The following is a 448,961-nucleotide window of genomic DNA, read 5'->3' on the forward strand; positions in this document are numbered from 1 at the left end:
ACAAGACCGCCGAGTCCTACCAAGCAGCCGTCACACTCGCCTCGCTCCTGATGTGGGCGTGACATTTGAAGACAACTCCTAGGGGCGCGGGGAACTGCGCGCCCAGCCACGACGCACCTGCAGCCGAACACACGCCGCCAGCCGCACGCAGTGCTGCACGCGCCGCCGGCCGCATGCAGTGCTACACGCGCCGCAGGACCGCCAGCAGCTCATCCACCAGCTCCTGGTCCCGCACCTGCGTAAGCCGCCCCCGCGCCGCCGCCGGCGCAAGCCACAGCACCCGGTCCACCTCACGGTTGGCGACGAAGTCACCCCCGGTCGCCTCGGCGGCCCAGTAACTGACCTGCTTGGGGCGGTCGTTGGCCACATAGCGGAGGGTCGTCAGGCGCGGCCCCGGCGCGCACCGGTGCCCGGTCTCCTCCTCGACCTCGCGCAGCGCCGCGGCGAGCGTGTCCTCGCCGGACTTCAGCTTGCCCTTGGGGTGCGACCAGTCGTCGTACTTCGGCCGGTGGACCAGGCAGATCTGCAGTCCGCCGTCGGCGGGCGAGCGGCGCCACAGCACGCAGCCCGCCGCGAGTACGGGGTCGGAGCCGGGGTCCGGGAACGTCGTGTGCACTGGGCCTCCTGTCGCGCGTAGCGGCCTCCGCCGGTCGAGCCGTCACGGAGTGCCGACCGTCTCCCTCATCCAGGCCCGCTGAAACGTGAACCTGGCCGCTTCCACTTCGTGCCGCTGGTCGGCGTGGAGCACTCCGAGCGCGTACGCCGTCGCCGGCGCGATCCGCGGGGTGCGGGCCGCCGAGGCCGCCGCCGCTGCCGCCTCCGCCGCGTCGCGATGCCGGTCCAGGGCCTGGCCCGCGTTCAACAGGCGGACGTCCAGCAGGACTTCGTCGCCGAACAGGACCTCGCGCGCATAGCGGTGCAGGCGCAGCAGGAGGCGTACCTGGTGCCAGGGGGCGTCCTGGGGCTGCGGGGCCGTGTCGGCGGAGAGGCCGTGGACGAGGGCCTCCGAGTTGTAGGGGTGGCCCGCGGAGACCAGGGGCAGTCCGGTGACGGCGTCGCGGAGGCGGTCCTCCGCGGCGGCGGCCAGCGACTTGAGCCCCGCGGAAGCCGTGCCGGCCGCGGAAGCCGTGCCGACCGTGCCGGCCGTCGTGGCCGTCGTCGCGGCCGGGGTGAGCGGGACCTCGCTGGCCAGCACGGCGACGTTGTCGGCGACGGCGTGGAAGCGGCTGGAGCCGAGGGCCTGGAGCGCGGCCGAGTGGGCGCGGGTCCGGGCGAGGGTCAGCTGGCGCTCCAGGAGGGCGCCCGCCTTGGCCGCGCCGACGGTCAGCTGGCCCTTCTCCTGCCGTACCTCGGAGGAGGCCTGCGAGGGGAAGGCCGCCGAGCCCGACAGCCGGTGCAGTGCCGCGAGCAGCCGCTCCTGGCGGGAACCGTAGGCGTGTTCGCGGGCCAGCGTCCCCGAGAGCCAGGCCAGTTCGGGGCGCATGGCCTCCGACCAGCCCTCGTCGAGGAGGGGCCGGAAGGTGTGCAGGGTGCCGCTGATGCGGCGGGCCGAGCGGCGCAGGGCGCGCGCCGCGTCCACGGCCTCCTTCGAGCCGTTCTCCCCCACGCTCGACTGCGCTCGCGCGGGGGAACCCCCACCCGCCACGCCACCGGTCTCCCGGTGCTGGCGCAGCGCGCGGAGGAACTCCGTGGCCTGGGCCCGGAGGTATGCCGCGAGGGCGTCCCCGGCCACGGGTCCGGCCGTCGGGTCAAGGTGTTGCTGTGCCACGCCGGCGCCTCCGGGCGTCTATGAGCATCTCCTGGACGTTGCGCAGGGGCTGGCCCTCGGCATCGGTCGCGTGCCGGGTCCATTCGCCGTCGGGGCCGAGGTGCCAGGAGGAAGTGGTGTCGGACATACCGGTCTCGAACAGCCGGTTGAGGGCCGACCGGTGGGCCGGGTCGGTGATCCTCACCAGTGCTTCGATACGCCGGTCGAGGTTGCGGTGCATCATGTCGGCGCTGCCTATCCACACCTCGGGCTCGCCGCCGTTGCCGAAGCCGAAGACCCGGGAGTGTTCGAGGAAGCGGCCGAGGATGGACCGTACGCGGATGTTCTCGGACAGGCCCGCGACTCCGGGCCGTACCGCGCAGATTCCGCGTACCCAGACGTCGACCGGCACGCCGGCCTGGGAGGCGCGGTAGAGCGAGTCGATGAGCGCCTCGTCCACCATCGAGTTGACCTTGATGCGGACATGGGCGGGGCGTCCGGCACGGTGGTGCTGGACCTCCTTGTTGATGCGCGCTATCAGGCCGTCGCGCAGGGACTTGGGTGCGACGAGCAGGCGGCGGTAGGTCTCGCGGCGGGAGTAGCCGGAGAGCCGGTTGAAGAGGTCGGAGAGGTCCGCGCCCACCTGTGGGTCGGCGGTCAGGAGCCCCAGGTCCTCGTACAGGCGGGCGGTCTTGGGGTGGTAGTTGCCCGTGCCTACGTGGCTGTAGCGGCGCAGGGTCTCGCCCTCCTGGCGCACCACGAGCGACAGCTTGCAGTGGGTCTTGAGGCCGACGAGGCCGTAGACCACGTGGCAGCCCGACTCCTCCAGTTTGCGGGCCCACTTGATGTTGGCCTGCTCGTCGAAGCGTGCCTTGATCTCGACGAGGACCAGGACCTGCTTGCCGGACTCGGCGGCGTCGATGAGGGCGTCCACGATGGGGGAGTCGCCCGAGGTGCGGTACAGCGTCTGCTTGATGGCCAGCACGTCCGGGTCCGTCGCCGCCTGCTCCAGGAACGCCTGGACGGAGGTGGAGAAGCTGTCGTACGGGTGGTGCAGCAGGACGTCGCGTTCGCGCAGGGCCGCGAAGATGTCGGGCGGGGACGCCGACTCGACCTCCGCGAGGTCGCGATGGGTGCCCGCGATGAACTTCGGGAACTTCAGCTCGGGTCGGTCGAGGGCGCCGATGCCGAAGAGGCCGGTGAGGTCCAGGGGGCCGGGGAGCGGATAGACCTCCGCCTCGGAGATCTTCAACTCCCGTACCAGCAGGTCCAGTACGTAGCGGTCGATGGACTCCTCGACCTCCAGGCGCACCGGCGGGCCGAAGCGGCGCCGCATGAGTTCCTTCTCCAGGGCCTGGAGGAGGTTCTCGGCGTCGTCCTCCTCGACCTCCAGGTCCTCGTTCCTGGTGAGGCGGAACGTGTGGTGCTCCAGGACCTCCATACCGGGGAAGAGCTCCTCCAGATGGGCCGCGATGACGTCCTCGATGGGGACGAAGCGGTTCGGGGAGGCCTCCAGGAAGCGGGAGAGCAGCGGCGGCACCTTCACGCGCGCGAAGTGGCGGTGCCCGGAGACCGGGTTGCGCACGACGACCGCGAGGTTCAGGGACAGACCCGAGATGTACGGGAAGGGGTGCGCCGGGTCGACCGCGAGGGGGGTCAGGACCGGGAAGATCTGGTGGCGGAAGAGCGTGAAGAGGCGCGCCTGCTCCTTCTCGGACAGCTCGCTCCAGCGGACGAGGTGGATGCCCTCCTCGGCGAGCTGGGGCGCCACGTCCTCCTGGTAGCAGGCGGCGTGCCGGGCCATGAGTTCGCGCGAGCGGGCCCAGATCATCTCCAGCACCTCGCGGGGCTGGAGGCCGGAGGCCGAGCGGGTGGCCACGCCGGTGGCGATGCGCCGCTTCAGACCGGCAACCCGGACCATGAAGAACTCGTCCAGGTTGCTGGCGAAGATGGCCAGGAATTTCGCCCGTTCGAGGAGGGGAGTGTTCGGATCCTCGGCGAGTTCGAGGACCCGTTCGTTGAACGCGAGCCAACTGCGTTCCCGGTCGAGGAACCGGCCCTGCGGAAGCTGGACGCCGTCCTGCACCAGATCCTCGTACTCGTCGAGGTCGGCGTCGAGGTCGGGCTCCAGGTCGGAGACGTTCGCCGCCACGGTGTGCGGGCGGTGGGCGGCTATGGAACCGACGGACGGCTGCGGGTGCTGGACCTGCGCCTGGGCATTGGGCTGGTTCATGAACCCATTCTTCCGTGCCGGGCCGGAAACAGGCGCGTCGGAGAGAGCGGGCGGAAGCGCCGCGAGGAGGTGAGGGCTTCCGTTCCTCCTCTTCACGGAGGGCTCGCGCTCCGGCGGAGGCGAGGGCTCGGGCGGACCGGGGTTCATTGCCCGAGGGTCGCAAGCCTGTCTGAATCACTGGTTACGGCGACATGACGTGCGGGATATCGGGGGGAGGCCCCCCGACGTCGACATGGCGGACGCATACGCCCCAAGCCACCCCGGAGGGGCCGCACCCGTAAGGGGCGCGGGGAACGGCGCGACCGGCCCCCACCGGGCGGGCACATGCATCTGGTCCTGCCCCCCGGTATGCCGGTCGTCCAGCGGGGCCGCACCCGTAAGGGGCGCGGGGAACGGCGCGACGAGCCCCCACCGGACCGGCACATGCATCCGGTCCTGCCCCCCGGTACGCCGGTCGTCCAGCGGGGCCGCACCCGTAAGGGGCGCGGGGAACGGCGCGACCGGCCCCCACCGGGCGGGCACATGCATCCGGTCCTGACCCCCGTACGTCATCCAGCGGGGCCGCACCCGATAAGGGGCGCGGGGAACTGCGCGACCGGCCCCCAGCCCTGCGTTGAAGGGGAGTCCGGAGTTCCCCGGCAGCCTGGCATTCCCCGGCAGCCCGGTGTTCATACGGCGGATCCCGCGGCAGCGGTACGACACCGGAGCAGGACGAACGCCGCGGTGGCCGCGAGGGCGGCGATGCCGAGGACGATCCCGCTCTCGGCGAGCTGCAGGGGCCAGAAGTGGGACCGCGGGTGAAAGGTGGCCCAGACATCGGCGAGGTCGTTGTGCGCCAGGCAACTCCGCAGGTCGGCCACGCCGCTGTCGGCGTCGGCGCACGCCATGTTGTTGCCGATGCGGACACCCCCGTCGGTGATCACGCCGCGGTCCAGCTGAAGGGCCTGGTCCGGCAGTCTCAGGGTCTCGGCACCGGTGACCGTGACCGTGGGCCACATACTCGGCCGGTACTGATCGCCCAGATGGGTGATGGCGAACATGACGGCGACGGCGACGCCCAGGGCGGGCAGCGTGCGGCCGGCCACCAGGCCCGCGAGGACGCCGACGGCCAGTCCGCAGAGGGCGTACGCGAGGGCGGTGGTGCCGTTGGAGCGGAAGCCGTACGCGTCGAACCAGTCCGTCCACAGCAGTTCTCCGCCGCCGGCCCACATCAGGCGGTGCAGGGGGACCAGCAGGGCCGCGCCGGCGGTGACGAACAGCGCGGGGACGGCGAGTTTCGCGGCGAGCCAGCGGGCCGGGGAGACGGACTGGGTCCAGGCGAGATGCGCGGTGCCGTTCTCCAGCTCGCGGCCGATAAGGGCCGCGCCCGCCCAGGCGGCGACGAGCAGGGGGAGGAAGGAGACGACGAGGGTGGTGAGGGCTACGGCTGTGCTGTACCGGCTCAGCCAGGGGCCGCCGGGGAAGTGGCAGGCCTCGATGTCCCGCCGGCACTGTTCCTGGACGTCCGCGGAGGCGATCCCGTAACCCGGGCCGTACGCCGGGTGGCGGCGACCGTGAGCCGGGGCGACAGCGGCTTGGCCTGCGCGACGTAGGCGAAACGCCCACGGGCGCGGGCGGGCGTGGTGCCGAGGACCCTCACCGTGCCCTCGGTGGGGCGGGTCAGGCCCGCGGCCAGGGCGAGGAGCGTCGACTTGCCGTTCCGTTGGGCCCGACCAAGGCGCAGATCCGGCCCGCGGGCAGGCGGAGGGAACAGTCCCGCAGGACGTGGCCCCGCCTGCGCCGGTACCGCTTCCCCAGCCCGACCGCTACGAGCGCGGTCCTGTCGCCGTCCCTGTTCATCGCTCCCCCTCAGGGCACTTCTCGTCCAGTACGGAGGTGAAGAGCGCGGAGATGTCCTCGCGCTCCAGACCTTCCTCGCGTGCCTCGTCCAGCCACGCCGTCAGCTTCGAGCGCAGGGCGGTGTGGTCGGCGGGTGCGGAGCCCGGGGAGCGCCGCACGAAGGTGCCGAGGCCGCGTCTGGCCTCGACCAGGCCCTCGCGTTCCAGCTCGCGGTAGGCCTTGAGGACGGTGTTCGTGATGCACGGCCGGCTGCCTGTCAAGGTGGATCGGGCGGTCGCACGGTGAATCAGGGGTTCCGGAAACTTCCGGTGGATGCGTGAACCGATCCGTGGGGCTCGTGCGATGAGGGGGTGTGAGGGAAACGAGAAGCGACGGGGATCTGCTGCGGGCCATCGCGGCCGACGGTGACCGCCGCGCCTTCGAAGAGCTGTACCGGCGGTACGCGCCCTGGCTCGGAGCGAGGCTGCGGGGCCGCTGTTCCGACGCGGGGACGGTCGACGAGGTCGTCCAGGAGACGTTTCTCGCGGTGTGGCGCGGCAGCGCCCGCTACCGCGAGGAGGGCGACGTGGCCGGCTGGCTGTGGCGCATCGGCTCGCGGCGTCTCATCGACGCCCTGCGGGGCGACGGCGCCCGGGGCCGGATGCGGCAGGCGCTCGCGCGGCTGCGGCACCGCGAGGAGGAGTCCGCGGAGGAGCGCGTGCTCGCGGGGGTGGAGCACGGGGACCTCGCCGGCGCCCTGGTCCGGCTGTCGCCGGAGCTGCGGTCGGTCCTGCAGGCCACGGTCATAGACGGGCTGACCACCCGCGAGGCGGCCGTCCTGCTCGGCATCCCGCCGGGGACGGTCAAGACACGGGCACTTCGGGCCCGCAAGCAGCTGCGGGAGGAGTTGGCATGAGCGACGGCGACACGAACGGGGTCCGCGATCCGGGCGGGATGACCTGGCACGTCGCGGAGGACGACCTCCGGGCGTATGTACGGGGCGAGCTGGCGGCCCCGATGCTCTGGTCGGCCGACACGCACCTCATGGCCTGCGAGCGCTGCCGGGCGGTCCTCGCCGAGGTGGGCGACCCGGCCTCGCTGGACGAGGGATGGGAGCGGCTCGACGCAGAGCTGGACGTGCCGCGACCGGGTTTCCTGGAGTCGCTGCTCGTCCGGGTCGGGGTGGCCGACCACACCGCGCGACTGCTGGCCGCGACGCCGGTGCTGCGCCGGTCGTGGCTGAGCGCACTCGTCGCCGTGCTGTTCTTCACGGTGATCGCGACCAGTTCCGTCGGGGCGCCCGACAGCCCGGCGATGTTCCTCGCCCTGGCCCCGCTGCTGCCCCTCGCCGGGGTCGCGCTGTCGTACGGGCCGGTGCTCGACCCGACGTACGAGATGGCCGTGGTGTCGCCGATGCACGGCTTCCGGCTGCTGATGATCCGCACGGTGCCGGTGCTGGCTGCCGCGCTCGCCCTGAACGGCCTGGCGACGCTCGCGCTTCCCTCGTACGGACTGCGCGCCCTGGCCTGGTTGCTGCCGGCGCTCGCGCTCACCTCGACCGGGCTCGCGCTGACGCCCCGGCTGGGCCCGGTCCTCGCGCCGAGTCTGGTCGGCGGTACGTGGATCGCCGTACTGCTGATCGCGCAGCGGACGACCTCCGAGGGGACTCTCGCGCCCTACACGGTGGCGGGGCAGAGCGTCGCCGCCGCGGTCGCCGTGCTCGCCGCCGGGCTCTTCTACCTCCGCCGCGACCGCTTCGACTCGACCTCCGCGCGCACGCCGTTCGCGGGCTTCACAGGCTTCACGGACGGGGGAGCGCCGTGATGTCGGTCGCCTGGCGCAGACGCTTCAAGCTGGTCGGAGCCGCACTGCTGATGATCGCTTCAGTTCTCCTCAAGGTGCTCTACTTCGCGGTCCTGGTCCTCCTGGCCTTCTCCTCCGGCAAGCGGGGCTCGGCCTCCTCCTCTTCCTCCTCCGGCGGGGGTGACGGGTGAGGGACCTCCGCCCCCTCGCCCTCGTCCTCGCCCTCCTGCCTTCGCTCTCTTCCACGGGATCCACTGGAGTCACGCATGTCTGACCTTTCCCCGGTACGGCCTTCGGTACCGACGGTGTCCGCCGCCGGGCTGACCCTCCGCTACGGAGGAACGGCCGCCCTCGACGACGTGTCCGTGCGGTTCGGCGAGGGCGTCACCGGGCTGCTCGGGCCCAACGGGGCCGGAAAGACCACCCTGTTGCGGGTCCTGGCCACGGCCGTGCCCCCGGACAAGGGAGCGTTCACGGTGCTCGGCAACGACCCGGGCACGTCGGCCGGACGGCAGGAGGTGCGGCGCGCGCTGGGCTATCTGCCGCAGGCGCCCGGTTTCCACCCGGACTTCTCGGCGTTCGAGTTCGTCGACTACGTGGCGATCCTGAAGGAGCTGACGGACCGCATGGCCCGGCACCGCGAGGTGCGGCGGGTCCTGGACGCCGTCGCGCTGTCCGACGTACGGAGCAAGCGGATCAAGAAGCTCTCCGGCGGGATGCGTCAGCGGGTCGCGCTGGCCGCCGCCCTCGTAGGAGATCCCGGTTTCCTGGTCCTCGACGAGCCGACCGTCGGCCTCGACCCCGAGCAGCGTGTGCGGTTCCGGGAGTTGATCGCCCGGGCGGGGGAGGGGCGAACCGTGCTGCTGTCCACCCACCAGACCGAGGACGTCGCGATGCTCTGCCACCGCGTGATCGTCATGGTCCGTGGCCGGGTCCGCTTCGAGGGCACCCCGGCCGAGCTGACCGCACGGGCGGCCGGGCGGGTGTGGAGCAGCACCGAACGCGACCCGGGCGCGTGGGCCGGCTGGCGCACGGGCACGGGCTCCTTCCGGAACGTCGGTGAGCCCCCGGAGGGCGCCGACCTCGTCGAACCGACGCTGGAGGACGGCTACTTGCTCACCCTCGACGGGGAGTCCTCGGAGGTGACGGCCGCATGAGCACCGTACTGGAGACACCCGCGCGGACCGCCGGGCCGACGCATCCGCCACGTTCCTGGGCGGCCGTGTTCGCCCTCGCCCGCTTCGAGGCGCGCGAGCTGCGGATGAACATGTCCTTCCTCGCCCTCGCGGTCCTGTACATGATCTGGATCGTCTGGCAGACCACCCAGAGCCAGAGCGACTTCCCGATACTGCAGAACGTCGACCGCGGCACGCAGATGATGCCGGTGCTGATCGGGCTGGCCGTCATGCTCAACGTCAACCGCGCGGTCCTGCGCTCCCGCCGGCGTGACACGGACCGGCACTTCGACGTCCTGGTCGTCGAGCCCTGGCGGCGCACGATCGCCCATGTGCTGTCCGCCGTCCCGGCGGCCCTGTTCACGGCCGTGTGCGTGACCGTCCAGTTCACCTGGGCCGCGCTCAAGCCGGGCGCGGCCGGACACGGTTCGCCCGCCGAACTCGCCGTCGGCCCGCTGACGGTCCTGCTGTTCGGAGTCCTGGGCGCGCTCTTCGGCCGCCTGTTCCTCTCCGTCTTCGCCGCGCCGATACTTCTCGTCCTCCTGCTCTTCACGGAGGCGTTCGTGGCGCCCCCGTCCGGAAGCAACTGGGTGAACTGGCTGTACCCGGTGGTCTCCGAGAGCGGCTCCGACTCCTTCCCCTCCGATCTGCTGAGCCGTCCCGCCGCCTGGCACGCCCTGTACCTCATCGGGCTCGCCCTGTCCGTCGCCCTGCTCGCGGTGCTGGTCAGCGGCGGCCGTTCGACGGTCGTCAAGGTGGCCGTCGCGGGATCCCTCGCCCTCACGCTGGTGGGCGTGGCCGGCCAGTCCGGCGGCACCCCGCCGGGGTCGACACCGGCCCGCGAGCGGGCGTCGGTCACCCCGGAGGAGATCCGTAAGTGCGTCGAGCACGGCAGGTCCTCGTACTGCGCCTTCCCCGAGTGGACGGGCCGCACCACCGACTGGGCCGCCGTGGTCGACCGCGTCCAGAACCTCGCGGGCGGCAGGGCGGGCGGTGAGCGGCTGACCGTGGACCAGCGCCTCGACGCCCGCTACGGCCTGGAGTCCGACAGCACGCTCTCCCCGTCCACCGAGCCCGGCCATGTGACCGTCCGCACCGACTGGGGCGGCAACCGCGTCCCCGAGTTCGCCGTCGCCGTCGCGTCGGTGCTGGTGGCGGGCGACGAGAAGGCGGGCAGCGAGGTCTGCGACGCCCGCGTGGTGACGGTCATGTGGCTGGCGCTGGGCGGCGATTCCGACCCGATCTCCGCGTTGCGCAACGTCCGCCTCGACGACAGCGACAAGGGTGCCGCCATCGTCCTGTCACCCACCGAACCCTTCTCGATGAGCGCCGAACAGACGCGAATCGTCGTGGAGTTGCTCAAGAAACCGCGTTATGACGTGGCCGGCAAGGTGAAGGCCAAGTGGACGGAGCTCACCTCACCCAGGACGTCGATGGCGCGGGTGGCGGAGATCCTGGGCGTGCCGGCCGCGGGCAAGACGACGGACGGTGACTCGTGCGACAGGTGACGCTCATGACGCGCGCTCTTCTCCCGCCGGTGTGGCGCGCGCTGCCCCGGCGCGCGCTCGCGGCAGCCACCGCCGTGGGACTGTTGCTGGCGGGCATCCCGCGCCTGCAGTCCGGCCTGCCCGATCCGCTGGTCGGCCTCTACGCGCTGCGGGCCGCAGCGCTCGCCTTCGCCCTGGGCCTGGCGTTCCTGCTGGACGACCCGGCCCGGCACATCACCTCGGCGGTGCCGGCCCGGCGCCCGGTGCGGGTCGCCCTGCGCGTGGCGCTGGTCGCCCCGTGGGCCGTGCTCTGCTGGACGACGGCACTGCTCCTCGTACCGGAGGAGTCCCGCCCACCGGCCGGCGCACTCACCCTGGAGGCGGCGGCCACGGCGGTACTGGCCCTCGCCGCGGCGACCCTGGTCATACGCCGCACGCAGGCCACGGAGCCAGGAGCGGCGATATCAATGTGGCTGCTGGTCACGGGGGTTACGGCGGCCCTGTTGCTGCCGCCCGACTGGACCCTGTTCGTGGCCCCGGACGACCCCCGCTGGCAGTCCACCCACGACCGCTGGGCACTGCTGCTGACGGCGGCGGCGGTAGTGGGAGCGAGGGCATGTGCGGAGCCAGTCCGAGCAGGACCGAGGCTGCGCCCCCTCAGGACGGCGCCCTCAAGGGGCGCCCTTTAGGGGCGCGGGGAACGGCGCGACAAGCCCCCACCGGCCAGGACTCACCGGCCAGGACTGTCCGGCCAGGACTGTCCGGCCAGGACTGTGCATCGAACCGTCGTCGTCCCGTCCGTTCAGGACTCAGTCCGATACATGAGGTCCGTCTCGTGCACCACGAAGCCCAACCGTTCGTACACAGCCACCGCGGCCAAGTTGTCCGCATCGACGTACAACATCGCGTCCGGCACCCCGACACCCGCCAAATGCCGGAGGCCGACCGCGGTGAGGGCCTTGCCCAGCCCACCCCCCTGCGCATCGGGCCGCACCCCGACGACGTACACCTCGCCCAGCCCCTCGGCCTCGTGGACCTTCGTCCAGTGGAAGCCGACCAGTTCGTCGCCGCGGAAGGCGAGGAAGAACCCGGCCGGATCGAACCACGGCTCGGCCTTGCGCGCGTCGAGGTCCCGCTGTCCGAGAGAGCCCTGCTCGGGATGGTGCGCGAAGGCGGCGGCGTTCGCGGCGAGCCAGGCCGCGTCGTCCTCGCCGGGCACGAACGTACGCACCCGCACGCCGTCCGGGAACGTCGGCTCGGGCAGGTCGAGCCCGGTCAGGGGCCGTCGCATCTGACGCAGTTCGCGGAACAGGGCGAGACCGAGGACCTGGGCGAGATGGCGGGCCGCCGCATGCCCGCCGTGCGCCCACACCCGCATCCGCTTGCCGGACTCGGCGAGCAGCGCGTTGCCCAGCGCCCGCCCGTGCCCGTGCCCCCGGTGCGCCGGGTGGACGACCAGTTCGGCGGCGGGCGCCTCGACGGGATCGGTGTCCTCCAACTGCGCGTACCCGACGAGCAGACCCTCCGTGCTCAGCAGCAGATGGCGGATTCCGTCCTGTGCCTCACCGCGCAGGTGCAGCCGGCCCTGTTCGGACACCGCCTGCTGTCCGTCGGTCCGGGCGGCCTCCGAGAGGAGTGCGAGCACGGCCTCGGTCCGCTCGGGGGTCAGCGCGGTGAGGACGTCGATGGAGCGGGCCGTGGGAGTACCGCCCTGGCCGAGCGAGGCCGAGAGCTTGCGGGCAGCCGGTGCGGTGTCGTCGCTGGTCATGGGTACGAGGGTACGGCGTGTCCGGTTCATGGCGAAGTGGCCCGCCAAGGGCACCGGGAGGAGTGTGCGGCCAGGGGGCGGCCGATGCGCAGCCCGTACGTGGCCGGTACGCGACCTGTCCGGTTCGTGGTGAAAAACCCCTCGTGGCAACCAGTCCGTAACCCCGAACCCCCTGTCGCGCTACGCGCGTTGACTCTAGGCTGCGCCGGGACGGGGCCCACATATCAGCCGACCCACAGGGGGGCACATGTCAGCCATACCTCAGCCGTTCCGCCCAAGACGCCGCACCACCCGCCTCCTCGCGGGCGTCGCGGGCGTCGCCACCATCGGCGCGCTGGTCGCGGCGCTTCCCGCGTCCGCGTCCGCGGGCGAGTCGGCGAAGAAGCACGGACACCAGAGCCCGTCCCGCTACCAGGACGTCCAGCTGCTGTCCTTCAACGACCTGCACGGCAACCTGGAGCCGCCGTCCGGCTCCTCCGGCCGGGTCACCGAGATCCAGCCCGACGGCACCAGCAAGACGATCGACTCGGGCGGTGTCGAGTACCTGGCGACGCATCTGCGCCAGGCCCGGCAGGGCAACAAGTACTCCGTCACCGCGGCGGGCGGTGACATGGTCGGTGCCTCGCCGCTGATCTCGGGTCTCTTCCACGACGAGCCCACCATCGAGGCGCTGAACAAGCTCGACCTCGATGTGACGAGCGTCGGCAACCACGAGTTCGACGAGGGTGCGAAGGAACTGGGCCGTCTGCAGAACGGCGGCTGCCACCCCACGGACGGCTGTTACGTCAAGGGCAAGAAGTTCAAGGGCGCCGACTTCCCGTACCTCGCGGCGAACGTCCTCGACGAGAAGACCAAGAAGCCGATCCTCAAGCCCTACTGGGTGTGGAAGAAGAACGGCGTGAAGATCGGCTTCATCGGGGTCACGCTTGAGGACACCCCGGGAGTCGTCTCCGCCGAGGGCGTGAAGGGCCTCAAGTTCAAGGACGAGGTCGAGACGATCAACAAGTACGCCAAGGAGCTGGAGAAGCAGGGCGTCAAGTCGGTCGTCGCGCTGATCCACGAGGGCGGGCTGCCGGCCTCGGCCGCGTACAACTACGACTGCGACTCGCCCGGTGGCGGCGACGGCATCTCCGGTCCCATCGTGGACATCGCGAAGAACGTCACGCCGAAGGTCGACGCGCTGGTCACCGGTCACACGCACGCCGCGTACGCGTGCACGATCGACGACCCGTCGGGCAAGCCTCGTACGGTCACCTCGGCGGCGTCCTTCGGGCGGCTCTACACCGACACGACGCTGACGTACGACCGCCGGACCGGCGACATCGCCCGGACCGCCGTCGCCTCCGCGAACCACGTGGTGACGCGTGACGTGGCCAAGGCCCCGGACATGACCGAGCTGATCACCAGGTGGAACACCCTCGCGGCGCCGATCGGCAACAAGCCCATCGGGTACATCTCCGGTGACATCACCAACGTCGGCACCGAGTCCCCGATCGGCGACCTGATCGCCGACGCGCAGCTCGCGTACGGCAAGGAGCTGGACCCCGAGACCGACCTCGCGCTGATGAACCCGGGCGGTATCCGGGCGCCCCTGACCTACGCGTCCAAGGGCACCGAGGGCGACGGAGTGGTGACGTACGCGGAGGGCTTCACCGTCCAGCCGTTCGCCAACACCGTGAACCTGCAGAGCTTCACCGGCGCCCAGGTCGTGCAGGTGCTGAAGGAGCAGGTCAGCGGTACGAACGCGACCTCGCCGAAGGTGCTGCAGATCTCGTCGGGCCTCACCTACACGCTCGACCTCACCAAGAGCGGCGCCGACCGGGTCGTCACCGAATCGGTCAAGCTGAACGGTGCCGCGATCGACCCGGCCGCCACCTACCGCGTCGCGACGAACAACTTCCTCGCGGGCGGCGGCGACGGCTTCACCACGCTGGGTCTGGGCACCGACGACCTGGTGGGCGACGACGACCTCGCGGCCCTGGAGAAGTACCTGCTGGCCAACTCCTCGGCGACGGCCCCGATCGCGCCGCCCGCGGCGAACCGCATCACCGTCGTCCAGTAGTGCAGCAGTCCGGCAGTCCGGCAGTCCGGCGCTCCCGCGGTCCGGTCGTGAGAAAGATCGCGAACCGCAGGTAGGAGTTGCGGGTGGGGTTGGTACGCATGGTCGAATCGGGCGATGCGTACCCCCCACCCCATAGCGGCGCATGCCCCTCCGCATCCCCCACCCAACCCGTACGAGGAACTCGCCGCCCTCGACGACGGACCCCTGGACGACTTCCTCCGCGACGAGGAGCCCGCCTTCGCCGGAGAACCGGAGGAGTCGCGGTGGACGCCCCCGAACCACCGCAAGGGCTCCGGTGGCCGGCGCCGTCAGCGCCGCGTCCGCGGCCGCGGACGAACTCCCCTCTCCGCCCTGCCCCTTGCCGCCAAAACCGTCATCACGGTCCTCGTCCTCGCCGCCTTCCTCGCCCTCGGTGACCGCTGGGCACTCCTGTACGCGGAGCGCACGGCGGCCGAGAAGGTCCGGGACCAGCTGGACCTGCGGGCGACACCCGAGGTCGAGATCGACGGCTTCCCCTTCGTCACCCAGGTCCTCGACCGCCGGCTCGACTCCGTGTCGGTCACCGTCCCGGACGTGGCGGCGGACCGGATCTCGCTGGCGAAGGTCTCGGCCACGGCCACCGGGGTCCGGCTCGACGGCGGCCCGACCTCCCTGCGTGGCGCACGCGTCCCCTCGCTCGACGGCGAGGTGCTGCTCTCCTTCGACGACCTGAACCGTGAACTGGGCGCGTCCCAGGTCACGTTCACCGGTCACGGCGGCGACGAGGTGCGGGCGCGCGGCACCCTGCCCGTCGCCGGGCACGATCTGCGGCTGCGGGCCGACGCGCGGATCCGGCGGGACGGGGAGCGCGGCATCTCGACCGAGGTCGGCGGTATGCGGCTGGACATCGGCGACCTGGCCACCTTCCGCCCCGGCGCCCGTGAGTCCGAGGGCCTGCACCTGACCCGTGAGTCCGCCGCCCGCCTCGCGAAGGAGAAGCGCAGGGCGAAGGAGCTGCTGTCCGTGCCGGCGATCGCCGAGCGGCTGGGCGTGCCGGACAGCGCGGTGCGGGCCGCGTTGCGCGACGACAACGGCTTCGCCGAGTTCACCGGCTCCCCGAAGTTCGTCCGCGAGCTCATGAAGGTCAACCTCGTCGATCTCGCCGTGGACCATCCCGCGCTCCTCAAGCGCCTCGGCTTCGACCCGGCGCTCCTCGACGGCCTCTCCCGCCTCACGCGCCTGGCCCTGGTCGACCGCCTCTCCATCGGCTTCCGGCTCCCGAAGCCGCCCCGGGGCGACCTGCGGCTGCGGGACGTACGCGTCCACAAGGACGGGATCAGCGTGCGGGTGACGGGCGAGGGGCTCGCCGTCGGGGCAGCGGTGGACAAATAAGCTCCGGGTGAGCGGCGTAATAAATTCTGTGTGAATAGGGAACTGGTTCCCGACTCCGTCTGAAAACCGTCTCAGCTGCAATTCATCGAGGTCTCAGTGGATTTGGCGATTTCTTCCTCTGCGCTCCCGTAGTGTTTTCCATGTCGAGCCGAACAGGGCTTACGGCAAAAGAGAAGACCCGCAGACGAAAGAGGAAATCCCATGAGCTTCCACAAGGTCACCCCGGTCCGCAAGTCCCGCAAGGCCGCCCCGGCCGCCAAGAAGCAGGCCGCGAAGCCCGCGCCGAAGCGTGCCGCCAAGCAGCGGCAGAACCGCCGCCCGGTCGGCAACAAGTAGGCGACGCCACGAGGCGGGGCCCCCGGATTCGATCCGGGGACCCCGCCTCGGCCATTTCCCGGACCCGGGAAATGGGAGACAACCGGGCAGGGAAAGGGAATTGAACGCCATGCGGGAAGTACGGGAGGCATTCACGCGTTTCTGGCCGCTGACGCGCGGCGACCGCCGATGGCTGTCGCTGATCATCGCCTGCGTGATCGTGTCCGCGCTGGCGGAGACGGCGTCGATCCTGCTCTTCGCGGAACTCACCGACCACGCGCTGCGGGCCGGTTCGCTCGACGCCTTCTGGGGCCCGGCCGGTGCCTGGCTGGCGGTGGCCGTGCTCGGCGCGGTCGTCGGCTATCTCGGCAACTCCCTCGCCATCCGTACGGCCGAGAGATTCGTACTGCGGCTGCGCGCGGGAGTCTTCCGTCATGTCCAGGACCTGCCCCCGCACTTCTTCCAGCAGTACCGCCGCGGCGACCTGGTCGAACGGCTCACGGGTGACGTCGAGGCCATTGAGCAGATGGTGGTCTCGGGCGCGGTGGGAGCGGTCTCGGCCGCCTTCTCGGCGGTCTTCTACTCCGCCGCCGCACTCTGGCTCCGCTGGGACCTCGCCCTGGTCACCTTCCTCCTCGCACCCCTCTTTCTCGTCGCGGCCCGACGCTTCGCCGGCCGCGTCCAGGGGGCCGCCAGGGACGAGCGGACCGCCGACGGCGCGATCACCTCGGTCGTCGAGGAGTCCCTCGGCAACATCGTGCTCACCCAGGCGTACAACCGGCGCGGGGCGGAGGAGAAGCGACTCGACCGCGAGGCGCGCGCCTGGCTGCGGGCGAGTGTGCGCGGGGCCCGCGCGAGCGAGATGTACGAGCAGTTCGTCGAGGTCGTCGAGACGCTCTGCGTCCTCACGGTGATCGGGCTCGGCGCCTGGGAGATCGCGCAGGGCCGGATGTCGCTCGGGCAACTGCTCGCCTTCGCCGCGTTCCTCGGCTACCTCTACCCGCCGATCCGCGACCTCGGACAGCTCGGCCTGGCCCTGACGGCCGCGACCGCCGGAGCCCAGCGGCTCCAGGAGATCCTGGACACCGAGCCGGCCGTCACCGACCCCGCCGCCCCGGTAGGGGAGTGGCCCGTACGGGGCTGGGTCTCCTTCCACCACGCCTCCTTCCGCTACCCGGGCGCGCGGCGCGACAGCCTGCACGAGGTGTCGTTCACCGCGCGGCCCGGCGAGTTCGTGCTGGTCACCGGCCCGAGCGGGGCGGGAAAGTCGACCCTCACCAAACTCCTGACCCGTTTCTACGACCCCTCCGCGGGGGCGATCCGCCTGGACGGCGTCCCGCTCACGGACATAACCCTGGAGTTCCTGCGCGAGAACGTGGCCCTGCTGCCCCAGCAGACCCTGGTCCTGCACGGCACGATCCGCGAGAACATCGCGTGCGGGCGGCCGGGCGCGACGGACGAGGACATCGAGCAGGCCGCACGCGACGCGGACGCCCACGCATTCGTCCGCTCCCTGCCCGACGGGTACGAGACGCTGATCACGCCCGGCACGGCCGTGCTGTCCGGCGGGCAGCTCCAGCGGGTGGCCATCGCCCGCGCGATGCTCCGGGCCGCCCCCGTCCTCGTACTCGACGAACCGACCGCCGGCCTCGACGCACTCGCCGCACGCCGGGTCGTACAGCCGTTGCGGCGCCTGGTGTCCGGCCGGACGACCGTGATGATCACCCACGATCTGACCCTCGCACCGGACGCCGACCGGATCCTGGTCGTGGACGGCGGACGCCTGGTGGAGCAGGGCACGCACGAGGAACTGCTCGCGTACGGGGGTACGTACGCGCAGTTGGCGGGCCCGCTCCCGACGGAGACGACCCTGCCGCTGCTGCAGCCGAGCCCGTAGCTCCGGCTCCCCGGGTCAGGAGGCGGTCGGGGTCCAGGTGCCGAGCCAGTCCGCGACCTCCTGGCCGGTGGCCTGGGCGTCGGTCAGCTGCGGGCGGTTCGTGCTCGCGGCGCCCGAGCCGGGACCGGTGTTCCTGTACTCCGCGAAACGGTCGTCCTTCCAGGAGAAGCCGCCCATGTCCACCCACGGGGTCGACCGCACGGCGGCGCTCAGCGTGGAGTCGCGGACGGTGGCCTGCGGGTCGAGGGTCGCGTCGCCGCCCGCGTGCCAGTTGCGGCCGAGGTAGAAGGTCCCGGCGGACACGTCACCGTTCACCGTCGAGCGGTTGATCAGGATGCCCTTGCGGTCGGCCGCGGTGCTGGGAGCGGTGATGTACCCCGCCGAGCTGCCGTCCCAGCGTTTCTTCAGGGTGATCACCGACTGGTCGATCACGGCGGTGGCGCGGCCGAAGATGAAGTCGACGTTCCCGATGACATAGGAGTTGCGGACGTAGACGCGGCCGAGCTTCTCCTTGGCGGCGGTGTCGAGGAGCAGGGTGTCCTGGTCGCCCTCGACGATCACGCCGTCGAGGAAGACCTGGTCGGCGGCGGTGCGCAGGGCCACGGCCTGGAGACCGCTGAGGCTCTGGTTGGCGCCCTCGTCGAAGTCGTTGGAGAGCGTGAGGTTACGGGCCTGGAAGTCGTCGGCCTCCACGGCGACGGTGGCGCTGCCGCTGGTCCCGTACGTACCGCCGCCGGGTTTCGCCGTCCCGGACGCGTTGTTGTAGACGATGACGGTGTCCTTACGGCTGGCGCCCGAGCCCTGGATGGTCACGTGCGGCTTGTTCGACGGGACTTTCACCAACTCGCGGTACGTGCCCGGCTTGACGGAGATCACGACGCGCGAGGCGTTGTTCGCGGGCACGGCGTTCACGGCGGCCTGGACGGTCGTGTACATCCCGCTGCCGTCCTTCGCGACGGTGAGGGTGGTGGCTGCGGCGGCCCGGGCATGGACACCGGCGTCGGCTTCGGCGCCACTCGCCGCGTTCGCGGTGGAGGCGACCAAGGCCAGCGGGACGCCGACGATCACGGCGGTCCTCAGCCTGCGGGGGCGGGCCTTGCTGCGGTTCACAGTCACGGGCGGCTTCCGTTCGTGTGGGGGTGGGGGGAGCCGGTCGGTTGCTGGTCGCCGCTCGCGGCGGAAAGGTTGCCGGGCACGGAGACCGACAGGGTGCGGCGGCAGGGAGATCGACTGGGTGCGGCGGCACGGAGACCGGGCGGGGCGCGGTGGCACGGAGACCGGCCGGGTGCGGGCGGCGGTGCCGGCCGCCGGGCTCTGGCATGTGCTCCCGTCATGCTTCCGCGCGCCTGCACCGGGTGACCGGTGCGCCGGTACGCGACCGCCCGCCGCCTCGTTCATCCCTGGGACGGCAGGGTGCGAACACGGGGGCGGGTCATGCGGGGGGCACGGGTACAACGGCGGGTCGGACTGGGCATGGGCGCCGCGGCCCTGCTCGCGCTGGCCGTCGCGCTGGCGGGCGGCGGCGGTCCCGACCGGACGTCGATGTGGATCTCCGCGGTCTCGGCGCTCGTCTCGGTCGGCGCCTTCCTGGCCGACCTGCTGCGCGAGGAGGCGGACCCCGGCACCGGCGCCGAGCGGCGGCAGCGGGCGGCCGGCGAACTCGCCGACGCGGTACGGCTCCAGTGGGAGGCGGAGGCACGGCTGCGGAGGTTGCAGGACCCGGAGCCGTTGAACGTGCGCTGGTACCGCGTCGGCCCGCCGCTCGCCGACCGTCCCCACCGCGTCCGGCACCACGGCGTCCGGCGACACGGCGGACCGGGGGAGTCGGGGCCCGAGGTCGCGCTGCCCGAACCGCGCGACGGCGACCAGCGGCTCGACCGGATCGTCGAGACGTTCATGGCGCTTCCCTCCCGGCGGCTGGTCGTACTGGGCGACCCGGGGGCGGGCAAGACCGTCCTCGCGGTGCGGTTCGTGCTCGGGGCACTCGCCGCCCGGCAGCCGGACGACCCGGTGCCGGTGCTGTTCCCCCTGGCGGGCTGGGACCCCCGTGCCATGGCCCTGCGCGACTGGCTGGCCGAGCGGCTGGCCGCGGAGTACCGGCCGCTGGCCGCCGTCACGCACGAGCGGACTATGGCACGCGAACTGCTCGACGCCGGGCTCCTGTTGCCCGTACTCGACGGGTTCGACGAGCTGCCCGCCCCGGTGCGCGGGACGGCGTTACGGCGCCTCAACGCCGAACTCGACGAACGCCTGCCCGTCCTGCTCACCTGCCGTACGGAGGTCTGGGCCCGGGCCGTGCGGACCGGCGACGTACTGACCGCCGCCGAAGTCGTACGCATGCGACCGCTGGACCTCTCCACCGCGCGCCGCTATCTGGAGGACACCGCCCGACCGGCCCCGCACGGCGCCACCCTCTGGACGACGGTGCTGGCGGACCCGCCCCCGCCCCTGGCGGAGGTCATGACGTCACCGCTGATGGTGGCGCTGGCCCGCACGGTGTACGGGGACACCTCGCGCGACCCGGCCGAACTGGCGGACACCGCGCGCTTCCCCACGGCCGGACATGTCGAGGAGCACCTGCTGGACGCCTTCGTCCCGGCGGCCTTCGGCGCGGCGGGTCCGGGCGGCACCTGGGGCCCGGACGCCGCCTTGAACTCGGAGATGCGCTGGAGCCCGGACGCGGCCCATCGCTGGCTCCGCCGGCTCGCCCGCGACTTCGGCCACCGGGGCACCTGGCGGCTGGCCTGGTGGGAGTTCCCGGCGGCGATGCCCCGGGCGCTGCGCGTGATCGGCCCCGCCGTACTGGCGCTGCTCGCCTCGGCGGCGCTGCTGGTGCCGCTGGCCAAATACGGCCGCGGGGTGGTCGCGAACTGGGACAGCGTGCCGTCGGCCGTCCTCAACTACGCGGGCATTCTGCTGGGTCTGTGTTTCGGACTGGCCCGGCTGCTGCCCGCCACGGCGCGGACTCCGCAGGGGCCACGCCAGTTGGCGCGGCTGGCCCTGACGATGGCCGTCGCCGCGACGGTGGTGGCGGTGGGCATGGGCCTGCTCGTACCGCCCCTGGTCGGTTCCCGGCTGGGCGCGGCGCTCACCCAGAGGCCCGCCTGGTTCCTCAACGGCTGCTGTTTCGGGCTGATCCTGTCGATGATGTTCGGCGTCGCGGGTCTGCCCCGGCGCCCTCTCCCGATGGGCCTGCCGTGGGCGGGCAGCCCGGGCGGTCCGCGGACCGTACGCGCGCTCGGCGCCGTCGTGGTCTTCGCCGGCCTCGCGGTCTACGGCTATTCCTACGGCTACGCACGGCAGGAGGCGGTCGTGCCCGCCCTCACCTGCCTCGGCGCGGGGCTGCTCCTCCTCCTCGCCGGACTGCGGCGCGGGGAGCGGACGGCGGTGCCGTACACCGGTCCGGGCGCGGTACTGCGCGGCTTCGGCAGGGGGCTGCTGCGGGGTTTCGTGGTCTGCACGCTCATCGGCGTCTGCGTGGGGGCGCTCGTGGGCTGCGTGGCGGGCGCGTTCGCCGCGGACCGGATCCGTTCGGCCGAGCCGCACGCGAGCGGTGAGGTGATCGAAGGCTGGCAGCTCCGTCGGACGTCCCACGGCGAGCGCTCGGTCCACTCGGTCGTTCCCGGGGAGTTCCTGCTGGTGGGGCGTAAGGGGCTGGGCGAGCCGTTCGCCGTGAAGGCGGGCGCCCGGATGTCGCGGGACGAGGAGCTCGGGACGTTCGAGGGGACACTGACGATCCACGAGGGGCAGGACGGTTGGACGACCGTCTGGCAGAGCGGTCCCCGCGCCTGGCAGGGCAAGCCGGTCGACGCCCACAACCTGGTACTCGCCCTGCCGTACGAGGCCAGGGTCTGGCTCGTACATCGCGGGGCCGGGACCGTCGTCCTCGACGCGGTGGGCCCGTTCGTGGCGTTCGGCGTCCTGATCGGTGCCATCGGCGGCTGCGCCTCCGGCGTCTACCGGGCCCTGAACACGCCGTCCGACACCATGCGCGCGGCCGGTCCGCTCAGCACCCTGCGTACCGACCGGGACGCCACGCTCGCCAGGAGCGCGATCGCCGCGCTCCTCACGGGCGGGGTGTGCCTGGCACTGATCTCGGCGATGCCACCCGGCGGCACGCTGGGCACCATGCACACCGAGGTGTGGGTCCAGGTCGGCACGTCCGCGCTCGCGCTGAGCGCCTGGGGCCGCCTCGGCCCGGCCAGAATCTGGCTGGCCCTCACCGGCCGGGCCCCCTGGCGGCTCATGACCTTCCTGGAGGAGGCGCACCGCCGCGGGGTGCTGCGGCAGTCGGGGGCACGTTACGAGTTCTGCCATCTGCGCCTCCAGCAGAGCCTGGCATCGACGGCGGACCCCGGGGCAGGAGCCGGCGGGCGGCAGCCGGGCGAGGATCAACTGCACGACGCGTACAGCCGCCGCGACGAGTGAACCCATCCCGCTGTGCCTGCCGGGGGCCGGTGCTCAGGGGCGATCGGCGGCGGGGGCCGTGCGGGGTGCCGGGCCGTCGCCGGTGCCGATGCGCGCGCCCCGGCTGACCGCGATGCGGAGCACGTCGCCCAGGCACTCCACCGCCCGTGTGAGCGCGAAGCGCAGGGCGTGTTCGCCGGCCTCGCTGTCGGCGAGCACGGCTCTTGCGCCGGTGCGGACCTGCTCGCCTGAGTCCAGCTGTGCCGCCTCCAGATCGTCGGCGAGCCGGGACAGCCTGCTCTGCGCACTGTCGGTACTCAGGTAGCAGGGCCTGCCCTCCGGGGTCGTCCAGGGCAGCAGCCGCAGCGGGGCGTTCACGCGTGCGCCGGGGTGAGCCCGCAGCGACACCCGGGCACGGCGGGTGCCGCTCGATGCCGGCCCCGGGCGGGCAACAGCAGGCGCAACAGCAACTCGCAGAGTTTCGTACCGAGTCGACTCATGGCTGAACTCCTTGGGGCAGAGGGCCGTTGACGAGCGGTGATTACCGTTCGTGTCTCCATCGTCACTGCCCGGTCGTACGCTGCGGAAGGGTGCGCCCGTTGTCTGGGCGCCCAGGCAACGGTGAGGGGTGACGTGGACGAACGCGTTGACGTTGAGCGGGAGTCAGGGCGAATTGGCCTTGGCCGGACGCTGCGATTCCTGCGGGAGAAGGCGGGCAAGACGCTGGCGCAGCTGGCCGCGGAGACCTCGTACGACAAGAGCTACCTGTACCGCCTGGAGACCGGGGAACGGCTCTCGAAGCGGGCGGTCATGGAGGACCTGGACGCTCACTACGGGTCCGGTGACCTGCTGGTTCGCTTGTGGCGGGACGCGCGCAAGGACGTCATCAAGGACAAGTACAAGGCGTTCATGGAGCTGGAGGCGACGGCGAGCGTCATGTGGAAGTTTCAGCTTGCGGTGCCTGGCCTGTTGCAGACCGAGGGCTATGCCCGGGCGGTGTTGTCAGGGTTGTCTGGCGCTCAGGCAACGGCTGGCAACGGCGACTACATCGAGGAACAGGTGGCCGCGCGCATGGGGCGGCAGGAATTGCTGTACCGCCAACCGGCGCCATGTGTCCGTGTGATTCTGGACGAGGGAGCGCTACGACGGCCCGTTCGTGACGCGCAGGTGTGGGCGGACCAACTGTCTCGTCTTGTCGAAGTGGGAGAACTGCCGTCAGTCGCGCTGCAGGTGCTGCCTTTCACTGCTGGCGTGCACGACCTCATGGGCAGTCACCTGACCTTGATGTGGCAGCGGGTCGGGGATCCTGTTGCGTACGTGGAAGGCAACAGGATCGGTGAACTGATCGACGATCCGGACAAGGTCCTGGCTTTCCGCTTGTCCTACGATCTGGTCAGGGACGCGGCGCTGACTCCGGCGGAGTCGATGGCGTTCATCAAACGCCTGTTGGAGGAGTGCAGATGTTGAACCGAACGCCCGATTTGAACAGTGCTGCCTGGCGCAAGTCGTCGTACAGCGACGGGGGTGACACGAACTGCGTCGAGGTGGCCGACGGTCACCCCGGCCTCGTACCCGTCCGCGACAGCAAGGTCCCGGACGGCCCCGTGGTCGTGTTCGGCGCCGACTCGTGGACGGCGTTCGTGAGCGCGACAGCGTGACCCCTGACCTCAGCACCGCTGCCTGGCGCAAGTCTTCGTACAGCGACGGGGGAGGTACGAACTGCGTCGAGGTGGCTGACGGTCACCCCGGCCTCGTGCCCGTGCGCGACAGCAAGGCCCCGGCAGCCCAGCCGCTCGTCTTCTCGGTGCAGTCCTGGTCCGCGTTCACGCGGGGCGTCAAGCGTGGGGTGGGTGTGTACACCGGCGAGTGACGCGGGCGGGAAACGCGGACGGGGAGGCGGGCGGTCGGGCCAGGGTGCTGCCATGGCAGAGATCATCAGCACAGACCCCACGGCTGCGGAGCCGGTGCGCGCGCAATCCGTGCTGGGGCGGTGAGCGCGACTATGGTCGTGAATACGACGCGTCGAAGGAGGACACCGATCATGGCTGCCCACGCTGCGGAACCCGATCCGGTGCTCCCCCCCATGCCCGAGCGGACCCCGAAAGCGCTGCGCAGGGCCCTCGCCGAGGACGCTCCCCACCTCCTCCCCGACTTCGACAGGCACTGGAAGTGGGCGATCGCGGACACGTACGACCTTGGTCCCGTGCCCGCGTTCATGGCTCGCTGGTGGATCGAGTTCGCGATCGCACGTGATCCGAAGCTCGATGCCTACCTGCACGACCTGGAACAGCGGGCGGCTGAGGCCACTGACATCGCCGAGGCCAAGGCCCTCCTCGAAGAGGCATCGAGAATCAGGCACGAAGCTCTGCGGGCGGAGCCCGGCGAGTGACCGACGAGTTCATGGGGCCGCCTTGGCAGATGGACTGGCGGCTTGATGCCCTCGCCGTCCGTGATGCGCTGCCCGAGCATGTGCGCAAGATGGTTGACGAGGCTCGTGCCGAGTTGGTCACCGCGAAGGACCCCTACTTCCGAGGCATCGACACCGGCGCGGATCTGCCTGAAGGCATGGCCGTCGAGCCGGCACGGTCCAGCCTGCCAAAGGGCGTTCGCACGTTCTTTTTCGACCATGGAAACGGCTGGCTCACCTACACCTTCGTATCCCGCGCAGAAGACCCGCAAATTATCGTGGAGCAGGTCTTCTGGCAGTGAACGTTCGGCCGGGTGGGCCGGGGATCAGGGAGGAGGACTCCCTGATCAAGCCCGGCACGGGCAGGGTGACGTCCGGGCAGTCCCCGGTCAGTCGCCGTCCGGCATGGGCGGCGGAGTCGGGGCGCCCGGCAGGCGGATCGTCGCGATCGTGCCGCCGCCGGGGGCCGGGCTCAACGCCACGTCGCCACCCGACTGCTGGACCGTACGGGCCACGATGGACAGGCCGAGGCCCGAGCCGGGGAGTGCGCGGGCGCTCGGGGAACGCCAGAAGCGGTCGAAGACGTGGGGGAGTTCGTCGGCGGGGATACCGGGGCCGTGGTCCCGTACGGTCAGCTCGCCGGCCTTGAGCGTGACGTCGATCGCGCCGCCCTCGGGGCTGAACTTCACCGCGTTGTCGAGGATGTTGACGATGGCCCGCTCCAGCGCGGTGGGCTCCGCCCGGACGAACCACGGGTGTACGTCCGCCGTGATCGTCAGCTCCGGACCGCGCAGCCGGGCCCGGCGCAGGGCCGACTCCACGGTGTCCTGCAACGCGACCACCTGCACCCGGTCGGCCGGCGTTCCCGCGTCCGACCGCGACAGCGTCTGCAGGTCGCCGATGAGCGCGGCCAGCTCGGTCATCTGCGCCTTCACCGACGCGAGCAGTGCCTTGCGGTCCGCCGGGGGGATGGGCCGGCCCGTCTCCTCACTGCGCGTGAGCAGCTCGATGTTCGTACGGAGGGAGGTGAGGGGGGTGCGCAGCTCGTGACCGGCGTCCGCGATGAGCTGCTGCTGCAGCTCACGGGAGTTGGCGAGCGACGCGGTCATCGAGTTGAAGGACCGGGAGAGCCGGGCGATCTCGTCCTCGCTCTCCTCCTCGACGGGGATGCGGACGGAGAGGTCCTCGGTACGGGCCACGTGCTCGACGGCCTCGGTGAGTTTGTCGACCGGACGCAGACCGGCACGGGCCACGCCGAGACCGGCGACGCCGGCACCGACCACACCGATGCCGGAGACGACGAGGAGCAGCAGAGCCAGTTCGTCGAGGGTGGACTTGGTGCTCTCCAGCGGATAGGCGATGACCAGCGCGGTGTTGTCGACCAGCGACCGTCCGGGACCGGCGACGACCACGGGCACGGTCAGCACACGGACGGGCTTCCCCTCGCTGTCGGTGCCGTTGCGGTACACCGCGGTGTCGGAGGTGGGGTTCTCGGCCACCTTCGTGTCGTCGTCGGTGACCCGCACCACGCCCGCCGACCTGTCCAGGGCGCACGGCGTGCCGTCCGCCTTGACCAGCTGGAGGTAGTAGTCGGACGGCGGGCCGAAGGTGTTCTGGCGGGAGGGAGAGGAGTCGCAGTCGCCCAGCACCGAGTTGATGGTGCCGATCTCGACCGGGCTGTTGACGCCGCGCAGGTCGCTGTCCACCTCGTCGTACAGCTTCCCCTGCACGATGAACCAGCACGTCACCGACACCGCCGCCACCGCGAACGCCACCGCCGCCGCCACCAGGAGCGACAGCCGGGCCCGGATCGGCAGCGAGGTGAACCGGCGTACGAGCCTCTTCACTCCGCCCCGCCCGACCGCAGTACGTATCCCACGCCCCGCACGGTGTGCACGAGACGCGGCTCGCCGCCCGCCTCCGTCTTGCGGCGGAGGTACATCACGTACACGTCCAGGGAGTTGGACGACGGCTCGAAGTCGAAGCCCCAGACCGCCTTCAGGATCTGCTCCCGCGTGAGGACCTGGCGCGGATGGGCCAGGAACATCTCCAGCAGGGTGAACTCCGTGCGCGTCAGCTCGACGGGCCGCCCGGCCCGCGTGACCTCACGGGTCGCGAGGTCCATGCGCAGGTCGCCGAAGGTCAGCGCGTCGTCCGCCGGGACACCGACCGCGGCAGCCGCGTACGAACTGCGCCGCAGCAGCGCCCGTACCCGCGCGAACAGCTCGTCCAGTTCGAACGGCTTGACCAGGTAGTCGTCGGCGCCCGCGTCGAGCCCGGTGACCCGGTCGCCGACCGTGTCGCGGGCGGTCAGCATGAGGATCGGCGTCGTCGTGCCCGCGCCGCGCATCCGGCGGGCGGCGGTCAGGCCGTCCATCCGCGGCATCTGGATGTCGAGGACGACCAGGTCGGGCTGGTACGCGATGGACTTCTCCAGCGCGTCCGCGCCGTCGACGGCCACCTCCGTGCCGTACCCCTCGAAGGCGAGACTGCGTTGCAGTGCTTCGCGCACGGCCGGCTCGTCGTCGACGATCAGGATGCGCTGGGGTTCACGGTCGCCTTCGGCGGGGCTCATCGCGGTCAGTTCCTCGGGTGCGGTGGGACGTGGTCGGGGCGCTTTCAGCCTCGCACGTTTCAGGGCTGTTCTCGTAGAGCCGCCCGCGGGGCCGGGGATCAGCCCCGTACGGTACGGCGGGTGCGGGCCGCGGCGCCGCCCCGGCGGGCGGAGCCGCGCGGAGCCCTCGCCGTGGCCATCTCGGGCGCGCGGGGCGCCGGCGCGTGCAGCTCGTGGGCCACCGCGAGGGCCAGGGCGAACCCGGCCGGGTCGGAAGGACCGGCGCCCGCGAGGGTGTGGGACACGGTCTTGATCTGCATCTGCATGACGACCTCCGGGGTCTGCTCGGGCGGCTCGGGGATGGGGCCGGATCAGGGTCGGCTCAGCTGTCGGAGCCGCCGGACCGCAGCGAGGCCAGGTCGGCCTTGACGGTGTTGACCGGGATGGCGAAGCCGAGGCCGACGCTGCCGGCGGTCGACGAGGACGAGGAGTCCGTGGCGGCCGAGTACATCGCGGAGTTGATGCCGATGATGTTGCCGTTCATGTCGATCAGCGCGCCGCCGGAGTTGCCCGGGTTGAGGGACGCGTCGGTCTGGAGGGCCTTGTACGTCGTCGTGGACGAACCGGTGTCGCCGTTGAACTCCTGGCCGCCGAACTCGAACGGCCACTGCTCGCTGCCGCCACCACTGCCGCCGCCCTGCTGCTGCTGTTGCTGCTGGCCCTGGCTCTCGTCCGTGGAGACGGTGACGTCCCGGTCGAGCGCGGAGACGATACCGCTGGTGACGGTGCCGGTCAGGCCCTCGGGGGAGCCGATCGCCACGACCTCGTCGCCGACCTTGACGGCGTCGGAGTCGCCGAGCGTCGCGGGGGTGAGACCCGACGGCGCGTCCTCCAGCTTGATCAGCGCGAGGTCCTTCTTGCTGTCGGTGCCGACGACGCTCGCGGTGTACGACTTGCCGTTGCTCAGCTGCACCTTGATCTGGGAGGCGCCGGAGATCACGTGGTTGTTGGTGATGATCTCGCCGCCGGTCGTGACGACCACACCGGAACCGGTGGAGGAGCCCGCGTTCGAGGTCGCGCTGATCTCGACGATGCTCGGGCTGACCGCCTCGGCCACCCCGGCGACCGTGCCCTTCTTGCTCGCGGTCACGACGCTGGTGCTGGTCGCGCTGCCGGCCGCGGTGTCGTTGCCGGTCAGCTCCTGGAAGGCGTACGCGGTACCGCCGCCCACGGCCGCGGCGGCTATCGCCACGGCGGCGAGCAGGGCCAGCGGGCCCTTGGCGCGCTTGCGGGGGGCGGCGGGCGCGGAGGAGACGGGCTCCGTGAGGAGAGCGGTGGGAGCGCCGCCCTGCGCGGTCGGGGCCGTGCCCGGAGCCGGCTGGTACGCCGGCGGGGGCGGCCACTCCGGGTTCACGGAGGAGGCGTGCTGCTGTTGGTGCGACTGCTCGTACGGCTGTCCTGAGTACGCGGACTGCTGCTGGTCGCCCTGGGGGTACTCGCCGCTGCGGCGGAAGCTCTCGGTCATGAGTAAGACTCTGTCGCCCGACCATGAGAGCTCCCTGAGTGCTCCCTGAGAAGCCCGACAGAACCTCGTATGCCCGATATAAAGCCGCCGGCTTCGCCGCGTGGGCGCGACCGGCTGCTTTTAGGGGCGCGGGGAACTGCGCGACCAGCCACGACGCACCCGCAGCCGAAAGACGACCCATCCCGCGGAGCTAGCTACCCACAGCCGCAGGACCGCCGCACCACCAAAGAAGACGGGAACAACTTCAACCGCTCCCGCCGAGCCCCGGCGACCCGAAGCCCGTCATCGAGAACGAGATCAACCGCCGCCCGAGCCATCGCGGACCGATCACTCGCGATAGTGGTCAGCGGCGGATCGGTCAACGCCGCTTCCTTGATGTCGTCGAACCCGGCGACAGCCAACTCCCCCGGCACATCGATCCGCAGCTCCCGAGCAGCCCGCAGCAACCCGATCGCCTGGTCGTCCGTGGAACAGAAGATCGCCGGCGGCCGATCGGGCCCGGCCAGCAGCCGGAGCCCCACCTGATACGCGTCGTACCGGTTGTAGAGCGCCTCGAAGAGGCGACCCTCCGTCGAGCGCCCCGCCTCGTGCATCGCCCGCCGCCACCCCTCGACGTGGTCGGAGACCGGGTCACCGACCGTGGGGGTCTCCGCGACACCGCCGAGACAGGCCACGTACTCGTACCCGTGCTCAAGGAGGTGCTGCGTGGCGAGATGCGCCCCGCCCACGTCGTCCGTGACGACCGCGACGTCGTCGATCGCCTCGGGCCGCTCGTGCAGCAGCACCACCCGGGCGTCCCACGCCTCGATCTCGGCGGCGGCCAGATCGTTCAGCGCGTGGCTGACGAGGATGAGCCCCGAGACCCGCATACCGAGAAAGGCCCGCAGATAGTGGACCTCGCGCTCGCCGACGTAGTCGGAGTTGCCGACGAGCACCATTTTTCCGCGCTCGGACGCGGCCTGTTCGACCGCGTGAGCCATCTCCCCGAAGAAGGGCTGGCGCGCGTCCGGCACGATCAGGCCTATGAGGTCGGTACGCCGCGACGCCATGGCCTGGGCGACCCGGTCCGGGCGGTAACTCAGCTCCTTGATGGCGGCGAGTACACGCTCGCGCGTGGCCGGGGCAACCGGCCGGGGTCCGTTGTTGATGACATAGCTGACGACGGCGGTGGAGGTACCCGCCAGTCGTGCCACATCATCCCGAGTCACCTTGGCCACGCGCGGAGTCTACGCGGATGGACCTACCGCGGGGCAGGTCGTACGGCTTCTTCCTGCACCTTCGCCGGGGCCTTCGCCGAGGCCTCCGCGGCACCGGCCGCGTCGAGGTGCGCCGTCTCGTCCGCATCCTCCGGCTTTGGCTGTGCGGCCTTGGCCTTCGCCTCTCCCCCACTCTCGGCTTCGCTCGACCGGGAGGTGCCCCCAGCCGCCCGGTCCACCTTCTCCGGAGTAACGAATCGATAACCGACGTTCCGGACGGTACCGATCAAGGACTCGTGCTCGGGGCCGAGCTTCGCGCGCAGCCGTCGTACGTGCACGTCGACGGTCCGCGTACCGCCGAAGTAGTCGTAGCCCCAGACCTCCTGCAGCAGCTGGGCGCGGGTGAAGACGCGGCCAGGGTGCTGGGCGAGGTACTTCAGGAGCTCGAACTCCTTGAAGGTCAGGTCGAGGACCCGGCCCTTGAGCTTGGCGCTGTAGGTGGCCTCGTCCACGGAGAGGTCGCCGTTGCGGATCTCCATGGGGGAGTCGTCGTTGACGATCTGCTGGCGGCCCATGGCCAGCCGCAGCCGCGCCTCGACCTCCGCCGGACCGGCGGTGTCGAGCAGCACGTCGTCGATGCCCCAGTCGGCGGTGACGGCCGCGAGGCCGCCCTCCGTCACGACGAGGACGAGTGGACAGCCGGGCCCGGTGGAGCGCAGCAGCTGACAGAGGCTGCGGACCTGCGGGAGGTCACGGCGGCCGTCGATGAGAATGACATCGGCACCTGGGGTGTCGACGAGAGCGGGCCCCTCCGCCGGAGCCACGCGCACGTTGTGCAGCAGCAGGCCGAGGGCGGGAAGCACCTCCGTCGACGGCTGAAGGGCATTGGTAAGGAGCAGCAGAGAACTCATCGCACCCCACCTGCCTGGGTCGTCCTACGGTCACGCACGGTTCGCTCGCCCATAACGTCTGGTTCCTCCTCGGTCCCTGCGAGGACGTTTTCGGCACTGCTCAACGTCGTATACAGCGTTCGTATACAACGCTCCAGAAAGCGCAAAAGGACCCGGGGGCTTCGCTGCCCGAGTCCTCTGCCCAGGAGAATAGCCCACATGAGCCAAGGTCCGGCAGGTCATGTGACGCGATCTTTCATTCGTCCAGAACCTGAGACGGCGGGTGGATGTACGGAAAGTGCTTCGGAAGGAGCTTCGCGAGGGGCGCTGAGAAAGTTTCTGCGCACCGCCGACGGGGTGACGATCGACGCCGCGTACGAGCCCGGAAAGAACACATCGGACACGTCCGGCACATCCGGCGCATCCGGTGGACCCGACGCGACCGAACCCGGAACCGGCCTGGTCATCGTGGTGGCGCACGGGTTCACGGGCGACCTGGCACGCCCGCACGTCCGGCGGGCGGCGAAGGCCTTCGCGCAGTACGCGGCCGTGCTCACCTTCTCCTTCCGCGGGCACGGTGCCTCCGGCGGACGCTCCACGGTCGGCGACCGCGAGGTGCTCGACCTGGCGGCGGCGGTGGAGTGGGCGAGAGAACTCGGTCACACCCGGGTGGCCACCGTCGGATTCTCCATGGGCGGCTCGGTGGTGCTCCGGCACGCGGCTCTGCACGCCAGGAGCGATCAGGAGCACGAGGGGCGCACGGGAGCGCATTCGGACGCGGTGGTTTCGGTCAGTGCACCCGCCCGCTGGTACTACCGGGGTACGGCCCCTATGCGGCGCCTGCACTGGCTGGTAACCCGTCCGGTGGGCCGCGCGGTCGGCCGCTACGGTCTGCGAACCCGTATCTATCACCGTGAATGGGACCCGGTCCCTTCCTCCCCGGTGGAATCGGTCCCTCTCATCGCCCCCACGCCCCTCCTGATCGTCCACGGCGACCAGGACGGCTACTTTCCCGTGGACCATCCGCGGATGCTGGCCGCCGCGTCCGGCGGCCACGCGGACCTGTGGCTGGAGCGCGGCATGGGCCACGCCGAGAACGCGGCGGACGACGAACTCCTGTTCCGCATCGGGGAATGGGCCGCGGCGCACGCGGGCTAGCCTGACGGGGTCCGCCACCCGCTTCTCTTCCACTGCTGACCAAAGATTGACCAAAGACCGACCGAAGACCGAAGATCGAGGAACCAGATGGCACAGGGCACAGTGCGTTACTGGGCCGCCGCCAAGGCCGCGGCAGGCGTCGCCGAGGAGCCGTACGAGGCGGAGACCCTCGCGCAGGCGCTGGACGCGGCACGCGAGCGACACTCCGGCGAACTCGCCCAGGTCCTGCGGCGATGCTCGTTCCTCATCGACGGCGATCCCGTGGGTACCCGCGGACATGAGACGGTACGGCTGGCCGAGGGCGGCACGGTCGAGGTGCTCCCGCCGTTCGCAGGAGGGTGACGGGACGATGAGCGATCAGCCGTACGAGGGACCTTACGAGGGCCCGTACCAGGGGCAGGGCCCGTACCAGGGACAGGGTCAGGACCCGGGGCAGGGTCAGGGTCAGGTTCCCTACGAGGGATACGACCCGTACCAGCAGCAGGCGCCGCAGGCCGGGTGGCCCGGTCAGCAGCAGTACGACGAGGCCGCCGCGCAGCAGCAGTACACCCAGCAGTGGGAGGGCCAGACCTGGGAGACCCAGATCCAGCCCCAGCCCACCGTGCGGCCGGCCGCACCCGCCGCTCCGGCCGCGGACACGGCGTATCTGCCGCAACAGGGTCCGGCGGAGGCGCCGTACGGGGCGTACCAGCCGCCGTACGGGACTCAGGCCGGGGCTCAGTACGGGGTGGTCGGGCAGCCGATGCCGAGTCAGCAGGCTCCGGTCGGCGGAAACCCGGTGCCTACGCCCGTGCCCACGCCCACGCCCGCGCCCGCCGACGGCGAGGCCGGCTACGGTCCGGCGACCGTCACCGGCAACACCCGGATCACCGCCGCCCAGCGCGCCCGTGCCGAGGGACGCTCGCCGATCATCGAGCCCGGCGGACAGCCGGCCGTGCTGACGGGGGTCCTCGGACTGCTGCTCGCCGGCGCGGCGGCGGTCGGGCAGTACGCGCTGGTCGTACCGCTGGTGATCCTGCAGGCGGTGACCGCGGCGGGCTGGTTCCGGCTCAACGGGATGTGGCCCGCACGGCAGGGCATCGCGCTCGCCTTCGCGGGTGCGCTCACCGCGGACGTGGCCCTGCTCGCGGCCGGGCGGGAGAACGCCGCCGCCGCGATCCTCGGCACGCTCGGCGTCTGGGTCCTGCTGACCCTGGTCCTCCAGTTGCGCAGCCACGCCGGAGCGGACGAGCGGATGCTCGGTCTGATGGCCACGGTCGTCTCGGCGGCGCTGGCGATCATCGCCACGGGGTATCTGGCGGCGGAGCCCGACGCGGTGGTCGTGGGCGGCGTGGCGGTCGCCGCGGCGCTGCTGGCGCGGGCACTGCCGTTGCCGACGGCGGCGTCGGTGGTGGTGGCGTTGCTCGCGGCGGCGGGGGCGGGGGTCGCCCTGGGCGGGCTGACGGATCTCGGCACGGGTGGGGCGGTGCTAGGGGCGGGCGCCGGCCTCTGCGCCCTGGTCGGGCACCGGGTCGCCAGCTACGACTATCCGTCGAAGTTCGTGCACTTCACGGCGGGGGTCGCACTGCCGCTCGCCGCGGCGGCCCCGGCGGTGTATCTGCTGGGCCGCGCGCTGATCTGACGCTGATCTGACTCGGGGGCCAGCCCTCGAACCCCCGGTCCTCAAACGCCGGACGGGCTGGTTTTTCAGCCCGTCCGGCGTTTGAGGACGAGCGCGAAGCGCGATACGGGGGGCGAGGGGGCGCAGCCCCCATGCAGTGACGGGAAGGGTAGGGGCGGCGGGGGCGAGGAAAAACGCCTGATCACGCCCACCCCCTGTCACAGGTGATCGACAACAAATCGGTCCCCCCGGCCGCAGACCACCCCACGGGGTTACCCTCGCGCACAGAAGACCGCCAAGGTGGGGGAACACGGAGACAATGCGAGCACTGCGAATACTTCTGATCGTGACCATCGTCCTGGGCGGCCTCTTCGTCATCGCCGACCGCGTAGCCGTCGGCTTCGCCGAGGACGAGGCGGCGGACCGCCTGAAGACCAACGAGGGCCTGTCCAGCACCCCGGACGTCTCGATCAAGGGCTTCCCCTTCCTCACCCAGGTGGTCGGCGGCGAACTGGACGAGGTGCAGGTCGGCATCAAGGACTACGAGGCCGACACGAGCGGCGCGACGAACGGCACGGACGCCGACGTGCCCGCCAAGATCCGCATCGACAACCTCACCGCCCAGATGCGGGGCGTCGCGTTCTCCGGCGACTACAGCTCCGCGAAGGCGGCGACCGCCACCGGCACGGCCACGATCTCGTACGCCGAGCTCCTCAAGGCGGCCAAGGCCGAGCCCGTGGACGTCGCTGCCGGGGTCACCGCCCAGGTGGTCGGCCTCTCCGACGGCGGCAACGGCAAGATCAAGGTCGAGGTGGAGGCCACCGTGCTCGGCACGAAGCTGCCCCGCCCGGTCTCCGTGCTCAGCTCGGTCAGCGTCAAGGGCGACAACGTCGTGGTGAACGCGGACTCCCTCCCCAACCTGGGCGTGCAGCTCGCCGAGGACAAGGTCCGCCTGATCACCGACTTCCAGCAGAAGATCGACGGTCTGCCGGGCGGCATCAAGCTCGACAAGGTCGAGGCGGCCGCCAAGGGCGTCGACATCGACGTCAAGGGTTCGGACGTCAGCCTCGTCGGGTAGTAGCCAAGGCACCCGCTGCCGCACCGCCGCCGTACCCGTGCCGTACCCATGCCGTACGGGTCGCCGTCGACCGTCCGAAAGGCGAGACGGACCCGTCCGCACAGCAGATCCCCGGGCGGCGGGACACGGGCCGCGTGGGCAGTGAAGGCCCAGAGGGCGCGCGGGGGCAGACCGCGCGCCCCTCGCATCCCACATCGCGGACGATCGCGTCTCAGCATGCGACACGCCGGTGACATGTCCGGCTTTCCGTCCCTACGATCGACGGCATGACGCAACAGGCGGACCTCACGAAGCGGCGGGCAGTAGACCTGTGCCGCGTCGCCGCCATGCTCTGTCGCACCTTCTGAGCGGAAGCCTTCGTCCTTCCGCGAGCCGGGCCCTTCGACCTCTCTTGTCGGGGCCGCCCCCGCGCCGCGTACGCCCGAGCGGTCACGACCGCCGAGCGCGTACCGCAGCCGCACCCCTCACTGACGCACCGCCCCGCCGTAACTGCCCCGGAGGAGAACGAGCATGAGCCGCAGTGACGTCCTGGTAGACGCCGACTGGGTCCAGGAGCACCTGGACGACCCGAACGTGGCCGTCGTCGAGGTCGACGAGGACACGTCCGCGTACGAGAAGAACCACATCAGGAACGCCATCCGGATCGACTGGACCAAGGACCTCCAGGACCCGGTCCGCCGTGACTTCGTCGACCAGGAGGGCTTCGAGAAGCTCCTCTCCGGCAAGGGCATCGCGAACGACACCCTGGTCGTCCTCTACGGCGGCAACAACAACTGGTTCGCGTCCTACGCCTACTGGTACTTCAAGCTCTACGGCCACGACAACGTCAAGCTCCTCGACGGCGGCCGCAAGAAGTGGGAGCTCGACTCCCGCGACCTGGTCGACGGCTCGCAGGTCCCCGAGCGCGCCACGACCGACTACAGGGCCAAGCCGCAGAACACCGCGATCCGCGCCTTCCGTGACGACGTGGTCTCCGCGATCGGTTCGCAGAACCTGGTCGACGTGCGCTCGCCCGACGAGTTCAGCGGCAAGCTGCTCGCGCCGGCCCACCTGCCGCAGGAGCAGTCGCAGCGTCCGGGCCACGTCCCGTCCGCCCGCAACATCCCGTGGTCGAAGAACGCCAACGACGACGGCACCTTCAAGTCGGACGACGAGCTCAAGGAGCTCTACGTCGACGAGCAGGTCGATCTCGCCAAGGACACCATCGCGTACTGCCGCATCGGTGAGCGTTCCGCGCTCACCTGGTTCGTGCTGCACGAGCTGCTCGGCGTCGAGAACGTCAAGAACTACGACGGCTCGTGGACCGAGTACGGCTCCCTCGTCGGTGTGCCGATCGAGCTCGGCGCCAACAAGTAACCCTCACGGCCACAAGGACTCAAGGACGGAAACGAAACATGTGTGGAGCGAAGGCCGGCGGCCCCGACGCCTCGACGATCAAGCCCGGTGAGACCACCATCCAGGGTCACGTGACCAAGGACGGCGAGCCGGTGGTGGGCTATGTCCGCCTGCTGGACTCGACGGGTGAGTTCACCGCCGAGGTTCCGACCTCGGCGACCGGACAGTTCCGGTTCTACGCGGCCGAGGGCACCTGGACCGTTCGCGCCCTCGTTCCCGGCGGCACGGCCGACCGTACGGTCGTCGCGCAGACGGGCGGTCTGGCCGAAGTGGCCATCGCCGTCTGAACCACTTGAACCGTCCGGCGGTTCGCACCGTATGAACGGCCGAAGGGCCGCACCCCCGGGGGTTGGACGCTTTCCGGTACGGGGTGTGGCCCTTCGGCTTGCCCGGAACCGGCTTACTCTGGACATATGTATGCGCGAAGGCGGCACGTCTACTTCGCCATGATGGGGACGTGCATCGGACTGTTCGTACTGGCCTGGGGAGTCGTGCGGCTCTGGTCGGTCCCCGTGGCCGTCGGCATGTGCGTCGTGGCGATGGTGATCCCGCCGCTCGCCGCGATGACGGCCAACCGGCGGGGCCCCGACGACCGCTGGTGGGACGACCCCTCGGGCGACGACAAGTCCGACGAGTGGTGGGACGAGCTGGACGGCAGGAAACGCCGGCGGTAGCCGCTAGGCAGGGCTCAGTGGTTCAGTAGACGAGCGCCTGGGTGTCGTCGGCCAGGGCCTCCTGCACGAAGACCTGCGCGCCCGCGATCCGTACGCCGTCGATGACGTCCTTCTCGGAGATGTCCCGGCGCGCCGCGCACTGCGTGCAGAGGGTGAGACGGCCGGCGGCCAGGATCGAGTCGAGCAGGTCGGGCAGCGGGGCCGCGTGCGGGAGCTCGAACTCGGCGGCGCGGCCGGGCAGCGCGAACCACGCGGACTCCCCGGTGAGCCAGAGCGAGACGTCCACCCCGCTGGCCACGGCGACCGCCGCCACCGTGAAGGCCTGCGAGCAGCGTTCGGGGGCGTCGGCCCCTGCCGTCACCTTGATCACGAGCTTCTTCGCCATGGCCGAATCGTAATCAACTCCTCTGCAACCCAAAGCATTGGCCATGGGTCTCCTGTGCGCGCGGATACGGAATCCGCGTTTCGCGTTCTGTGGGGGACGACGTCTTGGAAGTACCTGAAAGACCTGAAGCACCTGAAGTGACTGGGGCACCTGCAGTTACTGCAGTAACTGCAGTAACTGAAGTGACGGAGCCGGTTCCTGCGGTGGCGCGGGTGCGCTGGCGCGGACGTACGACGCTCCTGATCGCCACGGCCGCCGTGCTCGGGACGATCACCGGCACCTGCGTCGGATACCTGGTCCAGGCCGACCGCGAGCCCACCAGGCTGCCGTCGCTCTCGCAGCCGGTCCTCGCGCAGGCGAAGGGCAAGGGTCCCGAGCCGCTGTCGGCCGGGCAGGACCGCGGGGTGAAGGCCGAGGGGGACCTGCGCAAGCTGCTGGTCGAGCGGCCGAAGGGGGCCCGGGACGGCGCCTACACGACCGGCGACGAGGGCGAATGGCTGACGCTCGCCGAGTACTCGGACCGGTACACCGAGCCCGACACCGTCTTCCGCGATCTCGTCAGCGATGAGTTCCGGCGGGCGGTCGTCACCAGCTGGAGCGAGAGCGGCACACGCGCCGTCGAGGTCCGGCTGGTGCAGTACCGCCAGGAGGAGAATCCCGCCGCGGCCGGTTACGCCGAGAGCCAGCGCTACTGGGCCGAGGAGCTGGGCGCCAACCACAGCTGGTCCATCCCCGGTACGGGGGACGGCATGGCGTACGTCCATGACGAGCCCCAGCAGAAGGCGGGCTACCAGCCGCTGTACTCGGCCCAGGCACACGCCTGGCGTGGCGACATCGCCATGGAGGTCTGGATCTACGACACGAAGCCGGTCCCCAAGAAGGCGATCATGGACCTGGCCGAGCGGCAGATGGAGCGGCTGTGACCAAGAACCCCGACACGGTGCCGCCTGCGCCCGCGCAAGCGCCTGCACCCGAGGCTGAGCCCGAGTCCACACCTGACCCCGCCCCCGACCCTGGCCGCGAGGCCGGGGCGGAGGCCGCCGCTCCGTCCGCGGCCGAGCCCGACGTTCGGACCATGGCCGAGGCCGTGGGCGCGTCCGAGCCCGAGGTCGCGGCTGTGGAGGTGCCTGCGCCGCGTGTTCGGCGTTTGCGGTGGGGGCGGGTCGGCGTCGGTGTCGCCTGTGGTGCGCTGCTCACCGCCGTCGTCGGCGGCGTCGGCTTCACCGCGGTGGCCGTCGACGGCGCCGACCGCGACGCGGGCGCCCCGGTGTGGCGTTTCCCGAAGAAGACGGCGGACGACGGGCAGCCGAAGCAGGCGGCGGACGGCGGTAAGACCGGCCTCGCGGCCCTGCTGGTGCCCTACGGGACCGACCCGGACGGCGACGGCTTCCACCGCGGCCCGGACATGGAGGAGTTCGGCTCCGACTCCGAGTTCAGTGGCCGCCAGGCCACCGAACTGCGCAAACAGTCGATCCGCGACCTGCCCCGCTCCCAGCGGCTGCGCCTGGAGAAGCAGATCGACAAGCAGCACATCCAGGGCATGGCGATGCGCAGCTACATCAGCCCGTCCGACAGCCTCGACTACGACGGCAAGGTCTTCACGGTCGACGTCGTGCTGTCCCAGATGGACAAGAAGACCGTGCGCGACCTCGCCACGTTCCAGAGCGAGTTCCTCAACGCACTGGAGATCTTCCGCAAGGGCCCGAAGATCGAGGGCCACAAGAACGCCCAGTGCTTCCTGCCGCCGAAGGACGCCGACGAGAAGCTCGACCTGATGGTCTGCTCCGCGTACAAGGGCGACGTGATGGTCAGCGTCAGCGCGTACGGGGTCAAGCCACTGAACACCAAGGGGGTCGCGGTGTTCCTGCGCGAGCAACTCGACCGCATCGCCGAGCCGGGGGAGGCGGTATGACCGAGCAGATCGAACACCAGGCGCCCACGCGGCCCGCGCCCGAAGCGCCGCCCGCGCCCGAGGCCCCGCCCATTCCCGAGGCCCGGCCCACTCTCCCTCCGCTCCCCCTCCAGCCGCCACCCCCGCTTCCCTCTCCGCCCGCGGCCAAGGCGAAGAAGGACCGTCGCGTGCTGCGCGCGGCCCTGCGCTGGACCGCAGCCGTCGTGGTCTTCGCGGCGGTCGGTACGGCATCCGCGTACGGCGTCACGCGGATGGACCGCACCGACGTACCCGGCCTGGCGACCGCGTCGGACGGGCGCTGGGACTACCCGGAGATCAGCCGGCCGCCACTGCCCGCCGGCAGCCCGGGCCCCTCCGACGAGTCGAACAGGGCCGGCGCCCACTACGCCGACCTGCGCGAACTCGTACTCCCCGCCCCGAAGGGCGCGAAGGCCGACACCGCGCTGCGCGGCGAGGACGGCTGGCTCCCGACGAAGACCTTCCTGGCGGAGTACGTCAAGGGCGACCGGGAGCCCTTCGGACAGTTGCTCACCGACAACGGCCTGCGGCACATCGCGGCGCGCGGCTGGACCACGCAGGACGGCACGCGCACCCGGATCTACCTGCTGCAGTTCTCCACGGCCGTCGTCGTGGACGAACTGTTCGTCGGCAAGCTCACCACGTACGACACCCTGCGGTACGAGTTGCGCGGGAGCCCGGAGATGGCCGGTGACGACGACGGGTTCCCGACCGGCTCCGAGGTCGACGGCGTCGAACGCGTCATCGGCGACGAGGCGAAGCCCTACGGCACCGAGCACGTACGGCAGGCGTACCTCGGGGCGAACGACACCGTCGCCGTGATCGTGCAGTCCCGGAAGGGCACCGCGAGGACGGTCCCGTTCCAGCAGACCGTGGTCCTGCAGAGCCAGCTGCTGGGCTGACCGGCGGCCCTCGGAGAGAGAGCCGGTCCCCACCCGTCTAGAGTGGGGACCGGCTCTGTACTGCCCACCACCGCGTCACCCGAGGAGCACCCCGTGCTTGAGTACTTCTTCGAAGCTCTGCTGATCCTGGTCTGTGTCGGCGTCCTCGCCTTCACCGGGCTCGCCGTGAAGAAGCTGTACCAGGGCCAGCGCTGACCCCCATCAAGGAACTGCCGACCTCATGATCGAGATCCCGTCCGACCTGCACAAGGACCTCGTCCCCCTCGTCTTCCTGCTCGGTGAGTGGACCGGCGCGGGCGTCCACGACTTCCCCGGCGCCGAGAAGTGCAACTTCGGCCAGGAGGTCAGCTTCACCCACGACGGCCGGGACTTCCTCGAATACCACTCGCACACCTGGGTCCTCGACTCCGAGGGCAACAAGGTGCGCCCGCTGGAGTCCGAGTCGGGCTTCTGGCGCATCGACAAGGACCGCAAGGTCGAGGTCGTGATGGTCCGCGACGACGGTGTGGTGGAGATCTGGTACGGCGACCTGGCCGCCAAGAAGCCGCAGATCGACCTGGTCACGGACGCGGTGGCGCGGACGGCCGCCTCGGGCCCGTACAACGGCGGCAAGCGTCTGTACGGCTATGTGAAGAGCGACCTCATGTGGGTCGGCGAGAAGCAGACCCCCGAGGTCCCGCTCCGCCCGTACATGTCGGCGCAGCTCAAGAAGGTCGTCAGCCCCGACGACGTGGAGCGCTGGGCGAAGGCCCTCCCGGACGACATGCCGGACGACGGCATCGCTTTCTTCAAGTAGTCCTAGACTTCCGGTGTGGTGAGCACTGGAAGCAGCACCGAAGGCACGGGCGCGGACACGACGGGTACGGGCGCCGACTGGAAGAGCGATCTGCGGCAGCGTGGCTATCGGCTCACGCCTCAGCGGCAGCTCGTGCTCGAAGCGGTGGACACCCTGGAGCACGCGACTCCCGACGACATCCTCGTGGAAGTGCGGAAGACGGCGTCGGGGGTCAACATCTCCACGGTGTACCGGACGCTGGAGCTCCTGGAGGAGCTCAAGCTGGTCTCGCACGCGCATCTGGGGCACGGCGCGCCCACGTACCACCTCGCGGACCGGCACCATCACATCCATCTGGTCTGCCGCGACTGCACGAACGTCATCGAGGCGGACATCGAGATCGCCGCCGACTTCACGGCCAAGCTGCGCGATACCTTCGGCTTCGTCACCGACATGAAGCACTTCGCGATCTTCGGCCGCTGCGAGGAGTGCGCGGCGAAGCCCGGCACGGACACCGGCACAGGCACCGGCACAGGCACCGGCACCGCCGGGAAATAAAATCGGCTGCCACTCGGTCGTAGGCTGTGTGGATATGAAGAGCCCTCTGCTGTCCCTGCCCGGTGCCGTTCCCGCCGAGGGAGTGGACGAAGGCGTAGCCGCCCATTACGGCGACCTGTTCCGCGAGCAGCGTGCCCTCGCCGACGGCACCGGTTTCGTGGACCTCTCGCACCGCGGGGTGGTCGCCGTCACCGGTTCGGACCGGCTCAGCTGGCTGCACCTGCTGCTCACCCAGCACGTCAGCGATCTCCCGGCCGGCCGGGCCACCGAGGCGCTGATCCTGTCCGCGCACGGCCATGTCGAGCACGCGCTGTACCTCGTCGACGACGGGACGACGACCTGGGCGCACGTCGAGCCCGGCACGCAGGACGCGCTGATCGCGTACCTGGAGTCGATGAAGTTCTTCTACCGGGTCGAGGTCACCGACCGCACGGGCGATCTCGCGGTCGTGCATCTGCCCGCCGGTTCCATCGCCGAGGTCCCCGAGGACGTCGTCGTCCGCGAGACGTCGTACGGGCGGGATGTGTTCCTCCCGCGCGCGGAACTGGAGGCGTTCGCCGAGGACGCGGGTGAGGACGCCGTCAAGCACGGGCCCGCCGTCGGGCTGCTCGCCTACGAGGCCCTGCGCGTCGAGCAGCACCGGCCGCGGCTCGGCTTCGAGACCGACCACCGCACCATTCCGCACGAGCTGGGCTGGATCGGCAGCGCGGTGCACCTGCAGAAGGGCTGCTACCGCGGCCAGGAGACCGTCGCCCGCGTCCAGAACCTGGGCAAGCCGCCGCGCAGGCTCGTCTTCCTGCACCTGGACGGCAGCGAGGTCCATCTGCCGCCGCACGGCACGGAACTGCGCCTCGCGGACGAGGGTGCGGAGGGCCGCAAGATCGGTTTCATCACGACGTCCGTACGCCATCACGAGCTGGGCCCGATCGCCCTGGCCCTCGTCAAGCGGAACGTGCCCCTCGACGCCCGGCTGACGGCCGACGAGACGGCCGCCGCCCAGGAGGTCGTGGTCGAGCCGTAAGCCCCGGGGCAGTCTCCCCACGAGCCCCGTACGAGCCCCGTACGAGCCCCGTACGAGCCCTCGGAGCCCGGGGCTCACATGCCGATCACATGTCGATCAGTACGGTGAACGGGCCGTCGTTGGTCAGTGAGACGCGCATCTTCGCGCCGAACCTGCCCGTGGCCACCGTCGCGCCCAGCGACCGGAGTTGGGCCACGACCTCGTCCACGAGGGGCTCCGCCACATCGCCGGGGGCCGCCGCGTTCCAGGTGGGGCGCCGGCCCTTGCGGGCGTCCCCGTAGAGGGTGAACTGGCTGATGACGAGGAGCGGCGCGTCGATGTCGGAGCACGACCTCTCGTCGGCCAGCATCCGTACGGACCAGAGTTTGCGGGCCAGTTGGGCCGCCTTCTCCTTCGTGTCCTCGTGGGTCACCCCGACGAGGACGCACAGTCCCTCGCCGTCGATCTCCCCGACCGTCTCACCGTCCACGACGACGCTCGCGCCGTCCACCCTCTGCACCACCGCACGCATGCGGTCCATCATGCCGTGCGTCCGGCCGACGTCGGAACGCGCACCGAACGGCCGCCGGCGGCAGCGCCACGACCTCCGTACGGGGTGTTTCTTATTGATGCTTAACCGGCCATCTGGGGCCGATCGGGGGCACTCGGTCACATAGCGGCCACTTGGGGTGGCACGATGCTCACACGCGCCGGTCGAGGGGACGGTTGAGGCACATGAGCACACCGAGTACGGGGCAGTCACCCGGGTTCGTTTCGCTGGTCCGGGGGGAGCCGCCGGGGTCGCCGACGTCGATCCAGACGGTACGTCCGCCCACCCAGCGAACGGACAGTCCGATGCCGGAGCCCGCTCCCCCCGCACCCGAACTGGGCGTCCTGCTCCTGCCCGAACTGCGCGGCCTGCGCAGGGACGCACAGCGGGACGAGGCCGATCTGAGTTACGTACGGCGGCTGTTGCAGGGGCGGATCGACATCCTGCGGGCCGAGGTGGGACGGCGTACGGAATCGCCCCGGGAGGGCCGGGCCGACGGCCACGGGGCTCCTGCCGTCGGGGAGGCGTCGGTCGTCGCGCGGCTGTCGGAGATCCTGACGGACGGCCCCGCCAGACACCGCTCGTCGGCGCGGCACGTGACCGTGGGGACGCCGTACAGCGAGGAGTACCGGCTGCTGGCCGCCGAGATGCTCTCCGAGGTCGAACTGTCCGACCTGGAGGCGCGTACGGATCTGGAGCTGAGCACCGCGATGGGGCGGCTCGTGCGGTACGAGCAGCAGGTCTCGCGGCGGCGGCAGCAGTTGCAGCGGACGGCCGACGACTGCAGCGCGGAGATCGCCCGCAGATACCGCGAGGGCGAGGCCCAGGTCGACGACCTGCTCATGTAGCCGGCGCCGGCCGGCCTCGCGTGTGGCGCGGGCGGGCGTGTGGCGTGGGCGTGTGTGAGGCGCGGGCGGGCGTGTGGGAGTCGGCCGCACCCGGCTCCCGTGCCCCGGACACCGGCTCCTGGGTGCGGCTCGTGGCGCTGGGCCGGGTCCGGGAAGAACGAGCGGGCGCCGCCCTGGTGGCCGACGCCCCGCTGCGTACGTCCGGGCGACCGTGGTGCCCGGACCTCTTCTGGTTCCCTTGCCTGTTCCGCCCTCCGTTCCGGCTGTCGGCTCTCTGTTCCGTTCCGGTCGTGCTGTTCATCCGTAGCGATTCAGTTGTTCTGCCGTTGTGCCGCCGTGCTTCCGCGGGCGGTGGCGCTGTCCGCGGTGGTGCGGGCCGACCGGGCTCCCGGCTCCCCTCCGGAAGGGAACCCGGTCGGCCGGACTGGCCGGGCGGTGAGGCCCGGTCAGCCGGACTGGGCGAGCAGCATCACGAGGATCACGGCCCCGATGCCGCCGATCATTGAGTTCTTGGCCTTGATACCGATGGCGAGGGCGACGAAGGCGACGACGCCCATCCCTCCGTACTTCACCTGGAGCAGCTGCTCCAGGCCGATGGCGAGGGCGGCGACGACGATGGCGATGAGCGGCATACGGTCCCTCCTTCGGGACGGGGAGACGGACCCCCGCTGGGACCGATCCACCCTGGTCGCCTGACGCGACTCTGGCGGCCAACCCCCTGGAAGTCTGACCATGTTGCTCAAGTTGGTGACCAACTCCAATGAAGTTATCTCCACTTGGATGCGTCTCATAACCACCTTCTCGGTAACTGCCCAAAGATGGCGCGAAGTTGTAGTGTTTGGCCGTGGACCCGGAACACGTCGCCGTCAATGGGCGGAAGAGGGCACAACGGCCACAGATGTCACACCGAGAGGTGGCCGACGAGCTGCGCAGCCGGATCGTGTCGGGTGAGCTGCGGGCGGGCGAACGCATGCCCACCCAGGCCAGGCTGGCCGACGAGTTCGGAGTCGAGCGCGGGACCGTACGGCAGGCGCTGCGCATCCTGCAGTCGGAGGACCTGCTGTCCAACGTCTCCAAGGGGAGCCCGGCGACCGTCGCCGAGAGCGTGGAGAAGGCTCTGACCGGGCCGGCGGCCCCACCGCAGACCACCATGGTGGCGCTGGCCTCACGGATCACGGCCGCCTTCTCGGTGCCCCACGTGGAGATCGACGCCCTGTGTCTGACGGCTGTCTCCCTGACGCTCGCGATGGGCGAACCACTGCGCCTCATCCACGAGGGCCGATTAGAACCGGCCAGGATCGACGTCCGCGTACTCCTGCCGTCCCGCGACATCGATCTCGCCTTCCCGGCGGCGGTGGACGCGACGGAGGACGGGGAGCGGGTGCAGCGGCGGTGGCTGGCCCAGCGCAACGCCCAGGGCCAGGTCCTGAAGCACAACCTGCTGGCGTTGCGGGCGACGCACGGCATCGACGTACACATCACGTTCAGGGCCCTGCCGTTCACTCCGCCGGTGAAGTTGTACCTGCTCAACGAGGCGGAGGCGCTCTTCGCGTACTACACGCTGTCGCGGCGGGGGGCGGAGATCGACAGTGAGTACCTGGAGACGTACGACGCCGAGGGGACCCAGTCGATGCTGTTCGCCTTCGAGCAGGGGGAGGGGCTGCGGGCCACGACGTTCGTGGAGCAGTCGCATCTGTGGTTCAACGCGCTGTGGGAGACCATCAGCTCGGAGCTGGTGCTCACGGGCTGAGATCTCCCAGTGGTGCGGGTCCTGCGTGTCGTGCGGGCTGTGCGGGTCGTGCGATCCGGCGGTTGTCGCAGGTCATAGAGCCGGGCCCGCGAACATCAGCGCCAGTACGACGGCCCCGATCGAGCTGCAGGTGGGGCTCTTCATCTTGAGGCCCACGGTGAGCAGCAGCAGTCCGACGGCGCCGCTGGGACCGTACTGCCACTCGACGAACTGCTCGAATCCGACGACGAGGAGGGCGGAGAGAAGGGCTATGGCGGGCATGGTGGATCCTCCTTCGGGTCTTGCGGGGGCGGGCGGGAGGAGTGCGATGGTGCTGTGGTGCGGGCGGAGAGCAGTGATGCGTGAGTCGTGCTCCGGTGCCGGAGAGGCGCGGAGCCTTCCCATCTGCCAACCGCTTGCGAGAGGAGGGAGAACTTCCGCCATCTTCACCGAGTTGGCAACCAACTATGCTTAACTTATCCCCAGTTGGTACCTACTCACAAACAAGTTTCAAGCAACTCCCCATAGATGGACCAAGGTTGTAGCGTTTGGTCGTGACCCAGGAGAACGTGGCAGTGAACGGCAGCAGAAGGCTCTCGCCGCAGGAGATCGCCGACATCCTGCGGGACCGCATCCGCGCGGGCGACCTGCGCACCGGCGACCGCCTGCCCACCCAGGCCGAACTGGCCGAGGAGTTCGGCGTGGAGCGCGGCACGGTCCGCCAGGCCCTGCGCGCGCTCCAGGACGACGGCCTGCTCAGCAATGTCAGCAAGGGCAGCCCACCCCGGATCGCCGAGGTCACCCCCACCCGGGACGAGCCCCAGCCGACGATGGTGGGTCTCGCGCCGCGGCTGGTGGAGGCGTTCGCCGCGCAGCACGTGCGGATCGACGTCGTCTGTCACACGGCGGAGACCCTGATGCTGGCCATCGGCGACCCGGTCCGCCGGATCCACGAGGGCACCCTGCGCCCCGAGTCGATCGACGTCCGCATCCTGGTGCCGTCCCGGGAGATCACCCTCGCCTTCCCCGTCTCCGTCGACAGCGACGCCGACGACGACCCGGTCCACCAGCGCTGGCTGGACATGCGCAACGCCCAGGGGCACGTCCTGCGGCACAACCTCCGCTCCCTGCGCTCCTCGCACGGCATCGACGTTCGGGTCACGTTCCGCGCGCTGCCGTTCACCCCGCCGGTGAAGCTCTACCTGCTCAACGGGCAGGAGGCGTTGATCGGTTACTACGTCCTCACCCGGCGGGAGGAGCCGTACGAGAGCAAGACCCTGGAGATGTACGACGCCCTCGGCTCCGAATCCCTCCTCTTCTCCTTCCTGACGCGATCGGGGCAGCGCGACGCCGCGTTCGTGGGGGAGTCCCAGAAGTGGTTCGACGGGCTGTGGGACACCATCACCACGGATCTCACGCTCACTTGAGGGCTGTGAGGGCTGTGAGGGCATTGAGAGCCGTGGAGGCATTGGCGGCCAGAAAGCGCCGAACGCCCTCTGGGAAACGATCGTCGCGCAGCCGACACTCTCTGAGTGACATTCGAAACCGAACAGTTCGAGCTGGTGGCAGGCGAGGCCGAGAAGTTCAGTGAGCTGGTGGGACGGGCGAGGTGCGTCCTCTTCGACTTCGACGGGCCGGTCTGCCGGCTGTTCGCGGGCCACTCCGCGAAGTCCATCGCCACCGCCCAGGAGGAATGGCTGGCCGCGCGCGGACTGGCCGGGGTGCTGACCGAGGGGGAGCGCAGCAGTCATGACCCGCACTGGGTGCTCAGCGAGGTCGCCGGGCGCCACCGCGGCAGCGATCTGGTCGTCGAACTGGAGGAGTGGCTCACCCAGCAGGAGCTGAAGGCGGTGGCACGCGCGATGCCGACGGCGTACGCCGATCCGCTCATCCGCACCTGGCGTTCCGTGGGGGCGCGGCTCGCCATCGTGACCAACAACTCGGACCGCGCCGTACGGGCCTATCTGGAGAGCCGTGGCCTGGCGGGGTACTTCGTGCCCAACATCTACGGCCGCACCCGGGACCTGAGCCTCCTCAAGCCCCACCCGTACACGCTGAACCGCGCGCTGGGCGCGCTCGGGGCCGAGCCGGACACCACCCTGATGATCGGCGACACCCCCTCGGACCACGCGGCGGCCCTCAGCGCCGGCGTGCACTTCCTCGGCTACGCCCGCAACGAGGAGAAGGCACAGCGCCTGCTGGACGCGGGCGTGACCCGCTGGAGCATCGTGCGCTCGCTGGAGACGGTGTTGGGGGCTGTGCGGGGTGGGGCCGTATGAGGCACGTGGTAAGTCCACCATCCATCTCCTCGCCCTCGACGGCTTCCACCGCCGAACCGATCAGCCCACCAATTGGTCTGATCGAAGTAAATTGGTTGTGCCCGGACTGGCTGATCGCTAATCACCAGGCCAACTGGAGCGCTGATTTGGTGGGAAGTGGTGTGTCGTCGGCGGCCGGGCGGTAGGTTCGGTATGTGGCTACTTCCCGAACGGCGGACAGCGGAGGCGGAGAGTCCACGCAGGCGCGCGTGGAGAGAGTGCTCCGGGAGCAGTTGGAGAACGGGACCTATCCGCCGCAGGCCCGGGTGCCCTCGCAGCGACAGCTGGCCGACGATTTCGGGGTCAGCCGGGACACCGTCCAGCGGGCGCTGGCCAGGCTGACCGAGGACGGCCTGATCGAGACCCGGGGGGGCAGCGGCACCCGGGTGATCAGGGTGCCGAACTCCCGGCCCCATCCCCCGCAGTCCCTGAGGCCGGGGTCCGCATCGCTCAAGCCGCTGATCGAGCAGGCCTTCCGGCAGGACGAAGTGTCGTTGGACGTCGCCACGCTCACCGCCGAGACATTGCTGCGGCACCTCAGGAACCAGCACGAACTGATCGCCTTCGAAGGGGCGGGCGCACCGGAGAGGCTACGGATCCGCATGCTCCTGCCCTGGACGACGGAACGGCTCGCCTACCCTCGCGCCCGGAAGGCAGAGGACAACCGGATCTGGGAGCGCTGGCGCACCATGGTCCGCGAGAACGGCAGCCGGCTGGAGGAGCTGAGGGCCGGCTTCACCGGCCTGGGGGTGGAGACCAGCGTCGAGATCCAGCACCTCCCACTGACACCCCAGTTCAAGCTGTATGTGATCAATGACGAACACATGCTGTTCGGGCCGTACACGGTGCTTCCGCGCACGATCAAGGTTCCTCGCGAGGGCCACCCCGGTGAGGACGAGGCCGTCGACTCGCTGGACGTGCTGGGCCTCGGCGCGACCCTCTCGTACCACCGACTGGAAGCGGACGACAGGACGCACGACTCCGTCTTCTTCACCAGCATGAGGGAGTGGTTCGACTCGCACTGGGACCGCTGGTCGAACGTTCCGCATCGCGAGAAAGCGACGGATGGGGCACCCGCGGAAAAGTAGGTATCGCGCCATTCACCGACAGTGATCGGATGCTGTCCATATGGTGACACGAGGTGAAAGCAGTCACTCCAGTCACTAGTCTGCGCGCATGTTCTCCCCTCAGCCCCGCGGAGCGCGCCAGTCACTGGTTCGCCTGTTCGCGGAGGCGCGCCGCGGTGGTCGCGACGGGCTGGTGGTTTCCGGCCACCACAACACCAACCGCATCGCCCACCTGCGACAGCCGCTGGCATTCCTGCTGGGAGCGGAGTCCGGAAAGGTCCTCGCCAAGTTCCGTACGCCCCTGCCGACCGTGGAGGTCGTGCCGCGGATCTGGCGGCGCGAGTCGGAGGTGCTGCGGGCGGTCGCGGCGCACGTGGGCGAGGTCCCCCGCTGTCTGGCGGACTTCGACACATGGTCGCTGCACGGATATCTCGACGGTCGGGCGCTGGCCGACGAGAACCCCACGGAACAGATCGGCAGCGCGCGGTTGCTGGAACTCGCGGAGTTTTTTGCCCGTCTCGCCAAGGTGCCCGTGAGTGAACTGCCCCCGCTGCCGGAGGACTGGCCCGACGAAGGGGACAGCCAGGGTTTCCTGGCCTGGCTGGCCCGGTTCGCCGAGCGGGAGGTGCATCAGTCCAATCGGCCGCGTTTTGGTCGCCTCTTCGACGCGGTGGGCATTCCGGCCGACGCGGTGGACCGCTTCATGAAGTCGGTGCCGAGGCTGACCCGCCGTCCGTTCTCCCTGCTCCACACGGACGTCCACCGGGCCAATGTGGTCGTCGTGCCGGATCCGGTACCGGGTCCGGAGGGCGGGCGTCTGGCGGTCATCGACTGGGAACTCGCCCTGTACGGGGACCCGCTGCACGACCTGGCCACCCACCTCGTGCGCATGAACTATGACAAGTCGGAACAGGACCTGATGATCCTCATGTGGACGGACGCCATGCGGCGCGCCGGCCACAAGGACATGACCGATGGCATGGACACGGACCTGCCCGTCTATCTCGGCTTCGAGTACGCGCAGTCGGTGTTCCCCGATGTGATGCGCGCGGCGCTGGCCCTGCCCGACCGGCCCGGTGAGCAGGACCTCGCGGTGGCGGCCGGACGAGTGGGCCGGGCCCTGGGCAGGGCCCGGGAACCGCTGGGCCTCACGGAGAAGGTGCCGGACATACAGGACGTGAGTGAGGCGCTCCGGGAATGGCACGCCCGGGACGAGGCGGGGCGGCGACTCGTGGACAGGACAGGATCCGTCATCGACGCGACGGTGAAGTGATCGGCGCGGCGGTGCGACGGCGCGGTGATCGGCGTGACGTTGAAGCAAGGAGAGCGGTATGGCTGCCGACTTCGAAGGCCTTGTCGAGGACAGGGATGCCAGGGGTACCAGTGATGCCAGGGACGCCTGGAGACTGCTCGCGGGCGCGCGGTGTGTGCTCTTCGACTTCGACGGGCCGATCTGCCGGCTGTTCCCCGAGGACCGGTCGAGGCCGGTCGCCGACGAACTCCGCGAGAAGACGGACGAGTTCGGCGCCGGAGACGTACTGACGGCGGAGGAGCGCGTCGACAAGGACCCGCATGTCGTGCTGAGGGCGGTGCACCGGGCGGGGCGGAACGGGTCTTTGCCGGGCCTGCTGGAGACGCTCGAAGCGCTGGTGGTGTCAGGTGAGGTGGAGGCCGCGCGGAAGGCGTGGCCCACACCTGACGCCGATACCCTGATCGACCTCCTGTCCGAGCGGCGCACTCCGATGGCCGTGGTCACCAACAACTCGCCCCTGGCCGCCGAGGCCTACCTCGACGACAAGTGCCTGCGCAGGCACTTCGACGTCATACACGGCCGCACAGCCGACCCCAGCCGTATGAAGCCCGACCCCGATGTGGTGTTCCGCGCCCTGCGAGACCTGCAGTTCGACTCCCGGGACGCGGTGATGATCGGCGACACCGGCGCTGACGTCGAGGCGGCCGAACGGGCAGGTGTGGCCTTCATCGGCTACGGCCGCACCCTGGAGCAACGAGCACGCCTGCGCGAGGCCGGGGCAACGGTCGTACTCGGCTCGTACGCTCCGTTGCTCCAGCAGGCGCGGCAGGCGCGGCAGCCGCGGGAAGCGCGCCAGGACGAGGCCGATGAGCCCGAAGGCACCTTCGCCGGCGGGGCGGCGGGCCACGGAGCCGGTGAACGGTGAACGGTGAACGGTGAACGGTGACAGCGGACGCCCCCGGGCGCGCGGACGCTTCGGCCCGCCCAAGACCGGTTCCGCTCAAGGGGAGGGCGGGAGTCCGGAAGGTGCGTAGGCTCGGGGCATGGGCGAGACGGGTGCGTGGGGCGCGGCTGATGCGAGCGGTGCGTCCGGTGTGAGAAGCACGGTGGGCGCCGCGGGCGCCATGGGACTGCGTGAACGCAAGAAGCTGCGGATGTACCAGGACGTCTCCGACATCGCCATCTCGCTCTTCCTGGAGAAGGGGTTCGAGCGGGTCTCCGTCGCGGAGGTCGCCGCCGCGGCCGAGATCTCCAAACCGACCCTCTTCCGGTACTTCTCCTCCAAGGAGGACCTCGTCCTGCACCGGTTCGCCGATCACCGGGCCGAGGCCGCGCGGGTGGTCGGGGAACGGGGGCCCGGGCGGTCCGCGACCGACGCCCTGCGGCTGCATTTCCTGGCCGGGATCGAGCGGGGCGACCCCGTGACCGGGGTCAGCGGCGATCCCCAGGTGCTCGCCTTCCACCGGCTGCTGTACGGGACTCCTTCGCTCGTGGCCCGGCTGTACGAGTATCTGGAGCGTTCCGAGGCCGCGCTGGCCGCCGTGCTCGGCGGAGACCTGGAGGCGCGGCTCGCCGCCGGGCAGATCGTCGCCGTCCAGCGGATCCTCGCGATGGACAACTGGCGGCGGATCGCCGGGGGCGAGGACGTCACGAAGGTGCGGCGGGACGCCGTCGTAGCGGCCGAAGCCGCCTTCGCGAGGCTGGCGGCGGGACTCCCGGCTTACGAGATGGAGTAAGGAATGTAACTCGGTTACGTTATTCGGCTACTCTTGCCCGAATGACGTCAGCCGATCCCGATCGCGCCCTCACCGACTCCCTCCGCCATGAGCGCGGCTATCACGACCTCTGCCGGGCCGCCCTCGCCGCGATGGTCGACGGCGCCCAGGAACACGTCGTCACCGGCGAGGACGTGTCCGCGTCCGGCGCGGATGCCGAAGTGCTCGGGTACGCCCTGCGGAGCCGGGCGAAGGAGATGCGGGAACTGCCCGAAGGGCCCCTGTTCTTCGGCCGGTTGGACTTCCGGAAGGACCCGGCGGGCGGTCACACGGACCCCGTGGTCGGTCACACGGACCCGGCGGTCGGTCGCGCGGTCCCGGCGGTTGGTGACCACGCCGGGCAGAGCTATCACATCGGGCGCCGCCGGATCAGCGAGCACCCCGCGGCTCCGCCCCTCGTCGTCGACTGGCGCGCCCCCGTCTCCCGCGCCTTCTACCAGGCGAGTGCCCGCTCGCCACAGGGCGTGGGCGTGCGGCGGCGATTCGGCTGGGCGCCGGGCAGCCGGGGGGAGCCGGCCGACCTCACGGGGCTTGAGGACGAGCACCTCGCGGACGTGGGACCGCAGGTCCCCCGGGCGGAGAGCCGCATCCTCGCCGGTGAGATCGAGCGCCCCCGGGTCGGCCCGATGCGGGACATCGCGGCGACCATCCAGCCGGACCAGGACGACCTCGTACGGGCCGACCTCGCCGTGTCCGTCTGCGTACAGGGCGCGCCCGGCACCGGCAAGACGGCCGTCGGGCTGCACCGGGCCGCGTACCTCCTCTACACCCATCCGCAGCGCATCCGGCGCGGCGGACTGCTGATCCTCGGGCCGAACCCCACCTTCCTCTCCTACATCGCGGAGGTGCTGCCCGCCCTCGGCGAGACCGGAGTGCGGCAGTCGACGATCGGGGACGAGATCGGCCGGCATCCGGTCGGGGGCGAGGACGACGAGAGCGCCGCCGTCGTCAAGCACGACGCCCGCATGGCGCAGGTGCTGCGGCGCGCCCTGTACGCCCGGGTGAACCCGGCGGGGGGCGAGGGTCTCGGTGACCTCGCCGTGCCCGACGGTTCGTACCGCTGGCGGGTGTCCGCCGGCACGCTCGCGCGGATCGTGGCGGGCGTACGGGCCGAGGAGCCGCCGTACGCCGTCGGACGTGAGCGCGTACGGACACGGGTCGTGCGGAACGTACAGGCGCAGGCCGAACGGCGGGCCGGGCCCCAGGCGGGTGCCTGGACTCAGAAGATCTCGCGGGCGCGGCCCATCGGCGCGTACGTCGACTCGGTGTGGCCCAAGGCGCGGCCGGAGGAGGTCGTCGCGGAACTGCTCAGCGATCCGGACGCGCTGGCTGCGGCGGCGGACGGGGTGCTGGACGCGGACGAGCAGAAGGCGGTCCTGTGGGCCCGGCCGCCCCGGTCGTGGAAGTCCGCCCGCTGGTCCACGGCCGATCTGGTGCTGCTCGACGAGGTCGCCGGGCTGGTCGAACACCCGGACGGATACAGCCACTTGGTCATCGACGAGGCCCAGGACCTGTCGCCGATGGAGTGCCGGGCGATCGGCCGGAGAGCCGCCTTCGGGTCGGTCACGGTCCTCGGCGACCTCGCCCAGGGGACCACGGCATGGGCCGCGCGGGAGTGGGGCGAACTGCTCGCGCACCTGGGGAAGCCCGATGCGTCGGTGGTGCCGTTGACCACCGGCTTCCGGGTGCCCGAGGCGGTCGTCGAGCTGGCGAACCGCGTGCTGGCCCGGCTGGACGTGGGGGTGCCGCCGGGGCGGTCCCTGCGTAAGGACGGCGAGCTGAGGATCCGCCCGACGGACCCCTCGGACGTGCTGCGGGAGACGGCCGAGTGCGTCCGCCGCGCGCTCACGTACGAGGGGTCCGTCGGGGTCGTCACCGCCGACCCCGACGTCGTACGGGTGCGGGAGGCGCTCGGCGCCGCCGGGATCGAGGCCGCCGATGTGAACCAACTCGGCGCCCGCGTAACGGTGTTGGGGGCCGGTGTCGCGAAGGGGCTCGAATACGACCACGTCGTGGCCGTGGAGCCGGCCGCGATCGCGGAGGACCACGGGGGAGGGGCGGGGTCGGGGGTGGGTGAGGGGGAGAGGGCGGGGCGAGGGTTGAATCGGCTGTATGTCGTGCTGACGCGGGCCGTCTCCAGGCTGGACGTCGTGCACGCGCGGCCGTTGCCGTTCGAGTGAGGGGCGGCACGCGGTGGCTCAGTGGACCGACCCGGTCGGCAGGTCCAGTACGGGGATCAACTGTTCCTCCTCGTACGTCAGATGCGCCTCCAGCGCGGTGGTGAGGCGCTCGACCTCCTCGCGTACGCGCTGGGAGTCCGCCGGATGCGCCGGATGCGCCGGATCCGCCGTATCCGCCAGGCCCGCCGGACCCGCGCCGATGACCTGCTTCAGCTCCGCCGTCAGTTCGGCGATCCGCTCGTGTTCCTCACGCAGGCGGTCGAGGACCGGGGCGAGGTCAGGGTGGCTGTCGGCCAGGAACGGGAACATGGCGATGTCCTCGCCGGTGTGGTGGTTGTGCAGACCCTGGCAGAACGTCAGGCAGTTGATGCGGAGCTGGGCGCCGAGCGTGGGGCCCGCGTTGCCGACCTCCTTGCGGATCAGGGCGAGTTCGCGGCGGAAGGCGTCGTGGATCAGCTGTACGTACTGGCCCATCGAGGAGGCGCTGACGTTCGGCGGACCGTCGCTCGGGAGCTGGTGGAGGACGACCACCGGGATCACGCGGCTGGTCCCGGCCTGGTAGTCGGCCCAGCCGGGGTCGGCCTCGACCGCGCGGGCGAACGCGTCGTCACGTGCGGCGCCCTCCAGAACCTCGGCCGTGGCCTCGTACGTGAACACCCCGCTCTCGACGGTGACCTGCGGATGCGCGACCAGGTTGTGGAACCAGTCCGGATGCTTCGGAGCGCCGGCGGCCGAGGCGATGACCAGCACATCTCCGTCCCCGCCGGCGTAGTAGGCGACCGGAGTGGTGTGCCGCTCCCCGGAACGGGCCCCCGTGGTGGTCAGGAGGATCAGTCGGGCGCCCTCGAAGGGGCCGCCGACCTCCCCGGCCCTGGCGCGGAATTCCTCGATGATCTGCTGGTTGAAGTCGTTGGGCATTCTTTTCTCTCTGCTGGATTCATTCCGGAAAAGGGCATGGCGAATCGCCGCGGGGCACATTGCACACCGTGGAAGGTGGAACCCGCGGTGAAATTGGGCGCAGCGCAGTGCAGTGCGGTGCGGTGCAACGGAACGCGACGCAGCGCAACGGAACACGGATGCGAATGCGAATGCGGACGCGGACGCGGATCCGGATGCGGTGAGGAGGGTGACGGCGCGACGAGACGTGCAGGTGTGCGCACGAAGGCACGCCCGGGGGCATCGTGCAACGCCCTAGGTGCGCGTACGCGTTGGGGGCGGCCCTCTGGCCCGCCCGGGCCTCACTCGGAGGCCGGGAACCCTACTGTTTGTTGGCCAATGGCCGACCCGGCAGTCACGGCGGAAATGTTAGGGGAATTCGCGCGTTCAGGCAATGGCATTCAGGCGGTGACGTTCAGGCCGTGATGTTCGGACAGTGATGTTCGGCCAGTGACGTTCAGGCGGTGAAGTTCAGGCGGTGACGTTCAGGCACGGGGGTGTTGCAAAGGCTCTTTCGTTGAGCCGTGACCGGTGCACGGTGGACCGCCGGCACCCCTCCGTGGTCGACTCCTTGCCATGAGTCTGTCGGTCGATGTGTACGTGGCCCGCGCGGAGGGCGGCATCGAGGTGCTGGACGTTCCGCCCGGATGCTCCGACGCGGCAGGGCGGGAGGACTGGCGCACCGAGGTGTGGGGGTCGGAACCGGTCCGTTCGCTGGGCGCGCGGTTCCTTCCGCGGCTCGCCACCGAGGACCTCACCGTGGCACCGGATGAGGTGCCCGCCTTCCTCGCCGAGTGCGACCTCGTCCGTACGCGTCTGGCACGGCTCACCGAAGCCACCGACGACGTGGGCCGCGCCGACGAAGTGGGCCACGCCGACGACGTGCGCCGCAGCCTGGACAACATCGTGGACGCGGCCCGGCGGGCGTCGGACATCGGGGGCGGGATCATCATCTGGTAGGCGGCGGCCGGAGCCGTGGCGATGTCACGTTCCCGGGCCCGCCGGTGTCTTCATGCCGAACCCGAACGGCAGACGTCCGAGGAGGACAAGACACCATGGCACTACGCATCACGAAGGCGGAACTCCCCGCCGAGGTCCAGGAAGAGATGATCAGGCAGCTCGGCGCGGTCCCCGAGCCCTTCGAAGTGACCGCGCACAACCCCAAGGTCGCCCGGGACACTTCGGAGATGGGCGGCAAGGTGAACGAGTGGGACATGGCCGACGAGAGTCTCAAGACGTTCGCGCACATGGCGGTCGCGGCGCTGGTCGGCTGCGGTTGGTGCCTCGACATCAACTACTTCCAGGCGCTCAACAAGGACCTGGACCTGACCAAGGCGAGCCAGGTGCCGCGCTGGCGGGAGTCGGAGGTGTTCACCCCGCTGGAACGGGACGTGCTGGACTACGCCGAGGCCATGACGCACACCCCGCCGACCGTCACCGACGAGCGGTACGCGAGCCTGCTCGACCGGCTCGGCGAGGCGGCCATGGTCGAGCTCACCGCGTCCGTCGCCTTCGCCAACCTGGCGACCAGGAACAACTCGGCGCACGGGATCGGCTCGCAGGGCTTCTCCGACGCGTGCGGGATCCCGTTGTCCGCGCGGCCGGACACGCGGCCGGACGCGCTGTCGGATGCGGGGCCGGATTCGCTGCCGGATGCGCGTCCTGCGAAGTCCGGCGTGGCGTCGACGGCATGACCGGCGACGCCGATCCGTTCGTCGTCCATCGCGCCCTGCTGTTCACGGTGGCCTACGAGATGCTCGGGTCGGCGGCCGACGCCGAGGACGTACTGCAGGAGTCCTGGCTGCGGTGGGCCGACGTCGACCGGTCGCAGATACGTGACCCGAGGGCGTACCTCGTCCGGGTCGTCACACGGCAGGGACTCAACCGGCTGCGGACGGTGTCGCGCAGCCGGGAGGAGTACGTGGGTGAGTGGCTGCCGGAACCGCTGCTGACCAGCCCTGATGTCGCCGAGGACGTCGAACTCGCGGAGAGCGTGTCGATCGCGATGCTGACCGTCCTGGAGACGCTCGGGCCCACGGAGCGGGCGGTGTTCGTGCTCCGCGAGGTCTTCGAGCTGCCGTACGGCGAGATCGGCGAGGCCATCGGGAAGTCGGCGGCCACGGTGCGGCAGGTCGCACGGCGGGCCCGCGAGCATGTGGCCGCCCGGCGGCCACGGGTACGGGTGAGCCCGTCGGAGCAGCGGGCCGTCGTGGAACGGTTCCTGCTCGCGCTGCGCACCGGGCGGCTGCGGGAGCTGATGGAGATCATGGCGCCGGACGTGGTGCTGATCGCCGACGGGGGTGGGCTGGTGCCCGCCGCGTCGGCTCCGGTCCACGGGGTCGAACCGGTGTCGGTGCTGCTCGCGCGCGTGAGCCAGGTGGCGGCGGTGGTCGAGACGACGGCCGTGTGGCTCAACGGCGCGCCCGCGGTACGTATCGAGATCGGCGGCGAGTCGGCCGCGGTGAGCCTCGTCGTGGAGGACGGGCGGATCACCCGGGTCTACGTGGTGAGAAACCCGCACAAGCTGACACGGCTGGACGAGCCCGCGGAACTTGCCAGGTAGGGGCAGGGGGTAGGGGGCAGAGGGCAGAGGGCAGAGGGCAGGGGGCGAGGGGCGCGGCAGGGGGAGTGGTGTGGGTGTTCCGGCGGGGCGGTGGGAAACCGTCCCGCCGGAGCGGTGGGAATCCGCCCCCTCCGAGCGCGTGCATGGAGGGGCGACCTGAGCGACGGCGTCGGGCCCGCCCCGGCAGTGGCGTAGCGCACTTTTGCAAGCATGTGCTTGCAATAGTTAGCGCGGGTGGTGCAGGGTAGGGGCATGGCATCGCTCAACGTCGGCAACCTTGGTGAGTATCTGCGGGACCAGCGGCGCAACGCGCAGCTGAGTCTGCGGCAGCTCGCCGAGGCCGCCGGGGTGTCCAATCCGTATCTGAGCCAGATCGAGCGCGGGCTGCGCAAGCCGAGCGCGGAGGTGTTGCAGCAGGTCGCCAAGGCCCTGCGGATCTCCGCCGAGACGTTGTACGTCCGTGCCGGCATCCTCGACGCCGAGCGCGACCGGGACGAGGTGGAGACGCGTGCGGTCATCCTCGCCGACCCGACGCTCACCGAGCGGCAGAAGCAGGTGCTGCTCCAGATCTACGAGTCCTTCCGCAAGGAGAACGGGTTCGAGATCAAGACGGTCGAGGACGTTCTGGACACGGATGGCGTGCCGGACGTGCCGGACGGGTCGGGCGTGCCAGACATGACGGCTGTGGCCGACGTGTCAGCCGTTCCGCACGTCACGGACGGCGGGGGCACCGTCGTCGACAGGGCCCGCACGGCCGACGGCAGCGATGCCGCAGAGAAGGATCCGCACGACCCGCGTCACCAGCACGACCAGCATGACGAGCACGATCAGCAGTCCTCCGCGAGCTGACCGGGCCCGGCATCACGACCGGGCACGGCGTGCCGCGGCACGGTCCCGTTCGGACCGGTCGGCCGACCAGTCTGCCGCGGAGTAACCACAGACAGACCACACCCTCACGCTCCACGCGATAGCGATTCCGGGAGGACCATCACCATGGCCATCACCGACGACCTGCGCAAGACCCTCAGCGACCCGACCCCCCTCTACTTCGCCGCCGGTACGGCCGATCTGGCCATCCAGCAGGCCAAGAAGGTGCCGGGCCTCGTCGAGCAGCTGCGCGCCGAGGCGCCGGCCCGTATCGACGCCGTACGGGGCATCGACCCGAACGCCGTCCAGGAGAAGGCCACCGCCCGCGCCAAGGAGGCGCAGGAGACCCTCCAGACCAGGGTGAACGGCTTCATCAGCACCCTGGACACCGACCTGAAGAAGATCGGTGAGACGGCTCAGGACTTCGCCCTGCGCGGTGTCGGCGTCGCCGCCGAGTACGCCGTGAAGGCGCGCGAGACGTACGAGAAGGTCGCCGAGCACGGCGAGCAGACGGTGAAGACCTGGCGCGGCGAGGCGGCCGAGGAGATCGAGGAGCTGGCGATCGCCGTCGAGCCGAGCCCCGACCCGGCCGAGGGCACGATCGTGACGCCCGCCGAGGCCAAGACCGGGCCCGCCCCCGCCAAGAAGGCCCCGGTCAAGAAGGCCCCGGCCGCCCGCAAGACCACCGCCACGGCCAAGAAGCCGACGCCGCCCGCGAAGTAGGACGCAGGCCGCGTACGTGACGAGAACGGGTCGGGCGCTCCGGGCACTATCGGAGTTCCCGGCCCGTTCTGCGGGTACGGTGACCGCGTAGGGACGACGGACTCGACACGGGTGGTGGGCAAAGTGCTCCTGACGGCATTCGGTGGCCTCATGTGGCTGCTCTACACCGCCATGCTGGTGCTCGCGGCGGTGGCGCTGGTAATGGCGGTGCTGGCCCGCGACGACGCCTACCGCGCCGCGAACAAGCAGACCAAGATGTTCTGGCTGATCCTGCTGGGTCTGGCCGTGGTCGTGAATCTGCTGGTGCCGATGCTCTTCCTGCAGATCGCGTTCCTCGTCGCCACGATCGTCTTCTTCGTGGACGTCCGGCCCGCTCTCCAGCAGGTCTCGGGCGGCGGCCGGGGCGGCCGTCGGGGCGGCAGCAGCAGCGACGGTCCGTACGGGCCGTACAACGGCGGTCGCTGAGCCGCCACCGGGACCGGCGTGTCGGGACCGGCATGTACTGAGGGTCCGGGGTCCCGTGCGGGCCCGGTGGGGGTTGCCCGCGCAGTTCCCCGCGCCCCTGAAGGGCGGGGCCGCGCCCCGGCTTTTTGTCTTTGGGGGCGCGGGGAACTGCGCGACCAGCCACAGCTGACCCGCACGCTACAAAACCGCGCCAGCACAGTCGCCAGGCAGACGGGCAGACGGGCAGACAGGCAGACAGGCAGGTCGGCCGGAAGCGTAAGCGGAAGCGGAAACGGCGGCTACGCCACGCGATCCAGCAGCAGGACCGCCACGTCGTCCGTCAGTTCCCCGCCGTTGAGGTCCCGTACCTCGTTCACGGCGGCCCGCAGCAGTTCCTCGCCCCGCAGGCCCTGGGCCAGCTGGCGGCGGACCATGTTCACCATCCCGTCCTGGCCGAGCCGCTCCCTGCCCTCGCCGGTGCGGCCCTCGATCAGGCCGTCCGTGTAGAGCATCAGGCTCCACTCGCCGCCCAGCTCCACCTGCTGGCGCGGCCACCGGGCGTTCGGCAGCAGCCCGAGCGCGGGGCCGCCGTTCTCGTACGGCAGCAACTCGGCGACGGGAGGTGCCTGGGCACCGTCGATCCCGTGCGTCCCGTGCGTCCCATGCTTCCCGTCGATCCCGTCGGCGCCGACCAAGGCCCGGGAACGGGCCGGACGCGAGATCAGCGGAGCGGGATGGCCCGCCAGGCACAGACCCGCGCGGCGGCCGTCCGGCGCGATGTCCACCGTGCAGACCGTCGCGAAAATCTCGTCGCTGTCGCGCTCGTGCTCCAGGACCTGCTGGAGAGTCGACAGCAGCCGGTCGCCGCACAGGCCCGCCAGGGTCAGCGCGCGCCAGGCGATCCGCAACTCCACCCCGAGCGCGGCCTCGTCGGGGCCATGACCGCAGACGTCGCCGATCATGGCGTGGACGGTGCCGTCGGGGGTGCGGACCGTGTCGTAGAAGTCGCCGCCGAGCAGCGCGCGCGAGCGGCCGGGCCGGTAGCGCGCGGCGAACCGCAGCGAGGAGCCCTCCAGGAGCGGTGTGGGCAGCAGGCCGCGTTCAAGCCGCGCGTTCTCCTGCGCGCGCAGCTTGGACTCGGTCAGCCGTCGCTCGGCCCGGTCGGAACGTTTGCGCTCCACCGCGTAGCGGACCGCGCGGCTCAGCAGCCGGCTGTCCAGCTCGTCGCGGAAGAGGTAGTCCTGGGCGCCGGCGCGTACGGCTTCCGTGCCGCGCTCGGTGTCCTCGGCCGGGGTCAGCGCGAGGACCGCGTGCCGGGGCGCGAGCCGCAGCACATGCCTGAGCGTGGCCAGCTCGTCGTCCGGCTCGGTCTCCGCCGCCCCCTCGGACGTGGTGGCGGGGCCGGGCGTCCGCAGCGCGAGGTCGAGCAGGATGCACTGGACGTCGTCGGTGAGCAGCCGCTCGGCCTCGGTGAGGTTGCGGGCGGTACGGACCCGGATCTGCTTGCCGGCCGCGTCCCGCAGTTCGGGCACGGTCAGCGCGCCGGCCGGATCGTCCTCGATCACGAGCAGCGTCAGCGGGGCGGTGCCGTTGGCGGCGGTGCCGTGGTGGGCACTGCCATGGTGGCCGCCGCCGGGGTGGCCGGTGTCGGCGGTCTCGCCGCGGGAGGCGTCGCCGGAGGTGCCGTGCCTCGTCGAGGACGGCTCCTGGCCGGACAGGGCGCCGGGTGCGGGCGCGGCCTGTGCCGGTCCGCCGGATGGAGACGCGGCGTGAGCCTGTCCACCTTCCACGGCGGGGATCGCTCTCTGCCGCGGTACGGGTACGGGCATCGTCTTGGGTTCCTTCCCTCCCCCCGAGGGCACGGCGGGTCGAGGGATCTCGATCCACCGACGGGGACCATAGCGTCAGGCGCCGTCACATAGGAATGGCGGCAGCCCATGCGCATGAAAAACGGCCGCCGTCATATGCCGCATCCTGTACCGCAATTGGGCAGGATGTGCGCTTGTACGGGATGACGTACATCACGCCCCACCGGTTTACCGCCGGCCCCGAACGTGCCGCGTATCACGTGTGGCAGGTCACTGCGGCGATGGCGGCGCCGGTAGAGGCGCCGGTGGGGGCGCGGATGGCGCCGGGCAGGTGAGCGCGCGGCTCAGGAGCGGTAAGCGCCGCACCGAACAGAAGCGACAAGCGCCGAACAGAAGCGACAAGTGCTGCTCCATGGGACATCGGGTGCACCGAGGTGGCGTACGGCGTGTCCGCGGTCGGGCGGCGCGTCGGGCGGGACGCGCGCCCCGGGGCGGACTCACCGGCCGGGGCGGACCACTCCGAGTATCGGCATCGAGCCCGCCCCCGCGATCGTCACCGTACGACCGGGGCGCGGTGCGTGGATCATCGCGCCGTCGCCGATGTACATCGCGACGTGGCTGGCGTCGGAGTTGTAGATGATGAGGTCGCCGGGGCGCATGGCCTCGACGGCGACGCGGTCGAGCTGCTTCCACTGCTCCTGCGAGGTGCGGGGGATGGCCTGTCCGGCGGCAGCCCACGCCTGGGAGGTGAGTCCGGAGCAGTCGAAGGTCTTCGGCCCCTCGGCGCCCCACTCGTACGGCTTGCCGATCTGTGCCGTCGCGTACTCCACGGCCTTCTTGCCCTGTGCGGAGGCATTGCCGCTGATCCCGTCGAGGATGCCGGAGTCCAGCCAGGTCGTCTGCGCCTCGTGCGCGGCCTGTTGCTCCAGCTTCGCCAGGCGCGCCTTCTCGTCCTTCTCCAGCTGGGACTCAAGCTTCTCGGCGGCGGCGACCTGCTTCTTGACCTTCTTCTTGGCCTCGGCCTTCGCCTCGCGGTTGGCCTCAAGCTTGGTCCACTGGGCCGTCGCGTCGCGCGCGTACTGCTCCAAGTCCTCCTGGGTGCGGCGCATCTCGGCGAGCAGGCCCTTGGTCGCCTGTGCGCCCTGACGAATCCGGCCCGCGCCGTCCAGGAAGGCCTGCGGATCGTCGCTGAGCATCAGATGGGCCTCGTCCGGCAGCCCGCCGACGCGGTACTGGGCACGGGCGGCGGCGCCCACGCGCTTCTTCAGCTCGACCAGCCGGGTCTTGCCCTCGACGATCTCGCGGGCGAGCCCGACGATCTGCGTGGACTGCTTCTCGGTCCGCTCCTCGGCGAGGTTGTACGCGTCCGTGGCGACCGCTGCGTCGTGGTACAGCCCCTCCAGCTTCACGCGGACCGCCTCAAGGTCCGCTGTGCTGACGGGCGTCGAAGTCGGCGTCGGACTCGGGACCGGGGTCCGGGTCGGCGTCGGGGTGGGTGTAGGCGTCGGGGCCGCGTAGGCCACCCCCGGCGCGGCCAGAATGACTGCAGCGCAGGCCAGGGCCATGGCTGTAGTGGTCACGCTCCGCACACCGGTCCCCATGAACCGACCCCCAAACTGATTTACCGTCAGTAACTTAGGAACGCCCCGGGGATCGTGCCATGTCGGCGCGGAATACGACAGAGGCGGGCAAGAACTCCCGCTTCCCTTCCGCCCCTTCCCCACCCCTCACTGCCCACTCGGTGGTGACGTCCTTCGCGTTCCCCGCCAATGTGACGAATGACTCACCGAGATCGTTCCCGCCACGTCGGAAGGCTGCCGGGCGCCTGTCGGGTGCCTGGTGGAGACCTGCCGGACGGAGTCGGAGGGTGTCCCGTCCCTACGCGCCCGGTGTCAACGCCTCCCACCGCACGGTCACTTCGCCCTGCCGCCAACGCGCCACCCCGTCCACGACCGGCCAGTCGGCCGTCAGATCGCGGACCGCCCGGATCCAGCGCTGCCGGGCGCCGTACGAGGCGTACGGCGCGGCCGATGCCCACGCGCGGTCGAAGTCGCGCAGGAAGGCGTGCACCGGCTCACCCGGGACATTGCGGTGGATGAGGGCCTTGGGGAGGCGTTCGGCCAGGTCGGAGGGGCGGTCCAGGGAGCCGAGGCGGGTGGCGAACGTGACGGTCCGCGGGCCCTCGGGGCCGAGCGCGATCCACACGTGCCGACGGCCGATCTCGTCGCACGTGCCCTCGACGAGGAGCCCGCCCCGCGAGTCGGCGTCCGCCGGTGCCAGGCGTGCGCACAGCCTGGCCCACACCGCGGCGACCTCGGCCTCCTCGTACTGCCGCAGGACGTTCGCCGCGCGGATCAGCGTCGGCCGTACGGGCAGCGGGACCTCGAAGCCGCCGTGCCGGAACCGGAGGCCGTCGCGTTCGTACGGCTTCGCGGCGGCGACCCGGGCCGGGTCGATCTCGACACCCACCACGCGCGCGCGTGGAGCGGCGGTACGGAGGCGCTGGAGCAGCTCGACCGCGGTCCAGGGGGCCGCGCCGTACCCGAGGTCGACCGCCACGGGGTCGGCGGCGCGGCGCAGTTCGGCGCCGTGGGTGGCCGCGATCCAGCGGTCCATGCGGCGGAGGCGGTTCGGGTTGGTGGTCCCGCGCGTCACCGTCCCCACGGGTTTCGCTGCGCGGGCGTTCATGGGGTCAAGGGTAAGCGGCGCGCTTGTGGGAACTCCGGGTCGGTGGGGGCCTCGCGGGTTGCCGCCCCCGGGCGGCAACCCGGCCATCGGCCTGGACGGCCTCGTCCTCAAACGCCGGACGGACTGAAATACGCGAGCCGCCCGGACGGGCCACAACGTGCGGCACGCCGAGCGGGCTGCAATGCGAGAGCGGGCCGGGGGGCCGGAATGCAACAGGCGGCCGGTGTGGGCGGGCCCGTCCGGCGTACCGCAGGGCGGCCGTACGCAGAAGCGTCTCGAACGGTTGAGCGACTCACGGCAATGATTCGGTAAAGAGGAAATGGAGCAGGGTCCGCCTGTGTTCAAAACTTGAAGGGCGTTTTACGCCCGCCACAGGCCCGCCCGCAGCACGGTCCGTAGAAGGAGGAACGCCACGTGAGCCAGTACGTGAGCAGGCTCGGGCGCCGCTCGCCGGCGGCCTCGACGAGGCTTCGTCTGCACCGCAGGCCACGCCGCGTGGCGATGCTCTCCGTGCACACCTCGCCGCTGCACCAGCCGGGCACGGGCGACGCGGGCGGCATGAACGTCTACATCGTGGAGCTGGCCCAGCGCCTCGCCGCGATCAACATCGAGGTCGAGATCTTCACGCGCGCGACCACCGGGGCCCTGCCGCCCAAGGTGGAGCTGGCGCCCGGCGTCCTGGTCCGGCACGTCGACGCCGGACCCTACGAAGGCCTCGCCAAGGAGGACCTGCCCGCCCAGCTGTGCGCCTTCACGCACGGGGTGATGCAGGCCTGGGCCGGCCACCGCCCCGGTTACTACGACCTCGTGCACTCGCACTACTGGCTCTCCGGACAGGTCGGCTGGCTGGCCGCCGAGCGCTGGGGCGCCCCCCTCGTACACGCGATGCACACCATGGCGAAGGTCAAGAACGCCGCCCTGGCCGAGGACGACACCCCCGAGCCCGCCGCCCGTGTCATCGGCGAGACCCAGATCGTCCGCGCCGCCGACCGGCTCATCGCCAACACCGCGGAGGAGGCCGACGAACTCGTACGGCACTACGAGGCCGAGCAGGGCAAGGTCGCGGTCGTCCACCCGGGCGTGAACCTCGACCGTTTCCGCCCGGCCGACGGACGCGCCGCCGCCCGCGCGCGGCTCGGGCTCCCGCAGGACGCCCTCATACCGCTCTTCGCGGGCCGCATCCAGCCGCTGAAGGCGCCCGACGTGCTGCTGCGCGCGGTCGCCGTCCTCCTGGAGGAGCGCCCCGACCTGCGCTCGAACATCGTCGTCCCGGTGGTGGGCGGCCCGAGCGGCAGCGGTCTCGCCAAACCCGAGGGGCTGCAGAAACTCGCCGCCAGGCTGGGTATCGCCGACGTGGTGTGCTTCCGGCCGCCGGTCGACCAGGAGCAGCTCGCGGACTGGTTCCGGGCGGCGTCCGTCCTGGTGATGCCCTCCTACAGCGAGTCGTTCGGGCTCGTCGCCATAGAGGCGCAGGCCGCCGGTACGCCGGTGCTCGCCGCCGCGGTGGGCGGCCTGCCGGTCGCGGTCCGCCACAAGGAGACGGGCTTTCTGGTGTCCGGCCACGATCCCGTCGACTACGCGCGCGTGCTGCGCGATTTCGCCGACAACCGGTCGCTCCCGGACCGGATGGGCGCGGCAGCCGCCTGGCACGCCCAATCCTTCGGCTGGGACACGGCGGCGGCGGCCACGGCCGACGTCTACACGGCGGCGATGAACGAGCACCGCCGTCACGTACGCTCCCACCATGGCTGACACGATGGCTGTGGAGCGGGCGGCGGGGACCGTCGAGGAGTTCCTCAAGGACGCCGAACTGGAGTGGGAGAGCCCGGAGTCCGGCCACTTCGTGGTGAAGCTCCCCGGCACCCGGAAGCTGTCGACGACCGTCTCGCTGATCGTCGGCAGACACTCCCTCTCGCTGAACGCCTTCGTCGTCCGGCACCCGGACGAGAACGAGGCCGGGGTGCACCGCTGGCTCCTGGAGCGCAACCTCAAGCTCTACGGCGTGGGGTACGCCGTCGACCCGCTCGGTGACATCTATGTGGCGGGCAAGCTGCCGCTCGCCGCGGTCACCGCCGACGAGGTCGACCGGCTGCTCGGTTCGGTCCTGGAGGCCGCCGACGGCAGCTTCAACACCCTCCTGGAGCTCGGTTTCGCGTCCGCGATCCGCAAGGAGTACGCCTGGCGGGTGTCGCGCGGCGAGTCCACGCGCAACCTGGACGCGTTCAGCCATCTGACTCAGCGCCCGACCGACTGAGCCGACGGTCCCTACCCAGCTGCCTGCATAGTCCGTACCAACCAACCGCTGCACGACTCTTTTCCGCCGCGCGGCTCTCGTGTCATGCTCACCGCCAACGCACCTCTGAACGTTGTTCACATCCATGGAATCCCATCCTTGGAAGGCGGTTCGGGCATGAGTGACCGTGGCGCGGAGAACACCCGACGGGCCCTCACCAGACGTGCCCTGCTGGGCCGCGCGACGGCCGTGGCGGCGGTAGCCGTGGTGGGCGCACCGGCGACCGAGGCCGAGGCCGCAACCGCAACCGCAACAGAGGCCGCAACCGCAACAGAGTCCGCGACCGCAACAGAGGTCGCGACCTCGCGGCCGAGTCCCGCACAGGTGCCGGGCATCTGGCGAGAGCTGGCCCGCACCCCCTTCACCCACCCGCAGATCCCGTACATCGGCAGAGCGGGCCAACGTGCCGGGGCGGCGCACTTCCCCCGCCGCCCCGGCGCCGCCGTCGTGGCCGACGTCCGCGCCCACGGCGCCACGCCGGACGGCTCGGCCGACTCCGCACCCGCGATCAACCGTGCCATCGCCGCTGCCGGAAGGGCCGGCGGTGGCACGGTACTCATCCCGCCCGGTACCTACCGCCTCGACGGCCTGATCCACATCGGCCACTCGAACGTCGTCCTGCGCGGCGCCGGCAGCACCCGTACGAAACTCCGCGCGACCCGGAACCTCACCGAACTGATCGGTGTCTACGGGTCGCGTTACGGCGGTGACAAGTCGTCCTGGTCCTGGGCGGGCGGCCTCGTCTGGCTGTGCCCCACGGACCGCTTCACCACCCTGACGGACGCCATCCGGGCCAAGGAGTGGCCCTTCGAGGGCTGGACGGGCAACAAGCGGGACGAGTGGCGGACGCTGACCACGGTCGAACCGGCCCGCCGGGGCTCCTGGACGGTGACCGTGGCGGACCCGGGCAGGCTCGCGCCCGGCGACCTGGTCCTCCTGCGCCTCGCCGACGACCCCTCCCACACCCTCCTGGAGCACATGGCGGGCGACGGCCCGGGCCCGGAGGCGTACTACTGGGACGACAAGACAAAATTGACCAGCTACGTCCCGTACGAGTGGCCCGTGCGCGTCGCGCGCGTGCGGGGCGAAAGGGTCACCTTGGAACGCCCCCTCCCGCTCGACGTACGCCCGGAATGGGACCCGCGTCTGACCACCCACGTGAAGGCCCTGACGGGATCCGGGGTGGCGGGCCTCACCCTGGAGGCCGTCGAGACCCCGCAGTCCCCGCATCTGCTGGACAAGGGGTTCAACGGCGTCACCTTCCAGTGCGCGTACGACTGCTGGGCCGACGACATCGTCGTACGGCACATGGACAACGGCTTCGGGCTGGTCGCCGCCTCCGCCTGCACCCTGCGGAACACCCGGGTCGCGGGGCGCGGCTCGCACCACCCGTACTTCTGCCGCGAGGGTTCGCACGACAACCTCGTCGACCGCTTCACCATCGAGGAACGCACGACACCCGCCCCCGCGGACACCCAGCTCCACGGCATCAACGTGGAGGGGCTGTCCTCGTACAACGTCTGGTCGCGTGGTGACATGCGCATGGGCACCTTCGACTCGCACCGCGGGATGCCCTTCGCGAACGTGCGTACCGACATCACGGTCGTCAACAACGGACGCCACGGCGGGGACGCGAGCGCGGGCCCCCTGTTCGGTGCCCGCTTCACCCACTGGAACATCCGCGTCACCAACGGCCGCGCCGGCCTGATGAGGATCGACGGCCTGGCCCCGTACAGCGCGACCGTCGGCATCAACGAGGTGACGGAGTTCGACCAGACCGACGTCCCCGACTTCACCGGGCCGCCGCACTCCCGCCTGGAGCTGTACGGGACGACGGACGCCGTACGCCCCCGGAACCTGTACGACGCCCAGCATGACCTTCAGCGCGAGCTGTCGCGGTAACGGCCCGGCGCCACTCCGACCAGCCGTTTGAAGTGGCGGCTGAGATGCGACTGGTCGTAGAAGCCGGTCTCCGCGGCCACCTCGCCGGGTGCGCGGCCCGCCAGCAGCAGACGGCGGGCCTGCTCCACCCGGCGTGACATCAGGTACTGGTGCGGCGGTATCCCGTAGGCGGCGCTGAACGCCCGCACCAGGTGGGCGGGGTGCGCGTGCACGAGCCCGGCGGCCTGCTGGAGGGTGACGCCCTGGAGGAGGCGTTCGTCGAGCAGTTCGCGGAGCCGGTGCGCGAGCGGGTGGTCGGCGTCCCGGCCGTCCCTGACGAGCGCGGGCCGCAGATGGCCGCGCAGCCGCTCGCCGATCAGGGTCAGTCTGCTCTCCGCCTCCAGTTCGTCACCGGGGTGGGCGAGGGCCGTGTGCAGCTGTCCGACCCGCCGGCGCAGCACGGGGTCGAGGAAGTCGGGGGTGTCCACGGCCGGTCCGATGTACGTCTCGTCGAGGCGGCTGAGGTCCAGGTACAGGACACGCTTGCGGAAGCCGTCCGCGGTGATCGGCGAACCGTTGTGCGGCACGTGCGGCGGAAGCAGCGAGACCGTGCCGTCCGGGGTGCCGTGCTCGTGCCGGTCGAGGTCGTAGCGCACGGCGCCCGCGTCGACGAGCAGCAGGGTCCACGCGTCGTGCACGTGCATCGGATACGCGTACTCCGTGAAGTGGGCGTGGAAGACCTCCACGACACCCGGCACGCTGGGGCGCCAGGCGGAGACCTCACGCCGGACCACCATGCAAACAACGTACAAGACGGGAACGTACGCGGCCCGGCAGTCTCGAAGCATGAGCAGTGAGAGCAGTGAGAGCCGCCCCGAGAGCCCTGGGAACGCCTTGGCCCCCGCCCTGGCCCCCGTCCGTTTCGACACCAAGATCGCTGTCCTGCTGCGGGAGGACCTGGAGCCGTGGCAGCGGCTGAACGTGACCGCGTTCCTGGTCAGCGGCCTGGGCCCGGCGGTCCCCGAGGTGGTCGGGGAGCCGTACGAGGACGCGGACGGCGTCGGTTACCTGCCGATGTTCCGCCAGCCGGTACTGGTCTTCGAGGGTACGAAGGAGACGCTGAAGGCGGCCCACGGCAAGGCCCTGTCCCGCGCCCTGCCCCGCGCGCTGTTCACCGCGGACCTGTTCACCACGGGCAACGACCGCGACAACCGGGCGGCGGTACGGGCCGTACCGACCGCGGACCTCGATCTGGTCGGCCTCGCGGTGTACGGCCCGCGCAATGCGGTGGACAAGGTGGTGAAGGGGGCGCGGATGCACCACTGAGGCGTACGGGGCGCCGTGGGCCGCTGTGGGGTGCTAGCCGGCGCTGACCTCGGGCTTCTCGGTGGTGGGCAGGGGCAGAGGGCGGGGCAGGTCGTTGGCGGGCTCCTCGTCCGGAAGCTTGCGCATGAGCAGCCCGTACCCCAGCCCGGCCACCGTGCCGACGGCCGCGCACACGCCCCACAGCCACGCCGCCCCGAAGCGGTCGATGACGACACCGGCCATCAGGGGCGCGACGAGGGCGGCGACGGACCAGGACATCGTGTACATGCCCTGGTACCGGCCGCGGCCGTGGGTGGGGGAGAGGCGCACGACGAGGCCGGTCTGCGTGGGCGCGTTGACGATCTCGGCGAGGGTCCAGACGCAGATCGTGAGCGCGAAGACGCCGACCGAGCCCGCGAAGGCGGTGAGCCCGAACCCGTACCCGGCGAGGAGCGACGACACGACGAGGAGCCGCTTCGGGTCCCGGTGCTGGATGAAACGGGTGACGGGGAGCTGGAGCACGACGATGAGGACGCCGTTGACCGCGATCACCAGGCCGTAGTCGGCGGGTGTGAAGCCCGCCGCGCCCATCGCCACCGGAAGGCCCACGAACCCCTGCTGGAAGATGAGCGCGACGAGGAAGGACAGCCCGACGACGCTCATGAAACGCCCGTCGCGCAGAACCGTCCCCAGACCGACTTCGGGCTCGCCGGCTGTCCTGGCCGTCGGTGCGGGCCGCGACTCGGGCAGCTTCACGAAGACGACGACCGCGCAGACCATCGTCATCCCGGCCTCGATGAGGAAGCCGGCGAGGTAACTGGCCTCCGCGATGAACCCGGCCGCCGCGGACGAGACGGCGAAGCCCAGGTTGATCGCCCAGTAGTTGAGCGAGAAGGCCCGTACGCGGTCCTCGGGCCTGACGATGTCGCCCATCATCGCCTGTACGGCGGGGCGGGAGGCGTTGCTGGCCATGCCGACGAGGAAGGCGACGGCCGCGATGGACACCGGGTCGTGCATGAAGCCGAGCAGCGCGACGGAGACGGCGGTGGACGACTGGGCGATGAGCAGCGTGGGCCGCCGCCCGAGCCGGTCCGTCATCACGCCGGCGCCGAGCGAGGAGATCACTCCGCCGAGCCCGTGGAGCGAGGCGACGAGTCCGGCGTACGAGGCGGAGTAGCCGCGGTCGAGCGTGAGGTACAGGGCCATGAAGGTGGCGACGAAGGCGCCGAGCCGGTTCACGAGAGTGCTGGTCCACAGCCACCAGAACTCGCGGGGGAGCCCGGAGAGGGTCTCGCGGGCGACACGTCTCACGCTCAGGGACGTGAACGGCATCGGGGACCCCCAGGTCTGCTGAGCGCTTCTGACGAGCGCGGCTCATGTAAGTGGTGCATACGGCAGGCACAAGTTACGAGGCCGGGTCGGGCGGCGGCCACTCGATTAACAGAAGTCGTCAAGTGTCGGGGGCGGGGGCGGGGCGCGGGCGGGGGAGGCGGCCGACGGGTGTCCGTCCTCCGGGCGGCCGAGGGGGCGGGAGGCCTAACGGCGTTGCGGGCGGCCGAGGGGCGGGAGGCCTAACGGCGTTGCGGGCGGCCGAGGGGCGGGCGGCCTAGCGGCCTTGCGGGCGGGCGGCCGAGCGGGCTGTCGGGGGCTTCGATTACGCTCGGGGCCATGGCCGACGCACCGTACAAGCTGATCCTCCTCCGCCACGGCGAGAGCGAATGGAACGCGAAGAACCTGTTCACCGGCTGGGTGGACGTCAACCTCAACGAGAAGGGCGAGAAGGAGGCAGTACGCGGCGGTGAGCTGCTCAAGGACGCCGGCCTGCTGCCCGACGTCGTCCACACCTCCCTCCAGAAGCGCGCCATCCGCACGGCGCAGCTCTCGCTCGAATCGGCGGACCGCCACTGGATCCCGGTCCACCGCAGCTGGCGCCTGAACGAGCGCCACTACGGCGCGCTGCAGGGCAAGGACAAGGCGCAGACCCTCGCGGAGTTCGGCGAGGAGCAGTTCATGCTGTGGCGCCGCTCGTACGACACGCCGCCGCCCCCGCTTGAGGACGGCACGGAGTTCTCGCAGTCGGACGACCCGCGCTACGCGACGATCCCGCCGGAGCTGCGCCCGCGCACGGAGTGCCTGAAGGACGTCGTCGTCCGCATGCTCCCGTACTGGTACGACGGCATCGTCCCGGACCTCCTGGCCGGCCGCACGGTCCTGGTCGCCGCCCACGGCAACTCGCTCCGAGCCCTCGTCAAGCACCTCGACGGCGTCTCGGACGCGGACATCGCGGGCCTGAACATCCCGACGGGTATCCCGCTCGCATACGAACTGGACGCGTCCTTCAAGCCGGTGACCCCGGGCGGCACCTACCTGGACCCGGCCGCTGCGGCGGCGGCGATCGAGGCTGTGAAGAACCAGGGCAAGAAGAAGTAGTCTTTGTGATCATGCCTCCCACCTGCGCATACGGCGCGGATGGGAGGCATTTTCACGGCCTGGGACCACTCTGGGCCCTCAGCTCTCCGACCCGTGTGGGCGGAGAGCATGGCCGAGAGCCTTGCGGGCCCGGTCCCGGCTGCTCGGCATGAGGTGCGCGTACACCTTCAAGGTCAGGCCCGGATCGGAGTGCCCGAGGTACTCGGCAAGGGCCTTGATGCTCTCCCCGGCGTCCAGGAGCACGGACGCGTAGAAGTGCCGTAGGGCGTGCATGCCGTGCTCGCGAGCGGCAGCGTGCTCGCGGCTCTTGGCCTTCGGGATGACTCCGGCCTTCGCCAGGGCGGGCTTCCAGTGGTCCTCATTCAGCGACGTGCGCCAGACGTGTCCCCCGTTGGGGCCCGTGAAGATGAGCCGCTTGGTCACCGGTTGACCGTTGCCACGCATCCACGGCAGCGTGATCTCTACCGGCGGGAAGCGCTCTATGTGCTCTTTGAGCGCGTCCGCCACGGGATCGGGCAGCGGCACATCACGGAGCTTGCCGCCCTTCGGGGGCGCGAACACAGCCTTGCTCAGGCTCAGCTTCAGTTGCTGCACCACGTGCACGGTGCCGTTCTCGAAGTCCACGTCATCGACGGACAGACCGAGGATTTCGCCTTGCCGCATACCGCATCCGGCGCCCACATCGACCATGGGTCGGAAGCGTTCAACCATGGCGGCACGCATGGCAAAGACGCGTTCCGGTTCCCACGGAACGACACGGCGCGCGCCCATCGCGGGCAGCGTCACCGTGCGCGAGTGGCAGGGGTTCCGGCGCAGGCACCCGTCTTCCACGGCCGCTGAGAGCACGGCGCGGACGTTGGAGAAGATGACGCGGGCGTACGCACCGGACATGCCGGACGCTTCGAGTTGTGTCACGAACTCGCGCATGTGGCTGGGCTGGAATGACCCGAGCTGCCGGGACCCGATGCGCGGAAACGCGTGCAACGTGAGTTGAGACTTCATCGACGCCTGGGTGTTCGGGTCGCCGCTCTGGCTCGCAAGCCACTGCTCAGCGAACTCCTGGAACGTCGTACGCGACGCGTTCGGGTCGATGAAGTCACCACGGGCCACGTCCGCCGTGATGCTGCTCAACCACTGTTCAGCGAGACGCTTCTGTCCGTCAGGGAAGGACTTGCCCTTGCGCTGTCCGTCGGGCGTGAAGTACCGGGCCCGGTAGCGCATGCCTGAGCCGTGGCGGTCGGTCTTGACGCGCACGGTCTTGCCGTTGGCGTCAGTGGTGGTCTTGAACCAGCGGTCTTGGATGCTCCCTGCCATCTGGCAGTAGTCCTCTCTCGACATGCAGCAGGGAGAGCCGCCTGAGCGGCTCTCCCTGCTGTGGCTGAGTGTTCGGCTAGGCGGCGGTGTCCAGCGCCTTGCGCTGGTCGACGTAGGCGCGCACGTCGGCGGGGTCGTAGCGGACGTACTTGCCGATGCGGAACCCGGGCGGGCCGGTGCGCTTCCGGCGCCACTGATAGACGGTTTCCGTCGGCACTTCGAAGATCTCGGCGATGTCGTCGGGGGTGAGGTAGCGGTCCGGCAGTCCGGCGCGGAGGGTGGCGCGCGGGTCTGACGGTTCACGTGCGGTGCTCATGGCGTGTCCTCCGTGCGCGGGCGGGGGTCTGACCCCCTCCTGAGAAGTCCGCTACATCCGCTACGCCGCTACATCGCAGGTCAGCGGCGGGTTTTCTGTAGCGGAGGGGTGGCGTGTAGCGGCTACGCCCGGATTCCGGGGTGGTGGGCGTAGCCGCTACACGCTTCGGTGCCGCTACAGATTCAGGGCCTCTGAGCTGGCCTGTAGCGGCGTAGCGGCTGTAGCGGCTTCCTGGGGAGGGGGGCAGTAGCGGGCCCACGCGTCGGTGAGGTCGCTGGTGTGGAAGCCCTTGAGGACTCCGCCGGCGGTGCGGATGTTGCGGGAGCGGATCGGCTCGTTGTCGGCCGTCATGTACTCCCCGAGCATTCGGGAGAGTCGCCGGTTGTCGAGCGGTTTGCCGTCGAGGTCGGCCCACGGGGCGTCGTCGAGGGCGTTGAGCCGGTCCAGGATGGCGATGGTGGGCAGGCGGTCCATGCCGATGAGGACGTGGTCGCGCAGGTCGGTCAACAGGCGGATGCCGAGACTGTGCTTGTCGGTGTACTGCGCTGCCTTGACGAGCGTCACGCACGCTTCCCGGACTCGGCGGGGCCAGTCCCCGCCGATGGCGTCGGCGATGGCGAGCAGGGGTTCCCACACGTCGGCGGGGCGGTCGGTGATCCCGTCGGGCATCTCCGGCCACGCGCCCATGATGAACCCCCGGCTGTGCTCGGCCCACTGGGCGAGCCGGTCGCGCAATTTGTGCCCCTCGGCCTCGTGGAGGCGGGCCCGGAAGGCTTCCACGCGTTCGTTGCGTGCTCGTCGGCGCATCCGGATGACGATGGAGCGGGTCAGGATCGTGTCTGGGAGCGAGCCGAGTCCGGCAACCGCGACGGCGCAGTAGGACGGGAAAGCCTGCACGCTCTGGTTGCCGCCGTCGCCGATGCACCGGTAGGTGACCCCGGTCCGGCGGTGACCGGCGTTGAGGAATCCGCGCAGTTCCTCGTTGTCCCCTGCCTTCGGGCCGAAGATCGTGTCAATCTCGTCGAACAGGATCGTCGGTCGGCCGTCCACCCCGGACACCGACCGGAACAGGGCGGCGGCGGACGCGTTGACGGCCGTCATGGGCTGCGGAACGAGGGTTTCCACGATCTCCAGCGCGCGGGACTTCCCCGACCCCGGTTCCGGGGAGAGGAAGGCGAGCCGCGGGGTGGAGTCGAAGCAGTCGAGCAGGTGGGCGTGCGCGTCCCACAGCGCCACGGCGACGTAGGCGGCCTCGGTGGGGAAGACGTTGAAGCGGCGGTGAAAGGCTTCCACCTCGTTGAGCAGCGTCGCGCCGTCGATGGTGTCGCTCATGCGGCGGCCCTCCCTTCCTGGGTGGTGCGGAGCGGGCAGGTGTCGCGGTGCGCTTCGTGGTCGGCGATCAGGGCCCACACGTCGGCGTCTCCAGTGGCGTGCCGGTCACGGCCGCACGCGCACCACGACGTTGCGATGGGCACCGCGCGGTACGGAGTGCTGATGGTCAGCCACGCGATCGGGTACCGGTCGTCTCCGGCCTGCGGGTCAGAACCGACGGCAGTGGGGACGCCTTCGGCGACGCCCTTCGAGTCGCCCACGGCCGTCGGGGGTCCGGCAGGTTCGGCGGCCTGCGGGCCGGTGGGGTGTCGGGTGTGGCTCTTAGAGGGGGGAGGGTTGGTCATGCGGCCCTGCCCCGGGGCGTGTTGTGGGTGATCGACCAGTCCAGGGCGCGGCGGATCACGTCGTCGTAGTAGTGCTGGGGCTGTGTGGCGTTGGACCCCGCCGCTCCTCTAAGAGCCTCCTCAACCACCGGTCGAGGGAGGTCGCCGGATGCGATGAACCGCCCCAATGCCCGTGCGGCCCTGAGGAGGGTCGCGTTGCGGGTGCCGTCGGCGGCGGTGGCCACGTTCCGCGCCTCACTGTCGAGTGCTACATCCGCATATCGCCTCGATTGCCGCACTAAGGCCCCCGTAGGGGCCTGTGCGGGCTTGGGGGCGGGTTGGAGGATGCTCAGCAGCCATCCGGGCATAGGAGCCGCCACAGAGCCGCCTACGGCTTCGTACGGTCCGGCGGAGGTGGTGCTGCCCGCGGCGACGACGTACCCGCCACGGGCGCGGGTGTCGACCAACGGGGCGATCGTTCCTGCCGTGTTGGACAGCCGCACGCCGTCCGGGGCGGTGAAGTACAGATGTGCCCCGCCGCTCGCGGTCCGGGTCCGGTAGGTGTCGGGGACGGTGCGGCCGGTGCGCTCGCAGAGCGCCTCAAAGGTCGCCACGCCGCTAGGCGTGCCCTCATCGCCCTTGTCCTGGTTCTTGGGCATGTCGAGATCTACGACCAGCAGTCCGGAAGGACCGGTGGCGATACCGACGTTGAACGGCCCGTGTGACCAGGCCGCACTGATACGGTCCGGATCGGTCGTGGCCCGCTGCTCCCACTTGGCGTGGCCGCTCGCACAGGGGCCGGTACGGGGGCAGGACGTTTCGCCGTGCAGGGCAGGCCGCTTGCTGCCGGGACGGAGCGGAAAGACGTACCAGCCGCGCTCCGCGGCGCTCAGGGCCGCGTTCAGGAGGTGCTCGCTCATGCCGCAACCTCCGGGTGAAGGTAGGCGACCGGCTTGCCCAGCGCGCGGGCATAGGCGATCTCGGAGCGGGTGGACGTGCCGATACGGGTACCGACGACGATGACCTGATCGGCAAGCCGGATCTTCGCCTTGTGCAGCCGGTCGAGCCGCTCTTTCAATAGGTCGGCGTCGGTGGGGTCGGCCCACAGCGGGTGCGGCTGCTTCATGTTGCAGCCGACAGAGAGGACGATCCGCCCCTTGGCGGTCTCCCTCAAGTTCGTCTCGGCGAACTCGTCGATGAACTCGGTCGAGCCGCACAGAACAACGATCAACGGCAGGTCGGTAAGGATGTCGGTGGATTGCGTCATGCTGGGAGACCTCCACAGGTCTGCTGAGGGCAGGTGGAACAAGGGCGGCCCCGGGTTCTTGGCGGAATGGGGGCCGCCCTTGGCGTAGTCAGTGGAAGCGGTTGGACGCGGGGTGCTGGTCGCGCCAGTCCTCGGCGCACACCTTGTGGACCGGTTCGCGGTCGTGGCTGCGCATAGGGGTGGGTCTGCCGCAGAGCACGCACGGCAGGTCTCGGGCAGCGTCGAAATGGCGGGCATCCCGCCAATCGAGAAGCGCCATAAGAACCTCGGCTCAGCCGTGGAAGTGGTTGCGTTTGATCACGGCTTTGCGGATGTGGACCGTGGTCCCGCCGCCGTGGCTGCTCGTGCCGAGGATCTGTACGGCGATCCATCCGCCGAAGATCACGGCGGCGAGGGTGATGAGTTGGGTGATGAACGCGGTCAGCGCGGCGATGAACGAGGTGAGCAACAGGAGACCGCCGCATACGGCGAGGAACCCGACCCCGCCCAACGCGACGTTCACCGCAGCACGGGAGACGGGCGGTTTCGTGGCGAGGAGTTCAGGCTGCACGGGGTTGATCGCGTAGCCGGTGACCACCCGCCCGTCCGGGAGGACAACGCTCGCCACCGACGGGACCGCGCCCGGCTGGACGGGCACGAGCTGTGCGGTCGACGGGTGGGTGATGGGGGTGGGCTGGTGGACGGTCACGGCCCGTTCGGCGGGCAGGTGACCGGAGTGCTCGGGGTACATGCGGAATCCCTTCCGGCGGTGGGTCAGGGAGGCTCGGGCACCCCCTTGGGGGTGCGCTGTGGAGGGGGTTTTCGGGGGCTGACCTGGGGTGCCTCCCTGCCTCCCTGAACGATCATTTGTGCAGGTCAGGTAGAGGGAGGCGGGTCAGGGAGGGGGTCAGGGAGTTCTCCCTGCCTCCCTGACCCGCCACCGGTCAACTCCCTGTCACTCAGCGGCGGAAGCGGAACCCTCGCCGTCGCGGTTGGCGAGGGCGCGGGCGAGCCGGTCACGGCCGACGACCATGACCCCGTCGGACTTGTACGGCTCGGCCCCGGTGCCGTCGAGAACGCGCTTGAGGTCGATGAACGACCACTTGCCGTAGGCGCCGGAGTTGAGGGTGCTGAGCCGGGCGACGACGTCCTTGGTGCGCACCCGTTCCGCGGTGCCGACCACGGCCGCGATGTCCGCGAGCGGGTCACGGTCCTGGTCGCTCTGCTCGATGGCGTGCAGGGTGGTGACGCCGTCGCGCAGGGCCTTGGCCCGCTCGATGATGGCTACGGCGGCGTCGTCGTCGATGTAGTGCGTGCGGATCGTGATGGACGCCTGGCCCGCGGGGATGGTGATGCCGTCGGAAGCGACGACCAGGGTTCCCTTGTCCAGTCCCTGGCGGAGCAGGTGCGGGGCGGCCCCGCCTTCCACAGCCTTGTCCCCGAGCGCCATCTTGGCCTGTGACTCGGTGCCCAGGACCAGTGAGGCGCGGGTGTGGGCACCCTCGCGGACCAGCTTGGGAAGGTTCTGGTCGGTGGGGTCCTGGGTGCCCTCCCACAGCGTCACGTTCACCGCACGGCCCTGGTTGTGAACCTTCCGCACGGCCATGAAGTAGCGGGAGGTGGCCTTGGAGCCGCCGTAGGGGTTCTTGTCGGCGTCCTTGAGCGGGCACATGAACGCGACCTGCGCCTCGTCCACGATGCCGACCAGCGGCAGGAACACAGTGCCGGGAGGCGCTTGGAGACGCCGTTCCATCTCCGTGACCAGACCTTCCACCATCTCGGTCGCCTGGATGACGTGCTCATCGGTCGGCCCCTGGATGAGCAGCGAGGCAAGCCCGTCGAACATGGCCCAGTCACCGGCGCCCTTCAGGTCGGCGATCCGGAACTCAACCGACCTGTCCAGGGCGAGCCACAGGGCGAGCGCGCGCAGGGCGGCGGTCTTGCCCTGGTTCGACAACCCCGTGATCAACAGGTGGCGCTGATAGACGCTCAGCGCGGCGGCGTCCCCACGCAGATCCTGCCCCCAGGGGGCGCGGCCCTTGCCGTAGTCGGCGGTCATCGTCTCGTCCGTGACCAGCGGAGACGGACCGATCGGCTCATCCAGCGCCCCGGAGTCGGCGACCCACAGCCGGACGGTGCGGGCGGCTTCGGGGATGGTGATGAACACCTCGTGCTCGTGCCGGGTCAGGTTCTCTGCGAGCTTGCGGCGCTTGTTCTGTACCTCGTTGGTCGCCACGCCCGAGGGAAGTGTGACGTCGACTTCCACGCCGCATCCGGCGATCCGGATCGGACCGAGCATGGACGCGCCGGCGTCGCCCATCTCCTTGATGGCGTTGCGCAGCGCGGGCACCCCAAGGTCACGCAGCGCCTTGACCACGATGGACGGGGTGATGGGTTCGCCCTCGCTCGATCGGATGTTGTCGGGCAGGGCCCATGCGGGGGCGGCTTGCTGCTTGCTGCCGACGGCCCACAGGGCGAGCAGGGCGAGGAACGGCCCGATCGTCAGGGCCGGGCCCCATACGACCTGCACGATGCGGATGAGAAGGCCGATGAAGTCGATCGTTGCGGCGAGCGGGGTGATGACGTCCTTGATCTCGCCGTTGTTGATGGCCATGACGATGCCGAGGGCGACCAGGGTGCCGATGCCCATCCCGGTGCCGACCGCGATCCCCTTGGCCACGTCGACCGGGGAGTGCAGCAGGTCCATGCGGCGGCGGTGGCGTGCCTCGCGGAAGCGCTGCAACCGCTCTTCCCACTCCTCGGCCACCTCGTAGTTCCCGGCGGCTTCCGCCGCGCGGAGCATCCGCTCGTACCGCGCCCCGGTCTTACCGTCCCAGGTGCGTCGGGCCACGATCCGCCCGCCGTTGAACGTGTAGAGGCTGTGCCGGGCCGCCGCGCGGGCGGCGGTCTTGGTCCGCTCGTGGGTGACGGCGGTCTTCACGGCGCGGCCGGAGCGCACCCACAGCGGCACGATCGGCGCCGGTACCGGGTCGGGGACCACGGTCAACGTGGTCACAGCAGCCGGTTCGTCGGCAGGTTCGAGGTTCTTGTGCAGGTGAACGACGTTCTCAGACATGCTGGAACTGCTCCTGACTGCCCCTGTCGGGGCGGGAGTTCGTGGGAGTACCGGGGTGGCCTGGTCCGTGGCAGGGAGGGCCACCCCGGGCGTCGCAGCGTGCGAGGGCCGCGCGGTTCAGGCGGCGGGACGTGCGAGCGGGGAGGGCGCGCTCACCACCAACGCGACTTCTTGCCGGGCACCAGGGCGGGACAGCCGTTGCGCAGGTGGTCGACACACTGCGGGCAGTCCTCGCGGGGGCGCAGGTGGCGGTGAGCGCGCCGATCGTGGGCGTGCTGCCAGCACTGCGGGCACTCACCCGCAGGCGCCGGTTTGCCGGGGATGGTCACCACCACCCCGAAGACTTCTTCGCCGCCTTCACCTTCGCGGCCTCGCTCACGATGCGCTGCCGCTCGCCCTGCAACGCGCTCAGTTCCGTAATGAGGCGGGTCTGCACGGACTGATAGACCGTCTCCAGCCTGCGGTCCGCGCGGTCGGTGCTCTTACCGCGGGCGACGCGGTAGGAGCCACCCGCGAGGGCGGCGAGCACGGCGCGGCGCTCGGAGCCGGTGAGCGGCCACATCTCCTCGTTGCGGACCGCTTCCAGCTTGCGGTTCGTCTTGTGGATCTCACGATCCAGACGGCGGGTATCAGGCTTGCCCATTCAAAGACTCCTCACGCTGTCGGAGGTTCGGGGTAGGCGCAGGTCACGCAGGTGCCGAGGGAGAGCGGGATGACGTATCCCGCGTCGCGTCGGCAGGCGGGGCAGGTGCGGCGGGCGCACATCGCCTTGGCGAGCGCGGCACGCTTGGCTGGCGTCATCGGCCGCACAGGCTTGGCCAGGTCCTCGCGGTAGAGGTAGGCGACCAGCGGACCGCGCCGGTAACGCGGGCGCAGCACCTGCGCCGCGACCGGCTGTCCGCCGGGACGCAGTCCCCGCGCCCGGAGCTGTCGGCGGGTGGCGTAGCCGTCGGGGGCGTAGCGCCACGGGAAGGTCGGTATGCCGTGGCGGGCGCCGTTTGGGTCGAAGCACTTGCCGAACGCCCCGCCGCTCACGGGGCCGGGGTGGCGCGTTCGGCGAGCAGGGTGTCGCGCAGCATCCGGGCATTGGCCGGGGATGTGTGGACCTCCCTGCGGATGCCCTCAGCCGTCACCTTCACGTCCGGCCAACCGGCCGTCACCTTCCGCGCCTCAGCCAGCAGTTCAGCCGGGGTGCGCTTGGGTCGGGTCGACCGGGCGGCCTGCGGGAGTCGACCCGTGGCCCGCCGCGGGCGGGTCGACTCAGCAGGTGCAGGGCGCGGGGCGATCGAGGCGACCGGAGCCGCAGCCACGGCGGGCATCGGCTTGAGCGGGACGGTCGACTTCACGAACTCGACCGTGACCGGGTCGGGCATCCGCCACGGTGCGGCGGTGATCGGTGCGGGGGTCGATTCGGGCAGGTCAGCCGTAGACCGAATCCTCTCGGTCTCGGTAGATTCCTCCGCATTCGCGACCGGGGGCGGAATCGGGGCGGGTCGGTGGTGCAGGACCTTGGCGACCAGGTCGGAACCGAAGTAGATCGACCCGACCGGAAGCGAGGTGGCGAGCAGCACGAGCGCCCAGTTCGCCGGGTCCCAGTCCGCGAGGCGCGTCCAGTCGACCGTGACGCCCGTATCGCTGTGCAGCTTCGGGACCAGGCCGTGGACGTAGTTGAGGACCAGGGAGGCGAGGGTGTAGGTGCCCAGCACCCGCAGCGCGAACTTCCGCGCGTCGTCGGTGAGCACGAGGGTGGCGATCAGGGCGAGGGCCATCAGGCCGTCGACCACGAACGGGTACAGCGTCGCGGCCGTCTCATCCGCGCCGACCGCGCTCGCGATGTCCCGCAGCGCGTTCCACGACACCCGGAACGCCATGGCGACGACCGCGACCAGCGCGGCCACCAGCAGGATCTTTCCCTTGCGGTTCATCGGCCGGCCCTCCCGTGCTCGTCACGGTCGCCCGCCTCCCAGATGAACCGTTCACCCATCCAGTTGTCCGCATCGCCGTTGTCCGGCCCGATCTCCAACCCGCCCGACAGCCGGGGCCGAGGGCGGAGGTGCAGGAGCCATCCGGGGATCTGGACGGCCCCGCCCGCGGCGACCACGAACCGCATCAGCGGCTCGTGGGTCACGAGCAGGGCAACGGTGGCGATCACCATGAGCAGCGCACCCGCCACGATCAGCACCAAGGCGAGGCCCCGGGGAGAGGAGGAGTCGGCGTTCATGCCGTACCCCCGAGGGCGAGCAGCGCGGCCAGGATGAGCAGGGCCCCGCCCGTGCAGGTGAGGTCGACCGCGCGGCGCAGGCCGCGGAACTTGGCGACCGCAAGACGGGAAAGACCCGCGATGTCCGCTGCCCGGTCCTCGGACAGGGTGGCGGTGATCTGGTCGGCGGTGAGGGTGGCCCACAGCGGGAAGCCGTGGCCGCCCCGCAGGTTCGGCCGGACCGACCGCAGCAGCAGACCCGCCGCCACGACCAGCGCCCCCATGCCGAGAGCTCCCGCGACGTACGCGGGAACGGTCAGGGGCACGTCCTTGGCGACCGTCCACGATCCGGCGAGGACCGCGCCGACGAACGCCAGCAGCAGACCGGTCTTGGTGTCGGTCCGTACGATCTCCGCCTTCACCTCCGCATGCGCAGCGGCGAGCGTCTGCAGGGTGCTCATGCGGACACCCCCGGGGCCCGCGTGGCGGCGGTGTTGGCGAGCGTGCGGCGAGCGGCCAGCACCCGGCGGCGGGCCCGGCGGATGCGCCGCGCGTCCAGATCGGTGGGGATGCGGTCCAGCGTGATGATCTGCGCGTCCAGCAGCTCGATGTCCGCCGTGATGACGGGCATCTCGCACTCGATCGCGTCCAGCTCCGCAGCCGTCGGCTCACGGTCGAAAACGTCGGCGGTAACAACCGCCTGATCAGCAGCGATGTGCTTCATGGGTCGTGGTCTCCCTAGTAGGTGAAACGGCCCGAACAGAGCCCCCGGAGTTGCACCTCCGGGGGCTCGCGCCGTTCATCGGGTGTAGGTGGGGCAGGCAGGCGCCTACTTCTGGGTGATCGTGATGTTGCCGGTCAGCTCATATCCCCTGCTGCGCAAGCTGCGCTCGACCGCCTGCTTGGCGGCCTGCTGCGAGGTTGCACTCAACGTGCCGCTCGCGCTCGTGATCTCCCCAGGGGTCAGGGTGTCGGCGAGCTTTTCGGCGGTGAAGGTGTACTTCGGCACGAGGTTCTCCCCTCGGTTTCGGGTCCGGCCCATTCCGGCTCCCCTCAGCGCTGCTCGTGCGAGACGAGCAGCGGAGGCAACCGGCCGCAGCACCCGAAAGCACTGCGGGAGGTCGATGCGCGGTCTGACCGCGCGGTCCGTCTTTTCGACTCGGGGAGACGGGGCCCACTTGTTCAGTTGTCAACCAACAGGCGCTTCCTTCGTACTCACCCCTGCGGGCTTTCCTCCGGGCGACGCGGTGTCAGCTATGCAGGGCATACTCGTAAGAGTCGCACCGCTTGCTCAACTTGTTTGAACAAGCTGACAACAGTGATGCTGCACCCACGGAACGTGAGTCGTCAAGCGGTTGGAGAGAACATGTACCAACGAGTTGCGCGAGTGCGCGATGATGGACGCATGAGCAAGCAGCCGAAGTACCGACAGGTAGCCGATGCACTCCGCCGGGAGATCAGCGACGGTAAGTACCCGCCCGGTTCTCGCTTGCCATCCGAGAACGACCTGACTGAGCGATTCAGCGCGTCTCGCAACACCGTGCGGTCCGGCTTGATGCAGTTGGTCAGCGAAGGGCTGATCTCGTCCAGCCAGGGACTCGGCTACGAGGTGCGGTCCCACGAGGTGTTCGAACTGAACGCCTCACGGTTCGAGAATCTGAGCTTTCCGCAACAGGGGGACGCCTACAACACCGACGTACGGAACGCCGGGCGGCACCCGCACCAGACCTTCCGAGTTGAGCTGAAGCCAGCACCTCCGGAGATCGCGGAGCGCCTCAAAGTGGAGTCCGGGTCGACCACTGTCCTGCGGTTCTGTCATCGCTTTGTGGATGACGTGCCCTGGTCGACGCAGGCGACGTACTACCCGGAGTGGCTGGTCAACGAGGCGCCCCGCCTGACGGAGCCGGGGGACATCGCAGAAGGAACTACCCGCTACCTGGCCAGCCTTGGCATCGAACAGAGCGGGTATTTCGATGAGATCGCAACCCGCATGCCGACTCCGGACGAGGCTCGCTTGCTCGAAATGAGCGCGGGGGTGCCGGTCCTCCTGTGGACGCGCACCGGGTACGCGGCCGATCGGCCGACCCGCTGCACCTTCACCACCTTGCGTGGCGACCTGAACCGCATGAACTACGAGGTCAGCGCCCTAGCCAATCGAGACGAGAACAAGTGATCATCACTCCCGCAGAACCGCACGACGTGGCCACGCTGCTGTCCTTCCGAGAGGAAGCGGCAGCTTGGCTCCGTGGTATCGGCTCCGACCAGTGGAGTCGCCCGTACCCGGCTGACAAGCTTCTGGCCACGATCGAAGCGAACACCGTCTTCATGCTGCGGGACGGGCATACGACCGCTGGAACGATCACACTCACCCCGGATGCCGAAGAAGGACTGTGGACTGACGAGGAACTAAGTGAACCGTCCATGTTCATCAACAAGCTCACCGTTGCCCGCGAATACGCGGGTCAGAACATCGGTGGTCGTCTTCTCGATTGGGCAGGCGACAGGGCTCACCACGCCGGCGGTCGGTGGCTCCGCTTGGACGCTTGGACGACCAATGAGGCACTTCAGCGGTATTACCTTGCCCAAGGGTTCGCGCATGTCCGTACGGTCCATGAGGGCGACGCCGTGAACGGTGGTCCGCGTGTTTCCGGGTGGCTAGCGCAGCGTGAGGCGCGGCCATCTGCCCATGACTTCACGGACCGTACGCCAAAGCCGGTTAGGCTCCCGTTCGCTGCTTGAACGGGAGCCGTGAGACTACGGTTGGCCTACCCGATGAGATGGCGAAGGAAGTCGGTAACGAACTTTTCGACCTCATCCTTGGTACTTGCGTCGCGCACGTCGATTCGGTCGACATACTTGACTCCGGCGTGACGAAGGAGACGTTCCCGGCTTTTGTCGTCTGAACTCCTGCCCTTGTGATGTGGGCCATCGACCTCGATCACTCCCGCGTATCCCCGGTAGGTGATCAGCAGGTCGGGTTCAAAGACATGGTCGCGGACCTTCATCGCGCTGAGTGGGAGTATCCCGAGCGTGTCGTTGTCTGGCAGCCCTTGTTGCCGCTCGCGGAGGACAGCGTAGACACGCCATTCCCACTCGTTGGTGAAGTGCAGTCCGTCGGTCTGGGGGTGAGGTGATCCGACTCGGACCTTGCGAGCATGGTTGGAGGGACGGGCCTTTCCGCCGCTTGCCAGTTGTTCCCGCCAATCCTGATCGACTTCCGGCAGGATGGCTCGCACTCGCAGGTTCTGGATGCCGAAGTCCTCTCGCTCGGAGACCTCGTGCAGCGCTGCCAAGACGCGTTGCTGGACTTCCTCAGTGAAGCGGTCCTTCTGAGGGTGATCGAAGTCGAGCACGACATCGAACCACGACTTGCCCCAGTCCTCTTCCTGGTAGTCCAACTCGCAGGTCTCTGCCTGGGCGAGCAGAGCCGCGATGTCCTCATGTCCCCGCTGGTGCAGCAGGGTCGCGCTGACGGCGAGCACCTTCTCAGCGCGAGCGCGGTTGAAGTCTTCGTGAGAGTAGTTGTCCGGGTTCTGCAAGATCTCCTGGAAAGGAGTGGAAGCTGCGGCCATGGTCTGATTCTGGCAGGAGCCACTGACAACGACGGTTGGTCCGAGGCAAGTTGTGGTCTGTGCGGGTGGCGCTGGTCAGCGCAAACCGTCCGCTGTAAGAGGAGGCACATGGCCGTCCTGTGGTTTTGGTTAGCTGTGGCTGATAGAGCGTGCTGCGGAAACTAGCAGGTCATAGGCAGTTTCGGAACATTCCGCTGCAGCCCTGAAACCGTTGAGGTGCTGGGTCTCTATTGAATCGCTACCCCCGACAGGTGTGTCGGTTGTCGTGGTGGGGAGAGCAGGATCGACAGACATACAACGGAGGGGACGATTCGTGCCGGCGTGGGAGAAAAAAGCTGCAGCGCAGGCCAAGCGTGCTGAGAACCGGACAGGCGACGGACAGTTGACCGACGCAGTGGGAGAGGGTCTCGCAGCCGTGACGTACGCAGTGCTACAGGGTGCATTCAGGGCCCAGAGGCCGCGTGTCTGGTTGGACACGCGATGCTCAGCAGCCAGCACGTGGGTGCGAGGCGAGGACATCGTGAGCGCCCGCGTGCGCGAAACTGACGACAATGGGGATGGAAAGTTCGTCCTAGAGGTCTTCGTTCCTGGTCTGCCCACTGGTGATAGGTGGTTGACCGTCGCCACAGGTGCCAGCGAGTGGTTCGAACTGAATGCGGCCGAGCAGTTGCTGACTCTTCTGGAAGAGACGGCCCGGAGCGAAGACGACGAGCCGCCAGCAGTCTTCGTGACGATCCACGGAGAGGCAGGCGACAAGGATGGCCTCGCCCTGGATCGCAACTATTGACCACAGAGGAGCCGGTGCTGGAGGACCTGCGGGTGAAGGAAAGCCTGCGTCGCAAGCCGGGGGGACTGCTCCTCTTCGTGCGTGAGGCCAGGGTGGCGCCGCCGGGCCCTCTCTGGGCCCTCCGAGGTCGACCAAAGACGACCAACAACGGCCAATAACGACGGCCCAACTGCAGGTCAGTTGAGGTGGGCCGCCCGCTGACCAGGGCTGTAAAACGGGCCCGCCAGACCCAGGGCAAGAAGAAGTAGCTGGTATTGATCAAGCCCCCTACCTGCGGGTTCTTCGCCGGTAGGGGGCTCGCTGCTACCCCTATGCCGCCGCTGGGCCGTGCACGGCTACGAGCGGGGCTTCGTGAGGATCTCGACCTTCACCGTACTTCTGGAAGGTGGTCCGGGCAGCGCGAGGTCGATGTACTGCCCGCGCGCCTTGTCCGCCTCGATGTGCGCAAGCCATCGGCCGCAGGCGGACGGGCGGGTGGCGGTAGCGCTCCGCGCGAATTCATCGGCACTCGATGCCGACGCTTCCGAGGAACGCGGCCTATGTGGCCGTCACTGAACGATCTATCCAGAGCTACGGATCAGAAGGCGTCCGTCTCTCCTTCGTGGGCTGCTCTGTGAGCAACGTCCGCTACGGCCTGAGCCGCGAGGAACAGCGGGCAGAGGGACTTTGATAGCGAGGACCGTCAAGCCACTACCCCGCCGGTCAGATGCCCAACTACGCCGAGAGCAGCCAAGCTTCCCAAGCTGAAGCCGCTGACATGCCGCCAACGGAGTCAGCGCGGGCAAGTGGGCGTAGCCCTGCCCTCCCTCGCAGTTTTCGCACACCTACCATCGCGCAGTGAGCTACGACATCTACTTCTTGACCCGACGCGACGGGCAGTCCTGGGGCGAGGTACTGGAGGCGATGGAGGACGCAGCCGATGACGGCGAGCCGATTCCCCGCCACCTCCGTGAAGCCTGGCCCTACTGGCATGCGGGGGACGTCGCTGCGGTCGTGCTACGCAGGTCTCCGCCCTCGCGGCCGTCGTCGAGAAGGAGACCGGGCTGACTGCCTAAGACCCCCAGACAGAACGTCCGCTGGTGGAGACGTCACCGGGAGGCTCGACTGAGCTGCGTGGCCGAGTTCCCGTTGGCTTGACCAGGTGTCGAAGCTCCAGGTCAGCGCCCCCAACTCCCGCGGTTCTTCCCTAAATTGATTGTTCAGCCTGCTCACCGAGTCCAGACACGTTGGAACACCTCAGCCGGGATGATCTCCACCGGGTCCTCTTCAGGGTCGATCGCCTGGTCTGTCAGGTAGCCGTGCGTGTCCTCCAGGTGCTCCCCAGCTGTACCGGTGGAGCCGGCCGGCCGGAGTCACCTCGGCTTGCTTGATGACGGTCAACTCCCCGCGGTCGGGGACCGCCTCGAAGTACCACAGGCCGCCGTCCTCATCGGCATGGTGGAAGTGGTGCCGCACGGTGGCGCTCTCATCGAGTGTGCGGAAGTAGGCCACGTGCTCTGCCCTGATGCGCTCCAGGTCAATCACGGAGCCATCGTGCCGGCGGGCGCCTGCGGTCGCACCGTGCTGACATCCACGAGTGCGTCAACGGCGCTGGACGCCAGTGCTCCTCGACGGTCCAGCAAGACCCCGCGCACATGGTGGGCGAGTGGAAGCAAGGGAAGTGCGATCGGCCAACCCCGCCGGGCGCCGTTGCCGGAACAAGATGATGAAGGGCACAGCGCGCTGCCACCTTCATCAAGGCGACCGGACGAAGCGTGGCCAGGCCGAACTGAAAAAGAGGGCGAGCAAGCGTCGCAGGAAGTGACCATCTGGCGCTGCGCGAGCGGCAGCACTGCACTGTTGGCGGCTCGCACCACAAGCGAACCAGGCCGTGCGGAGAACAAGGGGGAATCAAGGGGGGAATCACTGGGAAGTGGTCCGGCTCGACGAGGCCGGGAAGCGGCGGGAGTAACACTCAGGAGTCGTGGGTCAGCAGCGGCTCACGATGATTCGCGGCTCAGGTGCACGAGACCTTGGACGGTGCCCAGGCGGGTGTGCAGGGTGGGCTCCGGGGCAGGTGTGTCGGTGAGCAAGAGGGCCCGGACCGCTGGGTGTTCCGGGCTGTAGAGGTCGTCCTGGCCGTCATCGCCGGGGACGGCGTTCGGCTGGATTTCGATGCGTCCGTAGGCGCCTTGGGCGAGGTGGTAGACGCCCCGGTAGTCACTTTCGCGCTCGGTGAAGACCACATAGAGGTGGCCGGTGACGAGGCGGACCAGTTCACTTGCGGTGTGTGCTGGTGCCGTAGGTGTCGTAGTCGGTCATGGTGGTCTGACCTTATGCCGCGAGCGTCTCGGGACGTTCGAGGAGTTCACCGCGTTCGAAGCGGCGCCGCCCTCATCAGGGCGACGAGGTGGTGTGCGTTGACGGCCCGCCATCGTGCGCGGGCGGACTCGACGAGTTTGAACACCATCGCCAGGGCGACCGCGCGGGAGACGGCAGCACCTTGACGGCCTTGGACCGCGCATGCCTCGCCGGGCAGCATCCCGAAGCAGGTCCGCCCAGGACCCCGCGGTTCCCCGGTAGCTGTCGGCCATGGTGATCGTTCACGCGTGGAGCTCTTACGCTGATCGCATGCCGTCGCCGCTGATCCCAGGCCAGTCCGTCCCCGACCAGGAGGCGTTCGCCGCCTTTCTCGCACAGCTCACCGAGGAGTACCAGCAGAACGGGGGAGAGTGGGAGAACCCGACGCTGGGACAGTTCCTCGAAGCGCTGACGGCCTGGGTACGGTCCGGGCCCGGCTGGTACGAGCGTCATCGGGGGGAGGCGCTGCCGGCCGAGGGTAACTGGACGTACTTCGCACACGCGCTCAGGGCGGCCACGATGTACGAGTGACCGGCAACGCATCGGTCAGGCGTCCGTCATCCGCGACGACAGGGCTTTGGTGCTCAGCCATCGAGCGCGGTGAGCCCGTTTCGAAGTGACCAAGTGCGTCGGTCCGATGCTGAACGGCATCAGCGAGGATCACGGCGGTGCCGGTTACGAGGTCCAGGAGCGGGAGGAGTCGTGCCCGTCCGTACATCGATCAGACCCAGCCTGGCCGAGCACGGCGTCGATGTCCCGGCACTGGCGGCGGGGCGAGGCGTCGGCCGTGCCGAGATCGCGGATGACCGGCGGGACTGGTAGCCGTCCGCGGAGACAGCGGAGGAGGCGCGGATGGTCAGCGGCGTCTGCGGTCCCTGTACCGCCGGGCCGCCCAGCCTCCGATGATCATGAACCCCGCGAGGATCGAACTCCGAAGCCAGCTGTACGGCGGGTCCCGTAGCTGTCCGATGAGCCACATGCACACCGTGAAGATCACCCAGTGACTGATCCACAGCAATCCTTCGAGCCACACGGGCAGTTCGTCGCTCGCGAGGAGGGGAGGGGGCCGTCGGAAACCTCCGTTGCGCTCGTAGTGCGCCAGGCGCCGGCGCTCGAAGCGGCACACGAGCCAGGTGAACAGCCCGGCCACGAGCCCCACAACCGCTGCCTGCAGCATGCGACGCGGATCGTCGAAGCCGGACAGGGCCCAGGCGAACAGCAGTCCTTGCAGGACACCCTGCACCACTCCCGAACCCACCGGATGCCGCGCGATGAACACCTGTACCCGGGGCGGGGGTTCGACCCCGCCGTGGCGCCGGTCGAAACGCAGAAACGCCTGCCGCAGTCTCTCCATCGGCCGTCCCCCCGCCTGTTCGCCTCGCCCGCACACAGCCACGTGCGGGCCGCCTCGGCCTCGGCGTAAGGCTCAAGGTACTGGAGGCGGAACGGGAGTCGGGCCCGATGACGGTGTCGTCCGCGATGCGCCCGCAGGGTGCCCTGCTCGGCGCGGAGGGCGAAGTGCCGCAAAGAGAAGGCGTGTTGGTCGAGCCATGGGTGTCGTCGAGTCATACGATCATGGCTTCGACGCTAGTCCCCGACGGGCCGGTTACGCCTTCCATGGGGCGGTACGGCGGTACCGAGCCAGTCCGTGAGCACCGTGAAATCGTCGTCCACCAGGCCCCTGCCCGGGGTCGACGCGGTCCGATGCCGGGGTCGAGCCGTCCGAGCAGCGGGTTCCCTGGGACGGGGGGAGCAGGTGCGTCAGGAGGCCGTCGAAGCCCGCCGGCCGACGGGCCGAACGGGATGAGTGCTCCGTCGACGTCGAGGAAGAGGACGGGACGCCCAACCTCGCGACGGTCTTTCAAACCTGTTCCTTTCTGATCATGTGGGCCGCTACAGTGACCCAGTTGTCGTGAGGAACGTGAGGTTGCCGTTCCACGTCGGGGAGGCGAACGACAGCCCTTTTCACACTCCTGTCAGCACTCCCGTCAGTACTCACGTCAGCACTCCCGATCAGCACTTTTGGCATCGCGATCTTTCAGTATTCTTGTGGGGGCACATGAAGATTCACAGACGCCGCGTGCTCGCGGCACTGGGCACCGTCGTCGCCGTGGCCGCGGGCATGGCGACCGCCACGCCCGGCGCGGTCGCGGCGGAACCCGTCACCTGGCAGGCCGCCGACGGCAAGCTGACGTTCGTCAACGGCGCCCGTAACGTCATGCAGACGCAGGAACCCGGCAGCACCACCTACACCGACTTCCTCGCCGAGGCCCGCCAGCCGGCCTGGTCGCCCGACGGCAGCCGGGTCGCGTACGTGAAGAGCAACCGGATCGAGACCCGCCGCTACACCGGCTCCACCCTGGTCAAGATCCAGGAGCAGGGCTCGATGAGCAGCGTCGGCCACCCGACGTTCCTGCGCTCGGGCAACACGGTCGTCTACTCCGGCGGTGGTCGCCTCCGTTACGCGCCGTCGGACGGTTCGTACTACGCCCAGCCGCTGTTCTCCACCGCGGAGGACGGCTGCGACCGTCAGCCCAGCGCGTCCGTCAACGGCCTGGTCGCCTTCGTCCGTACCGGCGACACCTGCGGATCGCCGACCGGCTCGGCCATCTGGCTCTGGGAGGACACCACCGGCGGCTTCACGAAGCTGGCCGACTCCGGCACCAACCCCGCGATCTCGCCCGACGGCACCCAGGTCGCCTTCGTACGCGAGGTGGACGGCCTTACCCGGCTCTTCGTTGTCAACACCGACGGCACGGGGGAGCGCCAGCTCACCTCCACCGACGCCGCGTACGCCCCGGCCTGGTCGCCCACCGGCAACCGGATCGTCGTCACCAACGGCACCGACGAGGACGTGGCCATCCCGCGCATGGTGGACGTCGCCACCGGTGAGGTCACCAAGGTGGCGCTGCCGCCGGGTACGTCGTCCGTCCTTGAACCGGCCTGGCAGCCGCTGCGCAGCCAGGGCATGGGCCGGGTCTGGGGCGCCGACTCGTACGCCACGAACATCGCCGCGTCCCGCTGGACCTGGAACACGACCGGCCAGAGCGAGCCCGGCCTGGTCGACGCGAAGACCGCCGTCCTCATCAGCAAGGACAGCCCGTCCTACGCCCTGACCGGGCAGACCCTCGCCGGCCAGAAGCAGGGTCCCCTGCTGATGACGTCGAAGACCTCGGTGTCGGCCGCCGTGCAGACGGAACTGAAGCGCTCGCTGAAGCCCGGTGCCACGGTCTACCTGGTCGGCGGCACGGACATCCTGTCCAGCGCGGTGGCGACCAAGGTCAGCTCGCTCGGCTTCACACCGAAGCGGCTGTCGGGCACCTCGCGCTACTCCACCTCCGTGGCGGTCGCGAAGGCGGTCACCGGCTCCCCGGAGTACGTGTTCATCGCCACCGGCACCGACTACCACTCGGCGATCGCGGCCTCCGCCGCGGCCGGGGCCCTCGGCGCGGGCGGCAAGGGCACGGTCGTCCTCAACGAGGGCAACACGCTCTCGTCGTCGGTGAAGTCGTACCTCAACTCGATCGACCCCGCCCGGACCATGGTCGTCCCGGTCGGCGCCTCGGCGAAGTACGCGCTCACGCACACGTCCTTCTCCAACTGGCCCGACACCTACTCGTACTACCCGATCAGCGGCAGCGGCCACGACGGTACGTCCGCCGAGCTGGCCCGGTTCTGGTGGAGCTCCCCGTTCCAGGTGGGCCTGGCCTGGACGGACAGCTGGCGCGGCGGGGTCTCCGCGAGCACCGGCATGCTCCACTACGGCCCGGTCCTGTGGACCGACGAGACGACCCTGTCGGAGACGAGCGCCACCTACCTGCGTCAGCAGGCGGCCGGCGTCAACTCCGTCATCGCCTTCGGCGGAACCGGATCGGTCTCCGCGGCCGAGCTGACCGCGGCGGGCTCCGCCATCAGCGCGGGCAGCTCGCTGGTGGAGTACCGGCCGTACTACAACGGTGTCACCCCGGCCGCCCAGCAGTCGGCGCGCTCGGCCGCACCCGGCGCCGCGAGCGACACCGCGCGAGGCACGACCGGCACCACGGCCCCGCAGCCGAACCTGGACGCGGTCGCGGTACGCACCACGAACCGGTAGCCGACCGGCACGGTTCACGAGAAACGAACGGCAGAACGAACGGCAGAACGAACGGAAGGGCCCCGCACCTGAAGCGGGGCCCTTCCGCGTTCACACGTCACGCGGCAGACGTGCCAACCGCAGACGGGTCAGCCGCAGACGGGTCAGCCGCAGACATGCCGGCCGTAACGCAACGGCTGAGGCGCAGGCGCCTGCGCCTCAGCCGCACTGACAGGGATTACCGGACTGGCACCCGCATCCGCAGCCCGAGCCGCAGCCGCAGGCGCCGAAGAGCGGCAGGCTCTTGATCTCGACGGGCTGCTGCGTCTCGCGTTCCTGGGTCGGGTCGGGCGTGGTGGGGGAATCGGCCATGGGTCCCTCCTCGAAGGCTTGTGCCTTCTCCCATTGCATTCCCCCGAGGCCGGGCGCATCAACGGCGCACAGAGGCTTTCGCACCCCCGCCCGCACTCGACGCGCCCCCTCGCTGCCGGAGCCCGACCCACGGTCGGAGACTCCCGACCCACGGTCGGAGACTCCCGCCCCCGCTCGTGGACCGTTACGCGCCCTCGACCTGCGGAGCGGCCTGCAGCTCGTCGGCGTGCTCGCCCGTCACCAGGTACACCACACGGTTCGCCACCGACACCGCGTGGTCCGCGAAACGCTCGTAGTAGCGGCCCAGCAGCGTCACGTCCACCGCGGTCTCGATGCCGTGCTTCCAGCGGTCGTCCAGGAGGTGCTGGAAGAGCGTGCGGTGGAGGAGGTCCATCGCGTCGTCGTCCTGCTCCAGCTGAAGGGCGAGGTCGACGTCCTTGGTGACGATGACCTCGGCCGCCTTCGCCATCAGCCGCTGGGCGAGCTGGCCCATCTCCAGGATCGTGGCGTGCAGGTCCTGCGGAATGGCACGCTCCGGGAAGCGCAGCCGCGCCAGCTTCGCCACGTGCTGGGCGAGGTCGCCGGAGCGCTCCAGGTCGGCCGACATACGGAGCGAGGTGACGACGATCCGCAGGTCCGTGGCCACGGGCTGCTGCCGGGCCAGCAGGGTTATCGCCCGTGCCTCAAGGTCGTGCTGGAGATCGTCGACCTTCTGGTCGCCCGCGATCACGCTCTCCGCCAGCTTCAGATCGGAGTCGAGGATCGCCGTCGTGGCGCGACCGATAGCCGATCCGACGAGGCGGGCCATCTCGACCAGGCCCTCGCCGATCGAGTCAAGTTCCTCGTGGTACGCGTCCCGCATCTGGATGTCCCTTTCCTACGTCTGCTTCGGAGGTTCACTGGGGCTCGTGAACCCCACGTTCCCACGCTCCGGCCTGAACGCGTCGGTTTACGTCCCCTCAAATGAACCGTCACCGGCACCCAGGTGAATTCTGGGCGACGCCACCTCTTCCCGAAGGTGGGAGGGGTGCGCGGCCCGACCGTACGAAGTGAACCAGCAGGGTCTCCAGGGTGAACTCTGGGCGACGAGTGTTCGAGTCCACCCTCGGACGGCTGTGACCGGGGCGTACAGCGTGCCTAACCTGGAGCCATGGACGTGAACGCGGCTGTCGCCGCAGCGGCAGCGATCGCCGGTGTACTCACCGGTGTCATCGCCGTGCTGGCGTTCCGCTGGAGTGAGCGGGAACAGAAACGCCCCACCCGCACCTCTCTGCACACCGACCCGGTCCTGCCACCGGGCGTCGACACGGTTCTGTCCGTGCTCCGCTCCTCCGCCGTCGTACTCGACGAGTCCGACGCCGTGGTCAAGGCCAGCTCGGCCGCCTACGCACTCGGTCTCGTGCGCGGCGGGAAACTGGCCGTCGAGCCGATGATCCTGATGGCCCGCGACACCCGCAGGGACGGGGAGATACGCCAGGTCGAACTGGACCTTCCCCGGCGCGGCACCGGCCGGGGCGAGGCACTCGCCGTGTCCGCCCGGGTGGCGCCGCTCGGCTCCCGGCTCGTACTGCTCCTGGTCGAGGACCTCACCGAGGCCCGCCGGATCGAAGCCGTACGACGCGACTTCGTGGCCAATGTCAGCCATGAGCTCAAGACCCCGGTCGGCGCGCTGTCCCTCCTCTCCGAGGCCGTCATGGGCGCCTCGGAGGAACCGGAGGCCGTGGAGCGCTTCGCCGGACGCATGCAGATCGAGGCGACCCGCCTCACCAACCTCGTCCAGGAACTCATCGACCTCTCCCGGGTCCAGAACGACGACCCGCTGGAGGACGCGGAGCCCGTCCGCGTCGACGAGCTGGTCGCCGAGGCGATCGACCGCTGCCGCCACCAGGCCGGCACCAAGCAGATCACCATGGCCGCCGGCGGCACCGCCGACCTGCGCCTCTGGGGCAACCGGGGCCAGCTGGCAGCGGCGCTCGGCAACCTCGTCGAGAACGCCGTCAACTACTCGCCCGCCCGCACCCGGGTCGGCATAGCCGCGCGCCGGGTGACCGCGCCCGGTGGAGACCTCATCGAGATCGCCGTGACCGACCAGGGCATCGGCATCTCCGAGAAGGACAAGGAGCGCGTCTTCGAGCGCTTCTACCGCGTCGACCCGGCCCGTTCCCGCGCCACCGGCGGTACGGGACTCGGGCTCGCGATCGTCAAGCACGTGGCCGCCTCGCACAGCGGGGAGGTCACGGTGTGGAGCTCCGAGGGCCAGGGTTCCACCTTCACCCTGCGGCTGCCGGAGGCGGGCTCCGACCGCGACCGCGCGAGCGGCGACCAGACGCCCGGACTCGACGAAGACGACGAGACCGGTCAGACCGACGGGACGACCACCGTCTCATCCCCGTACGAACCCTTTTCTGCCCCGGAGGTCCACCCGTGACCCGAGTGCTCGTCGTCGAGGACGAGGAGTCCTTCAGCGACGCTCTGTCCTACATGCTCCGCAAAGAGGGTTTCGAGGTCGCCATCGCGGCCACCGGACCCGACGGCCTCGACGAGTTCGAGCGCAATGGCGCCGACCTCGTCCTCCTCGACCTGATGCTGCCCGGCCTGCCGGGCACCGAGGTGTGCCGTCAGCTGCGCAGCCGTTCGAACGTTCCGGTGATCATGGTCACCGCCAAGGACAGTGAGATCGACAAGGTCGTGGGGCTCGAAATAGGAGCCGACGACTATGTGACCAAGCCCTTCTCGTCGCGTGAGCTGGTCGCCCGCATCCGGGCCGTCCTGCGCCGCCGCGGCGAGCCGGAGGAGGTCAGCCCGGCCGCCCTGGAGGCGGGCCCGGTGCGGATGGACGTCGACCGCCACGTGGTCACCGTCTCCGGCTCCAAGGTCGACCTCCCGCTCAAGGAGTTCGACCTCCTGGAGATGCTGCTGCGCAACGCGGGCCGCGTCCTGACGCGTATGCAGCTCATCGACCGGGTGTGGGGCGCCGACTACGTCGGTGACACCAAGACGCTGGACGTCCACGTGAAGCGACTGCGGGCGAAGATCGAGCCGGACCCGGGCGCGCCCCGCTACCTGGTGACGGTCCGCGGCCTCGGCTACAAGTTCGAGCCGTAGACCGCACACGACAGTACGTACTGCGAAGGGCGGGACCCCCGGAAGAGGGGTCCCGCCCTTCGCAGTACGTGTACGGAACCCGCCCGTACGGGAGAACGGTGGCTGTGAGCCGCTCAGTGGCCCGCTGCGGACTCCGAGGCGTCGGTGCTGGCCGACGCCGCGTCGGTGGCCTGCGTGCCCGCCTCGCCCGTCTCCTCGGCCTCGTCCGACGCGGACGCGGACCCGGAGGGCGACGGCGAGCCGGTGGCCGTACCGGACTCGGACGCCGCGTCGGAGGGCTCGGTGCTCGGCGCCGCCGGGGCCGCGCTCGGGCCCCACTCGGCGTAGTAGCCGTGGCCGGGCACGACGAACGCCTCCAGCTTCACGTCGCCGGTCCTGCTGAAGGTGAAGGTGACCGGCTGCGCGTCGCCGTCCGCGAACGCCTCGCGGCTGCTCTCCAGTACGGCGGAGGCGTTGCCCTTGCCGCCGAGGACCAGCGAGCCGCCGGCCGGGACGGTCAGCTTGCCCGAGCCCTTGGCCGGCTTGAGCTCCGCGGCCCGACCGATGCCCTCGACCTTGACGGACTCCAGGGTCTGGGGGGTGTCGCCGCTGTTGAACAGGGTCGCGGAGACCGCGGCGGGGCCCGTCGACTCCAGCTCGGCCTGGGTGATGACGACTGCGCTCTGGATCTTGATCTGGCCGACGGTGACGGCGGCGTTGTCCGGCTTGATCTCCAGCGTCTGGGCCTTGTTGCCGGCACCGCACGCGGCGAGCGAGGCGATCGAGAACGCGATGGCGGCGGCGGCGAGGCTGCCGCGTCGAAGGCTGCTGCTCACGGCGGCGGCAACTCCTAGAACGTGGGCGGAACAGGGCAGCTCATTTGTAAAGCCGCCCTAAGGGTCGGTCAGCGGCCTCAGGTTACCGAGCCGTTCCCGCGCCGCCGCACCCGACCCGCCCCTACGGCTCCCCGACCGCGACCGTACGCCGCTTCTCCATCCCTACGACTCTCACGTCACCCGGTGTACTTGCATGCCGCATGGACTCATCCGCCACACACTCGTCCGTCTTTCACATAAGAACCCTCGGTTAGTGACCGACAAGCCTCCGACGCGGCCTCGCGGATTTCCCGCGGGGAATGCGTGGCGGTCCGGGAAATCGATCTTCGGTTGATCTTCCGGCGATCTCCGGGTCGATCTCCGGCCGATCCGATGCCGATCTCCGCCTCGCGTGATCAATTCCGGATTCGACTCGTACGTGACTCCGTTGACCGAACGGAGTAGCGACAGATGGGCTCCCGGAACCCGACAAATCTGGACGATCAGGCACGCGCGCGGGGATCGGGGGTGTTGTAACGTGCGCGTTTCTCCTCGCGGGGAGAGCCGCTCCGACCTGCGAATACCGTCGTCCGCGACCCCTCCGCAGCACGTTCATGTTGGGATTGTCAAGCCCCGAGATATGCCCTGACCTGCGAAAACGCCATTCAGAACACGCGGTTTCCGTGTTACCCTGGATAGCCACGGAAGGGGTACCTGTCACATGACGTTCAAGGTTGGCGACACCGTGGTCTATCCCCATCACGGGGCCGCGCTGATCGAGGCTATCGAAACTCGCCAGATCAAAGGCGTGGACAAGACCTACTTGGTGCTGAAGGTCGCTCAGGGCGACCTGACAGTGCGTGTGCCAGCGGACAATGCGGAGTTCGTCGGCGTACGTGATGTGGTCGGTCAGGACGGGCTGGACCGGGTCTTCGAGGTACTGCGCGCGCCGTACGCCGAGGAGCCCACTAACTGGTCGCGTCGTTACAAGGCAAATCTTGAGAAGCTCGCCTCCGGCGATGTCATCAAGGTAGCGGAGGTAGTCCGTGACCTGTGGCGTCGTGAGCGCGAGCGTGGACTCTCCGCCGGCGAGAAGCGCATGCTCGCCAAGGCCCGCCAGATCCTGGTGAGCGAGCTCGCCCTCGCGGAGAACACGAACGAGGACAAGGCCGAGGCCCTGCTCGACGAGGTCCTCGCGTCCTGACGCCCGTCACGCTCTGATCGCTTTCTGACCAGAGGCGAAACGAGCGGTTCGGCGCAATGCAATGCCGTGGTGCCCGATGACGTATTCACTGTCGCCGGGCGCTGCGGCATGTTCATACCCGGGCCTGATTTCACCCGGAGCATCTCCATACCGGGAAACCGTGCGCACGCACCGTGCAGACCATGCACTCGGACGGCCCTCGAACATTCAGGGATCCGATACTCGGAGTGCCGGGCCCGGACAGCTGGCTCGACCATCTTCACGGAAGGGTCCGGTCAAAGCGTCGCGCCCGGCACTCCCCCAGCCCGTCGGCCGGGGTACGCCCAGGCCATACCCACGTCGGCCGAGCATACAAACCTGACAGGAACCGATGTCTGACGATTCGCGCCCCACGCCTCCCGGGGCCCGTACGGCGGCCGTGATTCCGGCCGCAGGCCGGGGTGTACGCCTCGGCCCGGGCGCTCCCAAAGCGCTTCGCGCGCTGAACGGCACCCCCATGCTGATCCACGCGGTCCGGGCCATGGCCGCGTCGCGTGCCGTCTCCCTCGTCGTCGTCGTGGCGCCGCCCGACGGGGCCGCGGAGGTCAAGACGCTGCTCGACTCGCACGCGCTGCCCGAGCGGACCGAATTCCACGTCGTACCCGGGGGCGAGAGCCGCCAGGAGTCCGTGCGGCTCGGGCTCGAAGCGCTGCCCCCCGGCATCGACATCGTGCTCGTGCACGACGCGGCCCGTCCGCTCGTACCCGTCGACACGGTCGACGGCGTCATCGAGGCGGTACGCGACGGGGCCCCCGCCGTCGTACCCGCGCTGCCGCTCACGGACACCGTCAAGCAGGTCGAGCCCGCGGAGACGGCCGGGGAGCCCGAGCCCGTGGTCGCCACCCCGGACCGGGCGAGGCTGCGCGCCGTCCAGACGCCGCAGGGCTTCGACCGCGACACCCTCGTACGGGCCCACGAGACGGTCACGGACGACGTCACCGACGACGCGAGCATGGTCGAGCAGCTCGGACTGCGGGTCGTGGTCGTGCCCGGCCACGAGGAGGCGTTCAAGGTGACGCGCCCGCTGGATCTGATCCTCGCGGAGGCGGTTCTGACGCGGCGGAGGCTGAACGATGGCTTCTGAGACATCGCCGGTGCCGCCGGTGCCCGCGGCGCCCCTGCTGCCGCAGGTCGGGATCGGTACCGACATCCACGCCTTCGAGGAGGGCCGTGAACTGTGGTGCGCCGGCCTGCTGTGGGAGGGCGAGGGGCCCGGTCTCGCGGGCCACTCCGACGCGGACGTCGTCGCCCACGCCGCGTGCAACGCGCTGTTCTCCGCGGCGGGGCTCGGCGATCTGGGCCGGCACTTCGGTACGGGGCGGCCCGAGTGGTCCGGGGCGTCCGGAGTGACGCTGCTGACGGAGGCGGCGCGGATCGTGCGGGCGGCGGGGTTCACGATCGGCAATGTCGCCGTGCAGGTGGTCGGGCCCCGGCCGAAGATCGGCAAGCGTCGGGACGAGGCGCAGAAGATCCTCTCCGAGGCGGTGGGGGCGCCGGTTTCGGTGTCCGGCGCCACGACGGACGGGCTCGGCTTCGCCGGTCGCGACGAGGGTCTTATGGCGGTGGCCACGGCGTTGGTGGCACGGGTGGGCTGACCCTCTCGCCCCTTTGTCCTCGAACGCCGGACGGGCTGCATGTGTTTCAGCCCGTCCGGCGTTCGAGGACCGGGGGTTCGGGGGCGGAGCCCCCGAGGCGTCACCGCCGGGCCGCGGATGTCACGAATACGTGTCCCATACGGGACAAGGGTCGCGGGGCACTGCCCCCCGCCCACTACCCTGGTGGGGTGACTATTCGCCTGTACGACACCAGCGCCCGGCAGATTCGCGACTTCACCCCGATCACGCCGGGTTGTGTCTCGATCTACCTGTGTGGCGCCACGGTGCAGGCGGCCCCGCACATCGGCCACATCCGGTCGGGCCTCGACTTCGACATCATGCGCCGCTGGTTCGAGTACCGCGGCTACGACGTCACGTTCGTCCGCAACGTGACGGACATCGACGACAAGATCATCTGGAAGTCCGCGGAGCAGAACAGGCCCTGGTGGGCCATCGGCTACGAGAACGAGCGCGCCTTCAACGACGGCTACACGGCACTCGGCTGCCTCCCGCCGACGTACGAGCCGCGTGCCACCGGCCACATCACCGAGATGGTCGAGATGATGCGCGGGCTCATCGAGCGCGGTCACGCGTACGAGGCCGACGGGAACGTCTACTTCGACGTACGGTCCCTGCCCGGCTACCTCTCCCTGTCCAACCAGGACCTCGACGAGCTGCGCCAGCCCGCCGGGGACGGCGAGACCGGCAAGCGGGACCCGCGGGACTTCGCCATGTGGAAGGCGGTCAAGCCGGGAGAGCCCTCCTGGGAGACGCCCTGGGGGCGCGGCCGGCCCGGCTGGCACCTGGAGTGCAGTGCCATGGCGCACAAGTACCTGGGCTCCGCCTTCGACATCCACGGCGGCGGCATCGACCTGATCTTCCCGCACCACGAGAACGAGATCGCCCAGGCCGTCGGCTTCGGCGACGAGTTCGCGCACTACTGGGTGCACAACTCGTGGGTGACCATGAGCGGCGAGAAGATGTCCAAGTCGCTCGGCAACAGCGTGCTCGTCAGCGAGATGGTCAAGGCATGGCGGCCCATCGTGCTGCGCTACTACCTGGGCACCCCGCACTACCGCTCCACCATCGAGTACAGCGAAGAGGCACTGCGCGAGGCCGAGTCGGCGTTCGCGCGGATCGAGGGCTTCGTGCAGCGCGTGGTGGAGAAGGCCGGGGGAGCGGTCGAGCCCGCGGCCGAGGTGCCGCCGGCGTTCGCCGAGGCGATGGACGACGACCTGGGCGTGCCCGGGGCCCTCGCCGTCGTGCACACCACGGTCCGCCAGGGGAACTCCGCGCTGGCCGCCGACGACAAGGAAGCGGCCGTCGCCCGGCTCGCCGAGGTCAGGGCCATGCTCGCGGTCCTCGGCCTCGACCCGCTCGACCCGCACTGGGCCGGCGAGAGCGACCGCGGCGAGGACCTCCACGGAGTCGTCGACACGCTCGTACGGCTGGTGCTGCAGCAGCGCGAGTCCGCCCGCGTCCGCAAGGACTGGGCCACCGCCGACGCCATCCGAGACCAGCTCAACCAGTCCGGTCTCGTCATCGAGGACGGCCCCCAGGGCCCGCGCTGGACCCTCGGCCCGCGCTGACCATTTCTTGATCGATTGTGCCGTCCGGGTGTCCGGGCGGCACACTTCATGTACGTACGTCTTTTCGCAGGCGTGTTCTCGGCACGCACAGCGGAGATGTACGCCCGTACGTCCGCCCGTAGATCACACCCGTACACCCGTACGCGTTCACACAGACAGGTAGGTCATGGCCGCTAACAACCGCCGCATGTCCGGCAAGAAGGGCGCGCAGGTCGGCAGTGGCGGCCAGCGACGCCGGGGCCTCGAAGGCAAGGGCCCCACCCCGCCCGCCGAAGCGCGCAAGGGACACAAGAAGAACCGCATCGCCGGCGCCAAGGCCAAGCAGCTCGTGCGCAAGCCCTCGCCGCGCGGCGGCCGGGGCGGCAAGGGCACGTCCGAGATGGTCGTCGGCCGCAACTCCGTCGTCGAGGCGCTGCGCGAGGGCGTACCCGCGACGATGCTGTACGTCCAGCAGTTCATCGACAACGACGAGCGGGTGCGCGAGGCGCTGCAGCTCGCCGCGGACCGTGGCGGCATCCACCTCATGGAGGCCCCGCGTCCCGAGCTGGACCGCATGACCAACGGGCTCAACCACCAGGGCCTCGTCCTCCAGGTCCCGCCGTACGAGTACGCGCACCCGGAGGACCTCGCGGCCGCCGCGTACGACCAGGGCGTGGACCCGCTGATCGTCGCCCTCGACGGGGTGACGGACCCGCGCAACCTCGGTGCCGTCGTCCGGTCCGTCTCCGCGTTCGGCGGCCACGGCGTGGTCGTGCCCGAGCGCCGTGCGGCGGGTATGACCGCCGGTGCGTGGAAGACGTCCGCCGGCGCCGCCGCTCGTACGCCGGTCGCCCGTGCGTCCAATCTGACGCGGGCCCTGGAGGCGTACAAGAAGGCCGGGCTCGTCGTGGTCGGTCTCGCGGCGGACGGCGAGGCGGAGGTCGGTGACCTGGAGGCCCTCGGCGGGCCCGTCGTCATCGTCGTCGGCAGCGAGGGGAAGGGGCTGTCCCGACTGGTGGGGGAGACCTGTGACTTCCGCGTACGGATTCCCATGCCGGGCGGTACGGAGTCGCTGAACGCGGGTGTGGCCGCGGGAGTTGTGCTGTACGAGGCTTCGCGGAAGCGGGCGTAGTCCGGGATTGGCCGACGCCGGGTCGTACTTCGTCTGCGGGCGCGTGGGGGCTGGTCGCGCAGTTCCCCGCGCCCCTGACGGGGCCCGGGTTGATCTTGACGGGGTCCGGACAGATCCGGGCGGTCAAAGCAGTGTCCTAAACACACGTCACTCGGTTAGATGAGTGTGGACACCAGAACACCCCGCACACCCACGGGGGACCGCTCGTTGGGATTCGACGACGCTCCCGCGCTGAGCATGGTGAAGGTGCCGAGCGATCCGGCGCAGGTCATCGTCAATCATGCGAGCTTCCGCGTGCAGCTGAACACCGCGCCGCGGGCCCAGGCCCCGCGTGCCGCGCGGAACGTGAGCTCGGGCGGCGGCACCGCGCGCACCCCCGTCGTCGGAACAGCCGCAGGTACCCGCCGTCGCGCGCCCGTCGTCTGGAGCGGGAAGTCCGCCCCCGACGACACGGGCGCCACCCGGCTGTTGCAGGCCGTGCGGAGCACGAGCCTTCGGCACGGCGCCGAGGAACCGGTGGGCGAGGGCGGCGCGACCCAGGTCATCCCGCGCGTCGACGGCGAAGGACCCTCCGGGTTCGACGTCGACGCGACCGTCGAGACCCCGACCGTTCGCGGCCCCGAGACCCGCCTCCTGCCGCAACAGCTGCGCAGCGCGGGCAGCGCCTACGAGGAGCTCGACGAACCCCCGTACGCGGAGGGCGACTTCGAGGACGACTCCTACGAGGACGACGACTACCGGGACGAGGACGACGGGGCGCTCAAGCGGCACGGAGCCGCCCCCGTCCGGCACGGCTACTACCCCGGCCGCCGGATGAACCTCGGCGTCGTCCTGCTCCCGATGCGCGTCTTCCTCGGCTTCATCTCCATCTACGCCGGCATGGGCAAGCTCTGCGACCCCGTCTACTTCGACGGCGGTAAGCGCGGCTCCATGGTCAAGTGGCTCAACTCGCTGCACCCCTGGGAACTCGCCGAGCCCCTGCGCGAGTTCGCGCTCCAGCACCCCGTCGGCGCCGGACTCCTCATCGCCTTCTTCCAGGTGATCGTCGGCGTCCTCACCGTCCTCGGTCTGTGGCAGCGGGTCGCGGCGGTCGTCGGCGCGCTGCTGTCGGCGGCCCTGCTGCTCACCGTGAGCTGGAAGTCCGTTCCCGCCTACGACGCACCCGACATCATCTTCCTGGCCGCCTGGTCGCCGCTGATCATCGCGGGCGCCCCCGTCTACTCCATCGACGGCCGCCTCGCGGGCGAGGCCTGGCGCACACTCGGGCCGCGTACCGAGATCTGGGAGCTGCGCCGGCGCGTACTGCGGCGCGGGGCGCTCGTCGCGGCCATCGTCGTCGGACTCACGCTGCTCATCGGGTCGATGCTCGGCGGCGCCGTCCGCGACTCCGACCGCGTGGTCGTCCCCGGTCCCGGCGAGGCCCCGCGCAACGAACTGCCCGGCTCGGCGCTCCCGGCGGAACCCGGCGCGCGCCGCGACAAGCAGAGCCCGTCGGCGTCGGCGGACTCGCCCACCCGGGGCGCGACCTCGGCGAGCCCGTCGGGCGCCGCGACCTCGCCCGGCGCTACGGCCCGCGAGACGGCCGGCGCCACCGCGGGCCAGCCCAGCCAGACGCAGGGCTCGAACCAGGCCCCGCCGCAGCAGTCGGCGCCCCCGCAGGCGCCCGCCACCACCGTGGGACCGTCCTCCTCGGGCGGCGGCGGCACCACGGGCGGCGGTACGGGCACGGGCGGCGGCACCGGTTCCGGAGGCGGTACGGGCGGCGACACGGGCGGCTCCGGAGGGTCCGGCGGCAAGTCTGGGCTCGTGGGCGGCCTGCTCGGCTGAGGAGCGCTTACGACGCCGATGGGCCCCGCACCAGTCTGGTGCGGGGCCCATCGGTTACCTGCTGGTCGTTTCGCTTGTGTCTGCGGGCCGGTGGGGGTGGGCCGCGCAGTTCCCCGCGCCCCTGAAGGGGCAAAAGCCGGGGCGCAGCCCCGCTTTTGAGGGGCGCGGGGAACTGCGCGATCGGCCCCCACCGGCCCGCAGACAGGTCACAGCCCCGGGGTGTTTCAGAACGCGCTCAACGGCCCAGCGCCGCCAGCTCCTTGGCCGCCTCCGTGAGGTCCTTCGCGGTGTCGATGGCACGCCAGTAGGCACCCTGCGGGATCGGATACCCGGCCAGGCGGCGCTCGCGGGCCAACCGCGGGAACGTGGAGCGCTCGTGGTCACCGAGCGCCGGAAGCAGGTCGGCGAACTCGGGGGAGAACACGTACACACCCGCGTTGATGCCGTGCGCGGTCGGCGGGGCCTCGATGAAGTCCGTGATGTGGCCGAAGTCGTCGGTCTGGACGGCACCCCACGGAAGGCGGGGGCGGGCCAGCGCGAGGGTCGCCACGGCGTCGCGCTCGGTGTGGAAGTCCGCCATCTCCCGCAGCGAGAAACGGGTCCAGATGTCACCGTTCGTCGCGTACCAGGGGCGGTCGGGGTGGGGCAGGTGCTTGGCGGCGTACTTGAGGCCGCCACCACGGCCCAGGGGCTCCGACTCGACCACGGTGGTCACGGAGACGGGCAGATCCGTCGACTCCAGCCACTCCTGGAGGACCTCGGCGAGATGACCGCAGGAGACGACGACGTCGGTGACGCCCTCCTCGGCGAGCCAGGTCAGTTGATGGCCGATGATCGGGGTCCCGGTGCCGGGGATCTCGACCATCGGCTTGGGGCGGTCGTCGGTGTAGGGACGCAGCCTTGAGCCCTGGCCGCCGGCCAGGACGACGGCTTGAACGGGGCGCGACGCTGCGTTCGGATCGGTCATGCCCGAACTTTACGTCGCGCTCCGCGGGATGGGCCGTCGGGGTTTGCGCGGGGTGCGCGGAGCCCGGGCTCAGGTGTGCTGGGCTGCTACGCCCGTGGCGAAGGACGTGTCGCAGACCGGGCGGGCGAACGACTGGGCGCGGACCGGGCCGTACGCGCGGACCGCCGCGCGGCCCAGGGCGCGGGCGATGGAGGCGCAGTGCCTGCCGAGGGACGGGCGGCCGTTCACGGCCTCCTGGAGATGGGTGAGGGCGACCCCCGGGCTCTTCTCCTGGAGTTCCAGCAGGAGCTTGTCGCGCAGCACGTCGTGCGGGGCGCGGGAGGGTGCGCGCCGGGAGACGTTCTCGGCGGAGGCGGCGAGAGCGGATGTCGAGGATTCGTTTCCCGACCAGTTGACCCGGGTGACCGCGAGCGTGCCGGAGAGCACCAGGACGACGGGCAGAACGAGGGCGAGGGTACGGCCGATCCGGCGGGCCGGACCGCGGCCGTGTCGGGTCGGTCGGCCGGAGGGGCCGTGGCCGTGTCGCGTCGAGTGGTTAGTGGAGTGCTTCACGCGAGTGAGGGTAGCGCGGGGTGATGATTTGGCGACATTTAGTAATCAGTTCGGGGGACCGGGAAGCGACCGTTTTCGAGTTTGATGTTGACGAACAGATGTCGAAATGACCGGTCTGCCGGGGTATTTGTCGACAACGAAGAAGGCCCCGCGATGGTCTGCGGGGCCTTCTTCGTCAACCTGGGTGAATTCTCCGGGATCCGCCCGGCCGGTGGGGCAGGTTGCGCGATCAGTCGGTGAGGCGCTCACCGGTGGAGGTCGAGAACACGTGGGTCTCGCCCGCGCGCGGCACGACGTGCAGTGTCGCGCCCTTCTCCGGCACCGCGCGGCCGCTGACGCGGACGACCAGGTCCTTGAGCTCGTCGCCGAGCTTGGCGCTGCCGTAGACGTAACCGTCGGCGCCGAGCTCCTCGACGACGTTCACGGTGACGGCGAGACCGGCCGGGGCGTCCGCGGTCTCCTTCGACAGGCTCGCCGCGGCGCCGCCGCCCTGCTCGACGATGTCGAAGTGCTCGGGACGGACGCCGACCGTGACCGTGCGGTCACCCTTGTCGGAGGCGGTCTTGAGGGCGTCGCGGTCGACGGGCACCACGCTGTTGCCGAACTTCACGCCGCCGTCGGTGATCGGGACCTCGACGAGGTTCATCGCGGGGGAGCCGATGAAGCCGGCGACGAAGAGGTTCTTCGGGCGGTCGTACATGTTGCGCGGCGAGTCGACCTGCTGGAGCAGACCGTCCTTGAGGACCGCCACGCGGTCGCCCATCGTCATGGCCTCGACCTGGTCGTGGGTCACGTACACCGTGGTGATGCCGAGGCGGCGCTGCAGCGACGCGATCTGCGTACGGGTCGAGACGCGGAGCTTGGCGTCGAGGTTCGACAGCGGCTCGTCCATGAGGAACACCTGGGGCTCACGCACGATGGCGCGGCCCATGGCGACACGCTGGCGCTGACCGCCGGAGAGCGCCTTCGGCTTGCGGGCCAGGTACTCGGTGAGGTCGAGGATCTTCGCCGCGTCCTCGACCTTCTGGCGGATCTCGGCCTTGTTGACGCCGGCGATCTTGAGCGCGAAGCCCATGTTGTCCGCGACGGTCATGTGCGGGTACAGCGCGTAGTTCTGGAACACCATGGCGATGTCCCGGTCCTTGGGCGGCAGGTGCGTGACGTCGCGGTCACCGATGTGGATCGAACCGCCGTTGACGTCCTCAAGACCTGCGAGCATGCGCAGGGAGGTGGACTTTCCGCAGCCGGAGGGACCGACGAGGACGAGGAACTCGCCGTCCGCGACGTCGAGCTCAAGCTGGTCGACGGCGGGCTTGTCGCCACCCGGGTAGATGCGGGTCGCCTTGTTGAACGAGACAGTGGCCATGGTGAGGGGCCCCCTTCACCGGCAGGAACGTGCCGGACGATCCGTTGTAAAGGTGGTGTACCGCTACGGAATGATCCGTAGTGGTGTAGTCCACACGAGCGGACTGGTTCAGGACGCTACCTGGGGTTCACCGCCCTGTCAGTAGGCAGGAGGGTGTGAACTTCGACGAAATTTTCGACGATGGGGCAGAGCCACGCACTTTTGACCTTGCCGAGGCTTCCCGCTTCATAGCCCGCTGCCGACGGACAACGGGCTACCCCGCCGTCACGCACGGTCTTACACAGGCTCCACGGGCATTCCGGCCGACGGCCCATCGGTCCGTACTGCACACTGACCCGATTACGCGGCCAGCAAACACTTTTCCAACTCCGAAGCCTTGATCACGGTCGGAGGCTTCCGGTCGGGCGGTAGTGCGGATGCCACCAGCCGATACAGACGCATCCCCTCATCCCGCAGATTCACCGCCGCGTTCACGTCCCGGTCGTGCACCACACCGCACTCGGCACACGCCCACTCCCGAACCGACACGTCAAGCTTCGGACCCTTCACATGACACGCCGAGCATCTTCGGGTGGAGGGGAAGAAACGGTCCACGACCACCAGCGTCCGGCCGTACCACTCACATTTGTAACGCAGCTGCCGCAACAGCTCACCCCACCCGGCATCGATGATCGCCCGACTCAACGCGGCCTTGCGCCGACGGCCCTTCCCGCGAGCCGGACGCAACAGGGTCACGATGGACAGGTCCTCCACCACGAGCACTTGGTTCTCGCGCACGAGGCGGGTCGTGAACTGGTCCAGCGTGTCCCTGCGTACATCGCCGACGAGCGCATAGAGGCGCGCGATCTTCCGCCTGACCTTCTCCCAATTCTTCGATCCCCTCACCTTCTTGTGCAACTCCCGCTGCAACCGCGCCAATTTCTCCGCGTACCGCTTCAACAGCCGCGGATGATCCAACTTCGTACCGTCATCGAGCGTCACCAACGACGCCAGACCCAAGTCCAGCCCCACCGCCCTCGGCTCCCGCGAACCTGGCAGGAAGACAGCAGGCAACACCGCCACCCGCTCTTCCACGAGCACGGACACGAAGTGCCGACCAGCCCGGTCCCGCATCACCGACAACCGCACCGGAACCGCCCTCGCAGGAAGCGCCCGGGACCAGCGAACGTCCAGCGGCTCCGACTGCTTGGCCAGCGTGATCAGGCCCGTCCCCGGCCGCTCAGGATCCTCAACCCATCTGAACCCCGTACGCACATACGTCGCCGCATCCTGCGACCGCTGCTTCTTCCTCCGTTTCGGATACTTCGCCACCCCCTTGAAGAACCGCGTGAACCCCTGATCGAGATGCCGCAGGGCCTGCTGCAGCACCGTCGAAGACACCTCCTTGAGCCACGCCCTCTCCTCGGCCCGCTTCCAACCCGTCAACGCCCGACACGTCTCCGCGAACCCCACCCTCACCCGGTGCTGCTCCCAGGCTCCCGACCGCAGGGCCAGCCCCTCGTTGTATACCCATCGGCAAGCACCGAACGTCCTGCCCAACTGCTCGGCCTGTGCCTCGGTCGGGTAGAAGCGGAACCGGTAGACGCGATGGTGGGTGCCCGTCTCCTTGGCATGGCTCTTCAGGGGAGTCGCCGTGCGGCCCGCGTGCTTGCGGCGCCTTTCGATGCCGAGTTCCTCGCGCTTGATGCGCTCGGCCCGGACACCCTTCACCGCCTTCGGCTTCTCTGCCGACTCCTCCATGAGCCCCCTCGCAGTCCGATCTTCGGAACAGCACGTCAGTCCGTTCAACGAACGGGTGCGCGGGTGGTTACGCATGGCTTTCGAGGTCCGCTGCCGGGGGCAACTTCGTGGATCAGGACGAGGGAGGCTGTGTACAGTGGAGACGCCTTCGCGTACGGCGTTGTTGTGCGCGGTGCCCCCTTAGCTCAGTCCGGCCCAGAGCGGCTGTCTTGTAAACAGCAGGTCGTCGGTTCGAATCCGACAGGGGGCTCCGGCGAAGGCCAGGTCACGTAGTCCGTGACCTGGCCTTTTGCATTGCTGGGGCAGCGCACGTTGCATGACAAGAACGCCACGAAGACAGCTTGCGTGACCGATGTGTGGCCTTGTCCTTCGGGTTGCTCGTGCCCGCCTTCGCGGCTTTGTGGGCGGCCTTACGCGGCTTCGGCTTCACTTGGAACGGCTGGGACATCGACCTGTGCAACGGGCGACAGCGCGGCCCACGCAAGGACCTCGACCAGGTGTTCGGCCAGGAGCCCGACGTGGGGATCAGGCTGGACAAGCGCGGTCGCCTGTCCGTAGGCGGTGCGCTCTGCGGCCCATTCGTGGTCGAGGCCGGTGAAGTCGTCGTCGATCCAGATGACGGGCACGTCGCTGAGCCACGTGTCGACGTGGTCGCGTTTCCACAGGTACCCGTTGGGGTGGCTGGCGGTGATCTGCGGGCGTGGGAGGTCGACGTATGGCAGGGGTGGGAGGCCGAGGAGCGGTCCGATCAGGGTGGTGGCGTCTTGGCGCCAGCTGGTGCACCAGACGGGGGTGACCAGGCCGGTCCGGATCACCTGCATGAGCAAGTGGCCATGCGCAGGGTTGAGCCAGATGGTGACCGGGTCGTCGGCGCTCCGGTCTGTGGGGACGACATCGTGCCGGTTGTGGCTTGCCGGACTGGCACCGTCAGTGTCCGGGAAAGGTATGAGGACGCCGTCGACGTCGAGGAGCAGGTAGGGCGGGCGCATCGGTTTCTCCCAGGAGAGCCGGGGTGGGGGTCAGAGCTTGCGCGCGGTGATCAGAAGGGTGCTGGGCCCAGTGGCCACCGTGGCGGGCGTCGTGGAACTCCTGGGCCGAGGTGAGCCAGAAGCCCGCGCGGTCGAGGTGTTTCTCCCAGCGCTCGGCGTCGAAGTCCCAGCGGGCGATGGGCAGTCGGGTGCGGTCGGGGAGGGTGACGTAGTCGCGGCGGGGCCGGTCGTCGATGGCGGGGCGTAGGCCACCCCGCTGGGGGTGGGGAGCCGAGAAGGCGAGAGTGTGCCCGGGCTTGAGGTGCTGGGCGATGGCCGGGAGTAGAAGTTCTGGGGCTACGAGGCCGACGGCGCCGAAGATGGAGTAGACGGCGTCGAACTGCTCGGCGGCTGCTTGCAGGTAGTACAGGGCGTGGCCGGCGACGAAGGTGAGATTGTTCAGCCGGCCGTAGTGCGAGCGGGCTGGACGGACTTGCAGGCCGACGAGGTCGACGCCGGTGACCTGGGCGCCGTAGCGGGTGGCGTGGTGGGCGGCGTTGTGGCCGGGGCCGCAGCCAAGTTCCAGCAGCCGCTTGTGGCGCAGGTCCGGGCCGAGGATTTCGGCGCCGGGCCCACTGCCGGGCCGGGTCGTCCATTCCATCCGGGCGGGCACAGCCAGTGGCTCCGCGGGGGCAGACGTGGTGCGTTGGAGGGCGTGGACGTACCAGGGGGACGCCTGGGCGAGCACGTCAGACCTCCAGGACGTGGAGGACGTAGGTGAGGTGGCGGCGGACGGCCTTGATGTACGCGGGGTCGGTGGCCGGTCGTTGATCCAGCGGATGGACTGCTCCATGAACCACTCGACGGCCCACATGCGGTGCCAGCCCAGCGCCCACTGCTCGGCAGGCAGCCCTCCGCGTTCGGCGAGGGCGTCTGGGGTGCCGCCCTCGGTGACGTAGGTGTCCAGGAAGATCCGCAGGCGTACGGGGTCCGGGGTGTCGAGGGTGCCGTGCCAGCTGGCGAGGTCGAGGAGGCTGGGACCGGTGAAGGCGCGGGCGAAGTCCAGCAGCCGCCAGCCGTGTTGGCCGATGTGGAGGCTGGTGGGGTGGAACTCGGAATGCACCCAGCCGAAAGGGGCCACCGTCGTACCGGCCGAGCGTGCGTCGGCGGCCTGGGTGATCCGGTCGAGTGCGTCCTCGACGTCGTCAGGTGCGAAATGTATTTGGCCTCGCGACCATCACCTCATACACGTCTGTAATCAACGGGTTTGCCTTTCTGTGCTCATCGGTAACTATCGCCATCGCGTCCTGTAATTGCGTATTCTGTGAAATCTTGAACGAATTTCAGGATTTTGGTGCCCTGACCAACATCGACCCGGAATTCAAGCTCCGCCTGTATGAGACGTTCTTGAAGCGATCGGCTCGCCAGCAACGCCTAGGTCAATTCTTCACGCCTCGAAATATCGTGTAAGCCGATGGTTAAAATGGCGATGCTTAATGCGTCGCCCGAAGATTCGGTAGTATTGGACCCTGCGGCCGGTGTTGGCGGATTTTTGTTGGAGCCGCTGCTTTTCTCGGATGCGCTTCCTGGGAACGTGACGTTCGTTGACGGCCAGCCTCGCCAGCGAGTCAAGCTCGTGGGTATTGATGTCGATGCCTGCACGAACATACTGGCGAAGGCCAATATGTTGCTGCACCTCGCTGAATCCGTGCGCGATCCTCAGACTACGCCAGAAGCTCTAAATCAGGCCCTTGTGAACACGTTCATTCTGATGAATGATAACGAGACACTCGGTGGGGTGCTCTACCCGCCACGGAACTCGGTCGACGTCATCCTCACGAACTCTCCGTATGTAACGCAAGGGTCTGCGGTCTACCGCAAAGAGATCGAGCACGTGAATGGTAAGAAGAACGGTGTCTACCTGGAAGAGTATTACGACACAGGTGGCCTTGGGGTAGAGGTTCTATTCCTTCGGTATATTTCTGGTGCGCTTAAGCCCGGCGGTAGAGCTTTCGTTATTGTCCCTCTTGGCCTGCTAATCGCACTGCCCAGCGGATGAAGAAGGAGCTTCTGAGGGAATGTAATATTCTTGCGAATATTCAACTCCCTCGAAAAGCCTTCTTCAATACATCGCAGCCGACGTACATCCTTGCTCTCGAGCGTCGCAAGGTAAAAAATCAGTCGCGTCCGCCGGTGCTCTGTGGTATCGCGCGGAGCATCGGGGAGACACTTGACTATGGGCGAGTCCCGACCCCTGATGATAACGACCTCGCCATGCTTGCAGACTTGTAGTGGGCCGGCGGAGTCAGTGACTCGCCCCGTGCAGTACGAGGAATGCGCATACGCGAAGATTGTGCCCGCCAGCGCCTTTGCTCCTGACGAACGCTGGGATGTGTTCCGTGACTGGACGGATGCGGAACATATCGAGCTCGGTGAGCGCTCGGATACAATTGAGCGCAGTGAATTCATCGATCTGGCGACTGAGACCTTGCAGGAACTAATCGACGACCTCCGTCAGGCCAAGGAGGAGCTGTCCCTGCTACAAAACGGTGACGTTAAGGAATTCGCGTTGTCGGATTCTGGTCGATTTCAAGTTCGCTCGGGGAGTAGGATCAGGAATGTGGACCTGCGTGATAATCCAGGTGACGTTCCCGTTCATTCGGTCTTCACTCGTCCTGAAAAAATTAAGGGGATGATTGATCGTGAATGGCTGGCAGAGCGCGGAGTAGAGCCGGAACCTTATCCGTGTGTGACAGTGATGGCTACAGAGGCGTCGGCCGTCGGAACGGTTTTCTATCGCGAAGCCAACTGTGTAATGACCGATAATGTGGTCATCGTGCAACCCTGGCCGAAGTCTTCAACCTACGGTCAGCTCGAGCTCGATGATGATGTCTCGGACGCTGCCGCCGCTGATAGCGTCGATGGTGTGCAGCCTCCGGAGCACGACATCGATCTCGGATATCTCGCGGTTGCCATGGCGCAGACGATTGCGCAGGGAGGCTATGTCTATGAGGCGTAGCTTTACACGAAGCGTGTTGCCCAACTAACCATTGAGGTCCCGGTTGATGCCGAAGGCAAGCCTGACATTGAGAGGCAGAGGCAGATTGCTGCTGTCCTGAAGCGACTGGACCAGATCCGATCCAAGCTGCAGGAAACAGGTATCTGGAGCAAGGGTGTACGCCTCGCTTGACGGCTCAGAGAGACTCTGTGTGTCCGGCTAACTCCCGGCGCACGGAGTACCTGCGTGTGTGAGAAGACGGCTCGGCATCCATTGGGCCAGCCATCAATCCACCGAGCCGGTAAGCCGCTGAGCACGAGCGGGACCGAATGTGGCCAATGGGCTATTACCCGTCATGATCTTGCAGGCCGAAGAGTACCCCGCGCTTATTCCTGTTCGGCCTGTTCGTCAAGCAATGTCCGTGCCAACTCTGAGAGGGTTGCGCCACTGTCCAGAGTCCACCGTGCAGGGCCCTGGACTGCCACAGGGGCTTCCTCCCAGCCCGCGAGCTCGTAGAGGTTGAGGACCAGGCGCGTCGGTGAGTAAGCACGCCCGTCGACCGCCCACACGAGACACCGCGTCCGATCATTGACCCAGGTTGCCTCACCGCGTTTGCGGTCCTCGGCTAGCCATGGGGTGAGGGCGTCGATCTCGGGTTTGTTCCATAGGCGTAGGCGGACTGGTGTTCCGTTCCTGATCCGTCCGTGGTCCACGAGAGTAGGCACGGCGTTGGGGCGGCGTGGTTTGCGCTTACTCTCCTTGGTTGCCTTGTAAATGGCCGGCAGGTCGGGGATGACCCCTTCCCGTTCGGCGTCGCGCAGCACCAACTCCGCGAGCCGCTTGCAGCGCCCAGCGTCAGTGAGCGTTCCGCTGAGGAAGGAGGTCGGCCCGTACTCCGCGTCGATGTGGTGAATCAGCCAGGACAGGACGCGATTAGTGAGGGCGGGAACCTCTCGTAGTGCCGCGTCCCAGTCGTACTCTGGATCGTCGATGCGGTCTTGATCGAGAAGCTGAAAAACCAGATGGGTGACGAGCAGATCACCTCGCTGGCTCACGTCGGCGGCACGCTTCTGGAACCGCTTGCGTTCTTCGTTGAGGGCGGTACCCACGGTGCGGTGCACAAGTACCGAGCGCCAAATCTGGAAGGCCCCAGGTCGCTCCCCGAAGAGGCGAGGGTAGGCGCCCCCGCTACCGCGCTCCCAGAGAAGGTCTGTGTCCCGCTTTGCGCGTACGGCGAGTTCGGTGTTCCGGTGCGCACAAGCCAGGGCAATTGCGGCGTGCACTACAGAGCAACCCTCGTCTGGCGCTGGATCAGGCTCACCACGCTTGTACACGTAAGACTTCTGGAGGGACAACATGAAGTCTTCGCGGATCATCGCGTGCACCTCGTCCAAGGCGATGAAGTCGCGCTGTTCCACATGGTTCTGCGTGTTGGTCGTCTCGGTGATGCGTTGCGCGAGATCCGGCATGTTCTTGTCGACGACGATCACCTTGACCGTGACCTCGGCGTCCTCGACCGCCTCGGGAGACGCCTTCGCGGCGCGGTGTGCTGCCGCGACAGTTTGTGCACCGTTTACGACGCTTACTCCTGAAAGGTGCAGATGTACGGGTTCGTCTGGACGGCGGCGCCCTGGCCAATCCTCTTCCAGCTGATCGCACAGCACTGTCACACCGTTGTTGAAGAGCCAGAAGTTCTCAGGCTCGTCCACCAGGGTGCTCAGCATGCCTGAATTGACTCGGGTCGTACCGAGGGACTGGCGCAGGTTCTGCTCGTACAACCGACTTTCGTGTTCCTGATACCACTCGGCGATATTGCTCGCCGGAACGGTGCCCTGGTAAGCAGTGAGCGGAGTGTTCCGCCGGAGCCAGTTCGTCATCCGAACGGTTACCTGCACAGGTTCGGGAGCGAGATCCTCACGGATCTGCCGAAGGACGTCCGCAGCGTGGACCACGCGGTACTCGAGGACCGGGCCAAGGCCATTGAACTCGCTCCGGGCGTCTTCGAGAACGTTGATGGTTTCCTTGCTGAGTGTCCCCACACCCATGACAGCGATTACCAGAGTTACCTTGAGCCGGGCATCGTGCATCGCGGCATTGACGCGAGCAGCGATTGGCTCCAGTCGGTCGTTGAAGCGGTCGAAACTCCGTTGCTCGATGAGGCGGAGACCGGCGATGAGCTTGTGCGCCGCATTGGTATCGAGCTTGCCCTTGCCCTCGTCACTCCACTTGGCTTGGACGAGCCAGACTTCCTGTGTGTCCTCAGTGACGGCCACACCGTCGATGCCTTGGTCGTCTTCTCCGTCGATGACAGAGGCGCCGGCGGTCTTGTGATCACAGCCGGTCACCTCGCGTACGGCAACCGCAGTCAACGCGCGGGAGAGGAAGCGCTGTTCGTAGCCCTGCTGGACGTAACCCTTGAGGTCTTCGTCGTAGATGAGCCCCTGGTACTGCTGCAGAAGCGCGGTGCGGATCTGGTGGATATGGATGGGGGCCGTTGCAGCCCGGCGTTCTGTCTCTTCCAAGTCTGCCCCCAGTGCCGTGAGCTGCGTCGCCCTGACACAGTCTAGGGACAGACCGAGAGGACAGGGGGCTGATCGTCGCCACAACGGTGCCTGGACTCAGATCATCTGACACAGAATCACCCTGCCGACTGCTCCCATAGTTGACGAGGCCGATGCGTGAGCGATGCGTGAGCGGATCGGGTGACACAAGATGGACTGGACGGTATGCAGGGCTCGCCCTTACCGCTCTGAACTGGGGGAACGGGATCCGGCGGCATCTCTCACCACCGTCCGGCATGCTTTTGAAGGCCCTTGTAATGCGTAGGTCGTCGGTTCGAATCCGACAGGGGGCTCCTGGTGTGGTGTCGAGAGGTCCGGGTCACTTGGTGGCCCGGGCCTTTTGTGTGGAGATGCCCGCCGCCTGGGCGATGACCCGGGCCGTGCGCAGGCCCTCCCGGTGGGCGGAGCCGGAGTGGGCGGGGCGGCAGCGGCCCCATTCCGGGGAGTACTCGGCCATGACCGCGCCCGGGTGGTCCGTGGTGAGTTCCGTGAGCGGGGCCTTGCGGCCGGAGGCGGCCAGGACGCGCTGGAACTCGCCCGCGTTGGCGAAGTCGCACACCGTGTCCTCCGTGCCGTGCACCAGGTGGATGGGCAGCGGTGGGGCGGTGGCGCAGACGGCCATCGGGGAGGGCAGGCCGAGCAGTGGTTCGGGCTGGTTGTAGCGGGCCGAGATGCCGACCACGGCGGCCGGGCGCCAGCCCTCCGGGGGGTCAGGGCGCAGGGCCGTGGCCATCGCGGCCCGCCCGCCCAGGGACCAGCCGACCAGGACGACCTGTGCCGGGTCCCGTACGAAGTCCCAGGTGAAGCGGAGGGACGCGGCGAGCTGGGGGCGGCCCCCGTCGGGGGCGTCCGGGTGCCAGTCGGGGACTATGACGGTGGCGCCGAGGCGGGCGACCTCCGCCGCCAGTGCGCCGAGGACGTCCCGTTCGGCGGGGCCGCGGCCGTGCCAGAGCAGGACCGTCGGAGCGTCCGGGGCGGCTGCGCGATGGATGTCGAGGAGCTGACCGTCGGACGAGTAGCGGACGGTGTCCATGACTGCGGTGCTCATGGGGTTCCCCTGTCTCTCAGCGGCCCGCGACCCGGTCGGCGATACGCGCGATCCGGGACGACTGTGCGGCATGGGTGGTGACTTCGCGGCGGTCGGCGGCTCGATACGTCGCGTACATGCCGTGTACCCCGAGCCAGCGGAAAGGTTCGGGTTCCCATTTGCGGACCTTGTGTTCGACCCAGGGAAGCGCGGTGAGATCAGTGTCGCCCGACTGGCCCGAGTCCCGCTGGACCAGGTCCCGGAGGGTGCGGGCGGCGAGGTTCGCCGTGGCGACACCGGAGCCGACGTAGCCGCCCGCCCAGCCGAGGCCGGTGGCGCGGTCCAGGGTGACCGACGCGCACCAGTCGCGCGGCACGCCGAGCACGCCCGACCAGGCGTGGGCCACGGCGACGCCTGAGAGCTGGGGGAAGAGACGCAGGAGGAGTTCGTGCAGGGCTTCGACCGTCGACGGCTGCGTACGGCCGTCGTTGTCCGTGCGGGAGCCGTAGCGGTACGGGACTCCGCGGCCACCGAGTGCGATGCGGCCGTCGGCGGTGCGCTGGGCGTACATGTAGGCGTGGGCCATGTCGCCCAGGGTCTCGCGGCCCTCCCAGCCGACCGACTCCCACTGGGCGGGGGTCAGGGGCTCGGTGGCGATCATCGAGGAGTTCATGGGGAGCCAGGTGCGTCTGTGGCCCTTGAGGGAGGCCGTGAAGCCCTCTGTGCAGCGCAGGACGTAGGGCGCGCGGACGGTTCCGTACGGGGTGACGGCGTGCTTCGGCCTGATCTCCGTGACGGGTGTCGACTCGTGGATCGTGACGCCGAGCGCCTCGACGGCCGTCGCGAGGCCCTTGAGCAGTTTGACCGGGTGCAGGCGGGCGCCGTGCGGGGTCCAGGTGGAGCCCACCGCGTCCGCGACCCGGACACGGCCGGCGGTCTCGCGGGCCCCGTAGAGCTCACGGTCCTTCTCGCCGTACGAGAGTTCCGTCGCGTGGAAGGCCTTCAGGCGGGCCAGCTGGGCGGGGGTGTACGCGACTTCGAGTACGCCGCCCCGGTGGATGTCCGCCTCGATGCCCTCCTCGCCGGCGACCCTGACGACCTCGGTGACCGTGGCGTTCATGGCCTCCTGGAGGCGTACGGCCGCCTCGTGGCCGTGCAGGCGCGCGTAGCGGTCGCGGCCCGCGATGCCGTTGTAGAGCCAGCCGCCGTTGCGGCCGGAGGCGCCGTAACCGCAGAACCTCTGCTCCAGGACGGTGATCCGCAAGAAGGGGGCGGCCTTCTTCAGGTAGTACGCGGTCCACAGCCCGGTGTAGCCGCCGCCGACGATCACCACGTCGGCGTTCGCGTCACCCTGAAGGGGCTCGCGGGGGGCGGGGAGGCCCTCCTCGGCGTACCAGAACGATATGCCGCCGTTCACGGTGGCGCGGTGCGCGCCCGGTGCCCGAAGCGGCTGCGGCAGGGGTGGTGTCCGGGGCTTGGGGGGCGCGTAAGGCGCGGGGGGTGTGCGGTCCGTGCCGGACGCGCTGTCCGTGCTGGACGCGCCGTCCGGGCCGGACGCGCTGTCCGCGTTCTCCGTGCTGCTCATGCGCGGTGACGTTAGCTTCTCCGGGTGGTGGGTGTCTCCTTCGGATTTCGTGGTTCTGGAGAGGGTGGGGGTGGGGAAGGTGGGATATGGGCGGCTGCTTGAGCGCGGCGGGCGGTTTCTGGAGCGGTGGGGGCTGCGGCGGGAGGGCGCGCCGATGAGCGGTCAGGTCTCGGTGGTGCTGCCCGTGGTGCGCGGTGACGGGACACGGGCCGTGCTGAAGCTGCAGGACCTCGACGAGGAGACGGCCGGTGAGGGGTTGGCGCTGCGGACCTGGGGCGGTGACGGGGTCGTACGGCTGCTGGACGAGGACGTGGAGAGCGGCACGCTGTTGCTGGAACGGCTCGACGAGGACCGGCCGCTGGCCGATGTGCCGGATGTGATGAAGGCGACGTCGGTCCTGGCCGGGCTGCTGGCGCGGATCACGGCCGTGCCGGCGCCGGCGGGGCTGCGGCGGCTGGACTCCGTCACCGCGGACATGTTCGAGCGGTTGCCCGGGGTGACGCGGTCCCTCGCGGCGGAGGACGACCGGCGGCTGCTCGCGGACTGCGCGGCGGCCGTGCGCGAGGTCGCGGACGAGCCGGGGGACCGGCTGCTGCACTGGGATCTGCACTTCGGGAACATCCTCGCGGCCGACCGTGAAGCCTGGCTCGTCATCGACCCGAAGCCGCTCGCCGGGGACCCCTGCTTCGAGTTGCTGCCCGCGCTTTGGAACCGGTGCGAGGAGGGGGCGTTGGAGCGCCGCTTCGACCTGCTGACGGAGGTGCTGGGGGTGGACCGGGAGCGGGCGCGGGCCTGGACGCTGGGGCGGGTGCTGCAGAACTCGCTGTGGCGGGTCGAGGAGGGCGAGGGGCTGAACGAGGATCAGGTCGGTATCGCGCGGCTGTTGTTGGGGCGTTGAGCGGTGGGGGGGGGTGGGGGCGGGGTGGGGGCGGCGGCTGCCGGGGGCAGGGCTCGCGGATCACCTTGCCGAGGTCAGGGCTCAAGGATCACCTTGCCGTGGGTGGCCCTGGTTTCCAGCGCGCGGTGTGCGGTGGCCGCCTCCGCGAGGGGGAAGCGGTGGAGGTCCGGGACCAGTCGGCCCTCGGCCGCCTCGGTGAGGGCGCGTAGTTCCAGGGTGCGCAGGGGGTGGGGGCCGCCTGCCTTCCGCAGCATGGCGGGGCCGAGGACCGACCGGGACACGCCCTCGACGAGGTACGGGGTGCCGTCGTGCAGGCCCGCGCCCGACCAGCCGAAGACGATGTGCCTGCCGGTGGGGTGGGTGAGGAGTGCGACTGCCTTTTGGGCCGTGTCGCCGCCCACCCCGTCGAAGACGACCGTGGCCGGGCGGTCGCCGAGGAAACGCCTCACCTGGTCCGGCCAGGCGGGGTTCCTGTAGTCGACGGCCAGGTCGGCGCCGTTCTTCTCGACGCGCGCCACCTTGTCCGGGCCGCCCGCCAGGCCGATCACGGTGGCGCCCGCGTGCCGTGCGTACTGCACGAGGAGGGTGCCGATGCCGCCCGCTGCGGCGGGGACGAGGACCACGTCGTCGGGGGTCAGGTCGGCGAACTGGAGGATCCCCATCGTCGTACGGCCCGTGCCGATCATCGCGACCGCCTGGGCGAAGTCGAGGTTCGCGGGGATCTCGTGGAGGCGGTCGACGTCGGTGACGGCCAGTTCCGCGTAGCCGCCCGGGTTGAGGCCCAGGTGGGCCACCACGCGCTTGCCGAGCCATCGGGCGGCGACGCCCTCGCCGAGGGACTCGACCGTGCCGGCGACCTCGCGGCCGGGGACCGTGGGGAGGGCGGGCAGCTCCGGGTACGGGCCCTTGACGCCTGCCCGGAGCGCGGTGTCCAGGAGGTGTACGCCGGCGGCGGCGACCGTGATACGGACCTGGCCGGGGGCGGGGCGGGGGGTTTCCGTTCGCTCGTACGTGAGGTTCTCGGGGGGACCGAAGGCGTGGAGGCGGATGGCGTGCATGGGCCTCGGGATGGGCTTCGTGGTGGGCATGGGGTTCCCCCGGGGTGTGGTGTGCGGTGGCTGAACCCCAGCTTTCAAGCTCAAGCATGCTTGAGGTCAAGGCCTGTCCCCTGTCGGTCACGCTCGTCCAGCCGCCGGGGCCGGTCAGGTGGGTTTGTTGATGGATTGGTGGGTGGGTGGGTTGTCAGTGGTGGGGTGCAGGATGGGGGGATGGTGAGCAGGGTGGTGAAGGCTGGTTCGAAGGCGGGCGCGGGGGTCAAGGGCGCCCGGCGGCCCGAGGTGCGGCTGCCGTCGCTGGAGCCGTACGGGGGTGGGGGGTTGGAGCCCGACGGGGACTACGACGGGCTGCTGTTCAGCGAGCTGGACTTCGTGGGGCAGGACGGTGGGGGCGCGCGGTTCATGGACTGCGCGCTGACGGGGTGCGCGGTCGATGAGACGCGGCTGCATCATGTGCGGGTGCTGGATTCCGTGCTCACCGGGTTGCGGGGGGTGGGGACGGACTTCGGGTCGGCGACCTTCCGGGATGTGGAGGTGGTCGACGCTCGGCTGGGCGGGGTGCAGTTGCATGGCGCCGTGCTGGAGCGGGTGGTCTTCCGTGGGGGGAAGATCGACTACCTGAATCTGCGGGAGGCCCGGATCCGGGATGTGGTGTTCGAGGGGTGTGTGCTGGTCGAGCCGGACTTCGGGGGTGCTCTGCTGGAGCGGGTGGAGTTCGTGGACTGTGTGCTGAAGGGGGCGGACTTCAGTGGGGTGTCGTTGACGGACGTGGATCTGCGGCGGGCGGCGGAGGTGGACTTCGCGCGGGGGGTTGATCGGCTGGCGGGGGCCGTGATCAGTCCGGCGCAGTTGTTGGATCTTGCGGGGGTGTTTGCTGCGGAGGTGGGGGTGCGGGTGGTGGGCGAGGGCTGAGGGGGTGGGTGGGAGCGGGCCGTGCCGGTACGTCGAGTCCGCCGCCCCCGGGTGTACGGCTGTGAGTTCTGAGGGCGCCGCTTCCTGGAGGAGCCCTAAGCGGCGGACTTTCGACGTACCGGCACGGCCCGCTCCCGGGTCTCGTCGCCGGGTGCCACTTGTTTGTTCCATCCGTCAGCCCGGACAGCGGTCATTTTTGACCCGGCCGGCGGTCTTCTTTCGGGCCGCTTCGCGTTGGCTGCCGGTCGTCTTTCAGCCTGTCCGGCGTTTGAGGACGAGGCCGTTCAGGCCGATGGGGGGTCTGGGGGCGCAGCCCCCAGGGCGTCCGGCTCAAGGCAGGCGGGGGAAGCGGGCCTCAAGGTTCCAGATCGCCGGGTTGTCCCGGAGCCCCTCGTGGAGGTCCGTCAGGTCGGCCAGGATGTCGTGGAGGAAGTCGCGGGCCTCGCGGCGGAGTTCGGTGTGGGAGAAGGTGAGCGGGGGCTCGTCCACCGGCATCCAGTCCGACTCGATGTCCACCCAGCCGAAGCGGCGCTCGAAGAGCATGCGGTCGGTGGACTCGGTGAAGTCCAGTTCGGCGCGCTGGGGGCGGGAGGCCCTGCTGCCCATGGGGTCCTGGTCGAGTTGTTCGACGATGTCGCACAGGGCCCACGCGAAGTCGAGTACGGGCACCCATCCCCAGCCTGTGGACAGCTCCCGGTCCGCCTTCGTGTCGGCGAGGTAGACGTCTCCGCAGAACAGGTCGTGGCGCAGAGCGTGGACGTCCGCGCGGCGGTAGTCGGTCTGCGGGGGGTCCGGGAAGCGGGCGGAGAGGGCGTAGCCGATGTCGAGCACGTGGGTGATGGTGTCACGCCGTTCTAGGATCGCCGCCATGCCCCGGTCTGTTGCCTTTGGTCCTGTCGCGGTTCTGCTGGTGTGCGTTCTGGTCGGTTGTGATGGGGGTGTGAGGGGTGTCGCGGGGGCCTCCGGGGTGCGTGATCCGTACTTTCCCAAGGCGGGGAACGGGGGGTACGACGTCACGCGTTACGGGCTCACGCTCGCCTATGAACCGAGGACCCGGCGACTGGTGGGGAAGGCGGAGATCCGGGCTCGGGCGGAGCAGGATCTCAGCGCGTTCAACCTTGATCTGAAAGGGATGGAGGTGCGGTCCGTCGAGGTGGACGGAGAGCCCGCGCGGTTCAACCGCAGTGGTGATCACGAGTTGACCGTCCGGCCGCGTGCGGATCTGGACGGCGGGGATTCCTTCGTGGCGGTGGTGCGCTACCAGGGAGTGCCGGATGTCATCACCGATCCCGACGGTTCGGAGGAGGGGTGGCTGCCCACCGAGGACGGGGCTCTCGGCCTTGGGGAGCCCACCGGGTCCATGGCGTGGTTTCCCGGGAACCACCATCCGGGCGACAAGGCCTCGTACGACATCGTCGTTGATGTGCCCGAGGGGCTGGAGGCCGTTTCCGTCGGGGAGTTGCGGAAGAGGACGGTGAACGGCGGGCGGGCTGTTTTCGACTGGCGGGTTTCGGAGCCCGTGGCCTCTTATGTGGTGACCGTGGCCGTGGGGGAGTTCGGGATTCGTCGGTCCGTGGCGGGTCGGCTGCCTGTCTACGTGGCGGTGGATCCCGATCAGGCGGCGGCCAGTCGTGAGGTGCTCGATCGCATTTCCGAGGTCATGGAGTGGGCTCAGGACAACTTCGGGCCGTATCCGTTCTCGTCGACGGGCGCGATCGTGGAGCGGGAGGACGACGCGGGGTACGCCCTGGAGACCCAGAACCGGCCCGTGTTCCCCGGTGCGCCCGGCGTGGGGCTTCTCGTGCACGAGCTTGTCCATCAGTGGTACGGGAACTCCGTCACCCCGAAGTCGTGGCGTGACATGTGGCTGAACGAGGGCTTCGCCACGTACGCCGAGTGGTTGTGGGACGAGGACCACGGCGGGGACTCCGTACAGGACGTCTTCGACGCGCTGTACGAGGGCGACTATTTCGAGAAGGAGGCGGAGAGCGACGGAGTCTGGGCTTTTCCGCCCGCCCGGCCGCCGGATGCCGCGCGGATCTCGGACAGTCCGGTGTACGAGCGGGGTGCCATGGTGTTGCACAAGATTCGGCAGACGGTCGGTGACGACGTGTTCTTCGGCATCCTGCGGGGGTGGGCCGCCGGGCGGCGGCACGGCAACGCGGACACGGACGACTTCACCGCCTATGTCGAGAAGGCGGCGCCGGACGAGGACTTCTCGGGGATCTGGGACGACTGGTTGTACGGGGAGGGGCGGCCCGGGAGCCCATGAGGCGCGTGCTCGGACAGCCCTCAGTGAAGGATTTTGCGCAGCACCGCGCAGGGGCGGCCCAACTGGCGGTCTTTTCTGTGGCCGATCGTCTCGTAGCCGATGGTCGTCCAGAAGGCGAAGGCCCCGGGGTTGTTGTCCAGGGCCGCCAGGCGCACGGCGTCCCGGCCCGCCTCGCGGAAACGGTCCTCGATGCGTGCCGCCAACCGCCGTCCGTGGCCCTTGCCCTGGTGGGCGGCGTCGACCAGCAGCAGGCCGATCCACGGGTCGGGGTCGCCCGGGTCCGGGTGGTGGGCGAGCGTGATCGCGACCGCGACGAGTTGTCCGGCGCTGCGGGCCTGGAGGACCTCCACGTCCGGGTTGGCCAGCTCGTCCGCCAGCGCCTTCGCGACCTGCTCCGGGCGGATGTCGTGCGGGTCGGGGAAGTCACCGCTGAGGGCGTAGAACGCGTGGTTCGAGGCGTAGAGCGCGGTGAGTTCCGTGAGGAGGGGGCCCGGCAGGTCGTGGTCCGGGGTGAGGGCGAGCGGTTCGAGGATCACGCCGGGAAGGGTAGGCGCTCCGGGGCGGGGTGTGGGGAGGGAGTTCGGTGCGGTCGGGGTCGGGTGCGGCGGGTTCCGGTGCGGTCAGGTTCGGGTGCGGGGTCGGGTGCGGGGCCGGTGGGGGCTTGTCGCGCAGTTCCCCGCGCCCCTTCGGGGGGCGGCACGACCGAGGGGCCCGGTCCGGCTGCAGCCGGACCGGGCCCCTCGAATGTCGTGCGCGTGCTGGATCAGACGTTGACGCCGAAGTCCTTGGCGATGCCCGTGAGGCCGGACGCGTAGCCCTGGCCCACCGCGCGGAACTTCCACTCCGCGCCGTTGCGGTACAGCTCGCCGAAGACCATGGCCGTCTCCGTGGCCGCGTCCTCCGAGAGGTCGTAGCGGGCGAGCTCGGTGCCGCCGGCCTGGTTCACGATGCGGATGTACGCGTTGCGGACCTGGCCGAAGTTCTGCGAGCGCGTCTCGGCGTCGTAGATGGAGACCGGGAAGACGATCTTGTCGACGTCGGCCGGGAGGCCCGCGAGGTTGACGTTGATCGCCTCGTCGTCGCCGGCGCCTTCACCCGTGCGGTTGTCGCCCGTGTGGACGATCGTCTGGTCCGGGGTCTGCTTGTTGTTGAAGAAGATGAAGTGGGCGTCCGAGTAGACCTTGCCCTCGGGGTTGACCGCGATGGCCGAGGCGTCCAGGTCGAAGTCGGTTCCCGTGGTGGAGCGGACGTCCCAGCCGAGGCCCACGGTGACGGCGGTCAGGCCCGGAGCCTCCTTGGTGAGCGAGACGTTGCCACCCTTGGACAGGCTTACAGCCATTGTTGGGAGTCCTTCCCTCGTTATTTGTGCGTACGGATCGTGCGGTGCTGCGCGTCGGGCTTCGTACGGGACGAAGCTACCGCCATCCCTAAGAACGCCGATGGGGGTCCCCAGGGTTCCGCTCCTCTTTACTTTCTTTACCTGCGAGGTCGGAGGCCGCCTGTCGTGGGGCCGGGGTGCGGGGACGGGTGCGGGTGGGTGACCGTTCCGGTGCCGAAAAGCTGGTGACGTGGACCGGACAGACAGGGGACCATGGGTCCATGTCCGGTCCCTACGTCATCCGTGGCTCCGTCTCGCTGCCCGAGGCCGAGCTGATGTGGCGTTTCTCGCGCTCCTCCGGGCCGGGCGGCCAGCACGTCAACACGACCGACTCGCAGGTCGAACTGCGCTTCGACCTCGCGAAGACCCAGTCGCTGCCGCCGGTGTGGAAGGAGCGGGCACTCGCCAGGCTCGCCGACCGGCTGGTCGACGGGGTCGTCGCCGTGCGTGCCTCCGAGCACCGGTCCCAGTGGCGCAACCGGGAGACGGCGGCCGTGCGGCTCGCCTCCCTGCTTGCCGAGGCCAGCGCCCCGCCGCCCAGGGCCCGCCGGGCCACCCGTATTCCGCGAGGCATCAATGAGCGCCGGCTTCGCGAGAAGAAACAGCGGGGCGACACGAAGCGCGGGCGTTCCGGGCGCGACTGGGGATGAGGAAAGGGGTGTCGGGCGGGTCCGGCACTTCTCACGGCACTTCTGGCGGCGCCTCTCCCCGCACTTCGGTTCTTCTTTGTTCCCGGCGCTCCGTTCGCCCTGCCGTACCGTCCGGCGCGGGTTTTCCGGCGGCGGAGGAAAAGCCCGGGGACAAGAGGGCGGGCACCCGCCCGGTTTCACATTCGTACACGGTCGGATCCCCGTCGGAGTTCCGGAATCGGTGTCAGCCCAACTGCCGGTAACGGCCCCGGAAATACGTGAGAGGGCCGCCTTCGGCGCCCGGCAGCGAGGACGTCAGGACGCGGCCGATCACCAGGGTGTGGTCGCCTGCGGTCACGCGCTGTTCGGTGCGGCATTCCAGGGTCGCCAGGGCGCCGTCCAGCAGGGGCGCGCCGGACTCCTTGCCCCGGACGTACGGCACGTCCGCGAAGAGCAGGCGGTCCGAGATGCGGTTCTTCATGGCGAAGCGGCTCGCGACGGAGCTCTGGCTCCCGGCCAGGAGGGAGACCGCCCACAGGGGCTGCTCGTCGAGCAGGTCGTCCATGCGGGAGCCCTCGCGCAGGCCGACGAGGACGAGGGGCGGGTCGAGGGACACGGACATGAAGGAGGTCGCCGTCATGCCGACGTCCTCGCCGCTCGGGCCGTCCGGGTCGGCCTGCGGCTCGTGCGCGGTCACCAGGACCACGCCGGCGGCCAGCCGGGACATGGCCGCGCGGAACTCGTCGTTGCTCACCCCCACAGCATGCACGGGCGGGGCGGGCGGAGCGGCAGAGGGAGTGTTCAGCACACGAAGACGCTATTCTCCGCCGACGGTGGACACATCCGACCAACGTCCGAAGCAGGTCCTAGGACTGAAGTGGGAGTGTGACTCGGATCTCCTACCAGGCGCGCGCACATCTTCCACAAATTTGCGTTCAGTAAACGCACCGCGAAAACACAGAAACTCTACTCAATTGTTCATCTTAGCCTGTGACTTGAGTCACAGGTGCCATATTTTGTTGACCCTGTGTACCGAGTGGGCAGCGCGCTGTGATTCAGTGGCGGGGAAGCTGGCAGGGAGTAGGCGGGGAGAGGGCCCTGGAGTTGCTGTCGAGGTCTTCGAGGGGAGGGCGCATGGAGACCGAGTCGGAGCCGTACGTCCGCCTTGCGACCCTGCGGCAGCTGCACACGGTCATGGCGGACATGAACACGGCCCGCAGCCTGGCCGACACGCTGCAGACCGTGGCCGACGGAGTCGTCAACGGCCTCGGCTACGAACTGGCCTGCGTCAACCTCGTCCGTCCCGACGGCGACCTGGTGGTCGCCGCCCTCGCCGGGAACTCCGCCGCCGAGGCGCTCATCACCGGCCGCACGGGCTCCCGCGAATCCTGGGAGCGCCGGCTGAACATGGGCGAGGCATGGGGCGACCTGCGGTTCATACCGCACACCGAGGGCTGGGTCCTCGACGAGGACGACGTCCCGCAGTGGTACACCGACGGGCCCGAACCGCGCTTCGAGGACGAGTGGCACCCCGCCGACCGGCTCTTCGCCCCCATGTACACCCCGAGCGTTCCCGGCGGCTCCTGCGGTGAGCTGATAGGCGTCCTGTCCGTGGACCGTCCGCGCAACGGACGGCATCCGGGCGCGTGGGGCCGCGAGGCCCTGCAGATGTACGCGTTCCAGGCCGCCATAGCCATCAGCAACGCGCGCCTGCGGGCCAACATGCAGCGCGCGCTGGTCCGCCTGGAGCGCGAGCAGCAGGCGCTGCGGGCCAGCGAGGAAAGCTTCCGGCAGGCCTTCGAGTACGCGCCCTCCGGCATGGCCGTGGCCGAGATGGGCGGCGACCAGCACGGCCGGATCCTGCGGACGAACGACGCGCTGTGCCGGCTCCTGGGCCGCCCCGCCTCCTCGATGCGCCGCTACTCGTTCTCCGACCTCGTCCACCCCGAGGACATCGGCACCCTGCTCAGGACCTCCGCCGAGGGTGGCCGCGCCGAGCTGAGACTCTGTCGCCGCGACGGTACGTACGTGTGGGTGTCGCTGCGCAACAGCGTGGTCGCGGACGCCGCCGACGGGCCGCGCTTCCTGCTCACCCACGTCGAGGACATCGAGGAGCGCAAGCGCCGCGAGCTGCAGCTCGCCCACCGCGCCTCGCACGACTCGCTCACCGGCCTGCCGAACTCCGCGGAGCTGCGCTCCCGGCTCGCCGCCCGGCTGTGCGCCCGCCCCACGGCGACGGAGCCCGGCGTGGTCGACACGATCGACGCGGCGTACGGGGAAGTGGTGGCCGCGCGCAACGCGAGCGCCAACGGATACGACGTGAACGCCTACGACGTGAACGGGCACGGCTTCGACTACCGGCCGGTCCCGGACGCCATCGACGCGTACGACCACCATGTGCACACCGTCACACCCGAGGGGGAGCGCGACGACGGCACGAAGGGGCTCGCGGTCCTCTTCTGCGACCTCGACGGCTTCAAGTCGATCAACGACCGCTTCGGGCACAACGCCGGTGACTACGTACTGATCGAGGTGGCCCGCAGGCTGGGCGGCGCCGTGCGCGACGGGGACACGGTCGCCCGGCTCGGCGGGGACGAGTTCGTGGTGCTCGCCGACGGACTCGGCCGCGCCGACGCGGAGGACCTCGCGGTGCGGCTGCGCAACGAGATTATCCAGCCGATCAGGGTCGACGGACGGGCCATGCGGGTCGGCGCGAGCTTCGGTATCGGGTGGGCACATTGCGGCATGACGGCGGACGAAGTCCTGCAGTCCGCCGACGAGCGGATGTACGTAGAGAAACGTTCTCGTCCCAAAGCGCACAGGCGTGCCGGCTGATCCGCAGGTCAGCGCCCCCATGCGAGCTGAGTCACCCGTTTGGGGCACCGGGACCGGGTAGGCTCGCCTTTCGATCCCCCGTACCGCATCTGTACCGCACCCGCTAGGAGACCAAGGGATGACGCCCGGCAACAACGGCGCGAGCACGCCCGAGGACGACGACCCGTTCGGCTATCTGTACGAGGACGGGAAGGCCGCCGGAGCCCAGCCGCCGAGCGGCGGTGGTGGTTACGGCTACCCCGGCTCGGTCAACCGGGTGCGTCCGGTCGGTGAGCGCCAGTACGGCCAGTCCGCCGCGCAGGCCGCTCCCACCGCGCAGTACGGGCAGGTGCCGCAGCAGCAGGCCACGTACGGGCAGCAGGGGCAGTACGGGCAGCCGAACGCGAACGCCAACTACGCCACGTCCGAGAACCACTCCGGCGGCGCGCCCACCACGCACCAGCAGACGCACGGTGGCCGGGGCGGTGGCGGCCGGGGCCGCGGGCCCAACACCAAGGGTCTGCTGATCGGCGCCGTCGCCGTGGTCGCGGCCGTGGTGATCGGCATCGGTATCGCGATGCTCGGCGGGGACTCGGACGACGACAAGAGCGGCGACGACACGGCGGGTCCGACCGCGTCGGCCGGCCGGAGCGCCGAGCCGAGCGAGACGTCCAGCAAGGAGGCCGCGGATCCGGCGGCCGAGCTGCCCGACATCGACGCGAAGGCCCTGAAGCTCGGCGCCGGTGTGACGACCGCCTCGGACATCGAGGGCGCGAGCGCGGCGGGCGGCATCTATGTGACCGGCCTCAACCAGGTCGGCGCCGAAGTCACCTGGACCGTCAACGGCATCCCGAAGTCCGGCACCTACACCGTCTTCACGAAGTACAGCGTCGCCGGCAAGGACGCGAAGATGACGCTCACCGTGAACGGCAAGGAGTTCGGCACCAAGCTGAACCTGGGCAACTTCGCGAAGGCCAAGGAGAACGAGTGGGAGAAGGGGTGGACGGAGACCTACTCCTGGCCCACTCTCACCAAGGGCACGAACACGATCTCCATCTCCTGTCAGCAGGGTGACGACTGCGACGTCCTGCTCGACCAGCTCCGGCTGAAGGCGGGGCAGGTCAAGAACTGAGGGTCGGTTCTGGGCGGTGCCGCTCGCCGCGGGGGTCGGGGGGCGGGGTCGGGTGTCCTGTGCGGGCCCGGTCGGGGCTTGTCGCGCAGTTCCCCGCGCCCCTAGAAGCAAAGGATTGCGCCGTTCCCCGCGCCCCTGAAGGTGGGGGTTCACGCTGCCGTTGTCCGGCCCGTCACCGACACCCGGCCCAGCAGTTCCTCGTACGCGGGGCGGTCGAACTCCCCCGCGACCGGTGCCAGCACCGTCGCCGCGGACAGCGCGACCGCACGCGCCAGGCGGTCCGGCCACGGCAGTTCCTCCACCAGGCCCGACAGCAGGCCCGCGACCGCGGAGTCCCCGGCGCCCGTCGGGTTGCCGCGGACCGGCCGGGGCGGGGCCGCGTGCCAGTCGCCCTCGGGTGTGCGGGCGAGCAGCCCCTCCGCGCCGAGGGACGCCACCACCGCGTGCGCCCCGCGCCGACGCGCGTCACGCGTGGCCTGCGAGGGGTCGTGCGAGCCGGTCAGCTCGGCCAGTTCGTCCGCGTTCGGCTTGACGATGTCGGGGCGGGCCGCGATCCCCCGCCGCAACGGCTCCCCGCTCGTGTCGAGCAGTACCGGAATCGCCAACGCCCGAGCGGTGCGCACGAGTTGGGCGTACGCCCCGACCGGCACCCCGGGCGGCAGGCTGCCGCACAGGGCCACCGCGGAGCAGGAGCGCAGCAGAACCTCGTACGCCTCCTGGAAGTCCGCCCACTCGGCGGGGGTGATCTCCGGGCCCGGTTCGTTGAGTTGAGTCGTGTCACCGGTCGTCGTGTCGGCCACCGCGATCGTGCGGCGGGTCGAGCCGCTCACCGGGACCAGCGCGTCGACGACATCCGGTGTCTGCGCGAGCCGGCCCCGCAGGGCCCGCCCGGTGACGCCGCCCACGAAGCCCGTCACGGTCACCTCGTGGCCGAGGGCCGCGAGTACCCGGGCCACGTTCAGGCCCTTCCCGCCGGGCCGTTCGGTCATCTCGTCGACCCGGTGGGACGTGTGGGGCCGCAACTCCCGTACGCGGTACGTGATGTCGAGAGCGGTGTTCAGCGTGACCGTGAGAATCACGGGGCCTGCCTCTCTCGATGTGGACGCGCTCGCTGGTGCGTGAGCGGGTGCCACGGGTGTGCTCGTCCGAAAGTCCGATCATGCCAAAGGCGACGGCCGTCGGCCCAGCCCCCGGCTCAGGTGGTCTGAGGTTCGACCAGCCATTCGCCGCGGCGCATCACACCCTTGACCTCGAAACCGGAGTCCAGGACCACCAGGTCGGCGTCCTTGCCCGGCTCCAGCGAACCCACCCGGTTGTACAGGCCCAACTGCCGTGCCGGATTGGCGGAGATGGCCGCGACGACGTCGTCGATAGGCAGCCGGTCCACGGTCACCGCGCGCTTGAAGGCCCGGTCCAGGGTGAGCGTGGAGCCCGCGATCGAGCCGCCCTCCACCAGACGCGCCACGCCGTCCGCGACCTCGACCTCCAGCGGGCCGAGCATGTAGCGGCCGTCGCCGAAGCCCGCCGCGTCCATCGCGTCCGTGATGAACGCCACCCGCCCGCCGCCCGCGTGATGGAAGGCCAGCTGGAGGGAGGCCGGGTGCAGGTGGATGCCGTCGTTGATCAGCTCGACGGTGATCCGCTCGTCCTCCAGCAGGGCCGCGATCGGGCCCGGCGTGCGGTGGCCGAGCACGGGCATCGCGTTGAACAGGTGCGTCGCCACGGTCGCGCCCGCGTCGATGGCCTCCACCGTCTGCTCGTACGTGGCGTCCGTGTGCCCGATCGCCGCGATGACGCCGTGCTCGACGAGGAGGCGTACGGAGTCGATGCCGCCCGGCAGTTCGGTGGCGAGGGTGACCATGCGGGCCCGGCCGCGCGCCGCGTCGATCAGTTTGCGGACCTCCGCCGGGTCGGGGTCGCGCAGCAGCTTCTCGGAGTGCGCTCCCTTGCGGCACGGGGAGATGAACGGGCCCTCGAAGTGGATGCCCGCGATGTCGCCCTGCTCGGCCAGTTCGGAGAGCAGTCCTGCGCGCTGAGCCAGGCCGTCCATGTCGCCGGTGACCGTGGAGGCGACGAGGGTCGTCGTGCCGTGCGCGCGGTGGGTGCGGATGCCCTGGAGGATCTCCTCGACCGTGCCCGAGGTGAAGGAGGCTCCGCCGCCGCCGTGGTTGTGCATGTCGACGAAGCCGGGGACCACGTAATGGTTGCGCAGGTCCACCGTGGGGGTGTCCTCGGGAGCGCTCCCGGCGATGCGGGTGCCGTCGATGATCACGCGGCCGTCGGGCACGGTGCCTGTGGGGAGAACAACGGTCGCGCCGGTGAGGATCGTCGGGTGCGGGCCGGTGAGGGCTTGTCGCGCCCCCGCGGCGGAGCCGCATGATGTCGCGCCCCGCGCCCCTTCGGGGGCGCCCTTGTGCGGCCCGGTCGGAGACATGCGCTCAGTGGTCATCAGGCGGATACCTCCGAAGCGGGGTGGGTGGGGAGGGCCAGCAGGTCCCAGGCGAGGAGGCCCGCGCCCAGGCAGCCGGCCGTGTCCCCGAGTGCCGCGGGGACGATCGACGGCAGTTTCTGGAAGGTGACGCGCCGCTCGACCGCGGCCCGCAGTGGTGTGAACAAGGTTTCCCCCGCCTCGGCGAGACCGCCACCGATGATCAGGATGCGCGGGTCCAGCAGAGTGAGCGCGGTGACGAGTCCGTCGGCGAGCGCGTCCACGGCGTCCTGCCAGACCGTCCGCGCCCGGGTGTCGCCCGACTCGACGGCCTTCGCGCAGTCCGCCGCGTCCGCGTCCCGGTCGCCGGAGGCTTCGGCCCACGCCTCGGTGACCGCGGCCGCCGACGCGTACCGCTCAAGGCAGCCGCGCTGCCCGCACGGGCAGGGGGCGCCCCCGGGGCGTACGACGACGTGGCCGATCTCGCCCGCGAAACCGTGCGCGCCCGCCTCCACCCGGCCGTCGATGCCGATCGCGCCGGCGATGCCCGTGCCCAGCGGTACGAACAGGAAGCGGTCCGCGCCCCGGCCCGCGCCGATCCGGCCCTCGGCGAGGCCGCCGGTGCGTACGTCGTGGCCGAGGGCGACCGGTGCCCCGTACAGCCGTTCGCTGAGCAGGCTCCGCAGTGGTACGTCGCGCCAGCCGAGGTTGGCCGCGTAGGCGGCGATGCCGCGGTCGGCGTCCACGATGCCGGGGACGGCGACGCCCGCGGCGGACGCAGGCTCGCCGAGGTGCTCCTCGCCGTGCGCGCGCAGGTCGGCGGCGAAGGCGAGGATCGACTCGACGACGGAGTCCGGGCCGCGCTCCCGGCCCGTCGAGCGGCGCGCCTGGTGCAGCAGCTCGCCGTCCGCCCCCACGAGGGCGGCCTTCATTCCGGTGCCGCCCACATCCAGGGCGATGACGTGTCTCACACGCACAGTGTCGCCCCTTACCCCGTGAGAGGTCTAGTCCACTTACGTGGTGTAGACCTTAGAGCGAAAATTGCGATTCGAAAGTTTGGGATCGCATGAGCGAATCGGTGGGGTACGCGGGCACTTGGGCACGTGGACGCCCGGACACGCTCATGGGACGAACAGGGTTGAGGACGGCAGTAGTGCAGCGGCGAGTGACAAGTCTGATCGCGGTGGCGTCCGCACTGGGTGTGACCGCGGCCCTCGGAGGCTGCGGCAGCTCCGCCGGATCCGGGGACGTCACGCTGAGACTCGTGGCGGCCGACTACGGCGACTCCAAGGCGAACAGCTCCCAGAAGTACTGGGACAAGCTGACCCGGGCCTACGAGGCGAAGCACCCCGGCGTCGACGTCGAGGTCAGCGTCTACTCCTGGAACGACGTGGACGCCAAGGTCAAGGCCATGGTCGACGCGGGCAGCCCGCCCGACCTGGCGCAGATAGGCGCGTACGCCGACTACGCCGACGCGGGGGAGCTCTACCGGGTGAGCGAACTGCTCTCCATAGACACCCAGGCCGACTTCGTGTCGCAGCTGTCCGCGGCGGGGGAGATAAACCGCACGCAGTACGGCATGCCGTTCGCCTCCTCCACCCGGCTGCTCTTCTACAACAAGACCCTCTTCGCCGACGCCGGCCTCACCCCGCCGGAGAGCTGGAGCGACCTCGCCTCCGACGCGGCGGCCCTCAAGGCCAAGGGCGTGAAGTACCCGTACGCGCTGCCGCTGGGGCCGGAGGAGGCGCAGGCCGAGACCTTGATGTGGCTGCTCAGCGGCGGCGACGGGTACACCGACACGGTCGGCTCCTACAGCCTCGACTCCCCGCAGAACATCGACACCTTCACCTGGCTCAAGGAGAAGCTCGTCGACAAGGGCCTCACCGGGCCGGTCGCGCCCGCGAAGCTCAACCGCGCGGACGCCTTCGCGGCGTTCACGCGTGGCGAGGTCGGCATGCTGAACGGCCACCCCACGCTGATGAAGGCCGCCGCCGCGAAGGGCGTGAAGTTCGGCATGGTGCCGATGCCCGGCGCCAAGGGGCGCTCCAAGGCCACCATGGGTGTCGCCGACTGGATGATGGCGTTCAAGAAGAACGGGCACGCGGAACAGATCGGGGACTTCCTCGACTACGTGTACAGCGACAAGAACGTCCTGGAGTTCTCCCACGAGTACGACCTGCTGCCCGTGACGACGTCCGCGTCCGAGGCGATGGCCCTCGACAAGGACGACGCGGACCTCGTCGACTTCCTCGGTGAGCTGCCCAACGCCGAGCTGTACCCCGTGGGGCAGACGTCCTGGGCGGCGGTCAGCGCGGACATCAAGCGGCGGATCGGTGAGGCGGTCAGCCCGGAGGGGAAGCCGGGGGCTGTACTGGGGCAGTTGCAGCGGGCTGCTGCCGCTGCCCAGAACGCGGGGTGACTCCGTCGGTTGGGTGGTTGGGGGTGGGTGCGGGCTTGTGGGGGCTGGTTGCGCCGTTCCCCGCGCCCCTGAAGGGCAACGGCGAAAGATTGCGCCGTTCCCCGCGCCCCTGAAGGGCAACGGCGAAAGACTGCGCCGTTCCCCGCGCCCCTGAAGGGCAACGGCGAAAGACTGCGCCGTTCCCCGCGCCCCTCTGAGGGGGTGGTGGCGGCTAGCTTGTTGGTATGGGTATGGGTATGGGTATGGGTACGGGTGATGCGGGGTTGAGTTCGTTGGAGCGGGGTGTGCTTGCGTTGGAGGGGCGGGGGTGGGAGGCGCCGGGGGCCAAGGAGCGGGCCATTCGGGAGGAGCTGGGGATCGCCCCGGTTCGTTACTACCAGTTGCTGAATGCCCTGCTGGACGCGGAGCGGGCCCTCGCGTACGACCCGGTGACGGTCAACCGTCTGCGGCGCGTTCGTGAGGTACGCAGGAGCGAGCGGGAGGCGTAAGACCCCACCTCGGCGGATAGGGTCCCAGCATGGCCAGCCACCCCGACCCATCGTCGCTGCCGAGCCCCGTGACCACCGCGGGCCGAGACGGCCTCGCCGCCATCCTCGCGCGGCCCCACAAGGCCGTCCTCGCCTTCGACTTCGACGGCACGCTCGCGCCGATCGTCCCCGACCCCGAACAGGCCCGCGCCCACCCGGACGCCGTACCGGCCCTGGCGGCGCTGGCCCCGAGAGTGGCGTCGGTGGCCGTCGTCACCGGCAGGCCGGCGTCGGTCGCCGTGCGGTACGGCGGCTTCGCCGGAGTCCCGGGCCTCGACCACCTCGTCGTGCTCGGCCACTACGGGGCGGAGCGCTGGGACGCGGTCACCGGTACGGTCCGGGCCCCCGCCCCGCACCCCGGCGTCGCCGCGGCCCGCGCCGAACTGCCCGGGTTCCTCGACGGCATCGGTGCCTGGCAGGGCAGCTGGATCGAGGAGAAGGGCAGGGCCGTCGCGGTCCACACCCGCCGTGCCCAGGACCCCCAGGCCGCCTTCGAGGCACTGCGCGAACCGCTGTCCCGGCTGGCCCAGAGGCACGGCCTGATCGTCGAACCGGGGCGGCTGGTCCTGGAGCTGCGTCCGGCGGGCATGGACAAGGGCGTCGCCCTCGGTGAGTACGTGCGCGATGTCGGCGCCGAGTCGGTCATGTACTGCGGCGACGACCTCGGCGACCTGCCGGCCTTCGCCGCCGTCGAAAAACTCCGCTCCGACGGCATCCCGGGCCTCCTGGTCTGCAGCGGCAGCGCAGAGGTGACCGAACTGACCGACCGCTCGGACCTGGTGGTGGACGGCCCGGAGGGGGTCGCCCGACTGCTCACGGCCCTGGCAGCAAGGCTGGCCCCGTAAGGGGCGCGGCCAGCCCCCGCCGACCGGCGCCTGTCAGCCAACCGCCCCCGCGGAGCGGAGCGCGTGCAACTGGTCCAGGAACCACTGCGCCGGCGGCAGGGCGGTCGCCGCCGCAGCCAACCGCTTCGTCCGCTCGGCCCGCTCGGCGAGAGGCACCGTCAACGCCTCGTGCAACGCCTCCGCCGTCCCGGACACGTCGTACGGGTTCACCACCACCGCGTCCTCGCCCAACTCCTCGTACGCCCCCGCCTCCCGCGACAGCACCAGCACGCACCCGTCGTCGGACACGACGGGCACCTCCTTCGCGACGAGGTTCATACCGTCGCGGATGGGGTTCACGAGGGCCACGTCGGCCAGCCGGTACGCCGCGAGTGAGCGTGCGAAGTCGTCCTTCACGTGCAGGACGACCGGCGTCCAGCCGGGCGTCCCGTACGCGGAGTTGATCTCGTCGGCGACCCGCTGCACCTCGGCCGTGTAGTCGCGGTACACCGCCAGGTCCTGCCGCGACGGGTACGCGAACGCCACGTGCACCACCCGCTCGCGCCACTCGGGCCGGTCGTCCAGCAGCTGCCGGTACGCCAGCAGGCCGCGCACGATGTTCTTGGACAGCTCGGTGCGGTCCACCCGCACGATGGTCCTGCGGGGGCTGCCGTCGGGCGCGGTGCCGATCTGCTCGCGCAGCGCGGCCATCCGCTCGTCGACGTCCTCGCGGTGCGAGCGCTCGCGCAGGAAGTCCGCGTCGGCGCCCAGGCCGTGCACGCCGATCTGCGTGTCCGGGTCGAAGTCGGCCCCCAGTACGGTCCGACAGCACTCCGTGAACGCGTCCGCCCACCGCCGGGTGAGGAACGCGGCCCGGTCGGCGCCGAGGATCCCGTCGAGGACCTTCGCCGCGATGTCGTCGGGCAGCAGCCGGAAGTAGTCCGGCGGGGCCCACGGGGTGTGCGAGAAGTGCCCGATCCGCAGGTCGGGACGGAGTTCGCGGAGCATCCGCGGCACGAGAGTCAGGTGGTAGTCCTGTACGAGGACCGCGGCGCCGTCCGCCGCCTCCTCGGCCAGCGCCTCGGCGAAGGCCTGGTTGTACGTCTCGTAGGCCGCCCACTGGCGCCGGAACTCCGCGTCGAAGACGGGTTCCAGGGGGGTCTGGTAGAGCATGTGGTGGACGAACCACAGCGCGGAGTTCGCGATGCCGTTGTACGCGGCGGCGTGGGTGTCGGCGTCGATGTCGAGCATCCGGACGCCCTCCTCGCCCACGCCGCGCCGGACGGCCTCGCGGTCGCCGTCGCCGAGGGCCGAGCAGACCCACAGGGCGCCGGCGTCGGGGCCGATCGCGGAGAGGCCCGACACGAGTCCGCCTCCGCCGCGCTTGGCCGTGAGCTCGCCGGACTCGTCCTTCGTGTACGAGACCGGGCCGCGGTTGGACGCGACGAGGACGGGGTGATTGCCGTGGGTGGGAGCCATGACTCGAAATCTAGCCGCAGGTCCATCCGCTCAAACGTTCCCACCGGCCGTGGAGGGAGGTCGCGGGTCAACCCGAAGACAAAAGATTGCGCCGTTCCCCGCGCCCCCAATAGGGGCGCGGGGAACGGCGCGATCGGTTACGACGGCCCGCAGCCGACGGTCAGGCTGTCGCGGAGCGTTACGCCGCGCGGCGCGACACGTACTCGCGGATCTCGGACATCGGTGGACGTTCCTCCATGTCCACCGAGTGCGTCCGCGGCTCGAACCCGTGTTCCCCCCGCACGAACTGCGTCAGCGACGGCCGGATCATGTGTCCGCGCGCGAGCCGAAGCTGAGCCGTGCGGTAGATCGCCGCCGACATCCGCCCGAGCGCCTGCCCGTCCTGGTGCCGGTGCCTCCGCACGCCCACGTCGACCTGCGCGAGGGCGTCGAGACCGACCAGGTGCAGCGCGTCGACCAGCATGCCCAGCTCCACGCCGTACCCGACGGGGAACGGAAGCCGTTCGAGGAGCGAGCGGCGGGCCGCGTACTCCCCGCCCAGCGGCTGGACGAACCCGGCCAGCTGCGGCCAGTGCATGTTGAGCAGCGGCCGGGCCATGAGTTCCGTGACCCGGCCCCCCTGACCCGCGGCGGACCCCAGCGGGCGGTCGTACATCGCCTTGACGAGGTCGACCCCAGGATCCGTGAGCAGCGGACCGACGATCCCGGAGACGAAGTCCGCCGAGAACTCCTTCAGGTCCGCGTCGACGAAGGCCACGATGTCCCCGCGGGTGACGAGCAGCGAGCGCCACAGCACCTCGCCCTTGCCGGGTACGGCCGGGATACGGGGCAGGATCTCGTCCCGGTGCACGACACGCGCGCCCGCGGCGGCGGCGACCTCGGAGGTGCGGTCCGTCGAGCCCGAGTCGATCACCACGATCTCGTCGACGAGCGGCACCCTCGCGGTCATCAGCGCGCGGCGGATCTCGGCGACGATCTCGCCGACGGTCTCCTCCTCGTTCAGCGCGGGCAGTACGACACTGACCGTGGAGCCCGTGGACCGCTTCGCGGCGATCAGCTTCTTGAGCGGGCGGTCCTCGACGGACCAGGAGCGCGTGCTCAGCCAGCGCTCGACGTCTTCCAGCACGTGCGGCTCTCCCTTGCGTTCATCGGGATGCGTGCGTCCCGCCGCGACGGAGACCGGTGTGACGGTCATCTCGCGGTTCGGACGGCTCTCTCCACCATCCATGCCGTCGGTTACAGTCTTGAACAACGCTGATGACCATCGCATGTCGGGGGTCGTTGCGTGTACAACCGAAATCACGTGCAGGACCACAACTGAATACCGCTCATCCAGAGGGGCAGAGGGATACGGCCCGTTGAAGCCCCGGCAACCCTCCAGCCGGTCTCGTCCTGATCATCGCCGATCAGTGTCGCGAGGCTCCCGGCTCGGGAAGGTGCCAAATCCGTCTCATGGCGAAGTGCGTCGTGAGGAAGATGAGGAAAGGGCCTCGCCTCCATGGCTGCGCAGACAGTTGCAAGCACCACGAACTCCACCCCCGCGTCCGCCTCCGCCGCGGACTCCGCGAACGCCGTCGACCTCGGTCCGGCCGCCGCGCTCTCCTGCCGCGAGTGCGGCCACCGCGTACCGCTCGGTCCGGTTTTCGCCTGCGAGGAGTGTTTCGGCCCGCTGGAGATCGCGTACGACTTCTCGGGTTACGACACCGAGGAGCTCCGCAAGCGGATCGAGGCGGGTCCCGCGAACATCTGGCGGTACGCGCCGCTGCTGCCCGTCCCCGCAGACGTGGCGGACAAGCCGAACATCAACCCCGGCTGGACCAAGCTCGTCAAGGCCGACAACCTGGCGCGTGAGCTGGGCGTCGACGCCGGCAAGCTCTTCGTCAAGGACGACTCCGGCAACCCGACGCACTCCTTCAAGGACCGCGTCGTCGCCCAGGCGCTGGAGGCCGCGCGCGCCTTCGGCTTCACCACGCTCTCCTGCTCCTCCACCGGCAACCTCGCGGGCGCGGTGGGCGCCGCCGCCGCGCGGGCCGGCTTCCGTTCCTGCGTGTTCATCCCGCACGACCTGGAGCAGGGCAAGGTCGTCATGGCCGCGGTCTACGGCGGCGAGCTCGTCGGCATCGAGGGCAACTACGACGACGTGAACCGCTTCTGTTCCGAGCTGATCGGCGACCCGGCCGGCGAGGGCTGGGGTTTCGTCAACGTCAACCTGCGGCCGTACTACGCGGAGGGCTCCAAGACCCTGGCGTACGAGATCTGTGAGCAGCTCGGCTGGCGGCTGCCGGACCAGCTGGTCGTGCCGATCGCCTCCGGTTCGCAGCTGACGAAGATCGACAAGGGCCTGAAGGAGCTGATCCAGCTCGGTCTCGTCGAGGACAAGCCGTACAAGATCTTCGGCGCGCAGGCCGAGGGCTGTTCGCCGGTGTCCGTCGCCTACAAGGCCGGGCACGACGTCGTACGCCCGCAGAAGCCGAACACGATCGCGAAGTCGCTCGCGATCGGGAACCCGGCGGACGGGCCGTACGTGCTCGACATCGCCCGCCGGACGGGCGGGGCCGTGGAGGACGTGAACGACGACCAGGTCGTCGACGCGATCAAGCTGCTGGCGCGGACCGAGGGAATCTTCGCGGAGACCGCCGGCGGGGTGACGGTGGGGGTGGCGAAGAAGCTGATCGAAGCCGGTCTGCTGGACCCGAGCCTGACGACCGTCGTCCTCAACACGGGGGACGGTCTGAAGACGCTGGACGCCGTTGCCTCCGACACGGGGCTGACCGCGACCATCCGGCCGAGTCTTGACTCGTTCCGTGAGGCCGGGCTCGGGTCTTAGCCGTTGTCAGTCACCTGCGGGCCGGCAGTGGCCGGTCGCGCCCCGCGGCGGAGCCGCGATGTCACCGACCCGCGCCCTATCGGGCGCTACGCACCCGACCGGAGGTCTCCGTGAGCGTCAACGTCCGTATCCCCACCATCCTGCGTACCTACACAAGTGGTCAGGCCGAAGTGGCCGCCGAAGGGGCGACCCTCGCCGAGGTCATCGCCGATCTGGAGAAGAACCACACCGGTATCGCGGCCCGTGTCCTGGACGACCAGGGCAAGCTGCGGCGGTTCGTCAACGTGTACGTGAACGACGACGACGTCCGCTTCGAGCAGGGTCTTGAGACGGCCACGCCGGACGGCGTCGGGGTCTCGATCATCCCGGCGGTCGCCGGAGGCTGAGCGCCCCGTCCGGAGCCCGCCCGGTGCCCCGTTCGGCGGCGCTGATCATTACCCTCGGTAATGTCGAACACGCAGAGTTCATCGAATTGCCCTCTCCGCGCCCGAAGCGGAGGGGGCAATTCTGTATGGTTGAGCGCGGTACAGTTGGGGAAGCTGCCTCGCTTCGCAAGGTCGGCGCATATGAGTTCGCGCCCGGGGCCCGACAAGAAGCAGCCAAAGTAACCGGTACTTTTGAGCCGTTTATGGCGTTTACCGGGCCCGACTTGCCCTGGATCTGCGTAAATCCTTCACATATTTCCGATCAGCCGTGCCCGGAATTCTCGTCGGATTGACCTGTTGCAGACGGCAGTTGGACGGATACATTCAGCCGCGGTCGACGCGTTCCGGCGCACACCCCCAACCGTTGGGGGGTGAGGTCTGACCCGGATCCGCGAAGTGCGGGTCTGTGCAAGGGCCAGTAATAGGGGAGTTAGGCATGGCTCAGGGCACCGTCAAATGGTTCAACGCGGAGAAGGGGTACGGCTTCATCGCGGTCGACGGTGGTGCGGATGTATTCGTCCACTACAGCGCGATTCAGATGGACGGCTACCGCACCCTGGAAGAGGGTCAGCGGGTCGATTTTGAGATCTCGCAAGGCCAGAAGGGGCCGCAGGCGGACATGGTCCGGCTGGCGACCGGCTGAAGCACGCGCCGACTTACTGCGACGTTCTTCTTCCGAAGGGCTCGTACCTCCCGGGTACGGGCCCTTCGGCATGTCCGGTGCCGGCCGCGGGTCGGCGGGGGGCGCCTCAAGGTCATCGGGCGCCCCCGCCTCGCACCCCCTCCCACCTGCGGATCATTGAGAGGCGCTTGCACTCGCATGGGTCGAGTGCTAATCATTGGCGTTAGCACTCTGATGGTGAGAGTGACAACGAGGACCGGGTCAGTGAGGCCCGCAGGCCGGGTGGGGCAAGGAACCACGAGGTCTGCAGGCCGTCCGTCGCGGGCGCAGGCGCGGTCCTGGAGATTCCACCCCAGTCCGGGAGGACCACTTCACATGGCCAAGATCATCGCGTTCGACGAGGAGGCACGGCGCGGTCTCGAGCGCGGGATGAACCAGCTCGCCGACGCCGTCAAGGTAACCCTTGGCCCCAAGGGTCGTAACGTCGTCCTAGAGAAGAAGTGGGGCGCCCCCACGATCACCAACGATGGTGTTTCCATCGCCAAGGAGATCGAGCTTGAGGACCCGTACGAGAAGATCGGCGCAGAGCTGGTCAAGGAAGTCGCCAAGAAGACGGACGACGTCGCCGGCGACGGAACGACCACGGCGACCGTGCTCGCCCAGGCGCTGGTCCGCGAGGGTCTGCGCAACGTAGCCGCCGGCGCCAACCCGATGGCTCTCAAGCGCGGTATCGAGAAGGCCGTCGAGGCCGTCTCCGGTGCCCTTCTTGAGCAGGCCAAGGATGTCGAGACCAAGGAGCAGATCGCTTCCACGGCCTCCATCTCCGCCGCCGACACCCAGATCGGCGAGCTCATCGCCGAGGCGATGGACAAGGTCGGCAAGGAAGGCGTCATCACCGTCGAGGAGTCCCAGACCTTCGGTCTTGAGCTTGAGCTCACCGAGGGTATGCGCTTCGACAAGGGCTACATCTCGGCGTACTTCGCCACCGACATGGAGCGTATGGAGGCCGTCCTCGACGACCCGTACATCCTGATCGCCAACTCGAAGATCGCCAACGTCAAGGACCTGCTCCCGCTCCTTGAGAAGGTCATGCAGGGCGGCAAGCCGCTGCTGATCATCGCTGAGGACGTCGAGGGCGAGGCTCTGTCGACGCTGGTCGTCAACAAGATCCGTGGCACCTTCAAGTCCGTCGCCGTCAAGGCTCCGGGCTTCGGCGACCGCCGCAAGGCCATGCTCGGCGACATCGCCATCCTCACGGGCGGCGAGGTCATCTCCGAGGAGGTCGGCCTGAAGCTGGAGAACGCGGGTCTGGACCTGCTGGGCCGTGCCCGCAAGGTCGTCATCACCAAGGACGAGACCACGATCGTGGACGGCTCCGGCTCCGCCGACCAGGTCCAGGGCCGGGTCAACCAGATCCGCGCCGAGATCGAGAACTCGGACTCGGACTACGACCGCGAGAAGCTCCAGGAGCGCCTGGCGAAGCTGGCCGGCGGCGTGGCCGTCATCAAGGCCGGTGCCGCCACCGAGGTCGAGCTCAAGGAGCGCAAGCACCGCATCGAGGACGCCGTTCGCAACGCGAAGGCGGCCGTCGAGGAGGGCATCGTCGCCGGTGGTGGCGTGGCTCTGCTCCAGGCTTCCTCGGTGTTCGAGAAGCTTGAGCTCACGGGTGACGAGGCGACCGGCGCGAACGCCGTGAAGCTCGCCCTGGAGGCCCCGCTCAAGCAGATCGCCGTCAACGGTGGTCTTGAGGGTGGCGTCATCGTCGAGAAGGTCCGCAACCTGCCCGTCGGTCACGGCCTCAACGCCGCGACCGGTGAGTACGTGGACATGATCGCCGAGGGCATCATCGACCCGGCGAAGGTCACGCGCTCTGCCCTGCAGAACGCCGCCTCCATCGCCGCGCTGTTCCTCACCACCGAGGCCGTCATCGCCGACAAGCCGGAGAAGGCTTCGGCCGGCGCCGGCGCCGGCGGCGGCATGCCGGGCGGTGACATGGACTTCTGAGCCCCGGCTCAGTAGTTCTTCGCAGCCACGCGAGAGTTCTTCGCAGCACGCGAACGAGGGCGGCATCCCGGAAACGGGGTGCCGCCCTCGGGCGTGTCCGGGGTCACAGAGGTGGGTGTCGGAGCGCAGGAATGCCGCGATCGCCGAGATGGTTGAGCCGGGGAGTGATTCATGCGCATGCACATACCCAGTGGGATGTGCAATCCCCTCCCCCCCACGAGGAGCCCCCACGTGACTGTCGCCCCCTCCGCCTCCCGCGCCGCCGAGGTTCTTTCCCGGCCCGTCGCCCTCAACGGCCTGACCGTTCCGAACCGGATCGCGATGGCGCCGATGACCCGGCAGTTCTCACCGGGCGGGGTTCCGGGGGAGGACGTGGCGTCGTACTACGCCCGCCGTGCCGCCGCCGGTGTCGGTCTGATCGTCACCGAGGGCACGTACGTGGACCACGAGTCGGCCGGGAACAGCGACCGGGTGCCGCGGTTCCACGGGGAGGAGCAGCTCGCCGGGTGGGCGAAGGTCGCCGCGGACGTGCACGCGGCGGGCGGGACGATCATGCCGCAGCTCTGGCACATCGGCATGGTGCGCTCCGCCGGGGATCAGCCGTTCACGGACGCGCCCGCGGTCGGCCCCTCCGGCCTGCGCCTCGACGGCACCGCCGGCCAGGGCAAGGAGATGACCCGGGCCGACCTCGACGACGTCATCCAGGCCTTCGCCGACGCCGCTGCCGCCGCTGAGCGCATCGGCTTCGACGGGGTCGAACTGCACGGCGCGCACGGCTACCTGCTCGATCAGTTCCTGTGGGCGGGCACCAACCGCCGCACGGACGGGTACGGCGGTGACCCCGTCGCCCGTACGAAGTTCGCCGCGGAGATCGTGGCCGCGGTGCGGGCGGTCGTCTCGCCGGACTTCCCCGTCCTCTTCCGCTACTCGCAGTGGAAGCAGGACGTCTACAAGGCGCGCCTGGCGGAGACCCCGGCGGAGCTCGGTTCCCTGTTGGAGCCCCTCGCCGCGGCCGGCGTGGACGCCTTCCACGCGTCGACGCGCCGCTACTGGCTGCCGGAGTTCGACGGCTCCGACCTGAACCTGGCCGGCTGGACGAAGAAGCTCACCGGCAGGCCCGTCATCACCGTCGGCTCGGTCGGCCTCGACGGGGACTTCCTCAAGGGCTTCCGTGGCGAGGGCGCGCCGGTCAAGGGCATCGACGACCTGCTCGACCGGCTGGAGAACGAGGAGTTCGACATGATCGCGGTCGGCCGCGCGCTGCTCCAGGACCCGGAGTGGGCCGTGAAGGTGCTGGGCGGGCGGTTCGGTGAACTGGAGGCGTTCAACGCGTCGGCGCTGCGCTCGCTCAGCTGATTTCGGGTGGGCGCGCGCATTCGGCTGCGGGCCGGTGGGGGTTGGCCCACGGGATTGCGCAGTTCCCCGCGCCCCTAGGTATCCAGAGGCGCGGGTAACTGCGCAGCGGGGGGGGGCGGGGGCGGAGCCCCAGGCGGTGACGGAAGCGAGGTCAGGGCTTCGGGGACAGGTGCTGGGTTGTCCACTTCTCGAAGGAGGTCAGTTCGATGCCGAGGTCCCTGGCGTACTGGGGGCGGCCGGGCTGGCCGACCACGTTCAACCGCTCGTGCGAGGCGCCCATCGGCGGCATGCCCGCGGCCAGTGCCTCCTCCTCCGTCATGTCCGGCGCGGGCAGACGCACGCCGAGCGCCCCGGAGAGGATCTCGGCGATCCGCGCCATCGACAGGTAGTCGCTGGCCAGTTCCAGCTCGACGCGGTCGAACCGTTCCGGTGCGGCGACGGCCGCTGCCGCCGCCGTACCGACGTCGTCCACCGCGGCGAGGGACAGGCGGGTGGTGGGCTTGAGCACGCTCACGATGCCGCCCTCGACGCCGCGCGGGAACAGGAACCGCATCGAGGGGAGGAAGTTCTCCATGAAGAAGCCCGGCTTGAGCAACGTCCAGCGGGGGAAGCCGGCCTCGCGGAGCCGGTCCTGGATCGCCCGCTTCGCCTCCAGCGTGGCCGCCGTCGACGCCCACCGGCCCTCCGCCCAGCCGGGGTCCTGGGTGTGCTGACCGGCACCGCTGACGGAGGTGTGCACGAACTGCGGCACACCGGCCGCCCTGGCGCCCTCGATGAGGTTGACGCCCTGCCTCACCTCCCCGTCGAAGTCGAAGCCGTCCTCTGTGATGCCGGGCATCTGTACGGAGAAGACCGCGCGGACGCCTTCCGAGGCGCGGGCCACGGAGTCGCGGTCGTGGAGGTCGCCGGTGACCAGCTCCGCGCCGAGCGCCTCGACGGCCTTGGCGCGGGTCGTGGCCGGGTCGCGTACCAGCGCCCGTACGGGCACGCCCGCCGTGAGCAGGGCGCGGGCGGTTGCCCCGCCCTGTCTGCCGGTGGCGCCCGTGACCAGGACGGGTGCGGGGTCTGAGCCGGTGTTCTTGGGCATGCGAGTGCTCCTCCGAGGTGCTGACGCAGCAAAACGGCGGGGCCCGCCGTTTCCTCTTCACCTAAGATATGGCGGGGCCCGCCGTTTGACAAAGCACGAGGTGAGATCCGATGCCCGATCGTCAGCGCGCCGATGCCAGGCGCAACTACGCGCGCATCCTCGCGGTGGCCGAGGAAGAGGTCGCCGCGCGCGGGGCGGATGCGTCCCTGGAGCAGATCGCGCGCACCGCGGGGGTCGGGTCGGCCACGGTTCGCCGGCACTTCCCGACGCGTCGCGCGCTGCTGGAAGCGGTCTCGCGGACGCGGATCGAGGCACTCTGCGTGCGCGCCGAGGAGCTGACGGATCAGGGCGACAGCAGGGATGCCCTGCTGGAGTGGATGGGTGAAGTCGTCGCCTACTGCGTCTCCGCGCGGGGGCTGGCCGCCGCGCTGACGTACGACGGGTCTCCGGCCGACCCGGTGCACGACAACTCGTGCTCGCGGTCGTTGGAGGAGGCGGGGGGCCCGCTGCTCCGACGTGCCGTGCGGGACGGCGCGGTGGCGGCGGGCGTCACCGTCGCCGACCTGATCACGCTCGCTGTCGGCGTCGTGCTGGCAACGGAACACCACCGGGACCCGGCGGCGGAGGCGGACCGGTTGTTCCGGCTGGCGGTGGTGGGGCTGAGTCCGCCGCGTGGGGGCGCGGGCTGAGGTCGCCGGGCGGGGGTGGCGGCGCGGGCCGGGCAGGTTCGCGCCAAAATTGCTGACAATTTTGTGGGCGATTCGCTCGGTATGGCGGCGGACCAGGCAGGACGTGGGTGTTCGGGCCGGTGGCCGATTCCCTGTGCTGTCGCCGAAGGGGGAGGGGAAGTCCTCGGAAACGGCTGGTGCACTGGGTGCTTCGAGCCGTGCTTGAGGACAGGATCGACGACAGGAGACGGACGTGAAGCGCAGAGCAGCGGTCATGGGACTTACCGCGGCGACCGTGGGGACGGCGGCCGGGTTCGGTTCCGGGGCGCGGGCCGCCACGCAGGACCGGCGGGGCGTCACGCGGGACCGGCAGGGTGTCACGCAGGACCGGCGGGCCGGGACCGGAGCGGGGGCGGGGGCTCCGGTGGATCTGGTCTTCGATCCGGACGCCTACGCCGAATCCACCCTCACCATCAAGGACACCGGCGGCGTCGCCCACGAGGTCGCGTACCGCTTCTACAAGGTCGCCTCCTACGTGGCCAAGCCGGTCGACGCGGCCTACCAGTCCCTCAACGTCAGCGTGCCGGTGAGGATCGACGGCACGACCGTCGACGCCACGGGCGCGCCCATCCTCCTCGCCAACGGCATCGGCGGGTACATGCCGTCGTCCGTGGCGAACAACACCGGGATCGTCGCGTCCGGGATGGGCGGCGGAACCAGCCGCCAGGCGCTCGCGCTCGCCGCCGGGTACGTCGTCGTGGAGCCCGGCGCCCGCGGTCGTACGCTCGTCGACGCCTCGGGGGTCCACTACGGCACGGCGCCGGCCGTCATCGTCGACCTGAAGGCCGCCGTGCGGTACCTGAAGTTCAACAGGGGCCGCGTCCCGGGCGACGTACGGCGGATCGTCTCGTCCGGGGTCAGCGCGGGCGGGGCCCTGTCCGCACTGCTCGGCGCGTCCGGTGACAGTCCGCTCTACGACCCGTACCTGAAGGCGATCGGCGCGACCGACGCGAGCGACGCGATCTTCGCCGCCGGTGCCTGGTGTCCGATCATCGACCTCGAACACGCCGACATGGCGTACGAGTGGTGCTGGGGCGCCAACCTGCTGAGCGGCGGCGCGCAGGTCGATCAGACCGTCTCCGGAGAGCTGAAGGCCGCGTACGCCGAGCACCTGGCCTCGCTCGGGCTGCGGGCGAAGGGCTTCGGCGCCCTCACCGCGCGCAACCTGGACGCGTACCTGCTGCGGACGCATCTGGAGCCGTCGGCCACGCGGTACCTGGCGGCGCTGCCGGACGCGGACCGGGCCGTCTATCTCGCCGCGAACCCGTTCATCACCTGGTCCGGCGGCGGCTCAGGCGGACGGGCCACCTTCTCCTGGGACGGCTTCCTCACACATGTGGGCGCCCGGAAGAAGAACGCGCCGTCGTTCGACGGCTTCACCCTGGCCACGCCCGAGAACAACCTGTTCGGCACGGGGACCACGAAGGCCCGGCACTTCACGCTCTACAGCCTGCGGCACGAGAGCGGCGACAGCGCGCGCCTGGACGCCGACATCCCCGGGAAGCTCGACCTGATGAACCCGATGCACCACCTCGTCGAGAACCTCAACCGCAGTCGGGCGAAGCACTGGTGGATACGCCTCGGCACCAAGGACACCGACACCTCGCTCTCGATCGCGGGCAACCTGTCCGCGCGTCTGACGAGCCTCGGTGACGACGTCGACACCGCCTACTACTGGGACGCGGGGCACGGGGCCGACCAGGATCCGGGTGCCTTCGTCGAGTGGATCGGGAAGGTCTCGGGCTACCGGCCCCAGCTCTAGTTCCAGCCCTGCTTCCGGCTCTGTTTCCGGCTTCGGTTCCAGCTCTAGAGGTTTCCCATCGGTTCGATGTCGACCTTCACCGGTGTGCCCCAGATGCGCAGCACCTCGTAGTCCGTGAACTCGTGGACCAGCCGGTAGGCCATGCTCGGGCGAGGGCTCCGGCGCTGTGCGGCGAGATACAGCTCGGCCTCCTGCTTGTCGCGGCGGGGCGTGCCGCAGAGCTGCCAGGCCTGGCCGGTCCACATCTCCGGCAGCCAGCGCTGCTGGGGCTGGGGCCGGTCGCCCCGGACGCCGTAACGGGACTTGGTACGTTCCGAACCCTCGTCCGGGGCCGTCGGGCGGCCCTGCGGGAAGGAGTCCTGGAACGAGTCGTTCACCTTCGAGCGGCGGGCGAGGCGGCGGCGGGTCTCGCACAGCAGGCACAGGTCGAGGGCGTCCTCGTCCACCGGGCCCGTGGGGTGTTCCGCGCAGCGGGTGGTGGGGGCCGCGGTGGTGACGGTCTCGTCCAGGAGGTCCAGGGCGCGCTTCAGGTCCGCCTTCACCTCGTGGAGCTTGGCGTCGGGCATCTCGGTGGAGAGGGCGTCTCCGTGCTCGCCCAGCACGCGGAGGGCTCTGCCCAGGGCGGTCAGTTGCGCGTGGTTCACGGTCTTGGGGTCCCTTCCGTTTGGCTCCACCAGCCTCGCACGAGGTACTGACAGCGCCCCTGTGAAGGGGCGGTCAGGGCTGGCGGGTCGTTGCCAGGGCCTCGCGCAGGTGGCCGTTCGTCTCCTTGAGGAGGTGGGCGGCCGTGGGGGCGTCCACGGTGCCCAGGATCGTGAGGATCGCGTTCTTGACCTCGCCGTCCGTCGCGGCCAGGGCCGCCTCGATCTCCTCGTCGGAGGCACCCGTGGCGAGCGCGACGATACGGCGTGAACGCGCCCGCAGCTTCTCGTTCGAGGCGCGTACGTCGACCATCAGGTTCCCGTACGTCTTGCCCAGGCGGATCATCGTGATCGTCGAGAGCATGTTGAGGACGAGCTTCTGCGCCGTGCCCGCCTTCAGCCGGGTGGAGCCCGTGAGCAGCTCGGGACCCACCACGACCTCGATGCCGTGGTCCGCCGCTGCCGCCAGCGCGCTGTCCGCGTTGCAGGACAGGCCGACCGTGAGGGCGCCGAGCGCGCGGGCGTGTTCCACCGCGCCGATCGCGTACGGGGTGCGGCCCGAGGCGGAGACACCGACGACCGTGTCGTCCGCCGTGAGGTTCAGCGCGGACAGGTCCGCGACGGCCAGTTCCGCGGAGTCCTCCGCCCCCTCGACCGACGTCGTCATCGCGGCCGGACCGCCCGCGATCAGCCCGACGACCTCGGTCGGGTCCGTGTTGAACGTCGGCGGGCACTCCGACGCGTCCAGCACGCCGAGCCGGCCGGCGGTGCCGGCGCCGGCGTAGACGAGCCGGCCACCGCGCCCCATCCGCTCCGCGATGGCGTCGATCGCGGCCGCGATGTCCGGCAGCCGCGCGGCGACGGCGGTCGGCACGGTGGCGTCCTCACCGTTCATGATCTTCGCGATGTCGAGCGTCGGCAGTCGGTCGATGTCGGAGTGCTCGGGGCGGAACGCCTCCGTGGTCAGGCCCTCCAACTCGGCCCGCACGCTGCGGTGTCCGGAGGACGAGGGGGCGTCGGTGGCGTCGGCGCTTGAGGTCATGTACGGCGACTCTCTCTGGTACGGGCGGGACGGATCGTGTTGCTCTTCACGGACGCGGGGAACACCGCAATCCTTCGTCTTTCAAGGGGCGCGGGGGAACGGCGCAATCTTTTGTCTTTGAAGGGGCGCGGGGGAACGGCGCAATCTTTTGTCTTTGAAGGGGCGCGGGGAACGGCGCAGTCTTTCGCCTTTCAGGGGGCGCGGGGAACGGCGCAATCTTTTGGTCTTGAGGGGCGCGGGGAACGGCGCGACCGGCCCCCACCGGCCCGCGGACGAACACCCCGCCCTCCCTAACGCGGCGTACTGCGATGCCGGTGGGCCAACGCCTCGTACGACGCCGACAGCGCCGGCGCCGCCGTCTCGTACGTCCGTTGCGCGACCCCGATGAACAGGCAGTCCACCACCAGCAGTTGACTCGTCCGGGACGACATCGCCGCCGGCCGCAGCTCGCTCTCCCGGGCCGTGGACGTGGTCAGGATGTGATCCGCGTACTGGGTCACGGGCCCGTCCGGCCGTCCCGTGATCGCGATCGTCGTGGCCCCGTGCTCGAACGCGACCCGCAGCGGCTCGATGACGTCGCCGGTGGCCCCGGAGTGCGTGATCGCGATCGCCACGTCCTTGGCCCGCAACTGCACGGCGTTGGTCACGGCGAGATGGGGGTCGTGGTGCGCGTGGGCTATGAGGCCGATGCGCAGCAGCTTCTGGGTGAGGTCCTGGGCGACCAGGCCGGACGCCCCGACGCCGTACACGTCGATACGGCGGGCCGCCGCGAGCGCCCCGACCGCCGCGCCCAGCTGGACCGTGTCCAGTGCGGCCGCGGTGTCGGCGAGCGTCTGCTGCTCGTCGTAGGCGAGCTTGGCGACGACGTCCGCGATCGGGTCGTCGACCGCGATGTCGGCCGTCACGGCGGGGGCGCGGCCCGACTGTTGCTGGGCGGCGAGGCCGGCGAGGGCGAGGCGCAGGTCGCGGTAACCGGGGTAGCCGAGGAGGCGGGCCGTGCGGACGACTGTCGCCTCGCTGGTGCCGGTCAGTTCTGCGAGGCCGGTGACCGTGAGGGCGGCGCAGCCTGCGGGGTCGTGGGCCACGGCTTCTGCCACTCGCTGCATGGAGCGGGTCATCGAGGGGGCGAGGGTGCGGACCTTTGCGGCGAGGGCTGCGGGGGGTGGCGGGGGTTCGCCCGCGAAAATTTCCTTCACTTCTTGGGTCACGTATGAAAGATATTTTCGGGTGGGGGGAGGGTCAAGGGGTGGGTCGGTGGGTGCGGGTCGGTGGGGCTGGTTGCGCCGTTCCCCGCGCCCCTTGCAAGACTGCGCCGTTCCCCGCGCCCCTCAAGGCCAAAAGATTGCGCCGTTCCTCGCGCCCCTGAAAGACGAAAGACTGCGCCGTTCCCCGCGCCCCTTTGAAGGCGCAGGACCGGGCCGTTGGCCGCGTTCCTCGAACGCCCCTGGCGCACAATGGGTGTATGGAATCATCCGTCGCTCCTCTCGAACAGGCTCTTCATGCGGCTCGGGCCCTGGTGATCGCTGATCTTGTGGCGGGGGAGGTCGCGGAGGCCGATGTCGTGTCGATGGTCGAGGAGTCCGTCGTGCAGCGGCGGTGGTGGGTGGAGCAGTGGCCCGAGGGCGTCGAGTACGTGGCCGGGCTGGTCGCCCAGGACGTACAGGACGCGTTGCTGGAGACGTACGGGCGCTGGCCGCTCTGCCCCGTCTGCGGCGACGGTGATCCGCATGCCCTGGAGGTGGAGCCGGAGCTGGGGCCCGACCCGCACTGGGTGTGTCACAAGGCCGGCGTGAGCGTCGCCCCGGTGGGTGCGCTCGGTCCGGCCATGGGCAGTGGGGCGAGTTCTTCGTGACCGTGTACATCGACCCGCCGGACTGGCCGGGGCACGGCCGCATGTGGTCCCACCTCGTGAGTGACGTGTCGTTCGACGAGCTCCATGAGTTCGCGCGGCGGCTGGGCGCCCCCGCCCGCGCCTTCGAGCGCGATCACTACGACATCCCCTCGCACCGGTACGAGGACGCCGTACGGGCCGGCGCGGTGCGGGTGCGCAGCCGCGAGGTCGTCCGCATCCTGCACGCGTCCGGGCTGCGCAGGCCGAAGGGGCGGCCCGGCTCAGCCGCGTAGCTCGTACGCGTACTGCTCCCCGTCGTCGTCCACCGTGCCCACCCGGGTGAAGCCCACGCGTGAGATCACGCCCTGGGAGGGGGAGTTGGTGCGGTCCACCGTCGCGAGCAGGTACGTGACGTCCTCGCGGGCCAGCGCCCAGGCGGACATGGCGCGCAGGGCCTCGGTGGCGTAACCGTTGCCGCGGGCCGCCCCGGCCAGGTCGTAGCCGACCTCGGCGCGGCCCTCGTCGTCCGGGGCGCCGTGGAAGCCCATGCCGCCGACCGCGCGGCCGTCCTCACGCCGGACGAGGACGAACATGCCCCACTCGGGGCGGTGCACCCCGGCCTCGTACGCCTTTACGACCATGCCCGCCGCGTCCCGCGTGCCCTGGAAGGGGCCGCCCTCGATCCACTCGAAGCCGCCGGTGCCGCCCGTGGTGAGGTCGGCGGCGGCTGCGGGGGTGACGCCCTGGAGGGTGAGGCGTTCCGACGGTATGACGAGGTTGTTGCTCCACCGCCAGGTGGTGAGGGGCGCGCGGCCGGGCAGTTCACCGCGGCCCGTGGCCCACAGGAGGGTCCGCCAGTGGTCGGGGCCGGGTTCGGGGCGCACGTGCGGGAAGATCCGGGTCAGCACGTCGGCGCAGAGCGCGGCCGGCGGCTCGTACGCGATTCCGAGACCTTCGGCCACGTCGTGCGTGTGCAGAAGCACCTCGGCGACACCCATCGCGGCGAAGCCCTCACGGTTCGCGCTGCGGAAGGGGTACGGGTGGAAGGCCCGCGCCTCTCGCGGGGTGGTGCGCACGGCGGCGGCGAGGAGGGCGCCGGTCGCCTCGACGACCTGGAGGACGTCCTCGGGGTTCTCGCACTCGTCGAAGGTGATGTCGAAGGGTACGTAGCGGTCGGCGGGGCGGCCCGCCAGCTGGCCCGCGTACGAGACGAGGTCCGACGCGATGTGCTCCGCCGTGCTGCGGCAACTCCATTCGAGACGGCCGGCCTTGACGTCCCAGTCCCGGTCGGTCGCGCCCCGCAGGGCCGCCACGGCACCCGAGACGGCCTCTTCCACCTGGTCCCCACCCATGGCTCGCATGCCGGTGAGGATAGGTGATCAGTTCGCGGAGTGGTGTGTATTTTTGTCCGCCCGGATCTCCGCCCCGACCTCGGCCCCGAACTCGGTCACGGCCGCCGCCCCGGTCTCAATCCTGGGTGCGGCGCGGGTGACCACCCGCGACGACGCCCCGCGCCGGTACAGGCGCAGCGAGATCGCGGTCAGTACGCCCGCCGCGACGGTCAGGGCCGCTCCGGCCCAGGCCGGGGAGGCGAAGCCGAGGCCCGCGTCGATGGCGGCGCCACCGATCCAGGGGCCACCGGTGTTGCCGAGATTGAAGGCGGCCGTGGTGGTCGCGGCGGCCAGGGTGGGGGCGGCGGTCGCGACGTTGAACAGCCGGGCGTTGAGCGCCGGGGCGGTGTAGAAGGCGGAGACGCCGAGGAGGAAGGCGAGGGCGGCTGCCGCGACGGCGTACTGCGCGAGCAGGGCGAGCGTCACGAGCAGGACCGTCGAGGCCGCGATACCGGACAGCAGCACCCCGAAGAGGTGCGCGTCCGCGATCCGGCCGCCGATCGTCGTCCCGATGAGCGCGCCGATCCCGAACAGCGCGAGCACGGCCGGCACCCAGCCCTCGTCGAGCCCGGCCACGTCCGTGAGCAGCGGCGCGAGGTAGCTGAACGCGCAGAAGACCCCGCCCGCGGAGAACGCGATCAGCGAGATGGTGAGCCAGACCTGCCGGTCGCGGTAGATCCGCAGCTCGTTCCTGAGCCGGGGCTTCTCGGCGGGGAGCGGGATACGGGGGATGAGGGTGGCCACCCCGACGAGCGCGACCGCGCTGGCCGCGCCGACCGCCCAGAACGCCGAGCGCCAGCCGAGGCTCTCGCCGAGGAAGGCGCCCGCCGGGACGCCGAGGACGTTCGCGATCGACAGGCCGCCGATCATCACGGCGAGCGCGCGGGCACGGGCGTTCACCGGGACCATGGCGACGGCGACGGCCGCGCCGACGGCCCAGAATCCGGCGCAGGCCAGCGCGCTCACGACCCGGGACACGAAGAGAACGGCGTAGTTCGGGGCGAGGGCGCCCGCGATCTGGCCGAGACCGAAGACGCCGATGAGCGCGATGAGGGTGGTGCGGCGGGGCAGCCGGAGCGTGGCCACGGCCAGCAGGGGCGCTCCGACGACCATGCCGACCGCGAAGGCGGATATCAGCAGGCCCGCGCGCGGAATGGACACGTGCATGTCGTCCGCGACCGCCGGCAGGAGCCCGGAGAGCATGAACTCGCTGGTGCCCAGGGCGAAGACGGAGAGCCCGAGGATGTAGACGGCCAGGGGCATGGACGCGGGCCCGGGTACGGATGTGGGGGCGGGCATGGGGGAGCCGGGGCTCGTGGGGACGGGCATATCAGGTGCCAACCTCGACGGTGGACAGCCCATTCCAGCGGGTGCGGTTCAGGCCGTCAACAGGGTCAGCTCGCTCGTCAGGTTGTGACGGGCCGGACCCTCCCATTCGCTTGCTCCGTAAGGGGTGTGGAAGAGGCGCGGCAGATCGAGCAGCTGGCGGAGGATGGCCGCGCGGCCCTCACGGAAGGCGTCCGGGGGCACGAAGGCGTACTCCTCGCGGACCGCTGCCGTGTAGGCGGCGTACGCGTCGGACGGCGAGGCGAGGATCGCCAGGTCGGCGTCGCACAGGACCTGGCCGTTCGGGTCGTCGCCGGCCGGGGCGTGGGTGACCGTCAGCCGGACGAGACGGGCGACCTCGGCCGTGGCGGCGGCGGAGAGGCCGGCCTCGGGGAGCGCGCGCTCGGCGAGCCGGGCCGAACGTTCCTCGTTCTCGGAGCGGTCGGGGAGGTAGACCGCGTCATGGAACCACGCGGCCAGCCGGACCAGATCCGGGTCGTCCGCGGCCTTCTCCAGCACGTCGACGTGGTCCAGCACCGCCGTGAGGTGATCGAGGGTGTGGTAGCGCCGCTGGGGTTCCGACCAGCGGGCGAGGAGGTCGTCGGCGTAGGCCTCCGGCGAGGGGGCGGGGGCGGGGGTGGGGGTGGGGGTGGGGCTGGAGGGCTCCGTCCCACGGCTTTGGCCTTGACCTTGGCCTTGACCTTGGCTTTGGTCTCGGCTTCGGCTTCGGCTTCGGCTTCGGTGGAGTGTGTGGGACCAGCGGGTGCGCAGGGCGTCGGGATCGGCCATGTGGTTCATTGTCCGCCCGCCGCCCCACTCGTTCAGAGGCGGTGCACAGCCTCGTGCTTCTCGTGCTCCTCGTGCTCCGCGTGCTCCTCGTGCCCGTCGTACCTCTCGTACTCCTCGGCCGCCCGCTCGACGAGAGTGAGGGACGCGAGAGGGGACAGGGCGGCGGTCCCGAGCAGCCCGTGGGTGAGCGTGCAGCGGGTGATCACGGCCGGATCGACCGACAGGCGGCCGGTCCCGGCGGCCTGGACGTAGGCGACGGGCGGGGCGTCGTCGAAGGTCATCAGCTTGAAGAGGCCTTCGAGCCCGGCGTGCGCGCCTTCCGAGAGGGGCAGCACCTGGGCGATGATCCGGTGGCGGCGGACCAGCGCGGCGATGCGACGGAGCTGCTCGGCCATGGCGTGCGGGCCGCCCACCGGACGCCGTACGACGACCTCGTCCAGGATCACCCAGTAGCGGGGACCCGCCGGGTTGTCGAGGATGCGTGCGCGGACCTGCCGGGAGGCCATCCGTCCCTCGGCGGCCCCGTCCGTCCCGGCCGGTTCGTACGCCTCGCTCACCGCCCTGCTGTAGGCGGTGGTCCGGAGCAGGCCCGGGATCAGGTCCGGTGCCCAGTCCCTGACCGACCGCGCCAGGCTCTCGAATGCGGCGACGTCTGCCGACGCCGGTTGCGCGTACTCCGGCCGGGACGGGTCGAGTCGCTCGGTCTTGGGCATGGCACAACTCCCTTTCGCGCGGCTGGCGTTGTCGGACGTCGCCGGATCGAGGGTAGTTGCGGACAGTGACCGCGCGTGCGCGAATGGTGATATCCGTTGATCTCCGTCGCGGGGCGCGTAGGCTGAGTATTGGACTAGACCTGTAGCCCGCCATCTGTAGCCGCCCGAGGGAAGAGGTCCTATGAGCAAGCGTGCAGTCCTGGAGGTGATCGCCCTCGACGTCGAGGACGCGGTCGCCGCCGAGGCCGGAGGCGCGGACCGGCTGGAACTCGTCACCGACATGGCCGCCGACGGGCTCACCCCGCCGGTCGCGGCCTTCGCCGGGATCCGGGCCGCCGTCGGCATCCCGCTGCGCGTGATGCTGCGTCTGGCGGACGGTTTCGCGGCCGGGGACGTACGGGCGCTCGTGGGCGCGGCGCGGGAGCTGCGGGCGGCCGGGGCGGACGAGTTCGTGCTCGGGTTCCTGGACGGGAACGGGGAGCCCGATCTGGCCGCGCTGGAGTCGGTGCTCGCCGAACTGGACGGCTGCGGCTGGACGTTCCACCGGGCGATCGACCGGGCCGCCGACCGGGACGCCCTGCGCAAGCGGCTCTCCGACCTGCCCGGTCTGGACACGTATCTCACGGCGGGAGCTGCGGGCGGCGTGGACGACGGGCTGCCGACGTTGCTCGCGGAGGCGGGGCGGCGGGGGGAGCCGGGGTATGAGCCTCAGCTCCTCGTGGGCGGGGGGCTGCGCCTCGACCATGTCGCTCCGCTGCGGGCGGGGGGTGTGGACGCGTTCCACATCGGGGGTGCGGCGCGGCCGGGGGGTTGGGCGGGGCCGGTCTCCGCGACGGCGGTCCACGCGTGGCGCTCCGCGCTGGATGCCGTCTGAACGGGGGGCCCAGTTTGGGCCTGGGCCTCGATCTGGGCCTGGGCCTGGAGCTGCGTCTGCGGGCCGGTGGGGGCGGGCCGCGCCGTTCCCCGCGCCCCTAAAGGCAAAAGATTGCGCCGTTCCCCGCGCCCCTGGGGGCGGGCCGGGGCGGGCTGGGGCGGGGCGGATCGGGGCGCAGCCCCGCCCTTCAGGGGCGCGGGGAACTGCGCGACCAGCCCCCACCGGCCCGCACCCGGACACGGTGCGCCTAATCCTCCAACTGCGCCGGCAAGGCGTCCGCGTGGGTCACGATCAGCCCCGAGACCGCGCGCGTCAGCGTGACGTACAGGCGGCGCAACCCCGTCCGCTCGTCCGGCTCGCCGTCCACCACGGCCTGCGGTTCGTGCAACACCACGTAGTCGTACTCCAACCCCTTCGCGAGAGACGCCGGCACCAGTGTCAGCCGGGCGGAGGCGGTCGTCTCCTCGCCGGGAGCGAGATGGGCGAGCCCCGCCTTCGCCAGCGCCTCGGACAGCACCGGCACCCGTCCATCGGCGGCGATCAGCCCCACCGACCCCTCCCGCGCGAGCAACTCCTCGCAGGCGGTGACCACTTCGGTGGTGGCGTCGGCGTCCGCCGCGGTCCGGCGGACCTCGAAGAAGCCCGGGTTCTCCCGGACCGACGCCACCGGCGCCAGGCCCGGCGCGATGTGCGGGAGCAGCCGGGACGCGTAGGTGATCACGTCCGTCGGGACACGGAAACCGGCCGTCAGTTCCTCCACCACCGCCTCCGGCTTCCCGAGGTGCGCCAGCGCCTCCTCCCAGCTGCGCGTCGCCCACGGCGTCGTACCCTGCGCCAGATCCCCGAGCACGGTCGCCGAACCGGTCGTGCAGCGCCGCCCCACCGCCCGGTACTGCATCGGCGACAGGTCCTGCGCCTCGTCGAGCACCACATGCCCGAGGGAGTGCGTGCGCTGTACGAGGTCGGTGGCCTCGTCGATCAGTACGGCGTCCGCGGCGGCCCACTTGACGGACTTCACCGACCGGACGGGCTTCGCCCAGCGGATCGTCTCCTGCTCGGCCTCGGTGAGTACACCCTCCGCGTGCAGCGCCAGGAAGCCGGCGTCCGAGAGCAGGCGGAAGACCAGCTTCGCCGGGTCCACCGGCGGCCAGATCGCCTTCACCGCCGCCTTCACCGCGGGGTTGCGGGCGACGGCGTCCTGCACCCGGTCGTCCGGTGCCTCGCCCGACCGCTCCATCCGCACCAGCACGGCGTGCGCGATGCGCTGCGGCAGGGCCTCGCGGGCGGCACCGTACCGGATGTCCCGGTCCAGCAACTCCTGCACGATGGCGGTCAGTTCGTACTCCGGTACGCGCCAGCGCCGGGAGCCGCGGACCACCACGACCTGCTCGGTGGGCAGGGTCACATGCGCGCGGACCGCCCGGCGCAGCACCTCGGCCATGCGCGCGTCGCCCTTCACGACGGCGGTGGCCGCCTCGTCCGTGCCCCGCACCTCGACATGTGCGACCAGGTCGGCGACCGTGGCCTGTTTGACCTCCAGCTCGCCCAGCGCGGGCAGCACCTGCTCGATGTAGTGGAGGAAGGACGCGTTCGGCCCGATGACGAGGGTGCCGGTGCGGGCGAGCCGGTCGCGGTGGGCGTAGAGGAGGTACGCGACGCGGTGCAGGCCGACGGCCGTCTTGCCGGTGCCCGGACCGCCCTGCACACAGACCGTGCCGCCCAGACCGGACCGTACGATCTCGTCCTGTTCCGGCTGGATCGTCGCCACGATGTCGCGCATGGGGCCCACGCGCGGGCGCTCGATCTCCTGCTGGAGCAGCTTGCTCGTGGCCGCGGTCTCGGCGTTCTCGGCGGGGTCGGAGAGGTGCTCGTCCTCGTACGCGGTGAGGTCGCCGCCGGTGTAGCCGAAGCGGCGGCGCAGCGCGATGTCCATCGGCGTCTTCTTGGAGGCCCGGTAGAACGGCTGGGACACCGGGGCGCGCCAGTCGATCACCATGGGGTCGCCGCCGGCGTCGTGCACGTGCCGGCGCCCGATGTAGAAGCGTTCGCCCTGCGCGCCCTCCGCCTGCTCGGCGCCCGGGGCGTGCAGGTAGTCGAGGCGGCCGAAGAACAGCGGGGTGTGGGACAGGTCGGCGAGGGCCTTGATGCGCTCGTCGATCTGGCGGGTCAGGACCTCCGCGTTGACCCAGTTCGCGGTGACGTCCCGGATGTCGAGGGACTGGACGTCCTCGCGCATCGAACGCAGCGCGGCCCGGGAGTGCGCGAGGTGGGCGCGCTCACGGGAGAGGGGGTCGTCGGACGGCATGGCGGAGTCGGACGGGGTGGACACGGGTGTTGCCTCCGGGCCTGCGAGAGCCGGGGCCGGTGGGCCCCACTGAGTGGCGGTGAACCGGCCGGTTTCCGTCCGGGCGGCGGCGCTCCACGACGGGAGGCGGGCAAGAGCGGAGATCTTAGGCGAGCGGGGGCGGCCGGGGCCAACCGTTTTCGTGCCCCGGCCCCCCGGCCCCCTGGTCCCCTTGTCCCCTAGGGGATGCCGACCCCTCCCTACGGGGTAGATGTCGGTCCCGAGTAGTACGAGGAGGCGGTGGAGGCTCGGTCCATGGGCCGATGAAATCGGAGCGCTCGCGTCCCACTCTGGATACATGAGCACTGCGACGTTCACCCAGGCCCCCGCCCGCCCCCGTCCGCCGACCGGCGCGACCGCCCTGGAAGGCAGTCACCGCCATCGGCTCGGCGACGCCCTGCGCGCCGTCAAGGTCTTCGCCGGCGCCGCCCTCGGCGTGGTCATCCTCGGCGAGTACGGCGAGGAGGCGGGCGTACGCCGCCGGTAGCGCCCCCTGCGGTGTGCCGACCGGCTAGTTGTCGGCCAGCAGCTCGTCCGCGTCCACGATCCGGTACGCGTAACCCTGCTCGGCCAGGAAGCGCTGGCGGTGGGCCGCGAAGTCCTGGTCGATGGTGTCGCGGGCCACGACCGAGTAGAAGTGGGCCTGGTGGCCGTCCGCCTTCGGACGCAGCACCCGGCCGAGGCGCTGGGCCTCCTCCTGGCGGGAGCCGAAGGTGCCCGACACCTGGATGGCGACCGTCGCCTCCGGCAGGTCGATCGAGAAGTTGGCGACCTTGGAGACGACCAGGACGCTGATCTCACCCTGACGGAACGCCTCGAAGAGCTTCTCGCGCTGCGCGTTCGACGTCTCGCCCTTGATGACCGGCGCGTCCAGATGCTCGCCCAGTTCGTCGAGCTGGTCGATGTACTGCCCGATGACGAGCGTCTGCATCCCCGCGAACCGGCGCACCAGCGCCTCCGTGACCTTGCGCTTCGTCGCCGTCGTCGCACAGAAGCGGTACTTCTCCTCCGCCTCGGCGGTCGCGTACGCCAGCCGCTCGGAGTCCGTGAGGTTCACCCGGACCTCGACACAGTCGGCCGGCGCGATGTACCCCTGCGCCTCGATCTCCTTCCAGGGCGCGTCGAAACGCTTCGGCCCGATGAGGGAGAACACGTCCGACTCGCGGCCGTCCTCGCGCACCAGCGTGGCCGTCAGCCCGAGCCGGCGGCGCGCCTGGAGGTCGGCGGTGAACTTGAAGACCGGCGCGGGCAGCAGATGCACCTCGTCGTAGATGATCAGCCCCCAGTCGCGGGAGTCGAACAGCTCCAGGTGCTGGTAGACACCCTTCCGCTTCGTCGTCAGCACCTGGTACGTCGCGATGGTGACCGGGCGGATCTCCTTGCGCGTACCGCTGTACTCGCCGATCTCCTCCTCGGTCAGACTCGTGCGCTTGACCAGCTCGTGCTTCCACTGCCGGGCCGAGACGGTGTTCGTGACGAGGATGAGCGTGGTGGCCTTCGCCTCGGCCATGGCGCCCGCGCCGACCAGCGTCTTGCCGGCGCCGCAGGGCAGTACGACCACGCCCGACCCGCCGTGCCAGAAGTTCTCCACCGCCTGCTTCTGGTAGGGCCGCAGGGCCCAGCCGTCCTCGGCGAGCCCGATGGCGTGCGCCTCCCCGTCCACGTACCCGGCGAGGTCCTCGGCCGGCCAGCCCAGCTTCAGGAGCGTCTGCTTGATCTGCCCCCGCTCGGAGGGGTGGACGGCCACGGTGTCCGGGTCGAGCCGGGCGCCCACGAGCGGGGTGATCCGCTTCGAGCGCAGGATCTCCTCCAGCACGGGCCGGTCGGTGGTGGTCAGGACGAGCCCGTGGGCCGGGTGCTTGCTCAGCGTGAGACGGCCGTAGCGGCCCATCGTCTCCGCGATGTCGACCAGCAGCGCGTGCGGCACCGGATAGCGGCTGTACTGCACGAGCGCGTCCACGACCTGCTCGGCGTCGTGTCCGGCCGCGCGCGCGTTCCACAGCCCGAGCGGGGTCACCCGGTAGGTGTGGATGTGCTCGGGCGCGCGCTCCAGCTCGGCGAAGGGAGCGATGACCCGGCGGCACTCGTCCGCCAGCTCGTGGTCGACCTCCAGGAGCAGGGTCTTGTCGGACTGGACGATGAGTGGACCATTCACGCGCGTCCCCTTCTGCACAGCCGTGCGATGTGCACGGCCAAACGTCCAGTGTGCCTGATCGCCGGGGCCCGCCGTCGCGAACGCCCGGTGCTCCGGGCCCTGTCCTACTGAATGTCTATTCATTCCAATGAGTGGTGTGAATTCAGATTTACGGTCGCTGCCCCGAAGAATGGCGATTCCGCAGGTCACTGGCCCCAGGTCACTGCCCCGGTCGCCGCCCAGGGAGAGCTCACTGTTGCCTCATCACAGCCATGCCCCGCAGCCCGAGCCGCAGCCCGAAACACCCCCACCGCCCCCACCCCCCTCGCAGCCGAGCGCGACGCTCGGCTACTCCCTCTTCGCCACCCGCTGGCTCCAGGCCCCGCTGTACTTCGGGCTCGTGGCGGCACAAGGTGTGTACGTCTACAAGTTCTTCAGAGAGCTGTGGACTTTAATCCTCCGGAGCGTGACCGGGCAGGCGAACGAGACGTACGTGATGCTCGCCGTGCTGAAACTGGTCGACGTCGTCATGATCGCCAATCTGCTGATCATGGTGATCGTCGGCGGCTACGAGACGTTCGTCTCGCGCATCGGCCTCCAGGGCCACCGTGATCAGCCGGAATGGCTCTCGCACGTCAATTCCAACGTGCTCAAGGTGAAGCTCGCCACCGCCATCGTGGGCATCTCGTCCGTGCACCTGCTCCAGATGTTCGTGGACGTGCACCACACCTCGCACCACTCGCTGCTGTGGGGGACGGTCATCCACATGGCGTTCATCGCCTCGGCGGCGATCCTGGCGTACATGTCGGGCCCGATGGCGACGCACGGGGAGCGCCTGCACAAGGGGCACGGACTTGCCCATGCGCTGGGGCACGGACATGGCCACGGACAGGCACAGGCACATGCGCAAGGGCATGAGCAGGGACAGGAGCGAGGGCTCGGGCACGCGTACGACTCCGGTGCGGGGTCCGGGGGCGAGGACGCCGGAAGGGCGGCCGGCGGGATGGCGGGTTCCTCCGTCCCGGCCGAGTTCGCGTTCGCGGCCAAGACCGTGCCTGTCGCACGGGTCCCCGTCCCGCTCGCGAGCCCGTCCGCCGCGCAGGTCGCCGCACAGATCGCCGCGCAGGTCACCGCCCCGATCCCGGTGCAGACGGTCTCCTCCCCTTACGACTCGCACGAGCCCTACGACGTGTACGACCCCACCGGGCCCGGTGCCGAGGCCCGGATCCGTGACGCCCGTTTTCCCGCCCGGAAGCTGCTGGAGGAGTTCGACGAGGAGTATCCCCGGGTGTTCGACCGGGAGGCCGTGGCCCGGCTCGGCGGCCTGGACTTCGTCGCGGCCCGGCGCAACGTGGTGTTCATCGGGCCGCCCGGCACCGGCAAGACCCATCTCGCCGTCGGTCTCGGCGTGCGGGCGTGCCAGTCGGGGCACCAGGTGCTCTTCGCGACCGCGGCGCAGTGGGCCGCGCGGCTGGCGGGGGCCCGGTCGGCCGGCCGGCTCACCGAGGAACTGGCGGATCTCGACGCCCGCCCGCTGCTCATCGTCGACGAGGTCGGCTACACCCCGCTCGACCCGGACACCGCCCACCTCTTCTTCCAGCTCGTCGCGCACCGCTACGAGCGGTCCTCCCTGATCGTGACCACCGACCGCCCGCTCGGCCGCTGGGAGGAGGTCTTCGGAGGCGCCGCCCCGGCGATGGTCGACCGGCTGGCGCACCACGCGGAGATCGTGCGTCTCGAAGGGGACAGCTACCGCATGCGCCGGGTCACCGCAGCGTGGGCAGAGTGAGGTTGTTGATCAGCGGGCCCTCGATGCTGACTCCCTCGGTCACCAGCGGTTCGACGGCGGTCACCGGCAGCGGCAGCGGGAGTGCGGAGTGCGCGGACGGGGCGGACGGGGTGGCCGGGACGGAGTGGGGCGCCCGGGCGGCCGTCCGGGCCGCCGCGGCCTGCGGGGCGAATACGCCGATGAGCACGGCCGAGGCGATGAGGGCGACCGTGGCGGCGGTGCGCGCGTGGTGGGTACGGCGCTCGTCGACCACGGGGCCCACGGGGCCCACAGGACCCACAGGGGGCACGGAGGGCACGGAGGCCGTGGGACAGGAGGGTTGCAGCATGAGGCGGAGGGGACGCATGGGCGCTACAGAACCTTTCGGGTGCCGCTGAGCCGGGGCGGGGCCCACGGAGGGGACGGGCCGGACCCGGGATGGCCGGGTCCGGCCCGCGGGGTGTACGAGGCCTACTGGCGTACGAGGCCTACTGGGCGTACGAGGCGAGACGGGGCTTACGGGGTGTGACGAGCCGCGCGGGGGCGACTCAGAGCGTCACGCCCCCGCCGAGATCGATGCCGATCGCCGCGGCCTGTGAGGCGAGTGCGCCGAGCAGCGCGGCGGTACCGATCAGGACGGTGGCGACACGACGGGCAGTACGCATGGGATTCCCTCTTCTTCCAGTGGGTTCGTGCGTGAGCAGGACACCCAGTGGCTGCCCAGCGACTCGGGCGGGGATGCCGGAGAACCCCCAAGGTCCCTCATGGGTGGGAAGCGTCCGGCGTGGCGCGCATGAACCGCCGCCTACACCCGGACGAGTGAGACGAATTCCCGGTGAGTACGGCCAGACAGGCCCTGGCGGGCTCAGGCCTGGTCGTCCGCCAGTTCCGCCACACCCGTCACCCGGTGCAGGGGATACGTCCGGACCTCGTCCGCGGTGTGGTCGTACGCCGTGACGAAACCGCCCTCCACCCGGACGGGGGCGATGACGTGCTGGCTGGCGGAGCCCTCGGCGTTCACGTAACCCATCCACAGGGTGCCGCCGGTGAGGACGGCGGCCTGCATGGTGGCGAGGGTCTCGGCGGAGCTGGTGCGCGGCAGGGTGCCGTTCGGTTCGGCGCCGGCGGAGGAGCCGGAGGTGGCGGCGGAGCCGGGGGAACCGGACGCGGACGGCTTGCGCGGGGCCGTGGAGGCCAGGTCGCCCGCACGGATGGCCCGGATCGCGGCGCCCAGCAGGGTGGTGTCGGGGGACGGCGGGCCGTCGGGGACCGGCTCGGGCGCCGTGCGCGGGGGCGTGCGGCGCGCGTGCGCGCGGGTGATCAGCACATCGCCCTCGGCGGACTCGGCGGCCGGTGCGAAGCCCATCGCGCGCAGCCCTTCGAGGAGTGCGGCCGGGTCGGCCTGGGCGGCCAGCACCGTGGGCGCGAGGCGGCGCAGCCGCAGCCCCTGTGAACGCTTGTCGGCGATGATCTCGTTCAGGACCGCGTCGTCGTCGCAGCGCACGTACGCCGACGCCGCGCCGATCCGCAGGTGGCCGTGCCGGCGTGCCACGTCGTCGATCAGATAGGCGAGCGGCTGCGGAACCGGCGTACGGGAGTGGGCGGTGAGGAACGCCTGGAGGTCGGAGGCCGAGCGGCCCGCGTCCAGGGCGCGGCGGACCGAGCCCGGTGTGAAGCGGTAGACCGTGGCCCCGCCCTTCGACTCCACGTCCGCGAGGACGTCCAGCACATCGGCCAGCGGGCGGCGCAGCGGACCCGGGGCCACCGCCGTCAGGTCCGCCTGGAGGAGGACATGGTCGAGGGGCTCGGGAAGGAGCGGCGCCAGCAGTCGGCCGGCCAGCGCGGCGGCGGAGGCCAGCTCGGCGGGGGAGCGGGGTTCCGGCGAGGGCACCAGATGGTGCGGATGCCGGTGATGGACGGGGAGTTTGTCGCCGGGCCCCGCGGCGGGCGCGGGGGCGGAGGCGCCGGGCGGCGCCCCCAGGAGCGCCCGTCCGTGGGCGGACAGCGCGCCCCTGCCGGTGATCCCCAGGGACTCGGCCTCGGTCAGCGTCCACCGGGCGATACGGGACCGCAGGTCGTCCGAGGAGGCGGCGCCGCGCAGGGCCCGCTCCCAGTGGAGGCGCGCGACGAGGGCGTCGGGGGACGGGGAGCCGCCCTCGGGCAGCGCGGCGAGGAGCGAGAGGACCCGGTGCCGGACCTCGGGCGCCGCGGAGCGGTCGAGGCCGGGGCCCAGTGCCGCCAACGCGCGCTCCTTGGTGTCGCGTCCGCCGACCACGCCCGCCGTGCGGGTCGCCGACAGCCACGCCGTGGCCAGCCGCGTCCAGCGCTCGGCCGCCGGGAGCTCCAGCCACTCGTCGTAGGCGGGCGTCGCCGCGTACCGCTCGTCGGCCTCGCCGTCCGGGGCCAGCAGGCCCGCCGCGTAGGCGAGTTCCACCCAGAAGGCGGCGACCGGCTCCGGTACGTCGAGGGCCACGGCCGTCCGCTTCAGGTCGCGCACGCTCAGACCGCCCGCGCGCAGCGCCGAAGGGCCGCCCTCGTCCCAGTCCTTCAGCAGTTCCTCGACGGTGGCGAGCGCCGTGTACGCCTGCCCGGCCGCCGTGCCGTCCACCACCTGTGGACGGTGTACGGAGGTCGGCTCGACCGGCGGAGGAAGCGGTTCCGTCCGCCGGTGCGCCCGCCCCTCGCGCAGATGGAGGGCCACCTCACGCGGCAGTACGACCGTGCCGGGCGCCGTCGGCAGCAGCAGTCCGCGGTCGAGGAGCCAGCGCAGCCGGGACGCCGGATCGGCGGTCACCTGACCGTACGGCGGCCCCCAGACCAGCCGCGAAAGGACCTCCAGGGAGTCCGGCGGGGCCGAGTCGAGCAGGGCGGCCATCCGGGCGCGGTCGGTGAAGAGCCCCGTGAGCGACTCCACCGCGGACACCGCGTCGTGCGTCGTGGGCAGTCCGGCCGTCGTGAGGAGTTCCTGGATCCGGCCCGGGGACATGCCCGCGGTGGCCTCGGCGACCGTCGGGCCGAGACCCGTCGGGGAGGGGTGTTGCGGCGAGGGCGCGAGCAGTTCGCGGGCCGTGCGCACCAGCCGGAGCCGGTCGTCCGAGCCCCACACCAGTGCCTGCTCACGCAGGACGGCCACGGCGCGCGGGAGCGCCTCGACGACCACCGGGTCGCGCGCGTCGCCCGCCAGCAGGTCCTGGAGCGTGCCGTACGGCGCCGGTTCCGGGGCCACGGCCAGGGCCTCCGCGGTCTGCAGGGCGAACCGGTCCAGGCGCTCCAGGGCGCGGATCACGGAGGCGCGCGTACCGGCCCGGGTGGCCAGCTGGGTCAGGTCGGTCGGTACGGGAGTGATGAGGTCCGGGCGGGCCCGCAGCAGCGCGGACAGGGAGGAGTCGTCGCGGGCCCGCAGGTCCTCCGCGAGGGAACGAGGGTGTGCCCCGGCGGGGGCGGGCTCCTCTGTGGACGCCCCGCCGGGCTCCTCTGACGACTGCTCCTGGACGCTCATCCGATCCACGGTAGCGGGTGGGCCCCCGCCGCCGTTCCCGTTGACGTGCGCCACGGCCGTGCCACGGCCGTGCCGGGGCCCGCCACCGGCGGCGGGCGCGGTACCGTCGGTCGCGCGGGAAATCGCAACGTGGGCGTCCCGGAGGGGACTTCGTGGGGATCGAGAGCGACCAGCTCGTATTCGACTATCTGAGCCGGGTGGGCGACCTGGCCCAGCAGAGGCAGCTGCCGTCGGGGACGCGTATGCGGCTCGTGTCCGAGCTGCGCGGCGAGATCGACCGGCGCCGGACCAAGGCGGCCCTCGACAGCCCGGCCGCGGTCCGCCGCATCCTCGACCGCATCGGCACCCCCGAATCGGTGGTCGCGGCGGCCAACTCCCGGACCGACGGCAGCGCGGGCACAGGTGCCGGCACGGACAAGGGCGCCGGTACGGACCCGTCCCCGCCGAAGCGGTCCGCCGTCCCCGCCCAGCGCGACCGGGAGCCGGGGGCCCGTCCCAAGCGCCTGCGCCGCGCGGTGCCCCGGCCGCGTTCCGCCGACCCCGGGCCTGCCGGGACAAAATCGACCGGGATGGTCGGCTCCACGCCCACCCCGCCGCATCTCGCCAGCACGGACGAGCTGGGCACCGGGCCCCAGCCCGACTGGTGGCGGGTGGAGAGCGGCCCGTTCGGGGCGACGGACAGCGTGCCGGGGTTCACGGGTGGCGTGGAGATCCCGGAACTGTTCAAGCCACCGCCGATCGACGACCCCGACAAGCCTGATGGGCCCGATAAGGCAGGCAAGGCAGACAAGGTTGGCGAGCCCGGGCCGAAGTCCGCGGCGGCGCCGGCGGCGGAGGTCGTCGGGGAGCCCGTACCGGCCGGGCGCGTACGCCGTCGCTTCGTGCCCCGCCTGCGCCCGCTCGGCGGCGGCGCCGGCGGGGGCTGGTCCAACCCCCTGCTGCTGCTCGCCGCCGCCCTCCTGGTCGCCGGCGCGGTCATCGGCAACCTCGTCATGCTGGGCCTCGGCTGGCTCATCGCCTACCTCTCGCGCCGCCTGAGCCCCACCGAGGCGAAGTGGGCCGTCCTCGTCGTGCCCGGCCTCGTCGCCTCGGGAGGCATCGTCTGGATCTGGGGCCGTGGGGAGGGGCGCTGGGGCGCGCCCATCGCACAGGACCAGATGAGCGACGCGATCGCCGAGACCTGGCCGTGGGTCCTGCGGAGCGCGGCTGTCGCTTCGGCGCTGTATCTGGTGTGGCGGTCGCAGCGCCGGAGGTGACGGTGCCGCCCGGGCGGGTTGGTTGTCGGGTGCGGGTGCGGTTGGGTTCGGTGAGGGCCGGTCGCGCGGTTCCCCGCGCCCCTGAAGGCGGTCGGCGGGGGCGTACATGTCACGGGTGGGCGCTGCCGCGTGGTGGGCACAATGGCTTATATGACTTCTCGTGTGCTGACCGTCGGGTTCGACCTCGACATGACCCTTATTGACTCCCGGCCCGGGATCCGGGCCTGCTATCAGGAGCTTTCCGTACGGACGGGAACCTTCATCGACGCCGATCTGGCCGTCACCCGGCTCGGACCGCCGCTCGCGGAGGAGTTGGTCAACTGGTTCCCGGCCGAGGAGGTCGCGGCCATGGCGGACGTCTACCGGGAGATGTATCCCACCCATGCCATCGCCCCGACGCCCGCGATGGCCGGCGCGCGTGAGGCGATGGCGGCGGTGCGGGCGGCCGGGGGCCGGGCGATCGTCGTCACCGCCAAGTACGAGCCGAACGCCAAGCTGCATCTCAGCCATCTCGGCATCGACGCCGACGCGGTCATCGGCGACCTGTGGGCCGAGCGCAAGGCGGAGGCCCTGCGCGAGTACGACGCGGGCGTCTACGTCGGCGACCACACCGGCGACGTACGCGGCGCGCGTACCGCCGGAGCGCTGTCCGTCGCGGTGGCCACCGGCCCCTGCGACGCGGAGGAACTGCGCGCGGCCGGCGCCGACGTGGTCCTCAAGGACCTGCTGGAGTTCCCGAGTTGGCTGGCCGCCCACCAGTAGGCGACCGGCGGGAATTCCGAGCGGTCACGAACTTCCGCGTGCCTGTCGGCGGCCGTCGGCGATCGACCGGAACACCCCCGCCCCCGCGATGAGGAACCCGACACCCATCAGCATGCTCAGACCGAACATGTACGTAGGAAAGGGCGTCGTGTCGAGCAGCAGCGGGGCCACGGTGACCAGAGTGGCCAGAGCTCCGACGAAGAACACGAGGGCACCGGCACGGATGAGTCGTTCTCCGGCCGCGGCGGAATTCGGTTGGGTTTTGTCACGCACCCGACCAGGGTAGTTCCCTGCCCGGAGGAACAAGCCGGCGACGTCTTGAGGCAGGCGTGCCTACCGTCAGGGACGAGTCGGTTACCTAGGCACACAACCTTCGCTAGCCTCCCCTCATGACGCCTGGTCTGCGCTACCTCGCCTGCCTACGCTTCTCCGCCGACTCGGACGGCTCCTCCTCCATCGAGTGGCAGCGTGGTGTGATCAGCCACCACGTGGCCGCTCCGCATCTGTCCGGCGTCCTCGTGGGCGAAGCAGAGGACACAGACGTCTCAGGCTCCATCTCCCCCTTCAAGCGCCACAGGTTGGGGAAGTGGCTCATGAAGCGAGCCGATGAGTTCGACGTGATCATTGCGGCCAGGATGGACAGGCTCACGCGTCACTCGACGCACTTCAACGAACTCTTGGAGTGGGCGCAGGGGAACGGGAAGTTCGTCATCTGTGTAGAGGAAGGGTTCGACCTTTCCACTCCTCAAGGCAAGATGATGGCCCGTATGACCGCCGTATTCGCTGAGGCCGAGTGGGACACCATTCAGGCACGCATCCTCAACGGCGTACAGAGCCGTCTGGAGAACCGTTCATGGCTCACGGGCGCTCCTCCTACCGGCTACCGCATCAAAGCCGTAGAGGGAGGAAAAAGGAAGGTCCTGGAGATTGACCAGGACTTCCACCCGTACGTAGAAGAGATTTTCTCCCGTGTCCGTGAGGGGCAGTCGACACACAGAATCGCACGGGACTTCAACGGTCGTGGCGTACTCACGTGGGGAGACCATCTCAGGAAGTTGAAGGGGGAGGAAGCCAAGGGAACTCAGTGGCAATCCACCATCATCAACAAATTCATCCGCTCATCCTGGGTCCCCGGCATCTACGCCTATAAAGGTGAGGCTGTATTGGACGGCCAGGGAGACCCTGTGATTCTTCCTGTGCAGCCTTTGGCGACGATGGATGAATGGGTGGAGCTGGTCGACAGGATCAAACCGGCCCCCAAAGCCTATACGGACGGTACGAGGGTAAGTGCTAAAAGCCTGCTCTCAAGTATTGCCCGGTGCGGCAACTGCGGAGCGCCGGTTACTTCTCTCCTGAATTCCGGACACACCAGGAAGGACGGGGAGCGAGTCCCCGGACACAGGTACTACCGCTGCTCCAACAAGTTCAAGGGCGGAGCCTGTACGGATGGTCTGTACATCCGTGCTGACGCTCTGGACGCACTTGTTGACAGGGCAATCCGTGACAGCGTCGGTGCATGGGACGTGTACGAGCGCGCCGGTACGGGGCCGTCTCAGGCAAGGGAACTCCAAGGCGCAAAGGCACGCCTGGAAAAACTGGAAGCCGAGTACATCGCAGGTGATTACGACGGAGAGGGGCAGGAAGTCTCCTACAAGCGTATCCACAAGGGTCTGTCGGCAAAGGTGGCTCTCCTGGCCAAGCAGGAAGCGGAGAGGGCTGACCCTGCATTGAAGTCGACGGGTAAGAAGTACGGTGAAGTCTGGCAAGCCAAGGACCAGGAGGACCGCAGGGAATTCCTCCGCGCCCATGGTGTAAGGCTCTGGGCTTGGAGGAACGGAGATGTGGCAACGGACCTGGGAATGGTCATGGACCTGGGGGATATTCAGGCCATGGCGCAAGAGCTGAGGCTTAATAAGGAAGACGGAATGGACCGGCTTTTCGTGAGCCATAATGTACCGGCGCACTGGACTGATCCGGAACTGAGAGATCTTCCTGGTCTGAAGCTGAGCCCGGTTCCCTCGGTTCTACGAGAACTCCGGCCGGAATGAGACGTGAGGCATGTTCGAGGTTGCTCAAGGCGGTGCGGGAGCGCGGTGGCAACGGCACGATGCAGGGTCGGCCGTGGAGTCCGCCGCCGGCCGAGCGGTGCTGCTGGTCGCGGTGTCCTACCGGACGAACCTGACCATGCGTCAACTGGGACCGCTGTTCGGAGTGTCATCAAGGTTGCTGCAAAGCATGGGATCGGTTGTGCAACTGTCTTCCGGATCAAGGCTGAAGCCAAGGAGGGCTGAGCCCCTGTAGGCACTCTGAGCCCCTGCCCTCGCTGGGTGGGGGTTCAGTCTTGTTTCCAGGCGTGATTAAGCCTGTGTGTCGTTGGGGAGAGCCTCGGTAGGCTGTTCAGCGGCAGTCTGACAAGCGTCCGGCCCCGTCCGGGACCGATCGAGGGAGCGTGTGCTTTGCCGACTGGCAAGGTCAAGTGGTTCAACAGTGAGAAGGGCTTCGGCTTTCTCTCCCGCGACGACGGCGGCGACGTCTTCGTCCATTCCTCGGTCCTGCCCGCCGGAGTCGATGTTCTCAAGCCGGGTCAGCGGGTGGAGTTCGGTGTGGTCGCCGGACAGCGCGGTGACCAGGCACTCTCGGTGACGCTCCTGGACCCCACACCCTCGGTCGCGGCAGCCCAACGCCGCAAGCCCGACGAACTGGCCTCCATCGTCCAGGATTTGACGACCCTCCTGGAAAACATCACCCCGATGCTGGAGAGGGGCCGCTATCCCGAGAAGGCATCGGGCAAGAAGATCGCGGGTCTGCTGCGCGCGGTGGCGGACCAGTTGGACGTGTAGCGCCCCGTTCAGGGGCGCGGGGAACTGCGCGACCGGCCCCACCGGACCCGCGCTCCTACTTCGCGCCCCTTACGCCCCATCACGCTGGGGAAACGCCAGCGCCCCCGGCGCGAGCGCAGGCACCAGCCCCTCGGCCGCCGCCCGCGTGAGGAGGCCGCGGACCGCCGCGTACCCGTCCTCACCGAGGTTCGCCGTGAACTCGTTGACGTACAGCCCGATGTGCTGATCGGCGACCGCCGCGTCCATCTCCTGCGCGTGCTCCAGCACATACGCCCGCGAGGCCTCGGGATCGTCCCAGGCCGCGCGCACGGAGGCGCGGGCGGACTCGGCGAGCAGCTCCAGCGCGGCCTCGCCCAGCGACCGCCTGGCGATGATCGCGCCCAGCGGGATCGGCAGGCCCGTCGTCCGCTCCCAGTGCTCGCCCATGTCCGCGAGCTTGTGCAGGCCGTAGTTCTGGTACGTGAAGCGGGCCTCGTGGATGACCAGTCCGGCGTCCACCTTCCCGTCCCGTACCGCGGGCATGATCTCGTGGAACGGCATGACCACGATCTCGCCGACCCCGCCGGGAACCGTGTCCGCGGCCCACAGGCGGAACAGCATGTACGCGGTCGACCGCTCGCTCGGCACGGCGACCGTGCGGCCGGTGAGGTCCACGCCCGGCTCCCGGGTGAGGACCAGCGGCCCGCAGCCGCGCCCCAGGGCGCCCCCGCAGGGCAGCAGGGCCCATTCGTCCAGGACGTACGGCAGGACGGCGTACGACACCTTCAGGACGTCGAACTCGCCGCGCTCGGCCATGCCGTTGGTGATGTCGATGTCCGCGAAGGTCACGTCCAGCGCGGGCGCCCCCGGGATCCGGCCGTGCGCCCAGGCGTCGAAGACGAAGGTGTCGTTCGGACAGGGCGAGTACGCGATCTTCAGCGGCTGGGTCTGCGAGGACTGCGAGGACTGCGAGGACTGCGAGGACTGCGAGTTCTGCGAGTTCTGCGAGTTCCGCGAGGGCTCAGTGGGTGACGTCATGTGGGTTCCAACTCTCCAGTACGGGCGCGAGCTTCCCGAAAGCCGCGGTGAGTGCCGCGAGGGCCTCGCCGATCCGCCACGCGGCACGGTCCCGGGGGCCCACGGGATTGGACACGGCACGGATCTCCAGGACGGGGAGGCCGTGCGCCGCAGCCGCCTCCGCCACCCCGAAGCCCTCCATGGCCTCGGCGAGCGCCCGCGGGTGGCGCCGGCGCAGTTCCACCGCGCGCGCGGCGCTGCCGGTCACCGTGCTGACGGTCAGGACGGACCCCTGACGTGCTCCTGTGACGGCCGCGATATCTCGTACGAGTGAATTCGGCGGCCGGTGCGTGATAGTCCCGAACCCCAGTTCGGTGACCGGGATGAACCCATGGGCGGTCCCAGGGGGCTCTGTGACCTCAGAGGTCTCAGGGGCCTCGGCGCCGAGGTCCGCGACCGTGATCTCGTCGGCGAGGACGAGCGAGCCGACGGGCGCGTCGGGCTGAAACCCGCCGCCGATACCGGCGGAGACGACCACGGCATACGGCTCACCGCCCAGCGCGGCGGCGGTGAGCGCGGCGGCGGTCGACGCGGCGGCCGCGGCCGGTCCCACACCACCGGCGAGGAGATCGAGCACGAGGCGGCCACCGGAATCCAGGGGCGCCGGGAACGCCACCCGGCTCAGGGCCGCTCCCGGAACCGCGTGCGCCGACGCCGGTGCCGACGCCAGTGCTGTGAACGCCGCGGCCACCGCGTCCCGTTCGGCGGGGACCGCGGTGGTTACGAGGACACGCATGAGCGGCGCTCCAGGAGGATCGGGCGGCTCAGCGGCGGCTCAGGCGTCCGCGTTCTCAAGCTTGAAGTTCCAGACACCCTTGACCTGCGTACCGGCCTTGTTCTGCTGGACGACGCTGATGTAGATCGTCTTCGGGGCGGCCTGGCCCGACTGCTCGGCGAAGAGGTCGACGCCCTCGAAGGCGTAGTACGTCTTCTTGTAGGGGGAAGTGACCTGCTGGCCGTTGAGCCACAGGGCCCAGCCCTCGTCGGCGATCTCCGGGTCGACACCGATGCGCAGCGTCTCACCCTGCGAGACGCTGATCGTGTCGGAGGACTTCTTGAGGGCGCACTTGGTCGCCTCCTCCTTGCCGATGGTCTTGCCGTCCTCGTAGCACTCGGCCTCGACGCTGACCGAGTTCTTGCCGACCGTGACGGTGGCCATCGGCGTCGGCTTGTCACAGGCTGACAGCACGAGAAGTCCGGCGGAAACGGCACTTGCGGCGGCGACGGCGCGGCGACGGCGCGCAAGGGGACGCTGGGAGCTCATGGGCGAAGGTTATCGGGCGGGTCGCGCGGCCCGGCTATGTGGGTGGGCTACGCGGCGTGCCGCGGTCCCGGATCACTCCGGCGAGCGGGTGGTGGCCGGACGGTTCAGGCCAGGGTCGCGTGGTGCCGGCCGCCGTGCCGGGCCGCGCTCAGCAGCCCGCGGACCGTGGTGAGCCAGCCGAGCGCGATGATCCCGGAGGCCACCGCCATGCCGAGCGTGCCGTTGAGCGGCAGGGCGATACCGATCGCTCCGCCGACCACCCAGGCCATCTGAAGGAGCGTCTCCGAGCGCGCGAACGCCGACGTCCGCACCAGTTCCGGTACGTCCCGCTGGATCAGCGCGTCCAGGGACAGCTTGGACAGTGCCTGGGCGAACCCGGCGAAGGCGGCGAGCACCGCCACCAGGAGCACCCCGAAGAACACCGCAGCCGTGATCGCCACGCCGAGCACCACCGCGACCACGGTGACGATGATCAGCTCCGGCGCCCGGGATCGGAGGGCGGCCCCGACCGCCGTGCCCAGCGCGTTGCCCACGCCCGCCGACACGCCCACGACGGTCAGCGAGACCGCCGCGCTGGCGCCCGCGAGGGGGTGTTCGCGCAGCAGGAACGCCAGGAAGAAGATCAGGAACCCGGAGAGGCCGCGCAGCGCGGCGTTCGCGGCGAGCGCGTGCGTGACCGCCGTGCCGACCGTGCGCAGCCCCGGGCGCTTGGACTGTTTGAGGTGCGGCCCGTGCAGATGCTGCTCGTCCGCGGCGAGCAGGGCCTTGTCCTCGCCCTTGGCCGAGTCGACCTTGTGCGGCAGGGAGAACGACAGGAACGTACCCGCCACGAAGATCAGGAAGGCGCCGTAGAGCGGGTAGCGGGGGCCGAGGGCCTGGAGGCCCGCGCCGATCGGGGCCGCCACGCCCGTCGCCAGCAGGCCGCCGAGCGTGACCCGCGAGTTCGCCTTGACCAGGGAGAACGCGGGTGGCAGGAGCCGGGGCACCACGGCGCTTCTGACCACGCCGTACGCCTTCGAGGCCACCAGGACGCCGAGGGCCGCCGGATACAGCTCGATGCTGCCCGTGACGACCGCGCCCGACAGCAGCAGGGCCATGAAGGCGCGTGCCATGAAGGCGCCCGCCATCGCGGCCCGCCTGCCGTGCGGGAGACGGTCCAGGAGGGGACCGATGACCGGCGCGAGCAGGGTGAACGGGGCCATGGTGATCGCCAGGTAGAGCGCCACCCGGCCGCGGGCCTCGTCCGTCGGGACCGAGAAGAAGACCGTCGAGGCGAGTGCGACGGTGATCAGCATGTCGCCGGCGCCGTTCACTCCGTGGAGTTCGATCAGTTTGCCGAGGCCCGACTCGCCCGCGCCGTGCGCGTGTGTCGCTTTTCTGATGCCGCGTGCCGTACCGCTGAACGGCAGGCGCAGGGCATGCCCGACGGAACGGACGGCCCCGCGCACCGGGCCCGATCCGCTCCTGCTTCCTGCCCCGGCCTCACCGATTCCGGTGGCGCCTTGGGGCGTCCTTGCGGCTGCCACTCCGCAATAGTGCCCCGAGATTGGCGGAAGTAGCGCAGATACCGCCCGTATAGCGGCTGAGTGGGCGGGGTGGATCGGGTGCCCGACATGCGCGAAGGGCGCCCTGCGCACCGGCCATGAGCGCCCCGCACACCCGGTCGGCAGTGTGCCGTGGACCCCGTCGGGAGCGCCCCGCACGTCCGGTCGGGGAAACGCCGCGACAGCATGAAGGCAACGCCGGTGTAGGCCCAGCGCCGACGAGACGGTAGCGTGCGTAACGCGCCCGCGGCAGTTGTTCTCGGCCGCGCGCCTCTCGGTCATCCCGCAGAATGGATGACGTAGGTGCGCCCGAGTGCGATCGGGCGCGGACGTCGACGCGGCCCTCCGGTCCGCTCCGTCCGCACCCCCGTCGAGGGATGGCGCACTCGTGAGACGGCGTAGGAGAGAAGCGATACCTGTGAGCGCGACAACGCGAAGCCGAACCCCCGACCGTCTGTGTGCCGAGGCCGTGGACCTCGCCCGGGCAGCCGCCGAGGAGGCCGCCGCTCCCGGCGTGGTGGGGGAGCACGCGGGACTGGTCAGCGAAGGGGACCGCGTCGTCACGCACTTCTTCGAGTGCAAGGAGATGGGCTACCGCGGGTGGCGCTGGGCCGTGACGGTGGCCCGGGCCTCACGGGCGAAGGTCGTCACCCTCGACGAGACCGTGCTGCTGCCCGGCTCGGATGCCCTGCTGGCACCCGAGTGGGTGCCGTGGAGCGAGCGGCTCCGGCCGGGGGACATGGGTCCCGGGGACCTGCTGCCCACGGACGCGGAGGATCTGCGTCTGGAGCCCGGCTACTCCGGCGAGGACGAGCCCGCTCCGAACGCGCCGATCTCCGAGGAGATGGCCCAGTTGGCCGAGGCGGAGGACGCCGAGATCACGGCGCAGGCCCCCGCCGCGCTGCCGCTCGTGCCGTCCCGCGGGTCGATCGCGTCCGTGGCCGAGGAGCTGGGGATGCGGCGGGCGCGGGTGCTGTCCCGGTACGGGCTGCATGTCGCGGCGGACCGGTGGGAGGAGTCGTACGGGGCGAAGACCGCGATGGCGCAGGCCGCTCCGGCGACGTGTGTGAGCTGTGGGTTCCTCAACCCCATCGGGGGGTCGCTCGGACAGGCGTTCGGTCTCTGTGCGAATGAGTTCTCGCCTGCGGACGGTCGTGTGGTCGCGCTGTCCTACGGCTGCGGGGGGCATTCCGAGGCGGCGGTCATGCCTGCGCCTGCCCGGCCCGCGCCGCCGGTGATCGACGAGACGCGGGTGGATCCGTTCCCGCTCCGGCCTTCGCCGGATTCCGGGTCGGTGCCGGTGGGGCCGGACGGGTCGGCGTCGGAGTACGGCCACAGTTAGCCTGCGGCCGGCGGTCGCTGGTGTCTGATCGCGCGGCACCCACTCCCCTCAAAGCCAAAAGACTGCGCAGTTCCCCGCGCCCCTGGGGGCACAGCCCCCGGTTGTCCGCCGTGTGCGGGTGCGTCGTGGTTGCTCGCGCAGTTCCCCGCGCCCCTTAGAGCGGGGCTGCGCCCCAGCATCTTTAGGGGCGCGGGGAACTGCGCAATCTTTTTGGCTTTGACGGGGTGGGGGGAACCGCGTGGCCCGCCCCCGTCCGCCCCCGCCCGACGAGTCGGCGGAGGCGGCCCTTCCGGCTCTGGCCCCCTGCCGAGGGACCCGCGCGGTACCTTCTTGCGGCGACCGGCCGATGCGCGCGGGCGTACGACGATGAGGAGTGTCAAGCGTGAGCAACTTCGTGCGGCCGGCTGCCGAGGGCGCGGATCCGTTCGGGACGGCCCGGCTGCGACGCGGGGTGCTGGACGCCTGGGCGACGAGCCCGGCACGGTTCCGTGAGGACGCCAACTCCGAGGAGGACCTCGTACTCGGCGGCTACCGCGACCGCCTCGTCGTGGAGCTCGCCCAGAACGCCGCCGACGCGGCCTCCCGCGCCGGCGTCCCCGGCCGCCTGCGCCTCACCCTCCGCGACGGAGTCCTCGCCGCCGCCAACACCGGCGCCCCCCTGGACGCCACCGGTGTCGAATCCCTCTCCACCCTGCGCGCCTCCGCCAAGCGCGACGACAGCGACAGCGCGGTCGGCCGCTTCGGCGTCGGCTTCGCGGCCGTCCTCGCCGTGACCGACGAACCCGCCCTGCTGGGCAGGCACGGCGGCGTCCGCTGGTCCCTCACCGAGGCCCGCGACCTCGCCGTCGACATCGCCCGCCACAGCCCCGGACTCGGGGACGAACTGCGCCGCCGCGACGGCCACGTACCCCTGCTCCGGCTGCCGTTCGCGGCCGAGGGCTCCGCGCCGGACCCGTACGACAGTGTCGTCGTCCTGCCGCTTCGGGACCAAGCCGCCGAGGCGCTCGCGGAACGGCTCCTCGACGGTGTCGACGACGCCCTGCTGCTCGCCCTGCCCGGCCTGGCGGAGGTCGTCGTCGAGAGCGGCGACGGCGGCGTACGGACCGTGCGGCGGCGCACCGAGGACGACGGCGGCGGCGTGGTCGTCGAGGACTCCCGCGACGGTACGACCCGCTGGCGTACCGTCTCCGCGCACGGCTCCCTGGAGCCCGCCCTGCTCGCCGACCGGCCCGTCGAGGAGCGCCTGCGCCCCCACTGGTCGGTCACCTGGGCCGTCCCGGTCGACGCCGACGGCACCCCGGGCCGCCCCCGCACCGGCCCCGTCGTGCACGCGCCCACCCCCAGCGACGAACCCCTCGGCGTGCCCGCGCTGCTCATCGCCTCGCTGCCGCTCGACACCACCCGCCGCCACGCGGCCCCCGGCCCGCTGACCGACTTCCTCGTGCAGCGCGCCGCGGAGGCGTACGTCGAACTGCTCGCCGCCTGGCGGCCCGTGACCGCCGGGATCATCGGCCTGGTGCCGGGCCCGCTCGGCAAGGGCGAACTGGACGGGGCCCTGCGGCAGGCGATCCTCGAACGGCTGCCGCGCACCGCCTTCCTGCCGCCCGCGGTCGAACCGGCCCGCGGGGCCGATGACGACGACGCCGACTCCGATCTGCCCGAAGCCCTGCGCCCCCGCGACGCCGAGGTGGTGGAGGGCGCGGGCGCCGACACCGTACGGGTGCTCGCGGAGGTGCTGCCCAGCCTTCTGCCCGCCGGGCTCGAACGGCGGGCGGAGCTGCGCACCCTGGGTGTCGCGCGGGTACCGCTGGCCGAGGCGGTCGACCGGCTCGCGGGCCTGGAGAAGGCCCCCGAGTGGTGGCGGCGCCTGTACGACAGCCTGGCCGGGGTCGACCCGGACCGGCTCTCCGGGTTGCCTGTGCCGCTGGCCGACGGGCGTACGACGATCGGCCCCCGGCAGGTCCTGCTGCCCACCCCCGAGAACGCTCAGGCCGCACCCGACGCCCTCGCCCGGCTCGGTCTCAAGGTCGCCCATCCGGACGCCGTCCATCCGCTCCTGGAGAAGCTGGGCGCCCTGCCCGCCACCGCGCGGGCCGTCCTGACCACCCCGCAGGTCCGCGCCGCCGTCGCCGGCTCGCTCGACGACGACCGCGGCGCCTGGGACGACGACACCACCCCGGACGCCGAGGAACTGGCCGACACCGTCCTCGCGCTCGTCCGCGACGCCGACCTCGAACCCGGCGACGAACCCTGGCTCGGCGCCCTCGCGCTCCCCGACGACGAGGGCGAACTCGTCCCGGCCGGCGAACTCGTCCTGCCCGGCAGCCCCTTCGCCCAGGTGATGCGCGAGGACGAACTCGCCTCCGTCGACCCCGAACTGGCCGAACGCTGGGGCGAGCAGCCACTCGCCGCCTGCGGCGTCCTGGCGAACTTCCAGCTCGTACGCGCCACGGACGTCGTCCTAGACCCCGACGAACTGGAGCCGAGGGACAGCGACTTCGCCGAGCCCGACGACGCCGGACTGCTCGACGCCGTGGACGTGTGGTGCGAGGACGCCCTCGACGGCCTGCCCGACTCACCCGTGCCGCCCGTCGCGACCGAGATCGTCGCCGTGCGCGACCTCGACCTCGTGGACGACGACCGCTGGCCCGAGGCCCTCGCGCTGCTCTCCCGCCCGCCGCTGCGGGACGCCCTCACCCAGCCGGTCCGCGTCCTGCTGCCGGACGGCACGCACGAGATCATCCGGTCGTACACCGCCTGGTGGCTGCGCGGTCATCCCGTCCTCGACGGCCGCCGCCCGGCCGGCCTGCGCGCCGAGGGCGGGGATCCGCTCCTGCACGGCCTGTACGACGCCGCCGACGCGGCCGGTTTCGACGACGAGCAGGTGCTGCGGGCCCTCGGCGTCCGGACGTCCGTGGCCGCGCTGCTCGCCGAACCGGGCGGCGGCGCCGAACTGCTCGACCGGCTCGCCGACCCCGACCGCGAGGTCTCGGCGTCCCAACTGCACGCCCTGTACGGCGCGCTGGCGGACCTCGACCCCGACCAGGTGACCCTGCCGGACGAGTTGCGGGCCGTGGTGGACGGCGAGGTGCGGGTCGTGGACGCGGCCGACGCCGTGGTCGTCGACTCGCCCGACCTGCTGCCCTTCACCGCGGGCACGCCCCTGCTCCCGGTACGGCCCGCGCGGGCCGCCGACCTCGCTGAGCTGTTCCAGGTCCGGCGGCTGAGCGAGTCCGTCACCGGCGAGGTGACCAGCGAGGGCTCGGAACACGACGTACCGGAGTCCGTACGGGTTCTGCTGGGCCCCTCGACCCCCGCGACCTATGTCGAGCACGAGGAACTGGTCGTCGACGGCACCGAACTCGACTGGCGCCGCAGCCGTGACGGGGTGCTGCACGCGTCCACGCTGGAGGGCGTCGCCGCGGGCCTCGCGTGGGCGGCCGGTCAGTGGCCCCGCCGTTTCGAGGTCGCGGCCCTGCTGGAGGACCCGTCCAGGACGGAGGAACTGGAGCGGGACCGCTGGTTCGACTGAGCCCCGCCCGCCGGGGCGCGGCCGTACGCCGAGCGCCCCGGCGGGCCGTGAAAGTGTTCTGCGTCACATGGTCACAAAATATTCACTCGGCGTACAACCATCGGCCCGCGAGGTGTATCTGATCATGCGAGCCAACAGGCTCCAAGATCACCCGGGCCCACGTGAAAACGACCGTGGGGCCCCTTTCTCCACCGGGGGAAACATATGCGCATACGTGCCACCGTGGCCGCTGTCACCGGCGCCCTGGCCCTCTCCGCGTTCGCCGTCCCGGTCGCGCAGGCCGACGACCCCTCGTACCGCGAGACCGCCGCCGCCGCTTTCGAGGGTGCCCACAGCGGCGCCTCCAAGGCACAGCGCAGCGCGGCGGCCGCGGTCGTCGACGGCGACCTGGACGCCTCCTTCTCCAACTTCAAGATCGCCTCGGTGCACAAGGTCGGCACCACCAACCAGGTCTCCACCAAGGTGACCTACAAGCTGACCCACGGCGCCGACGTGGACCTCGCCTCCGCGGACTTCGCCACCGGCCCGTACATCTACAAGGGCTCGTTCGCCACCCCGGACAACGTCATCTTCGGCTTCGACGCGGCGATCTGCACCGAGGTCTCGGCGACCGTCGCCAACTGCACCGGCTACGTCGACATCCTCCCGGGCGAGGGCGAGCTGCTCAACAGCGACGCCGGCAGCTGGAAGGGCGGCGCCCTGCTGCTCAACTACGTCACCGGCTCCTACGCCGACCAGGGCGACCTCGCCACCACCAAGGTCCAGCGCAACTCCCGGCTCACCGTCAACGCCTCCCCGGAGCCCGTGAAGAAGGGCAAGACCATCACGGTCACCGGGGCCCTGACGCGCGCCAACTGGGAGACGAACAAGTACGCGGGCTACACGCAGCAGTCCGTGAAGCTCCAGTTCAAGAAGAAGGGCACGTCCACCTACGCGAACGTCAAGACCGTGACGTCGGGTACCGGCAGCTCCGCGGGCAAGCTGAAGACCACCGTCACGGCCTCCGTCGACGGCACCTACCGCTACGCGTTCGCGGGCACCTCGACCACGCCGGCCGTCAACTCCACGGGCGACGCCATCGACGTCAACTGATCTCTCTCCCCGCGCCTCTGCCAGGGGCGCGGGGAACCCGCCCGTTCCCGCTCAGGCGGGAACGCGGCGGTCCACCCATCGCCACACGAACTCCAGGACGGCCGCCGCCACCGCCGCGACGCCCACCGCCGTCCACGGCAGCACCGTGCCGACCAGCCGCAGCGCGAAGAAGTCCTGGAGCCACGGCACGGTCAGGACCAGCAGGAACCCCGCGCCCATCGTGGCGACCAGGCCGATCCGCCACCAGGTGTAGGGGCGGGCGACGATGGCCAGCACCCAGAGCGAGATCAGGAACAGCGTCAGTGTCGCGGCACTGGTCTCCGCGTCCAGCGCCTCCGGCCCGCTGTAGTGGTGCCGGGCGAGCAGGTACGTGGTGAACGTGGCCAGGCCCGCCACCACCCCGCCCGGGATCGAGTACCGCATCACCCGGCGGACGAAGTGGGGCCTCGCCCGTTCCTTGTTGGGCGCCAGTGCCAGGAAGAACGCCGGCACCCCGATCGTCAGCGTGGACAGCAGCGTCAGGTGCCGCGGCAGGAACGGGTACTCCACCTGGCAGCACACCACCAGCACCGCGAGCAGCACCGAGTACACCGTCTTCACCAGGAACAGCGTCGCCACCCGCGTGATGTTCCCGATGACCCGGCGCCCCTCCGCGACCACCGACGGCAGCGTCGCGAAGCTGTTGTTGAGCAGCACGATCTGGGCGACCGCCTTGGTGGCCTCGGACCCCGAGCCCATCGCGACACCGATGTCGGCGTCCTTGAGGGCGAGCACGTCGTTCACGCCGTCGCCGGTCATCGCCACCGTGTGGCCGCGCGACTGCAGCGCGCCCACCATGTCGCGCTTCTGCTGCGGGGTGACCCGCCCGAACACCGAGCCCTGGTCCAGCGCCTCGGCCATCTCCTCCCGGTCGGCGGGCAGCCGGCGCGCGTCGACCGTGGCGGAGGCACCGGGCAGACCGAGTTTGGCGGCGACCGCGCCGACGGACACGGCGTTGTCGCCGGAGATCACCTTGGCGCGTACGTCCTGCTCGTCGAAGTACCGCAGGGTGTCGGCCGCGTCGGGCCGCAGCCGCTGCTCCAGGACGACGAGCGCGGTGGGCTGTGCGCCCTCCCGCACCCGCGGGTCGTCGAGTTCCCGGTCGGCACGGGCGAGCAGCAGGACCCGTAGCCCCTGCTCGTTGAGTTGTTCCGTCTCGGCGAGTACGGGGTCGTCGTCGGCGAGGAGCACGTCGGGGGCGCCCAGCAGCCAGGTGGTCACCCGGCCCTCGTCCCCGCCCTCGGCGAAGGACGCCCCGCTGTACTTGCGCGCGGAGGAGAAGGGCAACGCACCCTCGTGGCGCCAGTTCCCGCTGTCCGGGTAGGCGTCGATGACGGCCTGGAGTGAGGCGTTCGGGCGGGGGTCGGACGCGCCGAAGGCGCCCAGGACGGCGCGCACGTACGACTCGTCACCGTCACCGTCACTGTCGTCACCGTCACCGTCGTCGCCGAGCGGCCGCAGTTCGGTGACGTCCATGCCGCCCTCGGTGAGCGTGCCCGTCTTGTCGAGGCAGACCGTGTCGACGCGGGCGAGGCCCTCGATGGCCGGGAGTTCCTGCACGAGGCACTGTTTGCGGCCGAGCCGGACGACGCCTATGGCGAAGGCGACCGAGGTGAGCAGGACCAGGCCTTCGGGGACCATGGGCACGATGCCGCCGACGGCGCGTGCGACGGAGTCCTTGAAGTCGTTGTCCTTGCTGACGAGTTGCGTGATGGCGAGGCCAACGGCGGCCGGGATCAGCATCCAGGTCACGTACTTGAGGATCGTGGAGATGCCGGTACGCAGTTCGGAGTGGACGAGGGTGAAACGGCTCGCCTCCTCGGCGAGTTGTGCCGCGTACGCCTCGCGACCGACCTTCGTCGCGCTGAACGCGCCGCCGCCCGCGACCACGAAGCTGCCCGACATGACCTGGTCGCCGGGCTGTTTGACGACCGGGTCGGCCTCGCCGGTGAGCAGGGACTCGTCGATCTCCAGGCCGTCGGCCTCGACGCACTCGCCGTCCACGACGATCTTGTCGCCCGGCCCGATCTCGATCAGGTCGCCCAGCACGATCTCGGAGGTACCGACGGGGGTGGCGGTGCCGTCCCTGCGGACGGTGGGGCGGGACTCGCCGATGACCGCGAGGGAGTCCAGGGTCTTCTTCGCGCGCAGTTCCTGGATGATGCCGATGCCGGTGTTCGCGAGGATCACATAGCCGAACAGGCTGTCCTGGAACGGGGCGACGAACAGCATGATCAGCCAGAGCACGCCGATGATGGCGTTGAACCGGGTGAAGACGTTGGCCCGGACGATGTCGGCGGTGGAGCGGCTGCTGCGCACGGGGACGTCGTTGACCTCGCCCCGGGCGACGCGCTCGGCGACCTCGGCGGCGGTCAGCCCCTTCGCGTTTCCGCTCGCGCTCGCGGGCAGGGGGACGGGGTGCACGGGGTCGAGTTCGGCGCCCGCGTCGATGTGCGTCATGTCTTCGACGGTACGGGGGGACGTGCGGCTCCACCCGGTGAGTGCGGCAAGATCCGACCAGCGGAGGAGCGGTGATGCTGCTGTGGTAGTACACCGGGGTTGCCTGGACCGAAGCGGGTCGTACGTCGCCTGCGGGCGCGTCGTGGCCTTTCGCGCAGTTCCCCGCGCCCCTGAAGACACCGGGGCCGGAGCGGGTCGTACGCCGTCTGCGGGCACGTCGTGGCTGGTCGCGCAGTTCCTGGCGCCCCTGGGGGGTGGGGCCGTGGCGTTCGATGTCGTGTGCGGGCGCGTCGTGGTTGGTCGCGCAGTTCCTCGCGCCCCTAGAAACACCGGGGCTGAAGCGGCGTTGCTTTTCAGGGGCGCGGGGAACTGCGCGGGTCACCCCCACCCGCCCGCACCCGACGCACAACCGGCCCCGCCAACCCAGCCGGCCCCGCCAACCCCTACGGTGCGGAGGCCCGTTTGAGCGCCGCCTCACGACCCCGCACGTACCAGATGCCGATCAGGCCCAGCCCCGCCCCCGCCAGGCACGTCCACAGCCACCACAGGTGCCCGTGGTCGTCGAGCCAGCCGTAGAACGGCAGCTGGACCAGGAAGAGGACGAACCAGAGGATCGCGCCGCCCGTGACGGTGGCCACCACGGGCCCCTCCAGCGGTTCCGGTGCCTCGTGTGTCGGTGTCCACTTCGCCATGGGGACAGCTTACGAGGCGGGCAGAGGAGTACACCCGCCCCAGCGGTCTACGCGCGGAGATAGCGCCAAAGCCGTCATATGTTCATACTGAATCTGCCTGACCATGGCCACTTTTGCTCGTACGAAACTCCAAAAAGGTCCTCGATGCCCACCTCGGCCCCCGCCAAGGCTTCCGCGCCCGACGAGCCGGACCCCGCGTCCGCCCACAGCGCCCTCGACCGCTATTTCAAGATCTCCGAGCGCGGCAGCACCCTGCCGCGCGAGATCCGCGGCGGTCTCGCCACCTTCTTCGCGATGGCCTACATCATCGTGCTGAACCCGATCATCCTGGGCAGCGCGAAGGACATGTACGGGCACCAGCTCGACAACGGCCAACTGGTCACCGCGACCGCGCTGACCGCCGCCTTCACCACGCTCCTGATGGGCGTCATCGGCAACGTACCGATCGCCCTCGCGGCCGGCCTCGGCGTGAACACCGTCGTCGCGCTGCAGCTGGCGCCCCGGATGTCCTGGCCGGACGCGATGGGCATGGTGGTGCTCGCGGGTCTCGTGGTCATGCTGCTCGTCGCCACCGGTCTGCGCGAACGCGTCATGAACGCCGTACCGCTCGGCCTGCGCAAGGGCATCGCGATCGGCATCGGCCTCTTCATCATGCTGATCGGCCTGGTCGACTCGGGCTTCGTCTCCCGTATCCCGGACGTCGCCCAGACGACCGTGCCGCTGCAGCTCGGCGCGACCGGGCACCTGAACGGCTGGCCCGTCCTGGTCTTCGTCCTCGGCACGCTCCTCACCCTCGCGCTGATCGTGCGCAAGGTGCCGGGCGCGATCCTCATCTCGATCGTCACGATGACGGTCGTCGCCGTGGTCATCAACGCGGTCGCCGAGGTGCCCTCCTGGGGCCTGACCACCCCGAAGTGGCCCGGCAACCCGGTCGCGAGCCCCGACTTCGGCCTCGTCGGCCAGGTCAGCCTCTTCGGCGGCTTCGGCAAGGTCGGCGTACTGACCGGCGTGCTGTTCGTCTTCACGGTCCTGCTGTCGTGCTTCTTCGACGCGATGGGCACGATCATGGGCATCGGCGACGAGGCGAAGCTGACCGACAAGGACGGCAACATGCCGGGCATCAGCAAGGTGCTCTTCGTCGACGGCATCGCGGTCGCCGCGGGCGGCGCGACCTCCTCGTCCGCCACCACCTGCTTCGTGGAGTCCACGGCGGGCGTCGGCGAGGGCGCGCGCACCGGCTTCGCGAACGTGGTCACCGGCGCGCTCTTCGCCGTCGCCCTCTTCCTGACCCCGGTCGCCACGATGGTCCCGTCGCAGGCCGCCACCCCGGCGCTGCTCGCGGTCGGCTTCCTGATCCTGTCCGGCTCCATCCGGCAGATCGACTGGGCCGACCACACGATCGCGATCCCGGCGTTCGTGACGATGCTGATGATGCCGTTCACGTACTCGATCACGAACGGCATCGGCATGGGCTTCATCACGTTCGTCGTGCTGCGGCTGGCGGCCGGGCGCGGCCGGGACGTGCCGGTCGCGATGTACGTGGTGTCGGCGGTCTTCGCCTTCTACTACCTGATGCCGGCGCTGGGCCTGACCTGACCTGACCTGACCTGCCTGACCTAATCTGCCTGACCTGACCCGGCCGAGCCGATGGGCCCGGGGTTCCGTGAGCCCCGAGCCGATGGCCCCGGGGCTCACGGAACCCCGTAGAACTTTTCCGTCTCCTCGACCGCGGTCCGGAACCGCTCGTCGAAGTCATCGCGAATGAGCGTCCGGACGACATAGTCCTGGACGCTCATTCCTCTTTTCGCCGCGTGCTGCCGGAGCCGGTCGAGCAGCTCCTCGTCTATCCGAAGGCTGAGCACAGTGGTCCCCATGGGTACGAGGGTCGCGGCCGGGGCGTGTCCTGTGTCACTTTCCGCGCCTGTCTCACTCGTATGGGTGAAGTAAGGGTTGACGCGGGCGGGCGTGGCCGGACTCACGGCCGTTCGTGGGGTGCCCCTGTGGTCTTTAGGTAGAGTAATGAGTTATTCTAAAGAACATGCCTGACCTCACCCATGGCGACGACGTTGCCGCCGTGAACTCCCTGCGCTCCGCCGTGATGCGTCTGTCGCGCCGACTCAAGCACCAGCGGGTCGACGAGTCGCTGAGCCCGACCGAGATGTCGGTCCTGGGCACCCTCGCCCGCTGCGGCACGGCCACGCCGGGCGAACTCGCCCGCAAGGAGCACGTGCAGCCGCCCTCGATGACCCGCATCGTGGCGCTGCTGGAGGCGAAGGGCCTGGTCCGCCTCGAAGCGCACCCGGACGACCGCCGCCAGAAGGTCGTCACGCAGACCGAGCGCGCGGAGGCCATGCTTGCGGAGAGCCGCAAGAAGCGGAACGCGTGGCTGGCCTCCCTCGTCGACAGCCTGGACGAGGACGAGTGGGCCAAGCTCCGCGAAGCCGCCCCCGTACTGGAGAAGCTCGCGCATCTGTAGACGCCTGGAGGCACCTGTCGGCTGCTTGTAGTCAGCAGGTGCCGGCAGCCGCAGGCCCCGCGGACACCTGTGAGGCCGCGCACGCACCACCCGCACCATCAGCACCACCCGCACCGCACGCACCACGCAAGGAGGCGAACGCCGTTGAGTACGGGACCCGGAGCAGACTCCGCCCCCGCACCTGCCGCCCACGACACCCCGCACGCCCCCAAGCCCCGCTCCTCGATGTTCAGCTCGCTGAAGATCAGGAACTACCGGCTGTTCTTCACCGGCCAGGTCGTCTCGAACACCGGCACCTGGATGCAGCGGATCGCCCAGGACTGGCTGGTACTGAGCCTCACCGGCTCGTCCGCCGCCGTCGGTTTCACCACGGCCCTGCAGTTCCTGCCGATGCTGCTCTTCGGCCTCTACGGCGGAGTCCTCGTCGACCGCCTGCCGAAGCGCCCGACGCTGCTCGCCACGCAGAGCGCGATGGGCCTCACCGGCATCGCACTCGCCTTCCTGACCCTCACCGGACACGTCCAGGTCTGGCACGTCTACGTCGCCGCCTTCGCCGTCGGCCTCGCCACGGTGATCGACAACCCGGCACGGCAGTCCTTCGTCGCCGAGATGGTCGGCCCCGGCCAGCTGCAGAACGCGGTCAGCCTCAACTCCGCCAACTTCCAGTCCGCCCGTCTGATCGGCCCCGCCGTCGCGGGCCTGCTGATCACCGGCGTGGGCACGGGCTGGGCGTTCCTGCTCAACGGACTGTCGTTCGTCGCGCCCATCGCGGGCCTGCTCCTGATGCGCGCCGGCGAGCTGAACCAGGTCGAGCGCGCCCCGCGCGGCAAGGGCCAGCTCCGTGAGGGCCTGCGCTATGTCGCCGGCCGTCCCGAACTGATCTGGCCGATCGTCCTCGTCGGCTTCATCGGCACCTTCGGCTTCAACTTCCCCGTCTGGCTGTCGGCCTACGCGGACGACGTCTTCCACGGCGGCGCGGGCGCGTACAGCCTCTTCAACACCCTGATGGCCGTGGGATCGGTCGCGGGCGCGCTGCTCGCCGCCCGGCGCGGCACGGCCCGGCTGCGCGTGCTGATCGCCGCCGCCGTCGCCTTCGGAGTCCTGGAGATCGTGGCCTCGCTGGCCCCGTCGTACTGGCTCTTCGCCGCTCTCATGGTCCCCATCGGGATGGCCGGCCTGACCGTGAACGTCACGGCCAACACCGCCGTCCAGATGGGCACCGACCCCGCCATGCGCGGCCGTGTCATGGCGCTGTTCATGATGGTCTTCATGGGCGGTACGCCGCTGGGCGCGCCCGTGGTCGGCTGGATCACGGACGCGTACGGGCCCCGGGTGGGCTTCGCCATGGGCGGAGTCGTCTCGGCGCTGGCGGCGGCCACGGTCGGTCTGGCCCTCGCCCGGGTGGGCGGCCTGCGCCTGTCGGTGGGCTGGCACCACGGCCATCCGCAGGTCCGCTTCGTCCCGCGGGAGCGGGAGCTGGCCACGGCGGCGTAGCCCTCCGGGCCGGTCCGCCGGTCTGGCAGGCCCCAGGTCCGCGGGTGCAGTGCGGCCCGGTGGGGCCGGCCGCGCAGTTCCCCGCGCCCCTCAGAGACGGGGTTGCGCCCATGCCTTTGCCCCTCGGCGGACCCCGAGGCGGGGGTGACTGAGGGCGGGCGGTTACGCTCGGTGCGTGGACCCGAAGACGCGGAACCGGATCATGGCCGGGGTGCTTGTGCTGATGTTCGTCGTGGTGGCTCTGGCGGCGGCACTCGGCGGGTGACGGCCGTCGGCGGGTGACGGCCGCCGCCTCGCCGCGGTGCGTTCCGTGGCGCGCGGCTGCGGATGCGTCGTGGCCGGCCGCGCCCACGCGGCGGAGCCGCATATGTCACAGCCCCGCGCCCCTTCAGGGCGCCCCTGTCGGGGCGGCCCATCGAGGTGCCGGACGCCCAGGTGTTGCTACCAGGCGAAGGCCTCCGGGGACGGGCCCGTGCCCGGGAAGATCTCGTCCAGGCCGGTCAGGACCTCGTCGCTCAGCTCCAGGTCGACGGCTCGCAGCGCGGACTCCAGCTGTTCGGCGGTGCGCGGGCCGACGATCGGGCCGGTGACGCCGGGGCGGGTCAGCAGCCAGGCCAGCGCCGCCTCGCCGGGCTCGATGCCGTGCTTGTCGAGCAGGTCCTCGTACGACTGGATCCGCGCGCGGCCGGCCGGGTCGGCGAGGGTGTCGGCGGCCCGGCCGCTCGCCCGGCGCCCGCCCTCGATCTCCTTCTTGAGGACCCCGCCCAGCAGACCGCCGTTCAGCGGTGACCACGGGATGACGCCGAGCCCGTACTCCCGCGCGGCCGGGATGACCTCCATCTCGGCGCGGCGCTCGGCGAGGTTGTAGAGGCACTGCTCGCTGACGAGGCCGATGGTGCCGCCGCGGCGGGCGGCGATCTCGTTGGCCTGGGCGATCTTGTAGCCGGGGAAGTTGGAGGACCCGGCGTAGAGGATCTTGCCCTGCTGGACCAGGACGTCGACGGCCTGCCAGATCTCCTCGAACGGGGTGCCGCGGTCGATGTGGTGGAACTGGTAGACGTCTATGTAGTCGGTTCCCAGCCGCTTCAGGCTGGCGTCCACCGACCGTCGGATGTTGAGCGCGGAGAGCTTGTCGTGGTTGGGCCAGGCGTCGCCCTCCGCGGCCATGTTGCCGTACACCTTGGTGGCGAGCACGACCTTGTCGCGCCGCTCCCCGCCCTTGGCGAACCAGCTCCCGACGATCTCCTCGGTACGGCCCTTGTTCGCGCCCCAGCCGTACACGTTGGCGGTGTCGAAGTAGTTGATGCCGGCGGCCAGTGCCGCGTCCATTATCGCGTGACTGTCGGCCTCGTCCGTCTGCGGACCGAAGTTCATGGTGCCGAGGACGAGTCGGCTGACCTTGAGTCCTGTGCGTCCCAGCTGCGTGTACTTCATGGCTCATAGCCAACGCGGTCGAGTGCGCTCTAGGCAACACCTCGCTCCGCGGCGACCGCCGGGAGGGGCGGGTAGTCGGCGTCGGTCTTCGGCAGCACTCGCACGGATCGGCACTCTTTTCAACAGGCGGCGTCAGGGGCGGCGTTGGCGGTGATCCGAAGCGTAGGGGGCGGGTCTGACAACGGGGTCCGAGAACGGCCTCGGACAACGGGGTCCGACAGCCGGGGGGCTGGGAGGCGCGCGTCGGGCAGGATTCCTCTGTGCATCACATCCTGTGCGGGCTCGCCGCCAATCCGGCCCTGCCGTCCGAGCTGGTCGACCGGCTGATATCCCTCGCGGACGACGACCTCGCCGACGACCTCGCCTGCCGCCCGGACCTCAGCCGCGCACAGGTGCTCGCGCTGGCCGAGCGGGTCGAGGAGGGCGCGGTGCGACTCGCCTACGAGGGCCGGTTGACCGCGGCCGACGTGGATCCCTCCGTCCGGCCGGATGTCGCTCTCACTCTGCTCGGCCGGGGTGTCGGCGTCAGCCATCCCGAGTGGGCGCGTCTCCTCGCGGCGGACCCGGCCCATGAGCGCAGGGAGAAATTGGCGGCCTGCCCCGGCCTCCCGTCCGACGTGGTGGACACACTCGCGGCGGACCCGGACGTACGGGTGGTCGCCGAGCTGGCCCTGTGGACGGCGGACCCGGACGTCACCGCGAGGCTCGCGGCGCATCCGCACGCCGAGGTGCGCCGGGCGGTCGCGGCCAACGAGGCGACAGCCCCTGCCACGCTGGCGGCGCTGCTGACCGGAGAGGGACTGCGGGCCGCGCGGCAGTGCCTGGTCTGCGACCGCGAGGACATTCCGTTCGTCCACGAACCGCAGTGCTCGCGCCCCGACTGCGATCTGTTGGCGGGGGCTTCCTGCGACGGCTCCCACGAGTCCACCGTCCACCGCACGCGGGAGGCGGCGCTCCGCAACCCCGCCACCCCGGTCGAAGCCGTCGTCGGCTTCGTGGAGCACCCGTCGATGCTGTTGCGCTGGGCGCTCGCCACCCGCCAGGACCTGCCCCGGCAGGCGTGCGCACGCCTGGCCTCGGACCTCGCTCCCGGTATCCGCGCGGACCTCGCCGGGAATCCCGCGATCAACGAGGCCCTGATCCGGGCGATGGCCGACGATCGTGACCCCGCCGTGCGCCGCGCGCTCGCACACCACCCGCGCGTACCGCTCGACGTACTCACCGGCCTGGCCGAAACCGCCAGGATCGGTGCCGCTCTGCTGCCCCGCGTCGCCGCCGCCTCACAGGCCGAGATCGAGGACCTCGCGCGGTCACCGGACCCGGCGGCCCGCATGCTCGTGGCCCACCGACGGGATCTGCCGCCCGGGATACGCGACCGGCTGGCCGACGACCCCGACGCGAAGGTGGCCAAGGCCGTCGCCCCCCACCCCGGCCTCACCGAGGCGCGGTTGCGCGCCATGGTCGAACGCCACGGCGTCCGGGTCCTGGCCAAGGTGGCGACCAACCCGGACGCGACCCCGGCCCTGCTGGAGGATCTGACCAGGCACGATCCGGCGGTGCAGAAGGCGTTCCGTGAGATCGCCAGGCATCACGCGGCGCCGGCCTCGGCACTGCTCGCCTGCCTGGCGGACGCACAGGCGAGACCGACAGCCGCCGGACACCCGGCCCTCCCGCCATCGGTCGTCGTGGAAATGCTGGCCGACGCGGACTGGCGGGTGGCGGAGGCGGCAGCGGCGAATCCGTCCCTGCCGGTTGCCGTGATGTCGGATCTCACGCGTCGGCAGTGAGCGCCTCAGCCCGCCGTGCCGGCAGGGACGACCCAGGAAGTCGGCTGGCTCGTGACCGCGGCGATCATGTCGTAGTCGCCGTCGTAGTGCAGGACCGTGGCGCCGTGACGCTCGGCGGTCGCGGCGATGATGAGGTCCGCCACCGACAGGGCTTTCCAGTTGCCTCTGTCGATGAGGAGCGTCCGTACCTCCACCGCGCGGTCCCAGGCCTCGTCCGGTGTTGCCAGCCAGTCGAAACCGCGGATCTCCTCCCGGATGCGCTCGGCGTCGGCCTTTGACCGGGCGCTGTGCAGCACTTCCAGTTCGACCGCACCGCAGACTGCGAGCAGTCCGGCGTTGTGCAGGGGATCGATGACGGCACGAACGGCAGGCTTCGGGTAACGAGCCAGCGCCGACTTGTCGATCAGGTACCGGTCGGTCACGCGGCGCCCTGCTTGTCGACAGGCTGCTCCACCGGGCCGGTGAGATCAGGCAGCCCGCCCTCCGCCAGCCAGCCCAGGAAGGAGGCCCGCTTGCGACGCTTGATCGCGTCCTCAAGTGCGGCGTTCACCGTGGCGACCTTCGTGGTCGTGCCGAAGATCTCCGCGGCCTCGGCCAGTTTTTCGTCGTCGATGTCGATCACGGTGCGTGCCATGTCCCCTCCCGGGGCCGTCGGACTTTCCTGCCGGGATGATATCAAGTGTCGCTTAAGTTGATATCAAAACGCGTCCTGTGGCCTTGGGGGTCGGCTTGGTCGTCCGGGGTATGGCTGTCTCAAGGCGCCTGCCGGGTGCAGTGTGTGCTCGACAAGCAGGGAGAACGGTATGGATCCATGGGAACTGCGTCGCGCCATCGCGGCAGGGCGGGCGACCGCTTCGGAGCTGGGCTTACGGGTCGACGAGGTGATCGTCGTCCACAACTCGGACCGCGTCGCACTGCGCCTGACGCCCTGCGATGTGCTGGCCCGGGTCGCGCCCCTGGCGCATCTGGCCGATTCCGAGTTCGAGGTGGAGGTCGCACGCCGCCTCGCCGACGTCGACGCTCCGTTGGCCGAGCTCGACCCCCGTGTCGAACCCCGGGTCCAGGTGCGTGACGACTTCGCCATCTCGCTCTGGACCTACTACGAACCCGTGGGATCGGAGATCGCACCGGCCGACTACGCGGACGCGTTCACGCGACACCATGCCGCCCTGCGCCGGGTCGATCTGGCCGCCGCACCGCATTTCACCGATCGAGTCGCCGTGGCGTTGAAAGAGGTGGACGACCGGAGTCGGTCCCCCGAACTGTCCGACGCCCACCGGAAACTCCTCAGCACCACACTCGGTGAACTGAGTGCCGCGATCGGCGTCGGCGGAGCGGGAGCCGGCGACCAGTTGCTGCACGGCGAGCCGCATCCGGGCAACCTCCTGAACACGCGGAGGGGGCCGCTTTTCGTGGACCTCGGCACGTGCTGCCGGGGACCGGTCGAGTTCGACCTCGCCCATGCTCCTGAGGAAGTGGGGAGGCTTTATGCGGGGGCCGACCCCGACCTGATTCATCGGTGTCGCGCCCTGAACTGGGCGATGTTCTCGGCCTGGCGCTGGCGCCGCGACGACCAGATGCCCGACCGGGACCACTGGAGGTCGGAGGGGCTCGACCGGGTTCGTACCGCACTCGATCAGTGCGGGTTGGGCTGACCGCTTCCGACCGCGACCGCATACGGGAGGAAGGCAGCCCATGTCGCCGGGGCGACGCGGAGGGTGCGGGAGCGGAGGGCTTTGGAGTCGCGGACGTGGATGGTGGTGAGGGTGGTGCCGGCGCTGGTGGCGTGGGGTATGGCTATCTCCAGGCATTCACCGCCTTGGCTACCGCTGTAGCTGCTCTTGGTCCACTGCATGGCGACCTCTACGCATTCGCCGTCGTTGCCGCTGTAGCTGCTCTTGAACCAGTGCAGGTCTGTGGTCATAGCTCGTGTGCCACCTGTTCGATCAGCTTGGCGGACGCTTCTGGGGTGAGTGCCTGAGCTCGCAGAGTGCCATACCTGCCGAACAAGTTGCCCAGAGATGGCTGGTCGCTGACGAAGTAGCCGCCGTTCTGGCCGTCGACATAAGCGAGTTGGCGCCGGTCGCCGGTTTCCAGCAGGATCATCGGTCCGTTCAGCCCGGAGTGTGTCTCGCGATCCGACGGCATGACCTGGATCTCGACGTTGCGTCTGCGCCCGACCTCAAGAATGTGGCGGAGCTGCCTTTCGAGGACCTGGCGGCCTCCGATCGGGCGCGTGAGTGCGATCTCCTCCAGGACGAAGCTGAGTGCGGGGGTAGGTCTGCGCTGGAAAAGTTGTTGGCGCAGCAACCGCGCCGCGACCTTCTCTTCGATTTCCTCGTCCTCCAGCGGTGGGTAGTTGCAACTGATCGCCACCTGGGCGTACGCCTCCGTTTGCAGCAAGCCGGGCACCACGTGGTTCGCGTACGTGTGCAACGCCGTGGCCTCGGCTTCCATCTCCGCGTACGTCGCGGTCCAAGCCGGGAGCGGGTTGATCTTCAACTTCCGGCCCGCCGCAAGAAGTGCACCTTGTGCACTCAGCGTCTCGTCCGCGATCTCGACAAGTTTCCCCTTGGGGGCACGCTCGCCCCGTTCCACCATGGCGACTTGCGACTTGGAGTAGCCGGCGTACCCACCCAACCCCTCCTGCGTCATCCCGGCCCGTTCGCGGAAGAACCGCAGCAACGAGCCGAACATCTCCAGGTTGCTGGAACTCTGTTCACCCGAGTGCACAACGACCTCCCCAAGTGCACAGGCGTGCACGGACCCTGCGTAACCCTGGTCACAGTATGTGAGCGGCCGTAAGCATGTGCTCCATGAACTCGGAAACCGCACCCGGCAGGGTGCACCCCTGGATCCCGGCCTCCGGCCACGGCCTCCGCCACGCCGGTATCCACTTCGACGCCGTACGCATCGCGGGCGTACTCGCGGAACAAGTGGCGTACGAACTGATCCAGTTCACGGACTTCCAGGCGGGCCCGATCGTCCGGGGGGCGACGGGATGCCGGTACATGTACTTCCTGTTGCCCCCGCGAAGTGCCACCGGCCACCGCTGGCCCACCGGCGTGCGGGCGCTGGGCCGGGACGCGCGGGGCTGGGCCTACGTGGGGGTACCCGCGTTGGACGGGCTGACCTGGCCGTTGGACTGGCGGTCGGAGCCGACGCCCGAAGTGCCGTTCGTGGAGGCGGGGTTGCTGGCGGAGGTCGTGAGCCGCGTGATCAGTCATGTACCGTGATCGCGACATCACACTCCGTACGCATTCGTGTACGGAGCGGTCCCCGGAGGTGCTACCAACACCACCCGAGGACCTTCACTACCAGTGGAAGACACGGTCCCACCAGAAATGCTTCGCCATGCTATCGCGCCCGTCCGGCGCTATACGAAGGCGTCACACGACGTCGTACGGCACCCACAACTGAACAGCGACGCGAAGGTCCTGCTGCTGTATGTGCAGGGACTGCCGGAGGACGCCGCCCCCAAGCCGCTCAGCGAGCACGCGGGCAGGCTGGGGTTGAAGGGCCGGGCGTATCAGAGGGCCAAGCAACTTCTCGCCGGCTGCGGTTACTTGCACGAGTGGCGTGAGCAGGGCGCGCGGGGCCGCTGGGTCACGGAGCAGCTCCTCGCCAACGTCACCCTCACGCGTGAGGAGGCGGCCGGGGCCCGCGAAGGGGAGGCGGCCGTGGCCGCGCCACCGGGTGAGCGCCCACCGACGGTCGGCGGACCGGGGGAACGGTCGGTCGGTCACTGTCCCCCGAAAGAAGAACTGGAAGAGAAGAACCTTCCCCACCCACCACCCGAAGACCACACCGAGGACCACACCGAGAACCATGCCGAAGACCACGCGCCCGATCTCGCCGAGGCGGAAGGCGTGTTGCTGTCCCTCCGGCACGTGAACCGTGACCTGCTCCTGGGCGTGCGCGAGGCCCGGCTGCTGGCCGGAGCGGCAGCGGAGTGGCTGCGCAGAGGCGTCTCGGCGGCCGACCTCCGCCGCGCCCTGACGACAGGCCTGCCGACGGACGGCATCCGTTCGGCGGTCGGCTTCCTGCGCCACCGGCTGGTGCAGAAACTCCCCGCGGCGAGGGCCCGGCTCCAGGTTCAGGTCCAGGTCAACACCCCCGCCCCGCCGCCCGAGTGGAGCGCGGCCCCGGCCCGGCGGGGCCTGGTGACCTGCCCGGGGCCGGGCGACGAGCACGTCTTCCGACCCCGCGACGACGAGACACACTGCCTCCGCTGCCGTACCGCCGCCGCGTACGAGGCGACGCTCCAGCCGCTCTCCGTCCAGTGGCGGACGCGCGTACAGGAGTGTGTCTCCGGTGGCTAGCGCGTCATACGCTGCTGCCCCGCAGCGGAGAAGGCGGGCTCGGAGAGGAGCAGGGACATGGCGGCATGGAGCGACATCCTTCAGGAGGCGCGAGAGGCCGTGGGCTTCACCGGGCATGCGGTTCCGCGCAACCTTGAGGGGATCCGCGCCGCACTCCGCCCCGATCGCCTGCCTGACCTCGACGCCGAACTGGCGACCCTCTCCGAAGGTTCGGCCTTCGACGCGTTTCTCGACCACTGGTGGACGCAGGCGCTCGTCGACGCCGCCACGGACGTCGACGCCCAGGCCGTCGCGATCGACTTCGCCGACCTCGCGACCGCGCTGCGAGCGAAGTCGGCCGGCGGCGGAACACTTACGCAGGCAGAGGTCGAGGACATGCTGAGAGGCAAGACCTCATGAGTCCCGGGGGAACTCGTCCGTCTTGAGCGTGAGACCGAGGATCGTGTTCGTCATGTCGATGTCGGCGCCGTAGGTGACCGAGAGTCTGCTCAGGTACTCCCCGCCCCGGGGCCGGGTGAAGAGGTGGCACTTGGCCTGGTAGGGGTCGGCGATGAGGTAGACGGGAACCTCGGCGACGGCGTACGCGGTCCTCTTGGGGCCGTAGTCGTTCTTCGCCCTGTGGGGGTCGATGACCTCTGCGATGAACTCGACGTCCTGGTGAAGCCAACGACCCTCGGCGTCCGCCACCGAACCGTCGCGCAGCTTGGCCACGTCCGGTGCGAAGCCGTTCAGGTCGCCGGGGAAGTCGATGCGGACGTCGGAGAGGACCTGTAGGTCGTTGTCGAACCTGGCTGTCAGCGTGTCGAGGATGGTGGAAGTGGTCTGCCAGTGAATGTCGCGGTGCGGTGCGATGTAGAAGGCGCCCTCCACGATTTCGCCCTTGTACCCCTCGGGGACGGGCACCTTGTCGAACAGGTCGTCCAGCATCCGGTCGTTGAGACTGCTCATCGTTGTGCTCCTCCACCGGCACCCTCGGGCGAATGCCGGTACGCACCTCAATGACACGCACGGTGACCAGGAGACTCGCGGATCCGGTCAGGCGCTTTCGGCCAGGTGGGACTCGTAACGGGCGCCCACGCCCCACCCCTGGTGCAGCGCCTCCGCGAACGCCGCCGCCAGTTTGTGTTCGCCCGAGGCGTTGGGGTGGGTGCCGTCGTACGTGTCCGTGTGGATGTCGTATCCGCGGGGGAGTGAGGCCAGGAGGAGGGGGGAGTTCGGTTCGTCCAGGTCCGCCGCCGTCTTCGCCAGGAGGTCGTTGAAGAGGGCGACCTCCCGGGCGAAGGGGGCGTCCGACTCCGCCCTGATGTTCGGGATCACGGGAAGCAGGGCCAGTGAGACGCGGGGGTTCACCGACCGGGCCCGGCCTATGAAGGCGCGGACGTTCTCGGATGTCTGCGCCGCGTTCGTGTAGAAGCCGAGGTCTATCAGGCCGAGGGAGACCAGGAGCACGTCAGCGCGGGACGCCCGCACCGCGTCGGCTATCAGCGGGCTCAGGTGGTGCCAGCCCTCGCCCCACCCGGCGAGGTGGGCACGGGGGAAGTCCGGGTCGGCGTACTCGTACGAGTCGGCGGCGCCCGTGGCCTTGTCGTACAGCGTCTCCCGGGGGCCGACCAGTTGGAACGGGCCCCCGTGCGTCGCGCGCAGGTGCTGCCACATCCGGTAGCGCCACGTGTGTTCGCCGGCGCTTCCGATCGTCATGGAATCGCCGACGGGCATGAACCTGAGCATCCGCTCATGATGGACGATCACCGGCGGAGGCGGGGTTCGACGGGATGTGAAGCTGGACACGCGCCCGCCGAACCCGCGACGGGGTGGCAGGCTGGGGGCATGCGTCGCTCGTTCGTTCTCCTTGCCGGGGCCCTTCTCACCGGGGTGCTCGCCGTGCCCGCCGCACTCGCACCCGCCGTCGCCGCCGACGGCGACGGCTCGGCAGGGTTCACCATCGAGGACCCCCGGATCACCGAGTCCAGCGGGCTCGTCGCCTCCCGGGCCCACCCCGGCGTCTACTGGACCCACAACGACAGCGACGACGGCGCCTTCCTCTACGCCGTCGACAGCAGGACCGGCAAGACCGTCGCGACCGTCACCATGACGGGCGTCGGGCGGCCCCGGGACGTCGAGGCCGTCTCCATGGGGCCGAACGGCCATCTGTACGTCGGTGACATCGGCGACAACCTCGGTGGTACGTGGGACCACGTGTGGATCTACGAGCTGCCCGAGCCGAAGGAGCTGAAGGACCAGACCGTCCGCGCCACGCAGTACGACGTGAAATACGCGGACGGGGCCCGGGACGCCGAGGCGCTGATGGTGCATCCCAAGACCGGGCGGGTCTACATCGTCTCGAAGAACGAGGACGGCGGCGGGCTGTACGAGGGGCCCGCCGAGCTGTCCGCCTCCGGCACCAACACCTTCGAGCGCACCGCCGACATCGGCCTCTGGGTCACCGACGGCGCCTTCTCGCCCGACGGGAAACAGCTCGCCGTACGCGGCTACTTCGGCGGTATCGCGTACAAGTGGAACAACGGAAAGCCCAAACGCCAGGGGCAGTTGAACGTGCCGTTGCAGCGGCAGGGCGAGTCGGTGACGTACACGCCCGACGGATCCACCCTGCTGTACGGGAGTGAGGGGAGCGGGAGTTCCGTCGAGGCGGGGAGTGTGCCGGGAGGGGGCGGTTCGGACGGCAAGTCCTCCTCCGGCGGCGGCAGTTCCGCGGACGGCGGCGACGACGGGGCGAACGGCAACTTCAAGATGGGCGCCATCGCCCTCGCCGTCGCCTTCGCCGTCGTCTACGGGCTGAAGCGGCTGTTCCGGCGCCGCGACTAGCCCGTGCGCACGGGCGAGGGGCCGAGGCCGGGGGAGCCGGCGGCCCGGCCTTGGCTACTGTGCACGCGTGACCATCGACCTGATCCTGCTGCCGCGTGTCGCCTGTCGCGGGCAGGAGGTCACCGCGCCGAGGCTCCGCGCCCTCCTCGCGCTCCTCGCGGGCGACCTGCGCACGGGCCGCAGCACCGAGCGGCTGGTGGCCGGACTGTGGCAGCCGGACGAACTGCCGGAACGGCCGGGAAAAGCGCTCCAGGTCCTCGTGTCCAGAGCCCGGACGCTGCTGGGCGCCGACCTCGTCGTCAGCTCGCCGACCGGCTACCGGCTCGGCCTCGCCGAGGACCAGGTCGACAGCTCCGCCCTGCTGCTGCACGCCGCCGCGAGCGCGGACCGGGCCAGGGCCGGGAACCACGCGGCGTCACTGGCCGCAGCCGGGGCCGGGCTCGCGCTGTGGCCGGGCACCCCTGACCAGGACGGCGACCCCGACGACCCCGTGGCCGCGCTGCGCGCCGAGCGCGCCCCCGTCCACGGCACGCTCGTCCGCGCACGGGCCCTCGCGCTCGCCCGCCTCGGACGGCACGCGGAGGCGGCCGGGCCACTGGCCGCGGTCGCCGCCGAGCATCCGCGCGACGAGGAGGTGCTCGCCGAACTGCTCCGCGGCGAAGCGGCGACGGCGGGCCCCTCCGCCGCGCTGACCCGCTACGAGGCCTACCGCCGCGACCTGCGCGATCGGCTGGGTACGGAACCGGGCGCCGGACTCACGTCCGTACAGCGGGAGTTGCTGCGCGGCGAGGCCCCCGTGGTACGGCACGGCGTGCCGCACGAGCCCAACCAGCTGCTGGGGCGGGACGAGGACATCGCCGCGGTGGGGCGGCTGCTGGAGACCTCCCGCGCCGTCAGCGTCGTCGGCCCCGGCGGCCTCGGCAAGACCCGGCTCGCGCACGCCGTCAGCCGCCGGGCAGAGCAGCGCGTCGTGTACTTCGTACCGCTCGCCGGCGTCACCGCGGACGAGGACGTGACCACGGAGGTCGCCTCCGCGCTCGGCGCCGGAGAGGGGCGGCCCGCCGCCATGGCCGCCCGCGCCACGGCCGACCCGGTCTCCGGCGTCCTCGGTGTGCTCGGCTCCGGGCCCGCCCTGCTCGTCCTCGACAACTGCGAGCAGGTCGTCCGGGGCGCCGCCGACCTCGTACAGGCCCTGGTCTCGTCCTCGAAGGACCTGCGGGTGCTCGTCACCAGCCGGGCCCCGCTGGGCCTCACGTCGGAAGCGGTGTACGCGCTGCCGGAACTCGGGCCCGAGACCTCGGCCGAACTGTTCACACAGCGGGCGCGGGCCGCCCGGCCCGGAGTGCACCTGCCGCCGGACGCGGTGGCCGGGCTGTGCCGCCACCTCGACGGGCTGCCCCTCGCCGTGGAACTGGCCGCGGCACGGGTACGGGTCCTCTCGGTCGAGGAGATAGCCCGCCGCCTCGGCGACCGCTTCGCGCTGCTGCGCGGCGGGACACGGAACGTGCCCGAACGCCACCGCACCCTGCACGCCGTCGTCGACTGGAGCTGGAACCTGCTCGACGAGGAGGCCAGGGCCGCGCTGCGCACGCTGTCCGTCTTCCCCGGCGGGTTCTCGGGCGAAGCGGTGGAACGGGTCCTCGGCGAGGACCCGCTGTTCCTGCTGGAGCAGCTGGCCGGGCAGTCGCTGCTCACCGTCACCGACACCCCGGCCGGCGTGCGGTTCGGGATGCTGGAGACCGTACGGGAGTTCAGCGCGGCCCGGCGCGCCGAGGCGGACGAGGAGGAGCAGGCCGTCGGCCGGTTCCTCGCCTGGGCACGGGACTTCGGAGTCACGTACCACGACTGGATCTTCGGGCCTGAGCCACGTACCGCCTGGGAGCGGATCAGGACCGAGCAGGACAACCTCGTGGCCGCCCTGCGGTACGCCCTGGCCCGTGACGACGGCCCCACCACCGCCGCCCTCACCGCCGTCCTGACCGCCCTGTGGTCCACCGGCTCCGACTATCCGCGCCTCGCCGCCCTCGCCGCGGACACCGGCCCGCCCCTGTCGCACTACCACCCCGAGCCCGAGTACGTCGAAGTCGCGCGCGCGGCGGCGGTGTTGTGCACGGTGAGCGTGTTCATGGGGTACGGCCCGGTCGCCGTACGCCAGCTCGTCACCCTCCGCCGGCTCCCCGCGGCACCGCCGGACACACTGCTCCGGGCCATCGCGGTGGTGCTGAGCGCGGTCCCGGCGATGCGGCCTCCCGACTACGACGTACTGCGGGAACTCTGCGCGAGCGAGCAGCCGCTGCTCGCCGGTGCCGCCGAGTGCGCCGCCACCTACGTCTGGGAGTACGAGCACGACATCGGCCGCGCGCTCGCCTCGGCCCGCCGGATCATCGAAGCACTGGCGCCGGTCGACAACCCGTTCCTCCAGGTCCTGGGCCACGCCCGGCTGAGCGAGCTGTACCTGCAGTCGGAGTGCGGGGACGCCGCGTACGGGCATCTCAGGGCGGCGCTGGAGGCGCTGCCCCGACTCGGCGACGAGCACGACTCCATCGGCGTACGCGGAGGCCTGGTCCTCGCCTGTCTGCAGCGCGGCGACCCCGACGAGGCCGAGCACTGGCTGCGGCAGGCGGAGGCCGTCGGCATCACACGGAACGACGACACGTACAACGCCGATTACGGTGCCCGCGCCGAGATCGCGCTCGCCCGCGGACTGACGGAGGTCGGGCTCGGCCTGTGGCGCGGCGCCGTGGACGGGCTGATCGGAGCCGGCCCGATGCACGGCGGCGATCCCTTCCTGGACCGGTGGGTGCTGCAGATGCAGTCGGCGGCGGTGACGGCGCACGCGTACGCCGGCCGCCTCGAACTCGTCGCGGAACCCGTCGCCCGGCTTCGGCGGGGTCTGCGGACCATGCTGTCCGCGCCGGCCGGTTCGCCCATGGACCTCCCCGTGTTCGGGACGGTGCTGCACGCCCTCGGCGTGGCGGGGATCGCCTCCGGTGACGCCTCGGCCGTACGGATGGTGGCGCTGGCCGAACGGCTGCGGGTGCTGCGCGACTACCAGCCGACGATGTCGGCGGAGCGCGCCCGGCGGGCGGCCGGGGAAGCCGACGGGGCGGCGTACGCCGACGCGGTGTCGGAGTACGCCGCCCTGGGGCGGGACGAGTTGCGGGAGGCGGCCCGCGCGGTCATGGCGGTTACTCGGGGTCGCGGTTGAACCGCGCTGTCGACCAGCGGTAGCCGAGCACGGTCAGGCCCACGCACCAGGCGACCGCGATCCACCCGTTGTTGCCGATCCCGGTGCCGAGCAGCAGCCCGCGCAGGGTCTCGATGGCCGGGGTGAAGGGCTGGTACTCGGCGATCGGCTGGAACCAGCCGGGCATCGTGTCGGCCGGGATGAAGGCGCTGGAGACGAGGGGCAGGAGGATCAGCGGCGTCGCCATGTTGCTGGCGGCCTCGGGGTTCGGGCTGGCCATGCCCATGCCGACCGCGATCCAGGTGAGGGCCAGGGCGAACAGCGTGATCAGCCCGAACGCCGCCAGCCACTCCAGGGCCGTGGCGTCCGTGGAGCGGAAGCCGATGGCCACGGCGACGGCACTGACGAGGACCAGACTGGCGAGCACCTGCAGCACGCTGCCGGCGACGTGCCCGATGAGCACGGAGCCGCGGTAGACCGCCATCGTGCGGAAGCGGGCGATGAGTCCCTCGGTCATGTCCATGGACACGGAGATCGCGGCCCCGATCACGGTGCTGCCGACGGTCATCAGCAGGAGGCCGGGGACGACATAGGCGATGTAGTCGGAGCGGTCGGCGCCGGCGCCGATACCCGCGCTCATCGCGCCGCCGAAGACGTAGACGAAGAGGAGCAGCAGCATGATCGGCGTGAGCAGCAGGTTGAGGGTCATGGAGGGATAGCGGCGTACGTGCCGAAGGTTGCGCCACAGCATGGTCTTCGAATCGCGTACTGCGAGGGAGAGGGTACTGGCGCTCATCGGACGGACTCCTTGGTCTGGTCGGTGAGGGTGGTGTCGCCGGTGAGGGCGAAGAAGACGTCGTCGAGGTCGGGGGTGTGCACGGTGAGCTCGTCGGCTTCGACGCCGGCGGAGTCCAGCCAGTCGAGGACGGAACGCAGTTCGCGCTGGCTGCCGTCGCTGGGGATCTGCAGGGCGAGTGCTTCGTCGTCGCGGGCGGCTTCGCGGAGCGCGGAGGCGGCGGACCGGTAGGCGTCCGGGTCGGTGAACCGCAGCCGGACGTGTCCGCCGGGGATGAGCCGTTTCAGCTCCTCGGCGCTTCCCTCGGCGGCGATGCGGCCGTTGTTGAGGACGGCGATGCGGTCGGCGAGCTGGTCGGCCTCTTCGAGGTACTGGGTGGTGAGGAAGACGGTGACGCCGCTCGTGACCAGTTCGCGGATGATCTGCCACATGTTGTGGCGGGAGCGGGGGTCGAGGCCGGTGGTCGGCTCGTCGAGGAAGATGATCCGCGGGCTGCCGACCAGGGTCATGGCGATGTCGAGGCGGCGTTTCATGCCACCGGAGTAGGTGGAGGCGGGTCTCGTCGCGGCGTCGGTGAGGTCGAAGCGTGCGAGGAGTTCGGCGGAGGTCCGGCGTCCTTCCTGCTTGGGCAGGTGGTGCAGGTCCGCCATGAGGAGCATGTTCTCCTCGCCGGTGATCAGGCCGTCGACGGCGGAGAACTGGCCGGTGACGCCGATCGCGGCGCGGACCGCCTGCGGGTCCGTGGCCAGGTCGTGGCCGCCGACCCGCAGATCGCCGGCGTCGGCGGTGACGAGGGTGGAGAGGATCTTCACGGCGGTGGTCTTGCCGGCGCCGTTCGGACCGAGCAGGGAGAAGACGGTGCCGGTCGGCACGGTGAGATCGATGCCGTCGAGGACGGTCTTGTCCCCGTAGGCCTTACGGAGTCCCTTGGCCGCGATGGCCAAGGGGTGGGAGTGGGGGTGGTGATGGGGGCGAGGGTGAGGTGTGGTCGTCGTCATGCCGCAGAGGTTGCGGGAGGGCGCATTCAGCGGGGTTTCAGGGGGGTTTCAGGGGCCTGAGACCGAGGGCGCGGGGGGTCGGGTGCGGGCCGGTGGGGGCTGAGCGCGCAGTTCCCCGCGCCCCTTTGGGGGCGGGGCCCCCGGGGGGTCGGCTCGTGGGGTGTCGCGGTTCGGTTTACGGCGGGTGCCGGGTGCCGGGTGCCGGGCGGTGGGGGCTGGGGGCGCAGTTCCCCGCGCCCCTTTCGGGGCGGGGCCCCGGAGGGTCATGGGGTGTTGCGGGCTGACTCCTGGCGGTGGGTGACCAGGGCCGCCAGGCCGTCCAGGATTCGTTGGAGGCCGAATTCGAAGTGGTCGAAGTCCGAGCCGAAGGAGTCCTCGGAGAGTGCGGCCATCACGGGGTAGCGGCCGCTGGCCATGGCCTTCTCCAGGACCGGGTACTGGGCGGCCCAGAACTCCGTGTCCGTCAGGCCGGTCCTGCGCTCGGCCTCCTGGGCGTACAGCTGGGTGCGGGCGGCCCCGGTGACGTACGAGTCGATCATGACGACCGCCGAGACCAGCTCCGGGTCGCTCAGGCCCATGGGCTTGATGCGGGAGATCACCTTCTCCATGCCCCCGACGGCGCTGGGCCCGAGCACCGGACGGGACTGGTTGGCCTTCAGCAGCCAGGGGTGGCGCCGGTAGAGCGCGAGGTTCTCGCGGCCCAGGGTCTCCAGCGCCGAGCGCCAGTCGTCGCCGAAGACGGACGGGTCGTCGTCCGTGCGCTGGACACGGTCCAGCATCAGGTCGAGCAGCTCGCCCTTGCCGGGGACGTACCGGTACAGCGACATCGTGCCGGTGCCCAGCTCCGTGGAGAGCCGGCGCATCGACACCGCCTCCAGCCCCTCCGCGTCCGCGACCCGGACGGCCGCCTCCACGATCCGGTCGAGGCTGAGGCCGGGCTTGGGGCCGCGGCTGGGACGCGGGCCCGTGTCCCACAGCAGGTGGAGCGTGCGGACGATGTCTCCGCTGCCGCTGGTGTCCATTCCGCCCGCGCCGCTTGTCATACGCCTCAGGATAGGCCCACGTAACAAAACTGAGTACGCCGTACTCTGAAAAGGGTACGGTGTACTCAGTTTGGCGAACTCCGGCGAACGTCACGGGTGGAGGAGTGCTGTGGGTACGAGTGTGAGTGAGTACGCGGTCCGGGCCGAAGGGCTCGAAAAGAGGTACGGGGAGAAGCGCGCCCTCGACGGCTTCGACCTCGCCGTGCGGGAGGGCACGGTGCACGGCCTGCTCGGGCCGAACGGCGCGGGCAAGACCACCGCCGTCCGCATCCTCTCCACGCTGGTCGCGCTGGACGGGGGAAGCGCGCGGGTCGCCGGTCTCGACGTGGCCGCGCGGCCGAGGGAGGTGCGGGCGCGGATCGGGCTCACCGGCCAGTACGCGGCACTGGACGAGGTGCTCACCGGCCGGCAGAACCTGGAGATGTTCGGGCGGCTGTTCCACCTGGGCGGGCGCCGGGCCCGGACCCGCGCGACGGAACTGCTGGAGCAGTTCGACCTCACCGACGCCGCGGGCAAGGGAGTCGGGCAGTACAGCGGCGGCATGCGGCGCCGCCTCGACCTCGCCGCCTCGATGATCCTCACGCCGGCCGTGCTGTTCCTGGACGAGCCCACGACCGGGCTCGACCCCCGGGGGCGGGGCGAAGTGTGGGAATCCGTACGGGCGTTGGTCTCCGGCGGCACCACCGTGCTGCTGACCACGCAGTACCTGGAGGAGGCCGACAGGCTCGCCTCGCACATCACCGTGATCGACCAGGGACGGGCCATCGCGGACGACACCCCGGACGGGCTGAAGGACAGGGTGGGCGGCGACCGCATCGAGGTCGTCGTCGCCGAGCGCGCCGACATCGCGCGGGCGGTGAAGGTCGTCGCCCGTGTCTCGGACGGCGAACCGGAGTCCGACGACACCGAGTTGAGGGTGCACGCGCCCGTCACCGACCGGGTCGCCGCGCTCACCGAGGTGGCGCGGACGCTCCAGGACGAGGGAGTGCGCGTGGAGGACATCGGGTTGCGCAGGCCCAGCCTCGACGACGTCTTCCTGCGCCTGACCGGCCACCGCACGGACGCGGACGCCGATGCCGACGCCGATGCCGACGCGGACGCACACGCAGACGCCGCCGTCGCCGTCGCCGTCGCAACGAAGGAGGTCGCGGCATGAGCCGCGTGAACGAGGTGACGGAGGCGACGGGGGTGACGGAGGTGACCGGGACGACTGGGGCGACCGGGGCGACCGGGGCGGTCGGGGCGCAGGTCCGGGACCGCGGCCGTGCGTACTGGGTGCTCGCCGACTGCTGGAACGTGGTCCGGCGCGGGCTCACCCACTACCAGCGCCAACCCATCAACATCGTCTGGCAGTTGGGCTTCCCGATCCTGTCCGTGCTGCTGTACGGATACGTCTTCGGCAGCGCGATGACGGTCCCGGGCGGCGGCGACTACCGGGACTTCCTGATGCCGGGCATGTTCGTGATGACCATGGCCTTCGGGTTCATCAACACGGCGACACTCGTCGTGTACGACTCCACGAAGGGCGTCATCGACCGGTTCCGCTCCATGCCGATGTCGCCGTCCGCCCTCGTCGCCGGACGCGGGGTCACCGATCTCATCGTCGCCTGCGCGGAGCTGACGATCCTGATGCTCACCGCGCTGGCCATGGGCTGGCGGCCGGACGGCGGCTTCGCCTTCCTGGGGGCGTTCGGGCTGCTGCTGTGGCTGAGGTTCGCGCTGATCTGGCTGGGGGTGTGGCTCGGTCTGCTCGTGCCCAACCCGGAGGCGGCGGGCGGCCTGTTCGCGGTCGCGTTCCCGCTGACGATGATCTCCAGCATCTTCGTCGCACCGCAGCTGATGCCCGACTGGCTGGGCCACGTGGCCGCCTGGAACCCGATCTCGTCGACGGCCGCCGCCACCCGCGAACTGTTCGGTACGCCGGTGGGCGGCGGAGACACCTGGATCGAGCGGCACGCGCTGCTGATGGCGGGCGTGTGGCCGCTGGTCCTGACGCTGGTCTTCGTTCCGCTGGCGGTACGGAGGTTCCAGAAGCTCAGCAAGTGAAGCGGTAAGCGGGGCGCGGCGGGGCGGGGCCCGGCGCCGCGTCCCGCCGCGTTCCGTCCCGTCCCCGCCCTTCGCGTCATGCGGCATTCGGGGGCTCAAGTGTCCCGAATGCCGCACGACGTCTTGACGTGTCCACGAAGGATCCCTTCCATAGGGGTGCGTGGTGCGGTGGGAGCGCTCCCACCAAGTTCCGGCCCCGCGGCTCTCTCGTCCCCCGATCTGCCCGATCTCCCGATCCCCCCCCCGGATCTCCCCGGATCTCCCCGAGAGGAAGCAGCGACATGTTCCGCAGCTTGCGAAGAGCGCTGGGTGCTGCCGCCGCGGCGCTCCTGTTACCGCTGGCCGGAGTCCAGGCCGGTGCCCAGGCCGCACACGCGGACACGGCAGCCGTCGTGAAACCCGCCGCGAAGGCCGCGGCCCCCGGAGCCGGCTACTGGCACACCAGTGGCCGGCAGATCCTGGACGCCGCAGGACAGCCGGTACGGATCGCCGGCATCAACTGGTTCGGGTTCGAGACGTCCAACAACGTCGTCCACGGACTCTGGGCCCGCGACTACAAGAGCATGATCGACCAGATGAAGTCGCTCGGCTACAACGCCATCCGGCTGCCGTACAGCGACGACATCCTCAAGAGCGGTGCCGTGGCCAACAGCATCGACTTCTCCGGCGGCAAGAACGCCGACCTCCAGGGGCTCTCGCCCCTCCAGATCATCGACAAGCTCGTGGCGTACGCGGGTCAGGACGGCCTCAAGGTCATCCTGGACCGGCACCGGCCGGACGCGGCGGGCCAGTCGGCGCTCTGGTACACCGCGGCGGTCCCCGAGACGACCTGGATCGCCAACCTCAAGTCCCTCGCCACCCGTTACAAGGGCAACCCGACGGTGATCGGCATCGACCTGCACAACGAGCCGCACGATCCGGCCTGCTGGGGCTGCGGCGACACGACGAGGGACTGGCGGCTCGCCGCCCAGCGCGCCGGGAACGCGGTCCTGGCCGCCAACTCCGAGCTGCTGATCTTCGTGGAGGGCGTGCAGACGGTCGACGGCGTGTCCGGCTGGTGGGGCGGCAACCTGATGGGGGTCGCGCAGTACCCCGTACAGCTGAATGTCGCGAACCGGGTGGTCTACTCCGCCCACGACTACGCCACCAGCGTGGCCCAGCAGAGCTGGTTCAGCGATCCGACCTTCCCCGCCAACATGCCGGGCGTCTGGGACAAGTACTGGGGCTACATCTTCAAGCAGAACATCGCACCGGTGTGGGTCGGCGAGTTCGGTACGACCCTTCAGTCGTCCGTCGACCAGAAGTGGCTGGCGGCGCTGGTGAGCTACCTCCGGCCCACGGGCACGTACGGCGCCGACAGCATCTCCTGGACCTTCTGGTCGTGGAACCCCAACTCCGGTGACACGGGCGGCATCCTGAAGGACGACTGGACGACCGTGGACACGGTGAAGGACGGCTACCTGGCGAGCGTGAAGGCGCCGGGCTTCCCGTCGGAGGGCGGCGGAAGCGATCCCGGCGATCCCGGCGATCCCGGTGACCCGGGAGGCGGCACGGCCGCCTGCACCGCCGCGTACACCGTCAGCAGCGACTGGGGCGGCGGCTTCAACGCCGAGGTGAAGGTGACCAACTCCGGCACGACCGCGCTCAAGTCCTGGAAGACGACCTGGACCTGGCCCGGCGCCCAGAAGGTCACCAGCATGTGGAACGCGTCGTACACCCAGACCGGCACGACCGTGACGACCACGAACGCCGACCACAACGGGGTTGTGGCGACGGGCGGTTCGGCGACGTTCGGCTTCGGGGGAGCGCCCGGGGGCGGGGGCGCGCCTGCGGTGAGCTGCACGGCGACCTGAGTTCTTCGACCCCGGACCGGCAGTGGCCCCAGAGCGATGAACGGTACTGGAGCGGCCTTCGACGACGCCCGCGATGTGTTCTGTTCGGATCGCGGGCGTCACCCTACGGGGCCAGTGGGCACGGGAGTCCGCGACGCCGGCGATTCGGGGAACAGGTGACCAGGGCCAGGGACAGGTAGGAGGGACGTTCGAGGTAGAAACCGAGCGACACGTCATCGCCCGACAGCAGCCGCTCACGGGCGGAGGCGGGGAGGGTGGCCAGACGACTGCCGTCGCGCTGGGCCCCGGATGCGAACCGGGGTGCGTACTCGGTCAAGCGGTCACTCAGCCACGCCGCCGCTGCCTCCGGATCCGGCCACGTGCCCCGCACCGATGAACGGGGCTTGACGAGCCAGTACGCCGTTTCCAGCGGCGGTAGATCCGACGCGGGAAACTCCGCGGCCACCTCTCGGTACCGCTGCACCAGTTCCGGTCTGCATCCGGCGGGCGGAGGCTCGGGATGGGGCGGTCGTCGCAGTGCCTCTTGGTCGAACCGGGCTTTCGGGCCGGTCCACAGATAGCTGTGGTGGTGCACGGGCGTTCAGTTCGGTGGCAATCGTGGTGGCGTCGGCGGTGTCGGCGTACGTACTCCTACGCAGGCCACGTGAAGTCAGCCGGCCCTGGCTCGTTACTCGACCAGGGGCGCGTCAGGACCGGCTGGGGGGAAGGGCCGCCTCAGAGAGTCACAGGGACAGTCCGAAGCGCGTCGGATCGATCCCGGCCACGCTGAGTTCCTCGGTGGTGAACCGCAGCGGCTCGTTGCTGGGCCGCTTGCTGTCGCCGAGGGCCCAAGCGTCCGCTCCGATCCGGGCCAGGGTGACGCACCCCTCGGTACAGGGGCCGCCGCAGGCCTGCACGAACGAGGCCGAGGTGATGTCGAGCGCGTAGAGGTCGCTTCCGTTCAGCATGGGTGTGCCTTCCTGAGGGGAGGGGGACGCGGGACCGATAGTTGTCCTGCGGCTCTGGCTCGTGGTGGCGACGTTAAGGACCTGGCAACGGCCCGATCCAGTGATGTTCACGAATGTTCACGTCAATGTGTTGAGCCAGCTAGCCGCCACTTTTCCCTCTTACCTTGATGTCCTCCTTCATTCAGAGTGGTGAACATCTACGAACGCCCGACATGCTGGAGGCGGCGATGGCGCTGCGGTTCATCGGGATCGACCCCAACACAGGCACGGTGGAGAGCCCCACCGTGTGGGTCGACGAGAGTAAGTGCGAATTGGTCATCCAGGGATGGAAACCGGATCGGGAACTCGAAGCGCAATGTGCTGCGTTCGAGGCGCCCGGCCACGCGGTGGGTGTCCCCGACCACGAGGCAGTCGTCCGTGTCCCGGCCCGCATGGTGCCGATCCTGAGGGAGGCGTGCGATGCCGCAGAGCGTGTCGCGCTTCGCTGAACTCATGGACAGCGTGCTGCGGTCCGCTGTCCACCTGGAGATGCGGGACGCGTACGGAGTCGCCGGCGAGGCCGACGACTTCAGCTGTTGGCAGAGGACGGGCGAACGAGACACCGACCCCGAGTCTCCGTACTGGAGCGAATGGACGAGCCTCGTCCGCCGTACGGTGGCTCGCGGCGTTGTCGTACGGCGTGCCCGTATCGTCTCCGAACCCGTCACCGACTACATCCGCTACGAGCACGCGGGCACCGTCGTCAACGTCGCGGCCGGCGAGCAGGTCCGGTGGCTTCCGAGGCGGCAGGCCTCCGATATCGCACTGCCGGGCAACGACTTCTGGCTCATGGACGAACGGCTGATCTGCTGGAACCACTTCTCCGGGGCCGGTGCGTCCGAGGGTGGGGAGATCAGCGAGAATGAGGCCGCGGTGCGACTGTGCGCCAAGGCTTTCGAGGCAGTGTGGACGCGAGCGACCCCGCACGAGAACTACAAGATCACCTAGCGTGAAAGGCGCACGGTCGGCTCATGTCCAACTCCCCGTCCTCATCGGCCCAGGCCGCGCGTGAACGGATTGCCCGGCGTCTGCGGGATCTGCGCGCGGATGCGGGTGTCACGGGGAGCGAGCTGGCCGAGCGTTGCGGTTGGACCCACCCGAAGACCTCTCGCCTGGAGAACGCCCGTACACCGCCCACGCCCGACGACATCCGCCGCTGGTGCGCCGCGTGCGGTGCCGACGACCAGGCCGCGGACATCATTGCCGAGTCCCGGGACGCCGAGTCCCAGTACAGCGAATGGCGGCGCAAAGCTCGCGGCGGCCTGAAGCGTCTCCAGGACAGTTACGTGGAGTTCTACCGTTCCACCGAGCTGTTCCGGATCTACTCGCCCACTCTGGTCCCCGGCCTTCTCCAGACGGAGGGGTACGCACGGGCCGTGCTCTCTGCCAATGCCCGGCTGCTCGGCATCCCCGACGACTCCGACGCGGCAGCGGCGGCACGTGTCGAGCGCTCGAAGGTCATCCACGAGCCGGGGCACCGCTTCGTCATACTGATCGAAGAAGGCGTTCTGCGCTACCAGTTGGGCGACGCCGACGCGGTGGCGGCGCAACTCGGCTATCTGCTCACGGTCGGCGCTCTTCCGTCGGTATCGCTGGGCATCATCCCCGACTCGACCCGTGAACGGGGCCTGTGGCCCCAGGAGTTGTTCCACGTGTACGACGACGCGCTCGTCTCAGTGGAACTGCTGTCGGCCCGAGTTCGCGTGACCCAGCCCTCCGAGATCGCCCTCTACCTGAAGGCGTTCGAGCAACTCCGGGGCATGGCCGTGTACGGAGGGGACGCCCGCGCCCTGATAGTGAAGGCCATCGAAGCGCTGCGTTGACCCGGGCACGGACTCTGTCCGAACCGTCTCCGGATCTCGGCTTCTGAGCACGTACAGCCGAACCATGTCGTCCTCGGCCTGCCGGAGTTGAGTCCGGAGGCGGGGCGGAGGCTTCCAGCAGGCTTCATCGGGCAGCAACGGCGGATAGCAGCCGGTCAGGCGATGGCGTCTGGACCAGCGGCGCCAGCGGGCGTCGTGGGGGCTGGGGAGTCGCCATACGTAGGGGTCCGGCGCTCTCACCTCGCGCGCGAGGTCCCAGTTGTCGGCCTCGGGGCGCCGGGAACGCGGTCGGCCGAGCACGCGGGCGACCACGTCATGAAGGAACCGGAACACGGGCCCCTGCCGGCTTCTCCGTGAGCTTCCCCGCGAGCGTGAACCGGGCCCATACGCACTTCGCGTACGGGCCTTGCCGATGCCCCCAGGAGTCGGCCGACGCCGCCACGAGCGCGAGGCCGCGCCCGCTCTCCTCGTCCGGGGCCGAGTCGTGAGGCCGGGGGAGTCCGTCCCTGTCCGGGTCGGAGACCTCCAGGACCAACTCCGGGCCGTCGAGCGTGAGCGTGATCCGGATGCGGGCGCAGGACACCCGGCAGTGCGTCACTGCGTTGGTGGTGAGCTCGTTCGCCGACAGGGTGACCGCGTCGGCGAGTTCGCCGGTGACGCCCCAGCCCGAGAGCGTCTTGCGGACGCGTTGGCGGGCGGCGGGGACGTGACTTCTGCGCTTGGGGATGCGAAAGGTCTCGGACATGGGCATGGGGTGCCGTACCTCCTGACGTGCCGTCACCTCTGTTCGGTGGCGATGTCACGAACGTAGGGTCCGATTCGGCACTCGTGCAATCTCGATCTGCGTATACATGCATGCATGTCCCCCGATCGAGTGATGTACTCGTGAGTTTGTTGCCTGTGTGGCATCGTTTCGCGAGGCAGAGGGGGAGGCACACATGCCCGCAGGTGGACGGCCGACCGTGCGTAGCAGGCGCTTGGGTACGGCACTTCGGCAGTACCGTCAGGCTTCCAAGCTGGACCAGCCGCAGGCTGCCGAGATCATCGCGTCAAGCCAGGCCAAGATCAGTCGTGTTGAGAGCGGGCATTCGACGCCGCGCGTTATTGAGGTGCGGCTGCTGCTTGACGCGTACGGCATCACGGACCCAGAAGTCCGGGACAAATTGGAGGAGTTGGCGAAGCACTCCAAGAAGCGGGGCTGGTGGCTCGAACATGCCGCACATCTGCGGCCGGACTATCTCGATCACATCGCGCTGGAGGACGACGCAACGTATATCCGGCAGTGGCAACCGGCACTGGTGCCTGGGCTTTTGCAGACTTCGGCCTACGCGAAAGCAATTATCGCGGCGGGGCCGGACTATGTTGCTCCAGAGGTGCTTGAGCAGTTGGTGGCGGTCAGGGAAGGGCGTCAGGCGAAGATCGAGGAGGGCGGGGCGTCGTACACCGCCATTTTTTGGGAGGTCGCTGTCGTACACCCGTTGGTGAGCGTGGACACCCACCGGCAACAACTGTCCGCGATCCTTGCCGCCATAGAGAGGCAGAACGTCACCGTTCAGATTCTGCCGCTCAGCGCGGGAGCGCTGGTGGGCTCGATCCCCGCGTTCTCGTCATTCAGCTTCGATGCCGAGCCTGCTGTCGAAGCCGTGGCCATGGAGAACTTGCGTGGTACGTCGGTACTCGAAGCACCGGATGATCTCGCGGCTTACGGCAACGCGTTCGACCTACTACGATCGGCGGCACTGGCACCGGAGGTGAGCGCGCGACTCATCCGGGAAGTACTGCGGAGCATGAAGGAAGAATGATCGTGACCGAGATCGTGGGCACCTTTCGAAAGTCGTCGTACTCCGCACAGCAGGGTGACTGCGTCGAGGTCGCCGACACGGCGGTCGGCGGCCGGGCCGTCCGAGACAGCAAGCAGTCGGACACCGGCCCGCTGCTCACCGTCTCGCGCGAGGGCTGGCAGGCGTTTCTCCGGCAGTTCGGCCAGGGGGCCAGCTGAGCACCTGCGGGCGCCATTTCTCACCTCAGCTTCGTCGCTTGCGCATCAGCCCTCGCCGCTTACGCCAATGGGTACCCCCTACTACGATCATCGGCACTGGCACTGGCACTGGCACCGGACGCGAGCGCGAAGCTCATCCGGGGCGTGCTGCGGAGCTTGAAGGAAGACACATCGTGACCGAGGTCATAGGCCCCTTCTGGAAGTCCTCGTACTCGGGGGCGGAGAACGCCTGCGTCGAGGTCGCCGACACGGCGGTCGGCGGCCGGGCCGTCCGAGACAGCAAGCAGTCGGACACCGGCCCGCTGCTCACCGTCTCGCGCGAGGGTTGGCAGGCGTTTCTCCGGCAGTTCGGCTAGGCAGCACCATCCGAGCACCTGCGGGCGCTGCTTCGCACCTCAGCTTCGTTCCTTGCGCAGCGATCACCCGAGCGGGTGCGACACCCACTGCATGGCCGGAGCGTCCTGGAGTCACCGGGTGCGTTTCGCCAGCTCGTCGCCCACAACTCTGACCTGTGGCAGAGGTCCGCGGAAGCACAGCGGCGGTTCATTCACCAGGGCGGGGCTTTCTGTGTCTGCCCCGGCCGGCCTTGAGCGGCTGGGGCTGAGGTGCCGACGCGGTCGGCGGTTCCTTCGTCGACGGGTGCAGGATGCGTCGCGTCTCGGCGAGGTTGGCCGCGAACCCGTACGGTTCCCAGGCGTACCCGTTCCACCGTTGGATGGCGCGGGGCGCGTCCGGGTTGAGGTGTGAGCCTTTGAGGCCGTCGCCGGACACGAGTGGTACCGCCCGCAGGCGCCCGATCTTCGCGTCGCGGCGCTCCGCCCAGTTCGACAGTGACTCGTCGTCCATCGTGCTTCCCGTGCTCCGGAGACTTCTGCCCCAGCAGCGTAGTGCGCCGCATGATGACGTCACCCTCGTTCAGAGATGACGCCGGAGCCCGGCCGTATCGGTACGTTGACACCGATATGCCGATGGGGGCGCCCGGTGTTCTCCGGGCGCCCCCATCGTCGTACGAGAAGTTGTGCGCGGTGAAGTCAGAGCTTCTCGATCACGTAGTCGATGCACTTCGTGAGCGCCTCGACGTCCGCCGGGTCGATCGCCGGGAACATCGCGACGCGCAGCTGGTTGCGGCCGAGCTTGCGGTAGGGCTCGGTGTCGACGATGCCGTTGGCGCGCAGGACCTTGGCGACGGCGGCGGCGTCCACGTCGTCCGAGAAGTCGATCGTGCCGATGACCTGCGAGCGCTTGGCCGGGTCGGTGACGAACGGGTTCGCGTACTTGACGTCCTCGGCCCAGCCGTAGAGCGTGCGCGAGGAGGTCGCCGTGCGGCGGACCGACCAGTCCAGGCCGCCCTGGCCGTTGATCCACTCCAGCTGGTCGTTCAGCAGGAAGAGGGTCGCGAGGGCCGGGGTGTTGTACGTCTGGTTCTTGCGGGAGTTGTCGATCGCCGTGGGGAGCGAGAAGAACTCCGGCACGTGCCGGCCGCTCGCGTGGATACGCTCGGCGCGCTCGATCGCGGCCGGGGAGAAGATGCCGATCCACAGGCCGCCGTCCGCTGCGAACGACTTCTGCGGGGCGAAGTAGTAGACGTCCGTCTCCGCGATGTCGACGGGCAGGCCGCCCGCGCCGGAGGTGGCGTCCACGAGGACGAGGGAGCCCTCGTCGGCGTTCGCGACCCGCTTGATGGGGGCGGCGACACCGGTGGAGGTCTCGTTGTGGGTGAGGGCGTAGACGTCCACGCCGGACTGGGCCACCGGCTCAGGGTGCGTACCCGGCTCGGAGGTGATGACGTCCGGGTCGGCCAGCCAGGGCGCCAGCTTGGACGCCTTCGCGAACTTCGACGAGAACTCGCCGAACGTCAGGTGCTGCGACTTGTTCTCGATCAGTCCGTGGGTCGCCACGTCCCAGAAGGCGGTGGAGCCGCCGTTGCCGAGGACGACCTCGTAGCCCTCGGGGAGCGAGAAGAGGCTACTCACACCCTCTCGGACCTTGCCCACGAGGTTCTTGACCGGCGCCTGGCGGTGGGATGTGCCCATCAGGGACGTGCCGGTTGCGGCGAGCGCGCTGAGCGACTCCGTTCGCACCTTGGAGGGGCCCGCGCCGAAACGGCCGTCGGCGGGCTTGAGGTCTGCGGGGATCTGGATATCAGCCACAACGGGAGCGTAGCCGGTTGGGGAAACGTGGGTGAAACGTCGTCCGTCGGATGAGACACCCCTGGAACGTTTTCGGCTGCGGGTTCGGTGGGGGCGGGCCCAAAGGATTGCGCAGTTCCCCGCGCGCCTAGGTACCTAGGGGCGCGGGGAACTGCGCAACGGGGGGTGGGGGCGGAGCCCCATGCGGTGATGGGACGGGTAGGGGCGGCGGGGGCGGCAGACGCCGTCAGCCCCGTGGCGCGGTGGGGGTGAAGTGGACCGGGAGGGTGGTCAGGCTGCCCAGCCAAGGGGAGGGGCGGCGGGTGAGGGCGGCGGCGGGGACCGCGAGGTCGATGTCGGGGAGGCGGTCCAGGACCACCTCGATCGCCGTACGCGCGACCACCTCCGCGATCTCCTGCGCCGGGAACGGACACCGGTGCTCCCCGTGTCCGAAGGAGAAGTGCGCGCTGTTGCCGCCGGGCAGGGCCGTGCCGTGGGTTCGGACCTGGGGGTCGTGGTTCGCGGCCTGGATGCCGAGGAGCAGCAGATCCCCGGCGCGGACGGCGCGACCGCCGAGCCAGGCGTCGCGGGACGCCCAGCGGCCGGCCACGTTCTGGCTGGGGGTGTCCTCCCACAGGACCTCGTTCATGGCCTCGGCGACACTGCGCCGCCCGCCGAACAGCGAGGCGGCGAACCGCGCGTCCGTCAGCATCAGCCGCAGCGAGTTGCCGATCCAGCCCGCGGTCGGCTGCTGGCCCGCGGTCAGCATGACGATCAGATCCTTGGCGATCTCCTCGTTCGTGAGGGCGGGGCCCGCCGCCGTACGCCCGGAGGCGAGCATGCGGCTGACCACGTCGTCCGCGGGCCGTACCGCCCGGTCGGCCACCAGCCGCGCCATGGAGGCGGCCACGTGCAACTGCCCCGCGACGGCGTCCTCGCGCCCGTCGACCATGTCGTTCAGGGCGGCGACGAGGCCCGGCCCCTGCTCGTCGGCGAATCCGTAGAGGGTCGCGAGGACGCGTATCGGGAGCAGGTCCGCGTAGCGCGCGACGAGGTCCGTCGTGCCGTCGGCGCACACCGCGTCGATCAGCTCGTCGGCGAGCCGTTCGGCGTGGGCGCGCAGCTCGAAGGGGTCGACGGCTTCGAGGGCGCCCCCGATCACCGCCACGCGCGCGCGATGGCGTTCGCCGACGGTGTGCAGGACGGAGGAGTGCCCGCGCCCGATCATCGGCAGCAGCGGCCAGCCGTGGGGGACGCGTTCCCACTGGTTCCAGAGGCCGGAGTCACGGCTGAACAGCACGGGATCCCCGGTGACCTGGTGCAGCTCGCGGTAGCCGAGGACGAGCCACGCCGGGATGTCCGCGTCGAGCAGCACCGGAGCCACCGCGCCGAACTCGCGCCGCAACTCCCGGTACAGGGCCGCGGGTTCGGACCGGAACCGAAGACCGTCGAGGCGTACGGGAGCGGGGTCGGGGCCAGGGGCGGGGGCGGCGCCCCGGCCAGGGGCCGGGCTCACCGGGCGGCCTCCCGGTCGCAACGTGTCCGGGAAGCGTCGGAACGTGCCCGGGAGCCGCCGGAACGTGCCCGGGAGCCGTGGGGACGTGGCCGGGAAGCGTCGGAGCGTGCGCGGGAGGCGTCAGAGGTTGCGGAGTCCAACGAGCACCTGTTCCAGGATGTGGGGATCGGGACGGCCACCGAGTTCGGCCCTGCGGGGGTGGCGGGCGCTGACGCGGCCCTCGGCGAGCAGGTCGCAGAGCAGGATCTTCGTGATGGTGACCGGCAGCCGAAGCTCAGCGGCGACCTCGGCGACGGCGGTGGGCCGCCCGGTGAGGCGCAGGATCGCCGCGTGCTCCGACTGCATGCAGGGCACCGGATCGCACTCGGCGACGACCAGCGTCAACAGGTCGAAGGGGGTGCCGGGCGCGGACCGGGTGCGCCCCTGGGTGAGGGTGTAGAGCCGGTCGGGCGCGTCGTCCCTGCCCGGGCGGCTCATGGCAGGCGTGGTGGCGCGCTCAGATGTCCGTCGAGCTGTTCCACGAGCTGGCCCATGTTGTGTCCGACGAGCCCGGCGTCGGCCTCCTCGGCCGTGACCAGGGCCAGGTGCGCGCCCTCGCCCGCCTCGACGATGAACAGGATCCCGCCGTAGAACTCGGTCATCGCCGACCGTACGTTCCCGGTGCCGTCCCCGAACTGGAGGGAGGCCCCGTGGGACAGCGCCTGGATCCCGGCGGCGATGGCGGCGAGGTGGTCGGCCTGGTCGACGGAGAGTTCCGGCGTACTGCACAGCTTGAGGCCGTCCCGGGAGAGCACGAGCGCGTGCCGGGCACCCGGGGTGCGCGCCAGCAGCCCCTGCACGAGCCAGCCGAGCTTCTCCTCGGTCGTCGACGTGGTGGAGGTGGCCGGGGTGATGTCGGTCGCCGAGGTGGTGCCGGTGTGGACGGTCATGACGTGGGGTCGCCTTCCGGGTGAGAGGTGGCAGGGCTCGTACGGGCCTGTACGGGCTCGTCCGCCGGAGGGCGGCGCACGGCTTGGCGGAAGCTGTTGAAGCGGGTGGCGCGGTTCATCACGTCGTCGGGGGTGAGGGGGGAGGTCTCCCGTGAGGCCGCTCGGGATCCGGGCGTACCGGTGCGGTCGGCGCCGTCCAACCCGGTCTCCGCCGCGGGGTCCACGGTGGCTTCGACCGCGGCCTCGGCCTCGGCGAGGGTGCGGCCCCGGTGACGCCTGGGGAGCAGCTCGGCGTGGTCGGCGTGATTGGCGTGATTGACGTGGTCGGAGTGATTGGAGTGGTCGGGATGGTCGGCGGGCCGGGGCCGGAAACCGTGGGCCGGAACCGGCTCCGGGTCCAGGTCGGGGACCGCGTGGGAAGCGGCGTACGACCCGTGCGAGCCGGACCAGGGGAACTCCCCCGGGTCCTCCGGGTCGGACCAGGGCCCGGGGCGCGGGCCGGGGAAGGGCGACGAGGACCCCCGTACGACCGGGTCCGCCGGGCCCGCTGTGTCCTCCGGGTCCGTCGGGTCAGGTGTCCCGGGAATCGGGGACGGGGTCTGGACGGAAGGCCGGGGCGGGGGCGGGGGCGAGAAAGGTGTTCGGAACGGCGGCGGTGTTGAAACCGGCGCGGAGGGCGGTGCGAAGGGCGGTACTGGGGGCTGTACGGAGGTTGTCGCAGTTGCCCGCGCGAAAGCAGAAGCAGAGGAAGAGGAAGAGGAAGAGGAAGAGGAAGGGGAAGAAGGGGAAGGGGCCGGATCCGATGCCGGGGTGGCGAGGATGTCCTGCGGGATGCGGACCAGGACGCCCGTGCCGCCGCGCGCCGAAGGGCGGAAGGAGATCGTCAGGCCGTACTTGCGGGCGAGCCGGCCGACGACCGTGAGGCCGAGCCGGGCGCCGGTGAGGGCGCCGAGCCCCGTCTGCGCACCGGAGACGGCGAGTTCGGCGCGCCGCAACTGGGCTTCGCCCATCACCAGGCCGCTGTCCTCCACGGAGACGATGACTCCGGCCGGCACCTCTTCCACGTAGACGTGCACCTCGGCCGTCGGCGGTGAGCAGTTCGCGGCGTTGTCGAGGATCTCGGCGAGCGCGTGCATCACGGCCTCGGCGGCGTGCCCGGCGACCGCCGCCTCGCTCGCCGAGTGGACACGTACGCGCTGATAGCCGCCGATGCGGCCCATCGCGCCGCGCAGGATCGACTCCATGACGATGGGGCGTGCCCAGCGGCGGCCGGAGCGCGCGCCCGTAAGGACGGCGACGGAGTCGGCGAGACGGCCCGCCTGGGCGGTCAGGTGGTCGAGGTGGAGGAGGTCGGCGAGTACGTCCTCGTCGGAGTGTCTGTCCTCCATGGCGCGCAGGTCGGCCAGCATGCTCGTGGCGAGGGCCTGGAGGCGGCCGGCCGTGTTGGCGGAGGCCGAGATCGCGGTGGCCCGGTCGGTTCTCGCCTGCCGCAACTCGTCCGTCACGCGCGCGTTCTCGGCGCCGAGCCGGGTGCGCTCCCGGCCGAGTTCGGCGGCGAGCCGCACCTTCTGGTGGGCGTTCTGCTCGGCGAGTCGCGCGCGTTCCCGGGTGAACTCGTCGGTGAGCCGCGCGTGTTCCCTGGCGGATTCCTCCGTGAGGGCGGCCTTTTCCTGGAGTAATCGGCCGGCGTCCTGGGAGACCGCTTCGAGACGGCGGAGGAGTAATCGTGAGGTCTGTGCGGTATGAGCGGCCACTGCAACGGCGGCGCACAGCAGGAGGAGTGCCGCGCCCAGGCCCCAGCCGAGGGGCACGCGGGCCTGAGCGGGAGCCAGGGCGACCGCGGCTCCGACGGCGAAACCGGCCGGTACGGCGGTCAGGAGCGGAGCGACCGCGGCGGCACGCAGACGGGGGCGTGCGCTGCCGAGTTGTGCGAGGGACGGCCGATCTTTTGTGGGGCGCGCTTGCGAAGTGGGCGCGTTCATGAATCGTGTCCTCGGTCGTGTCCTGGTCGGGATGCGACACCTGGTGCTCAACTGGCGGTCACTATATGGGACTTCGTGATCGGAACGGGCATGTTCCGGCGCACTCTCACAATTCGTCCGCGAATCGCTGAGGAGCCGCCCCGGCGCGCAATGGGGCGCACGAAACGGAGCGGCCGCAGCCCACCCACAACCACCGCCCCGCCCCGCCCCGCGAGGGGCGCGGGGAACGGCGCGCCCAGCCACGACGGACGGTCAGCCGAAGTAGGGACGGGAGGCCCCGGCAGCCCCGTCAGGGGCGCGGGGAACGGCGCGCCCAGCCACGACGCACCGGCAGCCGAAGGCCGATCGACGGGCCCCGTCCCGCCCCCCCCGCGGGAGGCGACCGCCGCGTACCGACGTGCGCCCTCAGCCCCGGCCTCGGCATGCATGCTTGGGCGCATGACGGAAACGGATCCCGGGAAGCCGAAGCCGCAAGCGCAACCGGAGCGCAGGCCGGAGCCGGAGCCGCAACTGCGGCGCGAGCTGAGCGCGGCACTGGCCAAGACCGTCCGCGGCGAAGTCACCTTCGACGCGACCGCCCGAGCGCTCCACACCATGGACGCGTCCAACTACAGGCGCGTCCCCCTGGGCGTGGTCGCCCCGAGAGACGCCGACGACGTGGCGGCGGCCCTCTCCGTGTGCGCCGGACTCGGCGTACCGGTCGTGGCCCGCGGCGCCGGCACGTCGATCGCAGGACAGGCGACCGGCACGGGCGTGGTCCTCGACTTCACCCGCCACATGAACCGCGTCGAGTCGCTGGACGCCGAGACCCGCACGGCCGTGGTCCAGCCGGGAGTCGTCCTGGACCGTCTCCAGGAGGCCGCCGCACCGCACGGACTGCGCTTCGGACCCGACCCCTCGACACACGGCCGCTGCACGCTCGGCGGAATGATCGGCAACAACTCCTGCGGCTCGCACTCGGTGGCCTGGGGCACCACGGCGGACAACGTCCGCGAACTCTCCGTGCTCACCGCACACGGCGAAAGGCTCCGCCCCGGCCCCGGCTGGGCAGGCGCTCCCGACGGCCTGCGGGCCCTGGTGGAAGCCGAGTTGCAAACCCTCCGCACCGGCTTCCCCACCCTCCCGCGCCGCATCTCCGGCTACGCACTCGACGCGCTCCTCCCCGAACGTGGCGCGGACGTGGCGCGCCTCCTCTGCGGCTCGGAGGGCACCCTCGGCATCCTCACGGAGGCGGTCGTACGCCTCGTCGAGGCACCCCGCGCGCGTGCGCTCGCCGTCCTCGCCTACCCGGACGAGAGCGCGGCGGCGGAAGCGGCGGCAGGCCTGCTGCCGCACGGGCCGCTGACGGTGGAGGGGATGGCGGCCGACCTCGTACCGCCGGACGCGGGGCTGCCCCGGGGCGGCGCCTGGCTGTTCGTGGAGACGGGCGGCGACACGGCGGCGCAGGCACGCGCGCGTGCCGGGGCGATCGCCCGCGCGGCGGACGTGACGGACCCCCTGGTCGTCACCGACCCCGCCGCGCAGCGCACCCTGTGGCGCATCCGCGAGGACGCCAGCGGCACGGCGACCCGGATGCCGGACGGCACCGAGGCGTGGCCCGGCTGGGAGGACTGCGCGGTGCCGCCGGCCCGGCTGGGCGCGTATCTGCGGGACTTCCGGGGCCTGTTGACGTCCCACGGGCTGCGCGGGGCGCCCTACGGCCACTTCGGGGACGGCTGCATCCACGTACGCATCGACTTCGACCTGCTGACACCCGCGGGCGTGGGCCGCTTCCGCCGCTTCTCGGAGGAACTGGCCGAACTGGTCGTCTCGCACGGCGGCTCGCTGTCGGGGGAGCACGGGGACGGACAGGCACGGGCCGAACTGCTGCCGAAGATGTACGGGTCCCGGGTCGTCGGCCTCTTCGAGCGGGTGAAGGACCTCTGGGACCCGGACGGCCTGCTCAACCCCGGCATGCTGGTCAGGCCGCACCGGCTGGACGAGAACCTGCGGTTCGCGGTCCTCCCGCGCGAACCGGTGGACGTCGAGTTCGGCTACCCGGCCGACGGCGGGGACTTCTCGGCGGCGGTACGCCGATGTGTGGGGGTCGCCAAGTGCCGCACCGCGACAGCAGGGGGTTCGTCGGTCATGTGCCCGTCCTTCCGCGTCACCGGTGAGGAGGAGCACTCCACGCGAGGGCGCGCGCGGCTGCTGCACGAGATGCTGGCCGGTGAGGTGATCACGGACGGCTGGCGCTCCACGGAGGTACGCGACGCGCTGGACCTCTGCCTGTCCTGCAAGGGCTGCCGCTCGGACTGCCCGGTCGGCGTCGACATGGCCACGTACAAGGCGGAGTTCCTGCACCACCACTACGAAGGCCGCAGGCGGCCGGCGGCGCACTACGCGATGGGCTGGCTGCCGTTGTGGCTACGGCTGGTGGACCGCACCCGTACGGCACGGCCGCTCAACTTCCTCGCTTCGGTACGGCCGTTGGCGGCGCTCGCCAAACGGCTGGGCGGCATCGCGCCGGAGCGGGAGATCCCGCGGGTGGCGGGGGAGACGTTCAGCCGGTGGTGGGCCCGCGACGGCGTGACGCGCACGGGGTCCGCCGGGCAGCTGGATGCCGGCGGTCCGCCCCGCCCGACGGTCGTCCTGTGGCCGGACACCTTCACGGAGCACCTCTCCCCGTCCGTCGGCAAGGCGGCCGTACGGGTCCTGGAGGCGGCGGGCCTGAACGTGACGCCCGTGACCGCCGGCGGGCGACCGTCCTCCCGCGGTCCGGGCCCGGGGGTCTGCTGCGGCCTGACCTACGTCTCGACGGGACAACTGGACCGCGCCCGTACGGTGCTGCGCCGCACCCTCGACCTCCTGGACCCGCTCCTGGACCCGCTCCTGGACCCGCTCCTGGATCCGGCGTCCGCTTCGGAGCCCGCGCCCGTCCCGCCCGTCGTCGTCCTCGAACCGAGCTGCGCGGCAGCCCTGCGTACGGATCTGCCGGAGCTGCTGCCCGACGATCCGCGCGCGCGGCGCCTGGCGGCGGCGGTGGTGACGTTCGCGGAGGCGCTGGAACGCCACGCCCCGCACTGGACGCCCCCGCGTCTGGACCGCCCGGTCGTGGGCCAGACCCACTGCCACCAGCACGCGGTCCTGGGAGACGCGGCGGACCGCCGCCTGCGCGAGGCGGCGGGCCTGACCGGCACCCTGGCGGGCGGCTGCTGCGGTCTCGCGGGCAACTTCGGCTTCGAGAAGGGCCACTTCGAGGTGTCGACGGCGTGCGCGGAGGAACAGCTGCTCCCGGCGGTCCGCGAGGCCCCCGACGACACGGTCGTCCTGGCCGACGGCTTCTCCTGCCGCACCCAACTGCACCAGACGGCAAAGACCCGGTCCCACCACTTGGCAGAGGTACTGGCAGAAGCCCTACAGACCTCCTGACTGCCCCCGCCCCCAAGGGGCGCGGGGAACGGCGCGCCCAGCCACGACGAACCCGCACTTCCCCACGACCCTCACCCCCACCCCTAAGGGGCGCGGGGAACGGCGCGGCCAGCCACAACGAGCCCGCACTCCCGCCACAACCTCGCCCCCCACCCCCAGCGGCCCCCCATCCCAGTGGCCCCCCCCCGGGGCAGCCCGCACGCACACCGCCGCGCACAAGTAAGCTGCAAACCCGCTTCACAATCCTGACCGAGTCCATTATCCTGGACTGGCAAGTCCATTACCCTGGACTGGCCGAGTCCATCACGATGTACGAGACGTGCACCACCCGAGCTTCCTGGACGCCCCGTGACCATCCCCCGCGCCGACCAACCCCTCCAGGTCGCCGACCCCGCCACCACCGCGGCGAACCCGGACCCCACGTCCGAACCCCCCGCAGCGGCCCCCCGAGGCATACGCGCCCTGGGCCCGGTGGGCCTGGTACTGGCCGGAGGTATCAGCGTCCAGTTCGGCGGCGCCCTCGCCGTGAGCCTCATGCCGCGCGCCGGAGCGCTGGGCGTGGTCGCCCTCCGCCTCGCGGTCGCCGCGATCGTGCTGATGGTGATCTGCCGGCCCAAACTGCGCGGGCACTCGCGCGCCGACTGGGGCACGGTCCTCGTCTTCGGCATCACGATGGCCGCGATGAACGGCCTCTTCTACCAGTCGGTGGCCCGTATCCCGCTGGGCCCCGCCGTCACCCTGGAAGTGCTCGGCCCGCTGATCCTCTCGGTGGTCGCCTCGCGCCGGGCCGTCAACCTCGTCTGGGCCGGCCTAGCCCTCGGCGGTGTCTTCCTGCTGGGCGGCGGAGGCTTCAGCACCCTCGACCCGGCCGGCGTCGCCTTCGCCCTGTCGGCAGGCGCCATGTGGGCCGCGTACATCGTCTTCAGCGCGCGTACGGGGCGTCGCTTCCCGCAGGCCGACGGGCTGGCGCTGGCGATGGTGGTCGCGGCCGTGGCCTTCCTGCCCCTGGGTCTCGTCGCGTCGGGCGACAAGCTCCTGAACCCGACCACGATCGCCCTGGGCTCAGCCGTCGCGATCCTCTCCTCCGTCCTCCCGTACACCCTGGAACTGCTCGCCCTGCGGCGGATGCCCGCCTCCACCTTCGCGGTCCTGATGAGCCTGGAGCCTGCCGTCGCCTCCATCGCCGGCTTCCTCGTGCTGAGCCAGACGCTGACCGTCACGGAGGGGCTCGCGATCGGCCTGGTCATCGCGGCGAGCATGGGGGCCGTACGCACCCAGGTGGGCCGGGGCAGGGCCAAGAGCGTGGGTTAGGACCTGTCGTTCGGATCGTTCGGATCGTTCGGATCGTTCGGATCGTTCGGATCGTTCGGATCGTTTTCGGGATCGGTCGGATCGGTCTGATCGGTCGGTCGTTGGTCCGTCCGCAGGGTGAGCCCCCGGCCGAGGCCGCACACCGGTGGCTTTGCCGACGCTCACCTGGCCCCGCGCTCCACCAGTAGCGGGCGGGGCGGTCGAGTGTCCTACTCCGACCGTGGCGGACGGGGCCGCCGGGGCCTGGAATTCTGGTCCCCGAGTGTCCGGGCGATCGCCTCGGAGCGTCCACTGACGCCGAGCTTCCGGTATATCGCCTGCAGATTATTCTTGACGGTCCGTTCGGCGATCCCTAATCGACGGGAGATCACTCGGTTCGACGCACCGGTGATCAATACATCCAGCACCTGTTCTTCCCGTCGGGTCAATCGTGGGACGGGCGCCGGAGTCCGCTCTCCCCCCGGCATCACGTGGGCCTTCGGTTTCGGGACGGAGTTGGATTCCTCGGGCGTCGCGGGGTGGCATGGACAATGCTCGGCCATCCAGCGGAGCAAGTCGGCTATCTCCTTGAGCGCGGTGACGATCTGGTCCTCGTCGACGTGCCGCGGCTCGCCTCCGTCGAGGCCGCGGGGCGTGATCATGGCACGGGTTCTCCTCCGGAACGCCCTGGTTGAAGGTGGGAAGCGGCAGCGCACAGCCTCCTCGGCGAGGGGATGGCGGTACGCCGGGGGTGGCCTCAGTGATGTACCCCTCCCCGGTACGCCGAACCGGGGAGGGCCCGCAGCAATTCTTTTCTCTTTCTCGGCCTCGTCGTCCGAAAATCACCCCTCGATCGGCTTCGACGCGGCGCGACGAATTCTCGTCGTGTGAATAGCGGGGAGAGCGTTTCCCGCCACTGTGTCCGCGAACCCATTTCTACCTGCACGTAGACGGTTTCAACGGGTCGGGACAGAAGGCTGTCGGCTGGCCCCAAAGTAACCGGTACCTGCCCGAAGGGACCATGCTCCCGGCCGTTTGGCGTGAAGTCACAGGGTTAGCCGAAGCGCGGACGGTGATTTCCGCGACGAAGAGGAATGAGGAATAGCCCGTGACACAGCAGGGAACCGGGACCACAGCAGACCGATTGATCGCGGACCTCGACAAGCGGCGCACGCGGAACACGAGGCATGCGGCGACAGAGGCCGAGGCAGGACGGGCCGCCCAGGGCTCCGGCTTCTCGGACGACCCCCAGGACTCCCCGGGTGGGCAGGACAATGCCCTGCTGGACCTGGCCCACAGTGGCGGACTGACCACCGAGCACCTTCGGCGGATGGTCGGCGTCGAGGCGCAGTGCCAGCACACCGAGCTGGCCGCCTTCGCCCTGATGGCCTCGCGTTTCCCGCACCGCCCGGCCGCCGACCTCTACGACGAGATGGCCGGACTGGTGCGCGCCGCGCAGCCGTCCCTGGCCGACTGCGCGAAGGCCCTCGGCATGTCCGAGCACGACTTCCGGCACGGACCCCGGACCTACCGGAGCTACGCGTTCGGCGGCATGCTCTCGTGGATCGCCCTCCAGGGCAGCCAGGCGGCCACCGCCCTGGCCCTGCACACCGACCTCACCGTCTACCTGAGCGGTTGTGCGGAACTGGTGCGCGCGATCCGCGAGGCGGACATCCGCGTGCCGGACGAGTTCCTGAGGCACTACGGGACCGCCTCCGCGCCCGAACTCCTCGCCCTGGCCGTCAAGGCCACGGACGACGGACTACGCCGCGGTGACGATCCCGCGACGGCTGTACTCGCCGCGTGGCTGCTGGAGCGGAGCCTCAGCGACTTCTGGCGTGCCGCGGCGGAGCCCGCCGCCCACTGAGACGTACGCCGCCGACTGAGACGTACGCCGCTGCTCAAGTCGCCCTCCGCCCGCACCTCCACGGAGTCCACGGCCCGACACCTTTCTCCACCCCTTTCGCCCCCTCACCCGCTCCACCCCCAGACCGAGAGGAACCCATGAGCACCGCACAGCACGACAGGCCCGGAGCCCGCCTGCCCCGTCATGTCCTCGCCTGCAACGATGTCGACGGGGACTACCCCCGGGACGACACGTTGAGCCAACGGTTCGCCACCCAGGCAGCCCGTACTCCGGAAGCGGGGGCCGTCGCGTGGGACGGTGGCGGATGGACGTACGAGGAACTGTTCCGGCGGGTCCGGCGGACCGCAGCGCTGCTGCGTGAACGCGGCGTCGAGGACGGCGACCCCGTGGGCGTCCTGCTGCCCCGCTCGCCGGAGTGGGTCGTCGCGGCCCTGGGTGTCCTGACCGCCGGGGCCGTCCATCTGCCCCTGGACCCCGCCCACCCCGGGAGCCGGTTACGCGGCATCCTCGACGCGGCCGGCGTCCGGCACCTCGTGACCGGCGCGGACAGTCCGTCGGCGGCCGTCGAGGGCCGGATCTGCCTGAGCACCGACGAGCTCACCGCCCCCGCGCCCACCGGCCGTCCCGGCACGGACTCGCGCCCCACGGACGAAGGTCCCGCCCCGGACAGCACCGCCGCCCACTCCTGCGACGAGGCTCCCCGGCGCGGCGCCGACGACCCCGCCTACGTCATCTTCACCTCCGGCTCCAGCGGCACCCCCAAGGGCGTGGTGTGCGACCATCGCGGGCCCTTACGGCTCGCGCTCGGCACCGGTGACCTGAGGCTGAAGTCCGACGACCGGCTGCTGGCCACCACCAACGCCACGTTCGACGTCTCCTGCTACGAACTGTTCGCGCCACTGCTCAACGGCGCCTGTCTGGTACTGCCCGCACCCGAGACGCTGCTGAGTACCGACGCCCTCGCCGAGTTGCTGCGCCGCGAGAGGATCACCGTGATGTGGCTGAGCGCCGGACTGTTCCACCAGCACGCCCGGGGCCGGCCGGAGATGTTCGCCGGCCTGCGCTGCCTGATCGCCGGCGGCGACGTACTGAACCCCGCCGCCGTACGGGCCGTCCTGACCCGCGGCAGGCCCGGGATGTTCCTCAACGGCTACGGCCCCACCGAGAATTCGGTGCTCTCCACCGTCCACCGCGTCGAGAGCCTCCCGCCGCACGCCGACTCCGTACCGATAGGCCGTCCGGTCACCGCCTCGACGGCCTATGTCCTGCGCCCGGACGGCGATCTCGCGGACGCCGACGAGCAGGGCGAACTGTGGGTCGGCGGCGACGGAGTGGCCCTGGAGTACCTGGGCGACGAGGAGAAGACCGCCCGCCACTTCGTCCCCGACCGCTTCGGCACCGGCACGGGACGGCTGTACCGCACCGGGGACCTCGCCCGCTGCCGTGCGGACGGGGTGCTGGAGTTCGACGGGCGCAGCGACCGGCAGGTCAAGATCCGCGGATACCGCGTGGAACTCGACGAGATCGAGACGGTGATGAAGGCGCACGCCGAGGTCACCGACGTCGCCGTGGACGTCGTGGGCGAGGACGCCGGGCAGCGGCTGGCCGCCGCCGTGATCGCCGGCACCGGCGGCGAGCCGGACGGCCTGGTGCGGCGGCTGCGCGAACACACCCGCGACCGGCTGCCCGCGCACATGGTGCCGGCCCGTGTCGTCGTGGTGGACGAACTGCCGCTGACCACCAGCGGAAAGACCGACCGGGCCCGGTTGATACGGCTGGTCGAGCAGCGCCGGCCGGCACCGGGCGACGAAGCGGGGGCCCTGTGCGGTGAGGCCGAGGAGAAGGTCGACCACGTGTGGCGCGACGCGCTCGGTGTGGACCGGATCGACCGCGACGACGACTTCTTCGCCATCGGCGGTACCTCGCTGCGCGCGACCCAGGTGGCCGGAGCCACCCGCCGCACCTTCGACATCGACCCCGCCCACGGCGCCGACCTGGTCGAGTCGCTGCTCTCCAACCCCGACCTCAAGGGCTTCACCCAGCGCGCCGAACAGCTCAGCCGGGAGCCGCAGACGGAGGGCGGGACCGGTACCGTCCCCGCCGACGGCAACGGCCGCGCACCGGTGGACTTCGGCGCGGAGGCGGCCTGGTCGGAGGGGCTGAGTTTCGACGCGCCCGCGGCCGGCGACCCGCTCCATCCGCGCACCGTCCTGCTGACGGGCGCCACCGGGTTCCTCGGGGTGCACCTGATCGCCCAGCTCCTGGGCAACGGCGTGCGGAGGGTGTTCTGCCTGGCCAGGAAGGCCCACACGCCGGACGAGGCACTGGGCCGGATCACCGCGCGGATGCGCCGCTACGGCCTGGACCCGGCACGGTACGAGGACCGGCTGACCGCGGTCCCGGGCGACCTCGCCGACCCCCACCTGGGACTGGACGACGCCACCTGGCAGCGGCTGGCCCGGGAGACCGACACCATCGTGCACGCGGGCTCGCACGTGAACTTCGCCTACCCGTACGCCGCGCTGGCACCCCAGAACGTGGGCGGCACCCGTACCGTCCTGGAACTGGCCGCCGCGGAACGCACCAAGCCGGTGCACTACATCTCGACCATCGCCGTCATCGTGGGCTTCGGCACGGCGGGGGTGCGGCAGGTGCGCGAGGACACCCCGCTGGAGTACGCCGACCGCATCTCCCTCGGCTACCCCGAGACCAAGTGGGTCGCCGAACGACTGATCAGCCAGGCCGCCGAGCGCGGGCTGCCGGTCTCCATCCACCGCCCCTACGAGATCGTCGGCACCGGCGACCGCGGGGTGTGGAACACCGACACGATGATGTGCGCCCTGTTCCGCACCATCGCCGAGACCGGCACCGCGCCGCGGATGGCGCTGCCCCTGGACTTCGTACCGGTGGACCACACCGCCGCCGTCATCACCCGGATCATCACCCACGAGAAGCCCGACGGCCGGGTCTACCACGTCACCAACCCGCGCCCCGCCCTGCTGGACCTGGCCGTGCGGCGACTGCGCGCGATGGGCTACCCGGTGGAGGACCTGCCGTACGACGACTGGGTGGCGTCCGTCGACCGGCTGGCCGCCGACGACCCGGAGCACCCGATGGCGCCCTACCTGCCGATGTTCCTGGAACCGGCGCAGGACTGGGGGGCTTCGGTCAAGCAGATGTACTGCGAGGGCACCTTCCCCGCGTTCGACCGCTCCCACGTCGAACAGGCCCTGGAGGGCAGCGGCCTGGAGTGCCCGCCGGTGGACGACACGATCCTCGATCTCAATCTGCGGTATCTGCGGGAGAGCGGCTACCTCCCCGCGCCGCCCACGGCGTGACCGTACCGCCCCCCTTCTCCCTCCCCGCACGACCCACGCGGAAAGGCTGACCCTCCCATGCACATCGCCGTCATCGGCGCCGGAACCGCCGGACTGGCAGCGGCCTGGCTCCTCGCTCCCGACCACGACGTCACCGTCTACGAGGCCGAACCCGTCCCCGGGGGCGCGGTCCGCACCCATCTGCTCGACACCGATGAGGGGCCCGTGCCGCTGGACCTCGGCGCCCAGCACCTGTCCCCCGCCGACTTCGTCGCCCACCGGGCCCTGCGCCGGATGGTGGGCATCGGCGAGGACGACGAGACGAGCGTGCCCCTCACCCTGACCGTCACCGCCGCGGACGCCGCGGCACCGCTCCTGGTCACACCGGACGACGCCCACGATGCCCGGCGCGGGCGCACCCCGATGACCGGACCGGCCTGGGCGCAGGTCGGCGCGTTCCTCGCCACGGCAGCGGGACGACCGCCGGCCGCCAACACCGGCCCGCGCGACGGCACCACCGGCCCGCACGACGGCTCCGGAGAACCGCGCGCCGGCATCGGCGACGCGTCCGCCGTCCTCCCCGGGCCGGACGCCACGGTCGCCGAGGCGGCGGACGCGGCCGGGGTCGGTGAGGAGGTCCGCGACCGTGTCCTGCTGCCGTGGCTCGCCTCGTACTCCGGCTGCCGACTCGCGGACGCGGCCGCGATGCCGGCCCGTCATGCCGCCGCCTGGGCCCTGCGCACCCCGCCCGCCGGCCCCGGCGACGCGGCACTGTGGACCAACCTATCGGGGAGCCTGGGCACCCTGATATCCCGGCTGGCGGACTCACTCGGCGACCGGCTGCGGCTGTCCGCCCCGGTCACCGGAGTCAGCGCGGGCGGTCCCGGCGGTTCGGCCCCGCTGACCGTGCACACCGCGGCCGGGACCACCTCCGTCCACGACCGGGTGATCGTCGCCGTCCCCGCCCGGTCCGCCGCCCGGATGCTGACCGCGGACCCCACGCTCGCCGAACGAGCCGTCCTACTGGACCGCCTGCCGTACGAGCCGGTGACCGTCGCGCTGCACCGCGACCCGCGGTACCTGCCGCAGCGGCGCCGTCACTGGTCGGCCGTCAACGTCCACGCGCACGGCGACCGTGGCGAGGCGACGTACTGGTTCGGCGCGGCCGGCGGACCCGACGTCTTCAAGAGCTGGATAACCCACCGCGAGGAGCCGGCCGGTGTCCTGCGCGTCGAACGGTTCTGGCAGCCGGTACTCACCGCGGACGCCCTGAGCACCCGGCGCGCACTGCGCGAACTACGGCTCAGCCCCCATCTGCAACTGGCGGGCAGTTACGCGTACGACATCGACAGCCAGGAGTCGGCGGTCCGTTCGGCACTGCACGCGGCGCAGGAGATCGACGCGTCCGCGTCCGGGCCGGTCCGGCTGCGCGCCGCCCTGCAGGGCGCGGAGGCGGTGTCGTGACCTCCTTACCGCGGCCGAAACCGGACCCGGTACGCCCGGCCAGGCGGGTGGCGGCCGGCGAGCACGGGCTGCGCGGGACGCTGACCGGCGAGGCCCGCGAACTGCGCGCCAGGGGCCGCCGGATCATCGATCTCGGCCTGGGCGACCCGGCGGCACACGGGATCTCCGCGCCCCCGACCGTGGAGGCCGCGCTGCGGCAACGACTCGACGACACACGCGGCTACAGCGACGAGGCCGGGCATCTCTCGGTCCGGGCCGCCGTCGCCGAGCACTTCCGCACCCGTCGCGGGCTGCCGGGCATCGGCCCGTCGGACGTGTGGCTGGGCAACGGCGTCTCGGAACTGGCCCTGCTGACCCTCCAGGCGCTGCTGGACCCCGGTGACGAGGTGCTGGTCCCCGACCCCGGTTACCCGATGTGGTCCGCGTACACCGGCCTGTGCGGCGGCATCGCGGTGCCCTACCCATGCACCGAGGCCGACGGCTGGCGCCCGGATCTCGACGTCCTGACCCGGCTGGCGGGCCCGCGGACCCGGGCCCTGGTCGTCATCAACCCGGTCAACCCGACCGGCGCGGTCTGGCCGCCGGAGACCCTCGGTGAACTGGCGGGGGTGGCGCGCGCGCACGGCCTGGTGCTGTTCTCCGACGAGATCTACGACGGGATCCGGTACGTCCCCGGCCCGCACGTACCGCTCGCCGCCCTGGCGCCGGATCTGCTGTGCCTCACTTTCGGCGGGCTGTCGAAGTTCTGTCGTGTGCCGGGCCTGCGCGCCGGATGGGTGGTCGCCTGCCGTCCGCCCGGCGTCGCGCGCGCCTACCTGGACGCGCTGACCTCCCTGGCCGCGCTGCGGCTCAGCCCCAACACCGCGGGCCAGTACGCTATCCCGGCCGCCCTGTCCGCGCCCGCGCTGCGAAACGCCGCCGCGCTCACCGCACCGGGCGGCGCACTCCACGAGGCACGCACGGCGGCCCGTACGGCCATGGCCCGGCAACCGGGCCTGCGGTGCAGCCCGCAGGAGGGCGCTTTCTACGCCTTCCCACGGCTCGACCTCCCGGCGGGCGTCACCGCCGACGACTTCGCCCGTCGGCTGCTGCGGGAGAGGTCCGTACTGGTGGTGCCGGGCGGTCACTTCGGCACCGCCGACGCTCTCGACGCGCATCTGCGACTGACCACCCTGGCACCGCCCGCCGAGACGACGGCCGCCTTCGAGCAGATCGGCGACCTGCTGGACGAGGTGCGCTCGGAGCACGCCGAAGAGGGCGGAGCGACAGCCGGACCGGCGTCGTCATTCCCCTGATCGTTTGACCCAGGGGGTGGGCACCGACCGCCGCCCGCGCCACCGCTCCGTCGGGCAGTGCCGTTCCGCCGGCGTCCTTGACGAGCCCGGCCCATGGGGTCGCGACAACCCGCGTGCGTGAATTCCCGGTGCGCGCATCAATCAATGCAAGCACGCTTGATTGTTTCTCTGCCCGCTGCCATGCTCCACAACGCACCGCACACCGTCGTGCCCCGAGGGGAGCGCCATCGTGTCCGATCCGTCGTCCGTGATCGACGATCTGAGCCGGGAGAGCGAGCAACTCGACGCCCTGGTAGGGGAGTTGGCGGAGGAGCGCTGGGCGCTCGCCACCCCGGCCCCGAGGTGGACCGTCGCCCACCAGATCGCGCACCTCGCCTGGACCGACCGGTCCGCCCTGCTCGCCGTGACCGACGCCGCGGCCTTCGCGCAGGAGGTCGAGAAGGCGCTGGCCTCGCCCGATGGCTTCGTGGACGAGGGCGCGGAACAGGGGGCCGCGCTGCCCCCGGACCGGCTCCTCGCCCAGTGGCGCGCCGGACGGCAGGCGCTGGAGAAGGCCCTGCGCGCGGCACCCGCCGGAACGCGCTTCCCCTGGTACGGGCCGCCCATGTCGGTCGCCTCCATGGCGACGGGCCGTCTCATGGAGACCTGGGCCCACGGCCAGGACATCGCGGACACCTTGCAGGTGACGAGGCCACCCACCGACCGCCTCCGGCATGTGGTGCGCATCGGTGTGCGGGCCCGGAACTTCGCCTTCGGGGTACGAGGGCTCACCCCGCCCGAGGAGGAGTTCCGCGTCGAACTCACCGCACCCTCGGGAGAGTTGTGGTCGTACGGTCCCGAGGGCGCCGCCCAGCGCGTCACCGGCCCCGCGCTCGACTTCTGCCTCCTCGTCACCCAGCGGGCGAACCGCGTCGACCTCGCGGTACGGGCGGAAGGCCTCGACGCCGACCGCTGGCTGGACATCGCCCAGGCCTTCGCGGGCCCACCCGGCACGGGCCGCGCACCGAAGGGGACCGCGGAATGACCGGCGGCTCCACCGGCGATCCCACCACCGGCGGCCCCGTCACCCGCCCCCTGCGCATAGGCAACGCCTCCGGCTTCTACGGCGACCGTTTCGACGCCATGCGCGAGATGCTCACCGGCGGTCCGCTGGACGTCCTGACCGGCGACTACCTCGCCGAACTGACCATGCTCATCCTCGGCCGCGACCGCCTCAAGAACCCGGCCGGCGGTTACGCGCGCACCTTCCTGCGCCAGTTGGAGGAGTGCCTCGGACTCGCACACGAGCGGGGCGTGCGGATCGTGGCCAACGCGGGCGGCCTCAACCCGGCCGGACTGGCCGACGCCGTAAGGGAGTTGGCGGCCCGGCTCGGTGTTCCGGCGCGGGTCGCCCATGTCGAGGGCGACGACCTCACCGCCCGCCACCCCGGCCCCGGGAACCTGGTGCCGCGGCAGGCACTGGCCGCGCACGCCTACCTCGGCGGCGGAGGCGTCGCCGCCTGTCTGCGCGAGGGCGCGGACATCGTCGTCACCGGCCGGGTCACCGACGCCGCCCTGGTCACCGGGCCCGCGGTCGCCCACTTCGGCTGGGCGCCGGACGCCTACGACCGCCTCGCGGGAGCCGTCGTCGCCGGGCACGTACTGGAGTGCGGCACCCAGGCCACCGGCGGCAACTACGCCTTCTTCGCCGAGCACGACCCGGCCCGGCTGCGCCACCCGGGCTTCCCGGTCGCCGAACTCCACGAGGACGGCACGAGCGTCATCACCAAGCACGACGGCACCGGCGGCGTCGTGGACCTCGGCACGGTCACCGCCCAGCTCCTGTACGAGACGGCGGGCGCCCGGTACGCGGGGCCCGACGTCACCGCCCGTCTCGACTCGGTCCGCCTCACCCAGGAGGGGCCCGACCGCGTACGCATCGACGGGACGGGGGGCGAGGGCGTGCGCGGAGAGGCGCCGCCACCCACGCTGAAGGTCGGGCTCAACCGGCTCGGCGGTTTCCGCAACGAGGTCGTCTTCGTGCTGACCGGGCTCGACATCGAGGCCAAGGCCGCTTTCGTGCGGGCCCAGCTGGAGGCCGCGCTCAGGGGGGCGAAGTCCCGGCCCGCCGAGGTCCGCTGGGAACTCGTCCGCACCGACCGCCCCGACGCGCCCACCGAGGAGACCGCGAGCGCCCTGCTCCGGCTCGTCGTGCGCGACCCCGACCAGGACGCCGTGGGCCGCACCCTCAGCGGAGCCGCCATCGAACTGGCCCTGGGCAGCTACCCCGGATTCCATGTGATGGCCCCACCCGGAAAGGGCGCCCCCTATGGGGTCTTCGAGGATGTGTACGTCCCCCATGTGGACGTGGACCATGTGGCGGTCCTCCACGACGGGCGCCGGATCCCTGTGTCGCCGGCCCACGACACCCTCGTACTCCAGCCGCTCGCGCCCTCTCAGGAACCGCCCCTGCCCGAACCCCTCCCCGCCGGGTCCGCCGTGCGCCGCGCGCCCCTCGGTCTCGTCGCCGGGGCCCGCAGCGGTGACAAGGGCGGCAACGCGAACGTCGGCGTCTGGGTGCGCACGGACGACGCCTGGCGCTGGCTCGCCCACACCCTCACCACCGACCGGCTGCGCGAACTCCTCCCGGAGACGGCCGGCCTGACCGTCGTACGCCACGTCCTGCCCAACCTGCGCGCCCTGAACTTCGTCGTCGAGGGGATCCTCGGCGAGGGCGTCGCCGCGCAGCACCGGTTCGACCCGCAGGCCAAGGCCCTCGGCGAATGGCTGCGCTCCCGCCACCTCGACATACCGGAGGTACTGCTGTGACGGTCCTGGCGTCCGCGCTGGACACCTCCTCCGCCGACTACGCGGACCACCGCGAGACGATGCTCGGCAAGCTCGCCGACCTCACCACCGAGCACGCCAAGGCCCTCGCGGGCGGCGGCGAGAAGTACGTGGCCCGGCACCGCAAGCGCGGCAAACTGCTCGCCCGCGAACGCATCGAACTGCTCCTGGACCCCGACACGCCGTTCCTCGAACTGTCGCCGCTCGCCGCCTGGGGGAGTGACTACGCCGTCGGCGCCTCGCTCGTCACAGGCATCGGTGTCGTCGAGGGCGTCGAGTGCCTGATCACGGCCAACGACCCGACCGTACGCGGCGGAGCCAGCAACCCCTGGAGCCTGAAGAAGGCCTTGCGGGCCAACGACATCGCGTACGCGAACCGTCTCCCGAGCATCAGCCTCGTCGAGTCGGGCGGCGCCGATCTGCCCTCCCAGAAGGAGATCTTCATCCCCGGGGGCGCCATCTTCCGGGACATCACCCGGCTGTCGGCGGCCGGTATCCCGACCGTCGCCGTCGTCTTCGGCAACTCGACCGCCGGGGGCGCGTACATCCCCGGCATGTCCGACCACGTGATCATGGTCAAGGAGCGCGCGAAGGTCTTCCTCGGCGGCCCGCCGCTGGTGAAGATGGCCACCGGCGAGGAGAGCGACGACGAGTCCCTGGGCGGCGCCGAGATGCACGCGCGCGTGTCGGGTCTCGCCGACTACTTCGCCGTCGACGAGCGGGACGCCCTGCGGCAGGCGCGGCGCGTGGTCGCCCGCCTCAACCACCGCAAGGCGTACGCGGATCCCGCACCGGCCGAGCCGCCCGAGTACGACCCGGAGGAGCTGCTGGGCATCGTCCCCGGCGACCTCAAGCACCCCTTCGACCCGCGCGAGGTCGTCGCCCGGATCGTCGACGGTTCCGACTTCGACGAGTTCAAGCCCCTCTACGGGACGAGCCTGACGACCGGCTGGGCGAGCCTGCACGGCTATCCCGTCGGCATCCTCGCCAACGCGCGCGGCGTGCTCTTCAGCGAGGAGTCGCAGAAGGCCGCCCAGTTCATCCAGCTCGCCAACCAGCGCGACATCCCGCTGCTCTTCCTGCACAACACCACCGGCTACATGGTCGGCAAGGAGTACGAGCAGGGCGGCATCATCAAACACGGCGCGATGATGATCAACGCGGTGAGCAACAGCCGCGTCCCGCACCTGTCCGTGCTCATGGGCGCCTCCTACGGAGCGGGCCACTACGGGATGTGCGGTCGCGCGTACGACCCGCGCTTCCTCTTCGCCTGGCCCAGCGCCAAGTCCGCCGTCATGGGCCCGCAGCAGCTCGCCGGAGTCCTGTCGATCGTCGCCCGGCAGTCGGCTACGGCGAAGGGGCAGCCGTACGACGACGACGCCGACACGGCCCTGCGCGCCATGGTGGAGCAGCAGATCGAGTCCGAGTCCCTGCCGATGTTCCTGTCCGGGCGGCTCTACGACGACGGCGTCATCGACCCGCGCGACACCCGGACCGTCCTCGGCCTGTGCCTGTCCGCCATCCACACGACTCCGTACGAGGGCGCGCGCGGCGGCTTCGGCGTCTTCCGGATGTGAGAGGTCCCATGATGACGATTTCGAGTCTGCTGGTCGCCAACCGTGGTGAGATCGCCTGCCGGGTCTTCCGCACCTGCCAGGAACTGGGCATCCGTACCGTCGCCGTGTACGCGGACGCCGACGCGAACGCCCTCCACGCGCGCGTGGCCGACTCCGCCGTACGCCTGCCGGGCACAGCGCCCGCCGACACGTACCTGCGCGGCGACCTGATCGTGCAGGCCGCCGTCGCGGCGGGCGCCGACGCCGTGCACCCCGGATACGGCTTCCTCTCCGAGAACGCCGACTTCGCGCGGGCCGTCCTCGACGCGGGCCTCGTCTGGGTCGGCCCGCCCCCCGAGGCGATCGAGTCGATGGCCTCCAAGACCCGCGCCAAGGAGCTGATGGCCGCCGCCGGGGTGCCGTTGCTCGCGCCCCTGGACCCGGACGCCGTGACCGAGAAGGACCTGCCAGTCCTGGTGAAGGCGTCGGCGGGCGGCGGCGGACGCGGTATGCGCGTCGTCCGCGAACTCGCCGACCTGACCGGTGAGTTGAGGGCCGCGTCGGCCGAGGCGGAGAGCGCCTTCGGGGACGGCACGGTCTTCGTCGAGCCGTACGTCGAGCACGCGCGGCACGTCGAGGTGCAGATCGTCGCCGACGGCCACGGCACGGTCTGGGCCCTCGGCACCCGCGACTGCTCCCTCCAGCGCCGCCACCAGAAGGTCATCGAGGAGGCCCCCGCACCGGGCCTCGGCCCCCAGGTGGAACAGCGCCTGCTCTCGGCGGCGACGGCCGCCGCCCGCACGATCGCCTACACGGGCGCCGGCACGGTGGAGTTCCTGGTCTCCCAGGACGGCGACTCCGAGGACCGCGTCCACTTCCTGGAGATGAACACCCGCCTCCAGGTCGAACACCCCGTGACGGAGGCCGTGTTCGGGACCGACCTGGTCGCCCTGCAACTGCGCGTCGCCGAAGGGGGCACCCTGGACGGCGACCCGCCGACCCCCTCCGGCCACGCGGTCGAGGCCCGCCTCTACGCCGAGGACCCCGCCCAGGATTGGGCCCCCCAGACCGGCACCCTGCACCGGCTGTCCGTACCCGGCGTCCGCCTGGACACCGGCTACGGCGACGGCGACACGATCGGCGTCCACTACGACGCCATGCTCGCCAAGGCCGTCGCCCACGCGCCCACCCGCGCGGAGGCGATCCGCAGGCTCGCCGGAGCCCTGGAGCGGGGAGCCGTCCACGGCCCGGTCACCAACCGCGACCTCCTCGTACGCTCCCTGCGCCACGAGGAGTTCAGGGCGGCCCGGATGAACACGGCCTTCTACGCACACCACCTCGCCGACCTCACCAAGGCCGCCCCGGACCCGCACGCCCCCTTGGCCGCCGCACTCGCCGACGCGCATGGCCGCTCCCGCTTCGGCGGCTGGCGGAACCTGCCCTCGCAGCCGCAGAGCAGGCGCTACCTCGTGGCGGGGGAGGAGCACGAGGTCCACTACCGGCACACCCGGCAGGGCCCGGCCGCCGACGGCGTCCACGTGCTCCAGGCCGGCGCGGACCTCGTCGTACTCGAAATAGAGGGCGTACGCCGGAAGTTCGCGGTGGCCCGGTACGGCGCCCGGGTCCACGTGAACGACACCACGCTCACAGCCCTGCCCCGCTTCCCCGCCCCCGAGCCCGACCACGCCCCCGGCTCCCTCCTGGCCCCCATGCCCGGCACGGTGGTCCGCCTGGCGGAAGGCCTCGCGGAAGGAACCCAGGTGCAATCGGGCCAGCCCCTGATCTGGCTGGAGGCGATGAAGATGGAACACAAGATCACGGCCCCGGCATCCGGAACCCTGACGGCCCTGCACACCGCCCCCGGCCAACAGGTGGAGGTGGGCACCTTGTTGGCGGTGGTAGAGCCCACATAGGGGCACGGGGAACGGCGCAATCTTCCGCTTTTCGCTTTTAGGGGCGCGGGGAACGGCGCAGTCTTCTGCCTTTGTCTTTCAGGGGCGCGGGGAACTGCGCGACAAGCCACGACGCACCCGCACCCGCACCCGCACCCGCACCCTCCACCCGACACCAGCCCCCTCCCCCTGAGGAGCCCTCATGGCAACGGTCCTCGAAACAGACGAGCACAAAGCCCTCCGCGCAGCGGTATCGGCCCTCGGCAACCGCTACGGCCGCACCTACCTCGCCAAGGTCATCGCGGAGAAGTCCCACCCCACCGAACTGTGGGCGGAAGCCGCCAAACTCGGCTACCTGGGCGTCAACCTTCCGGAGGAATACGGTGGCGGAGGCGGCGGCATAGCCGAACTCTCCATAGTCCTCGAAGAACTCGGCGCAGCGGGCTGCCCCCTCCTCATGATGGTGGTCTCACCGGCCATCTGCGGCACGGTGATCGCCCGCTTCGGTACAGAGGAGCAGAAACAGGAGTGGCTCCCGGCCCTCGCCGACGGCACCCGCACCATGGCCTTCGGCATCACCGAACCCGACGCCGGCTCCAACAGCCACCGCATCACGACCACCGCCCGCCGCGCGGAGGACGGCACCGACTACATCCTCACCGGCCGCAAGGTGTTCATCTCGGGCGTCGACATCGCCGACGCCACCCTCATCGTGGGCCGCACGGCGGACGCCCGCACGGGCAACCTCAAGCCCTGTCTGTTCATCGTCCCCCGGGACGCCCCCGGCTTCGGGCGACGGCAGATCGACATGGAACTGCACGGCGCGGAGAAGCAGTTCGAGCTGACCCTCGACGACGTACGGCTGCCCGCCGACGCGCTCGTCGGCGACGAGGACGCGGGTCTGCTCCAGCTCTTCGCGGGCCTCAACCCCGAGCGCATCATGACCGCCGCGTTCGCGATCGGCATGGGCCGCTACGCGCTGTCCAAGGCCCTCGCCTACGCCCGCGAGCGCACCGTCTGGCGGGAGCCCATCGGCGCCCACCAGGCCATCGCGCACCCCCTCGCCCAGGCCCACATCGACCTCGAACTGGCGCGACTGATGATGCAGAAGGCCGCCCTCCTGTACGACTCCGGGGACGACGTGGGCGCGGGGGAGGCCGCCAACATGGCCAAGTACGCGGCGGCGGAGGCCTGTGTGAAGGCCGTCGATCAGTCCGTGCACACGCTCGGCGGCAACGGCCTGACCGCCGAGTTCGGCCTCGCGTCGCTCATCACCGCGTCCCGGGTGGCCCGTATCGCACCCGTCAGCCGCGAGATGATCCTCAACTACGTCTCGCACCAGACCCTGGGCCTGCCCAAGTCCTATTAGGCACCATCGTCGGTACAGCCTCCATCTCCCGTACAGCCTCCATCGTCCGTACAGCCTCCGGCTTCCGTGCAACTTCCGGCTCCTGGAAAGGGCCCGCCATGGTGTTCCGCAGCGAGTACGAGGACGTTCCCGCCGTCGAAGAACCCATCCACGAGGCGGTGCTGGGCCGCGCCGCCTCCCGGGGCGACGCACCCGCGCTGATCGACGGCGTGAACGGCATGACGCTCACCTACGCCCAACTCGACACGTTCCACCGCCGGATCGCCGCCGCGCTCACCGAACTCGGCGTCCGCAAGGGCGACGTACTGGCCCTGCACAGTCCCAACACCGTCGCCTTCCCCCCGGCGTTCTACGCCGCCACGCGCGCGGGGGCGTCGGTCACCACCGTGCACCCCCTCGCCACGCCCGAGGAGTTCGCCAAACAGCTGCGGGACTGCGCCGCCCGGTGGATCGTCACCGTGTCGCCCCTCCTGGAGACGGCCCGCGCGGCGGCCGAACTCGCGGGTGACATCGAGGAGATCCTCGTCTGCGACCAGGCACCCGGACACCGCTCGCTGCTCGACATGCTGGGCTCCACCGCCCCCGAGCCGCAGATCGACATCGACCCGGTGACGGACGTGGCGGCCCTGCCGTACTCATCCGGGACGACCGGCACCCCCAAGGGCGTCATGCTCACCCACCGGAACATCGCCACCAACCTCGCGCAGCTGACGCCCACCATGCCGATGGGCCCCGGCGACCGCATCCTCGCCGTGCTGCCGTTCTTCCACATCTACGGGCTGACGGCCCTCATGAACGCACCCCTCAGACAGGGCGCCACCGTCGTCGTGCTGCCCCGCTTCGACCTCGACACCTTCCTCGCGGCCATCGAGAAACACCGCATCACCGGCCTCTACGTGGCCCCGCCGATCGTCCTCGCCCTCGCCAAGCACCCGGCCGTCGAGGGCTACGACCTGTCGTCCCTGAAGTACGTCATCAGCGCGGCGGCGCCCCTGGACGCCGAACTCGCCGAAGCGTGCTCGCGCCGGCTCGGCCTGCCGCCGGTCGGACAGGCGTACGGCATGACGGAACTCTCGCCCGGTACCCATGTAGTCCCCCTGGAGGAGACGGACCCGCCCCCTGGGAGCGTCGGCAAACTCATCGCCGGCACGGAGATGCGCATCGTCTCCCTGGACGACCCCGGAAAGGACCTCGGCGTCGACGAGCGCGGCGAGATCGTCATCCGCGGCCCACAGGTCATGAAGGGCTACCTGGGGCGCCCCGACGAGACAGCCGCGATGATCGACGACGACGGCTGGCTCTCCACCGGGGACGTCGGCCACGTCGACGCGAACGGCTGGCTGTACGTCGTCGACCGGGTCAAGGAACTCATCAAGTACAAGGGCTTCCAGGTGGCCCCCGCCGAACTCGAAGCCCTCCTGCTGACACACCCCGGCATCGCCGACGCGGCCGTCATCGGCGTCTACGACACCGACAACAACGAGAGGCCGCACGCGTACGTCGTACGCCAGCCGGCCGCGCCCGACCTCACCGGGAACGACGTCATGGAGTACGTCGCCGAGCGCGTCGCCCCGTACAAGAAGGTCCGGCACGTCACGTTCCTCGGCGCGGTGCCCAGGGCGGCCTCCGGAAAGATCCTGCGACGAGAACTGCGGGAGCGCGCATGACCACGGTGCGGCGGTCGTACGAGCGCGGGATCACCACCCTCGCGCTCGACGCGCCCGAGCGGCGCAACGCCCTCTCCGCCCGGCTGGTGGCGGACCTGGCGGACGCGCTCCGGGAAGCCGGCAAGGACGGTGACGTACGCGCCGTCGTCCTCACCCACACCGGCAACACCTTCAGCGCGGGCGCGGACCTGAACGACCCCCCGCACCCGGACGTCCTGGTCGCCCTGCTGCGGCAGATCGTCGAACTGCCCAAACCCGTCGTCGCCCGCGTCACCGGACACGTCCGCGCGGGCGGCCTCGGACTGCTCGGCGCCTGCGACCTCGCGGCGGCCTCCCAGGAGGCCACGTTCGCCTTCACGGAGGTACGCATCGGGGTGGCCCCCGCCGTGATCTCACTGCCCCTCCTGCCGCGCCTCGACCCGCGCGCGGTGGCCCGCTACTACCTCACCGGCGAGAGGTTCGACGCGGCCGAGGCCGCCCGGATCGGGCTCGTCACGGTGGCGGGAGCGGCGGGGGAGACCGTGGACGCCGTACTCGCGCCGGTGCTGGACGGACTGCGCCGCGCTTCCCCCCAGGGGCTGGCCGAGACGAAGCGGCTGCTCACGGCTAAGGTGCTGGACACCTTCGACCGGGACGCGGCCGCCCTGACCGTGCTCTCGGCCCGGCTGTTCTCCTCCGCGCAGGCCCGCGAGGGAATGACGGCCTTCCTCGAACGACGGGATCCCTCATGGGTGTGGTGAACGGCGCGGCACAGGCGCCGGTGGAGCGCGTCCCCAAACAGGACCGCAGCCGCGCCACCCGGCAACGCCTTCTCGAAGCCGCGGTCGCCTGCCTCGCCGAACGCGGCTGGGCGGGCTCCACGGTCTCTGTCGTCGCCGAACACGCCGGGGTGTCGCGGGGCGCCGCCCAGCACCACTTCCCGACCCGCGAGGACCTCTTCACGGCGGCCGTGGAGTACGTCGCCGAGGAACGCTCCACCGCGCTGCGCGCCCTCTTCCCCGAGGGCGCGGCCGACCGCCGTGCCGTCGTCGCCGCCCTGGTCGACCTCTACACGGGCCCGCTGTTCCGCGCCGCGCTCCACCTCTGGGTCGCCGCGTCGAACGAGGCGCAGCTGCGCCCGCGCGTCACCGAACTGGAAGGCCGCGTCGGCCGCGAGACCCATCGCATAGCCGTGGACCTCCTCAACGCCGACGAGACCCGCCCCGGCGTACGCGAAACGGTCCAGGGCTTCCTGGACATGTCCCGAGGCCTCGGCCTGGCCAACCTCCTCACGGACGACACGACCCGCCGATCCGGGGTGGCCACCCAGTGGGCCCAGATCCTGGACAACGCCCTGGACTGAAAGCCGCCCGGGGGCGCGGGGAACGGCGCAATCTTTCGGCTTTTCAGGGGCGCGGGGAACGGCGCGACCAGCCACGACGAACCCGCAGCCGCAATCCGGGGCCAAGGGGCACCCCCTGAGGCGAGGGGGCGCCAGAGGGGCACAGCCCCTCAAGGACTGAGCCTCTCCACCCGCCACCCCCCGTCGGCCACCGCCACATACCGCAGCCGGTCATGAAGCCGATTCTCCCGCCCCTGCCAGAACTCCACCGCCCGGGGCGAAACCCGAAACCCGCCCCACCCGGTGGGCACAGGCACCTGCGCCCCCTCGGGATACCGAGAGACCAACTCCGCGTACGACGCGTCCAGCTCGTCCCGCGAACCGACCACCGAGGACTGCGCACTGGCCCACGCCCCGAGCTGCGACCCGTGAGGCCGCGTACGGAAGTACGCCGCCGTCTCGTCCCGCCCCGTACGCCGCGCGGTCCCTGTGACGACGACCTGCCGCGCCACCGGATGCCACGGGAAGAGCAACGACACGTACGGATTCTCGGCCAGCTCGCGCGCCTTGCGGGACTCGTAGTTGGTGAAGAAGACGAAACCCCGCTCGTCGTACTGCTTCAGAAGCACCGTGCGGGAACTGGGCCGCCCCTCCGCGTCCGCCGTGGACACGATCATCGCGTTCGGCTCGTACAACCCTCCCCGCGCCTCGCCCTGCGCCGCGGCCTGTACGAACCAGCGCGCGAACTGCTCCATGGGGTGGTCGGCCAGCTCGGTCTCGTCGAGTCCCGCGGCCCGGTACTGCTTGCGCATCGACGCGGGGTCGAGCGAGGGGCCGGTAAGGGGGGCACTGTCGGTCACCCGGACATCCTGCCGTACTCGCCGCCGGGCGTGGGCTTCATCACTGACTGGCACTGAGTGCCGCGTACTCTCCCCAAAGGTGACACCAAGGGATATCGTCCTGCTGCCAAGAGGTTGGGTGACCGCCGACCGCACGGGGCATGACCGCAGTGACGTACGGACCGCGAGTCCACGAGGCGACCGCGTAACCGCACGCTCGCACCCACCAAGGACACCGCACCACCCACCCCTCGCACAGCTCACCCCGCACAGCTCATCCCGCACAGCGCACATCCCACACATCGTCTGTCGCCCACATCATGAGGAGCCGCCTGATGTCCGACTTCGTACCCGGACTTGAGGGAGTCGTCGCTTTCGAGACGGAGATCGCCGAACCGGACAAGGAGGGCGGCGCCCTGCGGTACCGGGGCGTCGACATCGAGGATCTGGTCGGCCACGTCTCCTTCGGCAACGTCTGGGGGCTGCTCGTGGACGGGGCGTTCAACCCCGGCCTGCCGCCCGCCGAGCCGTTCCCGATCCCCGTCCACTCCGGTGACATCCGTGTGGACGTCCAGTCCGCGCTCGCCATGCTCGCCCCCGTCTGGGGCCTGAAACCGCTCCTCGACATCGACGAGAAGCAGGCCCGCGCGGACCTCGCCCGCGCCGCGGTCATGGCCCTGTCGTACGTCGCCCAGTCCGCCCGCGGCCAGGGCCTGCCGATGGTCCCGCAGCGGGAGATCGACAAGGCGCGGTCCGTCGTCGAACGCTTCATGATCCGCTGGCGCGGCGAGCCCGACCCCAAGCACGTGGCGGCGGTCGACGCCTACTGGACCAGCGCCGCCGAGCACGGCATGAACGCGTCCACGTTCACCGCCCGCGTCATCGCCTCCACCGGCGCGGACGTGTCGGCGGCCCTCTCCGGCGCCGTCGGCGCCATGTCAGGACCGCTGCACGGCGGCGCCCCCTCGCGCGTCCTCGGCATGATCGAGGAGATCGAACGCACGGGCGACGCCGAGGCGTTCGTCAAGCAGGCCCTGGACAAGGGCGAGCGGCTGATGGGCTTCGGCCACCGGGTGTACCGCGCCGAGGACCCGCGCGCGCGAGTGCTCCGCCGCACCGCCCGTGAACTCGGAGCCCCCCGCTTCGAGATCGCCGAGGCCCTGGAGAAGGCCGCCCTCGCCGAACTGCACGCCCGCCGCCCGGACCGCGTCCTGGCGACGAACGTCGAGTTCTGGGCCGCCATCGTCCTGGACTTCGCCGAGGTCCCGGCCCACATGTTCACCTCGATGTTCACGTGCGCCCGTACCGCCGGCTGGTCGGCGCACATCCTGGAGCAGAAGCGCACCGGACGCCTCGTGCGCCCCTCCGCGCGCTACATCGGCCCCGGCACCCGCAACCCGGCCGCCATCGAGGGCTACGGAGACATCGCCCACTGATCTCGTAGGGGTGCACGGCCTGTGTGCACGGCACATGTGGCGGCGTTCTCCAGGCGACTGGGGGGCGCCGCCACACGTGTGCCACGCGGGGCGCACATATGGCGTACGAACGACGTACTAGTTGGTCCCGGCGGCGAGTTCGCTGAAGAGCTTGTTCGCCGCGTCCGAGGCGAACTGGCGCCGCAGCTCGGCCCGGGCCACCTGCTTGCGGAACTCCCCCTCGTAGCCGGTGAAACCGGCGTTGTGCATGGTGTCGGTGATCCAGGTGGCGAACGCCTGGTAGTTCCAGATGTGGGGCAGACAGGTCTCCGAGTAGCTGTCGAGGAGGCTTGCGTCGCCTTCCTCCACCTGCCGGATCACGGCGCGGGCGAAGACCTCGGCGTCGTGCAGGGCGAGGTGGATGCCCTTGGCGCTCATCGGCGGGACGATGTGCGCCGCGTCCCCGAGGAGATACAGGCTGCCGTAGCTCATGGGGTCGAACACCACGCTGCGCAGCGGCACGATCCGCTTGTCGACGATCTCGCCGCTCGGCACGGGCGTGCCGAAGCGGGCCTCCAGCTCGCTCCAGACGCGTTCGTCCGGCCACTGCTCGACGGTGTCGTCGACCCGGCACTGAAGGTAGACGCGGCTGGCGTGCGGGCCCCGCGGGATCATGCCGGCGAGGCCGCGTGAATGGATCGCCATGCCGGAGGGGTTCGCCGGGACCGCGGCCAGGACGCTGAGCCAGTTGTACCCGTACGCGTGGGAGTACTCGGTCAGCGCGGCGGCCGGGATCGTACGCCGGCTCACTCCGTGGAAACCGTCGCAGCCGGCGACGAAGTCGCAGGCGACGGCCCCGGACGAGCCGTCGGCCCCCCGGTAGCGGACGACGGGACGCTCGCCCGTGATGTCCTCCAGGGAGACGTCGGCGGCTTCGAAACGGAGATCCCCGCCGTCGCGCAGGAAGCGGTCCGTGAGGTTGCGGACGAGGACCTGCTGGGGGCAGTAGAGGCTTTCGCCGTTGTCGTCGTCCACGTCGATCGGCATCGCCTCCCCGTCGATGTGGAAGCCGCCCTCGCTGTGGGGGACGGGGTCGCCCTCCAGTACCTCTTCGAGGCCCCACGCGCGGAACATGCGCACCCCGAAGGTGTCGATCGTCCCGGCGCGCTGACGCTGTTCGACGTAGGCGCGGGAGTGCTTCTCCAGTACGACGCAGCCGATGCCCTTGCGCAGGAGAAAGTTGCCGAGCGTCAGTCCGGCGACCCCTGCCCCGATGACGACGACGGTCGTGTTCTCGCGTGTTCCAGTCATGGGACCCACTGTGGAAGTCGCCGAGGCTGCGAACCACCGGTGAGGGGACAGCGAATACCGAAAAGCCGCCAACCTTGCGGCGGCATTCAGCGTTCGGCCGACTGCTGCCGTGCGGGCGCGGGTCTGCGCAGGTCCGCCCGATAGCGGCCGGGGGTCTGGCCGACGACCTCGGTGAAGGCGTCGATGAAGCTGGAGGGGTTGGACCAGCCGCACGCCATCGCGGTGTCGGTGACGGACAGGCCGTCGGTGAGACGGCCCAGGGCGTGATGGATGCGCAGGGTGGTGCGCCAGCGGTGGAAGCTCATGCCGAGTTCCGTGTGGAACAGGCGGCTCAGGGTGCGCTCGCTCGCCCCGACCGTGCGCCCCAGGCCGGCCAGAGTGATCGGCCGGGCGGGATCCTCGTGCAGGAGATCGGTGGCCGAGCGCAGCCGGTCGTCACGGGGTTCGGGCAGGTGCAGGGACTGTTCGGCGGCATCGGCGAGCTCGTCCACGACCACGGTGAGCAGCCTCCGGTACGCGCCCGGCCTTCGCTCCGGCCTGTCGGTCAGCGCCAGGAGCGCCTCGCGCAGCAGCGGGCTCACCGCGAAGACGCTGGGGTGGTCGACGAGTCCCCCGCACAGCTCGACCGGCACGGAGAGGAGGCGGACGTCGGTCTCGCCGTAGAAGCGATGGGAGTGGGCGAAACGCGGCGGCGTCCAGGTGACACGGTTGGCCGGGGCGACCCAGGTCCCGCGCTCGGTCGCCGTGGCGAGCGCACCGGCGGCGGCGTACACGAGCTGCCCCTGGGTGTGCGAGTGGGGATCGAGCCGGTACCCGTGCGGAAGCCACGCGGCTCCTCGAAAGGCAGCCTCTTCCGGCTCCGGCTCCGGCTCCGGCTGCTGCTCCGACTCCGGCTCCGGTTCTTGCTCCGGCTCCGGCTCCGGTTCGGCGGGCGTCGTCGGGGCCTGGCGGTCTTTCGGCATCGGGCGCCACATTACCGACGGTCGGCCGACGTGGCCCCCGCGTCCAAGCCGCCCCGAGACCGCAACCCCGAGAACGCAACCCCGCGAGCGCAACCCCGAGAACGCAACCCCGCGAGCGCAACGCAGACGACCCGCGTGCTCGGGTCCCCTCCGAGGAGGGGGCCGGCCGGACTCACCGGCGAGCACGCGGGTCGGGTGACTGCTGAGATTGGGCCGGCCGCACGCTCGTCTCACGCGCTGGTCCGGCACCGCACTGTGTGTGGTGACGGGCCGCTAGCCCGCAGCCACCTCGCTGGTCCGGGTTTCAGACATGTACCCGATCACCTCCTTTCGGCGTGCGACACACACTAGGAAGCGTCACGGCTTCGCTCAAGTGATTTTCCGGGACGGCGGTTTTCCGGGCGCCGACGCGTTGACGGCGCCGACGAGGGAAGCGATCTTGTGGAGGGGGCCGGGACGACGGAGATCCGGCCGACCGGGGGTGAAGTGCCCGCGCACAACGATTTCCGCAATCTTGCGGGAACCAGATGTGGGCTGCGTCACGTTCGAGTTGAATGATTCCTAGTGAGTGATTCGTAGTGAGTGAACAGACGCGCGGGCACACCGCGCAGGACACGCCGACACGGCCTGCAGGGGGTGCCAGGTGAGTGCTTCGCGGCGTAGCGGGACCACGGACGAGCTCGGGCCGGACGAGCCGGAGCGGGACGGGTCCGATCTGCTGGCCGCTCTGCTCGACGGGATGGACGCGGCGCTGTGCGCGTTCGACGCCGACGGAGTGGTGACGCACTGGAACCGGGAGGCCGAGCGGATCCTCGGCTGGACCGCGGCCGAGGCGGTCGGGCGGCACGGGTTCGCCGGCTGGGCCGTGCGGACCGCGGACGCCGAGGAGGTCGAGAGCCGGCTGCTGTCCGCGATGCAGGCCCCGGGACGGCAGGTCCACGAGTTCGCGCTGCTCACCAAGGAGGGCGGCCGGGTGCTCGTACGGACGCAGTCGGCCGCCGTGCCGGGTCCCGACGGGAAGCCGGCCGGGGTGTACTGCGCCTTCAGCGAGGTGCACGCGCAGATCGACCTGGAGCGGTCGATCGCCCTGAGCGAGGCGCTGTTCGACGACGCCTCCTGGGGTGTCGTCCTCGTCGACGCCGACCTGCGGCCCGCCGTCGTCAACGGACACGCCGCGCGAGCGCTCGGCACGGGGCGCACGGCCGTACTGGGCCGCCCCCTGGGCGAGTTGATCGCGCAGGGCGTGGAGGAGCTGGAGAGCGCGCTCACGCACGTTCTCGCGGAGGGTGCGCCGCCGGCGCCCGCCGAGATGTGGGTGACCCTGCGGACCGCGGAGGGTGAGCAGCGCCGTTGCTGGCGCAGCGGCTTCCTGCGGCTCGCGTCACCGCTCACGGAGGAACCGGTTCCGCTCGGTGTGGGCTGGCTGTTCCAGGATGTGACCGAGAGCAAGCAGACGGAGCAGGAAGCGGCGTTGTTGCGCTTCAGGACGAACCAGCTGCACCGGGCCGCGCGGGCCGCCGCCGAGTGCGAGGACCCCGCGGAGGGTGCGTCCGTCCATCTCGACTTCGCGCTGGCCGGATTCGCCGACCACGCGCTGATCGACCGGGTGGCCGGCGGTTCGGTGGCGGACGGCGAGGGTCCGGTCCGGCTCGTACGGGGTCCCGCCACGCCCTCCGGAGCGCCGGGCCCGAGCCTGCCCGCGGGCCGGGCCGGGCTGCCCGTGCGGTACTCCGAGGGGCATCCGGCGCTGCAGTGCGTCGAACGGATCGGTTCCGTACGCGCCAGTGCGGGGTCGACCGAGCCCGACCGCACACGCGACTGGGCCGTGGCCCGGCAGTGGCCCGCCGACTCGGTGCACGCCTTGTGCGTCGTCCTGCGCAGCCGTGGGCGGACGCTGGGCGTCGTCACGTTCCTGCGCGGCGCCAGCCGCACGCAGTTCGAGAGGTTCGACGCGACGTACGCGGAGGATGTCGCCGTCCGGATCGCGGCGGCGCTGGACCTGGCGGCAACCTTGCCCACCCACCCCTGACCCCCCACCGGCCCGAACGGCCTCGCCCTCAAAGCACGGCGAAGCCGGCTCTCAAGGGTCGCGGGGAACGGCGCGCCCAGCCACGGCCGACCCGCACCCGAAAACACACCGGGGCAGGGGCGGCAGCCCCGTCTCAAGAGGCGCGGGGAACGGCGCGACCAGCCACAGGCGGCCCGCACCCGAAAACGCACCGGGGCAGGGGCGGCAGCCCCGTCTTAAGGGGCGCGGGGAACGGCGCGACCAGCCACAGGCGGCCCGCGCCCGACAACGCAACCGGGTGCAGGGGCGAAGCCCCGCACTCAACGGCCACCCGCCGGCAGGCTACCGCTGCCAGTAGAAGATCCGGTCCCCGTACTCCTCGAAGACCCGGTCGTTCCACTCCAGCCCGCCGTCCACGTTCCCCGACCGCAGAAGCGGAGGTTCGACCCCGCGGTCCGCGAGGACACCCGCCGCCGTCGCCATGACCGACTGGAGAAGCGCCGAGGTCACGACCGTGGACGCGGACGCGAAGGGCGCCGCAATGGTGTCGAGGCTGAGTTCCGCGTCCCCGATCGCGATCTTCGAGTCGAGGACGACGTCGCAGTGGTCCTTCAAGTACGTCCCCGAGGAGTGCCGGGACGCCGTCTCGGAGGCGTACACGACCGACGTGACCCCGATGACCTTGAGCCCGAGCGCGCGGGCGCTCATCGCCATCTCGACGGGGAGCGCGTTGCGCCCGGAGAGCGAGATGACCACGAGGAGGTCGCCGGAGCGGGCCGGGCTGGAGCCGAGGACCGCGCTCGCGAGGCCGTCGACCCGTTCCAGCGCGGAGCCCAGCGTCGCCGGCATGACGTCGACACCGACCGCGCCCGGCACGGCGAGCAGGTTCATCAGCGCGAGACTGCCCGCGCGGTAGACGAGGTCCTGCGCGGCCAGCGACGAGTGCCCGGCACCGAAGGCGAAGAGCCGCCCGCCCTCGGCGACCGTGTCGGCGATCAACGTCCCGGCGGCCTCGATCGACGCGGCCTCCTCGTCCCGCACCCGCTGCAGCAGGCCGATCGCGGCGTCGAAGAACTGCCCGGCCAGCTTGCTGTGGCTCATCGGCGAAGCCCCTTCCGCTGTCGTGTCGCGGATCACGTTGCGGTCTGGACCACTGCTGTGTCAATACGCTCCACAGGGGCGACACTGGGTTACGAGGGCCCCTTTCCACCCGGCCGGGTGCCGGGCCCGGCCGCATCGCGCAGGCACTCGTCGCCACGTGGTTCCGACGGCGCGGCACGGTTGTCAGTGGGATGCGTCAGAATTGTTGCCAGGGCCAGCGCACACGCCGGTGAGCCACCCAGCCTCCGGCAGAGCTAATCGAGGGGCACGTATGTCCGGACTGATCGACACCACGGAGATGTACCTCCGCACCATCCTTGAGCTGGAGGAGGAAGGTGTGGTCCCCATGCGCGCCCGGATCGCCGAGCGGCTCGACCAGAGCGGGCCGACCGTCAGCCAGACCGTGGCGCGCATGGAGCGCGACGGTCTCGTGGCTGTCGCGAGCGACCGTCACCTGGAGTTCACGGAGGAGGGCCGCCGGCTGGCCACGCGCGTGATGCGCAAGCACCGCCTCGCCGAGTGCCTGCTCGTCGACGTGATCGGTCTGGAGTGGGAGCAGGTGCACGCGGAGGCCTGTCGCTGGGAGCACGTGATGAGCGAGGCGGTCGAGCGCCGCGTGCTCGAACTGCTGCGCCACCCGACCGAGTCGCCGTATGGGAACCCGATTCCGGGCCTGGAGGAGCTGGGCGAGAAGGACGTGGCGGACCCCTTCCTGGACGCGGGCATGGTCTCGCTGGCCGACCTCGACCCCGGCCTCGACGGCAAGACGGTCGTCGTCCGCCGTATCGGCGAGCCGATCCAGACGGACGCGCAGCTGATGTACACGCTGCGCCGGGCGGGCGTTCAGCCCGGTTCGGTCGTGAGCGTGACGGAGTCCGCGGGCGGGGTGCTCGTGGGCAGTGGCGGAGAGGCCGCGGAGCTGGAGTCGGACGTGGCGTCCCACGTGTTCGTGGCGAAGAGGTAGCAGCCGGGGGAACTACCGGCTGTTTCCCGCTGTGCGCTGTGCGCACAGGCCCGCCCGGGGGACGGGGCCGTCCACGGGCCCCTCCCGGGCCGGTCGTGCGGTCCTCCGTACGCCTGTCCGGGCGCTGTCGCGCGCATCGGCGTACCCCGGGGCGTGCCTGGCGGCGCCCCCTTGACCAGGGCCTCTCACGGCTGTCTCTCCCCGCCCCGAAACACGGTGTCAACTCCCTTAACGGGGACCTCAGTTGCCCCACCTGGGGGTTCCCGCAGAAACAGAGATTCAGTGCGCGGAATCGCAGCGAACGGGCCGTTCCCATGCAAGGCTGTCGCGAGAGGCATATGACCTGAGGGCTCTGGACCGGGACGGCAGCGGCGCCGACGCGCGGTCGGGGAGGGGGCGTAAGGATGTGCCGCGGACGTGAGGAGAGCCTCGGCGCCCTGATGAGGCGCCGAGGCCTGTCCTCCCCTGTGCTGACCCGGAGCCCCGAGCTCCCAGGGTCATCCCCTTCGGACCGTTTTCCCCGAGCGGCCCGCCTCCCGTTGGAGATCTCCCCTCGGCGGCGGCGGTCAATCCTCGGGCGAGGTCACTCGAAGGAGGGGTGTTACCGCCGAGAAGCCCACTTTCGAATACGCATTCGATAGCGTATGGGTGACGGATCGACCACTGATTACGCAGGAACAACCAGCAGGAGCAGCGGCACGGCGAACGGCACGAGTGGACCGGCCGGCTCGTGCGGGACGAGTCGGCCGAGCGGATCAAGGGGGGTGCCAGCGTATGGTGCGGCGCATCGACGTGACCGGTGCGAGTGGAATACGCCTCGCTGCCTGGGAGTTCGCCGATCCTCCCAAGACCGATCCGGGCAGGGGCGGCGCGGACAGGAGCGGCGCGGACAGCGGCGCTGCGGGTGGCGGCGGTTCGGGCGGGGCCAGGGCGGGCGGGAGCGAGCAGACGCCCGGCGTGCTCTTACTTCACGGGCTCATGGGCCGCGCCTCGCACTGGGCGTCCACCGCCCGCTGGCTCGCCGAGCGGCACCGGGCCGTGGCGCTCGACCAGCGGGGCCACGGACAGAGCGCGAAGTTGCCGGAGACGGAGTACACGCGCGGGGCGTACGTCGAGGACGCGGAGGCCGCTCTCGAAGAGCTGGGCCTCGCCCCGGCCGTCCTCATCGGGCACGCCATGGGGGCCCTGACGGCCTGGCAGCTCGCCGCCAGACGGCCCGACCTGGTGCGGGGCCTGGTCATCTGCGACATGCGGGCCTCGGCGCTCGGGGCGGCCTCGCAGCGCGAGTGGGAGGAGTGGTTCAAGTCCTGGCCGGTTCCGTTCGCCACGCTCGCGGATGTACGGAAGTGGTTCGGCGAGGACGATCCCTGGGTGGAGCGGCCGAACACCTCGCGCGGTGAGTTCTACGCCGAGGTCATGGCCGAGCACGAGGACGGGTGGCGGCCGGTCTTCGAGCCCGAGCAGATGCTCAAGTCGCGGGAGACGTGGGTGTACGACGCGCACTGGGAGGAACTGGCGCAGGTGCGGTGTCCCACGCTGGTCGTCCGGGGGCTCGACGGGGAGTTGGGGCGGGCCGAGGCCCAGGAGATGGTTCGGGTGCTGCCTGATGGGCGGTATGCGGAGGTGGTCGATGCGGGGCATCTTGTCCACTACGACCAGCCGGAGGCGTGGCGGGTGGCGGTTGAGCCGTTCTTGGACGAGGTGCTTCGGTAGGGGCGGGGTGGGGTGTCGTCCGGCTGCGGGCCCGGTGGGGGCTGTTCGCGCAGTTCCCCGCGCCCCTAAAGGCAAAGGACTGCGCCGTTCCCCGCGCCCCTGACGGCAGTGGGGGTCAGCCCTTGCTTACTGCTGTCAGGATTTCTGGGAGGTGGTGGGCGGTTCGGGGGGCGGCGAGGCGGAGGCCCGACAGGGTGAGGAGGGTGCCGTACGCCGTGCCGAGGGGGAGCAGGAGCCAGGTCCAGTTCTCGCCGGTGGACGAGACGTTCAGCCAGATGGTGAGGGCGATGACGGGCGCGCACAGCAGCGCGGCCGCGACCATGCCGCCGAAGATCGCGATCCAGGCCAGCCCCGCCTGCCCGGGAGCGACGTTCTTGTAGCCCTCCTGCGGGATCGAGTACGGGAAACGCGCCGAGGACCAGGCGCCGGTCGCCAGCATCGCGCCGAGCAGCGCGAAGGAGAGGCCGAGCACCTCGGGCAGGGCGGCCCAGTCGCCCAGCAGTGCCGTCGTCAGGACGGTGACGAGCGCGGTGTACGGGAGGGTGATCAGGAGGAGGGCCAGCGCCCGGCCCCGCAACTCGACGTACGCGTCCCTGGTCGAGGAGATCGTCATCGCGACCATCCAGAACGCGGACGTGTCCTGCCCGAACTGGTTGTACATCTGGATGCCGAGCATCCCCGCCGCGAAGCACGCGAAGTAGATCGAGCCGGTCCCCTGCAACGCGTTGAACACCGGCACGATCAGGCCGATCACGAGCGACGTCACCCACGCCGCCTTCGTCTTCGGATCCCGCCACACATACCGCAGGCTGCGTTCCATGACCGTGCCCGTGCGCCCCGCGGGCAGCAGCCGGCCGAGCCCGGAGGAACGCCCCGCCTTGTCCCGTGCGGGCCCGGCGGCCTGCAGGGTCGAGCCGTCCGGCGAGGTCATCAGCCGGGTGAGGGCCCGCTGCCAGTAGCTCAGCAGCGCCGCAAGGGCCAGGCCGCTCACGGCGAGCTGGGCGAGGGCGACGGCGTACGAGCCCTCGCTGACGGAGTCGACGGCGCCGAGCGCGGACGCGGGCGGCACCCAGCGCAGTACGTCCACCGCCGGGTCCAGCGTGGACAGGCCCGACGAACCGAGCCTCTGCACACCGAAGTTGACGACCTGGGCGCCCACCGCGATCACCAGGCCGCTCAGTAGCGCCAGGTCACGGCCCTTGCGGCTGGTCAGCAGGCGGAGGTTGGCGGTCGCGACGGCCCGTGCGAGGGCCACGCAGACCAGCAGCGCGAGGACGATCGCGACGACGCCGGTGACGTACGCCGCCGCTCCGTGGGCCGTCGCGACGACCGAGCCGACGAGCAGGCAGAGCGTGAACAGCGGGCCTGTGCCGACGAGCGACGCCGCCAGGAGCGCCCGCACGAGGGGGCGCGGACGCAGCGGGAGCATCACCAGGCGGGTGGGGTCGAGGGTTTCGTCGCCGCCGGGGAAGAAGAGCGGCATCACGGCCCAGCCGAGTGCCAGGACGGCTGTCAGCAGCACGGTGACGTTCAGTGCGTGGGGGTGGCCGCGCAGCGCGATCAGACCGAGGAGCTGGAGCGCGGCGAAGAGGAGTACGACGACGAGCGAGGCCACGTACGCGGCTCTGCGCCCGGACGACTGCCGTAGACCGTTGCGCAGCAGGGCCAGTTTCAGCCGTACGACGACGGGGGTGACGGAGTCGGCCTTCACCGGGCGCCGCCGCCCAGCCAGTCGAGGTCGGAACCGGTGGTGCGGCCGTTGGCGCCGACGAGTTCCAGGAAGGCCTGCTGGAGGGAGGGCGCGGCGCCGCGTACGTCGGCGAGCGGGCCATGGGCGCGGATGCGGCCCGCCGCCATCACGGCGACCCAGTCGCAGAGCGACTCGACGAGCTCCATGACGTGGGAGGAGAAGACGACGGTCGCCCCGGAGGCGGTGTAGCGCTCCAGGACTCCGCGGATGGTCTGGGCGGAGATCGGGTCGACGCCCTCGAACGGCTCGTCGAGGAACAGCACTTCCGGGTTGTGCAGCAGGGCCGCGGCCAGGCCGATCTTCTTGCGCATGCCGGTGGAGTAGTCGACGACCAGTTTGTGCTGGGCTCCGGCGAGGTCGAGTACGTCGAGGAGCTGGGTGGCCCGCTTGTCGACCTCCGTGCCGGGGAGGCCGCGCAGACGGCCCGTGTACGCGAGCAGTTCCCGGCCCGAGAGGCGCTCGAAGAGCCGCAGTCCCTCCGGGAGCACGCCGATGCGGGCCTTGACCTCGGTGGGGTCGCGCCATACGTCGTGCCCTACGACCTCGACGGTGCCGTGATCCGGGCGCAGCAGGCCGGTCACCATGGACAGGGTGGTGGTCTTGCCGGCCCCGTTGGGCCCGACGAGGCCGATGAACTGGCCCGCGGGCAGTTCGAGATCGATCCCCGCGACGGCGATCTGCTCCCCGAACCGCTTCCAGAGCCCGTGTACCCGCACCGCGACCGTCATGCGAGGCACGATACGGGTCGACACGGGGGTTCGTCGTGGCCACGGGTGCCCTGGCCGGGCGGGGCTGTGCGTGGTTCGTACGCGCGGACCCGGCGGGGGTTGGCCGCGCAGTTCCCCGCGCCCCTAGGGGGTGGTGCTGTGCGTGGTTTGTGCGTGCGGGTCCGGCGGGGGTTGGCCGCGCAGTTCCTCGCGCCCCTAGAGGAGTGCGTGCGGGTTCGGTGGGGGTTGGCCGCGCAGTTCCTCGCGCCCCTAGAGGAGTGCGTGCGGGTTCGGTGGGGGTTGGCCGCGCCGTTCCCCGCGCCCCTTGGGGGGCCGGGGCGTAGCCCCGTTTTTTAGGGGCGCGGGGAACTGCGCGCTCGGCCCCCACCGGGCCCGCACATGCGAATGCACGTGGGCTTCGGCCCCTTCAGGGGCGCGGGGCCGCCGTGCGCGCCGCGGTCACCGACGGGCGTCGCGCCCGCACGCGTAGGCCAGCGGCGAGATCAGTTCCTCCGCATCGGGCAACCACCGATTCGCGGGCGTAGGCCGGCAGGCCCACTGCACAGCCCCCCGCGCCCCGAACCGCGTCGGCGGCGCAGCCACATACGTGCCCTCCCCGAGCACCTCCAGATCGAGGGACGCGAGCGGCCACCCCAGCTTCCGGACGAGGTCGGGCACCTTCGCCGCGGCCCCGGGAAGCACGAAGAACTGCATGCGCCGGTCCGGCGTACACGTCACAGGACCGAGCGTCAGCTCCATCCGCCGCATGCGCGCGAGCGCGAGAAACCCCGCGGTCTCGGGCACGTCGATCGCGTCGAACGTACGCCCCGTCGGCAGCAGGATCGACGCCACAGGCTGCTTCGCCCACAGCCGGCGCGCGACGGTCGCACTGCCCGTGGCCAGCGTCGCCCAGTCGTCACGCGCCGGGTGCGCGCCGGGTAGCGCGCACGACGGGTCGCCGCAGGAGCAGCACTGCACGCCCTCGACGGCCTCCAGCCAGGTGCCGGGGAACACGTCCCAATGGCGCTCCTCGGCATAGCGCACGGCTGTGTCCTGCAGCGACTCGCCACGCTGCTTCGGGATCTGGGCGGTCTCGGTGCCTGCGATCGTCTCTTCCACGCTCAACTCAACTCCCGCACCCATCAGGGGTTACGGGCCTTGCGCGCGCGGGGGAGGAGCACCGATCCCACGCGTGGGGCGCATGGATGCATCTGTGGGGGCGCGCATGGGAGGCGGCAGCGGGCGGTGGGTAGCCCTGTGTGGGGCGGGCAGCAGCCTTTACCCGGCAATCCTCGCATGTCTCGCATCTTCGGTATGTCCGCGGGGCATTGATCTTCGAGGCCGGACTTTTCGTTTCTCTCATCAGGGGCGGGAGGGCCCGGTCACTGAGGGCTCATCAACTCGGTGCGCGTGGGCAGGCACCGCAGCCACAGGGGGTACGCCAATGGCCGCAAGGCCTCTCGTCGCGCGGCAGCCGAACGAACGACTGCAGGCGCTCATTCAGGAAGCCGGCTGTTCCAACGCCGGTCTGGCCCGCCGCGTCAACATGTGCGGCGCGGAACACGGTCTCGACCTGCGCTACGACAAGACGTCCGTGGCCCGCTGGCTGCGCGGACAGCAGCCGCGCGGCCGGGCACCCGCGATCATCGCCGAGGCGCTGGGCCGCAAGCTGGGCCGGACCGTCACGATCGACGAGATCGGCATGGCGAACGGCAAGAACCTCGCCTCCGGCGTGGGTCTGCAGTTCTCGCCGACGGTCCTCGGCGCGATCGAGCAGGTCTGCGAGCTGTGGCGCAGCGACGTGGGGCGCCGGGACTTCCTGTCCGGTTCGTCCGTCGCGGCCTCCGCGCTCGTCGAGCCGAGCCGGGACTGGCTGATCTCGTCGCCGGACGCGCAGGTCTCGCGCTCGGCCGGGCCACGGGTCGGGCAGTCCGACGTGGCGGCGGTGACCGCGATGACCCAGGCGCTCGTCGACCTCGACCACCAGTACGGCAGCGGGCATGTGCGCCCGGTCGTCGTGCACTACCTGAACAGCGTCGTCTCCGGGCTGCTGGCGGGCTCGTACCGGGAAGCGGTCGGGCGCGAACTCTTCGCGGCGGTCGCCCGGTTGACGGAGCTGGCCGGCTACATGGCGATCGACACCGGGCAACCGGGCCTCGCGCAGCGCTACTACATCCAGGCGCTGCGGCTCGCACAGGCGGCGGGCGACCGCGGATACGGCGGGTACGTGCTCGCCGCGTCCATGAGCCACCTGGCCGCACAGCTCGGAAACCCCCGGGAGATCGCCCAGTTGGCGCGGGCGGCGCAGGAGGGGGCGCGCGGGCGGGTCACACCGCGCGCGGAGTCGATGTTCCACGCCGCGGAGGCGCGGGGCCATGCCCTGCTGGGCGACGCGCGCTCGGCACAGTCGGCGTCCGGCCGGGCCGTGGCGGCGCTGGAGCAGGCCGATCCGGAGGCCGGGGACGACCCGCGCTGGATCGCGCACTTCGACGAGGCCTATCTCGCCGACGAATTGGCGCATTGTCACCGTGACCTGGGGCAGGCCGAGGCAGCCGCGCGGCGCGCGCAGGAGTCCCTCGACGGGCACCCCGAGTCGCGGGCCCGGCGCCGCGCGATCGGGTACGTGCTCCTGGCCAGCGCGCAGGTGCAGAAGCGCGAGGTGGAGGAGGCCTGCCACACGGGTCTGCGAGCGGTCGAACTGCTGGGCACGCTGCGCTCCAACCGCGGAGCCGAGTACCTGGACGACTTCCAGCAGCGCCTGGAGCCGTACCGGGACGAGCCCGTGGTGCGGGAGTTCGGGGCGCGGATGGAGCTTCAGGCGGCGGCCTAGGTCGACAGGGGCTAAGCGCGCCGGCGAGGGGGAGTTGAGCCCGACCCCGGCCCCTCGGTCCGTACGGGCGTGCACGTGTGAGAAAAGAAGCACGCGTGAGGAAAGTAGGCGCGAAAAGGGGGCTCGAACAGCTTTCCGGGGGCGGTTTGTCACTCACTGTCCCCGGTGGCTGGTGTCCCGTCCCGTGCTGCGTGGCACCGGCTCCTGGGGACCCGGTAGCGTGAACCGACGATTCCGAAGGTCCCCCATTCGTAGGAGTCCCGGTGACGCACAACGGACAGGGCGACGAGCCCTCGGCGCGACCCGCGCGCGAAGGCATCGTGCTGCCGTCCGACGGCGGCGAGCCCCTCCTGCCGGGCCAGACCGGCGACCGCGCGGTCCCGGCGGGCGGTCAGGCCTGGGACCAGCCGTGGGGTCCGCGGTCCGCTCCGCAGGCCGACGAGTGGGGCAGTGCGGGCGGCGCGGGTGGTACCGGTGGCACCGACGGTGCCGCTCAGGCTCCGGACACGCAGATATCCAGCTGGAGTGCCGGCCAGCAGGGTGCCGGCGGCCAGGGTGCGCCGAGCTCGGGCTGGGGTGCGTCCGCCGGTGGCGGGCAGGTCTCGCAGTACACCGAGCCCCCCGCCGGTCCTTACGGGGCGCAGGATTCGGGCGGCGGTCAGTGGGGAGCCGCCCCGCAGGCGCCCGGCGGCGCGATACCCCAGCCCCAGTCGCAGCAGCAGCAGCAGTCGCAGCAACAACAGCAGCCTTCGCAGCAGTACGACGGCCGGACCGGTAACGGGTACGGCGTCTCGCGGACGCAGAACCCCGCCGCGGCGCACGGACAGGGCGGCTACGGCTACCCGGACGTCTCCGGAGCGGGAGCGGGTGCCGGTGCCGGTGCGTTGCCGCCCGCCGCCCCCATGGACGAGGGCGCGACCCAGTTCCTGCCCCCCGTCACCGGCGCCGCGCCCATGGACGAGGGCGCCACGCAGTTCCTTCCGCCGGTGGGGCCCGGGGCGTTGCCTCCGGAGATGCCCGCCGCGGGGGCCACGGGTGCGGGTGCGGGTACGGGTACGGCTTCCGGTGACTCCACGCGGTACCTCGGGCGGGTCCCGTCGGACGGTCCCGGGCCTTTGCCCGCCGCCGTAAATCCCGACGCCCAGCCCACGCAGTTCATCGCGCCGGTGCCCCCGCAGTCCGGTACGGCCGGATTCGGGGGGCGGCCGGGTGCGCCGGGATCGGGGCAGGGGCCGGAGGACCGGCAGCAACCGCCGGCCGAGTTCGACAATCTCTTTCGGGCCGACGGCGGAGGCGCCACCCAGCAGCTGCCCCCCGTGGACCAGCCGCGGGCGCGACGGGGAAGGCAACCGGGCGGTGCCTCGCCCGAGTTCGGTGCTCCGGCCGGTTTCGGTACGCCCGGTGGCTTCGGCGCCTCCGGCGGCGCCGGTGCGCCTGCGGGCCCCGAGGGCCCCGGCGGGCGTGGCGCACGCCGGGCCGCGGCGGACGGCGACCACGGCCGCGGCGGCCGTTCCCGTTCCCGCGTTCCGCTCATCGCCGCCGTCGGCGTGGGCATCGCCGTGCTCGGCATCGGCGCGGGCGCCCTGCTCAGCGGTGGCGGGGGCGAGGAGGACAAGGGCGACGAGAACACGACGGTCGCGGCGACCGCGCCGGCCACCGACGACTCGGGCTCGTCCTCGGCGGGGCCGCAGGAGGAGCAGGCCGTGGCCCTGGACAAACTCCTGGCGGACAGCGGCAACAGCCGTGACTCGGTCGTCAAGGCCGTCGACAACGTACGCAAGTGCACGAACCTCGGCCAGGCGGCCTCCGATCTGCGCAACGCCGCCGAGCAGCGCGACGGGCTCGTCACGCGTCTCGCGGGCCTCTCCGTCGACAAGCTGGAGAACCACGCGCAGCTGACCGCCGCGCTCAAGAGCGCCTGGAAGGCCTCCGCCGCCGCGGACACCCACTACGCCGCGTGGGCGGACCAGGCCGCGGGCAAGAAGGGCTGCAACAAGGGGCAGGCCCGGTCCACGGGGCAGACCGCCGCGGGCAACCGGGAGAGCGGTACCGCGACCACGCAGAAGGCCAAGGCCGCGAAGCTCTGGAACTCCATCGCGCAGACCTACGGACTTACGGAGCGGCAGCCCGGGCAGCTTTGATCCGCACGACCAGCCGGCCGGAGCGTCCTGAGCTGCGGGCCGGTCCGGTCAGGACGTCTGGGTCGTCTCCAGGGTCTTCGAGACGTCCACGAAGCCCTTGCGTTCCGTGACCAGCTTGCCCTTGCGCACCACCTGGAAGGTCACGTCCGCGTTGACCAGGCGCGCGAAGCCGCTCGTCGCGATCAGGTCCTGGAAGCTCCAGTTCAGGGTCGGTGTGAGCCCGCCCGTGTCGACCTTCAGCCCGTCGTCGAGCGTGCGCCGCACCGACCGCGCGGTCACGTCGCCGTCGCCCAGCGACTCGATGGCCTTCTTCAGGACGGTGTACGCGATCCAGGTCGTCTGCACGCCGGGATCGGCGGCGTCGATCCGGTTGTCGCCGAACGCCTCCTTCCGGATGACCTCGCGCATCGGACCCCACCGCGCGTCGCTGGACGCCGGGTACCAGCCGGTGACGTACGAGCCCTCGTACATGCTGCCCGTCGCGTCGATCATCGACTGGTCGATGCTGCCCAGCACGGAGGCCGTCCGTACCGTCGGGTAGTCCTCGCGGGTCCGCCGGAACGAGTCCATGAAGGTGTCGGTGCGATCGCCGAGCGCGGGCACCACGCAGCCCTCCTCCCGCGAGTCGTTCGTGACCCGTTGCAGGGCCCGCTGGGCGTGCCCCGAGAACTCCGTGGCGTCCTCGGCGGCCCGCTGGTCGACGGAGGCCCGGTGGCCGCCCGCGGTCAGTCCGGAGTCCAGGAGCACGGGCAGTTCGTCGCCCGCGATCGTGTCGGGACGGATGAGTGTGACCGGGCCGCAGGACCTGGCCAGCTGCTGGCCGAGGCCGACCAACAGGGACGGCTGGCCGCCGTTCACCGGGTACGAGAGCGGGCTCGTGAACTCGTCGTCGGTGACGCCGTAGCCGCCGAGGTACGGGATGCCGACCGTTTCCAGCGGAGCGAGGAAGGAGCGGGCGTGCTGGCTGTACGAACCGACGACCGCGACGACGTTCTCCGCGGCGGCGCGGCGGGCGCAGCTCGCGGCGGCCACCGTGTCGTTGTGGTCGTTGCAGGTGAGGACCTTGAGCTTGCGGCCGTTGATGCCGCCTTGGGAGTTGACCCAGCGTGCGTACGCCTTGGCCAGGGCGGGCATTCCCGGCTTGTTGGTCGTCTTCGTTTTTTCCGGGGCCCACGTCATGACGGTGATCGTGTCGTCCCCGGAACCCCCTGTGACACCGGGGACGACACCACACCCGACGGCCGTCGACAGACACACCGCCAACGCGCCCGCCGACAGCGCTCTCGCCCTGGCGACTGGGAGGCGCGGGCGGGAGGGGAGGTGCAGGGCGCTGAGGAAGCTGCGGGTGCGTCGCCGGCCGGTCATGGGTACGCACGATTCCGTCACACCGCTACGGCCGGTGTGACCCTTGGTCAACGCATGGTGACGGCCGGGTGAACACCGGGGTGCGGGGCGGGCCGGTCCGGCGGGAACGTACGATCGGTGACCGTGCAAGGTTCGGAGAACTCTTCCCGTCGCGGGCGTCGCTCATCCACCATGGGCGGCATGCCACTGAACGATATGCCGTGGTGGCGCTGGCGCAGCAATGTGCGCTCCGCGCTGCACATGCTTTCCGACACCGAGTTCCAGCGGGGGATATGGCTCGCGGGGGTGGACGGGTACGGGGATGTGACCGACGCCGTCTATCGCCTTGTCGAGGACACCTGGCTGGACAACTGGTCCGCCGAGAAATACGTCGGCACGATATTCCGGGACTCGCAGGAGGCGGCGCTCGTCGACTCCGCGGTGTTGCGGGTGCTGCGGATCATGCATCAGGTGGGGCCTGATGCGGCTGTCTCCGTCTATCTGGAACACGCGGGGTGGGCCGACGCGGTCCGGGCTGCGCGGGACGCGCATGTGCGGATGGCTGTGAGTGACGGGGAGGATCCGGACGTTCCGCCTCGCACGCTTGAGGTGTTGCAGATCATGACTCGGTCTGCCTGAGGTTTCGTCGTGCGTGCGGCTCCGGTGGGGGCGCGGGGAACTGCGTGGCCCGCTCCCACCGGGCCCGGAGAGGTGGGCGGGTGCCTGGGGGCGGGGCGTTTATGGGACCCTGGCGTGCATGAACGACCAGTACGTCCTGACGCTCTCCTGCCCCGACAAGCAGGGCATCGTGCACGCCGTGTCGAGCTACCTCTTCATGACCGGCTGCAACATCGAGGACAGCCAGCAGTTCGGTGACCACGACACGGGGCTGTTCTTCATGCGCGTCCACTTCTCGGCGGAGCCGCCGGTGACCGTGGACAAGCTGCGCGCCAGCTTCGCGGCGATCGGTGACTCCTTCCAGATGGACTGGCAGATCCACCGGGCCGACGAGAAGATGCGGGTCGTGCTGATGGTCAGCAGGTTCGGGCACTGCCTGAACGATCTGCTGTTCCGGGCGCGCATCGGGGCGCTCCCCGTCGAGATCGCGGCTGTGGTGTCCAATCACACGGACTTCGCCGAACTCGTGGATTCGTACCATGTGCCGTTTCGGCATATTCCGGTCACCAAGGAAAACAAGCCGCAGGCCGAGGCGCAGGTGCTGGAGTTGGTGCGGGAGCAGGGTGTCGAGCTGGTCGTGCTGGCTCGGTACATGCAGGTGCTCTCGGATGATCTGTGCAAGCAGTTGAGTGGGAAGATTATTAATATTCACCATTCGTTCCTGCCTAGCTTCAAGGGTGCCAAGCCCTATCACCAGGCGCATGTGCGGGGAGTGAAGCTGATCGGTGCCACCGCGCACTATGTGACGGCCGACCTCGACGAGGGGCCGATCATCGAGCAGGAGGTCGAGCGGGTGGGGCACCAGGTCACGCCGGAGCAGCTGGTGGCTGTGGGGCGGGATGTGGAGTGCCAGGCGCTGGCCCGGGCCGTGAAGTGGCATGCGGAGCGGCGGATTCTGTTGAACGGGCGTCGGACCGTCGTCTTTGACTGACGGCTTGTGGCGCGACGCCCGCGGTGGGGGTGGCGGGCGCCGGGGCGACGTGTCCGTCCTCGGTCCGGCGCGATTGAGTTGGATTTTGAGGGGCCCCGGGCGGACGCGCCGGCCGCTGCGGGCGGACACGTCGCCCCGGCCCCCTCCGGCCTCTTGCGGGTGCGCGTGTCGCTACATGCGGCTCAGTGACGCCGCTGCGAACAGGACGTCTCTGATCGCCTCTCGGTCGCCCGATTGGCCCGCCGCTGCTTCTTCGGGGGAGACGTGGCCCGCTGCCAGTTGGCAGAACTCCACGCCGTCCAGGGCCACGTGGGCCACCTCACGGTCGGGGGAGGCCTGGGCGCCGGGAGAGTCGAGCGGGATGAGCCACTCGCCGCCGCCCAGGCCCTCGATCTCCAGGCGGAGGCTGCGGCCGGGGGCGCCGGCCGGGACCAGGTGGGGGGTCTCGCGGGGGGCCGCTAGGCCTGCCTGGCGTCGGGCCGCCAGGGCCGAGGGGAGCATGCGTGCGCCCAGGTCGATCATCGCGTGCAGATGGCGGGGCGAGGGCGGCTCGTAGGGGTAGTCGACCGCGTCGGCGATGTCTCCCGCGTGGACCCAGGTCTCGAAGGCCCGGTCCAGCATGGAGTCCCGGAGCGGGAGTTCGAAGTCGCCGTACGGGACGGGGAGGCGGCCGGAGCCTCCGCCCGCGAAGGCCACCGTGCGGACGAGGTTGTGGGACTGCTCGCGCCAGGGACCGCGTACGGAACGGGTGGGCGGGACGTGGGTGGCGCCCCAGAAGGCCTCGGTGCGGGCCGCGGGTGTGGGGGTGCCGGCCGGGGATTCCAGGGGGTCGTCCAGGCCGAGTGTGACGGCGACGAGGCCGTCCACGGTCAGCAGGTGGGCGATCACTCCGGCGACGGTGGTGCGCCGGCTGGTGGGTTCCTTGCCGTCGAACCAGCGCAGTCGCACCGGGGCGTGCCATTCGGCGTCGCCGATGTCCTGGAGCAGGGCGTCCAGGCGGGCGGTCTCCGCGTCGTACGGGGTGGCCCAGGAGGGGACCGGGATCCGGGGCGGGCGGCGGCTCAGGCAGGCCTGCAGGACTCGGGTGCGCAGGGCCGGGTCCAGGTCGAGGGTCTCCGGCGGGTGCAGGAGACCCACTGCTTCACGCAGTCGCAGTGCCTCGTCCGCGCAGGCGCCGCAGCCGCCGAGATGGTCCTCCACCGCCGCCGTCTCCTCGGGCGAGCAGGCCGCCAGCGCCCATGCGCCGAGCAGCGCCTTCAACACCCGGTGTTCGAGGATGAGGGCAGGGGCGGGGAGGGGGAGGCCCGTGTCCTCCATGGAGGTGCGGGGGATCGGTATGCGCGGGGGCGTTCGGGGGTTCTGGTCGTCGTTGTACTCGCCGAAAGGGTTTGCGCTGTTCACCTTGTGCCCCCTCGATCAGGGGGTGTTCCGGGCGCGTCGTGGGCCGTGGAGAGGAGTTGGAGGCCCAGGCGCAGGCGGCGGCGGGCCTCGTCCGCGGTGACGCCCAGGTCCGCCGCGGTCTGGCGGTAGTCGCGGCGCTGGAAGTAGGCGAGTTCCAGGGCGGTGCGCAGCGGGGTCGGCATGGACGTGACGATGTAGTCGGCGCGGGCCGCCACCGAGGCGCGGCGGACCTTGCGCTCCAGCTCGTCGGTGTCGTCCGTGCCGTCGTGGGCGAGCGCGGCGGTCTCCGTGGTGCGCAGGCGCTGCACGGCGAGGCGGTGCGTCAGGGTGGCGACCCAGGAGCGCAGGGGGCCCTGCTTGGGGTCGTACGACTCGGGGTTCTCCCAGACGTGGGCGAAGACCTCGCGGGTGATGCCGTCGGCCGCGTGCTCGTCTCCGAGTACGCGATGGGCGAGACCGTGCACGAGTGAAGCGAATCGGTCATAGAGCTCGCCGAGCGCGGCAGCCTCCCCCCGTGCGAGCCGCTGTTGCATCTTGCGGTCCCAGCGGGGTGGCGTGTCCCTCCTGGCCATGCGGCCCCCTCGCCCCTGTTTCGTGCCGTGCGCCTGTGCCCGTGTCCACCGGATTCTCCTCTCCGGTCTCCTCACGAATGTAGTCGGCACCTGTGGTGACGCACGCCCCTTTGTGGCAATGCGCGCCCCGGGGAGGGGGTGGGGTGGTAGGGCGGTGGTTGCGGCGTGTGTGCCTCTTATTACTTTGGGTTGGAGGGCAGGTGAATTGTCCCGATCGGGGGTGGTCGGGTCGGAGTGGGCTCGATCGGAACCGGTCGTGTGGGGTGCGTTTCGATTCGATATTCCGTGTTTCGCGGCGCCGGGGGTGGGGCAGCCACGCAGCAGTGAAGCGTAGTTGTGGCTTCCGTTTCCGGGTCCGGCCGTATGCGGGTCCGACATCGTCGAGCGAGGGACAGACGCGTGACGCTCAGGGTGACCGAAGGCGAGCAGCGCGGCTGGACCGTCGTGCGGGTCTCGGGTGAAATGGATCTGGTGACCTCGCCCGTGCTGCGGCAGCGGGTGCACGAGGCCGTGGCCGACGGGCGGCGCGATGTCGTGCTGGATCTGTCCGGGGTGCTCTTCTGCGACTCCAGTGGCGTGAGTGTGCTGATCGCCTCGCGGCGGCTGATCCGGTCGTGTCAGGGGCGTCTGCGCGTGATTCTGCCCGCGCAGGGAGCGGAGGACGGGTCCCACGTCAACCGGGTGCTGGACGCGCTCGGTGTGCGTCGGCTCTTCGACGCCTACGCCGATGTCGACGCCGCCGTGGACGACGAGGCGAGTTCACTTTCGGCGTGATTCCCGTCACGCAGGGGGAAGATCGTTGGGTGTGTTCGTGACGGCGTTGTCGCGGATTTTCCCCGGTCTTGGCGCAAGCGCCGTTTTCCGGCTCCCCGAGGGCGCTGGTCGTCGTACGCTCCTGCCAGACGCACCCACGTGAGGTAAGGCGGCCCGAAAGACATGGTCAGTACCGAGTACGAGCGGAAGATCGCCGCCCGGTTCGCCGGCTTCGACCAGGACGGCAACGGCTATATCGACCGCGAGGACTTCAACACGGCGACGAAGGCGCTGCTCGCCGAGTTCGGCACGACGGCCCGCTGCGACAAGGGCCAGGCCCTGTACATCGGCGCGGAGGCCTTCTGGCAGGGCATGGCGGGCATAGCGGACCGGGACGGCGATCAGCGGATCACCCGCGAGGAGTTCGTGAACGGGGCCGTGAAGCGGCTGCGGGACAACCCCGACCGCTTCGCCGAGATCGCCCGCCCCTTCCTGGACGCGGCGCTCGCCGTCGCGGACGGCGACGGGGACGGCTCCGTGACCGTCGACGAGACCGCGCGGATCCTCAAGGCGCTCGGTGTGCCCGGGGAGACGGCTGCCACCGCGGCCGGCGCTCTCGACTCGGACGCCGACGGAGTGGTCACCGAGCCCGACATCGTGAGTGCCTTCGCCCGCTACTTCACGGTGCCCGAGTAACGCTCCCTGAGCCGGTACTTCAGCACCTTGCGCAGTGTCTCGTTGCGCGGAAGGGCGTCCACCACCTCCAGTTGCTCCGGCAGCTTGTGGGGGGACAGTCCTTCCGCGCGCAGATGCGCCGCCACGCCGGGGAGGGTGAGGGGTGTGGTTCCGGCGACCTGCTCGATCACCGCGCAGACCCTTTCTCCTCGCTTCGCGTCGGGGAGGCCTATCACGGCGACATCGGCCACGGCCGGATGGGTGTGCAGCAGGTCCTCCAGCTCTTTGGCGCTGATGTTCTCGCCCTTGCGGATGATCACGTCCTTGAGGCGGCCCGTCAGGACCAGGTGGCCGGTGGGGGTGAGGTGGCCGAGGTCCCCCGTGATCAGGAAGCCGTCCTCGTCGAAGGCCTCGGCTGTCTGGGACGGGTCCAGGTAGCCCGCGCACACGGCTTCGCCGCGCAGGCGTACCTCGTTGTCCGTGATGCGGATCTCCATGCCTGGCGGGGGTCTGCCCTCCGTCGTCGCCAGGTTCTCCTCGGTGTCGTCCGGGGAGCCCATGGTGATCATCGGGACCTCTGTCATGCCGTACCCGTGGGTGAGCTGGACCCCCATCTCGCGTACGACCGCGTGGTGGATCTCGGGGGGCTTGGGCGCGCCGCCGCCGGCCAGGAGGCGCAGGGTGGGGACGAGTCGGGTGTCCGGCTGCTTGCGTTGTTCCGCCAGGAACATGGAGTAGAACGCCGTCGAACCGCCCGCCACCGTCACCCCGTGCTTGCGGTAGCCCTCCAGTGCGTCCGGCAGCGCGAACTTCTCGAAGAGGACCGCCGGGAAGCCGTACAGCAGCAGCATGACCAGGTAGTCGGGGCCGCCTATGTGGGCGAAGGGGAAGGCGATCGAGCCCGTATCGGCTTCGGACAGGTGCAGGGCGTGGGCGAGGCAGCTGCCGCCGGCCATCAGTGAACGGTCCGTGTGCAGTACGCCCTTGGGGTCCGAGGTCGTGCCGGACGTCCAGTAGATCCAGCGCACGTCCGTCCCGGTGGTGGGTGGGGCGGGGAGCGACGCGGGGTCGCCGGTGGGGAGTGCCTCGTACGCCTCGAAGGTGCCGCGGGCGGCGATGCGTTCGGCCATGGCGGTGTGGTCGAAGTCGCGCCAGGTGCCCGGGACGGCGAAGAACTCCGCCTGTGAGGCGTGGAGCGCGAAGGACACCTCTCGGTCGCGGTAGAAGGGGATGATCGGGGACTGGATCGCGCCGAGCCGCGTCAGGGCCATGGCGAGGACGACGGTTTCGATGCGGGTGGGCAACTGCCAGGCGACCACTGATCTGGGGCGTACGCCCATGTCGTGCAGGCCCGCCGCCGTCCGCTCGGCGCCGGCGCGCAGTTCCTCGAAGGTCAGGGCGCGGTCGTCCTGGAGGAGGACTGGGCGGTCGGGGGTGAGTGCGGCGCGGCGTTCGACCAGTTCCCAGAAGGTGCGGGAGGTGTCGAGTGCGTGCGCGGTGTCCGTGGGCATGCCCGTGCTCCTCACCGCCGGGGCGAAGGTAACTGACGGGTAGTCAGGTCGAGTGGAGAGCGTAGGCGTCTGCGCCTTGTCGGTCCAGGGGTGCGGGGCTAGCCTGCCTTCTGACGGGTCATCAGATTTGCCGCGGGAGAGGGCTGGACTCATGACCGAACTGCCTCGGATCATCAGCGTCGACGACCATGTGATCGAGCCCGCCCACCTCTTCGAGACCTGGCTGCCGAGGAAATACCGGGAACGCGGACCCAAGCCGCTGACCGCGGGCATCGGCGAGCTGGCCTACGTGGCCGGCAAGTACCGGATCACGATGGACCCGGACGGGCCGCCGACCGACTGGTGGATCTACGAGGACCTGAAGTTCCCGTACAAGCGCAACATCGCCGCCGTCGGCTTCGACAGGGACGAGATGACGCTTGAGGGCATCACGCGCGAGGAGATGCGGCCCGGATGCTGGGATCCGGTCGAGCGGCTCAGGGACATGGACGCGAATCATGTCGAAGGTTCGCTGTGCTTCCCCACCTTTCCGCGGTTCTGCGGGCAGACCTTCGCCGAGGCGCACGACAAGGAGGTCGCGCTGGCCTGCGTGCGCGCCTACAACGACTTCATGGTCGAGGAGTGGTGCGGGGGCAGCGGGGGGCGGCTGATTCCGCTGTGCATCATTCCGCTCTGGGACATCGACCTCGCCGTCGCCGAGATCCGGCGCAACGCGGGCCGGGGCGTGAAGGCGGTGACGTTCTCGGAGATCCCGACCCATCTGGGGCTGCCGTCCATCCACTGCGGTTACTGGGATCCGTTCTTCGCGGTCTGCCAGGAGACCGGCACGGTCGTCAACATGCATATCGGCAGCAGCAGTCAGATGCCTGCCGCGTCGCCGGATGCTCCCCCCGCCGTTCAGGCGTCCCTCAGTTTCAACAACGCCATGGCCTCGATGATGGACTTTCTGTTCTCGGGTGTGCTCGTCAGGTTCCCGCGGCTCAAACTGGCGTACAGCGAAGGGCAGATGGGGTGGATCCCCTACGCGCTGGAACGCGCCGATGACGTGTGGGAGGAGCATCGGGCCTGGGGCGGGGTGCGGGATCTCATCCCCGAGCCGCCTTCTACGTACTACTACCGGCAGATCTTCTGCTGCTTCTTCCGCGACAAGCACGGGGTCGCCTCGCTGGATGTGGTGGGACGGGACAACGCCACGTTCGAGACCGACTATCCGCACGTCGACTCGACCTTCCCGCACACCAAGGAGGTCGCCCTCGACCATGTGAAGGGTCTCGACGACGAGACCGTCTACAAGCTGATGCGCGGCAACGCCATCCGCATGCTGGACCTGGACCTCGACAAGGCCCGATAGGCGATGGATCTGTCGTACTCGGTGCAGGACGAGGAGTTCCGGGCGCGGCTGCGGGAGTGGCTGGGGAAGGTGCTTCCGGGACTGCCGGCCAAGCCGTCGGCCGACGACTGGCCGGGGCGGCGTGCGTACGACCTCGGGTGGCAGCGGTTGTTGTACGACGCCGGGTACGCGGGGCTGCACTGGCCCACGGACGCCGGGGGTCGTGGTGCCACGCCCACCCGGCATCTGATCTTCCTGGAGGAGACCGAGAAGGCGGGTGCCCCCTACGTAGGGGCCAATTTCGTCGGGCTGCTGCATGCCGGGCCGACCATCGCCGCCGAGGGAAGCGCCCGGCAGCGGGCGCGCTGGCTGCCGCCCGTGCTGCGGGGCGAGGAGGTGTGGTGCCAGGGGTTCAGCGAGCCGGACGCCGGGTCCGACCTCGCGTCGCTGCGCACGCGCGCGTGGCGGGACGGCGACGACTACGTGGTCAGCGGCTCCAAGATCTGGACCTCGCACGCCGAAGTCGCCGACTGGTGCGAGCTGTTGGTGCGCACCGACGCGCGGGCGCCGAAGCATCGGGGGATCACTTGGCTGGCGATGCCGATGGACGCTCCGGGGATCACCGTGCGGCCGCTGCGAACGCTCGCCGGGTCGGCGGAGTTCGCGGAGGTCTTCCTCGACGAGGTGCGGGTGCCCGTGGCCAACCGGGTCGGTGAGGAGAACGACGGGTGGCGCGTGACCATGGTGACGTTGTCCTTCGAGCGCGGCACCGCTTTCGTGGGTGAGGTGGTCGCCTGTCGGCGGGTGCTGGGTGAGCTCGCGCGGGAGGCGAGGAAGAACGGCCGGTGGGACGACGTGCCGCTGCGGCGCAGGCTCGGCAGGCTCAACGCCGAGTTCCGGGCGCTGTGGCGGCTGACGCAGTGGAACGTGAGCGAGTCCGAGCGCGGTGGCGGGGTGCCGGGGGTGGGCGGCTCGGTCTTCAAACTGCGGTACTCGCAGGCCCGGCAGGAGCTGTACGACGCGGCGGCCGAGGTGCTGGGTCCCGAGGGGCTCGATCTGGACCGGGAGTGGACGGTCGACCGGCTGTCGTCGCTCTCGTACACCATCGCGGCCGGGACCTCGCAGATCCAGCGGAACATCGTGGCCGAGCGGATCCTGGGCCTCCCGAAGGGACGGTGAGCGGTGGATTTCCAACTCACCGAAGACCAACGGGCGTTACGGGCCGGGGTGCGCGAGTTGCTGGTGCGGCGGTTCGGGCGGGAGCGGTTGCGGGCCGCCGTGGACCCGGGAGGAGGGGAAGGCTCGGGCTCCGGGGGGCGGGGAGGGGCCGGTGGCCTCGATCGTGCGCTCTGGCGTGAGTTGGGTGAGGCCGGGTTCTTCGCGCTGCGGCTGCCCGAGGAGCGGGGCGGGGTCGGGCTCGGGCTGCCCGAGGCGGTGCTCGCCTTCGAGGAGGCCGGCCGGGCGCTGCTGCCCGGACCGCTCGTGGCCACCCACCTCGCGGCCGGCGAAGTGCCCGGCGCGGCCACCGGCGCGTGTGTCGTCGCGGGCGTCGACGGCGCGCTCGTCGAATGGCTGGAGGAGGCGGACGTCGTACGGGGCGATGTGACCGCAGCCGTCGCCATGCGCTCCGTCGACCCGCTGACACCGCTGCACCGGGTGCCCCGGGCCGCGCCCTGCGACCCGGTCGCCGCCCTGCTGACCGCCGCCGAGCAACTCGGTTCGGCCGCGTGGACCTGTGCGCTGGCCGTGCAACACGCCCGGACCCGTGAGCAGTTCGGGCAGCCGATCGGGGCCTTCCAGGCGGTGAAACACCTGTGCTCGGAGATGCTGGTGCGGGTGGAAGTGGCCCGCGCGGCGGTGTACGCGGCGGCTGTCACCGGCGATCCGCTCGACATCGCGGCGGCCCGGCTGCTGGCCGACGAGGCCGCCGAACGCGGGGCCCGCGACTGCCTCCAGGTGCACGGGGGCATGGGTTTCACCTGGGAGTCCGATGTGCACCTCCACCTCAAACGGGCCTGGTCGCGGGCCCGTCGCGGGGACGGCGCCGCGGCGGCGGAGGAGGCGCTCGCGGAGGATCTGCTGGCGTCGGCGGCGCGGCCGGGGCCGTGAGCCGCGGGAGCTGGGCGCCGCTGAATGCCGCCGATCGTGGCACGTCGGTGCCGGGTCAAGGGGACAGAAGTCGCGGAACGTGGCATACCGGAATTACCGAGCGTTGATATCGGGTTGTGTCCTACGCGTGACTCGTCACGGCCTGGAGTCGGCGGCCTGCTCCGGTACCTTGTGTGGGATGCGAGTGGTTCTGAGGCCGGGCCATCACGGTGTTGCCCCCGGGGCAGCCCCGGATCCGGCGATGCGTGCCGCTCGCGGGGCAGGAAGCAGGACCGTTCCTGCCTGTTCGACTCCCCGTGGCGAGCGTCGCACAGTATGCCGCACGCGTACTCCTTCGCGCTGGAATATGCCTGAAGCGCTTGTTGCGGTGACTGTACGTCAACCATGCTGTCTCCTGAGGGAATCACGTTCCGTGAGCCCTTTTCTGACCACGATCGTGGCCCTTGCGAGGCGCGAGGCGATGTGTCCGCCGGTTCGGATGGTGTGAGCGGTGCAGGTGCTTCAAGTGCAGCTGGAGATCCGGCCCGACCCCGCAGAGGTGGGGCGAGCCCGGAGGTGGGCGCGTTCGCGGCTCGCGGGATCCGGGATAGAGGCCGATGAGCCGCTCGCGGAGACGCTGATCCTGCTCGTCTCGGAGCTGGTCACCAATGCCGTGGTGCACACCGGCCGCCCCGCCGTCCTACGGCTGTTCATGCCGGACGCGGCGAGTGCGCCGACAGCCGGTGAGCGGGCCGTCGGGGAGGCCGTCGCGACCGTCCGCCTGGAGGTCGTCGACGCCAGTACCCGGGCCCCGCGCCCGCGCTGCGCGGAGGGCGACGACACCAACGGCCGTGGCCTCGCACTCGTCGACGGCCTCGCCGACCGGTGGGGCTGGAGCGCCGAGGGTGCCGGGAAGCGCATCTGGTGCGAGGTGGACCGGTGTTCGTCGGCAACCGCCCTCGTCACGGGATGCGACGCGGCCCCGGTGGTGTCCTCGGTGGCATCCCCCGTGGTGTACGGGGATCTGGCGTACGAGGCCGTGTAGGGGCCGGCTCCCCTGCCGGGGCTCGTCACGCGGGAGCGGGCGCTCGGGCACGGATGCGCCCACTGGCGCACGGGTGGCACGGAGTCCGGGGCCCGGGCGTCCGGTGCTGTCGAGTGCGCCGGGCCGTGCTTCCGTCCGCGAGCGTCACAAAGGGCGCCAATGGCATGAATCCCCGAACGGGTGTTGACGGCGCGTGTCCGTTTCGTCACGCTTGCGTTCAGTGATTCGCCGTGAGGGGACGTCGAGGTCTTCGGTGACGGAAGCCCTTGGCGAGCGCGGATCGCGATTCGGCGTCGGCTCCTGCGGGGCCAGGGGCAGGCGCGCCGGAGAGCCGGATGGCGGCGCGCGATGCCGCGCTCGGGACGGGGTGGGGGCACCTCTCGCCCGGGCGTGGCCGTACGTGGGGGAGACGCGCCGCCAGTCGGCCCTCGGGGGGCCGGTGGCGCGGTCCGGGTCCGGGTCGGTCAGAGGATCGCGACCGGTGCGACGGGGGTTCCCGTGCCGCCGGTGAACGGTTCGGGCATCGCCGACAGCAGGAACGTGAAGCCGCCGACTTCTCCACAGGCTGTGGACAACTCTTCGAGATTCCAGTTCTGGCCCTGGAGCATGCCCATTTCGACCAGGTGGAGCCCGTGGACGGGCAGCCACAAGTCCTCTATTTCAGGTGGAAATATCTCAAAGGTGAGGGTGTCGTTCGCGACCGCCGCGACATCGCGGGCGTGGAACCACTCGGGGGTGCGCACGGAGAGACCGGGTGAGGGGAAGGCGTACCCCTGCCTGTCGCCCGCCAGGAGGAGCTGGATCTGACCGGTGCGTACGAGGACGATGTCGCCCGCGCCGACCTTCGTGCCGCTCAACTCCTCGGCCGCGTCGAGGTCCTCCGGGGTCACCGCGTGCCCGGTGTCCAGACGTTCCACGCCGCGTGCGCGGGCCACGTCCAGCAGGACGCCGCGCGAGACGATGTGCCGGGCCTTGTCGATGCCGTTGAACTCGGCGCCCCCGTGGGCGGTGATCGTCTCGGCGGGACGGTTGTTGTAGAGCCTGCCCGAGTGCGAGACATGACTGAGCGCGTCCCAGTGGGTGGCCGCCTGGAGGCCCATCGTCACGGCGTCGTCGCTGCACGCGATCGTGCCGGGGCCGAACAACTCCTGGTTGATCTGCACCATCGTGTGCAGCGGATCGACCCGGCCCGGGATCATCCCCGTCTGTACGCCGTCCTGGCGGAGGGGGAGCGCCAGCGGTACGCGACGGCCGGTCCGGACGCTCGCGGCGGCCTCGCGCACGACCTCGTCGGTGATCAGGTTCAGGGTGCCGAGTTCGTCGTCGGCACCCCAACGCCCCCAGTTGTTCACGCGCTTGGCGATCTCGTGGAACTCGGCCGGTAGTGACATGAGTCCTCCCCGGGGCTTGTCTCCAGGTATCTGACGGGTCGTAGAATCTGACCCTGAGCAAATCTAACGGACCGTCAGAAACTGCGGGAAGGGGCCGGGGCGTGGGGAACTTCCTGGAAGGCAGGGTCGTCGCCGTGACCGGGGCGGGCCGGGGCATCGGACGCGCGGTGGCCCTGGCCGCCGCGGCCGAGGGCGCCCGCGTCGTCGTCAACGACTACGGCGTCTCGGTCGAGGGCTCGGAGCCGAGCAGTTCGGTCGCCGACGCCGTCGTCGAGGAGATCGGCGCGGCCGGCGGGGACGCGGTCGCGGTGGCCGACGACATCTCCACCATGGCGGGCGGCCGGCGGATCGTCGATACGGCCCTGGAGGCGTACGGGCGGCTCGACGGGGTCGTCTGCGTGGCCGGCATCCTGCGCGAACGGATGCTCTTCAACATGTCCGAGGACGAGTGGGACCCGGTGATCGCCACGCATCTGAAGGGCACCTTCACCGTGTTCCGCGCGGCGTCCGCCGTCATGCGCGGGCAGGGGGCGGGGACGCTGATCGGGTTCACCAGCGGCAACCACCAGGGGTCCGTCTCGCAGGCCAACTACAGCGCGGCGAAGGGCGGGATCATCTCGCTCGTCCGCAGCGCGGCGCTCGGGCTCCACAAGTACGGGGTGACGGCGAACGCGGTCGCGCCGGTCGCCCGTACGCGGATGTCCGCGAACGTGCCGATGGAGCTGAAGGAGATCGGGGAGCCGGAGGATGTGGCCGCACTCGTGGTCTACCTGCTGTCCGAGCGGGCGCGGGAGGAGGGGATCACCGGGCAGGTCTACACCGTCGCCGGGCCGAAGATCGCTGTGTGGGCGCAGCCGAGGGAACTCCGTGCCGGGTATGCGGAGGGGGGTTGGACGCCTGAGCGTATTGCCGACTTCCTGCCGGGGAGCGTGGGGGTGGATCCCATGCCGTTGCTGGTGCGGGTGGAGGAGATGGAGCGGGCGGCTCGGACTGCGCGTGCGGCGAAGGGGGCGGCGACGTAGGGGGCGGTCGTGGGCGGGTGCGGGTCCGCTGTGGCTGGTCGCGCAGTTCCCCGCGCCCCTGAAAGACGTGGGTGCAGGTGCGTTGTGGCTTGTTGCGCCGTTCCCCGCGCCCCTGGGTGGGTTGGTCGACGGGTGGTGGAGGGGTTCATGGAGTTTGGGGTCACCTCGGAGAATGAAGCCTTTCGTGCTGAGGCGCGGGGGTGGTTGGACGGCCATGTGCCTTGGGGCGGGGGGCGGCGGGACTGGGAGCGGGTTCTCGGTGCTGCCGGGTGGATCGGGATCGGGTGGGGGGTGGAGGGGTACGGGAATCGCGCGGTCGGACTGGGGCGGCAGGTCGTGTGGGCCGAGGAGTACGCGCGGGCCCGGGCGCCCGCGCGCAGTGGGCACATCGGGGAGAAGCTGCTGGCTCCGACCCTCATCGCCCATGGGAGCGAGGAGCAGAAGGACCGCTTTCTGCCGCCCATCGCCTCCGGTGACGAGCTGTGGTGCCAGGGGTACAGCGAGCCCGGCGCCGGCTCCGATCTCGCCGGGATCCGTACGGAGGCCGTGCGGGAGGCGGACGGGTACCGGATCAGCGGGCAGAAGATCTGGACCTCGCTGGCGCACGAGGCGGACTGGTGCTTCGTGCTGGCGCGTACGGAGGCCGGGTCGCGGCGGCACCGCGGGCTGAGCTTTCTGCTCGTACCCATGGACCAGCCCGGGCGGATCGACGTGCGGCCGATCCGGCAGATGACCGGGACCAGCGAGTTCAACGAGGTCTTCTTCGACGGGGCGCACGCGCGCGCGGAGCATCTCGTCGGGGGCGAGGGCAACGGCTGGCAGGTCGCGATGAGCCTGCTCGGCTTCGAGCGCGGAGTCTCCACACTGGCCCAGCAGGTCGGTTTCGCCCAGGAGTTGGCGCAGGTGGTGGAAGCAGCCGTCGCCTCGGGGGCGGCCGAGGACCCGATCGTCCGCGACCTGCTCGTACGCCAGTGGGCCGAGCTGCGCACCATGCGGTGGAACGCCCTGCGGACGCTGGGGAGTTCGGCGGACCGCGGCGCGCCCAGCGTGGCCAAGCTGCTGTGGGGCCGGTGGCATCAGCGGCTCGGCGAACTGGCGATGCGGGTGCGGGGGGCCGGGGCGGCGGTCGGTCCCGGGGACTGGTCGGCCGAGTCGCCCTACGAACTGGACGCTCTCCAGCACCTGTTCCTCTTCAGCCGCGCCGACACCATTTACGGCGGCTCGGACGAGATCCAGCGCACGATCATCGCCGAGCGCGTGCTCGGCCTTCCCAGGGAAGCGAAGGGCTGAGATGAGTGCGACGAGGGGCACGGCATGAGAGGCGTTGTCTTCGACGGCAGGCAGGCCCAGGTGGTGGACGACCTGGAGATACGGGACCCGGGGCCGGGTGAGGTACTGGTCGCGACAGCGGCGGCCGGTCTGTGCCACAGCGACCTCTCCGTGCTGGACGGGACCATCCCCTTCCCCGTACCCGCGGTGCTCGGGCACGAGGGTGCGGGTGTCGTGGAGGAGGTGGGCGCGGGCGTCACCCATGTGCAGCCCGGCGACCATGTCTCCCTGTCCACGCTCGCGAACTGCGGTGCGTGCGCCGCGTGCGACCGGGGGCGGCCGACCATGTGCCGCAAGGCCATCGGGATGCCGCAGCGGCCGTTTCTGCGGGACGGTCAACCTCTGTACCAGTTCGCGTCCAACTCCGCCTTCGCCGAACGGACGTTGGTGAAGGCCGTGCAGGCGGTACGGATCCCGAAGGACATCCCGATGGCTTCGGCCGCCCTGATCGGGTGCGGGGTGCTGACCGGGGTCGGGGCCGTGCTGAACCGGGCGCGGGTGGACCACGGGGACAGCGTGGTCGTCATCGGGACGGGCGGGATCGGGCTCAACGTGATCCAGGGCGCGCGGATCGCCGGGGCGCTGACGGTGGTCGCGGTGGACTCGAATCCGGCGAAGGAGGAGGTGGCCCGGCGGTTCGGGGCCGGGCACTTCCTCACGTCCGTGGAGGGGGTGAAGGGCATCCTGCCGACGGGGGCGGATCATGTCTTCGAGTGCGTGGGGCGGGTGGAGCTGGTACGGCAGGCCGTCGATCTGCTCGACCGGCAGGGGCAGGCGGTACTGCTGGGCGTGCCGCCCGCCGGCGCCGAGGCGTCCTTCCTCGTCTCGTCGATGTACCTGGACAAGTCGATCCTCGGGTGCCGGTACGGGTCTTCGCGACCGCAGCGGGATGTCGCGCTGTACGCGCAGATGTACCGGGAGGGGCGGTTGCTGCTGGATGAGCTGGTGACGGAGACGTATGTGATGGAGGACTTCGAGAAGGCCGTAGCTGATGCGCGGGGTGGGCTTGCGGCCCGGGCTGTCCTGACGTTCTAGGAACATCCGGTCAGGTGAGCAGGTGAGCAGGCGGGCGGATTGCGGGTGCGGGTCTGGGGGGGGGGAGGGGGCTGTGCTGAAGTTCTGAGGCCGCCGCCTCGGCCGCCCTTTCCTGTCCGTAGACCCGTTCACCGCCACTGGGCGCCAACTCGCACAGTGAGCAACGGTCATCATCCCGCAGCTCGATCACTCGACCGGCCAACAGGTGGAACACGCATACACCTTGCCCGGGTGCTGCCTTGCGCGCGTCGTCCATGGTGTCTCCCGCGTTACGTGACCCGCCCCCTCCGGGGGAACTCGGAGGGGGCGAGCACCTGTGATTCCCATGGGGATGGTTCACTGCCCGGCGTCAAGGGGAACGCGACTCCGCCTGACTACTGCGGCGCCTCCGGAAGCGGCAGTCATCGGGGCGTGTTACTCGGTCTTGCCGTGCGCCTGGGGGGACTTGACTACCGACAGGCGGTAGTCACCGTGGAGGCGCCGCCCCTCCAGGCAGGTCTCAGAGGGGCCAGTGGCGGAGCAACAGAACAGGCACTGTTCGCCGCGGAAGGGGGCAGCGTGCTCGATCCACCTTTCCCAGGCAAGCCACTGGGGGGTTCTCAGTGCCGCCGCAAGGTCCGGGTTCATACGGGCTCCCCGCTCGCCAGGTAGTCCCTCACGTACGGCCGTACCAACCCGCCTGGTTCGTCGAGGGCCTGCAGCGCTTCCCATCTGCGCCATACCGCCTTGCCGGTCGAGGACGTGCCTGCCGACCACACGTCGACCTCCGGCGCGAGGGGCGGCACAGGCTTGACCCTCACGCGCCTGGACCAGCGAACCCGGCGCGCCCGATATGGGTCCGGTGCGTCCGGCCACTTGAGGGGCGGTTGGGGGACGTGCGCGCTGGTCACTGCCGGCGCGCGTCGTCGACCAGGGCCAGGGCGGCACAGGCGCCAAAGCACCAGTGCGGCGAGAACGGCGCCTGTAAGGGCAAGCGCCGTACGGATAGAGTGACTCACTGTTCGTAGCTCCTTGCTGGCTGCGGACATTGGCCCCGTTCCGGCTTGCAGCGCTGGACGGGGCATTGCTGACGCACGTGCCCAAGTGGGTACACGCCTGGGCGCGTGCGGAGGCTCGCGGGATTTACGGGGGGCACCTCCCCGGAGCTTCTGCCCCATCGCGCGCGGTCTCTGGGAGAACAGAGGCGTGCGGGATGGGATTCTGTGGTGCAACGGGTAGCGCCTCAATGACATACGTCTGACGCGTGCCGCTCACGGATATGCGGAACTCATACCGGCGCCTGTGCCGACGTAGCGGGCCGGGCGACCTCCTTCACCGCCTCGTCCAAGCCGTCGAGCGGCGTCACGAGACCACCTTCATCTCGGCCCAGCAGCGCTTGCGGTTCGGCATCCGCGCGGGGCCCAACAGGTCGTAGCCCCACCGGTCGGCAAGAACGTCGACCAGGATCAGGCCCCGCCCGCCAGTGTCGTCGCCGCCGGGGGCGCGCAGCATCGGCACCCGGGACGGGTCCATGTCCACGACCGCCAGGTACAACTGGTCATCCGCCGGGCGGTCCACGATCACGCGCAGGCTGTGCCCCCGGGCGTGGTTCACGGCGTTGGTGACGAGTTCGGACATCGCCAGCGCGGCGGTTTCCGCCGTCTCGTCGCCGAGGCGCCACGTGGCGCACGCCGTGCGGACCAGGCCGCGTGCCACGGACGCCGTCTCTCTCGTGCGTGGGTGGGTCTCGCTGTAGCCCTGGTATCCCGTCGCGCGGGCTCTGTTTGCCGTCATCGTCATGGATCACGCCTTGTTCCGGGGGTGGAGGGAAGTGGGCCGCACACCTACGGGGACGAGGGGCGGACCGTCACCGCGCAAGCGTCCGAACTCCCCGAGTGAGGGTGGACGTTGCACTGACAGTTAGTTAACGATCACCCGCAGTCATGCGACCATCGCTCATGCGGCACCCGCATACAGATATGCGCTGAGCGGGTACGGGTAGGAGCTCGACGCCGCAGGGACTCTTAGCGTGGGGGTGCGCCGTGGATTTCCAGACAGGGCCGGTCCGGGAGGCATCCCGGACCGGGAATTACGGGCAAGTGATCGAACTCGTCCGCAACAACCGGCGGATAACGCAGACCGCCTTGGGCCAGGCCCTCGGCATGAGCCAGTCCGCAGTGTCCCGTCTGGAGAAGAAGGGCACGAGCGCATACAACACGAACACCCTGGCGGCGGCAGCGGCGCACCTGGAGATTCCACCGGTCCTGGTGGGACTTGCCGACAGCCGACCGTCGGGGTCACAGAACGACGGTGATGACGTGAACCGACGACGATTCCTCGGCGGAGCGGTGGCCGCAGCCGCAGCCCCCACCCTGGCCGCCCTCCCTGATACCGCAGACGCGACCGGCGGGCAGGCCGCAGCCCTCCGGCTATCCACCACGGCGTATCGCAGACTCGACGGCACCACGCCCAGCCGGGACCTGTCGGAGGCCGTACGCGCGCACATGCGGCTGATCCAGACCATCACACACACCGCGATCGGGGACGGGGAGCGGGGCCGTCTGGCCGCCGTCGGCAGTGAGGCCGCGAGCTTCGCCGGATGGCTCGCGTGGGACACGGGTGACAACGGGTCGGCCCGCTCCTGGTATGGGGCGGCGGTCAAGGCGGCACGGTCGGCCGGTGATCCGCTGTTGACCGCCTACCAGGCCGGGAGCCTCGCCCAGTTCGAGGCGCACGCCGGGAACGGGGTGGAGGCATTGAACCTCACCCGTCGGGCCCGGCGCGTACTCGGGTCCTCCCGCCCGGCCGTCGCGGATGCGTGGTTGGCGTCCGTCGAAGCTCTCGCGCACGCGGTGGCCGGTGACCGGCGCTCCGCAGACAAGGCGTTGACGGCGGCCCGCGCGGGCGCCGAGAACCTGCCCGAGGAGGTGCCGCCGTGGCCGTGGGTGTTCACCTTCACCCCGGCCAAGGTCGCCGTTGCGCGGGTAACCTGCGGGGCCCGTCTCGGCCTCGCGGATTGGGTCCTGTCCGAGGACACCGAAGCCCTCGCGACCGGCCACGACAAACAACGCGCGCTCCTGGTGCTCGACATCGCGGCCGGTCACCTCGCCGCCGGGCGCGTTGATGCCGCGTTCGCGCTCGCTGCCCGCGCGCTGGAAACCGGGTTCCGCTACCGTTCCGGCCGGATCGTGGAGAGGGCGCGCGGCGTGCGCCGGTCGCTGAACACCAGCTCACCGCCCAAGGCGGTGCGCGAGTTCGACGAGAGGTTGCACGGCGTCTATCTGTAGGAGGACAGGCATGCGGGTGGGGATCACTGGTCACCGCGGACTGAGCACAGAGGTTGAGGAGCGCGTGCGGGCGCTCCTGGCTGATGCGGTGAGTGGGTACACGGCGGAGCTGGTGGCGGTCTCGTGCATCGCGGACGGCCCCGATGCATGGTTCGCCGAAGCAGTGCTGTCCGCCGGCGGACGCCTTGAGGTCGTCGTTCCGGCCACCGAGTACCGCGACAGCTTGCCGGAGCGGCATCACTCCACGTACGACGAGCTGATGTCCCGCGCGAGCGACGTGCACGGGACCGGCATGACCGCCTCCGACTCGGAGGCGCACATGACAGGCTCTGAAATTCTCGTCGGGCTCGCTGACGAGCTGGTCGCCGTATGGGACGGGAAACCGGCATGGGGGTACGGCGGCACGGCGGACGTCGTGGCGTACGCCGAGCGGACCGGCGTCCCCGTCCGGGTGCTGTGGCCGGAGGGCGCCTCACGTTGACCGGCACTCTGTGAGCGGCCCGTTGTGCCGTGCGGTGCCGGAGAAATACCTGTGGCCGCCGCCGTGATGGTGTCCCGCCGAGTGTCGCTCGGCGGGACACCATCCTCACTGAGGTGTGGTCGAGTACCGCTCGATGCTCGCGCGGCCTGTCGATCGGTCGAGTAGGCGCAGTTCCCACGGGCCCGTGTTCACGTCGAAGTCTTTGCCGAACCCGGCCCACTTGCCCGCCATGCGTCGGCCCGTCGGCTCGATGAGCAGCTGAATCGCACCGTGGTACCGGGCGCCCTGGTAATACCCGTTGGCCGCCGTCTGCTCGGTCCACGTACCCGTGACGACGTTCCGGTCAACGGTGAGATCCAGAGACAACGGGCTGTCTGGGTTGGTCGACGCTCCGGGCAGGCTCTGAGCCGTCAGACGGTTGCCGTGCTGGACGATCACGACGTGATGCTCGCAGTCGAACGTCTCGTCACGGCTGGACGAGTAGAACTCGTACCGGGACAGCCAGATGCCCGCGTACTCGCTCTGCGGCTCCGGCTCCGGGCTTGTAGCAGCGTCAGCCGTGCCGACTTCCCCAGCCTCCATGTCGTGGCCTCCTGCCCCGTCCGAGTGGACGCGTGCCATCGGGATCGCGAACCCCAGGGACTCGGGGGTACGGCCGGTGAACCGCTTCAGTGCCCGCGCATACAGCGGGCGGCATGTCCTGGTCTGCCCGGACTCCCAGCGTTGCACGAGTCGCTTGGAGGCGTCATTCGACTCCCCCAGCTCCTTGCCTGCGCCACGTAAGCCCCGGGCGAACTCGTCCTGGCTGAGGTTCATCGACTTGCGTACGGAGGTCAGCACGTCGTTGGGGATTCGCTCGCCGTCGCCCGTAGTCGTCATGACCCGAGGGTAGCCACGTCCCGCTCCCAATGACACCGGTTTGTCGCCCTCGGGCTGACGCCGACATGACGTCCGAGAGACGCCTTGAACGTCGCCGCAATGGCCACGGCCGATCCGGAACATAGTCGTCATGTCCATCCGCATCAGCGCTTACACGGTGAGAGCCGACGGCACTCAGAGCAAGCCACGAACCCTGTACGAGGGCGGGGGCGGGGAACCCCTCGCTACCGGCCTGATGCCGCCGTGCCTGTGCCCCAGGTGCAGGGGTGGGCGAAATGACCGGAACACCACGGACCCTCGATTACTTGGAGGCAAGCCAGCATGAGCACGGCAGTAGTGATCCGCGACCCGAAGGCGTACGTCACCCCGGACGTGTGGGAGCGGGAGGTGGCCCTCCTCCTCCGCGACCCGGAGAACACGCGCGAACTGGCGGAGGCCAAGTTCGGACAGGCCATCGCCTATCTGGTCACGTGCGGCGAGAACCCGGACCTCCTCATGGGTCCGTCCGGGCAGGTGGACGAAGCATGGCACTCGTTCATGCTCGACTCGATCCCGTACCACCACTTCACCAGCCGGCACTGCGGCCGGTACATCCACCACGTCCCGGAGCTTCCGAGGGCGGTGGGCGTCCTGTGCGTCTCCGACGACGAGGCGACGCGGGACAGGCATGATGCCAAGACCGGCGGCCCGCTCGTCCTGGAGCAGACGATCAAGGCCATCAAGGCGGCCGGGTTCGAGATCGACCCCGGCCTGTGGGGCATGGAGGACGCGGCCAACTGCAACCAGTGCCACGCCGGGTGTCACGACTCGCCCAAGTCGCATTGAGCAGCGAATGAGTTGGGGCCCACCGCCGTACGTTGGGGGTGGGCCCCTCATGCCGGAAAGGACTACCGCATGTCATTGGCTGAGTCCTGGGACAGGTACGCGGTCGGGAGCAAGCCACGCAGGACCGTGAACGCCAAGGGTGAGACGACCTGGCTGAACTGGACTCAGTACGCCGATCACGGGCCGAACGAGAGCGTTCTGGGTCCTGTGGCCAGACGCCGGGTGCTGGAACTCGGCTCGGGGAGCGGCAGTAACCTCGCGCACCTTGTGACGCTCGGCGCGACCGGTCAAGGGGTGGACGTCGCCCCCGCCCGGGAGAGGGTCGCGCGGGAGCGCTGGGGCGAGCTGCCGGGCCTTGAGTTCCGTACGGTGGACGCGGCGGCGTTCCTGAACGAGACGGACGAGACGTTCGATGTCGTGCTCTCGATCTTCGGTGCCGTGTGGTTCGTCGATCCGGACTCCCTGCTACCGCTGATCCGCTCGCGTATGGCGCCGGGCGGCATCCTGGCCTTCTCGCATCTGCCTCCAGGCGGTCAGGGGCCCAAGGCCGCCGAAGCCGGGCTGCGGTATGACCACACCCCGGATGAGTGGGGGCGCGTCCTGACCGGGCACGGCTTCTCCGACGTGTGCGTGTCCCTGATCGAGCCGCCGGAGGGCAGGGCCGTGGGCACCATGCTTGTCCGTGCCTCGGCGGCCTGATCGCGCGGCCGTAAAGGTGGGGAAAGGGCTGCTCAGCGGAACGTGCGGCGGTAGGACGTCGGGGTGACTCCCAGGGTCGACTGGAGATGCTGGCGCATCGACTGGGCCGTGCCGAAGCCCGAGGCCGCCGCTACCTGGTCCATCGACAGGTCCGTGGACTCCAGGAGATGCCGAGCCCGCTCGACCCGCTGCTGGGTGAGCCACTGACCGGGACTGACCCCCGCCTCCTCCCGGAACCGCCGCGTGAACGTCCGCACCGACATCGCCTCCTGCGCGGCCAAGTCCCGCAACTGGATCGGCTCGTGCAACCGGCTCAGCGCCCAGGCGCGCGCCCCGACCGTGGTCGCCAACAGCGGCTCGGGCACCGGCCGTTCGATGTACTGCGCCTGCCCGCCGTCCCGGTGCGGAGGCACGATCGTACGGCGCGCCACCTCGTTGGCGACGGCGGTCCCGTGGTCGCGGCGCACGATGTGGATGCACAGGTCGATGCCCGCCGCGACACCTGCGGAGGTCAGCACGTCCCCGTCGTCGATGAACAGCACGTCGGCGTCGACCCGCACCTTGGGGAAGAGGCGCTGGAAGTGTTCGGCGGACGCCCAGTGCGTGGTCGCCGGGCGCCCGTCGAGCAGCCCGGCGGCGGCGAGGACGTACCCGCCCGTGCAGATCGAGACGAGCCGGGTGCCCGGCCGGATCAGGGCGAGGGCCGCGGCCAGCTCGTCGGTGAGCACGCCCTCGTCGTGGACCGGACCCAGCTCGTACGAGGCCGGGATGACGACGGTGTCGGCGGTGGCCAGGGCCTCCGGGCCGTTCTCGACCAGTACGGAGAAGTCGGCGTCCGTCTCGACCGGGCCAGGCGGCCGGACGGAGCAGGTGACGATCTCGTACAGCTTGCGGCCCCGGGTGTCCTTGGCGCGTCCGAAGATGCGCTGCGGGATGCCCAGCTCGAAGGGGAGGAGGCCGTCCAGGGCGAGGACGACGACGCGGTGTCGAAGGGGCTCAGGCGGGGTGCCCGGCGTGTTCGCCGGGATCGGCTTGTTCGTGCCCATGGCCCGATCCTAGCGAATGCTGTCCTTCGGGCCACTCGTTCGGGGAGGCCCGAGGACGGAAGCTCGGTGACGTGACCCAGACAACCGACACCGCGGGCGAGGCGGCAGCCGCACAGGGACCTGGACAGCGATCTGGGCAGGGACCTGGGCAGGGCCCTGGAACCGACGCGCAGGATCCCGCGATCGAGGCGCAGGCCACCGCGACCGACGCGATCGGGCGTCGGCGGCGTACGCGGGTGCGGGTGCACCGGGCGTGGTTCGTCGCCGCCGTCACCTTCGTGACGATCATCGGCGCGGCGGCCTTCCGGTCCCTGCCGGGCCTGCTGATCGACCCGTTGCACGAGGAGTTCGACTGGTCGCGCGGCACGATCGGCCTCGCGGTCTCCGTCAATCTCGCGCTGTACGGGCTGACGGCGCCGTTCGCCGCCGCGCTGATGGACCGGTTCGGCATCCGGCGGGTCGTCGCGCTCGCCCTGGTCGTAATCGCGGTCGGCTCCGGCGCCACGGTGTGGATGACCGCGGCCTGGCAGCTGCTGCTGTGCTGGGGGCTGCTCGTGGGCCTGGGCTCCGGCTCGATGGCCCTCGCCTTCGCCGCCACCGTCACCAACCGCTGGTTCACCGAGAAGCGCGGCCTGGTCACCGGCATCCTCACCGCCGCCTCGGCCTCCGGCCAGCTGATCTTCCTGCCCGTACTGTCGTGGATCGTCTCGGAGCACAGTTGGCGCCCGGCCGCCGTGACCGTGGCCCTGGCGGCGCTCGCGGTCGTGCCGTTCGTCTGGCTGCTGCTGCGCGACCATCCGGCGGACGTGGGCCTCAAGCCGTACGGGGCGACGGAGTTCGTCGAGAAGCCGCCGCCCGTGCCGGGGGCCGCCCGCCGCGCGATGAAGGTCCTCTTCTCCGCTGCGCGCACCGGGCCCTTCTGGCTGCTCGCGGGGACCTTCGCGATCTGCGGTGCCTCGACGAACGGCCTGATCCAGACCCACTTCGTGCCCGCCGCCCACGACCACGGCATGCCCATCACGGCCGCCGCCTCGCTCCTCGCGGTGATCGGCATCTTCGACGTCGTCGGCACGATCGCCTCCGGCTGGTTCACGGACCGCTTCGACCCGCGCCGGCTGCTGGCGGTCTACTACGCCCTGCGCGGCGTCTCGCTCCTCTTCCTGCCCCTGCTGCTGGGCCCCTCGGTCCACCCGCCGATGGTCTTCTTCATCGTCTTCTACGGACTCGACTGGGTCGCCACCGTCCCGCCCACCATCGCCCTGTGCCGCGACCGGTTCGGCGACGACAGCGCCATCGTCTTCGGCTGGGTCCTCGCCTCCCACCAGGTCGGGGCGGCACTGGTCGCCTTCCTGGGTGGCGTGGCCCGCGACGCCTTCGGCTCGTACAACGTGATGTGGTACGCCTCCGGGGCGCTGTGCGCGGTGGCGGCGCTGATGGCGCTGGTGATTCGGCGCAGGGAGGTGCCGGGGGCGATGGCCGTCGGCTAGGGGTGTTTCGAAAGTCCTGGGCGGCCGTCAGGTCAGGTCGTGAAGCCACCGAAACGGCCGCGGTGGAAGAGGAGAGGGGCGTCGCCGTTGCCGTCGGGGGCGGCGTCGGGTGTGCCCAGGGCGTTCACCCTGCCCACCACGATCAGGTGGTCGCCGCCCGTGTGGACCGCGTGGACGGCGCAGTCGATCCAGGCGGTGGCGCCGGTCAGGCGGGGCGAACCGGAGACCGGCGACGGTTCGTGGGCGACCCCCGCGAACTTGTCCGAGCCGCTCACCGCGAAGCGGCGGCACAGGTCGCCCTGGTGCGCGCCGAGGACGTTCACGCAGAAGACGCCCGCGCGGGCGATACGCGGCCAGGTCGTGGACGTACGCGCGACCATGAACGCGATCAGGGGCGGGTCGAGGGAGAGCGCGGCGAAGGACTGACAGGCGAAGCCGGCGGGGGTGATGGCGGTGGCGGGGGTGGCGCCCGGGTCGGTGGCCGGGGTCGGGGCCTGGGCCTGGGCCGGGGCTGTGATGACGGTGACGCCCGTCGCGAAGTTTCCGAGTACGCGGCGGAATTCGGCCGGGTCGATCGGTGCGCGTTCGTCGTCGCCGACCGCGCGCAGGTCCGGGCGCGGGAGTGGTTCGACCGGTCCCGCGGTCCTCGGTTCTCCGGCCGACCTCAGGTAGCGGACGGCTGCCGCGGCCATTCCTGCGTGTCCCATCACACCGTCCATTGAAGGTGACGGGGCGTCAGATGGGAAGGGGTTCAGCGGCCCGTGAAGGCCGGTGTGCGGCGCTCCACGAACGCCGTTACGCCTTCCGTGGCGTCCGACGTCGTCATGTTGATCTCCTGGGCGGTGGCCTCGGCGCTGAACGCGGTGGCGCGGTCGGAGTCCAGGGAGGCGTTCACCAGTTGCTTGGTGAGGGAGAGGGCGCGGGTGGGGCCGGTGGCGAGGCGTTCGGCCCATGCGCGGGCCGTCTTCTCCAGTTCCTCGTCCGGGACCACGCGGTTGACCAGGCCGAGGCGGTGGGCGTCCGCGGCGGTGAGGGCGTCGCCGAAGAACATCAGCTCCTTCGCGCGTTGCGGGCCGATCAGACGGGGGAGGAGGTAGGCGCCGCCGCCGTCGGGGACCAGGCCGCGGCGGGCGAACACCTCGATGAACCTGGCCGATTCCGCGGCGAGGATCAGGTCGCAGGCGTAGGCGAGGTGGGCGCCCAGGCCGGCCGCGGTGCCGTTCACTGCGGCGATCACCGGTTTCTCGCAGTCGAGGACCGCGGTGATGAGGCGTTGGGCGCCGTTTCGGATGACGCGGGTCACGTCTCCGGGGAGGCGGTCCTTGAGGGGCGGGCCTGTGCGGAGGTCTGCGCCTGTGCAGAAACCTCGGCCGGTGGCTGTGAGGACGACCACGCGGGTGTTCGCGTCTGCGGACGCGGTCTCCAGGAGGTGGATGAGCTCTTCTCGTTGGTCGGGGGTGATGGCGTTCATGACCTCGGGTCGGTCGAGGGTGATCCAGGAGACGTGGTTGTCGAGGGTGTGGACTGTCATGGGGGCTCCGGGGGTGGGTGGGGGTTGGATGGGGATTGGATGGATGGGCTGGGGTGGGTTTGTGGGTGCGGGCCGGTGGGGGTTGGGCGCGCAGTTCCCCGCGCCCCTTGGGGGGGGGGGGGGTGAGGTGGGTTTGTGGGTGCGGGCCGGTGGGGGTTGGGCGCGCCGTTCCTCGCGTCCCTTGGGTGGTGGGGGTTGGTCGTGCGGTTCCCCGTGCGCCTGGGGGCTTGGCTGTGCCTTCGCGGTTTTGGGGGCGCGGGGAACGGCGCAATCTTTTAGGGGCGCGGGGAACTGCGCGGCCAGCCCCCACGGGCCCGCAGTCGAAAACGCGCCCCCCTTCCCCGCCGGTCCTTGGTTGGGGACGCGGTCGTTTTTGTCGTGGCCCACGCCGTGGGTCAGCGGCAGATTGCCAGGGCGTCCAGGGCCACCGCCCCCTGGCCGCGGGGCAGGACCATCAACGGGTTGATGTCCAGTTCGGACAGCTCGGTGTCCAGCTCAAGCGCCATGCGCTGGACCCGCAGAACAACCTCCACCAGCGCGTCGAGGTCCGCCGGAGGCCGCCCGCGGACGCCGTCGAGCAGGGCCCGCCCCCGCAACTCGTCGAGCATCGACCGCGCCTGGTCCTCCCCGAACGGCGGCACCCGTACGGCCGTGTCCTGGAGGACTTCCACGAGTACGCCGCCCAGCCCGACCGTCACCGTCGGACCGAAGAGTTCGTCGTGCGTCACACCGACGACCATCTCGACCCCCGGCTCCACCATCTGGCACACCAGGACCCCGTCGAGCGACACGTCCTCGTAGCGCGCGATGTCGGTCAACTCGCGGTAGGCGTCCCGTACTTGGCTGGCGGAGGTGAGGCCGATCTTCACCAGTCCGAGTTCCGTCTTGTGGGCGAGCCGCGCACCGGACGCCTTCATGACGACCGGGTACCCGACCAGCCCGGCCGCCCGTACGGAGGCCGCCGCGCTGGTCACCAACTGCTCGCGCGGCACCCGGATCCCGTACGCCCGCAGCAGTTGTTTCGCCGCGTGTTCGCTCAGCCTGCTGCCCGGCCGCATCAGCGCCTGGGCCTTGCGGCAGGAGGGGGACGGGGTGCGCGGGGCCTCGTCGAAGGGGGAGCGGTACGAGGCGGTGAAGCGGGCGTGCTCCAGGTGGGCGCGTACCGCCGTGATGCAGTTCGCGAACGTGCGGAAGGTCGCCACGCGGGACGAGCCGAGGAGGGTGTCGCGGTACGCGGCCTCCGTGCCGACCGGGGACCCCCAGACCACGCACACCAGTTTGTCCGTCTGCTCCGCCGCGTCCACCAGGTCCTGCGCGAGCCTGTCGCTCATGGGTGGGAAGGGGCCCGTGATCGGACAGATCAGTACCCCGACGGCCGGATCGGCGAGGATCGCGTCGATGATCCTGCGGCCTCGCCAGTCGCCGACCGGGTGGCCGCCGTTGTCGATCGGGTTCGTGACGTCCAGGTACTCGGGTATCCACTGGTGCAGTTCGGCCTGTTTGGAGGGGGAGAGGGGAGGCAGGCGCAGGCCCGCCTCGGTGGCCAGGTCCGAGAAGTGGGCGCCCGTACCGCCGGAGATCGAGTACACGGCCACCCCGTCGGCGGACGGCGGCCTGGCTCGGGCCAGCAGGGCCGCCGTGTCCTGCAGTTCGTCGAGACCGTCGACGCGTACGACCCCGTACTGGCGCATCGCGGCGTCCACCACCGCGTCCGCGCCTGTCAGTTTGCCGGTGTGGGAGGCGGCCGTACGCGCGCCCGTCTCCGTGCGGCCGACCTTGACCGCGACCACGGGGACTCCGCGCCGGGCGGCCCGGTCGGCGGCGAGGAGGAAGGAGCGGCCGTCCTTGAGGCCCTCGACGTAGCAGGCGATGGCGCCCACCTCGGGCTGCTCGGAGAAGTAGGAGATGAAGTCGGCGCTCTCCAGGTCTGCCTCGTTGCCGGTGGGGGCCCAGTGGGAGACGCGGATGCCCAGTTCCTGCAGGGTGAAGACCGGGCGGCCCTGGTGGCCCGACTGGGTGATCAGCGCGATCGCCGGGCCGTCGAGGTCGTCGCGGAACTTCTCGAAGGCGTTGAGGTTGGTGTTCGGGCCGAGCAGCCGTAGACCGGAGCGGATCCCGGAGCGCTGTACGGCGTCGGCGAGCCGGGTCTGCGCGGCGGCGCCCACGGGGCCCGTCTCGGCGAACCCCGAGGCGAAGGCGACCGCGAACCGCACCTTGGTCTCGGTCAGTTGCTCGATCACGGGAAGCGGGTCGGAGACCAACAGCACGGCCAGGTCGACCTGTTCGGGCAGCTCCGCGACCGACGGGACGCAGGGCAGACCGAACACGGAGTCGCGGGTGGGGTGCACCGGGTGGAGGCGCGCGCCCACCCGCTCCGCCCAGGCCAGCAGTTGGCGGGTGATGCCGGTGTTCGGTCGTCCTTCGGCGTCCGAGGCGCCGACGACGGCCACCGACTCGGGGCGGAAGAAGCGGTCCAGATCGGGTACGCCGGCGTACAGCGGCCGGCCGCTGACGTCGAGGTCGTCGGTGGCGGCCGGCCTGCCGTGCACGGCAGGGGCCGGTTGCTCGCCGCAGGCGATGACCCGGGCCCGGCGGGAGTCGGTGGTGAGAGTGCCGTGGGTTGATCCAAGCATCGGTCCGCCCGCTCCTGTGTGGCTGCCAATAGCTGACGCAGTGTCAGATCAGGTCAGATTACTGAACTGACGCTGCGTCAGGAATGGGTCGGGAAGCAAAGAACTTGTGGCGGCCACAGGTGTGGGGCCCGGCGTGTGGTGTCGCCGGAGCCTGGAGCCCGGAGCCCGGAGTCCGCAACCGGGCGAGGTGTGCTGCGCGTGTTGCCCGCGTATCACCCGCCGGTTGGGCGGGGAACTGTCCGCCGGGGTGGGCGGGGAACCGTCCGTCAGGCGCATGGTCCGCCGGTGCGGGATTCTGGTGATGCTGAGGGGGAGGGAGAGGGCTTCGGCGGTTGTGTCCTATGAGGTTTGCGGGGCTGCCGGGGCGGCGAGACGGCGGCGTTCGAGGATCGCCGCGAGGGCGTAGGCGCCGCCGCCCGCGAGGGTGAGGACCCAGTAGAGGCCTGGGCTGCCGAGGAGGAGGGCCGCGGTGGAGGTCAGGGCTAGCCAGGTGCCGAGGCTGTAGTGGAGCAGGTTGCGGCGCTGGGCGCCTTCGGCGATGTAGAGCAGGCCGACGACGAAGCCGGAGCCGGTGGGCCAGAGCAGGGACTGCACGTCAGGCAGGTCGAGGGTGGCCGTCAGGCCCGTGATGGCGAGGAACAGGGCGGCGAAGGCGGTGACCCAGGCGATGCCGAGGAGCTTGCCGGAGAGGACGTCGTCCGGCTCGGCGGCGGCTCGCTGGGCGCGCAGGGCGGCGACGGTGGCCTGGACGGTGCCGACGGCGAGCCCGGTACCGAGCAGGGCCATGGGCAGCCAGCCGGGCAGGTCGAGCAGCGGGGTCGCACCCTCGGAGACCGCGGCGGAGCCGTGGCCCAGCAGATAGGCGAGCCCGAAGCTGATGTAGGTCGCACGATTGTCGACGTCGCCCGGGACGCGTACTGCGGCCGAGCGGTCTGCTGCGGCCGGGTGGCTGGTGACAGGAGTGGCAGGGGTGACAGTGGCGGCCGATGCGGCGGCGGTGGTGGTGGTGACGGACATGGCGGATACCTCCGGGCTGCGGGCTGCGGGCTGCGGGCTGCGGGCTGCGGGCTGCGGGGCGGGGGGGCAGGGCGGGGTGTTGGGGAGGGCGTGCGCGAAGGTGGGGAATTGGCGCGGGCGCGGGCGCAGGCGCTCACTGTGGCGCCGCATCGGCGGCGGCGCGCGCGGGTCGGCGTGACGGCGTGACGGCGGCGCTCGACGCGTCACGCCTCGGGAACGATGACGATCTTTCCGGCGACCGTGTGGGACTCGGCGAGCGTCAGGGCCGCGGCGGCGTCCGACAGCGGGATCCGCGCGGCGATCCGCGGGGTGAGGACGTCGTCGGCGACCAGGCGCAGTACCTGGGCCAGGTCCTCGGTCATCCGCTGCTGCCAGGACGCCCGGCAACGGCGCTTGCCGGCCCAGAAGTTGTAGAAGTGCGCGCTCCTGCCGTTGGGCAGGGAGTTCCACGCGGCGAGGCGCGCGAACAGTTTCAGGACCGGCAGCTGGGAGTTGCCCTCGTCGTCCTTGGTGGCGGCGGTGCCGTACGAGACCAGCGTGCCGCCCCGGCGCAGCAACTGCCACGACTGCTCCACCCCGGCGCCGCCGACGTGGTCGAACACCGCGTCCACACCGTCCGGGGCGAGCTCGCGGATCCGGGCGTACAGGTCGGGGTCGCGGTAGTCGACCGGGGTCGCGCCCAGTTCCCGTACGGTCGCGTGGTGGCGGGCCGACGCCGTGCCGATCACGGTGATCCCGGCGTGGCGGGCCAGTTGTACGAGCGTGGAGCCGACGCCGCCGTTGGCGCCCAGGACCACGATCGTCCCGCCGGCCGGGACCTTGGCGACGCGGTGCAGCATCTGCCAGGCGGTGATGCCGTTGACGACCACGGTCTCCGCGTCGGCCGCGGCCACCTCGTCCGGTACGGGCATCAGGTCCACGGCGTCGACCAGGAGGTGGCTGGCCCACGCGCCCGTCTTGGTGACCGCGGCGAACCGGCGTCCGACGAGCGCGGTGTCCACCTCCGGACCGGCCGCCGTCACGGTGCCGACCACGTCGTAGCCGGGCACGAAGGGGAACGACGGCTGGTCGTAGTACTTCCCGCGACGCATCTGCTGCTCGGCGAACGACACGCCCGTCGCGTCCATCCGCAGGATGACCTGGCCCTTGGCCGGCGCCGGGAGCTCGCGGCGCCGGAGTTGCAGACCGTCCGGCTCGACCAGGCCGGGCAGAACGATCTCGGTCGCGAAGGTGGTGGAGGTCGCGGTGGAGGTCGCGGTGGGGGTGGTGGAGGCGCTCTCGGTCGCGCTGGTGGCGGTGCTGGTCATGGCGTACCCCTTGCAGTTGCCGCCGGCTGCTGCCGGTTGCTGGCATGTGCTTACGGTTGTAAGGCTATGCCTGTTAGCTCACGTATGGCAAGAGGAAACACTCATAAGCTTCGCGCTGTAAGGTGACGGGTATGGGAACAGGTATGGGAGACGACACAGGCGGCACCGCAGCGACACCCGTCCGCGTCCGCAACCGTCGGGGGGAGGGGGACCGGCTGCGCCAGGAGATCGTGACGGCGGCGGTCGAGCTGCTCGACGAGACCGGCGACGAGAGCGCCATCACCCTGCGCTCGGTGGCGCGCAGGGTCGGTATCGCCGCCCCTTCGATCTACCGGCACTTCTCCGATCAGCCCGCCATCATGCTGGCCGTGGTCCGCAACGCCTTCGCCGAACTGGACGAGCAGTTGCGCGCGGCCGTGGACGCGGCCGACGACACGCCCCGCGCGCGGCTCACGGCCCTGTGCGAGGGCTATCTGGAGTTCGCCGAGGCCCACCCGGGGCGCTACCGCACGATGTTCGGCGGGTTCTGGATGCCCGACCCGAAAGCGAGTTCCGTGACGGCGGAGGAGCTCGGGGCGCTCGGCGAGGCGAGTCTGCGACGGCTCGGCGAGGCCCTCCAGGAGTGCGTCTCCGCCGGCTCCTCGGCCAGCAGCGACGTGGCGGCCGACGTGGTCGTGCTCTGGCTCGGTCTGCACGGGCTGGCCCACCAGCGGGCGGTCGCCCCGTCGTTCCCCTGGCCGCCGGACATCGCGCAACGGCTCATCACCACGCTCGCGCACTTCACGGAGAAGTAGGGCGGCGGGGCCAAACGTGCCGCCCGGCGACCGTTTCCCGCGGCGGCCCTGACCGTCACCGGTCGGAGGCACCCACAGGCGGCACAGGCGTCAGCACAGGCGTCAGCACGTGCGGCGGGACGGGTGCCTGGGACTGTGGTCCCCGGGGGTGGCCGCCGGGGCGGGCGTCAGCGCGCGGTGCGGGACCGGTTTCTGGGGCCGTGCCCCCCGGCGGTCATGGCCACCGAGGGCGGACGTCAGTGCGGGATGCGGGACGGGTTTCTGTGGTCGGCGTCCCGTGTGATCGCCTTCGCTATCTTCTCGGCGTCGATGGCCAGTTCGCGGAACATGCCGCTGATGGGGTTGGTGAAGCCGGTGAAGTACAGGCCGGGCGCGTTCTTCGGCGCGCGGGCGCCGTGGACGACCGGACGGCCACGTCCGTCGAGCACGCCGAGGTGGCCGACGACGTTCTCCAGGGCACGCCGGTAGCCGGTCGCGGCGATCACGGCGTCCGGACCGACGCGGTCGCCGTTCGCGAGGACGACCTTGCCGTCCTCGAAGCCCTCGACCGCCGTCACGACCTCGACCCGGCCCTTGCGGACCGCGTCGATCAGGCCGACGTCCTGCACGGGGATGGACCCCTCGTTCACCCGCGAGTACAGCCCCGTGTCTGGCCGTGGCAGCCCCTTGGCGGCGAGGTCCGGCACGCTGAGTCTGGCCATCGGCCCGGCCAGCCGGTCCACCAGCGCGACCGGCAGCCGCCGGCAGAGCACCCCGGTGTACTGGGCCGCCCACCCGGCCGTCGACCGGCGCACGATGTGCGGCGCGGTCCGTACGGCGAGGCGTACGCGCGACGCGCCGCCCTCGACGAGGTCGACGGCGATCTCGGCGCCGGTGTTGCCCACGCCGACCACGAGGACGTCCTGTCCGGCGTAGGGGGCGGGGTTGCGGTACTCGCCCGCGTGCAGGAACTCGCCGGTGTACCCGTCGAGGCCCGGCCAGTCGGGCACGTACGGCGTGTGGTTGTGGCCGGTGGCGACGACCACCGCGCTGCCGGTCAGCTCACGTCCGCCGGTGGCGTGCAGCAGCCAGCCGGTGCCGTCGGCCGTGGGCTCCACGCGGGAGACCTCGACGCCCGTGACGATCTCCAGCCCGTGGTGCTCGGCGTACTTCTCCAGATAGCGCACCACGTTGTCGCGCGACACCCACCGCCCGAACGAGCGCGGCATCGGCAGCCCCGGCAGCCCGGAGAGCCGCCGCGTCGTGTGCAGCCGCAGCCGGTCGTAGTGCCGCCGCCAGGAGGCCCCGACCCGCTCGGACTTCTCCAGCACGACAGCCCGTACGCCCTGGGTGCGCAGCGCGTGCGCCACCGCGAGGCCTCCCGGCCCGCCGCCGATGACGTACACGGGCCGGTCCAGCTGAGGCACGGCCGCCGTCGGCTCAGGCGCGGGTGCCGGGGATGCCTGTGGTGTCGGGTCGGGAGAGTCGGCCATATGCCGAGCGTATGCATGTCGGCATTTGTTGGGTCTCGGTCAAGCCCGGAATCGGTTGCGAATTGATCACGGCTGTAGGAGGGGTGTGTGGGTCCGGTGGCGTAGGTGCCTTGGATTGCGCGGAGACTGCGACGCGCGTGCTGACCAGGAGACGGGCTTGTGCTCTTTCGCTGTCAGGGCTGTGCGCCTCTGCGTGGCCTGCCCCGCTTCGGGGCCGGAGGGCGCCACGTGTCCACGTCTTCGGCCGAGAGGCCCAGGCGGGTGAGGTGCTGCGCGTAGGTGTGACGAAGGGACTCGCTGTCCTCCAAGGGGGGGGACGGGGCGGTGTCGGGAGTGACCGCAGCGGTCCACGGGAGCAGCTCGGCGAACGCCCTGAGCAAGGGCACGGCCGACTCCGGATGATGTGCGTGGGCGTGGGAATCGGCTTCGAGGAGGCGGCACACCACCGCGGCTCGCTCGTCGGCGGACCAGCCAGCCCAGCCGATCGGCGTGGTGGGAGAAAGCGGCGAGGCGGACGACGCCAACGAGACGAACCGCTCATCAGGGATGTCGAACTTGCCGCGGTGTCGCCAGTAGGAGGGTTTCATGAAGTCCACGGCCGTGAAGCGCGGTGGGGCCGGGGTCGAGTGGTACACGTCGTCGGCGAGCCCCTGCTGGTCCTCTCGGCGTTGTGCTTCCCACATCTCTTCCCAGGCGCGACGCTTGGCGAGACCGGATGCCTTGTACCGAAGAGGCGCCGCCTGGGGTACGTGTTCGTCGGCGAGCAGGTCTAGCAGCACTTCGGACACCCCGGCAGCAGGAGCGTAGAGGCCCGCCAGCCTGGTGAAGTCCTCGTTCCCGCCCAGTAGTTCGGCCAGTCGGCGGACCGTTCGTGGAACAGGCCGGCGTCCCGTCGGGGACATCTCGTACCACAGGTGGGACGCTTCGCAGTGGTCCAGCAGGCGTTGCCGGAGCACGGCATGGATCCTTGTTTCCCAGGGTTCGACCGTCCAGCGGCGCTTGTACTCCGGCTGCTCCAGCAGCCCCAGGGAGGTGTTCCGCTGGATGGCGTCCACCCGGCGTCGTACCAGATCTCGGTACGCCGGGGGCCAGTGCTGAGGAACGTCGGTCAGCGGTATCGCCGAGTGGTGCGTGAACCACCGCGTCGTTGCCTCACCCGTCGCGACGCGCCGGGCGAGCGCGATCTCGAAGGCTCGTTCCCCGATGGCGAGGGCGGGTACGTCCTCCACCGGGCCGGTCAGTTCCCCGGCGTCGGAGATCAGGCCGTAGTGGGCGTACACCTTCCAGTCGAGTTCTTCCTGAAGGGCGATCATCCGTGCTCTGAGTGACGAGGACCGGGCTTCGGCCGAGTCGAGGAACTCTGCGGTGACGCGGGTGTCAGGGGCTGCGATGTCCCGCAGGACGTGCTGCGACTCGGCCGCGAGCCGGTCCAGCTCGGCCGCCTCCGCGACAGGGAATTCGGCGGGGAGCGGAAGGTCGAGAAGCCGGGTCGAGGTGAACTCGTAGATCTTCGCCCACGCGTCACCGCCTGTTTCGGAGCCACGCAGCTGGTCCACGCGTGACTGGCCCTTGCTCTGGCTCATCTGCTTGAGCCAGAAACTCACGGCCGAGCTGTTGAGGGTGCCCAGCAGCCCGAGATGGGACTCCGCCGAGGCGCTCTTCGGCAGCTTGATCACCGGTGCCGAGTTGAGGGGAACGGCAGAACCCCGGAGCAGGCTGAAGTGGGGGTGGGTGGCCACCCAGGGGAAGACGAGGGACCACGGATGCACGTCTCCGGTGGACGCGATGTGGTGCCAGTCGTACCAGGGGGACGACTTCTTCGCGCCCTTCCGCTCCTTCAACACGGTTCGGTACGGCCACAGCCGTCGGTGGTGTCCGGGAAGGCTGTGCAGGTCGATGACAGGGTCGAAGCGCTGATGCGTGCGGGGGAAGAACGCCTTGAGCGCTGGGGGCGCCGACCAGTCCCGCACCTCGGAACCGGTCAGCACCGGGACGGTGGCGGACTCCTCGGCCCCCTGACGCCGGAAGGTACGGCCGGTGGCGCAGAAAAGGTCGTCGGCTCCGGTGTTGGCGGCGTATCCGATGCGCAAGGCCCGGTCGCCGAGCCGCTCTCCGGTCTCCATGCGGCGCAACACGTCGCGGGCCGCCAACGGTGTGAGACTCCAAGGGAAGACGCTCAACTGCTTGCGGTCCTGCTCGTAGGACTCCGCCCACTCGCTCACCGCCCCGGTCGTGAATGCCAAGGCCCGCAGAGACTGCCAGACGTGTCCCTGTTCGGGGACCGTCGGTTGCGAGGGTTCACTGCGGCGACCCACGACCGTATGGACAGGCGTACCGGCATCGGCCTCATGGTTGCGGCCGGCGAGGATGACGGTCGGTGTGCCGTGGCCGGGGATGTATGCCCCCGACGTGTCGATGACGTGCGTGATCTCCACCCTGGGCAGGGTGTGCTCGACGAGGTTCCGCCCGAACTCACGCTTCATGAAGGAGTTGGACGTGAAAAGACCGACCCGGCCGCCCGCTTCGCCCCGCCGTGCGAGTTCGAAGGCCAGTTCCGTGAAGGGAACCGGCAGCGCGTAGGCGCCACTGCAGCTCTCGTAGAGGTCGCGGTAGGTCGCGGACAGTGCCTTGTCCGCGACGGTGATGTAGGGCGGATTGGTCGCCACCACGTGGTAGGAGGCCGGGAGAAGAAGCCCGTGCCGAGCGGCGTACTCGTCGACCTCGGAGGGCGGACCCGGACTCGCGGTCGTCCGACCCGGACGCACTGTACGGCCGAAGAGGAGGGAGTCACCGGTCGCGACGACCAGCGACAGGTCGGGGACCTTGTCGAGACGTCGTTCCTCTGTGCTGTTCATGGCGGCCAGCAGCAGTCGGAACCGGGTGACGATCACAGCGCCCGGGTCGATGTCGCAGCCGTGCACCGACCGTAGGGCCCGTGCCGCCCGCTGCCACGGGCTCATGTCCGGCCTGGTGTCGGACCAGCGCCGGAAGAGCCGTTCGTACGCGTCGAGCAGGAACGCTCCCGAGCCGCAGGCGGGGTCGACGACCCGGAATCCGGACAGCCCCGCGGTGTGCGATGTGTGGTCCGCCGCGTATTCCGCGAGGGCCGGTTCGAGTACGAGGTCGTGGATGAGGTCGACCACGAACCGTGGAGTGGAGACCTGGCCGTACGACTTCCGCGCGCGCCCGTTGAGCGCCGAGTGCAGATCGGCGAGGAACCTTGTGGAGCGTGAGGCGTCCGTGAAGTCGTGCCGGAGAGTGCCGTCCGGGTTCCGGCGGCGCCAGACGGACAGCAGCTCCCTGCCGACCTCGTCGCTGGGCCGCAGCTGACGGAAGGGATCACTGGAGCCGCCGAACACGGAGGCCATCACGGGATGCGCGCGGAGCCGGTCGACGGCGTGTACTACGAACTCGCCGGCCGTCGCGTGCGTGCGGGGCGAGTGGGAGTCCTCGTTCATGGGGTCGGCCGGGTGAGCGGCGAAGGGGATGTCGAGCAACTCGTTGTCCTCGCAGAACCGGACCATGACAGTCGCGAGTACCCACGCGGTCGCCACCTGGGAGAGCCGGGCGTCCAGCCAGTCGGCCCATGTCCCTGACGTCAGCCCGACCCGCCTGGCGGTCTCGTATTCGTCGCGCCACTCCTCGACGGCGGGGTCGGCGGTGAGGCGAGTGTACAGATCCGACTCGATGCGGGCCGTGAGCCCCAGCAGGTCGCCCAGCAGGCCGTTCTCCACGGGCGTGTGCCCCTTCCCGTCATCTCCGTGTGGTGCGAGCTCACTTTATCATCGGGAGAGTGTCATAAAGTTTGGAGAGTGTTGTGATTACGGTCTACGCTTCCTGGTGTCGGCCGGTCGCGATGACCGGACGTCCTCGACGAAGGGGGTGGGTGGCTCATGGGTGGTGATGGTGGGTGGCTCAAGTGGATTTGGGTGGCGATCGTCCTGATCGGTGCCCTGCCGTGTGGCTGTGTAGCCGCCAGTGTTTTCTGGCTGGCGACGAGCGGTGGCCCGGCAGGAGGGAGGGTGAAGGTGGCGCTCGCGGCGGGCGGTGTGACCTTCCTCGGGCTGGCCACGCTCGGCATCGCGATCGGGACCTTTGTGGCCGAGTGACGTCTCCGCAGCGTAAGGGATACACTCCTTAGGGATGTATCCCTTGCAAATCAAATCTCGGGAGTTCACTTGCAGCAGCAGGCCAAGCCGGGCAAGCCGTCGCGCGTCTTCGATCGCGGGAGCGAGTGGCGCGCGCTCACCGCCTTCGTGGACCGGCCTCTGCCGCACGCCATGCTCGGGATCCTCAGCGGCAGGCGGCGGATGGGCAAGACCTACCTCCTGCGTGCGCTTGTCGAGCAGTACGGGGGGTTCTACTTCGGTGCCACGGCGGGTACCGAGGCGGAGTCCCTTCGCCAGTTCAGTGCCGCCCTGGCCGAGTATGCGGGTTCTCCGGCAGCCTTCTCCTTCGCCACGTGGGACGACGCGATCTCCTATCTCTTCGGGCTCGCCGCCCCCCGAAAGGGAGACGCCCCGGGGGGTGTCGACCCGAAGGCGCCGCTTCTCGTGGTTATCGACGAGTTCCCGTACCTGGCGAAGGTGGCTCCGGAACTTCCCTCGCTCATCCAGCGTGAGACCGACCGCTTCCAGGCGGAGGGGAGCCGGATGCGGCTGCTCCTGTGCGGTTCGGCCATGTCCGTCATGGGCGGGCTGCTGGCCAGCACGGCACCTCTGCGTGGCCGTGCTCAACTCGAACTCGTCGTACGGCCTTTCGGATATCGGGCCGCGGCGGACTTCTGGGGTGTCGGCGGCGATCCGGCGCTGGCCGCCAGGCTGCACGCAGTCGTCGGCGGAACCCCTGCGTATCGTCGCCAGTTCCTCGCGGACGACGTTCCCAGCGGTCTGGCCGACTTCGACGACTGGCTCTGCCGCACCGTCCTCTCGCCGTTCAGCCCTCTCTTCCGGGAAGCGCGGTATCTGCTCGCCGAGGAGGCGGACATCCGTGACACCGCCCTGTATCACTCGGTGCTGGCGGCCGTGGCGCAGGGCAACACGACGCGGGGCGGTATCGCCGGCTACATCGGTCGCAAGTCCGTCGACATCTCCCATCCGCTCAATGTGCTGGAGGACAGCCATCTCCTCGCGCGAGAGGAAGATGTCTTCCGGGCCGGCAAGTCGCAGTACCGCATCACCGAACCGCTGATCAACTTTTACGAGGCCGTCATGCGGCCGTCCTGGGCGCGGCTGGAGAGCGGCCAGGCCGCGGAGGTGTGGGCGCAGTCCGCAGAGCGCTTCGCCGCTCAGGTGGCGGGGCCGCACTTCGAGACGGTGTGCCGCGAGTACGTCCTGGGACCGGGGAGATCCCTGCTCAGCACTTCTCTCGGAACTGTCGGCAGTGGCGTGGTGGCCGATCCGAAGGAACGTCGGCAGATTCAGATCGACGTGGCCGTCGTCGAACCGGGCTCCGGTGGCAGTGCGCAGTCGGTCGCTCTGCTCGGTGAGGTGAAGTGGGGCACGGTCATGGGAGTCGGTCACCTGGAACGCCTCCGCCGAGCCAGAGAGCTGCTCGCCGTGCGAGGGATGGACACCGGGCATTGCGGCCTGGCGTGCTTCAGTGCCGCCGGTTTCAGTGAAGCGCTGCGTGCCGAAGCCAGGCAGGAGGGCGTACTGCTGGTCGGATTGGATGAGTTGTACGGAAAGGTGGTCCCTGAAGGAGTCCTGACCTGATGGACCTTCGCCGGTGGGTGGAGCCCGGGTGGCCGTCGGAAACTTTCGGCACGCGGTCTTGCGCGAGTGCCTTCACATCGACTGAACTGACATACCGTCAGATCTGCTGCTGCGTAAGGGGTTCGGTGCCATGGACACCATCTGGCTCACCGGTGCGGAATGGGTCGCCGTGCTCCGGATCGGGCTCGGGCTGTGGTGGCTGGAGAGCTGGCGGCACAAGGACAAGAAGGGCTGGTTCGAGCGGGGCACCGGGATCGCGTGGGCGGCCGACGTCGCCGCGAAGCACCGGTGGAACCCGGTGCGCAGCGGCTTCACCACGGTGGTCGCGCCCCGGCCGCGCACGATGGCGTACGTCGTCGTGTACGCGGAACTCGCCCTCGGCCTGGGCCTCGTCGTGGGCTTCCTGACCCCGATCGCCCTGGTCGGCGGCCTGCTGCTCAATCTCCTCTACCTCGTGCTGATGATCCACGACTGGGCCGAGCAGGGGCAGAACACGATGATGGCCCTCATCTCCCTCGTGGCCCTGTTCGGCATGTCCTGGCAGACGTGGTCCCTGGACAGCGCGCTGGGACTCTTCTGATGGCGGCCGGCTTCGGCGTACCGGCCCGCTTCGACCTGCCGGAGGTCGACGCCTTCAGCCGGCCCTACTGGGACGCCGCCGCCGACGGGCATCTGCTGCTGCGCAGGTGCGGCGCGTGCGGGCGCGCCCACCACTACCCGCGCGAGTTCTGCCCGCACTGCTGGAGCGAGGCCGTGACCTGGGAGCGGGCGAGCGGCCGGGCCACGCTCTACACCTGGTCCGTCGTCCACCGCAACGACCTGCCTCCTTTCGGGTCCCGTACGCCGTACGTCGCCGCCGTCGTCGACCTCGCGGAGGGGCCGCGGATGATGACCGAGGTGGTGGACTGCCGGGAGGGGGACCTGCGGGTGGGGATGGCGTTGGAGGTGGCCTTCCGGGTGGAGAGGGAGGGGGGCGCGGCGGGAGGGGGAGCGGCGGAGGGGGGAGCGGCGGAGGGGGGAGCGGCGGAGGGGGGAGCGGCGGAGGGGACCGTCGCGGTTCCGGTGTTTCGGCCCCGGCCCGCTGCCTGAGCCTCCGGGCTCTCGGGCGTTCGGGCGTTCGGGCGTTCGGGCTCTCGGGCTCTCGGGTTCTCGGGTCCTCGGGTTCTCGGGCCTCCCGGGCCTGCGTGGCTTTCGGGGTGCCCCCTCGTACCGTTCCGGCTCGGGGTCCGTTGTTGAATGGCTCGATGACCGACTTGTACGAGTCCTCCGGCTCCCTCCCCCATCCCGAGATCCGCGGTTACGGACTGCGGCTCCGCCCCTGGGACGCGGACACCGAGGAGGACGTCCAGGCATGGCTGCGGGGATACCTCGACCCCGAGTTCCAGCGGTGGAACACACCGCTCAGGCCGATGAAGGACCGCGCCGACGCGCAGGAGTCGATGGCGACGCGGGTCAAGGCGGCCGAGGAGGGGGTGGGCGCCTCCTTCTGTGTCACCGACGTGACCGGCGGCGTACCGCTCGGGCACATCGGGATCAACGACATCGACCACGTCATACGGGTCGCCCGCGTCGGCTACTGGGTGCTCCCCGACGCGCGGGGCCGCCAGGTGGCCACGCGCGCCCTCGCCCTGGCCTCACGCTGGGCCTTCGAGGAACTGGGCCTGCATCGGCTGGAGTTGGGACACGCGCTGGGACATGAGGCGTCGTGCCGGATCGCCGAGCGGTGCGGGTACCCGGCCGAGGGGATCCTGCGCGGGGCGATGTTCGAGTCGGGGCGCCTGGACGCCTTCCGGGACGTCCACCTGCATGGCCGGCTGGCGACGGACCCCGCCACGGATCTTGAGCCCGTCCTGCCGTAGCGGCCCGCCCGGCCCGCCCCGCCGACGGTGGCCGGCGGTGGTCGGCGGCGGCTGTCAGGGCCACAGCAGTTCCTTGCGCCATGTGCCGTCCGCGCGACGGTAGGTCAGGCGTACGTGGCGGCGGCGCGCGTCGCCCTGGAAGAACTCCACCTCGTCCGGGTCCAGGACGTACACCGTCCACGACGGCGCCGGGGCGTCCGGTTCGCGGTGGGCGCGGTCCCAGGCCGCGTCCGAGGCGCGCTGCAACTCCTCGTACGAGTCCAGCACTTCGCTCTGCCTGCCCACCAGGGCGGAGGCGAGCGCGCCGGTCGAGCGGGCGTGCAGGTCGGCCCGCGCGACCTCGGGCGGGGCGACGGTCACCGGGCCGCGCACCCGGATCTGCCGGCCCTGCGCGGGCCAGTAGAAGCCGAGTGCCGCGTACGGGCGGGCCGCCAGGTGCCGTCCCTTCCGGCTGCCCGCGTGCGAGGCGAAGTGCCACCCCTCCTGGTCGGCGCCGTGCAGCATCACGGTCCGTACGTCGGGCAGGCCCTCGGCGTCCGCCGTGGCCAGCGACATCGTGTGCGGCTCGGCCTGCCCGGCGGCCACGGCCTCGGCGAACCACTGCTCGAAGAGCGGCAGCGGATCGGCGGGGGCCGCGGCCGGGGCGAAGTCCGGCAGCTCGGTGTCCCAGACCCGCTGAGCCCTCAGCAGCCGTACGAACTCGGCGGGACTGGAGAGACTGGAGAGACTGGAGGGACTGGCGGGACTGGAGGGATCTGAGGTGGGGGTGGGGGAGTCGTTCGTGGGCGGGGTGGGGGCGTCGGCGCTCATGCCCCGATTGTCACGCGGTGGACGGCTGTCACGCGGTGGACGGCCTCAGACCGAACCGAGGTCGGACGACAGCCACCGGTCCGGGCGCATCCGGATGACCACCATCTCGCCGTGTTCCTTCCAGGAGAAGTCGACGTACCCGTCGACCTTGTCCGCCGCAAGGTAGCGGGCCGAGATCTCGTGGAGCTGTTCACGGGTGGCGGCGGTCGATCCGACGACCGGCCCTTCGAGGGACACGTACCGGATGGTGGGTTCGACCCGGTCCACCATCAGGGAGAACCTGCCCGCGGCGCTGATCAGCTCGTTCTTCCGGGAGTTCAGCCCGGTCAGGATCCAGACGTCGCCACCGGGCTCGTACTGGTACCAGATCGGCAGGGTGAGCGGGGCGCGGCCCGCCCCCGCGTCCACGGCGAGCGCGGCGATGTGCGGTTCGGCGAGGAACTTCTCGCGTTCTTCACGGGTCAGGGCCATGGGATTCCTCCGGAGTGTCGGGGTGCCTGGGGTGGCTTTTTCCGCGGTTCCGTAAGTGCTTCCGTGAGTGCTTCCGTCAGTACTGCTTTCGGGTGCTGCCTTCAGCGGTCCTTCAGTGGTCCTTCTGCTCTCAGCTCTTCCAGCGTGATACGCCCGTCCGCGTATTCCGGGAGCGCCACGGCGGTATCGCGTCTTCGGTACGTCGTACGGGAGGGCGGGGCGGGCCAAGTGGGCGTGTGCGGGGGCAGATTCGGGCCGGCGCGGGCCCGGGTCGGCCGGGATGCACCGCCGGCCGGGGGGTTGGGCGCAGGCCGGGGGTAGGGCGCCGGCCGGGGGGGGTGGGCGCAGGCCGGTGGTAGGGCTGGCACCACCATGGATCGGGGTGCGGACTGTCTCGATGCGGCGGCCGGGCGACGGCATTGTTGAACCTGGTCGAAGCCAGTTGATCGAAGGGGCCGCAGCCTCTTCCCCCGGAAGGAAAACCCCCATGAAGTCGCAGCTCGCGGCGGAGCCGGAGACGGTGGGCGTGGCCGCTCCCGGGGCGTTCGTCTCCTTCGTCCGGTTCGTGGTGTGCGGTGGGGGTGTCGGGGTTCTCTCCAGCGGTGCGGTGGCGCTGCTGGCCGGGTCGGTGCCGTGGGTGGTGGCGAACGCGGTGATCACGGTCGTGTCGACCGTCCTGTGCACCGAGCTGCACGCGCTGTTCACCTTCGGGACCGGGAAGCGGGCCGGGTGGCGCCGACACTGGCAGTCCGCCGGGTCGGCCACGGCCGCCTACGCGGTGACCTCCCTCGCGGTGCTCGTCCTGCACCTGGTGCAGTCGTCGCCCGGCGTGCTCACCGAGCAGATCGTCTACCTCGGGGCATCCGGGCTCGCGGGGACGGGGCGGTTCCTGGTGCTGCGGCTGTTCGTCTTCGCGGCGGGTGAAGGTGGGCGGGGGCATGGGGGCGGTGGGGACGTCGCTGCCGTGCGGGTCTTGGCGGTGCGGGCCTTGGCGGTGCCGATGCCGATGCCGATGCTGGTGTCGGTGCCGGTCGCTCCGGTCTCCCTCTCTCCGCTGGTTCTCGTGGCCGGGGCGTGATGGGCTGGAGTACGTGATGGGCTGGAGTACCGATGACTTCTTCCGGTTCTCGCAGTCCAAGGAGTGACCGGTTCACGGATTTTCACCGACCGGCACTTTCGGACCCTGGAGGAACATCATGAGGAAGATCAGCGCCGGACTGTTCATCTCGCTCGACGGTGTCGTCGAGGCACCCGACCAGTGGCACTTTCCGTACTTCAACGACGAGATGGGCGCGGCTGTCGGGGCGACCTTCGATTCGGCGGACACCATGCTGTTCGGCCGCAGGACCTATGACAGCTTCGCCGGGGCGTGGCCGGAGCGGGAGGCCGCCGGAGGCGAGGACGCGGGGTTCGCCAAGCAGCTCGGTGACGTGCGCAAGATCGTTGTGTCGAGGACGCGGCTTGAGTTCGAGTGGCGCAACTCCGAGCAGCTGGAGGGTGACCTCGTCGAGGTCGTGACCGCGCTCAAGAACGAGGAGGGCGGGGACATCGCGCTCAGCGGGTCCGTGTCGGTCGTACGGCAGCTGCTGGCGGCGGGGCTCCTGGACGAGCTGCATCTGCTGGTGCATCCGATTGCGGTGCGGAAGGGGATGCGGTTGTTCGAGGAGGGGGAGCCTGCGGTTCCGCTGACGCTGATCTCGGCGGAGACGTTTCGGACGGGGGTGCTGAGTCTTGTGTACGGGCCGGGGGGTGAGGGCGCCGGCCCCCGCGCCCTCGGGTAGGGGGTGGCTCCGGCCGGGGTGTCGGCTGCGGGCCGGCGGGGGCCGGTCGCGCAGTTCCCCGCGCCCCTGGGTGGGTGGGGGTTCGGCCGGGATTGTCGGGTGCGGGCCGGTGAGGGCTGGTCGCGCAGTTCCCCGCGCCCCTGGGTGGGTGGGGGTTCGGCCGGGTTGCCGGCTGCGGGTCGGTGGGGGGTGAGTGCGCAGTTCCCCGCGCCCCTGGGGAGGGGTGGGTTCCGGCTTGGTTTTGGGTGCGGGCTGGTGGGGGCTGGTCGCGCAGTTCCCCGCGTCCCTGGGTGGGTGGGGGTTTGGGTGGGTTGTTGGGTGCGGGGCGGTGGGGGGTGTTCGCGCGGTTCTCCGCGACCGCAGAGACGAAAAGCTGGGGCGTAGCCCCGTTTTTCAGGGGCGCGGGGAACTGCGCGGCCAGCCCCCACCGGCCCGCATGTGGCGGACTACGTATCCGTTCCGCGGTTGCCGCGCAGGCAGGGGGGTCTGCCTTTTCTGGGGGCGCGGGGAACTGCGCGGTCGGCCACCGGCGGGCCGCACCCGGCGAACCCGCGCCCGCCCCGCCCCACCGCATGCCTGCCTACGGAGTCGGGGTCCTGCCCGCCTTGCGGGTGAAGCGGCGTAGGCCCCTGCGGGTTGGTTTGAGGGGCTTGTCCTCGGGGGCCTCCGAGGACTCGGGGGCATGGCCCGGCGGCAGGGCCGGTGCCGAGGCCGGAGCCGCAGACACGGCCCGGCCGCCGTGTTCGAGCCGGGTCCGGACCGTGTGGGCCATGGCTTGATGGGCCGGCTCCAGCAACAAGCCCTCCGCAGACAACCGCCCCCACATGTGCAGCAACTCCTGCCCCCGCGTGGCCACCTGCCCCTCGTCCAGCAGCCGCTGCCACGCCGCGGTGGCCCGAGCAACATCGGGCGCCGCCCGGTGCAGGTCGATGCGGCACCGGATGCGTGCGACGGTCAGCGCGAGCGTGATGGACAGCGTGTAGTCGGCGCGCAGATACGCGAGGTACGCCTCTATCGCCCGCGCCTCCAGCGAGAGATCGTCCTCCGCGCCCCGGCGCAGCGTGAGGTGCTCCCGCAACGCGCTGGCGAGGACGAACGCCGCGTGCAGCTCCTCGCGTTGCGCGTGCTGGATGATGCGCTCCACGCGAGCCAGCGGCGGGAACGCCTCCTCCTCCGCGGCGGTGCGTTCGAGACCGGGCGGCAGATCGTCCTCGTCGGCGATGGTCCGGCTCGACCCGTCGGGGTGCACCCGCAGGCGTGCCACCTGCATCACGGAGCGGTCGATGACGGTGGCCGCCACCGGGGCGCCCAGGGTGCGGGCGAACATGGCGATGGCGTCGAGGATCGCCTCGTTGGGTTTGCGCCTGCCGCCCATCTCCAGCAGATGGCCGTTGACCACCGTCGATCCGTCCTCGGCGACGTAGGCGTCGAGGCGGATCAGCGGCCGGGCGGCGAGCGCGGGCAGGTTTCCCGTGTCACGGGGTGTCAGCGAGTGGGACATCCGCTCATACTCCCGGTCGGACGACGCCGAGAATGGCCATGGAGGCGGCCGGGGCGGTCGTGATCGTGCGTCCTGGGCGCGGGGCGTGGACGATCTTCCCGCCCCCGATGTACATGCCCACGTGCGTGGCGTCGCTGAAGTAGATGATCAGGTCGCCGGGCCGCGCGGACGCCAGGCTGACGCGGGTCAGCCCCGCCCACTGCGCCTGTGACGTACGGGGTATGGGGTGGCCCGCCCGCGCCCATGCCACGGAGGTGAGTCCCGAGCAGTCGTACGCGGAGGGGCCGACGGCACCCCACCCGTACGGCTTGCCGATCTGCGCCATCGCGAAGTTGACGGCCTTCGCGGCGGCTCCGGTCGCCGTCGTCCCGCCGCCGACCGAGCCGCCTCCGTTCCCGCCTCCGCCACCGGACCCGTTGCCGTTGCCGTTTCCGGTCGAGGTGCCGCCGCCCGCGCCGGAGCCCGAGCCCGAGCCCGTCCACCGGGACTCGGCCTCCTTGGCCCGCTGCTTCTCCAACGCGGCCAGTTCGCGGGTCTGTTCCTTTTCGAGGCCCGCCTCGATCTGCTCGGCCTCGGCGATCTTCCCCTCGATCTTCTGCTTCGCCTCGGCCTTGTCCGCGCGGCTGCTCTTCAGCTTCCGCAGTTCCTTCGTGGCGGTGTCGGTCTGCCGGCTCAGCTCCGCGCGGGCGGTCTTCTGGGACTCGGAGACGTTGACCAGGCCCCGCATGACCTGACGGGCCTGGGACGCCTCGTTCAGGGCCTGCTCGGGGTGGTCGCCGAGCAGCAACTGGATGCCGGTGGCGGCGAGATCGCCCCCGCGGTACTGCGACCGGGCGGCGGCGCCCCCGAGGTCGTGCAGATCGTCCACCCGGCTCTCGGCGCGGGCCAGGCCCTTGCGGAGCGACTTCAGCCGCTTCTCCTGCTTCTTCGCCTTCTCGTCGGCGGTGTTGTACGCCTCGGTGGCCACTTCCGCCGTGCGGTAGAGGCCGTCCAGTTCGGTGCGGATGTCCTCGATGGACTGGTCACCCTGGGGGTCGGGTTCGCCGGGGGCCGCGTAACTCGGGCCGGATATGAGGGAGATGGCGAGGGCGAGGGTGGCTATGGTGGCGCGACTGCGGAGCCGTCTGCCGCCGGTCGACACGTTCATCAGCTCCACTTTCAGAGGTCACGTGCGGGCTGCTCGGACGGACTGCTTGTGTGTCGGAGTCGCCACCGCGGTCTGAGCGGTGGGTCGTTCAACCCTCGAACACACTACCGCCCCTTGTACGGGTGGCCCCTGTATCCCCACGCGTGTCAATCTCCACGCAGGCAACTTTTCTACTGCCGTATGCCTTCGGGGGTGGCTCCGGTCGATTGTCGACCGCGGCCGGTGGGGGTTGAGCGCGCAGTTCCCCGCGCCCCTGGGGAGGGGTGGGTTCCGGCTTGGTTTTGGCTGCAGGCCGGTGGGGGCCGGTCGCGCAGTTCCCCGCGCCCCTGGGTGGGTGGGGGTTTGGGCGGTTGTCGGGTGCGGGCCCGTCGTGGCTGAGCGCGCAGTTCCCCGCGCCCCTAGGTGGGTGGGGGGTTCGGGCGGGTTGTTGGGTGCGGGGCGGTGGGGGTTGTTCGCGTGGTTCTCCGCGCGCGCAGAGACGAAAAGCTGGGGCGCAGCCCCGCTTTTCAGGGGCGCGGGGAACGGCGCGACCAGCCACGACGGGCCCGCAGCCGAGTCTCCGGCCGGCGGCCCCACCGCCCCGCGCCCGGCACCCCGGCCGACGGCCCCACCTCCTAGGGGCGCGGGGAACTGCGCGAGCAACCCCCACCGCCCCGCACCCGGCCCCCCCGGTCGGCGGCACCCCCTAGCGGCCCAGCACCACCGTCCCCGACGAGCAGAACCACCCTCCCGTCCCCGACACCACCCCCAGCTCAGGCAGCCCGCCGCCCCCGCGGCGGACCTGCCGGCCCCCGGCCTCCCCCCGAAGCTGCCGCACCGCCTCCACCAGCAGGAACAACCCCCGCATCCCGGGATGCTGACCCGAAAGACCGCCCCCGTCCGTGTTGACGGGCAGCTCCCCGCCCGCCACCCTCAACCGCCCCTCCCCCACGAACGCGCCCCCCTCCCCCTTCTCACAGAAGCCGAGATCCTCCAGGGTCACGAGCGTCATGTACGTGAAGGCGTCGTAGATCTGCGCCAGGTCGATGTCGTCCGGGCGAACTCCCGCCCGCTCGAAGGCGATGCGCCCGCTCACCGCCGCCGGCGACACCGTGAAGTCCGGCCACTCGGACATCGTCGTGTGCGAGACGTGCTCACCGGTGCCGAGGACCCAGACGGGAGCCGCACGGCAGTCCCGTACGTACTCCTCCGCCGCCAGCAGGACCGCCGCCCCGCCGTCCGACCGCAGACAGCAGTGCAGCTTGGTGAAGGGGTCCGCGATCATCGGGCCGGACAGGACGTCGTCGACCGTGATCGGCTCGCGGAACATCGCGTCGGGATTGAGCGCCGCGTTCTGCCGCGCCTGCACCGCCACCGACGCCAACTGCGCCAGCGTGGTGCCGTGTTCGTGCATGTGGCGCCGCGCGGCCATCGCGTACTTGGCGATCAGCGTGTGCCCGTACGGGACCTCGAACTGCAGCGGCCCCCGGGCGCCGAAGGAGAGGTTGCCGGTGCGGCGGCCCGCCCTGATGTCCGCGCGGGCGGTGGACCCGTACGCCAGCAGGACCACGTTCGCGTGGCCCGCCGCGATCGCGTCGGCCGCGTGCGCCGCCATGACCTCCCACGTCGATCCGCCGACGGAGGTGGAGTCGACCCAGGTCGGCCGCAGGCCCAGGTACTCCGCCACCTCGGCCGGCGCCAGCGTGCCGAGGCCCGCCGAGGCGAAGCCGTCGATCACCGACCGGTCGAGGCCCGAGTCGGCCAGCGCCCGGCGGGCGGCCTGGGCGTGCAGCGCGTACGGCGTCGCCTCGTCCACACGGCCGCAGTCGGAGAGGGCCACGCCGACGACGGCCACCTTGCGATTCCCTGCCGGAGTCATGGAATCTGACGGTACATCAGATACGGCGCGGTGCGGGAGGTGCGGTGACGTCGTGACCCTGGGCATCTGCCGGTCTCCGCTCTAACATGACGGCCCGTCAGATCAGGGAACCGGACGCCGGACACCCGGCCCGGGGAGGAGCCCGCCGATGGACGCCACCTTCACCGCGGAACAGGACGAGATCCGCCGCACCCTCCGTGAGCTGCTCCTCAAGCGCTGTGGCCCGGAGGAGGTCAGGGCCGCCGTACGGACCGCCGGCGGTTACGACCCCGGTCTCTGGGAGACCCTCGCCCAGCAGCTCGGGCTGCCCGGCCTCGCGCTTCCCGAGGCGTACGGGGGAGTGGGGTGCACGACCACCGAACTCGCCCTGGCCGCCGAGGAGATGGGGCGCGCTCTCGCCCCGTCCCCCCTCCTCGCCACCGCCGTACTCGGCGCGCCCCTCGTACTCGCCCTCGGCAGCGCGAGCCAGCGTGCCGCGCTGCTGCCCCGTATCGCCTCCGGCGAACTCACCGCCGCCCTCGTCGTACCGGGGGCGGCACTGACCACCGCACTCGGCCTGACCGGCGGCAACCGCGGCGACTGGGCGGGCGGCGGACGGGCCGGCGGGGTACAGGCGCGGCGGGCCGACGGCGGGTGGCGGCTGTACGGGCAGGCCGACCAGGTGCTCGACGGGCACAGCGCGGATCTGCTGGTCGTCGCCGCGCACACCGGGGGCTTCACCGGCTCGCGCCCTCTCTTCTTCCTCGTGCGGGAGGGGGCGACCCGCGTACGGCAGACCTCACTCGACGAGACCCGGTCGCAGAGCCGGATCCAACTGAGGCACTTGGACGCCGAGTTGCTGGGGGACGAGGAAGGCGCGGACGTCGGCAGTGTCCTCGCGCGGGTGGGGGACTCGGCCGCCGCCGTCCTGGCCGCGGAGGCCGTCGGCGCCGCCGACCGCGTACTGGAACGGACCGTGGAGTACGTCAAGCAGCGTGAGCAGTTCGGGCGGGCGATCGGGTCGTTCCAGGCGGTGAAGCACCGGCTGGCCGATCTGTACGTACAGGTCCAGGGCGCGCGTTCCGCCGCCTACTACGCGGCCTGGGCGACCGTCGAGGGCCGGGAGCGGGTCGGCGGTCTGGCGCTCGCGCAGGCTCTGGAGGCGTTGCGCGTCTGCGGCTCCGAGGCCGTTCAGCTGCACGGCGGGATCGGGTTCACCTGGGAGCACGAGGCGCATCTGTACTTCAAGCGGGCGGCCGGCGACGAGCTGCTCTTCGGGCCGGTGCACCGGCTGCGGGCGTACGCGGCGGAGGAGGCGCGGCTCTTCGGCGGCGGGGAGGTGGCGGTCCGATGACCACGACTCCGTCCCGGCGGACCGGGGTGCGGCTGGTGCAGAAGGTGTCCTCGACCCGGGGTTTCGCGAAGGTCGCGCCGCATGTCGTTCCGGCGCTGGACCGTGCGGTGCACCGGCTCACGCGCGGAAGAGTACTGCTCAGCGCGCAGATGCTGCCCGGCGTCATCCTCACGGCGCGGGGCGCGAGGAGCGGACTGCCCAGGCGTACGCCGCTCGCCTGCATGCCGGAGGGGCGTACCGGAAAGGGCGCGGACGAGTGTGCCGTCGAGGGTGCGGCCGGGAGCTGGATCCTCATCGGGTCCAACTTCGGGCGTACGGACCATCCCGCCTGGACCGCCAATCTGCTGGCCCACCCGGACGCGGAGATCAACTGGAAGGGCCGGGACCTCCCGGTGACCGCCCGCCTGCTGGCCGGTGCGGAACGGGACGCGGTGTGGCGGGCGCTGCTGGAGTTCTGGCCGCCGTACGCGACGTACCAGGCGCGGGTGGAGCGGGAGATCCGGCTGTTCCGGATCGTACGGAGATGAGGGGCGCGCGGGCCGTCGGGCGCGGGACCGGGAGCGCGACAGGCGGCAGTCCACCGGGGCGAATCCACCGGGGCGAACTGCCGCCCGTGTGACAGGACGTGTGCCTGGAAACGGCGAATGGATACCGTGAACGGGAACGGCGGACGGGAACGGGAACGGGAACGGCGAACGTAAACGGCGAGCGGGAACGCGTGGACCGCGTGTCGTCGCCTACTTGGTCGGCTTCTTGCCCGTCACACCCAGGTGCACCAGCAGTGCCAGGTTCGGCTTCAGTTCAGCCTGCTTGACGCCCCACGTCTGGAAGCCCTTCTGGTGCGAGGCCACCGCCGCGAGCATCGCCACGAGGGAGCCCGCCATGGCCGCGGGGCTGACGTCCTTGTCGACCTTGCCCTTGGCCTGGAGCTCCTTGACCGTGTCCGTCAGGGAGTTGTTCACGGAGTTGAGGATCTTCATACGGATCTTGTAGAAGCGTTTGTCGCCCTCGGCGGCGCCCAGGTCGACGACCCGGAGGATGGCATCGTTTTTGCGCCAGAACTCAAGGAAACCGTCCACGAGTTCCTGCGCGGTCTGCCAGCCCGCCTTGCCGACCCAGGAGCGTCCTTCGAGGAGCTCGGTCAACCCGGCGCCCTCGGCCGCCATTTGCTCGGCGATCTCCAGGACGGCGCCTTCGACGTCCGGGAAGTACTGGTAGAAGGTCGCCGGTGAAGTGCCCGCCTTCCGGGCGACGTCGATGACTTTGACGTCGCGGTAGGGCGAGGAGCTGAGCATCTCGCTGAGGCAGTCGAGCAGCTTCTGCCGCGTCGCCTGCCCGCGCCGACCGGCCACACGGCCGTCGACGGTACGCACTTGTCCTGTCATGCCGTCAGCTTACCGAGGGGTGATCGGAGCGCGATTCGGCCGACTGCAAATGGGGTGCACGGACCTGCGGGGCGGTGGAGCAGCCCGCTCTGCGGGATGAGCGGAACGCCGTTAGCTTGGCCGCATGGCTGGATCTGACTCTGCCGCGTTCGCCGAGGGCGTCCCCTGCTGGATCGACGCCCAGCTCCCGGACGTCGAGGCGGGCAAGCGTTTCTACGGCGGACTCTTCGGCTGGACCTTCGACTCCGCCGACCCCGCCGACCTCTCCGACCCCACCGACCCCGCCGACTCCGCCGACCCCGTCGGCCCTTCGGAGGGCGCCGGCCCTTCCGGGGCCGGGCAGTGGGCCGACGGCCCGTACGCGGGGGCCGTGCGGGCCCGGCTCGGCGGGGAAGCCGTCGCCGCTCTCGTGCCCAAGCGGGACGGGCGGATGCCCACCGTCTGGGCGGTCTACTTCGCCACCCCGGACGCCCAGGACATGGCCGACCGCATCCGCAAAGGGGGCGGCCAGATCGTCACGGCCCCCGTGCCGGTGGGCCCGTACGGGGTCGGGGCGCTGGCCGCCGACCCGGAGGGCGCGGTCTTCGGGCTCTGGGAGGCCGGTACGCACCCCGGCTTCGGCGGCAGCCGCGGGACGGGCACCTTCAGCTGGGTCGAGCTGTACTCACGGGACACCGCCACCGCCGACGCCTTCTACCCGGGCCTCTTCCGCGACGCCCTCTTCGGGCCGGGCGTCACCCGGGAATTCGGCCGCGCCCATATCTCCGACGTCTATCCCGCCGAGATGCCGCCCCACTTCCTCGTGCACTTCGGGGTCCAGGACTGCGAGGCCGCGCTCGGCGCGGTGGCGAGGCTCGGCGGCCGTGTCCAGGCACCGCCGTTCGACACCTCGTACGGGAGGGTGGCGGTCGTCAGTGACAATCAGGGGGCGTCCTTCGCGGTGCTGCAGCGCCGGGACGGGGGATGAGGCGTCCACGATGGGGGACGAGTCGTGCTCCAGCACGGAATCTCAGCTTTCTGTGCCGATGAAATGGGCGATGCTCCAGGGCTGAAACCCGTGCGGGAAGCTCCGAAAGGCACCGAAAAGCCCCGGCCGACGTTGAAAAGCAAGGCAGAGCCGAGTTATTTGCCCGGGAATGGCGGGAGACATCCCGAATGGGTCCCGGGTTCGCAACCGGAGCGCAGGACAGGAAGAATCGGGGTGCGTGCCGCCGGAGAGGCTCGGTGGTGAGACGCTGCGCAGTGGCTGAAGCTGCGGCTGGAGCGGTGGCTGGAAGCGCGGCCGCGTACGGGGAGGTGGCAGGCAAGTGGTGGATCAGCTGACACAGCACGATCCGCGGCGGATCGGACCGTTCGAGGTGCTGGGACGGCTGGGCGCCGGCGGCATGGGGCTGGTCTATCTCGCGCGCTCGGCCTCGGGCCGGCGCGTGGCGATCAAGACGGTCAGGACCGAGCTCGCCGAGGACCAGCTGTTCCGCGTCCGCTTCTCGCGCGAGGTGGAGGCGGCCCGTGCCGTCTCCGGCTTCTACACGGCGGCCGTGGTCGACGCCGACGCGCGCGCGGCCGTGCCGTGGCTGGCCACCGCGTACGTACCCGCGCCCTCCCTCGAAGAGATAGTGACCGAGTGCGGCCCGATGCCGGCCCAGGCGGTCCGCTGGCTCGCCGCGGGCGTCGCCGAGGCGCTGCAGTCCATCCACGGCGCCGGTCTCGTCCACCGCGACCTGAAGCCGTCGAACGTCCTCGTCGTCGAGGACGGGCCGCGCGTCATCGACTTCGGTATCGCCTCCGGCGTCTCGAACACGCGTTTGACGATGACGAACGTCGCCGTCGGCACACCCGCGTACATGTCACCCGAGCAGGCCAAGGACTCCCGCAGCGTGACCGGCGCGAGCGATGTCTTCTCGCTCGGCTCGATGCTCGTCTTCGCCGCCACGGGGCACGCGCCCTACCATGGCGCGAACCCTGTGGAGACCGTCTTCATGCTGCTCAGGGAGGGCCCGGACCTCGAAGGCCTCCCCGACGAGCTGCGCCCGCTGATCGAGTCCTGCATGCAGATGGACGCGACGGCCCGCCCCAACCCGGCCGACCTCCAGGCCCAGCTGGCACCCCACCTCTTCGGCTCCGGCTCCGACGACAGCGGTACCGCGTCCGCGTGGCTGCCCGAGCGGGCCGTGAGCCTGATAGAGACGCGGCGCGGCGGGCGGCCGGCCCCGAAGCCCCCGTCCGGGCGCAGCGGCGGACGCGGGGTGGCCGTGGTGCCGCCCCCGCCGCCCCACGACCCGCCGATCCCGCCGTCCGTGCCCCCGCCCATCCCGTCCGTACCGGTCGGCGCGGGTGTCGGCCGCCCCGGTGGCGCGCCCGACGCCGGGCCCGTACGCCTCGCCGGTGGGCAGGTGCCGATCGGGCCCGGCCCGCGTGTCGCCGACGCCCGCGCGGCGGCGGTGAAGGCGCCTCCTCCGGAAGCCGGACTCGCCGCTGCCTGGTCCAGGTCGCGCCCCGGCGTGAACGGCGCCGAGCCCGTGGCGGCCGTACCCGCGCCCGCGGGCCCCGACGGCGGCTCCTCCTGGCGGCCGTGGCGCTTCCGTATGTCGAACGACGTGTGGGGGACGCCCGCCGTCGCCGGAGACCTGGTCTACGTCACCTCCTTCGAGGTGCACGCGCTGGACGTGGCCACCGGCCGGCGCCGCTTCAAGACGCGGGACGTCGCCTGGTCGATGGCGGTCGCCGACGGCCGCGTGCACGCCTCCGACGGGCCCACGCTCTTCGCCCTGGACGCCCGCGAGGGCACCGACCTGTGGCGGTTGCCGACCGACGCCTGGGTGTACTCCCTCAAGGCCGACCGCGGCACGGTCGTCACCGGGACCCGCGGCGGTGGCGTACAGGCCTGGGAGGCCGCCAACGGGCAGAAGCTGTGGGAGGTCACCGGCGCCCAGACCGACTTCGAGTCGCCGGAGGCGGGTCCCGCCGTCCACGACGGCACGGTCTACGTCTGGAAGGACGCCCGGCTGCGCGCCCTGGAGGCGCGTACGGGGGAGGAGCGCTGGTCGTATCCGATCGGCGACGCGGCCTCCTGCGGGGGTGTGCCTGTCCGCATCACCCATGCCGACGACGGATACGTGTACGTGTCGGCCGGGACGCGCGTCCTCGCCATCGACATCGCCGGCGGGCATGTGCGCTGGCACTTCGAGGCGCCGGCCGTGTTCCTGAGCGCGCCCACGTTCGCGCCGGGGCCGGCCGTCACCGGGGGCGGGGTGTACCTCGCCGACTACCTCGGAACGGTGTACGCGCTCGACGCCACCGACGGGCGTGACCGCTGGCGCATCGCGACCGAGGCCCGGTCCTCCATCGACCCGGTGCTCGTCTCGGCGGGGCATGTCCATGTGGGCAGCGGCAAGGGGCTCTACACGCTGGACGCGGTCACCGGTACGCCGAAGTGGCGCTTCCAGGCGGGCGGCGACCTGGTGGGGGCGCCGGCTGTCGCCGACGGCCGCATCCACTTCGGCTCGACGGACCACTTGCTCTACACCTTGAAGGCCGACGACGGCCGTCTGCGGTGGAAGCTCGCCACCGGTGGGGAGATCACGGGGTCTCCGGTCGTCAAGGACGGGGTGGTGTACGCCTGCAGCAAGGACCGGTGCGTGTACGCCCTGGACGCGGAGAAGGGAACGGGCACGGCCCGTTCCTGACCCGCAAATCCCACAGCCTGCATGCCTGCGCCGTTCCCCGCGCCCCTGGAGGGCGACAGGGGTCTGGGGGTTTGTGGCGTGTGCGGGCCGGTGGGGGTTGCTCGCGCCGTTCCCCGCGCCCCTGGGTGGGTGGGGGTTCGGGCGGGTTGTCGGGTGCGGGTCGGTGGGGTTGTTCGCGCAGTTCCCCGCGCCCCCAGAGATGAAAAGCTGGGGCGCAGCCCCGCTTTTCAGGGGCGCGGGGAACTGCGCGGCCAGCCACGACGGGCCCGCAGCCAAGTCTCCGGCCGGGGCCCCCACCCCCCAGGGACGCGGGGAACTGCGCGCTGGCTCAGCGCGTTCGGAAGTCCGGGTGGCGGGTGGCGAACAGGGCCGCCTGGGACTCGGTGGGCAGGTTGCCCAGGGCGATCAGGTGCGGGGCCTGCGACAGTGCCGCCGAACGCGTGGCCTCCTGGGCCGACCAGAGCGCCCGGACCGTGCCGTGCACCGCCGCCGGCGGATAGGACGCGATGACGGTCGCGCAGCGGACCGCCGCCGCCACCGACTCCCCCCGCGCCGTCACCTCCGACACCAGCCCCACCTCGTACGCCCGCCGCGCGGAGACCCGTTCGGCCGTTCCCATCAGGGCCATGCGGGCCACCTCCCCGAACGGCGTCCGCTGGGCCAGGTAGACGGACTCGTACGCGCTGACCATGCCGTACGTCGTGTGCGGGTCGAAGAACGTGGCCGTCTCGTCCGCGATCACGAAGTCCGCCTCGCCGAGCAGGTAGAACGCCCCGCCGCACGCCATCCCGTTCACGGCGGCGATCACCGGCTTCCACAGACCCGCCGCCTTCGGGCCGATCGCGACGAGCGGATCGTCCAGCATGTACGGCGACCCCGGCTGCGGAACCTCCGCGTCCCGGTCGAGGCCCGTCGAGAAGGCCCGGTCGCCCGCACCGGTCAGCACGATCGCCCGTACGGAGTCGTCGAACCTGAACTCCCCCCAGGTCGCGGTCAGCTGGGCCGCCGTGGCGAGGTCTATGGCGTTCAGGCGGTCCGGGCGGTCCAGTGTCACCACCGCGACGCCCGTGTCCTTGTCGGTGGTGGTGCGCAGGGCGGTCACGGCCGCTCCAGCATCCAGCGCGGCAGCCGGGGGCCGTCCCCGCCGTCATCGCCGAACGTCACCTGCACCCTCGCCCCGATCCGGATCCGTTCCCCCGCCACCGAGTTGAGCGGTGCGTCCGGGCCGCTGACGAGATTCCCCACCAGCCGGATCCGCGGCGCCTCCACCAGCTCGACGACGATCACGTTGTACGGGGCCAGCGCCGCGTAGTCCGGCAGGAGCGGGGGGTGCGGGATCACGTACGACCAGATGCGGCCCCTGCCGGTCATCCTGCGCCACTCGCTGTCGAAGGAGTGGCAGCGCGGGCAGCAGGGGCGGGGCGGGAAGCGGAGTTCGCCGCAGTCCGGACCGGCGCAGGCCTGGACGCGCAGCTCGCGCCGGGCCGTGTACTCCCAGAAGGGGACGCCGTCGTCGTCCACCACAGGTGTGAGCATGTGGGCTCCTCAGTGCCTCAGTGCCTCAGTGCCTCAGTGCCTCGGTACCTCAGTTCCGCAGGAGCAGGGCCGAGGTCGGGACGCCCTCGCCCGCCGTCACCAGACAGGTCGCCGCGCCCGGCACCTGCGCCGTACTGGTCCCCCTGAGCTGCTTCACACCCTCGTTGATGAGGTTGAAGCCGTGGACGTACGCCTCCGAGAGGCCGCCGCCGCTCGTGTTCAGCGGCAGCCGTCCGCCGATCTCCAGGGCGCCCCCTTCCGTGAAGGAGCCGCCCTCGCCCCGGCCGCAGAAGCCGTAGCCCTCCAGGGAGAGCGCAACGAGAGGGGTGAACGCGTCGTAGATCTGGGCGACGTCCACGTCCTCCGGGGTGAAGTCCGCGTGTTTCCACAGGTGGCGGGCGGCCGTCCAGGCGGGCCCGGTCAGCGGGTCCTCGTTCCAGTAGTTGACCATCCCGTGGTGCTGGGCGGGCAGGCCCTGGGCGGCGGAGTGCACGTACACGGGTCTGCGGCGGCAGTCGCGGGCGCGTTCGGCGGAGACGATCACGCAGGCCAGCGCCCCGTCCGTCTCCAGGCAGTTGTCGAAGAGGCAGAGCGGCTCGCTGATCCAGCGCGAGGTCATATACATGTCCCGGGTCAGCGGTCGCTCGTACATCATCGCGGCGGGGTTCTGGTTGGCCCGGTTGCGGCAGGCGAGGGCCACGTTGAAGAGATGGTCGCGGGTCGCCCCGTACTCGTGCAGATAGCGGCGGGCCAGCATGGCTATCTCGTCGACGGGGCGCAGGAGGCCGAAGGGGCGGGTCCACTGGGCGGGGGTAGGGAGTTGGACGGCGGTGTTCTTCCACGGGCGCGGTCCGCTGCCGCGCTTGCGTGAGCGCCACGCGACTCCGACCGTCGCCTGGCCGGTGGCCACGGCGGACGCCAGATGCGCGACCGTGGCGCACGAACCGCCGCCCCCGAAGCCGACCTTGCTGAAGAAACTCAGATCGCCGAACCCGACGGCCTTGGCGACCTCGACCTCGTCGGTCTCCTCCATGGTGTAGGAGGCGAGCGCGTCGACCTCGGCCGGCGGGATCCCCGCGTCGTCGAGGGCGGCGAGGATCGCCCGGCAGGCCAAGGACTTCTCGCTGTCGGGGAGTTGCCTGGCGAAGGGCGTCTGCCCGATCCCGACGACGGCGGTCGCGTCCTTGAGCCCCGCCGCACCGGTGCCCGCCCTCGTGCTCACCCCTGTCCGTGCCATGGACGCACCTCCACCCTGGTCCACGAATGCTGACAGGGCGTCAGGCTACAGCTAATCTGACGGGTAGTCAGCTAGCGGTCGGCCGGTTGATCGGTCGATCGGTCGACCGCTCGTACGACGCCGGGAGGCCTGCTGTGCGCGGTGACTTGGAGTGGGAGACGATCCCGGGGCTCGTGCGGTCGGCCGCCGAGCGGTACGCGGACGTGGAGGCGGTCGTCGAGGGCCGTACCCGCGTCACGTACGCGGAGCTGGGCGCCCGGGTGGAACGCGCGGCGGCGGCCTGCGTCGCGAACGGCGTGGAGTACGGCGACCGGGTGGCCATCTGGGCGCCCAACACCCTGGACTGGATGGCGTCCGCCCTCGGCGCGGTGTCGGCGGGCGCGGTCCTCGTCCCGCTGAACACCCGCTTCAAAGGGACGGAGGCCGCGTACGTACTGGCCCGTAGCCGCGCGAAGCTGCTGTTCGTGACGGGCACGTTCCTGGGGACCTCGTACGTGGCCTCCCTGCGGCGGGCCTGCGCCGAGAGCGAGGGACCTGCCGCTACGGGCGCTGACGCGGGCGCCCGTACGGGCCGGTCCGCGGGCCCCCTCCCGGGGCTTCCGCATCTGGAACAGGTGGTCGTCCTGTCCGACGACGCCCCCGCCGACTTCCGTACCTGGAAGGACTTCCTGGCGAGCGGGGACGGGGTGGGGGAGGACGAGGTGCGGGCACGGGCCTCGGCGCTCGACCCGTCCGCCCCCTCGGACATCATCTTCACCTCGGGCACCACCGGCCGTCCCAAGGGCGCGGTGATCACCCACGCGCAGACCCTGCGGGCGTACGACGTCTGGTGCGAACTGGCCGGCCTGCGCGAGGGCGACCGCTATCTGATCGTGAACCCCTTCTTCCACACCTTCGGTTACAAGGCGGGCGTGATCGCCTGTCTGATGCGGGGCGCGACGATGATCCCGCAGCCGGTGTTCACCGTGGACACGGTCCTGGCGAACGTGGCCTCGGAACGCGTCTCGGTGCTCCCGGGCCCGCCCACCCTCCACCAGTCCCTCCTGGACCACCCCCACCGGGACGCGTACGACCTCTCGGCCCTGCGGCTGGTCGTGACGGGCGCGGCGGTCGTGCCGTTGCTGCTGGTGGAGCGGTTGCGGGCGGAGCTGGGCGTGGGCACGGTCCTCACCGCCTACGGGCTCTCCGAGGCGTGCGGCATCGTCACGATGTGCCGCCGCGGCGACGAACCGGACGTGATCGCGTCCACATCCGGCCGCGCGATCCCCGGCACGCGGGTGAAGGTGGTGGACGGGGAGTGCGCGACCGTCGCCCCCGGCACCCCGGGCGAGGTCCTGGTCCGCGGCTTCAACGTCATGCGCGGCTATTACGAGGACGCCGCGGCCACCTCGGAGGCGATGACCCCGGACGGCTGGCTGCGCACGGGCGACATCGGCGTCCTGGACGCGGCCGGCAACCTCCGGATCACCGACCGCATCAAGGACATGTTCATCGTCGGCGGCTTCAACGCGTACCCGGCGGAGATAGAGCAGCTCCTGGGCCTGCACCCGGACGTCGCGGACGTGGCGGTGATCGGCGTCCCCGACGCCCGGCTCGGCGAGGTCGGCAGGGCGTACGTCGTACGCCGTCCCGGCGTCCCGCTCACCGGCGACGGCCTGATCGCCTGGGCCCGCCGCGAGATGGCGAACTACAAGGTGCCCAGGACGGTGGAGTTCGTCGGCGAGCTGCCGCGGAACGCGAGCGGGAAGGTCGTCAAGGGGGAGCTGCGGAAGCGGCGTTGAGGGGCCCCGCCCTCTCTCGGCGGGACCCCGGTCGCCGACGCGGTGTGCGCTATTCGCGGGCGGACAGCGCGTGGGCCGGGGCCGTGCGCAGCGCCTGCCGGGTGGGGAGTTCGACCGTGACGAAGGCCGTGGTGAGCACGGTCAGCGCGACGGCCGGGAGCAGCCACACCGGGCCCGCGGGCCACGGCCGGTCCAGGAAGCCGATGCCGAGCAGCGCGAGCGGGATCGCGGACAGCAGCAGGCCGGTGGCGAGCGAGACGACCCCGATCACCGCGGCCTCGCGGCGCATCATCGCGAGGATCTGGCGGGGCGTGGTGCCGTTGAGGCGGAGCGTGGCGATCTCGTTCCGCCGCTGGGCGGTCGTGGCGACCAGCTTGTTGGCGATGGAGAGGAGCAGATAGCCGAGGAGTACGACGATGGTGGCGAGGTTGATCCAGACCGTCGCCGGTGCGTCGCCCAGGCTGTCGCCGGACCCGGTGTCGGTGGGCTCAAGGGCCAGACCCGGGCGGGACGCGGCGAGTTCGGCGAGGTTGCGCAGTGCGGCGTCGGTGCCGTCGGTGCGTACGAGGACACTCTGGTCGAGGCCGGCGGTGGTGTGGCCCTCGGCGAGGTCGTGGGAGACGGCGACCGGGCCGAAACCGAGTCCGCGGTCGTAGACGGCGACGACCTCGGGGCTGACCCGGCTGCCGTCCCCGAGGACCAGGTCGATCCGCTCGCCGACACCGGCGTCGCGGGACCGGGCGACCTCGCTGTCGACGGCGACCGTGTCACCGGTGAGCCCGGCCAGGCCGCCGTCCCGTACGCCGAGGTCCAGGACGTCCGGCGCGGCCGGGGTCAGGATCATCGCCGAGGCGGCCTCGACCTCCGGTTCGCCGAACATCTCGTACTCCCACACGACCGTGGTGGTGCCGACCGGGGCCGCCGCCCGTACGCCGTCGGTCCTCCCGACGTCCGCCAGGGTGCCGGCGGGCACCCCGCCGAGTCCCGGCGCGCTCAGGCTCTGCTGGGCGAGGGTGCCGTCGCGGGTGTCCTGCGCGGTGGCGCTCATGACGGTCGTCTGGGCGAGGGTGTAGGTCAGGACGAACACGACCGCCATGGCGAGGGCGCTGACGACTCCCGAGAGCCGCAGGGCGTACCCGCGGATGTTCGCCACCGCGAGCCAGGTCGGGGCCGAGACCCCGGGCCGCAGCCGCCGGGCCGCCGTGTCACCGAGGCCCCGGACCAGGGCCGGTCCCGCCAGGGCCAGACCGATCGCGCCGATGATGCCGGCCATGGAGGTGGCCGCCGCGCCGAGGACCGTCCGGCTCAGCAACGGCACCGCCGAGAGGCTCGTGGCGGCGACGATCAGCAGCAGCCCGGCGCGGATCCGGATCTTCGACGGGGTACGGGGCTCGCTGCGCGACTCGGCGACCGCCTCGGTGGCCGGCAGCCGCGAGGTGCGCCACGCGGCGCCGCGGGCCGACACCTGGACGGCGAGCCCCAGGAGGAGAACGGCGGCGAGCGCGGGCAGCGGACTGTACGTCAGCGGCAGCCCGGCCGGGATCACCTCGCGGTCGACGAGCATCCGCCGGAACTGCCCGGCCAGCAGATAGCCGAGACCCACCCCGGGCAACACGGCCACGGCGGCGATGACGGAGGCCTGCGCGGCGGCCAGCCGCCTGATCTGCTTCGGAGTCGCGCCGACGGCCCGCATCAGGGCGAGGTCGCGGCGCTGGCCGCCGATCGACACGGCCAGGGCGCTCGCCAGCACGAACCCGATGATCAGCATGATGATCCCGGAGAGCGAACCGGCGAGCAGGATCAGCAGCGAACGGGCCGCGCCCGCGCCGGGCGAGGCGATGTCGCCGCGGGCGGAACCGGTGGAGACGATCACATCGGCGCCCTTGTCCGCCTTCTTGCCCGCTTTCTTGTCCGCCCTCTTGTTCGCGTCGGTGCCGGCGTTCCTGATCGTCTCGCGGGCCGCGGTGGCCACCGAGTCCTCGGCGCCGGGCTCGGTGCGCAGACCGACCAGATCGACGGTCCCGGCGCGCTCTCCCTTGTCGCCCCCGTCACGGCCGGCCAGCCGTGCGGCCGTGGGGTCGGCGAAGAGGATGCCCGCGTCCGGGGCGTCGACCACCGCCGTGACGCGGTACTCGACGGCGGACCGGCCGGCCGCGACGATCTCGACCCGGTCGCCCGCCCGGACACCCGCGGCCTCGGCCGTCGCCCTGTCGAGAGCCACCTCGGCGGCCCCGGACGGCCTGGTGCCACCGACCTCCGGATCCGTGAGCAGCTTCGTCGACGACCAGCCGTGACCGGCCGTCCGCGGCTCCCCGGTCGGTACGACGCGGCCGTCGGCGCCGATGACGGCCGCCGGGAAGCTGACGTCGCCGACCGCCGCGGTGACCCCGGGCAGTCCGGCGAGCCGCTCGACCAGCCCGGCCGGGACCGTACCGCGCTCCGGGAGGGCGATGGGCAGGTCCCCGGCCGGATGGAAGCTCTGGTCGGTGGAGACCACGACGTCGGCTCCGGCGAGCCGGCCGGCCGGCAACTCGGAGCGGAGGCCGGACTCGGCCAGTACCCCCGTGCCGGTGATCAGTGCCGCGCCGCCGAGCACCGCGCACGCCACCGCCAGCAGGGCGGTGATCCGGTGTCCTGCCATACGGACCGCGAGATGCAGCATGGTTCTAGACCTCTCCCAGCTTGACGAGACGGTCGGCCAGTTCGGGGGCCGTGGGCCGGTACAGGCGCTCGACCACCCGGCCGTCGGCCATCACCACCGCGTGGTGGGCCTGGGCGGCGGCGGCCGGGTCGTGGGTGACCATCACCACCGTCTGGCGCAGCTCGTCGACCAGTTCGCGCAGCAGGCCCAGCACCTCGTGGGCGCTGCGCAGGTCCAGGGCGCCGGTCGGCTCGTCGGCGAACACGACGGCGGGCTTCGCCACCAGGGCCCGTACGATCGCGGCCCGTTGCTGCTGGCCGCCGGAGAGTTCGGCGGGCCGGTGCGCCATCCGGTCGGCGAGCCCGACCCGCTCGACCAGCGTGCGTACCCACTCCCGGTCCGGGGCGCGCCCCGCCAGCCGCAGCGGCAGCGTGATGTTGTCGGCGACGCTGAGGGCGGGCACCAGGTTGTAGGACTGGAACACGAAACCGATGTGCTCGCGGCGCAGTTCGGTGCGGCGGGTCTCGTTCAGCCCGCTGATCTCGCGGTCGCCGATGCGGATGCTTCCCGAGGTGGGGGAGTCGAGACCGGCGGCGCAGTGCATCAGCGTGCTCTTGCCGGAACCCGAGGGGCCCATCACGGCGAGGAACGTGCCGTGCTCGACGCTCAGCGACACGTCGTCGAGGGCGCGGACGCCTCCCGCGTACGTCTTGCTGACGTTCGCCAGCTCGATGGCCGGCGCGGGCGGCGCCGCCATCGGGTGGCCGGCGCCCGCGAGGACGCCGCTCATCGCCGGCCCCGCAGGTGACGGACGACGAGCGCGGTCACGCACAGCGCGGTGACCCCGCCGCAGACCAGGTGGACCTGGGTGGAGGCGGCGCCGTACGAGGCCGCCATGTTGCCGACGGTGCTGATCACCAGGACCAGCCACAGCACCGTACGGACGAAGCGGTCCCGGGTGAGGCCTTCCCTGGGGGTGTCCTGCCGGGCGGGGTCCGTGCTCCCGGCGAAGCCGTCGAGGCGGTAGGGGTCCGTGGTCGTCATGGCTGTCCCTCTTCGGAGTCTTCGAGCTCTTCGGACCCTGCGCGGTTCGCGTTCGCGGTGTGCGGTTCGTGCTTCTCGCCGCGGGTCTCGCTGTCGTGACTTCGAAGTTACGGATCAGGGCCCCGGCCGGCCGAGCCCGCCAGCAGCCCGAGTGGGGGTACAGCAGGCTGTACCTCTACGCTCCTCCACGACAGTGAAGCGGTCGCTCGCACAGGGCTGTTGACGAGCGGGAGCCGCTCGTACAGGGCTGTGGACGAGCGGAAGCTGCTCGCACAGGGCTGTGGACGAGCGAGAGAGGAGGGGCGGATGGCGACCCCGACCCCGACCGGCGCGCCCGATGACGGCGGCGAGGGCAGGCCCGGGATCCGGGCCACCGCGGTCCGGGCGGCCGGTGCGGCCGTCGCCGCTCTGGAACAGCTCGTCGGCGGACTCGGCACCGCCCTGATGGCGCTGCTCGTCCTGGTCTGGGCGGCCGTGACCGCCGTGACGTCCCTGGTCGGCGTCGGACTGCTGATGGCGCCGCTCGTCCTGCGCGCCCTGCACTCGCTCGCCGGACGCGAACGCGACCGGCTCGGCCGGTGGGGGCCCGAGGTCATGGGCCCGGACCCGGCGCCGACCGCGTTGCGGCTCGCCGTGGTCGACCCCACCACGCGCCGCGAGCTGCGCTGGCTGGCCCGCCACGCCACGCTCGGCCTGCTGCTCGGCCTCGGCGGCCTGCTGCTGCCGCTGCTGGCCCTGCGCGACGCCCTCTTCCCGCTGTACTGGCGCCTGCTGCCGGAGGGCGCGACCAGTACGTCCCTTGGGATAGGGGTCGCGGAGACCTGGGCCGACGCGGCCGCCGCCGCCCTGCTGGGGCTCGGCTGGACCGCCATCGTCCTGGGCCTCGGTCCCGGCATGGCGCGCCTCCAGGGCCGGCCAGGGCGGCTGCTCCTCGCGGCCGGGCCCGACACGGACCTGTCCCTGCGCGTCGCGGAACTCACCGCGACCCGGGCGGCGGCCCTGGACGCCCACGCCACCGAACTGCGGCGCATCGAGCGTTCGTTGCACGACGGCACCCAGAACCGGCTCGTCACCGTCGCCGTGCTGCTCGGCGCCGCGCGCCGCATGGTGGCCCGCGACCCGGCGGGCGCCGACGAACTCCTCGAACGCGCCCAGAGCGCGGCCGAACAGGCCCTGTCCGAGCTGCGTTCGGTGGCCCGGGGCATCCTGCCGCCCGTACTGGCCGACCGGGGACTCGCCGGCGCGCTCACCGGACTCGCCGCGAGCTGCCCGGTGCCCTGCCGCATCGACGTGGAGGCGCCCGAGCGGTGCGCCGCGTCCGTGGAGGCGACCGCCTACTTCGTGGTGGCGGAGGCCCTGACGAACATCGCCAAGCACAGCGGGGCGCGACAGGCGGCCGTCACGGTCCGCAGTGGTGGCGGGCGGCTGCGCCTGGACATCACCGACGACGGCCGGGGCGGTGCCGATGCTGGCGGCGGGTCCGGGCTCACCGGCATCCGCAACCGGATCGCCGCGCACGACGGCACCCTCGAACTGGCCAGCCCGCCCGGCGGCCCGACGACTCTCAAGGTGGAACTGCCATGCGGATTGTGATCGCCGAGGACGACGCGCTGCTGCGGGAGGGGCTCGCGCTGCTGCTGCGCGCCGAGGGCCTGGACGTGGTGGCCACGGCCGGCACCGCCGACGGCATCCTCGACGCCATCGACACCCACAAGCCGGACGTCGCCATCCTGGACGTACGGATGCCGCCGACGCACACCGACGAGGGGATCGTCGCTGCGGTGGAGGCCCGGCGGCGGCGCCCCGATCTCGCGGTCCTCGTCCTGTCGGCGTACGTCGAGCAGTCGTTCGCCACGGAGTTGCTGGGTGGCGGGGTGACCGGTCTCGGCTATCTGCTCAAGGAGCGGGTCGGGCGGGTGGAGGAGTTCCTGGACGCGCTCCACCGGGTGGCGGGCGGGGGTACGGCCATCGACCCGGAGGTCGTCGCGCAGCTCTTCACCCGCAGCCGCCAGGACACCCGCCTGGAGCGGCTCAGTCCGCGCGAGCGTGAGGTGCTCGCGCTGATGGCGGAGGGACTGGGGAACGGGGCCGTCGCCGAACGGCTCGTGGTCACGGAGGGTGCCGTGCACAAGCACATCCGCAGCATCTTCGCGAAGCTGGACCTGTCGCCGGCCGATCAGGTGGATCGGCGGGTCGCGGCGGTTCTGAGGTACCTGGATGATGCGCGGCGCAGGGCCTGACGGGCTGTCATGGGGTGATTCCGGCCGGGTTGTCGGGTGCGGGCTGGTGGGGGTTGGCCGCGCAGTTCCTCGCGCCCCTGGGGTGGGGGGTGGTTGCGGTCGGGTGGTGGCTGCGGGGTGGTGGGGTGGGTCTCGTGTGGGTGGTGCGGCAGGCGCTACCGCCGTGCGGGGGAGTGCACCCCCAGGCACCGGGGCGCCTGCTTGATGGTGACGCACAGGTGGAGTTCCTAGCGTGGTGGTCGCACCGCAACGACGGCCGGACCCGGACGCGAGGAGCCCGCGACCCATGAAGACCCGACCCATCTCCCGAGTGGTGGCCACCGCCCTGGCGACCGTACTGGCCGGCATCGGCCTGGCCCTGCCCGCCGCGGGCGCGACCGGCGCCACCGGCACACCCGCGCACGGCACCTCGCACGGCAAGGCGCTGCAGGCCGGCGTGGACGCGATCATGAGGACCGGGACCGTCGGTGTCGTGGCGCGGTCGACGGACCCGCGAGGCTCCCGGTACGCCACCGGCGGGGTCGCCGACAGGGCCACGGGGGCGGCTGTACGCCCCGGTGACAGGTTCCGGATCGCCAGCGCGGGCAAGACGTTCGTCGCCACGGTGATCCTGCAACTCGTCGGCGAGGGACGCCTGTCGCTCGACGACACCGTGGAGCACTGGCTGCCCGGAGTCGTATCCGGCCACGGCAACGACGGCGGCGCGATCACCGTACGGCAGCTGCTCCAGCACACCAGCGGGCTGTTCGACTACACGGCGGACTTCCCCGAGTTCGCGAGTACGGCCGGCTATCAGGCCGACCGTTACCGCACCTGGACCCCGGAGCAACTGGTCGCCGTAGCGATGCGGCACGCCCCGGGATTCGCGCCCGGCGAGGGGTGGAGCTACTCCAACACCAACTACATCGTCGCCGGAATGATCATCCAGAAGGTCACCGGGCACACCTGGAACGAGGAGGTCACCAGGCGGCTCATCCGCCCGCTGGGCCTGCGCGACACCCTCGCCCCGACGACGGACCCCCGGATCCCCGGCCGCCATCTGCGCGGCTACTCCAGCTTCGAGGAAGCGGGACCGGCGATCGACACCACCGAACTCAACGCCTCCGCGGGCGGCGCCGCGGGCGCCATGATCAGCACGACGGCCGACCTGACCCGCTTCTACCGGGCGCTCCTCGGTGGCCGGCTGCTGCGTCCGGCGGAGCTGACGGCGATGAGGACGACCGTGCCGGCCCCGGAGCTGGAACCCGGCTGGCCCGGTGTGCGGTACGGCCTCGGCCTGATGAGCGTCCCGTTGTCCTGCGGCGGCGTCTACTACAGCCACGGGGGCGACCTCCCCGGCTACACCACCCGCAACGGCATCAGCGGCGACGGCCTCCGTACCGTCGTCCTGAACTCGACCGGTGACGGTTCGTCCGGTGACGGTTCGTCCGACTCGTCCACCCAGCAGACCCAGAACGCCCTGATCGACGACGAACTCTGCGCATGACCCCGGGGCCGGGCGCACCCCGCAAGGGGCGCGGGGAACCGCGCGGCTCACCCCCAACGGACCCGCGGATTCGGCACCGTGCTCCGAGCGGACCGCTCACCCCCGTGCGAGCGACTCCCGCGCGGCGGCCCGCAGCGCGTGGATCTCGTCCCGGGCCCCGCGCCGCGCGGGCGCGCCCCGGCCGACGGTCCCCACCGTGTGCTCGGCCTTGCGGAGCCGCGCGGCCGTGGACGGGAACCGCGCGATCTCCACGGTGACGGCCCAGGTGTCGAGAAGCTGGATGATCGGCCCGAGACTGCCGGTACGCGCGGCGGCGCCGATGGCCCCGTCGGTCTCCCGCTCCAGTTCGGCGAGCCGGTGCGGGGCAACCCGGATGACGGCCGCGCGAAGTGCGCCGGGTGTCCGTGCCGGCCGCGGAACGAGGGGTCTGCCGGGTTCGATGGGCTGCGCTGTCATCGTGATCCGCACAGTACGGCGTACGGGCGGGCACCGCGAGGTCCGGGACCCGCCCGGTGACGAAAACCGGCCGGGACCCGAAACCCCCACGACACGACGACGGGCCGAGCCCCGTTGAGGGCTCGGCCCGTCGGGACCGTGGACGCCGGGTTGTGGACGTCAGGGTGCCGGGACGGCCGGCGCGGCCGGAACGGTCACGGTCGCGGTGGCGTCCGGCGCGGGCGCGGGCATCGAGTTGTCGGCCAGGGCCGGACTCGCGGCCGCGGCGGTGACGCCGAGCATCAGGGTGAGCGTCGTGAGGAACTTCTGCGTACGGGTCATTCCGACTCCTGGGGGAAACGGGTCATACCGACACCTGGGTCAAAGGGAACGGCCGGACGCCCGAAGACGCCGGCCACCTACGGGTACTACGTCCTGCCGGGACGAAACGGTTCCTGTCGCCGATCGGCCGGATCCCGCCCCGGACAGACTTCGGCCGCGGTGGCTCCCCCTCCGCGCCACCGCGGCCGATCCCCGTCGGGAGAAAGGTCTCTACTTGCCGCCGTCGAGGTCCAGCGCGGGCGGCGAAGGCATGCCGTTGTCCAGCGTCCGGACGTCGGTCTGGGGCGGGGTCGGCATCCCGTTGTCCAGCGGAGCGGCGACCGGGTCCTCGGCGGGCGGGGTCGGCATCCCGTTGTCGAGCGGAGTGGCCACGACCGGGTCCTTCGCGGGCGGGGTCGGCATCCCGTTGTCCTGCGGGGTCGCGGTGGGGTTCGTTTCCTTCGTCTGGTCACTCATGGCCTGTCTCCTCCGTTGTGTTGACGAGTGAGGAACGCCCGTCCAGAGACTCCCCCGAGGGCCGCTGGACGGGCGTTCGGAGCCGCAGACCAGCCGGTTGGGCTCCTGGTCAGACCGTCTGCCCCCCGACGCGACGGTGTGACAGGTATGAGAGTGCCGGGTGGAGATAAACGAATGCTGAACGTCCGCAACGGGCCGGGGGCGGGCCCGTCGCTCACGCCACCGTGGCAGGCGTGAGCAGGACCCTGACCTCCTCGGCCTGTGCGGAGCCGCCGTTCTGCTCCAGGAGGTTGACCGCCTCGCGCCAGCAGGCCCTGGCCCGGTCGACCTGCCCCACCATGGTGAGCGCCCGGCCGAGCAGCGTCAGCACGGTGCCCTGCATCCGGTCCCCCCCGATGCAGCCGAGCGCGAGCGCCTGCTCGGCGTGCTGGGCGGCCTGTGCGGGCCGGCGGGCCGCCAGGTGCACCTCCGCCATCCGGAAGTTGGTGGTGCCCTCCCAGAGCCGCTGGCGGTGGCTGCCGAAGACGGACAGGGCGTCGGAGAACTGGCTGAGAGCCTCCGCGTGCCGGCCGGCCCGGGTCAGCGCTATGCCCAGGGTGAAGTGGCCGTTGGCGAGGCGCAGGGTCTTGCCGATCTCCAGGTAGGTCGCCAGGGCGCGCTGCGCGATCTCCACGGCCTTGTCGGTGTTGCCCATGCCGAGATGGGCGCGCGAGAGGTTGCACAGGCTGAGCGCTTCGAGGGGCCGGTTGCCGATCGCCGCGTACACCTCTATCGCCTGCTCGAAGTACGGCTTGCCGCTCGCGAACTGCTCCTGGTGGAGGAAGGTGAGTCCCAGGTCGTTGGCCGCCCAGCTCATGGCGATGGCGTCCTCGGCGGTGATGGCGAGGTCCATCGCGAGCTGGGCCTGCTCGGCGGTCTGCTGGATGCGGCCGGAGACCAGCAGCGGATGGGTGAGCGTCAACCGCGCCCTGCCCTCCGCCCGCGTGTCCCCCGCGGCCCGCGTGGCGTCGCACATCGCCCTGGCCGTCGTCTCGTACTGATGGGAGTTGGCCCCCGACTCGTTGAGGTCCCGGGAGGCCCAGAGCAGGTCCACCGCCCGCCGCAGGCGGTCCGTACCCGCCGACTGCCGTACGCACGCCAGCAGCGGTGCCGCCTCCGTGTACAGCCAGTCGAGTGCCGCGCTGCCGTCGGTGAAGCGCAGACCCGGGTACTCCGTCGTCTCCAGGTGGTCGATCAGCCGGTCGCCGGGGCGTTCGATCGCGTAGACGCCGGCGGCGGTGGCCAGGTAGAAGTCGAGCAGCCGTGACATCGCGGCCGTCCGCTCGCTCGGCGGCTGCTCGTCCCGCTCGGCACAGGCACGCGCGTAGAGACGGACCAGGTCGTGGTAGCGGTAGCGGCCGGGTGCCGCCGATTCCAGGAGCGAGGTGTCGACGAGCGACTCCAGCACGTCCTCGGTGTCCTCAAGCGGAAGGTCGAGCACCGCCGCGGCCGCCGCCAGCGAGATGTCGGGTCCGTCCGTGAGCCCCAGCAGCCGGAAGGCGCGGGCCTGGGCGGACTCCAGCTGGCCGTAGCCCAGCTCGAAGGTGGCCTTCACGGCCAGGTCGCCGGCCTGGAGTTCGTCCAGGCGCCGCCGCTCGTCCGCGAGCTTCGCCGCGAGGACCGAGACGGTCCAGGTGCGCCGGGCGGCCAGCCGGGAGGCGGCGATCCGGATGGCCAGCGGCAGGAAGCCGCAGGCCGCCACCACGTCCAGCGCGGACTGGCGTTCCGACTCCACCCGCTCGGTGCCGACGATCTTCGTGAAGAGCTGGAGGGCCTCCTCCGGCGACATCACGTCGAGGTCGACCAGGTGCGCGCCGGCCAGGTCGACCATCCGCACCCGCGAGGTGACCAGCGCGGCGCAGCCCTCCGTGCCGGGCAGCAGGGGCCGGACCTGGGCCGCGTCCCGGGCGTTGTCGAGGAGGACCAGGACCCGGCGGCCGTCCAGCACCGAGCGGTACAGCGCCGCACGCTCCTCCAGGGTGTCCGGAATGGACGGGTCCGGGGTGCCGAGGGCGCGCAGGAAGGCGCCCAGTACGGCCTCCGGCGCCGCGGCCCGCGCGCCCGCGCCCTGCAGGTCCACGTACAGCTGTCCGTCCGGGAAGGCGCCTCGCGACTGGTGTGCGACGTGGACGGCGAGCGTGGTCTTGCCCACGCCGCCGATGCCGGCCAGCGCGGAGACGGCCATCACGCGGCCCTCGGCGCTCGCGAGGACCTCGCACAGTTCGGAGACGAAGGACGAGCGGCCGGTGAAGTCCGGGACGGTGGCGGGCAGTTGAGCGGGGCGCACCGCGGTGGTCGCGGTCTCCGGGGCCAGCGGTGCCGAGGGTTCGGCCAGACCCGGGTCGGCCTGGAGGATGCGTTGCTGGAGTTCCTGGAGGTCCGGGCTCGGGTCCACGCCCAGCTCGTCGGCGAGCAGCCGCCGGGTGTCCGCGTACGCGGCCAGGGCCTCGGCCTGCCGGCCCGAGCGGTACAGCGCCAGCATCAGCAGCGCGCGCAGCCGCTCCCGCAGGGGGTGCGCCGCGGTGAGCGCGGTGAGCTCGGAGACGGCCTCGGCGTGGCAGCCCTGTTCGAGGTCCATCTCCAGGCGGGACTCGGTGAGCTGGAGCTTCCACTCCTGCAGCCGGGTGCGCTGGGTCTCCGCGTACGGGCCCGGAACGCTCGCCAGCACCTCCCCGTCCCACAGGCTCAGCATCTTGCTCAGCAGGGCGCGCGCATGGCACAGGTCGCCCCTGCTCTTCGCCTTCTCCGCGTCGGCCGCCAGCTCCTGCGCCAGGGCCAGGTCGAGCGTGCCGCCGCCGCCGGAGTTGTCGGAGAGCCGGATCGCGTAGCCCCCGGACTCGCTGACCAGCACGCCGGGGGAGAGGATCTTGCGCAGCCGCGAGGCGTACGTGCGCACGGCCGCCAGCGCCTGGGACGGCGGGTCGTCGCCCCACAGGGCGTCGATCAGCTCGCCCGCCGTGGCCGTGCGGCCCTCGCGGAGCAGCAGGGCGGCCAGCAGGGCGCGTTGCTGCGGGGACCCCGTGGGCAGCGCCTGTGCTCCCCGCCAGGCGCGCACCGGCCCGAGCACACTGAAGCGCAGGGCCACCGACTCCTCGGGAACCCACTGCTCCGGTACTCGCGGTACACCGTCCATCGCTGTCCCCCTGCCGAACCGTCATGACAACCAGGCCAGTTTGCCTTGTTCATGGCGGATGCGTCAGCCGTGGGAGACACCGATCACAGGCCGCCATGCCAAGTTCACGCATCCCCTCACAGGGCCCACACCCCGTCGTCGCAACCCCGCGGGGCGTTCCTCGCATTCCGGAGACCGCTCTCCAGTAGCTGACGGGCCGTCAGATCTGCGCTACCGTACTACGCATGGAGACCTTCCCGAAGATCATCTCGGTGGACGACCACACGGTGGAGCCCCCCAACGTCTGGCGGGACCGGCTCCCGTCGAAGTACCAGGACAGGGGGCCGCGCGTCGTACGGGCCCCGCTGAGGGAAATGACCTTCCTGGGCGGGAAGTTCGCTCCCGTCATGGGCAGTCCCGGCGACGACGGGCCGATCGGCGACTGGTGGGTCTACGAGGACCTGCACCGCCCGCTCACCCGTCTCGACACCGCCGTCGGCTACGACAGGGACGAGATCAAGCTGGAGGTCATCACGTACGAGCAGATGCGCCCGGGCTCCTACGACGTCCCGCAGCGCCTCGCCGACATGGACGTCAACCACGTGCAGTCCGCCCTCTGTTTCCCGACCTTCCCCCGTTTCTGCGGCCAGACGTTCACCGAGGCCGCGGACCGCGAGCTGGGGCTGCTCTCGGTGCGGGCCTACAACGACTGGATGGTCGACGAGTGGTGCGGGCCCGAGGCCCGGGGGCGGCTGATACCGCTCACGCTCATCCCGCTGTGGGACCCGGAGCTGGCTGCCCGGGAGGTGCGGCGCAACGCCTCCCGCGGAGTGCGGGCCGTCGCCTTCTCCGAGATACCTCCGCACCTCGGGCTGCCCTCCGTCCACACGGACGCATGGGATCCGTTCCTCGCCGCCTGCGACGAGACCGGCACGGTCGTCGCCATGCACATCGGGTCGAGCAGCCGGATGCCCTCCACCTCCGCCGACGCGCCGCCCGCCGTCGGCTCCACCATCACCTTCGCCAACTGCTGCTTCTCGATGGTCGACTGGCTGATGAGCGGCAAGTTCGAGCGCTTCCCCAACCTGAAGGTCATGTACGCGGAGGGCCAGATCGGCTGGATCCCCTACATTCTCGAACGCGCCGACGTGGTGTGGGAGGAGAACCGCGGCTGGGGCGGTGTCGCGGACAAGGTCCACCGCCCGCCCTCCGAAATCTTCACCGAGCACGTCTACGGCTGCTTCTTCGACGACGCCTTCGGCCTGAAGAACCTGGACGCGATCGGCGTCGGGAACGTCCTCTACGAGACCGACTACCCGCACTCCGACTCCACCTGGCCCGAGTCGCGGCAGGTCGGCGAGGCCCAGATGGGCCACCTGGACACGGACGTCGTGGACCGCATCGTCCGCCGCAACGCGATCGAACTGCTGGGCCTCACGAAGGACGGGCTCTGGGCGTCGGCGAAACAGAGGTGAACGGACCCGCCTTCCGGACGCGGGCGCCGCGACGCACCGCACCGCGCACCCGCGTGGTGCGGCGCTCGGGCCGAGCCGTCCGTCACGCCGACCGATGACCTGTGTAACCTGCGGCCGGTGGAAATGGAACTCGGCGCAGACGACTGGCTGGCGGATACACGGACGTCTTACGACACCGTCGCGGCAAGTTACAGAGAACTGACGCGACACATCTTGGACGAAGCACCTGAAGAACGCGAGGCCCTGGCCCTGTTCGCGGGCCTGGTGCGGGCCCGGGGCGACGGGCCGGTCGCGGACGTGGGGTGCGGGACGGGCAGGATCACGGGCCATCTGCGGGAGCTGGGCCTGGACGTGTTCGGCATCGATCTGTCACCTGGAATGATCGAGGTGGCCCGCCGCGACCACCCCGGGGTGCGGTTCGATCTCGGTTCCATGACGGACCTCGCCCTGGCCGATGCCTCGGTCGCCGGTTTGGTCGCCTGGTACTCGCTGATCCACATTCCGGACGACGAGATCGCCTCCGTACTCGCGCACTTCCGCCGAGTGCTCGTGCCCGGTGGCCCCCTGCTGCTCAGCTTCCACGTCGGAGACGCGTCGCATCTGAAGACCGAGGGCTATGGCGGGCACCCGATGAAGGTCCATGTCCATCGCCGGCAGCACGACCGGACGATCGAGTGGCTTGAGCAGGCCGGCTTCGACGTCGAGACGCACAAGACCCTCACCTCGGCCGAGAGCAAGCTGGGAGGGATCATCCTCGCGCGTCGTCGCCCCTGAGAGCGGCTCAGGGGCCGGTCTCGACCTCCACACCGGTGACGGCGATCAGGCGGCCGGTATCCGCCTCGTGCATGGCCATGTCCGCGAGCTCCGTGCCCGCGCGTTTCGTGCCGCGCCACCGGCGGACGGTGATCGTGAACACCGCGCCGGGGTCCGCGTTTCCGAAGTAGCCGATTTCCTGATCGGTCACCTTGCGCCGCAGGAACTGCTCGTCAGTGCGACCGAGTGAGCGCCACAGTCGCAGCAACGCCGTGTCGAAAATGGAGAAATAGGAAGCGAAGTACATCAGGCCGGCGCCGTTGAGGTCACGCACGACGTCGAGGGTGTATTCGACGGTGAAGGGCGGATCGGCCTCGACGAAGCCGGGTGGGCCTGCGGGGTGGAAGCTGTCCGCTGCGCGGGCCCTGCCGACCAGGGCACGGGGCGAGTACTTGTTCGCGCTGTACCGAGGATGTCAGCGGCCTGCTCCGTGCCGATCCTGACGCTGTCGTCCATCTCCAGGACGTCAGTTGCAGCGTGTCGATGTCCCCGCCACCGCCCCGCGACGCGAGCGCGGTCGAGGAGTTGGTGGACCAGGCGGTATCCGCCTCCTCCGTGGGCCGGCTCATCAGTGAGCCGCAGGCCGTGCACATCTCGTCGCGCAGACCGGATGCAGCACCACCCACCGGTTGACCACCAGGCGGTCATGGAGCCTGGTCACTGATCATCGACTCCGTGGCTGCCTTCCTGCTCGGGCCAGTCATCGCGGCTGCTCACCGCACTTCGTCCACTCGCGGCAGATTGTGGATCTGAATGATGCAGAACCGAACGGTCGACGTACTCGCCATAGGCGCAGGTCCCGCCAACCTGAGTTTGGCGGCCCTCGCCGCTCCGGCAGGAACCGACCTTTCCCTGGCTGTCGTCGAGGCCCGCGAATCGGCGTCATGGCACCCGGGGCTCTTATGGAGCAACTCGCGGCTCCAGGTGAGCGGGGTGAAGGACCTCGTAAGCCTCGTCGATCCTCGAAGTCGTTTCAGCTTCCTGAGTTTCCTGCATGAAAAGGGCCGTCTCTACCGACATCTGATAGCCAGCAGGGAGTACGTCAGCCGGAAAGAGTTCGATCAATACCTGACCTGGGCAGCGGATCACCTCGGCGTCGATTTCGGTACCGAGGTCACGACTGTCGACCATGACGGCGACCACTTCCAAGTGTCCACGACCCGCGGCACGCTGCGGGCCTCCCATATAGTCCTGGGCATCGGCCAGAAACCGTTCATTCCATCCTGTGCCGCCGACATGGACGACCCCGGAATCTGGCACTCGTCACATCACATGGACCGCGGTACGCAGACGCTCGACAAGCATGTCCTTCTGGTCGGTGGGGGGCAGAGTGCCGCGGAGATCGCTCTCGACGTCCTGTCCGGCCGTAGGGGGCTGCCCCGTCGGTTCACCTGGGTCGCCGGCCGGGGCGGCTTCTCCCCACTGGACGACTCGGCCTTCAGCAACGAGTGGTTCAATCCACTCTTCGTCGAATACTTCCATGGGCTGTCGGACGCTCAACGCTCCTCACTGCTGGAAGAGCAGAGTGCGGCGATGAACGGCATCTCGCACAACCTCCTTTCTGCCCTCTACCGGCGCCTGTACGAGATCGACTACCTGGACGACCTCAGCTGTCGGCACAATTTTCTGTCCGGTGTGAGCCTGGTGAAGCTGACGAAAGACAGAGCCGGGTTCATGTGCACCCTGCGCGACGAGATCAGCACGTCCGTCCATGAGATGCACAGCGACATGGTCATCTTCGCCACCGGTTTCCGGCACCGGATACCCGCCTCCTCCAACCGATCCAGGAGCGTATGCCTGTTCAGGGCAATGAGTTCCACGTCGAAAAGGACTACCGAATCCCATGGGACGGTCCTGATGTGAACCGCATCTACATTCAGAACGGGGCACGAAAGAGTCACGGCGTCGCAGACCCGGGTCTGGGCCTCGCCGCCTGGCGCAGTGCTGTGATCCTCAACAGCCTTCTGGACAAGGAGTACTACTGCCTCGGGGGCGATGACATCACACTCTCCTTCCTGCAGTCTCTGGACCAGAAAGCCCGTATTGGGCCACCGTCGAGCAGCCTCGCTTCGAACACACATACCACCGAGAAAGGTTCGTGATAGTCCGTGCGCGCTGCTCCCCTCTTCTTGGGCGGCCAGGCCGTTTCGTTGGTTGGCGACGGCGTCGCCAATCTGACCATTCCACTGCTGGTTCTGCAGATAACGCAAAGCCCGGTGGCCGCAGGGCTCTCCGCCGCACCTCGCGCCATTGGCTATGCCACCTTGGGGCTTGTCGGCGGAGTCCTGGTCGACAGGGTGGATCCCTGGCGCGTCCTGATCTGGTCCGATCTGGTGAGGACTGGCTGTTTCGTTGCCTTGTTCCTGCTGGCCGCGTTCCAGAGCGTGGTCCTCATCCTGGTGGTGGCGTTCGCCGCTGGAGCGGCCAGCGTCTTCTTCCAACTGGCGCTCTCGATCGCGGTGCGCGACGCGTTCCCCGACCGCCTGCAGAGCGCGAACGCCACGCTCGAAACGGCCAACCAGATCGGCTTCGTGCTGGGACCGGGCATCGCCGGTCTGCTGGCATCCACCGGTCTGCTGAGGGTTGGTCTGCTCGCCACCGCGGCGACGTTCGCGGTGTCGGTCGCCACCCTGGGCTTCGTGCGCGGTCACATGGCCGGCTATACCCGCCCCGCAGCCCCACGGGACTTGCGGACACTCCGCTCCGAGTTGGTTACGGGGCTGCGCTACACCGTCACCACGCCCCCGTTGTCCACCTTGCTGCTGGTGATGGCCATCGTGAACCTGGTGCTCGGCGTGGACACACTCATCGTGTACCTGCTCAAGACCGACATGGGCCTGTCGCCTGCCTCGGTGGGCCTGGTAGTCGCGGTCGGTGGCCTGGGCGGTGTCACCGGCGCTGTGGTGTCCCGCTGGATCCGGCGGATAGGACCGATGTACACGCTCGCCGGTGGCACCGTCGTCTTTTCCGTGTTGCTGGCGGCGCTGGCGAGCGTGGATTCGGTCGTGCCCGCCGCGGCTGCGAGCTTCGGCATGAGCGCGAGCCTCGTGATCACCAACGTCAGGAACCGGACGATGTGGCAGCGGATCGTTCCGAGAGAGCTGCTCGGCCGCGTGTCCAGCGCGCAGCGGATGGTCAATTATCTGGCCGCTGCTCTCGGTACCGTGCTGGCCGGTGTGGTGACCGGGTGGATGGGCGGAAGCGCCCGGCCCGTGTTCTGGATGGCTGGCGCGGTGTCGGTGGTCACCGTCCTGGTGGCTTGGCGGGTCAGCCTGAGGCAGCATCTCCACGTCGGACTTGAGGATCCGCCCCCACCGGCCGCCGAACCGTCCCAGCAGTACGGACAGGTGAAGAGAGAGGGGGACGCGGGCTGACAGGGGCGGGAGACGCGCGGCCCATCGGCTCGGCTTCCGCCGGATTCGCGGGTCCTGAGCGCGTTCTGTTCGAAGGCGGGCCCGTCAGGGGACGAGTGTCCGCACACACCTTGCCTGACGGTGCGTCAGCTATGACGATGGGTGCCGGTCCATCGATATGACGGTACGTCAGGCAAGGGGTGCTGCTCATGCTGGTCCCGCCCGAAGGGCACGAAGGACGGCTGGAGTACGGGATGCAACTTCCCGTCCAGTCGCAGAGCACCCTCTACGCCGAGGCGTGGGAGGCCGACGCCGGCCCGGACGACCTCGTGGCGATCGCCCGGACCGCCGACGTGTCCGGCTTCGCGTACCTCGCGAGCTGCGACCACGTCGCCATCCCGCGCCGCCTCGCCGCCGCGATGAGCACGGTCTGGTACGACCCCGTCGCCACCCTCGCCTTCCTGGCCGGGGTCACCGAACGCGTGCGGCTGCTCAGCCACGTCGCCGTCGTCGGACTGCGCCACCCCCTCGCCACCGCCAAGCAGTACGCGACCCTCGACCACCTCAGCGGCGGACGGCTGATCCTCGGGGTCGGCGCCGGGCACGTACAGGAGGAGTTCGTGGCACTGGGGGCGGACTTCGAGCGGCGCGGGGCGGTGCTGGACGAGTGCATCGACGCCTTGCGGGCCGCGCTGGGCCCCGAGGAGTTCCCCTCCCACCACGGGAAGCTGTACGACTTCGAAGGGCTCGGCCAGCGGCCCCGGCCCGCGCAGGAGCGGGTGCCCGTGTGGGTCGGCGGGTCCTCGCCCGCCGCCGTCCGGCGAGCCGCGGTCAAGGGCGACGGCTGGCTGCCGCAGGGGGACCCGCGGGAGCGATTGCCCGAGCAGATCGCTCTGCTCGGGCGGCTGCGGGAGTCCGCAGGGGTCGCCTCGCCGCTTGTCGTCGGGGCCATCACCGAGCCGCTGTATGTGGGGCGGCCCACGTGGGCCGTAGGGCGGCGGACGGTCACCGGCTCCGCGGAGGCCGTCGCCGAGTCGCTGCGGGCGTACCGGGACATGGGGGTGCACCAGATCCAGGTGCGCTTCCGGTCGCGGAGCCGGGCCGAACTGACCGACCAGATGGCGGCGTTCGGGTCGGGGGTCGCCCCGCTGCTCGGATAGCGGAGGCCTCGGGTGGCGGATGCCTACGTCTGCGCGACCGCGGGTGCGTCGTGGCCGGCCGCGCGTTTTCCCCGCGCCCCTGGCGGGCGCGCTCTTCGCTTAGGGAGTGGTCATGGGCAAGCTCGACGGACGTGTCGTCGTCGTCACCGGGGCGGCGCGTGGGCAGGGGGAGCAGGAGGCTCGGCTCTTCGTCGGCGAAGGGGCCGCGGTCGTCGTCGCCGATGTGCTCGACGAGCAGGGAGAGACCCTTGCCAAGGAGCTGGGGGCCCGCGCCCGGTACGTCCATCTGGACGTGAGCCGGGAGGACGACTGGGCCGCCGCGGTGGCGGTGGCGAAGGAGGCGTACGGGAAGGTCGACGGGCTCGTCAACAACGCCGGCATCCTCCGCTTCAACGCCCTCGTCGACACCCCCCTCGACGAGTTCATGCAGATCGTGCGGGTCAACCAGGTCGGCGTCTTCCTCGGTATCAAGGCCCTGGCCCCCGAGATCGAGGCGGCCGGTGGCGGGACCGTCGTCAACACCGCCTCGTACACCGGACTGACCGGCATGGCGTACGTCGGCGCGTACAGCGCGAGCAAGCACGCCATCGTCGGCCTCACGCGCGTCGCCGCGCTGGAGCTGGCGGCGAAGGGGATCCGGGTCAACGCCGTCTGTCCCGGCGCGATCGACACCGCCATGAGCAATCCCGCCCTGCTCGACCCGGCGACGACGGACGCCGAGGCCGCCGCGGAGGCGGCCTCGGCGTCCGTCGCCAAGTTCTACCGCAAACTCGTGCCGCTCGGCCGGATCGGCAGGGCCGAGGAGGTGGCCCGTCTCGCCCTCTTCCTGTCCTGTGACGACTCCTCCTACATCACCGGCCAGCCCTTCGTGATCGACGGGGGATGGCTGGCGGGCGTGAGCGCGATGTGAGGGACGACAGCACGCATATGACGCCCCATCAGGTATTGACGCCTTGCGGGCTCGGTGCCACAGTCGGCGGCAGGTCAATCTGACGATGCGTCAGGTTCGGCGGGCGCCGGACGGATGACGGACACAGGGGACGGTGAACCTCCTTGGAATTCGGGCTCTTTGTACAGGGATACGTGGGCAAGCGGGCCGAGACCGATCCGCTCGCGGAGCACAAGGCGCTGATGGAGGAGACCGAGTACGTCATCCAGGCCGACAGGTCCGGCTTCAAGTACGCCTGGGCGTCGGAGCACCACTTCCTGGAGGAGTACTCGCACCTCTCCGCCAACGACGTCTACCTCGGCTATCTGGCCCACGCCACCGAGCGCATCCACCTGGGATCGGGCATCTTCAACCCGCTCGCCCAGGTCAACCACCCCGTGAAGGTCGCCGAGAAGGTCGCCATGCTCGACCATCTCACCGAGGGACGCTTCGAGTTCGGCAGCGGACGCGGGGCCGGGTCGCACGAGATCCTCGGCTTCCTTCCCGGCATCACCGACATGAACTACACCAAGGAGATCTGGGAAGAGACCATCGCCGAGTTCCCCAAGATGTGGCTCCAGGACGAGTACGTCGGCTTCCAGGGCAAGCACTGGCAGCTCCCGCCGCGCAAGATCCTGCCGAAGCCGTACGGGAAGTCGCACCCCGCCATGTGGTACGCCGCCGGGTCGCCGCCCTCGTACGCCATGGCCGCCCGCAAGGGGCTCGGGGTGCTCGGCTTCAGCGTGCAGAAGGTCTCCGACATGGAGTGGGTCCTCGACCAGTACAAGACGGCCGTCGTCGAGGCCGAGCCGGTCGGGGACTTCGTCAACGACAACGTGATGGTGACGACGACGGCCGTCTGCGCGCCCACGCACGACGAGGCGGTACGGGTCGCCGTGAGCGGGGGGCTGCACTATCTGCCCTCGCTCGTCTTCCGCTACCACGACACGTTCCCGCGGCCCGAGGGTTTCCCCGTCTGGCCCGAGACGCTTCCCGAGTACAACGAGGAGTTCATCGAACTCCTCATCGCCGAGGAGCTGCTGATCTGCGGGGACCCGGACGAGGTGCGCACGCAGTGCAAGCGGTGGGAGGCGGCCGGGGCCGACCAGTTGTCCTTCGGGCTGCCGGTGGGGGTGCCGAAGGAGGAGACCTTGCAGACGATTCGGTTGATCGGGGAGCACGTGATTCCGAAGATCGATACGGATCCCGTGCATCGGACCACGCGGTTTCGCGGGGCGGTCTGAGGTTCGTCGGAGGGTGCGGGTCCGTGGGGGCCGGTCGCGCAGTTCCCCGCGCCCCCGGGTGGGTGTGTGCCGGCGTGAGCCAGAAGGTGTCAGGTAGAGAGAGGTCTTGTCGTGCTTGACCATCTGATCAGAGGTGCGCGAGTCGTCGACGGGTCGGGCGGCCCCGCCTTCGTCGCCGATGTGGGGGTACGGGACGGGCTCATCGCCGTCGTGGGTGCGGTCACCGAGGAGGCCCGGACGTCCGAGGACGCTCGGGGGCTCGTCCTCGCGCCCGGGTTCGTGGATCCCCACACGCACTACGACGCGCAGCTCTTCTGGGATCCGTACGCGACTCCTTCGCTGAACCACGGGGTCACGACCGTGGCGGGCGGCAACTGCGGCTTCACGCTCGCGCCGCTGAATCCCGCGCGGCCCGAGGACGCCGACTACACGCGGCGGATGATGTCCAAGGTCGAGGGGATGTCGCTGGTCGCGCTGGAGGAGGGCGCGCCCTGGAGCTGGCACTCCTTCGGCGAGTACCTCGACGCCCTGGAGGGCCGGATCGCGGTCAACGCGGGCTTCATGGTGGGGCACTGCGCGCTGCGGCGGTACGTGATGGGGCCGCAGGCCGTGGGCGGGCAGCCCACCCAGGAGCAACTGGCGGCGATGGTCACGCTGCTCGACGAGGCGATGGAGGCCGGGGCCTGGGGGCTGTCCACCACCCAGTCGTCGACCCACTCCGACGGCGACGGGAAACCGGTCGCCTCCCGGCACGCCGGGCCCGCCGAACTCCTCGCCCTCTCGCGGGCGGTGGGCGAGCGCGAGGGCACCCAGATCGAGGCGATCGTGGCGGGCTGTCTCGACCAGTTCAGCGACGACGAGATCGACCTGTTCGTGGAGATGAGCGCGGCGGCCGGCCGCCCCCTGAACTGGAACGTCCTGACGATCGACGCGGCCGTACCCGAGCGCGTGCCACGGCAACTGGCGGCGAGCGAGCGGGCCCGTAAGGCGGGTGGGCGGATCGTGGCGCTCACGATGCCGATCCTCACGCCCATGAACATGTCGCTGGGCACCTTCTGCGCCCTCAACCTCATCCCCGGCTGGGGCGAGATCCTGGGCCTGCCCGTGCCCGAGCGGATCGGGAGACTGCGGGACCCCGGGGTCCGAGCCGAGATGCTCCGGCGGGCCGAATCCAAGGAAGCCGGCGTCTTCCGGCGCCTCGCGGACTTCGGGCGGTACGTCATCGGGGATACGTACAGCGCGGCGAACGAAGGGCTCACCGGCCGCGTCGTACGGGACATCGCGGCCGAGCGCGGCCAGGAACCCTTCGAGTGCCTGATCGGGATCTGCGCCAACGACGACCTGCGGACCGTCCTGTGGCCGATGCCGACCGACAACGACCCCGGCTCGTGGACCCTGCGCCAGGAGACGTGGCGGCACGAGGACGTGCTGCTCGGCGGTTCGGACGCGGGCGCCCATCTGGACCGGATGTGCGGGGCGCCGTACACGACCCGGTTCATCGGGGACTGCCTGCGGGGCCGGAGACTCGTCACGCTGGAGCAGGCGGTGAAGATGCTCACGGACGACCCGGCACAGCTCTTCGGGCTCCGTGGGCGCGGACGGATCGCGGAGGGTTTCCATGCGGACCTCGTGCTCTTCGACCCGGAGCGGATCGACGCCGGCAAGGCCACCCTGGTGCACGACCTGCCGGGAGACAGCCCGCGCCTCGACTCCAGGGCGATCGGTATCACCGCCGTGTGGGTCAACGGCGTCGAGTCGATACGCGACGACGTGGTGACCGGGGCCGTACCCGGCAAGGTGCTCCGCTCGGGCCGCGACACGCACACGGTGAGCACGAGGTGACGAACCGTCAAGCGGGCGCTGCACAAAGGTTGTTCATCGGTGGCTCGTGGGTGGAGCCGGACGGCGGCCACTACGAGGTGATCGACCCGGCGACCGAGGAGGTCGTCGGGCCGGCGCCGGAGGCCTCGCGGGATCAGGTGCACGCGGCGGCAGGCGCGGCCCGCGAGGCCTTCCGGACGTGGTCGCGCACGACACCGGAGGAACGGGCGGCCGTCCTGCACCGGGCGTCCGAGGAGATCCGGCGCCACCTCGTCCCGTACGCGGAACTGGCCCGGGCGGAGACCGGCGCCACGACCGGGACCGCGCGCGGGATGCAGGTGGGCGTCGGGGCGGCCCGGTTCCGGCGGTACGCGCGCGTGGAGTCCGTCGAGGAGCCGCTGCCCCCGCAGATCAACGAGGCGGGCCCCTTCGGCGGGGCCGCCGTGCTGGGCGCGCTCGCCGTACGCCGTCCGGTGGGCGTGGTCACCTGCGTCACGTCGTACAACAACCCCTGGGCGAACCCGGCGGGCAAGATCGCCCCGGCGCTCGCGATGGGCAACACGGTCCTCGTGAAGCCCGCCCCGCAGGACCCGCTCTCCGTCTACCGGATGGCCGAGGCGCTGGAGGCGGCGGGGGTACCGCCGGGCGTCGTGAACGTCGTCTCCGGGTCGCGCGCGGAGGTCGGGGAGGCGGCCGTGGACTCGGCCGACGTCGACATGGTGAGCTTCACCGGCTCCACGGCGGTCGGCCGCCGTATCGCCGAGGTGTGCGGGCGCGGGATGAAACGGCAGCTGATGGAGCTGGGCGGAAAGGGCGCGGCGATCGTCTTCGAGGACGCGGACCTGGAGTCGGCGGTCCGGGGCATCGGAACCACGTTCTCGTTCTACAGCGGCCAGATCTGCACGGCCCCGACACGGGTGCTCGCGCAGCGGCCGATATACGACCGCCTGGTGACACAACTGGCGCTCTACGCGGGCCGGTTGCCGGTCGGCGATCCACGGTCCCCGGGTACGGTCGTCGGCCCGTTGATCTCGGCGGCCCACCGGGAACGGGTGGAGTCGTACGTCGAGCTGGGCCGCAAGGAGGGCGCGCGGGTCGTCGCGGGCGGCGAACGCCCGCCGCTCGACCGTGGCTTCTACGTGGCCCCGACCCTCCTGGCGGACTGCACGCCCGACATGCGGGTGGTCCGCGAGGAGATCTTCGGCCCGGTGGTCGTGGTCGTCCCGTTCGGCGACGAGGAGGAGGCCGTCGCGCTGGCCGGCGACAGCGACTACGGCCTGATCGACTATGTCTGGTCCGGCGACGTGGCCCGCGCCTTCCGCGTGGCGGGCCGGCTCCGCTCCGGCGGCGTCGGCATCAACACGGTGGGCCGCAACATGGAGGCCCCGTTCGGCGGCTTCAGACAGAGCGGGGTGGGCAGGGACGTCGGCTCGTACGCCCTGCACGCGTACTCGGAGCTCCAGTCACTGGTGTGGCCGGGCTGACGTCTCCCGAGCCGTCGCCCGCCCCCGCCGTTCTTGGGGCACTGCTCGCCCCGGCTGAGCCGTCTAACCTGTGCGGCATGCACCAGGCTCGAAGGCGTGACCGGCGTCCGGATCACCGCGTGGGTGCGGCGCGGACCCGGCACCGGGCTCCGGCCTTCGCGGTCGAGGGCGCCGAGGTCGTGCTCGTCGGCTATTTCTCCGGCAAGCAGAAGGACTTCGCCGCGTCGATGGACGCGGCGGCCCGGGAACTGACGGGGCGCGGTGCACGGGTCGTGGGCCGCATCGTGCAGCGGCGCGGGGTCTCGGACGGCGGGGTCGGGAAAATGGCCCTCCCCTACTCCTCACGGACTCTTCTGAGTTACGGAAAGGTCCGTGAGGCGGCTGCGCTGCGCGAACGGACCGGAGCCGACGCGGCGGTTTTCCTGACGTCCTTGACCGAGCGCCAGTGCCGCGTGCTGACGGGGATGCTCGGCTGCCCCGCGGTGAGCCTCACCGATGCCCTGACAGCCGACTGATCCGGTCCGCGTCCCCGCGCCCTCACCGCCCGGCCACCCGGGCCCAGCGCTCCAGGGTGGCGTCCTCGCTCTCGGCGGGCTCCGCCACGGTGGCCACCATCCCCGCCTCGGCTCGCACCCGCGCGGACTTCTCCAGCTCCTCGGCGAGCATCTGGCGGCGCAGTACCCTCGTTTCGACCGTCACGCGGTCAGCGTAGGGCGCGCGAACCGTAGGGCGCGCGAACCCTGTGCGATCGAAGGCCGCGGAGCCCCGTACCCATGCGCCCGGTGGTCAGCGGCGCCGCAGGGCCGGGTCCAGCAAGGACGGCGGGGTGTCGTTCTTCTCGTGTGCCGCCAGGTCCGTGCCGGGGGCCACGATCGTGTCGACGGCGTCCAGTACGTCGGCCGGGAGCACCGTGTCCGCGGCGGCGAGCTGCGCGTGCAAATGGTCCAGCGTGCGGGGGCCGATGAGCGCGCTGGTCACCGCGGGATGCGCGGTCACGAAGCCGAGCGCGAGCTGGATCATGGTCAGGCCGGCCTCGTCGGCGACCCGGGCCAGCCGCTCGACGGCATCGAGCTTGGCCCGGTTGGCGGGCACGGCGGTGTCGAAGCGTTGCGGCATGAACGCCGAGCGGCTCGTGGTGACCTCCCGGCCCTCGCGGATCGCCCCCGACAGCCAGCCCGAGGCCAGCGGACTCCACGCCAGCACGCCGAGCCCGTACTCCTCGGCCACCGGCAGGACGTGCGTCTCGATCCCGCGCTGCAGGATCGAGTAGCCGGGCTGCTCGGTCACGTAACGGCCCAGGTGGTGCTCGCGGGCGGCCCACTGCGCCTGCACGATGCGGTAGGCCGGGAAGGTCGAGGAGCCGAAGTAGCGGATCTTCCCCGCGCGCCGCAGGTCGGTCAGGGCCGACAGGGTCTCCTCGTCGCTGGTGGCCGGGTCCCACCGGTGGACCTGGTAGAGGTCGACGTGGTCGACACCGAGGCGCCGCAGGCTGTCGTCCAGCGCGGTCACCAGCCAGCGCCGCGAGCCGCCCCGGTGATTGCGCTCGTCGCCCATCGGCAGGTACGCCTTCGTGGCCAGCACGATGTCGTCGCGGCGGCCCGCGACGGCCTTGCCGACCATCTCCTCGGACTCCCCGGCGCTGTACGCGTCGGCGGTGTCGATCACGTTGACCCCGCCCTCAAGGGCGGCGTCGACGATCGCGGTGGCCTCCTCCTGCGTGGTGCGCCCGATCCTGCCGAAGTTCATCGCGCCGAGCGCGAGCGAGCTGACCTGCACACCGGTGCGGCCCAAAGTGCGGTACTGCATGGCTGTGTTCCTCCAGGTGGTGCGAGGGCACGGACTACGGGGCCCGCCACCTCGTGAATAAGCGGAGCGTTGTTCCGTTAAATATACGGAACGCTGTTCCGCTTCGCAAGGCCGATCGCCGTGCCGCCGCCCGGTAGCGACGCTACGGTCAAGGGGTAGCGTCGGTACGGCATCGGTGTTAGCGTTGTTCTTGCCGGAGAGCGAGCAGCGCTACCGCCGAGACAAGGAGCACCGTCATGACCGAGCAGACAGGCACGGGCACAGGAACCGGCACCGAGACCGCCGCCACCTCCGGCGCCACCACCACCCGCGTCGCCGTCGTCACCGGCGGCTCCCGGGGGATCGGCCGGGAGAGCGCGGAGCGCCTGGCGGCCGACGGATTCGCCGTCGTCGTCAACTACGCGGGCAACAGGACCGAGGCCGACAAGGCCGTCGGCGCGATCACCGAGGCGGGCGGCCGGGCGTTCGCCTTCCGGGCCGACGTGGCCGACGAGACCGAGGTCGCGGCACTCTTCGACGCCGCCGAGTCGACGTACGGCGGGATCGACGTCGTCGTGCACGCGGCCGGTGTCATGACCCTGGCCCCGCTCGTCGACACCGACCTCGACGCCCTGGACCGCATGCACCGCACCAACATCCGCGGCACCTTCGTCGTCGACCAGCAGGCCGCCCGCCGGCTGCGCGAGGGCGGCGCGATCCTCAACTTCTCCAGCTCCGTACTGGCCCTGGCCCTCCCCGGCTACGCGGGATACGCGGCCACCAAGGGCGCCGTCGAGGCCATGACGCTGATCCTGGCCCGCGAGCTGCGCGGCCGGGACGTCACGGTCAACGCGGTGGCCCCCGGCCCGACCGCCACCTCCCTGTTCCTGGACGGCAAGGACGACGAGACCATCGCGCGGATGGCCGCCCAGCCGCCGCTGGAGCGCCTCGGTACGCCCGGTGACATCGCCGGGGTCGTGTCCTTCCTGGCGGGCCCGGCCGGCCGCTGGGTCAACGGCCAGGTGGTCCGCGCCAACGGCGGCATCGCGTAACCACGCCTCTCCTTTCTCCCCTCTCTCGTCTCTGAGGAGTTCCGCCATGGGCAAGACGATCGTCATCACCGGGGCGGGTTCCGGTTTCGGCGCGCTCGCCGCGCGGGCGCTGGCCGACGCCGGGCACACGGTGTACGCGGCGATGCGGGACACGGCCGGGCGCAACGCCCACCGGGTCGCCGACGCCGAGTCCTACGCCGCCGCGCACGAAGTCGACCTGCGTACGGTCGAGTTGGACGTCCTGTCGCAGGAGTCCGCGGACGCCGCCGTCGCCACGGTCCTGGCCGAGGCCGGCACGCTGGACGTGGTCGTCCACAACGCGGGCCACATGGTGACAGGACCCGCCGAGGCCTTCACCCCGGGCGAACTGGCCGCGGTGTACGACACCAACGTGCTCGGCACCCAGCGCGTCAACCGGGCCGCACTCCCGCACCTGCGCGCCCAGGAGCACGGCCTGGTGCTCTGGGTCGGCTCGTCCTCGACCAGGGGCGGCACCCCGCCCTACCTCGCCCCGTACTTCGCCGCGAAGGCCGCGATGGACGCGCTCGCGGTGTCGTACGCCGGTGAGCTGGCCCGTTTCGGCATCGAGACGACCATCGTGGTGCCGGGCGCGTTCACCTCGGGCACGGAGCACTTCGCGACGGGCGGCCACCCGTCCGAGCAGACGGTGATCCCGGCCTACGAGGAGCGGTACGCGGGCCTGATGGACCAGGTCGCCGTGCGCCTCGCCGCCCTCGAACCGGCCGGTACCTCCGCGTCCCTGGTGGCCGACGCGATCGTCGAGGTCGTCGACGCCCCGCACGGTAAGCGGCCCTTCCGCGTCCACGTCGACCCCTCGGACGACGGGTCGGAGGAGGTCAGCAGGGTCGCGGACCGCGTCCGCGCGCGGTTCCTGACGCGTATCGGCCTGGACGACCTGCTCGCCCCGCGGACCTCCCGGACATCTCCGGCGGCCTCCCCGCGGCCCGCCGTATGAGCTCGGATAGCGTCACGGCCGTGAGTACGAAAGCGCGGATTCTCGAAGTGGCGGCGGCCCTGGTCGCCCAGTCCCCCGACGGGGACGTGTCGACCAGGGCCGTGTGCGAGGGGGCCGGGGTCGGCGCCCCCGCCCTCTACCGCCACTTCGGGGACAAGGAGGGCCTCCTGTCGGCGGTCGTCGACCACGGCTGGGACAAGTACCTCGCGACCAAGCGGGACCGGCCGCCCGGTACGGACCCGGTCGAGGATCTGCGGGACGGCTGGACCACCCACGTCGAGTTCGCGCGGGCGAACCCGAACCTGTTCCGCCTGATGCACTCGCCTGCCATGCGTACGCCCCCGGCGGCGGCGCTGGAGGCCCATCGCATCCTCACGACCGACCTGCGACGGGCCGCCGCCCAGGGCAAGTTGTGCCTGGCGCCCGAGCTGGCGGCCCAGATGATCATGTCCGCGAACGTCGGCGTGGCCCTGATGCTGGTCTCCCGCCCGGCGACGTTCACGGACGAGTCCGTGTCGCGCCGGGTCCGGGACGCGGTCCACGCGACGGTGTTCACGCCCGACGTGATGGCGGCGACCGGGACGCGGGAGCAGGCACGGGAACCGGCCGAGCCCCACGTCCCCTCCACGGCCGCCCACCTGAACGCCCTCCTGCGCCGGTCCGCGCCCCCGGCCCTCACCCGGGCCGAGGGCGCGCTGCTCACGGAGTGGCTGGACCGCCTGTCGAACGGGTCGGAGGCTCGGGACGCCTGAGTCGGCGGCTCAGTCGGTCAGATCGACCCGCACGGTCAGCAGGTTCGTCCCGACGAGGCGGACCGCTGCGCTGTTCATGCGGGGCAGGGAGGCCAGCCGGGCGCGCGGATCGTCGTCCGGCAGCAGGTGGGCGGTCCCGTGGTGCCACCGGCCGCCGACGCGGACGCGTACCCGCGGGTCGGCCTGGATGTTCCGCACGTACTGCGACTTCTCGCCGTACTCGGAGACGAACCAGAACGCCCGCCCGACCCGCCGCCCCCCGACCGGCGTGCGCCGGGGCAGCCCGGACGTGCGCCCGGTGGTCTCCACGAGCGTGTGGAACGGCAGCCGCCGGGTCAGGGGGTTGGCCAGATACCGCTGAACCCGGGTGACGACCCGAAACCGCAGATCACGGTCACGCCCCATGCCTACCCCGCCCCTTCACCGCACCGGGCAGCACCCCGAAGGCACCGGGGGAGGCCCCGGGGGAGGCCCCGGGCGTCGCTCCGCGTGGGGCACCGCTCCCGATGCGGTGGATCGTTCTTGCGGGGCCCGAGGCGGCAACGTGCAGGCAGGTCTCGCCTTCTTGGCCGAGGGAGGACTTCTGCCGGTCGTCGGCGGTCATCGCGTGTCCCTTCACAGGTGTCGGGTGATGCCGTGGACGAAGTCCCCTGACTTCTCCGGCGGCAGAGCCATCGTCTCCACGACGTCAAGCAGGCGCCGGTACTTGTCCGGACGGGCTTCGGCATCCAGGAGTACGGGGCCGTGGACCTGGTCCAGTTGCAGGGGGCCGTCCCGCTCACGGCGACGACTGCTCGGACCGGCCGTCACCCGCTGATCGGTCACCGGACACCGGCCCGCCGGGGACAAGTACTGCCGATAGACCCAGGGTTCACGCGCGCCACTGCCGTCCCATCTCCTATCCTCGCTGCGAAGGCGTCGGCGGCGACACGGCGGCGATTCGGCGGGGTTTCGGGGATAGAGGACGTACGCATGGACGGGTTGGCCCCGGACGATCCGGGCTGGATAGGCAATTACCGACTGCTCGGCAGACTCGGCGAGGGCGGCATGGGGCGGGTGTACCTGGCCCGCTCCGACCGCGGCCGTACGGTCGCGGTCAAGGTCGTCCAGGAGCAGCTGGCCCGCAAACCCGACTTCAGGCGGCGCTTCGCGCAGGAGGTGAAGGCCGCCCAGCGCGTCGGCGGCGAGTGGACGGCCCCCGTCCTGGACGCCGACACGGAGGCGCCGACCCCCTGGGTCGCCACCGGCTACGTCGCCGGCCCCTCCCTCGCCGAGGTGGTGGACAAGCAGTACGGCCCGCTGCCCCCGAACTCCGTACGGGCCCTGGGCATCGGACTCGTCCGCGCGCTCCAGGCCATCCACGGCGCCGGGCTCGTGCACCGCGACCTCAAGCCGTCCAACGTGCTGGTGACGATCGACGGCCCCCGCGTCATCGACTTCGGCATCGCCCGCGCCCTCGACCCCGCCATGCAGTCCACCGACGGGCTGACGATGACGGGTGCCGTCGTGGGATCGCCCGGCTTCATGTCGCCCGAGCAGGTCCGCGGCGAGCGCGTGACGTACGCGAGCGACATCTTCTGCCTCGGCGCCGTCCTCGCGTACACCGCGTCGGGCAAGCTGCCGTTCGGCACCGGCGAGGGCGGCATCCACTCGCTGCTCTACCGCATCGCGAGCGAGGAACCGGACCTGACCGGGATCCCCGCCCCCTGGGACCAGCTGATCGCCTGGTGCCTCGCGAAGGACCCGTCCCAACGGCCCGCGCTGGAAACGCTGTTGGCGCGCATCGAGAGCATGGAGGACACCGGCGGCGCATGGCTGCCGGGCGAGGTGCTGGCCGAGCTGGGCCGCCACGCCGTGCAGCTCCTCAACAGCGAGGACCCGCAGAGCCCGCAGCGCCTGCAGAGCCACGCGCTCGCCGGACAGGCCCCGGCGGCCGGAGCCGCGCAGGTCCCGGCTCCCGCCCCGATGCAGGGTTTCGGACCACCCGTCTCGTACGACCCGGCCCACCCGCCGTCCCCGCCCCCCTGGCAGCAGAGCCCCCCGCCGGGCAGCCTCCACGCGGGCAGCCCCCCGCCCGGCAGCCTGCAGCCCTCGCCGCACTACTTCTCGCCGCGCCCGCCGGCCCGCTCGGCCCGCGGCCTCGGCGTGGGGCTGTCCCTCCTGCTCGGCCTCTACACCCTGCCCCTGCTGATCCGGGGCGCCGTCCTGGGCGAGGCCTATCTCCGGCTCGACGCGCAGGACGGTGCGGCCACCCCTGATGTCATCCAGGACTACGGGGCGCTGACCTTCGCGACGGACGCGGTGGAATTCCTCGAATCGGCGGTCGGCCTGGCCCTGCTGATCGTGTGGCCGCTCTGGTTCCAGCGCATGCGCAACAACGCCGACGCCTTCGCGCCGGTGCGCCTGCGCTTCGCGCCCGGCATGGCGGCGGGCGCCTGGTTCATCCCGCTCGTCAACCTCTTCATGCCCAAGCAGATGACCAACGACATCTGGACGGCGACGGCGGGCCGGGCCCGGGGCGCCGGGCGTTGGCTGATGCACACCTGGTGGTGGTGCTGGATCCTCTACGTCCTGTCGTACGCGAACAATTTCTTCAGCAGCTGGTACGACACCGATACCGTCTCCCAGGCCATGTCCGACATCATCGACACGCAGATCGCCGCCTGCACCGGAGTGATCAGCGCGGTGACGGCCGTCTTCTTCGTCAGGCGGCTCACCTCCCTGCAGCAGAAGCGCATCGACGAGGCGCGCGGCACCGGGACCGCCTGACCACGGCGGGGGCCGGGCAGTCCCGAAGCCCGGCCCTCACCGACCCGGCGAGCCGCCGCCCTACCGCCGCCGCCCTACCGGCCCAGGAAGATCGGGTTCGTGAACGCCGCCAGCGCCCCCGGCAACGGGCCCGCCGCCGCCTCGTGCCGCACCTCCGCGCGTACGTAGGCCGCGTACTGGGCCGTCGTACGCCACTCCACCGTGCCCGAGCCCGCCACCGGCAGGACGGCGCTCGTGTGCAGGACGCCCTGGTCGGTGACGAAACGGACCGTGCAGCGGGGCGTGCCCGAGACCTCAAGGCGAACGGTGACCGGGTCGTCGCGGTCCACCCGCAACCGGCCGCCGATGTCCGCGTGTTCGCCCTTCGGGCCGGTCGCCGAGAACGACAGCGACACCGCCTTCGACTCGGCCACGTACGAACGGCCCGCGCGGATGCCCTCCTGGATCGCCTCGCGGGACAGCTCGTCGGCGAGGACGACGGTCTGCGGGGTGCCGACCGGGTCGGGATCGCGGTGGGCGTCGCTGTTGCCCATCGCCGGAATCCAGTCCCGGCCCTTGTCGCCCTGCGCGCCACCCCGGCCCTCCCGCACCGAAGCCACCAGCATGCCGTCCCAGTCGGCCAGCGACACCTCGTCGTCGGGCCCGTACGCGCCGTTCCACACCTCGACCGCGTCCGCCTCGCCGAAGCCGAACTTCCAGTTGCAGCCGACGCAGGTGGCGTGCGGATGGGCGGGGACGACCAGACCGCCCGCCTGGCGGATCCGGCGCGCGTACTTGCCGAAGCGGTTGTCGCGGGCCCGGTAGCGCCAGTCGACGAACGTGCCCGGATCCGTGCCGAGCGCGACGACGTGGCCGTTCCTCGTCGTCACCTCCTCGCCCAGCAGGATCAGCAGCTCGCCGTCCGGGTGGGGGCCTGCCTGGTCGGCCCAGTGGGCGTGCGCGGAGTGCGTGTTGTGGTCGGACGAGTTGATGAAGTCGAGACCCGCCGCGCGCGCGAGCGCCGCGATCTCGGCCGGGGTGCGGCGGCCGTCCGAGTACCAGGAGTGCAGATGGCAGTCGCCCCGGTACCAGGCCCGGCCGCGCCCCTCGGCCCGCGACGGCGGGTACACCGGCTTCACCGCCTCGCCCGGCTCGCCGTAGGTCAGCGTGACGGTGACCTCGTACGCGAGTCCCTGCGGGGCGACCGTGTAGGGGCCCAGCGCGATGTGCCAGGTGCCCTCGCGGACCGGGCCCGGGAGGTAACCGGGCGTCGCGTCGTCCGCGCGGACGAAGAACTCCGTGCGCGCTCCGCCCGACCAGCCCCGGAAGCCCCGTCCGCCCAGCTCGGTGCCGTGCTGGTCGAAGATCCCGATGTCGAGCGCGTTGCCCGCGGTGCCCGCCGGGACGGTGGGCCGCTCGTAGGTGTACGCGACCTTGATCTCCCGTACTCCGGACGGGACTTCGACCGGCAGATACACGAAGTCGGGCGCTCCGGTGGGCAGGGTGCCGCGCACGGTCCGGGTCACGGATGCCTGGGCCGCGTCGGCGGCCTCGCTCGGGAAGCTCACGGTTCCCAACGTGAGCGCGGCGGCGGCCCCCGTCACGAACAGGGCGCGTCTGCCGACGCCGTGGTGGTCGTCCTCGCACATGTCTGCTGCTCCCAGGTCTCGTGAGTGCATGGGCGGTGCAGGGGTGGTACCGGCAACTCTGGTATTCAGCCGTGAACTGCGGGGCAAGGGAAGGGGATCGGCAGCTTTCGGGCACGGACCACTCGTACGACGCGGTGTGAACACGTGCGCCTGTGAATGCCGACTGGTCGGTATGGACACCTGTACCGCGGGCCGGTAGAGATGGGGGCATGCGCATCTCCGTGACGATCTTCCTCACCGATGAGACGATCACTCCGACCCGGCTCGCCCGTGAGCTGGAGCAACGCGGCTTCGCCGGGCTCTATCTGCCCGAACACACGCACATCCCCGTGGAACGGACCACCCCGTACCCGATGGGCGGTGAACTGCCGCCCGAGTACGCCCGCACCCTCGACCCCTTCGTCGCCCTCGGCCAGGCGGCGGCCGTCACCGAGGCCCTCGCGCTCGGCACCGGCATCACCCTGGTCGCCCAGCACGACCCGATCGACCTCGCCAAGCAGATCGCGACCCTCGACCACCTCTCCGGGGGCCGCTTCACCCTCGGCGTCGGCTTCGGCTGGAACGTCGAGGAGGCGGCCGACCACGGCGTCGAGTGGCGTACGAGGCGGGAGCTGGGCCGGGACCGGATGGCGTTGATGCGGGCCCTGTGGTCACCCGAACCGACCGCGTACGAGGGCCGGTTCGACTCCGTGCGGGCCAGCCACGCGTACCCCAAGCCCGTACAGAAGCCGCGCGGGCCCCTCGTCGGTCCGCGCACGCTCGTCGGGGGAGCGGCCGGGCCCAAGCTCTTCTCGCACATCGCCGAGTACGCGGACGGCTGGCTGCCGATCGGCGGCCGGGGCCTCACCGAGTCGCTGCCCGTGCTGCGGACCGCCTGGGCCGAGGCGGGCCGCGAACCCGACAGCCTCCAGGTCGTGCCGTACGCCGTACTGCCCGGCGCCGGAAAGCTCGCGCACTACGCGGACCTCGGCATCGAGGAGGTCGTCCTGCAGCTGCCCCCGGCCGGCGAGGGCGAGGTACTGCGGGTACTGGACGAGTTCGCGCCGTACCTGTAGGACGCCTCAGCAGGTCGCGTCCGTGGGGTGGCGCCGGTGTGCCGTTTGTGACACGGCACACCAGTAGTGCCTGATCACTGCGATCGTATGCTCGAAGGATGACGACTTCCGCGACCTCCGGAACCGGGCCCACCGAGAACGCCATGCGCCGCGCCCTCAAACGCGCCCGCGACGGCGTCGCCCTCGACGTCACCGAGGCCGCCGTGCTGCTCCAGGCGCGCGGCGCCGACCTGGACGACCTGACCGCGTCCGCCGCCCGGGTGCGTGACGCGGGCCTGGCGGCGGCGGGCCGCCCCGGCGTGATCACGTACTCGAAGAGCGTCTTCATCCCGCTCACCCGGCTGTGCCGGGACAAGTGCCACTACTGCACGTTCGTCACCGTCCCGGGCAAGCTGCGCCGGGCCGGGCACGGCATGTTCATGTCCCCGGACGAGGTGCTCGACATCGCGCGCAAGGGCGCCGCGGCGGGCTGCAAGGAAGCCCTGATCACCCTCGGCGACAAGCCCGAGGACCGCTGGCCCGAGGCCCGCGAATGGCTCGACGCGCACGGCTACGACGACACGATCGCGTACGTACGGGCCATCTCCATCCGCATCCTGGAGGAGACGGGCCTGCTGCCCCACCTCAACCCCGGTGTCATGTCGTGGACCGACTTCCAGCGGCTCAAGCCCGTCGCGCCGAGCATGGGCATGATGCTGGAGACGACCGCGACCCGCTTGTGGAGCGAGCCGGGCGGCCCCCACCACGGGTCGCCGGACAAGGAGCCGGCCGTCCGGCTGCGCGTCCTCGAAGACGCCGGCCGCTCCTCCGTCCCCTTCACCAGCGGACTGCTGATCGGCATCGGCGAGACGTACGAGGAGCGCGCGGACTCCCTCTTCGCGCTGCGGCGGGTCTCCCGGGCCTACCACGGCATCCAGGAACTGATCATCCAGAACTTCCGCGCCAAACCGGACACGGCGATGCGCGGTATGCCCGACGCCGAGCTGGACGAGCTGATCGCGACGGTCGCCGTGGCCCGGCACATCATGGGCCCCGCCGCCTGCCTCCAGGCGCCGCCCAACCTCGTCGACTCCGAGTACGCGCGGCTGATCGGCGCCGGGATCGACGACTGGGGCGGGGTCTCGCCGCTGACCATCGACCACGTCAACCCCGAACGCCCCTGGCCGCAGATCGACCTGCTGCGCGAGCAGTCGGCACAGGCGGGCTTCGAGCTGCGCGAACGGCTCTGCGTGTACCCGGAGTTCATCCAGCGGGGCGAGCCGTGGCTGGACCCGCGCCTGCTCCCGCACGTACGGGCCCTCGCCGACCCGGAGACCGGGCTCGCCGTGCCGGACGCGGTCGTGGAGGGCCACCCGTGGCAGGAGCCCGAGGAGGCGTTCACGTCGTCGGGGCGCACGGATCTGCACGCGTCCATCGACACCGAGGGCCGTACCTCCGACCGGCGCGAGGACTACGACCACGTGTACGGCGACTGGGAGTCGCTGCGGGAGGCGGCGGCGCCCGGGATGGTCCCGTCGAGGATCGACACGGACGTGCGGGCGGCCCTCGCCACCGCGGCCGACGACCCGACCCGCCTCACCGACGACGAGGCCCTCGCCCTGCTCCACGCGGACGGCCCGGCGCTGGACGCGCTCTGCCGGATCGCCGACGACGTCCGGAAGTCGGCCGTCGGCGACGACGTCACCTACATCGTCACGCGGAACATCAACTTCACCAACGTCTGCTACACCGGCTGCCGCTTCTGCGCCTTCGCCCAGCGCCGCACCGACGCGGACGCCTACACGCTCTCCCTCGACCAGGTCGCAGACCGGGCCGCGCAGGCCTGGGACGTCGGGGCCGTCGAGGTCTGCATGCAGGGCGGCATCCACCCCGACCTGCCCGGCACCGCGTACTTCGACATCGCGCGGGCGGTGAAGGAGCGCGTGCCCGGCATGCACGTCCACGCGTTCTCGCCGATGGAGGTCGTCAACGGCGCCACCCGTACGGGTATGTCCATCCGCGAGTGGCTGGCCGCCGCGAAGGAGGCGGGCCTCGACTCCATCCCCGGCACCGCCGCGGAGATCCTGGACGACGAGGTCCGCTGGGTCCTCACCAAGGGCAAGCTCCCGACGGCGACCTGGATCGAGGTCGTCACGACGGCCCACGAACTCGGCATCCGCTCGTCCTCGACCATGATGTACGGGCATGTGGACCAGCCCCGCCACTGGCTCGGCCACTTCCGCACGCTCTCCCGGATCCAGCAGCGGACCGGCGGATTCACGGAGTTCGTGACCCTGCCCTTCATCCACACCAACGCACCGGTGTACCTGGCGGGGATCGCCCGGCCGGGACCGACGACCCGCGACAACCGCGCGGTGATCGCGATGGCCCGGCTCCTCCTCCACCCCCACATCCCCAACATCCAGACCAGCTGGGTGAAGCTGGGCACGGAGGGCGCTGCCGAGATGCTGCGCTCCGGCGCCAACGACCTCGGCGGCACGCTGATGGAGGAGACCATCTCCCGTATGGCGGGGTCGAGTTACGGCTCGTACAAGTCCGTGAAGGACCTGATCGCGGTGGCGGAGGCGGCGGGCCGCCCGGCGAAGCCGCGGACCACGCTGTACGGGGAGGTGCCGGAGGAGCGGCAGCAGGCCGCGGCGGTCTCCGACGGGCACCTGCCCGAACTGCTGCCGGTCCTGGAGTAGGGGGCCGTGCCCCGGCGCGGGCGGGGCCGCCGGTTCCGGAGGGAGTTCCCCGTCGGAGTAGGATGATCGGACCTCCGACGGGGTGTCTCCGACGGGGTGAGCCAGAGCTGAGGAGATGCGTGCCCGTGCCTGCCCGACGGCTTCCCTCGTGGGCCTGGGTCACCGGTCTGACCGCGGCCGCCCTGGTGCTGGTGGCCGTGCTGGCCGTCAAGGCCGCGGACGGGCCCCAGCCGACCGCGTCGGCGAGCAAGGAGTCGAACAGCCCCTCGGCGAGTGCCAAGCCCTCCGCCTCGCCCGACGAGTCCGCGCCGGTCGCCGTGCCGGACGGCTCCGGGACGGGACGGCGGATCGTCTACTCCCTCGCGCAGCGCCGGGTGTGGCTGGTCGACGCGAGCGACGCGCCCCGGCGCACGTTCAAGGTCTGGCAGGGGACGGTGAGCCCGGACCCCGGTACGTACACGGTCGGTACCCGGCGCGAGGCCGCGACCGGCAGTGACGGTGTGGAGATCGAGAACATCGTCTACTTCGCCGTGGCGTCCGGCGTCAACGTCGCCTTCTCCAATGCCCTCGACGGCTCCTCCCCGCCGCCGCCCGAGTCGGGTGCGACGACGGGCGGCGTCCGGATGAAGACGGCGGACGGGGACGCGGTGTGGAAGTTCGGCACGGCGGGGACGACGGTCGCGGTCGTGAAGTAGCCGGAGGCGGTCGTGAAACAGCCGGAGGCCGCGAGCACCCGGCCACCGCCGCCGTCGCCGCGCGCCTCGGCCGCTCACGGCTTCTGCGAGCGGGGGGCGGGACTGTCGGTCAGGGCGATGTGGGCGGTGACGCGTTTGCCGGCCGGTTCGAGCTGGACGTAGAAGTCCTCGACGACGGCCGCGACGATCTCCAGGCCGTGCCGGCCGATGCGCTGCGGGTCGGAGGCATGGATGGTGGGCCGTACGGGGACGCTGTCCTGCACGGTCACCTCCACCGTGGAGCCCGCGATGCGCAGCTCCATCACGGCGGGCCCAGGGGCGTGTCTGCGGGCGTTGGTGACCAGTTCGCTGACGACCAGTTGGGTGAGGCCCAGGGCATGGGCGGAGACGGCGACGTGCTGCTCGGTGCCCGCGCGGGTGAGGAACTCGGCCGCGAGGCGGCGTGCCGCGGCGATGCACGTGGTGTCACCGCTCAGCCGCATGACAGTGGAGATGACGTGCGCGTCCGACCCGCTGTCACCGCCGACTGACTGCACGACTCCGGCCCGCCTTCGCGTTCGCCCGTCCCGGCCCGGTTCCTGAACACGGTCCGCTCCCTACGACTCTGGCAGCCGCGGGCCGACCGGTCGAGACGGCACGTCGTCCGCCAACTCCTGTTACACCGGGGCCCGGCTGATCCACACTGGGACCCGTACGTGACCCGGCGTGTGGTGAGGAGGCGGACCGGTGGCACAGGCAGGGCCGTCGTGGCAGGAGCTGATCCAGCGGGGCAACCGCACCGGATTCGTGGGGCGGGACGCCGAACGGGCCGCGTTCCTCGCGAACTTCGACCTCCCCGTGGGCGACGCCCGCCGGCGCTTCCGCTTCCATGTGCACGGCACCGCAGGCGTCGGAAAGACGTTCCTGGTCCAGGAGTTGCGGCAGCTGGCACGCGAACGCGGGGCGCTGACCGCGTACGTCGACGAGCGGGCCGGCAGCGTGCCGGAGGCGATGGCCGAGGTGTGCCACCAGTTCGCCGACCAGGGGCGGCGGTTGAAGGACCTGGAGCGGCGGCTCGCCGTGTACCGGGACCGGCGGCACGAGGCGGAGGCCGCCGCCCTCGCCGCCCTGGCAGCGGAGCAGGCGCAGCAGCAGGGACACCAGCAGGGGCAGCCGCCACCGCAGCCGGCGTCCGCCGGGAGCAGGACCGCCGTCGGACTCGGCCTCGCCGCCGTGGAGGCCGCCGTACCGGGCGCGGGCCTCCTCACGAGCGCCCTGCCCGCCGACCTGCTCGCCCAGGGCGCGGACCGCCTGCGCACCGGCCTGAGCGCCCGCTTCCGCAACCCCGACGACATCGAACTCGTCATGTCCCCGGAGAAGGTGCTCACCCCGGTCCTGCTCCGCGAACTGCGCACGGCGGCCTCCGCCACCCCCTGGATCGTCCTGTTCCTCGACACCTACGAAAGAACCGGCCCGTTCCTCGACCCGTGGCTGTACGACCTGGTCACACGCCACGAGGCGGACGGCGGACTGCCCGCCACCGTCCTGGTGGTCACCGCGGGACAGCGCCCCCTGGACACCGCCCGCTGGAGCGGCACGGGCTCCGTGGCGGACGTGCCGCTGGCACCGTTCACCGAGTCCGAGTCACGCGGGCTCCTCGCCGGGAAGGGGGTCGTCGCCGAACCGGTCGTCAAGGAGGTGCTGCGCCTCACCGGCGGCCTGCCCGTCCTCGTCTCGACGCTCGCCGAGACCCGACCCGGCGACCCGGACGACGTGGACGACCCGAGCGCCGGAGCCGTCAAACGCTTCCTGCAGTGGGAGCCCGACGACACCCGCCGCCAGGTCGCCCGCGTCTGCGCGCTGCCCCGGCAACTGGACGCGGACGTCTTCCGGGCCCTGGTCTGCCACCCGGACGGCGGCCCGGACCTGCCGGGGGACCCGGACGAGTTGTACGACTGGTTGACCGGGCTGCCGTTCGTCGGCGAGCGCGGGGCCCGCGTGCGCTACCACGACGTCGTACGCGCCCCGATGCTGCGGCTGGAGCGACGCCGCTCCCGGCGGGAGTGGGCCGCACGGCACCGACGCCTCGCGGAGACGTTCGCCCGCTGGCGCACCGAGGCCGAGGCGGGACGGGAGACCGAGAACCCGTGGACCGACGAGGAGTGGCGCGAACTGCGCCTGGAGGAGACCTACCACCTGCTCTGCGCGCGACCTCCCGCGGCGCTCGGCGCGGCACTGCGGACGCTGGTCGAGGCCTGCCGCGAGGACGCCGTCCTCGGCCGGGCCTGGGCGCGGATGCTGGCGGACGCGGGCCGCGACACGGACGACACCGACCTCACACAGTGGGGCGAACGGCTGGGTGAGGCGCTCGACGACGACACGGCCGGGATCGCCGGCGCGATGGCCCTGCTCCTGGCCCGCCCCGGCCCGGACACGGCGGGCCGGGCCCTCGCGCACACCCTGCGCGGCCGGGAACTGCGCTACGGCGGCGAGCACCGCCAGGCCCTGGAGGAGTACGGCAGGGCCCTGGAGCTCGATCCGCGGCTCGCCTGGGCCCACTACGGCCGCGGCTACACCCACCAGCTGCTGGACGACTTCCCGGCGGCCCTCACCGCCCTCGACCGGGCGGACGAACTGGCCCCCGGCACCGGGTGGATCATCGCCGCGCGCGCGGAGACCTACCGGCTGGCGGGCCGCTTCGAGGAAGCCGTCGCCGACTTCGACCGCGCGGTCGCCCTCGTCCCGGCCGACGCCGATCCGCTCACCGGCCGGGCCGTGACCCGGCACGCGCTCGGGCGCTACGACGAGGCGCTCGCCGACTTCGACCGGGCGCTCGGCATCGAGCCGGACAACGCCTGGGCGCTGGTGCGCAGGGCCCGTCTGCGCCGTACCAGGGGCGAACCGGCCGAGGCGTTCGCCGACTTCGACCGGGCGGTCCGCGTCGCACCCGACGCCGCCTGGGTCGCCTCGGAACGCGGGGACGCCTACCGGCTCGCCGGCCGCCCCGAGGAGGCCGTCGCCGAACTGACCCGCGCGCTCACCCTCGAACCCGCCTACGCCTCCGCCCTGGCGAGCCGCGGCGCGGCCCTGTGCGACCTGGGCCGTTACGAGGAGAGCCTGGCCGACTTCGGCCGAGCCGTCGAACTGCGGCCCGACTACGCGTGGGCGCTGGTGATGACGGCCCGCGTGAAGGACGAACTCGGCGACCGGCCGGCCATGTTCGCGGCCCTGGAGCGAGCCGTCGACACGGCCCCGGACATCGACTGGATCAGTCACGAACTGGCCGTGGAGTACCGCGAGGAGGGCCGGTACGAGGAGGCGGTCGCGGTCTTCGGCCGCGTACTGGACGGGAGCCCGGACGACGAGACCGTGTCGGCCTGTCTGAGCGGCCTGGGCGGCACCCACCTCCTCATGCGGCAGTACGAAGAAGCCTTCCGCCATCTCTCCCGCGCCCTGGCGCTGGGCCCGGACGACGGCTGGACGTACGCCATGCGCGCGCGGGTCTGCCTGGCGACCGGACGGACCGGGCAGGCCCTCGCCGACCTGGACCGCTGCGCCACGCTGGAACCGGCGTCACAGGCGGCCTGGGCGCGCCGCACGGCCATCGAACTCCTGACACAGTGCGACCGCTGGGCGGAGGCGACGACACGACTGTCGGCGGCGGACGACGCGGACGACCTGGACGACCTGCGCTGCGAGGCGCACCGCCATGCCGGACAGTGGCCGCAGGCACGCCTGATGGCTGAACGGCTGCGCGCGAGGGCCCCGATCCCGGGCACCTTCGAACTGGCGATGACGGTGAGCCAGTCGGAGGGCCTGCCGGCCGCGGAGCCCCTCTGGCGGGAACTGGCGTCCTTGGTGGCCGCCGACGCCGAACTGCCCGCCGCGGACAGCGCACTGGGCGACCTGGAACGCACCCAGGCCCGCTGCTTCCTGGCCTGCGCCCTGTCGGACTGGCCGGCCGCGCAGCAGGGCCTGGCCGAATTCCTGGCCCTGCCCCCCGACTGGGACGACCTGGCCACCCTCACCCTGATCCTCAGGGACCTCCGGACAAGCCCCGATGCCGACGCCCGCCGCATAGAGCCCTTGCTGACAGAGACAACAAGATCCCGCGACGAACTCACCCCCGAGCCCTAGGGTGCGCGGGGAACGGCGCGCCGAGCCCCCACCGTCCCGCACCCACCCGACAACGGTCCCGGGGGCCCAGCCCCGTCCGGGGCCGCGGCCCCGTCCAGGGGCGCGGGGAACGGCGCGACACGCCCCCACCGGCCCGCAGCCACTCGACAACGGTCCAGGGCCCAGCCCCGTCCGGGGCGCAGCCCCGTCAAGGGGCGCGGGGAACTGCGCGACCAGCCCCCACCGGCCCGCAGGCCCCCGGACCCCCTGTCCACCCTCCCCGGGCCTCCCCGGCCCTCCCCAGGCCTCCCGGGAGGACCCCCTAGCCGTCCGTTCCCGACACCCGGTCCACGGGAAGGTGGATCACGATCAACACAACCGAACTCAGCAAGAACACCCGCATCGCCGCGTCCAGCCCGTTCCAGTCCTCCGACTGCCACATCGCGAACCACTCGCCACCGATGGCGAGAAACCCCGCGCCGAAGAGCAGCATGAGCATCAACAGCCCCACCGTGGAGGTCCGCCGCGCCCGCACCGCATCGCGCCGAACCCACTGGACCGTGCCCAGGATCAGAACGAGCGCGGCCACCGTCTCCCACACGATGATCGCGACGTACGCCGCGTCCTGAAGCCCCTTCGACTCGACGGCCCGCCACATCAGGTCGTCGTCCTCGAAGGTGGTGTCCATGGCCAGAACGTGCTGGACGAACTGCTGGTTGGTGCCGAAGTCGGTGATGTTCCCGAACGCCACAAGCGTGATGTAGAGCGCGACCGTGCCGGTGAGCAGAGTCGCGGTGACCGGTAGAGCCCGTGCTGCCGCCATCCTCAAGTCCCCTCGCTGTCAGGCGTGTTGTTGAACGGACACCTGACACCTGACACCATCCGCGCCACGCGGACCACCGAATTTCCCTCTCACCGCAACCGCTCTCACCGCAACCGGTCGACGTACCGGTCCGTGCCCGGCACCGTCGGGATGAAGGGCGCCACCAGCTCCACTCGCCCCAGACCCGTCCCGGCCACGGGCGCCTCCAGCCCGGTGAAGTACTCCTCCCAGCAGTCCCGCGGATCCGCCTCCAGGAACCACAGCAGCGTCAGCCGCGTATCGACGCCCTCGACCTGCTTCACGTACGTCATACGGTCGCCGGGCAGCGGGGTCGGGCGGAAGACCGTGACCATGGCGGCGGGGGAGCCCGCGAGCCGTTTCGGCAGCTGCCGGGAGCGCAGCCACTCCAGCAACTCGGCCCGCCCGGCCGGGGATTCGGCGTCGACGACCTGCAGGACGAGGCCCGCGTAAGGATGGTCCAGCGCGTGGAAGTCGCGCGGCCCGGCGGCCCCGTCCCGGTACACCGTGGCCTCGTGGTCCTGGAACGCGGTGAAGACGTGCGTTCGGTCCTGGTAGACCCGGCCGTCCCTGTTCAGCCGCTTGTTGATGCCCACGGTCCACTTCATGTGGTCGTCGTGGCGGCCGTCCGTGACCCAGTACGTCGAGAGGTAGCAGCCGGCGGTGACCGGCTGCGCGACCGCCGAATTCTCGGGACGGCGCAGGAGCTGGAGATCGCGCGTGGCGACCCAGCGCCGCCCCGCGTACATCCAGGGCATCGCCATCGCGCCCGCGTAGTAGTGGTCGTCCTCGTACCACCGGTTGTACGCGTACTCGTGGCCCGGATGCGGCTCGACCATCGTGATCAGGGCATGGCCGGGACGCACCCCGTACGGGCCGACGGCGGCCAGCTCCCCGTACACCTCGCCGCGCGTGCCGGCAGCCGCACCGGCCGTCGGGCCGTCGGGCGTCTCCTCGGGCATGGCGCTCCCCTTCCTCCCTCTTCCTTCCTCTGCCGGACGCACCTACTCTGACGGACCGTCAGGTCGACCGCCAGAGCCGGGAGGACCGCAATGTCACTGCTCCAGGGCAGGACCGTCGTCGTGTCGGGGGTCGGGGCCGGGCTCGGTCACCAGGTCGCGGCGGCCGTCGTGCGGGACGGCGGGAACGCCGTGCTCGGGGCGCGCACCGAGGCGAACCTCGCCAAGGCTGCCGCCGAACTCGACCCGGGCGGCGCGCACACGGCGTACCGGGCCACGGACATCACCGACGAGGGCCAGTGCGACGCGCTCGCGGCGCTGGCCCGTGAGCGGTTCGGGCGGCTCGACGCGGTCGTTCACGTGGCTGCCTGGGACAGCTACTTCGGCGGCCTCCAGGACGCGGACTTCACCACCTGGCAGGCCGTGCTCGACGTGAACCTGCTCGGCACGCTGCGGATGACCCGCGCCTGTCTGCCCGTGCTGAAGGAGCGCGGCGGATCCGTGGTCGTCATCGGCACGCAGTCGTCCGTCGCCGCCCCCTCCCAGGTGCGACAGGCGGCGTACGCGGCCTCGAAGGGCGCGCTGACCAGTGCGATGTACTCCATGGCGCGGGAGCTGGGACCGGACCGCATCCGTGTGAACACCGTGCTCCCGGGCTGGATGTGGGGTCCGCCGGTCGAGGCGTACGTGCAGTTCACGGCGTACACCGAGGGCGTACCGGAGGCCGAGGTGCTGGAGCGGCTGACCTCGCGGATGGCGCTGCCCGAGCTGGCCACGGACTCGGACGTGGCGGACGCCGCGGTGTTTCTGGCGTCGGACCGGGCACGGGCGATCACGGGACAGTCGCTGCTGGTCAACGCGGGGGAGTTGATGCGATAGAGCCCGCATGCCTCGTTCGGTGACCTGATCCAAAATGTTCAGGGACATGAACCGAGGTCAGTAAGCAGAACTATTTTACCTCCCTTTGACCGCACAGGCTGTTGTCGGAGTCATGCCATCGAACCCACGATGAGCGGGCGCTTCACGACCCTGACGATCCTGGGAGAGGGCATATGAACGGTCTCGACTGGGCCGTGCTCATCGGCTACTTCGGCGTGATGGTCGCGATCGGTGTCTGGTCCCACAAACGGGTCGACAACGTGAGCGACTTCTTCACGGCCGGCGGCAAGATGCCGTGGTGGCTGTCGGGCATCTCGCACCACATGTCCGGCTACAGCGCGGTCATGTTCACGGGGTACGCGGCCATCGCCTACACGTACGGCGTCACTTCCTATGTCACCTGGTCCTTCCCGATCGCCATCGGCATCGCGATCGGCGCGAAGGTGTTCGCGCCCCGGCTCAACCGGGTGCGCTCACGACTGCACGTGTCCTCGCCCCTGGAATACCTGAAGAACCGCTACAACCTGCCCACCCAGCAGGCGCTCGCCTGGTCCGGCGTCCTGCTGAAGATCGTGGACGTGGGCGCCAAGTGGGCCGCCATCGCGACCCTGCTGTCCGTCTTCACCGGCGTCTCGCTCAACATGGGCATCCTGCTCACCGGCTTCGTGACCGCGATCTACTGCACGGTCGGCGGCCTCTGGGCGGACGCGCTCACCGAACTCGGCCAGTTCGTCATCCAGTTCATCGCCGGTATCGCGATGCTCGTCGCCGTCATGGCCGAGCTGAACGGCTTCAGCACCCTGTGGAGCGTCTGGGACGAGCCCGCGCTCGACGGGCACACCAAGCCGCTGGCCGGCCCGTACATGATGGTCTTCCTGATCGCGTATCTGTTCATCAAGACCTTCGAGTACAACGGCGGCATGTGGAACCAGGCCCAGCGCTACATGGCCACGGACTCCGCGAAGTCCGCCACGCGCTCGGGCATCCTGTCCGCCTCGCTCTGGCTGGTCTGGCCGGCGGTGCTGTTCTTCCCCATGTGGGTCGCGCCGCTGATCATCAAGACCGACGTACCGGCCGATTCGTACGCGCTGATGGCCGAACACCTGCTGCCGCACGGGCTGCTGGGGCTGGTCATCGTCGGGTTCTTCTCCCACACGATGGCGATGTGCTCCTCGGACGCCAACGCCATCGCGGCCGTCGTCACCCGCGACATCATGCCCGCGGTCTCCCGCAAGGCACGTGAGTGGGACACCCGGATGGGGCTGCTGGCCGCGCGCTGGGCCACGCTGCTCTTCCTCGGTCTGTCGATGGCCATCGCGACCCAGGTCAACTCCGCCTTCTTCGGCGACATCATCACCGTCGTCATCAAGTGGGTGGCCGGCCTGATGGGCCCGATCGCGATCCCGCTGATGCTGGGCCTGCTCCCGTGGTTCCGCAAGAGCGGTCCGACGGCCGCGCTGATCAGCTGGGGCGTCGGCCTCGTCACCTTCTGGCTGGTCAACTACCCGATCAGCTGGAACGTCGACGGCGGGGTCCCGCTCCAGTACCAGGTGTCGATCCCGCTCGCGGTGTCCCTCGTCCTCTACATCCTCATCGGATATGTGCGGCCGGAGGACAGCCCGGAACGGGACGCGCTCATCGCGAAGATCAACAGCGATGACGGCGGTTCCGCCGCCGCGGCGGTACCGTCCCCCGCCGGCCCGGTGGACGACGTACTGGGTACGCCGGTCAAGGACTAGTGCCACGGCACTGGCACCGAACCGCGCGCACGACGCGTGCGTACGACGCGTGGATACGACCGTGAGGGTGGCCGCTTCCTGACGAGCGGCCACCCTCACTCGTCGTCGGCGACGGCGGCAGGAAAGGGGGCTTCGCCCGGGTGTGTCAGCCCCGGGCGGTCAGGCCGGCCGGGACCGGGACGGCGCCCGTGCCGGAGAGGGCCGCGTACCCGCGTGGATAGCGGGCCAGCCAGCCAGGGGAGGAGCCCGCCGGGCCGTGCAGGGCCGGGCCCTGGGTCATCTCCATCGCGAAGTCGTCGGCGAGGACGAGCATCGTGGGGCGCCCCTCCAGCTCGGCCAGCCAGGACGGCGGCAGGGCCGTCTCGCCGTGCAGGGCGCCGAGCAGCGCACCGGTGAGGGCGCCGGTGGCACCCGAAGCGCCACCGTGGTTCACCGACAGGCACAGCCCGTGCCGGCTGTCCTCACCGACCAGGGCGCAGTACACGGCCACCGAGAGCAACCCCTCGGCCGTGCCCTCCCCGGCCAGATCCTCGACCCGGGACGGCGACGGCATGCCCTGCCGTACGGCCCCCAGCGCCCGCTGCAGCGCCTCGGCCACCTGCTGCTGCCCCGGGCGCGGTGCCAGCAGCTGCAACGCCCGCTGGACGGCCGTGTCGAGGCTCTCACCGCGCGCGAGACCGTGCACGACGACCGCGTACGCGCCCGCCGACAGGTAGGAGAGCGGGTGGCCGTGCGTCTGCGCCGCGCACTCCACCGCGAGCTGCATGACGAGCTGCGGCTCCCAGCCGACGAGGAGTCCGAAGGGCGCGGAGCGGGTCGCGGCCTCGACGCCCCGCTGGTCGGGGTTCTTGGGCGCGTCCAGGGTGCCCATCGTCTCGTCCCCGAGGCCCAGCAGACAGGCACGCGCGGGATCACGGCGGGCGTACAGCCACTCCTCGCGGGCCAGCCAGCCGTCCTCCTTGCGCCGCTCGTCCGGGCCCCAGTCGCGCTGGGTGGCGGCCCAGCGCAGATACGCCCGGTGCAGATCCGTCGGCGGATGCCAGGCCCCGGTGTCCCGGCGGACCTGGGCCCTTATCAGCCCGTCGATGGAGAACAGGGTGAGCTGCGTGAGATGGGAGACGGCCCCGCGTCTGCCGTACCCGTGGGCCAGATCGGTGAGCCCCTCCGCGCCGTGCGCCGCACGGATCTGTTCCATCGAGAGGTCGCCGACGGGCGAGCCCAGCGTGTCGCCCACGGCCGCGCCGAGGAGCGTGCCACGCACCCGGCTGCGGAAATCCTGCTGTTCGGCACGGCCCCAGACGGCACCGGCTGTCGCACCCACCGAGGCCTCCCGAGATCCCGATCCGATTCGTCCGTACGGCCGACAACTCAGCACTGTAATCGAACGGGAACGGTCGGTTGAGAACCGGATCGGTATGCGAGCAGTGGGCCGACTGAGTGTGTTTGTCAGCGATCGGTATGCATTTCCGTCGGCGGGCCGTGGCGATGCCACCGGTAAATGAAGATCCATGGGAATGACGACGACTTTCATGCGCGATACCTGCGCAGCATGCGCACAATTGCGGGAGGATCTTCGAGGCGGGTGCGGACAGGGCCGAGCCCCCTCGGCCAGGACGGCGGGCCAGTCGAGAGGGCTCTTTCACGGTGCGTATGCAGTTGTTGGTCCACTTGCGTATGCGGTTGTTGATGAGGTTGTTTCTTCGGGTGCTGATGACGCGGATGACGCGGGTGGCGCGAGTGACGCGGAGGTGGTCGTGCTGTGCGAGGCCTCCGTCGTCGTCAGACGGTGCCCCGGCCCACTTCTGCCACGAACGCGTTCCAGGACTCCGCCGGGAAGGCCAGCGCGGGCCCTTCGTCGACCTTCGAGTCGCGGACGGCCATCGCCGCCGTGACGGGGGACTTGACCTCGACGCACGCGCCGTTTCCCTGCGAGTACGAGGACTTCGTCCACGTGTCCGTGACGCCTTGCTTGATTGCCATGATCACTCCGGTGGCCGGTTGCTGAGTAGCTGTCACCGAGTTGCGGGTTCCTTACGGAGCCCACGGTTCGGATTGCGCCAAGGTTCTTCCCCCTTGGCGTGATCGACGCTACTCGCCAACATCGGTGTGCGAAGCGACTATTCACTCGACCGGGTGACATATGCCAGCTGAGTCTTCCGCCGGGATAGGAGGAGGGTGTATCTTCCCGCCGCCATCCGGCGTACCTCAGTGCGCGTAGTCCTTCGCGACGTCCGCGATGAACTCCCGCGACTGGTCGGCGTTGAGCGCCTGGGCCCGCAGATGCTCGTACATCACGCTGTACTTCTGGACGTCGTTCGCCTTCTCCAGGTACAGGTCGCTCGTGACGCCCTCGATGTAGACCACGCTGGAGTCGGCCGCGTCGGGGAATTCGAGGATGGCGTACTGGCCGCTGACCCCCGGATGGGCGCCCATCGCGAACGGGATGACCTGAACCGTCACATGCGGCACGTGCGACATCTCGACGAGATGCTCCAACTGCTCGATCATCACCTGCTTGTTGCCGACGGTCCTGCGCAGCGCCGCCTCGTCGAGGACGGCCCACAGCCGCAGCGGGTTCTCCAGGTCGGAGATACGTTCCTGTCGCCGCAGCCGCACCTGAACGCGCTTGTCGATGTCGCCGGCCGCCGCCTCCGGCAGAGCGCCCTGGATCAGGGCCTCGGCGTACGGACGGGTCTGCAGCAGGCCCGGCACGACCAGCGGGTCGTACACGCGCAGGCTCGCCGCGTCGGTCTCCAGACCGATGTAGACGCTGTACGGGATGTCGCCGAAGGAGTGCCACCAGCCCTGCTGACGCGAGTCCTTGGCCATCTGCATCAGCGAATCGACGATCCGGACGTCCTCGACCTCGTACACCCCGCACAGATCACGGACGTCGCGCTGGCTGATGCTGCGCCGCCCGTTCTCCAGACGGCTGATCTTCGACTGCGAGACGAGCAGCCGCTCGGCCACCTCTTCGGCCGTCATGCCCTTGAGCTCCCGGAGCCTTCGCAGCTCCTGGCCCAACCGGCGTCGTCTGACGGTGGGATTGACGTTGGACGCCACGGGACGTGCACCTCCGGCTGCGGACTGCCTGTACTTTGCGTATCTGCTGTTGAGCAGATTGCCACCAAGGTGCTTACTACCGCTGGGAAACAGCGGATATGCAGTGCGTACGCGCCACTTGTCGCCACCTCGCGCCACCTGACGCCACCTGGCGGCGGATATGACGACAAGCGACCCTGGGCCTATGCGTTCGGGGTCACGCGGATACGGGGTCACGCGGTGGGTCGGGGACATGCGGACGTCGGTCGGGGACATGCGGACGCGCGGGGCGGCGGGCCGTGTCGTCGTCCGGACGTTCGGCCCGCCGCCCCGCGCGTCCCAGCGGCTCCCGGACCGGGTCATGGGGACTGCGGTGCGGCGCTGACGTGGTACTTCGGGGGACTGCGGTGTTGCGGTGCTGCGGTCGTGCCGGTGGCTGCGAGCCGTGGACCGGTGGCTCAGTGGGCCACGGCGCGTGCCATCGAACTGCGGTGCGGTTGCATCGGGACGCCCCTGGCGGGCTCCGGTGCGGGCCTGGCTCCGGGGGCGGCCTGACGGCCGGTCGGTGCCGGGCTGCGGCGTGGCTGTGCGGCCACTCCGTTCTGGACGTCCATCACGGCGTGCGCCACGAGTCCGCCCATGGGGTCGTGCCTGATCAGATCCCGGAGTCGGGAGCGCGACGAACGCCCTTCGTTCCCCGGGTAGAGGTGCTTGCCCAGGCCGACGGCATGCGCCAGCGCGGCCAGAGCGGCGGTCCGCGGGTCCGGCGGGACGCCGGTGCGGATCGCGCTGTCCAGCCGGGCCCTGATCTCCCGGCTGATTTCCGTGTCCGTCGCTTGGTAGCGAGTCGTCGGAAGCACCCCGCACATCTGGCCCGCCACGGCATGGACCATGCCGCATCGCTCCAGATGCGAGAGATAGGTCTGGCGCAACCCCAGTCGGGGCCCGCCGATCCAGTTCACAGCGCGTACTGGAGCACCCCGCCTGCGGAGTAGTTCCAGCGCACAGTCCAAGGTTGGATCTCCGGTCGGCCGTGGTGCCACCACGGCGATACGATCCCCGTCTGGGGCTATCCGTCCGGCCAGCGCCAGCTCCACTAGCTGTGCTCCGGCCAGACCGAGGTCGAGCGACTGCGGCTGTGCGGTGGTACCCGTGGTCGGGTCCAACGCCAGCAGCAGTAGCTCCTCCGGAAGTGTTCTGCGGCTCCTGCCCATCCATGCCTCCCCGCGTGGATGAATGACAGGGTGACCCCTCTCACATTGGTCTGTCGAGAGCACGTGACCGGTTCGTAGTGGAACCGGTAGATATGTCGTTCTCGTCTACCGCAGGGGTCAATCCCTCACACAGGACACTGGTAGATGGTTCGGACACGAGTGTCCGGGCCGCGTGTGCACTGTTTAACGGGTTCATGGTTCGGTTGGGCGCACGGTGTGTGGCGCACGGAGGAGGCATCGGTGGCGGGCGAGTCCCCCGACAGGTCGAAGCAGCACGAGTCGTCGGCGGAACCGACGTCGGGGAGCAAGGTTCCGGTTCCGGATCCGCGGCTGGCGGTCGCGCGGGAGGCCGTGACGGCGGCTGCCCGGGTGGACACGGCCACCGCGGTCTTCTCGACGAAGAGCTCCGCGGAGGCGCCGGGTCCCGCCGGGTCCGCCGGGTCCGCGGGGTCCTCCGCGTCCGTGGACGCGGAGGAGAAGGCGGAGCCGGCTGCCGGGAGTTCCCGGGGGAGTGACGGTTCTGCGGAGCCGGCGGGTTCCGCCGAGGGCGCCGGGAAGGGCCCCGGAGGCGGCGACGCGCGACTCCGGTCCGCCGTGGCGGCCTGGGCCGCCACAGCGGACGAGGAGGCGCCTGAGGGCGCTTCTGCGGGCGCGGGAGCGGATCGGGATGCGCCGGGGGGTGCGGACGGGGGTGTCGGCGCCAGCGCCGGCGCAGGCGCAGGCGTCAGCGACGGTGCGGGTACGAGTGCGGGTGCGGGTAGCGGGTCGACCGGGGACGACCTGGACGTCGGCTCCGGCTCCGGCTCTGACTCCGGCTCCGGCTCCGGCCGGGAGGGCGATCGCGAGAGCTCCGCTTCGGGGGCGTCCGTCGGCGACGGCGGGGACGCCGACTCCGACGCCGACTCCGATGCCGACTTCGACCGCGGCTCTGACCGCGACTCCGGCTCGGCGGACGCCGTGCGCGGAGAGGCGGCGGCTGAGGCTGCCGTTCCCGACAGCGCCATGGAGGACGCGGTGAGGTCGGAGACGACGACTGATGCTGAGGCTGCGGCCGAGGCGAAGGACGCCTCCTCGGAGACCGAGACCCCGACCAGGGGCGGAACCTCTGCCTCCGGCGAGAGGGCCGGGGGCGCCGAGGATGGCGGAAACGTCGCCGACGCGAAGGCCGGTTCGAAGGCCGACGCGAAGGCCGGTTCGAAGGCCGGATCGAAGGCAGGTCCGAAGACAGGTCCGAAGACAGGTTCCACGGCCGGTACGAAGGCTGACGCGAGCGCCGACGCCAAGCGCGCGGCGGACGACCCCAGGGCGCAAGCTCCTGCAGCGGCGAAGACCTCCGTGGGCGGAGTTCCCGCCGCCGACACGGCCTCGGACCCCGCGGCGGACCCGGACTCCGGTCCCGACACGGCCTCCGCGGCGGCGTCGGGTCCCGAGGTTGACACGGATCCCACAGCGAAGTCGGACTCCGCGGGCAAGCCGGGTTCCGCGGCAGCGCTGTATCCCGCGGCCGACGCGGGCTCCGGTGGCAAGTCAGCCTCCGCAGGCAAGCCGGGCTCCACGGCAACGCAGGGCTCCGCCCCGGCGGAGCCGGACGTCGCAGCGAAGCCGGACTCTTCGGCGGCGCCGGATCCGGCGGCGGACGCGGATCCGGCGGGGAAGGCGGGCGCCGCAGCGACGTCGGCCGGCCTCCCGGCGCAGTCGGATTCCACGGCGCACGCGGACTCCCGAGGCAAGTCGGATGCCGCGGCGAAGCCGGGCTCCGCAGGGCAGTCGGGCTCCGAGGGGAAGTCCGATGCCGTAGGGAAGCCGGGCTCCGAGGCGAAGCCGGGTTCCGCGGCGGACGCGGATTCCGGTCGCACGTCGGATGCCGCAGCGGAGTCGGGCTCCGCAGGGAAGGCCGACGCCGGAGCCGGGGCGGGCCCCGCCGCGAAGCCGGCCGGCCGTGCCTCCGACGAGGGCAGGCCCGCGTCCAAGCCCCCCGTCGACCAGGCCACCGCGATCTTCAAGCGGCCACCCGCCGTGGACCAGCCCACCACCATGCTCAAGCGGGGCGACGCCGATCCGGACGCCGGACCGGGCAAGCCCGCCGGGTCGAGTGCGACGACCGGGTCGGAAAAGCCCGCCGGGTCGGAAAAGCCCGCCGGGTCGGAAAAGCCCGCCGGGTCGGAAAAGCCCGCCGGGTCGGACAAGGGCGGCGAACCGAAGGGCGGGAGCGAGTCGGCTGCCGGGGCAAAGGCCGCCGAAGCCCCAGCCGAGCGCACCAGCAAGTTCGTCGCGCTCAAGCCGCTCGACGAGCCCGCCCCGCCGAAGGCGAGGCTCGCTGTCCCGCCGCCGGGACCGTCCGTCTCGCCCTCGGCGCCACCGGCCGGCGGCGCCCCGCAGGCCGGCCCCGAGCGGACGACCCAGCAGCCCCTCCCGCCGAGGCCCCCGCTGGACCTGCTGGCGGAGCTGACGAACACCCCGCCGCCCCGCCAGACCCCGGTCCGGACCATCGTGCGCCGGGTCAAGATCTGGACACCCCTGGTACTCCTGCTGGCCGTGGTGTTTGCAGTCGTACAGACCGTACGCCCGCTGCCGACTCCCACCCTCGCGCTGACCGCCGACGAGACCTACGCCTTCGAGGGCAACAAGGTCGCCCTGCCGTGGCCCGAGGAGGGGCAAGGCTGGATGGACGTCAACGGCATCGGCACGGTCGACTCGTTCGGGGACCAGAAGCCCGTCGCGATCGGCTCGGTCGCCAAGGCCATGACGGCGTACGTGATCCTCAAGGAGCACCCGCTGAAGGCCGGCGCGGACGGCGCGAAGATCGAGGTCGACGCGAAGGCGGAGAAGGAGGGCGGCTACGACGCGCAGGGCGAGTCGACGCTCAACACCGTCAAGGAGGGCGACAACCTCTCCGAGAAGGACGCCATCGCGGCCATCATGATCCCGTCCGCGAACAACATCGCGCGGCTGCTGGCGCGTTGGGACGCGGGTTCCGAGGCGAAGTTCGTCGAGAAGATGAACGCCGCCGCCAAGGACCTGGGCATGAAGAACACGAAGTACACCGACCCCTCGGGCCTGAAGGAGACCACCGTCTCCACCGCCGAGGACCAGGTGAAGCTCGGCAACGAACTCGTGGACATCAAAGCGCTGGTCGACATCACCAAGCTGCCGACCTGGGTGGACCCGTCCGGCAAGAAGTGGGACAACTACAACCGTCTCGTGCCGTACAACAACGCCATCGGCATCAAGACCGGCTCCACCACCAAGGCCGGCGGCAACCTGCTCTTCGCCGCCACGCAGGAGGTCGGCGGTGAGAACGTCATCGTCGTCGGCGCGATCCTCGGCCAGCACACGCCGCCGATCATCGACACGGTCAACGCGGTCAGCAAGACGGCGATGATCGCCGCCCAGGAGGCGCTGACCTCGCGGAAGATCCTGAAGAAGGGTGACGTCGTGGGGTACGTGGACGACGGGCTCGGCGGCCAGGTACCGGTCGTCGCCACCAAGGACGTCTCCGCGGTGGGCTGGGCCGGACAGACGGTCAAGCTGAAGCTGGACGAGGGTGGCACCACCATCCCGAACGAGGCGAAGGCGGGAACCAAGGTCGGCTCGCTGAGCGTCGGTGACGGTACGACGGGCGACGCGGTCGATGTTCCGGTCGCGCTCCAGTCGGATCTCACCGAACCGGGATTCGGCGCCAAGCTGACCCGGGTCGCCTGACGGGACGTACGCTCCCACGGGGACGTACACCCGCGGGACGTACACCCGTGAAGAACGGAAGCCCGACAAGCAGAAGAACCGACCGCACCCCGCCGACGGAGCACCACCCAGGAGCTCCACGGCGGGGTGCGTGCTAGCGTCGCCAGGATGGGGCAGGCCGTCCGCCGCGGGGCCCGGCCGAGAGTGGAACAACGGGACACGGGAGTGCCAGCACGTGGCGACAGCGGAGCCGACGCATGCCGACGACGCCGAGCCGGGCCGAGAGGCCGGCCCGCGAATAAGCGTGCGCACGCGGCACGTCGAGACCCCTGACAACGCTGCCGGACCGCCGCCCGACAGGGCCGAGACCCCCGGCGCGGCAGAAATCCCCGACACGACCGGGACCCCCGACGCCGGACGGGACGACGACTCCGGACCGGGTCCTGCCGTCGAGCCGACCCTCGATGCCGATGCCGATGCCGGCCCCGACGCCGACGCCGACGCCGAACCGAACCCTGACGAACCGAACCCTGACCCCGAACCGGACGCCGACTCCCACCCGGCCCCCGACGCCGGACCCGGCGCTGACACCGAGCCGATCCCGGACGTGGACCCGGTTCCGGACGTGGACCCGGTTCCGGATGTCGAGCCGGCCGTCGGCCCCGGAGTCGGTGGACGTGAAGGCACCCGCATGCACCGCTTCGTCCGGCATCCCGCGATCCTCGCCACGGCCCTCTCAGGTGTCCTCCACATCATCTGGTTCTTCACGTTCGCGAACAGTGGCGGCGACCTCGCGGCGCAGGACGCGTGGGCGGAGTTCGTGGGGCGGAACCCCGGGTCCGCGTACAACCTGGCCTGGTACGGCGGCATGCACCCGGTGTCGTACAGCGTGGTGTCCCCGTACCTGATGGCCGTGCTCGGTGTGCGGACGACGATGATGATCGCGGGGACGCTCTCCGCCGGACTGCTCATGCTGGTGCTGATGCGCAGCCGGGCCGTACGGAACCCCGTGGCCGCGGCGGCGGCCGGAGTGTTCGCGCTCCTGTGCAACGCGATCTCGGGCCGCGTGACCTTCGGCCTCGGCATGGTCTTCGCGCTCGGCGCCGCCGCCGTCGTCTTCTGCTGGCCGTACCGCTGGCGCTACAAGCGCTGGGCCAAGGCCCTGTGCGCCGCCCCGCTCGCCGCGGCGGCCACCGCCGCGTCCCCGGTGGCCGGCCTCTTCGTCGGCTTCGTCGCCGTCGCGCTGTTCCTGCAGAAACGCCGCCCGGGAGCGTGGGCGCTGGGCCTCGCGCCCGCCGCGGTCGTGGGCGTCTCGGCCTGGATGTTCCCGTTCTCCGGTACGCAGCCGATGATGTTCGGGTCGGTCCTGCTGCCGTTCGCGACCGCGGCCTGTGCCTTCTTCCTCGTCCCCAAGGAGTGGAAGACGGTCCGGATCACCTCGGCGGTGTACGGCCTGGCCGTCGTCCTCGTCTGGCTGATCAACTCGCAGATCGGCTCGAACATCAGCCGGTTGCCGATGCTGCTGGGCGGGGTCACGCTGATCGCCGCGCTGCCCTTCACGGCACCGCGCTCACGCAAGTGGTACGCGATCCTGCTGGCCTTCGTGACCGTGAACGGCTGGATCGCCTTCAAGGCCGTCGACGACATCGTGCACACCACGCCCGCCGCGTCCTGGGCCCGCGAACTGGCCCCCCTCGTCAACCAGCTCCAGGTGGCCGGCGCCGAGAAGGGCCGCGTCGAGGTCGTACCGGCCCGCTCCCACCGTGAGGCGTCCGCCCTCGCCCCGTACGTCAACCTCGCCCGCGGCTGGAACCGGCAGGCGGACATGGAGCGCAACCCCCTCTTCTACGACGACACCCTCAACTCCGCGAACTACCACGAGTGGCTGCGGCGCTGGGCCGTCCACTACGTCGTCGTCCCCAAGGGCGAGCCCGACGGTGACGGCGGCGAGCGCGAGCGCGAACTGGTCCAGCGCGGGATGCCGTACCTGAAGCAGGTCTGGGGCGACGCCAACTGGCAGCTCTTCGAGGTCACCGACCCCATGCCGATGGCCGACCCGCCCGCGGTCGTCGACCGTGCCGAGCAGGGGGAGCTGACCCTGGAGGTGAAGCGGGCGGGGCGGGTGCTCATCCGCATCCCGTACTCGCCGTGGCTCGGGCTCGTCGACGCGGAGGGCAAGAGCGTGAAGCCCCCGCAGGAGACCGAGGAGTCCAAGCAGCGGGAGGACGGGGCGCCGAAGACGTACGACAACGTCAACGGCTGCCTGATGGAGACGGAGGAGGACGCCCAGGGCGACCAGTGGACGGAACTGCTGGCGCCGAGGGCCGGCACGTACCGTCTGGCCGCGCCCTATCAGCTGCCCCGGGGCACGGGATGCCCCGAGGAGCTGCGGGAAGAGGTCCGCGGCAGCGCGGGATAGGGCTGCCGGGCACCCCGGGCCCTGCCTGCACCCCCGGGCCCTGCCTGCGGCCCGGGGCCCTGCCTGCGGCGGAGCGCCGCGTCTCAGCCGATGTGGGCCTCGACCGCGGCCACGACCTCGGCGGACTCCGGCTCGGTCTGCGGCGAGAAGCGGGCGACCACCGTGCCGTCCCGGCCGATCAGGAACTTCTCGAAGTTCCAGCGGATGTCGCCGGTGTGCCCCTCGCCGTCCGCGAAGCCGGTGAGCCGCTCGTAGAGGGAGTGGCGCGCGTCCCCGTTCACGTCGACCTTCTCGGTCATCGGGAAGGTCACGCCGTACGTCGCCGAGCAGAACTCCGCGATCTCCTCGGACGAACCGGGCTCCTGGCCCATGAACTGGTTGCACGGCACCCCGAGCACGGTGAAGCCCTGCGCCGCGTACCGCTCGTGCAGCCGCTCCAGGCCCGCGTACTGCGGGGTGAGCCCGCACTTGGACGCCACATTGACGATGAGCACGGCCTGGCCCTTGTACTGGCCGAGATCCGCGGTACCGCCCTGCAGCGCATCGATGTCGACGTCGAGAGCGGAGGCGCCGGAGGCGGCAGCCGAGGCGGAGGCGTTGTCAGTAGTCATGAACGGATGCTAACTCCGCTCAGCCGACACCGGTCCGGCACCCTGCGCCGCGGTGAGCGGTTGGGGGACGGGTACGGCATTCCTGGCGCTCCCCGCCCCCCTCTGGAAGGTCTTCGCGCTGATCCTCACCCTTGGCCCGGTGGCTTCCCTGGGCGGAGGTGTCCTCTGGGGCATGCGAACGAGATCCTGCCCAACCGTCGGCTGCGAGTCCCTCTACGTCCCGTACGCTCCCGAGCACGCGGGCCTGCTCTTCGCGTGCGCGGCGCTGGGCATGCTGGCCGGGGACGTGGCGGTGGCCCGCTTCGCCGGACCGGCCCTGTATGACCGTCGTCTCCCGTGCCCGCCGCCGCCCCTACGCCTACCGAGCGACGAACTGGGTGAGTATCGCCTGGACTTCGTAGATGTCGACGCCCTTGGTGAAGGTCTTCTCGATGGGCATGGGCGTGCCGGAGATCCAGATCTTCAGCTCGGCGTCGAGGTCGAAGGTCCCGGCGGTCTCGACGGCGAAGTGCGTGATGCTGCGGTACGGAACGGAGTGGTACTCCGTCTTCTTGCCGGTGATGCCCTGCTTGTCGACCAGGATGAGACGGCGGTCGGTGAAGAGGATGGTGTCGCGGATCAGCTGGAAGGCGGCGTACACCTGCTCGTTCTGCCCGAGCAGTCGCGCGTAGTCGTTCTGTGCTTTCACCGGATCGACGGTGTGCGCGTTTCCGAACAGCGCCATGACTGACCCCCATTGGGTGTGTGAAGTCCCAAGAGCCTCGCACCGGAGCCCATGCGGAGCAATGCTCTGTTTCCAGGCTGTCGCAAGGGCGCGACAGCCTGGAAACGCAACCGCCTGTGCCCCGGAGTGGCTTGGGCGGCGGCGTCAGTTCTTGCTGCCGTCCACGATGACGGGCGTGCCGTTCGCGCCGTCACCGCACGGGACCGCGTACACCGGGTGGGCCTTCGCGGCTTCCTTGTATGCCTCCAGGCACTGGTTGTACAGCACCTTGTCGCTCAGCGACTTCTCGATGATCTTGTTGGCGCGGGCGACGCCCTCCGCCTCGATCCGCTTGCGTTCCGCCTCCGCCGTGGCCGTACGCGACGCCTCGGTGGCCCGCTCGGTGGCCTGCTCCTGCTGGATCTTCTTGTCGATCTGCTCCTGCAGCTTCTTCGAGGGCCGCACATTGCGCAGGTTGACGAAGGTGACGTCGATCCCGCGCGGTGCCAGGCGTTCCTTGACGAGGTCGGCGATCTCGGAGCCGATCTGCTCACGCGCGGACGCGTACCCCTCCTCGCTGGTGTGCTTGGCGAAAACATTGCGGATGATCTCGCGACTGTCCGGCAGCACGAGCCGCTCCTCGACGGCTTCCTCGCTGCCCGCCAGCCGGTACAGGCCGACCGCCTCTGCGGGTACGACGGCCCACTTGATGGTGACGTCCGCGTAGAGCACACCGCCCTGCGAGGAGCGGACCTCGACCACGTCCTCGTCGTTGAGGTCCAGGTCCACCGGGCGGGTGGAGAAGGACGTGACGTCGGTGAACGGTGACTTGACGTGAACGCCCGAGGCCAACGGCGTACCGATCCTGCCGAAGGTCACCGGGACGCCGACCTCGTAGGCGCTCACGACATGCACGCAGGCGAAGACGCCCGCCAGCAAGCCCGCCACGGCGCTGAGCGCCGCCCCGAGCTTCCAGCCCGAGGCGGTTCGACCACCGCCACGGCCGACGAGAAAGAGCACGACTGAGGCTATGAGAAGCAGGATGGACAGTACGAACACGGCTTTCCCCCTTGAAACACGTACCCGCGCCCCCGGCGCGGCGCGGCGCAGCGTAACGACCTGGGATGACGGGAGGGGGACGGCCGGATGAGCAGACGGGAGCAGACGGGATGAACATCATCTGAGGCGCGATCCGGAAGTTTCGGAGATCGGCGGTTCGAGGATGTCGAGAACGTGACACCGGCTCCGTCCCAGGGACATCAGCGGCCACCACCGGCCGCACGACATAGAAGGAGACACCAGCATGGCGATTCAGCGGATGGACAACGTCGGCATCGTCGTCGAGGACATGGACGCCGCCATCGCGTTCTTCGTGGAACTCGGTATGGAGCTGGAGGGCAGGGCGCAGGTCGAGGGCCTCGTCGCCGACCAGTGCACCGGACTCGACGGCGTCCGCTGCGACATCGCGATGGTCCGAACCCCGGACGGCCACAGCCGGCTCGAACTGGCGAAGTACCGCAGCCCGGCGGCGACCAGCGCCGGGCCGCGCAACAAGCCGCACAACATCCTCGGCACGCACCGCGTCATGTTCGCCGTCGACGACATCAAGGACACCGTCGCCCGCCTGCGCCCCCACGGCGCCGAACTCCTCGGCGAGATCGCCCGGTTCGAGGACAGCTATCTGCTGTGCTACCTCCGCGGCCCGGACGGCATCATCGTCGGACTGGCCGAGCAACTGAGCTGACCAGGGTCTCCGCGCCCCGCCGGCGAGCCTTTTTGGAGGCCCCGTCGGAGAGCTCGCGGCCATCGTCGAGGTGGAGCCCACCGGCCGGTCCGCGCCCGATCGGAGACGTTCGCCCGGCTCAGTCGAGCAGCGACTCCCCGAACCGCGATCCGCTCGCGAGGCCGAAGTCGGCGGAGCTGAGGGACGCGGAACCGGAACCGGTGAGGCCGGACGCAGTTCCCGGCAGGGTCCACAGGCCTCCGCTGCGGTCGTTCTCGAAGGAGGCGGTCACCGCCAGGTCGGCTTTGCCGTTGTTGTTGTAGTCGGCGAGCCGCACCTGGGCACCGAAGAGGTCATTGGTCTCGGCTGCGCCCGGAACACCGGCGGTGTCCTGGGAAATGCGCACGACTTCGGACTGCGAGACACCGGAGGCGGAGCCACGGAACACTGTCACGTCGCCGGCGTTCTCCAGGTCGCCGAGCCATTCACCGTTGGCGCCGACCACCAGTTCGGCCTTGCCGTCGCCGGTGATGTCGCCGATCGCCACCGAGGCTCCCCAGTTGTCGCCGTCCTCGTTGACGCCGGGCACACCCGTGCTGTCCTGGTGCAGGGTCACCGGGTCGCCGAAGCCCGTCCGGCTGCCGTATCGAACGGTCACGTAACCGGCACCGTTGCTCGGGTCGTCGATGGAGAACGTGTCTGGCCAGGTGAGGGAGGTGGCCATGTCGTCGAAGCCGTCGCCGTTGATGTCACCGAGGGCGACCGCGGTGCCGCCGTCCTCCACCCGCTGTATCCGGTTCGGACGGCCTTCCTGACCCGTGTAGATGTCGGTGCCCGGACGTCCGGTGCCGGGGTCGCCGGTCACGGCCAGGTCATCCTTGCCGTCTCCGTTGACATCGCCCACGGCTGCTTCCCAGTTGAGGAGCTGGGCACCAGGGACCGTCAGGGTGTAGGCGGGGGTGGTCTGGGTCGCCCGGGAGGAGCCGCCCCTGTACACGACAACCGCGTTCGGCTCGATGACGGCGAGGTCCGCGGCGCTGTCACCGGTGAAGTCCCCCACCGCCACGTCCAGGCCATGCGCCTGCCACTGACGCGCGTTGTCCACCGTGGTCGTGGTGCTGCTGGTGAACGGCTCGGCGCCACCCCAGAGGATGGTCACGCTGCCCTGACCCTCGTACTCGCCCACGTCCTCCCCGTCGGCACCCACGACCAGGTCCGCGTAACCGTCCGAGTCCAGGTCGCCACCGGCGATCGATATACCGAAGTTGTCACTGTCCTCCGGCGTGCCCGGCACCCCCGCGGAACTCTGGGTGAGCTCGATCTTCTGCGTGGTCAGCCCGGCGGCAGACCCTAGAGACACGACCACTGCGCCCGCGGCCTCAGCACCGTTGACGGACTTGTACGGCGCACCGATCGCGAGATCCCGGTGTCCGTCGCCATTGAAGTCGTCGGCGTACTTGGCGGGGGCCGCGGACGCCGTCGCCGCGCCTGCAGCGGTGAACAGACCACCAGCCAGCGCGGTCACGGTCGCGACGGCGACAACAGTGCGGAAGGGCAGGGGCATAGAGATTTCCTCCTGGAACAGTGCCGGGCGATGCCGTAGACAACCAAAGTGACGGAAGGGTTGTACGAGAACGAGACAGGCGGTACGCCCGCGCGACCGCAACCGACCCACAACCGACCCGCAACCGACCTACAACCGACCCGCAACCGATGCGCCCGATCTCGCCGCTTCAGAAGACCCCTGTGCGACGAAGCAGGTCCGCGCTGATCCGCAGTTGATCCGCGTTGATCCGCGCTGCACTGATGAGCCGCGGCTGCCGCGATGCACCCGAACCCGGCGGCAAGACGGCGGCCCGACTCCTCTAACATGACCCGATTCAGACCTGGGGGGTCCTTGTGCGAATGAAACCGACCGCCGTGACGGCGGCGGCCCTGGCGTGCCTGGTGATGGGGGTCTCCATGACTGGCTGCGCAGACGACAGCGCGGCGGAGGAACGCTCTGCCGATCAGATATTTGACGATGCGAACGACACGATGCGCGATCTGAAGTCAGTAACCATCGATACGGTCACCAAGGTGACCGACGGGAGTGATCGCACCAGCCGTCTGACGACCGATCTCAAGGCCAAGTGCGCGTTCAGGACGACCTCGGCCACGGGCGCCGCCCTCGAACAGATCCGGATCGACAGGACGGACTACGTCCGCCCGAATCTGGCCTACCTCAAGGAGTCCGGCCAGAAAGTGACCATCACGGGCGAGCAGAAGCGCTGGGTCAAAACTCCTGTCAGCAAGTCCCAGCCGGGAGACGGGCTCGCCCAGTGCACGCACGAGTTCACCTCTTTCGACAAGGTCACGAAGGGCGAACCGACCGAGGTCAAGGGCACTGCGGCGATTCCGCTGAAGGCGACCGACGAGAAGGACAAGGGCGGCTCCTTCACCTTCTACGTCGCCACCGAGGGAAAGCCGTACATCCTCAGAGTCGTGTACAAGGACGGCGAACTCGACAACACCACGTCGTTCAGTGCCTTCGACAAGCCCTTGGACGTAGACCCCCCGAGCAAGGACGAGGTCTTGGACCTGTCCGGCATCGGCTGATCAGCTGATCGACGGACCGGCTGATCGGCTGAGAAAAGGATCCTCGCAGGGTGGGCAGCTTCGGCGGACCAACTCCCGGCACGCCTGGGCCAAGGCCAGAAAGACGGCGGCCGTCTCGACCGAGTCGCTGGCCCTTAGCCATGTGCCCCCGGCAGGATCCGAACCTGCGACACCCGCTTTAGGAGTTCGATCTCACGGTCATCCTGGGGCCCAGTTCCTCCTGACGGAGCACCGCTCATGCTCGCTCAAGTACACCTATGTCCAACGTCGTTGATGTCAGATGGTGATGTCAGGTTGGATGGCGCGATGAAGCGTGTGGAGGCAGAGCTGTTCACCGACGGCGGTAACGATGCCGTGGTTCGTCTACCCGACCGGCGATTCCCGGGGGTGCTGATTCAAGGCGACTCCCTTCACATCCTCCGCAGCGACCTGGCTGAGGTGGTGGAGGCGTGCGAACGTGGCGAGTTGGCTGAGGCCCGGGAGTCCGCCGGCCTCCTCATGGCTGGCCTGGATGCACTGCTGGCGCGCTACGCAACTGCGCTGGAAGAGCACGGGATTCCGCGGCCTTACTGAGCCATCGGACTCTCAGCTTGGGAAGCTCATGTGCTCTGACCTCAACTCTCTCGCTGACCTGTGGCTAAAAGTGCCTGTACGCGAGACGGCAGCCGAGTTTGTATCCGATGTTCCCCGCGGTTCTCCATACGACGTGGCACGGTTCTGTCGTGCCTGCGACGGCCCTGTAATCCGGCCCACGGCCCGGTGGTGAAGGTCAGGGCGGCTGTGAGGGGCCGCCCGCTCGGCCCCGGCATTTGAGATTGCTCCCGTCACAGGCGGGGAACGGAAGGCCAAACGGTGCGAATCGGGGGGCATGGTGGAGATCGCGGCGTTGATGGTATCGGTGATGGCGCTGGGTGTCTCCGGCCTCGTGTCCGTGCGGCAGCTGCGGCTGACGGAACATACAAACACGCTGCCGGTTCTGGTAGATCTCTTCCGTGAGCATCGCAGCATGCGCCTGGCTCGGGCCCGGGAGGTCGTGTTCGAGCAACTGCCCGAATGGGATCTAGCTGCCGGAATGGAGGGGCTGCCGGAGGCAGAGCGGAACCTGCTACGTGAACTGGCCTGGTTCTACGACAACCTGGGTGCTCTGGTCACACACGGTGTTGTCGATATCGAACCCGTTTCCGGCTACCTGGGTGGATCCGTGATCTCGGTGTGGGAACGCATGGAGCCGCTAGTGCGGGTAGAGCGAGCCAAGCGGGCGCAGAACGCTCTTCCAGATCCAAATCGCTGGCAAGAGTACTTTGAGAACCTCTACCACTTGGTGCGTGAGATGCCGCCGCCACAAGCCCGAGCGCAGTCCCATCTGTGGCGGCTCCCTCACTCCTGACAGCTACGGGCGCGGGACACCCGGTCGCTCATGCCGACAAAGGGCATATGGTCGCGAACTCCGGCCGCAAGATCGAGGGCCGAGACGCTGTGGTTCAGGAGGGCCTGCAGCATGAAAAAGCCTCCCGTGCATGCCATGTGCACAGACGAGAGGCACGATCATGAAATCTACTTCTCTTTGCCCTGGGTCTTGTCGGGAATCTTGGGGAGCTGGGTGCCCCCAGGTCCAGGCACTACTCCCCGCGCCTCAGTGGTCGTGATTGGTTGTCACTGGCCGCTGCCGAGTGACCTCGGACAGCCCAGAGACGGCCCGGCCTCCCCTGTGCTGTACGGGCATTGCGTTCGGCTACGGCTGGGCGCGCTCGATGTGGTCCGTCTAAACCTCAGCCGACGACTCGTTGATGCCAGAAGTGGATGTCAAAGGCCCCGGACCATGATCGGTCCGGGGCCTTTTCCCATGTGCCCCCGGCAGGATTCGAACCTGCGACACCCGCTTTAGGAGTGGGATCGAATCCTTGCCGGGGGGTGCTGGACCCTACTTCGCGGTGCTGTTTCCCCTGGTCAGCAGCGTGCAACTGAGTAGTCAATCCCTCGTATGACGCTTTGTGTCGCGTAGTCCGCTCACGCATCGCGCACGCATGAAGGCCGTGTCCTGAAAGCCAGCCGCTCTTTGTCTCCTACTGGATGAGGGCATGCAGGATGGGTACAGAAGCCCCGACACTGGTCAGTCCAGCCAGAGCGGCACCAGCGGGCTGAGTGCCGCACAGGAGGGTGAGGCCGCCGGTGACTACGCCGATGACTACGGATGCCAGGAGGATGAGCGCGGTGCGTACGGTCATGAAGGGACCGGGCTCTGAGCGTGGGGGCGGGGGCGAAAGTTGAGGGTCCTGAGAGTGCGTCATGCATCCCATGGCAACAGTGCCTAGCCCGTAGACCTGCATCGCACGAACGAAGTTGTGATACCGCCAAAGTTTCGGCGGATTTCGGCGCGGTACGGCCTAAGGTCCTCTAGCGTAGGCGCCAGACGCGACAGGGGGTGGACAGATGAGCGCGCCGAACAAGACCGAATTTACGGTCGGGCTTGACCGGCTAGCTGAGGAACTACGCCACCTGCGAGCCGACCGTGGAGCCCCCACGCTCAACATGATCGTGTCCCGCGCGGCTGATATGCCGGGTACAAGCTCCTTATCAGTCTCGGCCCTCAGCGAGGCATTCAACGGCAAGCGGCTCCAGCGGCTGGACACCCTGATGTCTCTGGTGCGCACGTTGCTCTCGTACGACGAGGACGGCAAGCACTGCCTCGTGGCACGCGGAGCTCCCGAGATGGGGGCCTGGCGCGAACGGTGGCGAGACCTGGACCACATGCGGTCGCAGCGCAGCAGTACAGGTGTAGGTATCTCGGAGCGCGCCCCAGTGCGAGCCGTAAGTCCGCTGGCCCTCCAGGCGCTTGCGGACGACCTAGAAGACGGATACGTCGTGGCTCTGACACCTGTTCAGGGCCCTGCCGATGAGTACGACGCATTGGCCTTCTCACCCGATAAGCAGTACCTGGCCCTGGGCGGCTGCGACGGGGTCATATATCTGCGGGATCCCATGGGTAACGCCGTAACGAACCCCCTCGCCGGACACCGAGACATCGTTCGTGACCTGACCTTCTCGTCCGATGGGCGTCTGCTTGCTTCGTCGGCTGATGATGGAGCAGTGTGGCTGTGGGACGTGACTTTCCGCATCCCTGTGGGGGGAAGCCTGCCTGGCAGCGAGGGGATCCTTGACAGTCTGGCGTTTTCCCCCGACGGAAGCCTATTGGCGGCAGCCGGATACGTGGGGTGTGTGTACCTGTGGGACACCGCTACACGCGAGATGATCAAGACTCTGGATGTGGGGCAGACCCGGGTCGACGGGCTTACGTTTTCCCCCGATGGCTCCCTGCTAGCCGTTGCCGGATACGACGGAATAACGCAGCTGTGGTCACCCGCCACATGGGAGGTGACCGGATGCATAACCGTTGGAAAATGTTGCGATATTGCGTTCGCGCCTGACGGCAAACTGTTGGCCTCAGCGGGGAGCGATGGATCGGTGCGGTTGTGGGATCCACTTGTCTCGGGAACGGGGAACGCTGCCCGTTATTGCTCGGCTGCTCCGACAAAAGCCGTGAGCGCCGTGGCCTTCTCGCCGGATGGTCAACTCTTGGCCGGCGCAGCTATGGACGGCACAGTGCGCCTATGGAATCCGGCTGACGGCCAGCCACTTCCCGGCTCTCTCGATGCCTCCCTCGGCGAGGCGTACGACGTTGCGTTTTCTCCGGATGGTGGCCTCCTCGCAGCAGTCGGTGATGATGACAGCGTCCGCATTTGGATCACGCCTGTTCATCGTGCTGGCGGGTGATAGCTGGGCCCGAAGTCGCCTTGGGCGATCTCCAAGGCGAGCGAGGGCAACTCAGGAATCCAGGCAGTCGGCCCTGAAGCGACGTCAACGGGTCCGGTCAGTCGATCAGCGTCGCCTCCCGATCAACAAGGGAATCAACGAGGCCCCAATTCCAGGACAGTGCCAGCAGCCCAGTGGAACTGAGTGAGTAGGCGGCGAGTGAGTCGAACATCCGGATGATTTGGGCCCAATTCTCGGAGCCCCCTCTCCAGGAGATCAGAGAGGATCGCTATAGCCCCTGCGAGGTCGCCGGACTTGCCCTTCCAGTAACCAAGATTATGGAGGAGCGCTCGGATGTTCGGATGATGGGACCCAAGGTCTGATGCCTCCTCCAGGAGAGCGGCATAGTCCGCGATTGCTCCCGAGACGTCGCCCGAGCATCCCTTCCACCAGGCAAGGCTTGTACGCAGGGAGCGGACGGCTTCATGATTAAAACCCAGATAGTGGCCGAGTCCCTCAACAAGTTCGGTGTATTGATCGACTGCTCTCGCTGCGTCTCCAGCCCTCCCGTGCTGTTCGGCGAGGCTGGTGAGCCCACTCATAATTGCGTCGAATTCCTCCTCCGTCATCCGCTCGGTATCGATTTTCTGGTGACGTATGGAGAGTACTTCCCGGATTGCATCCGTGGCCAGCATCGAGTCACCAGCCAGACCTTGCCAGTGGGAAAGGTTATGGCGAACGTTCAGAGTAAAGGGATCTGTAGCTCCACGGGCCGTCATGGCATCCTCAAGAACTGCCGCGAGTTCTGCTATGGCAGTGGCTACCTCTCCGGCTTCTCCCTTGACATTGGCTAGGATCCGGCGAGTGGCCAACGTCAGGTGGTCCGTCGACCCGACTATGCGTTGCGCGTCGCCCAACAGATCTTCGAGCGCAGTGGCAGCGCTATTCAGGTCTCCCGCACGAAACTGCCAATAGGAAAGGTTGTATCGCATCGCGAGCGTGTGCCGACTGTCCACACCTAGCCGGCGGTTGGCCACCTCCACCAGTTGGCGAAAATGATTCAGAGCGACATCGTATTGACAATCGACCCCTAGGCTGGCGCCGAACCGCAGGAGCAACGGGTGCGGCTCAGGGGCCCACAGATCACCTTGTGCGTTCTGAATAACAGCTTGAGCGTTGGAGAGAAATTCCCCCCTATTGACCCTGTCGTCCCGGTATTCGTTAACGGTAGCCAAAAGCGAGTCAGCGGCTGAACGGATCACATCAGCGTGATCGATGGGTGAGAGTGACTCGCGTGTGGCGCGTTGGATGAGTTGATGGACTCGAACGCGTGGGTGGGTCGCGTCCGGCGAATGCTCGATCAAGCTGAGACGGTGCAGGACTCGCAGGGCCGCACGTGCTTCGTCGCCAGAGACGCAGTTCTCCACCTGATCGCCATCAGAGCAGGCTCTGTGAGCGGTGAGGTAGGTGAGGGCGGGCTGGCTGGTAAGAACGTGTTCAGGAATACCGTTCGGGTCCATAGCCGAGGCAAGCTGGAGCGTCGGCCGGGCCAGACCAGCGGGGCGCAAGGTATCGGCGCGGTCGAGGGACAGGCTCCAGGTAGCAGCCACGGTGTGGGTTTGGTCGTCGGGCAGGACGTCGGGGGCAACGTCGGCCAGGAAACGGGTGCGGTCGGCCAGCAGGCCCCGGTATTCCTGGCAGCTGATGCCGGCGTCTATGAGGTAGGCGGCAGCCTGGGACAGCGCAAGCGGCAGCTGGCCCAAGTCGCGGGCGAGGGCGCTGAGCTGCTCTTCTGGCTCGATGCGGCCGTGGTCGGCCAGAGCGCTCGTGAGGTAGGCCAGGGCTTGGGTTTCAGTGAACAGACCGATCTCGATCAGGCGTCTACCGGCCCCGATTAGGGCGGCGTCCTTGCGGCGAGTGGTAGCCAGGGTGCGGCCGTGCGGGCTGGCTGGCGGCCACCACCCCCTCAAGTCGACGGGGTCGGCGACGTCATCTAGAACCACGAGCCAGCGGCACGAGCTCGGCTGCGGCTTGGGCTCCAGCCAGGCAAGGAACGTCCTCGCCGCCTCCGGATCACCGGAGTTGGCGCCCAAGATCTCTACCGCGGCTTGGGCATAGCCGGCTACGACGGCGCTACGGCTGCTCGCAGTGATCCACACCAGCAGATCCAGCGTGCCAGCCTGCCATGCAGTGCGGGCGTAGTGGGCGGCCAGCTGAGTCTTACCAACCCCGCCCATCCCTGCCAGCACCCCGCCCGCCAGCACTTGGTCTGCAGATTCGACGACCGCGGTCCCACCGCTGGCCAGCAGCTGGACCAGTCGACTGGTCTCGACCCGGTCCTGGAACCACTCCGCTTGCGATGGGATCACCCCGACCTGATACGGCCATGTGGCTGGCACGCGCGGCGCGGCGTGAAGGTGTTGGTTGACCTGGTCGATGCGCCCGGCGGCGACGCTGTGGTCTGCTGCGGTGACGACCACACTGGCGGCTGCCGTGTCGGGGAGAGGGCTCGCGTTGCTGGTGCCGGGGACGGTCAGCCCTTCTCCGAGCCCGGCTGGCGAGGGTCTGCCACAGACCAGATTGATACGTCTCCCATGGTCAGCGCCGCCGCCGAGCCACTCTCCGCGTGGATGTCAACGTTCCCGCCGACTGCGGTTCCACCAGCGGTTACCACTACCCCGTCGGCTCCGGGAGCTGCGGCCGTGGCGGTCTGCAGCTCCTTCACGAGCTTCTCCAACTCTTGAGCGAAGCCAGGGTCGCGTTCTGCGGCTTCCTCCAGGGAATCGGTAAGTCGCCGCCAGGTCCGCTCCGTAGGCTCGGGCAGCCCCTGCTCGGCTTCCTCGGTCGCTCGCGTTAGTGCAGGGTCGTCGCCGAGTCTGCCGCTGACCAGGTCGTGGAGACGGTTCAGCCGCGCGTCCAGTGAGCGGTCAACCTCCGCGTCCGCGCGCTCACTGACCCGCTTGGCCTTGCGGAGCAGCCGCGCGAACACGTACCCGACCGCGATCTCGACTCCCGTCATCACCCACCCCAACTCAGTGCTGACCTCGCATCAGACAGTACCGGCCACCATAGCCCCGGCCGCCGATCCTCCGGATTTGCTGGGCACAGGGCAATGAGCTGCCGTGTGATTCTAGCCAGGCCCCGAAAGGCGTACCAGCGCTGGACCGTCTACTGGCAGCGAGGGGGAAGATCACGAGGGCGGCGGCAGCCCGTAGGCTCACGAGCATCCGCTTACATCTGGCCTGCAAAGCCCTGAGGTGCATGTCCCGGTATCTCCCCTGTCATCGCCTGCAAGGAAGTGACGCAGAAGAGGGCACCGACGGTGCGGGGGTCATCCGCACCAAACGCCCGCATCATGGCGGCCAGCACTTCCTTGTAGTCGGCGACAGCCTCCGCTAGGTCCCCCGTCTTGATCCGCCAGCGGGCGAGCAGCATACGACTGGCGATGGTGTCCGGGTGGTCCGCGCCTCGCGCCGCAAGGAAATCAGACGCCAACCTCTCCAACTCGGCCACAGCTTCTGACCGCTCCCCTGCAATTCCCTGCCAGTCAGCAAGGACCATCCGAGTGGACAGCGTCTCCGGGTGGTCCTCACTCAACTCTCTTTTCATGTCGGGAAGCAATTCTTTTGCAGCGGCTACGGCGCCGGACGGATCTCCTGCCTTGCCTAGCCAATCGGCGAGAATCAGGCGAGTGGAGAGGGTCAGCGTGTGATTTTCGCCGAACTCGTTCTTAACCTTTGGCAGCAGTTCCTCGAATGCGGCCACGGTCCCCGATGCATCCCCCGATATGCCGCGCGAGTGTGCCAAGCTGAGTTGGGCAGAGAGGGTCTCCTGATGATTCTGACCGAACTCCTCCCTCATCTCAAGCAACAGCTCCTTGAGGGCAGCTACGGCCCTCGATGCATCTCCTGACATGCTGCGGTAATCGGCCAAGAGTCGCCGGGCTACAAGAGCGTCAGGATGGCCTGCTATGAGGTGGCGTGAGGCAGCTTCCACCAGGTCCTGGAAATAGAGCACAGCGGCGTCGGCCTGACCGCTTTCTCCGAGGCTTTGTCCGGCGCGGTAATGGACGGGGTGAATGGTCGGTTGGTAAAGGGAGTTTGAAGCGTGACCAGTGAGTGCTGTGGCGTTGGCGCGCAATGTTGCGGCCAGGGCGGTGTCACGTTCGACCTCAGACCACGTGGACATCAGGGCGTCGGCGGCGGCGCGGGTGAGCTGGTCGTACTCGTTGGGGGCGAAGACATCATCACGGGTGGCGCGCTGAGTGAGCCGGTGGACGCGGACCGCCTGATGGAGGGTGTCGGGTGTGTGGTCGATTAGGCTCAGGCGATGCAGGTTCCGCAATGCGTCCCAGGCGTCCTGCTCCGTCACCTCGGTATCGGGGGCCGACGTCGGTGTGGCGGCAGAGCGGTGATTAGTGAGGTAGTCGCAAGCGGGCTGGCTGGTCAGGATGTCCTGAGGAATGCCGTTGGGCTCTAGCACGGCGGCGAGTTGGAGTGCCGGGCGCGCCAGGCCGAAGGGGCGGAGAGCATCAGCCCGCTCGATGGAAAGCGACCATGCGGCAGCGACAGTGGTGCTCTGATCGTCAGGCAGAGCGTCCGGCTCAGGCAGTATGGTGGCGAGCTTGGTGGCACGGTCCGCGAGCCGACGGCGATAGTTGCGGCATTGTTCGTGAGTACACCCGGGGCAGCCAACGGGGACACCGGCGTCGACGACGTAGGCAGCGGCCTGGGACAAGGCTAACGGCAAATAGTCAAGGTCCCCGGCCAGCGCACTGATCTCGCCCGAGTCCTCGTGCCGTCCGTGCTCGGCCAGGAACCCGGTCAGGTAGGCGGCGGCCTGCTCTGGAGCGAAAACGCTGAGATCGATCCGTTGTCCGGGTACGGCAGCGTCGCGGCGACGCGTGGTGATGATCGTGCGGCCGTGCGGATTTTTCGGTGGCCAGAGGCCGGTCATGTCAGCGGGATCGGCGACATCGTCCAGCACGACCAGCCACCGGCAGGTTTGTTCGGTTCCTGGCGGCCGAGGTTCCAGCCACGTCAGGAACGCCTGTGCGGACCGCTCGGAGTCCCCGGGGCCGAGGGCCAGGAGCTCGTCGGCTGCCTGGGCGTAGGCAGAGATGACGGCGGGTCGGCTGCTGGCACTGACCCACACCAGCACGTCTAGTTCGCCAGCCTGCATGCTGCTGCGGGCATAGTGGGCGGCAAGCTGGGTCTTTCCGACGCCACCAGCGCCGCGCAGGACATGGCACAGCACCGCCGTGCCGCCGTTGGCCACAGCGGCCCGCAACTGTTCAGTCTCGTCCCGCTCTTGGAAAGCCTCCGCTTCGCGGGGTATGTCACCGACCAGGTAGGGCCAGGACGCCCGGGCGCGGGGCGCGGCCTGGTAGATGACCCCGACCGCTGCGCTGTTGTGGGCGGCATGGACCGTTATGTTCTCCGGCATAGCGGTGCCCGCGGGCGGTGGTGGTGGTGGTGGGCTTGGAGCTGCCGGTCCGTTCAGCCCTGGGACGGATCCGGCGCCAGAGGGCGGCCGATCTGCGCGCCTCCATGGATGACCCCGGCTGCGATCGAGCCTCCCTCAGCGCGGATGTCCACGTTGCCACCAACAGCCAGCCCGCCCTGGCCGGCCGATACGCCGCCGTGGGGGGTGTGCTGGGCCAGCAGGGCACCCAGTTCGTCAGCGGCCTGGTCGCGCTCCGCCTCACCGAGGCTCTCCAGCGTGGCCTCGATCCGGGCCTGCCAGGCCGCCTCTTGGCGGATGCGAACCCGATCCACAGTGTCCGCATCAAAGGCTTCGATTGCGGATGCGGTCTGGTCCAAGCGCTCCAGTTCTGCCTGCTCGCGTTGTTCGTCGCCGCGCCCGAACCACCGTGCAATCGCCTGCCGCAACCCTGTCCACGCCTCCGTTCCTGCGGCCTGCACCACCGCGATGCCCCCCGCTGCGGCCGCAGCCATCAATGCTTCCTCCAGCACCTTGCGCCCCCTTGCTTTTGCCGATCCGCAGTAGTCGGCTGAAGAGTGTATTGGCCAACAACCGGATACTCTGAGCGTCTGGTTAGATCACGCTGGGCAACAGCCTATATGTCGCGCATCCGTGCGAAGCTCACCTACGGGCCATTAATCGACGTCTCGGCACACCACTCCAGCGATCTCACAGCACGCCTCGGCATCGAAGCCGCCTTTGCGGGTTGCCGCGTTCACGCCGGGCCGCTCGGAGACGGTAGGGCTGTTTGCTGGGCTGGTCAGCGGCTTGCGCGGATCATCACAGTGAGCACCGGCGAGGCCGGTGACGGCTGACTCTGTCCGATGTCCTCATACCCCCACGATTTGTAGAGGGCGTGGACCCTTCCTTCGCCGGCGGCCGGGTTGACCATAAGGGTGACGTACGGCTCGTCGCGTGTGCCGAGGAGGGCGTCATGAATGCGCCGGGCCGTGCCGGTCTTCCGCCAGGTCGGCCGGACGCCGATCTCCTTCAGGGCTACGGCTGGACGCTCGGTGTACTTCTCCGCCGGCGTCGGGCTGGTCCGCTGCCAGTAGCGGTCGCCGTGCTCGATGGTGTTGCCATAGGCGTAACCGACCGGATGTCCGTCCGCGTACGCGAGGACAGCTGTGAACCCTGGCTCGGTGCCGTGTCGATCAATGCGCTCGCCGAACGTGGTGACTGCGTAGTTCGGCAGGTGGAGTAGCGGGGCGCGTACGTCGGCGTACACGTCGAGGAGATCGCCGCGGGCGGTGTCGAGAGTCGTGAACGTGCGCAATTCGATGGCGGGCGCCGTGGTCATGCGGCCATCCTCCAGGTGGCGGTGTGACCGGTCCAGGTCTGTGCGGTGGAGCTGCCCGGCGCGGTGGCACGCAGTGCGGCCCCGAACTCCTGCAGCATGCGCGTGACCCGGGCGTGCTGGGTGGCGGCCTCGGCGGGGACCTTCATCGCGGTGGCCGTGGCGGCGTCGGGTGCGCCCTGGGCGAGCTGGGCGTGGGCGAGCCGGGTGGTGGTGATAGCCCGGGAACGGATCATGTGTGGCCGCAGGGCGGACATACAGCGGTGGGCGTGGTACTCGGCGGTCGAGTAGTCGCCGAGCGCCAAGTGCGCGGAGAGGGCCAGAGAGTCCAGTTCGGCCTGGTCGTAGAAGGCGAGCATCCACACCGGCCGGTAGTCGGCGGGGTCGGCGCGCAGCATGGCGTCCTGCGCCTGTTCGAAGGCCCGGCAAGTTCCCGTGCGGTCCTGTGCTGCGCCATGGATGGCGCCTTGGCGGGCCAGGCCGAGGGAGGCGAACAACGGATCTCGGCGGGTGAGGTGCAGGTTGCGGGCGACGTCGTTGGCGGCGAACGCGTCCGCCGGTCGGCCCATGTGGCGGTACATGGTGCCCGCGTGGCTCCAGATGCGGAACTTGATCGTCTGGTCGCCGGACATCTCGGCGAGGGCCTGGGCTTCGCGCATGTGCACCTTGGCGACGTCGTAGCGTCGGCCGTCGATGGCGGCCCACATCGCAGAGGAGCGGAAGGCGGCTGCGGAGGCGTAGAGGTTGCTGCGTACGCGCTGGGTGGCGCTGCCCGCGTTCTGGAGGTTGAGCGCCTCGTCGGCGAGGGCGGCGGCCTGCTGCTCGATGCCGAGTTGTCCGCCGTGGCGGTGGTCGCTGGCGATGATCTCGGCGAAGCGCTTGTTCAGGCGGTTGACGTCGCTCATGCCGATACGGCGCGGCGATGTGGCGCCGGGCGCGGCTGCTGCTGCGGCAGCCGCCGCGATGCTGCCGACGAGGGTGCGGCGCTTCATGTCGGGGTCCTCCTGCTGCGGTGGGGCCGGGGTGGACGAAGGCCGGCTCCGTGGCACGAACCCTAAAGCGACGGCGGGTAATCCGGTGACGTCCTCAAGTGCCTTGCGGGCAGCTGACTTCGGCCAGGTGACCCGGCCCGCTTTCCACGCGCGCACCGATGAGCCGTCGAGTCCTCCAGGGCGCCCGGTCAACCGTTCAATGGCCCTGTTCACGGCCTCGGCGAGGCTGTTGGAGCTGTAGCCGTGTTCGGCCATCCACGCCTCAAGAACGGTGTTGCGGGTGGTGTCCATACGGGCACGGTAGCCCTCGCGATCCCCGCTCACCAGGTAAAGGAGAGGTCAAAACGCCCTAGGTGGCTTCCTCGGCTGAGTGCTTGAACGTCCTAACCAAGGTGCTGTGAAGGGGAGTTGTCTAAGTGCTGGTCGCCCGCCGCGCTCAACCGTGCGGGCGGCTGTTGACGGCCCGGCCCGCCCCTGGGTTTCCCCGCGGGGGAGGGCCGGGCGCCGAGACGACACGAAGGCTCCACCCCGATGACGAGTCTGAGAACACCAGTTGAGTTCCTTTCCACCGGCCACCCCACATACAGCCAGACCTTCCCGTGCGAGCCTTCCACGGCCGAACTCGGTCGCGATCTCGTCCGAGACGTCCTCAGCGTGTGGCGACTTGACGGCCTCGCCGATCATGCCGCGCTGATCATCACGGAGCTCGTCGCGAATGCCTCCAGACACACTCCGTGTCCCGAGATCCGCCTCACGATTGGACGGCCGAGCGCGACTCGACTGCGTGTCGGGGTCGTGGACCGGGAACCATCGCGTCTGCCCGTACTCAGTCAGGTGACCGACGACGACGAGTCGGGGCGCGGACTGCTCCTCGTCGACGCTGTCGCCGACCGCTGGGGCTACGACCTGCACGGCGCGGACAGACGCCCTTGGGGCAAAGAGGTCTGGGCGGAACTTCGCACGGAGGGCGGCAAGTGAGCATCTCGACCACAGCACCCTCGCCCCTTCCGGATCTGGTCCGACTCCGGCCCCGTCAGCAGATGGCCATCGACTGCGCCCTCTGCGCCCGGCCGCTGGGAGCGAGCGGTCGACGACTGGGCGAGATACGCCACCGGGGCCTGCCGTTCCACCTCTGGGCCTGCGCTCCCAACTGCCAGGCCGCCAGATCGACTGCCCCGATCAGCTGAGAAAGGGGACGTTCTTCCATGGAGTGGCCGTGGATCACCGGTGACTGCTGGCTCGGCTGCGGGCGTACCGGAGTCCTGGTGATCTGGCTCGGCCCGGTGCAGTGGGACGGGCAGCACTCCCCTTTCTACGCGTGCGAGCCGTGCCTCGATCGCCTCAAGGCCCAGGCGGTCGCCTACTTCATGGAGTTGCGGCCGACGTCCGCTTGATCAGACTTCCGGCACACGACTTCCCGGCATGAGGCAGACGGCCCGCGAGGAAATTCCTACGCGGAGCACGCCCTCGCGCCGGGCGGCCAGGAGCCGTCCGGGAAACAGCCGTCTGGCGACGCTCCCGAGGCGGTACCTGGTGGGCGCTCCAGCCCAGTAACACCACAACGATTACGAGGAGTCGAAGCATGACGCGCAGCACCGTAATTCCCAGCCGTACCGAAGTATGCCCGCAGATCCCGGGGGCATCGGACGGCTTCGACCTCGACGTCTCCCTCGTCGAGATCGCCGACCCGGCGGGCCTGGTCAACCTGACCGACGACAACTGCGGGTCCACCTGCGGCGCCTGCACCACCAACGTCGCCTGACCCGGACCCCAGTTCACTCCGGTCTGGTGCCGCCGCGTCTCCGCGCGGCGGCACCAGCCGCCGGCCCCCTCACCTACGGAGGTACTTGGTGGTTGCTCCGCCCGCAGCGTTCCGCACCGGTTCCACCGCTCTCGTGCGCGCCGTGGCCTGGTCCTCGCTGCCGATTCCTCCATGTCCTGACCTCGATGACCGCTCGCCCAGTGGTTCGTCTGCCCGCGTGGCATGGCTGCGTGTGGTCTGGGCGAACAGGGATGTCGCCGAGGCACTTCAGCACTCCAGCCCGGCCCTGGCCACACAGGTACGGTCCCTGTGCACGACCGACCACCCCGCCCTCCGTGATGTGCAGCGCGCGGTGCTGTCCGTGATCCGCTACCTGCTGCGGGCCCAGCACCGAGCGACCCCCTTCGGCCTGTTCGCCGGCGTAGCCACCGCGGAGTTCGGTTCGCAGGCGCGAGCCGACTGGGGCGAGGAGCACGTGGCCGTGGGCCGCGCGGGGGCAGAGTGGATGGCGGCCCTGGTCGCACGGTTGGAGGCATGCCCGGACCTCCTCGAACGGCTGCCCGTCGTCATCAACAACACCGTGACGTACCGGGGAGACCGGCTCATCGTGCCGTTCCAACCCGACGTCGAGGAAGACCGGACTCGCGCGGTCGAGGCGTCCCTGGCCCTGACCGGACCGGTGCGCGCGGTCCTTGCCGTGACCCGGCTGCCGAGCCCGTTCGGCACCCTCGTGGACAAGCTCCAGGCGGAGTTCCCCGAGGCCGGTCCCAAGAAGGCGCGTCAATTGCTGGCGGAGTTGATCCGGCGACGGGTGCTGATCACGTGCCTGCACGCTCCGAGCACCGAGACCGACGCCCTTGGGTATCTGCTGGGCCAACTCGACGCGATCGACGCTGGAAGCCTCGCCCCGGTCGCGGAGACCGTACGCGAACTCCGCCCGGTCCGGGCGGGTCTGGAGGAGTGCGCCACGCACGGCGGCCGGGACAGCGTCGCGGCGCGGATGCGAGACCTCGTCCCGGGCCTGCGTCGCCACCCCATCGCCCTCGACCTCCGCCTGGACACGCAGATCGTTCTGCCAGAAGCGGTCGCCCGAGAGATCGAGCGCGCCGCTCTCATCCTGACCCGCTTGAGTGTCCGCCCCTACGGGACCGCCGCCTGGAACGAGTACCACCAGCGGTTCTACGAGCGGTACGGCATCGGCACGATGGTGCCGCTCGTAGAAGCCGTGGCGGACAGCGGCGGCGGCTATCCCGACGGTTACCCGGGTGCTCCGGCCGGTGCACGCAGGCCCCGCGTCTCCGCTCGGGATGACGCCCTTGTACGGCTGGCTCAGGCCGCTGCACTCGACGGCCGTGACGAAGTGATCCTTACGAACGAACAGATCGAGGCCCTGGACACAGGTCCCGACGAGCCCCGGCTGCCGCCGCACCTGGAGATCGGGGTACGGGTGCACGCGGCCAGCCTGAAGGAGTTGCAGCGTGGGCGGTTCCGGCTGGAGGTCATGAGCGTGTCCCGTGGCGCCGGCGTCTCCACGGGCAGATTCCTCAGCGTGCTGGCCCCCGCCGACCGGAAAGCCCTCATCACAGAGCTTGCCGACCTCCCAACCGCAGACGGCAACACCGTGCCCGCGCAGCTCTCTTTCCCGCCCCTGCTCCCCGAGAGCGCCCACGTCACCCGCTCCCCACAGGTACTACCCACCGTGATCAGCCTCCAGGAGCACCGTGCCCCGCAGAACACCGCCCTCACCCCGGAGGACTTGGCTGTGGGATGCGACGGCCGCCGCATGTACCTCGCCGCCCCCGAGCGCGGACATCGCGTCGAGGCCGTCGGGGTGCACGCGCTGAGCCTCCACACTCACACCCCGCCGCTGGCGCGGTTCCTCACCGAACTGTCCCGCGCCCAGTGCGCGCAGGTCACCGTCTTCGACTGGGGTGCCGCAGCGGCGATGCCGTTCCTTCCGCGTCTGCGGTACGGCCGGACCGTGCTGGCCCCGGCGCGCTGGCGACTGGAAGTGTCCGAACTGCCTGGCCATGCCGGGCCTCGGGCCGAGTGGGACGCCGCGCTCAGCAACTGGCGTGCCCGGCGGAGGCTGCCGCGCCGCGTCCACCTCGTAGAGGACGACCGGCGCCTCTTCCTCGACCTCGACGAGTCCGGCCACCGTGCGCTCCTGCGCCGGCACCTGGACCATTCACGCCTGGCCGTGCTCGTCGAGGCCCCGGTATCTGAGGCGTACGACTGGTGCGGCGGGCGAGCTCACGAGGTCGTGGTGCCCCTCAAAGCAACCAGGCCATCGGCATGGCCGTCGCTGCCGACCCCCAGCCGTGCCCGTGCTCTGTCTGCGGCCCAGATGCAGACGCCTGCCGTTTCCCCGGTTCTTCTGGCCGCCCTGTACGGCGATCCCCGCCGCCAAGACATCTTGCTCTCCCAGTACCTGCCCGGCCTCCTCGAACAACTCGGCAACCCGCCGTGGTGGTTCATCCGCTTCCGCGACCCGGACCAACACCTCCGCGTACGCATCGACCTCCCCGACCCGGAAGCCTTCGCAGACACCGCCCGAACGGTGAGCGCTTGGGCTGACGAGCTGCGAAGCATCGGCCTGCTGGCCGACCTGCGCTACCCCACCTCCTACCGGGAGATGGGCCGCTGGGGCTCCGGTATGGCATGGGAGGCGGCCGAGGAGGTGTTCCGGGCGGACTCGCGCGCCATCCTGGCCCAGCTCGCGCAGTCACGGCGTCCGGGCCGGCGCACGCTGGTGGCGGCTCACACGGTCGCCATCGCCTCCGCCTTTCTCGGTACCACCGAGGCCGGGATGCAGTGGCTGATCGACCACATCCCGCTGACCGCCCCCGTGCTCGTTCCACGTCCGCAGTTCACCGAGGCCGTACAGCTCGCCGACCCGAGTGCCGACTGGGCGGCCCTGCGCAGCGTTCCGGACGGTGACGCCATCGTGTCGGGATGGACCGACCGGGATACGGCGCTCGCCGCGTACCGGTCGCACTTGCCCGGCCCGGACACCCAGGGCATCACCGTCGACGACGTCCTCACCTCCCTGCTGCACGTCCACTTCGTGCGCCACGTCGCCGTGAACTTCCCGGAGGAAGAGGTGTGCCTCTACCTGGCGCGCGCCGCCGCCCTGGCCTGGACCGCACGCACCAGGAGGAGTGCCTCGTGACCGCCCACTCCGCGCTCGGCCTGGCCGACGCCATCGCCACCCGGCTCGCCGACCCTGACACCATGCCTCGCAGCTCCAGGACGCTGTCCTCGGACCGGCAGCACCTTGCTTACGGCCCGCCCGGAATCGCGCTCCTGCACATCGAGCTGGCCGCGAACGGCCTTGGCCCGTGGCAGCGCGCCCACGACTGGCTTGCCGCCGCCTCCCGGCAGCCACTTACCAGCGGTCCGGACAGCCACCCCTTCTACGGAGTGCCTGCCTTCGCCCACGCCCTGAGCTGTGCCGCCGACCACCTTCCCGGCTCCTACCAGCGCGTCCTCGATGCGCTGGACAGACAGATCGCAGTCGACGTCAGACGCCGTCTCGACACCGCGCACCGCCGTATCGACGCCGGACGCCTGACGCAGCTCGCGGAGTTCGACACCATCCGGGGCCTCACCGGATACGGCGCCTACCTACTGCGCCGAGCCCCCGGCAGCTCCACGATGCGCGCCGTTCTCGACTACTGCGTGCGCCTCACCGAACCGATCACCCACCGCGGCGAGACCCTGCCGGGCTGGTGGGCGGAGACCGGGCCCTCGGGCAACCTGGACGACCGATTCCCCGGCGGGCACGCCAACACAGGTATGGCGCACGGCATCGGCGGAGTGCTCGCACTCCTGGCCCTCGCCGTTCGGAAAGGCTCCCTCACCGATGGGCACCATGCGGCACTGCGCACCATCCTGGCCTGGCTGGATTGCTGGAAGGAGAAGTCTGGCGGCGGACCGGTCTGGCCGTACTGGGTCACGCAGGGAGAGTTACGCAGCGGGCGTCTCGGCTCGTCAGTACCCAGCCGGCCCTCCTGGTGCTACGGCACCGCCGGCCTCGCCCGCGCTCAGCAACTTGCGGCGCTCGCCCTCGATGATGCCGATCGCCAGATCGACGCGGAGAACGCGCTCGTGGCCGCCCTCACCGATCCCGAGCAGTTGAAGGCCACGACGGACAACGGTCTCTGCCACGGGTTCGCCGGCTTCGCCCACGCTGCCGCGAGTACGGCCGACGACGCCCACCCCTCTACCGCGGGAAGACTCCGCGCCGCGATCCCGGCCCTCGCGGCTGCGGTCACTCCTCCGGGCACCGACCCCGACCGCATGGCCACGGCGCTCATTCAGGACGAGGACGGCGGCCCCGGCCTCCTCGACGGCGCCGCCGGCATAGCCCTGGCCCTCCTGGCGCCCAGCACCGCCGCACCACCCCGTTCCGCCTGGGACGCATGCCTCCTGACTGCTTGATCCACCGACCGAAGGACCTCTATGCCTCCCGACCACTGGCAGCAGCACAACATCACTTTCGTCGACCGCGAGAGTGCCCGGCGCACCATTGCCGAGCGTCTCGGCCCCGTCCTGATCGAGGCCGAGGCCGACGGGCAGCTCACCGGCTGGTGGTTCATGAACAAGCAGCCCTGGCCGCTGCGTTACCTCGCGGACAAGCCCTCACCAGCCGTTGAGTCGCTCCTGAGCGATCTCATCGGCGACGGCATGGTCGTGTCGTGCCTGCCCTGCGTCTACGAGCCCGAGACCGACGCCTTCGGCGGCCTTGAGGCTATGGACGCAGCCCACGAACTGTTCCACAGCGATTCCCGCCACCTGCTCACCTACCAGCCGAGCCCGATGCACTTGGGACGCCGGGAGACCGCTGTCCTGCTGGCGAGCGTCATGATGCGCGGTGCCGGACTCGACTGGTTCGAACAGGGCTGCGTATGGGCGAAGGTCGCGGCCCTTCGGCCGGCCGGCGCTCCGCAACCACCTGAACGAGCCGTCGAACTGTCCCCGGCTATGCGGAAGCTCATGACCGCCGACGCCCACAGCCTCTGCCGCCCGGATGGCCCGCTCCACGTGCACGAGGGATGGGTGACCGCCTTCGAACGAGCCGGTGGCATGCTCGCCGACCTCGCAGACCGCGGCGCTCTCACCCGGGGCCTGCGAGCCGTCATCGCCCACCACGTGATCTTCCACGCCAACCGCGCCGGTCTCCTCCAGGACGACCAGAGCGCCCTGTCCCACATCGCACGAGAGGTAGTCATGGGAACGAGTGACCACACCGAGTCGCCCACTGAGGCAGCGGCTGAGATCGATAGCGTCAGCGCGGTGAACACCGACACGATCGCCACCCCCACGGCGGACGCCGGGCGCCTCCGCAACGCCCTGGTTGATCAGCTCCGCGCGGACGGACACGCCCGCACGCCCGCCGTCGAGACCGCGTTGCGGACCGTACCCCGCCACGTGTTCGTGCCCGAGGCGTCGCTCGAAGACGCCTACGGCAACGCACCGGTGCACATCAAGTACGACGCCGACGGCACGTCCATCTCCTGCGCCTCCCAGCCGGGCGTCGTCGCCCTCATGCTGGACCAGCTCGACGCCCAGCCCGGCGAGCGCATCCTCGAACTCGGCGCCGGTACCGGCTACAACGCCGGTCTGCTCGCCCACCTGGTCGGTGAGAGCGGACACGTGACCACCCTCGACGTTGACGACGACCTCGTGGAAGGTGCCCGTGCGCACCTCGCCGCCGCCGGGATCACCAACGTCGAGGCCGTGACCCGCGACGGGGCTCTCGGCTACGCCGAAGCTGCGCCGTACGACCGGATCATCGCCACCGTGGGCGCACACGGCGTGCCGCACGCCTGGCTGCAGCAGCTCGCCCCCGGCGGCCGTCTTCTGGTCCCCCAGCGCCTCAAGGGCACGGTGTCCCGCTCCATTGCCTACGAGCAGCGTGATGGCCGGTGGGTGTCCCTGGGCAGCGAGATGAACACCTTCATGCCACTTCGGCGAGGTATCGCCGACGACGATCGCCGAATGATCCCGCTCAGTACGGACGGCGCTGTACGACTCCAGGCTCCCGCCGGGCTCAGCATCGACGCCGATGCCCTCGCAGGTGTACTTGACCAGCCGCGCACCGAGGAGTGGACCGGCATGACGGTCCGCGCCATGGAATCGCCGGAGTGGATGGAACTGTTCGTCACCTGCTCCCTTCCCTCCGGCCTGATCCGGATGCTGTTCCCCCAGAACGCCAAGGGCACTCTGCTCGCCGAGGACCCCTATCCCTCGTCGACCGCGGTCGTCGACAAGGGCGCCGTCACCTATCTCGCCCGGCGCCTGTCGAAGGAGAAGACTACCGAGGGCGACAAGCTCTGGGAGTTCGGCGTCATCGGCCACGGGCCCGGCAGCGACGAGCTGGTCACGAAGGTCGCGGACGCCATCCGCACCTGGGACCGCGACTACCGCGACCGTGAGGTCACGTTCGAGATCCAGCCCCTCGACGCCCCCGAGACCGAGCAGGGCCCCGGTCTCTTCGCCCTTGACACCCCGCTGAACCGCATCGTCGTCGACTGGCGATGACGCCCCACGCGTAGCGACGGTGCCCGCGGCACGCGGGCACCGTCGCCCCACCAGCCCTCACCCATACATGGGGGGACTCATGGATCCGCACGGCCCCACAGCGCAGCGCTTCCCGCTCGTCGCCCGATTCCGGCCCGCCTGCCTGCCGCTGCCCAAGCGTGTGCGCAGCCTCGTCGAACTCGCCGACTCCGCTGTGAAGAAGAGCGATCAAGGGCTCGCATCGGCCGTCTACAACCAGGCCGCGCTCATCGCCTCCGATCTTGACCTTCCCGATCAAGCCCGCGAGATGTGCCACCAGCACGCCGCTGCCTACCTCCACGCCTGCCCCCTCCCCGGCATGATCGCGATCCGGGGATTGGAACCCGTCGTCAACCTGGCCCGTCTCCAGATCCGCGACGGCCGCGCAGATGAGGGGCGTCAGCGACTGCTCGACCTGTACAAGGCCGTCGAGGCGGGCACAGCCGCCCGGTTCGAGGGCGTCAACGTACCCGCGGACCTCACTGCGACCGGCGAGGACCGCCAAGAGGTGCGCGCGTGGCTGTGGCGCGTCCTCCTCGCCGACGGCACGCGCACCCTCACCTCCGAGGGGCGATGGACCGAGGCGCTGGCACACATCGAAGCCCACCACGGCATCGGAAAGCGGATGCTCGACGGACGGCAGGTCGCCGTACTCGCCGCCCTCGCCGCAGGTGACACAGCGTGGGCCGCTCTCCTCCTTGCCGACACGATGCCCGGCGATCCGTGGGAGCAAGCCGTCACGGCATGCCTGGCCGTTCTATGCCGCCGCGACGCCGGACAGCCGATCGACGGCCACCTGGCGGACCTGGTGACGGCCTACTCCGAACGGAAGACCGAACCCGGGATGACCGTCTTCGACACCCGGCTCGGACTCACCGTCCTCGACGCGATCGGTTCCGCCGAGGCGCTTGCCACGCACCGCATCGTCGAGGACCTCCACCGCAGGACGACGGACGCCGAAGACGGCTACGCGGCCCGTGAGAACTTGGCTCATCCTCTGTTCACCGAGATCGCCACGGACCGGCAAGTGCAGGACTGTCGCGCGCTGGTGCGCGCCTGCGCTCTCGGCGCAGGGATCCTTCCGGACGAACTGCGAGGAGAACTGGCGACAGCTCTGCGTGCCAGCGACCGCGTGATCCGGGACAGCCTCGCGTGTTCCTCCGACCCCGGAGGAACACAACCCCTGCGGTTCTGACGGTGTCTATCGACGTTGTCGGTGCTGCCGTTCGACAGGTGTCGTAGTTGCCGATGGGAACTGACCGTAATGGGTCTGCTGGGTGGAGACCGGGCCTGCGGTAGTCGAGCGTCGGCGGGCGGCTTCGGCACGGCGGTTGGGTGCCGGGTTTCGGCCGGTGTGCTGGATGCGGGTGATGAGGACGCGGGCAGGTTGGCGAGCGGTGGTCAGCTCGCGCTGGGCAGCGGCTTCCTTGAGGAGCTGATGAGGCTGGTGGCCGCGGGCTTCGGCGTCGCGGACGCGGAGGCCGCTGTCGTGGAGCTGGGGGCGGCGTCCGTCTTCGCGGACGGGGGTGGCGAAGAGGACCGCTTGTACGCGTTGTTCCACCTGATCGTGTTCTGCGGACTGCGACGGGGCGAGGCGTGTGGGCAGAAGTGAACCGACACCAACCTGGACGCAGGTCTCATCACCGTCGCCAAGCAACTTGTCGTGAACGGCTGGGAGCTTTACGAGGACGACCCTAAGACCGACGCCGGCGCGCACCATCGCGCTGACTCCGACACGGCCCAGGCTTTGCGACGCCACCGTGCCCAGCAGGACAAGGGCCGTAGGGAGTGGGAGAGCGCCTGGGCGAAGACCGGCCGCGTCTTCACCAAGGGAAACGGCGAGATGTTGCACCTCGCCGACGTCATACGGCGGTTCATCGAGCGGTACGAGGAGATCGGTCTCCCGCCGGTTCGGCTCCACGACCTCCGCCACGGTGCCGCGACTCTTGCCCATGCGGCCGGGGCCGATCTGACGGACATCCAGGAGATGCTCGGCCACTCCTCGATCACTGTCACGGCCGACACGTACACGAGCCTGCTCCCCGAAGCGGACCTGGCGAGCCCGGCTCGTCCCGCGCGCCCGCGCTACCTCGAAAACACCGCCCCGAAGTGGCGGCCGAGCCCGACGACGCGGAGGATGCCGGCCCGGAGTGCGTGCCGGATGATGCTGATCCATTAGGCGATATTTGGGAGATCAAGTCTCCGTCCGCTCACGCAAACGGCCCCGGACGAGGAGTCCGAGGCCGAGTAGGGGCCCTCCCTGGGAGGGGATAGCCCCAGGTCAGAGCGGTAATGCATGGTGCCCCCGGCAGGATTCGAACCTGCGACACCCGCTTTAGGAGAGCGGTGCTCTATCCCCTGAGCTACGAAGGCGGGGGCTTGTAGAAGACCTTGTCGGAAATCCGGCCTGCGGATCTTCGGCGAGGAGTACAAGCCCGCTGGTCAGACATGGTGCGACGTTCTCCGTGATGCCGCCTGGGCAGACAACGCGACGTACCAACGACTGACCTGGGACAGCTTAGCGGATGCGTGCCGACGAGGATCCTGTGTATGGAGGCAGAGGAACGAGACGTGGCAGCGCGGTGCCTCTGACCTGGTGTTTCTATGCTTTGTGGCGAATGGGGACGGGCAACGAGGAGGTGGGTCCGAGGGATGTCAGAGCGTTCCGCTACCTGTGTCCGCTTGTGGGGGAAGTCGGACGGTGCCTCGCGGTGTCTGCCGCGGTAGACCGCCTTCGTTCGTCTGTTGGCGGTAGAGCTTCCGTGACGCGCGTGGACCGGGCTTCTTGCTCTGCTGGGGCTGCAGGACCGGGCGCGCCGCGCTCGGAGGAGTGTGTACGCGAGCGCAGGGCATCCACCGGTCACCATCATCGTGGTGTGGTCGTTCACCACGTCAGCGGCGTATTCCGGGACTTTTTCGTTCGGACCCGCAGTGGGTGGCGCATCGATCGCCGCGTACTGCGCACGTCCTGGACCACGGATGAGCCGGGTGTGGTCACCGGCGCTTGATCTCATGTTTTCGGGAAGTGGGTTGTCCGAAACTTGAACGCGACGCTGAGGAGAATTCGGATTCGCAACGAAGGGTCGTTCAGGAATCGGCTCGCAAGGGCGGTGCCCCTGCCGCGATGGGTACGGCAACTTTGCGGCAGGGGGCGCGTCGGCGTGTTGCCGAGCTTTCAGAGCAGCGCGAGTTCGGCGGTGAGTTTCTCCAGAGGCTGCCAAGTGAGGCCGACGAGCGCCACGTGCTTCCACGCGATCCGTCCCCCGGGAGCGATCAGGAACACCGAGCGTCGCAGGCCGACACCCGGAGCCGCGACGCCGAAGAGTTTCGCCACGGTGCGGTCGGGGTCGCTGAGCAGGGGCATACGGAGGTCGTTCGTACGAGCGAACTCCTCGTGGCTTTCGACGTCCTGAGGACTGATGGCCCAGACCTCGGCGCCCAGCTTCGTGAACTGTTCGAGCCCGCTCGAGTAGGAGCACAACTGCTTGGTGCAGACACTTGAGTTGTCCTGCGGATAGAAGGCGAGGACCAGGGGGTGCTCACGTGCGGCATCGAGCAGGTAGGTCCCACGGGTGAACTCACCGTCCCGCAGCACGCTCCCGTGCAGAACGAATTCCGGTGCCGTACTTCCTATTTCTATCGAGCCCGCCATTGCGTCTCCTCGTGTGCCGGGTGTGTTGTCTGTGCTGTTCTCGATGTCATGCCGTTCATCGGGTGGCTGTCGCCGCGTGCCGGATGAGGCCGGTCACGGTGTCCGGGCGGGTGAGCATCACGGCGTGGGGAGCGTTGACCTCGCTGGTGTGCGCGTGCGCGCGCTGGGCCATGAAGCGCTGGGTGGCCGGGGGCAGGGCGTGGTCCTGGCGCGTGACCAGGTACCAGGAGGGAATGTCCCGCCAGGCGGCAGCTGTCGCGGTCTCTTCCAGTGCCACGGCGCTGACCGGTCGCTGGACGGCGGCGAGGCTGTTGGCCTTGCGCGCCGACAGGGAAGCGGCGAAGACGTCACGGTACTTGTCGGGCTTGATGTAGAGGTCCACGCCGCTCGCGCCGTTGCCCGTCTCGAAGGGGACGGGGTTCAGCGCGTCCGGGGTGGCGTGGGAGCCCGGGTTCTTGGCGGCGAGCGCGCCGATCGTCTCACCCTTGTCCGGCGCGAAGGCCGCCACGTAGACGAGTGCCTTCACGTTGGGCTCTTGAACGGCCGCCTCGCTGATGACGGCGCCGCCGTAGGAGTGTCCGACCAGGATGACGGGGCCCCCGATGCTCTCGATCCTGCTCTTGACGTAGGCCGCGTCCGAGGAGAGCCCGCGCAGGGGATTGGCGAGTGCCTGTACGGGATAGCCCTGAGCCTGCAGCTGCTCGATCACCGGGCTCCAGCTGGAGGAGTCGGCCCAGGCGCCGTGCACGAGCAGGACGGTCGGCTTCGGGAAGGAGTGCGAGGCCGTGGTGACGGCCGCGGCGGTCCTCCCGTCGCCGGAAGCGCTGCCGGCGACGGCCGGGACAGCGGCGGCGGCCAGGGCGGCCGCGCCGACGACCGTGAGAACCGCGCGGCGCGTACGGCGTACGGGCTGGATGTCACGTCGGGACATGGTGTGCCTTCTCTGTAATGGCAAGAGGAGACTCAGAGAGTCTCACTAGTAGACAGAATGTTCTGTCTAGTGGTGACCGTAGCGCGTGTTTTCGCAAGGGTCAATGTGACGAACGAGTCGCTAGAAGCCGCAGAACTCAAGAAGATGTCCGCTGAAGGGCCTGGCGGTGAGGTTGCGGGGGGAGGCTTTCCGCTTCTACGTAGGAAGAACGGTCATTCCGGTATGGTGAGGGCGTGACCCTGCCTCAAGCTTCCGTAACCGCGTCTCCGGCCCGAGCCCGGCTCCTGGAGACGGCCTCCCGCATCTTCTACGCCGACGGCATCCGCCACGTCGCCGTGGACCGCATCATTACGGAGGCCCAGGTCACGAGAGCCACTTTCTACCGCTACTTCCCCAGCAAGGAAGACCTCGTGCTCGCCCATGTCGAGCAGCGCGACCAGCAGATCAGGTCCGTGGTGACGGAGGCGTTCCGCGCGAGCGCCGACCCGGAGGCTCTGCTGATCATGATGATGGCGGGTATCGGGGCGGAGATCTGCGGACCCGGTTTCCGCGGCTGCCCGTTCATCAACGCCGCCGCCGAGTACCACGACCCCGACCATCCCGTGCGGCGGGCCGTCCAGGCCCACCGGACCTGGTTCCGGCAGACCGTCCTGAACCTGGTGACCGCCGCGGGCTGCACCGACGGCGAACACACCACCTCTGTGCTGGTGCTCCTGCGGGACGGGGCGATGGCAGGGGGAGACCTGGACGACCCGGCCATGGTGCGTGAACATCTGATGCGGACGGTTTCCGCCGTCCTGGCAGTCGGGCGAGGAACCGAATAGCCGGAGCCCCGTCGCACCGCCGGTCCTATAGCACCGCCGGTCCCGGCACACCTGCCCGTTCACCTCAGTCACCAGGTCGGAAAATGCAGCAGCCACAGAACGAACTGGGCGCCTTCCTGCGCGCGAACCGCGCCCGCACCGAACCGGCGGACGTGGGCCTGCCGGCCGGCGGCGGCAGCCGTCGGGTCAAGGGTCTGCGCCGCGAGGAGGTCGCTGTCCTCGCAGGCGTGAGCGCCGACTACTACGCCCGCCTGGAGCAGGGGCGTGAGCGCCATCCCTCACCTCAGGTCGTCGACGCGGTGGGGCGGGCGATGCGGCTGACGCCGGACGCACGGACCCACCTTTTCCGGCTGGCGGGCCTGCATCCCGCGCTCACTCCGGCCGCGGGCCGCGACCTGGTCCATCCCTCCCTGCTGCAACTGCTGGACGCCTTCCCCGCGGCCGCCGCCTACGTGCTGAGCCCCGCCTTCGACGTACTCGCGAAGAACGCCGTCGCCTCCGCGCTCCTCGCGCCCTTCGAGGGCACCCCGAACATGGTCCGCGTGCTGTTCGGACACCCCCGTGCGCGCGAGGTCTTCGTCGAGTGGCCCGTGGTGGCGCGCGCCACGGTGCACGCGCTGCGGCTGCACGCGGGCCGGTTCCCCGACGACGCCGGCATCCACGACCTCGTGTCCGAGATGTCGCAGGTGGCACCGGAGTTCCGGCGCCTGTGGCAGGAGAACGAGGTGGAGAACATGTCCCGCGCGTTCAAGGTGTTCGTGCTGCCCGGGCTGGGACGTGTCGAGCTGACGTACCAGACCTTCGACGTCCATGACGCTCCCGGGCAGCAGCTCCTGGTCGGCGTTCCCGAGCCCGGCAGCGTCAGCGCCGCGGCGATCGCGTCCCTCCTCGCGCCGGCCGAGCGAGGCGCGAGCACCGGATGAGGGCCCTTCGGCGCTCCTTCGCCGCGGCGGTGCGAGTGTCGAAGGAGCGCCGGAACTCCGCTCCCGGCCCCCCGCCCGGCCCCCTCCCGGCCCCGGCCCCGGTCCCGCTTCAGCTTTCGGTCCACGGGGACCGCGTCACCTGCGATGCCCTTCTGACCGTCAATGCTGCCCGTCGGTACTGACCGTCAACGCTGCCCGTCGGTTCCCGCCGGGCTCTCGTTGTTGCCGCGGTAGAGCGCGTCGAGGCGGGCGAGCAGCGCCTCGCGGACGGAGTCGGGCGACAGGACCTCCAGCGGTGTGCGCAGACCGAGGAGGTAGCCGGCGAGCTGGTCGGGGTCGGAGCCGCCGATGCTGATGACGGTCCGGCCTGGCCCGTCGGGTTCGTGGGTGGCGACGATGGGGGCCACCAGCCGTCGCGCGTCGTCGTAGGACAGCGGAAGCCGGACCCGGGCGAAGAAGGGGTACCCGGTACGGGTGACGGTGTCGGAGACCATCTGCGCCGCGTCCGGGGCGTCGGACAGGTCGACGACCCGGCCGGTGGACTCGACCTCGACAACGCGGTCGGCGCGGAACGTCCGCCACGCCGCGCGTTCGACGTCGCGGGCCACGAAGTACCAGTGGACGCCGGTGTACACGAGGCGGTGGGGGTCGACGCACCGGACGGTGGTGGCGCCGTGCATGTCGCGGTAGGTGAGCGTGGTGCGCTCGGAGGCCCGGCAGACGGAGGCGAGCATCAGCAGCACGTCCGCGGACGCCCGCGGGGTCTCGCAGCGCGCGGTGTGTTCGACGGTGTCGTCCAGGCCGGCCAGGCGCCCGGCCATCCGGGTGGGCAGGATCTGCCGCAGCTTCAGCAGGGCCGACAGCGCCGCCGGGTCGGCGCCGAGCGCCGCGCCGTGAGCCGCTTCCCTGAGCGCCACGGCCACGGCGAACACCTCGTCGTCGTCCAGGTTCAGCGGCGGCATGCGGTTGCCCGCGCCGAACCGGTAGCCGCCGCCCGGTCCCGGTACGGACTCCACGCCGTAGCCGAGCTCGCGCAGCCGGTCGATGTCCCGGCGCACCGTGCGCTCGGTGACGTCGAGCTGTCGTGCCAGCTCCGCGTTGGACCAGGTCGGCCGGCTTGAGAGCAGGGACACCAGCCGCAGCAGCCGGGCAGAGGTAGCGATCACGGAACGAACCTATCCGGAGTACCGGGCACCGACCGGCGAAGAGGTGCCACCGATGCCGGGACCGCGAACCGCCGAGACCGGGACCGGAACCGCGAACCGCGAACCGCCGAGACCGGGACCAGGACCGCAGAACCGCCGGGACCAGAACCGCCGACCGGCGAAAGACCAGGTCCGCGAAACCGGCGAGAGACCAGGACCGTAGGTGTCCGGATCTGCTCCTAGCCTGAATGCGAGGCACACGCCGCCGGGATGCGGTACCGCCCCGAACGGGGGCTTGTCCCTCGGTTGCCACCTTCCAGTTGTCGCTTTCCAGTCGGCACCTGGCGCCTGTCACCTGGCACCTTCGAACGGGAGCACATCATGTCCGCCACCCCCCGCCTGCTGGTCTACGGAGCCACCGGTTACACCGGACGTCTCGTCGCGGAGCACGCCAAGGACTCCGGCCTCGACGTCGTCGTGGCCGGCCGTAACCAGGAGCGTGTCACGGCACTCGGTGAGGAACTCGGTGTGGAGAGCCGCGCCTTCCCGGTCGACGACCCGGCGCTCCTGCGCGAAGCGCTCGAGGACATCACCGTGGTCCTGAACGTCGCCGGCCCCTTCCGCCACACCGCGCGCCCGCTGATGGACGCCTGCATCGACCAGGGAGTGCACTACCTCGACACCACCGCCGAGTACGACGTCTTCGCCACGGCGCGCTCCCGGCACACCGAGGCCGTGGCGGCCGGGGTGATGGTCATGTCCGGGGCCGGCTGGGACGTCGTACCCAGCGACTGCGTGGCCGCCCACGCCGCCGCGCGCGTGGCCGATCCCGTCAGCCTGCGCCTCGCGCTCAAGCTTCTCAGCGCCACTCCCGAGGAGGCGGAAGGCCTGAACCTGTTCTCCCGCGGGTCCATCGTCAGCGCGACCGAGGGCATCGGCGACCTGGGCGTGCTGGTCCGCGCCGACGGGGACATCGTCACGCTGGCGGAGCCGAAGACAGCTTCGTTCGACTTCGGCGACGACGGCATGGAGGAGTGCGTGTCCGCGTCCATGGGTGACCTGATCACCAGTCACTACGCCACGGGTGTCCCCTCGATCGAGGTGTACGTGCAGCTCGGACAGCCGCTGCCGATCGACCTGGACCTGTCGGCGCTGCCCGACGGGCCGACCGCCCAGGAGCGGGAGGTGGGCCGCAGCAAGGTCGTCGCCGAGGTCACCGGCCGGGACGGCAGCGTCGCCCGGGCCCTGATCGACACCCCGACCGGCTACCGCTTCACGCAGCTCTCGTCCGTGGAGATCGCCCGCCGCGTCCTGGCCGGCTCCTTCACGCCGGGCTTCCAGTCGCCTTCCTCCGCCTACGGGCCCGAACTGGCCCTCGCCGTCGGCGACTCGCACATCAAGGACCTGTAGGGAACGTCGTGCTGGACGGCCGGCCTGCAGCAGGGAACAGCAGAGAGAGGAGCGGAAGGTAGGAGTGCGGCACCCAGGTAGACACGTCCTTCTTCGCCGCTCGGCGCGGGACCAGACTGACGGTGTTCGCCCGGACAGGGCGAGCGGCACCCACACCGAGAACCCCAGCCGAAAGGCCGTTGCCATGTCCTCTCCCACGTCCTCCCTCTCAAATCCCACGTCCTCCATGTCGAGCGCCCGGCAGATCGAGAACCTCATCGCCCGTTACTCCCACCTCGTCGACGAGGGCGACTTCGCGCGGTTCGGCGCGCTCTTCGAGAACGCGGACTTCGTGTCGGGCGAGGTGAGCCTGCGCGGCGGGAAGGCCATCGAAGAGCTGATCGGCTCGATGCTCGTCGTCCACGACGACGGGACCCTGCGCACCCGGCACATCACGACGAACATCCTCATCGAGGTGAACGAGGACGACGACAGCGCCGAGGCGCGGTCGTACTACAACATCCTCCAGGCCGTGCCCGGTCTGCTGCCGCTGCAGATGGTGGCGGGCGGGCGCTACCGCGACCGCTTCGAGCGGCGTGCGGGCGCGTGGTCCTTCGCGCGCCGGGAGATCACCATCGACTTCACCGGCGACACCCGCTACCACCTCAAAGAGCAGCCCGGCTCCTGAGGGCCGACGACGGAGCGGGTTCCGTCCGGACCGGCACACGCGGCGAGGACAGCCGGGACAACGCGCTCGGCGAGTTCCTGCGAACCTGCCGGTCCCACCTGACTCCCACGGACGTGGGCCTGCGAGCCGGCGGTCGCAGGCGCCGGGTCGAAGGACTGCGCCGGGAGGAGGTGTCCGTCCTGACGGGCATCAGCGTCGACTACTACGCACGGCTGGAGCAAGGACGGGAGCGAAGGCCCTCGGCCCGGATCACCGAAGCCCTGAGCCGCGGTCTCCACCTGGACGGGGACGCGCGAAACCACCTGTTCCGCCTCGCCGGACTCAACCCGAACCTGCGCCCCGACAGTGCCCGTGAGCAGGTGCATCCCGAACTTCTACGCCTGCTGGAGGCGTCCGACCGAGCAGTGGCCTATGTGCTGAGCCCTTCCTTCGACATCCTGGTGGCCAACGCACACGCGCAAGCGCTGCTGTCCCCCTTCGCCGGTACCGGCGGTGTCGCCAACATCGGCTTCGCCGACGGCAGTCAGAACCTGATCCGCATCCTCTTCACGCATCCCCAGGCCAGGAATTACTTCGCCGAGTGGCCGTCGGCCGTCACCGCCTCCCTGCGCACGCTGCGCCGTAACGCCGTCCGGCTGCCGGGTGACACCGAGATCGCAGACCTCGTCACCGACCTGTCCGCAGGGTCGGCCGACTTCACCAAGGCCTGGCAGGACGGGGTTCGGCAGGACGGGCCATGGCAGGACGGGGCTCGGCCGGACAGGTCATGTCGGGCCAGGACAGCGGTCGGCCTGGACCGCGCGTACAGGAACGTCGTCCACCCCGTGGCCGGACGCATCACGCTCACGTACCGCGTCCTGGGCACGGCGGCCGTCCCCGGACAACGCCTGCTGCTCGCAGCTCCCGTTCCCGGCAGCCGCAGTGCCCAGGCCTTCACCTACCTGGTGGCCATGGGCGGGCCGCCGCCATGACGGCTTCGGACGCCCTTCCCGATTCCCGCTCCCGCCTCACGGGCGAGAGAGAAAGAGATCACCATGAACGCATCCGCGCACATCGGAGTCACCGGACTCGCGGTGATGGGCCGTAACCTGGCCCGCAACTTCGCCCGCCACGGGTACACGGTCGCCGTCCACAACCGGACCCCGTCGCGTACCCGGTCCCTCATGGAGGAATTCGGTCACAAGGGCACCTTCGTGCCGGCCGGGACCGCCCAGGAGTTCGTCGCCGCACTGCAACGTCCCCGCCGACTCATGATCATGGTGCAGGCGGGGGCGGCCACGGACGCGGTCATCGACGAGTTCGCCCCGCTGCTGGACGACGGCGACATGATCATCGACGGCGGGAACGCCCACTTCACCGACACCCGGCGCCGTGAGGCGCAGCTGTGTGCCCGCGGTGTCCACTTCGTCGGAGCGGGCGTTTCCGGCGGTGAGGAGGGCGCGCTGGAGGGGCCCTCCGTCATGGTGGGCGGTTCGAAGGAGTCCTACGCCGTCCTCGGCCCCATGTTCGAGACCATCAGTGCCCAGGTCGACGGACAAGCCTGCAGCACGCACATCGGGTCCGACGGCGCCGGCCACTTCGTGAAGATGGTCCACAACGGCATCGAGTACGCCGACATGCAGCTCATCGCCGAGGCCTACGACCTGCTGCGACAGGTCGCCGGGTACGGCCCCGCCGAGATCGGCGAAATCTTCCGTACCTGGAACAAGGGACGTCTTGAGTCCTACCTGGTCGAGATCACCGCCGAGGTGCTCTCCCACACGGATCCCGGCACCGGGAAGCCCTTCGTGGACGTGGTCGCCGATGCCGCCGGGCAGAAGGGCACCGGCCGCTGGACCGTACAGACCGCCCTCGACCTGGCGTCCCCCGTCACGGCCGTCGCTCAGGCGACCTTCGCACGAGCGGCTTCCGGACAGGCCGCCCTGCGCGCCGTCTATCGTCCGCTGCCCGGCGGCGTGCGGATACCGATGAGCCGTTCCGAGGCCGAACGCTTCACGTCGCAGGTCGAGCAGGCGCTGTACGCGTCCAAGGTCATCGCCTACGACCAGGGCCTCAAGATGATCCAGGACGCCGAACTCGCGTACGGCTGGGACATCGATCTCGCAGCGGTGGCCGGCATCTGGCGGGGTGGCTGCATCATCCGTGCCGCCTTCCTCGACCGGATCCGCACGGCGTACGCGGCCGGCCCCCAGCTCGTCAGCCTGCTCGCCGAGCCCGGATTCGCGAAGGAGATCACCGCGGCCCAGGTCCCCTGGCGCGAGGTCGTCGCCGCCTCCGTCCGCCGCGGCGTCCCGACCCCGGCCTTCGCCGCGGCGCTGTCGTACTACGACACCCTGCGAGCCGATCGACTGCCCGCCGCACTGCTCCAGGGCCAGCGGGACTACTTCGGCGCCCACACCTACCGGCGCACCGACCGGCAGGGCACCTTCCACACCCACTGGGCGCACCCCGACCGCCCCGAGACAGAGGTCTGATCCCCGCAGACCGCAGACCGCAGACCGCAGACCGCAGACCGCAGACCGCAAGCCGCGGACCGCCGGCCGTTTGCCTGGGTGTGCGGCACCCACCCTCACACAGCCTCCCTCTTCCACGCCCCGTCGACCAGTGTGGTGTCCACACCCCACCGCCTCTTCGGCCCCTCACCTTTCAAGAAGGAACGTCATGTCTCTCACCTCGTACCGCACCCTCGGCCGCTCCGGACTGCGCGTGAGCCCCCTCGCCTTCGGCGCGATGAACTTCGACGACGGCAGCTGGGGCTCCGGCCCCGAGACCTCGTTCGGGCTGCTGGACCACTACCTCGACGCGGGCGGCAACTTCGTGGACACCGCGAACATGTACAACGGCGGCGCCTCGGAGGAGACCCTGGGCCGCTACTTCGCCCAGCGCCCCGGCCGCCGCGACCGTGTCGTCCTCGCCACGAAGTTCGGCGGCAGCATGGCCGCCGACGACCCCAACTCCGGCGGGGCCGGCCGCAAGGCGATCCGTGCCCAGCTCGACGCGTCCCTGCGGCGGCTGAACACCGACCACATCGACCTGTACTGGCTGCACCAGTGGGACCGGCACACCCCCGTCGAGGAGACCCTGTCCACCCTCACCGACCTGGTGCGCGCGGGGAAGATCAACGCCATCGGCCTGTCCAACGTGCCGGCCTGGTGGGTCGCCGAGGCCGCCACGACCGCCCGGCTGCGGGACTGGGAGCCCGTCGCCGCGCTCCAGGTCGAGTACTCGCTGCTGGCCCGCAGCGTCGAGGGCGAGATTTTCGGGGCCGCCCGCCGCTTCGGGCTCGGCATCACGCCGTGGTCCCCGCTGGCCAGCGGGGTCCTGTCCGGCAAGTACTCCCGTGCCACCAGCGAGGTGGCCGGTTCCGGCCGTACCGCCTACGCCGCCGCCTACCTGAACGAATCCACCTTCGTCCTCCTCGACGCCCTGCAGGCGATCGCCGACGGCCTCGGTACGACCGTGGCCGCGGTGGCGCTGGCCTGGGTCCGCCAGCGGTCCGAGGTGACGTCCACCCTCGTCGGTGCCCGTACGCGGGAGCAGTTGGCCGCCAACCTCGCCTCGCTCGACATCACGCTCACCGACGAGCAGACCGACGAACTGAACGCCCTCACCGCGCCCACCCTGGACTACCCGCACAACATGATCGAGTCCATGGTCGGCTTCCAGCAGGGCGACACCACGATCAACGGCCTGGCCGCCAAGGCCTTCGTCCGCTGACCCCCGCCGGCACCACCAGACGACCCGAACGGAACACACCATGACGCAAACGCTCGAAATCACCACCCTGCGCCCGGCTCCGGGCCACACCGCCGGGGACTTCGTGAAGGCGAACGCCGACATCGACGCCTACCTGAAGCGGCAGCCCGGCTTCCTGTGGCGGTGCATCGCCGCCACCGACGACGGACGTGTCATCGACATCGTGGCCTACGACAGCCTGACGCACGCCCGCGCGGGCGCCGCCGGCATCACCGGCGAGATGGCGGGCTCCCCCGTCCACGCCACGATCGACCACGACAGCGTGGACTGGCAGCTCACCACCGCACTGCACCACCTCACGTGACGGAAGAATGACCGCCATGCCGTTCGCCGACGAACTCATCAGCCGCCATACCGCGCAGAACCTCACACGCGCCATCCAGGCCGCCACTCCGGACGCGGACCTCACGGCACTGCGCGCAGCAGCCCGGCAGATCGACCCGCTGCCCTTGCGCGGGCGCGCCGACCTGCTGCGCGACGCGCTACTGACGGACCTACCGGGCGACTACGCCGCCCTCGCCAGGACCGTACGCACCGCCCGCGACCAGGCGCCGGACTTCACCGGATGGCTGATCTGGCCGGTCACCGACGCGGTCGCCACCCGAGCCGTCCAGCAGGGCGATCCCGCTTCCTTCGACGACGCGATGGCGCTGCTCGCGAGCCTCACCGGGCGCCTGTCCTCGGAGTTCGCGATCAGGACGCTGCTGCGCCACGACCTCGACCGGGCGCTCACCACCGTCGTCGGCGACTGGACCGGGTCGGCGGACGCCGACGTCCGCAGACTCGCCTGCGAAGGCACCCGCCCCTACCTGCCCTGGTCGGTACGGGTGCCGCAGATCCTGGCCCGTCCCGGCGTGACCGTGCCCGTCCTGGACGCCCTGTACCGGGACGAGAGCGAATACGTACGCCGCTCGGTCGCCAACCACCTCAACGACCTCAGCCGCGACCACCCCGAACTCGTCGTCACCACGGCACGCCGCTGGCTGGAGCACCCCGACGCCACCACGCAGCGCCTGGTGCGCCACGCACTGCGCACGCTCGTCAAGCGGGGGCATCCCGGGGCGCTGGAACTGCTCGGCTTCGCCCCCGCGGTCCTGGACGTCGAGGGGCCCCACCTGGACCGCGACATCGTGCCGTTCGGCGGGAGCGTCCGGTTCACCGCCTCGATCCGCAACGCCGGGGACACGCCGGCGCGGCTGGCGATCGACTACATCGTGCACCACCGCAAGGCCAACGGCGGCCGCACCGGCAAGACCTTCAAGCTCACCACCCGCACCCTGGCCCCGGGCGAGCGCGTCGAGGTGTCGCGCGAGCACTCGTTCCGGCCGATCACCACCCGCCGCTACCACGCGGGTCCGCACGCGATCTCCGTACAGGTCAACGGAGTCGAGTCGGACCGGACCGAGTTCGAGCTGGCCGCCGCGGACACACCGTGACCCGCGGTACGGGAGCCCCGATCGAAGACCTTTCTGGAGAGACCCGAATGAACACCACACCGACGCACGACGAAAATCCCGGCCTGGCTCAGGCCGACGACAGGGCGCTGAAGGTCCGGGCCCAGTACGAGCAGATCGAGCAGCGCGTGCTGGGCAGGACCTGGACCCTGCCGGAACTCGCCCTGGGCTTCACCAACGACGCCGCCTACGTGGGACGCCTGGTGCTCGCGGCCGAACGCACCTGGGGCATCGACGGTGACGTGGACGCCGAACTGCGGCACAAGCTGGCCGAATCCCTGTGGTGGGTCTTCGTGCTCGCCGACCGGCTCGGCATCGACATGCCGCAGGCGTACGAGGCCACGATGGACCGCATCGGCGACGGCCTGCAGCGGACCCTGGACGGCATGGGCACGTAAGGACGACGCATATGGGCCGGGGCGGCCGCGGTCGTTCTCACCGTTCTCACCGTTCTCGGCAGTGGTGTCACATCGACCGCACCAGTTCTCGCACACGGCGCCGGAACGCGTCCCGTACGGTGTCGGGCTCCAGGACCTTCAGAGGCGTGGCCCGGCTGAGAAGGTAGCGGGCGAGGTCGTCAGCGGTGTGGCCGCCGATCTCGACCAGCGTGGCCCCGGGGCCGTCCGGACGGTGCACGCCCATCGTGGCGGGGATGAGCCGCACCGCCCGTTCCATGGGAAGAGGCACCCGAACCGTGGTGTACAGGGGATAGGTGCCCGCCGGGATGGCATCGCGGACCAGGCGTACGGGATCGGGCGGATCAGGGATCTCGACGGCGCGTCGTGTCGTGTGGACACGCAGGACGCGGTCGGCCCGGAAGGTGCGCCATTGCGCTCGTGCGACGTCCCGGGCCACGAAGTACCAGTGTCGCGCCGTGTGCACCAGGCGATAGGGGTCGACCTCACGGATCGTGGTCCGGCCTTCCCGGTCGCGGTACGTCAGGTCGACGCGTTCACCCCGGCGGCATGCGTCGGTCAGCGCGAGCAGCATGCCGGAATCGATCTGCGGTGCGCCGGTGCGCGGGGCATGGACCAGGGCGGTGTCCGTCTCGGCCAGCCGTGCGGCGACCTTCGGAGGCAGGACCTGCCGCAGTTTCAGCAGGGCCGACAGCGCCGCGTGGTCGTCGCCGAGCGCACCTCCCAGTGCGGCTTCGCGGAGTCCGACCGTCACGGCCAGGGCTTCGTCGTCGTCGAGGACCAGTGGCGGGATGCGGGTGCCGGCCCGCAGGCGGTATCCGCCCCAGGGACCGGGATCGGAATCGACCGCGTAGCCGAGTTCACGGAGTCTGGCCACGTCGCGCCGGACCGTGCGCTCGGTGACCTCCATCTTCCCGGCCAGTTCCGCGTTGGTCCAGAAAGGGCGTGCGGACAGCAGGGAGACCAGGCGCAGCAGGCGTGCGGAGGTACTGATCACACCCGGAAACCTGTCTCATGACCAGGACCGAACCTGTCCTGGTCCCGCCGTAGCGTCCTTCTCATGACCACGGAACACACCCCCGTACACGAAGTCGGCCGGCCACAGCACCGGATCTGGAACGAGATGGAACCGACGCCGCTGGGCGACTTCGGGAACCGGATCATGATCAAGGCCCTGACCGTCGACAAGGCCCAGGTGCTGCAGGTGGAGATCGCGGCGGGCACGGTGATCCCCAACCCCGCGGACCCGGACGAACAGGAAGTCCACCCGATGGAACAGATCGACGTCATCCTGTCCGGCCGGATGAAGTACACCGTCGACAAGGAGGAGTTCGTCCTCGGCGCGGGGGAGGCACTGGGAATTCCGGGCGGAGTGCCCCACTCCGCCGTAGCGCTCGAGCGCACCACCATGTTCGAGGTGTTCACACCGGTCCCGGAGTTCCCGACCGGAGAGGTCCGGACGCCGTGATCCCGACGAACGTGATCCCCATGAAGGAGTCCGCCATGGCTTTGCAGACCGATCCCGATCCCGATCCCGAACCCGTTCCCGCCGTCCGCTACCTGGCCGTCACCTTCGACTGTTCCGACCCCGTCGAGCTGGCGCGCTTCTACAGTGCAGCACTCGGCCTGCCCGTCACCCGTTCCACCGACGGCTTCGCGCTGGTGGACCGGGAGGGTTCTCCCGGGTTGGGTTTCTACCGCCTGGACGACTACCGGCGCCCCACCTGGCCTGACCCCTCCGTACCGAAGCAGGCCCATCTGGAGCTGGGTGTGGACGACCTGGACGCGGCGCAGACCCGGCTCGTGGCTCTGGGAGCCGTAGCAGCCGACGTGCAGCCGGTGCCCGGTCGGCGGCGCGTCCTGCTCGATCCCGCGGGGCACCCTTTCTGCATCACTCTCTGACATCGGTCCGCGTCGCGGCCGGAGCCGATCCCCGGGCGGGTGAGTCCTCGCAGCCGTGTTGCGTGCCCCGCATTCCGCGGAAGCGACGACCTTCCGCGGAAGCGACGACATCCCGCGGAAGCGGCGACCGGGTGCGGTCGCCACCTCACCTGTCCTGGTCGACGGGGAGGTAGTTCGCGTACGCCTCGATGCGGTCGATCAGTTCCGCGTCGTCGAAGCCGAAGTGGACCGCGGCGTGCACCTCGCCGCGCCTGCCGTCCTTCGAGGCCACGTGCACCACGTGTTGCTGGAGGACCCCGCCCGGCTGGGAGAGCTGACGGATGATCTCGTAGCGGACCGTTTCGTAGGAGCCGATCTGCGTCTTCAGCGCTTCGAAGTACTCCTCCAGCGTCTCATCGCCCTTGCCGTCGTTGTGCCAGACGGTGGCGGTGTCGGCGCACAGGGCACGAGCGGTCTCCCAGTCGGGCTCCTCCAGCGCGTGCAGGTAGGTGATGACCTTGTCCTTGAGGTTCTGACTCACGACGTCCTCTTTCTGCGGTGAGCCGCGCGCGTCCCCTTCGTGAGGGGCAGGGCGGCTCAGGTCGGCGATGTCGTACGGACGGAGCGCTCGGCGGTGGGTGCCGGGAATCCGGGCCGGGCGGGTCTAGGGTCTGTCTTCAAACTCCCGTCGTCGCCCGGAGGGCGGCCGCGCGGCGTCTGGTGCGTGCTCTCGGCTTGCCGGGCGTAGACCCTCGTACTGGACGTACTCGGGTCTGCGCCCGGTGAGGCGAGAGTGCGTGCCAGGCGTCATGCGGCAGACGGGAGTTTGAAGACAGACCCTAGGCGGAGGGCGGGTTGTCGTGGTTCACGATTCCGTAGTCCGACGCCAGGTCGGTGTGCTCGGCGTCGGCACGGGCGTCGGCGGGTCCGACCGTGTGGAAGAGGCCCTCGATGGCTCCGGGGTTGTTGATGACGAGGACCTCTGCGGTCGGTGTGACGGTCTGGAAGGTGTGCGGGACCAGCCGGGACACGTAGACGTAGGCGCCTGCTTCGGCGTCGTGCACCTCGCACTCGTCCAGCGCCGTCGATCCGACCCAGAACCGGACACGGCCCGACAGAACCACCCAGCTCTCGTCCTCCCGGCTGTGGGTGTGCAGCGGCGGCGCGTCCTCGCGTCTTACTGTCAGGCGCATGACACTGACTGCGCCGCTCGCCTCGGCATTGGTCGCCACCTGCTCGATGACGTTGTCGTAGTAGCGGAAGTCCTGGCCGTCGCCGGGGTTTCGTACGAGGGCGATGCTCATGTCGCGGTCTCCTCCTGGCGTTCGGTCCCGAAACGGTGGCCGGATCGCCGAAGTCGCAGTGGTGGACGGTGCGGTCGTGGAAGTCGTTGTGCCGGCCGGTACACGGCGGGCGCCCACGCCGAATCGACGAGAGGGGCCCGGGCCGCGCCGAGGCCGTCGACGCCCAGGTCGAGGCGGGCCTGCTTCGGAACGGGCCTGCTTCGGAACGGGCAGGCAGAGGTGCCGACCGGACGGCGAATCCCGGGACGGGCCGGGACGCGAGAGGTCGGTAGGGAATGGTCGGGACGCGAGAAGCCCGTAGGGAACGGTCGGGTGTCGACCGGCGGTATTGCCGCGCGGCAGAATCAGTTCGGCAGCGAAGCCGGAGGCCGGCGAATCCATTCGGGCAGGAGGGCGTACAGACGGACGGAGATCTCGTCCGGGTCGCAGTCGGTGTTCCCCCCGACCGCGGCCGAGAAGACTCCGTGCACGCCGGAGGCCGTGTAGACGTCCTCGACCGAGTTGGTGGGGCCGGACTCCCTCTCGTCGACGCCGAGGTCGCGCCGCAGGGCGTAGAGCTGGTCCAGGAGCAGGTCGCCGATGCCCATCAGCCCGCTCGACGACCGCCAGGTCGACGCAAGCAGGAACAGGCTCCTGCGCTGACGCAGGGAGTCGAGCATGGCGTTGAGCGTCGCCACGGCCACGGCCGCCGGATCCGCGCCCTTGTGCCGGTCGCTGATGTTCAGGTCGTGAAGAGCCCGGAAGTCGCCCGCGATCACGTACACCGCGGCCTCTTCCACCGAGTCGAAGTGGTTGTAGAAGGTGGCGCGGTGGATGCCCGCGGCTTCCGCCAGTGCCGAGACCGAAGGACATGTCTGCGTCCGCTGCATGTGCTCGGTCAGCGCGTCCGCGATCGCCTGTCGTGAACGGGTGAAACGCGGATCCGCTTCAGCGGCCGGGGACTGCTCACTCACCATGGAGGCACACTACTTTGCGGCTGACCTGCCGCCTTCACCCCCTCGGCTGCGAACGGCCGCCTGCGCGGTGCGACGGGCGGCGCGGGTTCCGACGTCCGCCCGGTGCCGGGCATCGAATCCCGTGCGCGGTGCCGGGCGGTCCGTGCGGCATGAGCGCGTATCCGTCCCCGGTACTCGCGGACGGGCGCCGTTCGAGCACTGGAATCCACTTCTGACATGACACTCCTTCGGCTGGTTCGCTCTCGACGATACCACTATTCGACAGCTGTCGTTTAGTGGTCTACGGTTGTTGACGAACCCGATCCCCCTCCAAAGGACGCACCATGCTGACGACCGACAGCACCACCTCCACCACGGCCACCGAGGACAAGCTCGCCGTGGTGGAGACCCTCTACCGTTACGCCGCGGGCCTGGACCTGCGGGACGCGGACCTGCTCGCCTCCGCCTTCGCGGACGACGCGGTGGCCGACTTCGGCCCGGCCACGAGGAAGGCCGGCCACGAGTACCCCCCGATCAAGGGCAGGCAGACCATCGTTCCGGCCCTGCTGGGCTCGCTCAGCCACCTGGACACCACGCACTCGGTGAGCAACCCGCGGGTGAGCCTCGACGGTGACACGGCGCACCTGGAGGGCATCGTGGCCTGCCAGCACCTGCCGAGGGAGGACCACTCGCGCCACGTCCTGATGACCAACCGCTACGACGTCGACCTGGCCCGCCAGGGCGACGTGTGGGTCATCCGGCAGGTCACCGTCGACAACGCCTGGACCCAGGGCGACCCCACCGTCCTCGCCGGCATCTGAAAACACCTGCCGGACGCTGTGGCACGAACCCCTCGCCCGGACACCGCGGGCGTCCGGGCCGGGCACACTCCAGCTGCCACGGCAGCCGCACCGGGCCGGGCATCCGCGCCCCGGCGCACGCCCCTGAACGGGCGACGGCGTCCTTCCCCGCGCGAAGCGAGGCCCGCGCCGGCAGGTCCGAGCGCGGGCGGCGATGCCGGCACAGTCGCCGACCGGTCCCGCCGACCACCCGCATGCGCGACCGACGACCCGCATGCGCAACCGACCATCTGGAACGGGACAGACCTCGTCGCATCTCGGGTGGGAGCGCCTGCCCTTCCCGGCTTCGCCCCTCACGATCGGAATCCCATGAGCGCCTCCGCCACACCCGACCTCCACCAGGACCGCAGCGAGATCCTCGCCCTGCTCACGGCCTACGCCTTCGGCTTGGACCGCCGAGACTTCACCCGCGTCGCCTCCGTCTTCACCGAGGGCGCCGACGTACAGAACGTCTTCGACGCCCACCTGCCGGAAGGTGAGAAGTTCAGCGGCGTGACAACCGGCGGCAGCGCTGTCGCCGAGGGTGCCCGCCGGCTGTTCGGCGGCCTCGACGCGACGCAGCACCTGCTGGGCGCCCAAAGCGTCGAGTTCACGGACACAGGAGCACACGCGTCCACGCAGATCGTGGCCCACCACCACAAGGGCAGCGGCTACTACCACACGGGCGGCACCTACGAAGACGATCTCGTGCGCACGTCCAACGGCTGGCGCATCGCCCGCCGGACCCTGCGCATCCACTGGACGACCGGCAGCCCCGACGTCGTCCTGGCCCCGTGAGCTCTCCCTGAGTTCCCCTTAGCTCCTCGTGAACTGAGAAGCGGACAACACCCACTGCCGACGCCGACGACCTCACGGAGGGCTGCGGTGGGTCACCGCCGCGCGCCGATCTCCGGCCTCAGCACGCGTCGGCGCACTCGACCGACCGGTGACCATCACGCGAGCCCCGGCCTCGACCGCCCGCACCCCCGGCGCGGGCGCACACCTGCGAGGTCGCTTCCACACCGCACAACGGGCGGTCCGTCGACCGGTCGTTCGCACGGCACCCGTCGCACACGACGGAGCGCATACCCAGGTGCGGCGCACCCCTCCTCACACGGCCTCCCTCATCCGGGTCCCGTCATCGAGTGTGGTGTCCACGCCGCACCGTACGCCCGCTCGCCGGCCCGGACCGCAACCTCCGCCCCGGCCGGCGGGCCGGCCCCACCGGGCGCGCCGGCATCCGAACCGCACCACTCACCTTGATCAAAAGGAGTACGTCATGAACCGCAGGACACTGGGCAGCCAGGGCCTCCAGGTCTCAGAGATCGGTTACGGCACCATGGGCCTGACCATGGCCTACGGTCCCGGCGACACGCCGGAGGGCATCGCCGCCATCCGGCGTGCCCATGACCTGGGCGTCACCTTCTTCGACACCGCCGAGTTCTACGGACTGGGCACCGGTGCCAGCGAGACCCTGCTCGGCCAGGCCGTCAAGGACTTCCGTGAGGAAGTCGTCCTGGCCACCAAGTTCGGCTTCGACATGTCCGCGTCCCCCGAGCAGTTCGGCATCGCGCTCGACAGCCGCCCGGACAACATCCGCAAGGTCGCCGACAACAGCCTGCGCCACCTGGGCGTCGACCACATCGACGTCTTCTACCAGCACCGCGTCGACCCCGACGTGCCCATCGAGGACGTCGCCGGCACCGTCAAGGAACTCATCGACGCCGGCAAGGTCAAGCACTTCGGGCTGAGCGAAGCCGGCCCCGAGACCCTGCGCAAGGCACACACCGTGCAGCCGGTCTCGGTCCTGCAGAGCGAATACTCCCTCTTCGAGCGGGACGTCGAGCGGCTCTTCCCCACGCTCGACGAACTGGGCGTCGGCTTCGTCGCCTACGCCCCGCTGGGCCGCGGCTTCATCACCGGCGGCGCCAGGCCTGCCGGCCAGTACGACGCGAGCGACATGCGCAACACCGATGCCCGCTGGCAGCCGGGCAACTTCGAGAAGAACATCAAGGCCGTCGAACGCCTGACCGCTCTCGCGGCCACCAAGCAGGCCACTGTCTCCCAACTGGCCCTGGCCTGGCTGCTCGCACAGGGCGAGCACCTCGTACCCATTCCCGGCACCCGCAGCCCGCAGCGCGTCGAGGAGAACACCCGGGCCGCCGACCTCGTCCTGAGCGACACCGACCTGGCCGCCATCGACGACATCCTGCCCCACGGCGGCTTCGGCGCCCGCTACGGCGAGGAGTACGCACCCACCTGGACCTGAACCCGGCCCGCGCAGGCGACCTCCCGCCCCGCGACCGCCGGCGCCCGCACGACAACCCGGGACCAATCCGTACGGCCGTTTCGGGCTCCGCCCGCTACTCCAGCTCGACGGCCGTACGGTTCGCGACGTGGACTTCCCCCGCCGGCCACCCTCTACCTCTGTCTCTGCCTTTGCGCAATCGACTTCGTCAAGGAGCGGACGTGGCCGCACGGTCCACCGAACCAGCAGCCTTCCGAACCGCCATGGAATACCTTGCGGCCGCCGGTATCCACTGCGAAACCGAGTCCTGCGGACATCCGAAAGAAGAGGCGTACGCCTCGTACCACTTCGCTGACAGCTCCCACCTGACGTGGAGCGCACACTCCACCACAGGCCGGCAGAACTGCATCACCCATCCCATCAGTGACCACGGTGGCTTTGACGCCTATTTCACATCCGATCCGAGAGACGAAAGCCGTCAAGTCGACTCGGGCCACTTGGGTTCCGACGTATGCGCGCTTCGCGGCTGGCTCACCGAACTCGTCGGACGGCATGGCCGGACACTGCACACTGGAGAACCTTGCGCATGACATCGCTGACCGCCGGGTGGCGCAACGGCGCCGGTCGGGAGAAGACCGTCCTGGGCGCCGGCCGAAGGGGCTCTACTGGACGGGGCGTTGCGCAGCACGCCCGCCACGGTGGCCGTCGACGGAAGGCGGTGCGTTCACGGCCGGAGCTGTTCCCGGCCGGCTGTCACTGTCACATCGGCGGTGAGCGCGACCAGTTTGTCGAGGTCCGCCAGTGGGTCGGGTGCCTCCGTGTCGAGGGGGAGGACGATCCTCTCCGCACCGGCTTCTTCGTATCCGCCGACGATCTCAGGTTCGGCCCGGCCCACATGCAGGACTGTCACGGGGACCTCGCGGCCTGCGAGTTCGCGCAGCCGCTCGATCTTCGGCTTCAGCCCGGCAGGCGACTGAGGGTTGGGGAACCAGCCGTCTCCGGCCTTCACCACCCGGGCGAACGCCTTCTCCCCTCCGCCGACGTAGACCGGGGGATGCGGGCGTTGCACGGGTTTGGGCCACGAATAGATGGGATCGAAGTCCACGCACTCACCGTGGAACTCGGCCTTCTCGTGGTGCCATATCTCCTTCATGGCGAGAATGTGCTCGGTCGCGATCGCTCCGCGCCTAACAGGATCTCCGCCGTGGTTCGCCATTTCCTCGGCGTTCCATCCGGACCCGATCCCGAAGATGAACCGGCCCTGCGACACCAGGTCCAGAGAGGCGATGAGCTTGGCCGTGGTGATCGGATCCCTCTGGGCGACCAGTGATATTCCCGTGCCGAGAAGCAGACGGTGCGTGACGCCGGCCATCGCGGTGAGTGCCACGAAAGGGTCGATGGTGTGATAGAGGGAGGCCGGGCGATCGCCGAACGGGTACGGCGACCTTTCGTCGACGGGAATGTGAGTGTGCTCGGCGAGGAATATCGAGTCGAATCCTCGTTCCTCGACAGCCCTGCCGTATGCGGCTGGGGGTATGGTCGATCGATCGGTGAAAGTGCAGTTCACCCCGAACTTCATCGGAGGTTCCTTCCTGGTTCTGTTGACTTCTATCGGTTTCTGCCGGACTGTCTCCGTGGCTGGTCCGGCGAAAAGGCTTCGCGGATTCGACCGGCCTGCTGCACCCAGGTGCTTTCAGCGGCGGGCCTGGCGAAGCCTGTATCCGTCCACATCCGCGATCGGCGCGGCTGTGCGTCACGGACGACGGCCGTCACTCCCGCCGTTCCCGCCGCTCCCGCCGCGTACCGACTTCACCGGATGCGGAATTCCGTACCGGCCACCGCGCTTGTGCGGCTGATATCGATAGGTGAGTTCGACCCCAGGGCGGAAACAAACCTTTCAAGGCTGGGGGCCTCGCTTTCCGGGGAGGAGGGATCTCCTCGCCAGATCTCGATGACTCCGTCGAAGGGGGGCCGTTCGGCTGTGTACATCTCGTCCACCGGAAGGCTCTGGACGTATCGCTTGACGTTGGGAATCTCCCGGAGAGCCAGGTCCGGAAGTGCGTCGTTCCACCAGATTCGGAAGTCGGCCGTCCGTACGTCAGGATGCTGCTTCACCAGTAGCATGGTCTTGTGGAAGGGGCGGTTGCGGGTGAGATTGGCACCTTCCAGCTTTACGTCCTCGGTTACTACGAAGATTGCGTCACGCGAGTGATCCAGGAAATTTCCCTCGTCCCTCTTGATGACTTCCATGAAATATGGATCCGTAGCAAGAGCGGTGAGCGACGAGATGTTCTCGAACCAGGCTTCGGCGATTCCTTCGTATATTGACCGAGTGAAGGTGTCCAGATTTTCCGTGGTCCCATGGAACTGGACGTAACGACGTATCGCTTGTGCTTCCTCTGCCAGTCGGCTGTGAACAACGGCCCAGTGCAGGTGGAACTGTTGCGGACTGACGTTCGCGCTGCGCGGTACGAGACCGAGAGCTTTGATCATGGGCATGATAATTATTCCTCTCCCTGCGTTGTTGACCGATACGGTGCGGGCCCACGTGCTTCCCCTCCGACGCGGGCCCTGCCCGTCGAAGTCCTTCCAGCCCTGCAGCGGTGGTCGCCCTCAGCTGTTCTCCGAGCGATGGCGCCACCGCGTACGGAGCGGGGCCGCGGTTCGCGGCGGGGTCGCACGATGAAAGGCCCGTCGTCGCACCGTCGGCGATGGCTACGACCGCAAGGCATCGTCTGCCACGGAGCGCCAGGCCGGTTGTTCCCGGCCTCACCACGGCGCAGTCATCTGTCTGCTGCCACTGGACACCCACGGGTGCGGAATCGCCGCGCGTCACACGGAAGGGTCGGAACCTCCGCCTGTGTCGATGCCGACTTCCACCCGCGCTCAGTCGACACGGTCTGCGACGAGTTTGCCGCGAGCGGCCTGGATGCCGGGTTCGGCGTGTACCGCAGCGGCCGATCCTGACCTCGACTCATGCTGCGCGGGCCTGCCTATGACCGCCTCGTACCGATTAAGGGTGAATCATTGGCGTTTTGCTAGTCATGGTGCCGGGCCCGTGATCGAATCAGCCGCCAACAGGGGGCGCTGCCGCCCCCGCCTTAAGCGTCGTTTGGCTACGCAAAGGACGGCCGTTGCGCACCTTTATGAACGCGGTGGTCTGTTCGGCTGTCGTCGCAGGCACCCTTATGGCCTCCGCATTTGTCACTTCCGCATCGTCGCGAACGGCCCCGTCGGTTCCGCAAGGTCTGCGCGTGATGTCCAACGAGGGGTACGCGCAGTCGTTCGGCGTGGATCGCGCCGAGGCTGAGGGGTTGACAGTGGATTCGATCCAGCCGAGTCCGGCTGCTCCGCGGGCCGACGCCAGCGCCCGCGCCAGTCACTGGAGCGTGGTGAAGTTCGTCAGCAAGGACGGCGAGGGCAAGAACATTCCGACCCGGGAAGGCAACAGCAAGTTCGGCTGGCGGCACTTCTCGGGACCGCACAACATCCACGATCCCAAAGTGATCAAGATCGTGACCAGTGAGCGCCCGGAGAAGAAGGACGGAGCGCGCCGGGTCTACGGCGGGGTGCTGACCAACCGTCTCGGCGCGGTCCTCGCCCGGATCAAGGTGATCGCCCAGTACAGCTACAAGACCGCGGACGGCGACTACGTGCTCGCTGACCACAGCCACAAGATCGGAACGATCACCGCGTACTGTGAGCGGGTTGCGCGCAACAAGTGCCCCGATGCGGTGAACGAGACATGACGTCCCCGCTCGTCGGAGGCAGTCAGGAGCCAGCGCCGATGCAACGGTGGGAGCACGAAGGAGTGGTGCGGCTGCAAGCCGCTCTCGTCCAGGGCGTGCTGCGGTTCACGGTGACCCCCTTGGGGGGTGGCCCTGTTGTCCGAGGCGTGCTTCCCGTCCAGGACGGACGAATCGTGGGGAGAGTGGTCGTCTGGGACGGCCGCGTTGTCGGGACCTCGGTGGCCTACGACCTGCCGCTGGTGGACCAGCACGGTGACAACATCCCCGCCTTCGCGCTGGCCGCTGCTCTGCGGCGCATAGTGCGGATGCGGCAGGAGTCCAACGTTCAGTGCACGGCAGCGGACCCCGACCATGATGGCAATGGCAATGGCAATGGCAATGGCAATGGCAATGGCGAACGCGTCCGCGACGGGCACGGTATTCCCGTTGTAGGTACGGAGGAGGTGGCGCGGCTTTTGGAGGCTGGTCCGGAGCTCGATCTCACGGACGCTCTTCACGCGGCCGTCGCAGGTATCGTTCCGCCCGGAGAATCCGAACCTTCCGGGAAACTGGGCGTGTGTGGCTTCCTGCTCCTTGACCAGCACAGGGCGCGTCTCTATGTGGCTGGTGAGGGGCTGTCGGGCGTGATCGGCCTCGACGTGTCGCTTCGCGATGAAGAAGGAGCAGTGGCCGTGGGCATCACCGGTTTGGCTGCCGCCCTGCCCTCGCTCATCGCCGACGATCAGTTGAAATACAACCCCTCGGACGCCGTGGACCCATATTGCTCGGAAGTGTTCGACCTGACCCACTGGTAGCACTTGGATGGTCCTCTTCAGATGTTGCAGCTGTCTTCCGTAAGTCTGGATGAGGCGGCTATGTGTCACGAAGAAGGGTCGGGGCCCTTTTTGGTTTCCGCAGAGTCATGGAGATCTGCGAGGATCCGCTTGATGTCAGTGGCCAACGTGGTGGTAGTGGAGACTCGGCCGGCTCGAACAGTCAGAGCACCCGGAGAGTCAGCCAGGTCGGCCTCCACCAGGTAACCCACTTCCGACAGGATGCCGAACAGCGCCGCGTGCAGATGACGTCGGGCGGCTTCGTGCGCACGGTCCGCCTCGCCCATGGGCCAGCCCCGTAGCTGTTCGTCGGCTGCGGCACGGCGCAGACTGCGTGAGACGAACCATTCGACGCCGACGGATTCACCGTGATCTGTCACCACCATGCCGTGAGCCCGATGGCGGTCGTCGCTGTCCGATTCAGACAGTCCTGCGGCTGCCAGTAGGGTCCGGACCTCCAGGGCCAACGGACCGCGGGTTGGAGATCGACGTCGATAGTGCGGACTGGGCACAGAGCACGCTCCTTGGTAAGGGATGAGAGGTCACTCAACGAGAGTGATGACACCGTCGGGAATCCAGCCCTCCAGATACCCGCGTAGAAGGGGGACCAGTTCGCGTGGATACACATCGAACATCTCATCTTCGACGTTCGACAACGGATGCCACACGTAGTCGGCATCTGCCCGGGAGTGCGAGCGAGCGCGAAGACTGATCGGCTTCATTCTGCTGTGCCGGACAATGAAGATATTTGTTGATCCGGTTGAAGCGCCACCCTTCGAGCTGAGGTCGAATCTGCCGATCACTGGCGTGCGGGAAACGAACCAATGAGAGAAGAGCGGGTCCAGAGTGTGAATGAAGGAGAACTTGGACGGCCGGATGCGGATTACTCTTGAAGGGGCCGGGCGCCAAACAGACTGCCCGTGAGTTCGGCACAGCAGTACACGTTCCTGACGGTCGATCACAGCGAGTGTGGTGGAGCATGATTTCTTCCGGAGTACGTTCCTCATGCGTTGAGCGTCCGTCAGAACCGGTGTTAGTACCTCTGCTGCGTTGCATACGAATGATGCCGACAGTGATCGGGCAATTCGCTGAAGTGAGACTGTGCCGAACTTGACCACCTGTCGGCGCCCGCCCGCCGTCCTGGGGGAGGCGGCAAGCAAACCGTCACGTTGTCGTGCACGATTGCCTGCCGCCTGTCGGGGGCTCGCGGAAATTCCACCTCATGCTGCTTCCGCCAGGCCCTGTAAGAGCTGTGCGCTTTCGGCGGGCCAGAGCGTCTCTGGGGACTGCTGCAGGGTTGGGTGACACCTGACCTGGCTTGCTGAGAAGCGGCCTGGAAGGAGGTTGCAGTGCCCAAGCCGTAGCCGATGGAGTTCCGCGAGGACGTCGTGCGGGTCACACGCAACCGCGAGCCCGGCGTCACGCTGGAACAGATCGCGGCCGACTCCGGGGTCCACCCGATCATGTTGCCGAAGTGGCTGCGCCGTGCGGAGACCGATGAGGGCGCCAGGCCCTCAGTGGGTGGGGGCTGCGTACCCCGGGACCGACCGGACGATCTGGACGGGCTTCGTTCTGGTCCTCGGCATCGCCCTGCTGTGCACCGGCATCTCGCTGGGCATCACCATGATCATGGCGGCCTACGACCGGGTCCGCGGCCTGGCCGTGCTACGGCTCGCCCGGACCACCCAGTGGCACTTGCTGCGGCTGGTGGGTGCCGTGGTCTCGTCCGTGATGGCCGTCGCCCTCGCCGCGCGCCGCAGTGCGATGGAGCAGGCGGTGGAACGGGCGCTGGAGTGGGCCGTGGAGTAGACGGGGGAGCGGGCCGCTCCCGTCACCGCCAGTCCGGTGCGCCTGAAGTCGAAGGGAGCGCGGCCTCGATCTTTGTGCGTGTCTCCCGCATGACCTCGATCACCCGGGCCTCGTGGGACTGGCTGAGGCGGGCCACCGGGACCGAGCAGCTGATGGCGTCCGTGGCCGGGGAGTCGTAGCGCAGGGCGAAGCCGAAGCCCGCGATGCCGGGCACCGTCTCCTCACGGTCGATCGAGTAACCGCGGGCCCGGACCTGCGCCAGGTCGGCGAGAAGGGTGGTTCGGGAGGTGTGCGTGTTCTCGGTGAGGGCGGGCAACCGGCCCTCGGGGAGCGGGAGTTCGGAGTCGGTGCGTTCGGCGAGCAGGGCCTTGCCGAGCGCGCCCGCGTGGGCCGGGATCCGGCGGCCGACCCTGCTGATGGTCCGCAGGTACTCGTGGGACTCGCGGGTCGCGAGGTACACGACGTCCGGGCCGTCGAGCCGGGCCAGGTGGATCGTCTCGCCGAGCGCGTCCGAGGCCTGGTCGAGACAGGGGCGCACCAGGCGGACGTGCGGGTCGCTGTCGAGGTAGCTCGTGCCCGTGAACAGAGCGCGGATCCCGATGCCGTAGAGGGACCCCGTCGTGTCGGAGCGCACCCAGCCGCAGTCGATGAGGGTCTGGAGCAGCTGGTACATGCTGCTGCGCGGTACGTCCAGCTCCTCGGCCAGTTCGTCCAGGCGGGCGGGGCGGTCACCGCGTGCGGCGAGCAGTTCCAGCAGCGCGACCGTTCGGGTCGCCGACTTCACCCCGCGTACGCCCCGCGCTCCCCGTGGTTCCTGCGCTCCCCGTACCCCGCTGCCCCCGCTGCTCTCCGGCATGGCCTCATCGTAAATCCGCGCTGCCGCACCCATTGACCGTGCCCGGTTCACCGACCTAACCTCCGTTCTCATACATGTACGTCATCTGCATATAGAGATGAGAGGTCGGAGATGCGGTACAGCGCGGAGATCGGGAGCGTGGTGCAGCGGCTGCGCGACGGCATGGCGGGCGGAGTGCTGTCCTTTCCTCTCACCAGCTTCCGCGACGACGGTGATGGTGAGGGTGGCGGCGATGGTGACGGAGGTGGAGGTGGAGATGGTGACGGCGGCGGGCTCGATCTGGAGTCCTACCGGGGCTATCTGGCGGGCCAGCTGGCCCCCGGGCCCGGTGTCGCCGCCCCCGGCGCCGTCTTTCCCGCCTGCGGGACCGGGGAGTTCTTCTCGCTCGACGAGGACGAGTACCGCGCGGTCGTCGCGGCCACGGTCGAGATCGCCGACGGCCGGCTGCCGGTGGTCGCGGGCATCGGCTACGGATGGGCGCAGGCCCTGCGCTTCGCCCGGATCGCCGAGGAGGCCGGCGCCGACGCCCTGCTCGTGATGCCCCACTACCTGGTCGGCGCCCCGCAGGACGGTCTGGTCGGGCAACTGCGCCGGATCGCCGCCGGCACCCGGCTGCCGCTGATCGCGTACCAGCGCGGGCAGGTCGCCTTCACCGCGGACAGTCTGCGCCGCATCGCGTCGATCCCCACCGTCGTCGGCCTCAAGGACGGGCACAGCGACCTCGACCGGCTGCAGCGCCTCACGCTCGCCGCCCCCGACGGCTTCCTCTTCTTCAACGGAGCCTCCACCGCGGAGATCCAGGCCCGCGCGTACGCCACCGTCGGCGTCCCCGCCTACTCCTCGGCCGTCCACGCCTTCGCCCCCGAGATCGCGAGCGCCTTCTTCACCGCCCTGCGCGGGAACGACGAGGCCACGCTCACCAAGCTCCTGCGCGACTTCTACGTCCCGCTCGTCGAGTTGCGCGACCGCGTGCCGGGTTACGCCGTGTCCCTCGTCAAGGCCGCCGCCCGGTTGCGTGGCCTGCCGGTCGGACCCGTACGGGCACCGCTCACCGATCCCGGCGCCGCCGACCTCGCCGAACTGGAGGCGATCCTCGACACCGGCCTCGCCCTCGTCGGAGCGCCGCGCCAACGCACCACCGCCTGAAGCAACGAAGCAACGGCGTACCGACGTAACGAAGCAACGGCGTAACGACGTAACGAAACAGTTCAGCTGTTCAACAGTGCGCCAGTTCAAAGGGGAACTGCATGCCTCTGCTCGTAGTCGGGATCAGCGTTCTGGTGCTGCTGTTCCTGATGACCCGGATGAAACTCAACGGCTTCGCCGCGCTGCTGCTCGTGGCGGTGGGCGTCGCCCTGGTCCAGGGCATTCCGGTGGCCGACATCCCGGACGTCCTCTCGGAGGGCATCGGGGGCCAGATCGGCGACACGATGCTCACCATCGGGCTCGGCGCCATGGTCGGCCGGGTGATGGGGGACTCGGGCGCCGCCCAGCGGATAGCCAGCCGGCTGCTGGACGCGTTCGGACCGCGCTGGGTCCAGGTGGCCATGGTGGTCACGTCCATGCTCATCGGCGTGACCATGTTCTACGAGGTCGCGTTCATCATCATCGTGCCGATCGCGTTCACGCTGGTCAGGGTCACCGGGGCGAAGCTGCTGTGGGTCGGCCTGCCGATGTCGATCGCCCTGTCCACGATGCACAGCTTCCTGCCGCCGCACCCCGGCCCCACCGCCGTGGCCGCGACCTTCCACGCCTCCGTCGGACACACCCTGTTCTACGGCCTGTTCATCGCCGTCCCGGTGGGCGCGTTCATCGCCCTGCTGTGGCCCCGGCTGCCGTTCATCCGGGCCATGGACCCGGCCATCCCCAAGGGCCTGGTCAGCGACCGCGAGTTCGAGGACGGCGAGATGCCGGGCCTCGGCTGGTCGCTGTCCGTCGCGCTCTTCCCCGTCGTCCTCATCGCGGGCGCCGCCGTCGTCGACATGGCGGCCTCGGGGGACGGCCCCGTCCTGCACTTCGTCGCCTTCATCGGCTCGGCGCCCATCGCGCTCATGCTGACCCTGCTCCTGGCGATCTGGGCGTTCGGACCGCGCATCGGCCGCAGCCTGGCGGACGTCAACACGTCCTGCACCTCGGCCGCCCAGTCGATGGCGATGATCCTCCTCGTCATCGGCGCGGGCGGCGCGTTCAAGAACGTCCTGGTCGAAGGCGGCATCTCCGACTACATCAAGGACGCCACCGACAACTGGACCATCTCGCCGATCGTCCTGGCGTGGCTCATCGCGGTCATCCTCCGCGTCGCGCTCGGCTCGGCGACCGTCGCCGTCGTCACCGCCTCCGGGGTGGTGCTGCCGCTCCTCGCGGGCAGCGGGATCCACCCCGAGATCATGGTGCTCGCCGTGTCCTGCGGCTCGATCGCCTTCTCCCACGTCAACGACCCGGGGTTCTGGCTGTTCAAGGAGTACTTCAACCTCTCGGTCGTCGAAGCGATCAAGGTGCGTACCACCTATACGACGGTCCTCGCGGTCCTCGGCCTGGGCGGGGTCCTGGCGATGGAGTGGACCCTCGACATCCTCAGCCTCTGAGCCACCCCGCCCAATGATCCCCCTTAGCCAAGGACTCCGAAAGGTCTTCGATACGCATGAGCCAGCCGACCGTCACCGAGTTCGCCGTCTACCCCGTCGCCGGCCGAGACTCCATGGAGCTGAACCTCTCCGGCGCGCACGGCCCCTACTTCACCCGCAACATCGTGGTCCTCAAGGACTCCGAGGGCCGTACGGGACTGGGGGAGGTGCCCGGCGGCGAGAAGATCACCCGGACACTGCGGGACGCCGAATCCCTGGTCGCCGGCGCGAAGGTGGGCGACTACAAGCGCGTCCTGCGGGCGATCGGGGACCGCTTCGCCGATCGTGACTCGGGCGGCCGGGGGGCCCAGACCTTCGACCTGCGCACCACCGTGCACGCCGTGACGGCCGTCGAGTCGGCGCTGCTCGACCTCCTGGGCCAGCACCTCGACGTACCGGTCGCGGCGCTCCTCGGCGACGGTCAACAGCGCTCGTCCGTACGGGTCCTGGGCTACCTCTTCTACGTCGGTGACCCCGGCCGGACCGACCTGGAGTACGTGCGGGAGCCCGACTCGGACGTCGACTGGTACCGCGTCCGGCACGAGGAGGCGCTCACGCCCGAGGCGATCGTCCGGCAGGCCGAGACCGCGTACGACCTGTACGGCTTCCGGGACTTCAAGCTCAAGGGCGGTGTCCTGGCCGGTGCGGAGGAGGTCGAGGCCGTACGGGCGCTCAAGGACCGTTTCCCCGGGGCGCGGGTCACCCTGGACCCGAACGGGGCGTGGCCGCTGAGCGAGGCGGTCGAGCTGTGCAAGCCGCTGGTCGGCACGCTCGCGTACGCCGAGGATCCCTGTGGGGCGGAGGGCGGGTACTCCGGGCGGGAGATCCTGGCGGAGTTCCGGCGTGCGACCGGTCTTCCGACGGCCACCAACATGATCGCCACGGACTGGCGGCAGATGACGCACGCGTTGGCGCTCCAGTCGGTGTCCATTCCGTTGGCGGACCCGCACTTCTGGACCATGCAGGGGTCCGTGCGGGTGGCTCAGCTGTGCAATGCGATGGGGCTGACCTGGGGTTGCCATTCCAACAACCACTTCGACATCTCGCTCGCCATGGTGACGCACTGCGGGGCGGCGGCGCCGGGGGAGTACAACGCGCTGGACACGCACTGGATCTGGCAGGAGGGGCTGGAACGGCTCACCGTCAGCCCGCCTCGCATCGTCGACGGGGAGATCGCCGTGCCGGATGCGCCGGGGCTGGGGGTGCGGCTGGACAGGGAGCGGTTGCTCGCGGCGCACGAGCTGTATCTGAAGAATGCGTTGGGGGGGCGGGACGATGCGGTGGGGATGCGGTACCTGGTTCCCGACTGGGAGTTCGACGCGAAGCGGCCGTGTTTGGTGCGTTAGCGTGCGGGCCGGCTGGGGGCTGTGGGCGCGTCGTGACTCAGCGCGCCGTTCCGCGCGCCCCTGAGGGGCCGAGGGCCACGTGGGCTTGCACGTGCGGCCCGGTGGGGGTTGGTCGCGCAGTTCCCCGCGCCCCTCAAGGGGGTCGAGGGTTGCGCGAGTTTGTATGTGCGGGCCGGTGGGGGCTGGTCGCGCAGTTCCCCGCGCCCCTGAAACCGGGGCTGCGCCCCTGCTTTCGCCCCGCCAGAGGCTTGCCCCTTCAGGGGCGCGGGGAACTGCGCGCTCAGCCCCCGCCGGGCCCGCAGGCGGACAACGCCCCTTGAGGGGCGCGGGGAACTGCGCGGTCAGCCCCCGCCGGGCCCGCAGACGGACGGCACACCCCGGCTCCGGCCGGCCCCCGCCCCTCATCGTCCCCCCACCCCCACCAAGCCATCACACACGTCGGCCCCGCCGACATACCCCCCGCTGGCGATCGGGATGCTGGACAGGACCTCCGCCGGCAGGTCGAACGCGTCGACCAGTGTCATCAGATGCGGCGCCAGATCCCCCAGAACCGTGTCGACGGCCCTCGGCAGACCGCGTACGTGATCGGCCGTGACGCGGCCCTCGGCCAGCAAGTCACCGGTGTGCGCGGCGAGTTGCCGCAGCAGGAACAACCGGCACAGGTTCCGCATCAGATGGCCCGCCCGGGCATCCGCCGTCCGGGCGATCGCGGCCAGGAACGCGTCCGCCGCCCGGAGGCGGGCGTGCGCGGAGACCATCTCCAGGGCCGCCTCCGAGGTCACGTTCCAGCGGCCGACCGGGTCGCCCGAGGGACCCTCGCGCAGGGCCGCACGCGCCCGGTCCTGCCAGATGCGCTCGACATCGGCCAGCAGGTCACGCAGGAAGGGCAGCTCGGTGATCTCCCGGTCGGCGGGAGCAGCGGGAGCAACGGGAGCACCAGGGGCGCCGCCGGTCCGCGCCACCTGATGCCCGAAGACCATCTCGGACGCGGCCTTCACCCAGATCACCAGGTTGTCGCCCTCGGCGGTGATGCCGCCCTCGATGTTGAGGGGGAGGTCGGCCAGGCCGTTGGCCGGGAACAGCCCCTGCGCGCCGCACCGTTCGCGGCACTCGGTCGTGATCGCCCGCGCCTGCCAGGTGATCCACCCCTTGGACACGGCCACCTCACGCTCCACCTCCTCCCGGTCCTCCTCGGCGCGCGCGGCGAAAAGGCTCACCGTCGCCCGGTGCAGGAACGTCATCGCGTACGCCGTGGCCAGCGCGTGCAGCAGCCGGCCGTGGTGGCTGCGGTGGGCGGCCAGCGGGATGCGCTCGCCCGCCTTCGGGCCGGCCAGCAGACGGCTGTGGGCGTAACGCACCGCGATCGTCAGTGCCGCCCGGGACATGCCGAGGGTGCCGGCGCTCATGCAGAGTTTGCCCATGGTGACGCGGTTGATGGAGCGCAGGAGCCGCTTGCGTCTGTTGCCGAGGCTGCTGGTCAGGGTCCCGTCGGCGGACAACCGCCCGTGCTCGGCCTCCAGCAGGGCCTGGCGCGGCAGCCACACCTGGTCGAACGCGGTGAGGCAGTGGTCGACGGGGGTGCCGGTGCGCTGGGGCAGCGGACGGACCCGTACGCCGGGAAGGTGGCCGCTCTCGTCGCTGAGCGGGGTCAGGAAGAGGAACGTTCCCCGGTCGGCACCGTCGACGAGGAGGCGGGCCGCGACCACGGCCGTCTTGGGGCCCCCGGTCAGGCTGGTGTTGGGCATGAACTTCTGCGCGCCCTCGGTGGGCGTGGTCAGCCGAAAGCCGCCCGTCGCCCGGTCGAACACCGCGGTCGTCTCCATCGACGCCACGTCGTTGCCGTGCTCCAACTCCGTGCAGAGAAACGTTCCTGTGCTCTGTAGGGAAGTAAAAGGGGAGAGGTCTCTCTCGCGGGCGCCGTCATGGTCGAGGACGCTGCCGAGGAAGAGGTTGTAGTGGATGCTCGCGAGCGTGGTCAGCCCGCCGTCCACCGGACCCGTCCACTCGTGCAGACCCGCGAGGCGGTACGGATCGGCCGTCAGCTCCACCGGGTCGCCCACCGCCTCGTTCAGCAGCCGCAGCCGCTCGTACGAGAGAGCCGTCCGCTCCTGCGGCGACAACCCCGCACGGTAGGCGAATTCCCTGCCACGGACGAGCCGGCGCCAGGCCCCGTGGACGCGCTCGCGGTCGGCGCCCTCGAAGAGGAGCCGGGCCAGTTCGTCGGCGACGGGGTGGGTCTTCGTGTGTGCGGGCACGGACATCGAACTCCCCAGGCTGTGGGACTGGTCGGATGCGGACCACTGCCCCACAAAGATACGTACCAACCGGTTTTCTTTTCAAGGTGCCGGGAGGGTGCAGAGGTGCGACCTGGGAGCACGGGGGAGCGCCGGGGGAGCGCGGGGGAGCATCGAGGGTGATATCCCCTTACCCCCGCAGCTCAGTGCGGCACGACGAGTTCGAGCCGGAGGAATCCTTGAGAAACCGTTCGGCTGGTTTTATTCTGTGCCGCGAGGTCGTCGGCATACGGTACAGACCTCATGGTCTCTTTTCCCGGTGACCGGGATGGTACGGAGGTTCCCCGTGGCGCGGCAAGAGCGAGCCATTCGGACGCGACGCGCGATTCTCGTCGCGGCGGCCCAGGTGTTCGACGAGGTCGGATACGAGGCGGCGACCATCTCGGACGTCCTCAAGAAGTCCGGCATGACCAAAGGCGCCCTCTACTTCCACTTCACCTCAAAGGAGGAGCTCGCCCAGGCGGTCCTCGCGGGACAGGTCGACTCCCTGCCGCGCGTGCCCGAACAGGAGTTGAAGCTGCAGCAGTCGCTGGACGAGGCGCTGCTGCTCGCGTATCTGCTCAAGCAGGACACCGGGGACCCGATCGTCCAGGGCAGCGTGCGGCTGACGGTGGACCAGGGCTCACCCAAGGACCATCTCAACCGCCGGGTGCCCATGCAGGCCTGGCAGGAGCACACCCACGCCCTCTTCCGGGAGGCCAAGGCCAGGGGCGAAGTACTGCCGCACGCCGATGTGGACGCGCTGGCCAAGCTGTTCGTCGGCGCGTTCACCGGCGTGCAGGTGCTGTCGCGGATCATGACCGGCCGCGCGGACCTGGCCGAGCGGGTGGCCGACCTCTACCGGCATCTGATGCCGTCGATCGCGGTGCCGGGGATCCTCGTGCGGCTGGACTTCTCGTCGGAACGGGCGGCCCGCGTCTACGTGGACGCCATGCGGCTGCGCGAGGCCGAGACGGAGACGGAGACGGAGATGGAGGCGGAGGCGGAAGCGGAAGCCGGGGTCGACCCCGACTCGGAGAGTGATCCCGAGGGCGAGGGTGAGGCCGTGGGGGAGGCGGCGGAAGGGACCGGGAAGAAGGGGGCGCGGACCGTGTCGGCGGCGGAGGCCGTGACCGCCGTCCAGTGAGACGCCCCGGCCGGGCGCCTCGGCGAGATCCCTGAGAGGGATCCGTGAGAGGGATCCGTGAGAGGGATCCCGCAGCGAGATCGTCGGCGAGATCCCCTGTGAGCCGCCCCGATGAGACGCCCGGTAAGACAACTCCCCGTGTCGGCGGGGCGTGCGACCGACCTACCGAACGGAGTGCACGGATGGATATGCCCGCTTGCCCGTACGCGTTGGACGTGACGGGACGTGATCTTGCCTCGGAGGCCGAGAAGCTGCGCTCGCGAGGGCCGGTGGCCGCGGTGGAGCTGCCGGGCAAGGTGGCCGCCTGGGCGGTCGTACGGCAGAAGTACGTCAAGCAGCTGCTCCTCGATCCGAGGGTGTCCAAGGACGCCAGGCAGCACTGGCCCGCCTTCGTCGACGGGCGGATAGACGCCGAGTGGCCGCTGTATCCGTGGGTCGCCAACGAGAACATGCTGTTCGCCTACGGAGAGCACCACGCCCGGCTGCGACGGCTGGTCGCGGGCGCGTTCACCGCACGCCGGAGCGAGGCCCTGCGCCCGCGGATCGCGGAACTCGCGGCCGGGCTGCTGGACGACCTGGCCGCCCACCCCGCGGGTGAACGGATCGACCTGCGGACCGAGTTCGCCAAGCTGCTGCCGATGCGGGTGATCTGCGAGCTGTTCGGGGTGGCGGAGGAGGCGCGCGAACCCCTGTGCACAGCACTGGAGTTGGTGTTCGGCACCGCGGTACCCGCCGTGGAGATGGCCGCCGCGCAGGTGGAGGTCTTCGGCATGCTGGCGCAGCTCGTCGCCGAGAAGCGGGACCGCCCCGGCGGCGATCTGACGTCCGCGCTGATCGAGGCCCGCGACCAGGACGGCGGGCTCAGCGAGCAGGAACTCCTCGGCACCCTCTACCTCATGATCGCCGCAGGCCAGGAGACGACCTGCACCCTCATCACCAACGCCGTCGGAGCGCTGCTCGTGCACCCCGGCCAACTGGCCCACGTACGCGAGGGGCGGGCGACCTGGGCGGAGGCGGTGGACGAGACGCTGCGCGTGCACAGCCCGGCGGCGTACTCGCCGATGCGGTTCGCGGTCGACGACATCACGCTGGAGGAGAGCGGGCCCGGGGCGGACCCGGTGGTGATCCGTCAGGGGGACCCCATACTCGTCTCCTTCGCCGCGGCTTCCGGCGATCCCGAGGCGTACGGGAGCGATGTCGCCGTCTTCGACGTGCTGCGGCCCGGCCGGCGTGAGGACCTGGCCTTCGGGCACGGGGTCCACCGGTGCCTGGGGGCCCCGCTCGCGCGGATCGAGGCGGGGGTGGCGGTGGCCGCGCTGTTCGAACGCTTTCCCCAACTGTCCCTGGCGGTACCCGTGGACGGGATCGAGCCCGTGGAGTCCTTCATCGTCAACGGCTACGGCTCACTGCCGGTGCTGCTGGCGCCAATCACGCCCGCACTATAGAAACCGCCCACGCGGTTTGTTATCGTGGTGTTGCCTTTCCGGCATGCCCTCGCAGCAACGGAGCGTTCTGATGGCCCAGCAGGAGCGAGCGGTGCGTACGCGCAGCGCGTTGATCGAATCGGCGGCCGAACTCTTCAGTAAGGACGGCTTCGATGTCGTGTCCTTATCCACGATCAGTACCCGCGCCGGTGTCAGCAACGGCGCGCTGCACTTCCACTTCGCCAGCAAGGCGGCACTGACCGCGGCGGTGTGGGAGGCGGCGGCGCAGCGGCTGCGCCAGATCACCCACGAGGGTGCGGCGCGGGGGCAGGCCGCCGGGAGCGGGGGTCCCCTGCAGGTGCTGGTCGACACGACGCACGCCCTGTTGCGGGGGCTGCGGCACGATGTGATCCTGCGGGCCGGGTTCGACCTGAGCGAGAGTCCCGTGCCGGTGCCCGGGGCGGATCTGCGGCGGCGCTGGCAGGCGTGGGTCGAGAGTCTGCTGGTGCAGGCGGCCAGGGAGGGCGCGTTGGCGCGGGACGTGGCACCGCAGGACGCCGCGCACGCGGTGGTCGCGGCCACGGTCGGATTCGGGGCGCTCGGCAGTCGCAACGCGCAGTGGCTCTCCCAGTCCATGCTGACCCGCTTCTGGGCCCTGCTGCTGCCGCGCCTGGCGGCGGAGGCGACCTTGAAGGAACTGGTCGCTTCGGGCCGCCGCCGGGAGGGTATGGCGCCGCCGGAGGTGGCATCGCCGCTGCACCGGTCGGTATCCCGCCAGAGCGCGTGATCCCGGCACCCGTCAAAGATCGCGCAGTTCCCACCGGGCCCGCACCCGACCCCCGGCATGTCAGGGGCGCGAGGAACTGCGCGGCCGGCCCCCGCTGACCCGCACGGGACCCGCAACCCCGTTTCGGGGCCCGCACGGGACCCGCGACCCCGTTTCGGGGCCCGCACGGGACCCGCGACCCGGTGTAGGCCACCCCGCCGGCTAGGCGACAGGTACGCGGGTGAAGCGGCCCGCGACCCGCAGGTCCGCTTCGATCAGCCCGGCCGTCGCCGACAGCTCCGGCAGTACCTCGGCCACACACCGCTCGACCGTCCGCCGAGAGCTGTGCATGGCCACGTTCACGGCGGCCACGACGGCCCCCGTACGGTCCCGGACCGGAGCCGCGATCGACCGCAGGCCCTCCTCCAACTCGCCGTCCACCAGGGCGTACCCGGCCTCCCGTACGCGATCCAGCGTCGCCGCGAGGGCCGCCGGGTCCGTGACCGTGTGCGGGGTCAGCGCGTCCAGGCGGCCGGTCAGGAACCGGCCCCGCCCGGCCGGGGAGAGGTCCGCCATCATCACCCGCCCCAGCGAGGTCGCGTACGCCGGCAGCCGCGTGCCGACCGTGATGTTGACGCTCATGATGCGGCTGGTGGCGACGCGGGCCGTGTACTGGATCTCGTCGCCCGCCAGGACCGCGAGGGACGCCGAGTCGTGCAGTCGGCCCGCGAGATCGGCGAGGTGCGGGGCCGCGATCTGCGGCAGCGTCGTACGGGAGAGGGGCGGGAAGCCGAGCGACAGGACGCGGGGCGTCAGCGTGAAGTGCCGTCCGTGGGCCGTGACATGCCCCAGGTGTTCCAACGTGATCAGCGCACGCCGTGCCGTCGCCCGCGCGAGGCCCGTCGCCTGCGCCACCTCGGTGAGTGTCAGCTCGGCCCGTCCCTCGCCGAACGCCGTGATCACGGTCAGCCCGCGGGCCAGCGACTCGACGAACTCCCGGCCCAGTTCCTGTTTCGAGGCTCCGGTCCAGGTGGCGAGCCCGGCGGGGGCGGCGGGCGGCAGGGCCGGCGCCTCGCGCAGATCCCGTTCCATGGCGCGTACGGTCGCCCGCAGGCGCGGCAGCATGGTCTCCCGCAGGGACTCCGCGCTGTGCCGGCTGGTGTGGCTCACCACGCTCACCACACAGGCGACGCGGCCGTCCCGGTCCCGTGGGTCCCGTAGGTCCCGTAGGTCCCGTACGGGCACCGAGACGGCGACCAGGCCCGGCTCGATCAGCTGGTCGTCGAGGGCCCAGCCCCGGGTGCCCGCCTGATGGGTCCGTTCCTCGAACTCCGCGTCCCGGGCACGGCGTTCGCGTGGGGGTACCGCCGGGAAGCCCCGGTCCTGCGGGTCCGCCGCCCGTCTGTCCCGCCACCGTGCCCAGTCCTCCAGCGTCCACTCGGTGGCGAACAGCGGGCCCGGCGCGGTCCGTTCGGCCGGCAGGAGGTCGCCGATACGGAAACTCAGGGACATCGCGCGCCGACGTGTGGCCTGGTGGATGAAGCGGATGCCGTCCCGGTCGGCGACCGCGAGGGAGACCGACTCGTCCAGCTCGTCCGCGAGGGCGTCGGCCCGGGTGTCCAGCAGCCGGGGGAGCCGGAGCGCGGCGAGGTAGGCGTTGCCCAGCTCCATCAGCCGCGGGGTGAGTACGGCGTCGCGGCCGTCCAGGCGCAGGTAGCCCATCCGGGCGAGGGTCGCCGCGATGCGGTCCACCGTGGATCTGGCGAGCCCCGTGGTCTTCTCCAGGCCACTGAGGCTCTGCGTGCCGCCTGCCTCGGTGAGGCGGTGCAGCACGGTGATGCCGCGCATCAGCGGGGCTACTGCCTCGGCGGGTTCGACCGCGTCGGGCTCGGGCGGGGTGAGGTGGGTCGGTGGCATGGCTCCCCATTACGGTGTGCCGACCACGGTAATGAATGGGAGTGGGAAGACGGGGCGGGGGCGTATGCGACCTGCGGGCCCGGTGGGGAGTGGGGGGGGCGGTCGCGCCGTTCCCCGCGCCCCTCAAAGCAAAGGATTGCGCCGTTCCCCGCGCCCCTGAGGGGGCCCCTACTGGGCGCCGCGGGTCACGTACACGCGGTGGTTGCCCTTGGGGTCTGTGCCCGCGATCGTGATGCGGATGCCGGCCTCCAGGTCCTTGAAGTACTGGCCGGGGGAGAAGGGGGCGTCGGAGAGTTCGGCGTGGACGTTCGGGCTGCGGGTGCAGCCGCCGCTGTCCTTCGTGGAGTCGACCACGGAGATCGGGCCGTGGCCGGTGTCGACGTCCGCGTTCACCTTGTAGATCAGTACGCCCGACTTGCAGACCGAGTCGTCGTTGCCCGCCCGGGTGCGCAGCTCGACCGCGTACCCCGTCTTCGCGTCGACCGGGACGAAGACGAGTTTGCCGCCGTCGCCGGGCTCGGTCAGCGGGGTCAGCACATGCTCGGTCGTGCCGGGCGAGGCCGCGCAGCCGACCTGGGAGTCGTCGAGCCAGCCGAGCTTCCACTTGTGCCAGCCCAGCAGGTCGTTGTCGGCCCCCCAGTCCTCGCTCATGATGTCCCAGTGCCCGACCGCGCCGCCGCCGTCCTGGGTGTAGAGGTCGGGCAGTCCGAAGACATGGCCGTTCTCGTGGGGGAGTACGCGGTAACCGGTCTCGGCGTACGTACCGGACCCGTCGTCCTGGCGGCTGTAGACGAAGGACGCGTTGGCGACGGGCACCCCGTCCGCGATCGGCGCCTCGGTGTTGCCCGCGAAGGTGACGGAGAGGACCGTGTCCAGGGCGGAGGGGCCGGCGTTCGGGGTGATCAGGACGTTCAGCAGGTCGTAGTCCTGGAAGTTCACCTTGGGGTCGGCGGTGCTCACGATGTCCTGGACCAGCTCGCGGTAGCCGGGGTCGAAGGGGGCGCCGCGTTCTATCCCGTACCCCTTGAACGGTTTGGGCATCCGCAGCCAGTCGCCTATCGGAGCCTGCGGACGGTAGTCGAGACGGCCGTACGAACTGGTGCGGAACCAGTCGGTGGTCTGCGGGAAGAACTCGCCGAAGCGGTCGAGCGCCTTGCCCTGCCCTGGCGCGTCGGAGAAGTCGACCATCAGGTTGAGTGCGCGGACGGCGCCGGTGGAGCGGGCGTAACCCGCGGGGGTGGGGATGCCCTCCGACATCTGCACGCCCGTCGAGCCGGTGATCATGCAGGGACCGAGCGGGGAGGTGGTTCCGGCCGCCGGTGCCACGGGGCCCGCCGCCGAGGTCGAGCCGGCCGTCAGATGTCCGGACCCGGCGGAGGTGCTGACCGCCAGGGTGAGGGCGGTGACCGAGACGAGGGCTGCGGTGCGGCGGCGCGGGCGTATCCGGCGGCTGGTCGGCTGCATGCGAAGCCCTTCGCTCCAGGCAGCCGGCCGTTTCTGGCTGCACCCTGTCCGATCACCCTGTGCCGCCGGATGCGGGGGCGCGCGCTGGAGGAGACCGATCGTGGGAGGAGGGCGGAGACATGGAGCCCTTCGGAGGGCCGCAAACCCCCCAGGAGGAACCTGTGACCCAGGTCACAGTGAATCTCTTCAGGATCGGGAAATAACCGGGGACCCTCTCCCCGTTTAGCCATGTGTCCGCGTGAAACGGGGAGCGGATCCCCGGATCGCCCGGACGGCGAGAACCAGCAAGAGCAAGAAGAGCGAGCAAGAGCAGGCAAGTAGAAGCAGGCAAGCAGCAGCACGTAAGAGCAAGAGTCACGAACCGCGAACCACCGAGCACGAACCACCGACCACGAACCACTGAGAGAACGTGAAGGAGTACGCCGTGGAGACCGCAACCGTCGCCCAGCGCAAGGTGCCCCGCCCGCGGGCCGATGCTCTGCGCAACCGGGAGCGGATCGTCGCCGCCGGACGAGAGATGTTCGTCGAGTTCGGTCCCGAGGTGCCGCTCGACGAGATCGCCCGCCGGGCGGGTATCGGCAACGCCACGCTGTACCGCAACTTCCCGGACCGGGCGGCCCTCCAGCGCGAGGTCGTCTGCTCGGTCATGGACCGTGTCTCGGAACAGGTCGAGCAGATGCTCGCCGAGACCGGTGACGCCTTCGAGGCGCTCTCGCGGTTCGTGCACGCTTCGGCCGACGAGCGGATCGGCGCGCTGTGCCCGATGCTCTCGGAGGCCTTCGACGCGAACCACCCGGATCTGGTCGCCTCGCGCGAGCGGGTCGAGGAACTGATCGACACGCTCATGGAGCGCGCCCGCCGGGCGGGCCAGCTCCGCCCGGACGTCGCCGTCGGGGACCTCATGATCGCCATCAGCCAGCTCACCCGGCCACTGCCCGGTACCGCGTGCCCGAACATGGACCGCTTCGTACACCGCCACCTGCAGCTGTTCCTGGACGGGCTACGGGCGCCCGCCCGCTCCGAACTGCCCGGTGCGGCCGCGACCATGGAGGACCTGCGACGAGCCTGACCGATCGAGCGACCGACCGACCGGCTCACTGAGCGAACTGTCCGGCCGACCGATCAGATCCGCGTACTTCGCGAGTCACTACTCACACCGCACGAGTCACACCACAAACCACCGGTCGTCATCGACAAGGACGTCGAGGAGGGCGTCGACAACGAAGTCGACGAAGACGTCACCGGTGACGAGCCGTCCCTTCCGTCACGTTTTTTCGCCACGAGGTCCTGAAGTGGGTACTCCCATGTCTGAAACAGTCCAGGCCAACGCCGCCAAGGCGCCGGCTCCCGATTCCAACCGCTGGAAAGCGCTGGTCTTCATCGCGCTCGCCCAGCTGATGGTCGTGCTCGACGCGACCATCGTGAACATCGCCCTTCCCTCGGCCCAGCAGGACCTCGGGATCTCCGACGGCAACCGGCAGTGGGTCATCACGGCCTACGCCCTCGCCTTCGGCGGACTCCTCCTGTTCGGTGGCCGCATAGCCGACCTGTGGGGCCGCAAGCGCACCTTCGTCGCCGGTCTGATCGGCTTCGCCGGCGCGTCCGCGCTCGGTGGCGCCGCGACCAACGAGGCGATGCTGCTCGGCTCCCGCGCCCTGCAGGGTGCCTTCGGCGCGTTGCTCGCGCCCGCGGCGCTCTCGCTGCTCGCGGTGATGTTCACCGACTCCAAGGAGCGCGCCAAGGCGTTCGGCATCTACGGGGCGATCGCCGGTGGCGGTGGCGCCGTCGGCCTCATCCTCGGAGGTTTCCTCACCGAGTACCTGAACTGGCGCTGGACCTTCTTCGTCAACATCCCGTTCGCGATCGTCGCGGCGGCCGGTGCGTACTTCGTCATCCGTGAGCCGGTCGGCAGCCGCAACCGCTCGCCGCTCGACATCCCGGGTGTCGTCCTGTCCACCCTCGGCCTGATCTCCCTCGTCTACGGCTTCACGCGCGCCGAGTCCGAGGGCTGGACCGACTCCACCACGATCGGCCTGTTCGTCGCGTCGGTGCTGCTCCTGGCGGCCTTCGTCGTCGTCGAGTCCAAGGTCAAGGCCCCGCTGCTGCCTCTGCGCGTCATCACCGAGCGCAACCGTGGCGGTATCTACCTCTCGCTCGGCCTCGCGATCATCGCGATGTTCGGTCTGTTCCTCTTCCTGACCTACTACCTGCAGATCGTGAAGGGCTACACGCCGGTCAAGACCGGTTTCGCCTTCCTTCCGATGATCGCGGGCATGATCACGGGCTCCACGCAGATCGGCGCCCGGCTGATGAACCGCGTTCCGGCGCGGCTGCTGATGGGTCCCGGCTTCCTGGTCGCGGCGCTCGGCATGCTGCTGCTGACCCGGCTGGAGATCGGTTCCTCGTACGCCGGCGTGCTCCTGCCCGGCATGCTGCTGCTCGGTCTCGGCATGGGTACGGCGTTCATGCCGGCCATGTCCCTGGCCACGCTGGGTGTCGAGCCCCGTGACTCCGGTGTCGCCTCCGCGATGGTCAACACCTCGCAGCAGGTGGGCGGCGCGATCGGTACGGCTCTGCTGAACACGATCGCCGCTTCGGCCACGACCGCGTACGTCAAGGACCACATCGGCGGTGCGACCACGCAGTCCCAGCAGCAGCTCGTGCAGCTGCAGGCGCAGGTGCACGGGTACACCAACGCGATCTGGTTCGCGGTCGGCATCCTCGTGGCGGCCGCGGCGATCGTCTTCACCTTCGTCAACGCGGGCAGTGTGGACATGAACGCGGCCTCCGAGTCCGTCGACGGAGCCGAGGACGACCTGAAGGTGCCGGTCATCGCCCACTAGCCGCTTCGCGGTGAGCGGGCCCGGAATCGACTGGGTCACCCACTGACCTCGTGCGTACGCAGGGGTGGGGACGCCTTCGTACGCACGAACCCCGATCTGCCCCGGCTCCGAGAGTGATGGAGCCGGGGCAGATCCATGCGGTGCGCTCCGCGGCGGGGAGGGGAGGTGCGGGGCGGGTGTGCACGGCCTGGGTGCGGCCGGTGGGGATTGCCTGCGCAGTTCCCCGCGCCCCTTACGGGGGTGGCGGCTGCCTTGCGTCTGCGGCCCGGCGGGGGCTGGCCGCGCAGTTCCCCGCGCCCCTTACGGGGGTGGCGGCTGTCTTGCGTCTGCAAGCCGGTGGGGGTTGCCCGCGCAGTTCCTCGCGCCCCTTACGGGGCCCGCCCATCTGCCACGGCCGCCCGCCCCAAAGGGGCGCGGGGAACGGCGCGGCCAACCCCCGCGCACCCGCACCCGAGAACGGGCCGGGGGCCCCGAAGGGGCGCGGGGAACTGCGCGCTCAGCCCTCATGCACCCGCACCCGAGAACGGGCCGGGGCCCTGAAGGGGCGCGGGGAACGGCGCGCTCAGCCCTCACGCACCCGCACCCGAGAGCGGCCGGGGCCCCGAAGGGGCGCGGGGAACGGCGCGGTCGGCCGCAACGTGTCCGCGGGCCGCGGCGAACCCCCGCCGAGCCGCACCCCCGCCGAGCCGAACCCCCGCAGTCCGCTACCGCAGCCACGGCAGATCCGCCCCCGCCCCCTCCGGCTGAAGCCCCTCCGCGATGAGCTGCATCGCCTCCCCGAGCGCCTTCCGCTGCTCCGGCGTGAGCCGGTCGAACAGCGCCTGCCGCACCGCGGCCACATGCCCGGGAGCAACCCGCTCAAGAACGGCGTACCCCTCGTCCGTCAGGAC

At 70.4% G+C, this 448,961-nt stretch carries 408 protein-coding genes, 2 tRNA genes, 10 pseudogenes and 1 riboswitch (1 of these 421 running past the window's edge); of the genes and pseudogenes, 230 read left to right on the plus strand and 190 right to left on the minus strand.

Annotated elements, in window-relative coordinates; all coding sequences use genetic code 11:
* Positions 1–181 precede the first annotated feature (181 nt).
* The 6 genes and pseudogenes from ACH4DZ_RS25275 to ACH4DZ_RS25300 form a co-directional block, all read right to left on the minus strand.
* Positions 182–616 (minus strand): NUDIX hydrolase, encoded by a 435-nt coding sequence (locus ACH4DZ_RS25275; protein WP_398289596.1) that lies wholly within the window; start codon positions 614–616, stop codon positions 182–184.
* 42 nt (positions 617–658) lie between these two features.
* A complete protein-coding gene (locus ACH4DZ_RS25280; protein ID WP_398289597.1) occupies positions 659–1,768 on the minus strand; it encodes a CHAD domain-containing protein in 1,110 nt (369 codons plus the stop codon).
* A complete protein-coding gene (locus ACH4DZ_RS25285) occupies positions 1,749–3,980 on the minus strand; it encodes an RNA degradosome polyphosphate kinase (RefSeq protein ID WP_398289598.1) in 2,232 nt (743 codons plus the stop codon). The genes ACH4DZ_RS25280 and ACH4DZ_RS25285 overlap by 20 nt, the downstream gene beginning before the upstream one ends.
* Before the next feature lie 668 nt (positions 3,981–4,648).
* The gene (locus ACH4DZ_RS25290; protein WP_398289599.1) at positions 4,649–5,191 is read right to left on the minus strand and encodes a hypothetical protein; all 543 of its coding nucleotides are present in this window, start codon (positions 5,189–5,191) and stop codon (positions 4,649–4,651) included.
* A 323-nt stretch (positions 5,192–5,514) separates the two neighbouring features.
* Positions 5,515–5,819, minus strand: a pseudogene (locus tag ACH4DZ_RS25295) (ATP-binding cassette domain-containing protein); the annotation flags it as partial.
* A pseudogene (locus tag ACH4DZ_RS25300) lies at positions 5,816–6,052 on the minus strand (GntR family transcriptional regulator); the annotation flags it as partial. The pseudogenes ACH4DZ_RS25295 and ACH4DZ_RS25300, both read right to left, overlap by 4 nt.
* A 119-nt stretch (positions 6,053–6,171) precedes the next feature.
* Here ACH4DZ_RS25300 and ACH4DZ_RS25305 point away from each other — a divergent pair.
* The 6 genes from ACH4DZ_RS25305 (at position 6,172) to ACH4DZ_RS25330 (ending at position 10,952) form a co-directional block, all read left to right on the plus strand.
* Entirely contained in the window at positions 6,172–6,714 is a 543-nt protein-coding gene (locus ACH4DZ_RS25305; RefSeq protein ID WP_398289600.1) for an RNA polymerase sigma factor, read from the plus strand.
* A gap of 38 nt (positions 6,715–6,752) precedes the next feature.
* Positions 6,753–7,622, plus strand: coding sequence for a zf-HC2 domain-containing protein (locus tag ACH4DZ_RS25310; protein ID WP_398289995.1), 870 nt, complete (start codon positions 6,753–6,755; stop codon positions 7,620–7,622).
* Positions 7,622–7,792, plus strand: coding sequence for a hypothetical protein (locus ACH4DZ_RS25315; protein ID WP_398289601.1), 171 nt, complete (start codon positions 7,622–7,624; stop codon positions 7,790–7,792). The genes ACH4DZ_RS25310 and ACH4DZ_RS25315 overlap by 1 nt, the downstream gene beginning before the upstream one ends.
* A gap of 75 nt (positions 7,793–7,867) precedes the next feature.
* Complete coding sequence (locus ACH4DZ_RS25320; protein ID WP_398289602.1) at positions 7,868–8,758, plus strand: ABC transporter ATP-binding protein; 891 nt, start codon at positions 7,868–7,870, stop codon at positions 8,756–8,758.
* On the plus strand, positions 8,755–10,284 hold the full coding sequence (locus tag ACH4DZ_RS25325; protein WP_398289603.1) for an ABC transporter permease: 1,530 nt from the start codon (positions 8,755–8,757) through the stop codon (positions 10,282–10,284). Before ACH4DZ_RS25320 ends, ACH4DZ_RS25325 begins: the two co-directional genes overlap by 4 nt.
* 5 nt (positions 10,285–10,289) lie before the next feature.
* Positions 10,290–10,952: an ABC transporter gene (locus tag ACH4DZ_RS25330; protein WP_398289604.1), complete on the plus strand. Its 663-nt coding sequence runs from the start codon at positions 10,290–10,292 to the stop codon at positions 10,950–10,952.
* A 113-nt stretch (positions 10,953–11,065) separates the two neighbouring features.
* Here ACH4DZ_RS25330 and mshD read toward each other — a convergent pair whose 3' ends face one another.
* Positions 11,066–12,031 carry a mycothiol synthase gene (gene mshD, locus ACH4DZ_RS25335; RefSeq protein WP_398289605.1) on the minus strand — a complete coding sequence of 322 codons (966 nt, stop codon included), beginning with the start codon at positions 12,029–12,031 and terminating at the stop codon, positions 11,066–11,068.
* Positions 12,032–12,278: 247 nt separating this feature from the next.
* On the opposite strand from mshD, the gene ACH4DZ_RS25340 reads away from it, so the two are divergent.
* The 4 genes from ACH4DZ_RS25340 (at position 12,279) to ACH4DZ_RS25355 (ending at position 17,676) form a co-directional block, all read left to right on the plus strand.
* On the plus strand, positions 12,279–14,093 hold the full coding sequence (locus tag ACH4DZ_RS25340) for a bifunctional metallophosphatase/5'-nucleotidase (protein WP_398289606.1): 1,815 nt from the start codon (positions 12,279–12,281) through the stop codon (positions 14,091–14,093).
* A gap of 114 nt (positions 14,094–14,207) precedes the next feature.
* Positions 14,208–15,464 carry a DUF2993 domain-containing protein gene (locus tag ACH4DZ_RS25345; RefSeq protein ID WP_398289608.1) on the plus strand — a complete coding sequence of 419 codons (1,257 nt, stop codon included), beginning with the start codon at positions 14,208–14,210 and terminating at the stop codon, positions 15,462–15,464.
* A 201-nt stretch (positions 15,465–15,665) separates the two neighbouring features.
* Complete coding sequence (locus ACH4DZ_RS25350; protein ID WP_398289609.1) at positions 15,666–15,800, plus strand: hypothetical protein; 135 nt, start codon at positions 15,666–15,668, stop codon at positions 15,798–15,800.
* Positions 15,801–15,909: 109 nt separating this feature from the next.
* Positions 15,910–17,676 (plus strand): ABC transporter ATP-binding protein, encoded by a 1,767-nt coding sequence (locus ACH4DZ_RS25355; RefSeq protein WP_398289610.1) that lies wholly within the window; start codon positions 15,910–15,912, stop codon positions 17,674–17,676.
* Between the two features lie 15 nt (positions 17,677–17,691).
* On the opposite strand, the gene ACH4DZ_RS25360 is transcribed toward ACH4DZ_RS25355, so the two are convergent.
* Complete coding sequence (locus ACH4DZ_RS25360; RefSeq protein ID WP_398289996.1) at positions 17,692–18,786, minus strand: pectinesterase family protein; 1,095 nt, start codon at positions 18,784–18,786, stop codon at positions 17,692–17,694.
* A 324-nt stretch (positions 18,787–19,110) separates the two neighbouring features.
* Here ACH4DZ_RS25360 and ACH4DZ_RS25365 point away from each other — a divergent pair, with 324 nt between their 5' ends.
* On the plus strand, positions 19,111–22,104 hold the full coding sequence (locus ACH4DZ_RS25365; RefSeq protein WP_398289611.1) for an NACHT domain-containing protein: 2,994 nt from the start codon (positions 19,111–19,113) through the stop codon (positions 22,102–22,104).
* A gap of 33 nt (positions 22,105–22,137) precedes the next feature.
* Here ACH4DZ_RS25365 and ACH4DZ_RS25370 read toward each other — a convergent pair whose 3' ends face one another.
* On the minus strand, positions 22,138–22,461 hold the full coding sequence (locus tag ACH4DZ_RS25370; RefSeq protein ID WP_398289612.1) for a hypothetical protein: 324 nt from the start codon (positions 22,459–22,461) through the stop codon (positions 22,138–22,140).
* 255 nt (positions 22,462–22,716) lie between these two features.
* Here ACH4DZ_RS25370 and ACH4DZ_RS25375 point away from each other — a divergent pair, with 255 nt between their 5' ends.
* The 5 genes from ACH4DZ_RS25375 to ACH4DZ_RS25395 all read left to right on the plus strand — a co-directional run bounded on the left by ACH4DZ_RS25375 (position 22,717) and on the right by ACH4DZ_RS25395 (position 24,792).
* A complete protein-coding gene (locus tag ACH4DZ_RS25375) occupies positions 22,717–23,550 on the plus strand; it encodes a helix-turn-helix domain-containing protein (RefSeq protein WP_398289613.1) in 834 nt (277 codons plus the stop codon).
* Entirely contained in the window at positions 23,544–23,741 is a 198-nt protein-coding gene (locus tag ACH4DZ_RS25380; RefSeq protein ID WP_398289614.1) for a DUF397 domain-containing protein, read from the plus strand. Before ACH4DZ_RS25375 ends, ACH4DZ_RS25380 begins: the two co-directional genes overlap by 7 nt.
* Positions 23,738–23,953 (plus strand): DUF397 domain-containing protein, encoded by a 216-nt coding sequence (locus ACH4DZ_RS25385; RefSeq protein WP_398289615.1) that lies wholly within the window; start codon positions 23,738–23,740, stop codon positions 23,951–23,953. Before ACH4DZ_RS25380 ends, ACH4DZ_RS25385 begins: the two co-directional genes overlap by 4 nt.
* A gap of 171 nt (positions 23,954–24,124) precedes the next feature.
* Entirely contained in the window at positions 24,125–24,472 is a 348-nt protein-coding gene (locus tag ACH4DZ_RS25390) for a DUF6247 family protein (RefSeq protein ID WP_398289616.1), read from the plus strand.
* Entirely contained in the window at positions 24,469–24,792 is a 324-nt protein-coding gene (locus tag ACH4DZ_RS25395) for a hypothetical protein (protein ID WP_398289617.1), read from the plus strand. The genes ACH4DZ_RS25390 and ACH4DZ_RS25395 overlap by 4 nt, the downstream gene beginning before the upstream one ends.
* A gap of 87 nt (positions 24,793–24,879) precedes the next feature.
* On the opposite strand, the gene ACH4DZ_RS25400 is transcribed toward ACH4DZ_RS25395, so the two are convergent.
* From ACH4DZ_RS25400 to ACH4DZ_RS25425, 6 genes are all read right to left on the minus strand, one after another.
* Positions 24,880–26,337 carry a sensor histidine kinase gene (locus ACH4DZ_RS25400; protein WP_398289618.1) on the minus strand — a complete coding sequence of 486 codons (1,458 nt, stop codon included), beginning with the start codon at positions 26,335–26,337 and terminating at the stop codon, positions 24,880–24,882.
* Positions 26,334–27,065 (minus strand): response regulator transcription factor, encoded by a 732-nt coding sequence (locus ACH4DZ_RS25405; RefSeq protein ID WP_398289619.1) that lies wholly within the window; start codon positions 27,063–27,065, stop codon positions 26,334–26,336. Before ACH4DZ_RS25405 ends, ACH4DZ_RS25400 begins: the two co-directional genes overlap by 4 nt.
* Before the next feature lie 98 nt (positions 27,066–27,163).
* A complete protein-coding gene (locus ACH4DZ_RS25410) occupies positions 27,164–27,370 on the minus strand; it encodes a hypothetical protein (RefSeq protein ID WP_398289620.1) in 207 nt (68 codons plus the stop codon).
* Between the two features lie 56 nt (positions 27,371–27,426).
* On the minus strand, positions 27,427–28,569 hold the full coding sequence (locus ACH4DZ_RS25415) for a S1C family serine protease (RefSeq protein WP_398289621.1): 1,143 nt from the start codon (positions 28,567–28,569) through the stop codon (positions 27,427–27,429).
* 194 nt (positions 28,570–28,763) lie between these two features.
* Entirely contained in the window at positions 28,764–29,786 is a 1,023-nt protein-coding gene (locus ACH4DZ_RS25420) for a LacI family DNA-binding transcriptional regulator (protein WP_398289622.1), read from the minus strand.
* Between the two features lie 23 nt (positions 29,787–29,809).
* Positions 29,810–30,676 carry a winged-helix domain-containing protein gene (locus tag ACH4DZ_RS25425; protein WP_398289623.1) on the minus strand — a complete coding sequence of 289 codons (867 nt, stop codon included), beginning with the start codon at positions 30,674–30,676 and terminating at the stop codon, positions 29,810–29,812.
* 198 nt (positions 30,677–30,874) lie between these two features.
* On the opposite strand from ACH4DZ_RS25425, the gene ACH4DZ_RS25430 reads away from it, so the two are divergent.
* The 8 genes from ACH4DZ_RS25430 to ACH4DZ_RS25465 all read left to right on the plus strand — a co-directional run bounded on the left by ACH4DZ_RS25430 (position 30,875) and on the right by ACH4DZ_RS25465 (position 36,560).
* A complete protein-coding gene (locus ACH4DZ_RS25430; protein ID WP_398289624.1) occupies positions 30,875–31,813 on the plus strand; it encodes an alpha/beta hydrolase family protein in 939 nt (312 codons plus the stop codon).
* An 87-nt stretch (positions 31,814–31,900) separates the two neighbouring features.
* Positions 31,901–32,155 (plus strand): MoaD/ThiS family protein, encoded by a 255-nt coding sequence (locus tag ACH4DZ_RS25435; protein WP_398289625.1) that lies wholly within the window; start codon positions 31,901–31,903, stop codon positions 32,153–32,155.
* A gap of 7 nt (positions 32,156–32,162) precedes the next feature.
* Positions 32,163–33,434 (plus strand): hypothetical protein, encoded by a 1,272-nt coding sequence (locus tag ACH4DZ_RS25440; protein WP_398289626.1) that lies wholly within the window; start codon positions 32,163–32,165, stop codon positions 33,432–33,434.
* 298 nt (positions 33,435–33,732) lie between these two features.
* Positions 33,733–34,491, plus strand: a complete 759-nt coding sequence (locus tag ACH4DZ_RS25445; protein ID WP_398289627.1) for a DUF2993 domain-containing protein — start codon at positions 33,733–33,735, stop codon at positions 34,489–34,491.
* A 266-nt stretch (positions 34,492–34,757) separates the two neighbouring features.
* The gene (locus ACH4DZ_RS25450; protein ID WP_356537092.1) at positions 34,758–34,838 is read left to right on the plus strand and encodes an Ms5788A family Cys-rich leader peptide; all 81 of its coding nucleotides are present in this window, start codon (positions 34,758–34,760) and stop codon (positions 34,836–34,838) included.
* A 163-nt stretch (positions 34,839–35,001) separates the two neighbouring features.
* The gene (locus ACH4DZ_RS25455; RefSeq protein WP_398289628.1) at positions 35,002–35,847 is read left to right on the plus strand and encodes a sulfurtransferase; all 846 of its coding nucleotides are present in this window, start codon (positions 35,002–35,004) and stop codon (positions 35,845–35,847) included.
* A gap of 38 nt (positions 35,848–35,885) precedes the next feature.
* Positions 35,886–36,173, plus strand: a complete 288-nt coding sequence (locus ACH4DZ_RS25460) for a DUF1416 domain-containing protein (protein WP_055513194.1) — start codon at positions 35,886–35,888, stop codon at positions 36,171–36,173.
* Positions 36,174–36,299: 126 nt separating this feature from the next.
* The gene (locus ACH4DZ_RS25465; RefSeq protein ID WP_398289629.1) at positions 36,300–36,560 is read left to right on the plus strand and encodes a DUF3099 domain-containing protein; all 261 of its coding nucleotides are present in this window, start codon (positions 36,300–36,302) and stop codon (positions 36,558–36,560) included.
* A gap of 22 nt (positions 36,561–36,582) precedes the next feature.
* Here ACH4DZ_RS25465 and ACH4DZ_RS25470 read toward each other — a convergent pair whose 3' ends face one another.
* A complete protein-coding gene (locus ACH4DZ_RS25470; protein WP_398289630.1) occupies positions 36,583–36,945 on the minus strand; it encodes a DsrE family protein in 363 nt (120 codons plus the stop codon).
* 182 nt (positions 36,946–37,127) lie between these two features.
* Here ACH4DZ_RS25470 and ACH4DZ_RS25475 point away from each other — a divergent pair, with 182 nt between their 5' ends.
* The 6 genes from ACH4DZ_RS25475 to ACH4DZ_RS25500 all read left to right on the plus strand — a co-directional run bounded on the left by ACH4DZ_RS25475 (position 37,128) and on the right by ACH4DZ_RS25500 (position 42,131).
* Positions 37,128–37,868 (plus strand): hypothetical protein, encoded by a 741-nt coding sequence (locus tag ACH4DZ_RS25475; protein ID WP_398289631.1) that lies wholly within the window; start codon positions 37,128–37,130, stop codon positions 37,866–37,868.
* Positions 37,865–38,857 (plus strand): hypothetical protein, encoded by a 993-nt coding sequence (locus tag ACH4DZ_RS25480; protein WP_398289632.1) that lies wholly within the window; start codon positions 37,865–37,867, stop codon positions 38,855–38,857. The genes ACH4DZ_RS25475 and ACH4DZ_RS25480 overlap by 4 nt, the downstream gene beginning before the upstream one ends.
* Positions 38,854–39,777 carry a hypothetical protein gene (locus ACH4DZ_RS25485; protein ID WP_398289633.1) on the plus strand — a complete coding sequence of 308 codons (924 nt, stop codon included), beginning with the start codon at positions 38,854–38,856 and terminating at the stop codon, positions 39,775–39,777. Before ACH4DZ_RS25480 ends, ACH4DZ_RS25485 begins: the two co-directional genes overlap by 4 nt.
* A gap of 220 nt (positions 39,778–39,997) precedes the next feature.
* On the plus strand, positions 39,998–40,573 hold the full coding sequence (locus tag ACH4DZ_RS25490; protein WP_107015264.1) for an FABP family protein: 576 nt from the start codon (positions 39,998–40,000) through the stop codon (positions 40,571–40,573).
* 15 nt (positions 40,574–40,588) lie between these two features.
* A complete protein-coding gene (locus ACH4DZ_RS25495; RefSeq protein ID WP_398289634.1) occupies positions 40,589–41,110 on the plus strand; it encodes a Fur family transcriptional regulator in 522 nt (173 codons plus the stop codon).
* A 34-nt stretch (positions 41,111–41,144) separates the two neighbouring features.
* Complete coding sequence (locus ACH4DZ_RS25500) at positions 41,145–42,131, plus strand: YgfZ/GcvT domain-containing protein (protein WP_398289635.1); 987 nt, start codon at positions 41,145–41,147, stop codon at positions 42,129–42,131.
* An 85-nt stretch (positions 42,132–42,216) separates the two neighbouring features.
* Here ACH4DZ_RS25500 and dtd read toward each other — a convergent pair whose 3' ends face one another.
* The gene (gene dtd, locus ACH4DZ_RS25505) at positions 42,217–42,642 is read right to left on the minus strand and encodes a D-aminoacyl-tRNA deacylase (RefSeq protein ID WP_398289636.1); all 426 of its coding nucleotides are present in this window, start codon (positions 42,640–42,642) and stop codon (positions 42,217–42,219) included.
* A gap of 203 nt (positions 42,643–42,845) precedes the next feature.
* Here dtd and ACH4DZ_RS25510 point away from each other — a divergent pair, with 203 nt between their 5' ends.
* On the plus strand, positions 42,846–43,508 hold the full coding sequence (locus ACH4DZ_RS25510; RefSeq protein ID WP_398289637.1) for an aerial mycelium formation protein: 663 nt from the start codon (positions 42,846–42,848) through the stop codon (positions 43,506–43,508).
* A gap of 446 nt (positions 43,509–43,954) precedes the next feature.
* Here the strand turns inward: ACH4DZ_RS25510 and ACH4DZ_RS25515 are convergent, their stop codons facing one another.
* A complete protein-coding gene (locus tag ACH4DZ_RS25515) occupies positions 43,955–44,140 on the minus strand; it encodes a hypothetical protein (RefSeq protein WP_398289638.1) in 186 nt (61 codons plus the stop codon).
* A gap of 266 nt (positions 44,141–44,406) precedes the next feature.
* Between ACH4DZ_RS25515 and ACH4DZ_RS25520 the strand changes: the two genes are divergently transcribed.
* The gene (locus tag ACH4DZ_RS25520; RefSeq protein ID WP_398289639.1) at positions 44,407–45,258 is read left to right on the plus strand and encodes a winged helix-turn-helix domain-containing protein; all 852 of its coding nucleotides are present in this window, start codon (positions 44,407–44,409) and stop codon (positions 45,256–45,258) included.
* A gap of 72 nt (positions 45,259–45,330) precedes the next feature.
* Here the strand turns inward: ACH4DZ_RS25520 and ACH4DZ_RS25525 are convergent, their stop codons facing one another.
* Positions 45,331–45,519, minus strand: coding sequence for a hypothetical protein (locus tag ACH4DZ_RS25525; RefSeq protein WP_210881204.1), 189 nt, complete (start codon positions 45,517–45,519; stop codon positions 45,331–45,333).
* 266 nt (positions 45,520–45,785) lie between these two features.
* Between ACH4DZ_RS25525 and ACH4DZ_RS25530 the strand changes: the two genes are divergently transcribed.
* The 7 genes from ACH4DZ_RS25530 to ACH4DZ_RS25560 all read left to right on the plus strand — a co-directional run bounded on the left by ACH4DZ_RS25530 (position 45,786) and on the right by ACH4DZ_RS25560 (position 53,829).
* On the plus strand, positions 45,786–46,664 hold the full coding sequence (locus tag ACH4DZ_RS25530; protein ID WP_398289640.1) for a GntR family transcriptional regulator: 879 nt from the start codon (positions 45,786–45,788) through the stop codon (positions 46,662–46,664).
* Between the two features lie 105 nt (positions 46,665–46,769).
* The gene (locus ACH4DZ_RS25535; protein WP_398289641.1) at positions 46,770–47,516 is read left to right on the plus strand and encodes an HAD family hydrolase; all 747 of its coding nucleotides are present in this window, start codon (positions 46,770–46,772) and stop codon (positions 47,514–47,516) included.
* 194 nt (positions 47,517–47,710) lie between these two features.
* Positions 47,711–48,643, plus strand: a complete 933-nt coding sequence (locus ACH4DZ_RS25540) for a GntR family transcriptional regulator (RefSeq protein WP_398289642.1) — start codon at positions 47,711–47,713, stop codon at positions 48,641–48,643.
* Between the two features lie 88 nt (positions 48,644–48,731).
* Complete coding sequence (locus ACH4DZ_RS25545) at positions 48,732–49,895, plus strand: phosphotransferase family protein (RefSeq protein WP_398289643.1); 1,164 nt, start codon at positions 48,732–48,734, stop codon at positions 49,893–49,895.
* Positions 49,896–49,953: 58 nt separating this feature from the next.
* A complete protein-coding gene (locus tag ACH4DZ_RS25550) occupies positions 49,954–50,799 on the plus strand; it encodes an HAD family hydrolase (RefSeq protein ID WP_398289644.1) in 846 nt (281 codons plus the stop codon).
* A gap of 199 nt (positions 50,800–50,998) precedes the next feature.
* Complete coding sequence (locus ACH4DZ_RS25555; RefSeq protein ID WP_398289997.1) at positions 50,999–51,610, plus strand: TetR/AcrR family transcriptional regulator; 612 nt, start codon at positions 50,999–51,001, stop codon at positions 51,608–51,610.
* Positions 51,611–51,651: 41 nt separating this feature from the next.
* Positions 51,652–53,829 carry a HelD family protein gene (locus tag ACH4DZ_RS25560; RefSeq protein WP_398289645.1) on the plus strand — a complete coding sequence of 726 codons (2,178 nt, stop codon included), beginning with the start codon at positions 51,652–51,654 and terminating at the stop codon, positions 53,827–53,829.
* An 18-nt stretch (positions 53,830–53,847) separates the two neighbouring features.
* Here the strand turns inward: ACH4DZ_RS25560 and ACH4DZ_RS25565 are convergent, their stop codons facing one another.
* Complete coding sequence (locus ACH4DZ_RS25565) at positions 53,848–54,747, minus strand: nitroreductase/quinone reductase family protein (RefSeq protein WP_398289646.1); 900 nt, start codon at positions 54,745–54,747, stop codon at positions 53,848–53,850.
* Between the two features lie 594 nt (positions 54,748–55,341).
* On the opposite strand from ACH4DZ_RS25565, the gene ACH4DZ_RS25570 reads away from it, so the two are divergent.
* The 6 genes from ACH4DZ_RS25570 (at position 55,342) to ACH4DZ_RS25595 (ending at position 59,383) form a co-directional block, all read left to right on the plus strand.
* Positions 55,342–55,725 carry a hypothetical protein gene (locus tag ACH4DZ_RS25570; RefSeq protein ID WP_398289647.1) on the plus strand — a complete coding sequence of 128 codons (384 nt, stop codon included), beginning with the start codon at positions 55,342–55,344 and terminating at the stop codon, positions 55,723–55,725.
* Between the two features lie 95 nt (positions 55,726–55,820).
* On the plus strand, positions 55,821–56,459 hold the full coding sequence (locus ACH4DZ_RS25575; RefSeq protein ID WP_398289648.1) for a carboxymuconolactone decarboxylase family protein: 639 nt from the start codon (positions 55,821–55,823) through the stop codon (positions 56,457–56,459).
* Positions 56,456–57,328 carry an RNA polymerase sigma-70 factor gene (locus ACH4DZ_RS25580; RefSeq protein WP_398289649.1) on the plus strand — a complete coding sequence of 291 codons (873 nt, stop codon included), beginning with the start codon at positions 56,456–56,458 and terminating at the stop codon, positions 57,326–57,328. The genes ACH4DZ_RS25575 and ACH4DZ_RS25580 overlap by 4 nt, the downstream gene beginning before the upstream one ends.
* A 252-nt stretch (positions 57,329–57,580) precedes the next feature.
* Positions 57,581–58,177 carry a helix-turn-helix domain-containing protein gene (locus ACH4DZ_RS25585; protein ID WP_398289650.1) on the plus strand — a complete coding sequence of 199 codons (597 nt, stop codon included), beginning with the start codon at positions 57,581–57,583 and terminating at the stop codon, positions 58,175–58,177.
* Between the two features lie 144 nt (positions 58,178–58,321).
* Positions 58,322–58,918, plus strand: coding sequence for a hypothetical protein (locus ACH4DZ_RS25590; RefSeq protein ID WP_398289651.1), 597 nt, complete (start codon positions 58,322–58,324; stop codon positions 58,916–58,918).
* A 123-nt stretch (positions 58,919–59,041) separates the two neighbouring features.
* Positions 59,042–59,383 (plus strand): DUF2516 family protein, encoded by a 342-nt coding sequence (locus ACH4DZ_RS25595; protein ID WP_398289652.1) that lies wholly within the window; start codon positions 59,042–59,044, stop codon positions 59,381–59,383.
* Positions 59,384–59,661: 278 nt separating this feature from the next.
* Here the strand turns inward: ACH4DZ_RS25595 and ACH4DZ_RS25600 are convergent, their stop codons facing one another.
* The 3 genes from ACH4DZ_RS25600 to ACH4DZ_RS25610 all read right to left on the minus strand — a co-directional run bounded on the left by ACH4DZ_RS25600 (position 59,662) and on the right by ACH4DZ_RS25610 (position 63,834).
* On the minus strand, positions 59,662–61,191 hold the full coding sequence (locus tag ACH4DZ_RS25600; RefSeq protein WP_398289653.1) for a PP2C family protein-serine/threonine phosphatase: 1,530 nt from the start codon (positions 61,189–61,191) through the stop codon (positions 59,662–59,664).
* A 476-nt stretch (positions 61,192–61,667) separates the two neighbouring features.
* Entirely contained in the window at positions 61,668–62,771 is a 1,104-nt protein-coding gene (locus ACH4DZ_RS25605) for an NlpC/P60 family protein (protein ID WP_398289654.1), read from the minus strand.
* 277 nt (positions 62,772–63,048) lie between these two features.
* The gene (locus ACH4DZ_RS25610) at positions 63,049–63,834 is read right to left on the minus strand and encodes a class I SAM-dependent methyltransferase (protein WP_398289998.1); all 786 of its coding nucleotides are present in this window, start codon (positions 63,832–63,834) and stop codon (positions 63,049–63,051) included.
* 438 nt (positions 63,835–64,272) lie between these two features.
* Here ACH4DZ_RS25610 and mshA point away from each other — a divergent pair, with 438 nt between their 5' ends.
* The 3 genes from mshA to ACH4DZ_RS25625 all read left to right on the plus strand — a co-directional run bounded on the left by mshA (position 64,273) and on the right by ACH4DZ_RS25625 (position 68,053).
* Positions 64,273–65,610 (plus strand): D-inositol-3-phosphate glycosyltransferase, encoded by a 1,338-nt coding sequence (gene mshA, locus ACH4DZ_RS25615; protein WP_398289655.1) that lies wholly within the window; start codon positions 64,273–64,275, stop codon positions 65,608–65,610.
* Positions 65,603–66,112: a YbjN domain-containing protein gene (locus ACH4DZ_RS25620; protein WP_398289656.1), complete on the plus strand. Its 510-nt coding sequence runs from the start codon at positions 65,603–65,605 to the stop codon at positions 66,110–66,112. The genes mshA and ACH4DZ_RS25620 overlap by 8 nt, the downstream gene beginning before the upstream one ends.
* A 156-nt stretch (positions 66,113–66,268) precedes the next feature.
* Positions 66,269–68,053 carry a glycosyl hydrolase family 28-related protein gene (locus ACH4DZ_RS25625; RefSeq protein ID WP_398289657.1) on the plus strand — a complete coding sequence of 595 codons (1,785 nt, stop codon included), beginning with the start codon at positions 66,269–66,271 and terminating at the stop codon, positions 68,051–68,053.
* Here the strand turns inward: ACH4DZ_RS25625 and ACH4DZ_RS25630 are convergent.
* Entirely contained in the window at positions 68,032–68,829 is a 798-nt protein-coding gene (locus ACH4DZ_RS25630; RefSeq protein WP_398289658.1) for an AraC family transcriptional regulator, read from the minus strand. The two genes, ACH4DZ_RS25625 and ACH4DZ_RS25630, sit on opposite strands and share 22 nt — an antisense overlap.
* A gap of 49 nt (positions 68,830–68,878) precedes the next feature.
* Here ACH4DZ_RS25630 and ACH4DZ_RS25635 point away from each other — a divergent pair, with 49 nt between their 5' ends.
* A complete protein-coding gene (locus ACH4DZ_RS25635) occupies positions 68,879–69,358 on the plus strand; it encodes a DUF2000 family protein (RefSeq protein ID WP_398289659.1) in 480 nt (159 codons plus the stop codon).
* A 33-nt stretch (positions 69,359–69,391) separates the two neighbouring features.
* Here the strand turns inward: ACH4DZ_RS25635 and ACH4DZ_RS25640 are convergent, their stop codons facing one another.
* Positions 69,392–70,669 carry an MDR family MFS transporter gene (locus ACH4DZ_RS25640; RefSeq protein WP_398289660.1) on the minus strand — a complete coding sequence of 426 codons (1,278 nt, stop codon included), beginning with the start codon at positions 70,667–70,669 and terminating at the stop codon, positions 69,392–69,394.
* Positions 70,670–71,005: 336 nt separating this feature from the next.
* Between ACH4DZ_RS25640 and ACH4DZ_RS25645 the strand changes: the two genes are divergently transcribed.
* Positions 71,006–71,767, plus strand: a complete 762-nt coding sequence (locus tag ACH4DZ_RS25645) for a phosphoglyceromutase (RefSeq protein WP_210881181.1) — start codon at positions 71,006–71,008, stop codon at positions 71,765–71,767.
* Positions 71,768–71,845: 78 nt separating this feature from the next.
* Here ACH4DZ_RS25645 and ACH4DZ_RS25650 read toward each other — a convergent pair whose 3' ends face one another.
* From ACH4DZ_RS25650 to ACH4DZ_RS25730, 17 genes are all read right to left on the minus strand, one after another.
* On the minus strand, positions 71,846–73,081 hold the full coding sequence (locus ACH4DZ_RS25650; protein ID WP_398289661.1) for a tyrosine-type recombinase/integrase: 1,236 nt from the start codon (positions 73,079–73,081) through the stop codon (positions 71,846–71,848).
* A gap of 76 nt (positions 73,082–73,157) precedes the next feature.
* A complete protein-coding gene (locus tag ACH4DZ_RS25655; RefSeq protein ID WP_398289662.1) occupies positions 73,158–73,397 on the minus strand; it encodes a helix-turn-helix transcriptional regulator in 240 nt (79 codons plus the stop codon).
* A gap of 174 nt (positions 73,398–73,571) precedes the next feature.
* Positions 73,572–74,729, minus strand: coding sequence for a DUF3631 domain-containing protein (locus ACH4DZ_RS25660; protein ID WP_398289663.1), 1,158 nt, complete (start codon positions 74,727–74,729; stop codon positions 73,572–73,574).
* Complete coding sequence (locus ACH4DZ_RS25665; RefSeq protein ID WP_398289664.1) at positions 74,726–75,073, minus strand: hypothetical protein; 348 nt, start codon at positions 75,071–75,073, stop codon at positions 74,726–74,728. The genes ACH4DZ_RS25660 and ACH4DZ_RS25665 overlap by 4 nt, the downstream gene beginning before the upstream one ends.
* Complete coding sequence (locus ACH4DZ_RS25670; RefSeq protein WP_398289665.1) at positions 75,070–75,972, minus strand: bifunctional DNA primase/polymerase; 903 nt, start codon at positions 75,970–75,972, stop codon at positions 75,070–75,072. Before ACH4DZ_RS25670 ends, ACH4DZ_RS25665 begins: the two co-directional genes overlap by 4 nt.
* Positions 75,969–76,319: a hypothetical protein gene (locus tag ACH4DZ_RS25675; RefSeq protein ID WP_398289666.1), complete on the minus strand. Its 351-nt coding sequence runs from the start codon at positions 76,317–76,319 to the stop codon at positions 75,969–75,971. The genes ACH4DZ_RS25670 and ACH4DZ_RS25675 overlap by 4 nt, the downstream gene beginning before the upstream one ends.
* Positions 76,320–76,407: 88 nt before the next feature.
* Positions 76,408–76,578 carry a hypothetical protein gene (locus ACH4DZ_RS25680; protein WP_398289667.1) on the minus strand — a complete coding sequence of 57 codons (171 nt, stop codon included), beginning with the start codon at positions 76,576–76,578 and terminating at the stop codon, positions 76,408–76,410.
* A 12-nt stretch (positions 76,579–76,590) separates the two neighbouring features.
* On the minus strand, positions 76,591–77,049 hold the full coding sequence (locus tag ACH4DZ_RS25685; protein WP_398289669.1) for a hypothetical protein: 459 nt from the start codon (positions 77,047–77,049) through the stop codon (positions 76,591–76,593).
* 204 nt (positions 77,050–77,253) lie between these two features.
* Positions 77,254–79,374 carry an FtsK/SpoIIIE domain-containing protein gene (locus ACH4DZ_RS25690; RefSeq protein ID WP_398289670.1) on the minus strand — a complete coding sequence of 707 codons (2,121 nt, stop codon included), beginning with the start codon at positions 79,372–79,374 and terminating at the stop codon, positions 77,254–77,256.
* A 152-nt stretch (positions 79,375–79,526) separates the two neighbouring features.
* The gene (locus ACH4DZ_RS25695; protein ID WP_398289999.1) at positions 79,527–79,706 is read right to left on the minus strand and encodes a pRL2-8; all 180 of its coding nucleotides are present in this window, start codon (positions 79,704–79,706) and stop codon (positions 79,527–79,529) included.
* Complete coding sequence (locus ACH4DZ_RS25700; protein ID WP_107020524.1) at positions 79,700–80,017, minus strand: hypothetical protein; 318 nt, start codon at positions 80,015–80,017, stop codon at positions 79,700–79,702. Before ACH4DZ_RS25700 ends, ACH4DZ_RS25695 begins: the two co-directional genes overlap by 7 nt.
* A gap of 11 nt (positions 80,018–80,028) precedes the next feature.
* Positions 80,029–80,409: an RRQRL motif-containing zinc-binding protein gene (locus ACH4DZ_RS25705; RefSeq protein WP_398289671.1), complete on the minus strand. Its 381-nt coding sequence runs from the start codon at positions 80,407–80,409 to the stop codon at positions 80,029–80,031.
* Positions 80,406–81,299, minus strand: coding sequence for a DUF2637 domain-containing protein (locus ACH4DZ_RS25710; protein ID WP_398289672.1), 894 nt, complete (start codon positions 81,297–81,299; stop codon positions 80,406–80,408). Before ACH4DZ_RS25710 ends, ACH4DZ_RS25705 begins: the two co-directional genes overlap by 4 nt.
* Positions 81,296–81,595, minus strand: coding sequence for a hypothetical protein (locus ACH4DZ_RS25715; protein ID WP_398289673.1), 300 nt, complete (start codon positions 81,593–81,595; stop codon positions 81,296–81,298). The genes ACH4DZ_RS25710 and ACH4DZ_RS25715 overlap by 4 nt, the downstream gene beginning before the upstream one ends.
* Entirely contained in the window at positions 81,592–82,035 is a 444-nt protein-coding gene (locus tag ACH4DZ_RS25720; RefSeq protein WP_398289674.1) for a Pycsar system effector family protein, read from the minus strand. The genes ACH4DZ_RS25715 and ACH4DZ_RS25720 overlap by 4 nt, the downstream gene beginning before the upstream one ends.
* Positions 82,032–82,298, minus strand: a complete 267-nt coding sequence (locus tag ACH4DZ_RS25725) for a DUF6284 family protein (protein ID WP_398289675.1) — start codon at positions 82,296–82,298, stop codon at positions 82,032–82,034. Before ACH4DZ_RS25725 ends, ACH4DZ_RS25720 begins: the two co-directional genes overlap by 4 nt.
* A 105-nt stretch (positions 82,299–82,403) precedes the next feature.
* Positions 82,404–82,583: a hypothetical protein gene (locus ACH4DZ_RS25730; RefSeq protein WP_398289676.1), complete on the minus strand. Its 180-nt coding sequence runs from the start codon at positions 82,581–82,583 to the stop codon at positions 82,404–82,406.
* A 396-nt stretch (positions 82,584–82,979) separates the two neighbouring features.
* On the opposite strand from ACH4DZ_RS25730, the gene ACH4DZ_RS25735 reads away from it, so the two are divergent.
* Together ACH4DZ_RS25735 and ACH4DZ_RS25740 are read left to right on the plus strand one after the other, a co-directional pair.
* Positions 82,980–83,747, plus strand: a complete 768-nt coding sequence (locus tag ACH4DZ_RS25735; RefSeq protein WP_398289677.1) for a GntR family transcriptional regulator — start codon at positions 82,980–82,982, stop codon at positions 83,745–83,747.
* Positions 83,744–84,313, plus strand: coding sequence for a GNAT family N-acetyltransferase (locus tag ACH4DZ_RS25740; RefSeq protein ID WP_398289678.1), 570 nt, complete (start codon positions 83,744–83,746; stop codon positions 84,311–84,313). The genes ACH4DZ_RS25735 and ACH4DZ_RS25740 overlap by 4 nt, the downstream gene beginning before the upstream one ends.
* Positions 84,314–84,339: 26 nt before the next feature.
* Here ACH4DZ_RS25740 and ACH4DZ_RS25745 read toward each other — a convergent pair whose 3' ends face one another.
* Complete coding sequence (locus ACH4DZ_RS25745) at positions 84,340–85,146, minus strand: hypothetical protein (protein ID WP_398289679.1); 807 nt, start codon at positions 85,144–85,146, stop codon at positions 84,340–84,342.
* Positions 85,147–85,666: 520 nt separating this feature from the next.
* On the opposite strand from ACH4DZ_RS25745, the gene ACH4DZ_RS25750 reads away from it, so the two are divergent.
* Positions 85,667–85,933, plus strand: a complete 267-nt coding sequence (locus ACH4DZ_RS25750) for a hypothetical protein (RefSeq protein WP_398289680.1) — start codon at positions 85,667–85,669, stop codon at positions 85,931–85,933.
* 1,979 nt (positions 85,934–87,912) lie between these two features.
* Here ACH4DZ_RS25750 and ACH4DZ_RS25755 read toward each other — a convergent pair.
* Together ACH4DZ_RS25755 and ACH4DZ_RS25760 are read right to left on the minus strand one after the other, a co-directional pair.
* Positions 87,913–88,158, minus strand: coding sequence for a hypothetical protein (locus ACH4DZ_RS25755; RefSeq protein ID WP_398289681.1), 246 nt, complete (start codon positions 88,156–88,158; stop codon positions 87,913–87,915).
* 88 nt (positions 88,159–88,246) lie between these two features.
* Positions 88,247–88,403: pseudogene (locus ACH4DZ_RS25760) on the minus strand (IS256 family transposase); the annotation flags it as partial.
* A gap of 140 nt (positions 88,404–88,543) precedes the next feature.
* On the opposite strand from ACH4DZ_RS25760, the gene ACH4DZ_RS25765 reads away from it, so the two are divergent.
* Positions 88,544–88,804: a hypothetical protein gene (locus ACH4DZ_RS25765; protein ID WP_398289682.1), complete on the plus strand. Its 261-nt coding sequence runs from the start codon at positions 88,544–88,546 to the stop codon at positions 88,802–88,804.
* Between the two features lie 325 nt (positions 88,805–89,129).
* On the opposite strand, the gene ACH4DZ_RS25770 is transcribed toward ACH4DZ_RS25765, so the two are convergent.
* Positions 89,130–89,627 (minus strand): hypothetical protein, encoded by a 498-nt coding sequence (locus ACH4DZ_RS25770; RefSeq protein WP_398290024.1) that lies wholly within the window; start codon positions 89,625–89,627, stop codon positions 89,130–89,132.
* Positions 89,628–89,656: 29 nt separating this feature from the next.
* Positions 89,657–89,803: pseudogene (locus tag ACH4DZ_RS25775) on the minus strand (ATP-binding protein); the annotation flags it as partial.
* Between the two features lie 529 nt (positions 89,804–90,332).
* On the opposite strand from ACH4DZ_RS25775, the gene ACH4DZ_RS25780 reads away from it, so the two are divergent.
* On the plus strand, positions 90,333–92,366 hold the full coding sequence (locus ACH4DZ_RS25780) for a cell wall-binding repeat-containing protein (protein WP_398289683.1): 2,034 nt from the start codon (positions 90,333–90,335) through the stop codon (positions 92,364–92,366).
* A gap of 198 nt (positions 92,367–92,564) precedes the next feature.
* On the opposite strand, the gene ACH4DZ_RS25785 is transcribed toward ACH4DZ_RS25780, so the two are convergent.
* Positions 92,565–92,717 carry a hypothetical protein gene (locus ACH4DZ_RS25785; protein WP_188113919.1) on the minus strand — a complete coding sequence of 51 codons (153 nt, stop codon included), beginning with the start codon at positions 92,715–92,717 and terminating at the stop codon, positions 92,565–92,567.
* Between the two features lie 184 nt (positions 92,718–92,901).
* Entirely contained in the window at positions 92,902–93,579 is a 678-nt protein-coding gene (phoU, locus tag ACH4DZ_RS25790; protein WP_398289684.1) for a phosphate signaling complex protein PhoU, read from the minus strand.
* Positions 93,580–93,867: 288 nt separating this feature from the next.
* On the opposite strand from phoU, the gene ACH4DZ_RS25795 reads away from it, so the two are divergent.
* Together ACH4DZ_RS25795 and ACH4DZ_RS25800 are read left to right on the plus strand one after the other, a co-directional pair.
* Positions 93,868–95,145 (plus strand): sensor histidine kinase, encoded by a 1,278-nt coding sequence (locus ACH4DZ_RS25795; RefSeq protein ID WP_398289685.1) that lies wholly within the window; start codon positions 93,868–93,870, stop codon positions 95,143–95,145.
* Positions 95,142–95,822 (plus strand): response regulator transcription factor, encoded by a 681-nt coding sequence (locus ACH4DZ_RS25800; RefSeq protein ID WP_307538050.1) that lies wholly within the window; start codon positions 95,142–95,144, stop codon positions 95,820–95,822. Before ACH4DZ_RS25795 ends, ACH4DZ_RS25800 begins: the two co-directional genes overlap by 4 nt.
* Before the next feature lie 113 nt (positions 95,823–95,935).
* On the opposite strand, the gene ACH4DZ_RS25805 is transcribed toward ACH4DZ_RS25800, so the two are convergent.
* Entirely contained in the window at positions 95,936–96,637 is a 702-nt protein-coding gene (locus ACH4DZ_RS25805) for a copper chaperone PCu(A)C (protein WP_398289686.1), read from the minus strand.
* A gap of 700 nt (positions 96,638–97,337) precedes the next feature.
* On the opposite strand from ACH4DZ_RS25805, the gene ACH4DZ_RS25810 reads away from it, so the two are divergent.
* The 6 genes from ACH4DZ_RS25810 (at position 97,338) to ACH4DZ_RS25835 (ending at position 103,981) form a co-directional block, all read left to right on the plus strand.
* Positions 97,338–97,820, plus strand: a complete 483-nt coding sequence (locus ACH4DZ_RS25810) for a CarD family transcriptional regulator (RefSeq protein ID WP_003953493.1) — start codon at positions 97,338–97,340, stop codon at positions 97,818–97,820.
* Positions 97,821–98,190: 370 nt separating this feature from the next.
* Complete coding sequence (gene ispD, locus ACH4DZ_RS25815; protein ID WP_398289687.1) at positions 98,191–98,943, plus strand: 2-C-methyl-D-erythritol 4-phosphate cytidylyltransferase; 753 nt, start codon at positions 98,191–98,193, stop codon at positions 98,941–98,943.
* Positions 98,933–99,454: a 2-C-methyl-D-erythritol 2,4-cyclodiphosphate synthase gene (ispF, locus tag ACH4DZ_RS25820; protein WP_398289688.1), complete on the plus strand. Its 522-nt coding sequence runs from the start codon at positions 98,933–98,935 to the stop codon at positions 99,452–99,454. The genes ispD and ispF overlap by 11 nt, the downstream gene beginning before the upstream one ends.
* Before the next feature lie 188 nt (positions 99,455–99,642).
* A complete protein-coding gene (gene cysS / locus ACH4DZ_RS25825; RefSeq protein WP_398289689.1) occupies positions 99,643–101,043 on the plus strand; it encodes a cysteine--tRNA ligase in 1,401 nt (466 codons plus the stop codon).
* Between the two features lie 166 nt (positions 101,044–101,209).
* On the plus strand, positions 101,210–102,154 hold the full coding sequence (gene rlmB, locus ACH4DZ_RS25830; protein WP_398289690.1) for a 23S rRNA (guanosine(2251)-2'-O)-methyltransferase RlmB: 945 nt from the start codon (positions 101,210–101,212) through the stop codon (positions 102,152–102,154).
* Positions 102,155–102,313: 159 nt separating this feature from the next.
* Entirely contained in the window at positions 102,314–103,981 is a 1,668-nt protein-coding gene (locus ACH4DZ_RS25835; RefSeq protein WP_398289692.1) for a DoxX family membrane protein, read from the plus strand.
* A 235-nt stretch (positions 103,982–104,216) separates the two neighbouring features.
* Here ACH4DZ_RS25835 and ACH4DZ_RS25840 read toward each other — a convergent pair whose 3' ends face one another.
* From ACH4DZ_RS25840 to ACH4DZ_RS25855, 4 genes are all read right to left on the minus strand, one after another.
* Positions 104,217–104,948 (minus strand): NDP-sugar synthase, encoded by a 732-nt coding sequence (locus ACH4DZ_RS25840; RefSeq protein ID WP_398289693.1) that lies wholly within the window; start codon positions 104,946–104,948, stop codon positions 104,217–104,219.
* A gap of 69 nt (positions 104,949–105,017) precedes the next feature.
* The gene (locus ACH4DZ_RS25845; protein WP_398289694.1) at positions 105,018–105,500 is read right to left on the minus strand and encodes a hypothetical protein; all 483 of its coding nucleotides are present in this window, start codon (positions 105,498–105,500) and stop codon (positions 105,018–105,020) included.
* Between the two features lie 229 nt (positions 105,501–105,729).
* Positions 105,730–106,866 (minus strand): ABC transporter ATP-binding protein, encoded by a 1,137-nt coding sequence (locus ACH4DZ_RS25850; protein WP_398289695.1) that lies wholly within the window; start codon positions 106,864–106,866, stop codon positions 105,730–105,732.
* A gap of 339 nt (positions 106,867–107,205) precedes the next feature.
* Positions 107,206–108,606 carry an RNA-guided endonuclease InsQ/TnpB family protein gene (locus ACH4DZ_RS25855; RefSeq protein ID WP_398289696.1) on the minus strand — a complete coding sequence of 467 codons (1,401 nt, stop codon included), beginning with the start codon at positions 108,604–108,606 and terminating at the stop codon, positions 107,206–107,208.
* Positions 108,607–108,780: 174 nt separating this feature from the next.
* Between ACH4DZ_RS25855 and ACH4DZ_RS25860 the strand changes: the two genes are divergently transcribed.
* A tRNA-Thr gene (locus ACH4DZ_RS25860) sits at positions 108,781–108,856 on the plus strand.
* Positions 108,857–109,016: 160 nt separating this feature from the next.
* Here the strand turns inward: ACH4DZ_RS25860 and ACH4DZ_RS25865 are convergent.
* The 3 genes and pseudogenes from ACH4DZ_RS25865 to ACH4DZ_RS25875 form a co-directional block, all read right to left on the minus strand.
* The gene (locus ACH4DZ_RS25865) at positions 109,017–109,595 is read right to left on the minus strand and encodes an HAD domain-containing protein (protein WP_398289697.1); all 579 of its coding nucleotides are present in this window, start codon (positions 109,593–109,595) and stop codon (positions 109,017–109,019) included.
* 30 nt (positions 109,596–109,625) lie between these two features.
* Positions 109,626–110,322 (minus strand): annotated as a pseudogene (locus ACH4DZ_RS25870) (class I SAM-dependent methyltransferase).
* 1 nt (position 110,323) lies between these two features.
* Positions 110,324–110,781: pseudogene (locus ACH4DZ_RS25875) on the minus strand (phosphotransferase); the annotation flags it as partial.
* Between the two features lie 267 nt (positions 110,782–111,048).
* Here ACH4DZ_RS25875 and ACH4DZ_RS25880 point away from each other — a divergent pair.
* The 3 genes from ACH4DZ_RS25880 to ACH4DZ_RS25890 are packed head-to-tail and all read left to right on the plus strand — an operon-like array spanning position 111,049 to position 112,593.
* Complete coding sequence (locus ACH4DZ_RS25880) at positions 111,049–111,633, plus strand: N-6 DNA methylase (protein WP_398289699.1); 585 nt, start codon at positions 111,049–111,051, stop codon at positions 111,631–111,633.
* A complete protein-coding gene (locus ACH4DZ_RS25885) occupies positions 111,630–111,866 on the plus strand; it encodes an N-6 DNA methylase (protein ID WP_398289700.1) in 237 nt (78 codons plus the stop codon). The genes ACH4DZ_RS25880 and ACH4DZ_RS25885 overlap by 4 nt, the downstream gene beginning before the upstream one ends.
* Positions 111,867–111,894: 28 nt before the next feature.
* Positions 111,895–112,593 carry a hypothetical protein gene (locus tag ACH4DZ_RS25890; protein ID WP_398289701.1) on the plus strand — a complete coding sequence of 233 codons (699 nt, stop codon included), beginning with the start codon at positions 111,895–111,897 and terminating at the stop codon, positions 112,591–112,593.
* Positions 112,594–112,958: 365 nt separating this feature from the next.
* Here ACH4DZ_RS25890 and ACH4DZ_RS25895 read toward each other — a convergent pair whose 3' ends face one another.
* The 3 genes from ACH4DZ_RS25895 to ACH4DZ_RS25905 all read right to left on the minus strand — a co-directional run bounded on the left by ACH4DZ_RS25895 (position 112,959) and on the right by ACH4DZ_RS25905 (position 117,577).
* Entirely contained in the window at positions 112,959–115,094 is a 2,136-nt protein-coding gene (locus ACH4DZ_RS25895) for an AIPR family protein (RefSeq protein ID WP_398289702.1), read from the minus strand.
* A gap of 358 nt (positions 115,095–115,452) precedes the next feature.
* Positions 115,453–116,181 carry an alpha/beta hydrolase gene (locus ACH4DZ_RS25900; protein ID WP_398289704.1) on the minus strand — a complete coding sequence of 243 codons (729 nt, stop codon included), beginning with the start codon at positions 116,179–116,181 and terminating at the stop codon, positions 115,453–115,455.
* Between the two features lie 16 nt (positions 116,182–116,197).
* Positions 116,198–117,577 (minus strand): NAD(P)/FAD-dependent oxidoreductase, encoded by a 1,380-nt coding sequence (locus ACH4DZ_RS25905; RefSeq protein WP_398290000.1) that lies wholly within the window; start codon positions 117,575–117,577, stop codon positions 116,198–116,200.
* Positions 117,578–117,743: 166 nt separating this feature from the next.
* Here ACH4DZ_RS25905 and ACH4DZ_RS25910 point away from each other — a divergent pair, with 166 nt between their 5' ends.
* On the plus strand, positions 117,744–118,643 hold the full coding sequence (locus ACH4DZ_RS25910; RefSeq protein ID WP_398290001.1) for an aminoglycoside phosphotransferase family protein: 900 nt from the start codon (positions 117,744–117,746) through the stop codon (positions 118,641–118,643).
* Between the two features lie 74 nt (positions 118,644–118,717).
* Here the strand turns inward: ACH4DZ_RS25910 and ACH4DZ_RS25915 are convergent, their stop codons facing one another.
* The gene (locus tag ACH4DZ_RS25915) at positions 118,718–119,701 is read right to left on the minus strand and encodes a zinc-binding dehydrogenase (RefSeq protein ID WP_398290002.1); all 984 of its coding nucleotides are present in this window, start codon (positions 119,699–119,701) and stop codon (positions 118,718–118,720) included.
* Between the two features lie 210 nt (positions 119,702–119,911).
* On the opposite strand from ACH4DZ_RS25915, the gene ACH4DZ_RS25920 reads away from it, so the two are divergent.
* Positions 119,912–120,610 carry a pentapeptide repeat-containing protein gene (locus ACH4DZ_RS25920; protein WP_398289705.1) on the plus strand — a complete coding sequence of 233 codons (699 nt, stop codon included), beginning with the start codon at positions 119,912–119,914 and terminating at the stop codon, positions 120,608–120,610.
* A gap of 330 nt (positions 120,611–120,940) precedes the next feature.
* On the opposite strand, the gene ACH4DZ_RS25925 is transcribed toward ACH4DZ_RS25920, so the two are convergent.
* Entirely contained in the window at positions 120,941–121,441 is a 501-nt protein-coding gene (locus tag ACH4DZ_RS25925; RefSeq protein ID WP_398290003.1) for a hypothetical protein, read from the minus strand.
* 37 nt (positions 121,442–121,478) lie between these two features.
* Here ACH4DZ_RS25925 and ACH4DZ_RS25930 point away from each other — a divergent pair, with 37 nt between their 5' ends.
* Positions 121,479–122,882, plus strand: coding sequence for a M1 family metallopeptidase (locus ACH4DZ_RS25930; RefSeq protein WP_398289707.1), 1,404 nt, complete (start codon positions 121,479–121,481; stop codon positions 122,880–122,882).
* A 20-nt stretch (positions 122,883–122,902) separates the two neighbouring features.
* Here the strand turns inward: ACH4DZ_RS25930 and ACH4DZ_RS25935 are convergent, their stop codons facing one another.
* Both ACH4DZ_RS25935 and ACH4DZ_RS25940 read right to left on the minus strand, forming a co-directional pair.
* Positions 122,903–123,418, minus strand: a complete 516-nt coding sequence (locus tag ACH4DZ_RS25935) for a GNAT family N-acetyltransferase (RefSeq protein ID WP_398289709.1) — start codon at positions 123,416–123,418, stop codon at positions 122,903–122,905.
* Between the two features lie 227 nt (positions 123,419–123,645).
* Positions 123,646–124,221, minus strand: coding sequence for a TerD family protein (locus ACH4DZ_RS25940; protein ID WP_398289711.1), 576 nt, complete (start codon positions 124,219–124,221; stop codon positions 123,646–123,648).
* Positions 124,222–124,481: 260 nt separating this feature from the next.
* Here ACH4DZ_RS25940 and arfB point away from each other — a divergent pair, with 260 nt between their 5' ends.
* Positions 124,482–124,910 carry an alternative ribosome rescue aminoacyl-tRNA hydrolase ArfB gene (gene arfB, locus ACH4DZ_RS25945; protein ID WP_107015319.1) on the plus strand — a complete coding sequence of 143 codons (429 nt, stop codon included), beginning with the start codon at positions 124,482–124,484 and terminating at the stop codon, positions 124,908–124,910.
* Positions 124,911–125,133: 223 nt separating this feature from the next.
* On the opposite strand, the gene ACH4DZ_RS25950 is transcribed toward arfB, so the two are convergent.
* Complete coding sequence (locus tag ACH4DZ_RS25950; protein WP_398289713.1) at positions 125,134–125,697, minus strand: flavin reductase family protein; 564 nt, start codon at positions 125,695–125,697, stop codon at positions 125,134–125,136.
* 326 nt (positions 125,698–126,023) lie between these two features.
* On the opposite strand from ACH4DZ_RS25950, the gene cdgB reads away from it, so the two are divergent.
* Both cdgB and ACH4DZ_RS25960 read left to right on the plus strand, forming a co-directional pair.
* Complete coding sequence (cdgB, locus tag ACH4DZ_RS25955; protein ID WP_398289714.1) at positions 126,024–127,724, plus strand: diguanylate cyclase CdgB; 1,701 nt, start codon at positions 126,024–126,026, stop codon at positions 127,722–127,724.
* A gap of 118 nt (positions 127,725–127,842) precedes the next feature.
* The gene (locus ACH4DZ_RS25960) at positions 127,843–128,835 is read left to right on the plus strand and encodes a carbohydrate-binding protein (protein ID WP_398289715.1); all 993 of its coding nucleotides are present in this window, start codon (positions 127,843–127,845) and stop codon (positions 128,833–128,835) included.
* Positions 128,836–128,984: 149 nt separating this feature from the next.
* Here the strand turns inward: ACH4DZ_RS25960 and ACH4DZ_RS25965 are convergent, their stop codons facing one another.
* The 3 genes from ACH4DZ_RS25965 to ACH4DZ_RS25975 form a co-directional block, all read right to left on the minus strand.
* Positions 128,985–129,914 carry a 1-phosphofructokinase family hexose kinase gene (locus ACH4DZ_RS25965; protein WP_398289716.1) on the minus strand — a complete coding sequence of 310 codons (930 nt, stop codon included), beginning with the start codon at positions 129,912–129,914 and terminating at the stop codon, positions 128,985–128,987.
* Between the two features lie 116 nt (positions 129,915–130,030).
* Complete coding sequence (gene nagA, locus ACH4DZ_RS25970) at positions 130,031–131,161, minus strand: N-acetylglucosamine-6-phosphate deacetylase (protein ID WP_398290004.1); 1,131 nt, start codon at positions 131,159–131,161, stop codon at positions 130,031–130,033.
* Positions 131,162–131,283: 122 nt separating this feature from the next.
* Complete coding sequence (locus ACH4DZ_RS25975; protein WP_398289717.1) at positions 131,284–132,234, minus strand: ROK family protein; 951 nt, start codon at positions 132,232–132,234, stop codon at positions 131,284–131,286.
* A gap of 152 nt (positions 132,235–132,386) precedes the next feature.
* Between ACH4DZ_RS25975 and ACH4DZ_RS25980 the strand changes: the two genes are divergently transcribed.
* The 3 genes from ACH4DZ_RS25980 to otsB all read left to right on the plus strand — a co-directional run bounded on the left by ACH4DZ_RS25980 (position 132,387) and on the right by otsB (position 135,054).
* Positions 132,387–133,682 (plus strand): ABC transporter substrate-binding protein, encoded by a 1,296-nt coding sequence (locus ACH4DZ_RS25980; protein ID WP_398289718.1) that lies wholly within the window; start codon positions 132,387–132,389, stop codon positions 133,680–133,682.
* Between the two features lie 236 nt (positions 133,683–133,918).
* A complete protein-coding gene (locus tag ACH4DZ_RS25985) occupies positions 133,919–134,170 on the plus strand; it encodes a DUF3263 domain-containing protein (protein WP_398290005.1) in 252 nt (83 codons plus the stop codon).
* A gap of 29 nt (positions 134,171–134,199) precedes the next feature.
* Positions 134,200–135,054, plus strand: a complete 855-nt coding sequence (gene otsB, locus ACH4DZ_RS25990) for a trehalose-phosphatase (RefSeq protein ID WP_398289719.1) — start codon at positions 134,200–134,202, stop codon at positions 135,052–135,054.
* Positions 135,055–135,087: 33 nt separating this feature from the next.
* On the opposite strand, the gene ACH4DZ_RS25995 is transcribed toward otsB, so the two are convergent.
* Both ACH4DZ_RS25995 and ACH4DZ_RS26000 read right to left on the minus strand, forming a co-directional pair.
* Positions 135,088–136,512 carry a trehalose-6-phosphate synthase gene (locus ACH4DZ_RS25995; protein WP_398289720.1) on the minus strand — a complete coding sequence of 475 codons (1,425 nt, stop codon included), beginning with the start codon at positions 136,510–136,512 and terminating at the stop codon, positions 135,088–135,090.
* Between the two features lie 178 nt (positions 136,513–136,690).
* Positions 136,691–137,638: a glucosyl-3-phosphoglycerate synthase gene (locus tag ACH4DZ_RS26000; RefSeq protein ID WP_398290006.1), complete on the minus strand. Its 948-nt coding sequence runs from the start codon at positions 137,636–137,638 to the stop codon at positions 136,691–136,693.
* Between the two features lie 199 nt (positions 137,639–137,837).
* A riboswitch (SAM riboswitch) is annotated at positions 137,838–137,995 on the plus strand.
* Between the two features lie 15 nt (positions 137,996–138,010).
* Between ACH4DZ_RS26000 and thrC the strand changes: the two genes are divergently transcribed.
* The 5 genes from thrC (at position 138,011) to ACH4DZ_RS26025 (ending at position 143,746) form a co-directional block, all read left to right on the plus strand.
* Entirely contained in the window at positions 138,011–139,339 is a 1,329-nt protein-coding gene (gene thrC / locus ACH4DZ_RS26005) for a threonine synthase (RefSeq protein ID WP_398289721.1), read from the plus strand.
* Positions 139,340–139,449: 110 nt separating this feature from the next.
* Positions 139,450–139,725 carry a MoaD/ThiS family protein gene (locus tag ACH4DZ_RS26010; RefSeq protein ID WP_398289722.1) on the plus strand — a complete coding sequence of 92 codons (276 nt, stop codon included), beginning with the start codon at positions 139,450–139,452 and terminating at the stop codon, positions 139,723–139,725.
* Between the two features lie 475 nt (positions 139,726–140,200).
* Positions 140,201–140,407, plus strand: coding sequence for a cold-shock protein (locus ACH4DZ_RS26015; RefSeq protein ID WP_007493268.1), 207 nt, complete (start codon positions 140,201–140,203; stop codon positions 140,405–140,407).
* Positions 140,408–140,761: 354 nt separating this feature from the next.
* The gene (gene groL / locus ACH4DZ_RS26020; protein ID WP_107015329.1) at positions 140,762–142,390 is read left to right on the plus strand and encodes a chaperonin GroEL; all 1,629 of its coding nucleotides are present in this window, start codon (positions 140,762–140,764) and stop codon (positions 142,388–142,390) included.
* Between the two features lie 195 nt (positions 142,391–142,585).
* Entirely contained in the window at positions 142,586–143,746 is a 1,161-nt protein-coding gene (locus ACH4DZ_RS26025) for an NADH:flavin oxidoreductase (RefSeq protein WP_398290007.1), read from the plus strand.
* A gap of 151 nt (positions 143,747–143,897) precedes the next feature.
* Here ACH4DZ_RS26025 and ACH4DZ_RS26030 read toward each other — a convergent pair whose 3' ends face one another.
* Positions 143,898–144,833, minus strand: a complete 936-nt coding sequence (locus ACH4DZ_RS26030) for an NmrA family NAD(P)-binding protein (RefSeq protein WP_398289723.1) — start codon at positions 144,831–144,833, stop codon at positions 143,898–143,900.
* Positions 144,834–144,943: 110 nt separating this feature from the next.
* Here ACH4DZ_RS26030 and ACH4DZ_RS26035 point away from each other — a divergent pair, with 110 nt between their 5' ends.
* The gene (locus ACH4DZ_RS26035; protein ID WP_398289724.1) at positions 144,944–145,522 is read left to right on the plus strand and encodes a TetR/AcrR family transcriptional regulator; all 579 of its coding nucleotides are present in this window, start codon (positions 144,944–144,946) and stop codon (positions 145,520–145,522) included.
* Positions 145,523–145,754: 232 nt separating this feature from the next.
* Positions 145,755–147,323, plus strand: coding sequence for a subtype B tannase (locus tag ACH4DZ_RS26040; protein WP_398289725.1), 1,569 nt, complete (start codon positions 145,755–145,757; stop codon positions 147,321–147,323).
* A 44-nt stretch (positions 147,324–147,367) separates the two neighbouring features.
* On the opposite strand, the gene ACH4DZ_RS26045 is transcribed toward ACH4DZ_RS26040, so the two are convergent.
* From ACH4DZ_RS26045 to ACH4DZ_RS26055, 3 genes are all read right to left on the minus strand, one after another.
* Entirely contained in the window at positions 147,368–147,967 is a 600-nt protein-coding gene (locus tag ACH4DZ_RS26045; protein ID WP_398289726.1) for a hypothetical protein, read from the minus strand.
* 73 nt (positions 147,968–148,040) lie between these two features.
* The gene (gene murQ, locus ACH4DZ_RS26050; RefSeq protein ID WP_398289727.1) at positions 148,041–149,006 is read right to left on the minus strand and encodes an N-acetylmuramic acid 6-phosphate etherase; all 966 of its coding nucleotides are present in this window, start codon (positions 149,004–149,006) and stop codon (positions 148,041–148,043) included.
* 290 nt (positions 149,007–149,296) lie between these two features.
* Positions 149,297–150,214 carry a MurR/RpiR family transcriptional regulator gene (locus ACH4DZ_RS26055; RefSeq protein ID WP_398289728.1) on the minus strand — a complete coding sequence of 306 codons (918 nt, stop codon included), beginning with the start codon at positions 150,212–150,214 and terminating at the stop codon, positions 149,297–149,299.
* 254 nt (positions 150,215–150,468) lie between these two features.
* Here ACH4DZ_RS26055 and ACH4DZ_RS26060 point away from each other — a divergent pair, with 254 nt between their 5' ends.
* On the plus strand, positions 150,469–150,858 hold the full coding sequence (locus ACH4DZ_RS26060) for a hypothetical protein (RefSeq protein ID WP_398289729.1): 390 nt from the start codon (positions 150,469–150,471) through the stop codon (positions 150,856–150,858).
* Entirely contained in the window at positions 150,855–151,130 is a 276-nt protein-coding gene (locus tag ACH4DZ_RS26065) for a DUF4031 domain-containing protein (protein WP_398289730.1), read from the plus strand. Before ACH4DZ_RS26060 ends, ACH4DZ_RS26065 begins: the two co-directional genes overlap by 4 nt.
* On the opposite strand, the gene ACH4DZ_RS26070 is transcribed toward ACH4DZ_RS26065, so the two are convergent.
* The 4 genes from ACH4DZ_RS26070 to ACH4DZ_RS26085 all read right to left on the minus strand — a co-directional run bounded on the left by ACH4DZ_RS26070 (position 151,119) and on the right by ACH4DZ_RS26085 (position 155,056).
* Positions 151,119–152,198 carry a GNAT family N-acetyltransferase gene (locus ACH4DZ_RS26070; protein ID WP_398289731.1) on the minus strand — a complete coding sequence of 360 codons (1,080 nt, stop codon included), beginning with the start codon at positions 152,196–152,198 and terminating at the stop codon, positions 151,119–151,121. The two genes, ACH4DZ_RS26065 and ACH4DZ_RS26070, sit on opposite strands and share 12 nt — an antisense overlap.
* Positions 152,199–152,216: 18 nt before the next feature.
* Positions 152,217–153,491, minus strand: coding sequence for a Cmx/CmrA family chloramphenicol efflux MFS transporter (locus ACH4DZ_RS26075; protein WP_398290008.1), 1,275 nt, complete (start codon positions 153,489–153,491; stop codon positions 152,217–152,219).
* A gap of 114 nt (positions 153,492–153,605) precedes the next feature.
* Complete coding sequence (locus ACH4DZ_RS26080) at positions 153,606–154,343, minus strand: hypothetical protein (protein WP_398289732.1); 738 nt, start codon at positions 154,341–154,343, stop codon at positions 153,606–153,608.
* 32 nt (positions 154,344–154,375) lie between these two features.
* Positions 154,376–155,056, minus strand: a complete 681-nt coding sequence (locus ACH4DZ_RS26085) for a DUF5753 domain-containing protein (RefSeq protein ID WP_398289733.1) — start codon at positions 155,054–155,056, stop codon at positions 154,376–154,378.
* Between the two features lie 181 nt (positions 155,057–155,237).
* Here ACH4DZ_RS26085 and ACH4DZ_RS26090 point away from each other — a divergent pair, with 181 nt between their 5' ends.
* On the plus strand, positions 155,238–155,930 hold the full coding sequence (locus ACH4DZ_RS26090) for a copper homeostasis protein CutC (protein ID WP_398289734.1): 693 nt from the start codon (positions 155,238–155,240) through the stop codon (positions 155,928–155,930).
* 247 nt (positions 155,931–156,177) lie between these two features.
* On the opposite strand, the gene ACH4DZ_RS26095 is transcribed toward ACH4DZ_RS26090, so the two are convergent.
* Positions 156,178–158,235 (minus strand): HelD family protein, encoded by a 2,058-nt coding sequence (locus ACH4DZ_RS26095; RefSeq protein ID WP_398290009.1) that lies wholly within the window; start codon positions 158,233–158,235, stop codon positions 156,178–156,180.
* Positions 158,236–158,572: 337 nt separating this feature from the next.
* On the opposite strand from ACH4DZ_RS26095, the gene ACH4DZ_RS26100 reads away from it, so the two are divergent.
* Positions 158,573–158,761: a hypothetical protein gene (locus ACH4DZ_RS26100; RefSeq protein WP_398289735.1), complete on the plus strand. Its 189-nt coding sequence runs from the start codon at positions 158,573–158,575 to the stop codon at positions 158,759–158,761.
* Positions 158,762–158,785: 24 nt separating this feature from the next.
* Here the strand turns inward: ACH4DZ_RS26100 and ACH4DZ_RS26105 are convergent, their stop codons facing one another.
* On the minus strand, positions 158,786–160,429 hold the full coding sequence (locus ACH4DZ_RS26105) for a DNA repair helicase XPB (protein ID WP_398289736.1): 1,644 nt from the start codon (positions 160,427–160,429) through the stop codon (positions 158,786–158,788).
* A gap of 235 nt (positions 160,430–160,664) precedes the next feature.
* Between ACH4DZ_RS26105 and istB the strand changes: the two genes are divergently transcribed.
* Entirely contained in the window at positions 160,665–162,197 is a 1,533-nt protein-coding gene (gene istB / locus ACH4DZ_RS26110) for an IS21-like element helper ATPase IstB (protein WP_398289737.1), read from the plus strand.
* Here the strand turns inward: istB and ACH4DZ_RS26115 are convergent.
* Together ACH4DZ_RS26115 and ACH4DZ_RS26120 are read right to left on the minus strand one after the other, a co-directional pair.
* A complete protein-coding gene (locus ACH4DZ_RS26115; RefSeq protein ID WP_398289738.1) occupies positions 162,175–162,459 on the minus strand; it encodes a hypothetical protein in 285 nt (94 codons plus the stop codon). The two genes, istB and ACH4DZ_RS26115, sit on opposite strands and share 23 nt — an antisense overlap.
* Positions 162,460–163,041: 582 nt before the next feature.
* Positions 163,042–165,675 (minus strand): helicase-associated domain-containing protein, encoded by a 2,634-nt coding sequence (locus ACH4DZ_RS26120; RefSeq protein ID WP_398289739.1) that lies wholly within the window; start codon positions 165,673–165,675, stop codon positions 163,042–163,044.
* Positions 165,676–165,827: 152 nt separating this feature from the next.
* Between ACH4DZ_RS26120 and ACH4DZ_RS26125 the strand changes: the two genes are divergently transcribed.
* Positions 165,828–166,931, plus strand: a complete 1,104-nt coding sequence (locus ACH4DZ_RS26125) for a hypothetical protein (protein WP_398289740.1) — start codon at positions 165,828–165,830, stop codon at positions 166,929–166,931.
* A gap of 141 nt (positions 166,932–167,072) precedes the next feature.
* The gene (locus ACH4DZ_RS26130; RefSeq protein ID WP_398289741.1) at positions 167,073–167,693 is read left to right on the plus strand and encodes an HAD family hydrolase; all 621 of its coding nucleotides are present in this window, start codon (positions 167,073–167,075) and stop codon (positions 167,691–167,693) included.
* Between the two features lie 24 nt (positions 167,694–167,717).
* Here the strand turns inward: ACH4DZ_RS26130 and ACH4DZ_RS26135 are convergent, their stop codons facing one another.
* A complete protein-coding gene (locus tag ACH4DZ_RS26135) occupies positions 167,718–167,966 on the minus strand; it encodes a hypothetical protein (RefSeq protein ID WP_398289742.1) in 249 nt (82 codons plus the stop codon).
* A gap of 116 nt (positions 167,967–168,082) precedes the next feature.
* Here ACH4DZ_RS26135 and ACH4DZ_RS26140 point away from each other — a divergent pair, with 116 nt between their 5' ends.
* The 3 genes and pseudogenes from ACH4DZ_RS26140 to ACH4DZ_RS26150 all read left to right on the plus strand — a co-directional run bounded on the left by ACH4DZ_RS26140 (position 168,083) and on the right by ACH4DZ_RS26150 (position 170,533).
* Positions 168,083–169,741, plus strand: coding sequence for a recombinase family protein (locus ACH4DZ_RS26140; protein WP_398289743.1), 1,659 nt, complete (start codon positions 168,083–168,085; stop codon positions 169,739–169,741).
* A pseudogene (locus ACH4DZ_RS26145) lies at positions 169,738–169,910 on the plus strand (IS5/IS1182 family transposase); the annotation flags it as partial. The gene ACH4DZ_RS26140 and the pseudogene ACH4DZ_RS26145, both read left to right, overlap by 4 nt.
* A 239-nt stretch (positions 169,911–170,149) precedes the next feature.
* Entirely contained in the window at positions 170,150–170,533 is a 384-nt protein-coding gene (locus ACH4DZ_RS26150) for a cold-shock protein (protein WP_398289744.1), read from the plus strand.
* A 69-nt stretch (positions 170,534–170,602) separates the two neighbouring features.
* Here ACH4DZ_RS26150 and ACH4DZ_RS26155 read toward each other — a convergent pair whose 3' ends face one another.
* From ACH4DZ_RS26155 to ACH4DZ_RS26170, 4 genes are all read right to left on the minus strand, one after another.
* Positions 170,603–171,445, minus strand: coding sequence for a 1,4-dihydroxy-6-naphthoate synthase (locus ACH4DZ_RS26155; protein ID WP_398290010.1), 843 nt, complete (start codon positions 171,443–171,445; stop codon positions 170,603–170,605).
* 88 nt (positions 171,446–171,533) lie between these two features.
* Positions 171,534–172,325, minus strand: coding sequence for a futalosine hydrolase (locus ACH4DZ_RS26160; RefSeq protein WP_398289745.1), 792 nt, complete (start codon positions 172,323–172,325; stop codon positions 171,534–171,536).
* Between the two features lie 39 nt (positions 172,326–172,364).
* Entirely contained in the window at positions 172,365–172,853 is a 489-nt protein-coding gene (locus tag ACH4DZ_RS26165) for a hypothetical protein (RefSeq protein ID WP_398289746.1), read from the minus strand.
* Between the two features lie 104 nt (positions 172,854–172,957).
* A complete protein-coding gene (locus ACH4DZ_RS26170) occupies positions 172,958–174,379 on the minus strand; it encodes an MFS transporter (protein ID WP_398289747.1) in 1,422 nt (473 codons plus the stop codon).
* A gap of 436 nt (positions 174,380–174,815) precedes the next feature.
* Between ACH4DZ_RS26170 and ACH4DZ_RS26175 the strand changes: the two genes are divergently transcribed.
* The 3 genes from ACH4DZ_RS26175 (at position 174,816) to ACH4DZ_RS26185 (ending at position 180,363) form a co-directional block, all read left to right on the plus strand.
* Positions 174,816–175,739, plus strand: coding sequence for a DUF3027 domain-containing protein (locus tag ACH4DZ_RS26175; protein ID WP_398289748.1), 924 nt, complete (start codon positions 174,816–174,818; stop codon positions 175,737–175,739).
* Positions 175,740–176,121: 382 nt separating this feature from the next.
* Positions 176,122–179,271 carry a sacsin N-terminal ATP-binding-like domain-containing protein gene (locus ACH4DZ_RS26180; RefSeq protein ID WP_398289749.1) on the plus strand — a complete coding sequence of 1,050 codons (3,150 nt, stop codon included), beginning with the start codon at positions 176,122–176,124 and terminating at the stop codon, positions 179,269–179,271.
* A 204-nt stretch (positions 179,272–179,475) separates the two neighbouring features.
* On the plus strand, positions 179,476–180,363 hold the full coding sequence (locus ACH4DZ_RS26185) for a hypothetical protein (protein WP_398289750.1): 888 nt from the start codon (positions 179,476–179,478) through the stop codon (positions 180,361–180,363).
* A gap of 51 nt (positions 180,364–180,414) precedes the next feature.
* Here the strand turns inward: ACH4DZ_RS26185 and ACH4DZ_RS26190 are convergent, their stop codons facing one another.
* Positions 180,415–182,862: an HAD-IC family P-type ATPase gene (locus ACH4DZ_RS26190; protein ID WP_398289751.1), complete on the minus strand. Its 2,448-nt coding sequence runs from the start codon at positions 182,860–182,862 to the stop codon at positions 180,415–180,417.
* A 443-nt stretch (positions 182,863–183,305) separates the two neighbouring features.
* A complete protein-coding gene (locus ACH4DZ_RS26195) occupies positions 183,306–183,554 on the minus strand; it encodes a DUF2530 domain-containing protein (protein WP_398289752.1) in 249 nt (82 codons plus the stop codon).
* A gap of 144 nt (positions 183,555–183,698) precedes the next feature.
* On the opposite strand from ACH4DZ_RS26195, the gene ACH4DZ_RS26200 reads away from it, so the two are divergent.
* On the plus strand, positions 183,699–185,150 hold the full coding sequence (locus ACH4DZ_RS26200) for an NCS2 family permease (RefSeq protein ID WP_398289753.1): 1,452 nt from the start codon (positions 183,699–183,701) through the stop codon (positions 185,148–185,150).
* 95 nt (positions 185,151–185,245) lie between these two features.
* Here ACH4DZ_RS26200 and ACH4DZ_RS26205 read toward each other — a convergent pair whose 3' ends face one another.
* Positions 185,246–185,428 carry a ribbon-helix-helix protein, CopG family gene (locus ACH4DZ_RS26205; RefSeq protein WP_107015813.1) on the minus strand — a complete coding sequence of 61 codons (183 nt, stop codon included), beginning with the start codon at positions 185,426–185,428 and terminating at the stop codon, positions 185,246–185,248.
* Between the two features lie 164 nt (positions 185,429–185,592).
* Between ACH4DZ_RS26205 and ACH4DZ_RS26210 the strand changes: the two genes are divergently transcribed.
* Together ACH4DZ_RS26210 and ACH4DZ_RS26215 are read left to right on the plus strand one after the other, a co-directional pair.
* Positions 185,593–186,030 (plus strand): MarR family winged helix-turn-helix transcriptional regulator, encoded by a 438-nt coding sequence (locus tag ACH4DZ_RS26210; RefSeq protein WP_398289754.1) that lies wholly within the window; start codon positions 185,593–185,595, stop codon positions 186,028–186,030.
* A 144-nt stretch (positions 186,031–186,174) separates the two neighbouring features.
* Positions 186,175–187,524: an MFS transporter gene (locus ACH4DZ_RS26215; RefSeq protein ID WP_398289755.1), complete on the plus strand. Its 1,350-nt coding sequence runs from the start codon at positions 186,175–186,177 to the stop codon at positions 187,522–187,524.
* 441 nt (positions 187,525–187,965) lie between these two features.
* Here the strand turns inward: ACH4DZ_RS26215 and ACH4DZ_RS26220 are convergent, their stop codons facing one another.
* Entirely contained in the window at positions 187,966–188,958 is a 993-nt protein-coding gene (locus ACH4DZ_RS26220) for an aldo/keto reductase (RefSeq protein ID WP_398289756.1), read from the minus strand.
* A 260-nt stretch (positions 188,959–189,218) separates the two neighbouring features.
* Between ACH4DZ_RS26220 and ACH4DZ_RS26225 the strand changes: the two genes are divergently transcribed.
* The gene (locus tag ACH4DZ_RS26225) at positions 189,219–190,745 is read left to right on the plus strand and encodes a hypothetical protein (RefSeq protein ID WP_398289757.1); all 1,527 of its coding nucleotides are present in this window, start codon (positions 189,219–189,221) and stop codon (positions 190,743–190,745) included.
* Between the two features lie 5 nt (positions 190,746–190,750).
* On the opposite strand, the gene ACH4DZ_RS26230 is transcribed toward ACH4DZ_RS26225, so the two are convergent.
* Positions 190,751–191,167, minus strand: coding sequence for a PIN domain nuclease (locus tag ACH4DZ_RS26230; protein ID WP_398289758.1), 417 nt, complete (start codon positions 191,165–191,167; stop codon positions 190,751–190,753).
* Positions 191,164–191,379, minus strand: a complete 216-nt coding sequence (locus ACH4DZ_RS26235; RefSeq protein ID WP_398289759.1) for a type II toxin-antitoxin system VapB family antitoxin — start codon at positions 191,377–191,379, stop codon at positions 191,164–191,166. The genes ACH4DZ_RS26230 and ACH4DZ_RS26235 overlap by 4 nt, the downstream gene beginning before the upstream one ends.
* Before the next feature lie 169 nt (positions 191,380–191,548).
* On the opposite strand from ACH4DZ_RS26235, the gene ACH4DZ_RS26240 reads away from it, so the two are divergent.
* Positions 191,549–192,400 (plus strand): phosphotransferase, encoded by an 852-nt coding sequence (locus ACH4DZ_RS26240; RefSeq protein WP_398289760.1) that lies wholly within the window; start codon positions 191,549–191,551, stop codon positions 192,398–192,400.
* Here ACH4DZ_RS26240 and ACH4DZ_RS26245 read toward each other — a convergent pair.
* Positions 192,382–192,669 carry a DUF397 domain-containing protein gene (locus ACH4DZ_RS26245; protein WP_398289761.1) on the minus strand — a complete coding sequence of 96 codons (288 nt, stop codon included), beginning with the start codon at positions 192,667–192,669 and terminating at the stop codon, positions 192,382–192,384. The two genes, ACH4DZ_RS26240 and ACH4DZ_RS26245, sit on opposite strands and share 19 nt — an antisense overlap.
* Positions 192,666–193,478: a helix-turn-helix domain-containing protein gene (locus tag ACH4DZ_RS26250; RefSeq protein WP_398289762.1), complete on the minus strand. Its 813-nt coding sequence runs from the start codon at positions 193,476–193,478 to the stop codon at positions 192,666–192,668. Before ACH4DZ_RS26250 ends, ACH4DZ_RS26245 begins: the two co-directional genes overlap by 4 nt.
* Positions 193,479–193,561: 83 nt before the next feature.
* On the opposite strand from ACH4DZ_RS26250, the gene ACH4DZ_RS26255 reads away from it, so the two are divergent.
* The 3 genes from ACH4DZ_RS26255 (at position 193,562) to ACH4DZ_RS26265 (ending at position 195,466) form a co-directional block, all read left to right on the plus strand.
* Positions 193,562–193,981, plus strand: coding sequence for a hypothetical protein (locus ACH4DZ_RS26255; protein WP_398289763.1), 420 nt, complete (start codon positions 193,562–193,564; stop codon positions 193,979–193,981).
* A gap of 108 nt (positions 193,982–194,089) precedes the next feature.
* The gene (locus tag ACH4DZ_RS26260; protein WP_398289764.1) at positions 194,090–195,067 is read left to right on the plus strand and encodes a hypothetical protein; all 978 of its coding nucleotides are present in this window, start codon (positions 194,090–194,092) and stop codon (positions 195,065–195,067) included.
* A 57-nt stretch (positions 195,068–195,124) separates the two neighbouring features.
* Positions 195,125–195,466, plus strand: coding sequence for a hypothetical protein (locus tag ACH4DZ_RS26265; protein ID WP_398289765.1), 342 nt, complete (start codon positions 195,125–195,127; stop codon positions 195,464–195,466).
* Here the strand turns inward: ACH4DZ_RS26265 and ACH4DZ_RS26270 are convergent.
* Positions 195,461–196,015, minus strand: coding sequence for a Uma2 family endonuclease (locus ACH4DZ_RS26270; RefSeq protein WP_398289766.1), 555 nt, complete (start codon positions 196,013–196,015; stop codon positions 195,461–195,463). The two genes, ACH4DZ_RS26265 and ACH4DZ_RS26270, sit on opposite strands and share 6 nt — an antisense overlap.
* A gap of 87 nt (positions 196,016–196,102) precedes the next feature.
* Positions 196,103–196,795: an SGNH/GDSL hydrolase family protein gene (locus ACH4DZ_RS26275; protein WP_398289767.1), complete on the minus strand. Its 693-nt coding sequence runs from the start codon at positions 196,793–196,795 to the stop codon at positions 196,103–196,105.
* Between the two features lie 99 nt (positions 196,796–196,894).
* Here ACH4DZ_RS26275 and ACH4DZ_RS26280 point away from each other — a divergent pair, with 99 nt between their 5' ends.
* Positions 196,895–197,890 (plus strand): WD40 repeat domain-containing protein, encoded by a 996-nt coding sequence (locus ACH4DZ_RS26280; protein ID WP_398289768.1) that lies wholly within the window; start codon positions 196,895–196,897, stop codon positions 197,888–197,890.
* 67 nt (positions 197,891–197,957) lie between these two features.
* Positions 197,958–201,098 carry an ATP-binding protein gene (locus ACH4DZ_RS26285; protein ID WP_398289769.1) on the plus strand — a complete coding sequence of 1,047 codons (3,141 nt, stop codon included), beginning with the start codon at positions 197,958–197,960 and terminating at the stop codon, positions 201,096–201,098.
* Here ACH4DZ_RS26285 and ACH4DZ_RS26290 read toward each other — a convergent pair.
* From ACH4DZ_RS26290 to ACH4DZ_RS26300, 3 genes are all read right to left on the minus strand, one after another.
* On the minus strand, positions 201,079–201,873 hold the full coding sequence (locus ACH4DZ_RS26290; protein WP_398289770.1) for an ABC transporter permease: 795 nt from the start codon (positions 201,871–201,873) through the stop codon (positions 201,079–201,081). The genes ACH4DZ_RS26285 and ACH4DZ_RS26290 overlap by 20 nt on opposite strands.
* Positions 201,870–202,871 carry an ATP-binding cassette domain-containing protein gene (locus tag ACH4DZ_RS26295; RefSeq protein ID WP_398289771.1) on the minus strand — a complete coding sequence of 334 codons (1,002 nt, stop codon included), beginning with the start codon at positions 202,869–202,871 and terminating at the stop codon, positions 201,870–201,872. The genes ACH4DZ_RS26290 and ACH4DZ_RS26295 overlap by 4 nt, the downstream gene beginning before the upstream one ends.
* A gap of 263 nt (positions 202,872–203,134) precedes the next feature.
* Complete coding sequence (locus tag ACH4DZ_RS26300) at positions 203,135–203,914, minus strand: TetR/AcrR family transcriptional regulator (protein ID WP_398289772.1); 780 nt, start codon at positions 203,912–203,914, stop codon at positions 203,135–203,137.
* Between the two features lie 121 nt (positions 203,915–204,035).
* On the opposite strand from ACH4DZ_RS26300, the gene ACH4DZ_RS26305 reads away from it, so the two are divergent.
* From ACH4DZ_RS26305 to ACH4DZ_RS26315, 3 genes are all read left to right on the plus strand, one after another.
* The gene (locus ACH4DZ_RS26305) at positions 204,036–205,070 is read left to right on the plus strand and encodes an ATP-binding cassette domain-containing protein (protein WP_398290011.1); all 1,035 of its coding nucleotides are present in this window, start codon (positions 204,036–204,038) and stop codon (positions 205,068–205,070) included.
* Positions 205,067–205,960 carry an ABC transporter permease gene (locus ACH4DZ_RS26310; RefSeq protein ID WP_398289773.1) on the plus strand — a complete coding sequence of 298 codons (894 nt, stop codon included), beginning with the start codon at positions 205,067–205,069 and terminating at the stop codon, positions 205,958–205,960. Before ACH4DZ_RS26305 ends, ACH4DZ_RS26310 begins: the two co-directional genes overlap by 4 nt.
* Before the next feature lie 281 nt (positions 205,961–206,241).
* The gene (locus ACH4DZ_RS26315; protein WP_398289774.1) at positions 206,242–207,813 is read left to right on the plus strand and encodes a cellulase family glycosylhydrolase; all 1,572 of its coding nucleotides are present in this window, start codon (positions 206,242–206,244) and stop codon (positions 207,811–207,813) included.
* 103 nt (positions 207,814–207,916) lie between these two features.
* Here the strand turns inward: ACH4DZ_RS26315 and ACH4DZ_RS26320 are convergent, their stop codons facing one another.
* Both ACH4DZ_RS26320 and ACH4DZ_RS26325 read right to left on the minus strand, forming a co-directional pair.
* Positions 207,917–208,387, minus strand: a complete 471-nt coding sequence (locus tag ACH4DZ_RS26320; RefSeq protein ID WP_398289775.1) for a hypothetical protein — start codon at positions 208,385–208,387, stop codon at positions 207,917–207,919.
* 148 nt (positions 208,388–208,535) lie between these two features.
* Entirely contained in the window at positions 208,536–208,760 is a 225-nt protein-coding gene (locus ACH4DZ_RS26325; protein WP_398289776.1) for a DUF397 domain-containing protein, read from the minus strand.
* Positions 208,761–208,987: 227 nt separating this feature from the next.
* Between ACH4DZ_RS26325 and ACH4DZ_RS26330 the strand changes: the two genes are divergently transcribed.
* The 3 genes from ACH4DZ_RS26330 to ACH4DZ_RS26340 are packed head-to-tail and all read left to right on the plus strand — an operon-like array spanning position 208,988 to position 210,622.
* The gene (locus tag ACH4DZ_RS26330) at positions 208,988–209,248 is read left to right on the plus strand and encodes a hypothetical protein (protein WP_398290012.1); all 261 of its coding nucleotides are present in this window, start codon (positions 208,988–208,990) and stop codon (positions 209,246–209,248) included.
* The gene (locus ACH4DZ_RS26335; protein WP_398289777.1) at positions 209,220–209,747 is read left to right on the plus strand and encodes a DUF6879 family protein; all 528 of its coding nucleotides are present in this window, start codon (positions 209,220–209,222) and stop codon (positions 209,745–209,747) included. The genes ACH4DZ_RS26330 and ACH4DZ_RS26335 overlap by 29 nt, the downstream gene beginning before the upstream one ends.
* A 23-nt stretch (positions 209,748–209,770) precedes the next feature.
* Positions 209,771–210,622 (plus strand): helix-turn-helix domain-containing protein, encoded by an 852-nt coding sequence (locus tag ACH4DZ_RS26340; protein ID WP_398289778.1) that lies wholly within the window; start codon positions 209,771–209,773, stop codon positions 210,620–210,622.
* A 313-nt stretch (positions 210,623–210,935) separates the two neighbouring features.
* Here the strand turns inward: ACH4DZ_RS26340 and ACH4DZ_RS26345 are convergent, their stop codons facing one another.
* Complete coding sequence (locus ACH4DZ_RS26345) at positions 210,936–211,367, minus strand: ATP-binding protein (protein ID WP_398289779.1); 432 nt, start codon at positions 211,365–211,367, stop codon at positions 210,936–210,938.
* 193 nt (positions 211,368–211,560) lie between these two features.
* Here ACH4DZ_RS26345 and ACH4DZ_RS26350 point away from each other — a divergent pair, with 193 nt between their 5' ends.
* The 3 genes from ACH4DZ_RS26350 (at position 211,561) to ACH4DZ_RS26360 (ending at position 212,977) form a co-directional block, all read left to right on the plus strand.
* Entirely contained in the window at positions 211,561–212,424 is an 864-nt protein-coding gene (locus ACH4DZ_RS26350) for a helix-turn-helix domain-containing protein (RefSeq protein ID WP_398289780.1), read from the plus strand.
* 2 nt (positions 212,425–212,426) lie between these two features.
* Positions 212,427–212,621: a DUF397 domain-containing protein gene (locus ACH4DZ_RS26355; protein WP_398289781.1), complete on the plus strand. Its 195-nt coding sequence runs from the start codon at positions 212,427–212,429 to the stop codon at positions 212,619–212,621.
* Positions 212,622–212,794: 173 nt separating this feature from the next.
* Complete coding sequence (locus ACH4DZ_RS26360; RefSeq protein WP_398289782.1) at positions 212,795–212,977, plus strand: DUF397 domain-containing protein; 183 nt, start codon at positions 212,795–212,797, stop codon at positions 212,975–212,977.
* 187 nt (positions 212,978–213,164) lie between these two features.
* Here the strand turns inward: ACH4DZ_RS26360 and ACH4DZ_RS26365 are convergent, their stop codons facing one another.
* From ACH4DZ_RS26365 to ACH4DZ_RS26390, 6 genes are all read right to left on the minus strand, one after another.
* A complete protein-coding gene (locus ACH4DZ_RS26365) occupies positions 213,165–213,467 on the minus strand; it encodes a DUF6087 family protein (RefSeq protein WP_398289783.1) in 303 nt (100 codons plus the stop codon).
* Between the two features lie 185 nt (positions 213,468–213,652).
* The gene (serC, locus tag ACH4DZ_RS26370) at positions 213,653–214,771 is read right to left on the minus strand and encodes a phosphoserine transaminase (RefSeq protein ID WP_398289784.1); all 1,119 of its coding nucleotides are present in this window, start codon (positions 214,769–214,771) and stop codon (positions 213,653–213,655) included.
* A 226-nt stretch (positions 214,772–214,997) separates the two neighbouring features.
* Positions 214,998–216,266: a cytochrome P450 gene (locus ACH4DZ_RS26375; protein WP_398289785.1), complete on the minus strand. Its 1,269-nt coding sequence runs from the start codon at positions 216,264–216,266 to the stop codon at positions 214,998–215,000.
* 120 nt (positions 216,267–216,386) lie between these two features.
* Complete coding sequence (locus ACH4DZ_RS26380) at positions 216,387–216,743, minus strand: DUF742 domain-containing protein (protein WP_398289786.1); 357 nt, start codon at positions 216,741–216,743, stop codon at positions 216,387–216,389.
* Entirely contained in the window at positions 216,740–217,195 is a 456-nt protein-coding gene (locus tag ACH4DZ_RS26385) for a roadblock/LC7 domain-containing protein (RefSeq protein WP_398289787.1), read from the minus strand. Before ACH4DZ_RS26385 ends, ACH4DZ_RS26380 begins: the two co-directional genes overlap by 4 nt.
* The gene (locus tag ACH4DZ_RS26390) at positions 217,192–219,177 is read right to left on the minus strand and encodes an ATP-binding protein (protein ID WP_398289788.1); all 1,986 of its coding nucleotides are present in this window, start codon (positions 219,175–219,177) and stop codon (positions 217,192–217,194) included. The genes ACH4DZ_RS26385 and ACH4DZ_RS26390 overlap by 4 nt, the downstream gene beginning before the upstream one ends.
* A gap of 438 nt (positions 219,178–219,615) precedes the next feature.
* Here ACH4DZ_RS26390 and ACH4DZ_RS26395 point away from each other — a divergent pair, with 438 nt between their 5' ends.
* Both ACH4DZ_RS26395 and ACH4DZ_RS26400 read left to right on the plus strand, forming a co-directional pair.
* Positions 219,616–222,588 (plus strand): FAD-linked oxidase C-terminal domain-containing protein, encoded by a 2,973-nt coding sequence (locus ACH4DZ_RS26395; protein ID WP_398289789.1) that lies wholly within the window; start codon positions 219,616–219,618, stop codon positions 222,586–222,588.
* A gap of 348 nt (positions 222,589–222,936) precedes the next feature.
* Positions 222,937–223,899 (plus strand): EamA family transporter, encoded by a 963-nt coding sequence (locus tag ACH4DZ_RS26400; RefSeq protein WP_398289790.1) that lies wholly within the window; start codon positions 222,937–222,939, stop codon positions 223,897–223,899.
* A gap of 209 nt (positions 223,900–224,108) precedes the next feature.
* Here ACH4DZ_RS26400 and ACH4DZ_RS26405 read toward each other — a convergent pair whose 3' ends face one another.
* On the minus strand, positions 224,109–224,540 hold the full coding sequence (locus tag ACH4DZ_RS26405; protein ID WP_398289791.1) for a LuxR C-terminal-related transcriptional regulator: 432 nt from the start codon (positions 224,538–224,540) through the stop codon (positions 224,109–224,111).
* Between the two features lie 446 nt (positions 224,541–224,986).
* Here ACH4DZ_RS26405 and ACH4DZ_RS26410 point away from each other — a divergent pair, with 446 nt between their 5' ends.
* From ACH4DZ_RS26410 to ACH4DZ_RS26465, 12 genes are all read left to right on the plus strand, one after another.
* Positions 224,987–225,745: a hypothetical protein gene (locus tag ACH4DZ_RS26410; RefSeq protein WP_398289792.1), complete on the plus strand. Its 759-nt coding sequence runs from the start codon at positions 224,987–224,989 to the stop codon at positions 225,743–225,745.
* 137 nt (positions 225,746–225,882) lie between these two features.
* The gene (locus tag ACH4DZ_RS26415) at positions 225,883–229,083 is read left to right on the plus strand and encodes an amino acid adenylation domain-containing protein (RefSeq protein ID WP_398289793.1); all 3,201 of its coding nucleotides are present in this window, start codon (positions 225,883–225,885) and stop codon (positions 229,081–229,083) included.
* A gap of 57 nt (positions 229,084–229,140) precedes the next feature.
* Positions 229,141–230,526, plus strand: a complete 1,386-nt coding sequence (locus ACH4DZ_RS26420; protein ID WP_398289794.1) for an FAD-dependent oxidoreductase — start codon at positions 229,141–229,143, stop codon at positions 230,524–230,526.
* Positions 230,523–231,821: an aminotransferase class I/II-fold pyridoxal phosphate-dependent enzyme gene (locus tag ACH4DZ_RS26425; RefSeq protein ID WP_398289795.1), complete on the plus strand. Its 1,299-nt coding sequence runs from the start codon at positions 230,523–230,525 to the stop codon at positions 231,819–231,821. Before ACH4DZ_RS26420 ends, ACH4DZ_RS26425 begins: the two co-directional genes overlap by 4 nt.
* 229 nt (positions 231,822–232,050) lie before the next feature.
* Positions 232,051–232,845 carry a TIGR03084 family metal-binding protein gene (locus ACH4DZ_RS26430; RefSeq protein ID WP_398289796.1) on the plus strand — a complete coding sequence of 265 codons (795 nt, stop codon included), beginning with the start codon at positions 232,051–232,053 and terminating at the stop codon, positions 232,843–232,845.
* Positions 232,842–234,629 (plus strand): acyclic terpene utilization AtuA family protein, encoded by a 1,788-nt coding sequence (locus ACH4DZ_RS26435; protein WP_398289797.1) that lies wholly within the window; start codon positions 232,842–232,844, stop codon positions 234,627–234,629. Before ACH4DZ_RS26430 ends, ACH4DZ_RS26435 begins: the two co-directional genes overlap by 4 nt.
* Positions 234,626–236,224: an acyl-CoA carboxylase subunit beta gene (locus ACH4DZ_RS26440; RefSeq protein ID WP_398289798.1), complete on the plus strand. Its 1,599-nt coding sequence runs from the start codon at positions 234,626–234,628 to the stop codon at positions 236,222–236,224. The genes ACH4DZ_RS26435 and ACH4DZ_RS26440 overlap by 4 nt, the downstream gene beginning before the upstream one ends.
* 11 nt (positions 236,225–236,235) lie before the next feature.
* Positions 236,236–238,116: an acetyl/propionyl/methylcrotonyl-CoA carboxylase subunit alpha gene (locus tag ACH4DZ_RS26445; protein WP_398289799.1), complete on the plus strand. Its 1,881-nt coding sequence runs from the start codon at positions 236,236–236,238 to the stop codon at positions 238,114–238,116.
* Between the two features lie 181 nt (positions 238,117–238,297).
* On the plus strand, positions 238,298–239,464 hold the full coding sequence (locus ACH4DZ_RS26450) for an acyl-CoA dehydrogenase family protein (RefSeq protein ID WP_398289800.1): 1,167 nt from the start codon (positions 238,298–238,300) through the stop codon (positions 239,462–239,464).
* Positions 239,465–239,565: 101 nt separating this feature from the next.
* Positions 239,566–241,131 carry a 4-coumarate--CoA ligase family protein gene (locus ACH4DZ_RS26455; RefSeq protein WP_398290013.1) on the plus strand — a complete coding sequence of 522 codons (1,566 nt, stop codon included), beginning with the start codon at positions 239,566–239,568 and terminating at the stop codon, positions 241,129–241,131.
* On the plus strand, positions 241,128–241,871 hold the full coding sequence (locus tag ACH4DZ_RS26460; protein ID WP_398289801.1) for an enoyl-CoA hydratase family protein: 744 nt from the start codon (positions 241,128–241,130) through the stop codon (positions 241,869–241,871). The genes ACH4DZ_RS26455 and ACH4DZ_RS26460 overlap by 4 nt, the downstream gene beginning before the upstream one ends.
* Positions 241,859–242,473 carry a TetR/AcrR family transcriptional regulator gene (locus ACH4DZ_RS26465; RefSeq protein WP_398289802.1) on the plus strand — a complete coding sequence of 205 codons (615 nt, stop codon included), beginning with the start codon at positions 241,859–241,861 and terminating at the stop codon, positions 242,471–242,473. The genes ACH4DZ_RS26460 and ACH4DZ_RS26465 overlap by 13 nt, the downstream gene beginning before the upstream one ends.
* Positions 242,474–242,622: 149 nt before the next feature.
* On the opposite strand, the gene pdxH is transcribed toward ACH4DZ_RS26465, so the two are convergent.
* Positions 242,623–243,264 carry a pyridoxamine 5'-phosphate oxidase gene (pdxH, locus tag ACH4DZ_RS26470; protein ID WP_398290014.1) on the minus strand — a complete coding sequence of 214 codons (642 nt, stop codon included), beginning with the start codon at positions 243,262–243,264 and terminating at the stop codon, positions 242,623–242,625.
* Between the two features lie 362 nt (positions 243,265–243,626).
* Here pdxH and ACH4DZ_RS26475 point away from each other — a divergent pair, with 362 nt between their 5' ends.
* Positions 243,627–244,727, plus strand: coding sequence for a citrate synthase 2 (locus tag ACH4DZ_RS26475; protein ID WP_398289803.1), 1,101 nt, complete (start codon positions 243,627–243,629; stop codon positions 244,725–244,727).
* A gap of 117 nt (positions 244,728–244,844) precedes the next feature.
* Here the strand turns inward: ACH4DZ_RS26475 and ACH4DZ_RS26480 are convergent, their stop codons facing one another.
* Entirely contained in the window at positions 244,845–246,017 is a 1,173-nt protein-coding gene (locus ACH4DZ_RS26480) for a 4-hydroxybenzoate 3-monooxygenase (RefSeq protein WP_398289805.1), read from the minus strand.
* Between the two features lie 86 nt (positions 246,018–246,103).
* Positions 246,104–246,979, minus strand: a complete 876-nt coding sequence (locus ACH4DZ_RS26485) for a helix-turn-helix domain-containing protein (RefSeq protein WP_398289806.1) — start codon at positions 246,977–246,979, stop codon at positions 246,104–246,106.
* A 643-nt stretch (positions 246,980–247,622) separates the two neighbouring features.
* Here ACH4DZ_RS26485 and ACH4DZ_RS26490 point away from each other — a divergent pair.
* Entirely contained in the window at positions 247,623–249,008 is a 1,386-nt protein-coding gene (locus ACH4DZ_RS26490; protein WP_398289807.1) for a PAS domain-containing protein, read from the plus strand.
* A gap of 321 nt (positions 249,009–249,329) precedes the next feature.
* Here the strand turns inward: ACH4DZ_RS26490 and ACH4DZ_RS26495 are convergent, their stop codons facing one another.
* The gene (locus ACH4DZ_RS26495; RefSeq protein ID WP_398289808.1) at positions 249,330–250,088 is read right to left on the minus strand and encodes an SIS domain-containing protein; all 759 of its coding nucleotides are present in this window, start codon (positions 250,086–250,088) and stop codon (positions 249,330–249,332) included.
* A gap of 271 nt (positions 250,089–250,359) precedes the next feature.
* Between ACH4DZ_RS26495 and ACH4DZ_RS26500 the strand changes: the two genes are divergently transcribed.
* Complete coding sequence (locus tag ACH4DZ_RS26500; RefSeq protein ID WP_055519260.1) at positions 250,360–251,052, plus strand: metal-dependent transcriptional regulator; 693 nt, start codon at positions 250,360–250,362, stop codon at positions 251,050–251,052.
* A 774-nt stretch (positions 251,053–251,826) separates the two neighbouring features.
* Entirely contained in the window at positions 251,827–252,765 is a 939-nt protein-coding gene (locus ACH4DZ_RS26505; protein WP_398289809.1) for an alpha/beta fold hydrolase, read from the plus strand.
* 115 nt (positions 252,766–252,880) lie between these two features.
* Here ACH4DZ_RS26505 and ACH4DZ_RS26510 read toward each other — a convergent pair whose 3' ends face one another.
* The 3 genes from ACH4DZ_RS26510 to ACH4DZ_RS26520 all read right to left on the minus strand — a co-directional run bounded on the left by ACH4DZ_RS26510 (position 252,881) and on the right by ACH4DZ_RS26520 (position 256,365).
* Entirely contained in the window at positions 252,881–254,476 is a 1,596-nt protein-coding gene (locus tag ACH4DZ_RS26510; protein WP_398289810.1) for a transporter, read from the minus strand.
* A complete protein-coding gene (locus ACH4DZ_RS26515; RefSeq protein ID WP_398289811.1) occupies positions 254,473–255,243 on the minus strand; it encodes an ABC transporter ATP-binding protein in 771 nt (256 codons plus the stop codon). Before ACH4DZ_RS26515 ends, ACH4DZ_RS26510 begins: the two co-directional genes overlap by 4 nt.
* Positions 255,244–255,681: 438 nt before the next feature.
* Positions 255,682–256,365: a bifunctional DNA primase/polymerase gene (locus ACH4DZ_RS26520; protein WP_398289812.1), complete on the minus strand. Its 684-nt coding sequence runs from the start codon at positions 256,363–256,365 to the stop codon at positions 255,682–255,684.
* Between the two features lie 301 nt (positions 256,366–256,666).
* On the opposite strand from ACH4DZ_RS26520, the gene ACH4DZ_RS26525 reads away from it, so the two are divergent.
* Positions 256,667–258,052 carry a transcriptional regulator gene (locus ACH4DZ_RS26525; RefSeq protein ID WP_398289813.1) on the plus strand — a complete coding sequence of 462 codons (1,386 nt, stop codon included), beginning with the start codon at positions 256,667–256,669 and terminating at the stop codon, positions 258,050–258,052.
* 263 nt (positions 258,053–258,315) lie between these two features.
* Positions 258,316–260,193, plus strand: a complete 1,878-nt coding sequence (locus ACH4DZ_RS26530) for a hypothetical protein (protein ID WP_398289814.1) — start codon at positions 258,316–258,318, stop codon at positions 260,191–260,193.
* A gap of 48 nt (positions 260,194–260,241) precedes the next feature.
* On the opposite strand, the gene ACH4DZ_RS26535 is transcribed toward ACH4DZ_RS26530, so the two are convergent.
* Positions 260,242–261,558, minus strand: coding sequence for an ABC transporter substrate-binding protein (locus ACH4DZ_RS26535; RefSeq protein ID WP_398289815.1), 1,317 nt, complete (start codon positions 261,556–261,558; stop codon positions 260,242–260,244).
* Between the two features lie 117 nt (positions 261,559–261,675).
* Between ACH4DZ_RS26535 and ACH4DZ_RS26540 the strand changes: the two genes are divergently transcribed.
* Both ACH4DZ_RS26540 and purU read left to right on the plus strand, forming a co-directional pair.
* The gene (locus ACH4DZ_RS26540; protein WP_107015415.1) at positions 261,676–262,176 is read left to right on the plus strand and encodes a hypothetical protein; all 501 of its coding nucleotides are present in this window, start codon (positions 261,676–261,678) and stop codon (positions 262,174–262,176) included.
* 118 nt (positions 262,177–262,294) lie between these two features.
* On the plus strand, positions 262,295–263,146 hold the full coding sequence (gene purU / locus ACH4DZ_RS26545; RefSeq protein ID WP_398289816.1) for a formyltetrahydrofolate deformylase: 852 nt from the start codon (positions 262,295–262,297) through the stop codon (positions 263,144–263,146).
* A 171-nt stretch (positions 263,147–263,317) separates the two neighbouring features.
* Here the strand turns inward: purU and ACH4DZ_RS26550 are convergent, their stop codons facing one another.
* Both ACH4DZ_RS26550 and ACH4DZ_RS26555 read right to left on the minus strand, forming a co-directional pair.
* Positions 263,318–264,547 carry a zf-HC2 domain-containing protein gene (locus tag ACH4DZ_RS26550; protein ID WP_398289817.1) on the minus strand — a complete coding sequence of 410 codons (1,230 nt, stop codon included), beginning with the start codon at positions 264,545–264,547 and terminating at the stop codon, positions 263,318–263,320.
* Entirely contained in the window at positions 264,544–265,119 is a 576-nt protein-coding gene (locus tag ACH4DZ_RS26555; protein WP_398289818.1) for a sigma-70 family RNA polymerase sigma factor, read from the minus strand. Before ACH4DZ_RS26555 ends, ACH4DZ_RS26550 begins: the two co-directional genes overlap by 4 nt.
* Before the next feature lie 399 nt (positions 265,120–265,518).
* Between ACH4DZ_RS26555 and ACH4DZ_RS26560 the strand changes: the two genes are divergently transcribed.
* Both ACH4DZ_RS26560 and ACH4DZ_RS26565 read left to right on the plus strand, forming a co-directional pair.
* Positions 265,519–265,893 (plus strand): STAS domain-containing protein, encoded by a 375-nt coding sequence (locus ACH4DZ_RS26560; RefSeq protein WP_398289819.1) that lies wholly within the window; start codon positions 265,519–265,521, stop codon positions 265,891–265,893.
* Positions 265,894–266,055: 162 nt separating this feature from the next.
* Positions 266,056–266,568, plus strand: a complete 513-nt coding sequence (locus tag ACH4DZ_RS26565; RefSeq protein ID WP_398289820.1) for an EF-hand domain-containing protein — start codon at positions 266,056–266,058, stop codon at positions 266,566–266,568.
* On the opposite strand, the gene ACH4DZ_RS26570 is transcribed toward ACH4DZ_RS26565, so the two are convergent.
* Positions 266,547–268,058 (minus strand): class I adenylate-forming enzyme family protein, encoded by a 1,512-nt coding sequence (locus ACH4DZ_RS26570; protein ID WP_398289821.1) that lies wholly within the window; start codon positions 268,056–268,058, stop codon positions 266,547–266,549. The genes ACH4DZ_RS26565 and ACH4DZ_RS26570 overlap by 22 nt on opposite strands.
* Positions 268,059–268,209: 151 nt before the next feature.
* On the opposite strand from ACH4DZ_RS26570, the gene ACH4DZ_RS26575 reads away from it, so the two are divergent.
* The 4 genes from ACH4DZ_RS26575 to ACH4DZ_RS26590 all read left to right on the plus strand — a co-directional run bounded on the left by ACH4DZ_RS26575 (position 268,210) and on the right by ACH4DZ_RS26590 (position 272,521).
* Positions 268,210–269,409, plus strand: coding sequence for an amidohydrolase family protein (locus ACH4DZ_RS26575; protein WP_398289822.1), 1,200 nt, complete (start codon positions 268,210–268,212; stop codon positions 269,407–269,409).
* Between the two features lie 3 nt (positions 269,410–269,412).
* The gene (locus ACH4DZ_RS26580) at positions 269,413–270,567 is read left to right on the plus strand and encodes an acyl-CoA dehydrogenase family protein (RefSeq protein WP_398289823.1); all 1,155 of its coding nucleotides are present in this window, start codon (positions 269,413–269,415) and stop codon (positions 270,565–270,567) included.
* Between the two features lie 3 nt (positions 270,568–270,570).
* A complete protein-coding gene (locus ACH4DZ_RS26585) occupies positions 270,571–271,497 on the plus strand; it encodes an acyl-CoA dehydrogenase family protein (protein WP_398289824.1) in 927 nt (308 codons plus the stop codon).
* A 505-nt stretch (positions 271,498–272,002) separates the two neighbouring features.
* The gene (locus ACH4DZ_RS26590; RefSeq protein ID WP_398290015.1) at positions 272,003–272,521 is read left to right on the plus strand and encodes an ATP-binding protein; all 519 of its coding nucleotides are present in this window, start codon (positions 272,003–272,005) and stop codon (positions 272,519–272,521) included.
* Positions 272,522–272,985: 464 nt separating this feature from the next.
* On the opposite strand, the gene ACH4DZ_RS26595 is transcribed toward ACH4DZ_RS26590, so the two are convergent.
* A complete protein-coding gene (locus ACH4DZ_RS26595; protein WP_398289825.1) occupies positions 272,986–273,912 on the minus strand; it encodes a cyclase family protein in 927 nt (308 codons plus the stop codon).
* Positions 273,913–274,013: 101 nt separating this feature from the next.
* Between ACH4DZ_RS26595 and ACH4DZ_RS26600 the strand changes: the two genes are divergently transcribed.
* From ACH4DZ_RS26600 to ACH4DZ_RS26610, 3 genes are all read left to right on the plus strand, one after another.
* On the plus strand, positions 274,014–274,934 hold the full coding sequence (locus ACH4DZ_RS26600) for an SDR family oxidoreductase (RefSeq protein WP_398289826.1): 921 nt from the start codon (positions 274,014–274,016) through the stop codon (positions 274,932–274,934).
* Positions 274,935–275,081: 147 nt separating this feature from the next.
* Positions 275,082–276,224 (plus strand): acyl-CoA dehydrogenase family protein, encoded by a 1,143-nt coding sequence (locus ACH4DZ_RS26605; protein ID WP_398289827.1) that lies wholly within the window; start codon positions 275,082–275,084, stop codon positions 276,222–276,224.
* Positions 276,225–276,248: 24 nt separating this feature from the next.
* Positions 276,249–277,298 carry a Zn-dependent alcohol dehydrogenase gene (locus ACH4DZ_RS26610; RefSeq protein ID WP_398289828.1) on the plus strand — a complete coding sequence of 350 codons (1,050 nt, stop codon included), beginning with the start codon at positions 276,249–276,251 and terminating at the stop codon, positions 277,296–277,298.
* A gap of 623 nt (positions 277,299–277,921) precedes the next feature.
* On the opposite strand, the gene ACH4DZ_RS26615 is transcribed toward ACH4DZ_RS26610, so the two are convergent.
* Complete coding sequence (locus tag ACH4DZ_RS26615; RefSeq protein ID WP_398289829.1) at positions 277,922–278,098, minus strand: hypothetical protein; 177 nt, start codon at positions 278,096–278,098, stop codon at positions 277,922–277,924.
* Between the two features lie 541 nt (positions 278,099–278,639).
* Positions 278,640–279,077 carry an ATP-binding protein gene (locus ACH4DZ_RS26620; protein ID WP_398289830.1) on the minus strand — a complete coding sequence of 146 codons (438 nt, stop codon included), beginning with the start codon at positions 279,075–279,077 and terminating at the stop codon, positions 278,640–278,642.
* Between the two features lie 299 nt (positions 279,078–279,376).
* On the opposite strand from ACH4DZ_RS26620, the gene ACH4DZ_RS26625 reads away from it, so the two are divergent.
* Complete coding sequence (locus ACH4DZ_RS26625; RefSeq protein WP_398289831.1) at positions 279,377–280,564, plus strand: helix-turn-helix domain-containing protein; 1,188 nt, start codon at positions 279,377–279,379, stop codon at positions 280,562–280,564.
* 10 nt (positions 280,565–280,574) lie between these two features.
* Complete coding sequence (locus tag ACH4DZ_RS26630) at positions 280,575–281,045, plus strand: hypothetical protein (RefSeq protein ID WP_398289832.1); 471 nt, start codon at positions 280,575–280,577, stop codon at positions 281,043–281,045.
* Positions 281,046–281,150: 105 nt separating this feature from the next.
* Here the strand turns inward: ACH4DZ_RS26630 and ACH4DZ_RS26635 are convergent, their stop codons facing one another.
* Positions 281,151–281,924, minus strand: coding sequence for a helix-turn-helix domain-containing protein (locus ACH4DZ_RS26635; RefSeq protein WP_398289834.1), 774 nt, complete (start codon positions 281,922–281,924; stop codon positions 281,151–281,153).
* A gap of 321 nt (positions 281,925–282,245) precedes the next feature.
* Here ACH4DZ_RS26635 and ACH4DZ_RS26640 point away from each other — a divergent pair, with 321 nt between their 5' ends.
* Together ACH4DZ_RS26640 and ACH4DZ_RS26645 are read left to right on the plus strand one after the other, a co-directional pair.
* Complete coding sequence (locus tag ACH4DZ_RS26640) at positions 282,246–282,749, plus strand: glycine-rich domain-containing protein (protein ID WP_398289835.1); 504 nt, start codon at positions 282,246–282,248, stop codon at positions 282,747–282,749.
* Positions 282,750–282,818: 69 nt separating this feature from the next.
* Positions 282,819–283,448, plus strand: a complete 630-nt coding sequence (locus tag ACH4DZ_RS26645; protein WP_398289836.1) for a class I SAM-dependent methyltransferase — start codon at positions 282,819–282,821, stop codon at positions 283,446–283,448.
* 32 nt (positions 283,449–283,480) lie between these two features.
* Here the strand turns inward: ACH4DZ_RS26645 and ACH4DZ_RS26650 are convergent, their stop codons facing one another.
* Entirely contained in the window at positions 283,481–284,494 is a 1,014-nt protein-coding gene (locus tag ACH4DZ_RS26650) for a GlxA family transcriptional regulator (RefSeq protein ID WP_398289837.1), read from the minus strand.
* Between the two features lie 182 nt (positions 284,495–284,676).
* On the opposite strand from ACH4DZ_RS26650, the gene ACH4DZ_RS26655 reads away from it, so the two are divergent.
* Positions 284,677–285,981 (plus strand): MFS transporter, encoded by a 1,305-nt coding sequence (locus tag ACH4DZ_RS26655; protein WP_398290016.1) that lies wholly within the window; start codon positions 284,677–284,679, stop codon positions 285,979–285,981.
* A 32-nt stretch (positions 285,982–286,013) separates the two neighbouring features.
* Here the strand turns inward: ACH4DZ_RS26655 and ACH4DZ_RS26660 are convergent, their stop codons facing one another.
* The 5 genes from ACH4DZ_RS26660 to ACH4DZ_RS26680 form a co-directional block, all read right to left on the minus strand.
* On the minus strand, positions 286,014–286,688 hold the full coding sequence (locus ACH4DZ_RS26660; protein ID WP_398289838.1) for a flavin reductase family protein: 675 nt from the start codon (positions 286,686–286,688) through the stop codon (positions 286,014–286,016).
* Between the two features lie 44 nt (positions 286,689–286,732).
* Positions 286,733–287,512: an enoyl-CoA hydratase/isomerase family protein gene (locus ACH4DZ_RS26665; protein ID WP_398289839.1), complete on the minus strand. Its 780-nt coding sequence runs from the start codon at positions 287,510–287,512 to the stop codon at positions 286,733–286,735.
* A 395-nt stretch (positions 287,513–287,907) separates the two neighbouring features.
* Positions 287,908–290,145, minus strand: a complete 2,238-nt coding sequence (locus tag ACH4DZ_RS26670) for an acetate--CoA ligase family protein (protein ID WP_398289840.1) — start codon at positions 290,143–290,145, stop codon at positions 287,908–287,910.
* A gap of 339 nt (positions 290,146–290,484) precedes the next feature.
* On the minus strand, positions 290,485–291,162 hold the full coding sequence (locus tag ACH4DZ_RS26675) for an ABC transporter permease (protein ID WP_398289841.1): 678 nt from the start codon (positions 291,160–291,162) through the stop codon (positions 290,485–290,487).
* Positions 291,163–291,365: 203 nt separating this feature from the next.
* Positions 291,366–292,469 (minus strand): medium chain dehydrogenase/reductase family protein, encoded by a 1,104-nt coding sequence (locus ACH4DZ_RS26680; protein WP_398289842.1) that lies wholly within the window; start codon positions 292,467–292,469, stop codon positions 291,366–291,368.
* A 143-nt stretch (positions 292,470–292,612) separates the two neighbouring features.
* Here ACH4DZ_RS26680 and ACH4DZ_RS26685 point away from each other — a divergent pair, with 143 nt between their 5' ends.
* Complete coding sequence (locus ACH4DZ_RS26685) at positions 292,613–293,263, plus strand: TetR/AcrR family transcriptional regulator (protein WP_398289843.1); 651 nt, start codon at positions 292,613–292,615, stop codon at positions 293,261–293,263.
* 236 nt (positions 293,264–293,499) lie between these two features.
* Here the strand turns inward: ACH4DZ_RS26685 and ACH4DZ_RS26690 are convergent, their stop codons facing one another.
* Both ACH4DZ_RS26690 and pglX read right to left on the minus strand, forming a co-directional pair.
* Positions 293,500–294,735: a flavin-containing monooxygenase gene (locus tag ACH4DZ_RS26690; RefSeq protein WP_398289844.1), complete on the minus strand. Its 1,236-nt coding sequence runs from the start codon at positions 294,733–294,735 to the stop codon at positions 293,500–293,502.
* A gap of 173 nt (positions 294,736–294,908) precedes the next feature.
* The gene (pglX, locus tag ACH4DZ_RS26695; RefSeq protein ID WP_398289845.1) at positions 294,909–298,469 is read right to left on the minus strand and encodes a BREX-2 system adenine-specific DNA-methyltransferase PglX; all 3,561 of its coding nucleotides are present in this window, start codon (positions 298,467–298,469) and stop codon (positions 294,909–294,911) included.
* Positions 298,470–298,664: 195 nt separating this feature from the next.
* On the opposite strand from pglX, the gene ACH4DZ_RS26700 reads away from it, so the two are divergent.
* From ACH4DZ_RS26700 to ACH4DZ_RS26720, 5 genes are all read left to right on the plus strand, one after another.
* Positions 298,665–298,844 (plus strand): hypothetical protein, encoded by a 180-nt coding sequence (locus tag ACH4DZ_RS26700; protein ID WP_398289846.1) that lies wholly within the window; start codon positions 298,665–298,667, stop codon positions 298,842–298,844.
* A gap of 201 nt (positions 298,845–299,045) precedes the next feature.
* Positions 299,046–300,449, plus strand: coding sequence for an ATP-binding protein (locus ACH4DZ_RS26705; RefSeq protein WP_398290017.1), 1,404 nt, complete (start codon positions 299,046–299,048; stop codon positions 300,447–300,449).
* 130 nt (positions 300,450–300,579) lie between these two features.
* Positions 300,580–301,029, plus strand: a complete 450-nt coding sequence (locus ACH4DZ_RS26710) for a DoxX family protein (RefSeq protein ID WP_398289847.1) — start codon at positions 300,580–300,582, stop codon at positions 301,027–301,029.
* On the plus strand, positions 301,029–301,538 hold the full coding sequence (locus tag ACH4DZ_RS26715) for a Zn-ribbon domain-containing OB-fold protein (protein ID WP_398289848.1): 510 nt from the start codon (positions 301,029–301,031) through the stop codon (positions 301,536–301,538). Before ACH4DZ_RS26710 ends, ACH4DZ_RS26715 begins: the two co-directional genes overlap by 1 nt.
* A 155-nt stretch (positions 301,539–301,693) precedes the next feature.
* Positions 301,694–302,308 (plus strand): GNAT family N-acetyltransferase, encoded by a 615-nt coding sequence (locus ACH4DZ_RS26720; RefSeq protein ID WP_398289849.1) that lies wholly within the window; start codon positions 301,694–301,696, stop codon positions 302,306–302,308.
* Positions 302,309–302,362: 54 nt separating this feature from the next.
* Here ACH4DZ_RS26720 and ACH4DZ_RS26725 read toward each other — a convergent pair whose 3' ends face one another.
* Positions 302,363–303,118 (minus strand): pyridoxal 5'-phosphate synthase, encoded by a 756-nt coding sequence (locus ACH4DZ_RS26725; RefSeq protein WP_398289850.1) that lies wholly within the window; start codon positions 303,116–303,118, stop codon positions 302,363–302,365.
* Between the two features lie 45 nt (positions 303,119–303,163).
* A complete protein-coding gene (locus ACH4DZ_RS26730) occupies positions 303,164–303,589 on the minus strand; it encodes a pyridoxamine 5'-phosphate oxidase family protein (protein WP_398289851.1) in 426 nt (141 codons plus the stop codon).
* Between the two features lie 487 nt (positions 303,590–304,076).
* On the opposite strand from ACH4DZ_RS26730, the gene ACH4DZ_RS26735 reads away from it, so the two are divergent.
* Complete coding sequence (locus tag ACH4DZ_RS26735; RefSeq protein WP_398289852.1) at positions 304,077–304,667, plus strand: hypothetical protein; 591 nt, start codon at positions 304,077–304,079, stop codon at positions 304,665–304,667.
* A gap of 118 nt (positions 304,668–304,785) precedes the next feature.
* Complete coding sequence (locus ACH4DZ_RS26740; RefSeq protein ID WP_398289853.1) at positions 304,786–305,370, plus strand: dihydrofolate reductase family protein; 585 nt, start codon at positions 304,786–304,788, stop codon at positions 305,368–305,370.
* Between the two features lie 580 nt (positions 305,371–305,950).
* On the opposite strand, the gene ACH4DZ_RS26745 is transcribed toward ACH4DZ_RS26740, so the two are convergent.
* The 3 genes from ACH4DZ_RS26745 to ACH4DZ_RS26755 all read right to left on the minus strand — a co-directional run bounded on the left by ACH4DZ_RS26745 (position 305,951) and on the right by ACH4DZ_RS26755 (position 309,876).
* Positions 305,951–306,871, minus strand: coding sequence for a hypothetical protein (locus tag ACH4DZ_RS26745; RefSeq protein ID WP_398289854.1), 921 nt, complete (start codon positions 306,869–306,871; stop codon positions 305,951–305,953).
* Positions 306,872–306,875: 4 nt separating this feature from the next.
* Positions 306,876–308,018, minus strand: coding sequence for an NlpC/P60 family protein (locus ACH4DZ_RS26750; protein WP_398289855.1), 1,143 nt, complete (start codon positions 308,016–308,018; stop codon positions 306,876–306,878).
* A gap of 685 nt (positions 308,019–308,703) precedes the next feature.
* A complete protein-coding gene (locus tag ACH4DZ_RS26755) occupies positions 308,704–309,876 on the minus strand; it encodes a thiolase C-terminal domain-containing protein (protein WP_398289856.1) in 1,173 nt (390 codons plus the stop codon).
* A 148-nt stretch (positions 309,877–310,024) separates the two neighbouring features.
* Between ACH4DZ_RS26755 and ACH4DZ_RS26760 the strand changes: the two genes are divergently transcribed.
* Together ACH4DZ_RS26760 and ACH4DZ_RS26765 are read left to right on the plus strand one after the other, a co-directional pair.
* On the plus strand, positions 310,025–311,209 hold the full coding sequence (locus ACH4DZ_RS26760) for an acyl-CoA dehydrogenase family protein (protein WP_398289857.1): 1,185 nt from the start codon (positions 310,025–310,027) through the stop codon (positions 311,207–311,209).
* Complete coding sequence (locus ACH4DZ_RS26765) at positions 311,206–311,736, plus strand: nitroreductase family deazaflavin-dependent oxidoreductase (protein ID WP_398289858.1); 531 nt, start codon at positions 311,206–311,208, stop codon at positions 311,734–311,736. The genes ACH4DZ_RS26760 and ACH4DZ_RS26765 overlap by 4 nt, the downstream gene beginning before the upstream one ends.
* Positions 311,737–311,946: 210 nt before the next feature.
* On the opposite strand, the gene ACH4DZ_RS26770 is transcribed toward ACH4DZ_RS26765, so the two are convergent.
* Positions 311,947–312,594: a TetR family transcriptional regulator gene (locus ACH4DZ_RS26770; RefSeq protein ID WP_107015451.1), complete on the minus strand. Its 648-nt coding sequence runs from the start codon at positions 312,592–312,594 to the stop codon at positions 311,947–311,949.
* 124 nt (positions 312,595–312,718) lie between these two features.
* On the opposite strand from ACH4DZ_RS26770, the gene ACH4DZ_RS26775 reads away from it, so the two are divergent.
* Both ACH4DZ_RS26775 and ACH4DZ_RS26780 read left to right on the plus strand, forming a co-directional pair.
* On the plus strand, positions 312,719–313,561 hold the full coding sequence (locus ACH4DZ_RS26775) for a VOC family protein (protein WP_398289859.1): 843 nt from the start codon (positions 312,719–312,721) through the stop codon (positions 313,559–313,561).
* A 340-nt stretch (positions 313,562–313,901) separates the two neighbouring features.
* On the plus strand, positions 313,902–316,280 hold the full coding sequence (locus tag ACH4DZ_RS26780; RefSeq protein ID WP_398289860.1) for a PQQ-binding-like beta-propeller repeat protein: 2,379 nt from the start codon (positions 313,902–313,904) through the stop codon (positions 316,278–316,280).
* A 328-nt stretch (positions 316,281–316,608) separates the two neighbouring features.
* Here ACH4DZ_RS26780 and ACH4DZ_RS26785 read toward each other — a convergent pair whose 3' ends face one another.
* Genes ACH4DZ_RS26785 through ACH4DZ_RS26795 form a run of 3 tightly spaced genes read right to left on the minus strand, consistent with a single transcriptional unit; the run spans position 316,609 to position 319,053 of the window.
* A complete protein-coding gene (locus tag ACH4DZ_RS26785; protein ID WP_398289861.1) occupies positions 316,609–317,382 on the minus strand; it encodes an enoyl-CoA hydratase/isomerase family protein in 774 nt (257 codons plus the stop codon).
* Positions 317,379–317,816 (minus strand): Zn-ribbon domain-containing OB-fold protein, encoded by a 438-nt coding sequence (locus ACH4DZ_RS26790; protein ID WP_398289862.1) that lies wholly within the window; start codon positions 317,814–317,816, stop codon positions 317,379–317,381. Before ACH4DZ_RS26790 ends, ACH4DZ_RS26785 begins: the two co-directional genes overlap by 4 nt.
* Before the next feature lie 49 nt (positions 317,817–317,865).
* Positions 317,866–319,053, minus strand: a complete 1,188-nt coding sequence (locus tag ACH4DZ_RS26795; RefSeq protein ID WP_398289863.1) for a lipid-transfer protein — start codon at positions 319,051–319,053, stop codon at positions 317,866–317,868.
* Positions 319,054–319,187: 134 nt separating this feature from the next.
* Between ACH4DZ_RS26795 and ACH4DZ_RS26800 the strand changes: the two genes are divergently transcribed.
* Positions 319,188–320,834, plus strand: a complete 1,647-nt coding sequence (locus ACH4DZ_RS26800) for a FadD3 family acyl-CoA ligase (protein ID WP_398289864.1) — start codon at positions 319,188–319,190, stop codon at positions 320,832–320,834.
* A gap of 49 nt (positions 320,835–320,883) precedes the next feature.
* Here the strand turns inward: ACH4DZ_RS26800 and ACH4DZ_RS26805 are convergent, their stop codons facing one another.
* From ACH4DZ_RS26805 to ACH4DZ_RS26815, 3 genes are read right to left on the minus strand one after another with little or no spacing between them, the layout of a single operon-like run.
* Positions 320,884–323,496, minus strand: a complete 2,613-nt coding sequence (locus ACH4DZ_RS26805) for an FtsX-like permease family protein (RefSeq protein ID WP_398289865.1) — start codon at positions 323,494–323,496, stop codon at positions 320,884–320,886.
* Between the two features lie 4 nt (positions 323,497–323,500).
* Positions 323,501–324,265, minus strand: coding sequence for an ABC transporter ATP-binding protein (locus ACH4DZ_RS26810; RefSeq protein ID WP_398289866.1), 765 nt, complete (start codon positions 324,263–324,265; stop codon positions 323,501–323,503).
* Positions 324,262–324,519: a hypothetical protein gene (locus ACH4DZ_RS26815; protein WP_398289867.1), complete on the minus strand. Its 258-nt coding sequence runs from the start codon at positions 324,517–324,519 to the stop codon at positions 324,262–324,264. The genes ACH4DZ_RS26810 and ACH4DZ_RS26815 overlap by 4 nt, the downstream gene beginning before the upstream one ends.
* A gap of 306 nt (positions 324,520–324,825) precedes the next feature.
* Here ACH4DZ_RS26815 and ACH4DZ_RS26820 point away from each other — a divergent pair, with 306 nt between their 5' ends.
* From ACH4DZ_RS26820 to ACH4DZ_RS26830, 3 genes are all read left to right on the plus strand, one after another.
* The gene (locus ACH4DZ_RS26820; RefSeq protein ID WP_398289868.1) at positions 324,826–326,112 is read left to right on the plus strand and encodes a sensor histidine kinase; all 1,287 of its coding nucleotides are present in this window, start codon (positions 324,826–324,828) and stop codon (positions 326,110–326,112) included.
* Positions 326,100–326,759 (plus strand): response regulator transcription factor, encoded by a 660-nt coding sequence (locus ACH4DZ_RS26825; RefSeq protein ID WP_398289869.1) that lies wholly within the window; start codon positions 326,100–326,102, stop codon positions 326,757–326,759. The genes ACH4DZ_RS26820 and ACH4DZ_RS26825 overlap by 13 nt, the downstream gene beginning before the upstream one ends.
* A 286-nt stretch (positions 326,760–327,045) precedes the next feature.
* Positions 327,046–328,245 carry a serine hydrolase domain-containing protein gene (locus tag ACH4DZ_RS26830; protein WP_398289870.1) on the plus strand — a complete coding sequence of 400 codons (1,200 nt, stop codon included), beginning with the start codon at positions 327,046–327,048 and terminating at the stop codon, positions 328,243–328,245.
* Between the two features lie 96 nt (positions 328,246–328,341).
* Here ACH4DZ_RS26830 and ACH4DZ_RS26835 read toward each other — a convergent pair whose 3' ends face one another.
* The 4 genes from ACH4DZ_RS26835 to ACH4DZ_RS26850 all read right to left on the minus strand — a co-directional run bounded on the left by ACH4DZ_RS26835 (position 328,342) and on the right by ACH4DZ_RS26850 (position 332,650).
* Positions 328,342–328,701, minus strand: coding sequence for a DUF6247 family protein (locus ACH4DZ_RS26835; protein ID WP_398289871.1), 360 nt, complete (start codon positions 328,699–328,701; stop codon positions 328,342–328,344).
* A 159-nt stretch (positions 328,702–328,860) separates the two neighbouring features.
* Positions 328,861–329,022: a hypothetical protein gene (locus tag ACH4DZ_RS26840; RefSeq protein WP_398289872.1), complete on the minus strand. Its 162-nt coding sequence runs from the start codon at positions 329,020–329,022 to the stop codon at positions 328,861–328,863.
* A 210-nt stretch (positions 329,023–329,232) separates the two neighbouring features.
* Complete coding sequence (locus ACH4DZ_RS26845; RefSeq protein WP_398289873.1) at positions 329,233–329,478, minus strand: hypothetical protein; 246 nt, start codon at positions 329,476–329,478, stop codon at positions 329,233–329,235.
* A 214-nt stretch (positions 329,479–329,692) separates the two neighbouring features.
* Positions 329,693–332,650: a BTAD domain-containing putative transcriptional regulator gene (locus ACH4DZ_RS26850; RefSeq protein ID WP_398289874.1), complete on the minus strand. Its 2,958-nt coding sequence runs from the start codon at positions 332,648–332,650 to the stop codon at positions 329,693–329,695.
* 224 nt (positions 332,651–332,874) lie between these two features.
* Here ACH4DZ_RS26850 and ACH4DZ_RS26855 point away from each other — a divergent pair, with 224 nt between their 5' ends.
* Both ACH4DZ_RS26855 and ACH4DZ_RS26860 read left to right on the plus strand, forming a co-directional pair.
* On the plus strand, positions 332,875–334,104 hold the full coding sequence (locus ACH4DZ_RS26855) for an amidohydrolase family protein (RefSeq protein ID WP_398289875.1): 1,230 nt from the start codon (positions 332,875–332,877) through the stop codon (positions 334,102–334,104).
* Between the two features lie 123 nt (positions 334,105–334,227).
* Positions 334,228–334,878 (plus strand): class I SAM-dependent DNA methyltransferase, encoded by a 651-nt coding sequence (locus ACH4DZ_RS26860; RefSeq protein ID WP_398290018.1) that lies wholly within the window; start codon positions 334,228–334,230, stop codon positions 334,876–334,878.
* 7 nt (positions 334,879–334,885) lie between these two features.
* Here the strand turns inward: ACH4DZ_RS26860 and ACH4DZ_RS26865 are convergent.
* Positions 334,886–335,308: pseudogene (locus ACH4DZ_RS26865) on the minus strand (LnmK family bifunctional acyltransferase/decarboxylase); the annotation flags it as partial.
* A gap of 362 nt (positions 335,309–335,670) precedes the next feature.
* Between ACH4DZ_RS26865 and ACH4DZ_RS26870 the strand changes: the two are divergent.
* From ACH4DZ_RS26870 to ACH4DZ_RS26910, 9 genes are all read left to right on the plus strand, one after another.
* Complete coding sequence (locus ACH4DZ_RS26870) at positions 335,671–336,780, plus strand: SidA/IucD/PvdA family monooxygenase (protein WP_398289876.1); 1,110 nt, start codon at positions 335,671–335,673, stop codon at positions 336,778–336,780.
* Positions 336,777–337,019, plus strand: a complete 243-nt coding sequence (locus ACH4DZ_RS26875) for a hypothetical protein (protein WP_398289877.1) — start codon at positions 336,777–336,779, stop codon at positions 337,017–337,019. The genes ACH4DZ_RS26870 and ACH4DZ_RS26875 overlap by 4 nt, the downstream gene beginning before the upstream one ends.
* 6 nt (positions 337,020–337,025) lie before the next feature.
* A complete protein-coding gene (locus ACH4DZ_RS26880; protein ID WP_398289878.1) occupies positions 337,026–338,291 on the plus strand; it encodes an MFS transporter in 1,266 nt (421 codons plus the stop codon).
* 188 nt (positions 338,292–338,479) lie between these two features.
* Positions 338,480–339,430 (plus strand): TIGR03619 family F420-dependent LLM class oxidoreductase, encoded by a 951-nt coding sequence (locus tag ACH4DZ_RS26885; protein ID WP_398289879.1) that lies wholly within the window; start codon positions 338,480–338,482, stop codon positions 339,428–339,430.
* Between the two features lie 112 nt (positions 339,431–339,542).
* Positions 339,543–340,340, plus strand: coding sequence for an SDR family NAD(P)-dependent oxidoreductase (locus ACH4DZ_RS26890; RefSeq protein ID WP_398289880.1), 798 nt, complete (start codon positions 339,543–339,545; stop codon positions 340,338–340,340).
* A gap of 143 nt (positions 340,341–340,483) precedes the next feature.
* Positions 340,484–341,602, plus strand: coding sequence for an LLM class flavin-dependent oxidoreductase (locus ACH4DZ_RS26895; RefSeq protein WP_398289882.1), 1,119 nt, complete (start codon positions 340,484–340,486; stop codon positions 341,600–341,602).
* 111 nt (positions 341,603–341,713) lie between these two features.
* Positions 341,714–343,444, plus strand: a complete 1,731-nt coding sequence (locus ACH4DZ_RS26900; RefSeq protein WP_398289883.1) for an amidohydrolase family protein — start codon at positions 341,714–341,716, stop codon at positions 343,442–343,444.
* The gene (locus ACH4DZ_RS26905; protein WP_398289884.1) at positions 343,441–344,907 is read left to right on the plus strand and encodes an aldehyde dehydrogenase family protein; all 1,467 of its coding nucleotides are present in this window, start codon (positions 343,441–343,443) and stop codon (positions 344,905–344,907) included. Before ACH4DZ_RS26900 ends, ACH4DZ_RS26905 begins: the two co-directional genes overlap by 4 nt.
* 77 nt (positions 344,908–344,984) lie before the next feature.
* Positions 344,985–345,422, plus strand: a complete 438-nt coding sequence (locus ACH4DZ_RS26910) for a hypothetical protein (protein ID WP_398289885.1) — start codon at positions 344,985–344,987, stop codon at positions 345,420–345,422.
* Between the two features lie 22 nt (positions 345,423–345,444).
* Here the strand turns inward: ACH4DZ_RS26910 and ACH4DZ_RS26915 are convergent, their stop codons facing one another.
* Together ACH4DZ_RS26915 and ACH4DZ_RS26920 are read right to left on the minus strand one after the other, a co-directional pair.
* On the minus strand, positions 345,445–345,606 hold the full coding sequence (locus ACH4DZ_RS26915; protein WP_398289886.1) for a hypothetical protein: 162 nt from the start codon (positions 345,604–345,606) through the stop codon (positions 345,445–345,447).
* Positions 345,607–345,693: 87 nt separating this feature from the next.
* A complete protein-coding gene (locus ACH4DZ_RS26920) occupies positions 345,694–346,713 on the minus strand; it encodes an aldo/keto reductase (protein WP_398289887.1) in 1,020 nt (339 codons plus the stop codon).
* Positions 346,714–346,949: 236 nt separating this feature from the next.
* On the opposite strand from ACH4DZ_RS26920, the gene ACH4DZ_RS26925 reads away from it, so the two are divergent.
* Genes ACH4DZ_RS26925 through ACH4DZ_RS26935 form a run of 3 tightly spaced genes read left to right on the plus strand, consistent with a single transcriptional unit; the run spans position 346,950 to position 349,472 of the window.
* Entirely contained in the window at positions 346,950–347,744 is a 795-nt protein-coding gene (locus ACH4DZ_RS26925) for an SDR family oxidoreductase (RefSeq protein WP_398289888.1), read from the plus strand.
* A 46-nt stretch (positions 347,745–347,790) separates the two neighbouring features.
* Entirely contained in the window at positions 347,791–348,720 is a 930-nt protein-coding gene (locus ACH4DZ_RS26930) for an SDR family NAD(P)-dependent oxidoreductase (RefSeq protein WP_398289889.1), read from the plus strand.
* Positions 348,717–349,472, plus strand: coding sequence for a TetR/AcrR family transcriptional regulator (locus ACH4DZ_RS26935; RefSeq protein ID WP_398289890.1), 756 nt, complete (start codon positions 348,717–348,719; stop codon positions 349,470–349,472). The genes ACH4DZ_RS26930 and ACH4DZ_RS26935 overlap by 4 nt, the downstream gene beginning before the upstream one ends.
* Before the next feature lie 9 nt (positions 349,473–349,481).
* Here the strand turns inward: ACH4DZ_RS26935 and ACH4DZ_RS26940 are convergent, their stop codons facing one another.
* Entirely contained in the window at positions 349,482–349,877 is a 396-nt protein-coding gene (locus ACH4DZ_RS26940; RefSeq protein ID WP_398289891.1) for a nitroreductase/quinone reductase family protein, read from the minus strand.
* Positions 349,878–350,087: 210 nt separating this feature from the next.
* Positions 350,088–350,297: a hypothetical protein gene (locus ACH4DZ_RS26945; RefSeq protein ID WP_398289892.1), complete on the minus strand. Its 210-nt coding sequence runs from the start codon at positions 350,295–350,297 to the stop codon at positions 350,088–350,090.
* Between the two features lie 147 nt (positions 350,298–350,444).
* On the opposite strand from ACH4DZ_RS26945, the gene ACH4DZ_RS26950 reads away from it, so the two are divergent.
* Complete coding sequence (locus ACH4DZ_RS26950) at positions 350,445–352,241, plus strand: DUF4328 domain-containing protein (protein ID WP_398289893.1); 1,797 nt, start codon at positions 350,445–350,447, stop codon at positions 352,239–352,241.
* Positions 352,242–352,315: 74 nt separating this feature from the next.
* On the opposite strand, the gene ACH4DZ_RS26955 is transcribed toward ACH4DZ_RS26950, so the two are convergent.
* Positions 352,316–353,869 carry a CehA/McbA family metallohydrolase gene (locus ACH4DZ_RS26955; protein WP_398289894.1) on the minus strand — a complete coding sequence of 518 codons (1,554 nt, stop codon included), beginning with the start codon at positions 353,867–353,869 and terminating at the stop codon, positions 352,316–352,318.
* A 209-nt stretch (positions 353,870–354,078) separates the two neighbouring features.
* Between ACH4DZ_RS26955 and ACH4DZ_RS26960 the strand changes: the two genes are divergently transcribed.
* From ACH4DZ_RS26960 to ACH4DZ_RS26970, 3 genes are all read left to right on the plus strand, one after another.
* Positions 354,079–354,924 carry an LLM class F420-dependent oxidoreductase gene (locus ACH4DZ_RS26960; RefSeq protein WP_398289895.1) on the plus strand — a complete coding sequence of 282 codons (846 nt, stop codon included), beginning with the start codon at positions 354,079–354,081 and terminating at the stop codon, positions 354,922–354,924.
* Positions 354,925–355,022: 98 nt separating this feature from the next.
* Entirely contained in the window at positions 355,023–357,608 is a 2,586-nt protein-coding gene (locus ACH4DZ_RS26965) for a bifunctional FO biosynthesis protein CofGH (protein ID WP_398289896.1), read from the plus strand.
* 119 nt (positions 357,609–357,727) lie between these two features.
* Positions 357,728–358,303, plus strand: coding sequence for a hypothetical protein (locus tag ACH4DZ_RS26970; RefSeq protein ID WP_398289897.1), 576 nt, complete (start codon positions 357,728–357,730; stop codon positions 358,301–358,303).
* 74 nt (positions 358,304–358,377) lie between these two features.
* Here the strand turns inward: ACH4DZ_RS26970 and ACH4DZ_RS26975 are convergent, their stop codons facing one another.
* Positions 358,378–358,839, minus strand: a complete 462-nt coding sequence (locus tag ACH4DZ_RS26975; protein WP_398289898.1) for an ATP-binding protein — start codon at positions 358,837–358,839, stop codon at positions 358,378–358,380.
* A gap of 190 nt (positions 358,840–359,029) precedes the next feature.
* On the opposite strand from ACH4DZ_RS26975, the gene ACH4DZ_RS26980 reads away from it, so the two are divergent.
* Positions 359,030–362,419: a BREX system ATP-binding domain-containing protein gene (locus ACH4DZ_RS26980; protein WP_398289899.1), complete on the plus strand. Its 3,390-nt coding sequence runs from the start codon at positions 359,030–359,032 to the stop codon at positions 362,417–362,419.
* A 301-nt stretch (positions 362,420–362,720) separates the two neighbouring features.
* Here the strand turns inward: ACH4DZ_RS26980 and ACH4DZ_RS26985 are convergent, their stop codons facing one another.
* Together ACH4DZ_RS26985 and ACH4DZ_RS26990 are read right to left on the minus strand one after the other, a co-directional pair.
* On the minus strand, positions 362,721–363,221 hold the full coding sequence (locus ACH4DZ_RS26985; protein WP_398289900.1) for a DUF2165 domain-containing protein: 501 nt from the start codon (positions 363,219–363,221) through the stop codon (positions 362,721–362,723).
* 104 nt (positions 363,222–363,325) lie between these two features.
* Complete coding sequence (locus ACH4DZ_RS26990; protein WP_398289901.1) at positions 363,326–364,201, minus strand: hypothetical protein; 876 nt, start codon at positions 364,199–364,201, stop codon at positions 363,326–363,328.
* A gap of 90 nt (positions 364,202–364,291) precedes the next feature.
* On the opposite strand from ACH4DZ_RS26990, the gene ACH4DZ_RS26995 reads away from it, so the two are divergent.
* Positions 364,292–365,077 (plus strand): SDR family oxidoreductase, encoded by a 786-nt coding sequence (locus ACH4DZ_RS26995; protein ID WP_398289902.1) that lies wholly within the window; start codon positions 364,292–364,294, stop codon positions 365,075–365,077.
* A gap of 173 nt (positions 365,078–365,250) precedes the next feature.
* Entirely contained in the window at positions 365,251–366,816 is a 1,566-nt protein-coding gene (locus ACH4DZ_RS27000; RefSeq protein ID WP_398289903.1) for a sodium:solute symporter family protein, read from the plus strand.
* A 145-nt stretch (positions 366,817–366,961) separates the two neighbouring features.
* On the opposite strand, the gene ACH4DZ_RS27005 is transcribed toward ACH4DZ_RS27000, so the two are convergent.
* The 4 genes from ACH4DZ_RS27005 to ACH4DZ_RS27020 all read right to left on the minus strand — a co-directional run bounded on the left by ACH4DZ_RS27005 (position 366,962) and on the right by ACH4DZ_RS27020 (position 371,072).
* Positions 366,962–368,137, minus strand: coding sequence for an ADP-ribosylglycohydrolase family protein (locus ACH4DZ_RS27005; protein WP_398289904.1), 1,176 nt, complete (start codon positions 368,135–368,137; stop codon positions 366,962–366,964).
* A 458-nt stretch (positions 368,138–368,595) separates the two neighbouring features.
* Positions 368,596–368,796 carry a DUF397 domain-containing protein gene (locus ACH4DZ_RS27010; RefSeq protein ID WP_398289905.1) on the minus strand — a complete coding sequence of 67 codons (201 nt, stop codon included), beginning with the start codon at positions 368,794–368,796 and terminating at the stop codon, positions 368,596–368,598.
* A gap of 225 nt (positions 368,797–369,021) precedes the next feature.
* Positions 369,022–369,879 carry a helix-turn-helix transcriptional regulator gene (locus tag ACH4DZ_RS27015; protein WP_107015496.1) on the minus strand — a complete coding sequence of 286 codons (858 nt, stop codon included), beginning with the start codon at positions 369,877–369,879 and terminating at the stop codon, positions 369,022–369,024.
* A gap of 437 nt (positions 369,880–370,316) precedes the next feature.
* On the minus strand, positions 370,317–371,072 hold the full coding sequence (locus tag ACH4DZ_RS27020; RefSeq protein WP_107015497.1) for a GPP34 family phosphoprotein: 756 nt from the start codon (positions 371,070–371,072) through the stop codon (positions 370,317–370,319).
* Positions 371,073–371,312: 240 nt separating this feature from the next.
* Here ACH4DZ_RS27020 and ACH4DZ_RS27025 point away from each other — a divergent pair, with 240 nt between their 5' ends.
* Entirely contained in the window at positions 371,313–374,774 is a 3,462-nt protein-coding gene (locus ACH4DZ_RS27025) for a D-alanyl-D-alanine carboxypeptidase (protein WP_398289906.1), read from the plus strand.
* A gap of 670 nt (positions 374,775–375,444) precedes the next feature.
* Positions 375,445–377,172: an MFS transporter gene (locus ACH4DZ_RS27030; protein WP_398290019.1), complete on the plus strand. Its 1,728-nt coding sequence runs from the start codon at positions 375,445–375,447 to the stop codon at positions 377,170–377,172.
* A gap of 83 nt (positions 377,173–377,255) precedes the next feature.
* Here ACH4DZ_RS27030 and ACH4DZ_RS27035 read toward each other — a convergent pair whose 3' ends face one another.
* The 3 genes from ACH4DZ_RS27035 to ACH4DZ_RS27045 all read right to left on the minus strand — a co-directional run bounded on the left by ACH4DZ_RS27035 (position 377,256) and on the right by ACH4DZ_RS27045 (position 379,545).
* Entirely contained in the window at positions 377,256–377,783 is a 528-nt protein-coding gene (locus tag ACH4DZ_RS27035) for a glutathione peroxidase (protein ID WP_398289907.1), read from the minus strand.
* Positions 377,784–378,141: 358 nt separating this feature from the next.
* Positions 378,142–378,507 (minus strand): PH domain-containing protein, encoded by a 366-nt coding sequence (locus ACH4DZ_RS27040; protein WP_398289908.1) that lies wholly within the window; start codon positions 378,505–378,507, stop codon positions 378,142–378,144.
* A 144-nt stretch (positions 378,508–378,651) separates the two neighbouring features.
* Positions 378,652–379,545 (minus strand): prohibitin family protein, encoded by an 894-nt coding sequence (locus ACH4DZ_RS27045; RefSeq protein WP_398289909.1) that lies wholly within the window; start codon positions 379,543–379,545, stop codon positions 378,652–378,654.
* Between the two features lie 244 nt (positions 379,546–379,789).
* Between ACH4DZ_RS27045 and ACH4DZ_RS27050 the strand changes: the two genes are divergently transcribed.
* On the plus strand, positions 379,790–380,230 hold the full coding sequence (locus ACH4DZ_RS27050) for a VOC family protein (RefSeq protein ID WP_398289910.1): 441 nt from the start codon (positions 379,790–379,792) through the stop codon (positions 380,228–380,230).
* A gap of 118 nt (positions 380,231–380,348) precedes the next feature.
* On the opposite strand, the gene ACH4DZ_RS27055 is transcribed toward ACH4DZ_RS27050, so the two are convergent.
* Positions 380,349–381,773 carry an FG-GAP-like repeat-containing protein gene (locus ACH4DZ_RS27055; protein WP_398289911.1) on the minus strand — a complete coding sequence of 475 codons (1,425 nt, stop codon included), beginning with the start codon at positions 381,771–381,773 and terminating at the stop codon, positions 380,349–380,351.
* Between the two features lie 356 nt (positions 381,774–382,129).
* Between ACH4DZ_RS27055 and ACH4DZ_RS27060 the strand changes: the two genes are divergently transcribed.
* The 4 genes from ACH4DZ_RS27060 (at position 382,130) to ACH4DZ_RS27075 (ending at position 386,578) form a co-directional block, all read left to right on the plus strand.
* Positions 382,130–382,807, plus strand: coding sequence for a hypothetical protein (locus ACH4DZ_RS27060; RefSeq protein ID WP_398289912.1), 678 nt, complete (start codon positions 382,130–382,132; stop codon positions 382,805–382,807).
* Positions 382,808–383,113: 306 nt separating this feature from the next.
* A complete protein-coding gene (locus tag ACH4DZ_RS27065) occupies positions 383,114–383,380 on the plus strand; it encodes a DUF6959 family protein (protein WP_398289913.1) in 267 nt (88 codons plus the stop codon).
* Positions 383,381–383,675: 295 nt separating this feature from the next.
* The gene (locus tag ACH4DZ_RS27070; RefSeq protein ID WP_398289914.1) at positions 383,676–384,194 is read left to right on the plus strand and encodes a hypothetical protein; all 519 of its coding nucleotides are present in this window, start codon (positions 383,676–383,678) and stop codon (positions 384,192–384,194) included.
* A 1,043-nt stretch (positions 384,195–385,237) separates the two neighbouring features.
* Positions 385,238–386,578: a WD40 repeat domain-containing protein gene (locus ACH4DZ_RS27075; RefSeq protein WP_398289915.1), complete on the plus strand. Its 1,341-nt coding sequence runs from the start codon at positions 385,238–385,240 to the stop codon at positions 386,576–386,578.
* A 134-nt stretch (positions 386,579–386,712) separates the two neighbouring features.
* Here the strand turns inward: ACH4DZ_RS27075 and ACH4DZ_RS27080 are convergent, their stop codons facing one another.
* The 6 genes from ACH4DZ_RS27080 to ACH4DZ_RS27105 form a co-directional block, all read right to left on the minus strand.
* A complete protein-coding gene (locus ACH4DZ_RS27080; protein WP_398289916.1) occupies positions 386,713–389,037 on the minus strand; it encodes an NB-ARC domain-containing protein in 2,325 nt (774 codons plus the stop codon).
* 53 nt (positions 389,038–389,090) lie between these two features.
* A complete protein-coding gene (locus ACH4DZ_RS27085; protein WP_398289917.1) occupies positions 389,091–389,576 on the minus strand; it encodes a hypothetical protein in 486 nt (161 codons plus the stop codon).
* 212 nt (positions 389,577–389,788) lie between these two features.
* On the minus strand, positions 389,789–392,002 hold the full coding sequence (locus ACH4DZ_RS27090; RefSeq protein ID WP_398289919.1) for a tetratricopeptide repeat protein: 2,214 nt from the start codon (positions 392,000–392,002) through the stop codon (positions 389,789–389,791).
* 53 nt (positions 392,003–392,055) lie between these two features.
* Entirely contained in the window at positions 392,056–392,532 is a 477-nt protein-coding gene (locus ACH4DZ_RS27095; RefSeq protein ID WP_398289920.1) for a hypothetical protein, read from the minus strand.
* Between the two features lie 269 nt (positions 392,533–392,801).
* A complete protein-coding gene (locus tag ACH4DZ_RS27100) occupies positions 392,802–393,341 on the minus strand; it encodes a GNAT family N-acetyltransferase (RefSeq protein ID WP_398289921.1) in 540 nt (179 codons plus the stop codon).
* On the minus strand, positions 393,338–394,621 hold the full coding sequence (locus tag ACH4DZ_RS27105) for an XRE family transcriptional regulator (protein ID WP_398289922.1): 1,284 nt from the start codon (positions 394,619–394,621) through the stop codon (positions 393,338–393,340). Before ACH4DZ_RS27105 ends, ACH4DZ_RS27100 begins: the two co-directional genes overlap by 4 nt.
* A gap of 240 nt (positions 394,622–394,861) precedes the next feature.
* Between ACH4DZ_RS27105 and ACH4DZ_RS27110 the strand changes: the two genes are divergently transcribed.
* The 7 genes from ACH4DZ_RS27110 to ACH4DZ_RS27140 all read left to right on the plus strand — a co-directional run bounded on the left by ACH4DZ_RS27110 (position 394,862) and on the right by ACH4DZ_RS27140 (position 403,851).
* Positions 394,862–395,308, plus strand: a complete 447-nt coding sequence (locus tag ACH4DZ_RS27110; protein WP_398289923.1) for an ATP-binding protein — start codon at positions 394,862–394,864, stop codon at positions 395,306–395,308.
* A gap of 227 nt (positions 395,309–395,535) precedes the next feature.
* Positions 395,536–395,724 (plus strand): hypothetical protein, encoded by a 189-nt coding sequence (locus tag ACH4DZ_RS27115; protein ID WP_398289924.1) that lies wholly within the window; start codon positions 395,536–395,538, stop codon positions 395,722–395,724.
* Between the two features lie 188 nt (positions 395,725–395,912).
* A complete protein-coding gene (locus tag ACH4DZ_RS27120) occupies positions 395,913–396,092 on the plus strand; it encodes an FxLD family lanthipeptide (protein WP_398289925.1) in 180 nt (59 codons plus the stop codon).
* 217 nt (positions 396,093–396,309) lie between these two features.
* The gene (locus tag ACH4DZ_RS27125; RefSeq protein ID WP_398289926.1) at positions 396,310–399,264 is read left to right on the plus strand and encodes a lantibiotic dehydratase; all 2,955 of its coding nucleotides are present in this window, start codon (positions 396,310–396,312) and stop codon (positions 399,262–399,264) included.
* On the plus strand, positions 399,261–400,535 hold the full coding sequence (locus ACH4DZ_RS27130; protein WP_398289927.1) for a lanthionine synthetase C family protein: 1,275 nt from the start codon (positions 399,261–399,263) through the stop codon (positions 400,533–400,535). Before ACH4DZ_RS27125 ends, ACH4DZ_RS27130 begins: the two co-directional genes overlap by 4 nt.
* A 21-nt stretch (positions 400,536–400,556) precedes the next feature.
* The gene (gene fxlM, locus ACH4DZ_RS27135) at positions 400,557–402,638 is read left to right on the plus strand and encodes a methyltransferase, FxLD system (RefSeq protein ID WP_398289928.1); all 2,082 of its coding nucleotides are present in this window, start codon (positions 400,557–400,559) and stop codon (positions 402,636–402,638) included.
* A 79-nt stretch (positions 402,639–402,717) separates the two neighbouring features.
* Positions 402,718–403,851 (plus strand): hypothetical protein, encoded by a 1,134-nt coding sequence (locus ACH4DZ_RS27140; protein ID WP_398289929.1) that lies wholly within the window; start codon positions 402,718–402,720, stop codon positions 403,849–403,851.
* A 6-nt stretch (positions 403,852–403,857) separates the two neighbouring features.
* Here the strand turns inward: ACH4DZ_RS27140 and ACH4DZ_RS27145 are convergent.
* Positions 403,858–404,124 (minus strand): annotated as a pseudogene (locus ACH4DZ_RS27145) (mobilization protein); the annotation flags it as partial.
* Here ACH4DZ_RS27145 and ACH4DZ_RS27150 point away from each other — a divergent pair.
* Together ACH4DZ_RS27150 and ACH4DZ_RS27155 are read left to right on the plus strand one after the other, a co-directional pair.
* On the plus strand, positions 404,044–404,268 hold the full coding sequence (locus tag ACH4DZ_RS27150) for a hypothetical protein (protein ID WP_398290025.1): 225 nt from the start codon (positions 404,044–404,046) through the stop codon (positions 404,266–404,268). The pseudogene ACH4DZ_RS27145 and the gene ACH4DZ_RS27150 overlap by 81 nt on opposite strands.
* Before the next feature lie 51 nt (positions 404,269–404,319).
* The gene (locus tag ACH4DZ_RS27155; protein ID WP_398289930.1) at positions 404,320–404,835 is read left to right on the plus strand and encodes a tyrosine-type recombinase/integrase; all 516 of its coding nucleotides are present in this window, start codon (positions 404,320–404,322) and stop codon (positions 404,833–404,835) included.
* Positions 404,836–404,953: 118 nt separating this feature from the next.
* On the opposite strand, the gene ACH4DZ_RS27160 is transcribed toward ACH4DZ_RS27155, so the two are convergent.
* From ACH4DZ_RS27160 to ACH4DZ_RS27170, 3 genes are all read right to left on the minus strand, one after another.
* Positions 404,954–405,029 (minus strand) — tRNA-Arg (locus ACH4DZ_RS27160).
* 802 nt (positions 405,030–405,831) lie between these two features.
* Positions 405,832–406,308, minus strand: a complete 477-nt coding sequence (locus ACH4DZ_RS27165) for a peroxiredoxin (RefSeq protein WP_398289931.1) — start codon at positions 406,306–406,308, stop codon at positions 405,832–405,834.
* A 55-nt stretch (positions 406,309–406,363) separates the two neighbouring features.
* Positions 406,364–407,239, minus strand: coding sequence for an alpha/beta fold hydrolase (locus ACH4DZ_RS27170; protein WP_398289932.1), 876 nt, complete (start codon positions 407,237–407,239; stop codon positions 406,364–406,366).
* 233 nt (positions 407,240–407,472) lie between these two features.
* Between ACH4DZ_RS27170 and ACH4DZ_RS27175 the strand changes: the two genes are divergently transcribed.
* A complete protein-coding gene (locus ACH4DZ_RS27175; protein WP_398289933.1) occupies positions 407,473–408,063 on the plus strand; it encodes a TetR/AcrR family transcriptional regulator in 591 nt (196 codons plus the stop codon).
* 83 nt (positions 408,064–408,146) lie between these two features.
* Positions 408,147–408,986: a helix-turn-helix transcriptional regulator gene (locus ACH4DZ_RS27180; protein WP_398289934.1), complete on the plus strand. Its 840-nt coding sequence runs from the start codon at positions 408,147–408,149 to the stop codon at positions 408,984–408,986.
* A 185-nt stretch (positions 408,987–409,171) separates the two neighbouring features.
* Here ACH4DZ_RS27180 and ACH4DZ_RS27185 read toward each other — a convergent pair whose 3' ends face one another.
* Positions 409,172–410,152 (minus strand): helix-turn-helix transcriptional regulator, encoded by a 981-nt coding sequence (locus tag ACH4DZ_RS27185; RefSeq protein WP_398289935.1) that lies wholly within the window; start codon positions 410,150–410,152, stop codon positions 409,172–409,174.
* Between the two features lie 360 nt (positions 410,153–410,512).
* Between ACH4DZ_RS27185 and ACH4DZ_RS27190 the strand changes: the two genes are divergently transcribed.
* The 8 genes from ACH4DZ_RS27190 to ACH4DZ_RS27225 all read left to right on the plus strand — a co-directional run bounded on the left by ACH4DZ_RS27190 (position 410,513) and on the right by ACH4DZ_RS27225 (position 417,816).
* Positions 410,513–411,541 carry a saccharopine dehydrogenase family protein gene (locus ACH4DZ_RS27190; protein WP_398289936.1) on the plus strand — a complete coding sequence of 343 codons (1,029 nt, stop codon included), beginning with the start codon at positions 410,513–410,515 and terminating at the stop codon, positions 411,539–411,541.
* 184 nt (positions 411,542–411,725) lie between these two features.
* Positions 411,726–412,208 carry a nuclear transport factor 2 family protein gene (locus ACH4DZ_RS27195; protein WP_398289937.1) on the plus strand — a complete coding sequence of 161 codons (483 nt, stop codon included), beginning with the start codon at positions 411,726–411,728 and terminating at the stop codon, positions 412,206–412,208.
* The gene (locus ACH4DZ_RS27200) at positions 412,205–413,179 is read left to right on the plus strand and encodes a helix-turn-helix transcriptional regulator (RefSeq protein WP_398290020.1); all 975 of its coding nucleotides are present in this window, start codon (positions 412,205–412,207) and stop codon (positions 413,177–413,179) included. Before ACH4DZ_RS27195 ends, ACH4DZ_RS27200 begins: the two co-directional genes overlap by 4 nt.
* Before the next feature lie 63 nt (positions 413,180–413,242).
* Entirely contained in the window at positions 413,243–414,682 is a 1,440-nt protein-coding gene (gndA, locus tag ACH4DZ_RS27205; protein WP_398289938.1) for an NADP-dependent phosphogluconate dehydrogenase, read from the plus strand.
* A 187-nt stretch (positions 414,683–414,869) separates the two neighbouring features.
* Positions 414,870–415,925: an aldo/keto reductase gene (locus ACH4DZ_RS27210; RefSeq protein WP_398289939.1), complete on the plus strand. Its 1,056-nt coding sequence runs from the start codon at positions 414,870–414,872 to the stop codon at positions 415,923–415,925.
* A 40-nt stretch (positions 415,926–415,965) separates the two neighbouring features.
* On the plus strand, positions 415,966–416,268 hold the full coding sequence (locus tag ACH4DZ_RS27215; RefSeq protein ID WP_398289940.1) for an antibiotic biosynthesis monooxygenase family protein: 303 nt from the start codon (positions 415,966–415,968) through the stop codon (positions 416,266–416,268).
* Positions 416,269–416,284: 16 nt separating this feature from the next.
* Positions 416,285–417,400: a DNA alkylation repair protein gene (locus ACH4DZ_RS27220; RefSeq protein WP_398289941.1), complete on the plus strand. Its 1,116-nt coding sequence runs from the start codon at positions 416,285–416,287 to the stop codon at positions 417,398–417,400.
* Positions 417,401–417,447: 47 nt separating this feature from the next.
* Positions 417,448–417,816: a hypothetical protein gene (locus tag ACH4DZ_RS27225; RefSeq protein ID WP_398289942.1), complete on the plus strand. Its 369-nt coding sequence runs from the start codon at positions 417,448–417,450 to the stop codon at positions 417,814–417,816.
* Positions 417,817–417,883: 67 nt separating this feature from the next.
* Here the strand turns inward: ACH4DZ_RS27225 and ACH4DZ_RS27230 are convergent, their stop codons facing one another.
* On the minus strand, positions 417,884–418,831 hold the full coding sequence (locus ACH4DZ_RS27230) for a helix-turn-helix transcriptional regulator (RefSeq protein WP_398289943.1): 948 nt from the start codon (positions 418,829–418,831) through the stop codon (positions 417,884–417,886).
* A gap of 63 nt (positions 418,832–418,894) precedes the next feature.
* Between ACH4DZ_RS27230 and ACH4DZ_RS27235 the strand changes: the two genes are divergently transcribed.
* Both ACH4DZ_RS27235 and ACH4DZ_RS27240 read left to right on the plus strand, forming a co-directional pair.
* Positions 418,895–419,302 (plus strand): cupin domain-containing protein, encoded by a 408-nt coding sequence (locus ACH4DZ_RS27235; RefSeq protein WP_398289944.1) that lies wholly within the window; start codon positions 418,895–418,897, stop codon positions 419,300–419,302.
* Positions 419,303–419,337: 35 nt separating this feature from the next.
* A complete protein-coding gene (locus ACH4DZ_RS27240) occupies positions 419,338–419,736 on the plus strand; it encodes a VOC family protein (protein ID WP_398289945.1) in 399 nt (132 codons plus the stop codon).
* Between the two features lie 145 nt (positions 419,737–419,881).
* Here ACH4DZ_RS27240 and ACH4DZ_RS27245 read toward each other — a convergent pair whose 3' ends face one another.
* The 3 genes from ACH4DZ_RS27245 to ACH4DZ_RS27255 all read right to left on the minus strand — a co-directional run bounded on the left by ACH4DZ_RS27245 (position 419,882) and on the right by ACH4DZ_RS27255 (position 421,975).
* Entirely contained in the window at positions 419,882–420,256 is a 375-nt protein-coding gene (locus ACH4DZ_RS27245; protein ID WP_398289946.1) for a nuclear transport factor 2 family protein, read from the minus strand.
* 298 nt (positions 420,257–420,554) lie between these two features.
* Entirely contained in the window at positions 420,555–421,019 is a 465-nt protein-coding gene (locus tag ACH4DZ_RS27250; protein ID WP_398289947.1) for a cupin domain-containing protein, read from the minus strand.
* A gap of 344 nt (positions 421,020–421,363) precedes the next feature.
* Positions 421,364–421,975, minus strand: a complete 612-nt coding sequence (locus tag ACH4DZ_RS27255; protein ID WP_398289948.1) for a TetR/AcrR family transcriptional regulator — start codon at positions 421,973–421,975, stop codon at positions 421,364–421,366.
* A gap of 323 nt (positions 421,976–422,298) precedes the next feature.
* Between ACH4DZ_RS27255 and ACH4DZ_RS27260 the strand changes: the two genes are divergently transcribed.
* The 3 genes from ACH4DZ_RS27260 (at position 422,299) to ACH4DZ_RS27270 (ending at position 425,062) form a co-directional block, all read left to right on the plus strand.
* Positions 422,299–422,775 carry a nuclear transport factor 2 family protein gene (locus ACH4DZ_RS27260; RefSeq protein WP_398289949.1) on the plus strand — a complete coding sequence of 159 codons (477 nt, stop codon included), beginning with the start codon at positions 422,299–422,301 and terminating at the stop codon, positions 422,773–422,775.
* A gap of 348 nt (positions 422,776–423,123) precedes the next feature.
* Positions 423,124–423,591 (plus strand): nuclear transport factor 2 family protein, encoded by a 468-nt coding sequence (locus tag ACH4DZ_RS27265; protein ID WP_398289950.1) that lies wholly within the window; start codon positions 423,124–423,126, stop codon positions 423,589–423,591.
* A gap of 481 nt (positions 423,592–424,072) precedes the next feature.
* Positions 424,073–425,062, plus strand: coding sequence for an aldo/keto reductase (locus tag ACH4DZ_RS27270; protein ID WP_398289951.1), 990 nt, complete (start codon positions 424,073–424,075; stop codon positions 425,060–425,062).
* 703 nt (positions 425,063–425,765) lie between these two features.
* On the opposite strand, the gene ACH4DZ_RS27275 is transcribed toward ACH4DZ_RS27270, so the two are convergent.
* Both ACH4DZ_RS27275 and ACH4DZ_RS27280 read right to left on the minus strand, forming a co-directional pair.
* Positions 425,766–426,620, minus strand: a complete 855-nt coding sequence (locus tag ACH4DZ_RS27275; protein WP_398289952.1) for an LLM class F420-dependent oxidoreductase — start codon at positions 426,618–426,620, stop codon at positions 425,766–425,768.
* A gap of 230 nt (positions 426,621–426,850) precedes the next feature.
* The gene (locus ACH4DZ_RS27280; RefSeq protein WP_398289953.1) at positions 426,851–427,534 is read right to left on the minus strand and encodes an EthD domain-containing protein; all 684 of its coding nucleotides are present in this window, start codon (positions 427,532–427,534) and stop codon (positions 426,851–426,853) included.
* A gap of 761 nt (positions 427,535–428,295) precedes the next feature.
* Here ACH4DZ_RS27280 and ACH4DZ_RS27285 point away from each other — a divergent pair.
* Both ACH4DZ_RS27285 and ACH4DZ_RS27290 read left to right on the plus strand, forming a co-directional pair.
* On the plus strand, positions 428,296–428,790 hold the full coding sequence (locus ACH4DZ_RS27285) for a hypothetical protein (RefSeq protein ID WP_398289954.1): 495 nt from the start codon (positions 428,296–428,298) through the stop codon (positions 428,788–428,790).
* Positions 428,791–428,972: 182 nt separating this feature from the next.
* Positions 428,973–429,584, plus strand: coding sequence for a hypothetical protein (locus ACH4DZ_RS27290; RefSeq protein WP_398289955.1), 612 nt, complete (start codon positions 428,973–428,975; stop codon positions 429,582–429,584).
* Between the two features lie 65 nt (positions 429,585–429,649).
* On the opposite strand, the gene ACH4DZ_RS27295 is transcribed toward ACH4DZ_RS27290, so the two are convergent.
* On the minus strand, positions 429,650–429,988 hold the full coding sequence (locus ACH4DZ_RS27295; RefSeq protein ID WP_398289956.1) for a hypothetical protein: 339 nt from the start codon (positions 429,986–429,988) through the stop codon (positions 429,650–429,652).
* Between the two features lie 156 nt (positions 429,989–430,144).
* Positions 430,145–430,564: a hypothetical protein gene (locus ACH4DZ_RS27300; protein ID WP_398289957.1), complete on the minus strand. Its 420-nt coding sequence runs from the start codon at positions 430,562–430,564 to the stop codon at positions 430,145–430,147.
* A gap of 559 nt (positions 430,565–431,123) precedes the next feature.
* Here ACH4DZ_RS27300 and ACH4DZ_RS27305 point away from each other — a divergent pair.
* Positions 431,124–431,411, plus strand: coding sequence for a hypothetical protein (locus tag ACH4DZ_RS27305; protein ID WP_398289958.1), 288 nt, complete (start codon positions 431,124–431,126; stop codon positions 431,409–431,411).
* A gap of 22 nt (positions 431,412–431,433) precedes the next feature.
* Here the strand turns inward: ACH4DZ_RS27305 and ACH4DZ_RS27310 are convergent, their stop codons facing one another.
* The gene (locus tag ACH4DZ_RS27310) at positions 431,434–432,267 is read right to left on the minus strand and encodes an IclR family transcriptional regulator (RefSeq protein WP_398289959.1); all 834 of its coding nucleotides are present in this window, start codon (positions 432,265–432,267) and stop codon (positions 431,434–431,436) included.
* 111 nt (positions 432,268–432,378) lie between these two features.
* Between ACH4DZ_RS27310 and ACH4DZ_RS27315 the strand changes: the two genes are divergently transcribed.
* From ACH4DZ_RS27315 to ACH4DZ_RS27325, 3 genes are all read left to right on the plus strand, one after another.
* Positions 432,379–433,413: a 5-dehydro-4-deoxyglucarate dehydratase gene (locus tag ACH4DZ_RS27315; protein WP_398289960.1), complete on the plus strand. Its 1,035-nt coding sequence runs from the start codon at positions 432,379–432,381 to the stop codon at positions 433,411–433,413.
* A gap of 101 nt (positions 433,414–433,514) precedes the next feature.
* Entirely contained in the window at positions 433,515–434,852 is a 1,338-nt protein-coding gene (locus tag ACH4DZ_RS27320) for a gluconate:H+ symporter (protein WP_398289961.1), read from the plus strand.
* Positions 434,853–434,908: 56 nt separating this feature from the next.
* A complete protein-coding gene (locus ACH4DZ_RS27325) occupies positions 434,909–436,237 on the plus strand; it encodes an enolase C-terminal domain-like protein (protein WP_398289962.1) in 1,329 nt (442 codons plus the stop codon).
* A gap of 401 nt (positions 436,238–436,638) precedes the next feature.
* On the opposite strand, the gene ACH4DZ_RS27330 is transcribed toward ACH4DZ_RS27325, so the two are convergent.
* Positions 436,639–438,498, minus strand: coding sequence for an acyl-CoA dehydrogenase (locus ACH4DZ_RS27330; RefSeq protein WP_398289963.1), 1,860 nt, complete (start codon positions 438,496–438,498; stop codon positions 436,639–436,641).
* Positions 438,499–438,817: 319 nt separating this feature from the next.
* Between ACH4DZ_RS27330 and ACH4DZ_RS27335 the strand changes: the two are divergent.
* The 3 genes and pseudogenes from ACH4DZ_RS27335 to ACH4DZ_RS27345 form a co-directional block, all read left to right on the plus strand.
* Positions 438,818–439,489: pseudogene (locus ACH4DZ_RS27335) on the plus strand (ScbR family autoregulator-binding transcription factor); the annotation flags it as partial.
* A gap of 350 nt (positions 439,490–439,839) precedes the next feature.
* A complete protein-coding gene (locus tag ACH4DZ_RS27340; RefSeq protein ID WP_398289964.1) occupies positions 439,840–441,102 on the plus strand; it encodes a cytochrome P450 in 1,263 nt (420 codons plus the stop codon).
* A gap of 43 nt (positions 441,103–441,145) precedes the next feature.
* Complete coding sequence (locus ACH4DZ_RS27345; RefSeq protein WP_398289965.1) at positions 441,146–441,868, plus strand: ScbR family autoregulator-binding transcription factor; 723 nt, start codon at positions 441,146–441,148, stop codon at positions 441,866–441,868.
* Between the two features lie 201 nt (positions 441,869–442,069).
* On the opposite strand, the gene ACH4DZ_RS27350 is transcribed toward ACH4DZ_RS27345, so the two are convergent.
* Both ACH4DZ_RS27350 and ACH4DZ_RS27355 read right to left on the minus strand, forming a co-directional pair.
* Positions 442,070–443,764, minus strand: coding sequence for an IclR family transcriptional regulator C-terminal domain-containing protein (locus ACH4DZ_RS27350; RefSeq protein WP_398289966.1), 1,695 nt, complete (start codon positions 443,762–443,764; stop codon positions 442,070–442,072).
* 168 nt (positions 443,765–443,932) lie between these two features.
* On the minus strand, positions 443,933–445,228 hold the full coding sequence (locus ACH4DZ_RS27355) for a M6 family metalloprotease domain-containing protein (protein WP_398289967.1): 1,296 nt from the start codon (positions 445,226–445,228) through the stop codon (positions 443,933–443,935).
* A gap of 424 nt (positions 445,229–445,652) precedes the next feature.
* Here ACH4DZ_RS27355 and ACH4DZ_RS27360 point away from each other — a divergent pair, with 424 nt between their 5' ends.
* Both ACH4DZ_RS27360 and ACH4DZ_RS27365 read left to right on the plus strand, forming a co-directional pair.
* Positions 445,653–446,297, plus strand: a complete 645-nt coding sequence (locus ACH4DZ_RS27360; RefSeq protein WP_398289968.1) for a TetR/AcrR family transcriptional regulator — start codon at positions 445,653–445,655, stop codon at positions 446,295–446,297.
* A gap of 235 nt (positions 446,298–446,532) precedes the next feature.
* Complete coding sequence (locus ACH4DZ_RS27365) at positions 446,533–448,071, plus strand: MFS transporter (protein WP_398289969.1); 1,539 nt, start codon at positions 446,533–446,535, stop codon at positions 448,069–448,071.
* A 704-nt stretch (positions 448,072–448,775) separates the two neighbouring features.
* On the opposite strand, the gene ACH4DZ_RS27370 is transcribed toward ACH4DZ_RS27365, so the two are convergent.
* Positions 448,776–448,961, minus strand: the 3' portion of a protein-coding gene (locus ACH4DZ_RS27370; protein ID WP_398289971.1) for a MarR family winged helix-turn-helix transcriptional regulator. It continues 318 nt past the right edge of the window; 186 of the gene's 504 nt are visible here — the last part of the coding sequence; its start codon lies off the right edge, out of view; it ends in the stop codon at positions 448,776–448,778.

The sequence above is a fragment of the Streptomyces sp. NPDC017991 genome, assembly GCF_044328075.1.
In the GTDB taxonomy this organism is placed as follows: domain Bacteria; phylum Actinomycetota; class Actinomycetes; order Streptomycetales; family Streptomycetaceae; genus Streptomyces.

What these genes read in the sequence shown, in the direction of transcription:
- ACH4DZ_RS27220 (WP_398289941.1), top strand. Translation starts at nt 416,285, where the DNA reads ATGCCGTTCGCCGACGAACTCATCAGCCGCCATACCGCGCAGAACCTC.
- ACH4DZ_RS27170 (WP_398289932.1), bottom strand. Translation starts at nt 407,239, where the DNA reads ATGTCCCGACGTGACATCCAGCCCGTACGCCGTACGCGCCGCGCGGTT.
- ACH4DZ_RS26315 (WP_398289774.1), top strand. Translation starts at nt 206,242, where the DNA reads ATGTTCCGCAGCTTGCGAAGAGCGCTGGGTGCTGCCGCCGCGGCGCTC.
- ACH4DZ_RS26415 (WP_398289793.1), top strand. Translation starts at nt 225,883, where the DNA reads ATGAGCACCGCACAGCACGACAGGCCCGGAGCCCGCCTGCCCCGTCAT.
- ACH4DZ_RS26705 (WP_398290017.1), top strand. Translation starts at nt 299,046, where the DNA reads ATGGGCAAGACCTACCTCCTGCGTGCGCTTGTCGAGCAGTACGGGGGG.
- ACH4DZ_RS26240 (WP_398289760.1), top strand. Translation starts at nt 191,549, where the DNA reads ATGGATCCATGGGAACTGCGTCGCGCCATCGCGGCAGGGCGGGCGACC.
- ACH4DZ_RS25435 (WP_398289625.1), top strand. Translation starts at nt 31,901, where the DNA reads ATGGCACAGGGCACAGTGCGTTACTGGGCCGCCGCCAAGGCCGCGGCA.
- ACH4DZ_RS27270 (WP_398289951.1), top strand. Translation starts at nt 424,073, where the DNA reads ATGAACCGCAGGACACTGGGCAGCCAGGGCCTCCAGGTCTCAGAGATC.
- ACH4DZ_RS25410 (WP_398289620.1), bottom strand. Translation starts at nt 27,370, where the DNA reads ATGCAGATGCAGATCAAGACCGTGTCCCACACCCTCGCGGGCGCCGGT.
- arfB (WP_107015319.1), top strand. Translation starts at nt 124,482, where the DNA reads ATGTCCGGTCCCTACGTCATCCGTGGCTCCGTCTCGCTGCCCGAGGCC.
- ACH4DZ_RS26525 (WP_398289813.1), top strand. Translation starts at nt 256,667, where the DNA reads ATGGCCGCAAGGCCTCTCGTCGCGCGGCAGCCGAACGAACGACTGCAG.
- ACH4DZ_RS25785 (WP_188113919.1), bottom strand. Translation starts at nt 92,717, where the DNA reads ATGGCCGATTCCCCCACCACGCCCGACCCGACCCAGGAACGCGAGACG.
- ACH4DZ_RS26160 (WP_398289745.1), bottom strand. Translation starts at nt 172,325, where the DNA reads ATGCGTGTCCTCGTAACCACCGCGGTCCCCGCCGAACGGGACGCGGTG.
- ACH4DZ_RS25290 (WP_398289599.1), bottom strand. Translation starts at nt 5,191, where the DNA reads ATGTGGGCCGGCGGCGGAGAACTGCTGTGGACGGACTGGTTCGACGCG.
- ACH4DZ_RS26730 (WP_398289851.1), bottom strand. Translation starts at nt 303,589, where the DNA reads ATGGCCCTGACCCGTGAAGAACGCGAGAAGTTCCTCGCCGAACCGCAC.
- ACH4DZ_RS26365 (WP_398289783.1), bottom strand. Translation starts at nt 213,467, where the DNA reads ATGGACGACGAGTCACTGTCGAACTGGGCGGAGCGCCGCGACGCGAAG.
- ACH4DZ_RS25840 (WP_398289693.1), bottom strand. Translation starts at nt 104,948, where the DNA reads ATGACCGATCCGAACGCAGCGTCGCGCCCCGTTCAAGCCGTCGTCCTG.
- ACH4DZ_RS26950 (WP_398289893.1), top strand. Translation starts at nt 350,445, where the DNA reads ATGGACGGGTTGGCCCCGGACGATCCGGGCTGGATAGGCAATTACCGA.
- ACH4DZ_RS27010 (WP_398289905.1), bottom strand. Translation starts at nt 368,796, where the DNA reads ATGGCAATCAAGCAAGGCGTCACGGACACGTGGACGAAGTCCTCGTAC.
- ACH4DZ_RS26610 (WP_398289828.1), top strand. Translation starts at nt 276,249, where the DNA reads ATGAGAGGCGTTGTCTTCGACGGCAGGCAGGCCCAGGTGGTGGACGAC.
- ACH4DZ_RS26460 (WP_398289801.1), top strand. Translation starts at nt 241,128, where the DNA reads ATGACCACGGTGCGGCGGTCGTACGAGCGCGGGATCACCACCCTCGCG.
- ACH4DZ_RS25690 (WP_398289670.1), bottom strand. Translation starts at nt 79,374, where the DNA reads ATGTCTGAGAACGTCGTTCACCTGCACAAGAACCTCGAACCTGCCGAC.
- ACH4DZ_RS26760 (WP_398289857.1), top strand. Translation starts at nt 310,025, where the DNA reads ATGGACGCCACCTTCACCGCGGAACAGGACGAGATCCGCCGCACCCTC.
- ACH4DZ_RS26890 (WP_398289880.1), top strand. Translation starts at nt 339,543, where the DNA reads ATGGGCAAGCTCGACGGACGTGTCGTCGTCGTCACCGGGGCGGCGCGT.
- ACH4DZ_RS27260 (WP_398289949.1), top strand. Translation starts at nt 422,299, where the DNA reads ATGCTGACGACCGACAGCACCACCTCCACCACGGCCACCGAGGACAAG.
- ACH4DZ_RS25600 (WP_398289653.1), bottom strand. Translation starts at nt 61,191, where the DNA reads ATGCCCGTACCCGTACCGCGGCAGAGAGCGATCCCCGCCGTGGAAGGT.
- ACH4DZ_RS26075 (WP_398290008.1), bottom strand. Translation starts at nt 153,491, where the DNA reads ATGCCCCTGGCCGTCTACATCCTCGGGCTCTCCGTCTTCGCCCTGGGC.
- ACH4DZ_RS26665 (WP_398289839.1), bottom strand. Translation starts at nt 287,512, where the DNA reads ATGACAGTCCACACCCTCGACAACCACGTCTCCTGGATCACCCTCGAC.
- ACH4DZ_RS26345 (WP_398289779.1), bottom strand. Translation starts at nt 211,367, where the DNA reads ATGTCCGAGACCTTTCGCATCCCCAAGCGCAGAAGTCACGTCCCCGCC.
- ACH4DZ_RS26070 (WP_398289731.1), bottom strand. Translation starts at nt 152,198, where the DNA reads ATGCGAGCCATGGGTGGGGACCAGGTGGAAGAGGCCGTCTCGGGTGCC.
- ACH4DZ_RS25445 (WP_398289627.1), top strand. Translation starts at nt 33,733, where the DNA reads ATGCGAGCACTGCGAATACTTCTGATCGTGACCATCGTCCTGGGCGGC.
- ACH4DZ_RS26325 (WP_398289776.1), bottom strand. Translation starts at nt 208,760, where the DNA reads ATGCTGAACGGAAGCGACCTCTACGCGCTCGACATCACCTCGGCCTCG.
- ACH4DZ_RS26765 (WP_398289858.1), top strand. Translation starts at nt 311,206, where the DNA reads ATGACCACGACTCCGTCCCGGCGGACCGGGGTGCGGCTGGTGCAGAAG.
- ACH4DZ_RS26725 (WP_398289850.1), bottom strand. Translation starts at nt 303,118, where the DNA reads ATGAGCGCCGACGCCCCCACCCCGCCCACGAACGACTCCCCCACCCCC.
- ACH4DZ_RS25650 (WP_398289661.1), bottom strand. Translation starts at nt 73,081, where the DNA reads ATGGCAGGGAGCATCCAAGACCGCTGGTTCAAGACCACCACTGACGCC.
- ACH4DZ_RS26640 (WP_398289835.1), top strand. Translation starts at nt 282,246, where the DNA reads ATGAGCACGGCAGTAGTGATCCGCGACCCGAAGGCGTACGTCACCCCG.
- ACH4DZ_RS26520 (WP_398289812.1), bottom strand. Translation starts at nt 256,365, where the DNA reads ATGGGTGCGGGAGTTGAGTTGAGCGTGGAAGAGACGATCGCAGGCACC.
- ACH4DZ_RS26855 (WP_398289875.1), top strand. Translation starts at nt 332,875, where the DNA reads ATGGAGACCTTCCCGAAGATCATCTCGGTGGACGACCACACGGTGGAG.
- ACH4DZ_RS26380 (WP_398289786.1), bottom strand. Translation starts at nt 216,743, where the DNA reads ATGAGCCGCCCGGGCAGGGACGACGCGCCCGACCGGCTCTACACCCTC.
- ACH4DZ_RS25405 (WP_398289619.1), bottom strand. Translation starts at nt 27,065, where the DNA reads ATGAGCCCCGCCGAAGGCGACCGTGAACCCCAGCGCATCCTGATCGTC.
- ACH4DZ_RS27265 (WP_398289950.1), top strand. Translation starts at nt 423,124, where the DNA reads ATGAGCGCCTCCGCCACACCCGACCTCCACCAGGACCGCAGCGAGATC.
- ACH4DZ_RS25380 (WP_398289614.1), top strand. Translation starts at nt 23,544, where the DNA reads ATGTTGAACCGAACGCCCGATTTGAACAGTGCTGCCTGGCGCAAGTCG.
- ACH4DZ_RS27065 (WP_398289913.1), top strand. Translation starts at nt 383,114, where the DNA reads ATGAAGCGTGTGGAGGCAGAGCTGTTCACCGACGGCGGTAACGATGCC.
- ACH4DZ_RS25640 (WP_398289660.1), bottom strand. Translation starts at nt 70,669, where the DNA reads ATGCCGTTCACGTCCCTGAGCGTGAGACGTGTCGCCCGCGAGACCCTC.
- ACH4DZ_RS25345 (WP_398289608.1), top strand. Translation starts at nt 14,208, where the DNA reads ATGCGTACCCCCCACCCCATAGCGGCGCATGCCCCTCCGCATCCCCCA.
- ACH4DZ_RS26955 (WP_398289894.1), bottom strand. Translation starts at nt 353,869, where the DNA reads ATGTGCGAGGACGACCACCACGGCGTCGGCAGACGCGCCCTGTTCGTG.
- ACH4DZ_RS25350 (WP_398289609.1), top strand. Translation starts at nt 15,666, where the DNA reads ATGAGCTTCCACAAGGTCACCCCGGTCCGCAAGTCCCGCAAGGCCGCC.
- ACH4DZ_RS26720 (WP_398289849.1), top strand. Translation starts at nt 301,694, where the DNA reads ATGACCGACTTGTACGAGTCCTCCGGCTCCCTCCCCCATCCCGAGATC.
- ACH4DZ_RS26620 (WP_398289830.1), bottom strand. Translation starts at nt 279,077, where the DNA reads ATGACGATGACGGCAAACAGAGCCCGCGCGACGGGATACCAGGGCTAC.
- ACH4DZ_RS26085 (WP_398289733.1), bottom strand. Translation starts at nt 155,056, where the DNA reads ATGCCCAAGACCGAGCGACTCGACCCGTCCCGGCCGGAGTACGCGCAA.
- ACH4DZ_RS27000 (WP_398289903.1), top strand. Translation starts at nt 365,251, where the DNA reads ATGAACGGTCTCGACTGGGCCGTGCTCATCGGCTACTTCGGCGTGATG.
- ACH4DZ_RS25960 (WP_398289715.1), top strand. Translation starts at nt 127,843, where the DNA reads ATGACGCCCGGCAACAACGGCGCGAGCACGCCCGAGGACGACGACCCG.
- ACH4DZ_RS25490 (WP_107015264.1), top strand. Translation starts at nt 39,998, where the DNA reads ATGATCGAGATCCCGTCCGACCTGCACAAGGACCTCGTCCCCCTCGTC.
- ACH4DZ_RS26635 (WP_398289834.1), bottom strand. Translation starts at nt 281,924, where the DNA reads ATGACGACTACGGGCGACGGCGAGCGAATCCCCAACGACGTGCTGACC.
- ACH4DZ_RS27240 (WP_398289945.1), top strand. Translation starts at nt 419,338, where the DNA reads ATGGCTTTGCAGACCGATCCCGATCCCGATCCCGAACCCGTTCCCGCC.
- ACH4DZ_RS25885 (WP_398289700.1), top strand. Translation starts at nt 111,630, where the DNA reads ATGAAGAAGGAGCTTCTGAGGGAATGTAATATTCTTGCGAATATTCAA.
- ACH4DZ_RS25625 (WP_398289657.1), top strand. Translation starts at nt 66,269, where the DNA reads ATGAGTGACCGTGGCGCGGAGAACACCCGACGGGCCCTCACCAGACGT.
- ACH4DZ_RS26330 (WP_398290012.1), top strand. Translation starts at nt 208,988, where the DNA reads ATGGCGCTGCGGTTCATCGGGATCGACCCCAACACAGGCACGGTGGAG.
- ACH4DZ_RS25485 (WP_398289633.1), top strand. Translation starts at nt 38,854, where the DNA reads ATGACCGAGCAGATCGAACACCAGGCGCCCACGCGGCCCGCGCCCGAA.
- ACH4DZ_RS26805 (WP_398289865.1), bottom strand. Translation starts at nt 323,496, where the DNA reads ATGCTGCATCTCGCGGTCCGTATGGCAGGACACCGGATCACCGCCCTG.
- ACH4DZ_RS26870 (WP_398289876.1), top strand. Translation starts at nt 335,671, where the DNA reads ATGATGCAGAACCGAACGGTCGACGTACTCGCCATAGGCGCAGGTCCC.
- ACH4DZ_RS27345 (WP_398289965.1), top strand. Translation starts at nt 441,146, where the DNA reads ATGCCCTCGCAGCAACGGAGCGTTCTGATGGCCCAGCAGGAGCGAGCG.
- ACH4DZ_RS26310 (WP_398289773.1), top strand. Translation starts at nt 205,067, where the DNA reads ATGAGCCGCGTGAACGAGGTGACGGAGGCGACGGGGGTGACGGAGGTG.
- ACH4DZ_RS26960 (WP_398289895.1), top strand. Translation starts at nt 354,079, where the DNA reads ATGCGCATCTCCGTGACGATCTTCCTCACCGATGAGACGATCACTCCG.
- ACH4DZ_RS25525 (WP_210881204.1), bottom strand. Translation starts at nt 45,519, where the DNA reads ATGCCCGCCATAGCCCTTCTCTCCGCCCTCCTCGTCGTCGGATTCGAG.
- ACH4DZ_RS26340 (WP_398289778.1), top strand. Translation starts at nt 209,771, where the DNA reads ATGTCCAACTCCCCGTCCTCATCGGCCCAGGCCGCGCGTGAACGGATT.
- ACH4DZ_RS25390 (WP_398289616.1), top strand. Translation starts at nt 24,125, where the DNA reads ATGGCTGCCCACGCTGCGGAACCCGATCCGGTGCTCCCCCCCATGCCC.
- ACH4DZ_RS26830 (WP_398289870.1), top strand. Translation starts at nt 327,046, where the DNA reads ATGAAGACCCGACCCATCTCCCGAGTGGTGGCCACCGCCCTGGCGACC.
- ACH4DZ_RS26505 (WP_398289809.1), top strand. Translation starts at nt 251,827, where the DNA reads ATGGTGCGGCGCATCGACGTGACCGGTGCGAGTGGAATACGCCTCGCT.
- ACH4DZ_RS27320 (WP_398289961.1), top strand. Translation starts at nt 433,515, where the DNA reads ATGCCTCTGCTCGTAGTCGGGATCAGCGTTCTGGTGCTGCTGTTCCTG.
- fxlM (WP_398289928.1), top strand. Translation starts at nt 400,557, where the DNA reads ATGCCTCCCGACCACTGGCAGCAGCACAACATCACTTTCGTCGACCGC.
- ACH4DZ_RS25365 (WP_398289611.1), top strand. Translation starts at nt 19,111, where the DNA reads ATGCGGGGGGCACGGGTACAACGGCGGGTCGGACTGGGCATGGGCGCC.
- dtd (WP_398289636.1), bottom strand. Translation starts at nt 42,642, where the DNA reads ATGCGTGCGGTGGTGCAGAGGGTGGACGGCGCGAGCGTCGTCGTGGAC.
- ACH4DZ_RS25510 (WP_398289637.1), top strand. Translation starts at nt 42,846, where the DNA reads ATGAGCACACCGAGTACGGGGCAGTCACCCGGGTTCGTTTCGCTGGTC.
- ACH4DZ_RS25850 (WP_398289695.1), bottom strand. Translation starts at nt 106,866, where the DNA reads ATGGCCACTGTCTCGTTCAACAAGGCGACCCGCATCTACCCGGGTGGC.
- ACH4DZ_RS27110 (WP_398289923.1), top strand. Translation starts at nt 394,862, where the DNA reads ATGACGAGTCTGAGAACACCAGTTGAGTTCCTTTCCACCGGCCACCCC.
- ACH4DZ_RS27275 (WP_398289952.1), bottom strand. Translation starts at nt 426,620, where the DNA reads ATGAAGTTCGGGGTGAACTGCACTTTCACCGATCGATCGACCATACCC.
- ACH4DZ_RS26990 (WP_398289901.1), bottom strand. Translation starts at nt 364,201, where the DNA reads ATGCCCGAGGAGACGCCCGACGGCCCGACGGCCGGTGCGGCTGCCGGC.
- ACH4DZ_RS26675 (WP_398289841.1), bottom strand. Translation starts at nt 291,162, where the DNA reads ATGTCCGTCACCACCACCACCGCCGCCGCATCGGCCGCCACTGTCACC.
- ACH4DZ_RS25810 (WP_003953493.1), top strand. Translation starts at nt 97,338, where the DNA reads ATGACGTTCAAGGTTGGCGACACCGTGGTCTATCCCCATCACGGGGCC.
- ACH4DZ_RS26205 (WP_107015813.1), bottom strand. Translation starts at nt 185,428, where the DNA reads ATGGGGACCACTGTGCTCAGCCTTCGGATAGACGAGGAGCTGCTCGAC.
- phoU (WP_398289684.1), bottom strand. Translation starts at nt 93,579, where the DNA reads ATGCGGGACGCGTACCACGAGGAACTTGACTCGATCGGCGAGGGCCTG.
- ACH4DZ_RS26080 (WP_398289732.1), bottom strand. Translation starts at nt 154,343, where the DNA reads ATGGCCGATCCCGACGCCCTGCGCACCCGCTGGTCCCACACACTCCAC.
- ACH4DZ_RS27355 (WP_398289967.1), bottom strand. Translation starts at nt 445,228, where the DNA reads ATGCAGCCGACCAGCCGCCGGATACGCCCGCGCCGCCGCACCGCAGCC.
- ACH4DZ_RS26290 (WP_398289770.1), bottom strand. Translation starts at nt 201,873, where the DNA reads ATGAGCGCCAGTACCCTCTCCCTCGCAGTACGCGATTCGAAGACCATG.
- ACH4DZ_RS25605 (WP_398289654.1), bottom strand. Translation starts at nt 62,771, where the DNA reads ATGGGGACCGGTGTGCGGAGCGTGACCACTACAGCCATGGCCCTGGCC.
- ACH4DZ_RS25655 (WP_398289662.1), bottom strand. Translation starts at nt 73,397, where the DNA reads ATGAGCACCGCACGTGAACCGTCAGACCCGCGCGCCACCCTCCGCGCC.
- ACH4DZ_RS26885 (WP_398289879.1), top strand. Translation starts at nt 338,480, where the DNA reads ATGCTGGTCCCGCCCGAAGGGCACGAAGGACGGCTGGAGTACGGGATG.
- ACH4DZ_RS27050 (WP_398289910.1), top strand. Translation starts at nt 379,790, where the DNA reads ATGGCGATTCAGCGGATGGACAACGTCGGCATCGTCGTCGAGGACATG.
- ACH4DZ_RS26735 (WP_398289852.1), top strand. Translation starts at nt 304,077, where the DNA reads ATGAAGTCGCAGCTCGCGGCGGAGCCGGAGACGGTGGGCGTGGCCGCT.
- ACH4DZ_RS27165 (WP_398289931.1), bottom strand. Translation starts at nt 406,308, where the DNA reads ATGGCGGGCTCGATAGAAATAGGAAGTACGGCACCGGAATTCGTTCTG.
- ACH4DZ_RS25325 (WP_398289603.1), top strand. Translation starts at nt 8,755, where the DNA reads ATGAGCACCGTACTGGAGACACCCGCGCGGACCGCCGGGCCGACGCAT.
- ACH4DZ_RS26515 (WP_398289811.1), bottom strand. Translation starts at nt 255,243, where the DNA reads ATGACGGTCGCGGTGCGGGTACACGGGCTCTGGAAGCGGTTCGGGGAG.
- ACH4DZ_RS26860 (WP_398290018.1), top strand. Translation starts at nt 334,228, where the DNA reads ATGGAACTCGGCGCAGACGACTGGCTGGCGGATACACGGACGTCTTAC.
- ACH4DZ_RS27315 (WP_398289960.1), top strand. Translation starts at nt 432,379, where the DNA reads ATGCGGTACAGCGCGGAGATCGGGAGCGTGGTGCAGCGGCTGCGCGAC.
- ACH4DZ_RS26190 (WP_398289751.1), bottom strand. Translation starts at nt 182,862, where the DNA reads ATGACGCACATCGACGCGGGCGCCGAACTCGACCCCGTGCACCCCGTC.
- ACH4DZ_RS25320 (WP_398289602.1), top strand. Translation starts at nt 7,868, where the DNA reads ATGTCTGACCTTTCCCCGGTACGGCCTTCGGTACCGACGGTGTCCGCC.
- ACH4DZ_RS27225 (WP_398289942.1), top strand. Translation starts at nt 417,448, where the DNA reads ATGAACACCACACCGACGCACGACGAAAATCCCGGCCTGGCTCAGGCC.
- ACH4DZ_RS26090 (WP_398289734.1), top strand. Translation starts at nt 155,238, where the DNA reads ATGAGCAAGCGTGCAGTCCTGGAGGTGATCGCCCTCGACGTCGAGGAC.
- ACH4DZ_RS26485 (WP_398289806.1), bottom strand. Translation starts at nt 246,979, where the DNA reads ATGCCGAAAGACCGCCAGGCCCCGACGACGCCCGCCGAACCGGAGCCG.
- ACH4DZ_RS25685 (WP_398289669.1), bottom strand. Translation starts at nt 77,049, where the DNA reads ATGTACCCCGAGCACTCCGGTCACCTGCCCGCCGAACGGGCCGTGACC.
- pdxH (WP_398290014.1), bottom strand. Translation starts at nt 243,264, where the DNA reads ATGCGCAAGCAGTACCGGGCCGCGGGACTCGACGAGACCGAGCTGGCC.
- ACH4DZ_RS26570 (WP_398289821.1), bottom strand. Translation starts at nt 268,058, where the DNA reads ATGCCCACGGACACCGCGCACGCACTCGACACCTCCCGCACCTTCTGG.
- ACH4DZ_RS26095 (WP_398290009.1), bottom strand. Translation starts at nt 158,235, where the DNA reads ATGCCGTCCGACGACCCCCTCTCCCGTGAGCGCGCCCACCTCGCGCAC.
- ACH4DZ_RS25310 (WP_398289995.1), top strand. Translation starts at nt 6,753, where the DNA reads ATGACCTGGCACGTCGCGGAGGACGACCTCCGGGCGTATGTACGGGGC.
- ACH4DZ_RS27085 (WP_398289917.1), bottom strand. Translation starts at nt 389,576, where the DNA reads ATGACGGGAGTCGAGATCGCGGTCGGGTACGTGTTCGCGCGGCTGCTC.
- ACH4DZ_RS26935 (WP_398289890.1), top strand. Translation starts at nt 348,717, where the DNA reads ATGAGCTCGGATAGCGTCACGGCCGTGAGTACGAAAGCGCGGATTCTC.
- ACH4DZ_RS26275 (WP_398289767.1), bottom strand. Translation starts at nt 196,795, where the DNA reads ATGCTCAGGTTCATGCCCGTCGGCGATTCCATGACGATCGGAAGCGCC.
- ACH4DZ_RS26670 (WP_398289840.1), bottom strand. Translation starts at nt 290,145, where the DNA reads ATGCTTGGATCAACCCACGGCACTCTCACCACCGACTCCCGCCGGGCC.
- ACH4DZ_RS25980 (WP_398289718.1), top strand. Translation starts at nt 132,387, where the DNA reads ATGGGACGAACAGGGTTGAGGACGGCAGTAGTGCAGCGGCGAGTGACA.
- ispF (WP_398289688.1), top strand. Translation starts at nt 98,933, where the DNA reads ATGGCTTCTGAGACATCGCCGGTGCCGCCGGTGCCCGCGGCGCCCCTG.
- ACH4DZ_RS25670 (WP_398289665.1), bottom strand. Translation starts at nt 75,972, where the DNA reads ATGAGCGAGCACCTCCTGAACGCGGCCCTGAGCGCCGCGGAGCGCGGC.
- ACH4DZ_RS27295 (WP_398289956.1), bottom strand. Translation starts at nt 429,988, where the DNA reads ATGGTGGTGACAGATCACGGTGAATCCGTCGGCGTCGAATGGTTCGTC.
- ACH4DZ_RS27195 (WP_398289937.1), top strand. Translation starts at nt 411,726, where the DNA reads ATGTCCTCTCCCACGTCCTCCCTCTCAAATCCCACGTCCTCCATGTCG.
- ACH4DZ_RS27100 (WP_398289921.1), bottom strand. Translation starts at nt 393,341, where the DNA reads ATGACCACGGCGCCCGCCATCGAATTGCGCACGTTCACGACTCTCGAC.
- ACH4DZ_RS27350 (WP_398289966.1), bottom strand. Translation starts at nt 443,764, where the DNA reads ATGCCACCGACCCACCTCACCCCGCCCGAGCCCGACGCGGTCGAACCC.
- ACH4DZ_RS25715 (WP_398289673.1), bottom strand. Translation starts at nt 81,595, where the DNA reads ATGAACGCCGACTCCTCCTCTCCCCGGGGCCTCGCCTTGGTGCTGATC.
- ACH4DZ_RS26565 (WP_398289820.1), top strand. Translation starts at nt 266,056, where the DNA reads ATGGTCAGTACCGAGTACGAGCGGAAGATCGCCGCCCGGTTCGCCGGC.
- ACH4DZ_RS26575 (WP_398289822.1), top strand. Translation starts at nt 268,210, where the DNA reads ATGACCGAACTGCCTCGGATCATCAGCGTCGACGACCATGTGATCGAG.
- ACH4DZ_RS25645 (WP_210881181.1), top strand. Translation starts at nt 71,006, where the DNA reads ATGGCCGACGCACCGTACAAGCTGATCCTCCTCCGCCACGGCGAGAGC.
- ACH4DZ_RS27020 (WP_107015497.1), bottom strand. Translation starts at nt 371,072, where the DNA reads ATGGGCAGGAGCCGCAGAACACTTCCGGAGGAGCTACTGCTGCTGGCG.
- ACH4DZ_RS26030 (WP_398289723.1), bottom strand. Translation starts at nt 144,833, where the DNA reads ATGCCCAAGAACACCGGCTCAGACCCCGCACCCGTCCTGGTCACGGGC.
- ACH4DZ_RS26650 (WP_398289837.1), bottom strand. Translation starts at nt 284,494, where the DNA reads ATGGGCACGAACAAGCCGATCCCGGCGAACACGCCGGGCACCCCGCCT.
- ACH4DZ_RS26385 (WP_398289787.1), bottom strand. Translation starts at nt 217,195, where the DNA reads ATGACCGTCCACACCGGCACCACCTCGGCGACCGACATCACCCCGGCC.
- ACH4DZ_RS27235 (WP_398289944.1), top strand. Translation starts at nt 418,895, where the DNA reads ATGACCACGGAACACACCCCCGTACACGAAGTCGGCCGGCCACAGCAC.
- ACH4DZ_RS27180 (WP_398289934.1), top strand. Translation starts at nt 408,147, where the DNA reads ATGCAGCAGCCACAGAACGAACTGGGCGCCTTCCTGCGCGCGAACCGC.
- ACH4DZ_RS25500 (WP_398289635.1), top strand. Translation starts at nt 41,145, where the DNA reads ATGAAGAGCCCTCTGCTGTCCCTGCCCGGTGCCGTTCCCGCCGAGGGA.
- ACH4DZ_RS25515 (WP_398289638.1), bottom strand. Translation starts at nt 44,140, where the DNA reads ATGCCGCTCATCGCCATCGTCGTCGCCGCCCTCGCCATCGGCCTGGAG.
- ACH4DZ_RS26130 (WP_398289741.1), top strand. Translation starts at nt 167,073, where the DNA reads ATGGCTTATATGACTTCTCGTGTGCTGACCGTCGGGTTCGACCTCGAC.
- ACH4DZ_RS26140 (WP_398289743.1), top strand. Translation starts at nt 168,083, where the DNA reads ATGACGCCTGGTCTGCGCTACCTCGCCTGCCTACGCTTCTCCGCCGAC.
- ACH4DZ_RS25725 (WP_398289675.1), bottom strand. Translation starts at nt 82,298, where the DNA reads ATGAAGCACATCGCTGCTGATCAGGCGGTTGTTACCGCCGACGTTTTC.
- ACH4DZ_RS25735 (WP_398289677.1), top strand. Translation starts at nt 82,980, where the DNA reads ATGAGCAAGCAGCCGAAGTACCGACAGGTAGCCGATGCACTCCGCCGG.
- ACH4DZ_RS27325 (WP_398289962.1), top strand. Translation starts at nt 434,909, where the DNA reads ATGAGCCAGCCGACCGTCACCGAGTTCGCCGTCTACCCCGTCGCCGGC.
- ACH4DZ_RS27105 (WP_398289922.1), bottom strand. Translation starts at nt 394,621, where the DNA reads ATGGACACCACCCGCAACACCGTTCTTGAGGCGTGGATGGCCGAACAC.
- ACH4DZ_RS27115 (WP_398289924.1), top strand. Translation starts at nt 395,536, where the DNA reads ATGGAGTGGCCGTGGATCACCGGTGACTGCTGGCTCGGCTGCGGGCGT.
- ACH4DZ_RS26195 (WP_398289752.1), bottom strand. Translation starts at nt 183,554, where the DNA reads ATGGCGAAGTGGACACCGACACACGAGGCACCGGAACCGCTGGAGGGG.
- ACH4DZ_RS26555 (WP_398289818.1), bottom strand. Translation starts at nt 265,119, where the DNA reads ATGGCCAGGAGGGACACGCCACCCCGCTGGGACCGCAAGATGCAACAG.
- ACH4DZ_RS26060 (WP_398289729.1), top strand. Translation starts at nt 150,469, where the DNA reads ATGGAATCATCCGTCGCTCCTCTCGAACAGGCTCTTCATGCGGCTCGG.
- ACH4DZ_RS25570 (WP_398289647.1), top strand. Translation starts at nt 55,342, where the DNA reads ATGAGTCTGTCGGTCGATGTGTACGTGGCCCGCGCGGAGGGCGGCATC.
- ACH4DZ_RS25465 (WP_398289629.1), top strand. Translation starts at nt 36,300, where the DNA reads ATGTATGCGCGAAGGCGGCACGTCTACTTCGCCATGATGGGGACGTGC.
- ACH4DZ_RS27075 (WP_398289915.1), top strand. Translation starts at nt 385,238, where the DNA reads ATGAGCGCGCCGAACAAGACCGAATTTACGGTCGGGCTTGACCGGCTA.
- ACH4DZ_RS27330 (WP_398289963.1), bottom strand. Translation starts at nt 438,498, where the DNA reads ATGTCCGTGCCCGCACACACGAAGACCCACCCCGTCGCCGACGAACTG.
- ACH4DZ_RS25855 (WP_398289696.1), bottom strand. Translation starts at nt 108,606, where the DNA reads ATGGAGGAGTCGGCAGAGAAGCCGAAGGCGGTGAAGGGTGTCCGGGCC.
- ACH4DZ_RS26535 (WP_398289815.1), bottom strand. Translation starts at nt 261,558, where the DNA reads ATGACCGGCCGGCGACGCACCCGCAGCTTCCTCAGCGCCCTGCACCTC.
- ACH4DZ_RS26420 (WP_398289794.1), top strand. Translation starts at nt 229,141, where the DNA reads ATGCACATCGCCGTCATCGGCGCCGGAACCGCCGGACTGGCAGCGGCC.
- ACH4DZ_RS25585 (WP_398289650.1), top strand. Translation starts at nt 57,581, where the DNA reads ATGGCATCGCTCAACGTCGGCAACCTTGGTGAGTATCTGCGGGACCAG.
- ACH4DZ_RS26255 (WP_398289763.1), top strand. Translation starts at nt 193,562, where the DNA reads ATGAACTCGGAAACCGCACCCGGCAGGGTGCACCCCTGGATCCCGGCC.
- ACH4DZ_RS27140 (WP_398289929.1), top strand. Translation starts at nt 402,718, where the DNA reads ATGGATCCGCACGGCCCCACAGCGCAGCGCTTCCCGCTCGTCGCCCGA.
- ACH4DZ_RS27040 (WP_398289908.1), bottom strand. Translation starts at nt 378,507, where the DNA reads ATGGCGCTGTTCGGAAACGCGCACACCGTCGATCCGGTGAAAGCACAG.
- ACH4DZ_RS26630 (WP_398289832.1), top strand. Translation starts at nt 280,575, where the DNA reads ATGCGGGTGGGGATCACTGGTCACCGCGGACTGAGCACAGAGGTTGAG.
- ACH4DZ_RS25440 (WP_398289626.1), top strand. Translation starts at nt 32,163, where the DNA reads ATGAGCGATCAGCCGTACGAGGGACCTTACGAGGGCCCGTACCAGGGG.
- ACH4DZ_RS26810 (WP_398289866.1), bottom strand. Translation starts at nt 324,265, where the DNA reads ATGAGCGGCGTCCTCGCGGGCGCCGGCCACCCGATGGCGGCGCCGCCC.
- ACH4DZ_RS26840 (WP_398289872.1), bottom strand. Translation starts at nt 329,022, where the DNA reads ATGACCCGTACGCAGAAGTTCCTCACGACGCTCACCCTGATGCTCGGC.
- ACH4DZ_RS26465 (WP_398289802.1), top strand. Translation starts at nt 241,859, where the DNA reads ATGGGTGTGGTGAACGGCGCGGCACAGGCGCCGGTGGAGCGCGTCCCC.
- ACH4DZ_RS27250 (WP_398289947.1), bottom strand. Translation starts at nt 421,019, where the DNA reads ATGAGCATCGCCCTCGTACGAAACCCCGGCGACGGCCAGGACTTCCGC.
- ACH4DZ_RS26750 (WP_398289855.1), bottom strand. Translation starts at nt 308,018, where the DNA reads ATGAACGTGTCGACCGGCGGCAGACGGCTCCGCAGTCGCGCCACCATA.
- ACH4DZ_RS26910 (WP_398289885.1), top strand. Translation starts at nt 344,985, where the DNA reads ATGCACCAGGCTCGAAGGCGTGACCGGCGTCCGGATCACCGCGTGGGT.
- ACH4DZ_RS25430 (WP_398289624.1), top strand. Translation starts at nt 30,875, where the DNA reads ATGAGCCAAGGTCCGGCAGGTCATGTGACGCGATCTTTCATTCGTCCA.
- thrC (WP_398289721.1), top strand. Translation starts at nt 138,011, where the DNA reads ATGGCTGCGCAGACAGTTGCAAGCACCACGAACTCCACCCCCGCGTCC.
- cdgB (WP_398289714.1), top strand. Translation starts at nt 126,024, where the DNA reads ATGGAGACCGAGTCGGAGCCGTACGTCCGCCTTGCGACCCTGCGGCAG.
- ACH4DZ_RS25460 (WP_055513194.1), top strand. Translation starts at nt 35,886, where the DNA reads ATGTGTGGAGCGAAGGCCGGCGGCCCCGACGCCTCGACGATCAAGCCC.
- ACH4DZ_RS27210 (WP_398289939.1), top strand. Translation starts at nt 414,870, where the DNA reads ATGTCTCTCACCTCGTACCGCACCCTCGGCCGCTCCGGACTGCGCGTG.
- ACH4DZ_RS26920 (WP_398289887.1), bottom strand. Translation starts at nt 346,713, where the DNA reads ATGCAGTACCGCACTTTGGGCCGCACCGGTGTGCAGGTCAGCTCGCTC.
- ACH4DZ_RS26940 (WP_398289891.1), bottom strand. Translation starts at nt 349,877, where the DNA reads ATGGGGCGTGACCGTGATCTGCGGTTTCGGGTCGTCACCCGGGTTCAG.
- ACH4DZ_RS26260 (WP_398289764.1), top strand. Translation starts at nt 194,090, where the DNA reads ATGCTTCGCCATGCTATCGCGCCCGTCCGGCGCTATACGAAGGCGTCA.
- ACH4DZ_RS25565 (WP_398289646.1), bottom strand. Translation starts at nt 54,747, where the DNA reads ATGCCCAACGACTTCAACCAGCAGATCATCGAGGAATTCCGCGCCAGG.
- ACH4DZ_RS25835 (WP_398289692.1), top strand. Translation starts at nt 102,314, where the DNA reads ATGAGTGTGGACACCAGAACACCCCGCACACCCACGGGGGACCGCTCG.
- ACH4DZ_RS26235 (WP_398289759.1), bottom strand. Translation starts at nt 191,379, where the DNA reads ATGGCACGCACCGTGATCGACATCGACGACGAAAAACTGGCCGAGGCC.
- ACH4DZ_RS27340 (WP_398289964.1), top strand. Translation starts at nt 439,840, where the DNA reads ATGGATATGCCCGCTTGCCCGTACGCGTTGGACGTGACGGGACGTGAT.
- ACH4DZ_RS26015 (WP_007493268.1), top strand. Translation starts at nt 140,201, where the DNA reads ATGGCTCAGGGCACCGTCAAATGGTTCAACGCGGAGAAGGGGTACGGC.
- ACH4DZ_RS26270 (WP_398289766.1), bottom strand. Translation starts at nt 196,015, where the DNA reads ATGAGCAGTCTCAACGACCGGATGCTGGACGACCTGTTCGACAAGGTG.
- ACH4DZ_RS26405 (WP_398289791.1), bottom strand. Translation starts at nt 224,540, where the DNA reads ATGATCACGCCCCGCGGCCTCGACGGAGGCGAGCCGCGGCACGTCGAC.
- ACH4DZ_RS25865 (WP_398289697.1), bottom strand. Translation starts at nt 109,595, where the DNA reads ATGCGCCCGCCCTACCTGCTCCTCGACGTCGACGGCGTCCTCATACCT.
- ACH4DZ_RS26445 (WP_398289799.1), top strand. Translation starts at nt 236,236, where the DNA reads ATGACGATTTCGAGTCTGCTGGTCGCCAACCGTGGTGAGATCGCCTGC.
- ACH4DZ_RS25995 (WP_398289720.1), bottom strand. Translation starts at nt 136,512, where the DNA reads ATGGCTCCCACCCACGGCAATCACCCCGTCCTCGTCGCGTCCAACCGC.
- ACH4DZ_RS26210 (WP_398289754.1), top strand. Translation starts at nt 185,593, where the DNA reads ATGCCTGACCTCACCCATGGCGACGACGTTGCCGCCGTGAACTCCCTG.
- ACH4DZ_RS27310 (WP_398289959.1), bottom strand. Translation starts at nt 432,267, where the DNA reads ATGCCGGAGAGCAGCGGGGGCAGCGGGGTACGGGGAGCGCAGGAACCA.
- ACH4DZ_RS26795 (WP_398289863.1), bottom strand. Translation starts at nt 319,053, where the DNA reads ATGGCACGGACAGGGGTGAGCACGAGGGCGGGCACCGGTGCGGCGGGG.
- ACH4DZ_RS25880 (WP_398289699.1), top strand. Translation starts at nt 111,049, where the DNA reads ATGGTTAAAATGGCGATGCTTAATGCGTCGCCCGAAGATTCGGTAGTA.
- ACH4DZ_RS25985 (WP_398290005.1), top strand. Translation starts at nt 133,919, where the DNA reads ATGGGTATGGGTACGGGTGATGCGGGGTTGAGTTCGTTGGAGCGGGGT.
- ACH4DZ_RS26165 (WP_398289746.1), bottom strand. Translation starts at nt 172,853, where the DNA reads ATGAGCTCCCAGCGTCCCCTTGCGCGCCGTCGCCGCGCCGTCGCCGCC.
- ACH4DZ_RS25450 (WP_356537092.1), top strand. Translation starts at nt 34,758, where the DNA reads ATGACGCAACAGGCGGACCTCACGAAGCGGCGGGCAGTAGACCTGTGC.
- ACH4DZ_RS25315 (WP_398289601.1), top strand. Translation starts at nt 7,622, where the DNA reads ATGTCGGTCGCCTGGCGCAGACGCTTCAAGCTGGTCGGAGCCGCACTG.
- ACH4DZ_RS26265 (WP_398289765.1), top strand. Translation starts at nt 195,125, where the DNA reads ATGGCGGCATGGAGCGACATCCTTCAGGAGGCGCGAGAGGCCGTGGGC.
- ACH4DZ_RS26680 (WP_398289842.1), bottom strand. Translation starts at nt 292,469, where the DNA reads ATGACCAGCACCGCCACCAGCGCGACCGAGAGCGCCTCCACCACCCCC.
- ACH4DZ_RS26350 (WP_398289780.1), top strand. Translation starts at nt 211,561, where the DNA reads ATGCCCGCAGGTGGACGGCCGACCGTGCGTAGCAGGCGCTTGGGTACG.
- ACH4DZ_RS25930 (WP_398289707.1), top strand. Translation starts at nt 121,479, where the DNA reads ATGCCCCGGTCTGTTGCCTTTGGTCCTGTCGCGGTTCTGCTGGTGTGC.
- ACH4DZ_RS26740 (WP_398289853.1), top strand. Translation starts at nt 304,786, where the DNA reads ATGAGGAAGATCAGCGCCGGACTGTTCATCTCGCTCGACGGTGTCGTC.
- ACH4DZ_RS26965 (WP_398289896.1), top strand. Translation starts at nt 355,023, where the DNA reads ATGACGACTTCCGCGACCTCCGGAACCGGGCCCACCGAGAACGCCATG.
- ACH4DZ_RS27030 (WP_398290019.1), top strand. Translation starts at nt 375,445, where the DNA reads ATGCACCGCTTCGTCCGGCATCCCGCGATCCTCGCCACGGCCCTCTCA.
- ACH4DZ_RS25580 (WP_398289649.1), top strand. Translation starts at nt 56,456, where the DNA reads ATGACCGGCGACGCCGATCCGTTCGTCGTCCATCGCGCCCTGCTGTTC.
- ACH4DZ_RS25455 (WP_398289628.1), top strand. Translation starts at nt 35,002, where the DNA reads ATGAGCCGCAGTGACGTCCTGGTAGACGCCGACTGGGTCCAGGAGCAC.
- rlmB (WP_398289690.1), top strand. Translation starts at nt 101,210, where the DNA reads ATGGCCGCTAACAACCGCCGCATGTCCGGCAAGAAGGGCGCGCAGGTC.
- ACH4DZ_RS27280 (WP_398289953.1), bottom strand. Translation starts at nt 427,534, where the DNA reads ATGATCAAAGCTCTCGGTCTCGTACCGCGCAGCGCGAACGTCAGTCCG.
- ACH4DZ_RS26770 (WP_107015451.1), bottom strand. Translation starts at nt 312,594, where the DNA reads ATGACAGGACAAGTGCGTACCGTCGACGGCCGTGTGGCCGGTCGGCGC.
- ACH4DZ_RS25560 (WP_398289645.1), top strand. Translation starts at nt 51,652, where the DNA reads ATGACGTCAGCCGATCCCGATCGCGCCCTCACCGACTCCCTCCGCCAT.
- ACH4DZ_RS26475 (WP_398289803.1), top strand. Translation starts at nt 243,627, where the DNA reads ATGTCCGACTTCGTACCCGGACTTGAGGGAGTCGTCGCTTTCGAGACG.
- ACH4DZ_RS27055 (WP_398289911.1), bottom strand. Translation starts at nt 381,773, where the DNA reads ATGCCCCTGCCCTTCCGCACTGTTGTCGCCGTCGCGACCGTGACCGCG.
- ACH4DZ_RS26200 (WP_398289753.1), top strand. Translation starts at nt 183,699, where the DNA reads ATGCCCACCTCGGCCCCCGCCAAGGCTTCCGCGCCCGACGAGCCGGAC.
- ACH4DZ_RS26245 (WP_398289761.1), bottom strand. Translation starts at nt 192,669, where the DNA reads ATGACCACAGACCTGCACTGGTTCAAGAGCAGCTACAGCGGCAACGAC.
- ACH4DZ_RS26300 (WP_398289772.1), bottom strand. Translation starts at nt 203,914, where the DNA reads ATGACAAGCGGCGCGGGCGGAATGGACACCAGCGGCAGCGGAGACATC.
- ACH4DZ_RS26295 (WP_398289771.1), bottom strand. Translation starts at nt 202,871, where the DNA reads ATGACGACGACCACACCTCACCCTCGCCCCCATCACCACCCCCACTCC.
- purU (WP_398289816.1), top strand. Translation starts at nt 262,295, where the DNA reads ATGAACGACCAGTACGTCCTGACGCTCTCCTGCCCCGACAAGCAGGGC.
- ACH4DZ_RS25780 (WP_398289683.1), top strand. Translation starts at nt 90,333, where the DNA reads ATGAAGATTCACAGACGCCGCGTGCTCGCGGCACTGGGCACCGTCGTC.
- murQ (WP_398289727.1), bottom strand. Translation starts at nt 149,006, where the DNA reads ATGACCTCAAGCGCCGACGCCACCGACGCCCCCTCGTCCTCCGGACAC.
- ACH4DZ_RS25415 (WP_398289621.1), bottom strand. Translation starts at nt 28,569, where the DNA reads ATGACCGAGAGCTTCCGCCGCAGCGGCGAGTACCCCCAGGGCGACCAG.
- ACH4DZ_RS25575 (WP_398289648.1), top strand. Translation starts at nt 55,821, where the DNA reads ATGGCACTACGCATCACGAAGGCGGAACTCCCCGCCGAGGTCCAGGAA.
- ACH4DZ_RS26815 (WP_398289867.1), bottom strand. Translation starts at nt 324,519, where the DNA reads ATGACGACCACGGACCCCTACCGCCTCGACGGCTTCGCCGGGAGCACG.
- ACH4DZ_RS26595 (WP_398289825.1), bottom strand. Translation starts at nt 273,912, where the DNA reads ATGTCACTACCGGCCGAGTTCCACGAGATCGCCAAGCGCGTGAACAAC.
- ACH4DZ_RS26185 (WP_398289750.1), top strand. Translation starts at nt 179,476, where the DNA reads ATGCGCATACGTGCCACCGTGGCCGCTGTCACCGGCGCCCTGGCCCTC.
- ACH4DZ_RS25630 (WP_398289658.1), bottom strand. Translation starts at nt 68,829, where the DNA reads ATGGTGGTCCGGCGTGAGGTCTCCGCCTGGCGCCCCAGCGTGCCGGGT.
- ACH4DZ_RS25620 (WP_398289656.1), top strand. Translation starts at nt 65,603, where the DNA reads ATGGCTGACACGATGGCTGTGGAGCGGGCGGCGGGGACCGTCGAGGAG.
- ACH4DZ_RS26580 (WP_398289823.1), top strand. Translation starts at nt 269,413, where the DNA reads ATGGATCTGTCGTACTCGGTGCAGGACGAGGAGTTCCGGGCGCGGCTG.
- ACH4DZ_RS26280 (WP_398289768.1), top strand. Translation starts at nt 196,895, where the DNA reads ATGCGTCGCTCGTTCGTTCTCCTTGCCGGGGCCCTTCTCACCGGGGTG.
- ACH4DZ_RS25720 (WP_398289674.1), bottom strand. Translation starts at nt 82,035, where the DNA reads ATGAGCACCCTGCAGACGCTCGCCGCTGCGCATGCGGAGGTGAAGGCG.
- ACH4DZ_RS26755 (WP_398289856.1), bottom strand. Translation starts at nt 309,876, where the DNA reads ATGACTCCGGCAGGGAATCGCAAGGTGGCCGTCGTCGGCGTGGCCCTC.
- ACH4DZ_RS26390 (WP_398289788.1), bottom strand. Translation starts at nt 219,177, where the DNA reads ATGAACGCGCCCACTTCGCAAGCGCGCCCCACAAAAGATCGGCCGTCC.
- ACH4DZ_RS26450 (WP_398289800.1), top strand. Translation starts at nt 238,298, where the DNA reads ATGGCAACGGTCCTCGAAACAGACGAGCACAAAGCCCTCCGCGCAGCG.
- ACH4DZ_RS27255 (WP_398289948.1), bottom strand. Translation starts at nt 421,975, where the DNA reads ATGGTGAGTGAGCAGTCCCCGGCCGCTGAAGCGGATCCGCGTTTCACC.
- ACH4DZ_RS25470 (WP_398289630.1), bottom strand. Translation starts at nt 36,945, where the DNA reads ATGGCGAAGAAGCTCGTGATCAAGGTGACGGCAGGGGCCGACGCCCCC.
- ACH4DZ_RS25555 (WP_398289997.1), top strand. Translation starts at nt 50,999, where the DNA reads ATGGGACTGCGTGAACGCAAGAAGCTGCGGATGTACCAGGACGTCTCC.
- ACH4DZ_RS26660 (WP_398289838.1), bottom strand. Translation starts at nt 286,688, where the DNA reads ATGGGACACGCAGGAATGGCCGCGGCAGCCGTCCGCTACCTGAGGTCG.
- ACH4DZ_RS25660 (WP_398289663.1), bottom strand. Translation starts at nt 74,729, where the DNA reads ATGAGCGACACCATCGACGGCGCGACGCTGCTCAACGAGGTGGAAGCC.
- ACH4DZ_RS27190 (WP_398289936.1), top strand. Translation starts at nt 410,513, where the DNA reads ATGTCCGCCACCCCCCGCCTGCTGGTCTACGGAGCCACCGGTTACACC.
- ACH4DZ_RS27120 (WP_398289925.1), top strand. Translation starts at nt 395,913, where the DNA reads ATGACGCGCAGCACCGTAATTCCCAGCCGTACCGAAGTATGCCCGCAG.
- ACH4DZ_RS26480 (WP_398289805.1), bottom strand. Translation starts at nt 246,017, where the DNA reads ATGACTGGAACACGCGAGAACACGACCGTCGTCGTCATCGGGGCAGGG.
- ACH4DZ_RS26035 (WP_398289724.1), top strand. Translation starts at nt 144,944, where the DNA reads ATGCCCGATCGTCAGCGCGCCGATGCCAGGCGCAACTACGCGCGCATC.
- mshD (WP_398289605.1), bottom strand. Translation starts at nt 12,031, where the DNA reads ATGACCAGCGACGACACCGCACCGGCTGCCCGCAAGCTCTCGGCCTCG.
- ACH4DZ_RS27365 (WP_398289969.1), top strand. Translation starts at nt 446,533, where the DNA reads ATGTCTGAAACAGTCCAGGCCAACGCCGCCAAGGCGCCGGCTCCCGAT.
- ACH4DZ_RS26985 (WP_398289900.1), bottom strand. Translation starts at nt 363,221, where the DNA reads ATGGCGGCAGCACGGGCTCTACCGGTCACCGCGACTCTGCTCACCGGC.
- ACH4DZ_RS25355 (WP_398289610.1), top strand. Translation starts at nt 15,910, where the DNA reads ATGCGGGAAGTACGGGAGGCATTCACGCGTTTCTGGCCGCTGACGCGC.
- ACH4DZ_RS26715 (WP_398289848.1), top strand. Translation starts at nt 301,029, where the DNA reads ATGGCGGCCGGCTTCGGCGTACCGGCCCGCTTCGACCTGCCGGAGGTC.
- ACH4DZ_RS26395 (WP_398289789.1), top strand. Translation starts at nt 219,616, where the DNA reads ATGACGGAAACGGATCCCGGGAAGCCGAAGCCGCAAGCGCAACCGGAG.
- ACH4DZ_RS26825 (WP_398289869.1), top strand. Translation starts at nt 326,100, where the DNA reads ATGCGGATTGTGATCGCCGAGGACGACGCGCTGCTGCGGGAGGGGCTC.
- ACH4DZ_RS26710 (WP_398289847.1), top strand. Translation starts at nt 300,580, where the DNA reads ATGGACACCATCTGGCTCACCGGTGCGGAATGGGTCGCCGTGCTCCGG.
- ACH4DZ_RS26645 (WP_398289836.1), top strand. Translation starts at nt 282,819, where the DNA reads ATGTCATTGGCTGAGTCCTGGGACAGGTACGCGGTCGGGAGCAAGCCA.
- ACH4DZ_RS26220 (WP_398289756.1), bottom strand. Translation starts at nt 188,958, where the DNA reads ATGAAGTACACGCAGCTGGGACGCACAGGACTCAAGGTCAGCCGACTC.
- ACH4DZ_RS25710 (WP_398289672.1), bottom strand. Translation starts at nt 81,299, where the DNA reads ATGAACCGCAAGGGAAAGATCCTGCTGGTGGCCGCGCTGGTCGCGGTC.
- ACH4DZ_RS25340 (WP_398289606.1), top strand. Translation starts at nt 12,279, where the DNA reads ATGTCAGCCATACCTCAGCCGTTCCGCCCAAGACGCCGCACCACCCGC.
- ACH4DZ_RS27090 (WP_398289919.1), bottom strand. Translation starts at nt 392,002, where the DNA reads ATGCCGGAGAACATAACGGTCCATGCCGCCCACAACAGCGCAGCGGTC.
- ACH4DZ_RS26845 (WP_398289873.1), bottom strand. Translation starts at nt 329,478, where the DNA reads ATGAGTGACCAGACGAAGGAAACGAACCCCACCGCGACCCCGCAGGAC.
- ACH4DZ_RS25285 (WP_398289598.1), bottom strand. Translation starts at nt 3,980, where the DNA reads ATGAACCAGCCCAATGCCCAGGCGCAGGTCCAGCACCCGCAGCCGTCC.
- ACH4DZ_RS25665 (WP_398289664.1), bottom strand. Translation starts at nt 75,073, where the DNA reads ATGACCAACCCTCCCCCCTCTAAGAGCCACACCCGACACCCCACCGGC.
- ACH4DZ_RS26850 (WP_398289874.1), bottom strand. Translation starts at nt 332,650, where the DNA reads ATGGACGGTGTACCGCGAGTACCGGAGCAGTGGGTTCCCGAGGAGTCG.
- gndA (WP_398289938.1), top strand. Translation starts at nt 413,243, where the DNA reads ATGAACGCATCCGCGCACATCGGAGTCACCGGACTCGCGGTGATGGGC.
- ACH4DZ_RS25590 (WP_398289651.1), top strand. Translation starts at nt 58,322, where the DNA reads ATGGCCATCACCGACGACCTGCGCAAGACCCTCAGCGACCCGACCCCC.
- ACH4DZ_RS25770 (WP_398290024.1), bottom strand. Translation starts at nt 89,627, where the DNA reads ATGGAGAGACTGCGGCAGGCGTTTCTGCGTTTCGACCGGCGCCACGGC.
- ACH4DZ_RS25550 (WP_398289644.1), top strand. Translation starts at nt 49,954, where the DNA reads ATGGCTGCCGACTTCGAAGGCCTTGTCGAGGACAGGGATGCCAGGGGT.
- ACH4DZ_RS25920 (WP_398289705.1), top strand. Translation starts at nt 119,912, where the DNA reads ATGGTGAGCAGGGTGGTGAAGGCTGGTTCGAAGGCGGGCGCGGGGGTC.
- ACH4DZ_RS27215 (WP_398289940.1), top strand. Translation starts at nt 415,966, where the DNA reads ATGACGCAAACGCTCGAAATCACCACCCTGCGCCCGGCTCCGGGCCAC.
- ACH4DZ_RS25635 (WP_398289659.1), top strand. Translation starts at nt 68,879, where the DNA reads ATGAGCAGTGAGAGCAGTGAGAGCCGCCCCGAGAGCCCTGGGAACGCC.
- ispD (WP_398289687.1), top strand. Translation starts at nt 98,191, where the DNA reads ATGTCTGACGATTCGCGCCCCACGCCTCCCGGGGCCCGTACGGCGGCC.
- otsB (WP_398289719.1), top strand. Translation starts at nt 134,200, where the DNA reads ATGGCCAGCCACCCCGACCCATCGTCGCTGCCGAGCCCCGTGACCACC.
- ACH4DZ_RS26120 (WP_398289739.1), bottom strand. Translation starts at nt 165,675, where the DNA reads ATGAGCGTCCAGGAGCAGTCGTCAGAGGAGCCCGGCGGGGCGTCCACA.
- ACH4DZ_RS26835 (WP_398289871.1), bottom strand. Translation starts at nt 328,701, where the DNA reads ATGACAGCGCAGCCCATCGAACCCGGCAGACCCCTCGTTCCGCGGCCG.
- ACH4DZ_RS25915 (WP_398290002.1), bottom strand. Translation starts at nt 119,701, where the DNA reads ATGCACGCCATCCGCCTCCACGCCTTCGGTCCCCCCGAGAACCTCACG.
- ACH4DZ_RS25545 (WP_398289643.1), top strand. Translation starts at nt 48,732, where the DNA reads ATGTTCTCCCCTCAGCCCCGCGGAGCGCGCCAGTCACTGGTTCGCCTG.
- ACH4DZ_RS26685 (WP_398289843.1), top strand. Translation starts at nt 292,613, where the DNA reads ATGGGAGACGACACAGGCGGCACCGCAGCGACACCCGTCCGCGTCCGC.
- groL (WP_107015329.1), top strand. Translation starts at nt 140,762, where the DNA reads ATGGCCAAGATCATCGCGTTCGACGAGGAGGCACGGCGCGGTCTCGAG.
- ACH4DZ_RS27070 (WP_398289914.1), top strand. Translation starts at nt 383,676, where the DNA reads ATGGTGGAGATCGCGGCGTTGATGGTATCGGTGATGGCGCTGGGTGTC.
- ACH4DZ_RS27035 (WP_398289907.1), bottom strand. Translation starts at nt 377,783, where the DNA reads ATGACTACTGACAACGCCTCCGCCTCGGCTGCCGCCTCCGGCGCCTCC.
- ACH4DZ_RS26435 (WP_398289797.1), top strand. Translation starts at nt 232,842, where the DNA reads ATGACCGGCGGCTCCACCGGCGATCCCACCACCGGCGGCCCCGTCACC.
- ACH4DZ_RS26335 (WP_398289777.1), top strand. Translation starts at nt 209,220, where the DNA reads ATGCCGCAGAGCGTGTCGCGCTTCGCTGAACTCATGGACAGCGTGCTG.
- ACH4DZ_RS25910 (WP_398290001.1), top strand. Translation starts at nt 117,744, where the DNA reads ATGCGCGGTGACGTTAGCTTCTCCGGGTGGTGGGTGTCTCCTTCGGAT.
- ACH4DZ_RS26500 (WP_055519260.1), top strand. Translation starts at nt 250,360, where the DNA reads ATGTCCGGACTGATCGACACCACGGAGATGTACCTCCGCACCATCCTT.
- ACH4DZ_RS25795 (WP_398289685.1), top strand. Translation starts at nt 93,868, where the DNA reads ATGGACGTGAACGCGGCTGTCGCCGCAGCGGCAGCGATCGCCGGTGTA.
- ACH4DZ_RS26790 (WP_398289862.1), bottom strand. Translation starts at nt 317,816, where the DNA reads ATGCTCACACCTGTGGTGGACGACGACGGCGTCCCCTTCTGGGAGTAC.
- ACH4DZ_RS25765 (WP_398289682.1), top strand. Translation starts at nt 88,544, where the DNA reads ATGCCGTCGCCGCTGATCCCAGGCCAGTCCGTCCCCGACCAGGAGGCG.
- ACH4DZ_RS25940 (WP_398289711.1), bottom strand. Translation starts at nt 124,221, where the DNA reads ATGGCTGTAAGCCTGTCCAAGGGTGGCAACGTCTCGCTCACCAAGGAG.
- ACH4DZ_RS26745 (WP_398289854.1), bottom strand. Translation starts at nt 306,871, where the DNA reads ATGTCCCACTCGCTGACACCCCGTGACACGGGAAACCTGCCCGCGCTC.
- ACH4DZ_RS26605 (WP_398289827.1), top strand. Translation starts at nt 275,082, where the DNA reads ATGGAGTTTGGGGTCACCTCGGAGAATGAAGCCTTTCGTGCTGAGGCG.
- ACH4DZ_RS25700 (WP_107020524.1), bottom strand. Translation starts at nt 80,017, where the DNA reads ATGGGCAAGCCTGATACCCGCCGTCTGGATCGTGAGATCCACAAGACG.
- ACH4DZ_RS25900 (WP_398289704.1), bottom strand. Translation starts at nt 116,181, where the DNA reads ATGAGCACCGCAGTCATGGACACCGTCCGCTACTCGTCCGACGGTCAG.
- ACH4DZ_RS26775 (WP_398289859.1), top strand. Translation starts at nt 312,719, where the DNA reads ATGGCTGGATCTGACTCTGCCGCGTTCGCCGAGGGCGTCCCCTGCTGG.
- ACH4DZ_RS26995 (WP_398289902.1), top strand. Translation starts at nt 364,292, where the DNA reads ATGTCACTGCTCCAGGGCAGGACCGTCGTCGTGTCGGGGGTCGGGGCC.
- ACH4DZ_RS26930 (WP_398289889.1), top strand. Translation starts at nt 347,791, where the DNA reads ATGGGCAAGACGATCGTCATCACCGGGGCGGGTTCCGGTTTCGGCGCG.
- ACH4DZ_RS25680 (WP_398289667.1), bottom strand. Translation starts at nt 76,578, where the DNA reads ATGGCGCTTCTCGATTGGCGGGATGCCCGCCATTTCGACGCTGCCCGA.
- ACH4DZ_RS26820 (WP_398289868.1), top strand. Translation starts at nt 324,826, where the DNA reads ATGGCGACCCCGACCCCGACCGGCGCGCCCGATGACGGCGGCGAGGGC.
- ACH4DZ_RS26690 (WP_398289844.1), bottom strand. Translation starts at nt 294,735, where the DNA reads ATGGCCGACTCTCCCGACCCGACACCACAGGCATCCCCGGCACCCGCG.
- ACH4DZ_RS25330 (WP_398289604.1), top strand. Translation starts at nt 10,290, where the DNA reads ATGACGCGCGCTCTTCTCCCGCCGGTGTGGCGCGCGCTGCCCCGGCGC.
- ACH4DZ_RS25675 (WP_398289666.1), bottom strand. Translation starts at nt 76,319, where the DNA reads ATGACGCAATCCACCGACATCCTTACCGACCTGCCGTTGATCGTTGTT.
- ACH4DZ_RS26025 (WP_398290007.1), top strand. Translation starts at nt 142,586, where the DNA reads ATGTGCAATCCCCTCCCCCCCACGAGGAGCCCCCACGTGACTGTCGCC.
- ACH4DZ_RS25520 (WP_398289639.1), top strand. Translation starts at nt 44,407, where the DNA reads ATGTCACACCGAGAGGTGGCCGACGAGCTGCGCAGCCGGATCGTGTCG.
- ACH4DZ_RS25425 (WP_398289623.1), bottom strand. Translation starts at nt 30,676, where the DNA reads ATGAGTTCTCTGCTGCTCCTTACCAATGCCCTTCAGCCGTCGACGGAG.
- ACH4DZ_RS26495 (WP_398289808.1), bottom strand. Translation starts at nt 250,088, where the DNA reads ATGAGCCACAGCAAGCTGGCCGGGCAGTTCTTCGACGCCGCGATCGGC.
- ACH4DZ_RS25745 (WP_398289679.1), bottom strand. Translation starts at nt 85,146, where the DNA reads ATGGCCGCAGCTTCCACTCCTTTCCAGGAGATCTTGCAGAACCCGGAC.
- ACH4DZ_RS26100 (WP_398289735.1), top strand. Translation starts at nt 158,573, where the DNA reads ATGAGCACTGCGACGTTCACCCAGGCCCCCGCCCGCCCCCGTCCGCCG.
- ACH4DZ_RS26925 (WP_398289888.1), top strand. Translation starts at nt 346,950, where the DNA reads ATGACCGAGCAGACAGGCACGGGCACAGGAACCGGCACCGAGACCGCC.